The organism is Bradyrhizobium sp. B117 (assembly GCF_038969555.1).
Lineage (GTDB): Bacteria > Pseudomonadota > Alphaproteobacteria > Rhizobiales > Xanthobacteraceae > Bradyrhizobium.
The window spans coordinates 2,152,334-2,607,731 of sequence record NZ_CP152414.1; the positions used below are offsets into that span (position 1 = coordinate 2,152,334).

Annotated in this window: 412 protein-coding genes, 2 other RNA genes, 4 pseudogenes and 1 riboswitch (1 of these 419 only partly in view); of the genes and pseudogenes, 234 read left to right on the plus strand and 184 right to left on the minus strand. The window is 65.0% G+C overall.

Annotation, left to right across the window (positions count from 1 at the left end; genetic code table 11):
• The 6 genes in view from flhA to AAFG16_RS10580 are tightly spaced (at most 39 nt apart) and all read left to right on the plus strand, a layout consistent with a single transcriptional unit that may run on beyond the window.
• Positions 1–502, plus strand: partial view of a flagellar biosynthesis protein FlhA gene (flhA, locus tag AAFG16_RS10555; protein ID WP_342739058.1) — the 3' portion only. It extends 1,580 nt beyond the left edge of the window; the window shows 502 of its 2,082 coding nt (coding positions 1,581–2,082); its start codon lies off the left edge, out of view; the stop codon is at positions 500–502.
• Entirely contained in the window at positions 499–1,251 is a 753-nt protein-coding gene (gene fliR, locus AAFG16_RS10560; RefSeq protein ID WP_283084480.1) for a flagellar biosynthesis protein FliR, read from the plus strand. The genes flhA and fliR overlap by 4 nt, the downstream gene beginning before the upstream one ends.
• A 6-nt stretch (positions 1,252–1,257) precedes the next feature.
• Positions 1,258–1,677 (plus strand): hypothetical protein, encoded by a 420-nt coding sequence (locus tag AAFG16_RS10565; protein ID WP_342739059.1) that lies wholly within the window; start codon positions 1,258–1,260, stop codon positions 1,675–1,677.
• A complete protein-coding gene (locus tag AAFG16_RS10570; protein WP_342739060.1) occupies positions 1,674–2,153 on the plus strand; it encodes a rod-binding protein in 480 nt (159 codons plus the stop codon). Before AAFG16_RS10565 ends, AAFG16_RS10570 begins: the two co-directional genes overlap by 4 nt.
• Positions 2,154–2,192: 39 nt before the next feature.
• Entirely contained in the window at positions 2,193–2,705 is a 513-nt protein-coding gene (locus tag AAFG16_RS10575) for a flagellar biosynthesis protein FlgN (protein WP_283084483.1), read from the plus strand.
• Positions 2,702–3,160: a hypothetical protein gene (locus AAFG16_RS10580; protein WP_283084484.1), complete on the plus strand. Its 459-nt coding sequence runs from the start codon at positions 2,702–2,704 to the stop codon at positions 3,158–3,160. Before AAFG16_RS10575 ends, AAFG16_RS10580 begins: the two co-directional genes overlap by 4 nt.
• A 148-nt stretch (positions 3,161–3,308) precedes the next feature.
• Here AAFG16_RS10580 and AAFG16_RS10585 read toward each other — a convergent pair whose 3' ends face one another.
• The gene (locus tag AAFG16_RS10585; protein WP_283084485.1) at positions 3,309–4,085 is read right to left on the minus strand and encodes a response regulator transcription factor; all 777 of its coding nucleotides are present in this window, start codon (positions 4,083–4,085) and stop codon (positions 3,309–3,311) included.
• A gap of 801 nt (positions 4,086–4,886) precedes the next feature.
• Here AAFG16_RS10585 and AAFG16_RS10590 point away from each other — a divergent pair.
• On the plus strand, positions 4,887–5,843 hold the full coding sequence (locus tag AAFG16_RS10590; protein ID WP_283084486.1) for a hypothetical protein: 957 nt from the start codon (positions 4,887–4,889) through the stop codon (positions 5,841–5,843).
• Between the two features lie 14 nt (positions 5,844–5,857).
• Here the strand turns inward: AAFG16_RS10590 and AAFG16_RS10595 are convergent, their stop codons facing one another.
• A complete protein-coding gene (locus tag AAFG16_RS10595) occupies positions 5,858–6,433 on the minus strand; it encodes a MarR family transcriptional regulator (protein WP_342739061.1) in 576 nt (191 codons plus the stop codon).
• A 637-nt stretch (positions 6,434–7,070) separates the two neighbouring features.
• Here AAFG16_RS10595 and AAFG16_RS10600 point away from each other — a divergent pair.
• Positions 7,071–7,958, plus strand: a complete 888-nt coding sequence (locus AAFG16_RS10600; RefSeq protein WP_342739062.1) for a dienelactone hydrolase family protein — start codon at positions 7,071–7,073, stop codon at positions 7,956–7,958.
• 125 nt (positions 7,959–8,083) lie between these two features.
• Here AAFG16_RS10600 and AAFG16_RS10605 read toward each other — a convergent pair whose 3' ends face one another.
• Together AAFG16_RS10605 and AAFG16_RS10610 are read right to left on the minus strand one after the other, a co-directional pair.
• Positions 8,084–9,352 carry a serine hydrolase domain-containing protein gene (locus AAFG16_RS10605; protein WP_342739063.1) on the minus strand — a complete coding sequence of 423 codons (1,269 nt, stop codon included), beginning with the start codon at positions 9,350–9,352 and terminating at the stop codon, positions 8,084–8,086.
• Positions 9,353–9,466: 114 nt separating this feature from the next.
• Positions 9,467–10,315: an SDR family oxidoreductase gene (locus AAFG16_RS10610; RefSeq protein WP_342739064.1), complete on the minus strand. Its 849-nt coding sequence runs from the start codon at positions 10,313–10,315 to the stop codon at positions 9,467–9,469.
• 144 nt (positions 10,316–10,459) lie between these two features.
• Here AAFG16_RS10610 and AAFG16_RS10615 point away from each other — a divergent pair, with 144 nt between their 5' ends.
• A complete protein-coding gene (locus tag AAFG16_RS10615; RefSeq protein ID WP_342739065.1) occupies positions 10,460–11,215 on the plus strand; it encodes an HAD family hydrolase in 756 nt (251 codons plus the stop codon).
• Positions 11,216–11,239: 24 nt separating this feature from the next.
• Here the strand turns inward: AAFG16_RS10615 and AAFG16_RS10620 are convergent, their stop codons facing one another.
• A complete protein-coding gene (locus AAFG16_RS10620; RefSeq protein WP_027560895.1) occupies positions 11,240–11,647 on the minus strand; it encodes a nuclear transport factor 2 family protein in 408 nt (135 codons plus the stop codon).
• Between the two features lie 97 nt (positions 11,648–11,744).
• Positions 11,745–13,229, minus strand: coding sequence for a mannitol dehydrogenase family protein (locus AAFG16_RS10625; RefSeq protein ID WP_342739066.1), 1,485 nt, complete (start codon positions 13,227–13,229; stop codon positions 11,745–11,747).
• 143 nt (positions 13,230–13,372) lie between these two features.
• Between AAFG16_RS10625 and AAFG16_RS10630 the strand changes: the two genes are divergently transcribed.
• The 7 genes from AAFG16_RS10630 to AAFG16_RS10660 all read left to right on the plus strand — a co-directional run bounded on the left by AAFG16_RS10630 (position 13,373) and on the right by AAFG16_RS10660 (position 20,996).
• Entirely contained in the window at positions 13,373–14,200 is an 828-nt protein-coding gene (locus AAFG16_RS10630; RefSeq protein ID WP_342739067.1) for a FadR/GntR family transcriptional regulator, read from the plus strand.
• 90 nt (positions 14,201–14,290) lie between these two features.
• Positions 14,291–15,250 (plus strand): sialic acid TRAP transporter substrate-binding protein SiaP, encoded by a 960-nt coding sequence (locus tag AAFG16_RS10635; RefSeq protein ID WP_342740887.1) that lies wholly within the window; start codon positions 14,291–14,293, stop codon positions 15,248–15,250.
• A 129-nt stretch (positions 15,251–15,379) separates the two neighbouring features.
• On the plus strand, positions 15,380–15,958 hold the full coding sequence (locus AAFG16_RS10640) for a TRAP transporter small permease (RefSeq protein WP_342739068.1): 579 nt from the start codon (positions 15,380–15,382) through the stop codon (positions 15,956–15,958).
• A gap of 4 nt (positions 15,959–15,962) precedes the next feature.
• On the plus strand, positions 15,963–17,369 hold the full coding sequence (locus AAFG16_RS10645) for a TRAP transporter large permease (protein WP_342739069.1): 1,407 nt from the start codon (positions 15,963–15,965) through the stop codon (positions 17,367–17,369).
• On the plus strand, positions 17,366–18,415 hold the full coding sequence (locus AAFG16_RS10650) for an L-idonate 5-dehydrogenase (protein ID WP_342739070.1): 1,050 nt from the start codon (positions 17,366–17,368) through the stop codon (positions 18,413–18,415). Before AAFG16_RS10645 ends, AAFG16_RS10650 begins: the two co-directional genes overlap by 4 nt.
• A gap of 114 nt (positions 18,416–18,529) precedes the next feature.
• The gene (gene uxuA, locus AAFG16_RS10655; protein WP_342739071.1) at positions 18,530–19,720 is read left to right on the plus strand and encodes a mannonate dehydratase; all 1,191 of its coding nucleotides are present in this window, start codon (positions 18,530–18,532) and stop codon (positions 19,718–19,720) included.
• Between the two features lie 364 nt (positions 19,721–20,084).
• Positions 20,085–20,996, plus strand: a complete 912-nt coding sequence (locus AAFG16_RS10660; RefSeq protein WP_342739072.1) for a lipase family protein — start codon at positions 20,085–20,087, stop codon at positions 20,994–20,996.
• A gap of 241 nt (positions 20,997–21,237) precedes the next feature.
• Here AAFG16_RS10660 and AAFG16_RS10665 read toward each other — a convergent pair whose 3' ends face one another.
• Positions 21,238–21,888, minus strand: a complete 651-nt coding sequence (locus AAFG16_RS10665) for a TetR/AcrR family transcriptional regulator (protein WP_283084500.1) — start codon at positions 21,886–21,888, stop codon at positions 21,238–21,240.
• A 465-nt stretch (positions 21,889–22,353) separates the two neighbouring features.
• Between AAFG16_RS10665 and AAFG16_RS10670 the strand changes: the two genes are divergently transcribed.
• A complete protein-coding gene (locus tag AAFG16_RS10670) occupies positions 22,354–24,654 on the plus strand; it encodes a TonB-dependent siderophore receptor (protein ID WP_342739073.1) in 2,301 nt (766 codons plus the stop codon).
• A gap of 16 nt (positions 24,655–24,670) precedes the next feature.
• Here the strand turns inward: AAFG16_RS10670 and AAFG16_RS10675 are convergent, their stop codons facing one another.
• Positions 24,671–25,507, minus strand: a complete 837-nt coding sequence (locus AAFG16_RS10675; RefSeq protein WP_342739074.1) for a transporter substrate-binding domain-containing protein — start codon at positions 25,505–25,507, stop codon at positions 24,671–24,673.
• Between the two features lie 115 nt (positions 25,508–25,622).
• On the opposite strand from AAFG16_RS10675, the gene AAFG16_RS10680 reads away from it, so the two are divergent.
• The 8 genes from AAFG16_RS10680 (at position 25,623) to AAFG16_RS10715 (ending at position 33,448) form a co-directional block, all read left to right on the plus strand.
• Positions 25,623–26,540: an NAD(P)-dependent oxidoreductase gene (locus AAFG16_RS10680; protein WP_342739075.1), complete on the plus strand. Its 918-nt coding sequence runs from the start codon at positions 25,623–25,625 to the stop codon at positions 26,538–26,540.
• 157 nt (positions 26,541–26,697) lie between these two features.
• Entirely contained in the window at positions 26,698–28,359 is a 1,662-nt protein-coding gene (locus AAFG16_RS10685; RefSeq protein WP_342739076.1) for a thiamine pyrophosphate-binding protein, read from the plus strand.
• Between the two features lie 3 nt (positions 28,360–28,362).
• On the plus strand, positions 28,363–29,628 hold the full coding sequence (locus tag AAFG16_RS10690) for an FAD-binding oxidoreductase (protein WP_342739077.1): 1,266 nt from the start codon (positions 28,363–28,365) through the stop codon (positions 29,626–29,628).
• 9 nt (positions 29,629–29,637) lie between these two features.
• Positions 29,638–30,381 carry an aspartate/glutamate racemase family protein gene (locus AAFG16_RS10695; RefSeq protein WP_342739078.1) on the plus strand — a complete coding sequence of 248 codons (744 nt, stop codon included), beginning with the start codon at positions 29,638–29,640 and terminating at the stop codon, positions 30,379–30,381.
• Between the two features lie 112 nt (positions 30,382–30,493).
• On the plus strand, positions 30,494–31,195 hold the full coding sequence (locus AAFG16_RS10700; RefSeq protein WP_342739079.1) for a GntR family transcriptional regulator: 702 nt from the start codon (positions 30,494–30,496) through the stop codon (positions 31,193–31,195).
• Positions 31,196–31,473: 278 nt separating this feature from the next.
• Positions 31,474–32,016, plus strand: a complete 543-nt coding sequence (locus AAFG16_RS10705; RefSeq protein WP_283084508.1) for a thiamine pyrophosphate-binding protein — start codon at positions 31,474–31,476, stop codon at positions 32,014–32,016.
• Positions 32,017–32,021: 5 nt separating this feature from the next.
• Positions 32,022–32,612 carry a thiamine pyrophosphate-dependent enzyme gene (locus AAFG16_RS10710; protein ID WP_342739080.1) on the plus strand — a complete coding sequence of 197 codons (591 nt, stop codon included), beginning with the start codon at positions 32,022–32,024 and terminating at the stop codon, positions 32,610–32,612.
• A 56-nt stretch (positions 32,613–32,668) separates the two neighbouring features.
• Entirely contained in the window at positions 32,669–33,448 is a 780-nt protein-coding gene (locus AAFG16_RS10715) for an SDR family oxidoreductase (RefSeq protein ID WP_342739081.1), read from the plus strand.
• A 131-nt stretch (positions 33,449–33,579) separates the two neighbouring features.
• Here the strand turns inward: AAFG16_RS10715 and AAFG16_RS10720 are convergent, their stop codons facing one another.
• From AAFG16_RS10720 to AAFG16_RS10730, 3 genes are read right to left on the minus strand one after another with little or no spacing between them, the layout of a single operon-like run.
• On the minus strand, positions 33,580–34,407 hold the full coding sequence (locus tag AAFG16_RS10720; protein ID WP_342739082.1) for a carbohydrate ABC transporter permease: 828 nt from the start codon (positions 34,405–34,407) through the stop codon (positions 33,580–33,582).
• Entirely contained in the window at positions 34,404–35,252 is an 849-nt protein-coding gene (locus tag AAFG16_RS10725) for a sugar ABC transporter permease (RefSeq protein WP_283084512.1), read from the minus strand. The genes AAFG16_RS10720 and AAFG16_RS10725 overlap by 4 nt, the downstream gene beginning before the upstream one ends.
• Before the next feature lie 7 nt (positions 35,253–35,259).
• Complete coding sequence (locus AAFG16_RS10730) at positions 35,260–36,600, minus strand: extracellular solute-binding protein (protein ID WP_342739083.1); 1,341 nt, start codon at positions 36,598–36,600, stop codon at positions 35,260–35,262.
• 187 nt (positions 36,601–36,787) lie between these two features.
• On the opposite strand from AAFG16_RS10730, the gene AAFG16_RS10735 reads away from it, so the two are divergent.
• Positions 36,788–37,732: a LacI family DNA-binding transcriptional regulator gene (locus AAFG16_RS10735; RefSeq protein WP_342739084.1), complete on the plus strand. Its 945-nt coding sequence runs from the start codon at positions 36,788–36,790 to the stop codon at positions 37,730–37,732.
• A gap of 34 nt (positions 37,733–37,766) precedes the next feature.
• A complete protein-coding gene (locus AAFG16_RS10740; RefSeq protein ID WP_342739085.1) occupies positions 37,767–39,917 on the plus strand; it encodes an ADP-ribosylglycohydrolase family protein in 2,151 nt (716 codons plus the stop codon).
• 7 nt (positions 39,918–39,924) lie between these two features.
• On the opposite strand, the gene AAFG16_RS10745 is transcribed toward AAFG16_RS10740, so the two are convergent.
• The 3 genes from AAFG16_RS10745 to AAFG16_RS10755 all read right to left on the minus strand — a co-directional run bounded on the left by AAFG16_RS10745 (position 39,925) and on the right by AAFG16_RS10755 (position 43,752).
• Positions 39,925–40,719: an IclR family transcriptional regulator gene (locus AAFG16_RS10745; RefSeq protein WP_342739086.1), complete on the minus strand. Its 795-nt coding sequence runs from the start codon at positions 40,717–40,719 to the stop codon at positions 39,925–39,927.
• 77 nt (positions 40,720–40,796) lie between these two features.
• Complete coding sequence (locus AAFG16_RS10750; protein WP_342739087.1) at positions 40,797–42,530, minus strand: FAD-dependent oxidoreductase; 1,734 nt, start codon at positions 42,528–42,530, stop codon at positions 40,797–40,799.
• A gap of 7 nt (positions 42,531–42,537) precedes the next feature.
• A complete protein-coding gene (locus tag AAFG16_RS10755; protein ID WP_283084518.1) occupies positions 42,538–43,752 on the minus strand; it encodes an ABC transporter substrate-binding protein in 1,215 nt (404 codons plus the stop codon).
• Positions 43,753–44,122: 370 nt separating this feature from the next.
• Here AAFG16_RS10755 and AAFG16_RS10760 point away from each other — a divergent pair, with 370 nt between their 5' ends.
• Entirely contained in the window at positions 44,123–45,424 is a 1,302-nt protein-coding gene (locus AAFG16_RS10760) for an MFS transporter (RefSeq protein ID WP_342739088.1), read from the plus strand.
• Positions 45,425–45,430: 6 nt separating this feature from the next.
• Here AAFG16_RS10760 and AAFG16_RS10765 read toward each other — a convergent pair whose 3' ends face one another.
• Positions 45,431–46,957, minus strand: coding sequence for a hypothetical protein (locus AAFG16_RS10765; RefSeq protein WP_342739089.1), 1,527 nt, complete (start codon positions 46,955–46,957; stop codon positions 45,431–45,433).
• Between the two features lie 141 nt (positions 46,958–47,098).
• Here AAFG16_RS10765 and AAFG16_RS10770 point away from each other — a divergent pair, with 141 nt between their 5' ends.
• A complete protein-coding gene (locus AAFG16_RS10770) occupies positions 47,099–47,899 on the plus strand; it encodes a fumarylacetoacetate hydrolase family protein (protein WP_342739090.1) in 801 nt (266 codons plus the stop codon).
• A gap of 366 nt (positions 47,900–48,265) precedes the next feature.
• On the plus strand, positions 48,266–48,682 hold the full coding sequence (locus tag AAFG16_RS10775; protein WP_342739091.1) for a hypothetical protein: 417 nt from the start codon (positions 48,266–48,268) through the stop codon (positions 48,680–48,682).
• Between the two features lie 198 nt (positions 48,683–48,880).
• Here AAFG16_RS10775 and AAFG16_RS10780 read toward each other — a convergent pair whose 3' ends face one another.
• The 4 genes from AAFG16_RS10780 to AAFG16_RS10795 are packed head-to-tail and all read right to left on the minus strand — an operon-like array spanning position 48,881 to position 52,190.
• Entirely contained in the window at positions 48,881–49,624 is a 744-nt protein-coding gene (locus AAFG16_RS10780) for a helix-turn-helix domain-containing protein (RefSeq protein ID WP_283084523.1), read from the minus strand.
• A 15-nt stretch (positions 49,625–49,639) separates the two neighbouring features.
• On the minus strand, positions 49,640–50,491 hold the full coding sequence (locus AAFG16_RS10785; protein WP_342739092.1) for a CoA ester lyase: 852 nt from the start codon (positions 50,489–50,491) through the stop codon (positions 49,640–49,642).
• Positions 50,491–50,943, minus strand: coding sequence for a MaoC family dehydratase (locus AAFG16_RS10790; RefSeq protein WP_283084525.1), 453 nt, complete (start codon positions 50,941–50,943; stop codon positions 50,491–50,493). Before AAFG16_RS10790 ends, AAFG16_RS10785 begins: the two co-directional genes overlap by 1 nt.
• Before the next feature lie 44 nt (positions 50,944–50,987).
• The gene (locus AAFG16_RS10795; RefSeq protein ID WP_342739093.1) at positions 50,988–52,190 is read right to left on the minus strand and encodes a CoA transferase; all 1,203 of its coding nucleotides are present in this window, start codon (positions 52,188–52,190) and stop codon (positions 50,988–50,990) included.
• 226 nt (positions 52,191–52,416) lie between these two features.
• Here AAFG16_RS10795 and dctP point away from each other — a divergent pair, with 226 nt between their 5' ends.
• The 5 genes from dctP to AAFG16_RS10820 are packed head-to-tail and all read left to right on the plus strand — an operon-like array spanning position 52,417 to position 57,780.
• Positions 52,417–53,442, plus strand: coding sequence for a TRAP transporter substrate-binding protein DctP (gene dctP / locus AAFG16_RS10800; RefSeq protein WP_342739094.1), 1,026 nt, complete (start codon positions 52,417–52,419; stop codon positions 53,440–53,442).
• 26 nt (positions 53,443–53,468) lie between these two features.
• The gene (locus AAFG16_RS10805) at positions 53,469–54,023 is read left to right on the plus strand and encodes a TRAP transporter small permease (protein ID WP_283084528.1); all 555 of its coding nucleotides are present in this window, start codon (positions 53,469–53,471) and stop codon (positions 54,021–54,023) included.
• A gap of 12 nt (positions 54,024–54,035) precedes the next feature.
• The gene (locus tag AAFG16_RS10810) at positions 54,036–55,325 is read left to right on the plus strand and encodes a TRAP transporter large permease (RefSeq protein WP_342739095.1); all 1,290 of its coding nucleotides are present in this window, start codon (positions 54,036–54,038) and stop codon (positions 55,323–55,325) included.
• A 29-nt stretch (positions 55,326–55,354) separates the two neighbouring features.
• Entirely contained in the window at positions 55,355–56,521 is a 1,167-nt protein-coding gene (locus AAFG16_RS10815; RefSeq protein ID WP_283084529.1) for an acyl-CoA dehydrogenase family protein, read from the plus strand.
• Between the two features lie 11 nt (positions 56,522–56,532).
• Entirely contained in the window at positions 56,533–57,780 is a 1,248-nt protein-coding gene (locus AAFG16_RS10820) for an acetyl-CoA hydrolase/transferase C-terminal domain-containing protein (protein WP_342739096.1), read from the plus strand.
• A 159-nt stretch (positions 57,781–57,939) separates the two neighbouring features.
• Here AAFG16_RS10820 and AAFG16_RS10825 read toward each other — a convergent pair whose 3' ends face one another.
• The 10 genes from AAFG16_RS10825 to AAFG16_RS10870 form a co-directional block, all read right to left on the minus strand.
• On the minus strand, positions 57,940–59,511 hold the full coding sequence (locus AAFG16_RS10825) for an AMP-binding protein (RefSeq protein WP_342739097.1): 1,572 nt from the start codon (positions 59,509–59,511) through the stop codon (positions 57,940–57,942).
• Between the two features lie 33 nt (positions 59,512–59,544).
• Positions 59,545–60,180: a uracil phosphoribosyltransferase gene (upp, locus tag AAFG16_RS10830; RefSeq protein ID WP_283084532.1), complete on the minus strand. Its 636-nt coding sequence runs from the start codon at positions 60,178–60,180 to the stop codon at positions 59,545–59,547.
• A gap of 148 nt (positions 60,181–60,328) precedes the next feature.
• Positions 60,329–60,457, minus strand: coding sequence for a hypothetical protein (locus AAFG16_RS10835; RefSeq protein ID WP_265441509.1), 129 nt, complete (start codon positions 60,455–60,457; stop codon positions 60,329–60,331).
• A gap of 84 nt (positions 60,458–60,541) precedes the next feature.
• Positions 60,542–60,931 carry a hypothetical protein gene (locus tag AAFG16_RS10840; RefSeq protein ID WP_342739098.1) on the minus strand — a complete coding sequence of 130 codons (390 nt, stop codon included), beginning with the start codon at positions 60,929–60,931 and terminating at the stop codon, positions 60,542–60,544.
• 17 nt (positions 60,932–60,948) lie between these two features.
• Positions 60,949–61,137 (minus strand): hypothetical protein, encoded by a 189-nt coding sequence (locus AAFG16_RS10845; RefSeq protein WP_283084534.1) that lies wholly within the window; start codon positions 61,135–61,137, stop codon positions 60,949–60,951.
• Positions 61,138–61,249: 112 nt separating this feature from the next.
• Positions 61,250–61,597 carry a hypothetical protein gene (locus AAFG16_RS10850; protein ID WP_283084535.1) on the minus strand — a complete coding sequence of 116 codons (348 nt, stop codon included), beginning with the start codon at positions 61,595–61,597 and terminating at the stop codon, positions 61,250–61,252.
• A gap of 72 nt (positions 61,598–61,669) precedes the next feature.
• A complete protein-coding gene (gene dapA, locus AAFG16_RS10855; RefSeq protein WP_342739099.1) occupies positions 61,670–62,587 on the minus strand; it encodes a 4-hydroxy-tetrahydrodipicolinate synthase in 918 nt (305 codons plus the stop codon).
• 21 nt (positions 62,588–62,608) lie between these two features.
• Positions 62,609–62,863: a hypothetical protein gene (locus AAFG16_RS10860; protein ID WP_342739100.1), complete on the minus strand. Its 255-nt coding sequence runs from the start codon at positions 62,861–62,863 to the stop codon at positions 62,609–62,611.
• A gap of 128 nt (positions 62,864–62,991) precedes the next feature.
• The gene (locus tag AAFG16_RS10865; RefSeq protein WP_342739101.1) at positions 62,992–63,252 is read right to left on the minus strand and encodes a hypothetical protein; all 261 of its coding nucleotides are present in this window, start codon (positions 63,250–63,252) and stop codon (positions 62,992–62,994) included.
• A gap of 135 nt (positions 63,253–63,387) precedes the next feature.
• Positions 63,388–63,855, minus strand: coding sequence for a hypothetical protein (locus tag AAFG16_RS10870; RefSeq protein ID WP_342739102.1), 468 nt, complete (start codon positions 63,853–63,855; stop codon positions 63,388–63,390).
• 605 nt (positions 63,856–64,460) lie between these two features.
• Between AAFG16_RS10870 and AAFG16_RS10875 the strand changes: the two genes are divergently transcribed.
• The 6 genes from AAFG16_RS10875 (at position 64,461) to AAFG16_RS10900 (ending at position 72,717) form a co-directional block, all read left to right on the plus strand.
• Complete coding sequence (locus AAFG16_RS10875; RefSeq protein WP_018641117.1) at positions 64,461–64,550, plus strand: K(+)-transporting ATPase subunit F; 90 nt, start codon at positions 64,461–64,463, stop codon at positions 64,548–64,550.
• Positions 64,551–64,662: 112 nt separating this feature from the next.
• The gene (gene kdpA, locus AAFG16_RS10880) at positions 64,663–66,366 is read left to right on the plus strand and encodes a potassium-transporting ATPase subunit KdpA (RefSeq protein WP_283084541.1); all 1,704 of its coding nucleotides are present in this window, start codon (positions 64,663–64,665) and stop codon (positions 66,364–66,366) included.
• Between the two features lie 69 nt (positions 66,367–66,435).
• Positions 66,436–68,550: a potassium-transporting ATPase subunit KdpB gene (gene kdpB, locus AAFG16_RS10885; protein WP_342739103.1), complete on the plus strand. Its 2,115-nt coding sequence runs from the start codon at positions 66,436–66,438 to the stop codon at positions 68,548–68,550.
• Between the two features lie 111 nt (positions 68,551–68,661).
• A complete protein-coding gene (locus tag AAFG16_RS10890; RefSeq protein WP_342739104.1) occupies positions 68,662–69,267 on the plus strand; it encodes a K(+)-transporting ATPase subunit C in 606 nt (201 codons plus the stop codon).
• 40 nt (positions 69,268–69,307) lie between these two features.
• A complete protein-coding gene (locus AAFG16_RS10895) occupies positions 69,308–72,031 on the plus strand; it encodes a sensor histidine kinase KdpD (RefSeq protein ID WP_342739105.1) in 2,724 nt (907 codons plus the stop codon).
• Positions 72,028–72,717 (plus strand): response regulator transcription factor, encoded by a 690-nt coding sequence (locus AAFG16_RS10900; protein ID WP_283084545.1) that lies wholly within the window; start codon positions 72,028–72,030, stop codon positions 72,715–72,717. The genes AAFG16_RS10895 and AAFG16_RS10900 overlap by 4 nt, the downstream gene beginning before the upstream one ends.
• 148 nt (positions 72,718–72,865) lie before the next feature.
• On the opposite strand, the gene AAFG16_RS10905 is transcribed toward AAFG16_RS10900, so the two are convergent.
• A complete protein-coding gene (locus AAFG16_RS10905; protein WP_342739106.1) occupies positions 72,866–73,750 on the minus strand; it encodes a Ku protein in 885 nt (294 codons plus the stop codon).
• Between the two features lie 118 nt (positions 73,751–73,868).
• On the opposite strand from AAFG16_RS10905, the gene ligD reads away from it, so the two are divergent.
• Positions 73,869–76,538 carry a DNA ligase D gene (gene ligD / locus AAFG16_RS10910; RefSeq protein WP_342740888.1) on the plus strand — a complete coding sequence of 890 codons (2,670 nt, stop codon included), beginning with the start codon at positions 73,869–73,871 and terminating at the stop codon, positions 76,536–76,538.
• Between the two features lie 130 nt (positions 76,539–76,668).
• Here ligD and AAFG16_RS10915 read toward each other — a convergent pair whose 3' ends face one another.
• Positions 76,669–76,833, minus strand: a complete 165-nt coding sequence (locus AAFG16_RS10915; protein ID WP_018318514.1) for a DUF3309 family protein — start codon at positions 76,831–76,833, stop codon at positions 76,669–76,671.
• A gap of 182 nt (positions 76,834–77,015) precedes the next feature.
• Here AAFG16_RS10915 and AAFG16_RS10920 point away from each other — a divergent pair, with 182 nt between their 5' ends.
• Complete coding sequence (locus AAFG16_RS10920) at positions 77,016–77,333, plus strand: polyhydroxyalkanoic acid system family protein (RefSeq protein WP_283084547.1); 318 nt, start codon at positions 77,016–77,018, stop codon at positions 77,331–77,333.
• 3 nt (positions 77,334–77,336) lie between these two features.
• Here the strand turns inward: AAFG16_RS10920 and treY are convergent, their stop codons facing one another.
• The 6 genes from treY to AAFG16_RS10950 are packed head-to-tail and all read right to left on the minus strand — an operon-like array spanning position 77,337 to position 91,340.
• On the minus strand, positions 77,337–80,123 hold the full coding sequence (gene treY / locus AAFG16_RS10925) for a malto-oligosyltrehalose synthase (protein WP_342739107.1): 2,787 nt from the start codon (positions 80,121–80,123) through the stop codon (positions 77,337–77,339).
• Between the two features lies 1 nt (position 80,124).
• The gene (treZ, locus tag AAFG16_RS10930; RefSeq protein WP_342739108.1) at positions 80,125–81,879 is read right to left on the minus strand and encodes a malto-oligosyltrehalose trehalohydrolase; all 1,755 of its coding nucleotides are present in this window, start codon (positions 81,877–81,879) and stop codon (positions 80,125–80,127) included.
• Positions 81,876–83,954: a glycogen debranching protein GlgX gene (gene glgX, locus AAFG16_RS10935; protein WP_283084550.1), complete on the minus strand. Its 2,079-nt coding sequence runs from the start codon at positions 83,952–83,954 to the stop codon at positions 81,876–81,878. Before glgX ends, treZ begins: the two co-directional genes overlap by 4 nt.
• 3 nt (positions 83,955–83,957) lie before the next feature.
• Positions 83,958–86,096 (minus strand): 1,4-alpha-glucan branching protein GlgB, encoded by a 2,139-nt coding sequence (gene glgB / locus AAFG16_RS10940; RefSeq protein WP_283084551.1) that lies wholly within the window; start codon positions 86,094–86,096, stop codon positions 83,958–83,960.
• On the minus strand, positions 86,089–89,382 hold the full coding sequence (treS, locus tag AAFG16_RS10945; protein WP_342739109.1) for a maltose alpha-D-glucosyltransferase: 3,294 nt from the start codon (positions 89,380–89,382) through the stop codon (positions 86,089–86,091). Before treS ends, glgB begins: the two co-directional genes overlap by 8 nt.
• An 11-nt stretch (positions 89,383–89,393) precedes the next feature.
• Positions 89,394–91,340 carry a maltotransferase domain-containing protein gene (locus AAFG16_RS10950; protein WP_342739110.1) on the minus strand — a complete coding sequence of 649 codons (1,947 nt, stop codon included), beginning with the start codon at positions 91,338–91,340 and terminating at the stop codon, positions 89,394–89,396.
• A 204-nt stretch (positions 91,341–91,544) separates the two neighbouring features.
• On the opposite strand from AAFG16_RS10950, the gene malQ reads away from it, so the two are divergent.
• Entirely contained in the window at positions 91,545–93,506 is a 1,962-nt protein-coding gene (gene malQ / locus AAFG16_RS10955; protein WP_342739111.1) for a 4-alpha-glucanotransferase, read from the plus strand.
• Positions 93,507–93,535: 29 nt separating this feature from the next.
• A complete protein-coding gene (locus tag AAFG16_RS10960) occupies positions 93,536–95,335 on the plus strand; it encodes a glycoside hydrolase family 15 protein (protein ID WP_342739112.1) in 1,800 nt (599 codons plus the stop codon).
• A gap of 172 nt (positions 95,336–95,507) precedes the next feature.
• Here AAFG16_RS10960 and AAFG16_RS10965 read toward each other — a convergent pair whose 3' ends face one another.
• Genes AAFG16_RS10965 through AAFG16_RS10990 form a run of 6 tightly spaced genes read right to left on the minus strand, consistent with a single transcriptional unit; the run spans position 95,508 to position 103,019 of the window.
• Positions 95,508–96,320 (minus strand): HAD family hydrolase, encoded by an 813-nt coding sequence (locus AAFG16_RS10965; RefSeq protein ID WP_342739113.1) that lies wholly within the window; start codon positions 96,318–96,320, stop codon positions 95,508–95,510.
• Positions 96,321–96,334: 14 nt separating this feature from the next.
• A complete protein-coding gene (locus AAFG16_RS10970) occupies positions 96,335–96,871 on the minus strand; it encodes a gluconokinase (protein ID WP_283084557.1) in 537 nt (178 codons plus the stop codon).
• Positions 96,858–97,607 carry a 6-phosphogluconolactonase gene (pgl, locus tag AAFG16_RS10975; protein WP_283086847.1) on the minus strand — a complete coding sequence of 250 codons (750 nt, stop codon included), beginning with the start codon at positions 97,605–97,607 and terminating at the stop codon, positions 96,858–96,860. Before pgl ends, AAFG16_RS10970 begins: the two co-directional genes overlap by 14 nt.
• The gene (gene zwf / locus AAFG16_RS10980; protein ID WP_283084558.1) at positions 97,607–99,118 is read right to left on the minus strand and encodes a glucose-6-phosphate dehydrogenase; all 1,512 of its coding nucleotides are present in this window, start codon (positions 99,116–99,118) and stop codon (positions 97,607–97,609) included. Before zwf ends, pgl begins: the two co-directional genes overlap by 1 nt.
• 39 nt (positions 99,119–99,157) lie before the next feature.
• On the minus strand, positions 99,158–100,156 hold the full coding sequence (gene gnd / locus AAFG16_RS10985; protein ID WP_342739114.1) for a phosphogluconate dehydrogenase (NAD(+)-dependent, decarboxylating): 999 nt from the start codon (positions 100,154–100,156) through the stop codon (positions 99,158–99,160).
• 13 nt (positions 100,157–100,169) lie between these two features.
• Positions 100,170–103,019: a bifunctional transaldolase/phosoglucose isomerase gene (locus AAFG16_RS10990; protein ID WP_342739115.1), complete on the minus strand. Its 2,850-nt coding sequence runs from the start codon at positions 103,017–103,019 to the stop codon at positions 100,170–100,172.
• Between the two features lie 557 nt (positions 103,020–103,576).
• Between AAFG16_RS10990 and AAFG16_RS10995 the strand changes: the two genes are divergently transcribed.
• The 4 genes from AAFG16_RS10995 (at position 103,577) to AAFG16_RS11010 (ending at position 109,000) form a co-directional block, all read left to right on the plus strand.
• On the plus strand, positions 103,577–103,927 hold the full coding sequence (locus AAFG16_RS10995) for a hypothetical protein (protein WP_342739116.1): 351 nt from the start codon (positions 103,577–103,579) through the stop codon (positions 103,925–103,927).
• A gap of 297 nt (positions 103,928–104,224) precedes the next feature.
• Complete coding sequence (locus tag AAFG16_RS11000) at positions 104,225–106,168, plus strand: PrkA family serine protein kinase (protein ID WP_211404878.1); 1,944 nt, start codon at positions 104,225–104,227, stop codon at positions 106,166–106,168.
• A 19-nt stretch (positions 106,169–106,187) separates the two neighbouring features.
• Positions 106,188–107,465 (plus strand): YeaH/YhbH family protein, encoded by a 1,278-nt coding sequence (locus AAFG16_RS11005; RefSeq protein ID WP_283086848.1) that lies wholly within the window; start codon positions 106,188–106,190, stop codon positions 107,463–107,465.
• Complete coding sequence (locus tag AAFG16_RS11010) at positions 107,462–109,000, plus strand: SpoVR family protein (RefSeq protein WP_342739117.1); 1,539 nt, start codon at positions 107,462–107,464, stop codon at positions 108,998–109,000. The genes AAFG16_RS11005 and AAFG16_RS11010 overlap by 4 nt, the downstream gene beginning before the upstream one ends.
• 83 nt (positions 109,001–109,083) lie before the next feature.
• On the opposite strand, the gene AAFG16_RS11015 is transcribed toward AAFG16_RS11010, so the two are convergent.
• The 6 genes from AAFG16_RS11015 to AAFG16_RS11040 form a co-directional block, all read right to left on the minus strand.
• Positions 109,084–109,518, minus strand: coding sequence for a DUF1801 domain-containing protein (locus AAFG16_RS11015; RefSeq protein ID WP_342740889.1), 435 nt, complete (start codon positions 109,516–109,518; stop codon positions 109,084–109,086).
• A 13-nt stretch (positions 109,519–109,531) separates the two neighbouring features.
• Positions 109,532–109,735, minus strand: coding sequence for a hypothetical protein (locus tag AAFG16_RS11020; RefSeq protein ID WP_283084561.1), 204 nt, complete (start codon positions 109,733–109,735; stop codon positions 109,532–109,534).
• Positions 109,736–109,778: 43 nt separating this feature from the next.
• On the minus strand, positions 109,779–110,210 hold the full coding sequence (locus tag AAFG16_RS11025; protein ID WP_342739118.1) for an SRPBCC domain-containing protein: 432 nt from the start codon (positions 110,208–110,210) through the stop codon (positions 109,779–109,781).
• Complete coding sequence (locus AAFG16_RS11030) at positions 110,207–110,530, minus strand: metalloregulator ArsR/SmtB family transcription factor (RefSeq protein ID WP_027560785.1); 324 nt, start codon at positions 110,528–110,530, stop codon at positions 110,207–110,209. Before AAFG16_RS11030 ends, AAFG16_RS11025 begins: the two co-directional genes overlap by 4 nt.
• A gap of 280 nt (positions 110,531–110,810) precedes the next feature.
• On the minus strand, positions 110,811–111,260 hold the full coding sequence (locus AAFG16_RS11035) for a DsrE family protein (RefSeq protein ID WP_342739119.1): 450 nt from the start codon (positions 111,258–111,260) through the stop codon (positions 110,811–110,813).
• 41 nt (positions 111,261–111,301) lie between these two features.
• Complete coding sequence (locus tag AAFG16_RS11040; RefSeq protein WP_342739120.1) at positions 111,302–111,922, minus strand: hypothetical protein; 621 nt, start codon at positions 111,920–111,922, stop codon at positions 111,302–111,304.
• A 201-nt stretch (positions 111,923–112,123) separates the two neighbouring features.
• Here AAFG16_RS11040 and AAFG16_RS11045 point away from each other — a divergent pair, with 201 nt between their 5' ends.
• The 3 genes from AAFG16_RS11045 to AAFG16_RS11055 all read left to right on the plus strand — a co-directional run bounded on the left by AAFG16_RS11045 (position 112,124) and on the right by AAFG16_RS11055 (position 115,034).
• Positions 112,124–112,696, plus strand: a complete 573-nt coding sequence (locus AAFG16_RS11045) for an STM3941 family protein (protein ID WP_342739121.1) — start codon at positions 112,124–112,126, stop codon at positions 112,694–112,696.
• Between the two features lie 311 nt (positions 112,697–113,007).
• Positions 113,008–114,573: an SUMF1/EgtB/PvdO family nonheme iron enzyme gene (locus AAFG16_RS11050; RefSeq protein WP_342739122.1), complete on the plus strand. Its 1,566-nt coding sequence runs from the start codon at positions 113,008–113,010 to the stop codon at positions 114,571–114,573.
• 17 nt (positions 114,574–114,590) lie between these two features.
• Entirely contained in the window at positions 114,591–115,034 is a 444-nt protein-coding gene (locus tag AAFG16_RS11055) for a DUF4399 domain-containing protein (protein ID WP_342739123.1), read from the plus strand.
• Here the strand turns inward: AAFG16_RS11055 and AAFG16_RS11060 are convergent, their stop codons facing one another.
• The 10 genes from AAFG16_RS11060 to pqqA form a co-directional block, all read right to left on the minus strand.
• Positions 115,035–116,090 (minus strand): 2-oxoacid:ferredoxin oxidoreductase subunit beta, encoded by a 1,056-nt coding sequence (locus AAFG16_RS11060; protein ID WP_342739124.1) that lies wholly within the window; start codon positions 116,088–116,090, stop codon positions 115,035–115,037.
• Positions 116,091–116,266: 176 nt separating this feature from the next.
• Positions 116,267–118,114 carry a 2-oxoacid:acceptor oxidoreductase subunit alpha gene (locus AAFG16_RS11065; RefSeq protein ID WP_342739125.1) on the minus strand — a complete coding sequence of 616 codons (1,848 nt, stop codon included), beginning with the start codon at positions 118,112–118,114 and terminating at the stop codon, positions 116,267–116,269.
• Positions 118,084–119,883, minus strand: a complete 1,800-nt coding sequence (locus AAFG16_RS11070; protein ID WP_342739126.1) for an FAD-dependent oxidoreductase — start codon at positions 119,881–119,883, stop codon at positions 118,084–118,086. Before AAFG16_RS11070 ends, AAFG16_RS11065 begins: the two co-directional genes overlap by 31 nt.
• A 239-nt stretch (positions 119,884–120,122) precedes the next feature.
• A complete protein-coding gene (locus AAFG16_RS11075; protein ID WP_342739127.1) occupies positions 120,123–120,800 on the minus strand; it encodes a hypothetical protein in 678 nt (225 codons plus the stop codon).
• A gap of 158 nt (positions 120,801–120,958) precedes the next feature.
• Positions 120,959–121,945 carry a prolyl aminopeptidase gene (pip, locus tag AAFG16_RS11080; protein WP_342739128.1) on the minus strand — a complete coding sequence of 329 codons (987 nt, stop codon included), beginning with the start codon at positions 121,943–121,945 and terminating at the stop codon, positions 120,959–120,961.
• On the minus strand, positions 121,935–123,134 hold the full coding sequence (gene pqqE / locus AAFG16_RS11085; protein ID WP_342739129.1) for a pyrroloquinoline quinone biosynthesis protein PqqE: 1,200 nt from the start codon (positions 123,132–123,134) through the stop codon (positions 121,935–121,937). Before pqqE ends, pip begins: the two co-directional genes overlap by 11 nt.
• A complete protein-coding gene (gene pqqD, locus AAFG16_RS11090) occupies positions 123,131–123,442 on the minus strand; it encodes a pyrroloquinoline quinone biosynthesis peptide chaperone PqqD (RefSeq protein WP_283084574.1) in 312 nt (103 codons plus the stop codon). Before pqqD ends, pqqE begins: the two co-directional genes overlap by 4 nt.
• A gap of 12 nt (positions 123,443–123,454) precedes the next feature.
• Positions 123,455–124,234, minus strand: a complete 780-nt coding sequence (gene pqqC / locus AAFG16_RS11095) for a pyrroloquinoline-quinone synthase PqqC (RefSeq protein ID WP_283084575.1) — start codon at positions 124,232–124,234, stop codon at positions 123,455–123,457.
• Positions 124,231–125,160, minus strand: a complete 930-nt coding sequence (gene pqqB, locus AAFG16_RS11100; RefSeq protein ID WP_342739130.1) for a pyrroloquinoline quinone biosynthesis protein PqqB — start codon at positions 125,158–125,160, stop codon at positions 124,231–124,233. The genes pqqC and pqqB overlap by 4 nt, the downstream gene beginning before the upstream one ends.
• Before the next feature lie 118 nt (positions 125,161–125,278).
• On the minus strand, positions 125,279–125,359 hold the full coding sequence (gene pqqA, locus AAFG16_RS11105; protein WP_007595659.1) for a pyrroloquinoline quinone precursor peptide PqqA: 81 nt from the start codon (positions 125,357–125,359) through the stop codon (positions 125,279–125,281).
• Between the two features lie 247 nt (positions 125,360–125,606).
• Here pqqA and AAFG16_RS11110 point away from each other — a divergent pair, with 247 nt between their 5' ends.
• From AAFG16_RS11110 to AAFG16_RS11135, 6 genes are all read left to right on the plus strand, one after another.
• A complete protein-coding gene (locus tag AAFG16_RS11110) occupies positions 125,607–125,864 on the plus strand; it encodes a hypothetical protein (RefSeq protein ID WP_027560770.1) in 258 nt (85 codons plus the stop codon).
• 181 nt (positions 125,865–126,045) lie between these two features.
• Positions 126,046–127,446: an amidase family protein gene (locus AAFG16_RS11115; protein WP_342739131.1), complete on the plus strand. Its 1,401-nt coding sequence runs from the start codon at positions 126,046–126,048 to the stop codon at positions 127,444–127,446.
• 2 nt (positions 127,447–127,448) lie between these two features.
• Positions 127,449–127,925, plus strand: a complete 477-nt coding sequence (locus tag AAFG16_RS11120) for a glutathione peroxidase (RefSeq protein WP_342739132.1) — start codon at positions 127,449–127,451, stop codon at positions 127,923–127,925.
• 11 nt (positions 127,926–127,936) lie between these two features.
• Complete coding sequence (locus tag AAFG16_RS11125) at positions 127,937–128,179, plus strand: DUF3297 family protein (RefSeq protein WP_035730878.1); 243 nt, start codon at positions 127,937–127,939, stop codon at positions 128,177–128,179.
• A 133-nt stretch (positions 128,180–128,312) separates the two neighbouring features.
• On the plus strand, positions 128,313–129,482 hold the full coding sequence (gene tarD, locus AAFG16_RS11130) for a D(-)-tartrate dehydratase (protein WP_342739133.1): 1,170 nt from the start codon (positions 128,313–128,315) through the stop codon (positions 129,480–129,482).
• 408 nt (positions 129,483–129,890) lie between these two features.
• Entirely contained in the window at positions 129,891–130,178 is a 288-nt protein-coding gene (locus AAFG16_RS11135; protein ID WP_283084580.1) for a GIY-YIG nuclease family protein, read from the plus strand.
• Positions 130,179–130,492: 314 nt separating this feature from the next.
• On the opposite strand, the gene AAFG16_RS11140 is transcribed toward AAFG16_RS11135, so the two are convergent.
• Positions 130,493–131,842, minus strand: a complete 1,350-nt coding sequence (locus AAFG16_RS11140; protein ID WP_342739134.1) for a malonyl-CoA decarboxylase — start codon at positions 131,840–131,842, stop codon at positions 130,493–130,495.
• Between the two features lie 396 nt (positions 131,843–132,238).
• Positions 132,239–133,063 carry a helix-turn-helix transcriptional regulator gene (locus tag AAFG16_RS11145; RefSeq protein ID WP_342739135.1) on the minus strand — a complete coding sequence of 275 codons (825 nt, stop codon included), beginning with the start codon at positions 133,061–133,063 and terminating at the stop codon, positions 132,239–132,241.
• Positions 133,064–133,114: 51 nt separating this feature from the next.
• Between AAFG16_RS11145 and AAFG16_RS11150 the strand changes: the two genes are divergently transcribed.
• Together AAFG16_RS11150 and AAFG16_RS11155 are read left to right on the plus strand one after the other, a co-directional pair.
• Positions 133,115–134,287 (plus strand): MFS transporter, encoded by a 1,173-nt coding sequence (locus tag AAFG16_RS11150; protein ID WP_342739136.1) that lies wholly within the window; start codon positions 133,115–133,117, stop codon positions 134,285–134,287.
• Between the two features lie 434 nt (positions 134,288–134,721).
• Positions 134,722–136,989, plus strand: a complete 2,268-nt coding sequence (locus tag AAFG16_RS11155; protein ID WP_342739137.1) for a cation:proton antiporter — start codon at positions 134,722–134,724, stop codon at positions 136,987–136,989.
• Here AAFG16_RS11155 and AAFG16_RS11160 read toward each other — a convergent pair.
• Positions 136,986–140,141, minus strand: coding sequence for a multidrug efflux RND transporter permease subunit (locus AAFG16_RS11160; RefSeq protein ID WP_342739138.1), 3,156 nt, complete (start codon positions 140,139–140,141; stop codon positions 136,986–136,988). The two genes, AAFG16_RS11155 and AAFG16_RS11160, sit on opposite strands and share 4 nt — an antisense overlap.
• 13 nt (positions 140,142–140,154) lie before the next feature.
• Entirely contained in the window at positions 140,155–141,348 is a 1,194-nt protein-coding gene (locus AAFG16_RS11165) for an efflux RND transporter periplasmic adaptor subunit (protein ID WP_342739139.1), read from the minus strand.
• A 266-nt stretch (positions 141,349–141,614) separates the two neighbouring features.
• Here AAFG16_RS11165 and AAFG16_RS11170 point away from each other — a divergent pair, with 266 nt between their 5' ends.
• Positions 141,615–142,403, plus strand: a complete 789-nt coding sequence (locus AAFG16_RS11170) for an ABC transporter substrate-binding protein (protein WP_342739140.1) — start codon at positions 141,615–141,617, stop codon at positions 142,401–142,403.
• A gap of 36 nt (positions 142,404–142,439) precedes the next feature.
• On the opposite strand, the gene AAFG16_RS11175 is transcribed toward AAFG16_RS11170, so the two are convergent.
• Entirely contained in the window at positions 142,440–143,609 is a 1,170-nt protein-coding gene (locus tag AAFG16_RS11175) for a YncE family protein (RefSeq protein WP_342739141.1), read from the minus strand.
• A gap of 269 nt (positions 143,610–143,878) precedes the next feature.
• On the opposite strand from AAFG16_RS11175, the gene AAFG16_RS11180 reads away from it, so the two are divergent.
• Both AAFG16_RS11180 and AAFG16_RS11185 read left to right on the plus strand, forming a co-directional pair.
• Positions 143,879–145,594 (plus strand): alkaline phosphatase family protein, encoded by a 1,716-nt coding sequence (locus AAFG16_RS11180; RefSeq protein ID WP_342739142.1) that lies wholly within the window; start codon positions 143,879–143,881, stop codon positions 145,592–145,594.
• 18 nt (positions 145,595–145,612) lie between these two features.
• On the plus strand, positions 145,613–146,956 hold the full coding sequence (locus AAFG16_RS11185; RefSeq protein ID WP_342739143.1) for a cytochrome c peroxidase: 1,344 nt from the start codon (positions 145,613–145,615) through the stop codon (positions 146,954–146,956).
• 56 nt (positions 146,957–147,012) lie between these two features.
• Here the strand turns inward: AAFG16_RS11185 and AAFG16_RS11190 are convergent, their stop codons facing one another.
• The 3 genes from AAFG16_RS11190 to AAFG16_RS11200 form a co-directional block, all read right to left on the minus strand.
• Positions 147,013–148,083: a hypothetical protein gene (locus tag AAFG16_RS11190; protein ID WP_342739144.1), complete on the minus strand. Its 1,071-nt coding sequence runs from the start codon at positions 148,081–148,083 to the stop codon at positions 147,013–147,015.
• 70 nt (positions 148,084–148,153) lie between these two features.
• Positions 148,154–149,644, minus strand: coding sequence for an NAD(P)/FAD-dependent oxidoreductase (locus AAFG16_RS11195; protein WP_342739145.1), 1,491 nt, complete (start codon positions 149,642–149,644; stop codon positions 148,154–148,156).
• Positions 149,645–149,752: 108 nt separating this feature from the next.
• Positions 149,753–150,202, minus strand: a complete 450-nt coding sequence (locus AAFG16_RS11200) for a cupin domain-containing protein (protein WP_128927409.1) — start codon at positions 150,200–150,202, stop codon at positions 149,753–149,755.
• Positions 150,203–150,390: 188 nt separating this feature from the next.
• On the opposite strand from AAFG16_RS11200, the gene AAFG16_RS11205 reads away from it, so the two are divergent.
• On the plus strand, positions 150,391–151,416 hold the full coding sequence (locus tag AAFG16_RS11205) for an AraC family transcriptional regulator (RefSeq protein ID WP_342740890.1): 1,026 nt from the start codon (positions 150,391–150,393) through the stop codon (positions 151,414–151,416).
• Positions 151,417–151,426: 10 nt separating this feature from the next.
• Here AAFG16_RS11205 and AAFG16_RS11210 read toward each other — a convergent pair whose 3' ends face one another.
• Together AAFG16_RS11210 and AAFG16_RS11215 are read right to left on the minus strand one after the other, a co-directional pair.
• Positions 151,427–153,289, minus strand: coding sequence for an ATP-binding protein (locus tag AAFG16_RS11210; protein WP_342739146.1), 1,863 nt, complete (start codon positions 153,287–153,289; stop codon positions 151,427–151,429).
• A 139-nt stretch (positions 153,290–153,428) separates the two neighbouring features.
• Positions 153,429–154,061 (minus strand): cupin domain-containing protein, encoded by a 633-nt coding sequence (locus AAFG16_RS11215; RefSeq protein WP_342739147.1) that lies wholly within the window; start codon positions 154,059–154,061, stop codon positions 153,429–153,431.
• Between the two features lie 216 nt (positions 154,062–154,277).
• Between AAFG16_RS11215 and AAFG16_RS11220 the strand changes: the two genes are divergently transcribed.
• The 8 genes from AAFG16_RS11220 to AAFG16_RS11255 all read left to right on the plus strand — a co-directional run bounded on the left by AAFG16_RS11220 (position 154,278) and on the right by AAFG16_RS11255 (position 166,729).
• Positions 154,278–155,969 (plus strand): peptide ABC transporter substrate-binding protein, encoded by a 1,692-nt coding sequence (locus tag AAFG16_RS11220; RefSeq protein WP_342739148.1) that lies wholly within the window; start codon positions 154,278–154,280, stop codon positions 155,967–155,969.
• A gap of 27 nt (positions 155,970–155,996) precedes the next feature.
• The gene (locus tag AAFG16_RS11225; protein WP_342739149.1) at positions 155,997–156,947 is read left to right on the plus strand and encodes an ABC transporter permease; all 951 of its coding nucleotides are present in this window, start codon (positions 155,997–155,999) and stop codon (positions 156,945–156,947) included.
• Positions 156,948–156,951: 4 nt separating this feature from the next.
• A complete protein-coding gene (locus tag AAFG16_RS11230; protein ID WP_342739150.1) occupies positions 156,952–157,827 on the plus strand; it encodes an ABC transporter permease in 876 nt (291 codons plus the stop codon).
• A 36-nt stretch (positions 157,828–157,863) separates the two neighbouring features.
• Positions 157,864–159,192, plus strand: coding sequence for an FAD-binding oxidoreductase (locus tag AAFG16_RS11235; RefSeq protein ID WP_342739151.1), 1,329 nt, complete (start codon positions 157,864–157,866; stop codon positions 159,190–159,192).
• 8 nt (positions 159,193–159,200) lie between these two features.
• Positions 159,201–160,127 carry a glyoxylate/hydroxypyruvate reductase A gene (locus AAFG16_RS11240; protein ID WP_342739152.1) on the plus strand — a complete coding sequence of 309 codons (927 nt, stop codon included), beginning with the start codon at positions 159,201–159,203 and terminating at the stop codon, positions 160,125–160,127.
• A gap of 201 nt (positions 160,128–160,328) precedes the next feature.
• Positions 160,329–162,197: an ABC transporter ATP-binding protein gene (locus AAFG16_RS11245; RefSeq protein WP_342739153.1), complete on the plus strand. Its 1,869-nt coding sequence runs from the start codon at positions 160,329–160,331 to the stop codon at positions 162,195–162,197.
• 339 nt (positions 162,198–162,536) lie between these two features.
• Positions 162,537–163,052: a hypothetical protein gene (locus tag AAFG16_RS11250; RefSeq protein WP_342739154.1), complete on the plus strand. Its 516-nt coding sequence runs from the start codon at positions 162,537–162,539 to the stop codon at positions 163,050–163,052.
• 302 nt (positions 163,053–163,354) lie between these two features.
• A complete protein-coding gene (locus AAFG16_RS11255) occupies positions 163,355–166,729 on the plus strand; it encodes an adenylate/guanylate cyclase domain-containing protein (RefSeq protein ID WP_342739155.1) in 3,375 nt (1,124 codons plus the stop codon).
• A gap of 3 nt (positions 166,730–166,732) precedes the next feature.
• On the opposite strand, the gene phaZ is transcribed toward AAFG16_RS11255, so the two are convergent.
• Entirely contained in the window at positions 166,733–167,956 is a 1,224-nt protein-coding gene (gene phaZ / locus AAFG16_RS11260; RefSeq protein ID WP_342739156.1) for a polyhydroxyalkanoate depolymerase, read from the minus strand.
• Between the two features lie 160 nt (positions 167,957–168,116).
• Between phaZ and AAFG16_RS11265 the strand changes: the two genes are divergently transcribed.
• Positions 168,117–168,773 carry a glutathione S-transferase family protein gene (locus tag AAFG16_RS11265; RefSeq protein WP_283084605.1) on the plus strand — a complete coding sequence of 219 codons (657 nt, stop codon included), beginning with the start codon at positions 168,117–168,119 and terminating at the stop codon, positions 168,771–168,773.
• A 281-nt stretch (positions 168,774–169,054) separates the two neighbouring features.
• On the opposite strand, the gene AAFG16_RS11270 is transcribed toward AAFG16_RS11265, so the two are convergent.
• On the minus strand, positions 169,055–169,279 hold the full coding sequence (locus AAFG16_RS11270; protein WP_011089440.1) for a hypothetical protein: 225 nt from the start codon (positions 169,277–169,279) through the stop codon (positions 169,055–169,057).
• A gap of 183 nt (positions 169,280–169,462) precedes the next feature.
• Here AAFG16_RS11270 and AAFG16_RS11275 point away from each other — a divergent pair, with 183 nt between their 5' ends.
• The gene (locus AAFG16_RS11275) at positions 169,463–169,819 is read left to right on the plus strand and encodes a hypothetical protein (protein ID WP_342739157.1); all 357 of its coding nucleotides are present in this window, start codon (positions 169,463–169,465) and stop codon (positions 169,817–169,819) included.
• Positions 169,820–169,828: 9 nt separating this feature from the next.
• Here the strand turns inward: AAFG16_RS11275 and AAFG16_RS11280 are convergent, their stop codons facing one another.
• Positions 169,829–170,932 (minus strand): mandelate racemase/muconate lactonizing enzyme family protein, encoded by a 1,104-nt coding sequence (locus tag AAFG16_RS11280; protein WP_342739158.1) that lies wholly within the window; start codon positions 170,930–170,932, stop codon positions 169,829–169,831.
• A gap of 169 nt (positions 170,933–171,101) precedes the next feature.
• Between AAFG16_RS11280 and AAFG16_RS11285 the strand changes: the two genes are divergently transcribed.
• From AAFG16_RS11285 to AAFG16_RS11300, 4 genes and pseudogenes are all read left to right on the plus strand, one after another.
• The gene (locus AAFG16_RS11285; protein ID WP_342739159.1) at positions 171,102–171,935 is read left to right on the plus strand and encodes an AraC family transcriptional regulator; all 834 of its coding nucleotides are present in this window, start codon (positions 171,102–171,104) and stop codon (positions 171,933–171,935) included.
• A gap of 135 nt (positions 171,936–172,070) precedes the next feature.
• Positions 172,071–172,996, plus strand: a pseudogene (locus AAFG16_RS11290) (SMP-30/gluconolactonase/LRE family protein).
• A 175-nt stretch (positions 172,997–173,171) separates the two neighbouring features.
• Positions 173,172–173,765, plus strand: a complete 594-nt coding sequence (locus tag AAFG16_RS11295; RefSeq protein WP_342739160.1) for a GNAT family protein — start codon at positions 173,172–173,174, stop codon at positions 173,763–173,765.
• Positions 173,766–173,996: 231 nt separating this feature from the next.
• Entirely contained in the window at positions 173,997–175,643 is a 1,647-nt protein-coding gene (locus tag AAFG16_RS11300; RefSeq protein ID WP_342739161.1) for a GMC family oxidoreductase N-terminal domain-containing protein, read from the plus strand.
• Between the two features lie 1,347 nt (positions 175,644–176,990).
• Here the strand turns inward: AAFG16_RS11300 and AAFG16_RS11305 are convergent.
• Together AAFG16_RS11305 and AAFG16_RS11310 are read right to left on the minus strand one after the other, a co-directional pair.
• The gene (locus AAFG16_RS11305; RefSeq protein ID WP_128936105.1) at positions 176,991–177,833 is read right to left on the minus strand and encodes a MoxR family ATPase; all 843 of its coding nucleotides are present in this window, start codon (positions 177,831–177,833) and stop codon (positions 176,991–176,993) included.
• Between the two features lie 105 nt (positions 177,834–177,938).
• Positions 177,939–178,184 (minus strand): GlsB/YeaQ/YmgE family stress response membrane protein, encoded by a 246-nt coding sequence (locus AAFG16_RS11310; protein ID WP_235544202.1) that lies wholly within the window; start codon positions 178,182–178,184, stop codon positions 177,939–177,941.
• Between the two features lie 262 nt (positions 178,185–178,446).
• Between AAFG16_RS11310 and AAFG16_RS11315 the strand changes: the two genes are divergently transcribed.
• The 3 genes from AAFG16_RS11315 to sseA all read left to right on the plus strand — a co-directional run bounded on the left by AAFG16_RS11315 (position 178,447) and on the right by sseA (position 181,235).
• Positions 178,447–179,622 (plus strand): VWA domain-containing protein, encoded by a 1,176-nt coding sequence (locus AAFG16_RS11315; RefSeq protein WP_342739162.1) that lies wholly within the window; start codon positions 178,447–178,449, stop codon positions 179,620–179,622.
• Positions 179,623–179,769: 147 nt separating this feature from the next.
• Positions 179,770–180,183 (plus strand): rhodanese-like domain-containing protein, encoded by a 414-nt coding sequence (locus AAFG16_RS11320; RefSeq protein ID WP_235544204.1) that lies wholly within the window; start codon positions 179,770–179,772, stop codon positions 180,181–180,183.
• A 197-nt stretch (positions 180,184–180,380) separates the two neighbouring features.
• Positions 180,381–181,235, plus strand: coding sequence for a 3-mercaptopyruvate sulfurtransferase (sseA, locus tag AAFG16_RS11325; RefSeq protein WP_342739163.1), 855 nt, complete (start codon positions 180,381–180,383; stop codon positions 181,233–181,235).
• A 183-nt stretch (positions 181,236–181,418) separates the two neighbouring features.
• On the opposite strand, the gene AAFG16_RS11330 is transcribed toward sseA, so the two are convergent.
• Positions 181,419–182,213: a hypothetical protein gene (locus tag AAFG16_RS11330; protein WP_342739164.1), complete on the minus strand. Its 795-nt coding sequence runs from the start codon at positions 182,211–182,213 to the stop codon at positions 181,419–181,421.
• Positions 182,214–182,579: 366 nt separating this feature from the next.
• Between AAFG16_RS11330 and AAFG16_RS11335 the strand changes: the two genes are divergently transcribed.
• Positions 182,580–183,770: a L,D-transpeptidase gene (locus AAFG16_RS11335; RefSeq protein ID WP_342739165.1), complete on the plus strand. Its 1,191-nt coding sequence runs from the start codon at positions 182,580–182,582 to the stop codon at positions 183,768–183,770.
• Positions 183,771–183,827: 57 nt separating this feature from the next.
• Here the strand turns inward: AAFG16_RS11335 and AAFG16_RS11340 are convergent, their stop codons facing one another.
• Together AAFG16_RS11340 and AAFG16_RS11345 are read right to left on the minus strand one after the other, a co-directional pair.
• On the minus strand, positions 183,828–184,790 hold the full coding sequence (locus AAFG16_RS11340) for a D-2-hydroxyacid dehydrogenase family protein (protein ID WP_342740891.1): 963 nt from the start codon (positions 184,788–184,790) through the stop codon (positions 183,828–183,830).
• Between the two features lie 132 nt (positions 184,791–184,922).
• Positions 184,923–185,138, minus strand: coding sequence for a hypothetical protein (locus AAFG16_RS11345; RefSeq protein WP_342739166.1), 216 nt, complete (start codon positions 185,136–185,138; stop codon positions 184,923–184,925).
• Between the two features lie 234 nt (positions 185,139–185,372).
• Here AAFG16_RS11345 and ettA point away from each other — a divergent pair, with 234 nt between their 5' ends.
• Positions 185,373–187,022: an energy-dependent translational throttle protein EttA gene (gene ettA / locus AAFG16_RS11350; protein ID WP_342739167.1), complete on the plus strand. Its 1,650-nt coding sequence runs from the start codon at positions 185,373–185,375 to the stop codon at positions 187,020–187,022.
• 7 nt (positions 187,023–187,029) lie between these two features.
• A complete protein-coding gene (locus tag AAFG16_RS11355; RefSeq protein WP_342739168.1) occupies positions 187,030–188,256 on the plus strand; it encodes a lytic murein transglycosylase in 1,227 nt (408 codons plus the stop codon).
• 80 nt (positions 188,257–188,336) lie between these two features.
• On the opposite strand, the gene AAFG16_RS11360 is transcribed toward AAFG16_RS11355, so the two are convergent.
• Complete coding sequence (locus tag AAFG16_RS11360; RefSeq protein WP_342739169.1) at positions 188,337–188,621, minus strand: hypothetical protein; 285 nt, start codon at positions 188,619–188,621, stop codon at positions 188,337–188,339.
• A gap of 222 nt (positions 188,622–188,843) precedes the next feature.
• Positions 188,844–189,167 carry a hypothetical protein gene (locus tag AAFG16_RS11365; protein ID WP_342739170.1) on the minus strand — a complete coding sequence of 108 codons (324 nt, stop codon included), beginning with the start codon at positions 189,165–189,167 and terminating at the stop codon, positions 188,844–188,846.
• Positions 189,168–189,306: 139 nt separating this feature from the next.
• Between AAFG16_RS11365 and AAFG16_RS11370 the strand changes: the two genes are divergently transcribed.
• From AAFG16_RS11370 to bfr, 3 genes are all read left to right on the plus strand, one after another.
• Positions 189,307–189,615 (plus strand): hypothetical protein, encoded by a 309-nt coding sequence (locus tag AAFG16_RS11370; RefSeq protein WP_342740892.1) that lies wholly within the window; start codon positions 189,307–189,309, stop codon positions 189,613–189,615.
• 150 nt (positions 189,616–189,765) lie between these two features.
• The gene (locus AAFG16_RS11375) at positions 189,766–190,038 is read left to right on the plus strand and encodes a (2Fe-2S)-binding protein (RefSeq protein WP_342739171.1); all 273 of its coding nucleotides are present in this window, start codon (positions 189,766–189,768) and stop codon (positions 190,036–190,038) included.
• Positions 190,039–190,171: 133 nt separating this feature from the next.
• A complete protein-coding gene (gene bfr, locus AAFG16_RS11380) occupies positions 190,172–190,660 on the plus strand; it encodes a bacterioferritin (protein ID WP_011089420.1) in 489 nt (162 codons plus the stop codon).
• A 131-nt stretch (positions 190,661–190,791) separates the two neighbouring features.
• On the opposite strand, the gene AAFG16_RS11385 is transcribed toward bfr, so the two are convergent.
• The 4 genes from AAFG16_RS11385 to AAFG16_RS11400 form a co-directional block, all read right to left on the minus strand.
• Positions 190,792–191,394, minus strand: a complete 603-nt coding sequence (locus AAFG16_RS11385) for a pyridoxamine 5'-phosphate oxidase family protein (protein ID WP_283084622.1) — start codon at positions 191,392–191,394, stop codon at positions 190,792–190,794.
• A gap of 76 nt (positions 191,395–191,470) precedes the next feature.
• Positions 191,471–191,824, minus strand: coding sequence for a hypothetical protein (locus AAFG16_RS11390; protein ID WP_342739172.1), 354 nt, complete (start codon positions 191,822–191,824; stop codon positions 191,471–191,473).
• Between the two features lie 128 nt (positions 191,825–191,952).
• Positions 191,953–192,294: an MmcQ/YjbR family DNA-binding protein gene (locus AAFG16_RS11395; protein ID WP_342739173.1), complete on the minus strand. Its 342-nt coding sequence runs from the start codon at positions 192,292–192,294 to the stop codon at positions 191,953–191,955.
• An 18-nt stretch (positions 192,295–192,312) separates the two neighbouring features.
• Positions 192,313–193,374, minus strand: coding sequence for an alpha/beta fold hydrolase (locus AAFG16_RS11400; protein WP_342739174.1), 1,062 nt, complete (start codon positions 193,372–193,374; stop codon positions 192,313–192,315).
• Positions 193,375–193,499: 125 nt separating this feature from the next.
• Here AAFG16_RS11400 and AAFG16_RS11405 point away from each other — a divergent pair, with 125 nt between their 5' ends.
• Both AAFG16_RS11405 and AAFG16_RS11410 read left to right on the plus strand, forming a co-directional pair.
• The gene (locus AAFG16_RS11405) at positions 193,500–193,766 is read left to right on the plus strand and encodes a DUF2277 domain-containing protein (RefSeq protein WP_342739175.1); all 267 of its coding nucleotides are present in this window, start codon (positions 193,500–193,502) and stop codon (positions 193,764–193,766) included.
• Between the two features lie 84 nt (positions 193,767–193,850).
• Complete coding sequence (locus tag AAFG16_RS11410) at positions 193,851–194,066, plus strand: hypothetical protein (RefSeq protein ID WP_342739176.1); 216 nt, start codon at positions 193,851–193,853, stop codon at positions 194,064–194,066.
• Positions 194,067–194,081: 15 nt separating this feature from the next.
• On the opposite strand, the gene AAFG16_RS11415 is transcribed toward AAFG16_RS11410, so the two are convergent.
• Positions 194,082–194,603, minus strand: a complete 522-nt coding sequence (locus AAFG16_RS11415) for a collagen-like protein (protein ID WP_342739177.1) — start codon at positions 194,601–194,603, stop codon at positions 194,082–194,084.
• 158 nt (positions 194,604–194,761) lie between these two features.
• Between AAFG16_RS11415 and AAFG16_RS11420 the strand changes: the two genes are divergently transcribed.
• On the plus strand, positions 194,762–195,007 hold the full coding sequence (locus AAFG16_RS11420) for a hypothetical protein (protein ID WP_283084629.1): 246 nt from the start codon (positions 194,762–194,764) through the stop codon (positions 195,005–195,007).
• On the opposite strand, the gene AAFG16_RS11425 is transcribed toward AAFG16_RS11420, so the two are convergent.
• Together AAFG16_RS11425 and fabG are read right to left on the minus strand one after the other, a co-directional pair.
• Positions 195,004–195,249, minus strand: a complete 246-nt coding sequence (locus tag AAFG16_RS11425; protein ID WP_027560706.1) for a helix-turn-helix domain-containing protein — start codon at positions 195,247–195,249, stop codon at positions 195,004–195,006. The two genes, AAFG16_RS11420 and AAFG16_RS11425, sit on opposite strands and share 4 nt — an antisense overlap.
• A 354-nt stretch (positions 195,250–195,603) precedes the next feature.
• Positions 195,604–196,371 carry a 3-oxoacyl-ACP reductase FabG gene (gene fabG / locus AAFG16_RS11430; RefSeq protein WP_342739178.1) on the minus strand — a complete coding sequence of 256 codons (768 nt, stop codon included), beginning with the start codon at positions 196,369–196,371 and terminating at the stop codon, positions 195,604–195,606.
• Between the two features lie 111 nt (positions 196,372–196,482).
• Here fabG and AAFG16_RS11435 point away from each other — a divergent pair, with 111 nt between their 5' ends.
• The gene (locus AAFG16_RS11435) at positions 196,483–196,968 is read left to right on the plus strand and encodes a J domain-containing protein (protein ID WP_342739179.1); all 486 of its coding nucleotides are present in this window, start codon (positions 196,483–196,485) and stop codon (positions 196,966–196,968) included.
• Between the two features lie 131 nt (positions 196,969–197,099).
• Here AAFG16_RS11435 and AAFG16_RS11440 read toward each other — a convergent pair whose 3' ends face one another.
• The 4 genes from AAFG16_RS11440 to AAFG16_RS11455 all read right to left on the minus strand — a co-directional run bounded on the left by AAFG16_RS11440 (position 197,100) and on the right by AAFG16_RS11455 (position 199,124).
• A complete protein-coding gene (locus tag AAFG16_RS11440; RefSeq protein ID WP_342739180.1) occupies positions 197,100–197,735 on the minus strand; it encodes a hypothetical protein in 636 nt (211 codons plus the stop codon).
• A gap of 94 nt (positions 197,736–197,829) precedes the next feature.
• Positions 197,830–198,081, minus strand: a complete 252-nt coding sequence (locus AAFG16_RS11445; RefSeq protein ID WP_342739181.1) for a hypothetical protein — start codon at positions 198,079–198,081, stop codon at positions 197,830–197,832.
• 240 nt (positions 198,082–198,321) lie between these two features.
• Complete coding sequence (locus AAFG16_RS11450; RefSeq protein WP_283084634.1) at positions 198,322–198,582, minus strand: hypothetical protein; 261 nt, start codon at positions 198,580–198,582, stop codon at positions 198,322–198,324.
• 158 nt (positions 198,583–198,740) lie between these two features.
• A complete protein-coding gene (locus AAFG16_RS11455; RefSeq protein ID WP_342739182.1) occupies positions 198,741–199,124 on the minus strand; it encodes a RidA family protein in 384 nt (127 codons plus the stop codon).
• 472 nt (positions 199,125–199,596) lie between these two features.
• Between AAFG16_RS11455 and AAFG16_RS11460 the strand changes: the two genes are divergently transcribed.
• Positions 199,597–200,031, plus strand: a complete 435-nt coding sequence (locus tag AAFG16_RS11460) for a hypothetical protein (protein WP_342739183.1) — start codon at positions 199,597–199,599, stop codon at positions 200,029–200,031.
• Positions 200,032–200,156: 125 nt separating this feature from the next.
• On the opposite strand, the gene AAFG16_RS11465 is transcribed toward AAFG16_RS11460, so the two are convergent.
• Together AAFG16_RS11465 and AAFG16_RS11470 are read right to left on the minus strand one after the other, a co-directional pair.
• A complete protein-coding gene (locus AAFG16_RS11465) occupies positions 200,157–200,849 on the minus strand; it encodes a glutathione S-transferase family protein (protein WP_342739184.1) in 693 nt (230 codons plus the stop codon).
• Positions 200,850–201,082: 233 nt separating this feature from the next.
• The gene (locus tag AAFG16_RS11470; protein WP_342739185.1) at positions 201,083–201,733 is read right to left on the minus strand and encodes a glutathione S-transferase family protein; all 651 of its coding nucleotides are present in this window, start codon (positions 201,731–201,733) and stop codon (positions 201,083–201,085) included.
• 293 nt (positions 201,734–202,026) lie between these two features.
• On the opposite strand from AAFG16_RS11470, the gene AAFG16_RS11475 reads away from it, so the two are divergent.
• The gene (locus AAFG16_RS11475) at positions 202,027–202,464 is read left to right on the plus strand and encodes a VOC family protein (protein ID WP_342739186.1); all 438 of its coding nucleotides are present in this window, start codon (positions 202,027–202,029) and stop codon (positions 202,462–202,464) included.
• A 122-nt stretch (positions 202,465–202,586) separates the two neighbouring features.
• Here the strand turns inward: AAFG16_RS11475 and AAFG16_RS11480 are convergent, their stop codons facing one another.
• The 7 genes from AAFG16_RS11480 to AAFG16_RS11510 all read right to left on the minus strand — a co-directional run bounded on the left by AAFG16_RS11480 (position 202,587) and on the right by AAFG16_RS11510 (position 209,346).
• A complete protein-coding gene (locus tag AAFG16_RS11480; protein ID WP_342739187.1) occupies positions 202,587–203,099 on the minus strand; it encodes a mismatch-specific DNA-glycosylase in 513 nt (170 codons plus the stop codon).
• A gap of 590 nt (positions 203,100–203,689) precedes the next feature.
• Positions 203,690–205,588 carry a phosphomethylpyrimidine synthase ThiC gene (gene thiC / locus AAFG16_RS11485; RefSeq protein ID WP_342739188.1) on the minus strand — a complete coding sequence of 633 codons (1,899 nt, stop codon included), beginning with the start codon at positions 205,586–205,588 and terminating at the stop codon, positions 203,690–203,692.
• Positions 205,589–205,770: 182 nt separating this feature from the next.
• Positions 205,771–206,376 carry a thiamine phosphate synthase gene (locus AAFG16_RS11490; protein WP_342739189.1) on the minus strand — a complete coding sequence of 202 codons (606 nt, stop codon included), beginning with the start codon at positions 206,374–206,376 and terminating at the stop codon, positions 205,771–205,773.
• Positions 206,363–207,145 (minus strand): thiazole synthase, encoded by a 783-nt coding sequence (locus tag AAFG16_RS11495; protein ID WP_027560690.1) that lies wholly within the window; start codon positions 207,143–207,145, stop codon positions 206,363–206,365. Before AAFG16_RS11495 ends, AAFG16_RS11490 begins: the two co-directional genes overlap by 14 nt.
• Positions 207,146–207,301: 156 nt before the next feature.
• On the minus strand, positions 207,302–207,499 hold the full coding sequence (gene thiS, locus AAFG16_RS11500; RefSeq protein WP_283084644.1) for a sulfur carrier protein ThiS: 198 nt from the start codon (positions 207,497–207,499) through the stop codon (positions 207,302–207,304).
• The gene (locus AAFG16_RS11505; RefSeq protein ID WP_342739190.1) at positions 207,490–208,515 is read right to left on the minus strand and encodes an FAD-dependent oxidoreductase; all 1,026 of its coding nucleotides are present in this window, start codon (positions 208,513–208,515) and stop codon (positions 207,490–207,492) included. The genes thiS and AAFG16_RS11505 overlap by 10 nt, the downstream gene beginning before the upstream one ends.
• A riboswitch (TPP riboswitch) is annotated at positions 208,503–208,631 on the minus strand. Its footprint overlaps the gene before it by 13 nt.
• Positions 208,632–208,800: 169 nt before the next feature.
• Positions 208,801–209,346, minus strand: coding sequence for a lytic transglycosylase domain-containing protein (locus tag AAFG16_RS11510; RefSeq protein ID WP_342739191.1), 546 nt, complete (start codon positions 209,344–209,346; stop codon positions 208,801–208,803).
• Between the two features lie 240 nt (positions 209,347–209,586).
• On the opposite strand from AAFG16_RS11510, the gene AAFG16_RS11515 reads away from it, so the two are divergent.
• Positions 209,587–209,796, plus strand: a complete 210-nt coding sequence (locus AAFG16_RS11515) for a hypothetical protein (RefSeq protein ID WP_342739192.1) — start codon at positions 209,587–209,589, stop codon at positions 209,794–209,796.
• 66 nt (positions 209,797–209,862) lie between these two features.
• Here the strand turns inward: AAFG16_RS11515 and AAFG16_RS11520 are convergent, their stop codons facing one another.
• Positions 209,863–211,185: an ATP-binding protein gene (locus AAFG16_RS11520; protein ID WP_342739193.1), complete on the minus strand. Its 1,323-nt coding sequence runs from the start codon at positions 211,183–211,185 to the stop codon at positions 209,863–209,865.
• Positions 211,186–211,199: 14 nt separating this feature from the next.
• Positions 211,200–211,955: a response regulator gene (locus AAFG16_RS11525; protein ID WP_342739194.1), complete on the minus strand. Its 756-nt coding sequence runs from the start codon at positions 211,953–211,955 to the stop codon at positions 211,200–211,202.
• A 180-nt stretch (positions 211,956–212,135) separates the two neighbouring features.
• Between AAFG16_RS11525 and AAFG16_RS11530 the strand changes: the two genes are divergently transcribed.
• Together AAFG16_RS11530 and AAFG16_RS11535 are read left to right on the plus strand one after the other, a co-directional pair.
• Complete coding sequence (locus tag AAFG16_RS11530; RefSeq protein WP_342739195.1) at positions 212,136–212,702, plus strand: hypothetical protein; 567 nt, start codon at positions 212,136–212,138, stop codon at positions 212,700–212,702.
• A gap of 225 nt (positions 212,703–212,927) precedes the next feature.
• Positions 212,928–213,452 (plus strand): PRC-barrel domain-containing protein, encoded by a 525-nt coding sequence (locus tag AAFG16_RS11535; RefSeq protein WP_283084651.1) that lies wholly within the window; start codon positions 212,928–212,930, stop codon positions 213,450–213,452.
• Positions 213,453–213,617: 165 nt separating this feature from the next.
• Here AAFG16_RS11535 and AAFG16_RS11540 read toward each other — a convergent pair whose 3' ends face one another.
• The 8 genes from AAFG16_RS11540 to AAFG16_RS11575 form a co-directional block, all read right to left on the minus strand.
• Positions 213,618–214,829 carry an ABC transporter substrate-binding protein gene (locus AAFG16_RS11540; RefSeq protein ID WP_342739196.1) on the minus strand — a complete coding sequence of 404 codons (1,212 nt, stop codon included), beginning with the start codon at positions 214,827–214,829 and terminating at the stop codon, positions 213,618–213,620.
• Positions 214,830–215,229: 400 nt separating this feature from the next.
• Positions 215,230–216,060: an ABC transporter permease gene (locus tag AAFG16_RS11545; protein WP_342739197.1), complete on the minus strand. Its 831-nt coding sequence runs from the start codon at positions 216,058–216,060 to the stop codon at positions 215,230–215,232.
• Positions 216,057–217,319 carry an ABC transporter permease gene (locus tag AAFG16_RS11550; RefSeq protein WP_342739198.1) on the minus strand — a complete coding sequence of 421 codons (1,263 nt, stop codon included), beginning with the start codon at positions 217,317–217,319 and terminating at the stop codon, positions 216,057–216,059. The genes AAFG16_RS11545 and AAFG16_RS11550 overlap by 4 nt, the downstream gene beginning before the upstream one ends.
• Before the next feature lie 22 nt (positions 217,320–217,341).
• Positions 217,342–218,400, minus strand: coding sequence for an ABC transporter substrate-binding protein (locus AAFG16_RS11555; protein ID WP_342739199.1), 1,059 nt, complete (start codon positions 218,398–218,400; stop codon positions 217,342–217,344).
• 48 nt (positions 218,401–218,448) lie between these two features.
• A complete protein-coding gene (locus AAFG16_RS11560; RefSeq protein WP_342739200.1) occupies positions 218,449–219,558 on the minus strand; it encodes an ABC transporter ATP-binding protein in 1,110 nt (369 codons plus the stop codon).
• Positions 219,559–219,682: 124 nt separating this feature from the next.
• Positions 219,683–221,251 carry a DUF4403 family protein gene (locus tag AAFG16_RS11565; protein ID WP_342739201.1) on the minus strand — a complete coding sequence of 523 codons (1,569 nt, stop codon included), beginning with the start codon at positions 221,249–221,251 and terminating at the stop codon, positions 219,683–219,685.
• Between the two features lie 129 nt (positions 221,252–221,380).
• Entirely contained in the window at positions 221,381–222,019 is a 639-nt protein-coding gene (locus AAFG16_RS11570) for a PQQ-binding-like beta-propeller repeat protein (protein WP_342739202.1), read from the minus strand.
• 29 nt (positions 222,020–222,048) lie between these two features.
• Positions 222,049–223,269, minus strand: coding sequence for a helix-turn-helix domain-containing protein (locus AAFG16_RS11575; RefSeq protein ID WP_342739203.1), 1,221 nt, complete (start codon positions 223,267–223,269; stop codon positions 222,049–222,051).
• Positions 223,270–223,425: 156 nt separating this feature from the next.
• On the opposite strand from AAFG16_RS11575, the gene AAFG16_RS11580 reads away from it, so the two are divergent.
• Together AAFG16_RS11580 and AAFG16_RS11585 are read left to right on the plus strand one after the other, a co-directional pair.
• A complete protein-coding gene (locus tag AAFG16_RS11580) occupies positions 223,426–224,205 on the plus strand; it encodes a DUF899 domain-containing protein (RefSeq protein WP_342739204.1) in 780 nt (259 codons plus the stop codon).
• The gene (locus AAFG16_RS11585; protein ID WP_283084661.1) at positions 224,198–224,473 is read left to right on the plus strand and encodes a hypothetical protein; all 276 of its coding nucleotides are present in this window, start codon (positions 224,198–224,200) and stop codon (positions 224,471–224,473) included. Before AAFG16_RS11580 ends, AAFG16_RS11585 begins: the two co-directional genes overlap by 8 nt.
• A gap of 17 nt (positions 224,474–224,490) precedes the next feature.
• Here AAFG16_RS11585 and AAFG16_RS11590 read toward each other — a convergent pair whose 3' ends face one another.
• Positions 224,491–224,988, minus strand: a complete 498-nt coding sequence (locus tag AAFG16_RS11590; RefSeq protein ID WP_342739205.1) for a GNAT family N-acetyltransferase — start codon at positions 224,986–224,988, stop codon at positions 224,491–224,493.
• Positions 224,985–225,470 carry an Lrp/AsnC family transcriptional regulator gene (locus tag AAFG16_RS11595; protein WP_342739206.1) on the minus strand — a complete coding sequence of 162 codons (486 nt, stop codon included), beginning with the start codon at positions 225,468–225,470 and terminating at the stop codon, positions 224,985–224,987. Before AAFG16_RS11595 ends, AAFG16_RS11590 begins: the two co-directional genes overlap by 4 nt.
• A gap of 132 nt (positions 225,471–225,602) precedes the next feature.
• On the opposite strand from AAFG16_RS11595, the gene AAFG16_RS11600 reads away from it, so the two are divergent.
• On the plus strand, positions 225,603–225,998 hold the full coding sequence (locus tag AAFG16_RS11600) for a nuclear transport factor 2 family protein (RefSeq protein ID WP_342739207.1): 396 nt from the start codon (positions 225,603–225,605) through the stop codon (positions 225,996–225,998).
• 12 nt (positions 225,999–226,010) lie between these two features.
• On the opposite strand, the gene AAFG16_RS11605 is transcribed toward AAFG16_RS11600, so the two are convergent.
• The gene (locus AAFG16_RS11605) at positions 226,011–226,430 is read right to left on the minus strand and encodes a c-type cytochrome (protein WP_342739208.1); all 420 of its coding nucleotides are present in this window, start codon (positions 226,428–226,430) and stop codon (positions 226,011–226,013) included.
• A gap of 91 nt (positions 226,431–226,521) precedes the next feature.
• Positions 226,522–227,238, minus strand: coding sequence for a L,D-transpeptidase (locus AAFG16_RS11610; protein WP_342739209.1), 717 nt, complete (start codon positions 227,236–227,238; stop codon positions 226,522–226,524).
• A gap of 272 nt (positions 227,239–227,510) precedes the next feature.
• Here AAFG16_RS11610 and AAFG16_RS11615 point away from each other — a divergent pair, with 272 nt between their 5' ends.
• The 3 genes from AAFG16_RS11615 (at position 227,511) to AAFG16_RS11625 (ending at position 230,100) form a co-directional block, all read left to right on the plus strand.
• Positions 227,511–228,563: a glycosyltransferase family 1 protein gene (locus AAFG16_RS11615; protein ID WP_342739210.1), complete on the plus strand. Its 1,053-nt coding sequence runs from the start codon at positions 227,511–227,513 to the stop codon at positions 228,561–228,563.
• Between the two features lie 32 nt (positions 228,564–228,595).
• Positions 228,596–229,285, plus strand: coding sequence for a methyltransferase domain-containing protein (locus AAFG16_RS11620; protein WP_283084668.1), 690 nt, complete (start codon positions 228,596–228,598; stop codon positions 229,283–229,285).
• A 155-nt stretch (positions 229,286–229,440) separates the two neighbouring features.
• Positions 229,441–230,100 carry a hypothetical protein gene (locus tag AAFG16_RS11625; protein WP_342739211.1) on the plus strand — a complete coding sequence of 220 codons (660 nt, stop codon included), beginning with the start codon at positions 229,441–229,443 and terminating at the stop codon, positions 230,098–230,100.
• Positions 230,101–230,402: 302 nt separating this feature from the next.
• On the opposite strand, the gene AAFG16_RS11630 is transcribed toward AAFG16_RS11625, so the two are convergent.
• The gene (locus AAFG16_RS11630; RefSeq protein WP_283084670.1) at positions 230,403–232,067 is read right to left on the minus strand and encodes an aminotransferase class III-fold pyridoxal phosphate-dependent enzyme; all 1,665 of its coding nucleotides are present in this window, start codon (positions 232,065–232,067) and stop codon (positions 230,403–230,405) included.
• A 35-nt stretch (positions 232,068–232,102) separates the two neighbouring features.
• On the opposite strand from AAFG16_RS11630, the gene asd reads away from it, so the two are divergent.
• Positions 232,103–232,966, plus strand: a complete 864-nt coding sequence (gene asd / locus AAFG16_RS11635; RefSeq protein WP_342739212.1) for an archaetidylserine decarboxylase — start codon at positions 232,103–232,105, stop codon at positions 232,964–232,966.
• A gap of 68 nt (positions 232,967–233,034) precedes the next feature.
• Entirely contained in the window at positions 233,035–233,610 is a 576-nt protein-coding gene (locus tag AAFG16_RS11640; protein ID WP_342739213.1) for an NUDIX hydrolase, read from the plus strand.
• A 389-nt stretch (positions 233,611–233,999) separates the two neighbouring features.
• On the opposite strand, the gene AAFG16_RS11645 is transcribed toward AAFG16_RS11640, so the two are convergent.
• Positions 234,000–235,487: a FecR domain-containing protein gene (locus tag AAFG16_RS11645; protein ID WP_342740893.1), complete on the minus strand. Its 1,488-nt coding sequence runs from the start codon at positions 235,485–235,487 to the stop codon at positions 234,000–234,002.
• Between the two features lie 296 nt (positions 235,488–235,783).
• A complete protein-coding gene (locus AAFG16_RS11650; RefSeq protein WP_342739214.1) occupies positions 235,784–236,560 on the minus strand; it encodes a DUF2147 domain-containing protein in 777 nt (258 codons plus the stop codon).
• A 470-nt stretch (positions 236,561–237,030) separates the two neighbouring features.
• On the opposite strand from AAFG16_RS11650, the gene AAFG16_RS11655 reads away from it, so the two are divergent.
• From AAFG16_RS11655 to AAFG16_RS11665, 3 genes are all read left to right on the plus strand, one after another.
• Positions 237,031–237,639, plus strand: a complete 609-nt coding sequence (locus tag AAFG16_RS11655; protein WP_342739215.1) for a DUF2147 domain-containing protein — start codon at positions 237,031–237,033, stop codon at positions 237,637–237,639.
• Between the two features lie 320 nt (positions 237,640–237,959).
• On the plus strand, positions 237,960–239,168 hold the full coding sequence (locus tag AAFG16_RS11660; RefSeq protein ID WP_342739216.1) for an extensin family protein: 1,209 nt from the start codon (positions 237,960–237,962) through the stop codon (positions 239,166–239,168).
• Positions 239,169–239,172: 4 nt separating this feature from the next.
• Entirely contained in the window at positions 239,173–239,754 is a 582-nt protein-coding gene (locus AAFG16_RS11665) for a histidine phosphatase family protein (protein ID WP_342739217.1), read from the plus strand.
• Positions 239,755–239,762: 8 nt separating this feature from the next.
• Here AAFG16_RS11665 and AAFG16_RS11670 read toward each other — a convergent pair whose 3' ends face one another.
• Complete coding sequence (locus AAFG16_RS11670; protein ID WP_283086852.1) at positions 239,763–240,101, minus strand: DUF6665 family protein; 339 nt, start codon at positions 240,099–240,101, stop codon at positions 239,763–239,765.
• Between the two features lie 52 nt (positions 240,102–240,153).
• A complete protein-coding gene (locus AAFG16_RS11675; protein WP_342739218.1) occupies positions 240,154–240,789 on the minus strand; it encodes a TetR/AcrR family transcriptional regulator in 636 nt (211 codons plus the stop codon).
• Between the two features lie 198 nt (positions 240,790–240,987).
• Here AAFG16_RS11675 and AAFG16_RS11680 point away from each other — a divergent pair, with 198 nt between their 5' ends.
• The 4 genes from AAFG16_RS11680 to AAFG16_RS11695 all read left to right on the plus strand — a co-directional run bounded on the left by AAFG16_RS11680 (position 240,988) and on the right by AAFG16_RS11695 (position 247,891).
• Positions 240,988–242,298 carry an HlyD family secretion protein gene (locus AAFG16_RS11680; RefSeq protein WP_342739219.1) on the plus strand — a complete coding sequence of 437 codons (1,311 nt, stop codon included), beginning with the start codon at positions 240,988–240,990 and terminating at the stop codon, positions 242,296–242,298.
• A 216-nt stretch (positions 242,299–242,514) separates the two neighbouring features.
• Positions 242,515–244,098, plus strand: a complete 1,584-nt coding sequence (locus AAFG16_RS11685; protein ID WP_342739220.1) for a DHA2 family efflux MFS transporter permease subunit — start codon at positions 242,515–242,517, stop codon at positions 244,096–244,098.
• 522 nt (positions 244,099–244,620) lie between these two features.
• The gene (locus AAFG16_RS11690; RefSeq protein ID WP_342739221.1) at positions 244,621–246,420 is read left to right on the plus strand and encodes an ABC transporter ATP-binding protein; all 1,800 of its coding nucleotides are present in this window, start codon (positions 244,621–244,623) and stop codon (positions 246,418–246,420) included.
• A gap of 64 nt (positions 246,421–246,484) precedes the next feature.
• A complete protein-coding gene (locus AAFG16_RS11695) occupies positions 246,485–247,891 on the plus strand; it encodes an MATE family efflux transporter (RefSeq protein ID WP_342739222.1) in 1,407 nt (468 codons plus the stop codon).
• 80 nt (positions 247,892–247,971) lie between these two features.
• Here the strand turns inward: AAFG16_RS11695 and AAFG16_RS11700 are convergent, their stop codons facing one another.
• Complete coding sequence (locus tag AAFG16_RS11700; protein ID WP_283084682.1) at positions 247,972–248,715, minus strand: sulfite exporter TauE/SafE family protein; 744 nt, start codon at positions 248,713–248,715, stop codon at positions 247,972–247,974.
• Positions 248,716–248,940: 225 nt separating this feature from the next.
• Between AAFG16_RS11700 and AAFG16_RS11705 the strand changes: the two genes are divergently transcribed.
• Positions 248,941–249,201, plus strand: a complete 261-nt coding sequence (locus tag AAFG16_RS11705; protein WP_283084683.1) for a hypothetical protein — start codon at positions 248,941–248,943, stop codon at positions 249,199–249,201.
• A gap of 5 nt (positions 249,202–249,206) precedes the next feature.
• On the opposite strand, the gene AAFG16_RS11710 is transcribed toward AAFG16_RS11705, so the two are convergent.
• Positions 249,207–250,577, minus strand: coding sequence for a PLP-dependent aminotransferase family protein (locus AAFG16_RS11710; protein WP_342739223.1), 1,371 nt, complete (start codon positions 250,575–250,577; stop codon positions 249,207–249,209).
• A gap of 79 nt (positions 250,578–250,656) precedes the next feature.
• Between AAFG16_RS11710 and AAFG16_RS11715 the strand changes: the two genes are divergently transcribed.
• Both AAFG16_RS11715 and AAFG16_RS11720 read left to right on the plus strand, forming a co-directional pair.
• Positions 250,657–251,088: a DUF983 domain-containing protein gene (locus tag AAFG16_RS11715; protein WP_283084685.1), complete on the plus strand. Its 432-nt coding sequence runs from the start codon at positions 250,657–250,659 to the stop codon at positions 251,086–251,088.
• Positions 251,089–251,162: 74 nt separating this feature from the next.
• Positions 251,163–251,876, plus strand: coding sequence for an alpha/beta hydrolase (locus AAFG16_RS11720; RefSeq protein ID WP_342739224.1), 714 nt, complete (start codon positions 251,163–251,165; stop codon positions 251,874–251,876).
• A 248-nt stretch (positions 251,877–252,124) separates the two neighbouring features.
• On the opposite strand, the gene rnpB is transcribed toward AAFG16_RS11720, so the two are convergent.
• Positions 252,125–252,555: RNase P RNA component class A (gene rnpB / locus AAFG16_RS11725), an RNA gene on the minus strand.
• 150 nt (positions 252,556–252,705) lie between these two features.
• On the opposite strand from rnpB, the gene AAFG16_RS11730 reads away from it, so the two are divergent.
• Both AAFG16_RS11730 and AAFG16_RS11735 read left to right on the plus strand, forming a co-directional pair.
• Positions 252,706–253,059 (plus strand): YciI family protein, encoded by a 354-nt coding sequence (locus AAFG16_RS11730; protein ID WP_342739225.1) that lies wholly within the window; start codon positions 252,706–252,708, stop codon positions 253,057–253,059.
• Positions 253,059–254,291 carry an RNA polymerase sigma factor gene (locus AAFG16_RS11735; RefSeq protein WP_342740894.1) on the plus strand — a complete coding sequence of 411 codons (1,233 nt, stop codon included), beginning with the start codon at positions 253,059–253,061 and terminating at the stop codon, positions 254,289–254,291. Before AAFG16_RS11730 ends, AAFG16_RS11735 begins: the two co-directional genes overlap by 1 nt.
• Here AAFG16_RS11735 and AAFG16_RS11740 read toward each other — a convergent pair.
• A complete protein-coding gene (locus AAFG16_RS11740; protein ID WP_342739226.1) occupies positions 254,288–255,310 on the minus strand; it encodes a D-cysteine desulfhydrase family protein in 1,023 nt (340 codons plus the stop codon). The genes AAFG16_RS11735 and AAFG16_RS11740 overlap by 4 nt on opposite strands.
• 131 nt (positions 255,311–255,441) lie before the next feature.
• Entirely contained in the window at positions 255,442–256,302 is an 861-nt protein-coding gene (locus tag AAFG16_RS11745) for an N-acetylmuramoyl-L-alanine amidase (protein ID WP_283084689.1), read from the minus strand.
• Between the two features lie 448 nt (positions 256,303–256,750).
• Here AAFG16_RS11745 and rsmH point away from each other — a divergent pair, with 448 nt between their 5' ends.
• From rsmH to ligA, 19 genes are all read left to right on the plus strand, one after another.
• A complete protein-coding gene (rsmH, locus tag AAFG16_RS11750; protein WP_283084690.1) occupies positions 256,751–257,740 on the plus strand; it encodes a 16S rRNA (cytosine(1402)-N(4))-methyltransferase RsmH in 990 nt (329 codons plus the stop codon).
• Between the two features lie 3 nt (positions 257,741–257,743).
• Positions 257,744–258,136, plus strand: coding sequence for a hypothetical protein (locus tag AAFG16_RS11755; protein WP_283084691.1), 393 nt, complete (start codon positions 257,744–257,746; stop codon positions 258,134–258,136).
• Positions 258,133–259,884, plus strand: coding sequence for a penicillin-binding protein 2 (locus AAFG16_RS11760; protein ID WP_283084692.1), 1,752 nt, complete (start codon positions 258,133–258,135; stop codon positions 259,882–259,884). Before AAFG16_RS11755 ends, AAFG16_RS11760 begins: the two co-directional genes overlap by 4 nt.
• An 83-nt stretch (positions 259,885–259,967) precedes the next feature.
• Positions 259,968–261,437, plus strand: coding sequence for a UDP-N-acetylmuramoyl-L-alanyl-D-glutamate--2,6-diaminopimelate ligase (locus tag AAFG16_RS11765; RefSeq protein WP_342739227.1), 1,470 nt, complete (start codon positions 259,968–259,970; stop codon positions 261,435–261,437).
• Positions 261,434–262,813, plus strand: a complete 1,380-nt coding sequence (gene murF, locus AAFG16_RS11770; RefSeq protein ID WP_342739228.1) for a UDP-N-acetylmuramoyl-tripeptide--D-alanyl-D-alanine ligase — start codon at positions 261,434–261,436, stop codon at positions 262,811–262,813. The genes AAFG16_RS11765 and murF overlap by 4 nt, the downstream gene beginning before the upstream one ends.
• Positions 262,814–262,980: 167 nt before the next feature.
• Entirely contained in the window at positions 262,981–264,084 is a 1,104-nt protein-coding gene (mraY, locus tag AAFG16_RS11775; protein WP_342739229.1) for a phospho-N-acetylmuramoyl-pentapeptide-transferase, read from the plus strand.
• A 136-nt stretch (positions 264,085–264,220) separates the two neighbouring features.
• The gene (murD, locus tag AAFG16_RS11780) at positions 264,221–265,618 is read left to right on the plus strand and encodes a UDP-N-acetylmuramoyl-L-alanine--D-glutamate ligase (RefSeq protein WP_342739230.1); all 1,398 of its coding nucleotides are present in this window, start codon (positions 264,221–264,223) and stop codon (positions 265,616–265,618) included.
• A gap of 166 nt (positions 265,619–265,784) precedes the next feature.
• Positions 265,785–266,936 carry a putative lipid II flippase FtsW gene (ftsW, locus tag AAFG16_RS11785; protein ID WP_342739231.1) on the plus strand — a complete coding sequence of 384 codons (1,152 nt, stop codon included), beginning with the start codon at positions 265,785–265,787 and terminating at the stop codon, positions 266,934–266,936.
• Positions 266,937–267,124: 188 nt separating this feature from the next.
• The gene (murG, locus tag AAFG16_RS11790; RefSeq protein ID WP_342739232.1) at positions 267,125–268,225 is read left to right on the plus strand and encodes an undecaprenyldiphospho-muramoylpentapeptide beta-N-acetylglucosaminyltransferase; all 1,101 of its coding nucleotides are present in this window, start codon (positions 267,125–267,127) and stop codon (positions 268,223–268,225) included.
• 150 nt (positions 268,226–268,375) lie between these two features.
• Complete coding sequence (gene murC / locus AAFG16_RS11795; RefSeq protein WP_342739233.1) at positions 268,376–269,779, plus strand: UDP-N-acetylmuramate--L-alanine ligase; 1,404 nt, start codon at positions 268,376–268,378, stop codon at positions 269,777–269,779.
• Between the two features lie 273 nt (positions 269,780–270,052).
• On the plus strand, positions 270,053–270,970 hold the full coding sequence (murB, locus tag AAFG16_RS11800; RefSeq protein ID WP_342739234.1) for a UDP-N-acetylmuramate dehydrogenase: 918 nt from the start codon (positions 270,053–270,055) through the stop codon (positions 270,968–270,970).
• A gap of 125 nt (positions 270,971–271,095) precedes the next feature.
• Positions 271,096–272,082, plus strand: a complete 987-nt coding sequence (locus AAFG16_RS11805) for a D-alanine--D-alanine ligase (RefSeq protein ID WP_283084700.1) — start codon at positions 271,096–271,098, stop codon at positions 272,080–272,082.
• Between the two features lie 348 nt (positions 272,083–272,430).
• On the plus strand, positions 272,431–273,459 hold the full coding sequence (locus AAFG16_RS11810; RefSeq protein ID WP_283084701.1) for a cell division protein FtsQ/DivIB: 1,029 nt from the start codon (positions 272,431–272,433) through the stop codon (positions 273,457–273,459).
• The gene (gene ftsA / locus AAFG16_RS11815; protein WP_283084702.1) at positions 273,456–274,778 is read left to right on the plus strand and encodes a cell division protein FtsA; all 1,323 of its coding nucleotides are present in this window, start codon (positions 273,456–273,458) and stop codon (positions 274,776–274,778) included. The genes AAFG16_RS11810 and ftsA overlap by 4 nt, the downstream gene beginning before the upstream one ends.
• A gap of 87 nt (positions 274,779–274,865) precedes the next feature.
• The gene (gene ftsZ / locus AAFG16_RS11820) at positions 274,866–276,668 is read left to right on the plus strand and encodes a cell division protein FtsZ (protein ID WP_342739235.1); all 1,803 of its coding nucleotides are present in this window, start codon (positions 274,866–274,868) and stop codon (positions 276,666–276,668) included.
• A 364-nt stretch (positions 276,669–277,032) separates the two neighbouring features.
• Positions 277,033–277,995 carry a UDP-3-O-acyl-N-acetylglucosamine deacetylase gene (gene lpxC / locus AAFG16_RS11825; RefSeq protein WP_342739236.1) on the plus strand — a complete coding sequence of 321 codons (963 nt, stop codon included), beginning with the start codon at positions 277,033–277,035 and terminating at the stop codon, positions 277,993–277,995.
• 245 nt (positions 277,996–278,240) lie between these two features.
• On the plus strand, positions 278,241–279,128 hold the full coding sequence (locus AAFG16_RS11830) for an outer membrane protein assembly factor BamD (RefSeq protein WP_283084705.1): 888 nt from the start codon (positions 278,241–278,243) through the stop codon (positions 279,126–279,128).
• A 24-nt stretch (positions 279,129–279,152) separates the two neighbouring features.
• Positions 279,153–280,826, plus strand: coding sequence for a DNA repair protein RecN (gene recN, locus AAFG16_RS11835; RefSeq protein WP_342739237.1), 1,674 nt, complete (start codon positions 279,153–279,155; stop codon positions 280,824–280,826).
• Between the two features lie 120 nt (positions 280,827–280,946).
• Positions 280,947–283,100 carry an NAD-dependent DNA ligase LigA gene (gene ligA / locus AAFG16_RS11840; RefSeq protein ID WP_342739238.1) on the plus strand — a complete coding sequence of 718 codons (2,154 nt, stop codon included), beginning with the start codon at positions 280,947–280,949 and terminating at the stop codon, positions 283,098–283,100.
• A 202-nt stretch (positions 283,101–283,302) separates the two neighbouring features.
• On the opposite strand, the gene AAFG16_RS11845 is transcribed toward ligA, so the two are convergent.
• Positions 283,303–284,583, minus strand: a complete 1,281-nt coding sequence (locus tag AAFG16_RS11845; RefSeq protein ID WP_342739239.1) for a multidrug effflux MFS transporter — start codon at positions 284,581–284,583, stop codon at positions 283,303–283,305.
• 303 nt (positions 284,584–284,886) lie between these two features.
• Positions 284,887–286,716: an aminopeptidase P family protein gene (locus AAFG16_RS11850; RefSeq protein ID WP_342739240.1), complete on the minus strand. Its 1,830-nt coding sequence runs from the start codon at positions 286,714–286,716 to the stop codon at positions 284,887–284,889.
• A 188-nt stretch (positions 286,717–286,904) separates the two neighbouring features.
• Here AAFG16_RS11850 and AAFG16_RS11855 point away from each other — a divergent pair, with 188 nt between their 5' ends.
• Entirely contained in the window at positions 286,905–287,090 is a 186-nt protein-coding gene (locus tag AAFG16_RS11855; RefSeq protein WP_342739241.1) for a hypothetical protein, read from the plus strand.
• A 128-nt stretch (positions 287,091–287,218) separates the two neighbouring features.
• On the opposite strand, the gene AAFG16_RS11860 is transcribed toward AAFG16_RS11855, so the two are convergent.
• Positions 287,219–288,106 (minus strand): 50S ribosomal protein L11 methyltransferase, encoded by an 888-nt coding sequence (locus AAFG16_RS11860; protein ID WP_342739242.1) that lies wholly within the window; start codon positions 288,104–288,106, stop codon positions 287,219–287,221.
• Positions 288,107–288,260: 154 nt separating this feature from the next.
• Between AAFG16_RS11860 and AAFG16_RS11865 the strand changes: the two genes are divergently transcribed.
• Complete coding sequence (locus AAFG16_RS11865; protein WP_283084711.1) at positions 288,261–288,425, plus strand: Flp family type IVb pilin; 165 nt, start codon at positions 288,261–288,263, stop codon at positions 288,423–288,425.
• 293 nt (positions 288,426–288,718) lie between these two features.
• On the opposite strand, the gene AAFG16_RS11870 is transcribed toward AAFG16_RS11865, so the two are convergent.
• The gene (locus AAFG16_RS11870) at positions 288,719–290,329 is read right to left on the minus strand and encodes an NAD(P)/FAD-dependent oxidoreductase (protein ID WP_342739243.1); all 1,611 of its coding nucleotides are present in this window, start codon (positions 290,327–290,329) and stop codon (positions 288,719–288,721) included.
• A gap of 13 nt (positions 290,330–290,342) precedes the next feature.
• Positions 290,343–290,594 (minus strand): hypothetical protein, encoded by a 252-nt coding sequence (locus tag AAFG16_RS11875; RefSeq protein WP_342739244.1) that lies wholly within the window; start codon positions 290,592–290,594, stop codon positions 290,343–290,345.
• Here AAFG16_RS11875 and AAFG16_RS11880 point away from each other — a divergent pair.
• Complete coding sequence (locus AAFG16_RS11880) at positions 290,593–292,872, plus strand: fused MFS/spermidine synthase (protein WP_342739245.1); 2,280 nt, start codon at positions 290,593–290,595, stop codon at positions 292,870–292,872. The two genes, AAFG16_RS11875 and AAFG16_RS11880, sit on opposite strands and share 2 nt — an antisense overlap.
• Positions 292,873–293,013: 141 nt before the next feature.
• Here AAFG16_RS11880 and AAFG16_RS11885 read toward each other — a convergent pair whose 3' ends face one another.
• Positions 293,014–293,871, minus strand: coding sequence for an alpha/beta hydrolase (locus AAFG16_RS11885; RefSeq protein ID WP_283084714.1), 858 nt, complete (start codon positions 293,869–293,871; stop codon positions 293,014–293,016).
• 373 nt (positions 293,872–294,244) lie between these two features.
• Here AAFG16_RS11885 and AAFG16_RS11890 point away from each other — a divergent pair, with 373 nt between their 5' ends.
• On the plus strand, positions 294,245–295,501 hold the full coding sequence (locus AAFG16_RS11890; protein WP_342739246.1) for a hypothetical protein: 1,257 nt from the start codon (positions 294,245–294,247) through the stop codon (positions 295,499–295,501).
• A 38-nt stretch (positions 295,502–295,539) separates the two neighbouring features.
• Here AAFG16_RS11890 and AAFG16_RS11895 read toward each other — a convergent pair whose 3' ends face one another.
• Complete coding sequence (locus tag AAFG16_RS11895; RefSeq protein ID WP_342739247.1) at positions 295,540–296,319, minus strand: L,D-transpeptidase; 780 nt, start codon at positions 296,317–296,319, stop codon at positions 295,540–295,542.
• A gap of 360 nt (positions 296,320–296,679) precedes the next feature.
• On the opposite strand from AAFG16_RS11895, the gene AAFG16_RS11900 reads away from it, so the two are divergent.
• Positions 296,680–297,003, plus strand: a complete 324-nt coding sequence (locus AAFG16_RS11900) for a hypothetical protein (protein WP_342739248.1) — start codon at positions 296,680–296,682, stop codon at positions 297,001–297,003.
• 119 nt (positions 297,004–297,122) lie between these two features.
• Here AAFG16_RS11900 and AAFG16_RS11905 read toward each other — a convergent pair whose 3' ends face one another.
• Complete coding sequence (locus tag AAFG16_RS11905) at positions 297,123–297,884, minus strand: ABC transporter permease (protein WP_342739249.1); 762 nt, start codon at positions 297,882–297,884, stop codon at positions 297,123–297,125.
• Positions 297,881–298,804, minus strand: a complete 924-nt coding sequence (locus tag AAFG16_RS11910; RefSeq protein ID WP_342739250.1) for an ABC transporter ATP-binding protein — start codon at positions 298,802–298,804, stop codon at positions 297,881–297,883. The genes AAFG16_RS11905 and AAFG16_RS11910 overlap by 4 nt, the downstream gene beginning before the upstream one ends.
• A 286-nt stretch (positions 298,805–299,090) precedes the next feature.
• Between AAFG16_RS11910 and AAFG16_RS11915 the strand changes: the two genes are divergently transcribed.
• Complete coding sequence (locus tag AAFG16_RS11915; RefSeq protein ID WP_342739251.1) at positions 299,091–299,810, plus strand: hypothetical protein; 720 nt, start codon at positions 299,091–299,093, stop codon at positions 299,808–299,810.
• A 69-nt stretch (positions 299,811–299,879) separates the two neighbouring features.
• Here the strand turns inward: AAFG16_RS11915 and AAFG16_RS11920 are convergent, their stop codons facing one another.
• Positions 299,880–300,731 carry an alpha/beta hydrolase gene (locus AAFG16_RS11920; protein WP_342739252.1) on the minus strand — a complete coding sequence of 284 codons (852 nt, stop codon included), beginning with the start codon at positions 300,729–300,731 and terminating at the stop codon, positions 299,880–299,882.
• A 128-nt stretch (positions 300,732–300,859) separates the two neighbouring features.
• Between AAFG16_RS11920 and AAFG16_RS11925 the strand changes: the two genes are divergently transcribed.
• Together AAFG16_RS11925 and AAFG16_RS11930 are read left to right on the plus strand one after the other, a co-directional pair.
• Positions 300,860–301,480, plus strand: coding sequence for an ABATE domain-containing protein (locus AAFG16_RS11925; protein ID WP_342739253.1), 621 nt, complete (start codon positions 300,860–300,862; stop codon positions 301,478–301,480).
• A 151-nt stretch (positions 301,481–301,631) separates the two neighbouring features.
• A complete protein-coding gene (locus tag AAFG16_RS11930; protein ID WP_342739254.1) occupies positions 301,632–302,567 on the plus strand; it encodes a LysM peptidoglycan-binding domain-containing protein in 936 nt (311 codons plus the stop codon).
• A gap of 37 nt (positions 302,568–302,604) precedes the next feature.
• Here AAFG16_RS11930 and AAFG16_RS11935 read toward each other — a convergent pair whose 3' ends face one another.
• On the minus strand, positions 302,605–306,642 hold the full coding sequence (locus AAFG16_RS11935; RefSeq protein ID WP_342739255.1) for a VCBS domain-containing protein: 4,038 nt from the start codon (positions 306,640–306,642) through the stop codon (positions 302,605–302,607).
• 480 nt (positions 306,643–307,122) lie between these two features.
• Here AAFG16_RS11935 and AAFG16_RS11940 point away from each other — a divergent pair, with 480 nt between their 5' ends.
• Positions 307,123–307,773 (plus strand): FecR family protein, encoded by a 651-nt coding sequence (locus AAFG16_RS11940; RefSeq protein ID WP_342739256.1) that lies wholly within the window; start codon positions 307,123–307,125, stop codon positions 307,771–307,773.
• Position 307,774: 1 nt separating this feature from the next.
• A complete protein-coding gene (locus tag AAFG16_RS11945; protein WP_342739257.1) occupies positions 307,775–308,716 on the plus strand; it encodes a tetratricopeptide repeat protein in 942 nt (313 codons plus the stop codon).
• Between the two features lie 149 nt (positions 308,717–308,865).
• Here AAFG16_RS11945 and AAFG16_RS11950 read toward each other — a convergent pair whose 3' ends face one another.
• Together AAFG16_RS11950 and AAFG16_RS11955 are read right to left on the minus strand one after the other, a co-directional pair.
• Positions 308,866–309,939 carry a tartrate dehydrogenase gene (locus AAFG16_RS11950; RefSeq protein WP_342739258.1) on the minus strand — a complete coding sequence of 358 codons (1,074 nt, stop codon included), beginning with the start codon at positions 309,937–309,939 and terminating at the stop codon, positions 308,866–308,868.
• A gap of 21 nt (positions 309,940–309,960) precedes the next feature.
• Complete coding sequence (locus AAFG16_RS11955; protein WP_283084727.1) at positions 309,961–311,259, minus strand: MFS transporter; 1,299 nt, start codon at positions 311,257–311,259, stop codon at positions 309,961–309,963.
• 280 nt (positions 311,260–311,539) lie between these two features.
• Here AAFG16_RS11955 and AAFG16_RS11960 point away from each other — a divergent pair, with 280 nt between their 5' ends.
• Together AAFG16_RS11960 and AAFG16_RS11965 are read left to right on the plus strand one after the other, a co-directional pair.
• Positions 311,540–312,457: a LysR substrate-binding domain-containing protein gene (locus AAFG16_RS11960; protein ID WP_342739259.1), complete on the plus strand. Its 918-nt coding sequence runs from the start codon at positions 311,540–311,542 to the stop codon at positions 312,455–312,457.
• A gap of 37 nt (positions 312,458–312,494) precedes the next feature.
• On the plus strand, positions 312,495–313,319 hold the full coding sequence (locus AAFG16_RS11965) for an aspartate dehydrogenase (protein ID WP_342739260.1): 825 nt from the start codon (positions 312,495–312,497) through the stop codon (positions 313,317–313,319).
• A 4-nt stretch (positions 313,320–313,323) separates the two neighbouring features.
• Here the strand turns inward: AAFG16_RS11965 and AAFG16_RS11970 are convergent, their stop codons facing one another.
• From AAFG16_RS11970 to AAFG16_RS12005, 8 genes are all read right to left on the minus strand, one after another.
• On the minus strand, positions 313,324–314,628 hold the full coding sequence (locus tag AAFG16_RS11970; protein WP_342739261.1) for a sorbosone dehydrogenase family protein: 1,305 nt from the start codon (positions 314,626–314,628) through the stop codon (positions 313,324–313,326).
• A 226-nt stretch (positions 314,629–314,854) separates the two neighbouring features.
• Positions 314,855–315,064 (minus strand): hypothetical protein, encoded by a 210-nt coding sequence (locus tag AAFG16_RS11975; RefSeq protein ID WP_027560579.1) that lies wholly within the window; start codon positions 315,062–315,064, stop codon positions 314,855–314,857.
• 199 nt (positions 315,065–315,263) lie between these two features.
• Positions 315,264–315,890, minus strand: a complete 627-nt coding sequence (locus AAFG16_RS11980; RefSeq protein ID WP_283084735.1) for an isoprenylcysteine carboxylmethyltransferase family protein — start codon at positions 315,888–315,890, stop codon at positions 315,264–315,266.
• Positions 315,891–315,917: 27 nt separating this feature from the next.
• A complete protein-coding gene (locus AAFG16_RS11985) occupies positions 315,918–316,949 on the minus strand; it encodes an NAD-dependent epimerase/dehydratase family protein (RefSeq protein WP_342739262.1) in 1,032 nt (343 codons plus the stop codon).
• 29 nt (positions 316,950–316,978) lie between these two features.
• Positions 316,979–317,515: an Mpo1-like protein gene (locus AAFG16_RS11990; protein WP_342739263.1), complete on the minus strand. Its 537-nt coding sequence runs from the start codon at positions 317,513–317,515 to the stop codon at positions 316,979–316,981.
• A 153-nt stretch (positions 317,516–317,668) separates the two neighbouring features.
• Positions 317,669–318,346, minus strand: a complete 678-nt coding sequence (locus tag AAFG16_RS11995; protein WP_283084738.1) for an OmpA family protein — start codon at positions 318,344–318,346, stop codon at positions 317,669–317,671.
• Positions 318,346–318,762 carry a hypothetical protein gene (locus AAFG16_RS12000; RefSeq protein WP_283084739.1) on the minus strand — a complete coding sequence of 139 codons (417 nt, stop codon included), beginning with the start codon at positions 318,760–318,762 and terminating at the stop codon, positions 318,346–318,348. The genes AAFG16_RS11995 and AAFG16_RS12000 overlap by 1 nt, the downstream gene beginning before the upstream one ends.
• A gap of 88 nt (positions 318,763–318,850) precedes the next feature.
• Positions 318,851–319,138 (minus strand): type II toxin-antitoxin system HicB family antitoxin, encoded by a 288-nt coding sequence (locus AAFG16_RS12005; protein WP_342740895.1) that lies wholly within the window; start codon positions 319,136–319,138, stop codon positions 318,851–318,853.
• Between the two features lie 209 nt (positions 319,139–319,347).
• Between AAFG16_RS12005 and AAFG16_RS12010 the strand changes: the two genes are divergently transcribed.
• The gene (locus AAFG16_RS12010; RefSeq protein WP_342739264.1) at positions 319,348–320,043 is read left to right on the plus strand and encodes a hypothetical protein; all 696 of its coding nucleotides are present in this window, start codon (positions 319,348–319,350) and stop codon (positions 320,041–320,043) included.
• 28 nt (positions 320,044–320,071) lie between these two features.
• Here the strand turns inward: AAFG16_RS12010 and AAFG16_RS12015 are convergent, their stop codons facing one another.
• Positions 320,072–322,669, minus strand: coding sequence for a UvrD-helicase domain-containing protein (locus AAFG16_RS12015; RefSeq protein ID WP_342739265.1), 2,598 nt, complete (start codon positions 322,667–322,669; stop codon positions 320,072–320,074).
• Positions 322,670–322,908: 239 nt separating this feature from the next.
• Between AAFG16_RS12015 and AAFG16_RS12020 the strand changes: the two genes are divergently transcribed.
• On the plus strand, positions 322,909–323,082 hold the full coding sequence (locus tag AAFG16_RS12020) for a DUF1328 domain-containing protein (RefSeq protein WP_011089300.1): 174 nt from the start codon (positions 322,909–322,911) through the stop codon (positions 323,080–323,082).
• Here AAFG16_RS12020 and AAFG16_RS12025 read toward each other — a convergent pair whose 3' ends face one another.
• Positions 323,083–323,589 (minus strand): thioesterase family protein, encoded by a 507-nt coding sequence (locus AAFG16_RS12025; RefSeq protein ID WP_342739266.1) that lies wholly within the window; start codon positions 323,587–323,589, stop codon positions 323,083–323,085.
• A gap of 86 nt (positions 323,590–323,675) precedes the next feature.
• Between AAFG16_RS12025 and AAFG16_RS12030 the strand changes: the two genes are divergently transcribed.
• The 3 genes from AAFG16_RS12030 to AAFG16_RS12040 all read left to right on the plus strand — a co-directional run bounded on the left by AAFG16_RS12030 (position 323,676) and on the right by AAFG16_RS12040 (position 326,986).
• Positions 323,676–325,100 (plus strand): FAD-linked oxidase C-terminal domain-containing protein, encoded by a 1,425-nt coding sequence (locus tag AAFG16_RS12030; protein ID WP_342739267.1) that lies wholly within the window; start codon positions 323,676–323,678, stop codon positions 325,098–325,100.
• Positions 325,101–325,189: 89 nt separating this feature from the next.
• Positions 325,190–326,515, plus strand: coding sequence for a Spy/CpxP family protein refolding chaperone (locus tag AAFG16_RS12035; protein ID WP_342739268.1), 1,326 nt, complete (start codon positions 325,190–325,192; stop codon positions 326,513–326,515).
• Between the two features lie 111 nt (positions 326,516–326,626).
• The gene (locus tag AAFG16_RS12040) at positions 326,627–326,986 is read left to right on the plus strand and encodes a hypothetical protein (protein ID WP_342739269.1); all 360 of its coding nucleotides are present in this window, start codon (positions 326,627–326,629) and stop codon (positions 326,984–326,986) included.
• A gap of 147 nt (positions 326,987–327,133) precedes the next feature.
• Here AAFG16_RS12040 and ugpC read toward each other — a convergent pair whose 3' ends face one another.
• The 6 genes from ugpC to AAFG16_RS12070 all read right to left on the minus strand — a co-directional run bounded on the left by ugpC (position 327,134) and on the right by AAFG16_RS12070 (position 335,323).
• Complete coding sequence (gene ugpC, locus AAFG16_RS12045; RefSeq protein ID WP_283084747.1) at positions 327,134–328,225, minus strand: sn-glycerol-3-phosphate ABC transporter ATP-binding protein UgpC; 1,092 nt, start codon at positions 328,223–328,225, stop codon at positions 327,134–327,136.
• A gap of 6 nt (positions 328,226–328,231) precedes the next feature.
• Positions 328,232–329,083, minus strand: coding sequence for a carbohydrate ABC transporter permease (locus AAFG16_RS12050; protein WP_014498557.1), 852 nt, complete (start codon positions 329,081–329,083; stop codon positions 328,232–328,234).
• Positions 329,084–329,086: 3 nt separating this feature from the next.
• Positions 329,087–330,022 (minus strand): sugar ABC transporter permease, encoded by a 936-nt coding sequence (locus AAFG16_RS12055; RefSeq protein ID WP_283084748.1) that lies wholly within the window; start codon positions 330,020–330,022, stop codon positions 329,087–329,089.
• A gap of 65 nt (positions 330,023–330,087) precedes the next feature.
• Positions 330,088–331,404 carry an extracellular solute-binding protein gene (locus AAFG16_RS12060; protein ID WP_342739271.1) on the minus strand — a complete coding sequence of 439 codons (1,317 nt, stop codon included), beginning with the start codon at positions 331,402–331,404 and terminating at the stop codon, positions 330,088–330,090.
• A 524-nt stretch (positions 331,405–331,928) separates the two neighbouring features.
• Positions 331,929–333,608, minus strand: a complete 1,680-nt coding sequence (locus tag AAFG16_RS12065; protein WP_342739272.1) for a SulP family inorganic anion transporter — start codon at positions 333,606–333,608, stop codon at positions 331,929–331,931.
• A gap of 206 nt (positions 333,609–333,814) precedes the next feature.
• Positions 333,815–335,323 (minus strand): caspase family protein, encoded by a 1,509-nt coding sequence (locus AAFG16_RS12070; RefSeq protein ID WP_342739273.1) that lies wholly within the window; start codon positions 335,321–335,323, stop codon positions 333,815–333,817.
• A gap of 429 nt (positions 335,324–335,752) precedes the next feature.
• Between AAFG16_RS12070 and AAFG16_RS12075 the strand changes: the two genes are divergently transcribed.
• The 4 genes from AAFG16_RS12075 (at position 335,753) to AAFG16_RS12090 (ending at position 340,817) form a co-directional block, all read left to right on the plus strand.
• Positions 335,753–336,784: a TRAP transporter substrate-binding protein gene (locus tag AAFG16_RS12075; RefSeq protein WP_283084753.1), complete on the plus strand. Its 1,032-nt coding sequence runs from the start codon at positions 335,753–335,755 to the stop codon at positions 336,782–336,784.
• Positions 336,785–336,806: 22 nt separating this feature from the next.
• Positions 336,807–338,660, plus strand: a complete 1,854-nt coding sequence (locus AAFG16_RS12080; RefSeq protein WP_342740896.1) for a TRAP transporter large permease subunit — start codon at positions 336,807–336,809, stop codon at positions 338,658–338,660.
• A 12-nt stretch (positions 338,661–338,672) separates the two neighbouring features.
• Positions 338,673–339,650, plus strand: coding sequence for an NAD(P)-dependent oxidoreductase (locus AAFG16_RS12085; RefSeq protein ID WP_342739274.1), 978 nt, complete (start codon positions 338,673–338,675; stop codon positions 339,648–339,650).
• 513 nt (positions 339,651–340,163) lie between these two features.
• Positions 340,164–340,817, plus strand: a complete 654-nt coding sequence (locus AAFG16_RS12090) for an HAD family hydrolase (RefSeq protein WP_342739275.1) — start codon at positions 340,164–340,166, stop codon at positions 340,815–340,817.
• A 69-nt stretch (positions 340,818–340,886) separates the two neighbouring features.
• Here AAFG16_RS12090 and AAFG16_RS12095 read toward each other — a convergent pair whose 3' ends face one another.
• Entirely contained in the window at positions 340,887–342,053 is a 1,167-nt protein-coding gene (locus AAFG16_RS12095) for an ABC transporter substrate-binding protein (RefSeq protein ID WP_342739276.1), read from the minus strand.
• Positions 342,054–342,381: 328 nt separating this feature from the next.
• Between AAFG16_RS12095 and AAFG16_RS12100 the strand changes: the two genes are divergently transcribed.
• The 3 genes from AAFG16_RS12100 to AAFG16_RS12110 all read left to right on the plus strand — a co-directional run bounded on the left by AAFG16_RS12100 (position 342,382) and on the right by AAFG16_RS12110 (position 349,047).
• Positions 342,382–344,772 (plus strand): EAL domain-containing protein, encoded by a 2,391-nt coding sequence (locus tag AAFG16_RS12100; RefSeq protein WP_342739277.1) that lies wholly within the window; start codon positions 342,382–342,384, stop codon positions 344,770–344,772.
• A gap of 228 nt (positions 344,773–345,000) precedes the next feature.
• A complete protein-coding gene (locus AAFG16_RS12105; RefSeq protein ID WP_342739278.1) occupies positions 345,001–346,299 on the plus strand; it encodes an MFS transporter in 1,299 nt (432 codons plus the stop codon).
• Positions 346,300–346,461: 162 nt separating this feature from the next.
• Entirely contained in the window at positions 346,462–349,047 is a 2,586-nt protein-coding gene (locus AAFG16_RS12110; RefSeq protein WP_342739279.1) for an EAL domain-containing protein, read from the plus strand.
• Positions 349,048–349,071: 24 nt separating this feature from the next.
• Here the strand turns inward: AAFG16_RS12110 and AAFG16_RS12115 are convergent, their stop codons facing one another.
• Together AAFG16_RS12115 and AAFG16_RS12120 are read right to left on the minus strand one after the other, a co-directional pair.
• Positions 349,072–349,935, minus strand: a complete 864-nt coding sequence (locus AAFG16_RS12115; protein WP_342739280.1) for an isocitrate lyase/phosphoenolpyruvate mutase family protein — start codon at positions 349,933–349,935, stop codon at positions 349,072–349,074.
• 4 nt (positions 349,936–349,939) lie between these two features.
• Positions 349,940–350,839 carry an alpha/beta hydrolase gene (locus AAFG16_RS12120; RefSeq protein WP_342739281.1) on the minus strand — a complete coding sequence of 300 codons (900 nt, stop codon included), beginning with the start codon at positions 350,837–350,839 and terminating at the stop codon, positions 349,940–349,942.
• Between AAFG16_RS12120 and AAFG16_RS12125 the strand changes: the two genes are divergently transcribed.
• Positions 350,806–351,447: a MarR family winged helix-turn-helix transcriptional regulator gene (locus tag AAFG16_RS12125; protein WP_342739282.1), complete on the plus strand. Its 642-nt coding sequence runs from the start codon at positions 350,806–350,808 to the stop codon at positions 351,445–351,447. The two genes, AAFG16_RS12120 and AAFG16_RS12125, sit on opposite strands and share 34 nt — an antisense overlap.
• A gap of 309 nt (positions 351,448–351,756) precedes the next feature.
• The gene (locus AAFG16_RS12130; RefSeq protein ID WP_342739283.1) at positions 351,757–352,212 is read left to right on the plus strand and encodes a hypothetical protein; all 456 of its coding nucleotides are present in this window, start codon (positions 351,757–351,759) and stop codon (positions 352,210–352,212) included.
• A gap of 46 nt (positions 352,213–352,258) precedes the next feature.
• Here AAFG16_RS12130 and AAFG16_RS12135 read toward each other — a convergent pair whose 3' ends face one another.
• Together AAFG16_RS12135 and AAFG16_RS12140 are read right to left on the minus strand one after the other, a co-directional pair.
• Complete coding sequence (locus AAFG16_RS12135) at positions 352,259–352,894, minus strand: response regulator (protein WP_342739284.1); 636 nt, start codon at positions 352,892–352,894, stop codon at positions 352,259–352,261.
• 496 nt (positions 352,895–353,390) lie between these two features.
• Positions 353,391–354,002: a TetR/AcrR family transcriptional regulator gene (locus tag AAFG16_RS12140; protein WP_235544375.1), complete on the minus strand. Its 612-nt coding sequence runs from the start codon at positions 354,000–354,002 to the stop codon at positions 353,391–353,393.
• Positions 354,003–354,132: 130 nt separating this feature from the next.
• On the opposite strand from AAFG16_RS12140, the pseudogene AAFG16_RS12145 reads away from it, so the two are divergent.
• From AAFG16_RS12145 to AAFG16_RS12160, 4 genes and pseudogenes are all read left to right on the plus strand, one after another.
• A pseudogene (locus tag AAFG16_RS12145) lies at positions 354,133–355,360 on the plus strand (cytochrome P450).
• 291 nt (positions 355,361–355,651) lie between these two features.
• The gene (locus AAFG16_RS12150) at positions 355,652–359,287 is read left to right on the plus strand and encodes an AsmA-like C-terminal region-containing protein (protein ID WP_342739285.1); all 3,636 of its coding nucleotides are present in this window, start codon (positions 355,652–355,654) and stop codon (positions 359,285–359,287) included.
• A 350-nt stretch (positions 359,288–359,637) separates the two neighbouring features.
• Positions 359,638–360,756, plus strand: coding sequence for a DUF2336 domain-containing protein (locus AAFG16_RS12155; RefSeq protein ID WP_342739286.1), 1,119 nt, complete (start codon positions 359,638–359,640; stop codon positions 360,754–360,756).
• A 27-nt stretch (positions 360,757–360,783) separates the two neighbouring features.
• Positions 360,784–361,023, plus strand: coding sequence for a hypothetical protein (locus AAFG16_RS12160; protein WP_283084769.1), 240 nt, complete (start codon positions 360,784–360,786; stop codon positions 361,021–361,023).
• 143 nt (positions 361,024–361,166) lie between these two features.
• On the opposite strand, the gene AAFG16_RS12165 is transcribed toward AAFG16_RS12160, so the two are convergent.
• Positions 361,167–361,400, minus strand: a complete 234-nt coding sequence (locus tag AAFG16_RS12165; RefSeq protein WP_283084770.1) for a hypothetical protein — start codon at positions 361,398–361,400, stop codon at positions 361,167–361,169.
• 322 nt (positions 361,401–361,722) lie between these two features.
• Here AAFG16_RS12165 and AAFG16_RS12170 point away from each other — a divergent pair, with 322 nt between their 5' ends.
• Entirely contained in the window at positions 361,723–362,208 is a 486-nt protein-coding gene (locus AAFG16_RS12170; RefSeq protein WP_342739287.1) for a DUF417 family protein, read from the plus strand.
• Between the two features lie 129 nt (positions 362,209–362,337).
• Here the strand turns inward: AAFG16_RS12170 and AAFG16_RS12175 are convergent.
• A pseudogene (locus tag AAFG16_RS12175) lies at positions 362,338–362,836 on the minus strand (GNAT family N-acetyltransferase).
• Here AAFG16_RS12175 and AAFG16_RS12180 point away from each other — a divergent pair.
• Positions 362,835–363,029, plus strand: coding sequence for a hypothetical protein (locus AAFG16_RS12180; RefSeq protein ID WP_342739288.1), 195 nt, complete (start codon positions 362,835–362,837; stop codon positions 363,027–363,029). The pseudogene AAFG16_RS12175 and the gene AAFG16_RS12180 overlap by 2 nt on opposite strands.
• Here the strand turns inward: AAFG16_RS12180 and AAFG16_RS12185 are convergent.
• On the minus strand, positions 363,026–363,979 hold the full coding sequence (locus AAFG16_RS12185) for an AraC family transcriptional regulator (RefSeq protein WP_342739289.1): 954 nt from the start codon (positions 363,977–363,979) through the stop codon (positions 363,026–363,028). The genes AAFG16_RS12180 and AAFG16_RS12185 overlap by 4 nt on opposite strands.
• Positions 363,980–364,086: 107 nt before the next feature.
• Between AAFG16_RS12185 and AAFG16_RS12190 the strand changes: the two genes are divergently transcribed.
• The 6 genes from AAFG16_RS12190 (at position 364,087) to AAFG16_RS12215 (ending at position 368,778) form a co-directional block, all read left to right on the plus strand.
• A complete protein-coding gene (locus AAFG16_RS12190; RefSeq protein WP_342739290.1) occupies positions 364,087–364,425 on the plus strand; it encodes a carboxymuconolactone decarboxylase family protein in 339 nt (112 codons plus the stop codon).
• Positions 364,426–364,550: 125 nt separating this feature from the next.
• Positions 364,551–365,822: a sulfite dehydrogenase gene (gene soxC / locus AAFG16_RS12195; protein WP_342739291.1), complete on the plus strand. Its 1,272-nt coding sequence runs from the start codon at positions 364,551–364,553 to the stop codon at positions 365,820–365,822.
• Positions 365,809–366,357 (plus strand): cytochrome c, encoded by a 549-nt coding sequence (locus AAFG16_RS12200; protein WP_342739292.1) that lies wholly within the window; start codon positions 365,809–365,811, stop codon positions 366,355–366,357. The genes soxC and AAFG16_RS12200 overlap by 14 nt, the downstream gene beginning before the upstream one ends.
• Positions 366,358–366,364: 7 nt before the next feature.
• On the plus strand, positions 366,365–366,835 hold the full coding sequence (locus tag AAFG16_RS12205) for a DUF302 domain-containing protein (RefSeq protein WP_342739293.1): 471 nt from the start codon (positions 366,365–366,367) through the stop codon (positions 366,833–366,835).
• 42 nt (positions 366,836–366,877) lie between these two features.
• Positions 366,878–367,195 carry a hypothetical protein gene (locus tag AAFG16_RS12210; protein WP_342739294.1) on the plus strand — a complete coding sequence of 106 codons (318 nt, stop codon included), beginning with the start codon at positions 366,878–366,880 and terminating at the stop codon, positions 367,193–367,195.
• 827 nt (positions 367,196–368,022) lie between these two features.
• A complete protein-coding gene (locus tag AAFG16_RS12215) occupies positions 368,023–368,778 on the plus strand; it encodes an outer membrane beta-barrel protein (RefSeq protein WP_342739295.1) in 756 nt (251 codons plus the stop codon).
• 92 nt (positions 368,779–368,870) lie between these two features.
• On the opposite strand, the gene AAFG16_RS12220 is transcribed toward AAFG16_RS12215, so the two are convergent.
• The 9 genes from AAFG16_RS12220 to ssrA form a co-directional block, all read right to left on the minus strand.
• Positions 368,871–369,554, minus strand: a complete 684-nt coding sequence (locus AAFG16_RS12220) for a helix-turn-helix domain-containing protein (protein ID WP_342739296.1) — start codon at positions 369,552–369,554, stop codon at positions 368,871–368,873.
• A gap of 409 nt (positions 369,555–369,963) precedes the next feature.
• On the minus strand, positions 369,964–370,416 hold the full coding sequence (locus AAFG16_RS12225) for a hypothetical protein (RefSeq protein ID WP_283084781.1): 453 nt from the start codon (positions 370,414–370,416) through the stop codon (positions 369,964–369,966).
• 321 nt (positions 370,417–370,737) lie between these two features.
• Positions 370,738–372,609 (minus strand): ferrous iron transporter B, encoded by a 1,872-nt coding sequence (locus AAFG16_RS12230; protein WP_342739297.1) that lies wholly within the window; start codon positions 372,607–372,609, stop codon positions 370,738–370,740.
• Between the two features lie 23 nt (positions 372,610–372,632).
• The gene (locus AAFG16_RS12235; RefSeq protein WP_027560531.1) at positions 372,633–372,908 is read right to left on the minus strand and encodes a FeoA family protein; all 276 of its coding nucleotides are present in this window, start codon (positions 372,906–372,908) and stop codon (positions 372,633–372,635) included.
• 114 nt (positions 372,909–373,022) lie between these two features.
• A complete protein-coding gene (locus AAFG16_RS12240) occupies positions 373,023–373,277 on the minus strand; it encodes a ribbon-helix-helix domain-containing protein (RefSeq protein ID WP_283084783.1) in 255 nt (84 codons plus the stop codon).
• Positions 373,274–373,462: a DUF4169 family protein gene (locus tag AAFG16_RS12245; protein WP_283084784.1), complete on the minus strand. Its 189-nt coding sequence runs from the start codon at positions 373,460–373,462 to the stop codon at positions 373,274–373,276. Before AAFG16_RS12245 ends, AAFG16_RS12240 begins: the two co-directional genes overlap by 4 nt.
• Before the next feature lie 275 nt (positions 373,463–373,737).
• Complete coding sequence (fumC, locus tag AAFG16_RS12250) at positions 373,738–375,156, minus strand: class II fumarate hydratase (RefSeq protein WP_283084785.1); 1,419 nt, start codon at positions 375,154–375,156, stop codon at positions 373,738–373,740.
• Between the two features lie 101 nt (positions 375,157–375,257).
• On the minus strand, positions 375,258–375,776 hold the full coding sequence (locus AAFG16_RS12255; RefSeq protein WP_342739298.1) for a ClpXP protease specificity-enhancing factor SspB: 519 nt from the start codon (positions 375,774–375,776) through the stop codon (positions 375,258–375,260).
• 116 nt (positions 375,777–375,892) lie between these two features.
• Positions 375,893–376,259: a transfer-messenger RNA gene (gene ssrA / locus AAFG16_RS12260) on the minus strand.
• Between the two features lie 95 nt (positions 376,260–376,354).
• Between ssrA and AAFG16_RS12265 the strand changes: the two genes are divergently transcribed.
• The 12 genes from AAFG16_RS12265 to AAFG16_RS12320 all read left to right on the plus strand — a co-directional run bounded on the left by AAFG16_RS12265 (position 376,355) and on the right by AAFG16_RS12320 (position 387,086).
• Entirely contained in the window at positions 376,355–376,960 is a 606-nt protein-coding gene (locus tag AAFG16_RS12265; RefSeq protein WP_342739299.1) for a chromate transporter, read from the plus strand.
• The gene (locus tag AAFG16_RS12270) at positions 376,957–377,487 is read left to right on the plus strand and encodes a chromate transporter (RefSeq protein WP_283084788.1); all 531 of its coding nucleotides are present in this window, start codon (positions 376,957–376,959) and stop codon (positions 377,485–377,487) included. Before AAFG16_RS12265 ends, AAFG16_RS12270 begins: the two co-directional genes overlap by 4 nt.
• A gap of 95 nt (positions 377,488–377,582) precedes the next feature.
• Positions 377,583–378,344 (plus strand): tripartite tricarboxylate transporter TctB family protein, encoded by a 762-nt coding sequence (locus AAFG16_RS12275; RefSeq protein WP_342739300.1) that lies wholly within the window; start codon positions 377,583–377,585, stop codon positions 378,342–378,344.
• Between the two features lie 7 nt (positions 378,345–378,351).
• Complete coding sequence (locus AAFG16_RS12280; RefSeq protein WP_342739301.1) at positions 378,352–379,866, plus strand: tripartite tricarboxylate transporter permease; 1,515 nt, start codon at positions 378,352–378,354, stop codon at positions 379,864–379,866.
• A gap of 146 nt (positions 379,867–380,012) precedes the next feature.
• Positions 380,013–380,996 (plus strand): tripartite tricarboxylate transporter substrate binding protein BugD, encoded by a 984-nt coding sequence (locus AAFG16_RS12285; RefSeq protein ID WP_342739302.1) that lies wholly within the window; start codon positions 380,013–380,015, stop codon positions 380,994–380,996.
• A 171-nt stretch (positions 380,997–381,167) separates the two neighbouring features.
• Complete coding sequence (locus tag AAFG16_RS12290; RefSeq protein ID WP_342739303.1) at positions 381,168–381,962, plus strand: thymidylate synthase; 795 nt, start codon at positions 381,168–381,170, stop codon at positions 381,960–381,962.
• 5 nt (positions 381,963–381,967) lie between these two features.
• Positions 381,968–382,453, plus strand: coding sequence for a GNAT family N-acetyltransferase (locus AAFG16_RS12295; protein WP_342739304.1), 486 nt, complete (start codon positions 381,968–381,970; stop codon positions 382,451–382,453).
• The gene (locus tag AAFG16_RS12300; protein ID WP_342739305.1) at positions 382,453–382,962 is read left to right on the plus strand and encodes a dihydrofolate reductase; all 510 of its coding nucleotides are present in this window, start codon (positions 382,453–382,455) and stop codon (positions 382,960–382,962) included. The genes AAFG16_RS12295 and AAFG16_RS12300 overlap by 1 nt, the downstream gene beginning before the upstream one ends.
• Before the next feature lie 159 nt (positions 382,963–383,121).
• Entirely contained in the window at positions 383,122–384,258 is a 1,137-nt protein-coding gene (hflK, locus tag AAFG16_RS12305) for an FtsH protease activity modulator HflK (protein WP_283084795.1), read from the plus strand.
• Positions 384,255–385,151, plus strand: a complete 897-nt coding sequence (locus AAFG16_RS12310) for a protease modulator HflC (protein WP_283084796.1) — start codon at positions 384,255–384,257, stop codon at positions 385,149–385,151. The genes hflK and AAFG16_RS12310 overlap by 4 nt, the downstream gene beginning before the upstream one ends.
• A gap of 73 nt (positions 385,152–385,224) precedes the next feature.
• Positions 385,225–385,431, plus strand: coding sequence for a DUF2065 domain-containing protein (locus tag AAFG16_RS12315; protein WP_057747247.1), 207 nt, complete (start codon positions 385,225–385,227; stop codon positions 385,429–385,431).
• Between the two features lie 158 nt (positions 385,432–385,589).
• Entirely contained in the window at positions 385,590–387,086 is a 1,497-nt protein-coding gene (locus AAFG16_RS12320; RefSeq protein ID WP_283084797.1) for a Do family serine endopeptidase, read from the plus strand.
• 131 nt (positions 387,087–387,217) lie between these two features.
• Here AAFG16_RS12320 and serB read toward each other — a convergent pair whose 3' ends face one another.
• Complete coding sequence (serB, locus tag AAFG16_RS12325) at positions 387,218–388,123, minus strand: phosphoserine phosphatase SerB (protein ID WP_342739306.1); 906 nt, start codon at positions 388,121–388,123, stop codon at positions 387,218–387,220.
• An 11-nt stretch (positions 388,124–388,134) separates the two neighbouring features.
• Between serB and miaA the strand changes: the two genes are divergently transcribed.
• From miaA to AAFG16_RS12370, 9 genes and pseudogenes are all read left to right on the plus strand, one after another.
• Complete coding sequence (miaA, locus tag AAFG16_RS12330; protein WP_342739307.1) at positions 388,135–389,076, plus strand: tRNA (adenosine(37)-N6)-dimethylallyltransferase MiaA; 942 nt, start codon at positions 388,135–388,137, stop codon at positions 389,074–389,076.
• Positions 389,077–389,571: 495 nt separating this feature from the next.
• Positions 389,572–391,347: an acetolactate synthase 3 large subunit gene (locus AAFG16_RS12335; RefSeq protein ID WP_342739308.1), complete on the plus strand. Its 1,776-nt coding sequence runs from the start codon at positions 389,572–389,574 to the stop codon at positions 391,345–391,347.
• Between the two features lie 154 nt (positions 391,348–391,501).
• Complete coding sequence (locus AAFG16_RS12340; RefSeq protein WP_342739309.1) at positions 391,502–392,455, plus strand: threonine dehydratase; 954 nt, start codon at positions 391,502–391,504, stop codon at positions 392,453–392,455.
• 148 nt (positions 392,456–392,603) lie between these two features.
• Complete coding sequence (gene ilvN / locus AAFG16_RS12345) at positions 392,604–393,146, plus strand: acetolactate synthase small subunit (RefSeq protein ID WP_027572493.1); 543 nt, start codon at positions 392,604–392,606, stop codon at positions 393,144–393,146.
• A gap of 3 nt (positions 393,147–393,149) precedes the next feature.
• Positions 393,150–393,859 (plus strand): annotated as a pseudogene (locus tag AAFG16_RS12350) (class I SAM-dependent methyltransferase).
• A gap of 49 nt (positions 393,860–393,908) precedes the next feature.
• A complete protein-coding gene (locus AAFG16_RS12355) occupies positions 393,909–394,784 on the plus strand; it encodes an EamA family transporter (protein ID WP_342739310.1) in 876 nt (291 codons plus the stop codon).
• Positions 394,785–394,791: 7 nt separating this feature from the next.
• Entirely contained in the window at positions 394,792–395,394 is a 603-nt protein-coding gene (locus AAFG16_RS12360) for a LysE family translocator (RefSeq protein WP_342739311.1), read from the plus strand.
• A gap of 132 nt (positions 395,395–395,526) precedes the next feature.
• Positions 395,527–396,546, plus strand: coding sequence for a ketol-acid reductoisomerase (ilvC, locus tag AAFG16_RS12365; RefSeq protein ID WP_027560506.1), 1,020 nt, complete (start codon positions 395,527–395,529; stop codon positions 396,544–396,546).
• Between the two features lie 515 nt (positions 396,547–397,061).
• A complete protein-coding gene (locus AAFG16_RS12370) occupies positions 397,062–397,910 on the plus strand; it encodes an SDR family oxidoreductase (RefSeq protein ID WP_283084804.1) in 849 nt (282 codons plus the stop codon).
• 9 nt (positions 397,911–397,919) lie between these two features.
• Here the strand turns inward: AAFG16_RS12370 and AAFG16_RS12375 are convergent, their stop codons facing one another.
• Entirely contained in the window at positions 397,920–398,540 is a 621-nt protein-coding gene (locus tag AAFG16_RS12375) for a hypothetical protein (protein WP_342739312.1), read from the minus strand.
• A gap of 190 nt (positions 398,541–398,730) precedes the next feature.
• On the opposite strand from AAFG16_RS12375, the gene AAFG16_RS12380 reads away from it, so the two are divergent.
• Complete coding sequence (locus AAFG16_RS12380) at positions 398,731–399,300, plus strand: TetR/AcrR family transcriptional regulator (RefSeq protein WP_342739313.1); 570 nt, start codon at positions 398,731–398,733, stop codon at positions 399,298–399,300.
• 265 nt (positions 399,301–399,565) lie between these two features.
• Entirely contained in the window at positions 399,566–401,278 is a 1,713-nt protein-coding gene (locus AAFG16_RS12385; RefSeq protein WP_342740897.1) for a sulfatase-like hydrolase/transferase, read from the plus strand.
• 148 nt (positions 401,279–401,426) lie between these two features.
• Here AAFG16_RS12385 and AAFG16_RS12390 read toward each other — a convergent pair whose 3' ends face one another.
• Both AAFG16_RS12390 and AAFG16_RS12395 read right to left on the minus strand, forming a co-directional pair.
• Positions 401,427–402,986: a glycine betaine ABC transporter substrate-binding protein gene (locus tag AAFG16_RS12390; protein ID WP_342739314.1), complete on the minus strand. Its 1,560-nt coding sequence runs from the start codon at positions 402,984–402,986 to the stop codon at positions 401,427–401,429.
• Entirely contained in the window at positions 402,983–403,765 is a 783-nt protein-coding gene (locus tag AAFG16_RS12395; RefSeq protein WP_342739315.1) for an ABC transporter ATP-binding protein, read from the minus strand. The genes AAFG16_RS12390 and AAFG16_RS12395 overlap by 4 nt, the downstream gene beginning before the upstream one ends.
• A 144-nt stretch (positions 403,766–403,909) precedes the next feature.
• Here AAFG16_RS12395 and AAFG16_RS12400 point away from each other — a divergent pair, with 144 nt between their 5' ends.
• The 6 genes from AAFG16_RS12400 (at position 403,910) to AAFG16_RS12425 (ending at position 408,960) form a co-directional block, all read left to right on the plus strand.
• Positions 403,910–404,728: an ABC transporter ATP-binding protein gene (locus AAFG16_RS12400; RefSeq protein ID WP_092212534.1), complete on the plus strand. Its 819-nt coding sequence runs from the start codon at positions 403,910–403,912 to the stop codon at positions 404,726–404,728.
• The gene (locus AAFG16_RS12405; protein WP_283084810.1) at positions 404,728–405,513 is read left to right on the plus strand and encodes an ABC transporter permease; all 786 of its coding nucleotides are present in this window, start codon (positions 404,728–404,730) and stop codon (positions 405,511–405,513) included. Before AAFG16_RS12400 ends, AAFG16_RS12405 begins: the two co-directional genes overlap by 1 nt.
• Positions 405,514–405,729: 216 nt before the next feature.
• Positions 405,730–406,152, plus strand: coding sequence for a DUF305 domain-containing protein (locus AAFG16_RS12410; protein ID WP_283086859.1), 423 nt, complete (start codon positions 405,730–405,732; stop codon positions 406,150–406,152).
• A 9-nt stretch (positions 406,153–406,161) separates the two neighbouring features.
• Positions 406,162–407,631, plus strand: a complete 1,470-nt coding sequence (locus AAFG16_RS12415) for a YncE family protein (RefSeq protein WP_342739316.1) — start codon at positions 406,162–406,164, stop codon at positions 407,629–407,631.
• A 40-nt stretch (positions 407,632–407,671) separates the two neighbouring features.
• A complete protein-coding gene (locus AAFG16_RS12420) occupies positions 407,672–408,190 on the plus strand; it encodes a sigma-70 family RNA polymerase sigma factor (RefSeq protein ID WP_342739317.1) in 519 nt (172 codons plus the stop codon).
• Complete coding sequence (locus AAFG16_RS12425) at positions 408,187–408,960, plus strand: anti-sigma factor (RefSeq protein ID WP_342739318.1); 774 nt, start codon at positions 408,187–408,189, stop codon at positions 408,958–408,960. The genes AAFG16_RS12420 and AAFG16_RS12425 overlap by 4 nt, the downstream gene beginning before the upstream one ends.
• 60 nt (positions 408,961–409,020) lie before the next feature.
• On the opposite strand, the gene AAFG16_RS12430 is transcribed toward AAFG16_RS12425, so the two are convergent.
• Positions 409,021–409,470, minus strand: coding sequence for a cupin domain-containing protein (locus AAFG16_RS12430; RefSeq protein WP_283084814.1), 450 nt, complete (start codon positions 409,468–409,470; stop codon positions 409,021–409,023).
• 136 nt (positions 409,471–409,606) lie between these two features.
• Between AAFG16_RS12430 and AAFG16_RS12435 the strand changes: the two genes are divergently transcribed.
• The 18 genes from AAFG16_RS12435 (at position 409,607) to AAFG16_RS12520 (ending at position 430,908) form a co-directional block, all read left to right on the plus strand.
• Positions 409,607–410,632: an ABC transporter substrate-binding protein gene (locus AAFG16_RS12435; protein ID WP_342739319.1), complete on the plus strand. Its 1,026-nt coding sequence runs from the start codon at positions 409,607–409,609 to the stop codon at positions 410,630–410,632.
• 29 nt (positions 410,633–410,661) lie between these two features.
• Positions 410,662–411,366, plus strand: coding sequence for an NUDIX hydrolase (locus tag AAFG16_RS12440; protein ID WP_342739320.1), 705 nt, complete (start codon positions 410,662–410,664; stop codon positions 411,364–411,366).
• A gap of 95 nt (positions 411,367–411,461) precedes the next feature.
• Positions 411,462–412,772, plus strand: a complete 1,311-nt coding sequence (locus tag AAFG16_RS12445; RefSeq protein WP_342739321.1) for an ABC transporter substrate-binding protein — start codon at positions 411,462–411,464, stop codon at positions 412,770–412,772.
• A gap of 30 nt (positions 412,773–412,802) precedes the next feature.
• Positions 412,803–413,573 carry an ABC transporter ATP-binding protein gene (locus AAFG16_RS12450; protein ID WP_283084818.1) on the plus strand — a complete coding sequence of 257 codons (771 nt, stop codon included), beginning with the start codon at positions 412,803–412,805 and terminating at the stop codon, positions 413,571–413,573.
• Positions 413,573–414,277: an ABC transporter ATP-binding protein gene (locus tag AAFG16_RS12455; RefSeq protein ID WP_342739322.1), complete on the plus strand. Its 705-nt coding sequence runs from the start codon at positions 413,573–413,575 to the stop codon at positions 414,275–414,277. The genes AAFG16_RS12450 and AAFG16_RS12455 overlap by 1 nt, the downstream gene beginning before the upstream one ends.
• Positions 414,278–414,282: 5 nt before the next feature.
• The gene (locus AAFG16_RS12460; RefSeq protein WP_283084820.1) at positions 414,283–415,164 is read left to right on the plus strand and encodes a branched-chain amino acid ABC transporter permease; all 882 of its coding nucleotides are present in this window, start codon (positions 414,283–414,285) and stop codon (positions 415,162–415,164) included.
• Complete coding sequence (locus AAFG16_RS12465; protein WP_283084821.1) at positions 415,161–416,180, plus strand: branched-chain amino acid ABC transporter permease; 1,020 nt, start codon at positions 415,161–415,163, stop codon at positions 416,178–416,180. Before AAFG16_RS12460 ends, AAFG16_RS12465 begins: the two co-directional genes overlap by 4 nt.
• Entirely contained in the window at positions 416,140–417,060 is a 921-nt protein-coding gene (locus AAFG16_RS12470) for a polyphosphate kinase 2 family protein (protein ID WP_283084822.1), read from the plus strand. Before AAFG16_RS12465 ends, AAFG16_RS12470 begins: the two co-directional genes overlap by 41 nt.
• A 1,011-nt stretch (positions 417,061–418,071) precedes the next feature.
• Complete coding sequence (locus tag AAFG16_RS12475; RefSeq protein WP_342739323.1) at positions 418,072–420,405, plus strand: mechanosensitive ion channel domain-containing protein; 2,334 nt, start codon at positions 418,072–418,074, stop codon at positions 420,403–420,405.
• Between the two features lie 91 nt (positions 420,406–420,496).
• Positions 420,497–421,495 (plus strand): tripartite tricarboxylate transporter substrate-binding protein, encoded by a 999-nt coding sequence (locus tag AAFG16_RS12480; RefSeq protein ID WP_342739324.1) that lies wholly within the window; start codon positions 420,497–420,499, stop codon positions 421,493–421,495.
• Positions 421,496–421,905: 410 nt separating this feature from the next.
• Positions 421,906–423,501 (plus strand): NAD-dependent malic enzyme, encoded by a 1,596-nt coding sequence (locus tag AAFG16_RS12485; RefSeq protein WP_342740898.1) that lies wholly within the window; start codon positions 421,906–421,908, stop codon positions 423,499–423,501.
• A gap of 238 nt (positions 423,502–423,739) precedes the next feature.
• On the plus strand, positions 423,740–424,132 hold the full coding sequence (locus tag AAFG16_RS12490) for a BlaI/MecI/CopY family transcriptional regulator (RefSeq protein ID WP_027560480.1): 393 nt from the start codon (positions 423,740–423,742) through the stop codon (positions 424,130–424,132).
• Entirely contained in the window at positions 424,129–426,648 is a 2,520-nt protein-coding gene (locus AAFG16_RS12495) for a M56 family metallopeptidase (protein WP_342739325.1), read from the plus strand. Before AAFG16_RS12490 ends, AAFG16_RS12495 begins: the two co-directional genes overlap by 4 nt.
• A 291-nt stretch (positions 426,649–426,939) precedes the next feature.
• The gene (locus AAFG16_RS12500; protein ID WP_342739326.1) at positions 426,940–428,421 is read left to right on the plus strand and encodes a DUF1800 family protein; all 1,482 of its coding nucleotides are present in this window, start codon (positions 426,940–426,942) and stop codon (positions 428,419–428,421) included.
• Positions 428,422–428,423: 2 nt separating this feature from the next.
• Entirely contained in the window at positions 428,424–429,674 is a 1,251-nt protein-coding gene (locus AAFG16_RS12505; protein ID WP_342739327.1) for a DUF1501 domain-containing protein, read from the plus strand.
• Between the two features lie 30 nt (positions 429,675–429,704).
• Positions 429,705–429,869, plus strand: a complete 165-nt coding sequence (locus AAFG16_RS12510) for a hypothetical protein (protein WP_342739328.1) — start codon at positions 429,705–429,707, stop codon at positions 429,867–429,869.
• Between the two features lie 153 nt (positions 429,870–430,022).
• Positions 430,023–430,541, plus strand: coding sequence for a septal ring lytic transglycosylase RlpA family protein (locus AAFG16_RS12515; protein WP_283084829.1), 519 nt, complete (start codon positions 430,023–430,025; stop codon positions 430,539–430,541).
• Between the two features lie 211 nt (positions 430,542–430,752).
• Positions 430,753–430,908, plus strand: a complete 156-nt coding sequence (locus tag AAFG16_RS12520; protein ID WP_342739329.1) for a hypothetical protein — start codon at positions 430,753–430,755, stop codon at positions 430,906–430,908.
• 271 nt (positions 430,909–431,179) lie between these two features.
• Here AAFG16_RS12520 and AAFG16_RS12525 read toward each other — a convergent pair whose 3' ends face one another.
• From AAFG16_RS12525 to AAFG16_RS12535, 3 genes are all read right to left on the minus strand, one after another.
• Complete coding sequence (locus AAFG16_RS12525) at positions 431,180–431,485, minus strand: hypothetical protein (protein ID WP_342739330.1); 306 nt, start codon at positions 431,483–431,485, stop codon at positions 431,180–431,182.
• A gap of 113 nt (positions 431,486–431,598) precedes the next feature.
• On the minus strand, positions 431,599–431,874 hold the full coding sequence (locus AAFG16_RS12530; RefSeq protein ID WP_342739331.1) for a hypothetical protein: 276 nt from the start codon (positions 431,872–431,874) through the stop codon (positions 431,599–431,601).
• A gap of 132 nt (positions 431,875–432,006) precedes the next feature.
• On the minus strand, positions 432,007–434,697 hold the full coding sequence (locus AAFG16_RS12535) for an alpha/beta hydrolase fold domain-containing protein (protein WP_342739332.1): 2,691 nt from the start codon (positions 434,695–434,697) through the stop codon (positions 432,007–432,009).
• A 240-nt stretch (positions 434,698–434,937) separates the two neighbouring features.
• Here AAFG16_RS12535 and AAFG16_RS12540 point away from each other — a divergent pair, with 240 nt between their 5' ends.
• Both AAFG16_RS12540 and AAFG16_RS12545 read left to right on the plus strand, forming a co-directional pair.
• Complete coding sequence (locus tag AAFG16_RS12540) at positions 434,938–435,114, plus strand: hypothetical protein (protein ID WP_342739333.1); 177 nt, start codon at positions 434,938–434,940, stop codon at positions 435,112–435,114.
• 221 nt (positions 435,115–435,335) lie between these two features.
• Positions 435,336–436,796 carry a carboxylesterase family protein gene (locus AAFG16_RS12545; protein WP_342740899.1) on the plus strand — a complete coding sequence of 487 codons (1,461 nt, stop codon included), beginning with the start codon at positions 435,336–435,338 and terminating at the stop codon, positions 436,794–436,796.
• A 16-nt stretch (positions 436,797–436,812) separates the two neighbouring features.
• On the opposite strand, the gene AAFG16_RS12550 is transcribed toward AAFG16_RS12545, so the two are convergent.
• Positions 436,813–436,992 carry a hypothetical protein gene (locus tag AAFG16_RS12550; RefSeq protein ID WP_027560470.1) on the minus strand — a complete coding sequence of 60 codons (180 nt, stop codon included), beginning with the start codon at positions 436,990–436,992 and terminating at the stop codon, positions 436,813–436,815.
• A 160-nt stretch (positions 436,993–437,152) separates the two neighbouring features.
• Here AAFG16_RS12550 and AAFG16_RS12555 point away from each other — a divergent pair, with 160 nt between their 5' ends.
• A complete protein-coding gene (locus AAFG16_RS12555; RefSeq protein ID WP_342739335.1) occupies positions 437,153–437,950 on the plus strand; it encodes a class III extradiol ring-cleavage dioxygenase in 798 nt (265 codons plus the stop codon).
• Between the two features lie 180 nt (positions 437,951–438,130).
• The gene (locus AAFG16_RS12560; protein ID WP_342739336.1) at positions 438,131–438,901 is read left to right on the plus strand and encodes a hypothetical protein; all 771 of its coding nucleotides are present in this window, start codon (positions 438,131–438,133) and stop codon (positions 438,899–438,901) included.
• 125 nt (positions 438,902–439,026) lie between these two features.
• On the opposite strand, the gene AAFG16_RS12565 is transcribed toward AAFG16_RS12560, so the two are convergent.
• From AAFG16_RS12565 to glgC, 4 genes are all read right to left on the minus strand, one after another.
• The gene (locus tag AAFG16_RS12565) at positions 439,027–439,710 is read right to left on the minus strand and encodes a nucleoside deaminase (RefSeq protein WP_342739337.1); all 684 of its coding nucleotides are present in this window, start codon (positions 439,708–439,710) and stop codon (positions 439,027–439,029) included.
• Positions 439,711–440,022: 312 nt separating this feature from the next.
• A complete protein-coding gene (locus AAFG16_RS12570) occupies positions 440,023–440,283 on the minus strand; it encodes a SemiSWEET transporter (protein ID WP_283084839.1) in 261 nt (86 codons plus the stop codon).
• A 132-nt stretch (positions 440,284–440,415) separates the two neighbouring features.
• On the minus strand, positions 440,416–441,876 hold the full coding sequence (gene glgA, locus AAFG16_RS12575) for a glycogen synthase GlgA (RefSeq protein WP_342739338.1): 1,461 nt from the start codon (positions 441,874–441,876) through the stop codon (positions 440,416–440,418).
• Positions 441,873–443,135 carry a glucose-1-phosphate adenylyltransferase gene (glgC, locus tag AAFG16_RS12580; RefSeq protein ID WP_283084841.1) on the minus strand — a complete coding sequence of 421 codons (1,263 nt, stop codon included), beginning with the start codon at positions 443,133–443,135 and terminating at the stop codon, positions 441,873–441,875. Before glgC ends, glgA begins: the two co-directional genes overlap by 4 nt.
• Before the next feature lie 351 nt (positions 443,136–443,486).
• On the opposite strand from glgC, the gene AAFG16_RS12585 reads away from it, so the two are divergent.
• Positions 443,487–443,900 (plus strand): hypothetical protein, encoded by a 414-nt coding sequence (locus tag AAFG16_RS12585; RefSeq protein WP_342739339.1) that lies wholly within the window; start codon positions 443,487–443,489, stop codon positions 443,898–443,900.
• Between the two features lie 114 nt (positions 443,901–444,014).
• Here the strand turns inward: AAFG16_RS12585 and AAFG16_RS12590 are convergent, their stop codons facing one another.
• A complete protein-coding gene (locus AAFG16_RS12590) occupies positions 444,015–444,995 on the minus strand; it encodes an ABC transporter substrate-binding protein (protein WP_342739340.1) in 981 nt (326 codons plus the stop codon).
• Between the two features lie 475 nt (positions 444,996–445,470).
• Between AAFG16_RS12590 and AAFG16_RS12595 the strand changes: the two genes are divergently transcribed.
• The 9 genes from AAFG16_RS12595 (at position 445,471) to AAFG16_RS12635 (ending at position 454,522) form a co-directional block, all read left to right on the plus strand.
• The gene (locus AAFG16_RS12595; protein ID WP_342740900.1) at positions 445,471–446,574 is read left to right on the plus strand and encodes an ABC transporter substrate-binding protein; all 1,104 of its coding nucleotides are present in this window, start codon (positions 445,471–445,473) and stop codon (positions 446,572–446,574) included.
• Entirely contained in the window at positions 446,552–447,574 is a 1,023-nt protein-coding gene (locus AAFG16_RS12600) for an ABC transporter permease subunit (RefSeq protein ID WP_342739341.1), read from the plus strand. The genes AAFG16_RS12595 and AAFG16_RS12600 overlap by 23 nt, the downstream gene beginning before the upstream one ends.
• Positions 447,568–448,368 (plus strand): ABC transporter ATP-binding protein, encoded by an 801-nt coding sequence (locus AAFG16_RS12605; protein WP_342739342.1) that lies wholly within the window; start codon positions 447,568–447,570, stop codon positions 448,366–448,368. Before AAFG16_RS12600 ends, AAFG16_RS12605 begins: the two co-directional genes overlap by 7 nt.
• A complete protein-coding gene (locus tag AAFG16_RS12610) occupies positions 448,362–449,534 on the plus strand; it encodes an acyl-CoA dehydrogenase family protein (RefSeq protein ID WP_342739343.1) in 1,173 nt (390 codons plus the stop codon). The genes AAFG16_RS12605 and AAFG16_RS12610 overlap by 7 nt, the downstream gene beginning before the upstream one ends.
• A gap of 24 nt (positions 449,535–449,558) precedes the next feature.
• On the plus strand, positions 449,559–450,653 hold the full coding sequence (locus AAFG16_RS12615) for an LLM class flavin-dependent oxidoreductase (RefSeq protein ID WP_342739344.1): 1,095 nt from the start codon (positions 449,559–449,561) through the stop codon (positions 450,651–450,653).
• Positions 450,650–451,588 (plus strand): ABC transporter substrate-binding protein, encoded by a 939-nt coding sequence (locus tag AAFG16_RS12620; RefSeq protein ID WP_342739345.1) that lies wholly within the window; start codon positions 450,650–450,652, stop codon positions 451,586–451,588. The genes AAFG16_RS12615 and AAFG16_RS12620 overlap by 4 nt, the downstream gene beginning before the upstream one ends.
• 461 nt (positions 451,589–452,049) lie before the next feature.
• The gene (locus AAFG16_RS12625; protein WP_342739346.1) at positions 452,050–452,895 is read left to right on the plus strand and encodes a CmcJ/NvfI family oxidoreductase; all 846 of its coding nucleotides are present in this window, start codon (positions 452,050–452,052) and stop codon (positions 452,893–452,895) included.
• 104 nt (positions 452,896–452,999) lie between these two features.
• Complete coding sequence (locus tag AAFG16_RS12630; RefSeq protein WP_342739347.1) at positions 453,000–453,308, plus strand: septal ring lytic transglycosylase RlpA family protein; 309 nt, start codon at positions 453,000–453,002, stop codon at positions 453,306–453,308.
• A 44-nt stretch (positions 453,309–453,352) separates the two neighbouring features.
• The gene (locus tag AAFG16_RS12635) at positions 453,353–454,522 is read left to right on the plus strand and encodes a Gfo/Idh/MocA family oxidoreductase (RefSeq protein WP_342739348.1); all 1,170 of its coding nucleotides are present in this window, start codon (positions 453,353–453,355) and stop codon (positions 454,520–454,522) included.
• A gap of 450 nt (positions 454,523–454,972) precedes the next feature.
• Here the strand turns inward: AAFG16_RS12635 and AAFG16_RS12640 are convergent, their stop codons facing one another.
• Entirely contained in the window at positions 454,973–455,152 is a 180-nt protein-coding gene (locus AAFG16_RS12640) for a hypothetical protein (RefSeq protein WP_283084854.1), read from the minus strand.
• Between the last annotated feature and the right edge of the window lie 246 nt (positions 455,153–455,398).

Genomic DNA, 455,398 nt, shown 5'->3' on the forward strand with positions numbered 1-455,398 from the left:
GCAGATCTCCTATTCGGGCCTGCTGGCGATCCTCAAGATCCTGCTGGCCGAGCGCGTGTCGATCCGCAACCTCCATCTGATCCTCGAAGCCATCGCCGAGATCGCGCCCCATGTGCGGCGCTCCGAGCAGGTCGCAGAGCACGTGCGCACGCGTCTTGCGCAGCAGATCTGCGGCGACCTCTCTGACAACGGCGTGCTCAACGTGGTCCGCCTCGGCAATCGCTGGGATCTCGCCTTCCACCAGAGCCTGAAGCGCGACGCCAAGGGGGACGTGGTCGAGTTCGACGCCGATCCTCGCCTGATCGAGCAGTTCGCGACGGAGGCCAGCACGGCGATCCGCAAGTTTACCGAGACCGGCACCAGCGTGGTGCTGGCAGTGACCCCCGAAGCCCGTCCCTATGTCCGGATGATCCTGGAGCGGGTGTTCCCGACGCTGCCGATCCTGTCGCATGTCGAGGTCGCGCGCTGCGCCGAGATCCGCGCGCTCGGAGCCATATCGTGATCAGCGGCCTTGCCGACAGCGTGCTGGTCACGTTCATCGTGTTCTGCCGCATCGGCGCCTGCCTGATGTTCGTGCCCGGCTACTCCAGCGTCAACGTCCCGGCCCAAGTCCGCCTGTTCATCGCGCTCGTGACGACGTTTGCGCTGGCGCCGATCCTGATCGCGGTCCTGAAACCGCTCACAGAGAATGCGGCGCCGCTGACGCTGGCACTGCTGATCGGCTCCGAGATCCTGGTCGGCAGCGTCATCGGCCTCGGCGGGCGCGTGTTCTTCCTGGCGCTCCAGACCATGGCAACCGTGATGGCGAGTGCGATCGGGCTCAGCAACATCCCGGGCACGCCGATCGGCGACACCGATCCGGCGCCCGCTTTGGTGCCGCTGATCATGGCGTCCGTCACCACGCTCTTCTTCATGACCGATCAGCATTGGCAGGTCCTGCGCGGGCTGATGAACTCCTACGACGTCTGGCATCCCGGCAGCAGGCTCGGCGGCAGCATGGCGCTGGACCAGCTGGTCGGTCGTCTGTCGGAAGCGTTCGTGCTGACGTTGCGGATCACGAGCCCCTTCATCGTCTACTCGGTCATCGTCAACCTCGCGGTCGGCTTCATCAACAAACTGACGCCGGCAATTCCGGTCTATTTCATCTCGGTGCCCTTCGTGCTGTTCGGCGGCTTCCTGCTGCTCTACCTCACCAGCGACGAGTTGATGACGCAATTCATGCTCGGCGTCTCGTCGTGGCTGGCGGAGTGATCGGTCATGAGGTCGCGCGCGGACAAGCTCGCTCGGTTGGTCTCCCTCGTGAAGCTCCAGCTCCGGCTGTCCGAATGGCAGCTTGCGCATCTACGGCAGCAGGAGAAAAGCTTGCAGGATGAGCAGGAATGGCTGGTCGGAGCCTTGAACGAGGGAAAGCCGCCGGCGGGTTCGTCGAGCGAGTCGATCGCGCGACGGCTCAACAGGACCAGCGTCGGTGCGCGCGCGGTTCAGGCGCAGGCATTGCAGCAGCTCGACCGGGTCCGCGCCGAGAGCCGCCGCGTGAAGCAGTTCGAGGAAGTCGCCAAGGCGGCGCTCGCTGACAAGCTTCGAGAGGCCGAAAAGCGCTCGCTCGAGGAGATCGCAGGAACAAGCCTCACCGTGCGCGAGTGGACGCCACGGCCAGCCAGCCGGAACAAGACATGATCGTGACAGCGACGCCCGACCTCGTTCTCGACGTTCTCGATGCTGCCGATCCCGTGACACAGCGCGCAGCGGCCGCAAAGCTCGATGCGCTGAAATCATCCGACGCAGATTTCGCCGCCACGATGGACGCGGAGGTCGGCAAGGCCAGGACGGCGACAGCCGATCAAGCCGCGAAGGCCGCTGAAACGCCGTCGACTGCCGTGAACGGGGCGCCGGTGCAGGTCATCAAGGCGCCGGCCTCCGGCGAGGTCTACCGGAAGTTCGAAGCCTTTATCCTCCAGACCTTCGTCGAGACGATGTTGCCGAAAGAGTCGGAGCAGGTCTTCGGCAAAGGCACGGCCGGCGGCGTCTGGAAGTCGATGCTGGCGGAGCAGCTCGGTAACCAGCTGGCCAAGGGCAAGGGCATCGGCATTGCGAAGCAGCTCGCCGCTGCGAATCCGGCCGCAGCGAACATTACGGGGAAGGCCGGATCATGATCCGGGAATGGGTGACAGACGTTGAGGGGTGAATTTCCTATGCAGGCACAAGAAAGCGCGGCGGCCCTGGTGATGGAGCAGCCGGTCGCGGACACCGAGGCGATTACGATGGAAGCGGCAACAGGCGGCGCGCAGCTGCCCGTGCTATTGCCGAATGCCGGCGGCGCGGCGGTGGTTGACGGCATCGACGCGGCGAGATCGGACGAGGTGCGCGGCCTGCTGGCGGCGATCCGCCGGCTCGAGAGCATCGTCGAGGAGGAGACGATTGCGCTCACGACGCGCAAGAAGATCGATTTCGACGACTTCAGCGCTCGCAAGAGCCGGAGTATGCTCGAATTCGTCCGCCTGATGCGGGCACGAATGCATCTCGGCGCCGAGGCCGTGATCACCGAAGAGATTCAGCGGTTGCGCGAGAAGCTCGAGCGGAATCGCTCGGTCCTCGAAATGCATTACGAAGCGGTGCGCGAGGTCGCGTCGATCATCGTCAAGGCGATCAAGGACGCCGAGTCGGACGGCACCTATACCGGTCGCGCAGCGCAGGACGGAAAATGATCAGACTCGTGCTGGCCGGCCTCTGGGTCTGCATCCTCACCGCGGGCACGAGCTATGCCGTGGCCTATTGGAAGGAAAACGGCAGCCTGTTGCCGGCGAAGGACGAGTATCTCGATGGGCTGCAATACCAGAAGACGCGGGCGCTGAGCGTGCCGATGATCGAGGGTGGCAGCGTGCAGGGCTACATCGTGGCGCGCTTCGTCTACACCATCGAGGCGCGGACCATGCACCAGCTCAACGTTCCGCCGGAGCCGTTCGTCGTCGACGAGGCTTTCCGCAGGATCTACGCCGACGACCGTCTCGATTTCAGGAAGCTCGCCCGTTACGATCTCTCGATCCTGACGACGGCGATCAAGCAGCGCGTCAACGAGCGGATGCAGGCCGACGTCGTCCAGGACGTCCTGGTCGAGGACTTCAACTACGTTTCGAAGGAAGAATTCCAGTCGAAGCCGTAGGCGTCGCAGGACAAGCGTGAGGCGGCTCTCTGGCTGCACCGCGCTGCGTGGCCTGACTCCAGCTGATCTCAGCCCGTGAAAGCACAACGGCCTCTGCGAAGGATGCTCCGCAGAGGCCGTTGTCGGTTTCGCAGCAGCGCCGGCCGTCTCAGTTTCCGGCGGGGTATGCCGCAGCGGCCGGGGCGGCGTGCGCCGTGTTCAGGAGGATGCCGACCTCGTCGAGCTCCTGCATCGGCACGTCGATGGTCTCGCCGGCCGGGATGTTGAGGCGGTACCCGACGTAGCGCCGGGCCACGATCGCATCGAAGCCGAGGCGGTCGCGAAGCTTCTTGCGCAGCTTGCTGACGTGGCTCTCGATCACGCTCTCGTCGAAGGTCGACTCGAAGATGCCGTAGACCGCGTTGAAGATCTGCGTCTTGGTGATCCACTTGCCGTGGTTGGCGACCATATATTCGAGAATGCGCAGTTCGCGGCGGGGCAGGGTGAGGGCGTGGCCCGCGATCTCGGGGTCACGTCCGTTAAAGAAGACCTGGATCCGGCTCTCGCAAGGTCTCGGCAGGTCACCAACCCGGCGGCGTGCGATCGCGGCCGTACGGGCGAGGATCTCGCGCAGGTGTATGGGCACGTGCACGACGTCGTCGACGCCCGATTCGAACAGCTCCAGCGTGTTCTTGAGCATCTTCTGGCCGCTCATGGCGATGATGGGAGCCGAGGAGCGCTTGCGCATCGCCCGCGGCAGGCTTCCGCGGGCATCGCAATCCCCGAGCAGGAAGGCATCGACCGCTGCCAGATCCGATTCACTCGCAGATTGCAGCCAGTCCCAGAATTCTCCGGAGGAGAATCCGATCGACGATACACCTTCGCGAACGAGCCCTCCAACGTAGCTGTTCGTGACGCTCTCGCGATCATCAACGATAATATACATCAGTCCTTCGCCCCTGTTTCGCACTTGCAGCGGCCGGGTGGTTGTTTGTGATGCCCCGGCTCGGCAGCCATGCTGTTTGACGATATTTCCTTCCCGCGAACCGTTGTTATGGTTTCGATATTCGCGGGCAGCCCTACCCATTCAGTGCCTGCGTGAGCAGGCCTGCTACTTCGACTCGATACTGAACGCTTACTGTGTGAGGCTCGGCGGTGTCTTACGGATCACCCCGCGGAGCGGATTGAGAATGCGACCTAGTACAGTTGCGCCAAGTTGCTCATCGTGTCCGAACGCTACTGAACCTTGTCGATCTCCTCGCCAACTGGCGAGAGAATCACTTGAGTAGGACCGTAACAATTGCCTAATTCCGATCAAGCGCGCGCCGCAAAGCGGTTGCTATGCATGTTTGATGCTGTTGATTTGTTTCGAGTTGTTTCTTGATATGTTGAATCGCATCAGTTTGCACCGTGGCGGTTCTAAAGTTCCGCATGCCCGTATAATCACAGCAATTTTGAGTGGTGCTGCCGGTGACGCGTAGCGAGGGGTTTTCAACCCCGGATTGACTCGTGCTCCCATTTTTCCACATGCGACAATTCGACTCATGTGTGGTGGCTGGACTCCAGCTTGGCGAAATCTTGGCGAGTGTGTGTCTTTCGAGTCGCACTCTCGCCATGTGCGTGACGCGTTCGACTCATGTGAGGTCGCGTCGCGCGCGTTGAAAAGCTTTTCGACGCGCACGTTTCAGGCAAGCTTCGGCAAATAATCTCGTCGATCAACAGATCGAACTGAACGGAGCATTTTCACATGTCGTCCGATGGACAAGCTCGTCCCAACGAAACCGCTGATGTTTCCGCGGCGGCGAAGCCGGCTCCGGCGGCAAGCATGATGAAGGACAACGCGACGCAAAACGCCAAGCCTGCTCCGAACGCCAAGCCCGCAGCGAGCGCGAAGCGCGTGTCGGCCGCGGTGAACGATGAAGTGCTGGCGAAAGAGGCGCTCGAAGGGTTGAAGCGCATTCGCGCCAAGGCGCGCCTCGACAAGATGGCGATACCCAAGCCCGCGCCGGCCGTGATCAAGCCGGCAGTGATCGTGGCCAAGCCGCCGCCGCCGCGTCCGCCCTGGGTCGTGCCGCTCGCAACATTGGCGGTCGCCGCCATCCTGGTGGTCTGCGCCTGCACCGGCGTGATCGCTTATCTCACCACGCAGCCTGCCCAGAGCAACGTCGCGGCCAACACCGAGATCAGGATTCTGCGCGAGACGGTCGCGCAATTGCGCAAGCAGGTCTCGGGCGTGTCCGAAAATCTCGACGGCCTGCGCACCGCGGTCGATCAGTCGAGCAAGGCGACCAATGACCGCTTCGGCAGGTTCGCCGAGAACCTCGACCGCATCGAGCGGGTGAGCTCGTCCTCGACGGCGAAGCTCGACAAGCTCGCCCAGGTGCAGGCTCAGGCGCCGGCGCCCGCGGCCGTTGCCTCGCAGCCGCCGTCACAGGCGGCACCGATGCTGGCTTCGCTCGCGCCGCCCGAGGTCACGGGATCGGTGCCTCCGTCCGCGCCGCGGAAGGTCGTCAAGGGCTGGTCGGTTCGCCAGGCCTATGAGGGGATCGCGATCCTGCAAAGTCCGAATGGCGTCATCGAGGTCGTGCTGGGACAGCAGGTGCCAGGTCTCGGCCGCATCGAGGAGATCAGGAACGAGAACGGTCGCCTGGTGGTGGAGTCCAGCGGCGGCGTCATCTATTCGTCACGCAAGGCGACGCCCTGAGCGAACGCCGCTTTCTATTGGCGGTGATGCTCGAAGCTGGTGCATAGCAGATCCACCTCCGCTTCCGCGATCGGCGCGCGAAACAGGCGGCAGCTGAACTCGACTGCCTTGCTGTCCGGGGTGGTGCGATCTTCGCGCAGGAAGATGCATCGCTTGCAAACGTCGGTGTGGTGCCGCTGCTCGGCCGCGTCGGACTGATCCAGCACGTGCCGGAGCGCATCGCGGAAGCGGACCTTGGCCGCGTCGTCGAGGACGGCGATCGCCTCGACGAGAACGCTGACGGGGTCGCGTACCAGGAACTTCTTGCCCTGCTGCGTCACGCTCAGCATCACCGACCGCTTGTCGGTGGCCGAGCGCTTTCGCTCCAGATAACCGAGCCGCTCGAGCTCGCCGATGATGAACGATGCGGTGCCGCGCGTGGTGCCGACGTAGCTTGCGAGCGCCGAAGGCGTCCTGGAAAACCGGTTGGCGCGGGAGAGGAATCGCAGCGCCATCCACTCGCGGTCGCGCAAGCCGTGCTTGGTGCCTTCGAACCAGAGGATTCGCGCGACCTGCTCCAACAGTTCAATCGATTCACGAGCCAAATTCATTTCAATTCCAGGTCGGATAAAGCTTTATTCAATTGAGCCTTGGGTAGCGCAATCTGGGTGGACGACAATGGATCTCCGGCGGTCCTTCGTCCGGGATGGACGGCGGAGCGCTCTTGGAAGAGGCCCTTCGGTTTCCAACAGGGAACCGCCGGACGTGGAACTAGAGTGTCACAAAGAAAGTTCGAGTGAATCGCACGGCTCAACTCTTCGGAAAATTTCAGTCAAATGACTGCGCTTCGCCGGCCGGATTCCGACGGCGCGCGGCGTCTGGGCAACATGATGTGTCGTTGCCGTCATCGCACAGCCCATTTGTAGCGGCGGAGCGTCTCGAAGTGCGCGAAGCGGCCGCAGGTCCGCAGCTTCTGACCGCGTGGGTTGCGGCAGCAGAACCGCAATGTTGGGTTAATGGATGTTGCGTCGCAGCGCTGCCACGCGGTTAAAGCCCGCATACGATCAAATCCGAACGGCTGGCGAATGGGTCCGTCTCGCGTTCGGAGTCCGGCGCGGCCGATGGTCCGCGGCAACGAAGGGATGAGACGGAGAGCCGCGTGCTCGCAGGCTGGTGACTTGCCTTTGCCCGTTAACTATCGGCGAATGCGTCGCCCCGGGGCACCACAATAAGCAGGAAGGGATACCGATGAGTTCCGAAACCACCATGACATCCGACGTCGTCGGCCTGACGAAAGTCGCCCCGGTCTCGCGCCGCGGATTCATGAGCGCCACGGCGGCCGTCGCCGCTGGCTACACGCTCGCGGCCGGCCCGGTTCGCGCCGAAGTCATCACGACCGACACCAATGGGCTCCAGGCCGGGGCTGCCAAGATCAAGGTCGGCTCCGAGGAGATGCCGGCCTATTTTGCCCGCCCTGCCGGCAACACCAAGGCGCCGGTGATCATCGTCGCGATGGAGATTTTTGGCCTGCACGAATACATCAAGGACGTGACGCGGCGCCTCGCCAAGCTCGGCGCGTTCGCGGTCGCGCCCGACTATTACTTCCGCAAGGGCACCGATCTCACCAAGATCACCGACATCAAGGATCTGCTGCCGATCGTCAATTCCAAGCCGGACGCAGAGCTATTGTCCGATCTCGACGCGACGGTGGCGTGGGCGGGATCGCAGGGCGGCGACACCACGAAGCTCGGCATCATCGGCTTCTGCCGCGGCGGACGCACCGTCTGGGAATATGACGCCCATAGCGGCGCGCTCAAGGCCGGCGTTGCCTTCTACGGTCCGCCGGTCGATCCGGCCAATCCGCTCTGGCCGAAGAGCCCGATGCAGCTTGCCCCCGAGATGAAGGCGCCGGTGCTCGGCCTCTATGGCGGGGCCGATACCGGTATTCCGGTCGCGCAGGTCGAGCAGCTCAAGGCGGCGCTGGAGCAGAACAAGAAGACGGCCGAATTCAAGATCTATCCCGAGGCGCCGCACGGCTTCCATGCCGACTATCGCGGCAGCTACCGCAAGGATGCCGCGGAGGATGCCTGGAAGCAGGCGCAGGCCTGGTTCAAGAAATACGGCGTATTGAGCTGACGCCGGAGCATGATCCGAAAAGCGTGCAGCGGTTTTCCCTCGCGACAAACGCGGAACGCGTTTGCGCGGAGATCATGCTCAAGAATGAGGGCGGCCCGAGTGACCGCCCTTCCTCTATTCAAGGCTCACTTCGTCATCGCGCCGTAGACGATGTCCTGGACCTGCTCGCGATAATATTTGCGCAGCTCGCCCGGCGCCGCCGTTCCCACGACCACGACGAGACGTTCCTTCGGATCGCAGAAGAACTGCGTCCCGTAGGCGCCATTCCAGGTGAACTCGCCGGGATTGCCGGGCACCGACGACAGGCCTTCACTGGTGCGGACCGCGACCGAAAGGCCAAAGCCGAAGCCGGCGCGATGCGGCTCGATGTTGGCCACGTTGTTCTTGATCTCGGGGCCGAGATGGTTCGTTGTCATGTGGTGTACGGTCTTGGGCGAGAGGATGCGCTGGCCGTCGAGCTCGCCGCCGTTGAGCAGCATCTGCCCGAAGCGCACGTAGTCGCCGACCGTCGCGAACGAGCAGGCGCCGCCGCAATCGAACCTGGTCGGCGTATCCAGAAGTTTTATGGCTTGCGGCTTGCCGGTCAGCGGATCGTTGGCAAACGGGCGGGCGAGGCGAGGGCGCTGGGCGTCGGTGGGGTGGAAGGTCGCATCCTTCATGCCGAGCGGCTGCCAGACATTGGCGGCGAGATAGTCGCCGAGCTTCTGCTCGCTGACCTTCTCGACGACGGCGCCGAGCACGTCGATCGAGAAACCGTATTCGAACTCGGTCGAGGGCTGATGCGCCAGCGGCAGCTTGGTGATGCGCTCGATGAAGGCCTGGGTGTCGCCTTCGATCGCCGGCGCGACGCCATCAGGGTATTGCCGCGCCACCGGGCTGGATGAGTCCGGGCGGCCGCCATACATCAGGCCGGACGTGTGCCGGTAGAGATCGTGGATGAAGATCGGCGAGGCCTGCGGTTCGAGCTTCAGCGAGCCGTCGGCCTGCTGAACGCCGACCTTCATATCGGCAAAGCCGGGATAGTAATCCGACAGTTTGGCCTGGAGCGGGAGCTGGCCTTTCTCCATCAGCGTCAGGCCGGCAACCGCCGCCATCGGCTTGGTCATCGAAGCCAGCGCGAAGATCGCGTCGACGGTCATCGGCGTGCCCTTGTCGGGATCGAGCATGCCATAGGCCTTGTAGTGCACGAGCTTGCCGTCCCGCGCGATGGCCACGACCGCGCCGGGCACGCGCTTGGCGGCGATCTCTCGGGCGAAGAAACTGTCGAGCCGCGCCAGACCCTGCTTGGAGAATCCGGCGTCATCGGGATTTGCTTCGGGCAAGGGTGCGGCACGCGCGGCACCGAACGTGATGACGGCAGCCGCGGCCGCGATCATGGCGATCGTCTTCTTCATTGTATCCTCCCAGGCGAGCTCATTATGCGAGTGGCTCGCGCGACGCCCAGATCACGACCGCGCTCGAGCGAAGTCAAGCGCGGGTGCGGCATGTCTGGGACGCACCGGAGGTGCCTAGCGTCCTTCGCCGACGCGCCACAGCGCATCGAGGGCGTGGCGGTAGGTCGGATAGGCGAGCACGACGCCGAGCTCTTGCTTCAGTTTCGCGTTGGAGACGCGGGCGCTGCTGGCATAGAAGCTGCGCGCCATCGCCGACATCTCGGCGGTCTCGAAGGCTTCTTCCGGCGGCGGCGCAACGTTCATCAGTTGCGCGGCATAGGCGATCACGTCCTGCGGGGGGGCCGGCTCGTCGTCGCAGACATTCCAGATGCCGCCGCCCTGGCGCTGGACCGCCGCCATGATCGTGCTGGCGATATCGTCGACATGGATGCGGTTGAACACCTGGCCCGGCTTGATGATGCGCCTTGCCGTTCCCGCGCGCAACGTCACCAGCGCGTTGCGGCCGGGGCCGTAGATGCCGGCGAGCCGCAGGATTACGGCATCGCCGCCGGTTGCGTCGGTCCAGGCCTGCTCGGCCGCAACGCGCATGCGCGTGCGCTCGAGCGCAGCCTGCGGCGGCGTGCTCTCATCGACCCATCCGCCGGCGTGATCGCCATAGACGCCGATGGTGGAGAGATAGACGACCTTGCGGCGGCCCGCTGCCAACACATTGCGGAATGCGGAAATGGCGGGATCGCCGGTGCTGCCGGGCGGGATCGAGATGAGAAGGACGTCGGCCTCGCTGATGCGTTTGACCGTCTCGCGCGCCGGACTGCCGCCGGAAAATTCGTGCACCTCGATGCCGGCGAGATCGTTCCGCTGCGCGGGATCGCGCACGGTGCCGGCGATATGGGAGAAGCTGTCGGCGAACCTGCCGAGGAAGTGCCGGGCGCTGTAGCCGAGGCCGAGGATGAAGAGCCGCATGCGTCTCCCGTGCAGGTCAAGGTTCCCGTTCGCGCTGGCCGCGCGTACCGCTCATAAGAGATTTTTGGGTCCGACAAAAGATATTGCGATTTGTCTCGCCGGCCGGTGCAGGCAATGGTCGCTCAAGACAGGGAGGCATCGACCATGCAGGCGGAAGCGGCGATCATAACGCCCTCTGGCGCGGCAGAGCTGATCCGCGGTGCGGCCGCGCTGATCTTCGACGTTGACGGCACCCTCGCCGAGACCGAGGAGCTGCATCGGCAGGCATTCAACCACGCCTTCGTCCGCCATGGTCTCGACTGGCAATGGGACCGTGCCGTCTACAAGGGCCTGCTGCGGGTCACAGGCGGCAAGGAGCGCATGCGTGCCTACCACGTGAGGCTGGCGGCCGTCCCGGCATTGTCGGATGCGGATATCGCTGAGCTCCACCGCATCAAGACCGCGCATTATGCCGAACTGATCGAAACCGGCTGCTGCCCGTTGCGGCCGGGCGTGGCGGAGCTGCTCAGGTCGGCGAGGGCGCGCGGCCAGCGGCTTGCGATTGCGACCACGACGTCTCACGGCAACATCGACGCGCTGCTGTCGCAGGCGCTGGGGGCGCGTTGGGCCGCGCAGTTCGATGCCATCGTTGCCGGCGACGATGTCAGGCACAAGAAGCCGGCGCCGGACGTCTATCTCGAGATCCTGGCGCGGCTGAAGCTGGACGCGTCCGACTGCCTTGCGATCGAGGATTCCGCCAACGGGCTGATCGCGGCGTCGCGGGCGAACATTCCGGTTCTCATCACGCGAAGCATGTTTTTCCGGGACGACGACTTCAGCGCGGCGCGGGTGGTGCTGGATGACCTGTCGGAACTCGGGGCTTCCAAACAAAAAACTGGAAAACAACCCCATGCACAGTAGCTCACACCGGCGTGAGGGCCGCAGTCAGTGGACCCGGTGACTCGCCCTATCGTCTTCGGCCTGCTCGACAATTTGCGCAATCGGGCTCGACTGGTGATGCACCAGGCGCCAGCCGTCGCCAACACGCCGAAAATGGTTGGCCGCGGCCAGGGCGGTGCCGTCGACGATCTCGATGCAGAGCACGCGGGCGCTGTCGCCGTCGACGATGGCCTGCGGTTCGGCGCAGACGATCTGCGGCCGCTCCGGATTTTGCAGGATGTCGCGCCAGCTCCCGATCACCGTGGCGCGCCCGACGATGGCGGGCCAACCGGGATGGATGCAGGAAATGGCGTCGTCATCCGCCCACATCCGTTCCATGCCGGCGAAGTCGCCGGTCGAAAAGGCGGCGTAGAAGGCCGCGTTGGCGGCGATGACCTTGCTGTCCTTTGCCATGCCTCTCGGGTGGGCCAATGACAGGGAAAAATCAAGCGCGACTTGCGTTTGATTTTGCGTTCGATTTGGCCGCAGTGCAGCATTGCCCGCTTTGTAGTCACGCCGAGACGAGTGTCTCCACCGCCTGTCGCGCACCATCCTTGTAAAGATGGCCTAGCGCCGAGGTCACGGCCTCGCGCAGCCGCGGATCGGTACCAAGCGGCCCGAATACTTTCTCCACGCCGAGCAATGCTGGTGCGAGCCGCTCGGCGACGGGACCTGCCTCCCGCGCCAGCGCGGCGAACTCGGCGGCGAGCGGATCGCGCACGTCGATGGGGCGGCCCTGCTCGTCAATGGCGCTGACGTAACGCATCCAGCCGGCCACCGCGAGCGCATGCGTCGCGATCGGCAAGTCCTTGCGCAGGCGGTCCTGCATCGCGCCGAGCAGGCGCTGCGGCAGTTTTTGTGAGCCGTCCATCGCGATCTGCCAGGTGCGATGATGCAGTGCCGGATTGGCGAAGCGCTTGAGCAGCGAGGCGCGATAGGCGGCAAGGTCAGTGCCTGCGGGCATCGTCAGTGTCACAGCGGCCTCTTCCATCACCTGCGCGGCGAGGCGCGCGAAATGCGGATCGACCATGGTGTCGGCGATGGTCTCGTAACCTGAGAGATAGCCGAGATAGGCGAGCGCGGAGTGGCTGGCGTTGAGCAGCCGCAGCTTCATCAGCTCGAACGGCTTGACGTCAGTGACGAGCTCGACGCCCGCGGCGGCAAGGTCGGGCCGGCCCGCCGTGAAGTGGTCCTCGACCACCCATTGCGTGAACGGCTCGGTCATCACAGGCCAGGCGTCGCGCAGGCCAAGCGCGTTCGAGACCGCATCGCGGTCGGCGTCCGTCGTCTCCGGCACGATGCGATCGACCATGGTCGAGGGGAAGGCGGCATTATCCGCGATCCACTTGCCGAGGTCCTTCGAGCGCAGTGCGGCGAACTGCGTCACGATCCGCTGCACGGTGTGACCGTTGGCGGCGAGATTGTCGCAGCACAGCACGGTGAAGGGGACCAGCCCCTGCGCGCGCCGGCGCGCCAGCGCGGCAACGATGAAGCCGGGTGCCGAGCGCGGCGCGTCGAGATTGTTGAGATCGTGCACGACATCGGCATGCCGCTCGTCGAGATCGCCGGTCTGCGGCGTGTGGCAATAGCCCTTCTCGGTGACCGTGAGCGAGACGATGCGAATGGCGGGATCGGCCATGCGCTCGACCAGCGCTGCCGGCTTCTCGCGTGCGACCACGCTGTCGAGCAGCGCGCCGATGACGCGGTGCTCGGTGCCTTCGGCAGCACGTACGGCAACGGTATAGAGATGATCCTGCGGGGCGAGGGCGTCGCGGGTATCAGGGCTGCGCAGGCTGGCGCCGACAATGCCCCAGGACGAGCTGCCGCTAGCAAGACAATCGTCGATGACGACGGCCTGATGCGCGCGATGAAAAGCCCCGAGGCCGAGATGCACGATGCCGGGTGTGACGCGCGACCGGTCATAGGCCGGTCGGCGGATGGCCGGCGGCAACCGGTCGAGATTGGCGCTGCCAAGACACATCGAACTTGGGCGCATGGACGCCTCCCCTCTGCTTTGCCGCTGCTTGACATGGCCCCCGTCCTCGGTCAATGCTCCGGTCAATTGGTAAGACCAATTTTCCAAAAATTGGCGGGCCGCGGATCGGGACGACCCCGCGCGACCCTTTCGGGGAGGCCAGCGTGCCGCTGGAAGCTGTGGAGGCGAGACGGCTTTATCGCCAGGTCGCCGATCAATTGCGAAGCCTGATCGACAGCGGCGAGTACGCGGTCGGCAGCCGCTTGCCGACCGAGCGCGAGCTCGCCGAGCAGCTCAAGATCTCGCGGCCGACCGTGCGCGAGGCCCTGATCGCGCTCGAGGTCGAGGGCCGCGTCCGCATCCGTGTCGGCTCAGGCATCTATGTGATCGAGCCGGCCGACGCCGCGCCGGCGCCTGCGGCCGCCGTCATCGAGGGTCCGTTCGAGCTGCTGCGCGCCCGCGAATTCCTGGAAAGCGCCATCGCCGAACAGGCCGCGCGCGTGGCGACCAAGGACGACGTCGCCCGCATCGACGCGTCCCTCGTCGCGATGGAGAACGTCGAGCATCCCGGCGAAGCCTCGATGGTGCACGACCGCGCATTCCACATCGCGATCGCCGGAAGCCTTGGCAACGCCGTTCTGGTCCGCGTGGTCGGCGAGCTGTTCGACCAGCGCCTCAACCCCTATTTCGCGCAGCTTGCGCATTATTTCGAGAGCCCCGGCACGTGGCGCACCGCGCTCGACGAGCACCGCGCCGTGCGTGATGCGATTGCCGCGCACGATCCGGACAGTGCGCGCGAGGCCATGCGAAAGCATCTGGCGCGCTCGCAGGAGCGCTTTGCGCAGAATTTTGGCGCCGAGTCCGCCGCAGCAGCCTCGTCTGCCGGGCGGGACCGGGCGGGGCGACATCAGGCCAAGCCGGCAACACCGAAGCAAGTGGCGAAGAAGCAGGCCAAAAAGCAGGTCAAGGGCGGCCGCTTGCCGCAGCGATGAGATTGGGCGGCTCGCATCCGTTTCGGGGGCGGGCGAACAAGAAGCAGAGTTTAGTCAGTGGAGGATAAGTCGATGTTGAAGAAGATGACGATGGTGCTGGCGGCCTCGGTCGCGGCGATGGTCGCGGCGACCAATCCGGGCATGGCCCAGACCAAGCTCAAATGGGCCCATGTCTACGAGACCTCGGAGCCGTTCCATACCGCCTCGGTCTGGGCCGCGCAGGAGATCGGCAAGCGCACCAACGGGCGCTACCAGATCGACGTCTATCCGGCCTCGCAACTCGGCAAGGAGGCCGACATCAACCAGGGCCTGTCGCTCGGCTCGGTCGACATCATCATCTCCGGCTCGAGCTTCGCGGCGAAGAGCTTTCCGCCGATCGGCGTGACCTATTATCCCTACACCTTCCGCGATGCCGATCATCTGCTCGCCTACACCAAGAGCGACATCTTCAAGGAGCTCGCCAAGGGCTACGAGGACAAGAGCGGCCACCACATCGTCGCGGTGACCTATTACGGCGTGCGCCAGACCTCGTCGAACAAGCCGATCAAGAGCTGCGCCGACCTCAAGGGCCTGAAGATGCGCGTGCCCGACGTGCCGGCGTATCTGGCCATGCCGCGCGCCTGCGGCGCCAACACCGCGCCGATTGCGTTTGCCGAAGTCTATCTCGCGCTCCAGAACGGCACCGTCGAGGCGCAGGAGAACCCGCTGACCACGATCGAGGCCAAGAAGTTCTACGAGGTGCAGAAGCACATCGTGCTCACCGGCCACATCGTCGATCACCTCAACACGGTGGTGGCGGGCGCGCTCTGGAAAAAGCTGTCCGACGAGGACAAGAAGATCTTCACCGACGTCGCGCAGGAGGCCGCCGCGAAAGCGACCGCCGAGATCAAGCAGAACGAGGCCACGCTGGTCGCCTTCTTCAAGGAGAAGGGCCTGACCGTGACCGAGGTCGACAAGAACGAATTCCGCGACATCGTGCTGAAGAACGTTCCGTTCGAGACCTTCGGCTATCGCAAGGCTGATTGGGAACGGATTCAGGAAGTCAAATGACGACGTAGTCGTCATCCCGGGGCGGCTCGAAGAGCCGAACCACGGTGCGCAATTGCGCACCTGAGAATCTCGAGGTTCCGGGTTCTCGCTTCGCGAGCCCCGGAACGACGATTGAGGAGAGATATTCCCATGTCCACCGCCGAAATACACCGGCAGATCACCGCCGACGAGATCGCCCATACCTTCGAGGAAGAGGCGACGCCGAAGGTCGATCTTGGCGTCTATGCTTTCGAGGACTGGGTGGCGCTGGTGATCTTCTGGGTGATGGCGCTCGCCGTCTTCCTCCAGTTCTTCACCCGCTACGTCCTCAACGACAGCTATGCCTGGACCGAGGAGATCGCGACCTATTGCCTGATCGGCGTGGTCTTCATCGGCGCCTCGATGTGCGTGCGGCTGTCGCGGCATATCCAGGTCGACCTGATCTACCGCTACCTGCCGCACATGGTGGCGCGCACGATGTCCACGCTGATCGACCTGATCCGGATCGCCTTCTTCGGCTACGCCATCAAGCTGGTCTGGGTCTACATCCAGATCATCGGTGATGAGTCCATGACCACGATCAATCTTCCCAAGGACTACGTTTACTACGCCGTGCTGGCCGGCTTCGTGCTGATGTTCGTGCGCTCGGTGCAGGTCGCGCTGCAACATCTGCGGCAGGGCTATTCGATCCTCGAACGCCCCGGCGCCTACGACGGTTTTGAAGGATAGTATCATGCTGTTGCTGCTTGGGGGCTTCCTCATCCTGATGCTGATCGGCGTTCCCGTGGCGATCGCCATGGCCGCGTCGTCGCTGCTCTACATCCTGGTCAGTGGCGTGACGCCCGACGTCACGCTGGCCCAGCGCATGATCGCCGGCGTCGAGAGCTTTCCGCTGCTCGCCGTGCCGTTCTTCATCCTGGCCGGCAATCTCATGAACATCGCCGGCGTCACCGGTCGCATCTACAAATTCGCCGTCGCGCTGGTCGGCTGGATGCGCGGCGGCCTCGGTCACGTCAACATCATCGGTTCGGTGATCTTCTCCGGCATGTCCGGCACGGCCATTGCGGACGCCGCGGGCCTCGGCACCATCGAGATCAAGGCGATGAAGGACCACGGCTACTCCACCGAATTCTCGGTGGGCGTCACCGCGGCCTCGGCGACGCTTGGCCCCATCATCCCGCCGTCGCTGCCTTTCGTGATTTACGGCATGATGGCCAACGTCTCGATCGGCGCGCTGTTCCTCGGCGGCGTCATTCCCGGCATCGTCATGACGCTGCTGATGATGGCGACCGTCACCTATTTCGCGCACAAGAACAAATGGGGCAGCGACACGCCGTTCTCCTGGCCGCAGCTCGGCTCGGCCGGCCTTGAGATCGCCATCGTGCTGGCTTTCCCGCTCGCGATCTGGCTGATGGTGATGGCGGGCATGTCGACCAACATGGCGGTCGTCATCGGCCTCGGCACGCTGCTCCTGATCGACTGGTATTTCGACTTCTCGGCGGTGATGGCGCTGATGGCGCCGGTGATCCTGATCGGCGGCATGACGCTCGGCTGGTTCACGCCGACGGAAGCTGCGGTCGCCGCCGTGATCTGGTCGCTGTTCCTCGGCCTCGTCCGCTACCGCACCATGACCTTGAAGACGGTGGCGAAGGCGACCTTCGACACCATCGAGACCACGGCCTCGGTGCTGTTCATCGTCACCGCGGCCTCGATCTTCGCCTGGCTGCTGACGGTGTCGCAAGCCGCCCAGATGCTGTCGGACTGGATGCTCAGCATCACCCACAACAAATGGGTGTTCCTGGCGCTTGCCAACATCCTGATCCTGTTCGTCGGCTGCTTCATCGACACCACGGCGGCGATCACGATCCTGGTGCCGATCCTGCTGCCGATCGTGCTCAAGCTCGGCATCGATCCGATCCATTTCGGTCTGATCATGACGCTGAACTTGATGATCGGCCTGTTGCATCCGCCGCTCGGCATGGTGCTGTTCGTGCTCGCCCGCGTCGCAAAGCTCTCGGTCGAGCGCACGACGGTCGCGATCCTGCCCTGGCTGGTGCCGCTGCTGCTCGCGCTGATCGCGATCACCTACATTCCCGAACTGACCCTTTGGCTGCCTAAATACATGGGACTCTCCAAATGACCTCGACCGCTCTCGCCGCAACCCTGTTCGGCCCCGAAGATTTGCGCATGATCGAGCATCCGCTCGACAAACTCGCGGACGGAATGGTGCGCGTCCGCTTCGGTGCCGGCGGCATCTGCGGCTCCGACATGCACTACTTCCGCCATGCCCGCACCGGCGATTTCGTGGTGAAGTCGCCGCTGGTGCTCGGCCACGAGATCTCAGGCGAAGTCGTGGAGATCGCAGGGGCCGTCGCCAATCTGAAGGTCGGCGATCGCGTCGCGGTCAATCCGTCGCGCTGGTGCGGCCATTGCGTCGCCTGCCGCGAAGGCCGGCCCAATCTCTGCGAGAACATCTACTTCATGGGCGCGGCCTCGAAGACGCCGCACATGCAGGGCGGCTTCGCCAATTACTTCGATGCGATCCCCGCGCAATGCGTGAAGATACCGGATCACGTCTCCTATCAGGCGGCGGCGCTGGCCGAACCGCTCGCGGTGTGCCTGCACGCGGTGGCGCGCGCTGGCAACATCGAGGGCAAGCGCGGCATCATCTTCGGTGCGGGTCCGATCGGGCTCCTGACCATGCTCGCCGCGCACCGCGCCGGCTTGGCCGACATCACGGTCGCCGACATCGCGCCGGCGCCGCTCGCCTTTGCGACCAAGCTTGGTGCTTCCCACGTCGAGAACGTGTCGGCCGGCGAGGAGGGCCTGAAGGCGCAGGCTGCTTCGCGTCCCTATGACGTCGCCTTCGAGGTCTCGGGCACGGCTGCGGGACTTGCGAGCGCCATTGGTATCGTCCGGCGCGGCGGCGTCGTGGTGCAGATCGGCAATCTGCCGGGCGGCCAGATCCCGACGCCGTCGAACGCGGTGATGGCGAAGGAGATCGATCTGCGGGGCTCGTTCCGCTTCGGCTTCGAGTTCATGACCGCGGTGGAACTGATCTCCGCGGGCAGCGTCGATGTGCTGTCGCTGGTCACAGCCGAGCGGCCGCTCTCGACCGCACCCGATGCGCTGCGCCTGGCGCTCGACCGCTCGCAGAGCGTCAAGGTCGTGCTGACCGCGAACTGACCTTGGAGCCCCGTTCCGATGGAATCGGAACGGGACTCCAGATTCTTGTTTTGACGCGTTTTCTTTACGCGAACCGGTATCCACTTCGCTCGAAAACGCTTTAGGAGAACGCGCATGATGCTCGAGGGATGGCGCTGGTACGGACCGGACGATCCGGTCTCGCTTGATGACGTCAGGCAGGCCGGGGCGAGCGACATCGTCTCGGCGCTGCATCAGGTGCCGATCGGCGAAGCCTGGACGCGCAAGGCGGTCGAGGAGCGCAAGAATTTCATCGAGAACGGTCAGCCCGGCCGTTCGCAACTGACCTGGTCGGTGGTGGAATCGATTCCGATCCCTGACGACGTCAAGCGCCTCGGCGGCAAGGCGACCAAATCCATCGAGGCGTGGATCGCCAGCCTGGAGGCGGTTGCCGCCAGCGGCATCAAGATCATTTGCTACAACTTCATGCCTGTCGTCGACTGGTGCCGCACCGATCTCGAATGGGAGCTGCCGAACGGCGCCCGCGCCATGCGCTTCGACCAGGACCGGTTTGCGGCGTTCGAGCTGCATATCCTGAAGCGGCCGGCGGCCGCGCAGGAATACTCGCCTGAGCAGCAGGCGCGGGCGAAAGCGCTGTTCGAGAAGATGAGCCAGGCCGACATCGTTTATCTCGTCATGGTGATCGCCAGCGCGCTGCCCGGCTCGACCACCGAGCCGATGACCATTCCGCAATTCCGCGACCGGCTCGAGACCTATCGCGACATCACGCCAAAGATCCTGCGGCAGCATCTCGCCGAATTCCTGGCGCGCGTGGCGCCCGTCGCCGAGCAGCTCGGCGTCTCGCTGACGCTGCATCCGGACGATCCGCCGCGCCCGTTGTTCGGCCTGCCGCGCATTGCTTCGTCTGCTGACGATTATCAGGCGCTGTTCGATGCGGTGCCGTCGAAGGCCAACGGCATCTGCCTGTGCACGGGCTCGCTCGGCGTGCGCGCGGAGAACAATCTGCCTGAGATGGCCGAACGCTTCGGCCCGCGCATTGCCTTTGCGCATCTGCGCGCGACCAAGCGCGAGGCGGACGGCCTATCGTTCTACGAGTCCGATCATCTCGACGGTGACGTCGACATGGTCGCCGTGCTCAAGGCGCTGCTGAAGGAGAACGCGCGGCGCGCGCCGGACAAGCGGATCGTGTTCCGGCCCGATCACGGCCACCGCATGCTCGACGATCTCGCCGCCACCAAGCGCACCAATCCCGGTTACACCGCGATCGGCCGCCTGCGTGGCCTCGCCGAGCTGCGCGGCGCGATCCGTGCGATCGAGCATCGATAGGACCTGATACGGTGGATGCTGCTTTGCCTCTTCCCGTAAGCGGCAAGACAGCCGCGCCATTCTAAGATGTCGTCATGCCCGGGCTTGTCCCGCCTGCGCGGCCGAAGCCGCTTCGGCGAGGCGAAGGCCCGGGCATCCACGTTCTTGGTGCAGAAGACGTGGTTGGCCGGGACAAGCCCGGCCATGACGATGTGGCAGCTTCCATGTCCCAAGCGCTAGCCCGATGCGGCTAGTCGGCTGCAAGCTGGGAGCGCCGTTACGACAATACTCGCGGAGATTGTCTTCGGCTCCTGTGTGTGCCACAGTGGCTGCATTGCATTTTGACTGACGCATTGCAGCCATAGGCCATTTATAGGAGCTGAGCATGAGCTTCCTGGTCGAACGCCCGCCCGAGCAATATGATCGGGCCGCCTTCTCCGGTTTCAACACATCGAACACTTTCAATCTCGGCACTGCGCGCGCGATGATGTGGATGTCGCAGCTCGCCTACGAGACGCACGTCCCCGCGACCATCGACGCCGTTTCCAAGCTTCTGCAACTCTCCGCGGTGAGTGTGCTGAGCAAGCCGGCGGTCGCGGCGCTGCCGATGACGGATACGCGGGGCGTCATCGCCAGGAAGGACGATGCGACCATCGTGGCCTTCGCGGGCACCGATCCGCTGCATCTTCTGAACTGGGTCAGCGACTTCACGCTGGGCCGGCCGCATGCCGCCGTGCATCAGGGCTTCCAGGATGCGGCGGCCGCGGTCTGGAATGACGTCAAGGACGCGCTCGCGGCCGCGCTCAAGGCTGGTTCGCCGATCTTCATCACCGGACACAGCCTGGGCGCCGCGATCGCGGTGGTCACCGCGGATCTCGCGCGCCGGGAGCTTCAGCTTGGCAATGCGCAGGTCTACCTGTTCGGCTGTCCGCGCGTCGGCCGCGCCGACTTCGTCGCGCCCTACAACATCACCTTCGGAGCGACGACCTACCGTCTGGTGCACGGCGAGGACATCGTCCCCACCGTGCCTCCGCCGCTGCTCGGATTCCACCATGTCGGCGGCTATCTGGGCTGCGCGTCCGGTGCAAGATTCGGCGCCGGCCCGACACAGATCGCGTTCGGATCGGATGAGCCGATGGCGGACGCCGGGCTCGGCGCGCGGCTCCGCGGTCTCTTTGTGGGCTTCTCGCAGAATGCGCGGGACGATACGCTCGGCGAGCTCACGTTGGCCTTGCCGCCCGGGATCGGCGATCATCTGCCGGATCGTTACTGCGCCGCGCTGACGCCGGCGCGGTAACGGGCGGCACGCGGCGGCGAAGGGCCGGTGAGGGTAGCCCCGCGCTCGGTGTCATCGCCCGACTTGATCGGGCGATCCAGTATTCCAGAGACGGTGGTGAGTCCTCGATAGGCCGCAGCGTGCTGGATTCCCCGCCTGAGCCTGTCATCGGGCTCGCCAAAGGCGAGACCCGGTGGCGGGGAATGACAGTGGTGTGTGCGGAGACCGGCTTCGTCTGCCGCGCCGAGCCCTTACCGCATCATCACGCCTTCGCTTCCAGCCACGCCAGGATCATCTCCACGATCTGCGTCCGGCTCTTTGCCAGCAATCTGGGCTCACTGAGGTCGCGGTCGAACAGGGCGCCGAAAGTGTAGCGGTTGGCGACGCGGAAGAAGCAGTAGGAGGAGATGGCGAGGTGCAGGTCGATGGCGTCGACGTCGTCGCGGAAGACGCCTTCGCCGCGGCCGCGTGCAAGAATGCCATCGAGGGTCGCGATCACGCTGGCATTGAGCTGGCGCAATTGCAGGTTCTGCTTCAGGTGCTTGCCGTGGTGGATGTTCTCGATCGAGACGAGGCGGATGAAGTTCGGGTTGCGCTCGTCATGGTCGAAGGTGGATTCGATCAGCCGGCGCAATCCCTCGCGCGCGTCGCAGCTCTCGATGTCGAGCTGATCCTCCAGCGCGCGGATGCTGCGATAGGCCTCCTCCAGCACGGCGAGATAGAGCTGCTCCTTGCCGCCGAAATAGTAATAGATCATCCGCTTCGACGTGCGCGTGCGCGCCGCGATGGCGTCGACGCGGGCGCCCGAATAGCCTTCCGAGGCGAATTCGGCCATCGCCACTTCGAGGATATCGCGCTTGGTGCGTTCGGGGTCGTTGGTGCGCTTCGATGGGGGCGGCATGCGCTCGAGCATTGCTGTTTCTCCCGCCAGTTTCCACGGATCACCTCGAAGGTGAAGGCAAGTTTCGCCTGCCGGGGCATTGGTCCAACGCATATTGCACAAACGCACCAGTTTGTACATTGAAGCAGAGGACTATTAATGCGGCGCGATGCGATGTGTTGTTCGCGGTCGCCTCCCTTGATCTCATCATCTCCGAGATCTGCGCCGACGCGGAACTAACGGCAAACACCGATCGTAAGCCCCGATACAGACCTCTCGTCAAACGCGCAGCCGATAGCAGGTTGTCTTGCGCGCGGGAATTACAACTCCTCCAAATCTGGGGATTGACCTTCCGCAGCTGTCGCATCGTCTTGCGACTCTAGATGCCTTCTACTGGCTCACGCGTCGCGCATTGCTTATTGGCCCAACGCGAACTTGCGGGTCGTTCGTCTCGTCACGATCGAGGCGGCCTCGGGAACGGGTGTTGGGGAGACGACGTTGAACGAGTTGAATTTGCCGCGCGCAGCGGCGCTGTCCGTTGCATGTGTTTCGATCGTACTCGCCGCGCATCCGGCCGAGGCCCAACAGTCCCAGCAATCCGCCCCGCGCGGCGTTGCCGCGGCAAGCCAGGATCTGCCTCCCGTCACCGTGCAGTCGGCACAGCGCCGGCATGCATCCACCCCCGGCCAGCGCAAGCCGTCGCAGGCATCGCGCGCCGCTTCGTCGCGGCGGGCGGCAAGCCGCGACAATTTGACGGCGCCCGCCGTTCCTTCGCTCGGTGCGCAACGGTCGGGGCTGCCCGCGTCCTTCGCGGGCGGACAAGTCGCGCGCGGGGCCCAGCTCGGCCTGCTCGGCAATAGGGATTACATGGCGACACCGTTCAGCGTCACCAGCTACACGGAGCAGACCATCAGGGATCAGCAGGCGACCAGCGTTGCCGAAGTGCTGACCAACAGCGATCCATCGGTCCGCGCCGCCATCGGCAGCAGCAACCGATATGACGCGATGACCATTCGCGGCTTCCGCGTGGAGAACAGCGAAATCGCTCTGAACGGCCTCTATGGTCTCGTGCCGAACTATCGCGTCAATCCCGCGCCGATCGAGCGCATCGAGCTGTTCAAGGGACCTGCCGCGTTCCTGTTCGGCATGGCCCCGCAAGGCAGCATCGGCGGCAGCGTCAACGTCGTGACCAAGCGTGCCGGCGACGATCCGCTGACGCGATTGACCGCCGGATACATGTCCAATGCCCGTTTCGGCACTGAGCTCGACGTGGCGCGCCGCTATGGCGACCAGAAGGAGTGGGGCGTCCGCTTCAACGGCGCAATGGATGGCGGCAACACCACCATTGATCGGCAGTCGGTGCGCGACGGCGCCGGCTCGCTCGGCGTCGACTACCGCGGCGAGCGGTTCAGGTGGTCGGCCGACATCATCTATCAGGATGACTGGATGCGGGCAGCGGCGCGCGGCTACACGCCGGTTGCCGGCATCGCCGTCCCCGCCGCTCCGGATCCCCGGATCAATCTCGCGCAGCCCTTCGACTATGCGCGTGCCACCAGCCTCACGGGGCTGACGCGCGCCGAATACGACCTGACCTCGGACATCACGGTGTTCGGTGATATCGGCGGCAATCGCTTCGGCTTCGACAAGCAAGAGGCGCCGGGAGCGACCATTCTCAACACCGCAGGCGACGCGTCGTCGACGTCGCGATTCCAGACGGGAAAATCGGAAGCCGCATCCGGCGAAGCCGGCGTGCGGGCTCGCTTCGACACCGGTCCGGTCGCCCACGAAGTCGTCGTCAACGGCAGCTCGCTGCAGCGGACCGACTGGCTCGGACAGACCAACTACGCGAACTATCTCACCAATATCTACACGCCGACCTTGCTGGCGGGGCCGGGCGTGCAACTATCGTCCGTCCCGGAAGGTAAATCGGGCTCGCTCACCCTGCAAAGCGTCGGAGTCGCCGACACTCTCTCGGTCATGAACGGCCAGGTGCGGCTGATCGTCGGTGCGCGTCAGCAGAAGGTGGTGTCGAGCAGCTTCGACATGGCAAGCGGCCTCGAGACTGCACATTATGACCAGAGCGCGACCTCGCCCTCGGTCGCACTGCTGGTCAGGCCGATGCAGCAGCTCTCGCTCTACGCCAGCTATATCGAGGGTCTCACCCCCGGGCCGACGCAGCCGACCGGGGCCGCCAACCCGAACCAGGTGTTCGCGCCGTTCAAGACGCGGCAATATGAAGTCGGCACCAAGCTCGATCTCGGCGGCTTCGGTGCGAGCCTTGCCGCGTTCCAGATCAACCTGCCCGCCGGCGTCACCGACCCCGTGACGAAGATCTTCAGTCTCGACGGCGAGCAGCGTCACCGCGGCGTCGAGTTGAACATGTTCGGTGCGGTCGCGCCCGGCGTTCGCGTGTTTGGCGGCGCGACGTTCGTCGACGCACGTCTGACCAGCACGGCGGGCCACGTCAACGACGGCCATCATGCCGTCGGCGCGCCCGATCTTCAGGGGAATCTCGGCGTCGAGTGGGATACGCCGTTCCTGCCGGGGCTGACGGCAACCGCGCGCACGATCTACACCAACCGCGCCTATGTCAGCGCCGATAATGTCCAGTCGGTGCCGAGCTGGATGACCTTCGACATCGGCGCGCGCTACGCGACGAGGCTTGCGGGACGGCCGACCACCTTCCGTGCCAGCGTCACCAACCTGTTCGACAAGCGCTACTGGATTGCCAATCCCACGGGCTATGTCATCAGCGGCATGCCGCGCACGGTATGGCTCTCGATGACGGTGGATTTCTGAGGGCCCGAGCTCGCCGTCAGAACTGCACCTCGCCGGGAATGTCGTCCGCGCTGAGACCCACGGCCTCAAAACCCTTCAGCATCCATTCGCGGGTCTGGCCCAGCGAGCGGTTGTAGTCGGCCCAGGCGCTGAGGAAGTCCTTGTAGCGCCGGTCGGCTTCGGCGCGGATGCCCATGTTGGTCGGCAGCGTCAGGAGCGGCCGTGGCACCGCGAGTTCGCCGAGCGTCGGGTTCTTCTTCAAGGTCGCGACCGAGAGCACCGCCAGCGAGATGTTGCAGTCGGCGCGTCCGGTGGCAACCGCAAGGATCGCCTCGTTGCGTTCCTTGAAGCCGAGGATGTTCGCCTTCGGGCAATAGCGCCGCGCGATGGTCTCATGGGTCGAGCCGATGTCGACGGCGATCTTGACCTCGGGCTTGTTGAGCTCCGCCCAGGTCTGCGGCTTGGCAAAGCCCGTCTTGGTGATGACGGTGAAGGAGTGCACCAGGATCGGCGTGGAGAAGTCGATGACCAGCGAGCGCTCCGGCGTCGGATTCACGGCGAAGGCAAGGTCGATCTTGTCGGCCTGCAGATCGAGGATCTGGTTGCCCCAGGTCGATTCCAGCGTCTCGACCTTGGCCCCTAACTTGGCGGCGATGTCGTTCGCCATCTCGATGCAGGCGCCCGACCATTGATTGGTGGTGAGGTCCTTGTGGAAGTAGGGATCCTGGCCGGCGATGACGGCGATCCGCAGCACGCCGCTCTTCTTGATCCGTTCGAGCGTCGAGCCGAGCGCGGTGTCGGCCCTGGCCGATCCGGCCCCGGCGATCGCGGTGCCGGCGAGGGCGACGGTGGTGAGTGCGTCCCTGCGATTCATGGCAGTCTCCTGGGCAGTCGCTTCTGCTGAACGTTCAAACCCGGCGTCTGGACTATTTCTGTATTCAGTTTAAAATGCAAGACGGTATTTTGAATTGGATGGGATAGCCAACCACGTGCGTGCCCTCTTCGTCGACGCCAACGACACCCTTGCCGCGGTGACTGAAAAGCTGCTGCGTGCCGACAATCTCCCGGCCGCCATCAACCGCAATCCCGCGATCTCGCCCGACGACCTGCCGCGCCTGCTTGATGGCGCCGAGATCATGATCGTCGATCATACCGCGGTGCCGACGGCGATTGCCGCCAAATGTGCTGGCCTGAAGCATGTCGTCTTCCTCGGCACCGGTGCGCGCAGCTACATGAATCCGGAAGAGCTTGGCCAGCACGGCATCTCGGTTCACACCATCAAGGGCTATGGCGACACCGCGGTCGCCGAATGCGCGATCGCTCTGATGTGGGCCTCGGCGAAGAGCTTTGGCGAGATGGATCGAGGCATGCGCGAGGGCAATTGGCTGCGCCGCGATGCGGTGCAGCTCACCGGAAAGACGCTCGGCCTGATCGGCTTTGGCGGCATCGCCGCGGAAGCCGCACGGATGGCGGCGGGCTGCGGCATGAAGGTGATCGCCTGGAACAGGTCGCCGAAGACGCATCCGGGCGTCGAATTCGTCTCGCTGGAGAAGCTGCTCGCCGAAAGCCATGTCGTCTCGCTGCACCTGCTGCTCAACGACGAGACCAAGGGGTTCCTGTCGCGCGAGCGCATCGCGATGATGCGCCAGGGCAGCATCCTGATCAACACCGCGCGCGGCGCCGTGGTCGACGAGGACGCGATGCTGGATGGCTTGCGCTCCGGCCATATCGCCCATGCCGGCCTCGACGTCTTCACCGTCGAGCCGCTGCCGCCGGGCCATCCGCTGACGACGCTGCCGAACGTGACGCTGTCGGCGCATTCGGCGTTCCGCACCCCCGAGGCGAGCGACAATCTGATCGGCGCAGCGCTCGATCATTGCCGCCGCATCATCGCGGGCGGCCGGTAGTGCAATCATCGAAGCCGGGCATGATGCCTGCGCAGGAGAGGAGAGGCCTTTCGATCTTGCGCGCTCTGCCCGCCTGTCCTACCCACCTCCGAACGAGATTTGCGCCAATATTTGCGCGCGGCGCCGCACGCAGCGCCAGAGCCAGCAGGGAGCCGTCATGACCATTCGCAACACCCGCACCGGGGGCCAGATCCTGATCGATCAGCTCGTCGCCCAAGGCGTCGAGCGCGTCACCTGCGTGCCGGGCGAGAGCTATCTGGCGGCGCTCGATGCGCTGCATGACAGCCCGATCGACGTCGTGATCTGCCGCGCCGAAGGCGGCGCTGCGATGATGGCGGAAGCCTATGGCAAGCTCACCGGACGCCCCGGAATCTGCTTCGTCACCCGCGGTCCCGGCGCGACCAATGCCAGCCATGGCGTCCACATCGCGATGCAGGATTCGACGCCGATGATCCTGTTCGTCGGCCAGGTCGATACCGGCATGCGCGAGCGTGAGGCGTTCCAGGAGCTCGACTACAAGGCGGTGTTCGGCTCCATGGCGAAATGGACGGTCGAGATCGATCGCCCCGACCGCATTCCCGAGCTGGTCGCGCGCGCCTTCCGCGTCGCGATGCAGGGCCGCCCCGGTCCCGTCGTGATCGCGCTGCCGGAGAACATGCTGACCGAAACCGCGGCCGTTGCCGACGCCATGCGCATCGAGCCGGCCGTGAGCTGGCCGGCGCCATCAGATCTCGAACGCGTCGGTGCGATGCTCGCGAGCGCCAAGGCGCCGCTCGTCATCCTCGGCGGCTCGCGCTGGACTGATGAAGCGACCAAGAGCATCGCGCGCTTTGCCGAGCGGTTCGACCTGCCGGTCGCGACCTCGTTCCGCCGGGCCTCGCTGATCGATGCCGACCATTCGCATTATGCCGGCGATCTCGGCATCGGGCCGAGCCCGGGCCTGAAGGCGCGCATCGACAATGCCGACGTCGTTCTGCTGATCGGCGGCCGCATGTCGGAGATGCCGTCCTCGTCCTACACGCTGCTCGACATTCCCTCGCCGCAACAGAAGCTGATCCATGTGCATCCGGGCTCGGAAGAGCTCGGCCGCGTCTATCAGCCGGCGCTGGCCATCCAGGCGACGCCGGCCGCGTTCGCCGCCGCCGTCGAGACGCTGAAGCCGTCAGGCGCGGTGGCCTGGAAGGGCGAGGCGGCGAAGGCGCACGCCGATTACCTCGCCTGGACCGACAAGGCGCGCGAGCTGCCGGGCACGTTCCAGTACGGCCAGGTCATGACCTGGCTGCGCGACCGGCTGCCGAAGGACGCGATCGTCTGCAACGGCGCCGGCAACTATGCCGGCTGGATCCATCGCCATCACCGCTTCCACAGCTTCGCCGCGCAGCTCGCGCCGACCTCGGGCTCGATGGGCTACGGCGTGCCGGCCGGCGTGCTCGCCAAGCGTCAATATCCGGATCGCGTCGTCGTCGCCTTTGCCGGCGACGGCTGCTTCCTGATGAACGGGCAGGAATTCGCGACCGCCGTGCAGTACGACGCGCCGCTGATCGTGATCGTCGTCGACAATTCGCAATACGGCACCATCCGCATGCACCAGGAGCGCGACTATCCCGGGCGCGTCGTCGGCACCCAGCTGAAGAACCCCGACTTCGCGATGTATGCGAAGGCGTTCGGCGGCCATGGCGAGCGGGTCGAGCGCACCGAAGAATTCGCGCCGGCGTTCGAGCGGGCGCTGGCCTCGGGCAAGCCGGCGATCCTCCACTGCATCATCGATCCGCGCGCGATCTCGGTCGGCAAGGATTTCACGCCCGCGGTGAAGGCGTAGGCGATGCCGGCGGGCCGCCACGTCGCGATCATCGGCGCCGGCGCGGTCGGCGTGATCAGCGCCATCGAGGCGCTGCGCGAGGGCCATCGCGTCACGCTGATCGATCCGGGCGAGCCCGGCGGCGAGCAGGCGGCGAGCTACGGCAATGCCGGCTGGCTCTCCTCGCATTCGGTGATCCCGCCGGCGGAGCCGGGCGTCTGGAAGAAGGTGCCGGGCTATCTGATGGACCCGCTCGGCCCGCTCGCGATCCGCTGGTCTTACTTGCCGAAGGCCTTGCCTTGGCTGATCAAGTATCTGCTGTCAGGCTGGACCGAGGCGCGGGTCGAGAAGACAGCCTTCGCGCTGCGTGATCTCCTCAAGGACGCGCCGCTGCTGCACCGGAAGCTCGCGGAAGAAGCCGGTGTGCCTGAGCTGGTCGAGCGCAACGGCGTGATGCACATCTTCCCCTCGCGCGGCAATTTCGACAACGATCTCGGCTGGCGTCTGCGCAAGAAGGTCGGCGTCGAATGGATGGAGCTCAATGCCGACGAGATGCGTCAGCGCGAGCCGGACCTGCATCCGCGCTATACCTTTGGCGTCGTGGTGGAGGAAGCCGGCCGCTGCCGCGATCCCGGCGCTTACGTTGCGGCGCTTGCCAATCATGCGATCGCCAGTGGTGCGAAGCACGTGCGGGCCAAGGCGACCGGTCTGAAGCTCTCCGGCAACAAGCTCGTCGCCGTCATCACCGAGACCGGTGAGGTTCCTTGCGATGCTGCCGTCGTCGCGGCCGGCGCGCGGTCAAAACAGCTCACCGCATCGGTCGGCGATCCCCTGCCGCTCGAGACCGAGCGCGGCTATCACGTCATGATCGAGAACCCCGAGTCCGGTCCCCGCAGCTCGATGATGGCCTCCGACGCCAAGATGGTGGTGAACTGGACCAACAAGGGTCTGCGCGCCGCCGGCACGGTCGAGATCGCGGGCTTGGAGGCCGCGCCGAACTGGAAGCGCGCCGAGATTTTGCGCGACAATCTCTTCAGCATGTTCCCAAAGCTGCCGAAGGACATTCCGCCCTCGCGCATCAAGACCTGGTTCGGCCATCGCCCGAGCATGCCCGACGGGCTGCCCTGCATCGGCCATGCGCGCGCCTCGCGCGACATCGTCTACGCCTTCGGCCACGGCCATGTCGGCCTGGTCGGCTCGGCCCGCACCGGACGTCTCGTCGCCCAGCTCCTGAGCGGCAAGACGCCTGAGATTCCGCTGGCGCCGTTTTCGCCCGCTCGCTTCCTCTGAGGTCGCATCATGACCAGTCCAGCCAAGGCATCTTCCCGCATTGCCCATGGTGGTAAGGCGATCTACGGCGCGCCGCTCGGCATTTTGATGCTGGAAGCGCGTTTCCCCCGCATTCCCGGCGACATGGGCAACGGCACGACCTGGCCATTCCCCGTGCTCTATCGCGTGGTGAGCGGCGCCTCGCCGGAGAAGGTGGTGTTGAAGGGCGCCGCGGGCCTGTTGCCTGACTTCATCGACGCGGCGAAGGACCTGGTTCGGCTCGGCGCCGAGGCCATCACCACCAATTGCGGCTTCCTCTCGCTGTTCCAGAAGGAGATCGCGGCCGCCGTCGGCGTGCCGGTCGCGACCTCGTCGCTGATGCAGGTGCCATGGGTGCAGGCGACGCTGCCGCCGGGCAAGCGCGTCGGCCTCGTCACGGTGTCGGGCTCGACCCTGACGCCGGCCCATCTCGAAGGCGCCGGCGTGCCGCTCGACACGCCGCTGGTCGGCACCGAGCACGGCAAGGAATTCTTCCGCGTCCTGATCAAGGCCGAGAAGGACGACATGGACATCGCCCAGGCCGAGCGGGACGTGGTCGAGGCGGGCAAGGAGCTCGTCGCCAAAAACCCCGATGTCGGCGCGATCGTGCTCGAATGCACCAACATGCCGCCCTATGCGGCGGCATTGCAGGCCGAGGTGGGGCTGCCCGTCTACGACATCTATTCCATGATCACCTGGTTTCATGCTGGGCTGCGCCCGCGCGCCTTTGCCTGATTCTTGCTGTCGTAAAGGTCTGAACAGGCCTCGCTAACGAGTCGTTTGGATTGCCACGGTCCGCTCGGCCCCGGTATATTTGGATCGTGTTCGGGCTTGAATGCAGTTGATGATGAGCAACGTGGAACTGACTTCCGATAGTATCGTCGATCGCGTCTATGAGCAGCTCAAGGCGATGGCCGTGAGCTATGAGTTCAAGCCGGGCGAGCGGCTCAACGAGGGTGAGCTGGCAAAGCGCCTCGGCGTCAGCCGCACGCCGCTGCGTGAAGCGCTCAACCGGCTCAACACCGAAGGCTTCCTGCGCTTCACGCCCGGCAAGGGTTTCTTCTGCCGCGAGCTCGACGCGCACGAGATCTTCGACCTCTACGAGCTGCGCAAGTCGATCGAGGTCGCCGCGGTCCGCCTCGCCGTCAAGCGCGCGAAGGACGAGGACATCGACGCGCTCCTGAAATTCCTCGAGGCCACCGGTCCCGATCCCGGCGAGCGCACCTCGGTGGAGCTGGTCGAGCTCGATGAGACCTTCCACGAACGGCTGATGGCGATGTCCAACAATGCCGAGATGCTGCGCGTCCTGCGCAACGTCAACGCCCGCATCCGCTTCGTGCGCTGGATCGACATGGACCGCGTCAACCGCTCGAACACCCAGGCCGAGCATCGCGCCGTCGTCGAAGGGTTGAAAGCGCGCAATGAGGAAGCCTGCGTGTCGGTGCTGGAAAAGCACATCGACCGCCGCCTCGACCGCATCACGTCGGCGATCAAGGAAGGCTACGCGCAGATCTATATGCCGGCCACGGCGAGATCAGCGGCGAATTGAGGTTCTTCCTTTCTTCCTTCTCCCCTTGTGGGAGAAGGTGGCGCGAAGCGCCGGATGAGGGGTATCTCTCCGCGCGTATGGATGCATATGATTGCGGCGAAAAAGACCCCTCACCCAAGTGAGTATTTGTCGACCCGCGGCGATGCCCTCTCCCACAAGGGGAGAGGGCGCAGCAATGCGCAGCTATACAATCCCTCGATATCTGTTCATGCCAGACGGTCAGAGCATTTGCGCGCGAACATCGCTAGCGTGCTGCTCGAAATTCACGGAGACACGCGGTGCACAGCCCTCAACTTAGTCCCGAAGCTCGCGCTGGCGACGACTGGCCGTCCGAGCTCTATCGCATCCTGAAGGCCGCCGATGTCCGGCAGATGTCCTATGTGCCGGATGCCGGCCACAGCCAGCTCATCCGCCTGTTCTCGGCCGACCGCGACGTCACCACCAATGTGCTGACGACGGAGGAGGAAGGCATCGCGATCGCCGCCGGCGCCTGGCTGGGCGGGCAGCGCAGCGTGCTGCTGATGCAATCGAGTGGTGTCGGCAATTGCATCAACATGCTGTCGCTGTCGGCGATCGGCCGCTTCCCGCTCTTGATGCTGGTGACGATGCGCGGCGAATGGGCCGAGTTCAATCCCTGGCAGGTGCCGATGAGCCGGGCGACACAGCCGTCGCTGGAGGCGATCGGCCTGAAGGTGATGCGCGCAGAGACGGCGGAAGACCTGGTCGAGACCGTCGAATCCGCAGCCTCGCTCGCCTACGAGTCCGACCAGCAGATCGCGGTCCTGATCGGGCAGCGCCTGATCGGCAAGAAGAAGTGGTGATCTCGATGTCCAATCCTTCCCAGCTCGATCGCCGCGCCGCCGTCGCGGCACTTCTCAAGGATCGCAAGAACACGCTGGTGGTCTCTGGCCTCGGCTCGCCGACCTACGATCTGCATGCGACCGGCGACCGCGACGACAATTTTTATCTCTGGGGCGCCATGGGCGGCGCCGCGCTGATCGGGCTTGGTCTCGCGCAGGCGCAGCCTTCCAAACGCGTCCTCGCTCTCACCGGCGACGGCGAGCAACTGATGGGCCTCGGCGGCATCGCCACCATCGGCGTCGCGCGCCCGCGCAATCTCGAAATCGTCGTGATCGACAACCAGCATTTTGGCGAGACCGGGATGCAGGCCAGCCACACCGGCCGCGGCGTCGATCTGACGGCGATCGCCACGGCCTGCGGCTTCGCCGCGACCGGAACCGTGCGGACGCTCGAGGAGGTAGAGCACCTCGCCATGCAAATCGCCGCACCGGCCGCTGGCCCGCGGCTTTTTGTCATCAAGGTCAAGGCCGAAAATCCACCGCGCTCGCTGCCTTCGCGCGATGCCGTCTTTATCAAGAACCGGTTCCGTGCTCATCTCGGGTTTGCGGCGGCTTGAACCGGAGTCTTATCCGGGATAGCTCGCTGCCTGAGCAGCTATCCTGGAGTAAGACCATGAAACTATCCGGCAAGGTCGCCGCCATCACCGGCGCAGCACGCGGCATCGGCAAGGCCTGCGCGAAGCGATTCCTCGACGACGGCGTCAAGGTCGTCATCTCGGATGTCGATGCCGATGGTCTGGCCAAGACGGCCGCCGAACTCGGGCGGCCGGACGCCTTGCGGACTGTCGTTGGCAATGTCGCCAAGCGCACTGATGTGGATCAGCTTGTCGCCACCGCCGTGAAGGAATTCGGCCGGCTCGACATCATGGTCAACAATGCCGGCGTCGCCCGCAACCGGGACATTCTCGAGATCTCCGAAGCGGAATTCGACGAGATCATCGGCATCAACCTGAAGGGCGCGTTCTTCGGCGTGCAGGCCGCGGCGAAGCAGATGATCGCGCAGGGTGGCGGTGGGGTCATCATCAACATGTCCTCGGTGAACGCGCTGCTGGCGATCCCGGCGCTGGCGACTTATGCGATGTCGAAGGGGGGCATGAAGCAGCTGACGTCGGTCGCTGCCGTTGCGCTCGCCCCGCACAATATCCGCGTCGTGGCGGTTGGGCCGGGGACGATTTTGACCGACATGGTGGCGTCGTCGATCTACACCTCGGAGGAGGCCCGCAAGACCGTGATGTCACGCACGCCGGCCGGTCGTGGCGGCGAGCCAAGCGAGGTCGCCTCCGTCGTCGCGTTTCTCGCGAGCGACGATGCGTCCTACATCACCGGACAGACCATCTATCCGGATGGCGGCCGGCTGATCCTGAACTACACGGTGCCGGTGAAGGACAAGTAGGGCCTAAAGCATGATCCGGAAAAGTGCGCAGCGGTTTTCCCTCGCGACAAACGCGGAACGCGTTTGCGCGGAGATCATGCGCAAGCAACAAGCTAAAGCGCGATGACGATTCATCCTGATCTCAGCGCGCTTTAAGACTTCACCGCGCCCGACGTCATGCCGTCGATGAACTGGCGTTGCAGCAGGACGAAGATCACGACGATCGGCAATACGATCGTCACGGCTGCGGCGAGCATCTCGCCCCAGTCGGTCGAATACTGGCCGGTGAGATTGTAGAAGCGGACGATCGCCGTGACGTTGCTGTCGTTCTGCAGGAACGTCACGGCAATGACGAACTCGTTCCAGGCGTTCAATCCGACGATGATGGCGACCGTGAGCAGTCCCGGCCGCATCATCGGCAGGATCACGTGGAAGAAGGTCTGCCACGGCTTTGCGCCATCGACTTGTGCCGCTTCCTCCAGCGCGACGGGAATAGCCAGCGCATAGGTACGCAAGAGGAAGATCGCGAAGGGCGAAAACATCGCGGTGTAGATCAGCGCCACGGCGGGAATCGAATTGACGAGGCCGAGCTTCGCGAAGATGAAATAGAGCGGGTAGAGGTAGAGCTGCACTGGGACGGTGATCGTGGCCATGAAGTAGAAGGTGATGAAGCGCCAGAACTTGCCCTTCTGCCGCGCCAGAACGTAGGCGCAGGGCGTCGCGGTGACGCAGACCATCACGATGGTCAGAATCGCGACCTCGGCGCTGTGCAGCAGGCTCGGGCCAAGCTGGGCGTTGCGCCAGGCCGAGGAGAAATTCTCCCAGTGCAGTTGGATCGGCAGCGCCAGCGGATTGCTGCCGATCTCGACCGTCGTCTTCAGCGCGTTCATCACGGCGAGCACGATCGGCAGCAGAGAGCTGAACGACGCGACGCCGATCAGCCCGAGGGCGAACGTCCTGCTCCAGCGATCTCCGATCATGTCGATTGTGCGTCGTCGGTGATCTGGAGCCAGAGATAGATGGCGGTGGCGCAGAGGCCAAACAGGCTCATGACGCAAGCCGCCGCCGCGGCCTGGCCGACGTCGCCCTCGAAGAAGGCGTGGCGGTAGGCAAACGTCGCCAGCACCTCGCTGCCATAGGCGGGGCCGCCACGGGTGACGATGAAGATGAACTCGAACACCTGGAACGACCAGATCACGGTGAGAATGAGCATGAGTGTCAGCGTGGGGCGAATGCCCGGCAGCAGCACGTAGCGGAACAGCGCGAAGAAACCGGCGCCGTCGAGGCGCGCCGCCTCGATCTGGTCGACGCTGATTTGCCGCATCGCCGCCAGGAAGACGACGGCGAGAAAGCCCCACCAGTGCCAGATGTCGACCGCGGCAACCGCGTAGAGCGAACGGTCGGGGTCGGCGAGGGGATCGGAGATCGAAAAGCCGTGCTCGTTCAGCCACGCGACGATTCCGGTCGCCGGGCTGAAGATCATGCCCTGGAAGATGCGCCCGGTCACTGCGACCGCGATGATGCGCGGCAGGAAGATGATCGACTGCACGACGATGCGCGCCTTCGGCGCCATCAGCAGCGCCGCGGCCATCACCAGCGCAAGGCAAACCGGAACGGTAAGGAAGATCGCGGTCCAGATGAAGTTGTTGGTCAGCGCCGACCAGAACACGGGATCGGCGGCCATGTTCTGGAAATTGGCGAGGCCCGCCCAAACCGGCGTCCCGACGCCATCCCAGATGAAGAACGCCGCCGTGAATGTCAGCACGGCGGGCACCAGGATGATGCAGATATTGATCAGCAGCGCCGGGAGCGCGAACAGCCACATCTCGAGATCAGGCCGTCCGTGGCGGCAGCGGCGGCACCTTGCCTTCCCTGGCTTCCTGGCTGAACAGCGTCTGCATCCGCGTCAGGTAGGCATCCGGCGCGATCTTGTTGAGCCAGACCTGCTCGATGCCCTCGATGAGGTAGGAGTTGGTCGCGCCCGGCCAGAATGTCCAGGTGGTGAAGCCGTACTGTCCCTTGCTGAAGGCCTCGTGCAAATTCGCGATGGTCTTCTCGAACAGCGGATAGCCGATACCGCTCAGCATCTCCGGCGGCAGATCCTTGACCGGCAGCGCCCACTTCCCCGGCCAGTCGCGGTTCATCGCTTCGTAGAACTTGCGCGTGAGCATGAACTCGAACACGGCGGCGGCGCCTTCCGCGTTCTGCGAGGTTTTCGCGATCGACAGCGTCGCGCCGCAGGCCAGATGCACCAGCGACCCCGTGAAGGCCGAGCCGAGCGTCGGCGTCGGCGCCACGTCCATGACCGTGTCGGGCTTCGACATGCCGTAGGACTTGGTGCCGAACGACCAGGTTCCGCTGAACGCCATCGCGGCCTTGGCATTCACGACCTGGAGGAAGCTTTGCTCAATCGTCAGCGAGAAGTAATTCTTGCCGAAATAGCCCTTGTTGTACCAGGCCTTGGATAGTTCGACGGCCTCGACGAAAGGCGGCGCTGTCCAGGGCAGCTCGCCCGAGAGCGCCTTGCGGACATTGTCAGGGCCCGCGACGTTGTTGAAGAACACCGTCATCAGCCACTCGTTGACGCCCTTCCAGTCGGCATTGCCGGCGCCAAAGGGGATGATGCCCTTGGCGAGCGCGGCGTCTGCGACCTCTTCCATCTCCTGCCGGTTGGTCGGCAGCTTCCAGCCGTTCTGCTTGAACAGCTCCTTGTTGTAGAAGAGATGCATCGACTCGTAGTCGCGCGGCAACGCATAGAGCTTGCCGCCATAGACGCTGGTGTTGAGCAGCGGTGCGAGGAAACGTTCCTTCCACTTGTATTTCCCGGCGAAATCGTCGAGCGGCAGCACCTGGCCGGCATTCGCGATCGCGGTGAGATAGGCGGGGCCCGCGGTCTGCACGATGTCAGGGCCGTTGCCGGCGACGAGGGCGACCTTCAGCAGGTTGTTGACCGCTGCGCCCTTCACTTCGAGCTGGAGCAGATATTTGTCCTGCGAAGCATTGAAGGCCTCGACCAGATCGTTGCGCAGCGCAGCCTGACCGTCGGAATTCGCCTGGCCGAACCAGAACGTCACGACCTTGCGCCCGTCCTGGGCGTACGCACCGCGCGGCAGGCCTGCCGCAAGAGCCGCGGCGGGAATGGAAGCAACGAGCTGGCGTCGGGTCATGGTCATGGCGAAGAACCTCGGTTTCCTCGGGGCACGGTGGCAATTGTTGATTTTGCCTTAGTAATACGTATAACTAGGCGCGATGGCGACGTCAACAACGAGGACGAAGCGGGGGAAAGGGCGCGACGAAGCGGCGCCGTCCCGCCCCACGCAGAAGGATATTGCGCTCGCGGCCGGCGTTTCGCAGGCCGCGGTGTCACTCGTCCTGAACAAAGCTGAGACGCCCTCCGTCCCACCGGGGACGCGCACGCGCATCCTCGAAGTCGCGCAAGAGCTGGGCTACCGGCCGAACCATCCGGCGCGCATGCTGCGCAGCGCACGGACCATGACGTTCGCGTGCGTCATTCCTGATATCACCAACCCGTTCTATCCGGGCCTCGTGCGCGGCCTGCAGACCGTTGCGGCGCCGGCTGGCTATGACGTGCTGATCTTCGACACCGACGGGCAGCCCGAGCGCGAGGCGCGCGCGATCGACTGGTTGCTGCAAGGCCGCGCCGACGGCGTCGTTGCGACCTTCTTTCATCTGCGCGTGCCGCAGCTTGCGGTGCTCGCACGCAAGGGCATTCCGCTGGTGCGGCTGGAGAGCCGGCACAAGCCGGACGGGCCGCTCGCGATCGACAGCGTCTATATCGACAACGCGGAAGCCGCCGCCGAGATGACGCGGCTCCTCATTGCGCGCGGGCATCGCCGCATCACCATGATCCAGGCCGAATTCGGCCCGAGCCAGCGCCGCGCGCAGGGGTACGGCGCAGTGATGCGCGAAGCAGGGCTTACGCCCGATTTCATCACCGACAGCGCCTATTCGGAAGAATCCGGCGCGCGCGCGATGAAGCGCCTGCTCGAACGCAAGGGCGAGCGTCCGACCGCCGTGTTCGGCGCCAGCGATGTGCTGGCGCTCGGTGCGATGGAATCGGCGCGCAGCGCGGGGCTGTCCATTCCCACCGATATCGCAATCGCAGGCTTCGACGACATTCCGGTGGCAAAGCTGCTCGGCCTCACCACCGTGCGGCAGCCGGAGTTCGACCTCGGCGCGCTGGCGGCGAGGACGCTGGTGAAGCGGCTTGCGCCGGGCGGACTCGAGGCGCCCGGCAGGAGCCATGAGCTGAAATTCGAGATCATGCAACGCTCGTCGGTCTGACCGGGCGACGCAGATTGAACGCGGGAGTGAACAAGTGACCTCTATTCCTCATGATTACGCGGAGCGCGTCTATGCCGGCGTGCTCGGCAAGCTCATCGGCGTCTATCTCGGCCGGCCCTTCGAGGGCTGGACCTATGAGCGCATCATGCAGGAGCTCGGGCCGATCAACTATTACGTCAACGAGCGCCGCGACGTCGCGCTGCGCTCGCACCATCTGGTCGTCACCGACGACGACGTCTCCGGCACCTTTGCATTTCCGCGCGCGCTCGCCGACAACGGCTATCCGAAGCGCCTGACCGCAAAGCAGATCGGCCAGGCCTGGTTGAACTACATCGTCGAAGAGCGTGCCGTGCTATGGTGGGGCGGCATCGGCAATTCCACCGAACACACCGCTTATCTCCGCCTGAAGTCCGGCATATCAGCGCCGCAGAGCGGCTCGATCGAGCTGAACGGCACCACGGCGGCCGAGCAGATCGGCGCGCAGATCTTCATCGACGGCTGGGCGATGGTGAGCCCCGGCAATCCCGAGCAGGCCGCCTATCTCGCCGACCAGGCCGGGCGTGTCAGCCATGACGGCGAATCCGTGCATGCCGCAAAACTGCTCGCGGCGATGGAGGCGCAGGCCTTCGTCGAGCGCGACGTGCAGAAGCTGATCGACACGGGCCTTGCCTTCGTGCCGAAAGACGCGTTGATCCGCCGCGTCGTCAACGACGTCCGCGACTGGCATGCCGGTGACAACGGCAACGACTGGGAGCGCACGCGCGCGCTGATCGCCGAGCGTTATGGCTACGACAAATTCCTCGGCAACTGCCATGTCGTGCCGAACCATGCGCTGATCATCCTGGCAACGCTCTACGGCGAGAACAGCTTTCTGGAGGCGATGCGGATCGCCAACACGGCCGGCTGGGACACCGATTGCAACGCCGGCAATGTCGGATGCCTGTTCGGCATCCGCACCGGCCTTGCCGGCCTCGACGCCGGACCTGATTTCCGGACCCCCATCGCCGACCGTATGTACATCTCGAGCGCCGATGGCGGTGCCGCGATCACCGATGCGGTGATCGAGACGCAGTCGCTGGTCGCGGCGGGATTGGCGCTCGCCGGTGCGCCCGCACTCGCGGTTGCCAAGAACGGTGCTCGTTTCAACTTCAATTTCCCGGGCAGCTTGCAGGGCTTCCACGTCAAGAATGGTTCGCCGGCGCGGCTGCACGAGGCCGAGCTCAGCAACGTCGCCGGCCACAGCCGGACCGGCGAGCGCAGCCTTGCGATCGACTTCCGCCGCCTCGCGCCGGGTCGCGTGGCGCGCATCGCCAGCGCGACCTTCTTCGACAAGGAGGTGTTCACGATGCCGACCTATCAGCTGGTCTCCTGTCCGACTCTCTATTCCGGGCAGCGCGTCGAATGTCGGCTGGAGTCGGAGACGGACAGCGGCACGGTCGCCGCGCGCCTCTTCGCCAGCGTCTATGACGAGCGCGACGAGCTGGTGCAGATCTATGGCGATGCGCAGGAGCTGACCGGCGGTTGCGAGGCCGTGCTGAGCTGGCAGGTGCCGGAGACGCACGCCTATCCGGTCTTCGAGATCGGCATCGAGATCGAGACGCTCGATCCGCTCGGCGTCGACGGCACGTTGTATCTGGATTACCTGACCTGGGGCGGTGCGGCCGACACGGTGCTGAAGCGGCCGGACAACAATCTCAGCACGATGTGGAAGCACGCCTGGGTCAACAATGTCAGCCAGTTCCAGACTCGCTGGGAAGGGCTGCGCGTCACCAATGGCGACGGTCTCGGCTTCATCTCGCAGGGCTCACGCGACTGGAAGGATTATCGCGTGACCTCGGAGATCGCGCCGCTGCTTGCGAATGCCTGGGGCCTCGCCGCACGCGTGCAGGGCCGCGAGCGCTATTATGCGCTGATGTTCGATCACGCGGAGGGCGGCCGCGTGCGCCTGGTGAAGCGGGTGCATGACGAAGTGGTGCTCGCCAGCGAGCGCTTCGCCTGGGAGCTCGACCGCAAATACAAGGTCGAGCTGCGCGTGTTCGGCACCGGGATCGAGGCGTATGTCGACGGCAAGAAGCTGTTCAGCGTGCAGGATGCCGGCGAGCTTCCCTTGACGGGTGGCGCGGTCGCGCTGGTCGTCGACAGCGGATCGATCTCGGCGGAAGAGGTGAGGGTGGCGCCGCTCTAGCGGCGCCTCACTCTGCGGCGATCGTCATCCCGTAACCCAGCCGCTTCGAAATCCCACCGGCGCAGTCGCGCAGCGCATGCGCGATCGGGCTGTCCCAGCGCGCATCAAACGTGCCTTCCGGCCCCATCGCGGTGATGACCAGCGCGACATGGCCGGAATGGTCGAACACGGGTGCTGCGAACGCATTGACGCCGGGCAGGGGATCGCCGAGCGCGCGGGCGAGGCCGTGCTTGCGGACTTCAGTGAGCATCTCGGCGACCTTGGCGCCTTTCACGGCGCGCTTCGGATTGTAGCCGACGCCGTGGCGGTCGAGCCCGCTTTCGAGCGCGGCGTTGATGGTCTTCTCCGGCAGGAACGCGGCAAAGGCGCGGCCCGTGGCGGTCTCCAGCAGCGCCATCACCGAGCCTGCACGCATCACGATGTGCACGGGTTGGCCGGGCTCTTCCAGCTGCACCACGGTCGGGCCATGCGTGCCCCAGACCGCGAGCGAGACGGCGTGGCCGATCTGGCTCGCAAGGCCCGCGATCTTCGGCCGCGCGATGCGCACGCCGGAGAGGCGTCGCAGGCTAATCAGGCCGAGCTCCAGCGCCAGCGCGCCGATCTCGTAGCGGCCGGTGGTCTCGTCCTGCTCGATCAGGCCGATGCGGGAGAAGCTGGCGAGATAGGGATGCGCCTTGGCCGGCGTCATGCCGGCCTCGCGGGCGAGATCGCGCAGCATCATCGGCTCGCCGCTCCTGGCGAGCGCGCGGAGCAATTCTCCGCCGACCTCGATCGACTGGATGCCACGGCTTTCTCTCTTCATGCGCCTCCGATGCGCCTGAGTTTTTGTTTGAGCATGATCCTTTCGGAAAACCGCTGCACACTTGTCCGGATCATACTCTACGCCGCGTCGCGCTTGGTGGCGCTGTCGGCGAGATGACGGCCGGCAATGTAGCCGAAGGTCAGCGCCGGCCCAAGCGTGATGCCCGCGCCGGGATAATTGCCGCCCATGATGCTCGCCATGTCGTTGCCGGCGGCATAGAGCCCGGGAATCACCCGGCCCTCGGCGTCGAGCGCCCGCGCATTCTCGTCGGTGACGATGCCGGCATAGGTGCCGAGATCGCCGATCACCATCCTGATGGCGTAGAACGGGCCGTTCTCGATCGGGGCAACGCACGGGTTTGGGCCGTGCAGCGCATCGCCCTGGTAACGGTTATAGGCTTTTGAGCCCTTGCCGAAGGCGGCATCGTGCCCCAGCGGGGCGGTCGCATTGAACTGCCTGACGGTCTCGGTGAAAGCCTTGGCGTCGATGCCGGCCTTCGCCGCGAGCGCCTCCAGCGTGTCGCCGCGCATGAGATAGCCGGTATCGAGGTGATGACCCAGCGGCATCGGGAACGGCGGTACGCAGCCGAGGCCGTACTTTCGAAGTGTCGGGTGATCGCAGACGAGATAGGCCGCGATCTCCTCGCCAGGCTTTGCGGCCTTGATCATGGCCTGGACGAAGTCGTGATAGGAATTGCCCTCATTGGCAAAGCGCTTGCCGTCGCGCATCACCGCGATCACGCCGGGTTTGGCGCGGTCGATGAAATGCGGCATCACGCCCTTCGATCCGTCCTTGCGCGTGGTCAGCGACACCGGCACCCATGCGGCCGCGTTCGGCAGCCGATCCTCGACACGCCCGCCGGCGCTTTCAGCAAGGCGCAGGCCGTCGCCGGTATTGCCGGTCGGTCCCGGCGAAAAATGCTCAACGCCGGTCGGCGCATGCTGGAACATCTTCTTGCGCCGTTCGACGTCGTGCGGGAAGCCGCCGCAGGCGAGCACGACGCCCTGCCGCGCGCGGACGCGCACGTCGCGGCCCTCACGCGACACGATCGCGCCGGTGACCGCGCCGTTTTCGACCGTCAGCTCGCGCACTGGCGAGGACAGCCACATCGGAATCTTCAGATCCTGCGCCGACTTCGCGAGACGCCCGGCGAGCGCATTGCCGTTGGTCAGCGTCATGCCGCGGCCGTAGCGCATCACGTCCATCAGGTGGCGCGACAGGCGTTTTGCGACATAAACCGCCGAGGTCAGCGACTTCGTTACCCGCATGAAGTGGATGATCTCCTTGCCGGAGCCAAGCATCATGCCGAACACGGTGAGCTCGGGCAGGGGCATGCCGAGGGCCTTGATGGAGTCACCGAGCTCGCGGCCATCGAACGGGCGCGTCACCATGGAGCGGCCGCCCTGCGCTCCGCCAGGCGCTTCGGCGTGGTAGTCAGGGAAGACCAGCGGCATGTCGAAGCGCAGCGCGGTTTTTGTGGTGAAGAAATCGACGGCTTCAGGGCCGGCGCTCAGGAACGCATCGACGCGCGCGGCGTCAAAATTGTTGCCGGCCTCGTGCCGTAGATAAGTGCGCGCCTGCTCTGCCGTCTCCGCGATGCCATAGGCCTTCGCCAGCGACGTGCCGGGAATCCACAGCCAGCCGCCGGAGCGGGCGGTGGTGCCGCCGAAGCGCGGCTCCTTCTCGACGATCAGCACGTCGAGACCGCGATAGCGCGCGGTGATCGCGGCCGACATGCCGGAGCACCCCGATCCGGCCACGAGCACATCGCACTCGTATGTTTCGCTTGCGTTGCGCTCGTTGCCGGTCATCTGGACCTCACTTCTTCAGGAGCGGACATTTGGATTCGGAGACCGGGCGGAAGGCGTCCTCGCCCTTCACGGTCTTGACGATCTCCAGATAGTCCCAGGGCTCCTTGGACTGCTCGGGCGTCTTCACCTTGGCGAGATACATGTCGCGGATGACGCGCCCGTCCTCGCGCAGCTTGCCGCCGTGCACGAACGTATCCTCGATCGGCAGCTCGCGCATCTTGGCCATCACCTTGGCCGGATCGTCGGTACCGGCGGCCTTGATGGCCTTGAGATAATGCAGCACCGAGCCATAGACGCCGGTCTGGATCATGGTCGGCATCACCTTGGTGCGCTCATAGAATTTCTTGGACCAGGCGCGGGTCGCCTCGTCCATGTTCCAGTAAGAGGCCGTGGTCATGTAGGTGCCCTGCGCGGCCTTCAACCCGATCGCATGTACGTCGGTGTCGAACATGAGCAAGCCCACGAGCTTCTGGCCGCCCTGCACCAGGCCGAACTCGCCGGACTGCTTGATCGCGTTATCGGTGTCCTGGCCGGCATTGGCGAAAGCGACGACGTCGGACTTCGAGCTTTGCGCCTGCAGCGCAAACGAGGAGAAGTCCGCGGTGTTGGTCGGATGCTTGACGCCGCCGAGCACCTTGCCGCCCATCTCGTTGATGAAGCGCGTGGCGTCCTTCTCAAGCTGCTGGCCGAAGGCATAGTCGGCGGTGATGAAATACCAGGATTTTCCGCCTTCCTTGATCACGGCGGACGCCGTCACCTTCGACAGCGCGTAGGTGTCGTAGGTGAAGTGCACGGTGTTCGGGCTGCACAGCTCGTCGGTCAGCGAGCTCGCGCCGGGGCCGGAGAGCAGGGCGATCTTGTTGCGTTCGCGCACCATGTTGTGCACGGCGATCGCGATGCCGGAATTGGGGATGTCGACGACCGCGTCGACCTTGCCGTTGTCGAACCAGCCGCGCACGATCTGCACGCCGACGTCGGTCTTCATCTGGTGGTCGGCGCTGATGATCTCGATCGGCTTGCCGAGCACGGTCGGGCCGAATTCCTCCACCGCCATTTTTGCGGCCTCGACCGAGCCTGGCCCTGAGTTGTCGCGGCCCCAGCTCGACAGATCCGTCAGCACGCCGATCCGGACCGCGTCGTCGGAGACTTGCGCGTTCGCAACATTGGTCATGGCGGCCGATGTCATGGCCGCGAGCATGGCGCAGGCCAAAAGCCCTCTCATCGTTCTTCCCTCTCTTTTATGGGCCGCCTGGCGCGGCCGGTTGTTCTGGCAGCAAATTAGATATTAGCGAATGAGTTTGTCAATGGCGAATAACGCCGCGCGCGAGTTCCGGCATCGCCGGGGGAGACATCACGAAGAGGTGCGCGCAGCAGTTTCAACGCCCGTCATTGCGAGCGCAGCGAAGCAATCCAGAGTCTTTCAAAGGAGACAGTCTGGATTGCTTCGTCGCTTCGCTCCTCGCAATGACGGTGTTGAAACAGTTGTGCGCAACTGTCTCTCGCTGTGGTCCTCGTTGACGATTATGCTCGGACAAGTTGCAACCGCCATCGCGATTGGCCATGATGCCATCTGGAATTCATGGGGCCTGGCAATGACGGCAGCAACGGGGGTCTCCACATCAGTGGAGAAATCGACGACGGCGCATGTGGTGTGGGCGAGCGCGCTCGGCACCGCGATCGAGTGGTACGACTTCCTGATCTACGGCACGGCGGCCGCGCTGGTGCTCAACAAGCTGTTCTTCCCGAGCTTCGATCCCTTTGTCGGCACGCTCGCGGCGTTCTCGACCTATGCGGTCGGCTTCGTAGCGCGGCCGATCGGCGGCGCGATCATCGGGCATTACGGCGACCGACTCGGGCGCAAGAAGATGCTGGTCGCGACCATGATCGCCATGGGGCTCGGCACCTTCCTGATCGGCTGCCTGCCGACCTACAGCCAGATCGGTGTGTGGGCGCCGATCCTGCTCATCATCCTGCGCTTCATCCAGGGCATCGGGCTCGGGGGCGAGTGGAGCGGCGCGGTGGTGATGGTGATCGAGCATGCCGGCAACCGCCGCGGCTTCTATGGCAGCCTGGTGCAGATCGGCTTTCCCGTCGGCGTCGCCGCTTCCACCGGCATCTTCGGCCTGATGACGCAGCTGCCCGAGGCGGACTTCTTGAGCTGGGGCTGGCGCGTGCCGTTCTGGATCAGCATCTTGCTGGTCGGCGTCGGCTTCATCGTGCGACTCAAGCTTGCGGAGACGCCGCACTTCAAGGAGGTGGTGGAGCGCAAGGAAGTGCTGGCGCAGCCGGTGTGGGAAGTGCTCCGCCGCGACTGGCGCAGTTTTCTGCTGGCAATCGGCATCACGGTGTCCGAGGTGGGCCTTGCTTATCTCCTCACCGTCTTCACAGTCGTTTATGCCACCACGAAGCTCGGCCTGCCGCGGCAGGTGATCCTGAACGCGGTGGTCTATGCCGCGATCGTCGAGTTTGCGACGCTACCGCTGGCCGGCTGGCTCTCCGACATTTTCGGCCGCAAGGCGCTGTATCTCGCCGGCGGCGTGTTCTCGGTGGCGCTGGCGTTTCCACTGTTCTGGTTCCTCGACACCAGGGAGCCTGCGCTGATCACGCTCGCGCTTGTCGTGACGATGACGCTGACGCATGCGCTGCTGTTCGGGCCGAAGGCCGCCTTCATGCCGGAGCTGTTCCGCACCCAGGTGCGCTACAGCGGCGCCTCGCTGGGGGCCAATGTCGCAGCCGCCATCAGCGGCGGCTTCTCGCCGCTGATCGCAACGGCGCTGCTGGCATGGGCCGGCTCCTACTGGGCGGTGTCGGTCTACATCATCGCGCTGTCGATCATCACGATCATCGCGACCTTGATGGCGCCGGAGACGGCGCGCGATGCGCTGAAATCCTGAAATCAGTCAGCGGCAGGCGGCGACGTCCTGCGTCACCAGAAAGGTGATGCTGGCGGGCGGCAGGCGGATCCGGCCAGCGAATGCAGTTCGCGGCGCAAGGCGGGGCAGATCGTCGCCGCCGGTCAGGGCGAGCGTCGGACCGTTCAATTGCACGCTCGCACTCTGGAGGCGGCGCGCCCGAAGCGTGAAGCGGTCGCCGCGTGCCGCCAGCGTCACGGCGTGCGATCCCTGTTGCGAAATGTTGATGAGGAGCACGGACGCCGCGCCTTTGGTCGTGGGATGACAATGCGCATAGGCGTGAATGACGCGCGTCGAGGCCATGCTTGCGTCGAGCACGGTCGTTCCCATCAGGCGATGCCAGAGCAGCGCGGCCCAGTAGTTCGGCCGTGGCCGAAACGTCTTCTCGTCGAGCAGGCCGTAGTCGCTCGCCGCGAGCGTGTTGTGCATCACCACCTGAACGCCGGCCTTGGCCAGGCGGCCGAGCTGGTCGAGATAGCGAAAGCTGTCGAGAAAGGTCGCGTCCCAGGGATTGCCGCCGCAGGCGGCATCCGCGGTCTCCGTCAGCCAGATCGGCTTGCCCGGCTCGAATTCGTCGCGCAGGCCGCGGTAGACGGCGAGCGCAGTGTCGGTCCGTGAAAACCAGTCCTCGGATAGGGCCCGGGCCGGATCGTCGTGCACGCCGCAGCGGGGCGAGAGCGTGTTGTAGTGGTGATAGGAGACGCGATCGAGTCCGGGGCCCGCTGCGGCGAGCAGATCGCGCGTGTTGATGCCAGTGGCCGAGGATGCGGCGGAGTCGCCGACCGAGCCAGGTCCTGCGATCAACGCCTCCGGCGATGCGCGCTTCATCCACGTCTGAAAGACCTTGAAGTCGCGGCCATAGGCATTCGCGTCATATCCCGCCGGCGCGCCATTGTTCGCTGCGAGCGTCGGCTCGTTCATGAATTCGGCGGCAGCGATGCGTCCGTCCAGCGATCGCGTAAAATCGACGAGGCGCTGGGCCTGGTCCGGCGTCCAGACGCCGTCAGCGTCGCGGCTACCGGGACTGATGGCAAAGGACGTCACGATCTCCGCATTGGCGATACGTGCGAAGTCGACGACGCCGCGCCATTGCGTGCGGTTGAGCACGGTGTTGAAGCCGGCAGGCGGTGCGGCTGGCGGATCGTCGGTGTCGGCGAAAAAGGTCGCATTCGCCCAGGTGCCGCCCACGCGCAAATAGGCCGGCCCGAGTGCCGCGGCCAGCTTGCGCAGCCGCGTGTTGGCGAGATCGATCGGCGGTCGATAAGCGTAGCGATCGCCGCGACCGCCTCCTTGCGCATAGGGTCTCCAGAACCGTCCGCCGGTGACCTCCACCATCTCGATGTTGTACGACTGGAAGCGCGGATCGATCGTGCCGATCGCTCTCATCGATTTGGGATCGACGATCTCCGCGCCCCTGCCGGCTGCCGGCGATATCCCGATGACGAACAGTGCCATTCCGGCGGCGCGCGTGGCGCGCGCAGATACGTTCAGACTGCTCCACCCGGTCCCCTGCATGGCGGTTGCCTTGTCAAATGACTGATCCTAGCGCGTCGTTCGCATGATGCGCTGCGATATCGAGGCCAAGGGCGTTGCCCGGAGATGTCTGATCCACTATCGGTCGGTCCGACGCAAATGGCCGTCCCTGGAGCATAAGACATGAAAAAGACCTCCTCACCCACGCGACGCGATCTGCTCGCAAGCGCCGCCGTGGTGACCGCAGCCACCATCGCCGACGCCTCTCCTGCGGCAGCGCAGGCCGGGCCCAAGCCGATGTTCGCGGTGCCGATGGTGACGATCCCGATCGTCGGCGAGACCCAGGTGTTCCAGGTCCGCCGCATCTACTGTATCGGCCGCAACTATGCCGCGCACGCGATTGAGCGCGGCTCGGATCCGAACCGCGAGCCGCCGTTCTTCTTCCAAAAGCCGACGGATGCAATCCAGAACGTCGCGATCGGCGAGGTCGCCGATCATCCCTATCCGTCGCTGACCAAGAATTATCATCACGAGGTCGAGCTGGTCGCGGCGCTGAAATCCGGCGGCACCAACATCCCCGCCGAAAAGGCGCTCGACCATGTCTATGGTTACGCGCTCGGCCTCGACATGACCCGGCGCGATCTCCAGAACGGCATGGCCGCCGAGAAGAAGCCGTGGGAGGTCGGCAAAAGCTTCGACCACGCCGCGGTGATCGGCCCGATCCACCCCGCCAGCAAGACCGGTCATTTCGAGAAGGGCGCGATCTCGCTCGCGATCAACGGCGCGGTGAAGCAGAGCTCGGATCTCAGCAAGATGATCTGGAGCGTCGCCGAGCAGATCGCAAAACTGTCGGAAGCCTTCGAGCTCAAGGCCGGCGACATCATCTATTCCGGCACGCCCGAGAATGTCGGCCCGGTGGTGAAGGGCGACGTGCTCTTGTGCAAGCTCGAGGGCCTACCGGACATGTCGATCAAGATCGTCTAGAGCGGAATGGCGTTAGGTTGAATCGAGTGCCGCAGGCTCGGTTCACCTCGCCCGCTTGCGGGAGAGGTCGGCGCGAAGCGCCGGGTGAGGGCTTTCTCCTCTAGGGGAGTGTCCCATTGCGGATGCACCCTCACCCCAACCCTCTCCCGCAAGCGGGAGAGGGAGCGCACCTCCGCCGTTGCAGCGGTCAAGCCTCATCTCATCATGCTTTAGCTCGCGCTGGTCGGCTTCCGCTGGAACCGCGATCGGCAGCGGAGGCCCTTGAATTGCCGGAGTTCCATCCGCGATTGCCCCGTATTGGGCCACGGACAAACCCGCTGCGGCCATATTTGCATAAGAGTGATCTCCCGTGAGGGAGGCGCTCTGATGAACAAGGCTTTGATCACTGCCATCGTGCTGCTGGCCGGAGTGCCGGCAAGCGCCGTTGCGCAAGAGCGCGCAAGCTCTGCGGCGATAGGCGCCGTGTCCGGCGCCGTCGTGCTCGGCCCGGTCGGTGCCGTCGCGGGCGCGGTGATCGGCTATACCGCCGGACCTTCGATCGCGAGGTCCTGGGGTGTGAGAGGTTCGCGGTCGGCAAGACATCGGCAGCCGTCAGGACGCGAGGCGACCCCGGTGGCTGCGACCACCGCTCCGCCGCGCACGCGCCAGGCGATGGAGGCGAGCGGTCAGATGAGAGCTGCGAGCAATCCGCCGGTCCAGGCCGCCCCCGCGGTGCAACCGGCTCAAGCCGCGCCTGCGGCGCCGGCCGAGACAACGACGCCGCCCGTTCAGGGATTCGATTAAGGCTGGCGTGGCTTCACCTCTCCCCGCCTGCGGGAAGAGGTCGAATTCGATCGCAGATCGAATTCGGGTGAGGGGGTACAGGTCTCTCGACGATCTCTCGTGCGGAGAGAAGCCCCTCACCCCAGCCCTCTCCCCGTAAGAACGGGGCGAGGGGGCGCACCGTTGATGCGGTCGCAGTTTGATTCAACTCAAAAAAATCTAAGCCGCAGTGGTCTTCGGCCGCAGCCGGTCGACCGTCCGTGCGATCAGTGAGGCCACCTCCGGCACCTTTGGCCCAATCCGAAACTCCGGCCCCGCGACCACGACCGAAAGCCTGCGATCGCCGATCGGCAGCGGGATTGCCGCGCCGGCAAGGTCGCGGCTGTAGTCCGCAAAGCTCTGGCAATAGCCGCGCGAGATCGAGTTGCGCAGCTCGGTCTCGACGGCCTCGATGCTGATCGGCGTCGAGGGGCCGTATTGCTTGAACTCGATCTTGCGATAGACGCTATCGCGCTCCTCCTGCGAATATTGCAGCAGCAGCGCGCGGCCGCTCGCGGTGGCGTGGATCGGCACGCGGTGGCCGATGGTGGCGAAATAGCGGATCGCGGCTTGGGATTCGACGACGTCGATGAACACCGCCATCACGCCGGCCGGCGCCACGATCGAGGCGGTTTCGCCGGTCTCGGCCGAGAGATCGGCGATCAGCTGATGCGTCCACGGCGGCAGCGGTTCGACCTCGGAGATCATCCGCGCCATCGCGAGCCACCGCGGCGTCGGATAGAAGCCGGCGCGCGGCCGCGGCTCATAGAGATAGCCCTTCTCCGACAGCGTTGCGAGCAGGTTGAAGGTCGACGAGCGCGGCCAGCCGAAATGATCGGCAATCTCGGCAAGCGTCGCCGGCTTCCTCGTTTGCGCGAAGAATTCCATGATCTCCAGGACGTTGGCGGCTTGGCGAACGATCATGGCGAGGTTTGCGTCCTAGGGTTGGCCGAGGATCTTCTTCGCGGCGCGAAGATGCGGTTTGTCGATCATCTGGCCGTCGAGCCGCAGCGTGCCGGAGTTCGGGTTGCTCGCGAACGCCGCGATCACCTTCTCCGCCCAGGCGCGCTCGGCGTCCGTCGGCTCGAACGCCGCGTTGACGACATCGACGTGTTTGGGATGGATCAGCGCCTTCGCCGAAAAGCCGTCGCGGCGCGCCGCGCGCGTCTCCTGCTCGAGGCCCGCCAGGTTGTCGATGTCGGTATAGACGGTGTCGATCGGCGCGACCTCGGCCGCGGCCGCCGCCATCAGGCAGAGGTCGCGTGCGAGACGATAGGGGCTGTGGAACACGCCACCGCTCGCTTTCTCAGTGGCGCCCAGCGAAGCCGAGAGATCCTCCGCGCCCCACATCAAACCGGCGAGGCGAGGGGAGCAGCCCTTGTAGCTGCCGAGGCCGAAGACGGAACTTGCTGTCTCCGTGGCGACGCAGACGATACGGGTTGCCCCGACACCGATGCCGGATGCTGCTTCCAGGGCTTCGAGCCAGGTCGCGACCTGCCGCACGTCGTCGCCGCCCTGCGATTTCGGCAGCACGATGCCGTCGGGCCTGCCCGGCATCACCGCGGCAAGATCCGTGAGCGTCATGCCGGTGTCGAGCGCATTGACGCGGACATAGAGCTGATGCGGGCCGGGACGGCTCTTCAGCATCGCCAGGGTGAGGGTGCGCGCCTCCGGCTTCTTCTCGGTGACGACGGAATCCTCGAGATCGATGATCAGCGCGTCGGCCTTGCCTTCGCTCGCCTTCTCGAATTTGCGCGGGGAATCGCCCGGCACGAACAGCATCGAACGCATCAGACCGGCCTCTTGTGCATCAGCGCCATGCGACGGCATTTGCCGACGATCTCGTCGTTCTGGTTCAAGGCGTGGTGCTCGAATTCGACGATGCCGGCCTTGGGCCGCGATTTGGATTCCCGCACCGAGAGCACCTTTGTCGTCGCCCGCAACGTGTCGCCATGGAAGACCGGTTTCGGAAAGGTGACGTCGGTCATGCCGAGATTGGCGACGGTGGTGCCCAAGGTCGTATCATAGACCGTCATGCCGATCATGATGCCGAGGGTGTAAAGGCTGTTGAAAATGCGCTGGCCGAATTCGGTCTTTTCGGCGAAATGCGCGTCGATGTGCAACGGCTGCGGGTTGAGCGTCAGCAGGCTGAACATGGTGTTGTCCATCTCCGTGACGGTCCGGGTCAGCGGATGCCTGAACTCCTGGCCTACGGAAAAGTCTTCGAAATAAAGTCCGGCCATCGCGGTTTCCTCCCTGCATCTTGCGATTTGGCCCGCGCCCACGCTTAAGGCGGCGCGGCCAGATGAACTGCCTTCTGCTCCGCGAGCTGCTCGATCTCCTCGGCCGAGAAGCCGGCCTCGCGCAAAATGTCGCGGCCGTGCTGGCCCAGCGTCGGTGCGGGGCCGGCGGGCTCGGGCTGAGTCACGCTCCAGGTGGAGGGCACGCGCATCTGGCGGATGCGTCCCTCAACGGGGTGATCCACGGTCCTGAAGAAGTCGATCGCCTTGAGATGTGGATCGTCCAGAACAGTCTCCAGCGTGTGCATCGGCATCACCGGAATGTCGGCGCGTTCCAAGAGTTCGCGCCATTCCGCGGTGGTACGCGTGAGGAAGACGTGGCCGATCTCCTCGTAGATCTCGTCGATGTGTTTTGTCCGCGCGGCGTGGTTGGCAAAGCGCGGCTGATCCAGGAAATGCGGCTCTCCGATCGCCTCGAAGAAGCTGCGCCAGTGCTTGTCGTTATAGATGAGCACGCAGAGATAGCCGTCGCTGGTCTTGTAGGGCCGGCGATAGCGTGAGAGCAGGCGGGCGTAGCCGCCATGATCGAGCGGGGGATCGTAGGTGAGACCACCGAGGTGATCGACCAGCACGAACTCCGCCATGGATTCGAACATCGGCACGTCGATGCGCTGGCCTTGGCCGGTGCGCTGCTGATGCATCAGCCCGCCCATGATCGCATTCACCATCATCAGGCCGACGATGCGGTCGGCGATGGTGACGGGCACGTAGCGCGGCGTGCCGTCGCCGGCGGCAGCTAGCAGCGTCGGGATGGTGGCGGCGCCCTGGATCAGATCGTCATAGGCAGGCTTGGCGGCATAGGGACCGGACTGGCCGTAGCCGAATGCGCCGACATAGACGAGGGCGGGATTGATCGCGGCCAGCGTCTCGTAGTCGAGGCCGAGCCGCGCCATCGCTTGCGGGCGAACATTGTAGACCAGCGCGTTGGCGCTCTTGGCCAATCGCAGCAGCGTGTCGCGGCCTTCCGCCTTCTTGAGGTCGAGCACGATGCTGCGCTTGCCGCGATTGGCGTTGTGGAACATCCCGCCCATGCCGGGCACGCGACCAGGACCGATCTGGCGAACGATGTCGCCCTCGGGGCTTTCGACCTTGATGACGTCGGCCCCCATGTCCGCCAGCACCTGGGTGCCGTAAGGGCCCATCAGCACCGAGGTCAGATCGAGAATGGTGAAGCCGGCGAGCGGTCCCATGGGTCCCCGTTAGATAAATTCACATATGTGGAATTAGAGTTCACGGAACGTCGATGTCAATTCGAGGGCTCCGCCCTCGGACGCATGGCTCTATGCACAGTTCATATACTTGACATATGAATTCACGTATATGTACATTTTCTTCAAGCAAGAAATGGGGTGAGGACCGGACTGTGCTGCAGCGTTTCGCTGTCGCCTTCCGCATGGGCGCTTCAGGGAGAACAAGATGAAGACGAAACTGGTCTGGGCCGCCGCTGCGTTCGCACTCTCGCTGCCGGTCTCGACATTTCAGGCGCAGGCGCTGGAGCTGAAGGTCGCCGACTCTTTCCCCGCCGGTCATTATCTCGTCCGCCTGCTGCTCAAGCCCTGGATGGACGATGTCACCAAGCGCACCAACGGCGCGGTGACCTTCACCTATTATCCGAACCAGCAGATCGGCAAGGCGGCCGACATGCTGCGTCTGACACAGTCGGGCGTGGTGGACATCGGCTACATCGGGCCGTCCTACGTTTCCGACAAGATGCCGCTGTCGGAAGTCGCGCAATTGCCGGGCGCGTTCGCGACCAGCTGCCAGGGCACGCTCGCTTACTGGAAGACCGCGCGCGAAGGCATTTTGGCCAAGCAGGAATACGCGCCGAACAAGATCAAGCTGCTGATGGCCGTGGTGCTGCCGCCCTATCAGGTGTGGACCGTCAAGTCGAAGGTGGAAACCACCAAGGACATGCAGGGCCTCAAGCTGCGCACCACCGGCGGCGCGCAGGATCTGACGCTGCGTGCACTCAATGCCGTGCCGGTGCGCATGGCCGCGCCCGATGCCTATGAGTCGCTGTCGCGCGGCACCATGGACGGCCTCTTGTTCCCGCTCGACAGCGTCGTGTCCTACGGCCTCGACAAGCTGGTCAAGCACGCCACTGAAGGCGTCAGCTTCGGCAGCTTCATCGTCGCCTATTCCATCAACCAGTCGGTCTGGGACAAGCTGCCCGACGACGTGAAGAAGGCGATGAACGAGGCCTCGGAGGCGATCACGCCGAAGGCCTGCTCCGACGTCGACAAGGAAGGCGAAGTCACCAAGAAGCACATGCAGGACGAAGGCGTCAGCTTCGATCCGCTGCCGGAGGCGACGCGCGCCGAGATCAAGGACAGGCTCAAGGATGTCGGCAAGCAGTGGGCGAGCGGGCTCGACAGCCGCGGCAAGCAGGCCTCTGCCGCGTTGAAGGAGTTCGACGACTTGCTCGCCGCCGGCAACAAGTAATCCCAAAACGAAGAGGGAGGCGCGAAGTGATCGAACGGGCAGGGCAAGTGCTCGGTGCGCTGGAGCGCGCGCTGACGGTGATCGCAGTGGTGTTCCTGTTCGTGATCATGCTGCTGGTGGTGACCGACGTGTTCATGCGTTACGTGCTGAACAGTCCGTTCGCCTTTACCTACGATCTGATCGGGCTCTATCTGCTCGCCGGCGTGTTCTTCTTCACGCTCTCGGACGGCCTGCGCGAACATGCGCATGTCGGCGTGGACATCCTGCTGTCGCGGTTCTCGCCGACGGGACGGCGGCTGTCGGAGATCGTCACCGCGCTCGCCGGGCTGTTCGTGTTCGTCCTGATCTGCAAGGTCGGGTTCGAGCGCGCGCTGGAGAATTACGAGCAGCACGATGTGCTCTCAGGCGCGATCCCCTGGCCGACCTGGATCTCGGCGGCGCTGGTGCCGTTCGGCTGCGGTGTGCTGGTGCTTCGGCTGGCGCTTCAGCTCGTCGGCAATGTGCTGAGCCTCGTCAGCGGCCGCGACCTCTATCCGCTGCCGCCGGTAACCGGCGTCGGTGAAGCACGCAGCTTCGAGTAACGGCAGGCCGCCATGACACCTTTCATCGTTCTCGCCCTGTTGTTCGGCCTGCTCGCGCTCGGCACGCCCGTCGGCTTCGCCATGGCCTTTTCCGGCTCGGTCGGCCTCGTCATGGTCGGTGGCTGGTCCACGCTGTTCGGCATTCTGCAAACCGCGCCGCTCTCGACCGTCTCCTCCTACGAGCTGATCACCATCCCGATGTTCCTCCTGATGGCGGACCTCGTGCTGCTGTCGGGCGTCGCGGATGATCTGTTCAAGACCGCGTCAGCCTGGGTCGGCCGCATCCCCGGCGGCCTCGGCATGGCGACCGCGCTCGCCGGCGCCGGTTTCGGCGCGATCTGCGGCACCTCGACGGCCTCCGCCGCGACGCTGTCCTCGACCAGTCTGCCGGCGATGATCCGCCAGGGCTATGAGCCGAAGATGGCCGCGGGCGTGGTCGCGATCTCGGGCACCCTGTCGATGCTGCTGCCGACCAGCGTTGCGCTCGTCATCTTCGGCCTGCTGGCCGAGGTGAACATCGGCAAGCTGCTGATCAGCGGCATCATCCCGGCGATCCTCGTCACCATCACCATCATGGCCACGATCTATTTCCTGGTCTGGCAGGATCCCGCGCGTGCCCCGGCTGCGAAATCGGTGCCATGGCGCGAAAAATTTGCGCTGCTATGGCAGGTCTCGCCGATGGTGGTGCTGTTCTCGATCGTGACGGGCACGATCTATCTCGGCGTCGCGACGCCGACGGAGGCCTCGGCCTTCGGCGCGTTCGGTGCCTTCCTGCTCGCGATCGTCAAGGGCAAGATCACGCCGACCTCGCTCTACAGGACGCTGCTGCGCGCCTGCCACGGCACCTGCATGATCATCATGATCCTGGTCGGCGCCTCGATCTTCGGCTATTTTTTCACGCTCACCCATGTCACGCAGGACCTCGTCGCCTGGATCGGTAGCTTGCCGACCTCGCGCTGGGTGATCATCACGCTGATCCTGTGCGGCTACATCGTGCTCGGCTCGTTCATGGACCAGATCGCGATCCTGGTGCTGACCGTACCGATCGTGCTGCCGCTGATCAAGACGCTCGGCTTCGACCCGATCTGGTTCGGCGTCATCAAGATCGTCACCGCCGAGGTCGGCATGATCACGCCGCCGGTCGGATTGAACTGCTTCATCGTCGCCCGCTATGCCAAGCGGCCGGTCGCGGAGGTGTTCCACGGCACCTTTCCGCACTTCATCGCGCACCTGATCGCGATTGCGATCCTGGTGGCGTTTCCGTCTATCATCCTCTGGCTGCCCTCGCAGATGGGGCGCTAAGCTTAACGAGCCTCCACAAGGAGACCATCATGGATTTCGCGCTCACCGATCAGCAGGAAGCCATTCGCGATGCCATCGCAAAAATCTGCGAAGGCTTTCCCGACGCCTATTGGCTGAAGAAGGACCACGATGGCGGCTTCCCGCACGATTTTCATAAAGCACTCGCCGATGCCGGCTGGCTCGGCATCTGCGTGCCGGAGCAATATGGCGGCTCCGGGCTCGGCATCACCGACGCTGCGATCATGATGCGCACCATCGCGGAATCCGGCGCCGGCATGTCCGGCGCCTCCGCGGTGCACATCAACGTGTTCGGGCTCAATCCCGTCGTCGTGTTCGGCACCGAGGAGCAGCGCAAGCGCATGCTGCCACCGATGGTCGAGGGCCGCGAGAAGGCCTGCTTCGCCGTCACCGAGCCCAACACCGGCCTCAACACCACCCAGCTCAAGACCCGCGCGGTCGCCAAGAACGACCGCTACATCGTCAACGGCCAGAAGGTGTGGATCTCGACCGCGCAGGTCGCGCACAAGATCCTGCTGCTGGCGCGCACCACGCCGCTGGAGGAGGTGCGTTCGCCGACCCACGGGCTCAGCCTGTTCTATACGGACTTCGACCGCAACAGGATCAAGGTCCACGAGATCGAGAAGATGGGCCGCAAGATCGTCGATTCCAACGAGCTGTTCTTCGAGGACTTTGAAATTCCGATGGAGGACCGCATCGGCGAAGAGGGTAAGGGTTTTGAGTACATCCTCGAAGGCATGAACCCCGAGCGCATCCTGATCGCGGCCGAGGCCGTTGGGCTGGGTAAGCTGGCGCTCTCGCGCGCGACCGAATATGCCAAGACCCGTGTCGTGTTCAATCGTCCGATCGGAAAAAATCAAGGCATCCAGCATCCGCTCGCGGTGAACTGGGTCGAGCTCGAGGCCGCCTGGCTGATGGTGATGCAGGCGGCCTGGCAATACGACAAGGGCTTGCCCTGCGGAGCCGGCGCGAACGCCGCGAAATATTTCGCAGGCGAAGCCGGGTACCATGCCTGCGAGCAGGCGGTGATGACCCATGGCGGCTTCGGCTACGCCAAGGAATTCCACGTCGAGCGCTATTTGCGCGAAGTGCTGATCCCGCGTATCGCGCCGGTCAGCCCGCAGCTCGCGCTCAGTTTCATTGCGGAAAAGGTGCTGGGCCTCGCGAAGTCGTACTAGGCTCCGCGCGAATGGCTCGGCAGGAAGCCGTGAATGTCGAGTTTTCCGGCTTGATCCGGGAGAACGATCTCGTCGTGTGCGGGCAGGCGACGGCCGAGCCCGTCACCCTCACCGAAGCGCTGGTTGCGCAGGCCGGGCATCTGCCCGCCTTCCGCATCATGGTCGGGCCGATCTTCTCGGACACATTCTCCGCGTCCTGCGCGCCGAACGTCTCGTTCCAGAGCTATGGCGTGATCGGCAATGCGCGGCGACTCGCGAAGGCCGGGCGGCTCGACGTGATTCCGAGCAATTACAGCGCCTTCTGCGCCGACTTCGCCGCGCGCCGCCATCAAGCCGATGTCGTTCTGGTGCAACTTGCGGAGTCCGGGGGACGGCTCAGCGCCAGCCTCTCCAACGACTACGTCATCGATGCCGCGCGCGGCGCGCGCTGCGTCATTGCCGAGATCAATCCGGATGCGCCCTTCACGTTCGGCGCGGAATGGCCGCAGGACGTGCCGATCCATGTGCGTGCGCCCGCTCGCCGTCCGCCGGTGGAATTGGCCTCACCGCCGCTTGATGACGTCTCGCGCCGCATCGCAGCGCATGCGGCGGGCCTGATTGCCGACGGCAGCACGCTCCAGTTCGGCGTCGGCCGGATTCCGGATGCGATCCTGTCCTCGCTGACCCATGCGCGCCATCTCGGCATCCATTCCGGGCTGATCAACGACGCTGTTGTCGACCTCATCGCGTGTGGCGCGGTAACGAATGCGGAGAAGGGGATCGATGCCGGGATCACGGTCACCAACCAGGTGATCGGCACGCAGCGGCTCTATCGCTTCGTTCACGAAAACAAGATGGTTTCGGTGCGGCCGACATCCTATACGCACGGCCAGAACGTGCTTGCGCGGCTCAACCGGCTGGTCGCGATCAACTCGGCGCTGCAGGTCGGGCTCGACGGCAGCGTCAATTCCGAGACGCTCAATGGCGTTGCGATCGGCGCGATCGGCGGGCAACTCGATTTCGTGCGCGGGGCCAATGCGTCTGGTGGCGGCAGGGCGATCATCGCGCTGCCGGCGACAGCGTCGGACGGGAGCAGCCGCATCGTCGCCAATGTCGAGACGGTGACGACCCCCCGCGCCGATGTCGACGCCATCGTCACCGAATGGGGCATCGCGGAGCTGCGCGGCTGCGGCCTTGCCGAGCGCGCGCGCCGCATGATCGCGGTCGCTGCGCCCGAGCACCGCGAGGCGCTGTCGGCACTGCTTCGCGCCGCGCGCTAAAGCATGATCCGGAAAAGTACTAAGCGGTTTTCCGGAAAGGTCATGCGTAAACAACAACCTAAAGCGCGATGACGATTCATCCAAAATCTCATCGCGCCTTAGGCGCCTCAGTTGATCATCGCGAGCGTCCAAGACGAGATCGTCGAGGAGGTGGTCGGCCTATTCGGTCGCGATCCGATCCATCGCCATGGCGCGAAGCCGCGCGCGCTGGATCTTCACGCCGTTGGCACTGTCGGTGACTGGGAAGGCGTCGACGAGATAGATCCGCGCCGGCACCTTGTAGCCGGCGAGCCGTTCGCGCAAGCGCGCGGTCAACGCCTCCTGCTGCGGCGGTTCCGCAGCCGCAATCACGAAGGCGACGCAGCGCGCCTGGCCCTTCAGATCGACCGCGACGACCTGGGCATCGGCCACGCCCGGGCAGGATTTGAGCTCGTCCTCGATCTCGCCGGGGGCGACGAGAAAGCCGCCGAGCCGCATCGCGTCGCCCGCGCGGGTCTCGTAGACGAAAGCGCCGTCACCGCGCAGCCGGCCGATATCGCCGGTGCGGAAGAAGCCGTCGGCGGTGATCGCATCGCCCGTAGCCTCGGGATTGTTGAAATAGCCGAGGAAGCGCGAGGGCGCGCTGATCTCGATCTCGCCGGAGACGCCGTGGGCGGCAAGCTCGCCGCTCTCGGTATCGCGCACGCGCACTTTTGCGTCGGGCGACATCGGCCACCCGCCGCCTTCGATGCGGTTTGCGAAGGTGTCGCCGCCGCGGGCGATCGAGAACAGTGCCTGCACTTCGCTCGAGCCGTAGAGCCCGAATAGACTCATGCCGCGCGCCTCGGCTTCTGCGGCCAGTTCGCGCCAGCCGGGCTGGAATGCGGCAAAGCCGCAGATTTCGAGATGCGGGAACGGCCGCGGCGCGTCGGTGAGGGCGAGGATGCGGCGGAACATCTCGTCCGAGCCGAAGGAGTGCGTGATCCTGTGCTCGCTGAGAATTTTCAGCGCCGGCGCTGCTTCGAAAGCATCGAGCACATGGATGGTCGCGCCCGCCGCGATGAAACCGAGCAGGCTCGTCATGCCAAAGGTGCCGCAGAACGGCAGCATGGCCAGCAGCGAATGGCGCTGCGGATCGAGCTGGAGCGCGTTGGCAATGGAGACGGCGTGGCTCGCCAGCGTCCGCTGCGAATGCGCAACGAGCTTCGGTCCCTTGGTCGTGCCTGATGTCGTGTAGAGCAGGACCGGACGGTCGACGTCGCCTTGAGCCAGCGGGGCAGGCGGATGGACCGCGTCGAAGGCATCGAAACGCACGCAGGGCCATTGCGCGGGAATCCTGTCCGCGCCGACCACGGCAAGCTGTTGCAGCGCGGGGACATCGTCCTTGGCAATGTCGGCGAGGATCGCGGCGAAATCGATCGAGCGGAACGCGGCCTCGACCACCATCAGCTTCGCGCCGGAGACCTTGAGCAGATGAGCGACCTCCGCGCTGCGGTAGCGCGTATTGACGGCGGCGACGATGGCGCCGAGGCGGGCCGCGGCGAACAGCAGCGCGATCCATTCGACCCGGTTGACCAGCCAGACCGCAACGACATCGCCTTTGCCGATGCCTTGCGCGGCAAGCCAGGCAGCGGTCTGCTCGACCCTCGCCAAAAATTCCACGCGCGAGACCAGTGTGCCGTCGAACACGAAGGCGGGCTCGGCAGCCTCAGGGCGGATCAGCGATTGCAGCGAAAAATCGTTGGCGCTCATGGTAACCGGAGTAACCCGGCGGCGCGCAGCTGTCTACTTGGTGCCGAACATCCGGTCGCCGGCATCGCCCAGGCCCGGCACGATGTAGCCGTGGTCGTTGAGCCGCTCGTCGATTGCGGCGGTCCAGACCGGCACGTCGGGATGCTCGCTCTGGAACTGTGCGATGCCCTCGGGCGCAGCCAGAAGGCAGACGAAGCGGATGTCGCGGGCGCCGCGCGCCTTGAGCAGCGAGGCGCCGGCGCAGGCCGAGTTGCCTGTCGCCAGCATTGGGTCCATCAGAATCACGGTGCGGTCGGACAGGTCCTGCGGCGCCTTGAAGTAATATTCCACGGCCTGCAATGTCTCGGGGTCGCGATAGAGCCCGATATGGGCGATGCGCGCCGAGGGCATCAGCGCCAGCATGCCGTCGAGGAAGCCGACGCCGGCGCGCAGGATCGGCGCCAGCGTAAGCTTCTTGCCGGCGATCTTCGGCGCCTGCATCGGCGCGATCGGTGTCTCGATCTCGACCAGCTCCAGCGGCAGGTCGCGCGTCACCTCGTACCCGAGCAGCATCCCGATCTCGTTGAGAATCTCGCGAAAGCTCTTGGTCGAGCGGTCCTTCTCCCGCATCAGGGAGAGCTTGTGCTGGACCAGGGGGTGGGCGACGACGTGGACGCTGCTGTTGCTCATGAAACCGCTCTACACGGTTCCGTGAAATTGCGCCAGATCGGCTGGGCTTTTTCCGCGGGATACGCGGGCCTCAGACGGGCGTCGCGACAGCCATGCCGGCCCGGCCGCTTGCCTCGTAGGCAGCCATGGTCAATTCGCGGTCGAGATCCTAGACCCCGAGCCCGCGGGCCAGAAGCGTGATCACGAGCGTCAGGACCGCGCCCCAGATCAGGCTCAGCGTCATGGTCAGGATCGTCGTCGTGACCGCGTGCTCGAGATTTCCCTTGAGGAGCTGCATGCTAGCCGTCCGGCGCCGCGGTGAGGCGCAGGCCGAGCAGCAACGCGCTGATCAGCGCCACCAGGATGGCGATCTTGAGCTCGATCATGCCGGTGGCCTCGTGGTCATGCGCGCCAGAAGCCGCATGGCTCCCTCCGCCAGCACGATCAGCGGATTGCCGCGGTTCTCGACGTCGAGCTCGATCGTCTCGGTGGGAAACACCAGCGCGCACCGCGTCGGCGCGCTCTGGCGATTGGCGAATTCAACCGCCGAGCTCTTGAACAGGAACAGTCCGCCAATGCGGCCGTTCGCCTCGCGCGCGACCCAGAGGCCGGCGCTGTTGCGCCCGATGAAGAAGGCCGGGATGGCGGCGCTGAGGACGTCGGGATCGAGTGGCTTGAGCATCGCCTGCGCCTGCCGGGTCTTCGGCCGGCGATGTGCGGCTTGAAGAGCGATTGCGGCCATGGCGGCCTCTTCACACATCTGCAAGGTCATGGGGGCCTCCCTGCGGCTCAGGCGTGCAGATGCCAGACGTAGATTGCGGTCTTGAGCGCGATCAGCGCGGTGAGCACGCTGCCCATCGAGAGCAGGGCGAGCGCGCCGAGTGCGACGCGCTTGAGCGAGGCTTTGCGCTCCGTTGACAGCAGCGCCGGGCGTTCGGCGTGGAAGGGCCGGTCAAGGCCATGTGTCAGGATCGACATGTTGGAAGTCCTTGTCCTTGGCACGGCGGGACGGCCGCTCCAATCTGCCGTTTATGATGTCCATCGCTGCGTAGGATTGCGAGATGACCGCCGGGGTGCCGGCATAGGAATCTCATAAAGACGCCGAGCGTCGCGCCGACAGCCCCCTGAAGAGATCGGGGTTCCGCTTCGGCAGCGGCTGCGGCGGCGCCGGCTCCGAATGCGTCATCCCGATCGCCGCGGTAAAGGCAAGCCGCAGCCGCGGCTCATCGATCTGCTTGCAGAAGCCGTCCAGGATCGCGGCCGCGTTCGGGTGCTGCCCGCCGATGGCCGCGCAGAGCTGCGAGCTGGTGCGTCGGAAGAAGTGCAGCGAATCGTTGGCGTGACGCCGCCCGCCGAGGTGATCGAGCTCGGCCGCGAGCGCCGCGACGTTGAGCCTGTCGGACTCATCACGTGTCACGGCAAAGCGCAGCAGCGCCAATTGCCAGGCGTGGAGCAGCAGCCTGTGAGACCCTTCGACCAATGTTGGCATGCGATGCCCGCCCGCGACGCCTCAGGCCCCGACGCCGTCGATCAGTTCCTCGTCGGCGATCGCGGCGAATGCCCGGATCACCTCCCGCTGCCCGGCCGCCTCCAGCGGCACGATCGGCAGCCGTGTGGCTTCCGACATCAGGCCGAGCACGCTGAGCGCGTATTTGAGCGCAGCGGGGCTCTCTTTCGCGAGGCAGGCGATCAGCGGAATGAGGCGCTTGTGCAGGTAGCGCGCCGATTGCAGGCGCCCCTGCCTGACATGCGAGAAGATCGTGCGGCAGAGATCGGGAGCGATATTGGCGACCTCCGAGATCGCGCCATCGCCGCCATCCGTCATGAAGCCGAACGCGGTGCTGTCGTCGCCGGACAGGAAGCGGAAGCCCGCCGGCAGATGCCGCGACAGGCGCATGGGGCGGGTGATGTCACCGCTCCCATCGCGCAGGCCCACGAACTGGCGGGATTCGACGAGACGCAGCAGCGTCTCGTCGGCCAGCGGCCGCAGCGTGCGGGAGGGGATGTCGTGCAGGATCACCGGCAGGCCGATCGCGCCTGCGATGGCGCGGAAATGCGCGAGCATGCCCTCCTGCATCGGCTTGTTGTAGGCGGGGACGACCGACATGACGGCGTCGGCGCCGGCCGCTTCCGCGCGCCGTGCGAGCTCGATGGCATGGCTCGTTGAATTCGAGACGGCGCCGGCAATGACCCGGACGCGTCCGCGGGCGACATCGACCGCGGTGCGGATGACGAGCTCCTGTTCGGCCGGCGAGAGCGTCGATGCCTCGCCAGCCGTCTCGCAGACCACGACCGCGGGAGCACTCGCCGCGATCTGCCGCTCGCAGAGCGCGGCGAACGCCTTGAGATCGACCGCGTCCGCTGCGTCGAACGGCGTCGGCAGGTCCGGAATGAAGCCGGTGAACCAGGCTGATGGAGGGATGAACATGGTGCCTCGCTGCAAGCGCGCTCAGGCGGCGCGCTGTGAGACGATGCTGTTGGGGTTCTTGCCCATGTCGAGCTCGATCTCGCGCGGCAGCTCGACGATGGTTTCAGGATGCTGCCCGTTCTCGAACAGCGCATATTTGATGGCCTGGGCACGGTTGACGAACAGGCCGCCATAGAGGCCGTTCTGCTCCTGCGCGACCCATTGTCCCCTGTGGTTGCGGCCGACGAAGACGATGGTCGAGGGGGAACTGTACGAGGGAGGTTCGACGAGCTTCATTGACGTAGTCCTTCCGATTGACAGAGGCGGCGAACGCAAGTCCGCAACCATCCGATCAATATCTTTTCAAGCGAATATGATTTCGAGTGAGGCGGTGTGGCTATCTCATAGGAAGCGCATAAAGCTGTTCAGCTCGGCTCGCTGACGAGATGAACCAGCGCGAACAGCGCGCCGAATGCGGCGCATTCGTCCCAGTGATTGAGAACCGCGCCAAACAGCGGCTCGCGCCTGAGGAGGCCGACGGACGCACACAGGATGATCGACATCCAGAGCAGGGCCGCAAGGCTGCGTCCGAAGCCGATGCTGCCGAATGCGGCAAAGGCAGACAGCAGCACGACGCGCACGGCGAAGCGTGCCAGCACGCGCGCCGGGCCTGGCGTTTGCGGCATGTTCCGGGATTGCAGCAAGCTTGAGCCCGTCGGTCTAGAGCATGATCCGGAAAAGTACGCAGCGGTTTTCCGAAAAGATCATGCTCAAAAAATAACCTAAAGCACGATGACGATTCATCCTGATATCATCGCGCTTTAGCCGAAGTTCTCACAGGCGGCCGGCACGTAGAGCGGATCGAGGGTCTGGCGCACCGAGGGAACGCTCGGCCGGGACGATTCGACTTCCAGCGCCTGGACCTCGACGAACGCAGACAGGAGTGCGATCGCAAGATCGCTGTGGCATCCCTCGACCGCGGCGTCCAGCCAGTCCGGCAGCTCTCGTTCGCGCGAGAGCGCGCAATGCCATTCGCCTTCGTCATAGGCGATGCGGCGGACCTGCCAAAGCGGCAGCTCGATCTCTATCAGGGCCAGCGCAGCATCGGTCCAGGCCTCCGCGTCGATCAGGCGCATGAGGCGCGCGGTACGCGCGCTCTGGCCCAGCGAAGGAAATCGGCGGCAGGCGTGGTCGATGACCTCGAGCATCAACACCCGCGTCATCGCATGCGCATTGCCCAGACGCTTGCCGAGCGACGGCGGGTCGTATTGGCGGAGAGCGGCAGTCATGTCAGGCCTCCTGGAATGGGTGTCGGTCAGTCGGCCGGCCTCTCCAAGATGGCTGGAACGGCATTTGAAAACGAGATGAGGAGGGAGCGAGAGATATAGGGATTCCATAAAGGCACGGGCGCCGCCGGACCGGGCGCGCGGCTGGCGCCCATGTCCGACCATCGCTTTTTGCGAAATGTCCGCAGCTTTTCGCGGCAGGCGTTTATGGAAGACCAGGGCGACGGTCCGCCATAACTATCGGCAGTGAAGGTGATGCCGGATCGGCATCGCTGCCGTCTCGGGCCAATATCCGGAGTGCCTTGCCGGTGTCATTCGGCCGCCCTCAACCACGGCCGGTCTTTATGGGATTCCTATAAGGTCGCCATAGGGCTCATCTCGAAAACCTATGCGCGTGATGGCACCTCGGTGCGGTGAAAGCTCCGGCCGGTCGCCGGAGACATGCATTGCATTGGCGCGGCGCCGCGATCCGGACACAGGTCGGGTATTCGTCGCGCAACGAGGAGCAATTCCATGATGGACATTCTCATGCTGGCGCTGGGCTTCGTCTTCTTCGCCCTTGCGATCGGCTACACCTATGCCTGCGAACGGCTGTGAGGGAGCGGACCATGATCTTCGACTATGCCCTCGCCGGCGCCGTCTCGTTCGGCCTCCTGGTCTATCTCACTTATGCGCTGCTGCGGCCGGAGCGCTTCTGAGCCGTGTTGCTGCTTGTCGAATTGCTGCTGGCGGACGTCCTGCTCGTCGCCGGCCTGCTGGCGGTGCTCCTGCCGCTGTTGCGCCAGACACAAGGTCTGAAGGGTTAATGGCATGACTATGATCGGTTGGATCCAGATCATTCTTTTTTGCGTCATCATCGTCGCGCTCACGAAACCGCTGGGCGGGTACATGACGCGCGTTTTCAATGGCGAGCGGACCTTCCTGTCGCCGGTGCTGCGCCCGATCGAGGCCGGCATCTACTGGATCTCCGGCGTCGACGAGAGGCGCGAGCAGCATTGGCTGACCTACACGGTCGCCATGCTGCTGTTCCATGTCGGCGGCTTCCTCATCATCTACGGCGTGATGCGGCTTCAGGCCATGCTGCCCTTCAATCCGGCAGGCCAGGGCGCGGTTGCACAGGATCTCTCCTTCAACACCGCGATCTCCTTCATCACCAACACCAACTGGCAGAACTACGGCGGCGAGAGCACGGTTTCCTATCTCGTGCAGATGCTCGGCCTGACGCACCAGAACTTCCTGTCCGCCGCAACCGGCATCGCGCTCGCGGTGGCCCTGATCCGCGGCTTCTCGCGCGCCTCGGTGCGCACCGTCGGCAATTTCTGGGTCGACGTCACCCGCACCACGCTCTACGTGCTGCTGCCGATCTGCGTGGTCTACACGCTGTTCCTCGTCTGGCAGGGCATGCCGCAGACGCTCGGGCCGTATGTCGAGGCGACGACGCTCGAAGGCGCCAAGCAGACCATCGCGGTCGGCCCGGTCGCCTCGCAGGTCGCGATCAAGATGCTGGGCACCAATGGTGGCGGCTTCTTCAACGCCAACGCGGCGCATCCCTTCGAGAACCCGACGGCGCTGTCGAATTTCGTGCAGATGCTGTCGATCTTCCTGATCGGCGCCGCCATGACCAACGTGTTCGGCCGCATGGTCGGCAACCAGCGCCAGGGCTGGGCGATTTTGGCCGTGATGGGCGTGCTGTTCGTCGCCGGCGTCGCCGTCACCTATTGGGCGGAAGCGCACGGCACCTCGACCATGCAGGCGCTCGGCCTCACCGGCGGCAACATGGAGGGCAAGGAGGTCCGCTTCGGCATCGTCGCGTCCTCGCTGTTTGCCGTGATCACCACGGCCGCCTCCTGTGGCGCGGTCAATGCCATGCATGACAGCTTCACCGCGCTTGGCGGCATGATCCCGCTGATCAACATGCAGCTCGGCGAGATCATCGTCGGCGGCGTCGGCGCCGGTCTCTATGGCATGCTGCTGTTCGTCGTGCTCGCGATCTTCGTCGCAGGGCTGATGGTCGGCCGCACGCCGGAATATGTCGGCAAGAAGATCGAGGCGCGCGAGGTCAAGATGGCGATGCTCGCGATCCTGGTGCTGCCGCTGATGTATCTCGGCTGGACCGCGGTCGGCGTGGTCTATCCGGCGGCGGTGGCCTCGATGGCCAATGCCGGCCCGCACGGCTTCACCGAGGTGCTCTATGCCTTCACTTCAGCGACCGGCAACAACGGCTCGGCCTTCGCCGGCCTCACCGGCAACACCTTCTTCTACAACCTCACGCTCGCATCGGCGATGTTCGTCGGCCGCTTCTTCATGATCGTGCCGGCGATGGCGATCGCGGGCTCGCTCGCGGCCAAAAAATCGATCCCGCCGTCGGCGGGCACCTTCCCGACCACGGGCGGGCTGTTCGTCGGCCTCGTCGTCGGCGTGATCCTGATCATCGGCGGCCTGACCTTCTTCCCGGCGCTCGCGCTCGGCCCGATCGTCGAGCACCTCGCGATGAACGCCGGCCAAGTGTTCTGAGCCAGTGTTCTGAGCCAAATGTTCTGAACCAAGTGTTCTGACAGCCTTCTGATTGTTGGAGTGACCTCCATGGAAACGATGAAACTGCAAAAACGTGCCCCGATGTCGGCAATGCTCGATCCCAAGATCGTGCTGCCCGCGATCAGCGCGTCCTTCACCAAGCTGAACCCGCGGCTGATGGTGAAGAACCCCGTGATGTTCGTGGTCGAGATCGTGGCCGCACTCACCACCGTGATCTTCCTGCGCGACCTCGTCACCGGTGGCGCCGGCCTCGGCTTCACCTTCCAGATCATTCTCTGGCTCTGGTTCACGGTGCTGTTCGCCAACTTCGCCGAAGCGGTCGCCGAAGGCCGCGGCAAGGCGCAGGCCGACTCGCTGCGCAAGACCCGCACCGAAAGCCAGGCCAAGCTGCTGACGGGCGCAGGCGAGGCCTTCAAGCTGGTGCCGGGCACGAGCCTGAAGGTCGGCGACATCGTGCTGGTCGAAGCCGGCGATACCATCCCCTCCGACGGTGAGGTGATCGAGGGCGTCGCCTCCGTCAACGAGGCCGCCATCACCGGCGAATCCGCGCCCGTCATCCGCGAATCCGGCGGCGACCGCTCGGCAGTCACAGGTGGCACGCAGGTGCTGTCCGACTGGATCCGCGTGCGCATCACCGCGGCGCAAGGCTCGACCTTCATCGATCGCATGATCAAGCTGGTCGAAGGCGCCGAGCGCGCGAAGACGCCGAACGAGATCGCGCTCAACATCCTGCTCGCCGGCCTCACCATCATCTTCGTGTTCGCCACCGTCACCATTCCGAGCTATGCGGCCTATGCAGGCGGCTCGATCTCGGTGATCGTGCTGGTCGCGCTGTTCGTGACGCTGATTCCGACCACGATCGGCGCGCTGCTCTCGGCGATCGGCATCGCCGGCATGGATCGTCTGGTGCGCTTCAACGTGCTGGCGATGTCGGGCCGTGCGGTCGAGGCCGCCGGCGACGTCGACACGCTGCTGCTCGACAAGACCGGCACCATCACTCTCGGCAATCGCCAGGCCACCGCATTCCGTCCCGTGCGCGGCGTCACCGAGCAGGAGCTCGCCGACGCGGCCCAGCTCGCCTCGCTCGCCGACGAGACACCGGAAGGCCGTTCCATCGTCGTGCTCGCCAAGGAGAAATACGGCATCCGCGGCCGCGACATGGCCGAGCTCGGCGCCACCTTCATCCCGTTCACGGCGCAGACTCGCATGAGCGGCGTCGATGCCGGCGGCTCGTCGGTGCGCAAGGGTGCGGTCGAGGCCATGCTGAATTATGTCGGTGGCGGCGCGCCGCTGGCCCTCGCATCGGGCAATACGGCCCGCGCCATCCAGCCAGCGCCGCTTTCGGAGGCCGGCCGCGAGATCCAGGCCATTGCCGACGAGATCTCGAAAGCCGGCGGCACGCCGCTTGCGGTCGCCAAGGACGGCAAGCTGCTCGGCGTCATCCAGCTCAAGGACATCGTCAAGGGCGGCATCCGCGAGCGCTTTGCCGAGCTGCGCCGCATGGGCATCCGCACCATCATGATCACCGGCGATAATCCGATGACCGCGGCCGCAATCGCGGCGGAAGCCGGTGTCGACGACTTCCTGGCGCAGGCAACCCCCGAGGACAAGCTCAAGCTGATCCGCGACGAGCAGGCCAAGGGCAAGCTGGTGGCGATGTGCGGCGACGGCACCAATGACGCGCCGGCGCTCGCCCAGGCCGACGTCGGTGTCGCCATGAACACCGGCACGCAAGCCGCCCGCGAGGCCGGCAACATGGTCGACCTCGACTCCAACCCGACCAAGCTGATCGAGGTGGTCGAGATCGGCAAGCAGCTCTTGATGACGCGCGGTGCGCTGACGACGTTCTCGATCGCCAACGACGTCGCAAAATACTTTGCGATCATCCCGGCGATGTTCCTGGCGTTCTACCCGCAGCTCAACTTGCTCAACATCATGAACCTGTCGAGCCCGCAGAGCGCCATCCTGTCGGCGATCATCTTCAACGCGCTGATCATCATCGCGCTGATTCCGCTGGCGCTGAAGGGCGTCGCCTATCGCGCCGTCGGCGCCGGCGCGCTGCTCCGCCGCAACCTGTTGATCTACGGCCTCGGCGGCATCGTCATTCCCTTCGTTGGCATCAAGGCGATCGATCTCGTCGTGGTTGCCTTGCACCTGGCTTGAGTTCGTCATTGCGAGCGGAGCGAAGCAATCCAGAAATGTCTCCGCGGTTGACAGCCTGGATTGCTTCGTCGCTTCGCTCCTCGCAATGACGAGAGAAATTGGAGAAAACACATGCTCAGAGAAATCCGCCCCGCTATCGTCCTTCTGCTGGTGCTCACCGCCATCACGGGCCTGGCCTATCCGCTCGCGATGACCGCCATTGCCGGCGCGATCTTCCCCGCGCAGGCGAACGGAAGCCTGATCGAGAAGGACGGCAAGGTGATCGGCTCCGCCCTGATCGGGCAGGAGTTCAAGGAGGACAAATATTTCCACGGCCGCCCCTCGGCGACGCTGGCGCCGGACCCCAATGATTCGACCAAGACGGTGTCGGCGCCCTACAACGCCGCCAACTCCGGCGGCTCCAATCTCGGCCCGACCAGCAAGGCGCTGGCCGACCGGCTGAAGGAGGATGTCGACAAGCTCAAGGCGGAAAACCCGAACGCCGCCGTGCCGGTCGATCTGGTCACCACCTCGGCCAGCGGCCTCGACCCGGACATCTCGCCGGAGGCCGCGCAATTCCAGGTGCCGCGCGTCGCCAAGGCGCGGAATATGCCGGAAGACGCGGTGAAGCAGCTCGTGGCCTCAAACGTTCAAGGCCGCTGGCTCGGCCTGCTCGGCGAACCCCGGGTTAACGTTCTCGCGCTGAACCTCGCGCTCGATCGCGCGTCGGCGAAGTAGCGGACTATGCCCGTGGCATCAGGATGATTATATTGGCCTGATGGTTCAACAGCGCCGCGATCCCGAACAACGTCCATCGCCCGAGGCGCTGCTGGAGGCAGCGCGGCGGGAGGAGAGCGCGAGCGGCAAGCTGAAGATCTTCGTCGGCGCCGCTCCCGGCGTCGGCAAGACCTACGAGATGCTGCAGAGCGCCCATGCCCGGCGCAAGGCCGGCATCGACGTCGTGGTCGGCTTCGTCGAGACCCATGGCCGCGCCGAGACCGAGGCGCTGGTGCGCGGGCTCGAAGTGGTCCCGCGCAAGCGGCTCGACTATCGCGGCCAGACGGTCGAGGAGATGGACCTCGACGCCGTGATCGCGCGCCGGCCGCAGATCGCGCTGGTCGACGAGCTCGCCCACACCAACGCCGCAGGCAGCCGCCATCCCAAGCGCTATCTCGACGTCGAGGAGCTGCTGTCGCACGGCATCGACGTCTACACCGCCGTCAACATCCAGCACATCGAGAGCCTGAACGACGTCGTCGCCCAGATCACCCATGTCCGGGTGCGCGAGACCGTGCCGGATTCGATCTTCGACCGTGCCGACGCGATCGAGCTGATCGACCTCACGCCGGACGATCTGATCCAGCGGCTGAAGGAGGGCAAGGTCTACGTGCCCAAGCAGGCCGAGCGGGCGCTGGAGCACTATTTCTCGCCCGGCAACCTGACCGCGCTCCGCGAGCTTGCGCTCCGGCGCACGGCCGAGCGGGTCGACGAGCAGCTGCTCAACCACATGCAGGCCAATGCCATCGCCGGCCCCTGGGCCGCGGGCGAGCGCATCCTCGTCTGCGTCAGCGAGGATCCGCGCGCGGCCGGCCTCGTCCGCTACACCAAGCGGCTGGCCGACCGGCTGCACGCGCCGTTCACCGCGGTCTCGATCGAGACCCGGCGATCCCTGCAATTGTCCGACGAAGAGCGCGATCGGCTCGCCGATACGCTGCGGCTGGCGGAATCGCTCGGGGGCGAGGCGCTGACCATTCCCGCCGTCGGCCGCCGCATCGCCGACGACGTCATTAGTTTCGCCCAAGCCAACAACGTTACCCAGATCGTGATCGGCAAATCCACGCGCTCGCGCTGGTTCGAGATCACGCGCGGCTCCGTCGTGCATGATCTGGTGCGCCGGGCCGGCAATATCAGCGTTCACGTCATCCCCGGCGACGAGCTCGCGAGCGAGCCGGCACCGCAGACCGCGGTGCAGACCGCGGCGCGGTCGGAGCCGTTCGATGCACGACCCTATCTGAAGGCGCTCGGGATCACCGCGCTCGGTCTTGCCGCAGCGGTGGTCATCAAGCCGTATTTCGGTGTCGAGAACGTCGACCTGATGTTCCTCACCGCGGTGGTGGCCGTTGCCGTGCGCTACGGGCTGTGGCCCTCGATGCTTGCGAGCATCGCGGCGTCGCTGGCCTACAACTTCTTTTTCCTGCCGCCGGTCTACACCTTCACCATCACCGATCCGACCAATGTCGCGGCGTTCTTCTTCTTCATGCTGATTGCGTTCGTCGTCTCGAACGTTGCGGGACGCGTGCGTACGCAGGCCGACACTGCGATCGGCCGCATCAGGACCACCGAGCAGCTCTATGCGTTCAGCCGCAAGCTCGCCGGCACCGGCACGCTCGACGACGTGCTGTGGGCGACGGCCTATCAGATCGCGCTGATGCTGAAGGTGCGCGTCGTGCTGCTGCTGCCGGAGGACGGCCTGCTCACGGTGAAATCTGGCTATCCGCCCGAGGACCAGCTCGACCAGGCCGACCTCGCCGCCGCCAACTGGGCTTGGAGCAATGACCGTCCCGCAGGGCGCGGCTCGGATACGCTGCCGGGCGCCAAGCGGCTGTTCCTGCCGATGCGCACCGGACGCGGCCCGATCGGCGTCATTGGCATCGACAACGACCGTACCGGTCCGCTGCTGACGCCGGACCAGCGCCGGCTGCTCGATGCGCTGGTCGACCAGGGCGCGCTGGCGATCGAGCGCGTGCTGCTGGTCGAGGACATGGATCGCGTCCGGCGCACCGTCGAATCCGAGCGGCTGCGCTCCGCACTGCTCACCTCGATCTCGCACGACCTCAAGACGCCGCTCGCCTCCGTGCTCGGCGCGGCCTCCACCATGCGCGATCTCGCCGGCGCGCTGTCCGACAGCGAGAAGCGCGACTTGCTCGCCACCGTGATCGACGAATCCGAGCGGCTCAACCGCTTCATCGCCAACCTGCTCGACATGACCAAGCTCGAATCCGGCGCCATCGTGCCGAACACGGCGCTGCACGATCTCGGCGAGATCGTCGGCAGCGCGCTCAGGCGCGCGAGCAAGATCCTCACGGCGCACAAGGTCGAGCTGGTGCTGGCCGCCGACCTGCCGATGCTCCAGCTCGATGCCGTGCTGTTCGAGCAGGTGCTGTTCAACCTGCTCGACAATGCGGCTAAATATTCGCCGCCGGAGACCACGATCTCGATCAAGAGCCGGCGCGAGCGTGATCAAGTGCTGCTGGAGATCGCCGACGAGGGCGGCGGCATCCCGCCCGGCGAGCTCGAGAGCGTGTTCGACAAGTTCTACCGCGTGCAGAAGGGCGACCACGTCCGGCCCGGCACCGGGCTCGGCCTTGCCATCTCCCGCGGCTTCGTCGAGGCGATGCGCGGTACGATCGCGGCCGCCAATCGCAGCGATCGCAGCGGTGCCGTGCTCTCCATCCGTCTGCCCATCCCGGCACAGACCCCAGCATTGGATACCGCCGCATGAGTGCCGCCCCGATCAAGGTCCTGGTCATCGACGACGAGCCGCCGATCCGCAAATTGTTGCGGATGGGGCTCGCGACGCAGGGCTACGACATCCTGGAAGCCACCAACGGCAAGATGGCGCTGGAGAAGCTCACGGAGGAGCCGGCGCTCATCATCCTCGATCTCGGTCTGCCCGACATCCAGGGCCACGAGCTCTTGCGCACCATCCGCGCCCGCAACGAGGCCGTGCCGATCGTGGTGCTGTCGAGCCGCGGCGACGAGGCCGGCAAGGTGCAGGCGCTCGACCTCGGCGCCGACGATTACCTCACCAAACCGTTCGGCATGGACGAGCTGCTGGCGCGCCTGCGCGCCGCGCTGCGTCACCAGCTCCAGGTGCAGGGCGAGCGCCCGATCTTCCGCACCGGCGATCTCTCCGTCGATCTCGTTCGCCGCATCGTCAAGGTCGGCGAGCGCGACGTGAAGCTGTCGCCGAAGGAATATGATCTCCTGCGCGTGCTGGTGCAGCACGCCGGCAAGGTGCTGACCCATCGTTTCCTGCTCAAGGAGCTCTGGGACGAGCTGACCGATGCGCAATACTTGCGCGTCTATGTCCGCCAGCTCCGCCAGAAGATCGAAGCCGATCCGGAGCGCCCGCACTATGTGCTGACCGAGACGGGCATCGGGTACCGGCTGAAGGCGGGGGATTGAACACTTCCGCCGACCACGCCTATGGCGTTGGCCCGCGTCTGTATCCACGTCGTCATTGCGAGCGTAGCGAAGCAATCCAGAGTCTTTCCGCGGAGGCAGTCTGGATTGCTTCGTCGCAAGGGCTCCTCGCAATGACGCCGGTGTAAAACTACCCCGCCTTGCGGTGCCGCGCCGTCGTCCGATGGGTCTTCCGTGCGCTGCGCTGCCGCCCGGTCGCCCGCCGCGCGTGCGACTTCGCCGCCGTCTTCTTGCCGCCGCGTCCTTTCAGGCTCTGTTTCAGCGCATCCATCAGGCTGACGACGTTGCCCGGGCGCTCCTCGGGCTCCGGCAGCTCGATCTTCTTGCCGCTGGCCTTGCGCTTGACCAGCGCCTTCAGCGCGGTCTCGTACTCGTCCTTGAACTTGCTAGGATCGAAATGCGCCGCCTTGCTGTGCAGGATGTGGCCGGCGAGCTCGACCATGTCCCTGGTGATCTTCGGGCTCTTGATCTCGCCAAAGAACTCGCCCTCGTCGCGCAGCTCGTAGGGGAAGCGCAGCGTGGTGCCGAGCAGGCCCTTCCCGAGCGGTTCGATCGCGATGATGTGCTCGCGGTTGGTTAGTACGATCTTGGCGAGCGCCACGCGATCCTGGTCCTTCATGGCGTCGCGGATCACGGCAAAGGCGTCGGCCGCCGCCTTGCCGTCGGGCGCGATGTAATAGGGGTGGTTGAGATAGCGCTGGTCGATCTCCTCGCTCGGCACGAAGCTTTCGATGTCGATGGTGTGGCTGCTCTCGATCTGGACGGCTTCGAGCTCCTCCGGTTCGATCTCGACATATTTGCCCTTGCGCAGCTCATAGCCGCGACCCTTCTGGTCGCTCTCGACCACGTCGCCGGTCTCGGTATCCACCATCTGTTGCTTGAGCCGGTTGCCGGTCTCGCGGTTGATCAGGTGAAACCGGGTCTTCTCGGCCGCCGTCGTCGCCGGGTAGAGCACGACCGGGCAGCTGACCAGCGACAGCTTCAACGTTCCCTTCCAATAGGCGCGCGGAGCCATTCCGTTCTCCAGTGATTTCAAGGCGTTTTGGAACCCCAACCGCGCCATCGGGTTTTGGTTCCGGGCGGGACTTTTGCCGTGATAGGCTTTGACTCTGACAAGAGAAGCGGGACCGGTCGTGCTGCAAAAACTCTCCACTTACCGAAAAAAGCGTGATTTCGGAAAGACGCCGGAGCCCTCGGGCAAGACCGCAGTGGCGCCGTCCGAACAGCGACGTTTCGTGATCCAGAAGCATGACGCGACGCGGCTGCACTACGACCTCAGGCTCGAATTCGACGGCGTCTTCAAGTCCTGGGCCGTGACCAAGGGGCCTTCGCTCGATCCCCACGACAAGCGGCTGGCGGTCGAGGTCGAGGACCATCCGCTCGACTATGGCGATTTCGAAGGCACGATTCCGGAAGGCCAGTATGGCGGCGGCACGGTGATGCTGTGGGACCGCGGCACCTGGGAATCGGACGATCCGGACGCCGGCTTCAAGAAGGGCGATCTCAAGTTCACCCTGCATGGCGACAAGCTGCACGGCAGCTGGGTGCTGGTGCGCATGCGCAACCGAGGCGGCGAAAAGCGTACCAACTGGCTCCTGATCAAGCACCGCGACGACTACGCCAGCGAGAGCGAGGATATCCTCAGCGAGGATAAGTCGGTCGCCTCCGGTCGTGCGATGGAGCAGATCGCCGATGGCAAGGGCCGGGCGCCGAAACCGTTCATGCTGGCGAAGGGAACCAGGGCCAAGGCGGATGCAGTCTGGCAGTCCAACCGCGCCGAGGAGGCGAAAGGGAAGACGGTCAAGCCGGCGCCGCGCACCGCGTTGAAGGCTGGCAAGACCGCAAAGACCGCGAAGAAAAAGGCCACGACCGCAACGAACGCCAGGGAGGTCGCGGAGATGCCGGATTTCGTCGCGCCGCAGCTCTGCACCTCCGTCGAGCGTCCGCCAGCCGGCGATGGCTGGTGCCACGAGATCAAGTTCGACGGCTATCGCGTGCAGCTCCGGGTCGAGGACGGCACGGCGACGCTGAAGACGCGCAAGGGCCTCGACTGGACCGACAAGTTCGCTGCGATCGCGAAGGAGGCAGGCGCGCTGACGGACGTGATGATCGACGGCGAAATCATCGCACTCGACCGTAACGGCGCGCCGAATTTCTCGTCGCTCCAGGCCGCATTGTCGGACGGCAAGACCGAGGACCTGATCTTCTTTGCCTTCGACCTCTTGTTCGCCGAAGGCCGCGACTATCGCCGCCTGCCGCTCGGCGAGCGCAAGGCGCGGCTGAAAGAGCTGCTGGAAGCGCGCAAGCGGAAGTCGACCCAGATCCGCTATGTCGAGCATTTCGAGAGCGGCGGCGACGCCGTGCTGCAATCGGCCTGCAAGCTCGAGCTCGAAGGCGTGGTGTCGAAGAAGCTCGACGCGCCCTATCGCTCCGGCCGCACCGAGAGCTGGACCAAGGCCAAATGCCGCGCCGGCCACGAAGTCGTGATCGGCGGCTACAAGACCACCAACGGCAAATTCCGTTCGCTGATGGCGGGTGTGCATCGCGGCGATCATCTCGCCTTCGTCGGCATGGTCGGCACCGGGTTCGGCGCCGACAAGGTCAAGCGCATTATGCCGTCGCTGCAGGCGATGGAAGCCAAGCAGAGTCCGTTCGGCGGCAAGAACGCGCCAAAGAAGACGCGGGACGTGCATTGGCTGAAGCCCGAGCTCGTCGCCGAGATCGAGTTCGCCGGCTTCACCGCCGACGGCAATATCCGTCAGGCCGCGTTCAAGGGGCTGCGCCAGGACAAGCCGGCCGAGGAGGTCGAGGCGGAAACGCCCGTGGACACCGAGCTCGCAAAGCCTTCCGCGAGAAAGCGTGCAACGCCGAAGTCTGGCAAGAAGGATGCCGGCACTGCCGAGGTCATGGGCGTCGTCATTTCGAAGCCCGACAAGGAGCTATGGCCTGACGACGGCGAGGGCGAGCCCGTCACCAAGCTCGATCTCGCGCATTATCTCGAAGCGGTCGGCGAGTGGATGATCGTGCACCTCAAGGGCCGGCCGTGCTCGCTGATCCGCGCCCCCGACGGCATCAAGGGCGAAAGCTTCTTCCAGCGCCACGCCATGCAGGGGACCTCGAACCTGCTGGAGCTCGCGCGAGTCTCCGGCGATCGCAAGCCATACTTGCAGATCGATCGCATCGAGGGGCTCGCGGCCGTGGCGCAGATCGGCGGCGTCGAGCTGCATCCCTGGAATTGCGCGCCCTACGCCTATGACACGCCGGGCCGGCTGGTGTTCGACCTCGATCCGGCGCCGGATGTCGATTTCGCCGACGTCGTGGAGGCCGCCAAGGAGATGCGGCAGCGGCTGACCGACATCGGCATGGAGAGTTTCTGCAAGACCACCGGCGGCAAGGGCCTGCACGTGGTGGTGCCGCTGCTGCACGGCGCGCGCGACAAGGTGAGCTGGAAGGAGGCCAAGGCGTTTGCGCAAGGCGTCTGCCAGTGGATGGCGGACGACGATCCCGAGCGCTATCTGCTCAACATGTCGAAGAAGCTGCGCAAGGGAAAGATCTTCCTCGACTACCTGCGCAACGACCGGATGTCGACGGCGGTGGCCCCGCTGTCGCCGCGTGCTCGCGCCGGCGCGACCGTGTCGATGCCGGTCACATGGGCGCAGGTGAAGAGCGATCTCGATCCGAAGAAATATACGCTGCGGACCGTGCCGGGCCTGCTGTCGCGCTCGAAGGCTTGGGAGGGCTATGACGACGCGGCCGCCTCGATCAAGGCGGCGATGAAGAAGCTGGCGGGGAAGGTGAAGTAGATCGGTGCCATGGGCACGGGATCCGTAGGGTGGGCAAAGCGGAGCGTGCCCACCAACGTACGCTTCGAGAGAAAAGGTGGGCACGGCGCAAGAGCGCCTTTGCCCACCCTACGAGATTCTCGTTGTGTCGCTAGATCCGTCCCATCAGGAGCAGGATCAGCAGAATGACGATGACGAGCCCGAGGCCGCCGCCACCGTAATAGCCGGTGCCGTAGAACGGACCGCCGCCGATGCCGCTGAAGCCGCCGAGCAGGGCGATGACGAGAATGATCAGAATGATCGTACCGATAGACATGCGAGTCTCCTCCAGCCCTTTGTGGAAAGGGTCGTTTGCAACCTGTCCCGTTGTGCGAATGGCAACTTGCCGCAGGTTTTATAGTTCCCACATTGAAACACGGCCGGACCATCATCTTGCATGGAACCTTTGCTGGTTCGGCCGGCATGAGTAGGTGAGATCAGTCAGCGCAGGGCAGGGCCATGTCAGCACCGCTTGTCGTTTCCATTCCGCATCGCCTCGGCCGCGAGGAGGCCGTGCGACGTCTCAAGAGCGGCCTTGGACGTGCGGCCGCAAGCATTCCCGTGATGCAGGTCGAGGAGGAGCGCTGGAGCGGCGACACTCTGGCCTTCCGCATCCGCGCACTCGGGCAGATCGCGACCGGACAGGTCGATGTCGCCGACGATCATGTGAAGGTCGAGGTGATGCTGCCGTGGCTGCTGCAGCGCTTCGCCGAGATGGCGCAGGCGGCGATCAAGAAGCGCGGGCAGCTACTGCTGACCAAGGACGGCGGGAAGTGAGCTTCAGGCGCGCATGCGCTGCCGCGCAGGCCTGATGGCGCTCGCAGCGTTGGCCAGCTTGACCGATGCGGGAAAATCGCGGAAAGCCCGTGCGAGCGGCAGTTCGTTGCCGGCAAAGCCCGGCACGGTGTAGCCGTCGATGTCCACGGTTGCGTCGAGACTTTCGAATGCGGGCCACTCCCGGCCGGCCCGCGTGAAGGCGGCGAACTGATGTCCGACCACGACGATCACCGCGGCGCGGCCGTACCGCCGGGCGAACGCGATGACGTGATCTGCGTCCGCGCCGTGCACCTCCAGCGGCCGGTAGTCGCCCTGTGCGAAGACCTCGGCATGGTCATTGCGCAGCTTGAGCAGGTGCCGCGTCCACGCCAGCTTGAGCCGGCCGTCCGGCCAGTTCCTGGTTAGGTCGCCCCAATTCGGATTTTCGAGCACACCCAGCGCCGCGTGCCGGGCGGAAAAATCCACGGGGCGGCGGTTGTCGGGATCGACCAGCGAGAGGTCCCAGAATTCGGTGCCCTGGTAGAAGTCGGGCACGCCCGGCAACGTTGCCTTTAACGTGAGCTGGCTCAGCCCGTTCAGGGCGCCGAGCAGCGCGACGCGGCGTGCTAGCGTCTGGAGCGCCTCCAAAAATTCACCCGACAGCGCGGGATCGAGGATCTTTGCGATGAAGCTTTGAATGCCATTCTCATAGGCCTCATGCGGATTGAGCCAGCTCGTCTCCTCCTTGCCCTCGCGCGCGGCTTTCAGCGCATAGGCCTGGATGCGCTCGATGAAGCCGGCATCGGCCGGTCCTTCGAGCGGCCAGGCGCCGAGCAGGGTCTGGTAGAGCATGTATTCGAACGTCGCCGACGGCGCGCGCAGATTGCCGTGGAGGGCGAGATGCGGTGCGTTCAGCACCTTCCAGCGCGACACCGCGCTGGTCCATTCGCCCGGGATCTCGCTGAGCGCCGCGATCCGCGCGCGGGCATCCTCGCCGCGCTTGGTGTCGTGGGTCGCGGTCGCCGTCATCCCCTGCGGCCATTCCCTCGCGCGCGCTCGCATCGCCTCGTGGAAGGCGGCAATGGTGAGGCCGTTGCTGGCGGGATCGCCGCCGACCTCGTTCAGCGCGAGCAGCCGGTGGAACTGGTAGAACGCGGTGTCCTCCAGCGACTTCGCCATCAACGGCCCGGTGAACTGCTGCACCTTCAGCGCGAAGCGGCGCACGCGCGGGGCGCTGTGCGGCGGCCGGCCGGGCTTGAGCAGGTCCATCGTCAGCGCATCGCGCAGGAAGTCGAAGATGCCCTCGTCGGCCGCGAACCATTCGGCGCGGGCGCGCTCGATGGTATCGTCGATCAGCTTGCGGTCGAGCGCCGTCGGGCCGCTATGGGTGAGATATGTGCGGTACACCGGGAAATGCAGCACATAGAGCTCGAGCGCCTGCCGCAGGCTGTCGGCGGAGAAGTCGCGAGTCGAGTAGTGGCCGTTGGCGATGCGCGCGAGCAGGCGCGTCAGCACGGTGAACTCGGAGGTCAGCAGCGTCTCCAGCACGCGCCGCTTGGCCTCCTTGACGTAAGGCGCAAGCCGCGGCGGCCGGTTGCTGATCTGCCGCCAGGTCTCGTCCAGCGCCTCCAGCCCCTTGGCGTCGACCAGGACATGGGTGATCGCGTTCATCCACTCATAGCCGGTCGTGCCCTGCACGCCGGCGAAGTGCGGCAGCTTCTCGTGCTCGCACAGGATCTTCTCGATCACGGTGTAGAACGGCTTTGTATTACCTTGCGCGTCGCGCACCAGCCGGCGCAGCCGCTGGCAATATTGCGCGGGATCGCGCAGGCCGTCGATGTGATCGAGACGGATGCCTTGCAGCTTACCCTCCGCAACGAGCTGCTTCACCAGCCGGTGCGTGGCGGCGAACGTGCCGGGGTCCTCGACGCGCAGGCCTGCCAGCCCGTTGACGTCGAAGAAGCGGCGATAGTTGATGTCGCTGGAGGCGAGCCGCCAGTGCCCGAGCTTGTAGTGCTGGCGCTCCAGAAGGTGATGCAGCGCCAGCGTATGCGCGGGTCGATCCTTGGCGGCACGGTAGGCGGCAAGCCCGCGATGGATGATATCGGCCGCGCCATCGATCTCCTTCAGCTCCGTCTTGAAGGCGGGAGCCTCCTTGCGGCTAGGCCGGCGCAGCCCGGTGTAGCGCGCCGCGAGCGCCAGCAGGCGCCTGCCGGCCTCGGTCTCGGCGGCGTCCGCTTCCTTCACGATGATGCGCAGCATCTCGCCATAGCGTTCCGGCGCGATCGGCAGGCGATGCTCGAAATACCAGGCGGAAAAGCTGCCCTCGTCGGGATCGTAGCGCAGCTCGATCTCGCCGCACTCCAGCGCCTCGCCATAGGACGCGCCGAGGATCGGCAGCAGCACGCCGCCGCGGGCGCGGTAGGCCAGTTGATCCCAGTCGATGTCGAAGGATACCGCGTGCGGCGAGGCCTGGCCCCATTCCAGCACGTCGAGCCACCAGGGATTGTCGGCAAAATGCACGCCGACATGGTTGGGCACGAAATCGATGATGAGGCCGAGGTCGTGCTGCTTGAGCGCATCGCTCAGCCGCGCAAAACCGGCTTCGCCGCCAAGCTCCGGATTGAACTGGCTGTGATCGACGGTGTCGTAGCCGTGGGTCGAACCCTTGCGCGCCTTCATCACCGGCGAGGCGTAGAGATGCGTGATCCCCAGCGCCTTGAGATAAGGCACGACAGCAGCGGCCTTGTCGAAGTCGAAATCCGCGGTGAGCTGAAGCCGGTAGGTCGCAAGCGGAATCGCGGGAGGCATGTCAACCTCCGAGGCGCCAGACCACCGACCAGGGCGGGAGCCGGTCGCCGGCCGCGCCGCCCCAGATCGGCGCGCCAGCATTGTTGTCCGAGTGCGTGATGTCATGGTCCGACAGATTGGCGATGAGACGCAACGTCGTGCCGTCGCCCATGCGCCAATGGGCGGAGAGCAGGCCGTTGTCGGCCGCCTCGGCATCGCCGAACCTCGCGCCCCTCAGCCGGGGCGCGATCTCCTTGCGGCGGAGCATGAGCAAGTCGCGGACCAGCGCGAGCCGCTTGTCCTGCTCCGGCGTGCGCCCGGTCCAGTCGAGCACGGCTGATCGCAGCGTGGCCGGATCGAGCGGGTCGGGCACCTCGTCGCCGTATGTCTCGTAAGCCCAGGCATATTCCTGCTTGCGGCCCTTGCGCACGGCGTCGGCAAGCCCGCCCTGGAAGTCGCAGAAGAACGGGAAGGGCACGGTCGAGCCCCATTCTTCGCCCTGAAACAGCATCGGCACCATCGGCGCCAGCAAGGTCACTGCGAGCGCGGCTTCGACCTGCTGCGGCGAGGCGAGGCTCTCGAGCCGGTCGCCGAACGGACGGTTGCCGATCTGGTCGTGGTTTTGCAGGAAGTTGACGAAGGTCGCCGGCGGCAGATCGCCGCTCGGCTCGCCGCGCGGCTTCTTGCCCCAGAATTCCGAGATCTCGCCCTGATAGACGAAGCCGGAGGCCAGCGCGCGGGCGAGGTCCATGCGCGGCGTCTGGTAGTCGCCATAATAGCCGTTGAGCTCGCCGGTCAGCATCACGTGCCAGACGTGGTGATAGTCGTCGTTCCACTGCGCGCGATATTTGCCGTTCGGCGGCTCCTGCGCGGCGTCGAGCAGGCTGGCGCGATTGTCGCCGTTCTCCAGCACGAGGTGGATGTGCCGCCCGGTGGCCTTGGCGAGCTCGCCGGCGGCGGCGCTGAGGTCCTGCAGCATCGACTGCTCGCCGGGCACCGCCATGATGTGATTGGCGGCATCGAGCCGCAGACCGTCGAAGCGGTAGTCGCTGAGCCAGGACAGCGCGTTCTCGACCGCGAATGCGCGCACCTGCGGCACGCGATAGTCGATCGCGCTGCCCCAGGGCGTGTGCGCGTCGGTGAAGAAGCCAGGTGCATAGCGGCCGAGGTAATTCCCCTCGGGACCGAAATGATTGTAGACGACGTCGAGGAACACCATCAGCCCGCGCAGATGCGCCTCGTCGATCAGCGCCTTCAGATCCTCGGGCCGGCCGTAGGCGCTGTCGGGCGCATACCAGAGCACACCGTCATAACCCCAGCCGCGGCGGCCGGCGAAATCGGCGAGCGGCATCAGCTCCAGCGCGGTGATGCCGGTGGCGACGAGATGATCGAGCCTGTCGATCATGGCGCGGTAGGTGCCTTCCGCGGTGAAGGTGCCGACATGGGTCTCGATCAGCACCGTCTCTTCCCAGGGACGGCCGCGCCAGTCGCGCGCGCGCCATGTGAAGGCGTCGTGGTCGATCACCTCGCTCGGGCCGAACACGTCCTCGGGCTGGAAGGCCGAGGCGGGATCTGGCACGTCGATCTCGTCGTCGATCCTGAATTTGTAGGGGGTGCCGACGGCAAGATCGTCGATGTCCGCGATATACCAGCCGTCCTGCCGCCGCTGCATCGCGTGCCGTCGCTCGAGCAGCAGATCGACGCGGCGCGCACCGGGCGCCCACAGGCGGAACGACACGCCGTCTTTCGTCGGCCTCGCCCCGAAGGATGGCCTCATGGCGCCCCCGCGAAGGCGAGCACGGAGCGCGGCGGCGCCTTGCTGTCGCTACCGGGCAGAAAGTCGATGCTGTTCAGCTTGGCATCTGTCGTGTTCAGGATCTGCTGCCAGCTCTTGTATTCGTCGATCTCGGGCAATTTAAATGCGATCTCTTCGGGGGCGGCGTTCAGTACGATAAAGATCGCAGCCGCGCCCGGTTCCACCGGGCCCATCACATAAGAGAGGAACCGACCTTCCGGAAACTTCCAGTCGCTCTCCGTCATCTCGTCGCCGGCAGGCGTCAGCCACAGCGCGCCGTAGGAGGCGCCGTCGGCCAGGCGTCCGTCGAGCCAGCGATGGCTGCGAAGCTGCGAGAAGCGGCGACGGATGTCGGCGAGCTGGCCGACGTAATCGACCATGTCCTCGCCGTCGTTGCCGAGATTGTCCCAGCCGACCCAGCCGACCTCGTTGTCCTGGCAATAGGCGTTGTTGTTGCCGGATTGCGAATTGCCGACCTCGTCGCCGGCCAGCAGCAGCGGAACGCCCTGCGCGAGCATCAGGCAGGCCAGCACGTTCTTGCGCAGCTGCCGCCGCAGGCCGAGGATTTGCGGATCGTCGGTCGGGCCCTCGACACCGCAATTGTTGCTGTGGTTGTCGTTGGAGCCGTCGCGATTGTCCTCGCCGTTGGCCTCGTTGTGCTTCTCGTTGTAGCTGAAGAGGTCGGCCAGCGTGAAGCCGTCATGCACGGTGATGTGATTGATGCTGGCGCGTGGCCGCCGGCCGTCATGGTTGAACAGGTCGGACGACGCCGTCATGCGGCTGGAGATGTCGCCGATCAGGCTGCCTTCGCCGCTCCAGTAGCGGCGCATGGCGCTGCGATAGCGATCGTTCCACTCCGACCATTGCGACGGGAAGGCGCCGACCTGGTAGCCGCCGAGGCCGAGGTCCCAGGGCTCGGCGACCAGCTTCACGTTCGCCAGCACGGGATCCTGCCGAACCGCGGTCAGGAACGAGCTGCCGCGCTCGAAACCGTTCGGCCCGCGCGCGAGCGTGGTGGCGAGGTCGAAGCGGAAGCCGTCGACATGGCAGACCTCGACCCAGTAGCGCAGCGAATCCATCACCATCTGGAGCACGCGCGGATGGGTGAGGTTCACCGACGAGCCGCAGCCGGTGAAATCGTCGTAATAGCGCGGGTTCTCGCGGTTCAGCCAGTAATAGGAGGCGTTGTCGATGCCGCGATAGCACAGCGTCGGGCCGAGATGATTACCCTCGGCGGTGTGGTTGTAGACGACGTCGAGCATCACCTCGATGCCGGCATCGTGCAGGCGCGCCACGGTGGTGCGGAAGGAATCCAGCGCGTTGTCCTGGGCGTAGCGCGGCTCCGGCGCGAAGAAGGACAGCGTGTTGTAGCCCCAGTAATTGGCGAGCTTCTTCTCCACCAGAATACGGTCGTCGACGAAGCTGTGGATCGGCAAGAGCTCGATCGTGGTGACGCCGAGCTTCTTCAGATGCTCGATCATGGCGGGCGAGGACAGCCCGCCATAGGTGCCGCGCAAATTCGGCGGCACGTCGTCGCGCTTCTGCGTCAGGCCCTTGACGTGGGCCTCGTAGATGATGGTGTCTTCCCAGGGGATGTGGGGCCGGATCTCGCGGCGGCCCCAGTTGAAGGTCTCGTCGACCACGACGGCCTTGGGCATGCCGCGCGCATTGTCGCGCCGGTCGAAGGAGAGGTCTTCGCGCGGCGAGCCGGTTCGGTAGGCGAAATGCGCATCGCTCCAGACCAGCCGCCCGGCGAGCCGCTTGGCATAGGGGTCGAGCAGCAGCTTGTTGGCGTTGAACCTGTGGCCGTGCTCGGGCTCGTAGGGGCCATGCACGCGGTAGCCGTAGAGCTGTCCCGGCGAGACGTCGTTGAGATAGCCGTGCCAGACGTCCTCGGTGCGTTCAGGCAATTCGATGCGCTCGAGCTCGCGCCGTCCTTGCATGTCGAACAGGCAGAGCTCGACCTTCTGTGCGTTGGCGGAGAACAGCGCGAAATTGGTGCCGCGTCCGTCCCAGCTTGCGCCGAGGCGTGCGGGCGATCCAGCGGTCAGGCGCATGGTTCAGCTTTCCGGAACGAGGAAGATCGCGCCCAAAGGGGGAACGGTGAGGCGGAGCTCGCCGTCAACGGCCTGGACCTCGCCGATGTTCCCGACGTCGCCGCCGCCGTAATGGCCGGAGTCCGAATTGAACACTTCCTTCCACTTGCCGGCAAAGGGCACGGGCACGCGATAGTTGCGATAGACGTTGGGGGAGAAGTTGACGAGGACGAGACAGCGCGCGTGCTCGTCAAAGCCCTTGCGCAGCCAGGCGAACACGTTGCGGTTGGCATCGTCGGTGATCAGCCATTCGAAGCCGGCCTGGTCGCAATCCATCTGGTGCAGCGCCGGCACGGCGCGATAGAGCCGGTTGAGGTCGCGGATCAGCGCCTGGATGCCGGAATGGTATTTGTATTCGAGCAGGTGCCAGTCGAGCGACTGGTCGTGATTCCATTCGCGGCTCTGTGCGATCTCCGCGCCCATGAACAGCAGCTTCTTGCCGGGATGGCCGAACATGAAGCTGTAGTAGGCGCGCAAATTCGCAAAGCGCTGCCATTCGTCGCCGGGCATGCGGCCGAGGATCGAGCGCTTGCCGTGCACGACCTCGTCATGTGACAGCGGCAGGATGAAGTTCTCCGAGAAGGCGTAGTGCAGGCCGAACAGGATCTCGCCGTGATGATGCTTGCGATGGATCGGATCCTTGCTGATGTAGTTCAGCGTGTCGTGCATCCAGCCCATGTTCCACTTGTAGCCGAAGCCGAGCCCGCCGAATTCGACCGGGCGCGACACCTGCGGCCATGCGGTGGATTCCTCGGCGGCGGTGGTGGCTTGCGGGAAGCGGGCGAACAGCTCGGTGTTGAAGCGGCGCAGGAAGTTGATCGCCTCGATGTTTTCGCGCCCGCCATACTGGTTCGGGATCCAGGCGCCCGGCGGGCGGCTGTAGTCGAGATAGAGCATGGAGGCGACGGCGTCGACGCGCAGGCCGTCGATCGCATAGCGCTCCAGCCAGAACAGCGCGTTCGACACCAGGAAGTTGGTCACTTCGGTGCGGCCGTAATTGTAGATCAGCGTGCCCCAGTCGAGATGGCGGCCCTGGAGCGGGTTGGCGTGCTCGTATAGCGCCGTGCCGTCGAAGCTGCCGAGCCCGTGCGGATCGTCAGGGAAGTGGCCGGGCACCCAGTCGAGCAGCACGCCGATGCCCTCGCGATGGCAGGCATCGACCAGGGCGGCGAAATCGTCCGGCGTGCCGAAGCGGCTGGTCGGCGCATAAAGTCCGGTCGGCTGATAGCCCCAGGAGCCGTCGAACGGGTGCTCGCTGACGGGGAGGAATTCGAGATGGGTGAAGCCCATGTCGCGGGCATAGGCCGGCAACTGCTCGGCGAGCTCGCGATAGGTCAGCCATTCATTGCCGTTCTTGCGCCGCCACGAGCCGAGATGGACCTCGTAGATCGACATCGGCGCCGACAGCGCGTTGATGCCGTCGGGCGCCGGGCGGGGGCGTGGCAGATGCGCCTCGTCGAACACGATCGAGGCCGTCTTTGGCCGCACCTCGCTCGCGAACGCCAGCGGATCGGATTTCAACGGCAGCAGATGGCCGTGCGGGCCGATGATCTCGAACTTGTAGTGATCGCCACTCTTCGCATGCGGAATGAACAATTCCCAATAGCCGGCACCACGCACCCGCATCGGATGGCGCCGCCCGTCCCAGAAATTGAAGTCGCCGACCACGGACACGCGCCGCGCATTCGGCGCCAGCACGACGAAGCCGATGCCGTCGATGCCTTCGAGCCGCATCGGATGCGCGCCGAGCTTGTCGTAGAGGCGCTGATGGGTGCCTTCGCCGAGCAAATAGAGATCGAAGTCGGTCAGGATCGGCGGAAAGCGGTAGGCGTCCTCGAACTCGACGACATTGTCGCCGAATTTTGCGCGCAGCTGATAGTGCTTGGAGCCATTGGGCAGCGCGCCGATGAACAGGCCGGCAGCGTGGACACGGTCGAGGGCTGCGACCTCGCCATGCTCGCCGACCGCCTCGACATTGGAGGCTTCGGGCAGGAAGGCGCGCACCACGCTTTTGCCACCCTCGGGATGCAGCCCGAGATAGTGGAAGGGGTCGGAGTGACGGCCTTCGATGATGGCGTAGGCTTCGGCAGGCAGTTTAGGCATGGGCTTCGCTCTCGGTACTGGACAGAATGCGAAGCAGTCCGGTCAGCGGCGCATGGAGCCCCTCGGGCCGGTGGGACAGCTCGTACTCTACTTCGTCGAACGCTTCATCAAGCAGGAAAAACCTTAACAGGCCTTCCGAGGCTTGCGCATCGTCCGGCCAGAGCCGGCGATCCGTCATGGCTTCGTCATAGGCAGTGAGGAACGTCGCGGTCGCACGCTCGCGCCATTCGTCGAGCGCAGCGGCGAGCCGGTCTTGCTCGTCGGACGCGCCCATGCGCGCGCGGCCAAGGGCTGCGTTAACCGAAAGGTCGATCGAGCGGATCAGGCCGGCGACGTCGCGCGCGGCAGGCAGCTTGCGCCGCTTGTCGGCCAGCGGCAGACGCGGATCGCCGTCGAAATCGATGATGAAGATGTCATCCTTCACGATCAGAATTTGCCCGAGGCGGAAGTCGCCATGATGACGGATGTTCAACCCGCCGATCCCGGAACGCAATAGTGCATTCAGCCGGTCGGGCAGGGTGTTGCGTGCCGCGATGATGCGGTCGATCAGCGGCCGGTCCGCCTCCCGCAGGCCGTCGCGGCTCTCAGCGAGGCGCTCGAACACCCGCTCGGCGCGCGCCTTGAGGTCGGAGACCCAGCGCTCGATTTGTGTTGAGCCGATCGGCTCAGGGGCGAGATCGTCGGTCTTTGCCGCGGCCAGTGCGACATGCAGCTCGCCGAGCCGCCGGCCGATCTGCGCCATGAAGTGCAGATAGGGGGCCTGCTCCTGGGTCTCGCGGTGCGTTTCCCCTGGCGGCAGCACGCGCTGCTCGTCGATATAGCGGTCGAGATAGCCCGTGGTCACCGTCCAGCCGTCGCCCTGGTTCTCGACATAGGCATGCAGCACGCCGAGCGCGCTGCGGTGATCGCCCTCGATCAGCTCGACGCTGCCGAGCAGTGCCGGCGCGTTGGCAAAGCGGGCCACTTCCGTGAGATAGCGGCCGATCTCGATCTCGGGACTGGTCCCGCTTTGGAGCCGGCGGTAGATCTTGGCGACATATTGGTTGTCGACCAGCGCAGTGCTGTTCGACTGCTCGATCGCGCGGATGCGCTGGGGCTCCTTGATGGTGTAATCGGCGAACCGGCTGGTGGCCTTGAACTCCAGCCGCAAATTGTTCTCGTCCACCACCAGGTTTTGCGACAGACCCCGCAGGAAAAGCCCGATGAAGATCTGCTCGGTCGCAACGTCAAGCAGCGTGCCCTCGCGCGCGCCTTGGCGCACGGCGGCGAGCGCCTTCGGGTTGAAGCGTTCGCGGTCGAAGCGCACCCACTCGATCTGCATCGGCATCACGTAGCGCGTGGTGACGTCGTCCCGCGTCGTCTCGAAGAACGCGATCCAGGGTCTGTTGTCGCCGATGTCGCTGAACGGCACCGCGGAGGTGAGCGTGGCCTTGATGTGCTTGGGATTGTGCTCGGGATACCAGCGTGTCCGCGACAGGAAGCCCGGCAGCACGTCGCGTTCGAACACGCCGCGCTCGCGCGCCAGCGACACCCAGTTCGAATTGACCGGCACCACCAGCGTCTCGAACTCCGGCACCGCGCGCGGCGTCACCGGCTCGGACTTGTCGCGCTCCTGAAGCTGGAACCAGTAGAAGCCGTAGGGCCCCAGCGTGATCATGTAGGGCAATTCGCCGATCGGGGGGAAGCGCGTGCGCCCCAGCATCTCCTGTGGGATGCGGTCCTTCCACGGTGACAGATCGAGCTCGGTCGCCTGCGCTGCGCGCGACAGATTCGCGACGCAGAGAATGACCTCGTCGCGATATTGCCGGACATAGGCCAGCACCGCGCGGTTGGCCGGGCGGATGAAGGTCATGGTGCCGCGGCCGAAGGCGAGCGTCGACTTGCGTACCGAGATCAGCCGCTTGGTGGCGCTGAGCAGCGAGGACAGACTGCGCGACTGCGCCTCCACGTTCACCGATTCGTAGCCATAGACCGGGTCCATGATCAGCGGTGCGTAGAGCCGGGCGGGATCGCAGCGCGAGAACCCGCCATTGCGATCCGGGCTCCATTGCATCGGCGTGCGCACGCCGTTGCGATCGCCGAGATAGATGTTGTCGCCCATCCCGATCTCGTCGCCGTAATAGACGATCGGCGTGCCCGGGAAGGACAGCAGCAGCGAGTTCATCAGCTCGATCTTGCGGCGGTCGTTGTCCATCAGCGGCGCGAGGCGGCGGCGGATGCCGACATTGATGCGCGCACGGGGATCGTTGGCATAGGTGGTCCAGAGATAGTCGCGCTCGACGTCGGTGACCATCTCCAGCGTCAATTCGTCATGATTGCGCAGGAACAGCGCCCATTGGCAGCTCGCCGGGATATCAGGCGTCTGGCGCAAAATGTCGGTGATCGGGAAGCGGTCCTCCTGCGCGATCGCCATGTAGATGCGCGGCATCAGCGGGAAGTGGTAGGCCATGTGGCACTCGTCGCCACGGCCGAAATATTCCTGCACGTCCTCCGGCCATTGGTTGGCCTCGGCCAGCAGCAGCTTGCCCTTGGAGTACGCGTCGAGCTCCTGGCGCAGGCGCTTGATGATCGCATGCGTCTCCGGGAGGTTCTCGTTCGAGGTGCCTTCGCGCTCGCAGAGATAGGGAATGGCGTCGAGCCGGAAGCCGTCGACACCGGCGTCGAGCCAACGCTTCATCACCTGGATGATGGCGCTGACGACGCGCGGATTGTCGAAATTGAGGTCGGGCTGGTGCGAGAAGAAGCGGTGCCAGTAGAACGCGCCGGCCTCCGGATCCCAGGTCCAGTTCGACTTCTCGGTGTCGGTGAAGATGATGCGCGTGCCCTGGTATTTCTGGTCGGTGTCGCTCCAGACATACCAGTTGCGGGCGCTGGAGCCCGGATGGCTGCGGCGCGCGCGCTTGAACCATTTGTGCTGGTCGGAAGTGTGGTTGACGACGAGCTCGGTGATGACGCGCAAGCCGCGCTTCTGCGCCTCCTGGATGAAGCGCTTGAAATCCTTCATCGTCCCGAAATCGGGGTTGACCGAGCCGTAGTCGCCGATGTCGTAGCCGTCGTCGCGGCCGGGCGAGGGATAGAACGGCAGCAGCCACAGCGCGGTGACGCCGAGGTCCTGCAGATAAGGCAGCTTCTCGGTCAGCCCGGCGAAGTCGCCGATGCCGTCATTGTTGCTGTCGGCAAAGGCCTTGACGTGGAGCTGGTAGATGATGGCGTCCTTGTACCAGAGCTCGTCCACGATCTCGGCAGACTCGGCCTTCTTGGTGTCGACGGAAGACAATACGTTCATGGCGTGACCCCTTACGCCAGGCAGCGGAACAGGAGTGCCGGATCGCGGTCGGGATCGATACGCAATTTGAGCCCACCCCATTCGATGCGGCACTGTTCGCCGGTGAGGAGATTTTCGAGTGCGGTGACGTGGCGGCGTTCGCCGCCGACGTCGATGGTGAGGTCGCCGAGCGGCAGCCAGAATTCGCGTGGATGACGCGAGAGCGCGATGACGGCGATTGTCGTGTTGGCCGGGTTAGTCGCCTCCTTGGCAAAGGCGATGGTCTCGCCGTCCTCAGCGCCGAGGAAGCGCAAGCTTGCGGTCTGCTGGAGCGCCGCGTTCTCGTTGCGGATGCGGTTGAGCGCGGCGATGTAGGCCTTGATGTTGCCTGGCTTGTCCCAGTCGCGCTGCCTGATCTGGTACTTCTCGGAATCCTGATACTCTTCGCGGCCGGGCACGGCCTCGTGCTCGAGCAGCTCGAAACCGCTGTAGATGCCGAAGCTGCCCGACAGCGTCGCTGCCAGCGCGACGCGCGATTTGAAGGCCCAAATCTCGCCGCTCTGGAGATGAAAGGGCAGGAGGTCAGGCGTGTTCACGAACAGGTTCGGGCGATAGAAGTCGCGCTCCGGATAGCGCGTCAGCTCGTCAAAATATTGTTCCAGCTCCCACCTCAAAGTATGCCAGGGAAAATAGGTGAAGGACTGCGCGAAGCCGAGCTTGGCGAGGCCTTTCATCGGCTTCGGCTTCGTAAACGTCTTGGAGAACAGGATCACCTCGGGGTGCCGCCGGCGGATGTCGCCGATCAGCCAGTCCCAGAACGGCAGCGGCGCGGTGTCGTGGTTGGCGATGGCGAAGATGGTGACGCCATGGTCGATCCAGAACAGCATGGCGTCGCGGAACGCGTTCCACAGCCCGCCCCGATCGACCGAGGCGAAATCGGGGATGACGATGTCCGAATAGGGACGATCGGCCGTCCGCACCGAGCGGTCCGGCCGCCATTTGAACCATTCCGGATGCTGCGTCAGCCAGGGATGATCCGGCGAGCATTGCACGGCAAAGTCGAGCGCGAGTTCGAGGCCGTATTCGAGGCAAGTGGCGACCAGCGCGCGGAAATCCTCGATGGTGCCGAGCTCGGGATGCAGCGCATCGTGTCCGCCTGCGGCTGAGCCGATCGCATAGGGCGAGCCCGGCTCGCCTTCGGTCGCCACCGGCGCATTGTTGCGGCCCTTGCGGCGTGTGTGGCCGATCGGTTGGATCGGCGTGAGGTAGAGCACGTCGAAGCCCATCGCGGCGATATCCGGCACGCGCGCGATGCAGTCGCGCAGCGTGCCGTGCCGGCCGGGGACCCGGCTCTGGCTGCGCGGCATCATCTGGTACCAGGCGCCAAAGCGCGCCTTGTCGCGGTCGATAATAAGCGGGAAGGGCGGCGAGCGGGTCAGGTCGGGCCGCGACTGGCTTTCGGCCATGGCCTTGCCGAGCTCGGCCCCAAGCAGCGGGGCGACGTTTCCGGTCTCAAGATAATCCGCGCACTGCCTGATGATGACAGCTGCAGCGTCCTGTCCTGCGCCATGCGCCTTGGTCAGCAGGCCGGCGCCCTCGACCGCGTCGAGGCTGACATCGGCGCCGGTGCGCTGTTTTCGCGCGACACCGTTTGACCAGGTCGCAAATTCGTCGGTCCAGGCTTCGATCACATAGACATATTGGCCGGGCTCGACAGGCGTGAACGCGCCGGACCAGCGGTCATTGCCGTGATGGATCATCGGCTCGCTCCGCCATTCGCGGTCCTGCTCTCCTCGCCAGATCAGCGCGGCGGATATCACGGCATCACCGCCGCGATAGATGTCGGCCCAGACCTCGACGCGCTCGCCCGCAATCCGCTTCACGGCGAAACGGCCGCCGTCGATCGAGGGATAGACGTTTTCGATGAGGAAAGCGCTGCCGGCAGCGGCACTCTCGACAGTTTGAATTGTCTTGTTCACGGTGATGCCATTGACAAGAAAGCAGGAGCCCGTTTCCCTTGTCGGGAACCTACGCTTGGTACCACTATAGAAAGCCGCTTGTGTGTCATTGGTTCCCTCGGGAACGGCAAGCGCAGTTTGCGAGTTACCCCTGACTAACCTCTTCCGCGACCTCGTTAAAATCGATGCCACCGGCCAGACAATGGCCTGCAAGCTGCGTGCCGAATGGATCTTTTAGCTCAAGCCCGGATCAAGGGCGTTCAATCTGAATTTATCGACGCCCTCGGCAAGCTGCGGGTCACCGATCCCGTGGCCCTCAAATCCATCCTCGACGCCCTGCCGGAGAAGCGGGTCTACCGCTTCGTCGCCGGGCCGGTCGTGGTCCGTGCCCTGGGCAATCCGCGCACCGAATTGGCCACGATCGGCACCGCGCCGCTCAGATGGAAAATCATCGGCAAGGACAGCGTCATCGCGCAAGGCGAGACGCGCGAGCCTGTGATCGCCTGGCCCGCGGGCCTCCCGCCCGGTTATCACCGGCTGACACTCACCGATGCCGAAGGCGTGAGCGAAGACGTGCCGATGATCGTGGCGCCGGAGCGCGCCTTCGGCGGCGATTTCGACCGCGGCTGGCTCCTCGCCGTGCAGCTCTACAGCGTCCGCTCGAACCGCAATTGGGGCATCGGCGATTTCACCGATCTGGCCGGGCTCCTCCGGCTGGCAAAACAGCTCGGCGCCGACGGCGTCGGGCTCAATCCGCTGCACGTGTTGTTCGACGATCATCCCTCAGATTGCAGCCCCTATTCGCCGAACAGCCGGCTGTTCCTCAATCCGCTCTATATCGACGTCGAGGCAATCCCCGAATTTTCCGCCGATCTCGTGCCGGATGCGGCTGCGACCGCTGCGCGGCTCCGCCAGGGCGATCGCGTGCCCTACGCCGCCATGGCGGCCTTGAAATGGCCGGCGTTGCGCGCCGCATTCAACAGCTTCGTGACCAGCGCGAGCGCGGCGCGCCTGAAGGCGTTCGACGCCTTCCGCGCCGAACGCGCGCCGCTGTTGTCGCGCTTTGCCTGTTTCGAGGTGCTGCGCCATCGCTTCACGGGGCCGTGGTGGGACTGGCCGGCGGAATGGCAGCAGCCGGATGAGGCGAAATGCGCGGGCTTGCGCAACGGCCCCGACAAGCGCGAGGTCGAGTTCGTCGAATTCGTGCAATGGACGGCGGACAGCCAATTGCGTGCCGCAAGGGAGCTGGCGAGCCAGCTCGGCATGCGCGTCGGACTTTATCTCGACGTTGCCGTCGGCGTGCAGTCCAATGGCTTCGATGCCTGGAACGAGCAGATGGCGATCTCGCGCCATCTCGCGGTCGGCGCGCCGCCCGACGTGCTCAACACCGTCGGCCAGGACTGGGGCCTTGCCGGCTTCAATGCCGGCGGCCTCGAAGCGCAGTCCTTTGTGCCGTTTGCCGACATGCTGGCTGCGTCGATGCGCCATGCCGGTGCTATCAGGCTCGATCACGTGCTGGGCCTGAAGCGGCTTTATCTGGTGCCGCGCGGCTTCAAGCCCGACAACGGGGCCTATGTGCAGATGCCGTTCGAGGCGCTGCTCGGCGCGGTGGTGCGCGAGAGCGCAGCCCACAAATGCATCGTGATCGGCGAGGATCTCGGCACCGTGCCGGAAGGTTTCCGCGAGACCATGCAGGATTTCGGCATCTGGTCCTACCTCGTCATGATGTTCGAGCGTGACGATTCCGGCCATTTCCGCAACATCGACCACTATCGCCCGAACGCGCTGGTGACGCTGAACACGCATGATCTGTGCACCTATGAGGGCTGGCGCTCGTTCAGCGATCTCAAGATGAAGCGCTCGCTCGGGCTCGATCCCGGCGAGGACGACCAGGCCCGCTGGGACGCGCTCGGCGCGCTCGACGAGATCCTGCGGCAGAACGGCATCAGCGCCAACGACCTCTATTCGGTGCTCGCCTTCCTGTCGCGCACGCCGTCGCGGCTGCTGGCGGTGTCGCTGGAGGACCTGCTCGGCGTGATCGACCAGCCCAACATTCCCGGCACGATCGACGAGCATCCGAACTGGCGCCAGCGCCTGCCCGTTGCGCTCGACCAGATCGCCAAGAAGGTCGATCTCGCGGCTTTGAAGGCCGCGACGCGGGAACGTTCCTTGGCCGATGGGCGTTGATGAGCCGGGGTTTCCAGGCTCGAACGACATTGTCTCAGAGGATCGAGGACTATGCGCTGATCGGCGATTGCGAGACCGCTGCGCTGGTCGGGCGCAACGGCTCGATCGACTGGCTGTGCTGGCCGGCCTTCGATTCCGACGCCTGCTTCGCCGCGATCCTCGGGACAAACAAGAACGGCCGCTGGCTGATCACGCCAGCCGATGACGTCGTCAAGACCTCTCGCCGCTACCGCGGCGATACTCTCATCCTCGAGACGCGCCTTGAGACCAAGACCGGCACCGTCGCGCTGGTCGACTTCATGCCGCCGCGCGGCAAGGCCTCGGACGTCGTCCGGCTGGTGCGCGGCATCAGCGGCACGGTGAAGATGCGGATGGAGCTCGTGATCCGTTTTGGCTTCGGCGTCGACATTCCCTGGGTGCGGCGGATCGACCATTCCCTGCTCGCGATCTGCGGCCAGGACATGACGGTGCTGCGCACGCCGGTCGAGACCCGCGGCGAGGACCTCACCACGGTGTCCGATTTCGAGGTGAAGGAGGGCGAGACCGTCCCCTTCGTGCTGACCTACGGTCCCTCGCATCTCGAGCCGCCCGGGCCGATCGACCCCGAGCAGGCGCTCGAAGAGACCGAAGCGTTCTGGAAGGACTGGTGCCGCCATTGCACCCGCGACGGCCCCTATCACGATCTCATCGTGCGCTCGCTGATCACGCTGAAGGCGCTGACCTTCGCTCCCACCGGCGGCATCGTCGCCGCGCCCACCACCTCGCTGCCGGAGAAGCTCGGCGGCAGCAGGAACTGGGATTACCGCTTCTGCTGGCTGCGCGATGCCACCTTCACGCTGCTGGCGCTGATGAACTCGGGCTACACCGAGGAAGCCTCGGCCTGGCACAACTGGCTGTTGCGCGCGGCCGCCGGCGCGCCGGCGAACATGCAGATCATGTACGGCATCTGGGGCCAGCGGCGCCTGCTGGAATGGGAGGCGGGCTGGCTCGCCGGCTATGAGGGCGCGCAGCCGGTGCGCGTCGGCAATGCCGCGCATGCGCAGCTCCAGCTCGACGTCTACGGCGAGTTGATCGACGCCTTCCACCAGTCGCGCATGGCCAAGCTGAAGCTCGACGAGGAGAGCTGGGCATTGGAATGCAACGTGCTCAATCACCTCGCCGAGGTCTGGGACAAGCCCGACCACGGCATCTGGGAGCGGCGCGGTCAGCCGAGGCATTACGTCTTCTCGAAGGTGATGACCTGGGTCGCCTTCGACCGCGGCATCAAGAGCGCCGAGACTTTTGGCTTCAAGGCGCCGCTGCTGCACTGGCGCGCCTTGCGCGAGGCCATTCATCGTGACGTCTGCCGCAGGGGTTTCGACGCGGAGGGGAATGCTTTCGTCGAGTCCTATGGCTCGAAGCTGCTCGATGCCAGCGTGCTGCTGCTGCCCGGCGTCGGCTTCCTGCCGGCCGACGACCCGCGCATCCGCGGCACCATCGCGGCAGTCGAACAGCACCTGATGCGCGACGGCTTCGTGCTGAGGCACGATCCGCGCGAGGTGCCTGCGGACCAGCCGCCGCTCGAAGGCGCGTTCCTGGCCTGCAGCCTGTGGCTCGCCGATGCCTATGTGCTGTCGGGCGATCTCGACAAGGCCCAAGTCTTGTTCGACCGCGTGGTCGACATTGCCAACGACGTCGGGCTACTCGCCGAGGAATATGATTCCGTGGCGCGACGCCAGACCGGCAATTTCCCCCAGGCCCTGACCCACATCGCGCTGATCAACACCGCGCATAATCTGTCGGCGGCGAGGCAGAAGAGCGAGAAGCCGGCGATGCAACGGTCGAAGTAGTGACCGTGCATGAGCTTTGATCGCTACCAGAGCGGAGGTGCGCTCCCTCCCCCGCTTGCGGGGGAGGGTTGGGGAGAGGGTGTCTCCGCCGGGCGAGAATCCCTAGAGGACAGAGCCCTCACCCGCCGCCTCTCCCGCAAGCGGGAGAGGTTGAAACCAGCCGGCAGCCCGTCTAGCCCACCCCGTTCCACTTCAAGACCATCTCCATCGCCTCGGCAAAACCATCCTGCTCGTTGCTCGCGGTGACGTGGGTGGCCTGGTCCTTGACGTCGTCGGTGGCGTTGCCCATGGCGATCGAGGTGCCACTGACGCGGAACATGGCGAGGTCGTTCTGCATGTCGCCGATGGTGGCGACCGCATCGGTCGAGATGCCGAGGCGCTTGGCCATGGCCTGCACGAACGTGCCCTTGTTGAAGCCGGGCGGGGTGATATCGAGATAGTAGGTCTGCGAGCGCACCGCGGTGGCCTCGCTGCCGAGGGCCTCCTGCATCGCCTTCTCGCAAGCCTCGAGCCCGGCGGCATCGGCGCTGGCGCCGACGATCTTGCAGGCGCTGGCGAGGTACGGCGAAAAATCCGTCACGATGGTGGGGTCGGAGCGGATGGTGTGCTGCTCATGCGCGACGTATTTGCCGTTCGGGTTGTCGATCAGCCATTTGTCGTAGGTGAACAGCCAGATGTCGGCGCCGAACTCGCGCAGGATCTGCAACGACCGTTCGGCGGCGCCCGCCGGAATCAGGTGCTGCTCGACCGGCCTCATCTCGGGATCGATGATCGAGGAGCCATTGAACGGGCCGACCGGCAGCCACAGCGCCAGCGGCTCGATCAGGAAGCGCATGCCGATGGCGGGGCGGCTGGAGGTGATGGTGAAGCCGATGCCGGCCTGGTGCAGCCGCTGCACCGCGCTCCTCGCGCGCTCGGTCAGCGTTTTGTCCTTGGTCAGCAGCGTGCCGTCGACGTCGGAGACAACGAGTGAGATTTTCGTCATGGCAGGACCTTTGGTTATGGCCTCAGCGTCGCGCCGCCCAGTTTCAACTGCCGGACGATGCCGTCGACGATCGCCTCGACAGTCTCGTCGATCGAGACGGTGACGACGTGCTCGCCCGCCTCCGGCGGCTCGAGCGTGTCGAACTGGCTCTTCAGCAACCCGGGCGGCATGAAATGACCCTTGCGCTGCGCCAGCCGCTCGGCGATCAGCTCTTTCGTGCCCCTCAGGAACACGAAGCGGACGTCGTCGCGTCCGCGCAGCAGCACGTCGCGGTAGGTGTGCTTCAGCGCCGAGCAGGCGATGATCACGTGCCCGCCCTTGCCGCAGACCCGCGCGATCTCGTCGGCGATGGCGTTGAGCCAGGGCCAGCGGTCCTCGTCGGTGAGGGGATGGCCGGCCCGCATCTTCTCCACGTTGCTCGCGGGGTGAAAGCTGTCGCCGTCCTCGAAGCGCCAGCCGAGCCGCTCACCGAGCGCGGCTGCAACTGTGCTCTTGCCCGAACCCGACACGCCCATCACGATCAACGCACAAGGTGCTTCAACGCCCGCCACGAATTCCCTCCGGAAGCGCGGCCCTGTCGACCAGCCAGACGGTCTCACCATTCGAGCGCGCGCGTACAGCCGGCAGATTCTCGCCATTGAGGAGGCGCGTCAAGATCGGCTGCTTGTCGTGCCCGGCAATCTCGAACAGCATCTCGCGGCAGGACGCCAAAGCGGGCAGCGTGAGCGACACCCGCGGCACGAACGGCGCGACATTGGCCTTGGGCACGCCGACGACCCAGCGCGCGGTCTCCTCGATCTCGGGATAGCCGGGAAACAGCGAGGCGGTGTGACCGTCCGGCCCTGCACCCATCAGGACCATGTCGAACAGCGGCCGCGCCGGATCGAGCCGGTCCGAGCCGTAGAAGGCCTGCAGCTCGCGCGCATAGGCCGCGGCGCTGGCATCGGGATTTCCGGCGGTGGTCGGGATCGGATGGATATGGCCAGCGGGCGCATTGCGATCGAGAAAGGTCGCGCGCGCCACCGCCATGTTGTTGAGCGGATCGCTCTCTGGGACAAAACGCTCGTCACCGATGAACCAGTGCACGCGGTCCCACGGAATCCTGCCGCGCCATGCGTCGCTGCCGAGTAGTTGATAGAGCTTCTTCGGGCTGGAGCCGCCGGTGAGGCAGATCGCGATGCGCGAGGGATTGGCTGATATCCGCGCCATCACCCGCTCGGCTGCGGTTTGCGCCAGAGCCTCGGCGTCGGCCGCGACGATCAGCTCCGGCTGGCCGGCTGCAGCCATCACGAATATTTCCGCCAGCTGCGCCCGTCGCGGCGAAGCAGCTCGTCGGCGCATTTCGGGCCGTCGCTGCCGGCCTGATAGGTCTCGATGCCGTTGGTGCCGGCATTTTTCCAGGCGTCCAGGAACGGCTGCACCGCCTGCCATCCGGCCTCGACGCCGTCGGCGCGCTGGAACAGGATGTTGTCGCCGATCATGCAGTCGTAGATCAGCGTCTCGTATCCGGTCGAGGGATCGGCGCGGAAATAGTCGCCGTACTTGAACTTCATCTCGACGCCGTCGATGGTGATGCTCGGCCCCGGAATCTTGGCGTTGAACTGCAGCTCGATGGTCTCGGTCGGCGCGATGCCGATGGTGAGGAAGTTCTGCGACAGGCGGTCGACGTCCGTGCCCGTGAACATCGACAGCGGCGCCTGCTTGAACTTGATCGCGACTTCCGTGCGCTTGTGGCCGAGCGCCTTGCCGGTCCGCAGATAGAACGGCACGCCGGCCCAGCGCCAATTGTCGATCATCAGCTTCAGCGCGACAAAGGTCTCGGTGCTGCTGCCGGGCTTGACGTCCTCGGTCTTGCGATAGTCCGGGATCTCGTCCTCGCCGATGCGCCCCGCGAGATATTGCGCGCGCACCGAGCTTCGCAACGCCTCTTCCTCGTTCGGTTGCTGGATCGCGGTGAGCACGTCGGCCTTCTCCGAGCGCACGGAATGCGCATCGAAACGGGCGGGGGGCTCCATCGCCACCAGCGACATCAGCTGGAACAGATGGTTCGGCACCATGTCGCGCAGCGCGCCGGTGGCATCGTAGAAGCCGCCGCGATGGCCGACGCCGAGCTTTTCCTCCACCGTGATCTGGACGTGGTCGATATGATTGCGATTCCAGATCGGCTCGAACATGCCGTTGGCAAAGCGCAGCACCAGGATGTTCTGCACCGTCTCCTTGCCGAGATAATGATCGATCCGGTAGATCTGGTGCTCGTCCATGATCTTCAGCAGCTCGCCGTTCAGCGCGCGCGCCGAGGCGAGGTCGGTGCCGAACGGCTTTTCGATCACGAGCCTGCGCCAGGCGCCGTTCTCCTTCATCATGCCGGTGCGGCCGAGCTCGCGCGCCGTCGGCGCGAACGCGGCCGGCGGGGTCGCGAGGTAGAACAACCGGTTGCCGCCGGTGTCCTGCGCGCATTCCAGCGAATCCAGATGCTCGCGCAGGCGATCGAAAGAAGGCGGGTCCTTCGCATCGGCTTCGACGAAGGTGACGCATTCGAGCAGCTTCCGGGCGATGTCGTCGTCCACGGGCCGCGTCGCGAATTGCCGCAGGCCCTTCAGCAGGCTGTCGCGCAGCTCGTCATCCGACTGGCCCCTGCGGGCCACGCCGACGACGCAGAACTTTTCCGGCAGCAGGTGCTCGGCGGCGAGATTGTAGAGCGACGGCATCACCAGGCGATGGGTGAGGTCTCCGGTGACGCCGAAGATGACGAAGGCGCAATTTTCCGGCTTGCGCTTGGCTTGCGGGTCTTTTGTCACGAATGTTGGGCCTTCGTTTGTTACTTGTTGCTTCAGCGCTTATTTGGGCTTCGCCGCGCCCGGCGGCTTCGGCTCCTTGTGGCCGCCGAAACCCGCACGCATCGCGGAGAGAATTTTTTCGGCAAAGGTGTGTTCCTTGCGGGAACGGAAACGTGTGTACAGCGCCGCGGTCAGCACCTCTGCCGGCACCGCCTCGTCGATCGCCGCATTCACGGTCCAGCGGCCCTCGCCGGAATCCTCCACGAAGCCAGAATATTCCGACAGAAGCGGGCTGTCGGCGAGCGCGGTGGAGGTGAGGTCGAGCAGCCAGGACGGGATCACGCTGCCGCGCCGCCACACCTCGGCGATGTCCGCCAGATCGAAATCGTAGCGATGATCCGCCGGCAGCGCCTCGATATTGGCGTTCTTGAGGATGTCGAAGCCTTCGGCATAGGCCTGCATCAGGCCGTATTCGATGCCGTTGTGGATCATCTTGACGAAATGGCCGGCGCCGACGGGACCTGCATGGATGTAGCCCTGCTCGATGCGGGGATCGCGCCCGTTGCGTCCTTCGGTGCGCGGGATGTCGCCGGCGCCGGGGGCAAGCGCGGCGAAGATCGGATCGAGCCGGTCCACCACGGCCTTCTCGCCGCCGATCATCATGCAATAGCCGCGGTCGAGGCCCCAGACGCCGCCGGAGGTGCCGACGTCGACATAATGGATGTCGCGCGCCTTCAGCGCCTTGCCGCGGCGGACGTCGTCCTGCCAGAAGGTGTTGCCGCCGTCGATGATGACGTCGCCGTCCTGCATCACGCCGGCGATCGTCTCGATCGTGGTCTCGGTGATGTGGCCGGCCGGCAGCATCACCCAGGCCGTGCGCGGCCGCTCGAGTTTCGAGATGAACTCTTCGAGCGTGGCCGAGCCGACCGCGCCGTCTGCGGTAAGGCCGGCGACGGCCTTGGCGTCCTTGTCATAGACCACGGTCGTATGGCCGTGGCGCATCAGGCGGCGAACGATGTTGCCGCCCATCCGGCCGAGGCCGATCATGCCGAGTTGCATGTGAGAGATCTCCTTAATTCAGCGCATCGTTGAGCGCCGCATTGAGCGCCGCGAGACCTTTCTTGAGCGGGCCCTTTAGGTGCACCCGCAGGGCGCGCCGGCCGCGCTCGGTGAGCACGTCGAAGTCGCCGCGCGCCTGCGCCGCCTTGATCACGCCAAAGCTCGCCTTCTGGCCCGGCACGGGAAGGTCCTTGGCGTCGTCGGCGGTGATCTGGAGGAACACGCCGCTGTCGGGTCCGCCCTTGTAGGCCTGACCGGTCGAGTGCAGGAAGCGCGGCCCGAACTCGGCGCAGGTGGCGACATGCCGCTTGTCGCGCACCTCGAGCCGCATGGCCTGGAGCGCGTCGATCGTGGCCTTGTCGCGCGCGATGTAGCCGAGCAGGGCGACGTAGTCGCCGTCGCCCGAGCGCGACAGATGCGCCTTCAGCCAGGAGCTGAGGTCGCCATTGGCACCGGCCGCGCGCAGCGCCGTGGCGTTGGCCTCGTCGGTGTAGAGATCGGCCTCATCCGTGCTGACCACCGGCTCCTCGGCCGGCAGGGCGCCGGTCTTCTCGAACGACGCGGTGAGCTCGCGGGTCTTGATCTTGGCTGCTTCCACGTCGGGCTGGTCGAACGGGTTGATGCCGAGGATGCTGCCCGCCACTGCGGTTGCCATCTCGAAGCGGAAGAACTCTTGGCCGAGATGGTCGATCGACTTCATGACGATGCGCGCCACGGGATGGCCGGCCGCCTCGATGGCGGCAAGCTTGGAGTCATGGGCGGCATCCGCTTCGCCTTCGGTGCGGATGTCGATGAAGAAGCGGTCGTTGCCGTAAACCGCGGACTCGCCCAGCGGCTCGCCCTCGATCGGGATCAGGCCCTTGCCTTCCTTGCCGGTCGATTCCGCGATCAGCTGCTCGGCCCAGGCGCCGAAATCGGCGATCTTCTTCGACGCCAGGATCGTCACCTTGTCGCGGCCTTCGAGGCCGGCGAGGCCCATGGCGAGGCCGAGCTGCACGCCCGGGTTTTCGCTCGGCGGCACGTCCGGCCCGCACGAGCGGGCCATCGCCTGCGCATGCTTGATGAAGGTCTTGACATCGATGCCGGCGGTCGCCGCCGGCACCAGGCCGAATGGCGAGAGCACCGAATAGCGTCCGCCGATCGAAGGCTCGCCATGGAAGATGCGGGCGTAGTTCAGCTTCTTCGCCGCCTTTTCCAGTGACGAGCCGGGATCGGTCACCGCGATGAAGCGGAAGCCGGTCTTGGCCTTCGGGCCGAGGGCCTGCGCGACGCGCTCGTGGAAATAGTCCTTCATCGCGTTCGGCTCGGTGGTGCCGCCGGACTTGCTGGAGACGATGAACACGGTGCTGGCGATGTCGATGTTGGCCTCCATCGCCCGCACTTGCGCCGGATCGGTGGAATCAAGCACGTGCAGCTTCGGGAAGCCGGGCTTCTTGCCAAAGGTCTCGGCGAGCACCTCGGGGCCGAGGCTCGATCCGCCCATGCCGAGCACGACGGCATCGGAGAATTTCTGCCCCTTCACGCGATTGGCATAGTCCTCGTAATCGGCGACGTCGGCCTTGGCCGCGCTGTCGAGCCAGCCGAGCCATTTGTTCTCGTCCGTTCCGGTCCAGACAGACTTGTCGCGCTGCCACAGCCTGCGGATTTTGGCGGATGCGCGCCATTCCTCGGTGCTCTTGGCCACGGCCTTGCCGAGCCCGTCGCCGAGCGAGAGCTGCTGGCGATCGATCGCGGGTCCGAGCACGGTGGCGCGCTTGTGCGCGACCGCGCCATAGAGCTTGTCGGCGGCATCGGCAAACTGCTTGACGCCGTCCTTGACCAGCTCCTCGGTGATGGCGTCGAGCGACACGCCGGAGCGCTCCAGCTCTTCCAGCACGCGCCTAGCGTCGTCGATGTTTTCTTCCAGGCTGTCGCGCGGCTTGCCGTGATCGCGGAACGCATCGAGCGTTGCCGGCGGCACGGTGTTGATGGTGTCGGGGCCGATCAGCTCCTCGACGTAGAGGACGTCGCTGTAGTCCTTGTTCTTGGTGCCGGTCGAGGCCCACAGCATGCGCTGCGGCTTGGCGCCCTTGGCCGCGAGCTTCTCCCAGCGCGGACCGGAGAACAGGCGCTTGTAATCCTGATAGGCGATCTTGGCGTTGGCGATCGCGACCTTGCCTTTGAGCGCGGCGAGCCGCTCCTTCTCGGATGGGTCGTTGGCGCGGGCGATCTTCTCGTCGAGCTGCTTGTCGACCATGGTGTCGATGCGGCTGACGAAGAAGCTGGCGACGCTCGCTACATGCGAGGGGTCGCCGCCGCCGGCGACGTATTTCTCCAGGCCCGCAAGATAGGCTTCGGCCACCTCGAGATAGACCGCCTTGGAGAACAGCAGCGTGATGTTGATGCTGATGCCTTCGCCGATCAGCGTCTCGATCGCCGGCAGGCCCTCGGGCGTCGCCGGCACCTTCACCATCAGGTTCTTGCGGCCAACGTCCTTCCACAGCCGCCGCGCCTCAGTGACGGTGCCGGCGGTGTCCATCGCCAGATAGGGCGAGACTTCCAGGCTGACATAGCCGTCGCCGCCCTTGAGGCGGTCATAGACCGGGCGCAGCACGTCGGCCGCGTTCTGGATGTCCTCGACCGCGACCGCCTCGAACAGGTCGGCCACGGTGCGGTCGCCGCGCTTCAGCGCCTTTCCGATTGGAGCGTCGTACTCGTCCGAGCTGCCGATCGCCTTCTCGAAGATCGAGGGATTGGAGGTGACGCCCTTGACGCCGTCGGTGTCGATCAGCCGCTTCAGGTCGCCGTTGGCGATGAAGCCGCGGGCGAGGAAGTCCAGCCAGACGGCTTGTCCGTGCTTTTCCAGTTCTTTGACGGGATTCATGGTGCTTATTTATCTCCAAGCCTGGGGGCGAGGGGTTTCCGCGCCGGTCCTGACGCGCTATCCTCTAGCTTACATGCTCCCCGGAGGGAACCAATCAAGGGTATTTGCGTCATACTCTCAGTGTAACTCCGTCGCGATCATGGCGATCCAGGCGGCGATAGCCGTGTTGCGTAAAAAGTCGTTGGCCGAAAGGTTCGGCCGAGGTCCCGTTGCATAGCGCCGGCCACGTCGCCGTAGGCCGATCGCGAACGGTCATGCTGGGGACCGCATGAACGCACATACTGGCGGCGTTACATTCGCCGTTGCCAATAGCCGCAATCGATCGCGCCGTCCGCAAGCGTCGAGGCGTCGTGCGATCTCGAAATCCGACAATGCGCGACACGCCTGCGACTGCTGGTCGCGGCGGGCTTTGTGATGACCCTGCTCAGTGCAAGCCTCGCTTTCGACTTGTGGGACGGGCTCGGCGACTACGGTACGACGGACGGCTATGTCGGTGTCGCCTTGTTTGGCTTGGTGACCAGCAGGCTGATCCGGCTGCACCCGGCCGAGCTGGGCCGGTGGTGCTCGTCACTCCTTTCGGCATCCGCGATCTGCGCATCGGTCATGAATTCCTGCTGTGGGACTCCATTGCGGAGATTTCGGCTGAGGAAAGCCGCGGGCACAAGATGATCGTGCTGACGTCGACGCCGGCCTTGCGGCGGCAGCTCGGCGCCATCCGCGGCTTGGGCCGCCGGGCGCAGAGCGATCGGATTGTCATCCATTCGGAGGGGGTGGCGACCGATTTTGATACATTGCTGCGTGCTTGTCGCGACTGTCATGCCGCCGGCGGTCCGCGCACTGCATTGCAGCAGGAAGATGAACGAGCGACGCAAGGCGGCGCTCAAGGCTTCGCCGTAGAAGCGTCATAAGATCGCCGCCCGCAGCTCGCTATGCTGCGGCGCCGGATGGGCGCATCCCCGGTAATGCCCGGATGTTGCGACCAAGTGACATTTTCTGGAAATGAGCCAATATAGACATAGATTCGCACAAATTACAGGCATGTGCCTGTTCGTAACTCATGGAGTGCCTACGTTGTGCGTTGCGTCGAGTTGGCACCCGGGTGTCCAATGATCGTCATGTGCTCACGCTGATTCGAAATGGCCTGAGGAACGGTCCGGTAACTGCTTTCGTTTCAGCTTGTAGCGGAACTCACGCGGAGAGGGATCATGTACAACGATTCTCTATTCAACGCTTTCGCTCGGTCGTTCGAGGCGAGAAGCCAGCACGACATGTCGATGGCGGAATATCTGGAATCGTGTCGAAGCGATCCCATGAAATACGCAAATGCGGCCGAGCGACTGCTAGCAGCGATCGGCGATCCGCAGACGATTGACACGGCCAAGGACCCACGCCTTGGCCGTATTTTTTTGAATCGCACCATCCGCACCTATCCGGCCTTCGCCGGCTTCTACGGTATGGAAGAAACCATCGAGCGCATCGTCGGTTTCTTCCGGCACGCGGCGCAGGGCCTCGAAGAGCGCAAGCAGATCCTCTATCTGCTCGGTCCGGTCGGCGGCGGCAAGTCCTCGCTCGCCGAGCGGCTGAAGTCGCTGATGGAAGTGCAGCCGATCTACGTGCTCAAGGCCGGCGATGAGCTCTCGCCGGTGTTCGAGAGCCCGCTCAGCCTGTTCGATCCCGATCATCTCGGGCCGATGCTGGAGGAGAAATACGGCATTCCGCGCCGGCGTCTCACCGGCCTGATGAGCCCGTGGTGCTACAAGCGGCTGGAAGCTTTCGGCGGCGACATTTCTCAGTTCAGAGTCGCAAAAATCCAGCCGTCGCGGCTGCGCCAGATCGCGGTCTCCAAGACCGAGCCTGGTGACGAGAACAACCAGGACATCTCCTCGCTGGTTGGCAAGGTCGATATCCGCAAGCTCGAGACCTACGCGCAGAACGATCCTGATGCCTACAGCTATTCCGGCGGCCTCAACCGCGCCAACCAGGGCATCCTCGAGTTCGTCGAGATGTTCAAGGCGCCGATCAAGATGCTGCACCCGCTGCTGACCGCGACGCAGGAGGGCAACTACATCGGCACCGAGAACATCGGCGCGATCCCGTTCACCGGCGTCATTCTCGCGCACTCCAACGAGGCGGAGTGGGCGAGCTTCAAGGCCAACAAGAACAACGAGGCCTTCATCGACCGCATCTGCGTGATCAAGGTGCCGTACGTGCTGCGGGTCACCGAAGAGCAGAAGATCTACGAGAAGCTGATCCAGGGTTCGGAGCTGGCGTCTGCGCCGTGCGCGCCGTCGACACTGGAAACGATGGCTCGGTTCTCGGTGATGTCGCGCCTGCGCAAGCACGAGAACTCGACGCTGTTCGGCAAGATGCGGGTCTATGACGGCGAGAGCCTGAAGGAATCCGATCCGAAGGCGCGCAGCGTCCAGGAATATCGCGACGCCGCCGGCGTCGACGAAGGCATGGACGGCGTCTCCACCCGCTTCGCCTTCAAGATCCTGGCTGCGACCTTCAACCATGACCCGCAGGAGGTCGCCGCCGATGCCGTGCACTTGATGTATGCGCTGGAGCAGTCGATCCGCCGCGAGCAGCTGCCGGAGGAAACCGAGAAACGTTACTTGGAGTTCATCAAGGCGGAGCTGGCACCGCGCTATGCCGAGTTCATCGGCAACGAGATCCAGAAGGCTTACCTCGAATCCTACTCGGATTACGGCCAGAACCTGTTCGACCGCTACGTCGACTACGCCGACGCCTGGATCGAGGACCAGGACTTCAAGGACCCCGACACCGGCCAGCTTCTTGATCGCGAACTGTTGAACCAGGAATTGACGAAAATCGAGAAGCCGGCCGGCATCGCCAACCCCAAGGACTTCCGCAACGAGGTGGTCAAGTTCTCGTTACGGGCCAGAGCACAGAATGCCGGCAAGAATCCGACCTGGACCTCCTACGAGAAGATTCGCGACGTGATCGAAAAGCGGATATTCTCTCAGGTCGAGGACCTGCTTCCGGTCATTTCCTTCGGGTCGAAGAAGGACGGCGAGACGGAGAAGAAGCACGGCGAGTTCGTGGCACGCATGGTGGAGCGCGGCTACACCGAGCGTCAGGTTCGCCGGCTCGTCGAATGGTACATGCGTGTGAAGCAGGCCGGTTGAGGCGGATGGGAACGTGGCCATTCATATTATTGACAGGCGCCTGAATCCGGGCGGCAAGAGCCTTGAGAACCGGCAGCGGTTCTTGCGTCGGGCAAAATCGCTGGTGCAGGGCGCCGTCAAGAAGACCTCGCAGGAACGCGACATCAAGGATGTCCTGGAGGGTGGTGAGGTCACGATTCCGCTCGACGGCATGCACGAGCCGCGTTTCCGCCGCGAAGGCGGAACGCGCGACATGGTGTTGCCCGGCAACAAGAAGTTCATCGAGGGCGACTACCTCCAGCGCTCCGGCCAGGGCAGCGCCAAGGATTCGGGTCCTGGCGAGGGCGACAGCGAGGACGCCTTCCGCTTCGTGCTCTCCCGCGACGAGTTCGTCGATCTCTTCCTCGACGATCTCGAGCTGCCGGATCTCGCCAAGCGCAAGATCGCGCAGACCGAGAGCGAGGGCATCCAGCGCGCCGGCTACACCACGTCGGGCTCGCCCGCCAACATCTCGGTGAGCCGCACCGTGCAGCTCGCGCTCGCGCGCCGCATCGCACTGCGCCGTCCGCGCAAGGGCGAGATCGAGGAGCTGGAGGCGGAGATTGCCGCCTGCACCGACGAGGACCTGCGGGCCGAGCTGATCGAGAGGCTGGACAAGCTCAAGGCGAAGTCCAAGCGCATTCCCTTCATCGACCCGCTCGACATCCGCTACCGCCGCTACGAGAAGGTGCCGCGGCCGGTCGCGCAAGCCGTGATGTTCTGCCTGATGGACGTGTCGGGCTCGATGTCCGAGCACATGAAGGATCTCGCCAAACGCTTCTACATGCTGCTCTACGTGTTCCTGAAGCGGCGCTACAAGCATGTCGAGATTGTCTTCATCCGCCACACCGATCGCGCCGAGGAGGTCGACGAGCAGACCTTCTTCTACGGCCCGGCCTCCGGCGGCACGCTGGTCTCCAGCGCGCTGCAGGCGATGCACGAGATCGTGCGCGAGCGCTTCAATCCGGCGGACTGGAACATCTACGCCGCGCAGGCGTCCGACGGTGACAACTCCTATTCCGACGGCGAGCTCACCGGCATGCTGCTGACCGACAAGATCCTGCCGGTCTGCCAGTTCTTCGCCTATCTCGAGGTCGGGGAATCCGGCGGCAGCGCCTTCGATCTCTCCGACTCCTCGCTCTGGACCCTCTATGACCGCTTGCGCAACAGCGGTGCACCACTCTCGATGCGCAAGGTCTCGGAGCGCAGCGAGATCTTCCCGGTGTTCCACGATCTGTTCCAGCGCCGCGATACTGCACAGGAGAAAGCCGCTCCATGACGGAACGCTTGTTCGAAGGCGCGGATTGGGACTTCCGCACCTTGCAGCGCATCACCGATGCCTGCGAGGAGGTGGCGCTGAAGGATCTCGGCCTCGACGTCTATCCGAACCAGATCGAGGTCATCACCGCCGAGCAGATGCTGGACGCCTACTCTTCGGTCGGCATGCCGCTGTTCTACAAGCACTGGTCGTTTGGCAAGCATTTCGCGTTTCACGAGGCGTCCTACCGCAAGGGCCTGATGGGGCTCGCCTATGAGATCGTGATCAACTCCTCGCCCTGCATCTCCTACCTCATGGAGGAGAACACGGCGACGATGCAGACGCTGGTGATCGCGCACGCCGCCTTCGGCCACAACCACTTCTTCAAGAACAATTATCTGTTCAAGCAGTGGACCGATGCCGAAGGCATCCTCGACTATCTCGACTTCGCCAAGAATTACGTCGCGACCTGCGAGGAGCGCTACGGCCGCATCGAGGTCGAGCGCACGCTGGACGCCGCCCATGCGCTGATGTCGCACGGCATCGACCGCTATCCCGGCAAGAAGAAGCTGGACCTGCGCGCCGAGGAGAAGAGGGCAGGGCGCCGCCGCCAGCATGAGGAAGAGGTCTTCAACGATCTCTGGCGCACCGTGCCGAAGGGGGCGGCCAAGAGCCGCTCGGCGCTCAGCATCGAGCGCCGCCGCAAGCTGCTCGGCCTGCCGCAGGAGAACCTGCTCTATTTCCTGGAGAAGAGCGCGCCGCGGCTCGCCCCCTGGCAGCGCGAGCTGTTGCGCATCGTCCGCCACATCGCGCAATATTTCTATCCGCAGAGCCAGACCAAGGTGATGAACGAGGGGACGGCGACCTACGTCCACTATCGCATCATGACCAAGCTGCACGAGCAGGGCCGCATCAGCGACGGCAACTTCCTCGAATTCCTGGGGTCTCACACCAACGTGGTGTTCCAACCCGAATTCGACGACCCGCGCTTCTCCGGCTTCAACCCTTATGCGCTCGGCTTTGCCGTGATGCAGGACATCGAGCGCATCGTCACCAGGCCCGAGGACGAGGACCGCGAATGGTTCCCCGACATCGCCGGCAAGAACGACGTCATGGGCGTGCTCCGCGACGTCTGGGCCAATTACCGCGACGAAAGCTTCATCGGCCAATTCCTGAGCCCGAAGCTGATGCGGCAATTCCGCATGTTCCATCTGCACGACGATCCCGAGGAGCGCGCCGGCATCAGGGTCGATGCCATCCACGACGAGCGCGGCTTCCGCCGCGTCCGGCGCGAGCTGGCGCGGCAGCACGATGTCGGCTTCATCGATGCCAATATCGAGGTGGTCGACGTCGATCTCTCCGGCGACCGCCGGCTGATCCTGCATCACCACGTCATCAAGGGCTCGCAGCTCAACGAGACCGACGCCAAGCGCGTGCTCCAGCACCTCGCCGATCTCTGGACCTATGACGTCTCGCTGATCGAGGTCGATGCCAACGACAAGGTTTTGCGCGAATACGTCGTGAGCCCGCGCCCGATCCCGGCGGCGGTGGCCTGAGGCTATCTTTCTTTGGTGGGATGAGACCCGACTACCGCTCCGAAGAAGGTGAGCGGCGCCGTCGGCCGAACTCACATCGCCCTTTATCGCTTCTTCGCCACCTTCTTCTTCGCCGCATTCAGCTCCACGGCCGCGCGGATCAGCGCCTTGAACGCCTTCTCGTTGATTTTTTCGCCCTCGCGAATATCGATCGCGCGCCGCACGTTGCCGTCGAGGCTGGAGTTGAACAGGCCGGCCGGGTCATCCAGCGCCGCGCCCTTGGCAAAGGTCAGCTTCACCACTTCCTTGTAGCTCTCGCCGGTACAGATGATGCCGTCATGCTCCCACACCGGCACGCCGCGCCATTTCCATTCCTCGACGACCTCAGGATCGGCCTCTTTGATCAGGCCGCGGATGCGTCCCAGCATCTCGCCGCGCCAGTCGCCGAGCTCCTTGATCCTGCCGTCGATGAGCTTCGCGGGCGACGCTCCATCCACGTCCTTCGTGCTGCTTTTCTTTGCGGGCACGGCTTTCTTCATCATCTCGCCTCGTTCACGCGTTGCTGCGGCTGACATATGGCAGCGCGAACAGATATAGCCCGGTCGCGAGCAGGGGAATCAGCGGGACGAATGCCATCAGTCCGATCCACGTGGCCTGAATCTGCATGGTCAGGGCAACAATGTTCGCGATCACCGCGATCGTGAAAGCCATCGACAGCCAGCGATGGATCTGCCGAACCCATTTATTCCCGTTCAATGAAACCTCCCTTGAGTTGATCGGATGAAGAGCAGCGACGGAGCTAGCCGGCCCGCGCCAGCAACTCGTCGAGCTTGTTGAAAAACTGCTTCCAGCCGGCATGTGCGCCGCCGAAAGCCTGCTTCTGCGTCGGGCTGAAGCCCGCCTGCTCGACGCGTAAGTGCGTGCCGGCGCCCATCGGCGTCAGCGTGAAGGTCACGATGCTTTTCAGATCGAACGCGGCGTCCTCATGCGAGAAATTCCAGGTGTAGGCGAGCGTCTTCTGCGGCTCGATGGTGAGCACCTCGCAGTCCAGCACGCCGCCCCATTCGCCGCGCAGATTGAATCTGTGACCGACCGTCGGCTTGAAATCGTTCTTCATCAGCCATTCCTCGATCAGATGCGGCTGCGTCAGCGCGCGCCAGAGACGCTCCACTGGGGCGGCAAATTCGCGCTCGACGACCACTGAGCGCTTCTCGGTCAATTGTTCGGTCATTGGTCCATCCTCTTCAGCAAATCATCCAGCGCATCGAGCCGGTTCTGCCAGAAGGAGGCCATCTGGCTGGTCCAGTCGATCAGCGGATTGAGCGCGCCGGGCTGCGCGCTGTAATGGGTCTGGCGTCCCTCATGGCGGTCACGCACCAGGCCCGCCTGCTTCAGCGCGCCCAGATGTTTCGAGACCGCCGGCTGGGAAACGCCGGATCGCGCCGTCAGTGCCCCGACCGTCTGCTCGCCCTCGCGGCACAGCCGCTCGAAGATCGCCCGCCGGGTCGGATCGGCGAGCGTCCTGAACAGGAGGTCGTGGGCAGCGGACATGCGAAATCCATAACTCGGAGGTTATGGATTGACTCATAACCGTAGAGTTATGGGTAAGTCAAGCGCGATGGACATGGGTTGGGGGAGGGCGCCGCAGGCTTCTCTTACCTCTCCCGCTTGCGGGAGAGGTCGGCGCGTTCCGGGCGATGCGAAGCATCGTCCCGCGCGCCGGGTGAGGGCTCTTTCCTCTTGGGGATTGTCCCTGCGTGGAGACACCTCTCCCCAACTCTCCCCCCCAGGCGAGGGAGGGGGCGCACCGATTTCGCGGCGGCCGAAGTGCTCAAGGCCGCAGGTAGAGATACCCCTGCGATTGCAGCTCGGCCAAACGAACCACGCCGCCCTTCTCCGCGATAACGAACCCGGGCAACAGCTCCGTGAGCGTCACGTTCTGCGCCTTCATCGTGTTGGCGCAGGCGGCAAGCTCGACGCCGTCCTTGGAGAATTCACCGACGCGCTTGCTGACGTCGGGATTGGCCTGCGCCGCGTGAAACGGTTTCAGCGCGGGACCGTGGATCACCAGCGCGATCGTCACGTGCTCGGGGCCGCCGACGCCATCGATATGGTTCCGGATGTTGCCGAGCACGAAATTGACTTTCTCGGCGTCGCTGAGGTGATAGACGACCTTGAGCTTGTTCGCCGGTGGGGGCTCGGTCGCTGCCTGTGCTCGCGAGGTGCCGAGCGCTGCGCCCAAAGCCGAGACGGCGCTCCACAACATGTTCCGGCGGTTCATGGTGATTTCTTTCGACTAGGCCTGATTTCGCCGGGCAAATATCACTTGTGGCGCAGCGCGGCGAGTTCCTTGCGGTCGGTCACCAGCGAGGCGCATTCGCTGGTGTCGGTGCGGTCGAGGCGGAAAATCCCGTCGTCGGCCCCGGCCTCCAGAGATCGCTCGGCCTCGTCGTCCGGCTTGTTGTGCAGCCAGACCCTGACCCGCGCGAGGCGCACGACGGCCGATCTATCGTCCTTCGACAGTGCGACGCCGATGCCGCCGCCCTCGCAGTCGACGCCGCAGCCGAGGCGGACCTCGTTGCCATCTTTCACGAACACGACGTGGTGGCAGTCGCCGCTGGAATCGAAATCGCCGCTGCGATGGCGGTAGCGGAAGCCGAGACGGAAGGAGTTGTGCAGCTCCTTGTCCTCCTTGTCCAACTCGGCCGAGACCAGCAGCTTCATCGTGGCGACCTTCTGCTTCGGATGCCGCGCCAGATGCTCGGCATCGTAGCGGCGGACGAAGCACGCGTAGGCCTTGTTGCCGGGGGCGCCTGCATAGATGCGCGCGTTGAAGCTTTCGGCCTCGGCCTTGCTCGCCTCGCGGATGTCGTCAGCCTCCTCGGCCCGGGCGGCGCCGGCCAAGGCGGCAAGGACAAGCGGAAGGACGAGGGCAAGCTTCATGATCGCACCAGACGCGTGGGCCGTGGCCCGCAGGAAGAGAGGGGCCGGTCGGCGGTTAGTCGCGGGCGACGCGGGGCGCGTTCAAGCGGTTTCGGGGCCTCTTCCGCGCGGGGAGCCTCGCGCAAGGTTCCAGTCTTAATAATCTGGAAGGAGGGGCGCTGATAAACCCCGGATTGTTGCAAAGGCTGGTGGCGGTCAAAAATGTCCGTAAGTCAGAACTTGCCCAATCTTGCGATCGGCCATTCCCTGGCGCGGCTGCTGAAGATATTGGCCGCCGGCGTGCTGATGACGCTCGTGTGTGCCGCGATCGCACTCAACTGGTTTCAGATCAAGACCCTCACGCCGTTCCAGATCACGGTCTGCTATGTCGGCCTCGCGTTGTTCGGCTTTGTCACCTTGCGGACGCTCTGGACGCTGCTCTTCGCCAGGGCGCCGGTCGTCTTCATCACCCGCGTCGGCATTCGCGACACCAGGATCGCCGACGACACCATCGCCTGGAGATCGGTGCGGGACATATCGGTCTGGCAATTCCGCAACCAGAAGATCGTGGTCCTCAAGCTTGATCCCCTTGTCGCCGACCGCTTCGACGTCGGCTTTCTCAAGCGCATCATCTCGATGATGAACCAAGCGATCGGCGCCGAGGGCGTGCTGATCAATCCGAGCGGCCTGACCATGGACGGCGAAACGCTGCTCGAGACCTGCAAGCAATACTGGAAGGCCGGCCGCCTCGCTTATTCCGGCCGCGCGCCTGTCGAGCCCGAGCCAGTCAGCTAGTCCGGTCCGCAGCCAAGGCGGACCTTGTCGCCTTCTTTCACGAACACTGCGCGGTGGCAGTCGCCGCACGCGTGACGCGCTCAGCTCGCATTCGCGCGCAGAGCGGAGCGAGGCCGCGTGGTTCCATGCACGGCCTTAGTCGAACCTCAGGCTGGGAAGGTTCAATCGAGCTCGGGCCTTCACTCCGAGGGGAACTCGATGCCGCGCGCCTTCGACATTGTCCAAATTCGTCAATGTGATAGCGTTCACAGACGATTGCTTTCGGCAGTCTTAGGGTGGGGCCGCCTCTTGTAGTGTGTGGAGTCCCCGCGATGGGAGAAATTCGCGACTTCAGATCCGGCAATCGAGGGGAGCCGCCTCCGAGCGGGGCGCTGCCTCGGCGACTCGCTGCGATCATTGTCGGCGATATCGCGTCCTACAGCCGCTTGATGCAGGCTGACGAGGAGGGCACGCACGCCCGCGTCAAGCGGATCGAGCGGGATCTCATCATGCCCAGCATCGTCGAGCATCATGGAAGCCTGGTGAAGACGACCGGCGACGGCTTCATTGCGATTTTCGATAGTCCCGTCGAGGCTGTTCGATGCAGCATCGTCATCCAGCAAAATCTCGTCGGCCGCAACACTTCGCAGCCGAAGCATTCCCGGATCGAATACCGGATCGGCGTCAATCTTGGTGATGTCATCGTCGAGCCGGACGACATCTATGGCGACGGCGTCAACATCGCCACGCGCATCGAAGGCATTGCCGAGCCGGGCCAGGTCTACATCTCGGGTGCGATTTACGAGCAGATCAAGCACAAGGTGGTGTGCGGCTATGAATCGCTCGGCGATCGCAAGGTCAAGAACATCACCGATCCGGTGCGAGTCTACCGCGTGCTGCCGGACGCAGACGCGGTCGGCAGAACGCGAAGCCGGCGCGAGAACGCCTTGATCTTTTTCCTCGGGATCAGCGTGCTGATCATCGCCGCCGGCGTACTTTGGTATCTGCTGTCACAGCCGGCTGGCAGGCGGAACGAGCAGGCCGCCGCACCGACCGCCGCACCGACCGCCGCGCCGACCGTCGCACCGACCGTCGCGCCGGCCGCATCTCCAAGCCCGCAGCCCGCTCCACGCGAAGCGGCGACGCAAACGCCGGAGCCGTCTCCCACCTTGGCTTCGGCACCTCCGCCGCCCTCGCCGGTACCCAGCCCATCGGCGATACCCGTCCGTGAACCCGAGATGATCGCCATTCGCGGCGGCAGCTTCGCCATGGGAAGCAATGATGATCCGACCGAACGTCCGGTCCACCAGGTCACGGTCAAGCCGTTTTCGATCGGCAAATATCCGGTGACCGTGCAGCAGTGGAACGAATGCGCCGCCGCGAAGGCGTGCGCCTTCACGGCCGTGGGCAAGGACGATGCGCCGGTCAGCAATGTGAGCTGGACCGATGCGCAGCAATATGTGGCCTATCTCTCCCAGGCGGCGAAGAAGCCGTACCGGCTTCCGAGCGAAGCCGAATGGGAATATGCGGCGCGCGGCGGAACGCAGGGCAAGTATTGGTGGGGTGACAAGCTCCAGCCGGGCATGGCCGGGTGCAAGGATTGCGGTGATCTTGCAGCCGAGCAGCCGGCGAAGGTCGGCAGCTTCAAGGCCAATCCGTTCGGGCTGTACGACATGGGCGGCGCCATCGACCAGTGGGTCGAGGATTGCTGGCACAGAAGCTATCAGGGCGCGCCCGGCGACGGCTCGGCATGGACCGGCGGTGACTGCGCCTCGCATGTCCTGCGCTCGGGCTCCTGGAAGAACGATTCAAGATATGTGCGGCCGTCAAACCGCGATGGTTACGACACCAATGTCCGTTACCCAACGCACGGATTCCGTGTCGCGCTCAGTCCGTGATTGCCGGAGTAGATTTGATGAAGATCATGTCCTGTGTCGCACTTGCGGCTGCGATCGCATTGCACCCGGGTGCGGCGTACGCGCAGGGCAAGACCGCGCCTAAGGATGCCAAGGTCTATTTCATCACGCCGCGCGACGGGCAGAAGGTTCGTAGTGGATTTTGGGTCCGGTTCGGCTTGCGCAACATGGGCGTGACGCATGCCGGCGACGACTACCAGAACGCGGGTCATCACCACCTGCTGGTCGACGTCAACGACCCCATCGACCCCAAGGAGCCGATCCCGCAGGACAAGTCGCATTTGCATTTCGGCGCGGGGCAGACCGAAACCATGCTCGAACTTCCGCCCGGCACGCACACGCTGCAATTGGTGTTGGGCGATGCGAAGCACTATCCGTTCGAACCGCCGGTCGTATCGGACAAGATCACGATACGTGTCCGGCAGCCTGTTTCCGGCAAGTAATCACCGCAGGCTGGCGTTGATCTTGTCCAGCACCGCCGAGCCTGGGCACAGCGCATCCGCTTCCAGCGTGTTGAGCGGCGTCTCGACCGTGTTGAGATGCTCGTGCAGATCTTCCGCGTCGGGATCGACATAGAGAAGCCCGGTGACGATCTGGCCCTTGGCGGCGTGCTTCGCGAGGAAGGTCTGGGCGCCGAGCCTGTCGTGCGGATCATATTCGGCATCGATCTTGCGCAGCGCGATCTTGCTGCCGTCATGCTGCTCGACCATCTGAACCGTGCCCGGTGCGTAGTCGACCGCAATGGGATCGCGGCCGACCAGCACGTCGAGCCGGTTCACGGCGTCATTGTGCTCGCGGACATAGTCGAAGCTCTTGGTCGAGCCGGCATGGTTGTTGAATGCGATGCAGGGGCTGATGACGTCGATGAAGGACGCGCCCTTGTGGCGGATCGCAGCCGCGATCAGCGGCACCAGCTGGGCCTTGTCGCCGGAGAACGAGCGCGCGACGAAGGTCGCCCCTAACTGCAGCGCGATCGCGACGAGGTCGATGGCGTTGTCGGTGTTGGTGACGCCCTTCTTGCTCTTCGAGCCGCGGTCGGCGGTGGCTGAGAACTGGCCCTTTGTGAGGCCGTAGACGCCGTTGTTCTCGACGATATAGGTCATGTTGACGCCGCGCCGGATCGAATGCGCGAACTGGCCGAAGCCGATCGAAGCGGAATCGCCATCGCCGGAGACGCCGAGATAGATCAGGTCGCGGTTGGCGAGGTTGGCGCCGGTGAGCACGCTGGGCATGCGGCCGTGCACGGAGTTGAAGCCGTGCGAATTGCCGAGGAAATAGTCCGGCGTCTTCGACGAGCAGCCGATGCCGGAAATCTTCGCCACCCGATGCGGCTCGATCGAGAGCTCGTAGCAGGCCTCGATGATCGAGGCCGTGATCGAGTCATGACCGCAGCCGGCGCACAGCGTCGAGATTTTGCCTTCGTAATCGCGATGCGTGTAGCCGAGCTCGTTCTTCTTCAGTCCGGGATGATGAAACTTTGGCTTGGCAATATAGGTCATGACCGTTTCTCTATGCCCCGACGTCTTCTATCGGCGAAAGTGGTGGAATAAGCCCCGTTGTATCCACGGCGTCATTGCGAGGAGCCCTTGCGACGAAGCAATCCAGAAATTGCTCCGCGGAGAGATTCTGGATTGCTTCGCTGCGCTCGCAATGACGATGTGGATACAGTTTGCCATCATGACACGGCCTTGCGGAGCGGGGTCACCTTGAGGTGATCCTGGTGGTCGCCAATGGCTTTTGCGATGAAACGGGCAGTGATTGGGGTGCCGTCGTAATGCACGATGGGCACGAGCCGCACCGGGTCGATGCCGTTCTCGTTGACGATGAGCTGGCGCAGCTGGCTGTCGCGGTTTTGCTCGACGACATAGACGAAGTCGTGCTCGGCGAGGAAGCTCGCGACGCTGGAGTGGAACGGGAAGGCTCGGATGCGCAGGCGGTCGAGCTGATGTCCGCGCGCCTCCAAAAGGCCGATCGCCTCGTCCATCGCGGGCGAGGTCGAGCCGAAATAGATCACGCCATATTTGGTCGGCCGTTCCGCATTGGCCTGAAGCGGCCGCGGCACCAGGTCCTGCGCGGTCTCGAACTTGCGCACCAGGCGCTGCATGTTGTCGGCATAAACAGGGCCTTCCTCGGAATAGCGCGCATAGCGGTCGCGCGAGGTGCCGCGGGTGAAGTAGGAGCCCTTGGTCGGATGCGTGCCGGGATAGGTGCGGTAGGGGATGCCGTCGCCGTCGACGTCGAGGTAGCGGCCGAAGTCGCGGCCTTCCTCCAGCATCTCCGTGGTCATCACCTTGCCGCGGTCGTATTGCCTTGCATCGTCCCACTTCAGCGGCCGGCAGAGCCGGTGGTTCATCCCGATGTCGAGATCGAGCATCAGGAAGATCGTGGTCTGAAGCCGCTCGGCGAGATCGAATGCGGCGGCAGCGAACTCGAAAGCCTCGGCGGGATCTTCCGGAAACAGCAGCACATGCTTGGTGTCGCCGTGCGAAGCATAGGCGCAGGCGATGATGTCGCATTGCTGGGTGCGGGTCGGCATGCCCGTCGAGGGCCCGGCGCGCTGGATGTTCATGATCACCGCCGGGATCTCGGCGAAGTAGGAGAGGCCGATAAACTCGGTCATCAGCGAGATGCCGGGGCCCGAGGTCGCGGTGAAGGCGCGGGCGCCGTTCCAGGACGCGCCGATGACGATGCCGATCGAGGCCAGCTCGTCCTCGCCCTGCACGATGGCGTATTTCGCCTTGCCGGTCTCGGGGTCGTGCCGGTACTTCTTGCAATGGGCGGTGAAGGCTTCCGCCACCGACGAGGACGGCGTGATCGGATACCACGCGCAGACCGTGGCGCCGCCATAGACGGCGCCGAGCGCGGCAGCGCTGTTGCCCTCGATGAAGATGCGGTCGCCGACCTTGTCCGACTTCTTCACGCGTAGCCCAATCGGGCATTTCAAATTCTGCAGCGCCCAGTCGCGGCCGAGATGCAGCGCATGGACGTTGGAGGAGAGCAGCTTCTCCTTGCCTTTGTACTGCTCGCCGATCAGCTGCTCGATCAGCTTCGGGTCCATGTCGAGCAACGCCGAGAGGCTGCCGAGATAGATGATGTTCTTGAACAGCTGGCGCTGGCGCGGATCGGTATAGGTCGAGTTGGTGATCGCGGTGAGCGGCACGCCGATCACGGTGATGTCGTCGCGGAATTTGGTCGACGGCATCGGCTTGGTGGAATCGTAGAACAGGTAGCCGCCCGGCTCGATGCCGGCGACGTCCTTGTCCCAGGTCTGCGGGTTCATCGCCACCATCAAGTCGACGCCGCCGCGGGCGCCGAGATGGCCGTCTTCCGTCACCCGCACCTCGTACCAGGTCGGCAGGCCCTGGATGTTGGAGGGGAAGATGTTGCGCGGGGAGACCGGCACGCCATGGCGCAGGATCGCGCGCGCGAACATCTCGTTGGCGCTGGCCGAGCCCGAGCCGTTGACGTTGGCGAAGCGGACGACGAAGTCGTTTACGCTGCTGATCGGCTTTTTGTCGGGCATGATGATCCTGCGTAAGTCATCTCGATGAAATATTTCTGCATGTCCCAGGCGCCGGTGGGGCAACGCTCGGCGCACAGCCCGCAATGCAGGCAGACGTCCTCGTCCTTCACCATCACGCGCCCGGTCTTGAGATCGGAGGAGACGTAGAGGTCCTGGTCCGCGTGCGGCGAGGGCGCCTTCAGGCGCTGGCGCAGGTCGCTCTCCTCGCCATTATCAGTGAAGGTGATGCAATCCATTGGGCAGATGTCGGCGCAGGCATCGCATTCGATGCAGAGCGAGGTCGAGAACACGGTCTGCACGTCGCAGTTCAGGCAGCGCTCGGCTTCGCCCAGCGCCAGCTTGACGTCGTAGCCGAGCTCGACCTCGGCGCGGATGTCCTTCAGCGCGACGACCTTGTCGCGATGCGGCACCTTGAAGCGCTTGTCGTTGGAGATGTCGTTGTCATAGCTCCATTCGTGGATGCCCATTTTCTGTGAGGAGACCTGCACCTCCGGCAGCGGCCTTTCGGTGATGTCCTCGCCCGACAGCATCTTGTGGATCGACAAAGCGGCGTCATGGCCGTGCGCCACCGCCCAGATGATGTTCTTGGGCCCGAACGCGGCGTCGCCGCCGAAGAAGACCTTCGGATTGGTCGAGGCGAACGTCTTCTGATCGACCTTCGGCATGTGCCATTTGTCGAACTCGATGCCGCAATCCTGCTCGACCCAGGGGAAGGCGTTCTCCTGGCCGACCGCGACCAGCACGTCGTCGCAGGGAATGGTCTGATCGGGATCGCCCGAAGGCACCAGATTGCGACGGCCTTTTGCGTCATATTCGGCTTTGACGTGTTGGAAGGTGACGCCGATGAGCTTGCCGGCGACATGCTTGAATGCCACCGGCACCATGTAGTTGAGGATCGGGATGTCCTCGTGGATCGCGTCTTCCTTCTCCCAGGGCGAGGCCTTCATCTCCTCGAAGCCGGAACGCACGACCACCGTGACTTTCTCGCCGCCGAGCCGGCGCGCGGTGCGGCAGCAATCCATTGCGGTGTTGCCGCCGCCGAGCACGATGACGCGTTTGCCGATCTTGTCGGTATGGCCGAACGACACATTGGCCAGCCATTCGATGCCGATGTGGATGTTGGCGGCGGCCTCTTTCCGGCCGGGGATGTCGAGCTCGCGGCCGCGCGGGGCGCCGGAGCCGACGAAGATCGCGTCGTACTTCTCGGCGAGCAGCGCCTTCATGCTCTCGATGCGGTGACCGCCCTTGAACTCGACGCCGAGACCCAGGATATAGCCGGTCTCTTCGTCGATGACGGAATTGGGCAGGCGGAATTTCGGGATCTGCGTGCGCATCATGCCGCCGGCTTCCGGATCGGCATCGAACACCGTGCAGTGATAGCCGAGTGGCGCGAGATCGCGCGCCACGGTCAGCGAGGCCGGGCCGCCGCCGACCAGCGCGATCCGCTTGCCGTTCTTCGGCGTGGGCTTCGGCAGGCGCTGCTTGATGTCGTCCTTGAAGTCGGCGGCAACGCGCTTGAGGCGGCAGATCGCGACGGGATTTTCCTCGACGCGTCCGCGCCGGCACGCCGGCTCGCATGGACGATCGCAGGTGCGTCCCAGGATGCCGGGAAACACGTTCGATTGCCAATTGATCATGTAGGCGTCGCTGTAGCGGCCTTGTGCGATCAGTCGGATGTATTCGGGAACCGGGGTGTGCGCAGGACAGGCCCACTGGCAATCGACCACTTTGTGAAAGTAGTCGGGGGCCGCGATATCGGTCGGTTTCATTCCTACCCTGTCCGCGCAGGCTCAAAGGACCCGGCGGCCTCTTCTTGAGCTTGGCGAACGCTTAACGCGCGTCGATCTGGTTTCTGAATGACGTCATTGGGTTAGCTTATTAGAACCGGTCCGAAGTACAACGGCAAATTTGCGCGCTTCCCCGCTTTCATGGGAGCTGCGCGCGCACAGCATTCCGCGCTGCGCGCGACATGCGTGCGGTGCAATATGTTGCAGTGCGTGTGTGCGCGTCAGCCGCGTGCGATGTCGCTGTTCGCGAGGTCCCACATCAGGCAGTAAGTGCCGACGGAGACCGGCAGCGGGAAGGGCGATGCGGCAGGGCCGGTGAAGCGCTCGGCGATCACGGCTGAGACCGCTCCGACATGCGTGCCGTCGATCAGCACGAACCAGTCGCGCGCGCCGTCGTTGCGCGCCGCCGGAATTCCCGCCGTCGCGCCCGACAATTCGGGCTCGCTTTCGAGCAGATGCATCGAGATGATGCCATCGCGCGTTTCCGGCGCCAGCCTTTCTTGCAGTGCATCACGCCACGCCCCGGCATTGTCGGCGCTCGGCCGCAGCCGCACCACGCCGAGCGCAACCCCGCGCCCCGTGCCGTTGCTGATGGTGATGCGCGCGACCACACGCAGCATGTCCTTGAAGCGCGCCATGGTCTGCCGCGACCAGTCGGTCGGGCTTGCGAGCCGCGCCTGGTAGGCGGGGCTGTCGAGCACGTCGAGCGTGGCGGTCGAGTACAGGCAGAGATATTTGGGATTGGCGGCATGCGCGACATAGCGCCGCGCCTCCAGGAAACCCTCGATCGCGACGCGCTCTTCCAGGTGCTCGCGATCGTACCAGCGGTTGAAGTCGGCCTCATCGGCGGCGTCGATGTTCATCGACGTCAGCAGCATCCCCTTCCCGGCGAGTGGCATTTTCTTGTTGTCCTTCCCATGCTTCCCCTCATGGTGAGCGTCCGGACGATGCTGCGCATCGCCGGGTGAACCATGAAAGGCCCCCGCTGCTACAGCTCGGCCTTCATCCTTCGAGACGCGCGCAAACGGCGCGCTTCTCAGGATGAGGGTCTAGATCTCTAGCGCGAGATTTTCGACGCGACGTCTGCGATCGCCCTCATGACCGCGTCCCTCACGCCGGCATCATAGAGCGAATGGCCGGCTTCTTCCACGATCCGAATCTCGGAACCGGGCCAGACTTTCGCGAGCGCATGAGACGTCTCGGGCGGGCACAACAGGTCGTAGCGTCCCTGGACGATGATGCCGGGAATGCCTGCGAGCTTTCCGGCGCTGCGCAACAGCTGGTCTTCGCTCATGAAGGAATTGTTGACGAAATAATGCGCTTCCATGAACGGCGTCGCCGGCAGGGTGCGCCAGACGTTGAGCGAGGCGAGGTCCAGCCGTGTCTTGGCCGGCTTGTGCTCGGATAGTGTGCGCTCGGTGTCGTGCCAGGCCCGCGCCGCCGGCCCATGCACCGCCGGATCGGCATCGAGGATGCGGCGCCAATAGGCGTCCACCGGATGGCTGCGCTCCTCGGGCGGCAGCACGCCCAGAAAATCCTCCGAGAGCGCGGGATAGAATTGCGACAGGCGCGAGGTGAAGGCCGTCTCGACCTCGGCCCGCGTGCCGAGGAACGTCGCGCGCAGCGCGATGCCAGAGACGCGCTCGGGATGCGCCTCTGCATAGGCCAGCGCCAATGTAGCCCCCCAGGAGCCGCCGACCAGCATCCAGCGTTCGAAGCCGAATTTCTCGCGGATCTTCTCCATGTCCGCGACGAGATGCGCCGTCGTGTTGTGCTCGCGCGATCCCTTGGGACGGCTGCGGCCGCAGCCGCGCTGGTCGAACAGCACGGCGCAGAAGCGCTCGGGATCGAACAGCTTGCGATGATCGGGCTGGCAGCCGCTGCCGGGGCCGCCATGCAGATAGATCGCGGGGATGCCGTCGGAGCGGCCGACGCTCTCGACATAGAGCTCAAAGCCGTCGCCGACGTCGAGCATGTCGGAGGTCAGTGGCGCAAAGGGATCGGCGCGTTTGGCGGATACGGCCGCGTCGGCGTCAGGCACCATTCTCGGATTCCAGAGTGCCCCCGGCGAAATTGCGGTAGAGGAAGCGGTTGGTCTCGCCCTCGGCCTCGCGCTCGGCCTGCTTGAAGATGGTCTCGTGCAGCGGCGACAGCGCACAGGCCGGATCGGTGTTGGCGGCATCGCCCGTCAGCGCAAAGGCCTGGCAGCGGCAGCCGCCGAAATCGATCTCGCGGAATTCGCAGGACTTGCACGGCTCCTTCATCCAGCCGGTGCCGCGATAGCGGTTGAAGGCGTCGGAGTTCTGCCAGATCCAGGCGACCGAATGGTTGGAGCGGACGGATTCGAAGTCGAGCCCGGTGATGCTCTCGGCGGCGTGGCAGGGCAGCACCTTGCCGGCGGGCGAAATGTTGAAGAACTGCCGGCCCCAGCCGCCCATGCACTTCTTCGGCCGCAGCGCGTAATAGTCCGGCACGACGTAGTCGATGGTCAGCCGGCCTTTGTGTTGCTCGCGCGCCTCCTCGACGAGGCGGGTGCACTCCTCGAGCTGCGCAACTGTCGGCATCAAGGCGGCGCGGTTCTTCAGCGCCCAGCCGTAATATTGCACATTGGCGACCTCGAGCCGGTCGGCGTCGAGATCGAGCGACATCTGGATGATGTCGGGGAGCTGGTGCAGGTTCTGGCGATGCATCACCGCGTTGACGGTGAGCGGCAGATCGAGCTCGCGCGTCCACCTTGCGACCTCGAGCTTCTTGCGGTGCCCGCCTTTGTAGCCGGCGACGCGATCGGCGAGGCCTTCCTCGATGCTCTGGAAGCTGATCTGCACATGGCAGAGGCCCGCATCGGCAAGGTCGCTGAGCCGCTCGCGCGTCAACAGCACGGCCGAGGTGATGAGGTTGGTGTAGAGGCCGGCATCGCTGGCGTGCTTGACCAGCTCGACGAGATCTTTCCGGGCCGTCGGCTCGCCGCCGGAGAAATGCACCTGCAGCACGCCGATCTCGGCGAGTTCGCTCAAGACCTTCTTCCACTCGTCCGTGGTCAGCTCCTTGCCCGAGCGATCGAGCTCGACCGGGTTGGAGCAATAGGGGCATTGCAGCGGGCAGCGATGGGTGATCTCGAGCAGCACCGCGAGCGGGATGCCAAAGGTCTCAGCCGTCGAGCGCTGCCTCTCCAGCACCGCGAGGCTGTCGCTGGTCTCGGGCGGGACGGCGGGATTGCCGAGCACGTCGGTCATGACGTCTTCTCCCGGGCCTCGGTGAGGAAGCCCTTGTCGGCGAGATCCTGCAGCATCGCGATGACATCGGTGAGAATCGCCTCGCGCGGTGCTGCGTATTTCGCAGCTAACTGATCGGCGACGTCGCCGACATTGCGCTCGCCGTTGCAGAGCTGCAAAACCTCGACCGCGATCTCGTCCGGCGCCAGCACGCGTTCCGGTGCCAGGATCACCCAGACCTTGCGCGTCTCGTCATATTTCAGCTTGGCATGCCGCGGCAGCACGGGGCGGCTTGCCTCGCTGACGCTGATGTTCCGCGGCCCGGCCATTGATCTTGTTCCTCAGCTCGCTTTGGGCACGAAGGCGCCCGGCGGAATGTGACCCTCGACATAGGCGTGCTGGAGTGCATCGAGCTGCACCCATAGCACGTTGGTCTTGAAGATCAGCGCATTGCACACAAGCGCGCGCTGCTCCGGCGTCGTGGCATGCGCCTTGACATAGTCGAGCGCGAAGCCGGCATCGCGCGGCGCCTGCGCCAGGCGACGCTTGAAGTAGCTCATGATATCAGGATTGACGAAGTCGTAATGCTCCAGCATGCCGGAGATGCGTTCCTCGTGCAGGTTCGGCGCGAACAGCTCGGTGAGTGACGAGGCGATCGCCTCCAGCGGGCTCTTCTCGCGGCAGTAGTGGACGTAAGCTTCCACCGCAAAGCGCGTTGCCGGCAAGATGCCTTCGGTCGATTCCACATAGGCCGTATCGAGGCCGAGACCCTCCGTCAGCTTCAGCCAGCGCTCGATGCCGCCCTCGCTGCCGACATCGCCGTCATGGTCCTCGATGCGATGGCGCCATTCGAGGCGCGTGGCGCGGTCGCGGAAGCGCGAGATCACCACCGCGTCCTTGATCGGGATCGTGCTCTGGTAATAGTAGCGGTTCAGCGCCCAGGCCTGCACCTGGCCCTTGTTCAGCTTGCCGCCATGCAGCAGCTTATGGAACGGATGCAGGCTGTGATAGCGCGTCGCGCCGATATGGCGCAGCGTCGCCTCAAGCTCCTCCGCCGAGTTGAGGCGGATGTCCTTGCCGATCGAGAGCGCGGTCATTCCAGTCATGGACGCGGCATTCACAGCACGATCTCCGTTCCATCCGCGGGTATCTGCCAGCCCGCCTCTTCGGCAGTCTTGCGCTCGCTTGAGCCGGGCAGCAACGCCGGATTCGAGTTATTGATATGCAGAAACATCTTCCTGTCGATAGTGAGATCGGCCAGCCGCGCGATCGCGCCGTCGTGACCGGACATCGCGACATGGCCCATGCTCTTGCCGGTCTTGTGGCCGAGCCCGGCCTTGATCATCTCGTCGTCCTGCCAGACCGTGCCGTCGAAGAACACCAGCGAAGCGCCGTCGATCTCGGCCTTGAGCGCGTCGGTCACCTCGGCGCAGGCGGCGATGAAGTAGAAACATTTGCCGGTCGACTTGTCGGTGATCTTCAGGCCGAGCGTGTCGCCGTCACCGGTCTCGCCGCCTGGATGCGCCTTGCCTTCGAGATACCAGGCCGACTTGCCCGGCACGGCGAACGGCAGCACCTCCAGTCCGGAGCGCGTGCCATCGGTCAGCCGCGGCTCGAACGGCTCGCCGATTCCGATCGGCAGGCGCTTGACGTTCTTCTCGTTCAGCACGTTGAAGATGTTGTTGCTGGCAAGGATCGCCAGCACCTTCTCGTGCGCATAGACCGTGAAGGGCGAGCCCTCGCGCATCGACAGCAGGCCGGCCACCGCGTCCACTTCGCCATTGGTCAGGATCACGCCTGCGACAGGCGTATGGCGCAGCGCGCCGGGCCTCGGATGCAGCTGCGGCGTGGCATTCAATTGCTGGCGAAGATCGGGGGAGGCGTTGATCAGGAACCAGTGCTCGCCATCGCCGCTGAAGGCGACCGAGGCCTGGGTTCTCTGGAGGTCATGCCCGTGCGCGCGGGCGGCCCGGCAGCCCTCGCAGCCGCAATTCCATTGCGGGACTCCGCCGCCGGCCCCGGCGCCCAGGACGACGACGCGAAGCATGATCCGTCTCCTGGAGGCAAATTCGCGAAGTGGATCTCAGGCCGACACGGTTTCCGTCATTCGGAAACCGATCGTGACCGAAAGATCCACCTGCGCAGAACGCAAACGCACCAACCGCTTACTTGCGGGTGGCGCTCACATACATGTTGATTTCCATGCCGCAGGGCACTTCGACGATCTTCGGGGCTTTCCAGGCCATTTTGGCTCTCCATTTCGCGAATTCGGACGTGTCCGCCCGTGGGTTAAAGTAATGCGGGCGCAAAAGTTCGCCAGTGAAATTTTCCCGAGCGCGCGTATGTTGCGCCGCGAAAAATGGTAATGGAACATCACTTCCGGTGACGCTGCCTTGCGCTTGGCGCATTCGGTCGTGAACCCTGTCCTGATAAAGCAGTTGTGAGCGCACCGCAGCTTTCAATCCGGTACAGGCGACCCAAGTGGACCTCGTGATGCCCAAATACTTCTTCAACACCCGCATCGGCGACGAACTGATCGTGGATCCCGACGGAGAGGACCTGCGCAACCCCGATCGCGCCTGGGAGGTCGCCCGCCAGATGATCCTGGAAGTGGTGAAATCCGAGGGGGCCCAGCCGGCGCTGCTCGAGGCCGTCATCGAGGTCACCGACGACGACGGCGAGATCGTGCTGGAGTTTCCCTTCACCGAGGCCCTGCTGGACATGCCGGACCAGTCGGCGACGCGGCACTAGCCGACCCCCGCTCTCTCCACGTCATTGCGAGGAGCCCTTGCGACGAAGCAATCCAGACTGCCCCCGAGGAGGCACTCTGGATTGCTTCGCTACGCTCGCAATGACCGGGGTTTCCCTGCGAAATCCGCATGGCTTTGCCGCGTTCCCGGCGTTAAAAGACGCCGGTTACACGGAGCAACCCATGCAAGATCTCTGGCGCCTGTCGGCCGCCGACCTCGCCGCCCTCGTCAGGTCCAAGAAGGTATCCGCTAAAGAGGCGGCCAAGGCCGGCCTCGCCCGCCTGGACGCGGTCAATCCCCAGCTCAACGCCGTGATCGACCACCGTCCCGAGGACGTGCTCAAGCAGGCCGACGCCGTCGATGCCGCCATCGCCCGCGGGGAGGACCCCGGCGTGCTCGCCGGCGTCCCTGTTACCATCAAGGCCAATGTCGACCAGGAAGGCTTTGCCACCACCAACGGCCTCAAACTCCAGCGCGACCTGATCGCGCGCGAGGACAATCCGGTGGTCGCCAATTTCCGCAAATCGGGCGCCATTCTGCTTGGCCGCACCAACTGCCCCGCCTTCTCCTATCGCTGGTTCACCACCAACCTGGTCCATGGCGACACCAAGAATCCGCGCGATGCGTCGCTGACCCCGGGCGGCTCGTCCGGCGGCGCCGGCTCGGCGGTCGCGGCCGGCATCGGCCACATCGCCCACGGCACCGACATCGCCGGCTCGATCCGCTACCCCGCCTATGCCTGCGGCGTGCACGGCCTGCGCCCGACCTTGGGCCGCATCCCCGCCTTCAACCCGGCGCTGCCGGAGCGGCCGATCGGCCCGCAGATCATGGCGGTCTCGGGCCCGCTGGCGCGCACCGTCAACGATTTGCGCATCTCGCTCGAAGCGATGTCGGCCCGCGACATCCGCGACCCCTGGTTCGTGCCGGTGCCGCTGGAAGGCCCCGCAAGGCCCAAGCGCGCCGCGCTCTGCCTCAACCCGAACGGTCTTGCGACCGCGCCGGAGGTGAAGGCGGCGGTGAGCGATGCCGGCAAGCGCCTGGAGCGTGCCGGCTGGACCGTGGACGTGATCGAGGACACCCCGCCGATGCGTGAGGCGGTCGAGTGGCAAATAAAGCTCTGGCTCGGCGACGGCTATGAGGCGCAGCTGGAAATGGCCGAGCGCGAGGGCGATCCCGGCGCGCTGGCGTGCCTTCGCGGCAACCGCGCCAGGGTCACGCCGATGGACCAGGCCAATTACGCCAAGGCGCTGACCCGAAGAGCCACGCTGACCCGCGACTGGATGCAGTTTTTCGAGAAATATGCGGTGCTGCTGACGCCGGTCTCCGGCGAGCTGCCATTCCCCGATCATCTCGACCGCAAGGACGACGCCTCCTTCAAGCGGGTCTGGGAAGCGCAGCTGCCGCAGATCGCGATTCCCTTCATGGGCCTGCCGGGGCTCGTGGTCTCCACCGGCCTCGTCGGCAAGGCTCCGGTCGGCGTGCATGTCGTCTCCGGCCGCTATCGCGAGGACCTCTGTCTCCTTGCAGGCGAAGCGATCGAGGCGGGCGGCGTGCCGCCGTCGCCTATTGATCCCGTGGGTTAGCGATGTCGGCGATTTACGACTTCAAGGCCAATTCGCTCGCCGGCGAAGAGGTGCCGATGCGCCGCTTCGAAGGGCAGGTGCTGCTGATCGTCAACACCGCGAGCAAATGCGGTTTCACGCCGCAATATCGCGGCCTCGAGGATCTGCACCGCGATCTCTCGCCGCGCGGCTTCTCCGTGCTCGGCTTTCCCTGCAACCAGTTCGGCGCGCAGGAGCCGGGGCAGGCGAGCGAGATCCAGGCGTTCTGCTCGACCCATTACGACGTCACCTTTCCGCTGTTCGAGAAGATCGACGTCAACGGGCCGAAGGCGCATCCGTTGTACGAGTACCTGAAACGCCAGCAATCCGGCCTGTTGGGGGCCTCCATCAAATGGAATTTCACCAAATTCCTGGTGGACCGTGCCGGCAAGGTGATCGCGCGCTATGCGCCGACCGCACGGCCTGAAGGGCTGCGCAATCAAATCGAAACACTGTTGTGAGCGAGACAATCATGAGCGACGAATTTCCCGACCGCCTGTCGGTCGATCCGAACAGCCCCTATTACAACGCGGACATTCTGGCGCGCGACGTCGGCATCCGCTTCAAGGGCATCGAGAAGACCAATGTCGAGGAGTACTGCATCAGCGAAGGCTGGGTCCGCGTCACCGCCGGGAACGCCAAGGACCGCTACGGCAACCCGCTGACCATCAAGGTGCATGGGCCCGTGGAGCCGTATTTCAGGGATAAGAAGTAAGCGCGCTGCGCTCTCTCCTCGTCATTGCGAGGAGCCCTTGCGACGAAGCAATCCAGAATCTTTCCGCAGTGACACTCTGGATTGCTTCGCTGCGCTCGCAATGACGAAAACAACCACTGAAAGCCACACCCCCATGTCCGTCCGCATAGTCGACGTCCGCGAGATCACAAAACCGATCTCCTCCCCGATCCGCAACGCCTATATCGACTTCACCAAGATGACGACCAGCCTCGTCGCGGTCGTCACCGACGTCGTGCGTGACGGCAAGCGCGTCGTCGGCTACGGCTTCAACTCCAACGGCCGCTACGGGCAGGGCGGCCTGATCCGCGAGCGTTTTGCCTCGCGCATCCTCGAAGCCGATCCGAAGTCGCTGCTGAACACGGCCGGCGACAATCTCGACCCCGACAAGGTCTGGGGCGCGATGATGACCAACGAGAAGCCGGGCGGCCATGGCGAGCGCTCGGTCGCGGTCGGCACCATCGACATGGCGGTGTGGGATGCGGTGGCGAAGATCGCGGGCAAGCCGCTGTTTCGTTTGCTCGCCGAACGTCACGGCGCGACCGCCAATCCGCGCGTGTTCGTCTACGCCGCAGGCGGCTATTATTATCCCGGCAAGGACCTCTCGATGCTGCGCGGCGAGATGCGCGGCTATCTCGATCGCGGCTACAACGTCGTGAAGGTGAAGATCGGCGGCGCGCCGATCGAAGAAGACCGCACCCGCATCGAGGCGGTGCTGAAGGAGATCGGCAAGGACGCGCAGCTCGCGGTCGATGCCAACGGCCGCTTCAATCTGGAAACCGGCATCGCCTACGCCAAGATGCTGCGCGACTATCCCCTGTTCTGGTACGAGGAAGTCGGCGATCCCCTCGACTACGCGCTGCAGGCCGCGCTCGCCGAATTCTATCCGGGCCCGATGGCGACAGGCGAGAATCTCTTCAGCCACCAGGACGCCCGCAATTTGATCCGCTACGGCGGCATGCGCCCGGACCGCGACTGGCTGCAATTCGACTGCGCGCTGTCCTATGGCCTGTGCGAATACCAGCGCACGCTCGACGTGCTGAAAACCCACGGCTGGTCGCCCAGCCGCTGCATCCCGCACGGCGGCCACCAGATGTCGCTCAACATCGCCGCCGGCTTAGGCCTTGGCGGCAACGAAAGCTACCCCGACCTGTTCCAGCCCTACGGCGGCTTCCCGGATGGTGTGCGCGTCGAGAACGGCCACATCACCATGCCCGATCTCCCGGGCATCGGCTTCGAAGGCAAGTCCGATCTCTATAAGGAGATGAAGACGCTGGCGGAGTAGAGGGGCTGCGGCGCTCGAGTGCTTGAGGCACGAAGGCCGCACCACACACTCCGTCATTGCGAGCGCAGCGAAGCAATCCAGAGTCTTTCCGTTGACGCAGCCTGGATTGCTTCGTCGCAAGAGCTCCTCGCAATGACGGTGGAGCGAGCTGTGCCGTTTACCTTCGGTCTCGCTCTGCGATGCGTGGTGGTGCGGAATTGCGCGCAATGTGGCTACATACTCCGTCATTGCGAGCGAAGCGAAGCAATCCAGAGTCTTTCCACAGCGGCAGTCTGGATTGCTTCGTCGCAAGAGCTCCTCGCAATGACGATGTAGCGAGAGTTGCGTCTCTATCGCTTCAATTGCAGATGATGCTCGCGATCATCTCTTGATTGTGCTATCGTGCACCCTCGTCAATTGAGCGCAATCATGAAGCAACCCTGCGTCTACATGTTCGCCAATCGTCGCAATGGAACGATCTATACTGGCGTCACCTCGAATCCGCCGCGCCGCTCGTTCGAGCATCGCGAGGGCCTGGTGAAGGGCTTCTCATCGAAGTATGGCTGCAAGCTCCTCGTCTGGTACGAGCTGCACGCCACCATGACCGACGCGATTGCGGGCGAGAAGCAGATCAAGGGCGGAAGCCGGGAAAAGAAGCTCGCCCTGATCGAGAGCGTCAATCCGGACTGGACGGATCTGTACGACACGCTGATCTGACCGCTAGTGCGGAGACCGCCGAGACGGCCGCCACGCACTCCGTCATTGCGAGCGCAGCGAAGCAATCCAGGATCTTTCTGTTGAGGCAGTCTGGATTGCTTCGTCGCAAGAGCTCCTCGCAATGACGATGGAGCGAGCTGTGCCGTTTACCTGCGGTCTCGCTCTGCGATGCATTGTGGTGCGGAGTTGCGCGCGATGTCGCTACACACACCGTCATTGCGAGCGCAGCGAAGCAATCCAGAATCTTTCCATTGAGGCGGCCTGGATTGCTTCGTCGCTACGCTCCTCGCAATGACGACGTGGCGCATGCGTCGTTAGGACAGCCGCATGTCCAGCAGCCTGCGCCCTTCGCCCTTGAGCAGCTTCTTCACCGCGCTCGACGCCACGACCTCGCCGTCATTGGCGTAGGCCTCGTGGTTCTTCTCGATGTCGTCGAGGCGGTAGAGGTAGTTGACCATCACGCCGGCGGATTCGCGCACGCCCTTGGGCGAGAGATCCCCGAGCCAGTTGATGCGTTCGAGCCGGGCGCCGTTGCCGAGATGGAAGCGGGCGACGGAATCGATCAGCTTGCCCTTCGGCGTGCGCGCCTTCAGGAAATAATGCGCGGCGAGCGGTTCGATCAAGGCGCGGAGCTGCGTCGTCGTCTCGGGGTTTTCGAACCATTTGGGATCGTCGAGGCGCTTTATGAGCTCGCGATCCTCGTCCGACAGCGGCAGGTCCCTGTCCTGCCTGATCCATTGCATGAAGCCCGGCACCGGCGACAGCGTCACGAAGGTGTCGAGCTTCGGTGTCTCGCGGCGCAGCTCTTCCACCACCTGCTTGATCAGGAAGCTGCCGAACGAGATGCCGCCAAGGCCGCGCTGGGTGTTGGAGATCGAGTAGAACACGGCGGTGCGCGCGCGCTCGATCGGCAAATGCTGGCGGTCGACCGCGAGCAGGGGTTGAATCGCGCCCGGGATGGTCTCGGTCAGCGCTACCTCGACGAAGATCAAGGGCTCGTCGACCATTGCGGGATGGAAGAAGGCGTAGCAGCGCCGGTCGACCGGATCGATGCGGCGGCGCAGATCGTCCCAGTCGGAGATCTCGTGCACGGCTTCGTAACGGATGATCTTTTCGAGGATGTTGGCCGGGGTTGACCAGTCAATCCTGCGCAGCACGAGAAACCCCCTGTTGAACCACGAAGAAAGAAGATGCGAGACGTCGCGATCGAGCGCGGCGAGGTCGGTGTGCCCGTTCATCATGCCGAGCAGGTCGGCGCGCATGGCGACGAGATCGCCGGTGCCGCCGGGCGCGCGGTTGAGGCGGCGGATCAGCTCCTGCCGCCGCGGCTCGGAGGCGAAATGCAGTGAACTCGCGTCCTCGTCGCTCGGCTTGGCGCGCCACTTCTCGATGGCTTTGGAAAGGCGTTCCCGGTCCGGCCCGAAGTCGCGCACCAGAGCCTCGAAGAAGGCGCGGCGTCCTGCCGCATCGAGATCCCTGTAGAGATCGAGCACCTCGCGCGCCATGGCGGTGCCGGAGGCTTCGCCCCGGCCCGACAGCAGCGCGCCGCAGAGCGCGATCAATCCGTCGGCGTCCTGTTTGGTATCGGCAGAATCGCGGCGCAGCAGCGTGCGGCCGCGCTCGGAGATGGTGGCAAGCAGGTCGGAGAAGAAGGCGTTGGCCATCTGGGCTTTCGTGTCAGGTTTGTGCGCTGCGGAAGCTTACACGGGATTTAGGTGGAAGCCGATCACAATCAAGCAGGGGAATGCGGCATCTTTAGTCGGGCCGTGCGCTTCGAGAAGGCTGGCATGCCGGGTGAGGGCGGGATCTCGTAGGCTGCGGTCTATCGGTTCAACCGCTGCCGTAGGGTGGGCAAAGGCGCACTTGCGCCGTGCCCACCACCTTTCGATGGCCGCGAGACTCGGTGGGGCACGCTTCGCTTTGCCCACCCTACGGCTCTGGGGATATACCAGCGCTCTCTCCCCGTCATTGCGAGGAGCCCTTGCGACGAAGCAATCCAGACCGCCGCCCGGGAAAGATTCTGGATTGCTTCGCTGCGCTCGCAATGACGGGGGTTGGCGCTACCCCTTCCCCGCAAACTCCGTCGGAGTCCGTCCCGTCACCTGGCGGAACGCCGCCGAGAATGCCGGCACGCTGGCATAGCCGAGCTGGGTCGCGAGCTGCTTCACCGATACGCTCGCATCCGTCGATATCCGCTGGATCGCCGCCGCAATCCTGGCGCGCTGGCACCAGCTCTTGAAGCTCAATTGCGTCTCGCTCGAAAACAGCCGCGACAGCGTGCGCGCGGAGGTTCCAACCTCGCGCGCCAGCGTGTCGATGTCGTGTAGCCCAGTGGGATCGTCGAGCACGATCATCGCGGCGCGGCGGCAGCGCGGCTCGTGCGGCAGCGGCACGAAGGTTGCGGAATCCTCGGCCTGGTGCAATTCCAGCATGACGAGGCGCACCAGCAGCCCGGTGCGCTCCTCGGTGTTGCGCGCGTCGAACAGCGCCAGGATCGCCTGGTTGAGCAGCGGCGATACCCGCACCACGAATTCCCGGGTCAGACCCGCGTAGCGCTTTTCGCGCTTCAGCCAGGCGAGGTCGAAATACAGCGTGCGCATCTCGATGTCGGCGAGCAGGTCGATGGCGTGCTCGAGCCCCGCCGGCACCCAGACGGCGCGGTCCGGCGGCACCAGCCAGCGTCCCCCGGGCGTCGTCACCTGCATCGTGCCCTTGGCCGCATAGATCAGCTGCGCCTCGCGGTGCATGTGCAGATCGATCCGCATGCCCTTGGGATAGTCGCGCGCGACCAGATGCACGCCCGCCGGCGAGCGATGGTTGCTCTGGACCTCCCTCAGGATTGGCGTTTCCAAGATTGGCGTTTCCAAGACAGTCATTGGCAGCATCCCGTCATGCCAAGGACATATAACTCATTTCGGAGCAGGAGAGGATTCCGAATGAACAGCCCCAGCAGGGTCATCAGTTTCGTCAACGCAGGCCATTTCATCGACCATTATTCGATGCTCATTTTCGCCGCCGCCGTGATCATCATGGGGCCGGCGCTCGGCATGGCCTATTCGGAACTGCTTCCCTACGCGACGCCTGGCTTCGTCGCGTTCGGCGCCGGCTCTCTGCTCACCGGCTGGCTCGGGGACCGCTGGAGCCGCCGCCACATGATGCTGATCTTCTTCGTCGGCATTGGCGCCTCCATGATCTCGGTCGGCTTCGTGCAGACCCCGGCGCAGCTCGGCGCGGCGCTGCTCGCGATCGGCATTTTCGCCTCGATCTACCATCCCGTCGGCACCGCCATGATCGTGTCCTACGCCGACCGGCTCGGCCGCGAGATGGGCATCAACGGCGTCTGGGGCAATCTCGGCGTTGCCTCCTCGGCGCTGGTCACCGGCGTGATCGGCCAGTATCTCGGCTGGCGATCAGCTTTCATCATTCCCGGCGCCGTCACCATCCTGATCGGCATCGCCTTTGCGATGCTGGTGGTGCACGAGGACCGCAAGGGTTCGAAGCAGGCCGCGGCGCAGGCGCGGGTGGCAAAGCAGGACATGTGGCGCGTGGTGCTGTCGCTCTTGATCGTGGTGATCGCGATCTCGACGACGTTCAATGCCGTCACCGTCGCGCTGCCAAAGCTGTTCGCGGAGCGGCTCGCGGATCTCACCAAGAGCCCGGCGCTGCTCGGCGTCATCGCGGCCTGCGTCTATGTGTTCGGCGCGATGACGCAGTACACGATCGGCCGGCTGCTCGACCGTTACTCGCTGAAGACGGTGGCGCTGCCGCTGTCCTTCATGCTGGCGCCGTTCCTGTATCTCGCCGCGAGCCTGAACAATCTGCCGCTGATCGTGGTCTCGATCGGCATCGTCATGGGCGCGTTCGGCCAGGTCACGGTCAACGATGCCATGGTCGGCAAATACACCACCGAAGAGTGGCGCTCGCGCGCCTACGCTGTGCGCTACTTCGTCGGCTTCACGGCCGCAGGCGCCTCCGTCGGCCTCGTCGCCTGGCTCTACGAGCAGGGCGGCTTCGTCACCATGCTGCACGCGTTCGCCGGCCTCTGCCTGCTCGCGATTGCCGCAGCGATCATCCTGCCGCGCGAGATCAGGTCGCCGCAGGCGGCGTGAGGACTCCGTCATTCCGGGCGCGCGTAAGCGCGAGCCCGGAATGACGGAGAGTTGCGCGGCTGTCTCCACTCGTCATTGCGAGGAGCGTAGCGACGAAGCAATCCAGAACCTTCCAGAGGAGGGACTCTGGATTGCTTCGCTGCGCTCGCAATGACGGGGGATACGGTGGGCCGCGGGATATGGCGACCCATCGCGCATGCCATCCATCATGCCATTATGCCGGTGTTTTGCCCGACGGCGCAAGAGATTTCGGCAATACCGAAATTCTCCAGCCTGTTCAACGCCATCTCTACTGTGCATGGGGTTGTTTTCGCACTTTTTGTTTCCGCCCCTGGAAACGCCGCGCGAGAAGGGGAACCCGCTCCACCTCCCACGGGTTCTATCTCCGTGGCCACGGCACCTGCCGGGCTGGCAAACGGGGAAAAGACATCTGCATGCAGTGGAGCCTGCTCCGACCGGTCGGCCTTGCCCCCGCGGCGCTCGTCCTCACCACCATTGCGGCCGGTGCCGCGGGCGGCAAACCGGCCGGCCCGTCCGAATTCCTGCTGGTGGCGCAGATCGTGCTGCTGATCGCGGTCGGGCGCAGTCTCGGCGAGCTCATGCAGCGGATCGGCCAGCCCTCGGTGATCGGCGAATTGCTTGCCGGCATCATCCTGGGTCCGTCGCTGTTCGGCTGGATCTGGCCGGAGGCGCAAGCCGCGATCTTCCCGAAGACCCCCGAGCAGAAGGCGATGATCGACGGCATCGCCCAGTTCGGGATTCTGCTGCTGCTGTTGCTCACGGGGATGGAGACCGACCTCAAGCTGGTGAGGAAGGTCGGCAGCGCCGCGATCGCGATCTCGATCGCCGGCATCCTCGTGCCCTTCGCCTGCGGTTTCGCGCTCGGCGAGTTCCTGCCTGATGCGCTGCTGCCGAACCCCGAGCAGCGCCTCGTCGCCTCGCTGTTCATGGGCACGGCGCTGTCGATTTCCTCCGTGAAGATCGTCGCGGTGGTCGTGCGCGAGATGAACTTCATGCGCCGCGATGTCGGCCAGATCATCGTCGCGACCGCCGTCATCGACGACACCATCGGCTGGATCATCATAGCCGTCATCTTCAGCCTGGCCTCGCATGGCACGCTCGATATCGCCTCGGTGGCGAAAGCCGTGCTCGGTACGCTCGCCTTCCTCGCGGTCAGCTTCACCATCGGCCGCCGGCTGGTGTTCCAGCTGATCCGGTGGGCCAACGACAACCTCGTCAGCACCGCGCCGGTCATCACCGTCATCCTGCTGCTGATGGGCACGATGGCGCTGATCACGCATCTGATCGGCGTGCACACGGTGCTTGGCGCCTTCGTCGCCGGCATCCTGGTCGGCGAGTCCCCGATCCTGACCCGGCAGATCGATGATCGCCTGCGCGGGCTGATCTCGAGCTTCTTCATGCCGGTGTTCTTCGGCCTTGCGGGCCTTGCCGCCGATCTCTCGGTGTTGCGCGATCCCCATCTCCTGCTGCTCACCGGCCTCCTCGTCGTGATCGCCAGCGTCGGCAAGTTCGGCGGCGCCTTTGTCGGCGGCACCGTGGGCGGGCTGAACTATCGGGAGTCGCTGGCGCTCGCGAGCGGGATGAACGCGCGCGGCTCGACCGAGGTCATCATCGCCACCATCGGCCTCTCCATCGGCGTGCTCAGCCAGAACCTGTTCACGATGATCGTGACCATGGCGATCGTGACGACCATGGCGATGCCGCCGATGCTGCGCGCGGCGCTGGCGAAGCTGCCGATGAACAGGGAGGAGAAGGAGCGCCTCGAGCGCGAGGAATTCGAGAAGCGCGGCTTCGTCGCCAATCTCGAACGTCCCTTGCTTGCCGTGGACGAGAGCGTCAACGCCACCTTCGCTGCGCACATCGCTGGCCTGATCGCCGGCATGCGCGGCCTGCCGATCACCGTGCTGCACATCGGCAGGCGCGCCGGTGAGCAGGAGAAGATCCGCGACGAGGAGGAGAGTCACGAGGCCGTGGTGAAGAAGGCCGCAGAAGCCGTCTCGGCCAGTGGCGATGGCGATGCCGGCAGCGTCGACGTCGTCACGCGTGCCAGGCGCGCGGAGCTCGGCGAGACCATTGCGGACGAGGCGCGCAAGGGCTTTGATCTCCTCATCGTCGGCATCGACAAGGTCGCTACTTCCAAGGACCGCTTCGGCCGCAAGATCGAGGACATCGCCGCGAAGTTCGAAGGACCGCTGGCGATCGCGGCGGCCAAGGGCAAGCATCTGAAGCAGCCGATGCCCGATGCACTCAACATCCTCGTTCCGGTCTCGGGCAGCGGCGTCGCCAAGCGCGGCGCCGAGGTCGCGGTCGCACTGACGCAGGCCGGCTCAGGCTCGCTCCGCGTGATCTATGTCGCGACGACGCGGGACAAGGGCGCGCAGCGCGGCGCCTCCCGCGGGCTCAGCCAGGAAACCGGCATCCTCAAGGACACCAGCGATCTCGCCGCCCGCTACGACGTCGACATCACCACGACGCTGCGCGTGAACCGGGCACCTGAAGCTGCGATCCTGCGCGAGATCGACACCACCGACGTCGATCTCGTCGTCATGGGCGTCGACCGCATCCAGGCCGATCATCTCTCCTTCGGCGGCGTCGCCGACGCCGTGCTCCGGCAGTCGAAAGTCTCGGTGCTGCTGGTGTCGAGCGGCGAAGCAAGGCAGGCACCGTCGGAGAAGGCTTAAGACTTCACCTCCGCCGCGGCCTGCGGCTTCGGCGTCTTCTTCGACGCGCGCCAGTTCTCGAACCGCTGCACCACCACGAAGAACGCCGGCACGAACAGCACCGCGAGGCAGGTCGAGGCCAGCATGCCCGAGAACACCGTGATGCCGATCGACTTGCGCGCGCTGGCGCCGGCGCCGGTGGCGATCACCAGTGGCACCACGCCGAGGATGAAGGCGAACGACGTCATCAGGATCGGGCGGAAGCGGGCGCGGGCCGCCTCGATCGCCGACTCCAGGACCGGCTTGCCGTCGCGGTTGTGCAGCTCGAGCCCGACCTCGACGATCAGGATGGCGTTCTTGGCCGACAGCGCGATGAGCAGGATCAGGCCGATCTGGCAATAGAGGTTGTTGTCGATCTTGAGCGCGGAGAGGATCAGCATCGGCCCGAGCAGCGACAGCGGCACCGCCAGAATCACCGAGATCGGCGCGTACCAGCTCTCGTACTGGCCGGCGAGCACGAGATAGACCAGCAGCATGGCAAGGCCGAACACCCAGTAGATCTGGTTGGAGACCGCCTTCTCCTGATAGGACATCGCGGTCCATTCATAGCCGGTGCCCGGCGGCAGCGTCTTCTCCGCGATCTCCTCCATCAGCTTGAGCGACTGGCCGGACGAATAGCCCTGCGCCGGCAGGCCGATCACGGTCGAGGACGGATAGAGATTGTAGAGGCTGATCAGCGACGGGCCGGTGGCCGGCGTGATCGTGGCGACGGTGCCGATCGGGATCATGTCGCCGTTGGAGTTGCGCACCTGCATGTTGGCGATGTCGCGCTCGGTGACGCGGAAGGCGGGATCGGCCTGTGTATAGACCTGGAACACGCGGCCGAACTTGTTGAACTGGTTGACATAGGACGAGCCGAGATAGGTCGACAGCGCCGCGAACACCTGGTCGGTGGTGACGTGCAGCGTCTGGGTCTTGATGCGGTCGATCTCGACGTTGAACTGCGGCACCGACGAGCGGAACGAGGACTGCACGCGCTGCAGCGCGCTCTGGCTCTGGCCGTTGCTGACCATCGCGCCGGTGATGGCCTGGAGCTTGGCGAAATCGCTGTTACCGTCGCGAAGCTCAATCTGCATCGAGAAGCCGGCGGCGTTGCCGATGCCTTGGATCGGCGGTGGCGGCAGCACCAGCGTGCGCGCCTCCATGATGGTGGCGACCCTGTCGTTGAGACCGTAGACCAGCGAGCGCAGATCCTCGCCTTTGCCGCGTGCCCCCCAGTCCTTCAGGATGACGTAGGCAACGCCGGCATTGGCAAGGCTGGCGCTGTTGTCGAGCGCGGAGATGCCGGCGATGGTGATGACCTGCTGGACGCCGGGCGTGTCCCTGATGATGTCGGCGGCCTTGTCGAGCACCTTCTGGGTCCGCTCCAGCGAGGCGCCGTCGGGCAGCTGCACGGCGGCGATCAGATAGCCCTGGTCCTCGATCGGCAGGAAGCCGGTCGGCACCCGCGACAGGCCGTAGCCGCTGAGCCCGATCACCACCAGCGCGAACGCGACCGACGCGGTGGCGTGCTTGACCAGGAAGGTGATCAGCCGGGTGTAGCCGCGCTCGACGCGGTTATAGACGTTGTTGAAGCCGCGATAGAAGAAGTTGCGCTGCTCCGGCGGCACTGCCGGCCGCAGCCATAGCGCGCATTGCGTCGGCTTCAGCGTCGCCGCGTTGATGGCGGAGAGCAGCGCGGTCGCCGCGATCACCAGCGCGAATTGCGAATAGATGCGCCCCGTGAGGCCGGCGAGGAACGAGGCCGGCAGGAACACCGAGATCAGCACCAGCGTGATGCCGACGATCGGCGCGAACAGCTGGTCCATCGCCCTGATCGCGGCGTCGTGGCCGTTCATGCCCTGTTCGATGTTGTGCGCCGCGCCTTCCACCACGACGATGGCGTCGTCGACCACGATGCCGATCGCGAGCACGATCGCGAAGAGCGTCGACATGTTGATGGTGAAGTTGAGCGCCGCCATCGCCGCGAAGGCGCCGATGATGGTGACGGGCACCGTGGTCGCCGGCACCAGCATCGCGCGCCAGTCCTGCAGGAACACCAGGATCACGACCAGCACCAGGAGGCCGGCCTCGATCAGGGTCATGTAGACCTCGTGCACCGAAGCCTGCACGAATTTCGTGGTGTCGAACGGCGTGTCGTACTTCATCCCTTGCGGGAAGGCTTTGGCGAGCTCGGCCATCTTCTTCTCGACGGCTTGCTCGACCTCGAGCGCATTGGCGCCGGGCGACTGGAACACGCCGATGCCGGTGGCGGGCTGCTTGTTGAGCGAGAAGATCTGGCTGTAGGTCTGCGCGCCGAGCTCGACCCAGCCGACGTCGCGCACCCGCGTGACGTCGCCGCTGGTGCCTGACTTGACGATGATGTTCTCGAACTGGGTGGCGTCGTCGAGCCGGCCGTTGACGTTGAGCGTGTACTGGAACGCTTGTCCCGGCGGCGTCGGCGGCGCGCCGACCTGACCAGCGGAGACCTGCTGGCTCTGCTGCTGGATCGCGTTGATGACGTCCTGCGGCACGAGACCGCGCACCTGCAGCTTGTTCGGATCGAGCCAGACCCGCATCGAATACTGGCCGGCGCCGAACACCGTCACGTTGCCGACGCCGGGCAGGCGCGAGAGCTCGTCGCGGATGTTGATGGTGGCGTAGTTGCTCAAGTAAAGGCTGTCGAAGGTCTTGTCCGGCGAGGTCAGCGTCACGAACAGGAGGATCGAGGTCGACCGCTTCTGCACGGTGACGCCCTGGTTCTGCACCGCCTGCGGCAGTTGCGACAGCGCGCTGGAGACGCGGTTCTGCACCAGCACCTGCGCGAAGTTGAGGTCGGTGCCGATCTTGAAGGTCACGGTCAGCGTATAGGTGCCGTCGGAGCCGCTGTAGGACTGCATGTAGAGCATGTCCTCGACGCCGTTGACCTGTTGTTCGATCGGCAAGGCAACCGTGTCGATCACGGTCTTGGCGCTGGCGCCGGGATAGCGCGTCGTCACCTGCACCGTCGGCGGCACCACGTCCGGATATTGCGCGATCGCGAGGTTGAACAGCGCAACGCCGCCGATCAGGATCATCAGAAGCGCGATGACGTTCGAAAGGACCGGCCGCTCGATGAAGAATTTTGAGATCATGGCTGGCGACCCCTTACTTGGCCGACGCCTGCGGCTGGTCGATCTTCGTCACCTGCGGGTCGATCTTCTGGCCCGGGATCACGCGCAAGAGTCCCGCGATCACCACGCGGTCGTCCGGCTTCAGCCCGCTTTCGATCACGCGCAGGCCGTTGTCGGTTGGGCCGATCTGCACCTTGCGCTGCTCGACGACGTTGTCGCCGTTGACCACGAGGAGATAGCGGCCGCCCTGGTCGCTGCCGAGTGCGGTGTCGGGGACGAGCAGGGCGTTCTTGTCCTGATCGAAGGGCACCCGGACCCGGACGAAATAGCCGGGCAGCAACACCCGCTTGTCGTTGGGCACGACGCCGCGCACCGCGAGCGTCCCCGTCGACGTATTGAGGGTCGGCGAGACGTAGTCGAGATGGCCTTCATGCGGATAGCCGGTCTCGGTCTGGAGGCCCACATAGATCGGGAACTGCTTGAGGTCGGCGACGGTCAGCCCGCGGCGGGCCGCTTCGGCGCGGATGCGAAGGACGTCCTGCTCGTTGACCGTGAAGTTCACCCAGATCGGGTCCATCGCAACGATGGTTGCGAGCTGGGTCGGGGATGAGAAGCCGACGAGCTCGCCGACCGAGACCAGGTGCGCGCTGACGACGCCGTCGAATGGCGCCGTCACCCTGGTGTAGCCGTAATTGACCTCGGCGAGCCTGGTATTGACCTCGGCCTGCTGCAGACTGGCCTGAGCGTTGTCGCGGGCGGATGTCGAAGTGTCGAGCGTGGACTGCGAGACCGCCTGGCGCTGCACCAGCTCGACCTGCCGCTTGAAATCGGCTTCGGCCTGCTTGAGCGTGGCCTGCGCGCCGACCTCGGCGGCCTTCGCCTGCTCGACCTTGAGCTTGTAGGTCTCGGGCTCGATCGTGAACAGCTGGGTGCCCTGCTTGACGAAGCTGCCGTCCTGGTAGTCGATCGATTGCAGGAAGCCCTGCACGCGCGCGACGAGATCGACGCTCTTGATCGGCGCGGTATTGCCGGTGGCTTCGACATAGCGCGTCACCGGGCGCTGCACCGGCGTTGCCACGTCCACCTTGGGCGGCGGCGGGGCTACAAACGTGTTCTTGTCCTCGCAGCCCGCCAACGCGAGTACGGCCGCGGTGGCGGCCAAGGCCCGCCCGATATGTCTCCACGCTTCGTTGTGTCGTGCGGAAGAAGCGGGATTCGCTGAGGTCATTCGGTGGCCCCCGATGATTGTCTGTCGGTGTGGCAGGCTACCAACAAATGCCCTTCCGTGGAACACCATAGCCATGGCGGTCGCCGGCCTTGCGCCGCAACCGGCGCTGTGGCCTTTGACAGATTTCTCATGACAAACCGCTTTTCACCGCGCGCACGATCGACCAGAATTGTGGCAAGGTCCGTGTGAGGGCGTGCGAAGCGGTCCGGACGAATCGACGTGCAAGAAAAGAAGTACAAAAGAAGAAAAGGTGAGGAGAACATGACATGCCGACCTTCCTCCAATCGGCCCTTGCAGGCCTCGTTCTCGCGGCGGTTGCCATGCCCGCGCTAGCCGATGGCGTGAAGGACGAGATCGCGCCGACCGGCAAGCTGCGGGTCGCGATCGCGATCAGCCCCGCGGGCGGTGCGTTCTGGTCGACCAAGACCGAAGCCGGCTATGCCGGCGTGCCGGTCGATCTCGGCAAGGAGATGGCCGCGCAGCTCGGCGTGCCTGTCGAATATGTCGTGCACCAGAATTCCGGGCAGATCACCGACGCGGCGGGCAAGGGCACGTGGGACGTCACCTGGCTCCCGAAGGATCCGGAGCGCGAAACGAAAATGATGTTCGGCCCGATCTACGAGGTCGCCGACGCCACCTACATCGTCAAGCCGGGTTCTAGCGTCACCAACTTCGCCACGCTCGACCAGGCGGGCATCAAGGTCGCCGCGGTCAACGCCACGACCACGATGCGCGGCGCCGTCGCGCATCTGAAGAACGCGAAGGTTACGGGCTATCAGACCTATGATGAAATCTTCGGTCTCCTGAAATCCGGCGAGATCGACGCCTTCGCGCTGTCACGCGATCAGCTCAACAAGATGGCGCAGCAGATTCCGGGCACGCGCGTGCTGGACGAGACCTTCAAGAAGACCGTGACGGCCGTCGCGGTCCCGCTCGGCCACAACCAGGCTTTGGCGTTCGTCACGAGGTTCATGACGGATGCAACCACGAACGGCACGCTGCGCAGGGCCTATGACAACAACGGCCTGAAGGACGCGCCGATCCGCACCGAATAGGCCGGGCGGCGCAGCAGGCCTGCGCCGCGCGCCGCCTTACGGCTCCGCGGTGCGAATGCCCGCGGGGCTCACCTGCAGCTTGAGCGTCGACGTCTTGGTCAGCGCCTTGCCGTCGAACGAGAAGGCGATCAGCTCGTTCTCCACCATGCACTGCGCCACGACATGTTTGGAGTCCTTGGACCACACCATGCCCTGGCACCAATGGCCGATCTTGGCTTCCGCAACCGGCGTGAGGTCGGTGCCCGAGATCCGGTTGAGCAGGCCGAAATCGTTGAAGAAGGGCGAGGCCGGCGGCTTGTTCGAGCCGTTCATGACGGTGACAGCGACATGGCTGCCGTCCGGCGACATCTTTACCGCCTCGGGCGTCTGCCCGACCGTGACCGTCGTGACGACCCGGATTGGCTTGGCCGTCATGTCGATCAGGCTGATCGTGTCGTTGTCGCCGCTACCGGCGCCGACATTGCCGACGACGGCCGCGGCGCCGCCGGTGAGGTCGATGTCGTAGGGACGCACGCCCGCGGAGAGATCGCGCTTGGCGTACTCGACCTTGCTGCCGTCCACGGTGAGAAGCGAGACCTTGCTGTCGCCGTCGCGGGTGACCAGGGCGGTCGCGCCATCACGCGAGAACACGGCGTGGCTCGGGCCCGACTTGGCGTCGCCGAGCTGGATCTTGCCGGCCGGCGTCAGCGCGTTGCCGCTGATGGTGAAGACCGAGACCGTGCCTTCGCTGCGGTTCGCAACCAGCGCCAGGGTGCCTGCGCGGTTGATCGAGACGCCGGCCGCACCGGCGCCGGCCTGAAGCGTCGCGAGCACTTTTGGCGGTGAGGATTTCAGGTCGATGACGGAGAGCTTGTCGTCGGGCACCGTCTTGGTCGCGTCCGCCGGATCGAGCTTCATCGCGCCCGTCACCAGCGCAAACGAACCATCCGGCGCGATCGCGACGCTTGGCGGCGGGCCGACCACGCTGGCGGGTGCGGGTACCTCGCCGAGAAGCTTCAGCACGCCGTCGGTAAGGTCGATCACGCTGACCGTATCCGGCAGCGGCTGCTTGCGCACCACGGCATTGCCGTTCTCCAGCACCATCTTGCCGTCATTGGCGGTGACGACGATCTCGGCATGAGCCGCGAAACTGGCGAGGCCAGCCAGCGACGTTGCGACCAGGGCTGACGCGGCATGGCGCGTGCGCCTGCGAAGAGCGGCTTTCATGTTTCCCCCTGAGAGCTTGTTCTTGTCCGGCAAAGCTAAAGGCAACCGGGCGCGTCGCGCAATAATCTGGACGCGATCATTTTTGCCGTCGCGCGGGGAATAAAGTGACATGACGTGGCCCGGCGCGGCGGAGCCGGCGCCTGCCTAAAAAATCTTCGCTGCGCCACTGCGCAAAGTGTCTCGTGCGTCAAACTGACACAGCGCTGTCACCGGCGCTGTTTAGAAAACTTCTGATCGTAAACATCCTCATTTCCGGGGCGTCAAAAAAAATGAAATCGAAACTTCTGACGACGGCTGCGATTTTCGCGGCCGCGAGCGCGCTCGCGTGCACTCTTCCCGTCCTTGCCGACGATTTCGGTCGCGATCGCGATCACGGACATGACGATCATCACCATCCTGCGCACGACATCCACACCGAGACGCCGATCAAGCATCTCGTGGTGATCTTCAACGAGAACCGCTCGTTCGATCATTACTTTGCGACCTATCCGAACGCGACCAATCCGTCCGGCTCGATCCCCTTCGTACCGAAGCCGCATACACCGAAGGTCAACAACCTCGCCAACGCCAATCTGCTGGTGCACAATCCCAACAACAGCCCGGCCAACGGCACCGGCGCGACTGACCCGTTCCGCCTCGACCGCACTCAGGCCAACACGCGCTCGCAGAATCACTCCTACACGCCCGAGCAGCAGGCCGTGGACAACGGCAAGGAAGACCTGTTCCCGAAGTTCACCGGCCGCGGCACTGCCGGCGGCGCCGGCGCTTTCGGCACCAACGGTCAGGTCATGGGTTATTTCGACGGCAACACCGTCACTGCGCTGTGGAACTACGCCCAGCACTTCGCCATGAGCGACAACAACTGGACCGACACGTTCGGCCCGTCGACGCCCGGCATGCTCGAAGTGGTTGCCGGCCAGACCAACGGCGTGCAGCCGGTCGTCGGCACCACGTCGTCGGTCGCCGATGGCCAGGGCGGCCTGACGCTGACCGGCGACACCGATCCCGGCAATGATGTCTGCTCGAGCAAGACCAGCACGATGCTGATGGGCGGCAAGAATATCGGCGACCTGCTCACCGCCGAGCACATCAGCTGGGGCAGCTTCATGGGCGGCTTCGACCTGACGCTCAAGAACGCCAACGGCACCACCGGTTGTGCGCGCAGCACGTTCTCGAGCAACGTCAACGGCACCATCGTCGACTACATCCCCCACCACGCCTTCTTCCAGTATCACGCGTCCACGGCCAACCCGACCCATGCGCGGCCGAGCTCGGTCCATGCAATTGGTCATACCCATGACTTCAACGGCAAGGTCGATCCCGCCAACCACAATTACGATCTCGAAGACCTCTATGCCGCGATCAAGGCCGGCAACTTCCCGGCCGTCTCCTACGTCAAGATGCCGGCCTACCAGGACGGTCATGCCGGCAACTCCGATCCGCTCGACGAGCAGGCCGGCAATGTCGAGCTGATCAACTTCCTGCAGAAGCAGCCGGAGTGGCGCGAGACCGCCGTCATCATCACCTATGACGACTCCGACGGCTGGTACGATCACCAATATGTCGCGCCGAGGAACGCCTCGTATGATGCGACCGCCGATCAGGTCAACGGCCCCGGTCTGTGCGGCCTCGGTCCGAACAAGCAGCCGGCGCCGAACGGTCTCGGTGGCAAGCCGGTGAACGGCCGCTGCGGTCCGGGCACCCGCGTTCCCTTGATCGTGGTGTCGCCCTACGCCAGGACGAACTACGTCAGCCACAACTACACCACTCAGGCTTCGGTGGTCCGCTTCATCGAGGACAACTGGCTGCATGGCAAGCGCCTCGGCGGCGGCTCGTTCGATGCTAACTCCGGCTCGATCATGGACCTGTTCGACTTCGACCATGACCACAGCCACGACTTGCGGGCTGACGCGCTGTTCCTCGACCCGACCTCGGGCACGGTGATCACCAGCCCGCCGGACGAGCATCATCATCACCATCACTAGTCCAACGGGACGCTACGAATGAACAGCCGCACTCTGTGGCTCCTCGGCGCCGGCCTGCTTTGCCTGGCCGGCGCCGTCTTTGCTGCCGGGACGCAAGGATTTGCAGAGACGAACCGGGTCGGTGTGAACCCGAACCCGGTCCGTCTCATGCGTCCACCCGTCGCGCCGTTGTCCGCAATGGCGCTGCTCGGCAAGGAGATCTTCTACGACGCCTCGCTCTCGTCCTCCGGCACGCTCTCCTGCGCATCCTGCCATAGCCCCGATCACGCCTACGGACCGCCGAACGACGGGCCGGTCATGCTCGGCGGCGCGACGCTGTCGCGGCAAGGCGCACGCGCGGTTCCGTCGCTGACCTATCTCGATCGCCACCCCAATTTCAGCATCGGGCCCGACAAGGGCGACGACGACAACATCATCGACCTCGCGCAGATGGCGGCCATCGGCCAGCAGGCGGCGCGCACGACCAAGACCGCAGGCGGTACCGGTGCGTCGGCGAACATCGTGCCGCAGGGCGGCCTGTTCTGGGACGGCCGCGCCGACACGCTGCAGGACCAGGCGCTGTTTCCGCTGCTCGATCCCAACGAGATGGACGGCGGCAGCGCCGAGATCGTCGCGGACAAGCTGCGTGGCGCGCCTTACGCTGGCCGCTTCGTCGAGCTGTTCGGCGCCGGTGTTATGAGGAATCAGCGGCTGCTGATCGCCGAAGCGATGTTTGCGGTCGCGCGCTACCAGGTGGAGGAGCCGCGCTTTCATCCCTACGACAGCAAGTACGATTACTGGCTCGAAGGCAAGGCGCGGCTCTCCGAGAGCGAGCTGCGCGGCCTGCAGCTGTTCAACGATCCTGATAAGGCCAACTGCGCGGGATGCCACACCTCGGCGCCGACCCGCGACGGCCTGCCGCCGCTGTTCACCGACCATCAGTACGAAGCTCTCGGCGCGCCGCGAAATGCCGCGCTCGCCAATAATCGCGACCCCAATTATTTCGACCTCGGCGTCTGCGGCCCGCACCGCACCGACATCCCCGAGCAGACGCAATATTGCGGCATGTTCCTGACGCCGACGCTGCGCAACAGTGCCACGCGCCGCGCCTTCTTCCACAACGGCGTCTTCAGCACCCTTCAGCAGGTGATGGATTTCTACAATTTCCGCGACACCAACCCGGAGAAAGTGTTTCCGCGCTCAGCTGACGGCACGGTGCTGAAATACGACGACCTCCCGCCAAAATATCACGCCAATGTCGACGTCACCGACCCGCCGTTCGATCGCCACCCCGGCGACAAGCCGGCGATGACGGAGCAGGACGAGGCCGACATCATCGCGTTCCTGAAGACGCTGACGGACGGCTACGAGGTGGAGAACTAGCTCGCCTTGTCGGCGTTGACTTGAGTCATCGGACAAGAGAGGCTGTGGCTGTTCCTTCAGCGCCCCTTGATCTCCGCATACTTCGCCATGGCGCGCTCGAACTTCCGGTTGAATAGCCACATCGCGGCGAGAATCTCCCGGAAGCTGGCGGACGTGCGCGCCCGGTCGGCCTGCCCGAACGCAAAGATGCTGTTGTTGCGCAGGTGCTTCATGATCGCAGGGCTGGACACCCGATAGTTCAGGAGATCGCCGGACTTGAGCGCGGATCGCGTCGGGGTAGGGACAATCTGGATCAGCTCGAACAGCTTCATCTGGTCGATCGGGTCGGGCAGCGTCTTCACGATTGCGGGGATCTCCCGGAACAGATCCGCATGCGCGTTCATCAGGCCGTCGCGGACATTGGTCCAGTGATTGAAGCGGTGGTCGGTGCCGCGGGCGCGCGCCTCTTCCTTGTCGTCGCGCGCGCTCAGCTCGGGATCGAGGCCTGCTATCTCGCCCTTGATCGCTTCCCATTTCCTGTGGCCGTTGCGGTCTTCGGACGGGCCGGTCTGGAAGCTGCCCATATAGGTGTTGGAGCGTCCGTTACGGACATTCTGCTTGCCGTTGGTCTCCGCAAAGAACAGCCCGAGGCTGATGGGGCCCGCAGCCTCCGCGTGAACAGGTGCCAGCCCCTTGGCGCGCGCAATCGCGACCGCGAGATCGACGACGTCCTTGAACGGCGTCGGAGAGTTCTGCGCGCCGGCCGGTGGCGCCTCCATGATGTCGAACAGCTTTCCGTATTCGTCGATCAGCGGCTCGATGTCGGCGTCGAAATAGGCCGGCGGGATCTCGAACTTGTTGGGCCGTCCGATCCGTGACGGCATCGCGTCGGTGAGATCCTTGTAGCTGCTGATGACCGCGACGCGCGCGAGATAAAGCGCCTGGCCCGGCAGGTTCGGCAGCGGCTGCTTCGCGTCGATCTGCTTGCGCCGCTCGGCGAGAACAGCCTTGAACTCGCCGAGCGCGCGCTCATAGGTCGCGAGCGCCTCGGATTGCCGCGTCGTCGGCCCCGTCTGAGCAACGGCGGGCGCCGTCATGAAGAAGGCAACAGCCGCAAGGGCCGCGGCGGCAAGTCGTCTCGATCCCATGGCTGGTTCCTGTCGATTCGATGGCCAGGGAGATCGTAAGCATCAGACGCCTGCAGCCGCAATTCTCCTCTCATGCCGCCCGGTAGTCCGGCGCCGTCGCCAGGAACCTCGCATAGGCATCCGCATCCGGAGGCTGGAAGCGCCCTTTGAGTCCGCCGCGCTTTTGCTCCTTCGCACCGATGTCGGCCATCAGCTCGTCGAAATGGCGGTAGTGATACGGTGCGACACACAGGCCGCCATAGACGCCGGCGGCCGGACGTTCGACGCGCTTGAAGTGTAGCATCATCTCGATGTTGTCGCGCATCTGCTGCGCCGTCGGCTGCTTGGCGAGCTGGCCGTCGGCATAGCGCACCAGCCAGTTCGCGGCCAGATCGGCGCAGAGCACGGTGCAGAACGAGGAGTTGAAGCCGACGAAGCCGAGCTCCGGCAGGTCGGGGTTGGCGATCAGGCGGTAGAGCCGGTACTGCCCGTCCGCATCGACCAACTTCTCTTGATATGCTGCCGGCAGGAACGGCACACCGAGTTTGTAGCCGATCGCGAGCACCGCGACATCGGCACCGATCCGCTCGCCGCCGCTCATCACGATGGTGTCGCCTTCATAATGATCGAACGTGCCGAACACGGCCTTGATGCGGCCGTCGGCGACCATTGGATAGAAGCCGGGCGTTGCGATCGGCACCGCGCAATTGACGCCGTCCTCGATCCGCTCCTTCGGCACCATCTTGCAGCGGCCGAGCTTGAGCTGCGCCTTCAGCAGGCTCTCCAGTCCGCGCCAGTTGGCCCAGATCAGAGGCGCGGCGACACGAAGCGCGAGCTTTGCCATCGCGCTCGCGCCCCAGCCTGGAAACATCTCCTCCTGCGCGCGGATGTAGAGGATGCGCTTGAAGTTCACGAGGCCGCCGATGAAGTAGGGGATGCGCCAGACCGGCTCGCGCATCACGATGGTGACCTCGCGCGCGCCCGATTTCACCGCGTTCACGGCGATGTCGGTCGCCGATTTCGAGCCGCCGAGTACGACGACGCGGCGGCCTTTTGCGAGGGCCGGATCGCCGTATTTCGACGAATGCAGGATCTGGCCGCCCTGGTCCAGGAAGCTGCCTTCACCGCGGCAATGCAGCTCGCGGGGCTCGTTGAACTGCCCGGTGCAGACCGCGACGAAATCGAAATCCTCGTTCGACGGCGTCCCGCCCTTGCTCGTCAGGGTAAGCGTCCAGCCCGGCCTGCCGTCAGCGCGGCGCGCCATGCCGGCGACTTCAGTATTGAGGCGCAGCATGCGGTCGAGGCCAAAGCTCCTGGCGTAATCGGTGAGATAGGCGTGGACCTGCGGCCCGGTCGGCCATTCCGGATAGGCATCCGGCATGGCGCGGTCGGTGTAGCGGTAGAGATCCTTCGGGCTCTGCGTCTGCACCTCAGGATAGGAGCGCGCCGGCTCCCAGACACCGCCGAGATCGGCGCTGCGTTCGACGATGGTGACTCGGTGGCCGTGGCTGGAGAACGCCTTTGCGGCGGCAAGGCCGGAGACGCCGGCGCCGATCACGCAGACATGCTTGGGACTGACCATGGGATGGCTCGCTATCAGGTGTTTCGCGCGCAAGCGGCGGCGTTCGGCCGCAACGCGCGGCCGGCGGAGCTGCAAGCAGATGGAGGTGGGCGAGGAGGCGCGCTGCGCCTAGTCGTTGGCCTCGGGCGGCAAAAAGTCGACCTCGTGCAGCGCCGAGATGCGCACGACCTCGGCCGGGTCGGTCAGATTGTGCAGCTGGTTGAACAGCGCCTCCAGCTTCTGCATCGGCGAGACCCAGAACAGCGCGCGGCACGGCTTGTCGGATTTGTTGAAATAGCCGTGCGGGATGCCGCGCGGCATGCGTACGAGGTCACCGGCATGGGCCTTGACCCATTTGCCGTCGAGCTTGAGGTCGAGCGTGCCTTCCTGCACCAGGATGAACTCGTCCTGGGTCGGATGGATGTGCACCGGCACGAACTGGCCGGGGTCGCTGTTGGTCTCGAACGCGAAGGTGGAGTCGGTGATGGCCTTGGGGAAGTAGACCTGGCCCAGGATGTTCCAGCTCTTGCCCCCATAGCCCGTGCCATTGGCGGTAATGCCCTTTTCGAGTGCAGTCATGGCTTGCTCCTCATGGATTCCGGCGGGGATGGAGCTTCGGCGAGCCGTGGGCCGCCTGTCTATCCGCTAAACGAATCCGGGCATGGCTGTTGCCATGCAGCACGACGATTTTGCAGCCGCGGCCCTTCTCGCGTCCAGGGAACTATTATAGGCTTAAAGCAATTTCGCGACGCGAAGCGTGGTCGATGATGTCCGCAGCCGTGCTGGAAACGAGCGCCAGGGTAGCCACAGCCGAACGGCTGGCGGCTTTCGCCCGCGTCACCACTGACGATGTCGACGAGGCTGCGGAGCAGATCGGGCGCATCTTCTGTCCGCACGATCTCAAGCCGGCGCAAGCGCGCGCAGCCGGCTTCTCCGCCCGGCACAATTGCGCGGCATTCGCAGGCTTTTCCATCAACTACGTCGCCTATGGCGGATCGGTCAGTATCGATCCCGGCTGCCTCGACCGCTTCTTCCTGGTGCAGATCCCGCTCACCGGCGCGGCCCGCATTCGTGCCGGCGCCTGCGAGATCGAGACCGCGCCGGGCCGGACGGCATCGCTGCTGTCGCCGACCATTCCGACCCGGATGGTCTGGACGGATTGTGCGCAAATCATCCTGCTGCTCGACCGTCGCATGGTCGAGCAGCGCGCTGCGGCTCTGTCGGGCAAGGTGGCCGGGCCGGTCGAGTTCGATCCTGTGATCGACCTCGATGCGCTGTCGGGGCACGATCTCCGCACGAAGCTCGATGAACTGATGATGCTGGCCGAGCGTCTCGGTCCTTCCGGCAGGCTGTCACCGGTCGCGATGGCCGATTGGCGCGAGGCGCTGCTCGATCACCTCCTCAATGGGCAGCGCCATGGCCTCTCGGATGCGATCCGGACGTTTTCGGGCCACGCGGAGCGTCTGCCGCGCGCGCTTCGGGCCGCGCGTGACCATCTTGCGGACAATGCCGGTGAGCCGCTCGATCTCGCAGAACTCGCCTGCGCCTCCGGAATCGGCATTCGCGCGCTTCAGCTCGGCTTCCGTCGTCACTTCGGCGTGTCGATCTCGGAGATGCTGCTCGACATGCGCCTCGCCGGCCTGCACGCGCGCCTCTCGCAGGCTTCGCCCGATGCCTCCATCACCGAGATCGCCTTCGATCTCGGCTTCACCCATCTCGGCCGCATGGCCGGTGCCTACCGCGAAAAGTTCGGCGAGACGCCGTCGGCCACGCTGCGTCGTAGGATGAGCTAGCGCGCGACGCTTATTTTCGCGGCCACGTCGTGCGGCGGTCTTCCGCGGCCTGCCTGCGCAAGAAGCCCTCGACATCGGCCTGCACCGAATAGGGCGTGGGGATCGGATCGCCCGCGGAATCGACCGCGGTGTCGAGCGAGCGGCGCAGCATGCGCGCAAGCTCCGCCTTGCGGTAGGGTTTTGTCAGTAGCGGCGCGCCCATGGTGGCGCGTCCCTGCGCGTGCAGGGAGTCGTAGGCATAGCCCGACGTGAACAGGACCCGCAGCGAAGGCCGCGCGGCGACCATCCGCTCAGCGAGCTCGCGTCCGTTGATGCCGCCGGGCATCACGATGTCGGTGAAAAGCAGGTCGAACGGCGTGCCTGCGGCTGAAATGGCGAGCGCCTCGGTCGCGTTGACGGCGGGGATGACCTTGTAGCCGAGGCTTTCGAGCTGCACCGTGACGTATTGGCGGACGTCGTGGTCGTCCTCGACGCAGAGGATGGTCTCCGTTCCGCCGACGATCTTGCGCTCGTCATAACCGGCCGGGCGAAGCGTGCTCGCCGCCGCCTTCGGCAGGTAGATCGTAAAGATCGTGCCGCGGCCTTCGGTGGAGGAGACCTTGATGCCGCCACCGGACTGCTTGACGAAGCCGAACACCATGCTGAGGCCGAGCCCAGTGCCCTTGCCGACATCCTTGGTGGAGAAGAAGGGATCGAAGATGCGTTCGAGGATGGCTTGCGGAATGCCGGTGCCGGTGTCGGCGATCTCGATCTCGACATAGTCGCCGGCATAGCCGGCGCCGACCGCCACCGCCTCGCGCACGCCGAACACGACGTTGCGTGTCGTCAGTGTCAGCCTGCCGCCGTCCAGCATCGCGTCGCGGGCGTTGATCGCGAGGTTGAGCAGCGCCGAGCTCAGCTGGCCGCGGTCGGCGAAGGCGAGCCAGACATTGCCGTCGAGCCTGGTCACGATCTCGATCTTCTTGTCGAAGGTCGCCAGCAGCAGCTTTGCCAGCTCTTCGAGCAGCTCGTTGACGTCGATCTCGGCCGGCTGCAGCGCCTGCTTGCGCGCAAAGGACAGCAGGCTCGACGTCAGCGCGGCGCCGCGGTCGGCCGCCTCGCTGATCAGCTTGGTGATGGTCGCAAGCGGCGGGTTGTCCTTCACGGCGTCGGCGAGGATCTCGATCGTGCCGGTGATCACCGTGAGCATGTTGTTGAACTCGTGCGCGATGCCGCCGGTGAGCTGCCCGACTGCCTCCATCTTCTGCGCCTGGATCAGTTGCTCCTCGGCGGCGCGCTTCTGGGTGACGTCCTTGACGAAAATGTTGATGACGCGCCGTGTCCCGACCTGGAGCGCCGTGCTGGAGCCCTCGATCAGGATCTCGTCGCCGTTCCGGTGCAGCAGGGTTGCCTCGAACCGGATGCCGATCGGCGTATGCGACAGCTCCGGCAACAGCCGCATCATCCGCTGCCGGAAGCCGGCCCGGAGTGGTTCGCCGATGAGGAGGTCGACGACGTCGGTGCCGAGCGCCTCCTGGCGCGTCCATCCGGTCAGGGCTTCGGCCTGAAAGCTCCACTCCAGCACGACGCCGTTGGCGTCGGTCTGGATGAAGGCATCGAGCGCGGTCTTGATGACCGCTTGCGTGAGTTCCGCGCCAGCCTGCGCCTGCTCGGCCAGTTGCGAAGCCATGCGCTTGTCCTGCGATCTCTCGATCGTGCGCGTGCAGTGCCGCGCGATCAACACCGCGACGGCGCCGCTTGCGAGCAGGGCGATGGTCTGGGCAATGCCGAAGCTGCCGGCGGCGCCGCTCACGGCATAAGAGGCGAACAGAGCGGCACTGGTCACGACGGCCTGCGTGGCGATCGCGAGTGTCAGAAGCCCCCTGAGTTTCATGCTCTCATACCAAAGACGCCAGAAGCGGACCGTCCCGCCGCCCTGTCGACGAGCCCGGCATCACGTGAGCTACAGACTGCCCGCGTCTCAGTCGATGGTCAATTTGCGGCCGGGGGCGGCCGGGAACATGCCAGGTGGCTCAACCTGCTGGCGAATCGGTCTGGCGCAGCGTCGTGACCCAGATTGCGCGCGCCACCTGCTGGGTCGGGTTGTCGAACATGTGCGGCACGATGCTCGGAAAGCGAAAGCTGTCGCCGGCTTCCAACACATGGGCCTGGTTGTCGAGCCACAGCCGCAGGCTGCCGGAGAGGATATAGCCCGCCTTCTCGCCGGTGTGCTGCAGGAAGTCCGTGCCGGACGAGGCGCCGGGATTGAGCGTAAGCTCGTAGAGCTCGAGCTGGCCTTTGCCGTCGGGGGTGAGCGCTTCCTTGACGACGCCGCTGGCGGTGAGGCGCAGCAGGCGCCGGTTGTTCTTGCGCACGATGTAGCGCTGCACATCGGTGGGATCGCTGGTCTCGAAGAAGTAGGAGATGGGAACGTCGAGCGCGATGCTGAGCAGGCGCAGCGTGCGGATCGACGGCATCGCGCGCGCGCGTTCGAGCTGGCTGATCATGCCGTTGGAGAGGCCGGTCTTGTTGGCGACGTCCTGGATCGACAGGCCGGCGCGCTGACGCAGCAGCCGCACGGTCTCGCCGAGGCGCTGGTCGACCGCATCGTCGGCCTCGATCGCCGGTGTGTCCTTGGTGCCGTTGGTATCGCCGCGACCATCCATGTCGCCCTCCCATGCATCATCTCACCCGGGACCGCGTCGATCCGAGGTTCGGTCACTGTGAAAAGGTCGCGCATACTAGCAATGCGATTGACAGCTGTATTTAGTCATGATGAACTTTTGATCGAAAAATTTAGAAGCACTAAAGCCCACTCCTGTCCCTTTGCCGGGGTCTCGGGGGCGCGGGAGACGGTGCCGCGTGCGGGAACGGAGACTGTCATGGCAGATGACATGGGCAAGTTCGGTGTTGGGGGACTGCGTCATCTCGGCATTCCTACTCGCCGCCAGTTCTTCCAGCTCGGCGCAGGCGCCGCGGCGGGATGGACGCTTTCAGGCAACGCTTTCGCGCAAGTCGAACGCCCGACCAATCCGCCGGACAAGCCGCGCGGTCAGGTGATCGCGGCGCTGTCGCAGGAGCCGACCGTCTTTCATCCCTTGATGCCCGGCATCGAGGTCGATCAGGGCGTCTGGTGGCAGGTATTCTCGCCGCTCTGGTTCATCGATCCCGACGGCAAGTTCGTGCCCGACCTCGCGCGCGAAGTGCCGACGGTCGAGAATGGCGGCCTCTCGGCGGACGGCCTGACCTGGAAGATCAAACTGCGCAAGGACGTAAAGTGGCACGACGGCACGGCCTTCACCGCCGAGGACGTCAAGTTCTCGCTCGATCTGATCAACAATCCCGACTTCCGCGTCCGCAACCGTGTCGGCCACAGCCTGGTCAAGGACATCACGATCGTCGCGCCCGACGAAATCCACTGGCGAATGGAAGCTCCCTATTCGCCCTACATGTCGATCCTGTCCCTCACCTTCATCGTGCCCAAGCACGTTCTGGAAAAGGTATCCGATCCGAATTCGTCGCCGTTCCACAACGCCCCCGTCGGCACCGGGCCGTTCACCTGGGGCGAGCGCGTGCCCGGCGACCACATTCAGTTCAACGCCTATGCCGGCTATCACGGCAAAGGGCCGTACGTCGAACGCATGGTCTTCAAGTACATTCCTAGTCTGACCGTCCTCTACACCCAGTTCCGCACCGGCCAGGTCGATTACACCGGCCTGCAAGGCATTTTGCCGAACTTCGTGCAGGAGGCGAAAGCGCTGAAAGCGCGCAAGATCTTCGTGTCGTCGACGTCGTCGGTGGAGCACATCGCGCCCAATCTGGAGTTCGGTCCCTTCGCCGACCGCGCGGTGCGCGAGGCGCTCTATCTCGCCATCAACAAGCAAGCGATCATCGATGCGCTGAACTACGGCCTGCCGACCCAGACCGAGAGCTTCGTGCCGCAGGAGGCCTGGTCTTTCCAGCAGGGCCTGCCGCAGCATAAATACGATCCGGCCAAAGCCAATGCGCTGCTCGATGCCGCCGGCTGGGTGCGAGGGTCCGGTGGCGTGCGCGAGAAGGGCGGCGTGAAGCTCGAATTCACCAATTCGACCACATCGGGCAATGCCGTGCGCGAGCAGACCCAGCAGCTCCTGATCCAGGACTGGCGGGCGATCGGTGCGAGCATGCGCGTCAACAACATGCCGGCCGCCGTGATCTGGGGCGATTTCTGGCAGCAGTCGAAGTTCAACTCGGTGATCGTCGGCGTGAACTTCATGCTTGGCAGCGATCCCGACGTGACGCCGCGCTTCGGCTCCGGCGCGATCCCAGCCAAGGGCGGTCGTGGTTACAACACCTATCAATACCAGAGCGCGGAAGCCGATCGGCTGCTCGCGCAAGGCGCCAGGCAATTCGATATCGCGCAGCGCAAGACCACCTATGGCGACCTGCAAAAGCTGGTTCGCAACGACCTCGCCATTCTGCCGCTGTTCCAGGGCTTCATCGCCGAGGGCGTGAAGGAGGGGCTGCAGGGCTTCCGCCCCAACATCAACACCTCGACCAATTGCTGGAACATCCGCGAATGGTATTGGGCCTGATGCGTCTGGCTGGCTGGATCGCCTGAGATGGCCCGTTACGTCCTCAATCGCCTGGCGCAGGCGGTCATGCTGCTCGTGATCGTCTCCGCGATCGGCTTCGCGCTGCTGCATCTTGCCCCCGGCGGTCCGCTGTCGCAATTCGCAGCCTCCGCGCAGATGACGCAGGAGGATCTCGACCGCGTCTCCAAGCAGCTCGGGCTGGATCGGCCACTGCCGATCCAGTATCTCGACTGGTTCGGGCGTATGCTGAAGGGCGATTGGGGCAAGTCTTATCGCGACGGCGAGGCGGTGCTGTCGGTGATCTCGTCGCACCTCGGCGCGACGCTGGAGCTGATGGTGACGGCGACCATCATCGCGGTGCTGCTCGGCTGCTGGATCGGCATATTGGGCGCACTGAGGCGATATTCGCTGTTCGACTCGCTCGCCACCGTCGGCGCCATGATCGCGCTGTCGATCCCGACTTTCTGGTTCGGCCTCGTCACCATCTACGTGTTCTCGGTGACGCTCGGCTGGCTGCCGGCGGGAAACCGCGAGACCGTCGGCGACGGTTCCTTCCTCGACCTGCTGCATCATCTGATCGCGCCGGCGATGGTGCTGGCGCTGGTCGAGACCGCGATGTGGGGCCGCTTCATGCGTTCCTCCATGCTCGAAGTGATCAATCAGGATTACATCCGCACCGCGCGCGCCAAGGGCATGCCGGAATGGCGCATCCTCACGGTGCACGCGCTGCGCAACGCGCTGCTGCCGATGATCACGGTGGCGGGTCTTCAGTTTCCGACGCTGCTCGGCGGCGCGCTGGTGGCCGAGACCGTATTCACCTGGCCCGGCATGGGCCGGCTGTTCCTGGATTCGATCGGCTATCGCGACTATCCCGTGGTGATGGGCATCCTGATGTTCTCGGCGATCATGGTGCTGATCGGCTCGCTGATTGCCGACATCCTCTATGCCGTCGTAGATCCGCGCATCCGGGTGGGCTGAAGCGATGGCGACTGCAGTCTTGTCCACCGCTGGACCCACAGCTAGCCAGGGCGCCTGGCGACGATTCTGCCGGCACCGGCTGGCCTTGGCAGGCGCCGTGACCATTGTCTTTCTCGTCCTCGGCTCGGCGTTCGGTCCTTATCTGCTGCCTTTCGACGACACCTATATCGACATCATGAAGCGGTTCGCGCCGCCGCTCTCGGGCGCGCATATCCTTGGCACCGACGAGCTTGGGCGCGATGTGCTGGCGCGGCTGATGATGGGCGCGCGCATCTCGCTGTCGATCGGCTTCGTCGCGACGGTGATCGCGATGGTGGTCGGCATCGTCGTTGGCGCCTTCGCCGGCTTCTATGGCGGCGTCGTCGGCGCGGTCCTGATGCGGCTGGTCGATGCCGTGCTGTGCTTTCCGACGATTTTCCTGCTGCTCGCGCTGGCAGCGCTCACGGAGCCCGGCTTCGTCACCACCACGGTACTGATCGCGGCGACCGCCTGGATGTGGGTGGCCCGCGTCGTCGAGGCCCAGGTGCGCTCGCTGCGGGAACGCGAGTTTGCGGTGGCGGCACTCGCCTTCGGCTCGTCGAACCTGCGGATCATGTTCCGCGAGCTCGTGCCCAATGCGATCGCGCCGATCGTGGTTGCGGCGACGCTCAACGTCGCCAAGGCGATCCTGCTGGAATCCTATCTCAGCTATCTCGGCTACGGCATCCAGCCGCCGGCCGCGAGCCTCGGCAACATGCTCAACAACGCGCAGATCTATTTGACCAGCGCGCCCTGGCTGGCGATCGCGCCCGGCGTCGTCATCACGCTGGCCGTGACCAGCTTCAACTTCCTCGGTGACGGCCTGCGCGATGCGCTCGACCCGCGCATGAACATCCCATGACAAGATCTCGATCGAACTGACCTCCAGGAGTGCCCCATGTCCCCGCCGCTCAACCGTATCAACAGCGATGAACGCCTGCCGGCGCAGGTGGACGTCGTCGTCATCGGCGGCGGCGTCATCGGCGTCTCCGCGGCCTATCATCTCGCCAAGAAGGGCCATTCCGTCGCTCTCGTCGAGAAGGGGCATGTCGGCGGCGAACAGTCGAGCCGCAATTGGGGCTGGTGCCGCCAGCAGGGCCGCGCACGCGAGGAGATTCCGCTCGCGCGCGAGGCGCTGCTTCTGTGGGAGGACATGCAGAACGATGCCCGCGTCGATGCCGGCTTCCGCCGCACCGGCGTCTTGTTCCTCACCAAGAGCAAGGACGAGCTCGCCGGCTGGGAGCGCTGGGCCGCGATTGCGCGCGAGCAGCAGGTGCACTCGACCGTGCTGACGCCGGCCGAGGTCGCTGAGCGCATGCCGGGTAATGCCGACACATGGGTCGGCGGCCTGCACACGCCGAGCGACGGCCGCGCGGAGCCGTCGATGGCCGTGCCCGCGCTCGCGACCGCCGCGCGCAAGCATGGCGTCACCATCCATCAGGGCTGCGCCGCACGGGGACTGGAGACGACAGGCGGGAAGGTCAGCGCCGTCGTCACCGAGAAGGGCACCATCCGCACGCAAGCCGTGCTGCTGTCGGGCGGGGCATGGTCGTCGCTGTTCTGCCGCCGCCACGGCATCGAGCTGCCGATCGGTCTCGTCAATGCCACGGCGTGCCGGACCACGCCCGGACCGGAGATCACCTCGGGTGCGCTCGGCACGGATTTCTACTGCATCCGCCGCCGCCTCGACGGTGGCTTCACGCTCGCGCTGCGCAACCGCGGCACGGTCGAGCTGTCGCCCGACCTGTTCCGCTACGCGTGGACCTTCTGGCCGACCTATCAGCATCGCAAGAACGGGCTGAAGCTGTCGTTCGGCAAGTCGTTCTTCGACCAGATCATGCGCGGCACCAGCTGGAGTTTTGACAAGCCGTCGCCGTTCGAGGCCGAGCGCGTGCGCGATCCCGCGCCCGACATGTCGCTGGTCAACGCGGCACTGGCCTCGCTGATCAAGTCCAATCCGGAGTTGAAGGAGATCAAGGTCGCGGAAGCCTGGGGCGGCACGATCGACTGCACGCCCGACACCATTCCGGTGATCTCACCGGTCGACGCGCTGCCGGGCTTCTTCCTTGCCACCGGCTTCTCCGGCCACGGTTTCGGCATTGGTCCCGCGGCCGGCAAGCTCGCCGCCGACATCGTCACCGGCTCGACGCCGCTGGTCGATCCCGCCGCCTACAGCCACAAGCGCATGATCGACGGCCGGCGCCTCGCGCCGGTCAGCCCGTTCTGAGGGGCGGCATGACGGTCCTCTACAAGGCCAATCTGGTTCGCGGGGCGGAATGGGCGCGCTTCTTCGCCGAGCGCGCGCCTGACGTGCCGTTCCGGCTCTGGCCCGACATCGGCGATCCCAACGCGGTACGCTACCTGGTCGCCTGGCAGCCGCCGGACGACATCGCGGCGACGTTCCCAAATCTCGAACTGGTGTTCTCGGTCGGCGCCGGCGTCGATCAGTTCGACATCACAAAACTTCCGCCGCATGTTCCGTTGGTCCGCATGATGGAGCCCGGCATTACCGATCGCATGGTCGAATATGCTTGCATGTCCGTGCTGGCGCTGCATCGCGATCTCGTGCAGTTCATCTCCCAGCAGCGCGAGCAGGTCTGGCGTGAGCTCCCCGCGACCTACACCAGTGAACGGCGTGTTGGCGTGATGGGACTTGGCCTGCTCGGCCAGGCTGTGCTCGAACGACTCAAATCATTTGGCTTCTCGCTGCTCGGCTGGAACCGTTCGCCGCGCGAAATCGACGGCGTCACCTGTTATGCGGGCGCGGAGGCCTTGCCGGATTTCCTGGGACAGTCCGACATTCTCGTCTGCCTGCTGCCGTTGACCTCGGAGACACGCGGCATCCTCAACGCTGATCTGTTCGCGCATCTGCCGCGCGGCGCGCGGTTGCTCAATGTCGGGCGAGGCGGGCATCTGGTTGAGGCCGATCTCATCGTGGCGCTCGACAGTGGGATGTTGTCTGCCGCCGTGCTCGACGTCGCCGAGCCCGAGCCGCTGCCGGCGGGCCATCCGTTCTGGAGCCATCCGCGCATTCTGCTGACGCCGCACATTGCCAGTACGACGAAGCCGGAGACGGCGGTCGATTACGTGCTCGACACCATCGCGCGCCACCGCCGGGGTGAGCCCTTGCCGGGGCGTATCGACCGTGATCGCGGCTATTGAGGGTGTGACGGTGATGTTGACCTCGCTGCAGCCACGGACTCGGTTCACCTCTCCCGCTTGCGGGAGAGGTCGCGCCAAAGGCGCGGGTGAGGGCTCTCCCCTCCTGGGGGTTCTCGATTGTGGAGACACCCTCCCCCCAACCCTCCCCCGCAAGCGGGGGAGGGGGCTCACCTTCTTCACGGCAAGCGCTGGGGGCATTGCATGAGTATCGGCGCCAGCAGATCGGACCAGACCGTTGCCGAAGCGCGCACGCCGGTGCTGTCGGTCGCGGGCCTCACCACGTCCTTCATGCGCGAACGTGAATGGATCCCTGTTGTCCGTAACGTCTCATTCGACATCGCGCCGCGCGAAACCGTGGCCATCGTCGGCGAATCCGGTTCAGGCAAGAGCGTCACCGCGCTCTCGATCATGCGGCTCGTGCCGAAGGAGAGTGGCCGGATCGAGGGCCGCGTCACGCTTGCCGGCCGCGATCTGCTGACGATGCCCGAAGCGAGCATGAAGGACATCCGCGGCAATGACGTCGCCATGATCTTCCAGGAACCGATGACGAGCCTCAATCCGGTGCTCACCATCGGCTTCCAGATCGCGGAAGCGCTGATCCAGCATCGCGGCCTGTCGCGTGCGGCGGCCGAGGCCGAGACCATCCGCCTGCTCGATCGCGTCCGCATTCCCGCGGCGAAATCGCGCTTCCACGAGCATCCGCACCGCTTCTCCGGCGGCATGCGCCAGCGCGTGATGATCGCGATGGCGCTCGCCTGCAAGCCGAAGCTGCTGATCGCCGACGAGCCGACCACCGCGCTCGACGTCACCATCCAGGCCCAGATCCTGGAGCTCTTGAAGGAGCTTCAGCGGGAGGAGGGGATGTCGATCCTCTTCATTACCCACGACATGGGCGTGGTCGCCGAGATCGCGGATCGTACGGTGGTGATGTATGGCGGCCAGGCGGTGGAGACGGACGCGACCGCGCGCATCTTCGCCGCGCCCTCGCATCCCTATACGCGCGCGCTGCTGTCTGCGGTGCCGCGCCTCGGCTCGATGGACGGCCGTCCGCGGCCGATGCGCTTTCCCATCGTCGACAAGGTGACGGGCACCTCGGACGAGCCGGCGGAGACGCCGGATACGGTCTCGACGGCCGAGCGTCCGCTGCTTGAAGTGTCAAACCTCACCACGCGCTTTCCGATCCGGTCGGGCTTGTTCGGAAAGGTTTCGGGCCGCGTCCATGCAGTCGAGAACGTCTCCTTCACCTTGCGCGCCGGCGAGACGCTGGCGCTGGTCGGCGAGTCCGGCTGCGGCAAGTCGACGACGGGACGTTCGATCCTCAAGCTGACGGAGCCGGACGCAGGCACCGTTCTGATCGACGGGCAGGACGTGCTCGCCATGAACGGCCGCACCTTGCGCGACTTCCGAAAGCACATGCAGATCGTGTTTCAGGATCCGTTCGCGAGCCTCAATCCGCGCATGTCGGTGGGCACGGCGATCGCCGCGCCCTTGCTCGCCAACGGGCTCGCCACGGCGTCGCAGGCGCGCGACAAGGTCGCCGACCTGCTCGTGCGCGTTGGTCTCACCGCCGACATGGCCGCGCGCTTTCCGCACGAATTCTCCGGCGGCCAGCGCCAGCGCATCTGCATCGCACGCGCGCTCGCGCTCGGACCGAAGCTGATCGTCGCCGACGAGGCGGTCTCCGCCCTCGACGTGTCGGTCAAGGCGCAGGTGGTGAACCTGATGCTCGATCTTCAGGCCAGCATGGGCCTCGCCTATCTCTTCATTTCCCACGACATCGCGGTGGTCGAACGCATGAGCCATCGCGTCGCGGTGATGTATCTCGGCGAGATCGTCGAGATCGGCCCGCGCGCGGATGTGTTCGGCAATCCCCAGCATCCCTACACGAAGAAGTTGATGGCCGCCGTGCCGGTGCCCGACCCGTCACGACGCGGCACCAGGCGCGAGGCATCGAACGACGAGATCAGAAGCCCTGTGCGCGCACCGGATTACCAGCCGCCGTTGCGACAATATCGCGAGGTCTCACCGGGGCACGTCGTGCAGGTCGGGGGCGAGGAGTGGTCGGCCTGACTGCGAGCTTCACACGTGCTCCGGAAATTGTGACCGGATGGAGCGGCAGCGAACAGCGGTCTGTGAACCGCTTCATAGTTCATCCCTCACGTTTTGAACTACGACTCTCGCAAGAAATTGCCGCACCCGGACCTGCTCGACAACACGGGTGAGTTGCAATACCTGCGCTGCCGCGTGCTCCGCAGCTTTGGATTGGCCCCTCGCCTTCGCGAGCAAGCCAGCCCCATCACTCAGCACAGATCTTTCAGAAATTGGAATCTAGGGCATCGAGAATCGCGTCCCGGCAGATTCGATCTGGGGTCGGCCAGTAGGCTGCCAAGTACTCAGAAGGAGCCCCCCATGAAGACAAGCAGCGCAAATTCCAACGCATTTTCCCTCACAAGGTACGTCGGCAGTCTGGGGATTGCCCGTTCCAGTCTGATCAAGTCGGCCCATATCCTTGAAAGAATTGGGCTGGCAGCCGTCGGAGCCTCTTGCGGCCTCTATGTGGGTGCGACCCTGTTGCGTCAGAAAGGCGGACTGTTTGAAAGCGGCTGGATCGTGCTGATCACAATGCTCTACGGAGCTCTCAGCTATTATGTCGGAATTGACTTATCCGGCAACGTCGCACGGCGGCCGAAATCGAGCATCTCGGAAGAATGGAACGGTTCGGAGTCGGCTGAAATCATGAGTGCGGCTGGCACGTTCGGCGCAGCGATTGCCGCGACTCTGTCCGTCAGTATTCTTGTCCTTGATCAAAATCTATCCAACGGTCTTATAAGCTTCGTTGCCGGCTGCTGGGCGGTAGGTTCTTCGCTTCAGGTTGCGGCGGGCACGATGGCGCGCAACCACGAAGCGCCGGTGAACGAGCAATGAAGGAAGTGCGCTCACGGAAATACCTCCAGCTGGGCATCGTATGTGAGCACAAGCCGCAGTGTCGGTCTGAGTGAGTCGTGACGACTCATCGCAACCTCTGCCGTCCAACGCTGCATGCCCACGATGTTTGGTCGCGCAGGCGTCCGCATCGAGCCGTGTCCCGATCGAAGCGTCGTCGGTAACGAGTAACCTAATTTTCGCAAAACAAAACAGGACGTGCCATCATAGTGCCGTTGGCATATTGTCTCGGCGCGGCCGTGGTCCAAGAGTCTGCTAATCGCCAGCCATGAGATGGGTGAGCCATGCAGATTGCGGAATGGCTCGAGAAGCTAGGGCTTGGGCAATACGCGGAGCGCTTTGCCCAGAATGGGATCGACGTAAGCGTCCTTCCCGAGCTGATGGACGAGGACTTTGACAAGCTCGGAGTCCTGCTCGGTCATCGCCGCAAGATGTTGCGTGCCATTGCGGACCTCGATCCGGCCGCATTGATCGCATCACCGGCTCCTCCTCACGACGCCGAGCGGCGCCACCTCACCGTCATGTTTTGCGATCTGGTCGGTTCGACCGCGCTCTCGGCACGTCTCGATCCCGAGGATATGTGGGAAGTGATCCGGGTCTACCGCGCCGCATGCGCGCGCGTCATCGCAGCTTATGACGGCAGCATCGCCAGGTTCGTCGGTGACGGAATACTCGTCTATTTCGGCTATCCGCGCGCCCACGAGGACGATGCGGAGCGCGCAGTACGCGCGGGCCTCGACATCATCTCCGCGATCCGCCAGCTCAAGACAGGCGCCGGCGAACGGGTCGAGTTGCGGATTGCAGTTGCGACCGGACTTGTGGTGGTCGGCGACCTCATCAGTGGCGAGGCGTCAGAGGAACACGCGACCATCGGCGATACGCCAAACCTCGCTGCCCGGCTTCAGAGCCTGGCCGAACCGGGAGTGGTCGTCGTTGCGTCATCGACGCGCCGGCTGCTCGGGGATCTCTTCACTTTTCGCAATCTCGGCCGCCGCGAAGTCAAGGGGATAGGCGAACCCATCGCGGTATGGGCGGTGGAAGGAGCGACCGCATCCGAGAGCCGCTTCGAGGCGGTCCGCGCCGCGCGCTCGATCGGCTTTGTCGGCCGCAAGGATGAGATCGAATTCATTCTCTCGCGCCAGCGCGAGGCTTGGCAGGGCCAGGGCCAGATCGTGTTGATTTCCGGCGAAGCGGGCATCGGCAAGTCGCGCATCGTCGCAACGCTGTCCGAAAGTCCCTCGTTGGGGACGCACCGTCGGGTGCGATATCAGTGCTCGCCCTACCATACCAACAGTGCGCTTCATCCCTTCGTCGCCCAGCTCGAGCGCGCCGCGGGAATCCGCTCGCACGACACGCCAGAACAAAAGCTCGACAAGCTCGAGGCAATGCTGGCGCTTGGAACCCAGCAGGTCGGCCGGGCAACACCGCTGATTGCGGCGCTGCTTTCGATTCCGACCGCTGACCATTGCCCGCCCCTCGGCTTGAGCCCGGCGCAGCAGCGGCGACAGACCTTTGCCGCCCTTCTCGATCAGCTCGAGGGGCTGGCGCGAGATCAGCCTCTGCTGATCATCTGCGAGGATTTGCATTGGGCCGATGCCACGACGCTCGAGCTGTTCGATCTCGCGGTCGATCGGATCAGGGCGCTGCCGATCCTCGTGCTGATGACATCCCGGCCGGAATTCGAGCCATCCTGGTCGGGCCTTGCCAATGTCAGCCTGTTGCGGCTCGACCGGCTCGATCGGCAGGACACGCGCGCGCTGGTCGAACAGGTGGTTGTCGGTCGCCAGCTGCCACGCGAGATGATGAAGCAGATCATCGACAAGACGGATGGCGTCCCGCTGTTCGTCGAGGAGTTGACCAAGATGGTGCTGGAGTCCGGCCTGCTCGTCGAAGATGCCGGGCGCTATCGCCTGAATAGTCCGCTCCCGCCGCTTGCGATTCCCGCCACGCTGCAGGATTCGCTGATGGCGCGGCTCGACCGGCTCGCTCCAGTCAAGGAGGTGGCGCAGATCGGCGCCGCGATCGGCCGCGACTTCTCATACGCGCTGCTGAAATACGTGGCGGGACGCGATGATCTGACGCTGAGCGCTGCGCTAGCACAGCTCGAAGAGGCCGAACTGCTGCTTCGCCGTGGGGCGCCGCCCGAATCAAACTATAGTTTCAAGCACGCCCTTGTTCAGGAAGCTGCCTACGAGAGTCTGCTCAAGAGCAAGCGGCAGCTGCTTCACACGCGAATTGGCGAGGTCCTGCGCGAGAAGTTTCCAGTCGTCGCCGAGACTGAGCCGGAAGTTCTGGCCCATCACTTCACTGAAGCGGGGCTGAGCGAGGTCGCCGTCGAATGGTGGCGCAGGGCGGGGCAGCAGGCGCTGAAGCGCTCCGCCTATTCCGAGGCGGTCGCGCATCTCGGCAAGGCGGTTGCGACCGCTGACGAACTGCCTGACGAACCCCGCCGGGCGATGAGCAGGCTGCATCTTCAAATCTCATATGGCCGTGCACTAAGGGGTAGCCTCGGGCACAGTGCCCCCGAAACGATCGCGGCATGGACGCGCGCGCGCCAGTTCGCAACCGACATCGACGATCCCGTTGAACTTGCGCCTGTTCATTCGGGACTCTTCAATGCCTGCCTGACACATGGCGAACTTGCTCCGATGCGGGAGCTGGCGGATGCCATCGGCAGCGCCGCTGACCGGCGACCGGACTCGCCGCTGGCCGCCATCGTTGCTCATTGGACAGGCGGCGTCACCTGCTGGTTCGGGGGCGATTACGTCAACGCGAGAGCGCATCTCGAGCAGGCGCTGGCCATCTATGATGCCGAACCGGATCCCGCGACATTCAGGGCTTCGACACTGGATCTGCCGTTCGTGATCATGAGATTTCTTGCTCTGGTGCTTTGGCCGCTCGGCATCACCGCTCGCGCACGCCAGCTCGCCGCCGAAGCGGTGGGTGCTTCGGGAGAACAACGAGCGCTTTCACGGGCCAATGCGCTGGTCCATCGCGCTGTGTTCGACGGCGTATGCGGGGGCATGTTGCAGCAAACAGAGACGATCCTGGCGCTCGGTCTCGCGCGCGACCACACGATGCCGCTGTATGTGGCCGCGGGCACCTACCTGAATGGCCTCGCGAAGTGGCGTGCCGGCGAGCGAATGGCCGGACTGGCGGACATGCGTCACGGCTGGACCTTGCTGCACGAGAACGATTGCTACCTTTGCGAGCCGTTTTGGGGGATGCATGTCGCCGTGGCGAATGCAGAGGTAGGCGAGGTCGAAACCGGGCTGGAAATCCTGAATGAACTGATCGCCCGGACCGCACAGTCCGGCCAGCATTGGCTCGATGCCGAGCTGTATCGTGTCCGCGGAACGCTTTTGTCGCGCCACGATTGTTCGGACGAATTCAGTGCCGAAGACGACCTCAAGCGAGCGCTGAACATCGCGCGACATCAGCAGACGAAGACGTTCGAGCTGCGCAGCGCCCTTGGACTTGCTCGCCTGCACAAGGCAAATGGCCGGGCAGGTGCGGCATCCGAAGTGCTCGCGCCCGTGCTCGCCGAATTCGAGGCGGAGCGTCATCTTCCTGAATTCGTGGAAGCGCAAGAGCTGCTCGCGCAAGAGCATGAGGCACGCGCCGTTTCCCCGGCGGTTCGTCTTGGCGGCAGAGAATGACGGCTACGAATTGACGTGCACGAAATCCCGCAGCAGCGGATAGATCTCGTTGTTCCAGCGCTTGCCCGAGAACACGCCGTAGTGGCCGACGCCGGCCTGCATGTGGTGGACGCGGCGATAGGCGCGCACGCCGGTGCAAAGGTCTTGCGCCGCCAGCGTCTGGCCGATCGAGCAGATGTCGTCCTTCTCGCCCTCGACCGTCATCAGGCCCATACGGCTGACGGCTTTCGTGTTTACGGGACGGCCCCGATGCATCAGCTTGCCTTGCGGCAACAGGTGCTCCTGGAATACGTCGCGCACGGTCTCGATGTAGAACTCCGCGGGCAGGTCCATCACCGCGAAATATTCGTCGTAGAAGGTCTTGATGCTCGCCGCCTTCTCCTTCTCGCCCTTGGCGATGTGGTTGGCGAGATCCATGTGCTGCTTGATGTGGCGCTCGAGATTCATCGAGACGAAGGCGGTGAGCTGCACGAAGCCGGGATAGACCTTGCGCAGCGCGCCGCGGCATTGCACCGGCACGTAATTGATCAGGTTCTGCTCGAACCAGTCGATCGGCCGGCTCTTGGCGAATTCGTTGACCCGGGTCGGCTGGATCCGCGTGTCGATCGGGCCGGCCATCAGCGTCAGCGTCGCCGGGCGCGAGGGATGGTTGTCCTCGCACATGATCGCGGCGGCTGCGAGCGCGGAGACCGACGGCTGGCAGATCGCCACCATATGCGGCCGCGGGCCGAGCTGTCCCAGGAAGTCGATGAGATGCTCGGTGTAGTCGTCGAGGCCGAAGCGGCCCTCCTTGCGCGGAATGTCGCGCGGGTTGTGCCAATCGGTGATGTAGACGTCGTGGTCCTGGAGCAGTGTCTTCACCGTGCTGCGCAAGAGCGTGGCGAAATGGCCGGACATCGGCGCCACCAGCAGCATGCGCGGCTGTTCGGGTGCGCCATCCTTCTTGAAATGCAGCAGCGAGCCGAACGGCGTCGCATAGGCGATCTCCTCGGTGATGCCGATCTCGCGATTGCCGACCATGACGCTGTCGATGCCGTAGGCCGGGCGGTCATAGGTGAGGGTGGCGCGCGAGATCAGCTCCAGCGCGGCCGAGAGTCGGCCGACGACCTGATCCGACAGGCCCTGCGGTACCAGATGGAGGAATTTGAGCGCGGACGAGGCGCCCGCCCGCCACGGCGCTGTCAGGTCCATATGGTTCTGAAAGGCCTGATAATACATCGACATCATACTGAAAGCCCGGTTGCCCCGTGTTGCTATGCAATATCGACGCCAAGCCGGACATAGCCGCTGCCAGAATTGGCACGTCGCTTGCTGCTCTTTTCGCGGGAAGCACAGGCAATGCGCACGCCCGCGCGATGCCCACGATCAGGCGTGAGGGAAGGGCCATATGGCGAAGGCGACACTGACCATCAGCAGCAAGAACTATTCGTCCTGGTCGCTGCGTGGCTGGCTGCTGGCGAAATTCTCAGGCCTCGATTTCGAGGAGATCGTTACCGCGCCCGACGATCCTTCGGCGCGCGCGGAGATCCTGCTGCTGTCGTCCTCGATCCTGGTGCCGTGCCTGCGGCACGAAGGCGCGACCGTCTGGGACACGCTGGCGATCGCCGAATACCTCAACGAGGTGATGCCGTCAGCCGGCTTGCTGCCTGACGACCGGGTCCAGCGCGCGCATTGCCGCTCGATCTCAGGCGAAATCCATTCCGGCTTCACCACGCTGCGCGCCTCGCTGCCAGTCAATCTGAAAGGGCACTTCCCCGGCTTCAAGATCTGGTCGCGCGCGCAGGCCGACATCGACCGCGTCTGGTTCATCTGGCGCGACTGCCTGGAGCAATCCGGCGGACCGTTCCTGTTCGGCGAGCGGCGCACCATGGCGGATGCGATGTACGCTCCCGTGGTGACGCGTTTCGTCACCTATGACGTCAAGCTCGAGCCGCAGCTGAAAGCCTATGCCGATACCATCATGGCGATGCCCGAGATGGAGGAATGGATCGCGGCGGCGCGGGAAGAACCGGCCGAGATCGAGGAGCTCGAGGTCGAATATTAGGCAGGCGCGGCGACGCCCTGCCTGTTTTGGGGGCGGGGCTTAGGCCCTCGCCCTCCAGCTAGGATGTCCTTGAACCCGTTAACGTTTAGCGCCCGCCATTGGCCCAGCCGTGCCCACGTGCTGCGCAGATATTGTGTACCCGTTCGGGCTGATTGCGACATCTAGCCGTGAACAGCCGCGTACGGAACCTTTCGGCTGATTCGGACGTGATTCGTTCGGGCCGCGTTCCATTGGTTAAGGCGGAGCGCGGCCCCGTTGCGTTTTGAGACAGGCGCGGCCCGTCAGGCCACGCCGCTGTGCTTCACGCGTGGCAGGCGCCAGCCGATCACGGTGGCTTCCACCGCGATACCGGCCTCGTGGTTCTGCCAACGTCCTTCGACATAGCGGCAGGCGAACGGCAGTTGATACGTTCCGCTGTGGTCCTCGCACAAGACTTCAACCGGCAGTCCAGGTGGCGGTTCTCCGGCGCCGTCGAACTCCGCCAGACGTCTATCGCGCGTTGCCATTCGAAAAATCTCCCCTAAACAAAGCCGCGAAAGAGCGCCCACTTCCCCCGCGCGCGGATCATCGTTCCCCGTCAGAGGGAACAGGCGCAAGCTCAACGCGAGAATGCGGTACGAGTGTGGTAGCCTCCGGCGGCTGCGCGCAAACAGCGCACATTGACGTGATCGATTTGATAGGAACCTTTCATGCTGCTTCGAAATGCCGGCGCTTGTTTCACGATGTTGCTGCTCGCCGCGCTGGTTAACGCGCCGGCCTGCGCGCAGGACGTGCCCGGCATCGAGATCTGCACGGTCGAGAAGACCATGGAGCGGCGCACCAGCTGCCTGCAGAGCAATGTCGACTTCCTTCAGAAGACGATCACCAAGCTCAACCTCGATCATCAGCAGAAGCTGGATGCGGCAAATCGCCAGATCGATGCGCTGAAGGCGAGCCTCGCCGGCTTGCAGAAGACGCTCGGCGATCTCCAGGCCGCGCAGACCAAGATCGCCGAGGACGTGAAGAAGAAGCAGGACGCACCGCCGCCGAAGGATGCGCAGAAATAAGCGCGCCGATTACACGACTCGATATCGCTCGATCACGTCGCGATCGGGCTCATAACCAAGTCCGGGTCCGGTCGGCACCGCGACATGACCGGTGGCATCGGCGTCGGCGCGGCCGCCCCAGAGGCAGGCTTCGCGCTTGAGATAGAACATCTCGACGAGCCCGTCGTCGCGGGTCGCCAGCAGATGCAGCGTCGCCAGAAGGCCGGGACCAAAGTAGGGAGAGTGCGGGACGATCTTGACGCCGAACTGATCCGCTGCTGCGGCGACCTTCAGGAATTCAGTGATGCCGCCCACCTTCGTCACCGACGGCTGCGCGTGGCTCACCGCGCCCGCATTCATCATCTGGCGGAATTGATATTCGGTGCAGGCATTCTCGCCGGCGGCGACGCCGAGCCCGCCCTTGCCGCGGACGTCGGCGAGTGTGGCGAAGTCTTCCGGTGGCCAGACCGGCTCCTCCAGGAACATCGGCTGCGCGTCCGCGCATGCCCTCGCGAACGCGATCGCCTGTTCGCCCGACAGCGGGCAGTTCATGTCGACCATCAGCGGAATGTTGGGTCCGATCGCCTCGCGCGCGGCGAACACCGCAGGCGTCGTGGTCTCGTGCAGCTTGATGGCGCCATAGCCGAGCGCGAGCGCCTTCCGGCATTCGCCGGCGATGTTGTCGGGCGAGCCGATCCGCAGCAGGCTCGCATAGGCAGGAATGGACGAGCGCCTGGTCTCGCCGAGCAGCCGATGCAGCGGCACGCCCTTGATCTTCGCAGCGAGGTCCCACAGCGCGATGTCGAGCCCTGAGATCGCGAACATGGTGATGCCGTAGCGGCCGAACAGATGCAGGTTGCGCTGGATCTGCTCCATCGCCGCCGGAATGCCGGCTGCATCGGTCACCTTCAGCCCGCGCGCCTGCGGCGCGATCATCTCCTCGACGGCGCTGCGCGTTGTGCGCGGACAGACATAGGCAAAGGCATCGCCCCAGCCGGTCAATCCGGAATCGGTCGTCACCTCGACCAGCACCATGTCGAGCGCGGAGATGGCGGAGGCGCCCTGGCGAAAGCTCGCAACGCCGGCGTCATAGGGGATGCGGATATGGTGCGCCCGCACATCGGTGATTTCCATGACGCGGTTCCCCTTTCTGGTGAGCGGTTTCAACGAGTGTAGCCGCGAACACGAAGGCGTTGCCAGTGGCTATTCCCGGACTATCCTCATGCGGGAACAGCAATGCCGATCAAGCGCGATCGGAGGCATTGGCGCATCATCGCCACGCTTCGAACGAGAGACGCAACCCATGAACCCAGCCCAGCGCGCGCTCTGGTACATCGAGAGCCATCTGGCCGAGCCGATGACGCTCGACGAGATCGCCGCGGTCTCAGGCGTGTCCCGGTTCCACATCGTGCGCGCGTTTGCCGCGGCCACCGGCTTGCCGGTGATGCGCTACGTGCGCGCGCGTCGGCTGAGTGAGGCGGCGCGCAGCCTTGCGGGGGGCGCGCCGGACATTCTCAGCCTGGCGCTGGAGGCGGATTACGGCTCGCACGAAGCATTCACCCGCGCGTTCCGCGACCAGTTCGGCACCACACCCGAAGCGGTGAGGGCGGCAACGTGCCTCGACAAACTCAAGCTACAGGAGCCGATCCTCATGGACTCCACCATGCTCGACAATCTCGCCCCGCCGCGTTTCGAAACCGCAAAGGCCTTCCTCGTTGCCGGCCTCGCCGAGCGCATCGCTTGCGACAACGGCGCCATGATCCCCGGTCTGTGGCAGCGCTTCCACCAGGAGGTCGCCGACATTCCCGCGCGCGTCGGCAACATCGCTTATGGCGTCTGCTGCAACGGCGATGATGCCGGCAATTTCGATTACATCGCCGGCGTCGAGGTCGCCGATTTCTCCGACCTGCCGCGGCGCTTCGGCCGCATCCGCATCCCCGAGCAGCGCTATGCGGTGTTCACCCACACCGACCACGTCGCCTCGGTCAGGCGCACCGTCAACACGATCTGGAATCAGTGGCTGCCGGCCTCTGGCCTCAAGGCCGCAGACGCGCCGACCTTCGAGCGCTATGACGAGAAGTTCGATCCCGCAACCGGCAATGGCGGCTTCGAGATCTGGGTGCCGGTGCGAGAGTAGCGCGCAACGCTGGCATACCATCCCGCTTGCTTGGCAAGCCCGGATGACTTTGTCATAACCGCAGGCAAATCTTGCGTGTGGAGCCCGTGCCGGACATCCCGTGCAAGCCATAACAAGCAGCCGGGAGGGTAGCCCATGTCTGACGTCCGCGTTCTCGCCACCGACCTCGAATTTCCCGAAGGGCCGGTCGTGATGCCGGACGGCTCGGTGGTGCTGGTGGAAATCCGCGGCCAGCGTTTGACCCGTGTCTACCCCGACGGCCGCAAGGAGATCGTCGCGAAAGTGCCGGGCGGCCCGAACGGCGCCGCCCTCGGTCCCGACGGCAAGATCTACATTTGCAACAATGGCGGCTTCTCCTGGATCCCGACCCGCAACATGATCATGCCGGGTCCGCAACCCGACGATTATCTCGGCGGCTCGATCCACGCGTCGACCTGCAATCCGGCAAGGTCGAGACCGTCGTGACCAGATGCGGCGAGCACGATCTGCGCGGGCCGAACGATCTCGTCTTCGACAAGCAGGGCGGCCTGTGGTTCTCCGATCTGGGAAAACGCCGCGCGCGCGAGATGGATGTCGGCGGCATGTATTACCTCAAGCCCGGCATGAGCGAGATCGTTGAGGTGGTGCATGGCGTGCTGCCCGCGAACGGCATCGGCCTCTCGCCGGACGAGAACACCGTCTACATCGCGGAGACGCCGACGGCCCGGCTCTGGGCCTACGAGCTGTCCGCGCCCGGCACGCTGAAACCGCGCGACGTGATCTATCGCGGCGAGCGGGGCACGCCGATCTGCGGTCTCGGCGGCTACCAGATGTTCGATTCGCTCGCGGTCGAGGGAAGCGGCAATGTCTGCGTCGCCACCCTCGTTTCCGGCTGCATCTCGGTGATCGCACCCGATGGCACCCTGGTCGAGCAGGTTCCGACCGGCGACCGCGTCACCACCAACATCGCCTTCGGCGGCCCCGAGCTGAAGACCGCCTACATCACGCTGTCAGGCAAGGGCGAGCTGATCGCCATGGACTGGCCGCGCGGCGGTTTGCCTCTCAATTTCCTGAACAAGTGAGAATGTGTTGAGCCGGCATTCTGAACGTGCTGTACAAATTCTTCCGTCATTCCGGGATGCGTGCGCGAGCACGCAGGCCCGGAATCCATAACCCCGGCTCGTGGTTATGGATTCCGGGCTCGCCGCTTCGCGTCGCCCCGGAATGACGATCAGTCGTTTTCTTGGAGACACCGCAATGCCCTGGCCTGATCCCATCACCCTGCGTGGACAGCACGCCCGTCTCGAGCCGCTGTCGAAAGAGCATCGCGAAGGGCTGATGGAGGCCGTGAAGGACGGCGAGCTCTACACAATCTGGTACACCGCGATCCCGACGCCGGAGAACGTCGGCAAGGAGATCGACCGCCGTCTTGGTCTTCAGGCCGCCGGCTCGATGCTGCCGTTCACCGTGTTCAATGCCGGCGGCAAGGTCGTCGGCCAGACCACCTACATGAACATCGATGCCGCCAACCGCCGCGTCGAGATCGGCTCGACCTGGTATGCGAAGAGCGCGCAGCGTGGCCCGCTCAACACCCAGTGCAAGCTGCTGCTGCTGACGCACGCCTTCGAGACGCTGAACTGCATCGCGGTCGAGTTCCGCACGCATTTCTTCAACCACCAGAGCCGCCGCGCCATCGAGCGCCTCGGCGCCAAGCAGGACGGCATTTTGCGCAGCCATCAGGTGGCGCCGAACGGCACGCTGCGCGACACCGTGGTCTACAGCATCACCGCCGCCGAATGGCCGACAGTGAAAACGCATCTGAACTATCAACTCAACGAAAAGCCGCGCTAGAGATGATGTGCAACGGTTTGGCCGCGGGCTCGATCACCTCTCCTCTGGGGAGAGGTCGCGCCGAAGGCGCGGGTGGGGGGAACGGTCTCTCGTGGGACCTGAACCCCTCACCCGATTTGCGCCGGACGATGCTGCGCATCGCCGGGAGCAAATCGACCTCTCCCTCCGGGAGAGGTGTCGGCCTCCGCGGCCGCAGCTCACTCAATCTCACGACACGCCGGGGGCGGACGAATGGATAGATTTGACTACGTGATCATCGGCGCGGGCTCGGCCGGTTGCATCCTCGCCAGCCGGCTCAGCGAAGATCCGAATGTCAGCGTCTGCGTGCTCGAGGCCGGGCCCAGCGACTGGCACCCGTACATTCATCTGCCGGCGGGCTTCATAAAAACCTTCCACATGAAGAGCATCAACTGGGCCTACCAGCAGGAGCCCGGGCCTTACACCGGCGGCCGCAGCATCTATGCGCCGCGCGGCAAGACGCTCGGCGGCTCGTCCTCGATCAACGGCCACATCTACAATCGCGGCCAGCGCATGGATTTCGACACCTGGGCGCAGATGGGCAATCGCGGCTGGGGCTATGCCGACGTGCTGCCCTACTTCAAGCGGCTGGAAAGGCGCGTAGGCGAGGGCGAGGACACTTATCGCGGTCGCGACGGCAACCTCATCGTCACCACGATGGATTGGCGCGATCCGCTCTGCGAAGCCTTCATGGAAGGCGCGGTCTCGCTCGGCATTCCCCGCAATCCCGACTACAACGGCAAGACCCAGGAAGGCGTCTCCTATTGCCAGCGCACCATCGACAAAGGCCTGCGCGTCTCCGGCTCGACCGCGTTCCTTAGGCCCGCGATGAAGCGGCCGAACGTGCATGTCCACACGCATGCGCATGCGACCGAGATCATTTTTGAGGGCAAGCGCGCCATCGGTGTGCGCTACACCAAGGGCGGCCGTGGCGGTACGCCGGTGGAAGTGCGCGCCAACAAGGAAGTGATCCTCTCCGGCGGCACCTATAATTCGCCGCAGCTCCTGCAGCTCTCCGGCATCGGCTCGCCGGACCTGTTGCAGCAGCACGGCATCGCCGTGCGTCACGCGTTGCCCGTCGGCGAAGGCCTGCAGGACCATTACGCCCCGCGCACCGTGGCGCGCGTGAAGGATATCAAGACCATCAACGAGCTCCGCCGCGGCTTCTCGCTCTGGATCGAAGCGCTGAAATGGGCCACCGCGCGGCGCGGCCTGCTGTCGCTGTCGCCGACGATGGTCTACTGCTTCTGGCATTCCGGCGAGAGTGCGGAGAGCTCCGACCTGCAGCTCACCTTCACGCCCGCTTCTTATAAGGAAGGCGTGCAGGGCCAGCTCGAGGACGAGCCCGGCATGACCGTCGCCTCCTGGCAACAGCGCCCGGAGAGCCGCGGCTATGTCCGCATCCGCTCCAACGATCCCTTTGCGCCGCCGATCATCCAGACCAACTATCTCGACGCCGAGCTCGACCGCCGCGTCATCGTTGGCGGCATGAAGCTCGCGCGGCGCCTTTTGAAATCAGCGCCGCTCTCGCCCTATTACGCCTACGAGGATTTCCCCGGCCCCAACGTCAACACCGACGACGAATTCCTGCACGCCGCCACCGAGCGCGGCACCACCACCTTCCACCCCGGCTGCACCTGCCGCATGGGCCCGGCGGACTCGACCTGGGCAGTCGTCGACGACCAGCTCCGCGTCCACGGCCTCGAAGGCCTGCGGGTGATCGATGCCTCGGTGATGCCGCGCATGATCTCGGCGAATTTGAACGCCTCCACCATGATGATCGCCGACCGCGCCTCGGATTTGATCCGCGGCAAGCAGCCGATGGAAGCCGCGCGGATTCCGGATGCGGCCGTGGCGTGAGGCACGATCTTCGTAGGGCGAGTTAGCCAGCGGGGTTGCGCGAAGCGCGGCCGTCGGCGTAACTCGCCGCTTCTGACGACGCGGAGATAAATGGTGGCGGATTACGCCTTCGGCTAATCCGTCCTACGGGCTGCGAGCTATGGGAAATCGTTCGATCCAATGGTGAAGTATGCCCGATTGTCTGGGTGAGCCGACGCTTTGGGAGGTTCGAGAAAAGATCCTCGCGCTTATCGGCGATGACACGGCGCGTCGCGGAGTTTCCGATTGGGCCGCGCAATGGATTCGACGGACTGATCCTGGCGTTGAAGACCCGGGCGTGTGGCTGGCTCTCACGAGACTGAGTGGCGCCGACTTTCGCGATTCTCCAACCACATACCTTCATGGAGACGAAGATTTTGCCGCTTGGCTGAGAGATTTGGGAGAGAGCTAGACTTTGTGATCGAACGACCCGGATTTGTCCCGTCGGGCAAAACACCCCGCACCCCGTCAATCCCTCCTCGTAAAAATATTCCACTTTACCGAAATTCGGAATTACGGCATAGATCGAAACAGCCCGGCCCGACGAAGAGGGGCGGTTCGCGAGTCGTTCGAAACGCGGGCCGGGTTGCGGTGGACGCGGCAGCGTCGGCACGAGAGGGTGCGGGCAGGGCGGGTAGTCCCTGTGAGTCCGCGGCCGCGTGTAGACGAACGGCGCTGTGCGTACGGCAAAACCGTGTGGTCCTGGCCGTCGTTGCTACGGTCAAGCCTGTCGCGGAGATGTGCGCGAGCCCAACCGGGTGAACGGCATCGTCAATTCGCGGGGTGAGGGAGGCCAGAAGGAATTCGGCTCCCGGGAGAGCGCGGCACAAGCCGTCCGACCACTGCGCAGGGAAGGCCGAGTGATTGGCTACACCTGTATGCTGCTGTGCGGTTTCTCTGCGCTACATTCGCGCAGCAGACCGCGGGTGCCAGCCGGCACCCGGCCTTCCCCGCGCCCTCTTTCATCGGAGGACGAGGAGTTGAAGCAAAGCTCGGGCGAAATGCGCCGCGAGGCTGCGAAGGCGTGCCTGCGATTCAAAATGTAAGTTGGAGAACGACGCCGTTGCCCCTTGCTCCGTCATTGCGAGCGCAGCGAAGCAATCCAGACTGTCTCGGCAGAGGGATTCTGGATTGCTTCGCTGCGCTCGCAATGACGATGGGGAGAGAGTGTGCGCCTCAACGTTGCTCTCGTGCCCCGGACGCAGCGCAGCGCCCTTGCGGTGCGCTGCAGAGCCGGGGCCCATGTTTCCGAGCAATCCGTCTCCCCTTCTGGGTCCCGGCTCTGCGCAGCAGCGTTGCACGCTGCCGCGCGTCCGGGACACGAGAGGCTCACACTTCCCTTCGGCTCAAGAACGCCAGCCGCTCGAACAAATGCACGTCCTGCTCGTTCTTGAGCAGCGCGCCGTGCAGTGGCGGGATCAGTTTGCGCGGGTCGCGTTCGCGCAGTTGCTCGACGCTCATGTCCTCGTTGAGCAGCAGCTTGAGCCAGTCCAGAAGCTCCGAGGTGGACGGCTTCTTCTTCAGGCCGGGCACCTCGCGCACCTCGAAGAAGATGCGCAGGGCTTCCTCGACCAGGCGCTTCTTGATGCCGGGGAAGTGGACGTCGACGATGCGGCCCATCGTGTCGGCATCGGGGAACTTGATGTAGTGGAAGAAGCAGCGGCGCAGAAAAGCGTCCGGCAGCTCCTTCTCGTTGTTGGAGGTGATCATCATGATGGGGCGCTGCTTGGCCTTGATCGTCTCGCCGGTCTCGTAGACATGGAATTCCATGCGGTCGAGCTCGAGCAGCAGGTCGTTCGGGAATTCGATGTCGGCCTTGTCGATCTCGTCGATCAGGAGCACCGGGCGCTGCTCGGACGTGAAGGCCTCCCACAGCTTGCCGCGCTTGATGTAGTTCTTGATGTCGGAGACGCGGGCATCGCCGAGCTGGCTGTCGCGCAGGCGCGACACCGCGTCGTATTCGTAGAGGCCCTGCTGCGCCTTGGTGGTGGACTTGATGTGCCAGGTCAGAAGCGGCGCGTTCAGCGCCTTCGCCACTTCCTCCGCCAGCACCGTCTTGCCGGTGCCGGGCTCGCCCTTCACCAGCAGTGGGCGCTCGAGCACGATCGAGGCATTGACGGCGACTTTGAGATCGTCGGTCGCAACATAGTCCTTGGTGCCGGTAAACTTCATTGCGCGTCCTTGTTGGTCGTCGGCCGGGACATTGCCAATTTTTTGGCCCCGGTCGCGACATGGGAACGGCCGCACGCGGCGGCCGTTCCTGGTTCGGTCAGGCTTTCAGACCCGTCTTATCAGCGAAAGGATCACCAGCACAATCACCGCGCCGATGGTGGCGTCCACGATGGCGCCGATCGTACCGGTGGCAAGCTCGATATGCAGCTGCGGCAGGACCCAGCTTGCAACCAGCGCGCCGATGATGCCGACCACGATGTTGCCGATGAGGCCAAATCCCGCCCCGTGGACAATCTTGCCGGCGAGCCAGCCGGCGATCGCGCCAATGATGAGCGCAGCGAGAATTCCCATGGCAAACGGCCCCAAAACAACCCCTTGAGGGCCCCAATTCTAGAGCAAAAAGCCTATCGGTCCATGTTGAATCACCGCAGCCACGATCTCGCTTCACCTCTCCCCAACGGGGAGAGGTCGGATCGCGCTTGCGATCCGGGTGAGGGGACTCAGGTCCTATGAGAGACTGAAACCCCTCACCCGGCACTGCGTGCCGACCTCTCCCTATGGGAGAGGTGAAGCGCCCCTTGACGTTCGCCACCCGACGGGCAATCTGTCACCCATGTTCCTGCAATTCTTCACTTCTCTGCGCGACGCGCAGGTCCCCGTGACGCTGCGCGAATACCTCACGCTGATGGAGGCGCTCGACGCCGACCTTGCGGACTACACGGTCGAGAATTTCTACTATCTGTCGCGCGCCTCGCTGGTGAAGGACGAGCGCAACCTCGACAAGTTCGACCGCGTCTTCGGCACGGTGTTCAAGGGGCTGGAAAGCCTGCTCGACGCCATGGAGAAGGCGGAGATCCCCGAGGAGTGGCTGAAGAAGCTCGCCGAGAAGTATCTCACCGAGGAAGAGAAGAAGCAGATCGAGGCCATGGGCTGGGACAAGCTCATGGAGACGCTGAAGAAGCGCCTCGAGGAGCAGAAGGGCCGGCACCAGGGCGGCAGCAAGTGGATCGGCACCGCCGGCACCTCGCCGTTCGGCGCGCACGGATACAATCCCGAAGGCGTGCGCATCGGCCAGGAAAAGAACCGCAACAACCGCGCCGTGAAGGTGTGGGACAAGCGCGAGTTCAAAGACCTCGACGGCAATGTCGAGCTCGGCATCCGCAACATCAAGGTGGCGCTGCGACGCCTGCGCAAATTCGCGCGCACTGGTGCGCCCGATGAGCTCGATCTCGACACCACCATCCGCGAGACCGCCAATCACGGCTATCTCGACGTGCACATGCGCCCCGAGCGGCGCAATGCGGTGAAGCTGCTGGTGTTCTTCGACATCGGCGGCTCGATGGACGCGCATATCGAGCAGGTCGAGGAGCTGTTCTCGGCGGCGAAGAGCGAGTTCAAGCACATGGAGTATTTCTACTTCCACAACTGCCTCTATGAAGGCGTGTGGAAGCAGAACAAGCGCCGCTTCACCGACCGCACGCCGACCTGGGACGTGCTGCACAAATATCCGCACGACTACAAGGTCGTGTTCGTCGGCGACGCCTCGATGTCGCCCTATGAGATCATGGTGCCGGGCGGCTCGGTCGAGCACGTCAACGAGGAGCCGGGCTCGGTCTGGCTCGACCGCATCATCCGCACCTATCCGCACACGGTGTGGCTGAATCCGGTACAGCAGAAGCACTGGGACTATTCGGAATCGACCACCATCATCAAGCGCATCTTCGCCAATCGGATGTACCCGATCACGATCGAGGGGCTGGAGAGTGCGATGACGGAATTGACGCACTAGCACCATCCCCGTCATTCCGGACGGCCGCAAAGCGGCCGATCCGGAATCTCGAGATGGAGTGTGACGATCGAGGTTCTCAGGTGCGCAATTGCGCACTAGAGTTCGCTCGCCGCCCCGGAACGACGGAAGAGAAGAAGGGAGAACCACATGCCCCAAAACATCACCCGCGGCATCAAGGCGCTGATCGACGAGGCCAATGCCGAGATCGAGACGCTGAACGCCAAGGACGCCATCGAGATCTCCAAGAACGGCGACGTCGTCATCGTCGACATCCGCGACCCCCGCGAGATCGAGCGCGACGGCCGCATCCCCGGCGCGTTCGCCTGCACGCGCGGCATGCTCGAATTCTGGATCGATCCGCAGAGCCCGTATGCCAAGCCGATCTTCCAGGAGGACAAGAAGTTCGTCTTCCATTGCGCCGGGGGCCTGCGCTCCGCGCTCGCCGCCAAGACCGCGCAGGACATGGGCTTAAAGCCCGTCGCCCACATCGCCGGCGGCTACGCCGCCTGGCGCGATGCCGGCGGCCCGACCGAGCAGTGGGAGCCGAAGAAGAAGGGGTGAGGGGCGCTCCGTTCTCTCATCCGTCATTCCCCGCGAAGGCGGGGAATCCAGTACGCCGCGTCCTATCGGTTCAATCACAACCGTCTCGGAGTACTGGATCGCCCGGTCAAGCCGGGCGATGACAGCGGAGTTTGACGCGCGCTGTTTCAATCTCGCCCGCGCTGCGCGCGCCCTGGAATGGCTATAAGGAAAGACAGATGACCGCCACCGATCCCCTCGTCTCCACCGACTGGCTCGCCGCCCACATGGGCGACACCAACGTCAGGATTCTCGACGCCAGCTTCAAGCTGCCGGGCGTGCTGCCGCTGCCGAAGGACGACTATCTCGCCGCGCATCTGCCAGGCGCCGTGTTCTTCGATGTCGATGCGGTGTCGGATCATTCCAACCCGCTGCCGCACATGTATCCGAGCGCCGAGCAGTTCGGCCGCGACGTCGGCAATCTTGGCATCTCCAACGCCGACACCGTCGTGCTCTACGATGCCGGCGGCTGGGTCGCAGCGCCGCGTGCGTGGTGGATGTTCCTGGCCTTCGGCCACAGCAATGTGCGCATCCTCAATGGCGGGCTGAAGAAATGGCGCGCTGAGGGGCGCACTGTCGAGAGTGGCGAGGTCAAGCCGAAGCCCGCAACCTTCAAGGCGAGCTACGATCCCAAGCGCGTGCGCAGCATGCAGCAGCTGGTCGCAAACGTCGAAAGCCGCGCCGAGCAGGTGATCGACGCGCGTGCCGCCGATCGTTTTGAAGGCCGCGCGCCTGAGCCGCGGGCGGGCATCCGCTCCGGTCACATCCCCGGCGCGCGCAACGTCCCGTACAATCAGCTGTTCGATGCCGCGACCGGCACGATGAAGCCGCTCGAGGATCTGCGCGCCGCCTTCACGGGCGCGGGCGTCAAGCTCGATGCGCCGATCGTGACGAGCTGCGGCTCCGGCGTTTCCGCCGGCGTGCTGACGCTCGCGCTCTATCGCCTGGGGATTACCGACACCGCGCTCTACGACGGTTCATGGTCGGAATGGGGCCAGGAAAGCGGCCCGCCGATCGCGACCGGGCCGGCGTGAAGTGTTTGATTGCCGCCACGGCGGCGGTTAACTCCCTCGCCCCGCTCTTGCGGGGAGAGGGTTGGGGTGAGGGGCCTCTCTCCCCGCGTGAGGTCGTCGAGGGGACCGGTACCCCCTCACCCGGAATCCGCGCTACGCGCGCATTCCGACCTCTCCCCGCAAGCGGGGAGAGGTGAAGCAAGATCACCGCGCCCGCGTCGTTGTTGTCGCGAACGTCTGCTGACCGAAAGGATCGAGCTGTTGCTGCAACTGCTGCGGCGGCGGGCGGCGCACCACGCGCTGCCGCTTCTTGGCCTTCGCACGCTGCTTGGTCGCCTTGCTGTCTGGTGTGGCGGTGTCGGACTTGACCTTGGCGGGCGGGGCTTTCGAGGCCGTGGCCGCCGGATCGTTCAGCGCCGCCAGCCTGGTCGCCGCGACGTCGAGCGCCGCCGCGGCCATCGCTCGGCTGGGATCAACGGCAGCATCAACCGTTGCCGGCGCGCTGGCGGTCGCGACAACGGCAGGCGTGGCGTCGGCGATCGTGGCCATGGTGTCGGCGGGGGTGAGCGTGTCGGCCGGCGCTGGCACTGCGGCTTCCGTCGGCGTCTCGGCCTTGGTTTCGGTCTCTGCCTTGGCCGGTTCGGCCGGCTGGCTGTCGGCCGGCGGCGCGACGGCCTGCGGCTGCGCGTCGGTCTCGCTCGTCAGCGCCGCCATCTGCTCCGGCTCGCTCACCGGCAGTCCGATGGTCGGCACCTTGTCACGCAGCGACGGCGTGGGCTCGGCCGCCGCCTCCGGCTCGGCCCGCAAGACCGCGAGCACCGGCTGGGCCGGCTCGGAGGCTTGCGCGAACACCTTCTCCTGCGGGCCATTCCGCCAGGACGGGTTGCTGACATATTGCTCATGGGTCGCGCGCAGCAGCGCGGCGGCGCCTAGGCCGAACACCAGGATGGAGGTTGACAGCAGGATCGCGGCAAGCAGGAAGCGAAAGCCGGGAAGCATCGGACGGGGTGCGAATTTCCGCCCCGACGGCGGTGCCGGGGCCCATGAGCCATCTGAACGCGGTGACGGTACTGATTGCCGCGTTCGCCACGCGGGGATCGGAGCTCAAAGCGGTGGCGAATCAGGCTGATTCGACCATATCGCAACGCGTTCGCGCCGTTCCCTGAAATTCGGGGCGGATGACTCCGGCAATTGACGGCGTGAGCCGATTTCCAGCCCGTGATGCAACGGGGCAACGGTCGAGTTGCGGATCACAAATGGCAAATCCGGCGCAAATAACCCTGATATGTCTTGAATGTGCCGCGATCTTCGGTCATTTGGCCGTTGACGGCTCGGACGGGGCCCGGGGGCTATACAAGAGCGATGATGATCAAACACTTTCTGACGATATGCGCTGCCGCAACAGTCGCTGCGGCGGGAACCTCGCTCGCGCAGGCTCAGAGCTATCCGGTCCAGCAGGCGCCAAGCTATGGCGCGCCGGCCGAATATCGGCCCGGCGACCGCACCCCGAATTTCGACGCCCTGGACGATGATGACGATGCGGTGCCGCAGGCCTCGCTGCCGCCGCCCGGCCCCAGCGGTCCGATCGTGTCGCCGGCCGATCCGCGCTATGGCCGCCCGGCTGGCGCGCCGCCGGTCTACTCGGCCGCCCCGCCGCAGGGGCCGGTGATGTCGCCGGATGATCCGCGTTATGGCCGACCCGCCGGCGCCCCCGTGTACTCGGCCGCGCCGCCGCAGGGACCGGTAATGTCGCCGGACGATCCGCGCTACGGCCGCCCGGCCGGTCCGCCGCCCGTGATCTATGCCGATCGCCCGGGCCAGGCGCCAGCCAATGACGGCCTGCGTCCGCCGGAGGCCGTTGGTGCCCCCGCCGCGACCGGAACGGTTCAGGCTGGCCAGCCGCCCGTCGGCGCCGATGGCCGGCCGATGACGATCGCCTCGCTGCCGCCGGAGGAGCAGCCCGATGCTGCGCCGGCCCAGCTGTCGCCGAATCTGCGCCGCCAGGAAGTCGCGTTCCAGACCAAGGAGCCGGCCGGCACGCTCGTGGTCGATACGCCGAACACCTACCTCTATTACGTGCTCGGCGGCGGCCGTGCGATTCGCTACGGTGTCCGCGTCGGCCGCGATGGTTTCACCTGGACCGGCGTGCAGAAGATCACCCGCAAGGCCGAGTGGCCGGATTGGCATCCGCCGACGGAGATGATCGAGCGCCAGCCCTATCTGCCGCGCTTCATGGCCGGCGGCCCCGGCAACCCGCTCGGCGCCCGTGCGATGTATCTCGGCTCGACCGTCTACCGCATCCACGGCACCAACCAGCCCTCGACGATCGGCAAGTTCGTCTCGTCCGGCTGCATCGGCATGCTGAACGAGGACGTCTCCGATCTGTTCGACCGCGTCAAGGTCGGCACCCGCGTGGTGGTGCTGCCCGGCGGTCCGCAGCCGGGAACGGCGACCGCCTCCGCCGCGCCGGCTCCGGTGTCCGCCCAGGCAGGCCCCGTTCCGGGCACGCAGCCGACGGTGGTGCCGCCGCTGCCCGCGCCGGTCACCGTGCGCTAAGCGCGTCGAAACAGTTCAACTCGGCAAGGGCGTGCCAACGGCACGCCCTTCTTCGTTTCAGGCGAGCTTGCGCGGCAACTCGCTGCCTTTGGTGAAGGCGTCTACCGCTTCGACCATCTGACCGTAATGAATGCGCAAACCGTCCTCGGTCGCGTAGCCGAGATGCGGCGTCAGCACGAGATTGTCGAGCTTGCGGAAGGGGTGGTCGACCGGCAGCGGCTCGACCGAGAAGACATCTAAGCCGGCGCCCGCAATCTTCTTCTGCTGCAAAGCCTCGAGCAGCGCCGTCTCATCGACAATGGGTCCGCGCGCGGTGTTGACGAGGAAAGCCGTCGGCTTCATCCGCGCGAGGTCGGCACGGCCGACGAGGCCGCGCGAGCGATCGCTCAGCACCACATGGATGGTGACGATGTCGGCCTTGGCGAACAGCTCCTCCTTGGTGGCGTAGCCGACGCCGGCCGCCGCGCATTTCTCCGGCGTCAGGTTCGGGCTCCAGGCGATCACGTTCATGCCGAACGCTTTCGCAATGCCCGCCATCTTGCTGCCGAGCTTGCCGAGCCCGACGACGCCGAGCGTCATCCCCTCGATCTCGACGCCGGCAAAGGTCTGCCAGGGCTCGCCGGCATGCATCCGCGCATTCTCGCGGCCAATGCCGCGAGTCAATTCCAGGATCAGGCCCATGGTGAGCGGTGCGGTCGGATCGCGCGAATACTGCGTGCCGGCGATGGCGACACCGCGCGCCTTCGCGGCCTCCATGTCGATCGAAGCGTTGCGCATGCCCGAGGTGAGCAGCAGCTTCAGTTTCGGCAGGCTGTCGAACAGGCTCTTCGGGAACGCAGTGCGCTCGCGCATCGCGCAGATGATCTCGAAGTCCGCGAGCGCGCTGGCCGCAGCTTGCTCCGAGACGAAGGGATGGCTGAACACGGTGACGTCGACGCGATCCGACAGCTTCTGCCAGTCGGCGACGTCGAGGGCCAGGTTGAAATAGTCATCGAGAATTGCGCAGCGCAGCCGGCTCATCAGCTTCATCCATGGCGAGAGGGGACGGCGCTGGGCGATGGGCGCCATCGTCGGAACCGGGCCATGGTTGCGCGCAATCAGCCTCGCGCGCAAGCAGCTTGCGTCTTCAAAAATCCGATAGGAGAGGGAGCCTCAGAGGTCGCGGGGCTTGAGCCGGGGCGGCGCGTCCATGCCGTGCTTGGCGCGCCAGGCGGGGCCGGGGCCGCGCATGTAGTGCAACTCGGGCCGGTAGGGGTTGAAGGCGGTGGCGAAGAAGCGCTTCCAGAAGCCCTTGACCTCCGACACGACGCCGGAGACGTGCCCGACTTCTGCCGGAACAGGAAGAGAATGGGTCTCGATCAGGGCCATGACGCTGTCTCGCTGTTCTCCCCACTCATTCTGAGCGGGTGGCGCTGTTTCCGCGCGAAACCGAGCTTTGGCCTGCTTTATTAAAAAATGGTTTCAATTGTCCGGATCTTGGTCCGGATGGTGTCCGTCCCGTATTCATCCGTGGTGAACGGAGGGAAAACGTTGCCCTTTGGGGGCGGGATCGTTACATCGGCGACAAGCAAATTTCCTCAAATCGAAGGTTTCACGGGACCGATGGCGCGCCAGTTCATCTATTTCATGCAGGGCCTGACCAAGAGCTACCCGACCCGGAAGGTGCTCGATAACATCCATCTGAGCTTCTACCCGGACGCCAAGATCGGCGTGCTCGGCGTCAACGGCTCGGGTAAGTCGACGCTGCTCAAGATCATGGCCGGCCTCGACAAGGAATATACCGGCGAGGCCTGGGTCGCCGAGGGCGCCCGCGTCGGCTATCTCGAGCAGGAGCCGCACCTCGATCCGAAGCTCTCCGTGCGCGAGAACGTCATGCAAGGCGTCGCCAAGCAGAAGGCGATCCTCGACCGCTACAACGAGCTCGCAGTCAACTACTCGGACGAGACCGCCGACGAGATGACCAAGCTGCAGGACGAGATCGAGGCCCAGGGCCTCTGGGATCTCGACAGCAAGGTCGACCAGGCCATGGACGCACTGCGCTGCCCGCCCGACGATGCCGATGTCACGAAACTCTCCGGCGGTGAACGCCGCCGCGTCGCGCTGTGCCGCCTTTTGCTCGACCAGCCCGAGCTGCTGCTGCTGGACGAGCCGACCAACCATCTCGACGCCGAATCCGTGTCGTGGCTCGAAGGTCACCTTCGCAACTATCCCGGCGCGATCCTGATCGTTACCCACGACCGCTACTTCCTCGACAACGTCACCGGGTGGATCCTCGAGCTCGATCGCGGCCGCGGCATTCCCTACGAGGGCAACTACTCGTCCTGGCTGGTGCAGAAGCAGAAGCGCCTGGAGCAGGAAGGCCGCGAGGAGGCCGCGCATCAGAAGACGCTCGCTCGCGAGCAGGAGTGGGTCGCGTCCTCGCCGAAGGCACGCCAGGCCAAGTCCAAGGCGCGCTATCAGCGCTATGAGGAGCTGCTCAAGCAGGCGAGCGAGAAGCAGACCCAGACCGCGCAGATCATCATTCCCGTCGCCGAGCGGCTCGGCGCCAACGTGGTCGATTTCGAAGCGCTCAGCAAAGGCTACGGCGATCGCCTCTTGATCGACGATCTCACCTTCAAGCTGCCGCCGGGCGGCATCGTCGGCGTGATCGGTGCCAACGGCGCCGGCAAGACCACGCTGTTCAAGATGATCACCAACCAGGAACAGCCGGACAAGGGCACGATCACGGTCGGCGAGACCGTGCATCTCGGCTATGTCGACCAGTCGCGCGATGCGCTCGACGGCAAGAAGACCGTGTGGGAGGAAATCTCCGGCGGCAACGAGCTGATCCTGCTCGGCAAGAAGGAGGTCAACTCGCGCGGCTATTGCTCGTCGTTCAACTTCAAGGGCGCCGACCAGCAGAAGAAGGTCGGCGCGCTCTCCGGCGGTGAACGCAACCGCGTCCATCTCGCTAAGATGCTGAAGTCCGGCGCCAACGTCCTGCTGCTCGACGAGCCGACCAACGACCTCGACGTCGACACGTTGCGCGCGCTCGAAGAGGCGCTGGAGGATTTTGCCGGCTGCGCCGTCATCATCAGCCACGATCGGTGGTTCCTCGACCGCATCGCGACCCACATCCTGGCCTTCGAGGGCGACAGCCACGTCGAGTGGTTCGAAGGCAACTTCCAGGACTACGAGAAGGACAAGATGCGCCGGCTCGGCCAGGACAGCATCATTCCGCACCGCGTGAAGTACAAAAAGCTGACGCGGTGATTTCGGCATGATGCGACGGGCGCTCATCGCTGCGGTGATCGTGGTCACCTGCACCTGGTCGTCCGCCCGCGCCACTGATGCTGCCTTCACGCAGTTCATCGCCTCGCTGTGGCCGGAGGCGCAAGCTGCCGGCGTGTCCCGCGCGACGTTCGATGAGCAGACGCGCGGGCTCGAGCCTGACTACAAGCTGCCCGATCTGATCCTGCCGGGCCGGCCCGCGACCGGCGCGCCGTCGCAGGCCGAGTTCGTGCAGGTGCCCGCCGACTATGTCAGGGAAGCGTCGATCGCACGGCTCGCCGGCGAGGGGCAGCGGCTGCTGCAAAAATACAATTCCGCGCTGACGCAGATCGAAAAGAAGTCCGGCGTGCCCGCGACCGTGATGCTCGCGATCTGGGGCCGTGAGACTGACTACGGCCGCTATACGCTGCCTTACGATCTCGTCCGCGTGCTGGCGACGCAAGCCTATGTCGGCCGCCGCAAGGACACCTATCGCAACGAGTTCATCCTCTCGCTGAAAATTCTGGGCGAGGGCGTAGTGACGCGCAAGGACATGCGCTCATCCTGGGCCGGCGCGACCGGGCTGACGCAATTCCTGCCGTCCGAATATTACAATCACGGCGTCGACTTCGACGGCGACGGCCGCATCGACATCTGGCACTCGGTGCCGGATGCGCTGGCCTCCGCTGCACAGCAGCTCGTCAACAAGGGGTGGCAGAGCGGCGTGCGCTGGGCCTACGAGGTGCAAGCACCCGCAAAAGTCGATTGCACCACCGGCGTGCCCGAGGTGACGAAGCCGATCGGCCAGTGGCTGCGCGAAGGTTTTGTTCCAGTGCGCGGCGCGAGGCTCAGCGCCGCCGAGCAGGCGCAGCCGGCCTCGCTGCTGCAACCGGAAGGCATCTACGGTCCGTCGTTCCTGACCACGAAGAACTACTTCGTCATCAAGGAATATAATTTCTCCGACCTCTACGTGCTGTTCGTCGGCCATCTCAGCGATCGCATGACGAGCCCGCTGCCGTTCGCGACACCTTGGGCCGCTTCGAAGCAATTGCGTACGAAGGATGTCGAGACCATGCAGCGCGGCCTGACGCGTATCGGGCTCTACAAGGACAAGATCGACGGCAAGGCCGGCATGCAGACGCGCGCCGCGCTCGGCGCCTATCAGAAGTCCGCAGGCCTGAAGGTCGATTGCTGGCCGAGCGAAGAGGTGCTGCGCTCGATCCAGGCGGCGCGATAGCGCGGCAAGCAAAAAGAAAAAGCCCGGCCGATGGTCTCGGCCGGGCTTCGATCGCGGCGCTCATCAGCGCCTTGAGATCATCAGTAGCAAACGCGAATCGGGCGGACCACCCAGCCGTAGCCGTCCCAATAGCGCTGGCGCTGCCAGTAGCAGGGCGGGGGCGGCGGGCCGGGCTCGGCGACGTAAACCGGACCACCATAGGCCGGACGGCTCGACGCGATGGCGCCGCCGACGATGGCGCCGCCGATCAGGCCGGCCGCGATGCCGGCGCCGACGCCGTCACCGGCTTTGGCGGACGGAGTGGCAGTCACCAGCGAACCGGCGACCGTCGCAACCGTGAGGGCGGCAACTAAAGTCTTCTTCATGCTCTTGGCTCTCCTGGGAGATGGGTTCCTCTTGTTAGAGGCGCCCGGGTTTCAAAGGTTCACGCACACTCTGATGGAATTGGTCTTGCAGCTAGGAAGCGCGCAAATGGTCAATCCACGGTAAACGCACACGGAGCTGTGACGAGAAAAAGCGGTCTTTTTCGGGCCTCAGGATGAACGGCGCGTCCGTAGTGAACCGGCCCACGCGCAGCTCAAGTCGCCTCAGCCGCAGACTCGGACGCGGCGGACGCGCCAGGCATAGCCGTCCCAGAAGCGCTGCCTCTGCCAGACGCACCCGCCGCCGTAATAGTCGTCGGCGACATAGCCCGGACCCGGCGCGTAGTAGCGGGGCGGGTAATAGCCCGGTTCATAATAGCCGGGGCCTGGTCCGTAATAATACGGAGACGCCAGCGCGCCGCCGACAATGGCGCCGCCGATGATCCCGGCCGCGACGCCTGCGGCGACGCCGCGCTGTGCATGGGCGGGTGTGCCGGCCGCCAGGGCCAGGGTGGCGAGGGCAGCAACTGCCAGGAGCGACTTCTTCATAGACTTGGCCTTTCAACTCGGGGAACTCTTTGGGACCTAAGTTCCATACTCCATTTGAACGACCGATGAACGGCACCTTTGCGGGATGCGACCAATTAATGTGGATCGCAGGTCCGCCAAGGAGGCGAGCAGGGAGGCGATGATGGGTAATGCGATGACCAATGCCTTGATTGCTGCCGGGGTCATCTTCGCGATCGGCTACGGCTGGATCAGCCATCTCCAGAACCGGGGCCGGCGCTCGCGGGCAGCGGCCGGAACGGATGGCGGCACCGGCGGCGGTGACAGCTATTCGGGATCGAGCGACGGTTTCTCGCTGGGGAGCTGGTTTTCCAGCGACAGCTCGGCGGGCCCGAGCGACAGTGGCAGCTGCTCGAGCAGCGATAGCGGCAGCAGCGGCGGGGATTGCGGAGGCGGCGGCGATGGAGGTGGAGGCGGTGGCGGTGACTGATCTTGATCCACCGCAATACCGTATTTTAGAGCCGTTCTAGGCTGTTTCCGGGCTAGTTTGGAATAGCTTCAAATACCGGTTTTTCCCTTTGCATCCGGACGGCCCGTTAAATATCGATGATGACGCATCACCGAAGGGCCTATCGCTTCCATGATCGTTTGTTCCTGTAACGTGCTGAGCGATGACGACATCCGCGCCGCCGTCGCCGAATCCGACGATGCGGTGCGTCATGCCAAGCAGGTCTATGGATGCCTCGGCTGTAGTGCCGAATGCGGCCGCTGCGCGCGGACGATCAAGACCATCATCGACGAAGCGCTCGGCCCCTGCGCCAAGTCCTGCTGCTCGGGCTGCCCGCACAGCAACACGGTGGCCGCCAATGACGAAACGGCCGAGCCCGCCGAGTTCGCCCTAGCTGCCTGCTGAAAACTTCCACAATCCCCGCTGAGCTTTTCCCCGGCTGCGTCCCTGCAGCCGGTTGCCCTCTTCCTTAAACTGACTTAGAAGCATTCTAAATTCGGTTTAGGGCCGATTTGGACTGCAAGAGCTGGAGTGAACCATGCAGGGCGACGCAAAAGTCATCGACTATCTCAACAAGGCGCTGCGTCACGAGCTGACTGCGATCAACCAGTACTGGCTGCACTACCGCTTCCTCGACAATTGGGGCCTCCTGGACATGGCCAAGGTCTGGCGCAAGGAGTCCATCGAGGAGATGGAGCACGCCGACAAGCTCACCGCGCGCATCCTGTTCTTCGACGGCTTTCCGAACATGCAGGTGCTCGATCCCCTGCGCATCGGCCAGAACGTCAAGGAGATCATCGAGTGCGATCTCGCCGCCGAGATGAGCGCGCGGGCGCTGTACCAGGAAGCGGCGACCTACTGCCACGGCGTCAAGGACTACGTCACACGCGACCTGTTCGAGAAGCTGATGAGCGACGAGGAGCACCACATCGACTTCCTCGAGACCCAGCTCGACCTGATCGGCCGCATCGGCCTCGAGCTCTACACCCAGAAGCACGTCGGCGGGCTCGAGGGCGAGGGGCATTAAGCTCCACGCGTCTCTCTCTCCATTTGTCATGGCCGGGCTTGTCCCGGCCATCTACGTTTGCCGCACGACGAAGACGCGGATGCCCGGGTCGAGCCCGGGCATGACGGTCTGATTGAGCCGGGAACGGCCCCCTACAACTGCGTCTTGTAGCGCGCTTCCACGATCTCCTGGCTCTCCGGTTCGCCGAGGCCCGTCTGGTCGTGAATGACCTCGCCGATGCTCGGCATCACCGAGCGCTGCACCTTCTCCGGCGACCACAGCTTTGAGCGCATCAGCGCCTTGCCGCAGTGGAAATAGACTTCGCTGACGGCGACGTTCAGCACCGCTCGCGGCAGCTTGCCGAATTCCTCCATCGACGCCAGCAGATCCGGATCGGCCGACAGCGTGCCGCGGCCGCCGACGCGCAGCGTCTCGTCGATCCCAGGCACGAAGAACAACAGGTGCACGAAACCCGAGCCTTCGACGACGTTGCGAAAACTGTCGATCCGGTTGTTGCCCGAGCGGTCGGGCATCAGCAGCTGGTTGGGCCCGGCGACGTGGACGAAGCCGATGCCGCCGCCGCGCGGCGAGGCATCGACGCTGCCGTCAGCGCCCGACGTCGCGAGCACGCAGAACGGCGACATCCCGATGAACTTCCTCGCATGCGCATCGATCGCGGGACGCGCCTTCGCGATCACGCGCGGGCTCGGCTTTGCATAGATGGTGGCGAGGTCCTCGGCGCAAAGATCGGTCAACGGTGTACCTCCACATCAGCTTGGCTTCAAACTAGCCGATCAGGCCGCGTCCAGCCAACGAAATCACCACGAGGCATTAGACCGCATCCGCCGGCACGAAGCAGCTGATGATGATAGCGCCGCGGTGATGGACGTACCACACCACGGCTTGTCCAACCGGATTGCCGCGATCGCGGATGATGGCACGCTCGGGCACCTCCATCCAATGTCCTTCGATCGGTACCCAATAGGCGCCGCCGCGCACATCGTAGTCAGTGCGATGGCCATCCGAGATGTCGCAGCACGGCACGCCATTCGGCGCAATCACGCTCTTGAACCAGGCGCGGATATCGGGCGGGACATGGTCATACTGGCCGTTGTCGAATGCGAATGCTGCGCTCGTCAGCGCCATCGTCGCGGCCAGCCAAACGCGCGGCGCGAGCCTGTGCATGCGATCCTCCGTCGCGTTCGATTCGTATCGTTGATGCGATTAAGCCCGAGCTGTCAGCGCATTGCATGCTCAAATAATATGCGGCGCGCGAGGGCGCCGCACATGATGCGTTGCGATATGACCTTTCGCTATCGCGTCTCGAGCGATGCGAGCAGCGATTTCGGCGCGACATTGCGCCAGGCCATCACGAGCGCGCTTCGCAGCGTCACCGGATCGATCTTCGCCAGCTTCACATTCGTGCTGCCGCTCTTGCCCCAGGCGCCGGGCACCGGACGAAACATCTCCGGTTCGGCGTCGACGAGCACGGCCTGCTGGTCCGGCGTGAGCTTCACCATGCCCCATGTGTCGTCGGGGTAGCCCAGAGTCGCGAACACGCGCTTGCCGGCGCGGAAGTCGGCATGGCCGTGATGTGCGCTTTCGATGACGCCGGGCAGCGCGAGTGCAGCCTTGCGAAAGCGAGCCTTCGACATACTGTCCAGCTGCTCGTCTCACATCGTCCGCTGCGGCGCGGTTTGCAGCAATTGCCTGATCTGCTCGACGTAGAACTGCGCATTGCCTGTGGTGCCGTGGCCGCGCGTCTCGGTGCTTGCGGGAATGAGATACAGCTTGCCGTTCTTGACGCGCTTCATCGCAGCGTCCGTGATGCCGGTCTCGGGCGGGTTGCGCTCGTCATCGGCAGAGTTGATCAGCAGCAGCGAGGCCTCGATTGCCTCCAGCTTCTCGCCGGCATTGTAGTCGTGCGAGGCTTCCCACTGATAGACGAAGTCGTTGGCATCCGCAGTGATCGGCGTCGCAAGGCGGTCGTCGACGATCTTGTCGGCCTTGGCCGCGGTCGGCGCCTGTTGCTGATAGGCGAGCGTGCCGCCGATGCTGGCGATGCCGTAGGCGGTGATGGCGTATTTCATCATGCGCGGCTGGCTGGTGTAGTTGCCGCCGTCATAGTCGGGATCGTTGCGGATGGTGTCGAGCATGATCCGTCGCATCATCCAGTTGCGCGAGGCCATCTCGGTCGGCTGCGAGGCCATCGGGATCAGCGCGTCCATCGCCTTCGGATATTTCTCGCCCCACAGCCAGGTGTGCATGCCGCCCATCGAATTGCCGATGACGAGCCGCAGATGCTTGACGCCGAGGCCTTCCGTCACCAGGCGATACTGCGCCTCGACCATGTCGTCGTAGTCGTATTTTGGAAAGCTCGTCTTCATGCCGTCGGACGGCTTCGACGATTTGCCGTGGCCGATGCCATCGGGAATGATGATGTAGTATTTGGCGGCGTCGAGCGGCTGGCCCGGGCCGAACAGCTTGCCGGCGAAAGCAGGCGTCAGCATGCTCGCCGCTGATCCGCCCGAGCCGTGCAGCACCAGCACCGGCTGACCGCCGGGCTCGCCGACGGTGGTGTAGTGCAGCTTGAGCTCGGCCATAACTTCGCCGGTGTGGAACTTGAAATCCCTGGCGATCCAGTCGCCCTGCTTCGGCGGCGGATAATCGGCGGCCATGACTGATGTTGAAATGGACAGCAGAATGGCCGACAGCGCGGCCCAAGAGGTCCTCATGTTTCTCTCCCCGTTGCGGCTCGTCATCGCGGCCGCGTTGCGGCGGAACTTAGCAGAACTGCGCTTGAGGATGTAGGATTTCGTCTGCGCCGATCGTCCTTATGGAAACCCCCGGGAGAGACTGCATGTGCCGCAACATCAAGACGCTGTTCAATTTCGAGCCGCCGGCGACGGAGGACGAGATCCAGGCCAGCGCGCTCCAATTCGTGCGCAAATTGTCCGGCTTCAACAAGCCGTCGCAGGCCAATGAGGAGGTGTTCGAGCGCGCGGTGGTGGAGGTCTCGGAAGCCGCGCGAAAACTGCTGACCTCGCTGCATACCCATGCGCCGGCGCGCGACCGCGAGGTCGAGGCGGAAAAGGCGAGGGAGCGCTCGCGGCTGCGGTTCGGCTGAGCCGTTCCGTGATCTGGCTCACGGTCGGAGGCGCCTCAAGCTGCGACGATGTCTGCCGGGGTTTTGACAGCCCGGAGCACGACCATGAGCCGCCCCCTTCTTCCGCTGAAAGCAGGTGCCATCATCTTCACGCTGCTGTGGACCGCGTGGATGATGTGGTGGAGCGGCTCGTTCTCGAGCGCGAACGTCGTCATCCTCGCTTTATGCGGCGCGGCGGTCGGCTATCTCTGGTACCGGGCCATGCGCTGGCAGTTCGAGCGCATGGGCATGCTGTCGCGACGTGAGGACGGGACGGACTAGATTCGTCCGCCAGTCCTAGTGGCCGTGCTTCTTCTTTTTCTTCTTTTTCTTGTGATCGTTATCATCATCATCATCATCGTCGTCGTCCTCGCCGTGCGTCTCGTCAGTCTCCTGCACGGCGGCTTCCAGCGCGGCGCGCTCGGCTGCTTCCTGCGCTTCCCGCTCGGCGGCTTCGCGCTCGCGCTGGCGGCGGCGCTCGTCCCAGGCATCGAACAGCTGATCAAGCCACGGCAGCACCTGCTCGATCGACGGCAATTGGCCGGGCGGTCCGGCCTCTCCGCGCGGGCCCTGCGGCCCTGCCGCTCCTTGCGGCCCGACCGGCCCCCGCGCACCGGCTTCGCCGGCCTTGCCTGGCAGGCCGGGCTTGCCCTGCGGTCCGGCCTTTCCGGCCAAACCGGGCTTGCCCTGAGGCCCCGGCTTGCCGCGCGCGCCGTCCGGCCCCCGCTTGCCCGGATGACCCTGCGGCCCCGGCCGTCCTGGTTCGCCCTGCCGGCCCTGAGGCCCCTGTCGTCCTTGCCGGCCCTGTTCGTCTGCCACGCCACTGCTCCCCTCTGCGGAAGCAAGCTACTTAGCGGCGTTTGACGACAGCAGCAATTCTGCCCACCCCTCGCAGCGGGCTTGATCAACATCAATCAGCGCCATGGGGCGCCGTGCCATTGAACGGCACGCGGCCACACGCTCGCGAGGAGCAACCGATGCGCGCAGCCTGGACAATCTTCTGCCTGTCCACAGTCACCTTTGCGGCAGCGCTCGGGCTTGCCTATCTGCTGGTGCCCGACGTCGTGCCGATCGCCTTTGCCGATGAGCCGCAATCGTCATGGGCCGTGATGACGGCTTTCGTGCTCCGCGCCATCGAGCTGATCGCGGCCGCGGTCGCCGTCATCGCGCTTGCGATTCTCGGCGGCGGGATGATCCGCCTCGCATGGTCACGTGCGCACTAATCGTGATACGCGGGCACCTCGATGCCGGACGCCGCATAGATCCTGATCTTGTTGCGCAGCGTGCGCACCGACAGGCCGAGCACACGCGCTGCGCGCGTGCGATTGCCGTCGCAGCGCGCCAGAGTCTGAAGCACGAGCTCGCGCTCGACCTCGTCGACGGTCGCGCCGATCAGCAGCGGAACGATCTGGTTCGGAGCGAGGAATTGGGCGTCCTGCGGCGCCGCGACATGAACAGTGGTCATCAACACACCCCGATCAACGCCCGCTTCCTTCGCTGGAAGCGGATCGAGAACAAACGACCCCCAAGCCGTAGAACCACGGTGGGCGGGTTTGGTTAATGAAAGGTTAACCAAACCCGATCGCACCAGATGACCTCAGGAATGCCGCGATGCGGCCGCGATTGGCACGAGATGCATAGTGATGCGGGACGATCTCGCGCGACCCGTTCACTGTCATGCCCGCGAAGGCCGGGCTGACAGTATTCCGAGACGCCTGACGTCCGACGAGGGGCCGCGGCGTACTGGATCGCCCGCCCCAGTGCGCAAGCGCGCACAAGGCGGGCGATGACATCGAGCAAGTGGATGGAGCGTCGCGCCTCACACCGTCCGATAGCCGCCATCCACCATCACGATCGTGCCGGTGACGTAGGCCGACAGATCCGAGGCGAGGAAGATCGCTGGGCCGACGATGTCCTCGGGCTTGCCGGTGCGCGCCAGCGGGGTGTGATCGACGAAGGCCTGCACCAGCGCCGGATTGGTCGCGCGCACTTGGGCGTTGATGTTGGTCTCGATAAAGCCGGGGCCGATCGCGTTGACGCGCACGCCTTCCTTGCCGAGCTCGACCGCAAGCGCCTTGGTGAAGCCGAGCACGCCATGCTTTGAGGTCGTGTACGCCGCCGAGCTCGGCGTGCGCAGATGCACGAAGGACTGGATCGAGCCGATATTGACGATGCGGCCTTTGCTCGCGCGCAGAGGGCTAAGGAAGGCCTGCGTCATGTTGAAGACGCCGTTGAGGTTGAGCGAGATGATGTCGTTCCAATCCTTCGCCACTGTCTCGGTCTCGGCGGTGAAGGCGTTGCGACGGGTGATGCCGGCATTGTTGACGAGGATCGAAACCTGTCCGACCTCGTCCGCCACTTGCTTGGCCAGCGCAAAGCAGTCCTCGCGGCGGGTGACGTCGAGCGCAAAGCTCTCGGCTTTGCCGCCCTCTTTTCGGATCTCCTGGGCGGCTTCCGCGACCGTGTCGGCGTTGACGTCGAGCAGGACCACCTGCGCGCCCTCGCGGGCATAGCCGGCCGCGATCGCCCGGCCGATGCCGGAGCCGGCGCCGGTGACGACGGCGATGTGGTTTGCGAGCAATGCCATGACAATTTCCTCCCGATTTCTTTTCGAAGTTTCACGAAAGGCTAACTCGAAATTAAGGGGTCGGAAACGGCGGCCTTGGCATACTGATCTCGATTGCTAAACGTTGCGCGCATGATGGAACGGCTGGACTCCTGGAAACTCGCTCTCGAACGCCTGCGCTCGGTCCCGTCGGCCGACTTCGCCGAGGCGGGCCGGCTCGTCGCCGAGATCGCGCGGATGAGCACCGAACCGATGCTGCGGCAGGCCGCCGAGCAGGCGCTTCCGGTGCTGCGCCAGGCCGTGGACAATGACGATCACAGCGTCACGCTGGCGGCGCAGCGCCGCCTCGCGGTGGTCCTCGACGTCATCCATGATCTCGCCGCGCCGCGCTTCGGCCGCCGCAACGCCGCGCCGAAGAAACTCTCGAGCGAGGACCGGGCCCGCAAGATGCTCGGCCTGCCGCTCGCCGTGCAGCTCACCTGCGAGGACATCAACCAGGCCTATCGCCGCGCTGCCAAGGGCATGCATCCCGACCAGGGCGGCAGCACCGAGGCCTTCATCGACCTCGCCGCCGCGCGCGACATACTGATCCATCCCGGCGCGCATAAGGACGCGTGAGCGCTCCAAGCGATATCTCGTAGGGTGGGCAAAGGCGCAAAGCGCCGTGCCCACGGTTTTCTTCACGATGGACGGAATGGTGGGCAGGCTTGCGCTTTGCCCACCCTACGGCAGTTGCGCGTGCGGCCGCCTCAGCTCTTGTTCACGCAGCTCGGATAGGGCGCGGCTTCCCCTGCAACGATCGGGCAGAGGGCGATCGGGCCGAGATCGCTCAGGCGTGTTTGCCAGCGTTCGTCCCTGACCGGCGGCTCGTCGGTCTCGGGACCGCGCTCGGCCCATTGGATGGTGTAGTAGTCGCTCGTGCCTTTCAGCGTGATCAGCAGCGCGGTCTCGCTGTGGCGGGTCGGGCCGCTGTCGATGCGGCCGCAGCCGATCACGGCAGCGAAAGCCTCGAAGCCGCCGAATGTCATGGCGCCGAGCGGCTGCGCCGCAAAGCTGTCGGGGCAGGCGGATTTGAAGCCGCCGGCGATCGTGGCGGCGAATGCTTCGGGCGAGTGACCCGGCGTCAGCGTCATGCCTTTCTCGCCTGTCACCGTGATCATCTGCGTCCAGCGCTCGGCCGTCTCGCCCTTGAGCACGGCTTCGCGGATGTAGTGACCGCCCTTGGTGTTCTCGAACACCACGGTGAATTGCGAGGGCATCGCGAAGCTGACGAGCTGGCTGAAGATCGGCGAGATCACGCGGAAGGCTTGCGGTGCCTGCGCATTCGCGGCCACCGCGAGCAGGAGCGAAGCGGCGAGAATCGTTGCTGTCGTCGTCGGTCGCATCGTTCTGCTCCGAAATCCGAAGAATAGAAACGCGAGCGGGCAAGGATGCTAGCATCGCATCCTTGCCCGGCCCTTGTCGTCCGCAGATCGAATCTTACCAGGTGCAGTGACCGGCCTGGAGCGCATGGTCCTTCAGCATCAGCGCATCGACGAAGGTCGGCACGGTCTGGCTGGCGCGGTGATAGCCGGCCGGCCACGGCGTGGTCGGGATGCTCTCGTCCCAGATCTGGCAGAAGCCGGTGTCCTGCCAGCGGATCAGGTGATAGCTGGCTTCGGCAGGGCTCGCGGCGACGAAGGCCGTGACGGCAAGACCCGCGGCAGCGCACAGCATGGAAATACGACGCATGATAGCTCCTCAAATGAAAGATGTGATGCGCCTCCCGACAATGACGGGAGGAGGTGGCGCGGGACGCTTTCAGGCAGGCGCCCCGGACAAGATGTGAGTAGTTCCATTCGCGCGGTAGGTTCAAAGCGTGCGCGCGGGAAACGCCTAATTTCGCCTGAAAAAAGCGAGGGCGCCGGCAAAGCAAAAGGGCGGACCGCCTGCTGCGATCCGCCCTTCCGAACGCGATCTGTCGCGTGAGGCTTACAGCGTGCAGCGGCGCTCCCCGCGCAGCTTGATCTGGAGATCGGAGGCCTCGGTGAAAGTCGGGAGCGGCTTGCTGACGACCTTGTAGGTCGACGCCCCAAACTGGAACGGCTTGTACTTCAGGTCCTCGTTCCAGACCTGGCAGATGCCGGTGTTGTCCCAGCGGATCACGTAATAGCCGACCTTCGCCGACGCCGGCACGGCGAACACGGAACTAGCGATGCCGGCAACGGCACAGAGGGCGAGAACGCGACGCATGAAGTTATCTCCTTGTGGGGAAGGGTGAGCGGAAAGTTCGTGCGGTAAAAGCAGGTCCTTTGCAAGCCGGGGAGAGCGGCCGTTCACGGACATGTCAGACGCAGCGGCGCACTTGGTTCGGCCGCGTACCCGCCAAGCCACACGCGCTTAGGCCCGGCTCACTTCGCCAGCGAAGCCACCGCCTCGATCTCGATCAGCATCTTCGGATCGGGCAGGGCGTGCACCACGCAGGTGGTGCGCGCCGGGTAGGGCGGCGGGCCGAAGCTGCCTGCATAGAGCGCATTCATCGCGGCGACATCGGAAGCGCGGGTCAGTAGCACGTTGACCTTGACGAGGTCGCGGAACGTCGCGCCGGCCTCGTCGAGTACGCGGCGGATGTTGACGACGACATTGGCGAACTGCGCATCGAAGCCCTCGGGCAGCGCGCCGTGGGCATCGAAGCCGGGAATGCCGGAGACGAACAGGAGGTCACCGACGCGCGTCGCAAATGACAGCGGCGGCGCCTTGACGTGCGGCGGGGGCGCGAAATGCTGGATCGGCATGGGTCACCTCGGGGACATGTGGGCGCATGAGCGTAGCGACATGCGGGGGAGTTGCAATCGGCGTTGGGCGAGGGGGCAAGAACAAAATTCGAAAACAACCCCATGCACAGTAGACTTCGAGCAGAAATCATTGATGCTTTTTCAAAATTCGGGAAGATCGAAATTATCGCTTGCTCCGTCGGGCAAAACAGGAGCAGAATGGGATGATGGCAGCAGTCGATGCTGCGGCCCCCAAACTCCGCTGTCATGCCCCGGCTTGACCGGGGCATCCAGTACGCCGCGGCCTCTCGGTTCAATCACCAACCTCTCTGGAATACTGGATCGCCCGGTTGAACCGGGCGATGACAGTGGAGTGTGCTGCTGCACCTCGCGTCTCGCGCCCACCACATCATGTTGCCGCCGCGATCGATCGGATAGATTCGTCGCGTCTGATTCGCTTTCCCCCTTGAAAAATAGTCCCCGGAGATTCTGCATGAAGATCGCATCCACCTTCCGCGCCGCGCTGGTCGCCATTGCCGCGCTTGCCGGCCTCTCGACCGCCGCACGGGCCGACGGCGGCACCGTGGTGCTGACGATCTACAAGGCGGGCTGGATCATCGGCGGCTCGGGCGGCTCCGGCGTGCTCAACTTCCGCGGCCGTGCCTATTCGCTCTCGACCGGCGGGCTCGATTACGGCCTCGTCTTCGGCGGCTCCAAGACCGTGCTGCGCGGCCGCGTCTCCAACATCAACCGCCCCTCCGACGTCGCCGGCGTCTATGGCGCTGCCGGCGCCGGCCTCGCCGTCGGCCGCGGCGCCCGCGCCATCGTGCTGACCAACCAGAAGGGCGCGGTGCTGGAGCTGAGCGGCACGCAAGTCGGCCTGATGGCGAATGCGGATCTCAGCGGGCTCGCGATCACGATGCGGTAGAAGGCAGTGCCGTCTGACTCGTTCCGTAGGGTGGGCAAAGGCGCATAGCGCCGTGCCCACCATTCGCTCGTGATGGATACAGGTCGTGGGCACGCTTCGCTTTGCCCACCCTACGAGACCGCGGACTACGCGCTCACCATCGCATGAACCCGCTCGCAATGCGCGACGAGATTTTTGTGCGCATCGACGAACGCCTTCAGCGGCGTCGGGATCGGGAAGTAATAGATGTTGGCGACAAAGCCGTAGATGCCGGCATCGACGCTGGTCGGCGCTGCGCCGTGCACGAAACCGTTCGCGGGCACGATCTCGGCCAGCACCTGCAGATCGGCGAGGCCCCGCGCGTAAGCCTGTTCGGGCGTGTAGCGGCCGATGCCCTGGAAATGATAGCGCTGCGCGTTGTAGGCCTTGGCCTTCTCGAACCCTTCCGCGTTGATCTGCGGATGCTGCGCGATGAAGCCGTCGCGGAACGTGGGATAGAAGCGCTCGTCCTTCCAGCGCGAATAGGACATCACCCAGTAGAGATCGTCCAGCATGCGCGTGACGAGGTGATTGGTTCGTCGCTGCTCTGCTGACAGCGCCGCATCGATGGTCAGGCGATATTTCGCGATCGCATGCGCGATGATGGTCTCGCTGTCGCCGATGGTCTCGCCGTCGTCGACGATGTAAGGCAGCTGCCCGCGCGGCGCCGCGGAGGCATCGAAGATGTGCTCGTGCACGAACGGAACGCCCGCGAGCTTGAGGAAGGCGTAGACCTTGAGGCCGTAGCCGTTGTTGTCGGCGACACCGAACAGTTCCGGGTAGGAGTAGAGGGTCAGCATGCGGCGGCTCCCCTGTGATGGCGGGGCCAGCATGCAGGGGCGCCGAGACGGATGCAATGGGAGCGAACCGAACAGATGCCGCGTTCGCGGCCCTGGTAGGGTGGGTTAGCCGTTCACGAACTCGGTCGCTCAACACGGAACGGTGCAAGGCGTAACCCACCTCTTCGGGGCGACAGAAGCGGTGGGTTACGCCGCGCGGCCTGCGCTTTGCACAGCCGCGCGTCTAACCCACCCTACGAACGCGACGCCGCGGTGAACACCGCCAGCTGCGCATCGAACGCGCGTCGGAACGCCGGCCGCGCTTCACCGCGGGCGACATAGGCGGCGATGTCAGGATATTCCTCCAGCAGCCCCGATGTGTTCAGCCGTCGCAGCACGGTCACCATCATGAGATCGCCGGCGCTGAAGGCGCCGTCGAGCCACTCTGCGCCGCCGAGACGGCGGGACAGTTCGCCGAGCCTGACACGGACGCGATCCCTGAGCATGGGCAGGCGCGCCTCGTACCAGCTCTTGTCGCGCTCGAACAGCATCGCCATGCCGAGCTCGACGATCGGCGGCTCCATCGTGTTCAGCGCGGCAAACATCCACGCGATCGCGCGCGCCCGCGCATTCGGCTCGACCGGCAGCAGCCCGGCATGATGCTCGGCGATGTGCAGCACGATCGCGCCGGACTCGAACAAGGCGAGGTCGCCGTCCTCATAAGTCGGAATCTGCCCGAACGGATGCCGCGCAAGGTGCGCGGGCTCTTTCATCTGCTCGAACGAAACCAGGCGGACGTCGTAGGGCTGCCCGACTTCCTCCAGCGCCCAGCGCACCCGCATGTCGCGCGCCTGTCCCCGGCCGCGGTCGGGCGAGTTTTCGAAGGCGGTGATGGTGGGAGGCATTGGCGGTCTCCTGGGTGGCTGCATCTTGGATCCAGAGGACGAACGAGCGGGGCGGTTTCCGACAAGCTATCCGGTTTTCCGCGTAGGATGGGTAGAGCGAAGCGAAACCCATCACCTACTTCATCACGGCGCCATCGAACCGCCGCGCCTGCCGTTTCGCTCCGATTGATGGGTTTCGCTGCGCTCTACCCATCCTACGAACTGCCAAAAAAATCCCGCTTCTCCATGTCGGGACGCCGCTCCCTGCCGCGTCCTTGGGAAGCCCCGCCCCCGTGCCGAAAGGAGCCCCGCTCATGACCTCCATCACGCCGTTCCTCTGGTTCGACAACAACGTCCCCGAGGCCGTCGCGTTCTACAAATCGGTGTTTCCCAACGCAAAGATCGAGACCGTCAGCGACTTCATGGCGGTGTTCGAGCTCGAAGGCCAGCGCTTCCACGCGCTCAACGGCGGGCCGCGATACCGCTTCAACGAGGCGGTGTCGTTCTTCATCAGCGTGGAGACGCAAGGCGAGGTCGACTATTTTTGGGAAGCGCTCACCGCCGACGGTGGCGAGGAGTCCAGGTGCGGCTGGCTCAAGGACAAGTTCGGCCTGTCCTGGCAGGTGATCCCGACCGCGCTCGGCCGCTACCTCGGCGATCCCGACCGCACCAGGGCGAACCGCGTCATGCAGGCCATGATGGGGATGCGGAAGATCGTGATCGCGGAGCTGGACAAGGCGTATGCGGGGTGAGGAAGCCCCGGTGCCGTAGGGTGGGCAAAGGCGCGCCCTTCGCGCGCTGTGCCCACGCGCTGCCGGGACTCACGAAGAAATCGTGGGCACGGCGCTGACGCGCCTTTGCCCACCCTACGGAGCTACGCACTGATCCACGCCGCCAGCTCCCGCCACGGCTCGATCGTCCAATGGCCCGACGCCGCACCAGATGGCGAGGGCAGCACAAAAATCTCCGGCAGGCTTGCATCGCGCACCTGCCGCCCCAGCGCAATCGCAGCTGACGGCCTGCCATAGAACAAGCTCGCCGCCTTCTTGCTCGTGAACGCAATCGTCCGCGGCCGGTACTTTTCCATCTTCGCCCTGAACCCCGGCACGTCGATCGTCTCAGCCGCGATCTGGTGATCCATCCCGGCCCCCGACTTGGAGAGATCGGTGAAGCCGATCCCGAGCTCGATCAGCGCTGCGAACTCGCCCGGCTGATAGCGCCGCGGCGTGATCCCGGCCTCATGGATCGCCCGCCAGAAGCGGTTGCCGGGATGGGCGTAGTAGTGCCCGAGCTCAGCCGAGCGCGTCGAGGCAGCGGTGCCGACGAAGACGAGGCGGAGGTTGGGGCGGAGCTGGTCGGGGAGGCGGTGGGGGGTGGGAACGGGCAAATCGACCAACTCTGGGATTGTAGCCCGCATGAGCGTCAGCGACATGCGGGGCCGCTGTCAATCCCGGATGTCGCTTCGCTCATCCGGGCTACGGGCTGCGCTCTGCCAGCCTCTTGATCCATTCGCCGTTTAGGCCATGGAGCGCACCTTCAATTGGCCAGCCAGGAGACGTTTCGATCAAGTGAAGCAACGACCAAGCAAGGCCGAAACAGTCATCTGGCCCAAACAGTCGCACCAAAGCCCTTGCCTCATCATCCGTAATCGGTGTTTGCACTTCGCCGAGCAAAGTCTCCAGCTCCCGCAGTACCGACGCGGTGGCAGCGCTCGAACTCGGCAACGGGCCGATTTGAGTAAGGCGCTTAACGGCTGGCTGCACTATTGCGTTCTCCCATCATCGTCTCATCGAATTAGTAATGGCTCAGCGATGGTGCTCAACAAGATTTCAAAGCTTCGTTGCGATGGTGACGTTGGTCTTCGCTCAAATTCGTAAGCTGTGTAGGTGGATACTACTCATAAAGAAGCCGAGCTTTCGCCCGGCTTCTCGTTTCTTATAGACGCTCGAGTAAGCCCGCGCATAACGAGCAGAGAGATTACAGCACCCGATTACTCTCCTTCACCTTCTCCGCGTCCAGATACACGCTGCTCCCCATCTCCTTGAACTTCGCGCTCATCTTCGCCATGCCGTCCTCGGCGGTGCCGCTGATCGACATGCCCACGCTGTTCGGATCATTCAGCGTCGCCGCATAATCCCGCACGTCCTGCGTGATCTTCATCGAGCAGAATTTCGGGCCGCACATCGAGCAGAAATGGGCGACCTTGTGGGCTTCCTTCGGCAGGGTCTCGTCGTGGAAGTTTTTCGCCGTGTCCGGATCGAGGCCGAGGTTGAACTGGTCGGTCCAGCGGAATTCGAACCGCGCGCGGGAGAGGGCGTCGTCGCGCAGTTGCGCGGCGGGGTGGCCTTTGGCGAGGTCGGCGGCATGAGCGGCGATCTTGTAGGTGATGACGCCGGTCTTGACGTCATTGCGGTCGGGCAGGCCGAGATGCTCCTTCGGCGTGACGTAGCAGAGCATGGCGCAGCCGAACCAGCCGATCATGGCAGCGCCGATGCCTGAGGTGATGTGGTCATAGCCCGGCGCGATGTCGGTGGTCAGCGGTCCAAGCGTGTAGAACGGCGCCTCGCCGCACTCCTTGAGCTGCTTGTCCATGTTGATCTTGATCTTGTGCATCGGCACGTGGCCGGGGCCTTCGATCATGACCTGGCAGCCCTTGTCCCACGCGATCTTGGTCAGCTCGCCGAGCGTTTCGAGCTCGGCAAATTGCGCGCGGTCGTTGGCGTCGGCGATCGAGCCCGGGCGCAGGCCGTCGCCAAGCGAGAACGAGACGTCATATTTGCGCATGAGGTCGCAGATCTCGTCGAAATGCGTGTAGAGGAAGCTCTCCTTGTGATGCGCGAGGCACCACTTCGCCATGATCGAGCCGCCGCGGCTGACGATGCCGGTGACGCGGTTGGCGGTGAGGTGGATGTATTGCAGGCGCACGCCGGCATGGATGGTGAAATAGTCGACGCCCTGCTCGCACTGCTCGATCAGCGTGTCCTTGTAGAGCTCCCAGGTGAGCGCCACCGGGTCGCCGTTGCATTTCTCCAGCGCCTGGTAGATCGGCACGGTGCCGATCGGCACCGGCGAGTTGCGCAAAATCCACTCGCGCGTGGTGTGGATGTTGCGGCCCGTCGAGAGGTCCATCACGGTGTCGGCGCCCCAGCGGATCGCCCACACCATCTTCTCGACCTCTTCCTCGACCGACGAGGTCACGGCCGAGTTGCCGATATTGGCGTTGATCTTGGTGAGGAAGTTGCGGCCGATGATCATCGGCTCGAGCTCGGAGTGATTGATGTTGGAGGGGATGATGGCGCGGCCGCGCGCGATCTCGTCGCGCACGAACTCCGGCGTGATGAAGGCGGGCACCGCGGCGCCAAAGCTCTCGCCGTCGGCGAGCGCTGCCTCCGCGCGCTCGAGCTGCTGCTTGCGGCCGAGGTTCTCGCGCGCCGCGACGTAGATCATCTCCTTGGTGACGATGCCGGCGCGGGCGAATTCGAGCTGTGTGATCTTGTGGCCGTCGAGGCCGCGCAGCGGCTTGTGATAGGCCGAGAAGGCGCGCGCGGCCTTGTCGGTGGAGACGCTGCCATTGTCCTCCGGCTTGATCTGGCGGCCCTCATATTCCTCGACGCCGCCGCGCTCCAGCACCCACTGCTTGCGGTTGCGCGCAAGGCCGGCGTTGACGTCGATGGTCACGGACGGGTCGGTGTAGGGGCCCGAGGTGTCGTAGACCGGCAGGTTCGGCTCGCCCGCGCCTTCGGAGAGGATGATCTCGCGCAAGGGCACGCGGATTTCCGGTGCTGCATCCGGGGAGGCGAAGATTTTTCGCGAGGAGGGAAGGGGGCCGGTGGTGACGGCGGGGACGGTCTTGTCGGGATTGGAGCGGATGTTCATGGGATCCTCCTTAATTCAGTTCGTTGGCGTCGCTGCGCGAGCGACAAATTCCGCTGTCATCCCCGCGAAAGCGGGGATCCAGTATTCCGAGGCGGTGCGGCTAGAGTCGAGAGGCCGCGGCGTACTGGATCGCCCGGTCAAGCCGGGCGATGACAGTTGAGGGTGTGGAGCGGGCGTGCGCATCATGCCGCCTCCTTCTGGCCGAGCCACTGCCGCACGCGGGCATCCGGGTCGGCGTTCTGGGTGACGTCGGACACCACGGCGATGGAATCCGCGCCGGCGGCAAAGATCTCCGCGGCGTGCTCGAACTTGATGCCGCCGATTGCGACCAGCGGGATGTTGCCGATGCGCTTCTTCCATTCCGTGATCTTTGGAATGCCCTGCGGCTCGAAGCGCATCGATTTGAGTGTGGTGAAGAAGATCGGGCCGAGCGCGACGTAATCGGGCTTGGCTTCGAGCGCGATCGCAAGCTCGGCGTCGTCATGAGTGGAGATTCCGAGCGACAGGCCCGCCTCGCGGATCGCCTTGAGGTCGGCATCCGCCAGATCCTCCTGGCCGAGATGCAGGTATTTTGCGCCGGCGACGATTGCCGCGCGCCAGTAGTCGTTCACGACCAGCTTGGCCTGCGTGCCCTCAGTGATCGCCAGCGCGTCGGTGACGATCTGGAGCGCCTCGGCATCGTTCAGCTCTTTCGCGCGCAGCTGGATGGTGCCGACGCCGAGTTTTGTCAGCCGCTCGACCCATTTGAGGCTGTCGACGACGGGATAGAAGCGATCAGGATACGGCATGCCAGAACGGGGTCCCAACGACAGGGGTGGAAGGGGAGGCGAAGTCGCGGGCATTCATCAGCCCGGCTTCAAAAGCGGTGCGGCCGGCATCACAGCCGAGGCGGAAGGCGTTCGCCATCGCGACGGGATCGGCGGCTTTTGCGATGGCGGTGTTGAGCAGCACGGCGTCATAGCCGAGCTCGAGCGCTGCGGCCGCATGCGAGGGCGCCCCTAAGCCGGCATCGACCACGAGCGTGATGTCGGGCAGGCGCTCGCGCAGCAGCTTGAGCGCATCGCGGTTGGTGATGCCCTTGGCGCTGCCGATCGGAGCGGCCCACGGCATCACGACCTTGCAGCCGGCATCGACCAGGCGGTTCGCGACCGAAAGGTCCTCGGTGCAATAGGGGAACACCTCGAAGCCGTCCTTGATCAGGATAGTCGCGGCTTCGACGAGGCCGACGACGTCGGGCTGCAGCGTGTCGTTGTCGGCGATCACCTCGAGCTTGATCCAGCTTGTGCCGAACAATTCACGCGCGAGCTTTGCCGTGGTCACCGCTTCGCGCACGCTGCGGCAGCCGGCGGTGTTCGGCAGCACTGTCACGTCGAGCTCGCGGATCAGCTTCCAGAACGCGTCCCCAGTCTTGCCGCCGGCGGATTCGCGGCGCAGCGACACCGTGACGATGTTCGAGCCCGACGCGCGGATCGCCGCCTGCATGATCGCCGGCGAGGGATAGAGCGCGCTGCCGATGAGGAGGCGCGAGGCGAAGGATTTGCCGTAGAAGGTCACCATGGCTTGGGTGTCTCCCTAAATGCAGCTGTCATCCCCGCGAAGGCGGGGATCCAGTACGCCGCGGCAATGCGGCTAGAACCGTGATGCCGCGGCGTACTGGATCGCCCGGTCAAGCCGGGCGATGACAGCGGAGTGTGTGGTGGGCGCTTCATCCCATCACCCTCCCTGCCGCGGCGTGATGATCTCGATCTCGTCGCCGGCATTGAGCGCGGTTTCGGCCCAGCGGCTCTTCGGCACGACGTCGTAGTTCAGCGCGATGGCGAAATGCGTGCCCTCGTAGTCGAGCTCGGAGAGCAGCGCATCGACGCTGGCCGCGTTCACCTCGCGCTGCTCGCCGTTGACGATCACGCGCATTGCATCACCTCATTGTCGATCTGGCCGCGCTCGACGTAAGCGAGCGTCAGCTCGGCGAGCGCCGGCGCGATCAGGAAGCCGTGGCGGTAAAGTCCGTTGACGCTGATCTCTTCGCCGCGAATGCCGATGCGGGGGAGATTGTCGGGAAAAGCGGGGCGAAGGCCCGAGCCGAATTCGACGATGCGGGCTTCGCCGAAGGCTGGATGCACGGCATAGGCGGCGCCCAAGAGCTCCAGCGCGGAGCGGACGCTGACGCCGGTGTCCTCGGCCTCGATCGAGGTGGCGCCGAGCATGAACAGATTGTCCTCGCGCGGGATCACGTAGAGCGGCCAGCGCGGATGGATCAGGCGCACCGGGCGCGCCAGCTGCACCTCGCCGGTCTCGATCAGGATCATCTCGCCCTTGACGCCGCGCAGCTCGGGCTCTTCTTCGCGCGCGGCAAGGCCGCGGCAGTCGATCACGATGCCTTTAGGATCAAGGCTTGCGAGATCCTTGGCGCTGACGTCGCTGTCGAACTTGATGGTGCCGCCGGCAGCTTTGATGCGCGCGTGCAGTTTCGGCAGCACGCGGCGCGGCTCGACATGGCCCTCGGCCGGGAAGAACAGCGCATCGCGAAAACGGCCTTGCAGCGACGGCTCGAGCTCGGCGAGCGCGGCGGCATCGAGCCGGCGGTGGCCCTCGGTCATGCGGGCAAAGCGCTCGAAATCGTTGCGCTCACGCGGATGGGCGACGACGAGGGAGCCGTTGAAGGGCGTGTCGGGCAGCTCGCGGCGCCAGATGTCGAGGGAGCGCTGGCCGAGCCTGGAGATGATGGGTTCGGCGACCTCGGCCTCGCACCATGGCGCCAGCATGCCGCCGGCCCAGTGGCTGGTGGATTCGGTCATCGCCGCGTCACCGCGCTCGTGTAAGGTCACGGCGTGGCCGGCCTGCGCGAACAACAGCGCCTGCCAGGCGCCGGCAATGCCTGCGCCGATAATGGATACCGGTGAATCCGATCGCTTGGTCGTCTGCAACATCCCTGTCCCTTCGCCGGCATGACCCGGATCAGGTTCAAAGGGTCACCGCGGTCCTGGGCGGTATTGCCCATTTAGCGGTATCTCAGCTCCTCCTCGGAGCACCCCTCGGAACGGCTCTAATGTATGCCAGTGGGAGCTGGTGTCAACGCGTTAACGGTCGTCATGCCCGGGCTTGTCCCGGGCATCCACGTTCTTGGGCGCGGATGCAAAGACGTGGATGGCCGGGTCATAGGCGAGCGGAAGCGACGCCGTCCTTCGGACGGCTATGCCCGGCCATGACGGTGATTACTGCGCGGGAACCTGAGCTCGCGCATTGCGGACGCCTTGCGCGAGCTTCCTGTGCGGCGCGGTGGCGAACATCGGCTGCGGATTGCCGTTGGGCTCGAGCCAGGTCTGGTTGCTGGCCTCTCGCACCATCGCCTGCTGCTGTTCCTGACGCTGCCGCTTTGCAACGTAGTAATAGCCGCCCGCGAAATAACGCACGGCTCGCGCGTGGTCGCCATTGGCGGCGTGATAGGCGCCGGCGAGGTATTTCACCGCATAGGTAAGATTGGTGTTGGGATCGCGCAGGCCGGCGGCATCGCCGGTGTAGCCGAGCCCGCGGGCGGTCGCGAGCTTGATCTGCATCAGGCCGATGGTGCCGCCGCGGCCGACGAGGCCGGGCTGGTAGCGGCTTTCGCGCATGATGACGCGGTGCACGAGCGCCTCCGGTATGCCGTTGGCGCGCGCATGCATCGCAACCATCTCGGCATAGTCGGCTTCGCCCGCGAATGCGGCTTGCGGCACCATGAATCCGGCCGCGAGCAGCGCGGCAATGCGTAAAATCTTCATGAGATATTCCTTGGGTCTAACAAGTGACCTGCACCCAGCGTGGTTAGGCCCCCGGAACGCGGCGATCATGTGACCAAACGCCGCCGCGCACGATTTTGCGGTGCCGAGCCGCCGTGATGACGCAAAGCTGGCCTAGGTGACGCGTGGGGCGAACGACCCCCGGCTCGCGACAGCACGCCTGTCTATTCGCATGGGCTAGCGAAAGCGAGTATGAAGACGCCTGCGAAGTGGGAGGGTGCCATGACAAAATCAAACAAGGCACATATCGGCGACGTTCCCAGACAGAACCCCTGTGCCCAGTGCGGCACGCCAATCCCCCAGCCGGACTGGATCGAGCCAGGCGAGGGGCGCGTCTCCTATCTCTGGAATTGCCACGCCTGCGGATATCGCTTCGAGGCGGTGGCGATCTTCGACGAGACGGCCGTCGAGCATCCGCCACTCGCGGCCTGAGGCGCATCGCTGCGGATCGCATTGTCCTCACCTCTCCCCGCTTGAGAGAGGTGAAGGAAGTGTGCCCTAAGCCGCCAGCCGCGGCGCTTGCCAGATCGGCAATTGCATCCGCACGATCAGGCCGTGCGGCTCGCGGTCGTGCAGCGAGAGCTCGCCGCCATGGGCGATCGCGATCGCGCGCGCGATCGACAGGCCGAGGCCGAAGCCGGTGGAGTCGTCCATGGTGCGCGCGTCGTCGCCGCGCACGAACGGCTCCAGCATCTCCTGCTTGCGCGCGTCCGAAATGCCGGGGCCGTCATCTTCGACGTCGATGACGAGCGTGGTGGAGGATGCATCGAGGCGGATCGTGACCTCGGCGCCGAAGCGCACGGCGTTCTCGACCAGGTTGGTGACGCCGCGATGCAAATCGTCGGGCCGCGCGGCGGCGGTCGCGGACGCCGGGCCGTCATAGTGCACGACATGGCCCATGTCGCCGAACTGGTCGGCGATGAGCTGGAGCGTGCTGGCGATGTCGACCAGGGTCACCGCCTCGACCTTGCGGTCGTTGCGCAGGAGTGAGAGCACGGACTCCAGCATCGAACGCATCTGGTCGAGATCGATCAGCATGCGCTTGCGATTGGTTTCGTCCTCGATGAACTCGGCGCGCAGGCGCAGCCGCGTGATCGGCGTGCGCAGATCGTGGCTGATCGCGGCCAGCATCCGCGTGCGATCCGACATCAGCCGCGCGATCCGCTCATGCATGCGGTTGAGCGCGCGCGCCACGGAGCGGATCTCCTCCGGCCCGCGCTCGGGCAGCGGCTCGGCGGCGCCGTCCAGGCTGAAATTCTCCGCGGCCCTGGCGAAGGATGACAGCGGTGCGGCCAGCGCGCGCGCGGCCCACAGGCCGAGCACGGTGACGCAGATGAAGGCGGTCATCAGCGTCATCAGCCACGGCGCGCCCCAGAACCACGGCCGCGGACCGTTCTCGACCCGGCCGGCGATCATGGTGCCGTCCGGCAATTGCACGCCGATGCGGTGGGCGTCGTCGGGCGAGAGCCGCATCACCTTGTAGCCGCGGCCAAGGTGACGGCGCAGGCCGCGCAGGTGCGGGCCTTCGCTCTGCTCGACGACGGCTGCCGTGCCGGGCGCCAGCATGTCGAGGCCGAGCTTGGGGAAGGCGCGCGCGAGATCGGTGAGGAGGCGCGGCCGCTCGTCGGGCTCGGCCGCGCCGAGCAGCAACGCGGCGTCGGTCAGCTGATGCGCCCCGTCCGGCGGCGCGTCCGGGCGGTCCGGCCGGCTCATCAGGAAGGCGGTGGTGACGACGAGATGCAGTGCGACGGTCGAAGCCAGCACCAGCGCGGCGATCTGCCCGCCGATACCCCTGAGGTGGAAGAATCCGAACGGCTTCATCGTCGGCGTCCTTCTCAACCGCTCACGGGCGCCGCAACCGCTTCAGTGTTTGCCGCTTCAGTCCTCGGCGTGAACAGATAGCCGCCGGATCGCACCGTCTTGATGATGGTGGGATCTGCCGGGTTGGGCTCGATCTTGCGGCGGATGCGGCTCACCAGCACGTCGATGGAGCGCTCGAACGAGCCGGTGTTGCGCCCCTGCGTGAGGTCGAGCAGGCTGTCGCGCGACAGCACGCGGCCGGGGCGTTCGCAGAAGGTGCGGAGCAGATCGAACTCGGCGCTGGTCACCGCGACGCGCGCACCTTGCGGATTGCGCAGCTCGCGCAGGCGCAGATCGATGCGCCAGCCTTCGAAGGCGAGCGTGGAGGTGCCTTCGATCGAGCTTGCCGTTTGCGCCGCGGCCTGGCGGCGCAGCACCGCGTTGATGCGGGCGAGCAGCTCGCGCGGGTTGAACGGCTTCGGCAGATAATCGTCCGCGCCCATCTCGAGGCCGACGATGCGATCGACGTCCTCGCCGCGCGCGGTCAGCATGATGATCGGCGTCTGCGTCTCCGAGCGCACCTTGCGGCAGAGGCTGAGGCCGTCCTCGCCGGGCAGCATGACATCGAGGATGATGAGGTCGACGCGGTGATTGGCCATGGCGCGCGACATCTCGCGGCCATCGCTTACGGCGGTGACGTTGCAGGCGTTGCTGCGCAGGTACTTCGCAATCAACGTCCGGGTTTCGCGGTCGTCCTCGACGACCAGGATGTTGGGATTGGGAACGGCCATGCGCTTTGTTTGTCCAAGATTCGGGCCAAAAGGCGAAGATTTTTGTTTCAGATCATTTCTGAGGCTCCTGCCGCAACGCCAGGACACGACCGGGCAGCGCTGCGGCAAGGTCTCGTTAAGCCCGTTAACCATACCGTGGCGCCGTCGCGTACGAAACCCAGCAAAACCCACGGAGCCATCATGAGCTCGATTTCGGCGGCCCCCGCCGGTAACCACCAGTCGCCGTTGCAGCGGCTGCAGCAGGAATTGCAATCGGAAGTCTCCGCCGGCACGATCTCGTCGTCGGACCAGTCCGCGCTGTCGACGGCGCTGACCGACATCGACACGGCGCTCCAGCAGAGCCGGTCGAGCGACCAGGCGAGCGGCACGCGTCCCTCCAAGGACGAGATGCAATCGAAGATCGACGACCTCATCTCGGGCGAGGTGTCGAACGGCACGCTGACCTCGGACCAGGCCGACGAATTGAAGAACGTCTTTCAATCCGCCTTCGCCAAGGGGCCTGGGGGCGCTCGCGGCGCGGGCGGGCCGCCGCCCGGTCCGCCGCCGTCGGACGACGGCTCTTCGGATTCTGCGTCGTCGACGGATTCGACCAGCGGCACGTCGACCGACGACACCACCGCAGAGATCCTCCAGCAATTCCTCGAGGCGCTCCAGCAGTCGCAATCGTCGACATCGTCCTATGCCGCCAACGGCAGCTCATCCAGCAATTTGGATTTCTCCGCGCTTCTGATCGACTACAAGAGCTGACCTGAGCGACGCAGGTCGGCGCGTTCCCCGCCGCGGTTCGTGCTTCACCCAGGGCGCATGATCGTCGGCGGGGAACCGTGCGCCGCAAAATGTTCCTGGGTGACGCAGGAACAATTCTCGTCGTTTTCGCGTGCGCATCGCGCGACGAAATTGCCGCGTGTAAGGAACTGCGCGTGAGTAGCGCTGTTTTCTCCGCACAAGTTTTCTGTGGAAGGAGAGGACAACATGCTGATGAAATCGATCGCCGCCGGCCTTGCCGGCACGGCTCTGCTCGCAACCGTTGCGTTCGCGCAATCGCCGACCGCCACCACCGACAAGGCGGCCCCTGCGGCCACCGCCACGACCACGACTGCATCGGGTGAATGGCGCGCCTCGAAGATGTCGGGCCTGAAGGTCTACAACGACGCCAACGAGAACATCGGCTCGATCAACGATCTCCTGATGGACAAGAGCGGCGCCATCAAGATCGCCGTGATCGGCGTCGGCGGCTTCCTCGGCATGGGCGAGCATCTGGTCGCCGTGCCCTATGAGAAGTTGAAGTTCGCCAGCGAGGCCGTGGCCTACACCGGCGCCAGCACGAACCCGGGCGCCAAGCCCGCCGCGACCACGACGACCGGCGCTGCGACCGGCACCGACAAGCCTGCGGCGACCACGACGTCGTCCACGTCGAAGTGGTATCCGGACCACGCCGTGTTTAATGCGAGCAAGGACGAGCTGAAGAACATGCCCGAATTCAAGTACTCGGAGTAATGCGGCTCTGAGCGGCTGAACGAAGCGCGCCTGGTTTTCACCGGGCGTGCTGTCGTGTCTTTTTTGTCATTGCGAGGAGCGAAGCGACGAAGCAATCCAGAGCTATCTTCGCAGATGCATTTCTGGATTGCTTCGCTTCGCTCGCAATGACGGCAACCACCGGCCTCAGTGCGTCACCAGCGGGCAGCCGCCCTTGTCGAGCGGGCGGAAGGCCTCGTCGCCGGGCACGGTGGCGATCGGCTTGTAGAGGTCCCACTCGCCCTTGGAGTCCTCGGGCTTCTTGACCTCGAACAGATACATGTCGTGGACCATGCGGCCGTCGATGCGGATCTTGCCGTTCTTGGCGAAGAAGTCGTTCACCGGCGTCTTGCGCATCTGCTCCATCACCTTCGGCGCCTCGTCGGTCTTGATGGCGTCGATCGCCTTCAGATAGTGCATGGTCGCCGAATAGAGCCCCGCCTGGATCATGGTCGGCATGTGCCCGACCTTCTCGTTGAAGCGTTTTGAGAAGGCGCGCGTCTCCTCGTTCATGTCCCAGTAGAAGGCGTCGGTGACGATCAGGCCCTGCGTCGCCTTGATGCCGAGCGAATGCGTGTCGGTGATCTCCTGGAGCAGCGCGATCATCTTCTGGCCGCCCTGGGTCAGGCCGAACTCGGCCGCCTGCTTCAGCGCATTGGTGGTGTCGCCGCCGGCATTGGCGAGTGCGACCACCTTGGCCTTGGAGGCCTGGGCCTGGAGCAGGAAGGAGGAGAAGTCCGAGGAGTTGAGCGGATGGCGAACGTCGCCGAGCACCTTGCCGCCGCTTTCCTTGACGACATTGGCGGCGTCGCGCTCGAGCGCCATGCCGAAGGCGTAGTCGGCGGTGACGAAGAACCAGGTGTCCTCGCCGCGCTTCACCATCGCCTTTCCGGCGACGTTCGACAGCGCATAGGTGTCGTAGGTCCAGTGCACGGTGTTGGGCGAGCAGGCGGTGCCGGTGATGTCGGAGGAGCCGCCGCCGGAATTGATGTTGATCTTGTTCTTCTCGCGCGTCAGCGCCGAGATCGGCAGCGCCACCGAGGAGGTCGGCACATCGAAGATCGCGTCGACCTTCTCGTTGTCATACCAGTTGCGGGCGATGTTGACGCCGACGTCGGGCTTGTTCTGGTGATCGGCAGCGACCACCTGCACGGGCTTGCCCGCGACCTTGGCGCCGTAATCGGCAACCGCCATCTCGACCGCGGCGAGCGAGCCCTTGCCGGTCGCGTCCGCATAGAGGCTCGACATGTCCGTGAGCACGCCGATCTTGACCACATCGTCGGAAATCTGCGCCTGCGCCGCGCCGGACGTGGCGGCAAGCGCGAAACCAGCCGCCACGGCGGCGATGAGTTTTTGCATGGTGTTTCTCCCTCAGCGTTGTTGTTTGGGCTTTGTTGCGGGACCGTTGTAGCGACAAATGGCCGCGGCAGCTAAGCGGTGCGCGCCATAGCGGAATGCAAAATCAGAAGGGGCGAGCGGTGTTCCCTTCGCCTCTCCCCGCAGGCGGCAGGGCAATCGCATATGGCTTGCACGATGCGGCGACATCGGCACTGGGCTCCCTCTCCCGCTTGCGGGAGAGGGTTGGGGAGAGGGTGTCTCCGCAACGGGATAATCCCCAAGAGGAAAGAGCCCTCACCCGCCGCGCTCTGCGAGCGCGTCGGCCTCTCCCGCAAGCGGGAGAGGCGGAGCAAGCCCGCAGGGAATCCTCGTGAAATCCATATGCGATTGCCCTACCGCAGGCGGGGAGAGGGAGCAGTTATCACGCATTACTGCCCTTGAGCCGTTCATTGCGCCGGCGAAGGCCCTCCAGGGTGGCGAGGAGGATGATCGAGACTGTCGTCAGGATCACCGCCGCGGCCGTGATGGTCGGGCTGATGTTTTCGCGGATGCCGCTGAACATCTCGCGCGGCAGGGTGCGCTGCTCGGGCCCCGCCATGAACAGCACGATCACCACTTCATCAAAACTGGTCGCGAAGGCGAACAGTGCGCCGGACGCGAGCCCCGGCAGGATCAATGGCAGGATCACGCGGCGGAACGCTTGAAGCGGCGAGGCACCGAGCGAGGCGGCGGCGCGCGCGAGGTTGGTGTCGAAACTCTGCAGCGTCGCGCCGACCGTGATCACCACAAAAGGCGTCGCCAGCGCAGTGTGGGCCAGGATCAGGCCGAGATAGCTGCCGGTGAGGCCAATCGGCGCGAAGAAGAAGTACAGGCCGACGGCGGTGATGACGCCGGGCACAACGACCGGCGACAGCACGAAGGCCAGCACCAGCGGCTTGAACCGGCTCTTCCACTGCGCGAGCCCAAGAGCTGCCAGCGTGCCGAGCACCATCGACAGCAGCGTCGAGGCGATGCCGATGATCATGCTGTTCTTCAGTGAATTCATCCAGCGCGGCGAATTGATGAAGTCGTCGTACCAGCGCAAGGAGAGGCCCGGCAGCGGATAAGTGAGGTACGAGCTGGAACTGAAGGACAGCGGCATGATGGCGAGGATCGGCGCGATCAGGAAGATGAACACCATCGTCGAGATGGCGATGGTCGCGATCCATGCGATGCGCTGGCTGGGTGTGCGGAGTGAAGGATTGTCGCTCAATTCTTCATGCCTCCCGTGACCTGCTGGCCCTGCACCAGCTTGCCGTAGACGAGCGCGAGCAGAAGTGTGGCGAGCAGCAGCACCGCGCCCAACGCCGACGCAAGGCCCCAATTGGCCGTCTCGGTTGTATAGAGCGCGATGAAATAGCTGATCATCTGATCGGCAGCACCGCCGACGAGGGCCGGCGTGATGTAGTAGCCAAGCGCCAGGATGAAGACGAGCAGGCTTCCCGCGCCGATACCGGGCAGGGTTTGCGGCAAATAGATCCGCAGGAAAGCGGTGAGGGGCGCCGCGCCGAGCGAGGCGGCGGCCCGCATGTAAGCGGGCGAGATCGCCTTCATGCTGCTGTAGAGCGGCAGGATCATGAACGGCAGCAGCACGTGAGTCATGGCCACGCAGACGCCGAAGCGGTTGTAAATCAGGCGGAGCGGCTCGTCGATGATGCCGAGCCAGTGCAGGCTGTCGTTCACGACACCCTTACTCTGCAGCAGCACGATCCAGGCGCAGGTGCGGACCAGAAGCGACGTCCAGAACGGCAGCAGCACGAAGATCATCAGCAGGTTCGACCGGCCCGGCGGCAGCACCGCTAAGAGGTATGCGACCGGGAAGCCGAGGATCAGGCAGAGTGCGGTGACACCGAGGCTGATCAAGAAGGTGCGGACGAAAATCTCGCGATAGATCGCCTGATCCGGTGGGGCCGCGACGATCGCGCCGTCCGCGTTTCGCGTCAGATCGAGCGCCGCCAGAAGGTAGAAGCCGGTCACGGGGCCGCTGGCGTCCTTGATCGTCATCCAGGTGCTGCGCTCGCGCCAGGCCGGGTTGATCTTGCTCAGCGTCTCCTTTGCAGTGCCGGGCTCGGGCACGGCTTTGAGATTGCGTGCCGTGCTTGTCAGGATCGTGCGAAAGCCGTTCAGGGCATAATTGAGTCGCTTGGCCGCAATGGCGATGGTGCCGCCGGCGCGCGCTGCCTGGATGTCGCTTGCCAGCGCCGCATAGGCCTTTTCGTCAGGCAGGCCCTTGCCGTCCCAGTCGGCGAGAGCAGCGATGGTTTGCGGCAGAACCTGGCGCACCTCGCGGTCATCGACCGCGCGCCACAGCATGCCGGCGATGGGCCCGGCGAAAGTGAAGAGCAAGAAGACGAGAAGCGGCACTACCAGCGCCAATGCCTTGACCTGACGTGTCCGCTCCGCACGCCGCAATCGGCGCTTGAGCGACACCTCGGTCGACGCATTGGCGCCGGTCAGAGGCGCGTCCGTCATTGGTCGAGCCTAGCAGGGTGGGCTATTTCGCGGCCCATTTGTTGAAGCGCTCGGTCAGGCGGTCGATGTTCTCGAGCCAGAAGCCCACGTTGATCTCGACCGCGTTCTTGATGTTGTCAGGCGCCGTCGGCAGGTTCTTCAGGACGGCGGGCGCAAGCCGTCCGGCGGCGTCCTTGTTCGAGGTGCCATAGGCGATGTTCTCCGACAGCTTCGACTGGTTCTCCGCCTTGCCGGCAAAATCCAGGAACTTGTAGGCGGCGTCCTTGTTCGGGCTGCCCTTCAGGATGACCCAGCTGTCGAGGGTGAAGAGCGCGCCGTCCCACACCATGCCGAAGTTCTTCTTCTCGTTCTTGTTCGCGGTGTCGATGCGGCCATTGTAGACCGAGGTCATCACCACCTCGCCGGAGGCAAGCAGTTGCGGCGCCTGGGCGCCGGCCTTCCACCAGACGATGTCGCCCTTGATGGTGTCGAGCTTCTTGAAGGCGCGCTCGACGCCTTCGTCGGTCGCCAGCACCTTGTAGACGTCCTTCGGCGCGACGCCGTCGGCCATCAGCGCGATCTCAAGCGTGGTCTTGGGACCCTGACGCAAAGCGCGCTTACCGGGGATCTTCTTGGTGTCGAAGAAGTCTGCCCAGCCGCTCGGGGCGTCCTTCAGCTTGTCCTTGTCGTAGCCGAGCACGAAATCGTAGAGGATGGCGCCGACGCCGCAAGCGTTGACCGACGGCGGGATATAGGCGGCCTCGCCGCCGATCCTGGAATAATCCATCTTCTCGAACAGGCCTTCCTCGCAGCCGACCGCGAGCTCGTCGCTCTCGACCTGGACGACATCCCAGGTGGCCGCGCCGCCCTGCACCTTGGCGCGCAACACGCCGACGCCGCCGTCCCAGGACTCGTCGTTCATGGCAATGCCAGCGGCCTTCTTGAAGGGCTCGAAATAGACTTTCTTCTGCGCGTCCTGATACGCGCCGCCCCATGACACTACGGTGAGGTCACGTGCCTGCGCGACCGTCGCCAGCGCAGCGCTGGCGCTGAACGCCGCGGCGAACCCCAGAGCAATCTTGCCAATCTTGCGCTTCAGCATGGTCCTTGTTCCTTCTTCATGTGCGTTGCGTTGTATTTGATCGCTGGATCAGACGGGATCGAGGGCGAGGCAGTCCTCCGGGCGGAAGGTGACGAAGACGTTTTCGCCGGGTGTCAGGCCCTCATGCGCGCCCGGCTGAAGCTTGACCATGAACTCGGCGTTCCCCGAGACATCGAGCACGGCCAGCGCGTGGTCGCCGAGATAGATCGTGTTCTGCACCCTGGCCGGCAGTCGGTTCGGTCCGTCGCTGGAGGCGTCATCCGCGACAATGGCGATCCGCTCCGGCCGCACCGACAGGGAGGTCGATGCGCCCGCACCTGAGACGTTGACCGCGCGTGCCGTCACGGCGCCGCCACCAGCGAGCGCAACGCGGCAATAGGTCTTGTCGATCGTCTCGACGGTGCCGGCGAGCACATTGTTCTCGCCGATGAAGTGGGCGACAAAACTGTTCACCGGACGCTCATACAGCGCGTCGGGCCTGTCGATCTGCTGCACGATGCCGTCGTTGAACACGGCGATGCGGTCCGACATGGTGAGCGCTTCGCTCTGGTCGTGGGTGACGTAGACGACGGTGATGCCCATCGTCTCGTGCAGTTGCTTGATCTCGAGCTGCATCTGCTCGCGCAGGCGCTTGTCCAGGGCGCCGAGCGGCTCGTCCATCAGCACGAGCTGCGGATTGAAGACCAGCGCGCGGGCCAGCGCGACGCGCTGCTGCTGACCGCCGGACAGCTGCCCGGGCCGCCGCTGCGCCAGCGTTTCCATCTTGATCATGCGCAACGCCGCGCCGACGCGTTCCTGCGCTTCGGCCTTGCCGGTTTTGCGAACGGAGAGCGGGAAGGCGATGTTCTCCGCGATCGTCAGGTGCGGAAACAGGGCATAGTTCTGAAACACCATGCCGATGTCGCGCTTGTGGGGCGGCACATTCTTGATCGGCCGGTTCGCGAGGTAGATCTCGCCCTGGGTCGGAACCTCGAAGCCAGCCAGCATCATCAGCGTGGTCGTCTTGCCCGAGCCCGACGGGCCGAGCAGGGTCAGGAACTCGCCCTTCTTGATGTCGAGATCGAGGTTCTTCACCACGAGGTGCTCGCCATCATAGGTCTTCTGAATGCCGGAAAACCGCACCAGTGCCGGCGCAGGCGTCACCATGCCGGCTTCCATCTCATCCTCGCGTCAAATCAGGTACAGTGCTGCCAGCACCTCGTTCGAGGTTGCGTGAAACAGCTTAGCATCCTGCGACGAGAATGCCAGCCGCGCAAGCGAGGAGAGAGCGTGCGAAGGCCCGCTACATCCCCGACAGCTTGGTCACGTACACGTTGAGCGAGCCACCAGCCTCCGCGACCACGCGCAGCGTCTTGGAATCGAAGGCGATGCCGGCAAGCGTCAGGCTGTCAATCTTGGCATCGACCTTGAGGCCGTCCTCGCTCTTCTGATAGTCGGCGATCGCGGCTGCGATCTTCTCGCGCGCGTTGGCGGCGATCGGCTTCAAATCGAGCGTCGCCTTCTGCACCAGCGCCTGCTGCATCTGCGGCACCACTGCGCGCGCGGCGGCGCCGAGCAGGCCGAAGGCCGCCTCGGATTCGACCGCGAGCTCGATGTCGGCGAGCCGCAAGGTCTGCTGGGCCTGGTCGAGCATCGGCCGGCCCCAGATGTGCACGGTCGCCTCGGCGCCGAGGCCGAACCAGCTCTTCTTTTCCTTGGCGCGGACCAGCAGCGAGATCAGCAGGCGCTCGCCTGACGGGATCACGTTGACGCTCTTCACCGTGACGTCCACCGGGCCGGAGCCGTCCTCGGGATAGGTGTGGCCGACCATCTGCGCCGCGATCAGCTTGTTGATCTCGGTGAAGGGCACGTCGATCGGCACGCCGATGTTCACGCCCGTGCCGGTCGGCGGCACGATCGAGATTTTTTCAGGGAACGGGCAGTCCGGCTTGGACGGCGCAGATGTGACGCGCGTCTCGAGCTCGAGGCCGAGCAGCAGCGTCACGTTCTGCGCATCGACGCGCGGCTGCGCCGCCATCGCGCGGGTCGGCTTCATCTCGAGCCAGAGCGGCGGCAGCGCAGCCGAGCTGCCTGAGCCTTGCAGCGGGATCGAGCGGCAGGCCTTGGCCCATTGCAGCTTCGCATTCTCCCGCAGCGAGGGATCGTTGCGGATGCGCTCGGAGACGGCGTTGATCTGCTCGCCGACGGTCTTGTCGATCAGCGGCTTGACCTGCGCGGGCACGTTGACCTTGGCGCCGGAGACGTTGAGGTTGGTGTCGCCGAGATTGACCTGGGCGCCGAGATTGGGCTCGAGGTGCCAGGCGGCGGCAAGCTTCGGGCGCGAGGTGACGACCACGTTGCCCTTGATCTCGGCGCTGGCGTTCAGATTCTTGATGTTGACCGCTCCGATCCGTTTCGCCGCGTCGCCGCCGAGCACGCTGCCGAGCGCATCGCCGAGTGCGCCGGTGGCCTTGGACGACAGCGAGCCCGTGACGTTCAGCTTGCCGCTGAGCGGCGTCGAGATCGTCAGCACGTCCTTGTCGCCGGTGGCCGCCATCGGGCCGCGCACGGCGGACCAGCCGATGTCGGCGTTCTCCAGGATCTGCGAGATCGGGTTGTCGGCCTTGCCGGCGAAATTGCGCGGCGCGGCTCGCTCGGCCTGCTCGCGGATCGCCGACAGCGCGATCGCGACCGGCGCCACCACGATCGAGCTCTTCGCGACCGGCGGCAGCGGCGGCAGCTGCGCGACCGGCGGTGCCGAATTCGTCGCGCGCGGCGACAGGAAGTCCATCGCCTTCAGGCTGATGAAGAACGACGCCGCGAGCACCGCCGCGGCGATCAGGATAGTCTTCAGGTTCAACGTCAGACGCATCAATCCCCCAAGCCGCCCCGGCGGGGATTTTACAGGGCGGGCGAGGAGGGCGCTAGAGCGCACCGATGGGGTGGAATTGGGGCAAATGTGTTAACGGTTGCTAACGCGCCGTTGCCGCGCATCGCGGGCCTAGGCGCGCCGCGGACGGCGGACCGCCCTTACATTGCCGCGATCTCCGCCACCGCAGTAGAAGCGATCCCCGCCGTCGGACTCAAGGCCCGAGACCATGGTGCCTGCGGGCAGGTCGAGCTGCTCCAGCACCTTGCCCGTGTCAGGATCGATCCGCCTGATGTCGCTGTCCTCGCCTTCCCAGGTGCCGTGCCAGAGCTCGCCGTCGACCCAGGTGACGCCGGTGACGAAGCGCTTGCTCTCGATAGTGCGGAGAACCTTGCCGGTTTCGGGATCGACTTGGTGAATCTTGCGCTCGCGATATTGCCCGACCCAGAGCGAGCCCTCCGCCCAGGCAAGGCCGGAATCGCCACCGCCGCCGGGCGCGGGAATCGTGCTGAGCACCTTGCCGGTCGCGGCATCGATCTTCTGGATGCGGTCCTCGGCGATCTGGAACAGGTGGCGGCCGTCAAACGCCGTTCCCGCATGCGCGGCGACATCGATCGTGCGCGCGACCTTGCCGCTGGCGGGATCGATCGCATTCAATCTGTCGCCGGATGCGAACCAGACATGGGTGCCGTCATAGGTGACGCCGTGCACGGCCTCGACACCCGCAAACGGCCCGTACTCCCTGACGATCTCGGCGGCTGAACGTTTCATGCGCATGGTCCCTGTAATGTGCTGCGACCTTACGTCCTCAGCAGCGGCGTGGGGAGTAACAAGCCTGTCGGGAAACCCGGGACAGGCGGGGTCATCCAGCGCCGCGCCCGTCCATGTCCGAACGACTGCACCTTGTTCGATCGCGCCAGCTCGTCGAGCGCCCGCTGCACGGTGCGCGCGCTGGTTCCTAGCGCCAGCGCGAGTGCCGAGCTCGACCACGGCTCGCCGTCGGCGAGAAAGGCGAGGACGGCCGCGTGCTTCTCCTCGACGGGCCGCGCCAGCACGAGAATGTCGCGCGTCTTGCGTGGCGCCAGCACAAAACCCTGCTTCGTCGCGCTGATCTCGGCCAGCGGTTTCAGCTTGGTGCGAAGCCGCCCGATCTCGACGCGCAGCCGCGCGCGATGCGATTCATCGGCGTGCTTGGCCCGGAACGCTCCTGATATCAGCATCTCTCGCGAGACATCCGCAGGCCAGGCCTGGGCCAGGAGACGCGCGAGCGCGAACAGCACCGGGCGGGTCCCGAACGACACGGCGACGCCTTGCCGGCGCACGACGTGATGGAAGGTGTCCACGACGAGCGCCGTCGAGGTCGCCAGTCTTTCGACCTCTCCCAGCAACAACGGGTGTTCGCTGCCGCCCGCGATCAGGCGGGCGGCCGGCGTGTCGAGGATGAGGTTCGCGCTGTCGACCTCGGCCAGGAGCGCCGGGATCTTCGCCTGCCGCGCTGCGCGCGCCGCGCGGCCGAGCGCCGCGCGCGCGTCCTTGGTTTTGAGCCGCCTGATTGCGATGCCGGCGGCGACGAGTTCGCGGATGGCCTGAGACGCAGGCGGAAGCGGGGGAGCGCCAAGGCCGGCCAGCGTCCGCTCGGCCTCGTCGACGCGTCCGACGAGGAGCAGGCGCCGCGCCTCGATGTGGCCCGCATGCGCGGCGTTGGCGAGATCGCCGTGCTGTTGCAGCGTTGCGCGCGCGGCCGCGAGCGCCTTCACCGGCCAGCTCAGGTCGCGCGAGACCAGCGCAATCTCGGCCTCGGCCACGACGCATCTTGCCCGCGCCACCGCCTCGCGCGGACCGAACGCGCGCGCGGCGCTGCGCAGCAGCGCCTTCGCCTTGGCGAGATCGCCGAGCTGCGCCATCGCGATGCCGCGCAGCGCGAGCGAGGGGGCGTCGTTGCGCAGCGCCACGCGGTTCAGCGCGCCGAGCGGATCGCCGGCCTCCAACGCACGCGCCGCGGCCGTGATCAGCGATTCCATTCAAATCCCGCCACACTTGTTACTCCCACCGCGCAACCGCGAGGTGCCAGAAATCGTTGACGGCCGACACGATGCGGCAAGGGGCGAGCGGTTCCGCGTCTGGGAGACGCGGAAGGGCCGTCCAGAGAAGACGTCAAGCAAGAGCTTTGGAGAACCATGATGACTTCAGCAGACAAACAGACCGCCATGCAAACACCGCCGGTGGTGTCGCCGCAGGACTGGGAGGCCGCCCGTCAGCAACTGCTCGTGAAGGAAAAGGCGCACACCCGCGCCCGCGATGCCTTGGCCGCCGAGCGCCGGCGCATGCCGTGGATGGAAGTGACCGAAACTTATGCGTTCGAGGGGCCCGGCGGCAAGGTCAGCCTGACTGATCTGTTCCAGGGCCGGCGGCAGTTGATCGTGTACCGCGCCTTCTTCGAGCCCGGCGTGTTCGGCTGGCCCGATCATGCCTGCCGGGGCTGCTCCATGGTGGCCGACCAGGTCGCCCATGTCTCGCACCTGAACGCCCGCGATACCACGCTGGTGTTCGCCTCGCGCGCGCCGCAGGTCGACATCGCGAGGCTGAAGAAGCGGATGGGCTGGGAGATCCCGTGGGTCACCGTCACCGACAGTTTCGACAAAGATTTCGGCGTCGACGAATGGCACGGCACCAACGTGTTCTACCGCGACGGCAACCGCATCTTCCGCACCTATTTCATCAAGAGCCGCGGCGACGAGCAGATGGGCGGCACCTGGAACTATCTCGACATCACCCCGCTCGGCCGCCAGGAGGTCTGGGAGGATTCGCCGGCAGGCTATCCGCAGACGCCGACCTACAAATGGTGGAACTGGCACGACAGCTACGCGGAAGGTGCTGCGCCCGACAAGAAATGGGTCGAAGTCACGGACGCCGGCGAAAAGGCGTTTCGCAAGGAGGCCGCGGAAGGCCGTGACTAGTCCCGTCAGCGCAACCGCCGGCGCCGGCCGCGATGGCGTCGTGGCCGTGCGCCACCTCGCCAGATGGCTCGGTTTGGCAGCCACGCCGACCTTCGCGATCATGGCCGTGCTGACCGCCGCGCTCGGCGGCGGCCCGGCGGACATGCTGTGCGGCGCCGGGCAGGGGTCTCTGCTGGGCGGCATGGTGCCGATGTATCTCTTGATGAGCGCGTTTCATTCGGCCGCGTGGCTGAAGCTGATCTCGGAGCGACGACGCGCCATCCGGTGAGAACCGGATGGCTTTTGTCACTTGCCGCTTCGGCTAAAGAACAAGGCCATCAGGATCTCATCGAAGTATCGGCCGTCCACCTTGAGGGCGTCCACCTCGCGGCCGTACTCAACGAACCCGGCGGCCGTGTAGAGCCGGATAGCGGCCGCATTCTCGCTGACGACGGCAAGCTGGAGCTGTTCGACCCGCTCTGCGGCATGTGCCGCAAGCGCGTCGACGAGACGTCGCGCCACGCCGGATTTTCGCGCGTGGGGGCGTACATACATGCCCCAGAGAACGGCCTTGTGCTCGGTCTTCGCGCCTTCTTGCCGCCAGAAGCCGGCGACGCCGACAAGCTCCTCCGCGATAAAGGCGCCGAAGACGTCCGACGTCGTGAGACGCTCCTCGAACCAGGCAAGCGGCTTGTCCTGCTCGCGTTCGAACGCGCTGGCAAAGGCCTCGGGATGCGCGGCGAGGGCTTCCAGCCTGATGGTGCGGTAGAGAGCCGCATCGGTTGGCGTGAGCAGTCGGATCATGGTGAGGCCAGGTGTGCCAGCGGCAGGGGCGCTCCGGCCTTGAGCGTCTGCAGCGCGATGCTGCTGCGAACCTCCCGCACGATCGGCAGATTGAGCAGCTTGTCGACGAGGAAGCGCTGGTAATCCTCGAGCTCGGGCACGACGATCTCGAGGAGATAGTCGGCTTCGCCGGAGACGAGGTGACAGGCTACGACCTCGGGCATGGCAACGACGGTCCTTTCGAAGCCCAGCGCCTGGTCATTGGCATGGCCGTTGATCTTGACGCCGAGGAAGGCCGAGAAGCCGAGCCCGAGGCGGCTGCGCCGCAGGGAGGCGCGGTAGCCATCGATATAGCCGTCCCGTTCCAGCCGCCGCACCCGACGCAGGCAGGGCGACGGCGATAATCCGACCTTGTCCGCCAGCTCGATGTTGCTCAATCGTGCATTGGTCTGGAGTTCGGTGACGATGCGCCGGTCGATCGCATCCAGCTCGCATTTTGGCATGAACCGCATCCTGTTGGATCGAGAAGGGCGCAATATTGCGCCCGAGCCATCGAGACTAGCGCAGTTCGCAAGGACATGCCTCGGCTTTCCGTGGGATGGATTGCTCCGATCTTGTTGCTGATGGAGTGAGCCATGACCGAAGATGTGACCGTCGCGCCTCTGCTGGAGGCGGTCGAGCGCTACTTCACCCTGATGTACGACAACGACGTTTCGCAGTTCGATCGCGTCTTCGCGCCGACCGCGCAGCTCCACGGCTTGCGCGATGGCGAATTGCGGATATTGCCGGTTCGGGACTACAGGGCGATGCTGGCCTCGGCCCCGTCGCCCAAATCGAAGAATGCTTCGCGCCTTCAGGAGATATTGCTGATCGATCTGGCGTCGCCAGCGCAAGCCCTCGTGAAGGTGCGTGTTCGGATCGATCTGCTCCAGTACGTTGATTATCTGGCGTATCACTGCATCAACGATAGCTGGCTGATCACCGCGAAATCGTTTCATGTCGAGCGACGGTATGAGCCGGCCAGCACCTAGGGCGCCGCAATCCTATTGCGCGCCTGCCGCCTGCAGATAGGCAACGACCTTGCCCGCTTCCTCCGCCGAGACGCCGCCATAGGGCTGCATCTTGTTGCCGGACACGACCTCGTCCGGCTTGACCATGAAGCGGGTGAGCTTGTCCTGATCCCAGACGAAGCCAGCGTCCTTCATCGACGGAGAGTAGTTGTAGTCCGGCAGTGCGCCGGCCTTGCGGCCGACGATCTTGTTGAGGTTGGGGCCGAGACGGTTGTCGCCTTCCTTCACCGAGTGGCAGGTGCGGCAGGAATTGTTGAAAGCCTGTTGTGCTGCCTCGTCGCTTGCCGGCGGCTGCGCGAGCGAGGAGGGGACGGACAGGAGCAGCGTCAATGCTCCGGTGTATGCGATCGCACGCAACCATATGCCAGGCGAGGTTTGCATCTGCGCCTCCATCGCGCCGCAACAGGCGCGCGCGGTGATGTCGAGGGCAAACGAAAACGGCCCCGGAGGGTTCCGGGACCGTTTGCGTCAGAATGTCCTGTGGTTAGCGCGTCGCGGCGCCGAGGTCGGCGCGGCGCTCCAACATCGGCAGCACGATCACCTTGGTGCCGACGTTGACGCGGGAATAGAGGTCGGTGACGTCTTCATTGGTCATGCGGATGCAGCCGGAGGAGACGTGCTTGCCGATGGTCTCGGGCGCATTGGTGCCGTGGATGCGGTAGATGGTGCCGCCGAGATACATGGCGCGGGCGCCAAGGGGATTGCCGGGGCCGCCGGCCATGTGGCGCGGCAGATAGGGCTGGCGGGCAATCATCTCCGGCGGCGGGGTCCAATCCGGCCACTCGGCCTTCTTGCTCACCGACTGGATGCCGGACCAGGTGAAGCCATCGCGGCCGACGCCGATGCCGTAACGCAGCGCCTGGCCGCCTCCGAGCACGTAATAGAGATAGGTGTTCGGCGTATCGATGATGATGGTGCCCGGCGCCTCGCGCGTCGCGTAGGAGACGGTCTGGCGGCGGAAGCGCGCCGGCATTTCGACCGCGTCCTGATCCTCGGACGGCGCGGTCTGATAGGTCGGCGCCTGGTAGGGCTGATAGGGCTGCAGCGGCTGCGGTGCGGCCATCGGCGGCAGCGGCTGGAAGAACGGGAAGAGCTGCACCGGCGCGGCCTTGGCTGCACCTGCGAATGCGATTGCGGAGATCGCGACTGCGCCAAAAGCAACGGCGCGCGAATACGTCTTGAACGTGTCCAGATTGAACATTGATCGCCCCTGTTTGCTCGGTGTGATGCCACCGCGGCACCGTTTCGGTGCTCCGTTGCGCAAAATCAGTAACGGAAAGAAGTTTCGGGACGTTTGCGCGGAAAACCGAAAACGGTTTCGTCGCGGCAAGGATTGTTTCATGACAGTTTCGTGGCCCGGCGCGGCTGTTAACCAACAAAACAGCGGGCCGACATTTATGTGACGTCACACGCCTGAAATATCCTTGGTTGATGGTCCTAAGCCGAGAATCATCAACCTCTCGGGATTTCCCCATGCGGGTATTAATCGCGACTGACGCCTGGCATCCGCAGGTCAACGGTGTGGTCCGCACCCTGACTTCGCTGGCGAACGCGGCCAAGGCGCTCGACGTCGAGACCGACTTCCTCACCCCGGACGGCTTTCCGTCCTGGCCGCTGCCGACCTATCCGGGCCTGCGCATCGCGCTGCCGAACTCAAAGGAGATCGCGCGGCGGATCGAGAAGGCGGCGCCTGACGCGCTGCACATCGCGACCGAAGGGCCGATCGGCTGGGCCGCGCGCGCCTATTGCCGCCGCAACCGCCTGGCGTTCACCACCTCCTATACGACGCGTTTTCCCGAATACGTCTCGGTGCGGACCGGCATCCCGGCCGCGGTCGGCTATGCCGTGCTGCGCCACTTCCACGATGCCGCCGCCATGACCATGGTGGCGACGCCTTCGCTGCGCCAGGAGCTGTCCGAGCGCGGCTTCAAGCGGCTCGGCTTCTGGACGCGCGGCGTCAACACCCAGCTGTTCCATCCCGACAGTCCCGCCAAGCTCGACCTGCCCCGCCCGATCTTCATGACCATGGGCCGTGTCGCGGTGGAGAAGAACCTCGACGCGTTCCTCTCGCTCGACTTGCCTGGCACCAAGGTCGTCGTCGGCGACGGGCCGCAGAAGGCGGCGCTGGAGAAGAAGTATCCGGATGCCGTCTTCCTCGGCGAGAAGAAGGGCGCGGACCTCACCGCGCATCTCGCAGCGGCCGACGTCTTCGTCTTCCCGAGCCTGACCGACACCTTTGGGGTCGTGCAGCTCGAAGCACTTGCCTGCGGCACGCCGGTTGCGGCGTTTCCGGTCACGGGCCCGAAGGACGTCATCGCCGATCATCCGATCGGCGCGATTGATCATGACCTGCGTACCGCGTGCCTGCGCGCGCTCACCATGTCGCGCGAGACCTGCCGCAACTTCGCGCTGGAGCGCTCCTGGGAGAACAGCGCGCGCCAGTTCGTCGGCAATCTCACCTCACTTCAGCCCAGCCGCGTCTTGCGCGCCTCGCCTGTCATGGCGCGGCGGCCGGTGCGCGGTTGATCATACTTTGACCCACAGCGAGAACCTCATCGATGGCTAAGATCATGAACCTTGACGGCACCCAGCAGCTCGACCTCACCCGTGGCTCGGTCGAGCAGGCCTATGATCGCTGGGCGCCCGTTTACGATCTCGTGTTCGGCGGTGTGTTTGCCAAGGGCCGCCAGGCTGCGATCGCAGCCACCAACAAGATCGGTGGCCGCGTGCTCGAAGTCGGCGTCGGTACCGGCATCTCGCTGCCGCTCTATGCCCCGAACCTGCGCATCTTCGGCACCGACATTTCGGACGCGATGCTCGACAAGGCGCGCCGCCGCGTCAGCGAGGGCAAGCTGAAGAACGTCGAGGGCCTCGCGGTGATGGATGCCGAGAAGCTCGAATTCCCCGACAATTCCTTCGACGTCGTGATGGCGCAGTACGTCGTCACCGCCGTGCCGAATCCGGAGAAGGCGCTGGACGAATTCGCCCGCGTGCTGCGTCCGGGCGGCGAGCTGATCATCCTGACCCGCGTCAGCGCCGACACCGGCATGCGCCGCTTCATCGAGCAGAAGCTTCAGCCGGTGGTGCGTCCGCTCGGCTTCCGTACCGCCGAGTTCGCCTGGTCGCGTTACGCGAAATGGCTGGCCGGCGCGCACGGTATCGAGCTCGCCGAGCGCCGTCTGATTCCGCCGCTCGGCCACTTCTCGCTGGTGCGCTTCCGCAAGGTCGACGTCGCCAAGGCAGCCTGAGTTCAGGCTGCGTCAGAGCGGCGGTGCGATCCGCCGCTCACGCGTCCGCGTGCGTCATCGCGTCGCTGCGCATCGTCATATGACAAAATGATGATGTCACACGGCCTACATCGAATCCCTGTAAATCCTGAACCCGAAGCATTTTGGGGGAGAGCATGATCAAGAACTATCTCGAGCAGCTGCGGATCCAGCGCCGGGACGACCATCGCTACTATCACCACAGCCGCATCAATCAGAGCCTGCACTTCGTCAGCGCGCTGAGCTTTCTCTTCGCCTATGTCTGGCTGTTCGTCGACCCCATGATCTCCGCCCTGGTGGGCTGGCTGGTCTCGATGACCTCGCGCCAGGCCGGTCACTTCTTCTTCGAGCCGCACGATTACGACCACATCAACCAGGCGACGCACGAGTACAAGGAAGAGATCAAGGTCGGCTACAACCTTCAGCGCAAGGTGGTGCTGATGGCGATCTGGGCGCTCTCGCCGCTGGTGCTGGTGGTCGATCCCACGCTGTTCGGCCTGTTCACGCCTTGGGCGACCGCGACCGACTTCATGCGTCAGGTCGCCAAGATCTGGCTGGTGATCGGCGGCGGTGGCCTCCTGTTCCGCACCGTGCACCTGTTCTTCATCCGCGACGTCGAGACCGGCCTCGTCTGGATGACCAAGATCCTGACCGACCCCTTCCACGACCTGATGCTCTATCGCAGCGCTCCGCTGGCGCTGATGCGCGGCGAGCTGATGGATCCCGGTCTGCACCTCAACCCCGAGCACACGCTGGGCCTCATCTCCGAGCCAGCGCTCGAAGAGCAGCACGCCTGAGCGCGCAGCTCACACCAAACACTCCGATGTCTGATGGTTACGTCGTGCCCGGCCTCGTGCCGGGCATCCACGTCTTGGGGGCTCTTTCGCCTCTCCCCGCGTGCGGGGAGAGGCCGGAGCGCATCGTAGATGCGATCCGGGTGAGGGGGAGTCTCCGCGGGGGCGCTGCCAGATGGTCGTACGTCAAGTCTCACCGCGCTCGCGGAGAGTCCCCCTCACCCCGACCCTCTCCCCGCAAGCGGGGCGAGGGGGAGGAGAGAGCTCGCCCCGGAATGACAGCGTTCGTGTGGGGCGAGCCAGCCTCAGCGCCCGAAGCGCTTGGCCAGCATCTCTTTCAAAATCTGCCGCTTGATGTTCTTGTTGGTGAGCACGCCGTCGTGCCACCAGAAGCCGTCGGCCTTCATCTTCTCGGCGGCGCGGACGAAGCGATCGGCGACTTCAGCGAAGTCGGCGTCGGTGTAGTTGAGGCTGAAGATCAGCCGTCCCGTGCCGACCCAGCTCAGCGCCAGGCCTTCGGCACGCAGATAGTATTGCAGCATCCAGTTGTAGCGGGACGGCGTGGTGTATTTCACCGTCCAGATCGACGAGACGTTGGCAAACTGCACCGGCAGCTTGGCGTCGGTCATCATCTGGTTGAGCCTCGCGACGCGGCCGTTCCAGGTCGCATCCAGGCCGTCGTAGATGGCGCGGAAGTTCGGGCTGGCGAGCCGGCTCAGGAACTCGTCCATCGCCGTCATGACGTAGGGATGCGAGTTGAAGGTGCCGCGGGCAAAGCAGATGTCGGCGGGCCGGTCGTCGCGGAAGCGGCGCATCAACTCGCGTCTGCCGCAGACCACACCGACCGGCAGACCGCCGGCGAGGCTCTTGCCGTAGGTCACCATGTCGGCCTTGACGCCGAAATATTCCTGGGCGCCGCCGGCAGCGAGACGGAAGCCGACGAAGACCTCGTCGAAGATCAGCACGATGCCGCGCTCGGTGCAGACTTCGCGCAGCTGCTTCAACCATTCGGTATAAGCGGCGCGATCGAAATTGCCGCCGCGGGAGCTGTCGACCAGCGAGGAATCGCCGGGCGCGTTGCTGTTCGGATGCAGGCCCTGGAGCGGATTGACCAGCACGCAGGCGATGTCCTTGCGCGTGCGCAGCACGTGCAGCGTCTTCTCCGACATCTCCGAGAGCGTGTAGGTCTCGTGCGCGGGAATCGGATTGCCGACGCCGGGCTGCACATCGCCCCACCACCCGTGATAGGCGCCGGCAAAACGGACGAGATGCGTGCGCTTGGTGTGGTAGCGCGCAAGGCGAACGGCCTGCATCACGGCTTCGGTGCCCGACATGTGGAACGAGACCTCGTCGAGGCCGGAGATCTGGCAGAGCCGCTGCACGTTCTCGAGGATGACGGGGTGATAGGGCCCGAGCACGGGGCCGAGCGCATGCGCGCGTTTCTCGGAGCCCTCGATGCACTCCTTGTAGAAGTCGTTGCCGAAGATGTTGACGCCGTAGGAGCCCGTGAGGTCGTAAGAGGTGTTGCCGTCGACATCCGTGACGGTGACGCCGCTCGAGGACTCCATGAAGGTCGAGGTGCCCAGATGCTCGCGGACGAGGCGCGAGAACTGGAACGGCACGCGGTAGCTCTCGGTGAAGTTGAGATCGGAGATCGTCTCCGCCGCCTCCTTCGTCATCGCGCGGCCCTTGGGGTAGCGATCGGCGTAGAGAGCTGCGAGGCGGAAGAAGCCGTCCTTGCGCTGCTTCACCACGTTGTCAGGCGCGCCGTCGCAGCCGAAATATCGATCACCCTCGAACTCGTAGAACGGGAGCAGCTTTGCCACCCGCCGCGACATCTTGGAGTGTCCGGCGAGCGAGCGGTGCTTGGCGCGGGACAATTCGACCCGCGCCTTGATCTTCGGGAGGACGGCGGCAGCAGACGCTGCGGCGGCCACGGACATCGAGAGAATCGGGAGTGTCGTTTCCATGACAACAAGCGCTAACCCTGTGAGCTGACAGATTCATGACAGTCAAAGCCCTCATCGCCTCTTTCACCCAGCAGGAAGACCTCAACTTCCTGTTGACCAACCGCATCCCCCGCGCGGCCCTGACCCGGTTCATGGGCTGGTTCTCCAAGATCGAGAATCCCCTGGTGCGGGACTTCTCGATCGCGCTGTGGAAGCTGTTCTCCGACCTCGATCTGTCGGAGGCGCGCAAGACCCATTTCGAGAGCCTGCATGACTGCTTCACCCGGGAGCTCAAGCCGGGCCTGCGGCCCTTTGATCCGGATCCGGCTGTCGTCGCCAGCCCGTCCGACGGCATCGTCGGCGCTCATGGCCGGATCGCCGATACCGAGCTGTTCCAGGTCAAGGGCGCGCCGTATTCGTTGCTCGACCTCGTCGGCGACTCCGCGCTGGTCGACCAGCACCGCAACGGAAGCTTCGTCACGCTGCGGCTGACCTCGAGCATGTATCACCGCTTCCATGCGCCTTATGACGCGCATATCGAGCGCGTTACGCTGATCCATGGTGACGTCTGGAACGTCAACCCGATCGCGCTCAAGCGCGTCGAGCGGCTGTTCTGCAAGAACGAGCGCGCGGTGATCCGCACGCATCTTTCGACCGGCGAGGCGGTGACTCTCGTGCCGGTTGCTGCGATCCTGGTCGCAAGCATTCGGTTGCACTTCCTCGACATGGTGCTGAACGCGCAGACGCGTGGCCCCGTCAATTTCCCCTGCGATGTCAACGTCACCAAGGGCGAGGAGCTCGGCTGGTTCGAGCACGGCTCGACCATCATCATTCTCGCGCCCGGCGATTTTACCTTCTGCGACGGTATCGCCGAGGGCACGCGCATTCGCGCAGGTCAAGCGCTGTTGAAAAGAAAGTAGCCTTCAATCTGCCCTGACCGTCGCCTATATCGTGCGCGGGGACGATTCTGACGACGACGGATTGGGTGATGGCGCGAGCGCCGGTGATGGCGGCGGGCGGGATTGTGCTGCGGCGGGGTTCGACGCCGCTGATCGCGGTCGTGCGCCAGCGCAAGCGCAACGAATGGGTGCTGCCCAAGGGCAAGCTCGACGACGGCGAAACGCCGCGAGAGGCCGCGCATCGCGAGGTGCTGGAAGAGACCGGCCATGACGTGGCGATGCACGAATTTTTGGGCACGCTGGTGTATCAGTCGGGCGGGCGCTCCAAGGTCGTGCATTTCTGGCGGATGGAAGCCGAGGGCGGTCCCGTCCGCAAGCTGATGAACGACATCAAGGCGGTGGACTGGCTGACGCTCGATGATGCGCTCGCCCGCCTGTCGCGCGAATACGAGCGCGCGTTCCTGACGCAAGTCGGGCCGATCGCGTTTGCGGCCGCGGGGCTTGCATCTTCGCCCGCACGTGCGCCCGAGCCGACGCCAACGCTGGCGGCCGACGACATTGATGCCGCCTTGCAGACGCTGACACCGGCCGAGGCGGCGTCCGTCGACGAACTGCGGCATGGCTTGTTGCAGAAGGTGCGAGCCTGGCTTCGCGGCGAGGCATAAACTCCCTGAAAGAATTTAGTGCGATGTGACGCAGCGCCCTCTCCGCGAGCCAGGAATCGTAGGGTGGGCAAAGGCGCATCTTGCGCCGTGCCCACCATATCTATGCTTTGTAGAAAGGCGGTGGGGACGCTTCGCTTTGCCCACCCTACGATACTTTACCTCTCCCCGCCCTTCAGCGGGGAGAGGTCGGATCGCGTAAGCGATCCGGGTGAGGGGCAAGGCGTGCTGTTGCAAGAATGGAAGTCCATCCGACTCGCTCGATAAAATTCGAGTTGAGTGCTCCGCTTACAATTGAAATCGAGTTCGCGGAAGCAGCCCCTCACCCCAACCCTCTCCCCGTAAGAACGGGGCGAGGGAGCGCACCGAGCGCGTTGACGCGCGTCACACTGTCACCGCCGCTCTTTCTTCTCCTTCGGAGCCGGCGCCGGTCTGCGCGGCGCGCCGGGGAGGCGCTGCTGGAATCCGCCTGGGCGCTGCATGCCCGGCTGTTGCAGCGCTGGCGGCTGCCCGGGTTGCAGGCCGGTGCGCGGCGTTTGCGGGCCCGGTGCTTGCGGAGCGGTGCCGCCCGGCTGAGGCGGGGTCACGGCTCCGGGCTGCGCCGGACTCTGTCCACCGCGCGGCGGCTGGGTTTGCGGCGTGCCACTGGGCGGCGTGCCTTGCTGACCGCCTTGCCCCGCGCGCGGTGCACCTGGACGTCCGGCACCTTGCTGCGGACCGGGCTGTTGTTGACCCCGTTGCTGCTGGCCCGGCTGCTGCCCCTGACCCGCGCGCTGGCCACCCGGCTGCACGGCGCCGCCTTGTCCTTGTTGTCCTTGCCGCTGCTGCGGCGGCTGGCCTTGCTGCGTGCCTTGCCGGCCCGGCGTGCCCGGCTGCTGCTGGCCGGGACGGTTGTTCTGACCGGGCTGGCCGTTCGGCCGCTGCGGCTGTTGATCCGGCGCTGTTGTGGGGCGCAATTGCTGCTGCTGCGGCGGCTGGATGGGGCGCGGAATGCGGCTGACCGCGGCCGGATTGGCGCGGCGGAAGTCGCGCTGCTCGGTGACGATCTGCCGGCCGGTGGTCTGCGCCAGATGCACCTGGCTGACGAAGCCGCGGTCACGCGCGATCTGCTGCGCCGGAATCGTGATCGGCACCGCGGCAAAGCGCATGACGCCGGCCGTGGCTGTGCCAGGCCGGATCGCAAAGCCGCTCGAAGCCCGCGTCAGCGCGCCGAGCCGCGTGCCGCTGGTCCGGTCGTCGACGTCGATGTGGCCGACGCGGCCGTCGGCATCGGGATAGAGTTTTATGTTGACGTTGTTCGCGCTGTTCGCTGCCGCGCCTTCCGGCACGTCGACGACGCCGGTGGTACCGCGGATGCCGAGCGTTGCGGTCGGCGTCGCGATCTTCATGTCACCGGTCTTCGCCACCGCCGCCGCGACGAACGCGACCGTGCCCTTGCCGATATCGAAGATCGCCGAGTTCTGCTTGCCGCCGTCTTCATAGACGTAATTGTCGATCGTGATCTTGGCACTGGCGGAGAGGTTGAACGTGGTCGCGTCGTTGAAGGTGATGCCGAGCGAGGAGTTCGACGAGGTCTGTACGGTGTCGTTGAGATAGATGTCGTCACGCACGCGCAGCGGATAGGAATTCTTGTCGCGGATCACGGTCGCGATGCCCGTCACGGTCGCGACGTTGCCGATCGGCTCGACGGCGGTGGTCTGCGCGTCTGCCGCGGGAGCAGGTGAAGTTGATGGTGTCGGCGATGCCGAGGGCGTCGGGGAGGGGGCAGGTGCCGGCTGCGCTTGCGCGATTTCGATTGCATCGGATGCACAAGCCACGCGCGCGCCGGCCAGCGGCAAGGCCAGCACGAGCGTGAACACGAAGCGGCGCCAAGCCACCATTGAAGTCACGAGGAGGTCCCGGTGAGAACGCGAGGCGAGATCGGCCGATATCAGCCGGTGGGAGCTGAATGGCGGATGAACATGAGTCGCACGGGAGGGGCGAACGGCGTGCAGTGCTCGCTTGGGGCCAGGTGTCTCTGCAGCGTCATGGCCGGGCTTGTCCCGGCCATCCACGCCTTAATGCGCAGTACGAAGAACGTGGATGCCCGGGACAAGCCCGGGCATGACGAACGGTTGTGTTGGTCGCGCGAGATCCTCAAGTGCGCAATTGCGCAATTGGGATGACACCTTCGGCGTCAGCTCACGCGTTTCCAGGTCTGGCCGCCGCAGAACATGCCGCCGAAGGCGCAGCCCTGCACGCGCAGTGCGTTCGGGCCCTTCATCGCGATGGTCGAGTCGTAGTTGCGGCCGGAGTCGGGATCGTGGATGCGGCCGCTCCACTTCGCGCCATCGGGCTTCATGTTGATCAGGATGCGCTCATTGGTCTTCTGGGCGTAACCGCACAGATTGGGGCCGCACTGCTCGACACGGACATTGCCCTTGTTCTCTTCGGTCGCCCACACGCCGATCGGCGAGTTCGGTGCCGCGACAGGCGCGGCAGCCACCGGCGCCGGGGCTGGAGCAGCAGCAACGGGCGCGGGCGCGGCGATAGGAGCGGGAGCCGCAACAGGCGCGGGTTGCGTGTTGTTGTCGTAGCCGGCGGGCGGCGCGGCGGCAACCGTCGTGGCCGGAGCGGGAGCCGCAGGCGCGGTCGCCTGCACCGGCGCCTGTTGAACGGGCTGCTGCTGCACCGGAGCCGGGGCGGGCTGCGCGGTCGGCGCCGGAGCCGGCGTGGTGTCGGCGTCATCGTCCTTGGAGCCGCCAAGGCCGTTGAGGTTGATGTTGTTCAGCTTGATCGGCTTGTTCGACAGGCCGGGGGCGACGATGGTGACGCAATCAAGCGAAGCGCAGTTGCGCGGAGTCTCGATGCGGATGTGCTGGCCGTCGATCTGGAACGAGATCGAGTTGCCGGCATGCGCGGCCGCGGTCGAAGCGAGGAAGAGCGCGGCGGCGGCGATGGTGAGCTTGTTCATGACAACCTCCGAAAAGGGCGCGATCCCGATATGGACTGGTGTCGCTGGTGGATGAAGCGTGGTTCGACCCTACGCCGCGCCTACCCCGCCTTCCGTGATGGACATCACAACGCCGGTGCGCGACTGGGTGAGGCAGCGCACATTCGGCCACCCATCATCTGCGTAACGTCTCGGGAACATAGAGGAGGGGGCCGATGATGCGGCTTGTGACTTCGCTTGGGACGGTGATCGCATTGATGGCGATGGCGCCCGCGGCCCAGGCCGGTTCCTACTCGTTCTCGGTGGGAGGGCAGCGGTTCCATGTCGAGGCGCCCCGGAATTGCCGGGCCGCCTCCTGTATTTCGATGTCCAGTCACAGCTTGCGGACAACAGACAATGTCAGCACGGCACCAGCCCCGCCGCCCGCACCGGTGGTCCAGGCACCGCAGCCGGCCTGTCCGGCCGCCCCGATTCGACCGGTGCAAGCGATTGTGACCGCACCGCCCCCCGCGTCGGCCCCCGTTCTTGCCGCCACGGCGTCGCAGTCCGTTCCGCCGCCGCCGACGCCAAAACGTGACGCGCCAAGGATTGAGGCGCCGAGCCCCAATCCGCCGCGTGTTGAACTGTCACGCCTGGATCCGCCAAAGACGATCGCGCTCGACCCGCCGCGGATCGAGCCGCCGGTCGTCACTGCGGACCCCGAGATCAAGCCGGCCACAACGATGGCGAAGCGCAACGAGGATGAGCCGGCCTATCTGCCGCTCGGCGAATGGGAGAGCACGGGCGCGAAGGGCACCGTCCGCATCGAACGCTGCGGCCCGGCGCTGTGCGGGTTCGCACTGACGGAAGCCTCGAGCAGGGGCGAGAGCGTGCTCGTCAACATGAAGCCGAAATCGCACGACGTCTGGACCGGCAGCATCTACAGCCGCTCCACCGGCAACACCTATTATGCGACGATGACGCTGAAGACCTCCGGCAGGCTCCACGTCGAAGCCTGCGCGCTCGGCCGCTTCTGGTGCTCCGGCAACGATTGGACAAGAGTTGAGGAGCCGCGTGAGCAGCTGATCACGACGTCGCGGCAGTGGGGCGCGAGGTCGTAGCGTTTCTCTTACCCTCCAGGGGAGGGTGGCAGGTGAGCCGGTGATGCGGTCGGTGTCGTCTCTAGATCATGCCGAGCACGATGGCGCCGACAAAGGCCATGGCGAGGTACGCGGTGACTACGCTCAGTCTCCCGGCGAACGTCATGAGATATCTCCATGCGCGCCTCTTTGCGCGCCAACATCATGGTTAACAGAGAGTCTCTTTCCGAAAAAGGCAGCCCTGCTGTCGCTCATCCTGCGCCACGCGGGCCGGCATGGTTAAAGAACGCTGAAACCGACACGTTGAAGAGTCTTTAAGTAAATTCACCGAACGTGCGTGCATGACGCGCGGAGTTCGTTTGTATCTCGTCGGCTCCATCGTCCTTGTTTCGCTTGCGGGTTGCGGACGCGGCTTTTTCCAGGCCGAACGCGAACCGTGGCGGGCCGAGGCCGAGGCCGCATGCCTGAAATCGGGCGCGGTGAAAGAGGGGCCAGACCTCGTCCGCATCGACCCGATCTCCGGCCCCGGCATGTGCGGCGCCGAGTTTCCGCTCAAGGTCGCGGCCCTCGGCGAAGCCTCCGGCACCTATGGTTTTGCCGACGAAGCGCCGCGCCCGCCCGGCAGCATCGGCAACCAGCCGCGCTGGCCGGTGACGCAGCCGCAATCGAATTACCCGCGAGGCCAGGCCTATCCGGCATCGTCCTATCCACAGCGCTCGAACTATCCCGAGAGCGCGGTGCGCCAACCCTCCGGCTATGGCGCCTCATCCGGCCCGATGTCACTGAATGCGCCCGGCGTGGAGCCGCAGGAAGACGAGATCGACCTGCCGCCCGAGGGCACCGATGCCGCGGGTGCGGCGCGCTACATGAATGCCCCGAGCTATCCGGCCCGGCAGCCCGCTCCCTATTCGCAACCGCCCGCGCAGCAGCCGTTGCCGCGCCTTGGTCCGGCGCAGGGCAATCCCGTCACCGCGGTCGGTCCGGTCGCGATCAAGCCGACTGCGACGCTCGCCTGTCCGATCGTGTCCGAGCTCGACCGCTGGCTCGCCGACACCGTGCAGCCGTCGGCGACGCGCTGGTTCGGCGCCCGCGTGGTCGAGATCAAGCAGATCTCCGCCTATTCCTGCCGCGGCATGAACGGCAATCCGCATGCCCACATCTCCGAGCACGCCTTCGGCAATGCGCTCGACATCTCGGCCTTCGTGCTCGCGGACGGCCGCCGCGTCACCGTCAAGGACGGCTGGCGCGGCATGCCGGAAGAGCAGGGCTTCCTGCGCGACGTGCAGTCGGGCGCATGCGCGCATTTCACCACGGTGCTGGCGCCGGGATCGAACGTCTATCACTATGATCACATCCATGTGGATCTGATGCGCCGTGCCAGCCGCCGCCTGATCTGCCAGCCGGCCGCCGTCTCCGGCGACGAGGTTGCCTCGCGCGCGCAGCGGCGCAGTCCCTATGCGAGCTCGCGCGATCCCTACGTGACCGGCTCGCTCGGCGCGCACAAGACTACGACGCGCAAGCAGGACGAGGACGACTACGCGGACGATTAGCGAAATGGCCATCGTCCGCTATCTCACCCATCCGCAGGTGCAAATCGATCCTGACGTGCCGGTGCCGCAATGGGGCCTGAGCCCGATCGGTCGTGCCCGCACCGAGGCGCTGGCGCAGGCACGCTGGCTGGCGCGCACCACGCAAATCGTCTCGAGCGGCGAGCGCAAGGCGATCGAGACCGCCGAGATCATCGCGAGCCGGCTCGGCATCATGATCGAGATCCGCGAGGCCATGCACGAGAACGACCGCTCGGCGACCGGCTTTTTGCAGCCGGCCGAGTTCGAACAGGTTGCCGACCGGTTCTTCGCAGAGCCGCATCTCAGCGTCCGCGGCTGGGAGCGTGCGATCGATGCGCAGGCGCGCATCGTGCGCGAGGCCGAAGCGGTGCTGGCGCGCAATCGCCCGGGCGATATTCTGTTCGTCGGCCATGGCGGCGTCGGCACGCTGCTGTTCTGCCACACGGCCGGCCATCCCATCGACCGCGTCCACGATCAGCCGGCCGGCGGCGGCAATTTGTTCGCATTCGCGCGCGATGGGCGGCAGGTCGTGCATGGCTGGCGCCCGATGGAAGAGGCCGGGGCGTAGCTAGCAGCTCATTTCGCGCCCGGCTTCGACGGGGCGGGGGCCAGCCCCATGCAGCGCTGCACCTCGGCGGGGACATTGTAGGTGCGCATGATGTGGCGGCTGTCGCGCAGGCCCGACGCCTCGCGTTGCACCACGAACATCCAGAGCGCATGGCCCGCTTCCGCCACCAGCTTGCGCCTTGCCGGTTGCGAGGCCGGCGTCTCGGCAAGCGCGTGCGCGGCGTCAAATTCGCGCAAGCGCGTCAGCGCCTGTTCGAGCGTACGGCCCATCCGTCCAAGCGCTGAGGCCTGTTCCTGGACGATCTCGTAATGGAGGATATCGACCGGCGGGCGAAGATCACGGGACATGGCGCGAATATAGTGCCGCGTCACCGGCTCGCGCAACGCGTCGCGCTTGCCGCTATTTCGCTTGATACGCGGCCAGGAACATCCGCGTCGCGCTGTCGACGACTTCGGTCATGCGCGCTTCCGACGGTGCGGGCGCGGCCTGGAAGACGAACGGCAGGAACAGCGAGGCTTTGCACAGCTCCATGAACTGCGAGGCCGCGAGGTCGCAATCGTCGATCTTGAGATCGCCGGAGGCGACGTGGGCCTTGAGATAGTCGGAGAGGCGGCTGATGGTCTTGTCCAGCACCCGCGCATAATAGCGGCGGCCGACATCGGGCATGCGCTCGGCGATCGCCATCACGGTGCGGATCGCCGATCCGCCGCCGGGGCGGCAGAGCAGGTGGATGTAGGCCCGCCCAAAATCCTTCAGCGTGGTCTCGGCATCTCGCGCGGGGTCGAAATTGAACACGACCTGGCCGTGCTGGAGCGCCTCCTGCTCGAGGATGGCTTCGAACAGCGCGCATTTGTCGGCGAAGTAGACGTAGAGCGTGCCTTTGGAGACCTGCGCCGCGCGCGCGATCTCGCCCATGCTGGCGCCGTCAAAGCCGAGATCCATGAACACCTTGCGGGCCCCGTCCAGGATCTGGCGGCGCTTGGAGCTGTCCTCCTCTTGGACGACGCGGAGATGTTCGGGGTCGACTACAACCATTGGTTCAGGGTCTCAGCAGGTTTTTGGGTCGGGTCCAGAGCCCATGAAGCCTGAATAAAGGATTCGGGCCGATAGGGTCGACCCGGGAATAATATGTATATTGACCGAACGGTTCGGTCAATGATATTTGGAATGCACGAGGGGGAACCGTCCGCAGGACGGCGATCCCTGGTCGTGCTTTTTTATGGGGAGGCCGTCATGGCCGTATCGAGAGACCAGGCTGCGCGCGTGCTTCGCCAGGACACGGTGGAGACGACGCCGGAGCGGGCGGGCAGTGAAGCCGCGAACGAAAACCCCGCCGCTCTTGCCGAGCAGTTGCGCTCTCATGTGGCCGAGGAAACCAAGCGCCGCACCAGTGAGGCGCCGGAGAAGCCTGTGACCAACAAGCCGGCTGCACCTGCTGCTGCCGATGCGCCGCAATCCGGCAAGCGCAAATTCGTGTTGATGGGCGTCGGCCTCGTGCTGGCGCTCGCGGCCGCGAGCTATGCCGGCTATTACACGCTGGTCGGCCGCTTCTACGTCTCCACCGACGACGCCTATGTCCGCGCCAACAACACCATGCTGGGCGCGCGCGTTGCCGGCCACATCTCCTCGATCCTCGCCGGTGACAACACGCTGGTGAAAGCCGGCGACATCGTCTTCCGCATCGACGACGGCGACTACAAGATCGCGGTCGACGCCGCCGCGACCAGGATCGCGACCCAGCAGGCCACCATCGATCGCATCGGCCGCCAGATCGCGGCGCTCGAAAGCCAGGTCGCGCAGGCCAAGGCGCAGCTCGTCTCGGCCGAAGCCGGCCTCAAGCGCGCCGATCTCGATTATGAGCGCCAGCAGGCGCTGAGCAGCAAGGGCTTCGCCTCGCGCGCCACCTTCGAAAGCTCGGAAGCCGGACGCGACCAGGGCGCCGCCGCGGTGAAGGCCGCGCAGGCCGCCTACGACGTCGCGGTCAGCAATGTCGACGTCACCAAGGCGCAGCAGGCCGAAGCGCAAGCGCAGCTCGCCGAGCTCAAGACGACGCTGGCGAAAGCCGAGCGCGATCTCGCCTTCACCGCGGTGCGCGCGCCGGTCGACGGCACGTTCTCGAACCGTCTCGTCAACGCCGGCGACTTCGTCGCGGTCGGCCAGCGGCTCGGCAACGTCGTGCCGCTCGACGACGTCTATATCGACGCCAACTTCAAGGAAACGCAGCTCAAGCGCATCCGCGCCGGGCAGCCGGTGACGATCAAGGTCGACGCCTACGGCATGCGCAAGTTCTCCGGCGTGGTCGACAGCATCGCGGCGGGCGCGGGCTCCGTGTTCACGCTGCTGCCGCCCGACAACGCCACCGGCAATTTCACCAAGATCGTCCAGCGCGTGCCGGTCCGCATCCGCGTGCCGAAATCGGTCGCGAGGCAGAACCTGCTGCGCGCCGGCATGTCGGTCTATGCGACCGTCGACACCAACAAGGGCGCGGCCGACGCCGACAGCGAGGTCGATCTCGACGATCCCACCGCGATCCACCCGCAGTAGGATTGGCTGCGATGAGGTCTTCCGCACTCTTGCCCCAGGCGCAGGTGCGCTCCCTCCCCCGCTTGCGGGGGAGGGTTGGGGAGAGGGTGTCTCCGCTAGGGAGACTCCCCAAGAGGATAGAGCCCTCTCCCGCCGCGCTCTTTGAGCGCGTCGACCTCTCCCGCAAGCGGGAGAGGTGTACCCAACTCGCAGCCTGCTCTAGCCCGAGCTGACACCATGGCCAACGCGACCACTGCTTCCCCCGCCATGATGGCGAACCCCGCCGAGGAGCGCATCGCGCCGAAGCGGCTGTTCGCGTTCATCATCATGGTGTTCGGGATGTTCATGGCGATCCTGGACATCCAGATCGTCTCGGCCTCCCTCAGCGAAATCCAGGCCGGCCTGTCGGCGAGCTCGAGTGAGGTCTCCTGGGTCCAGACCGCCTATCTGATCGCCGAGGTCATCGCGATTCCGCTGTCGGGCTTCCTGTCGCGCGCGTTCGGCACGCGGTTGTTGTTCGCGATCTCGGCGGCGGGCTTCACCTTCTCGAGCCTGCTCTGCGGCTTCGCCACCACGATCGAGGAGATGATCCTGTGGCGCGCGCTGCAAGGTTTTCTCGGCGCCGGCATGATCCCGACCGTGTTCGCCTCGGCCTATACGGTGTTCCCGCGCACGAAATTCCACATCGTCGGGCCCATCATCGGCCTCGTCGCGACCCTGGCGCCGACCATCGGGCCGACCGTCGGCGGCTACATCACCGACCTGATGTCGTGGAACTGGCTGTTCTTCATCAACGTCGTGCCCGGCGTCGCCATCACCCTCGGCGTGCTGGCGCTGGTCGATTTCGACGAGCCGCATTTCGAGCTGCTCGACCGCTTCGACTGGTGGGGCCTGTTGTTCATGGCCGGCTTCCTCGGCACGCTGGAATATGTGCTGGAGGAAGGCCCGCAATATGAATGGATGCAGGACACCTCGGTGGCGATCTGCGCCTGGATCTGCGCCATCTCCGCGATCGCCTTCTTCTGGCGCGTCTTCACCGCGGCCGAGCCGATCGTCAACTTACGCACCTTCTCCAACCGCAATTTCGCGATCGGCTGTCTCCTGCAGTTCTGCATCGGCATCGGCCTCTATGGCCTGACCTACATCTATCCGCGTTATCTCGCCGAAGTGCGCGGCTACAGCGCGCTGATGATCGGCGAGACCATGTTCGTCTCGGGCATTACCATGTTCCTGGTCGCGCCGCTGGTCGGCCGACTCATGGTGAAGTTCGACATGCGCTACATGATCGCGTTCGGTCTCGTCGTGTTCGCGATCGGCTCCTACCAGATGACCTGGATCACCCGCGACTACGATTTCTACGAGCTGCTGGTGCCGCAGATCCTGCGCGGCATCGGCATGATGTTCGCGATGGTGCCGACCAACAACATCGCGCTCGGCACGCTGGCGCCCGACCGGGTCAAGAACGCGAGCGGCCTGTTCAACCTGATGCGCAATCTCGGCGGCGCGGTCGGGCTTGCCGTCATCAACACCGTGCTCAACGACCGCACTGATCTGCACATCACGCGCCTGCAGGAGCGCGTGCACTGGGGTAACGCCACCGCGACCGAGACGCTGACCATGCTCCAGCAGAAATTCCAGGGGCTCGGCGATTCCACGCTGATGGCGATGAAGCAGCTCAGCCAGATCGTGCACCGCCAGGCCGTGGTGATGAGCTTCGGCGACGCCTTCTTCATGCTGACGCTGTTCTATCTCGGCCTCAGCGTGCTGGTGACGCTGCTGAACAAGCCGGCCCCGCTGGCCGGGGGCGGCGACGCGCATTAGTCAGCCAAGAACGCGGAGTCATCGCCCGCGCAGGCGGGCGATCCAGTATTCCAGAGACGTCAGTGGCTTACGGAGAAGCCGCGGCGTACTGGATGCCCCGCCCCCCGTGCGCAATTGCGCACTAGGCGGGGCATGACAGCGGAGATTGCGGCGGGCGAAATGCGCCCCAAGGCGATGCCCACCGCCCCCCGCACCAAATTGCAACACTCGTCCGTGATCTCGCGTGAGCCCCGTTGCAAAGTGGAAACGACACATCTATAAAGCGCACCTCATTCAATCGAACCGGGAGGGATTTGCATGATTTCGTCGCAGTCGCAGATCGTACGCCCGCGCTCGATGATCGCCTGGCTCGGTATGTACGCGGCCTGTTAGAGGCCTCTTCCGCCAGATTCGATTGGGCACATCGTCCCGATCGCTCCTCTTCCCCAGTCAAAGCCACCTTGAAGTGACGCCGTCACGGCCCTCGCGGCCGATTTGCGTCCATCGATGGAGCCGGCCCGCGCCAAGCGGCCGGATGATGTCATGACCGTTCTATCAAAAAAGCCCGCGGCGATACGCCTGGTGCTGCCCTTCGTGTTCCGCCACTGGCTGAAGCAGCCGGGGCGCACGCTGATCGTCGCCGGCGGCCTGTTGGGCGCGACCGTCGCCGACCTGTTCATGCCGGTCTTCTCCGGACAACTGGTCGATGCGTTGACGCGCGGTTCATCGGACCCCGATGCGCGCCACGCCGCGCTGGTCGCATTTGGCGCCATCGTGGCGCTCGGTGCAGCCTCCGTGGTGCTGAGGCTGATCGGTCTCCAGGCCATCGTGCCGTTCACGCTGAAGACCATGACGGAGGTGGCGCAGGACGCGTTCATGCGCGTGCAGCGTTTCTCGACCGATTGGCACGCCAACTCCTTCGCCGGCTCAACCGTGCGCAAGATCACGCGCGGCATGTGGGCGCTCGACCTGCTCAACGACACCATCCTGATGGCGTTGGCGCCGTCTTTGCTGGTGCTGATCGCCTCCATGGTCCTGATCGGCCTGCACTGGGCCTCGCTCGGCGTGGTGATCGCGGTGGGCGCGCTGTTCTACGTCACCATCACCGTAATGTTCTCGACGCGGTACATCGCGCCGGCCGCGCGCGTCTCCAATGCCTGGGACACCAAGGTCGGCGGCACGCTGGCGGATGCGTTGACCTGCAACGCCGTGGTGAAATCCTTCGGCGCGGAAGCGCGCGAGGATGCGCGGCTCGCCCGCGTCATCGATCGCTGGCGCGTGCGGGTGCGGCGGACCTGGTTTCGCTACAACTACACCGGCATGGCGCAGCTTGCGCTGCTGCTGTGCCTGCGGGCATCGGTGATCGGCGGCTCGGTGCTGCTGTGGATGTACGGGCACGCCTCGCCCGGCGACGTCACCTACGTGCTGACGAGCTATTACGTCATCCACGCGTACCTGCGCGACGTCGGCATGCACATCAACAACCTCCAGCGTGCCGTCAACGACATGGACGAACTCGTGGCGATTCATGACGAGCCGATCGGGATCGTCGATGCCGCGAGCGCCCGGCCGATCGCGATCGAGGGCGGCGAGATCGTGTTCGAGGACGTCACGTTCCTCTATGGCGGCCATCGCGCGCCGCTGTACGACGGGCTGTCGGTCACGATCCGCGCCGGCGAGCGCGTTGGCCTCGTCGGCCGCTCCGGCTCCGGCAAGACGACCTTCGTCAAGCTGGTGCAGCGACTCTACGACGTCTCCGGTGGTCGCGTGCTGATCGACGGGCAGGACATCGCGCTGGCGACGCAGCAATCGCTGCGCAGCCAGATCGCGATCGTGCAGCAGGAGCCGATCCTGTTCCACCGCTCGCTCGCCGAGAACATCGCCTATGGCCGGCCGGGCGCCAGCCTGGAGGCGATCGAGCAGGCGGCGCGGCTCGCGAATGCGCACGACTTCATCCTGCGCCTGCCCAAGGGCTACGGCACGCTTGTGGGCGAGCGCGGCGTGAAGCTGTCGGGCGGTGAGCGGCAGCGCGTGGCGCTGGCGCGCGCCTTCCTGGCGGATGCGCCGGTGCTGATCCTGGACGAGGCGACCTCGAGCCTCGATTCGGAATCGGAGGCGCTGATCCAGCAGGCGATGGAGCGGCTGATGAAAGGCCGCACCTCGATCGTGATCGCGCACCGGCTGTCGACGGTGAGGAGCCTCGATCGGATCCTGGTGTTCGACCGCGGCGAGATCGTCGAGCAAGGCACCCATGCCGTGCTCGCGGGCAAGCCGCGCGGCATCTATCGCGGCCTGTTCGAGCGCCAGGTGGTGGAGCTCGGGCACATCGCGGCAGCGGAGTAACGGACTTGGAATGGCGCGTGGCTGACGGACGATCGCCAGCCACGCCGCCAGAGGATGGAATGACATGAAAGACCTGACGCACGGCTCCATCGTGAGACACATCCTGGCCATGTCGCCGCCGATCATGCTCGGCATGGTCACGATCATGATCTGCCAGCTGGTCGATCTGTACTTCGTCTCGGGTCTCGGCGAAGCGGCCGTGGCGGGCGTCGCCGCGGCCGGCAATGCCGGCTTTCTCGTCAACGCGCTGTTGCAGGTGCTCGGCGTCGGCACGGTGGCGCTGGTCGCGCATGCCGTGGGACGCAAGGATCGGCACGATGCCAATCTGATCTTCAACCAGGCGATCGCGATGTCGTTGCTGTTCGGCCTGTCGACCCTGGTCATGGGCGCGGCGCTGTCGCGCCTCTACATGCGTTCGGTCGCTGCGGACCAGGCCACGATCGAGGCGGGGACCACATATCTGCTGTGGTTCATGCCGGCGCTCGCGCTGGAATTCGCCATGCAGGTGCTGGCATCCGCGATGCGCGCCACCGGTATCGTGCGCCCGGCGATGCTGGTGCGGGCGGTCGCGGTCGCGATCAACATCGCACTGGCACCGGTTCTGATCTCGGGCTGGGGCACCGGCTACGCGCTCGGCGTTGCCGGCGCGGGGCTCGCGAGCTCGATCGCGGTCGCCATCGGCGTCCTGATGCTGCTGGCCCATTTCCGCAAGGTCGAGCGCTACGTCGCCTTCAATCCGGCGCAGTGGCGGCCGCAGCTTCGGCACTGGAAGCGAATCTTCGATGTCGGCCTGCCCGCCGGCGGCGAGTTCGTGATGGTCTTCATCATCATGGGCGTGGGCTATTATGTGCTCAGCATTTTCGGCCCGGCGGCGCAGGCAGGATTTGGCATCGGGACGCGTGTCCTCGGCCTGATCCAGATGCCGGCGCTCGCCGTCGCCCTCGCCGCAGGGCCGATCGCCGGCCAGAATTTCGGTGCCGGCAATGGTGCGCGCGTGCGCGAGACCTTCGTGAAGGCGGCGCTTGTCGCGGTCGCCGTGACGATCGTTTTCCTGATTCTCGCGCAGGCCGCGCCGGGTCTGTTGCTGACCGGTTTCTCGAATGACCCGGAGACGATGGCGGTTGCCTTGCTCTTTGTGCGCATCATCTCGCTCAACATGGTGGCGCAGGCGCTGATCTTCACCTGCTCCAGCATGTTTCAGGGACTGGGCAACACCAAGCCGGTGTTGTGGACCTCGGCAATACGGGTCCTCACCTATTCCCTGCCGTCGATCTGGCTCTCGACGTGGCCGGGCTTCCGGATGGAGCACGTCTGGTATTTGTCGATCGTGACGACCACGCTCCAGGCGGCCTTGAACGTGTGGCTGCTGCGCCGCGAGTTCAGCAAGCGCCTTGCCTTGCCACTGAAGGAGGCGACGTCCGGGCAGGCGGAGGCTCGACCAGTCGCGCCTCCCGTGCGCGAGCCCGCGTAGCGACGGCTTGTGACCTCCTCACGGCTCCGGCTAATTTGCGGCGCCGTGGGGACGGCGCTCGCCGCGAACAAGGCGGCAAGCTAGATTGCGCCAATGCTGTTCCAGACGAGCGTCAGGCCTGACAGGAACAACAGGCCGAGCACGACATCGCCAAAGTGCTTGTCGTTCAGCGCGTGATAGACGCGGGCGCCGGCCCATGCGCCGATCAGCGTGCCCGGAAAGGCGACGGCCGCGAGCCAGACCACCTTGAATGCGACGAGACCTGAGGCGGTCTGCAACACCAGCGCAGTGGCTAGCACGGTGAAATTGAAGAGCTGGAAGATGCCGCGCCGCTCATGCTTGTTCCAGCCGCGGATGTTGGCCCATAGGATCGGCAACGGCCCAGACAGTCCGGCGAGGCCGCCCAAAATGCCGCCGGCAAAGCCGATCGCGCCGTCGGCGATGCGGCCGCCGAATTTGACGGCGAGCGGTCTCTTGTTGAGATAAAGCGCCGACGAAAAGATCAGGATCAGCACGCCGACGCTCAGCTTGAATACTTTCGGATCGGCCGAGGCGACCATCAAGGTGCCGAGCGGCACGCCGATCAATCCTCCGATCAGGAACGGCCAGACCAGCGAGAGGTCAAAACTCTTCCACATCGACGGCAGCGTCGAGGTCTGCGCGATCACCGAGCAGATCAGCACCAGCGGCACTGCGAGCGAGGGCGGCAGCACGTAGAGCCAGATGCCGAGCGCCATCAGCGCCGTGCCGAATCCGGCCAGCCCCGAGACGAAGCCTCCGGCCAGCGCGCCGAACAGCAGCAGCACGTAGGTGAGCGTTTCCAACGAATTGTCCTTCGCAATGGGCGATGCCGGATTCTTGATCGCCACTGCCCGCATAGCACAGCCGCGGCCGGGGCGGTCAATTTCAAAACCGCACGCAAGCGTGATCGCCGGTGGCGGGCGTTCGCGGAAGCTGGGCCTACATGATGGTCGTACTTCAATTGGGGCCCCCCGACGCAAGGTGCGCTTCGATCGGCCTGTTCCCGGTTTAGATGATGGAGCAAGATCATGACCCGCACGAAGATGGCCGTCTCGGCCGCGCTGCTGTCGGCGATGGCCTTGATGCCCACCTTGGCGCAGGCACAGTTTTCAGAGCCCGCGGCCTATCAGGCCGCACATCCCGACCGCGATGTGCTCAATGGCGGCCAGCTCACGCCGGCAGCCCGTGCGGCGCTTGGCCAGCAAGGAATGCCGAGCAATGCCTACGCGGCCTATCCGTCAGCCGTGGCGCCGGTGGTGCACCCGCGTCACCGCCGTCACCATCAGTAACGAGCCTAGACGATCTGCCTGGTGTCGGCGGGCTTGTGCAGCGCGCCGACGAGGATGCGCAACGCCTCGGTCAACTCGGCCCTGTTGCGCGCTGCGCCCAGCGAGACGCGCGCCGCGTGCGGCGGTGCTCCGTCCACGGTGAAGGCATCGCCCGCGACGATCGCAAGGCCATTCCGCAGCAGATACGCCGCGACATCGGGCCGGCTCTCCGGCAATCGTAGCCACAGATGGTGGGCGGCGGGTTTGGCCAGGAACTGAAATCCCTTCAGTGCCCGCTGCGCGAGCAGCTGCCGACCGACCGCCTCGTTGCGAATGGCGGTGATGATGCGATCGGCAATGCCGCTCTCGATCCAGTGCGTCACCAGAGCGACCATCAGCGGCGCCGGCATCTGCACCGTCGCTTGCAAGGAGGCGCGCATCTCTTGCTGCGCGGCGTTGTCGGGCGTCGTCAGATAGGCAACGCGCAGCGCCGGCACGATGCATTTTGACAGCGTGGTCGCAAGATAGGTCCGTTCCGGAATGAGGTTCGCGATCGGCGAAGCCGCGCGATCGAGCAGCCCGTAGGCGTCGTCCTCGATCAGGATCGTGTCGGCATCGCGGATGATCTTCGCGATCGCGCTGCGCCGCTCCGGAAGAAGCGTCGCCGTGGTCGGATTGTGCAGCGTCGGGATGAGATAGACGGCTTTCGGGCTGTGCGCCCGGCAAGCCTTTGCCAGCGCATCGGGCAGGATGCCGCCGTCATCCATGGCGACGCTGACGAGCTTGACGCCAAGCCGCGCCGCGGCCGCCTTGATGCCGGGGAAGGTGAGGGCTTCGGTCAACACGACATCGCCGGGCCGCGCCAGATGAGCGAGCAGGTTGAACAGGATGGTCTGCGCGCCGGGAAAGATCACCAGCCTGTCGGCATGGGTGTGCGACACGCGTGCGCGCATCCAGCGTGCTGCGACCTCGCGCTCATGCGCGCTGCCGCCCGGCGGCTGGTAATTCAGGAACGCGGTCAGGCCCGATTGCGCGCGGAGAGCTTCCATCCCCGCAATGATGCGCTCGTCGAGCTGTGCCTCCAGCGGATGCGGCGGCACGTTCATAGAGAGGTCGATCGCGACGGGATGCGGCAGGTCGACCGCGCGGCGCGCGCTGGTCTCCGACACGAACGAGCCTTGCCCGACGCGCGCCTCCATGATGCCGCGGCGCCGCGCCTCGGTGTAGGCGCGCGTCACCGTGGTGAGATCGATGCCGAGCGCTTTTGCCAGCGCGCGCTGCGTCGGCAATTGCTGCCCGCGCACGAGACGGCCCGCGGCGATGTCGGCCTCCATGGCCTCGACGATGCGCTGGTAGCGCGGCCCGCTCAGCTCCGAAATTGTAGGGGTCCAGTCCATGCAATTTAGGCCCATATCCTTTGAATGTATGGATGCAAGATAGTATTGTATGGATCAGCAAAACGGAAGAGGTGTCGTCATGACGACCGGTTCAGTTTCTCTGGCGAAGGCGATGTGGCGTGGTTTTCGTGGCAAGTGCCCGAACTGCGGCGAAGGACACATGTTCGGGCGCTTCCTCAAAGTCGCTGATAGCTGCGATCATTGCGGCGAGGAGCTGCTTCACCAGCGCGCGGACGATTTCCCGGCCTATCTGGTGATGGTCGTGGTCGGCCATCTCGTGGTGCCGGCGATCCTTGCGATCGAGACGGCCTACGCGCCGCCGGTCGGGCTGCAACTGGCGGTGTGGCTGCCGGTGACGCTGTTCGCCTCGCTCGCGCTCTTGCAGCCGACCAAGGGCGCCATCGTCGGCCTGCAATGGCAGATCGGCATGCACGGCTTCGAGGCAGGCAGGCTGCGGCGCGAAGCAAGCGAGCTCGCTCCGGTACTTGTGAAGGATTCGCGCGCCGCCTGAAGTGGTCGTGAGTTCTACTTGGCGCGACCCACCACTACACTCCATCGTACCGATACTAACGATGGAAAATGTAGATGGCCGGACGCTCGAAGATTTTTCTGCTCTGTCATGGCGCATGGTCCGGCGGATGGTCCTGGAAGAAGATGCATCCGCTGATGGCACAGTCCGGTCACCGCCTGGTGACGCCGACCTATACCGGGCTCGGCGAGCGTGAACATCTCGCCAGTCCCGCAGTCGATCTCGACACCCACATCCAGGACATCCTGAACGTCATCAAGTTCGAGGACTTTCGCGATGTCGTGCTGCTGGGGCACAGCTATGGCGGCATGGTTGCAACCGGTGTCGCCGATCGTGCGCGCGGATATGTATCGCAGCTGATCTATCTCGACGCCTTCGTGCCACGCGACGGCCAGTCGCTGTTCGACCTGCACGAAGGCGGCCGCGAGCCTATGAGCAAGGCGGCGGCCGCAGGTGATGGCTACCGTGTCCCGCCAAACCCGCCGCCGGCGGATACGCCGCAAGCCGATCTCCGCTGGCTCGATGAGCGCCGCGTCGACATGCCGATCAAATGCCTCGAGACGAAGCTGAAGCTCGCGCATGGCGAGCCGTCGATGCCGCGCAGCTACATCTACTGCAAACGCATCCCGCCGGGCGATGTGTTCGGGCAATTCGCGAAGCGCGCGAAGAGCGAGGATGGCTGGCGCTATTTCGAGCTCGACGCCAGCCACGCGCCAAATGTCACGGCGCCGGAGGCGCTGATGGGTGTGTTGAACGAGATCGTCGCTTAGCCCACGCCCGTCATTCCGGGGCGCGACGCAGTCGCGAACCCGGAATCCATTTCTCCACCGTCGCTGCCGCCCGATGGATTCCGGGCTCTCGCTTCGCGAGCCCCGGAATGACAGCGTTTGAATGACCGCTCGCCGGGCCAAAATTGGTGAGGGGTCCGATGCACTAGCATCGAACCCCTCGTCGCTTCTTGGTAAGACGCGTTTTCCTCACGCGAACCGGAAAACCACTTCGCTCGAAAACGCTTTAGAATATCAGCCGGCCTGTAAGCCGGGTTCTGTAGGGCACCGTCCGCTTGCGCGAACGATACGTGACGGCCATTCCTCTGGGACCATGTTTGCACATGGCCTCGAGCAACCTACCCGGACGGCGGGCCTGACATCGCCCCGCGGCGTTATCGCTTTCGCGAACAGCCCGCTACGCCGTCCCTATTCGGTTTTGCTCCCGGTGGGGTTTACCATGCCGGCCCCGTTGCCGGCGCCGCGGTGCGCTCTTACCGCACCTTTTCACCCTTACCTCGCCGAAGCCCCGAAGGGGCGAAGGCAGGCGGTTCGTTCTCTGTGGCACTTTCCCTGGGGTTGCCCCCGCCGGACGTTATCCGGCACCGCATGTCAAGGGAGCCCGGACTTTCCTCCCCGGCGGCCTTTCGGCACCTGCCGGAGCGGCCGTCCGGCCGACTGACGGGATTAGGCATGGAGCATTTGTGACGGTTCCGTCAAGCCGAGATCGCCGCGCACGCCGCGGCCAAATAATTTATCCTGAAGATGTCGTTTGGAGCGTGCCCCGTTCGACTGGATGTCGGCGATCCAGCCGAGCAACAGGAGTGAAGCGATGCAGTATCTGCTGCTGATCTATCGGAACGAAGCGGAATTGAGCAAGATGACCCCCGCAGACCGTCAGGCAATGTCGGCGGAGTATGGCACTTACACGCAGGCCATCGTCCAGAGCGGCCATTTCAAGGCCGGTGACGGGCTGCAGCCGACCTCGACGGCAACCACCGTGCGCGTGCGTGACGGCAAGACAATGACGACCGACGGTCCGTTCGCGGAGACCCGCGAGCAGCTCGGCGGCTATTATCTGGTCGAGGCCAAGGATCTCGACACCGCCATTGGTCTCGCCGCGCGGATCCCGGGGGCCAGGGAGGGGTCAATCGAGATCAGGCCGGTCATGATCTACAACAAGTGATCTCGCCTCGCGACATCGAGACGATCTTCCGCGACGAGGCGGGCCGGGCACTGGCCACGCTGATCCGCCTCGTCGGCGATTTCGATCTGGCCGAGGACGCGCTCCAGGAGGCCTTTGCGGTCGCGCTGGAGCGCTGGAGCCTGTGCGAGATTCCGGACAATCCACGCGCCTGGCTGGTCAATGTCGCGCGGAACAAGGCGATCGACCGCGTCCGCCGGCAGGCCGTCTTCCGCGGCAAGCAGCAGGCGCTGGTGCACGAACTCGAGCTGAATGCGCAAGGGACCGACGAGCCGCCTGCAATGCTCGACGACGACGAGCTGCGGCTGATCTTCACCTGCTGCCATCCCGCGTTCGCGCCCGAGGTGCAGGTCGCGCTGACGTTGCGCACCGTCTGCGGGCTCTCGACCGCGCAGGTCGCGCGCGCCTTTCTCGTCAGCGAGGAGGCGATGGCGCAGCGCCTCGTCCGCGCCAAGCAGAAGATCAGGCTTGCTGGCATTCCCTATGAGGTGCCCGAACGCGACACCCTGGTGCCGCGGCTCGAAGGCGTGCTCACCGTGATCTATCTGGTCTTCACCGAAGGCTATGTCGCGACCTCGGGTGCGGATCTGATGCGGCCCGATCTCGTGGTCGAAGCCATCCGGCTTGGCCGCCTGCTCGACCGGCTGATGCCGGAGCGCGCCGGCATCAAGGGCCTGCTGGCGTTGATGCTGCTGCACGATGCGCGCCGCGCCGGGCGCGAGACGGCGGCCGGCGACATCGTGCTGCTCGAGGAACAGGATCGTTCGCTGTGGAACCGCGCGCAGATCGAGGAGGGCCTGCGCCTGGTAGACGATGCGCTGCGCCTGCCCGGCCGGCCGCAGGCCTATGCGGTGCAGGCCGCGATCGCCGCGCTGCATGCGCGCGCGGCGAGTTTTGACGAGACCGACTGGCCGCAGATCGCCGGGCTCTACGAAGTGCTGCTGCGCATCAGCCCGTCGCCGGTGATCGAGCTCAACCATGCCGCGGCGGTGTCGATGGTCGACGGCCCGGCACGCGCGCTCGATCTCGTCGACGCGATCACCGCGCGCGGCGGGCTCAACGGCTATGAGCTGTTGCCGGCGGTGCGCGCCGATCTGCTGCGACGGCTGGAGCGGAAGGACGAGGCGCGCGAGGCGTATCGTCTCGCGACGGAGGCGACGCAGCTCGAGCCGCTGCGGCGGCTCTATGCGCGACGGGTGAGGGAGATGGGCTAGATGCCGAGCGCGCTTTGATAGGCGAACAGGGCGGGCGCGCCGCCGGTGTGCAGGAAAATGACATCCTCGTCGTTGCGCCAACGTCCTTGGCGGATCATCGCGATCAGGCCGGCGAGCCCCTTGCCCGAATAGACGGGATCAAGCACAAGCGCCTCGGATTGTCCTGCCAGCCGGATGGCTTCGATCGTGGCCTCGTGCGGCACCCCATAGGCTGGCCCGGCATGGCCGGCGATCACTTCGACCATGTCATCGTCGAAGCCGGCACCGAGCAGATCCGCCGCCTGCCGCGCAAGAGCCACCACATCGGAGCGGACCCGGGCGGGTGCGGCATCGATATCGATCCCGACTATTCGCGTGTCCGGCATGGCTGCGGCCGCGCCAACGACGAGACCAGCTTGCGTACCGGCACTTCCCGTGCAATGCACGATCGCGGCCGGCTTGAGGCCTGACAGCGCCGCCTGCTGCTCGATTTCGCAGATCGTCGTGGCGTAAGCGACCGCACCCAGTGCATTCGAAACGCCGTAAGGCACGAAATACGGCCGGCGTCCCTGCGTCCGGAGATCGTCGACGAGCGCGCGGATGGCGGCATTGCGATCGCCGGTCCACGGCACGTCGTGCAGCCGCGCGCCGAACAGCCGATTGAGAAAGGCGTTGCCCGAGGTCTCGTATTCCGGCGTCGGCGGCGCGAGCCGGCCGTGATAAACGGCCAGATGACAGGGGAGGCCGAGCTTGGCGGCAACTGCCGCAACCTGCCGCTGGCTGTTCGATTGCACGACGCCACCCGAGACGATCGTATCGGCGCCGTTTGAAACGGCGTCGTGCAGGACGTAGTCGAGCTTGCGCAACTTGTTGCCGCCGAATCCGAGTCCGGTCGCATCGTCGCGTTTGACCCACAGTCGCGGCCCGCCGAGATGGGCCGTCAGCCGCTTCATCGGCTCGAGTGGCGTCGGAAGATCGGCGAGGCCCAGGCGCGGAAAGGCGGCGAGGCGGTTAATCAGCACTTTGCGATCAATCTGCATCGGGTCGTTCGTCCCGCTCGGAGCCGATCGTCGGACGATAGCCCGGCGGTAGGAGTTGCAGCAGCGATCGCGCGATCACTTTCAAGCGAACTGCGGGGAAGGAAATCCTGTCGCGACGGAGCGCAAGAGCGCTACTTCGAAGCCAGCGTGGTCGCTCCGTCCGCCGGCAGGCTCGCCAGCAGCGCCTGCAAGGTCGACAGCGTCGAATGGTCCGCGACGCCATCGAGCCGCGCCGGGCGGAAATGGCGCTGGAACGCGGTGATCACTTCCATCGTCGCGGCGTCGTATTTGCCGGTCAGCGGCACGCCGTAGCCGTACTTCGCAAGGGCCTGCTGCATGCTCAGCACCGCGTCGCTGATGGTGCCGAGCATCAGGCTCTCGCCGCGCACGACCGGTGCGGGCGTCACCCAGTGACCGACGCCGGAATTGGCCAGCGAATGCCACGGAAATTTCTCGCCCGGATCCTTCTTGCGCGCGGGCGCGACGTCGGAATGGCCAAGCACGCGTTGCGACGGCACTTTTCGCCGCAGCATGATGCCGCGGCACAGCGCGATCACGGCGGCGATCTGGCGCAGCGGAAACTCCGGATAGCCCCAGTCGTGGCCGCGATTGACGATCTCGATGCCGATCGAGCAGGAATTGACGTCGTCCTCGCCGGCCCAGGACGCGACGCCGGCGTGCCAGGCGCGCTTGACCTCGGGCACGCATTGCACGATGCGGCCGTCCTCCAGCACGACGTAATGTGCCGACACCTCGGTGCCCGCCGTGCACAGCCGCGCCAGCGCGCCCTCGACGTCGGGCATGCCGGTGTAGTGCAGCACGATCATGTCCGGCTGCCGTCCCTTGTTGCGCTCGCCGTAATTGGGCGAAGGGATGATGTCGGAGACGATCGAGGAATCCGGGTCGAACGTCCGCATGTTCGCCGCGGCCTTGGGAACCGGGAGAACGCGTTGACGCTTCGAATCAGACGGTGTTGACGAACCGGACGGCATGGACAGCTCAGATCGAACGAGAGTGGGCCAAGCCCTTCTCTTTACTATTCCTTTACCCTCCGCCGTGCGCAATCGCGCGACGCGGTTAACGGATGCATTTTGGCCGGGTGTGTGGATGCAGCATCACTGCCCAGTCGCCCTACCTTACGCCCGACACCTTTTCGAGTTGTAACGGGCCGATCAACGCTTTCTTAACGCTAAGGGCCGTTACTGAGGGATGAAGAGCCGACCCGCGTCCGGAGGCGGCCAAAGCGTATTTTTGGCTCGAAATCCCATGGCTGCCCGACAAATTCCACTGGGAACTCTGGGTTTGCAGCCCGGGACGACGGGGCTCGGTAAGCATGTTGGACTGGGGCTTTGTCGTGGAACCGCCGCGACGCGGAATCATTCGAGGCGTGATGGGCTGGTTCGCCCCCGATCTGGCGTGGTCGTTCGGCAGGCGTGGCGCATGAGCACCGCTCCTCACATTCCCGTGCTCGGCCGCGAGGCGATCGATCATCTCGCGCCGCGCGCAGGCGGGATCTATGTCGATGCCACCTTCGGCGCCGGCGGTTACAGCCGCGGCATTCTCGACGTGCCGGGAACCCGACTCATTGCGATCGACCGCGACCGCACCGCGATCGCGGGCGGTGCCGAGCTGGTCGAGCGTTCCGCCGGCAGGCTGACGCTGGTCGAGGACCGGTTCTCCAACCTCGCCGAGGTCTGCGCGGCCCACGGCATTGAGGCCGTCGACGGCGTCGTGATGGATGTCGGCGTGTCCTCGATGCAGCTCGACCAGGCCGGGCGCGGCTTCTCCTTCCGTCTCGACGGTCCGCTCGACATGCGCATGGCGCAGACGGGCCCGACCGCGGCCGATGTCGTCGCGCGTGCCTCGGAAAGCGATCTCGCCGACATCATTTATCTGTTCGGCGAGGAGCGGCATTCGCGCCGCGTCGCCCGCGCCATCGTCGCTGACCGGCAGGAGACGCCGTTCACGACCACGCGCGCGCTCGCAGACCTCGTCGGCAGGGTCGTGCGTTCCAAACCCGGCGACATTCACCCGGCGACGCGGACGTTCCAGGCGCTGCGCATCTTCGTCAACGAGGAGCTCGAGGAACTCCAGACCGCGCTCGCCGCGGCCGAGCGCGTGCTCAAGCCCGGCGGCCGCCTCGTGGTGGTCTCGTTCCATTCGCTGGAAGACCGCATCGTCAAGAATTTCCTCGCCGAGCGCTCCAAGACCGGCGGCGGCTCGCGGCATCTGCCGGAAGTGGCGCAGACCGCGCCGAGTTTCCAGCTGCTGACGCGGCGTCCCGTGGTCGCCGGCGAGCAAGAAGTAGCGAACAATCCGCGCGCGCGTTCGGCAAAGCTGCGCGCCGCCGAGCGCACCTCGGCGCCCGCGCATGACGACAGCGAGCCATCGTCCTGGCCAAAGCTCTCCGACGTGATGAGGGGCGGCTAGCGCATGCGCATCATCCACCTCCTCGTCATCGGCGCGCTGATCTTCGCGGCGGCCTATGTCTACCGGATCAAGATGGACTCTACGGCGCGCACCGAGAAGGTGCTGCGGCTGCATGCGGAGATCCGCGAGCAGCGCGACGCGATCGCAGCGCTCCGCTCCGAATGGGCCAAGCTCGATGCGCCCTTGCGCCTGCAGGGCCTGTCCGAGCGGCATCTGCCGCTCAAGCCCGTCAACGGCACGCAATATGACTCCCTGAAGAACCTGCCGGAGCGACCGCCGCGGATGTTCAGGCCGGGCGAGACGGATCCGATCGGGGCCATGCTCAACACCATCGAGGCCGCGAGCGATCCTGCTAGCGTGACGGGCTCCGTGCCTCGCCCTGAGGACAAGCAATGAGCCCGGCGACGCCCGCAAAACCCATGCAAAAGACCGAGCCTTGGCGGCAGCGGCTGATCCGCAGCCTGCTCTACGGGCGCAATGTCGACCGTGCCGCGAAAGCGCGCGCGCGCGTCGGCCTTGCGATGCTTGCCTTTGCCTCGGTCTATCTCCTGATCGGCGGCCGTCTCGTGATGTTCGCGATCGGCGCCGACGCCCATGGCGCGCGCCGTGCCGCCGCGCAGGAGGTGGTCGCGACCGCACGCCCCGACATCGTCGACCGCAACGGCGCGATCCTCGCAACCGACGTCAAGGCCGCGAGCCTGTTCGGCGAGCCGCGCCGCATCATCGACAAGGACGAGGCGATCGAGCTTCTGACCGCCACCGTATCCGACCTCGACGAGGCCGAGGTGCGCGAGCGCCTGAAGACGCGCAAGGGCTTCGTCTGGCTTAAGCGCGAGGTCACGGCGAAGCAGCAGCAGGACATCCACAAGCTCGGCATTCCCGGCATCGGCTTCCTGCGCGAGAACAAGCGCGTCTATCCGACCGGCAACGAGGTCGCCCACCTCATTGGTCTCGTCAACATCGACAACCAGGGCATCGCCGGCATGGAGAAATGGCTCGACAATCAGGGCCTCGCCGATCTCCATCGCGCCGGCTTCGCCACCGACCGGCTGCAGAAGCCGATCGAGCTCTCGATCGATCTGCGCGTCGAGCACGCGCTGCGCGACGAGCTGCTGAAAGCCAAGGAGAAGTTCCACGCCAAGGCGGCGTCCGGCATCGTCTCCAACGTCAAGACCGGCGAGCTCGTCGCCATGGTCTCCCTGCCGGATTTCGACCCCAACAATCCGAAGGAAGCGCACGATCCCGACCGCATCAACCGCCTGACCACCGGCGTCTACGAGATGGGCTCGACCTTCAAGGCGTTCACGCTGGCGATGGCGCTCGATTCCGGAAAGATCAATCTGAACTCGTCGTGGGATGCGCGCGGCAATCTGCACTACGGCAAGTTCACCATCCACGACAGCCATGCGCTCGGCCGTTTCATCAACACCAAGGAAGTGTTCACCTACTCGTCCAACATCGGTGCAGCGCGGATCGCGCTCGGCCAGGGTGTCGAGGCGCACAGAGCGTTCCTCGCCAAGATGGGGCAGTTGACGCGGCTGCGTACCGAGCTGCCGGAGAGCGCGGCGCCGCTGGTGCCGCGGCGCTGGGGTGAATTGAACACGGTGACCATCGCGTTCGGCCAGGGCATCTCGGTGGCGCCGCTGCAGGCGGTGATGGGCATCAATGCGCTGGTGAACGGCGGCTACCTGATTCCGCCGACCTTCATGAAGCGTACCGAAGAGGAAGCGGCCGCGATGGCCAAGCGGGTCATCAAGCCGGAGACCAGCGACAAGATGCGGTTCCTGATGCGGCTCAATGCCGAAATCGGCACCGCCAAGACTGCCGACGTCAAGGGCTACTATGTCGGTGGCAAGACCGGCACGTCCGAGAAGGTCATCAACGGCCGCTATGCCAAGAAGCGGGTGCTGAACTCCTTCACCGCGATCATGCCCTGCGACGATCCGAAATATCAAATCCTGATCATGCTGGACGAGCCGCAGGCGATTCCCGAGACGAAGGGTTTCATCACCTCGGGCTGGAACGCGGTGCCGACCGGCGGCAAGGTGATCGAGCGGATCGCCCCGCTTCTGGGCGTCGAGCCCCGGTTCGACCTGCCGCCGTCCGACCGCCTTATTCTTGCAGCATCCAGGACAACCCAGTAATCAACTGGGGTGGCCATCGCCGGTGCTGATTCGGCTTTTCCTGACGATTCGGCTTTCCGGCGCGGCATGTCGACTGGACGACCATGAAGCTGCGTGAACTCTTAGGTCAGGACGTTCTTGGCAATGACGCCGCGATCGAGCCCGCCGTCGCGGCGCTGGATGTGACCGGCGTTGCGCTCGACAGCCGCGTGGTCGGGCCGGGCGATCTCTTCTTCGCACTCGCCGGCAGCAAGACCGATGGCGCGCGCTTCATCGACGCCGCGATTGCGGCGGGCGCGGTGGCGGTCGTGGGCGATCATGCACCGGCGGCCGGCAAGGTGCCGTTCGTGGCGGTGGCCAATCCGCGCCGCGCACTGGCGCTGGCCGCGGCACGATTCTTCCCCGCGCAGCCCGCGACGATTGCGGCGGTGACCGGCACCAGCGGCAAGACCTCGGTCGCAGCATTCACGCGCCAGATATGGGAACGGCTGGGACATGCCTCCGCCAGCATCGGCACCATCGGCCTCGTCTCGCCCAAGCGCACCGTCTACGGCTCGCTGACGACGCCCGATCCGATCGCGCTGCATCGGCAGCTCGATGAGATCGCGCGCGAGGGCGTCACGCATCTCGCCTTCGAAGCCTCCTCGCACGGTCTTGACCAATACCGCCTCGACGGCGTGCGCATCGCCGCCGGCGGCTTCACCAATCTCTCGCGCGACCACATGGATTACCATCCGACCGTCGCGCATTACCTCGCCGCAAAACTCCGCCTGTTCCGCGAACTGGTTCCACCCGGCGGAGCGGCGGTGATTTCCGCGGATCATGACTGTTCGGCGGAAGTGATCGATGCTGCGACGTCGCGCGGTCTGCGCGTGTTGGCGGTCGGTCGCAACGGTGATGGTGGTGAGGGCATTCGTCTCGTGGATGCGAAGGTCGAAGGATTTTCGCAAGTGCTCGCGATCGAACATCGCGGCAGGCGCTACGCGGTCCGGCTGCCGCTGGTCGGCGAATTCCAGATCGAGAATGCGCTGGTGTCGGCCGGCCTCGCCATCGGCACCGGCAGCGATGCAGCAAACGTGTTCGCGAGCCTCGAACATCTCGAAGGCGCCAAGGGCCGGCTCGAGCGCGTCGGTGAGCGCAACGGCGCGCCGATCTTCGTCGACTATGCGCACAAGCCCGATGCGCTGGCGAAGGCGCTGCAGGCGCTGCGGCCCTATGCGAAACGCAAGTTGATCGTGGTGTTCGGCGCCGGCGGCGATCGCGATGCCGGCAAGCGGCCGATCATGGGCGAAATCGCGGCGGAGAACGCCGACAGAATCATCATCACCGACGACAATCCGCGCAGCGAGAAGCCGGAAGCCATTCGCGCCGAAATCCTCGCCGCGGCCAAGGGCGCCCGCGAGATCGGAGACCGCGCCGCTGCGATCCGCGCCGCCATCGAGGAGCTGCAGGACGGCGATGCGCTGCTGATTGCCGGCAAGGGCCACGAGACCGGACAGATCGTCGGCGGCGAGGTGCTGCCCTTCAGTGATCACGAGGCGGTCGCCGCCGCATTGACGTCGAGGACAGCATGAGCGGGCCAATCTGGACGGTGGCCGAAGTGGCGCGCGCGCTGGGCGCCGCCGGATCGTTCCCGGACACGCCGATCGACTTCGTCACCCAGGACAGCCGCGTGGTGAAGCCGGGCAGCCTGTTCGTCGCGCTGAGCGGCACGCCGAGCGGCGGCTTCGTCTCGGCCTTCGCCAGCGCGCGCGACGGCTGGGAGTTTGCCGACAAGGCGGAAGCTTCGGGCGCGGTGGCGATGATCGTGCCGCACGAGATCGCCGGCATCCGCATTCCCCAGATCGTCGTGAAGGACACGCTGATCGACGGCCTCTGGGGCCTCGCGCGCGCCGCACGCGCGCGCTTCAATGGGCCGGTGATCGGGCTCACCGGCAGCGCCGGCAAGACCAGCACCAAGGAATTCCTGGCGGCCTATCCCAATGCCTATGCGAGCCCGGCGAGCTTCAACAATTTCTGGGGCGTGCCGCTGACGCTGTGCAACGCGCGGCCCGATGCCAGCCTCTGGGTCGTCGAGATGGGCATGAACCAGACCGGCGAGATCGCGCGGCTCAGCGAGCTCACGCGGCCGACGGTTGCGCTCGTCGTCAACGTCCAGCCGGTGCATCTGGAGAAGCTCGGCTCGCTCGAAGCCATCCGCCGCGAGAAGGTGTCGATCGCGCTTGGCCTGCCCGAGGACGGCGTGCTGGTGCTGCCCGCCGGGCTCAAGGCGTCCGAATGGAAGGGCAAGGTGGTGCGCTTCGGCGAGCATGCCGAGGTGCACGAGGTCGCGCACGCGCCGCATGGCGAGAGCTGGCAGATCGTCGCCATGATCGGCAAGAAGGAGATCGCCTTCAGCCTTACGCCGGGCGCGCCGCACCGCGTGCACAATGCGCTCGCCGCGCTCGCTGCGATCCGCGCCGCGAATCTCGATGCGGCGACGCTCGCGATCAAGCTCGACCGGGTCGGCATCATGACCGGTCGCGGGGTCGAGCAAATGGTCGGCGGCGTCACGGTGATCGACGACAGCTTCAACGGCAATCCGGCCAGCGTCGCTGCTGCGCTGCAAAGCCTGCAGGCGCGCAGCATGAGCGGCGGCCGGCGCATTGCGGTGCTCGGCGACATGCTCGAACTGGGCGATGACGCAGCTCGCTATCACACCGGCCTGGCCGAGCATCTCGAAGGCATCGACGGCGTCTATTGCGTCGGCCCCTTGATGCACCACCTCTACGAGCTGCTGCCGGTAGGAAAAGACCTCGGCTGGCACGACGATCCCGCCACGCTGCAACCGGGCGCGGTCGCAAGCCTGCTGAAGGCAGGCGATGTCGTGGTTGTCAAGGGCAGCAAGAAGATGTTCTGGGTCAACAAGTTTGTGCCGGGCCTAGTGGCCGCCTTGCAGGCAAAGGCGTAAACTGCTTGGAAGGCGCTGTTCCCGAATCCCACCTTTTGCGGCGCGGATCGTTTGCCCAGAGGGTCGCCCGACCCCATGACGAAGACCAGCGAATGCGCGTGAGGCCCAGGTGAAGGGCCGAGAACAAGGTCAAGACCGCGTGCGAAAGGCCCCATAGGACCGTCTGAATGTTTTACTGGCTGATCGAGCTCTCCAACACATTTCCGAGCTTCGGTGCGGTGCGCACCGTCCTGAACGTCTTCCGTTACATCACCTTCCGAACCGGCGGCGCCATCGTCACGGGCGCGCTGTTCGTGTTCCTGTTCGGGCCCTGGATCATCGACCATTTGCGCATCCGCCAGGGCAAGGGCCAGCCGATCCGCACCGACGGCCCGCAATCGCATCTCAGCAAGAAGGGCACGCCCACCATGGGCGGGCTGATGATCCTGTCCGGCCTCACGGTCGGCACCGTGCTGTGGGCCAATCCGCTCAACCCCTATGTCTGGATCGTGCTGGCCGTGACGCTCGGCTTCGGCTTCGTCGGCTTCTATGACGACTACCTCAAGGTGACCAAGCAGACCACGACAGGGTTCGGCGGCAAGCTGCGCCTGCTGATCGAGGCGGCGATCGCGCTGGTCGCCTGCTACGCCCTGGTGCGGCTGAACCGCGATCCCGCGTCGACTGCGCTGACGATTCCGTTCCTGAAGGACACCGTGCTGCATTTCGGCTGGTTCTTCGTCATCTTCGGCGCCTTCGTCATCGTCGGCGCCGGCAATGCGGTGAACCTCACCGACGGTCTCGACGGCCTCGCCATCGTTCCCGTGATGATCGCGACCGCGAGCTTTGCGATGATCGCCTATCTCGCCGGCAACGCCGTGTTCGCCGACTATCTCCAGATCAAATATGTCGCGGGCACCGGCGAGCTCGCGGTGCTCTGCGGCGCGCTGCTCGGCGCCGGGCTCGGCTTCCTCTGGTTCAATGCCCCACCAGCTTCGATCTTCATGGGCGACACCGGCTCGCTCGCGCTCGGCGGCATGCTGGGCGCCATCGCGGTCGCGGTGAAGCACGAGATCGTGCTCGCGGTGATCGGCGGGCTGTTCGTGCTGGAGGCGGTCTCCGTCATCGTGCAGGTGGTGTCGTTCAAGCTCACCGGGAAACGCATCTTCCGGATGGCGCCGATCCATCACCATTTCGAGCAGCTCGGCTGGACTGAGCCGCAGATCGTGATCCGGTTCTGGATCATCTCGGTGATGCTGGCGCTCGCCGGTCTGTCGACCCTGAAGCTGCGTTGATGGTCGCGGTGACTCAATCTTGCTGTCATTCCGGGGCTCGCGAAGCGAGAACCCGGAATCTCGAGATTCCACATTGCGCAATTGCGCAATGGGGTTCGACGCTGTCGCGTCGCCCCGGAATGACAGAGGCTTAGTCATGATCCCCGTCACGTCCTTCGCCGGCAAGACGGTCGCAGTGTTCGGCCTCGGCGGCTCGGGGCTCGCCTCCTGCCACGCCTTGAAGGCGGGCGGCGCCGAGGTGATCGCCGCCGACGACAATGCCGAGAATGTCGCCAAGGCGGCGCAGGCCGGTTTCATCACCGCGGACTTGCGCAACGTGTCCTGGGCGAATTTCGCCGCGCTGGTGCTCGCGCCGGGCGTGCCGCTGACCCATCCGGTGCCGCACTGGAGCGTGCTGAAGGCGCGCGAGGCCGGTGTCGAGGTGATCGGCGACATCGAGCTGTTCTGCCGCGAGCGCCGCCGCCATGCGCCGAACGCCCCGTTCGTCGCCATCACCGGCACCAACGGCAAGTCGACCACGACCGCGCTGATCGCGCATCTGACCAAGGTCGCCGGCTACGACACCCAGATGGGCGGCAATATCGGCACCGCGATCCTGTCGCTGGAGCCGCCGCGCATGGGCCGCGTCCACGTCATCGAGATGTCGTCTTACCAGATCGACCTCACGCCCTCGCTCGATCCCTCCGTCGGCATTCTGCTCAATGTCAGCGAGGACCACATCGACCGTCATGGCACCATCGAACATTACGCTGCGGTGAAGGAGCGTCTCGTTGCCGGTGTGCAGGCGGATGGCACCTCGATCGTCGGCGTCGATGACGGCTATTGCCGCGACATTGCCGACCGGCTCGACCGCGCCGGCAAGAACGTCGTGCGCATCTCCGTCAGGAATCCGCTGGCGAGCGGCATCCATGTCGAGCATGGCACCATCGTGCGCACCTCGGGCGGCGCGCGCAGCGAGGTCGCAAAGCTCGGCGGCATCGGCTCGCTGCGCGGCCAGCATAATGCGCAGAACGCGGCCTGCGCGGCCGCTGCCGCGCTCGCGATGGGCATCAGCCTCGATGTCCTGCAGAACGGGCTGCGCAGCTTTCCCGGCCTTGCGCACCGCATGGAGCAGGTCGGCCGCCGCGGCAACGTGCTGTTCGTCAACGACTCCAAGGGCACCAACGCGGATGCGACAGCGCATGCGCTGTCATCCTTTTCGGACATCTTCTGGATCGCCGGCGGCAAGGCGAAGGCGGGCGGCATCACGAGCCTGACCGGATATTTCCCGCGCATCCGCAAAGCCTATCTGATCGGCGAGGCCGCGCAGGAGTTTTCGGGAACGCTCGGCTCCGTCCCGCATGAGATCAGCCAGACCCTCGATGTCGCCGTCGAGCACGCCGCGCGCGATGCCGAAGCATCCGGCCTCACGGATGCCGTCGTGCTGCTCTCACCCGCCTGCGCCTCCTTCGACCAGTACCGCAACTTCGAGATCCGCGGCACCAAGTTCCGCGAGCTGGTACAGGCACTGCCGGGTGTGAAGCCGGTGGTGTGAGGCGCGTAGGATGGGTAGAGCGAAGCGAAACCCATCGCTCCAGCGAAATTGATGGGTTTCGCTTCGCTCTACCCATCCTACAATTCCAATCTTCCGCATTTCCTTAACCCTGCGGTAACCAACCTCGGCGACCAATGGACGGACCTCTGTCCGAAAGCGGCCGCCCATGCTCTCCCGTGAAGAACGCACCCCCTTTTCCGAGTGGTGGTGGACCGTCGACAAGCCGCTGATGGGCGCCATCCTGGCGTTGATGCTCACCGGGGTGATCCTGTCGCTGGCGGCGAGCCCGCCGGTTGCGACCCGCATCGGGCTCGATCCCTTCCATTTCTTCAGCCGCCACGTGATGTTCCTCCTCCCGTCCTGCCTGGTGCTGCTCGGGGTGTCCTTCCTGTCGCCGCGGTCGATACGCCGCTCGGCGCTGATCATCTTCAGCGTCAGCATCATCCTGATCGTGGTGACGCTCGCGATCGGTCCCGAGGTGAAGGGCTCGCGGCGCTGGATCACGCTGCTCGGCGTCAACATCCAGGCCTCCGAGATCGCAAAGCCGTCCTTCGTCGTCATCGCCGCCTGGCTGTTCGCGGAATCGACCAAGCGGCCGGAGATGCCGGCGACCTCGATGGCGCTGGTGCTACTGCTGATGCTGGTGTCGCTCCTGGTGATGGAGCCCGACTTCGGCCAGACCATGCTGATCCTGATGGTGTGGGGCTCGCTGTTCTTCATCGCGGGCATGCGCATGATCTGGGTGTTCGGCCTTGCGGGCGCCGCCGCCGCCGGCCTGTTCAGCGCCTATCTATTTGTTCCGCACGTGGCAGGACGCATCAAGCGCTTCATGAACCCGGCCTCCGGCGACACCTTCCAGGTCGATACTGCCATGGAGGCCTTCTACAACGGCGGCTGGTTCGGCCTTGGACCGGGCGAGGGCATTGCCAAGCGCAGCCTGCCGGACAGCCACACCGACTTCGTGTTCGCGGTCGCCGCCGAAGAGTTCGGCATCATCCTGTGCCTTGCGATGCTGGCGCTGTTCGCCTTCGTCGTCATCCGCACGCTGTCGCGCGCCTATGCCAATGAGGACATGTTCTCGCGCTTTGCCGCGTCAGGCCTTGCGATCCTGTTCGGCGTGCAGGCGGCGATCAACATGTCGGTGAACCTCCAGCTCATCCCCGCCAAAGGCATGACGCTGCCGTTCATCTCCTACGGCGGTTCCTCGATCGTGTCGCTCGCCTACGGCGTCGGCATGATGCTCGCGCTGACGCGGCTGCGCCCGCGCACCGAGGTCGAGGCCAGCGGCCGCGCCGAGGCGATGCGCAGCTACGCCTAACAGGTATCGTGTCCCGGACCAGCGCAGCGAAGCGGAGCGCAGAGCCGGGACCCAGAAATGTGGCAGCCATGGGCCCCGGTTCAGCAGCCCACCACGCCGCAAGATGCGGCGCGCTGCGCTGCGCCCGGGGCACGTGCACCGTGTAGCTGGCTCGCAATGACGAAAAAGTCCTTGTAAGACTATTTGCCATGGACACCTCCCCCCTGATTCTTCTCGCCGCGGGCGGCACCGGCGGCCATCTGTTTCCGGCCGAGGCGCTCGGCGTCGAGTTGATCCGGCGCGGCTTTCGCGTCCGTCTCGTCACCGACGAGCGCGCGCTGCGCTATAGCGGGCTGTTCAGCAAGGACATGATCGACGTCGTGGCCAGCGAGACCGCGCGCGGCCGCAATCCGTTGCAGCTTGCTTATGCCGGCCTCACCCTCGCCACCGGGACGCTGTCCGCGTATCGCCTGATCAAGCGGCTGAAGCCGGTCGCCGTCGTCGGCTTCGGCGGCTATCCGACGCTGCCGCCGCTGGTCGCTGCGAAGCTCGCGGGCGTGCCCGGCATCATCCACGACGCCAACGCCGTGCTCGGCCGCGCCAACCGGTTCCTGTCGAGTCGTGTCCGCGCCATCGCAACGTCCTTGCCCGGCGTGCTCGATCGCGATCCGGCCCTGGCGGGCAAGACCACGACGGTCGGCACGCCGATGCGGCCGGCGATCCTCGTCGCAGCCGCCGTGCCGTATGTCGCGCCTGAACCAAACGGCCCGCTGCGGCTGCTCGTCGTCGGCGGTAGCCAGGGCGCGCGCATCATGGCCGACATTGTGCCCAGAGCGATCGAACGGCTGGAGTCGTCATCGTGGAGCCGGCTGATCCTGACCCAGCAGGTGCGCGACGAGGACATGACCCGCGTGCGCGCGGTCTACGACAAGTTGAAGATCAAGGCGGAGCTCGCACCGTTCTTCACCGATCTGCCGGCGCGGCTTGCATCCAACCATCTGGTGGTGTCGCGCTCCGGCGCCGGCACCGTGGCCGAGCTCGCCGCGATCGGCCGGCCCTCGATCCTGGTGCCGCTGCCGGGCTCGATCGACCAGGACCAGTTCGCCAATGCCGGCGTGCTGGCCAAGGTCGACGGCGCGATCCGCATCCCCCAGACCGAGTTCACCTCGGACCGTCTCGCCTCCGAGATCTCCGCCTTCGCCGCCGAGCCCGCGCGCCTTGCCGTCATGGCGGCCGCGGCGAAAGGGGCGGGCCGGCTCGATGCCGCCGAGCGGCTGGCCGATCTGGTGGTCAAAGTCGCTGGAATCTGACGCCTGTTCCGCCCCGGAATGGCCAAAAAAGCCCCTTGTCATGCCCCGCGAAAGCGGGGCATCCAGTATACGACGCAGCTGATTTGAATCTCTGGCGTTGCGGAATACTGGATCGTCCGCCTTCGCGGACGATGACCCCAAGGAAACCATATGAGACTGCCGCGCGAGATCGGACCCATCCACTTCGTCGGGATCGGCGGGATCGGCATGAGCGGCATCGCCGAGGTGCTGGTCAATCTCGGTTATACCGTGCAGGGTTCGGACGCCTCCGACAATTACAATCTCGATCGCCTGCGCAAGAAGGGCGCGAAGGTCTCGGTCGGCCACAAGGCCGAGAATGTCGATGGCGCCGAGGTCGTCGTCGTCTCCACCGCGATCAAGCGCGACAATCCGGAACTGATGGCGGCGCGCGAGCGGCGCATTCCCGTGGTGCGCCGTGCCGAGATGCTAGCCGAGTTGATGCGTCTGAAGAGCTGCGTCGCGATCGCCGGCACCCACGGCAAGACCACCACGACCACGATGGTCGCGACCCTGCTCGATGCCGGCGGGCTCGATCCGACCGTGATCAACGGCGGCATCATCAACGCCTACGGCTCCAACGCGCGTCTCGGCGCCGGCGACTGGATGGTGGTGGAAGCCGACGAGAGCGACGGCACGTTTTTGAAGCTGCCGACCGATGTGGCAATCGTCACCAATGTCGACCCCGAACATCTCGACCACTTCAAGACGTTCGACGCCGTGCAGGACGCGTTCCGAAACTTCGTCGAGAACGTGCCATTCTACGGCTTTGCCGTGATGTGCATCGATCATCCCGTCGTCCAGACTCTCGTCGGCAAGATCGAGGATCGCCGCATCATCACCTATGGCGAAAACCCGCAGGCCGATGCACGGCTGCTCGACCTGACGCCAATGGGCGGCGGCTCCAAATTCAAGGTTGCGTTTCGAGATCGCAAGACCGGCGCGGTGCATGAGATCGCAGATCTCATGCTGCCGATGCCAGGCCGTCACAATGCCTCCAACGCCACGGCTGCGATTGCGGTCGCGCGCGAGCTCGGTGTCTCCGATGACGCGATCCGGAAGGCAATCGCCGGCTTCGGCGGCGTCAAGCGCCGCTTCACCAAAACAGGTGAATGGAACGGCGTCACCGTGATCGACGATTACGGTCATCACCCGGTCGAGATCGCAGCCGTGCTGAAGGCGGCGCGGGAATCCACCAACGGCAAGATCGTCGCCGTGGTGCAGCCGCATCGCTACACCCGCCTGCAATCGCTGTTCGAGGAATTTTGCACCTGCTTCAACGATGCGGATGCGGTGGTCGTTGCCGACGTCTATGCCGCGGGCGAGGCGCCGATCGAGGGCGTCGATCGCGATCATTTCGTCTCCGGTCTGCGCGCGCATGGGCACCGCGAGGTGGTGCCCCTGCCGGCAGCGTCGGAGCTCGCGGGTATCGTCAAGGGATTGGCGAAGTCGGGCGATCTCGTCGTGTGCCTGGGCGCCGGCAACATCACCCAATGGGCGTATGCATTGCCGGACCAGTTGAAGGCGCTGGGGTAGGGTGCGGATGTCGAGGCATCGTCGATCACCGCCCGCGTGGCCACCCCTCTCCCTAACCCTCCCCCGCAAGGGGGGAGGGAACCCATCCGCCGGTGCCTCCCTGACTCGCGCAAACGATCAGAGCGGAGCTGTGACGCTTGGTGAGGTGAGCACGCTGATCGGGCTCCCTCCCCCCTTGCGGGGGAGGGTTGGGGAGAGGGGTAAGTTGCGGGCGCTGACGGATAATGTTGCGCGAGGCAGTCTCAACGCAGCTCGCACGTCGGTCAGCACGCCATGAGCTTCCCCGACATCACCCCCTCACTCAAAGCCGCGATGCCGGAGCTGCGCGGCCGGCTGCTCGCCAACCAGTCGCTGGCCGAGCTCACTTGGTTTCGCGTCGGCGGTCCGGCGCAGGTGCTGTTCACGCCGGCGGATGAGGACGATCTCGCATATTTCCTCGCGCGTCTCGCATCTGACATCCCCGTCTATGTCGTCGGCGTCGGCTCGAACCTGATCGTGCGTGACGGCGGCATTGCCGGCGTGGTGATCCGTCTCGCGCCGCGTGCCTTTGGCGAGGCGACCGCCGACGGCGATATCGTCACCGCGGGCGCTGCGGCGCTCGACAAGCGCGTGGCGGAAGTTGCGGCAAGCGCCAATATCGGCGGGCTCGAATTCTACTTCGGCATTCCCGGTACCATCGGCGGCGCGCTGCGGATGAATGCGGGTGCCAATGGCGGCGAGACCAAGGACGTGCTGATCGAGGCAAGGGGTGTCGGGCGCGACGGCACCAAGCACGTCTTCTCCAACGCGGACATGAAGTTCGTCTATCGCAACAGCGGCGTCGATCCCTCCATCATCTTCACATCCGCGCGCTTCCAGGGCGAGATCAAGGATGCCGAGGCGATCCGCGCCCGCATGGCCGAGGTGCAAAACCACCGTGAGGCCGCGCAGCCGATCCGCGAGAAGACCGGCGGCTCGACCTTCAAGAATCCGCCCGGCCATTCCGCCTGGAAGTTGGTGGACGCCGCCGGCTGCCGCGGCTTGCGCGTCGGCGGCGCGCAGGTCTCGGAGATGCACTGCAATTTCCTGATCAACACCGGCGATGCCACCGCGCACGACATCGAGACGCTGGGCGAGACCGTGCGCGAACGCGTGAAGGCGAATTCCGGAATTGAGCTACACTGGGAAATCAAGCGGATCGGGGTTTCATGATCATCGTCATTCCGGGGCTCGCGAAGCGAGAGCCCGGAATCCATACTCACGATCGTGGTTATGGATTCCGGGCCTGCGCCTTGCGGCGCATCCCGGAATGACGGAGCAGATAGGTAACTGAGAACATGCGCATCACCATCCTCTTCGGCGGCTCCAACCGCGAGCGTCTGGTTTCGGTCGCCTCGGCCCAGGCGCTGCACCAGGCGCTGCCCGAGGCCGATCTCTGGTGGTGGGACATCGAGGACAAGGTGCATGTGGTGCAGTCCAAGCAGCTGCTCGAGCATGCCCGCCCGTTCGAGGACGAGTTCACGCCCGGCACGCGGGGCATTCCGCTGGCGCAGGCGCTCGACCAGGCCAAGGCGGAAGGCCGCGTGCTGGTGCTCGGCCTGCATGGCGGGCGCGCGGAGAACGGCGAATTGCAGGTGATGTGCGAGGCGCGCGGCGTGCCCTTCACCGGCTCGGGCTCGGCATCCTCGCATCTCGCCTTCGACAAGATTGCAGCCAAGCATTTCGCCGCGCTCGGCGGCGTGACGCCGCCGGCCAACATTGCGCTCGAGGCCATCGAAGAGGCCTTCGCCGAATATGGCCGGCTGATCGCCAAGCCGGCGCGCGACGGTTCGAGCTACGGCCTGATCTTCGTCAACGCCAAGCAGGACCTCGTCGCCGTCCGCAATGCCGCCAAGCACGAAGAGTATGTGATCGAGCCCTACATCGCCGGCGTCGAGGCGACCTGCGGCGTGCTCGAGCGCCCCGACGGCTCGATCATCTCGCTGCCGCCGATCGAGATCATCCCGGGTGAGGGCAATTTCGATTACGCGGCAAAATATCTTTTGAAGTCGACCCAGGAGATCTGCCCGGGCCGGTTTGCACCCGAGATCACCGCCGCGCTGAAGGAGCAGGCGATGCTGGCGCACCGGGCGATGTCCTGCACCGGCTACTCCCGCTCGGACTTCATCGTCTCGGAGAAGGGCCTCGTCTATCTCGAAACCAACACGCTGCCCGGGCTGACCAAGTCCTCGCTCTACCCCAAGGCGCTGAAAGCCGAAGGCATCGCGTTCGTCGACTTCCTGCGCGGCCTGGTCGAGCTCGCCGGGCGGGGTGTGCGAAAATAATTAGGACTGGTTAACGGCCAAACGGCCGAAATGGCCCGGTTTGGGGTCCAAATCCGGTAAAATGCCGGACATCGCGGCATAAATGCCTCACATCACGGGGCAAAAAGCATTCCGCGTTAACGAAGTTTACCTTTTGTTTACCAGGACAGCCGAAGGTTAACGCTGGCGGCGCATATGGCGTTTTGGCTGCCGGCGCGTGAGCTGTCCTGGTGATGTCACCTCCAGCGAACGCTTTGAACGGGAGAGGTTTCTTCTGCTGAAGACCAGCACCCGGCCCGGCAAGTCCGAGACGTCATGTTCGCCAGGACCCGCGCGATGTTGCGGGCTAACTGTTGACGAGCTCGTGCAATGGATGGTGCAGGAAGCCTCACCCGGTCGCTTTTCAGATCGCTGAGGCCCCAAGCTGACCTGAAGGCGGCCGCTGTCGGAGCGGTCGTGCTTCTGCGCGAGTGGGTGCAGGACAAGCGGGCCGAGGCGCGCGCTGCCGCCCAGGACAAGGCCAAGGCCAAGGCGAAGTTGAAGCCGGTCGTCGAGCGCGAGCCGCCGCCGCGCGTGGTCGCGCTGGTCGAGCGCTATCTGCCGCGCCGGGTCGGGCTCACCATGACCGTGGTGCTGCTGCTCGGAAGCTGCGGCTTCGGCATCGTCAAGGGCGGCCATCTCCAGGATTTCATCACCGCGGTCAGCGATGCCCGCAACGCGCTGGCCAATTCCGCCGGCTTCCGCATCACCTCGGTCGCGATCAACGGCCGCAAGCAGCTCACCCAGGACGAGATCCTCGCGATCGGCGGCGTCAGCGGTCGCTCCTCGCTGCTGTTCCTCGACGCCGACGCGGTGCGCGACAAGCTCAAGGCCAATCCCTGGATCGCGGATGCGACCGTGCTGAAGCTCTATCCGGGCCGGCTGATGATCGACATCACCGAGCGCCAGGCGTTCGCGCTGTGGCAGGAGGCCGGCCGGCTTTCCGTGATCGCCGACGACGGCGCCGTGCTCGAACCCTATGTCTCGCGCCGCTTCCTGGCGCTGCCGCTCGTGGTCGGCAAGGGCGCCGACACCCAGGCGCGCGATTTCCTGGCGCTGCTGGCGCGCTATCCGCAGATCAATTCGGTGACCAAGGCCGCGATCTATGTCGGCGAGCGACGCTGGAATTTGAGGCTCAAGGACGGCCTCGACATCCGCCTGCCCGAGCAGGACGTCGGCAATGCGCTGGCGATGCTGTCCCGGCTCGACAAGGAGGACAGGCTGTTCTCCCGCGACATCGTCGCCGTCGACCTGCGCCTGCCCGATCGCCTGGTGGTGCAGCTGTCCGACGACGCCGCCAAGGCGCGCGAGGAGCAGTTCAAGGACAAGAAGAAGAAAAAGGCCGGGGACGCCGCATGACCGGTCTTGATCGCAACCAGACCCCGAAGACGCGCCCGATGCCGCACAAGCGCGGCGGCCTCGTCGCCTGCCTCGACATCGGCACCAGCAAGATCGCCTGCATGATCGCGCGGCTGAAGCCGTCGCCCCCGAGCGACGCCTTGCGCGGCCGCACCCATGCGGTGGAGCTGGTCGGATACAGCCAGATCCAGTCGCGCGGCATGAAGGCCGGCGCGGTGATCGATCTCGGCGAATGCGAGCAGGCGGTGCGCCAGGCCGTCGGCCTCGCCGAGAAAATGGCCAAGGTGCGGGTCGATTCCGTGCTGCTGTCGGTCTCCGGCGGCCGGCTTTCAGGCCAGCTGGTCGAAGCCGCCGCCGACATCCGTGGCGGCGCAGTGACGCCGGCCGATGTCAGCCGCGTGACCTCTACGGGCATGCGCCACGCCACCGGCGAAGGCCGCACCGTGTTGCACGCGCTGCCGGTCGGCTACACGCTCGACGGCGTCAAGGGCATCCGCGATCCCCGCGGCATGGTCGCGCACCAGTTCGGCGTCGACATGAATGTCGTCACCTGCGACGCCACCGTGGCGCGCAACCTGATGCTGGCGGTGGAGCGCTGCCACATCAACGTCGAAGCCATGGCGGCGAGCCCCTATGTGGCCGGTCTTTCCGTGCTGACCGACGACGAAGCCGATCTCGGCGCCGCCGTGGTCGAGATGGGTGCGGGCACCACCACGATCGCGGTCTATTCCGGCGGACGTTTCGTGCATGCGGCCGGTTTTGCGGTTGGCGGGCAACACATCACGATGGATCTCGCGCGTGGACTCTCCGCGACCATTGCCGATGCCGAGCGAATCAAGACGTTATACGGCACCGTCATCACCGGCGGATCGGACTCGCGTGAGCTGATGTCTGTACCGACAGCCGGTGACGAGCAGGATCTGCCGCAGATCGTCTCTCGCGCCACCATCGCCAACATCGTCAAGCACCGTGCCGAGGAAGTCTTCGAAATGGTTCGGGACAAGCTGAAGGATTCGCCCTTCGCCTCAGAGCCCAACGGCCGCGTCGTGCTCTCGGGCGGCGCCTCGCAGCTCACCGGTCTTGTCGAACTCGGCACCCAGATTCTCGGCCGGCCCGTGCGGGTCGGTCGTCCGCTCGGTTTCGGCCGGCTGCCCAACGAGGCGAAGAACGCCGCGTTCGCGGTGCCGGCCGGACTTCTCGTCTACCCGCAATATGTTCACCTCGAACATGTCGAACCGCGGCATACGCGGCAGCAGGTCAAGACAGGGACCGGCGGTTATTTCGGAAAGGTCGGACGATGGCTACGCGAGGGCTTTTGATGACTCATTTCCGCAATTCCCGATTTTCACCAACTCCCGCGGCCACCGGCCGGGGCGAACCCACGCGCGCGTGATCGAGAGGCAACCATGACCATCAGCATCAATGTTCCTGATATTCACGAACTGAAGCCCCGGATCACCGTGTTCGGCGTCGGTGGCGCCGGTGGCAACGCCGTCAACAACATGATCACGGCGGGCCTGCAAGGCGTCGACTTCGTGGTCGCCAACACCGACGCGCAGGCGCTGACGATGTCGAAGGCGCAGCGCATCGTGCAGATGGGCACCGCGGTCACGCAAGGGCTCGGCGCAGGCTCGCAGCCGAACGTCGGCGCTGCCGCCGCGGAAGAGGTGATCGACGAGCTGCGCGACCATCTCTCGGGCGCCAACATGGTGTTCGTCACCGCCGGCATGGGCGGCGGCACCGGCACGGGTGCTGCTCCCGTCATCGCCAAGACCGCGCGCGACATGGGCATCCTCACCGTCGGCGTCGTGACCAAGCCGTTCCACTTCGAGGGCGGCCGCCGCATGCGCACCGCCGAAGCCGGCATCAACGAACTGCACAAGGTCGTCGACACGCTCCTGATCATCCCGAACCAGAACCTGTTCCGGGTCGCCAACGAGAAGACCACCTTCGCCGACGCCTTCGCGATGGCCGACCAGGTGCTCTATTCGGGCGTTGCCTGCATCACCGACCTGATGGTCAAGGAAGGCCTGATCAATCTCGACTTCGCCGACGTGAGAGCGGTGATGAGGGAAATGGGCAAGGCGATGATGGGCACCGGCGAGGCCTCCGGCGACAAGCGCGCGCTGACCGCCGCGGAAGCTGCGATCGCCAACCCGCTGATCGACGACTCATCGATGAAGGGCGCCAAGGGCCTCCTGATCTCCATCACCGGCGGCAAGGATCTCACGCTGTTCGAGGTGGACGAAGCCGCAACCCGCATCCGCGAGGAAGTCGACCAGGACGCCAACATCATCGTCGGCGCGACCTTCGACGAAGCGCTCGACGGCCTGATCCGCGTCTCGGTCGTCGCCACCGGCATCGAGCAGGCGGCGATCGCCCGCAACAGCCAGGCGACCTCCGCTCCCGTCGCGAACGCCGCGCCGCAGGTGCAGCAGGCCCCTGCCGCTCCGGCCGCCGTTGCCGAGAGCCGTCTCGCCGACCTGACCGCGCGGCTCCGTGCCGACAACCAGCGCCTGGCCGAACGGGCCCAGAAGCTGGAATCGCAGATCCCGACCGCTGCGTCGGCTCCGATCGCCGCCGCTCCGGCGGCGCCGCGTGCGAACGTCGAGCGCGCCGCGCTCGCCGCCATCGCCGCTGCCGTCTCCGACGTGCCGCATGCGCCGGCGCCGCAGACCTATGGCGACGTCACCGTGCGCCCGATCGCGCAGAAGCCGACCCTGTTCCCGGAGCCTGAGCAGGCCCCGATCGCAATGCAGGAGCCGATGACGCCGGAAAACTTCATCCCGCCGCAGGCCGAGCGCCCGCCGGTCCGTGCGCCGCGGATGCCGCGCCTCGAGGAACTGCCGATGCCGGCCCAGGCCGAGCTTCGCCAGGCCCGCGGCGAGGTCGAGGAAGAGACCCCGCAGAAGAGCCGCCTGTCGCTGCTCCAGCGCCTCGCCAATGTCGGCCTCGGCCGCCGCGACGAGGAAAGCGAGCCGCCGGTCGCGGCCCGCACCGCCGGTCCCGCGATGCCGCCGCTGCCCGATCGCCGTCCTCAGAAGACCGTGGCACAGCAGATCGCGGCGAGCGAGCCGGTATCAGAGTATGCCCGCCGTCCCGCGCCCCAGGGTCTGGACATGCATGGCCGCCCGGCGCCTGTTGCGCCGGCGCCACAGGGTGACGACCATCTTGATATCCCAGCCTTCCTGCGGCGTCAGGCGACCTGAGGATTGTTACAATAAGGCCGACGAAAAAAGGTCCCGGCAACAAGCTTGCCGGGACCTTTCCTTTTGTCCAATGAATGCCCGGATTGCTCAGCCAAACAACTGATTTTAAATCATTAATTACGTATTCGGTGGTTCAGTAAAACTGCCGATAACGGCCCAAAACCTAAGGCTAATTTGGTTAAGCCTTGGCGCGAATACGGCAGGTTTGGGGTAACAATCGGTAAAAAAGCGTGAGTTGGCGCTGTTTGAGGCAGCAACTATGGTTTGCCGTGACTTGGGGATACGGAGATTCGCAATCGTCGGCAGTGGCCGGCCAAGCGTGTCTAGTATAAGTCGCAATGGGTCGTAGTGGGGCGGATTCCTGATGAAATTTAGCCGGCAAACAACGCTTCGCGCGCAAGCCACCGTGGCAGGCCTCGGCGTTCACTCCGGTCTTCCCGTCACCCTCACGCTTGGGCCTGCGCCCGTCGACGCGGGTTTTATTTTTGTCCGCACCGGCCTTGAGGGAAGTGATCGTGAAGTTCAGGCGACTGCCGACCAGGTGATCGCCACCGATTTCGCCACCGTCCTCGGCGATCGCAGCGGTCCTTTGGTCTCCACCGCGGAGCATGTGCTTGCTGCACTGCGGGGCATGGGCGTCGACAATGCCACCATCGAGATCGACGGGCCGGAAGTGCCGATCATGGACGGCAGTGCCGCGGCCTTCATTGCGGCGATCGACCAGGCCGGCATCGTCACCCAGTCGGCGCAGCGCCGCTTCATCCAGGTTTTGAAGCCGATCTCGGTCAAGATCGGCGACACCTTCGGCGAGATCCGGCCCTATGCCAACGGGTTCCGCGCCGAGGTCGAGATTGACTTCACCAATGCCGTCATCGGCCAGCAGAGCTACGCCTTCGAGCTCAGCCCGGAACGCTTCCGCCGCGAAGTCGGCCGCGCCCGGACCTTCGGCTTGATGTGCGATGTCGCCCGTCTCTGGAGCGCGGGTTACGCGCTCGGCGCCTCCTTCGACAACACCGTCGTGTTCGACGACGAGCGGCTGCTCAACACCGAGGGCCTGCGCTACGCCGACGAATGCGCCCGCCACAAGGTGCTAGACGTGATCGGCGACCTTGCGCTGGCCGGCCTGCCACTGCTCGGCGCCTATCGCTCGGTTCGCGGTGGCCACAAGCTCAACCATGCCGTCCTGACGGCGCTGCTCGCCGACCGCACGGCCTGGCGCGTCGTCGAGGGCGAGGCGGTCCGTCGCACCACGCGTCCAATGGGCGAAGTCGGCCGCGGCATCGTCGGCGGCCGGGTCGCTGCGGCCTACGGGCCGGACGTGTCCTGAACAGACCCGCTGCCGCGGATCCGCGGCGGTCTTTTTCCCGGGAAACTCCTGGTAACCATGATCCGCTAGCATTGCGGCAATTTCGCCTTAATCCGGGCGGAATGCCTGCCTATCGGGTGAGTTAGCGATCGTTTTTCGGTTACTCCTGCGTGGTCGCATGGCAGGCACCACGGTCACATGTCGCGCCCATGACCGAGTTCATGGGCTGGCGGGCACCGCATCACAGGGCGTCAGGTCTTAAATTCATGTCGGCACAGCGTATGACGCGCGGATATCTCTCCCTCTCGTCTGGCGCCCGCGGGCTGCTTCACGCCGCCACCTTCATCCTGCTCGCGCTGCCCCTGGCCGGCTGCGGCACCGGCGCGCTCTGGGACAAGTTCACCGCCAAGGACGACACTTTCACCGAGGAGCCCGCCGACAAGATCTACAATGAGGGCCTGTACCTCATGAACGAGAAGAAGGACATGAAGGCGGCGACCAAGAAGTTCGAGGAGGTCGACCGCCAGCATCCTTATTCCGACTGGGCCCGCAAATCGCTGCTGATGTCGGCCTACGCTTCCTACCAGGGCGGCGACTATGACGGCTGCATCGGCGCCGCCACCCGCTACGTCACGCTGCATCCCGGCAGCCCGGACGCGGCCTATGCGCAGTACCTGATCGCCGCCTCCCATTACGACCAGATTCCGGACGTCAGCCGCGACCAGGGCCGTACCGAGAAGGCGATCGCCGCGCTCGAAGAGGTGGTGCGCAAATATCCGAACTCGGAATATGCGACCTCGGCCAAGGCCAAGATCGAGGGTGCGCGCGACCAGCTCGCCGGCAAGGAAATGAATGTCGGCCGCTATTACGCGCAGAAGCGCGACTACACTGCGGCGATCAACCGCTACAAGGCCGTCGTGACGCAGTACCAGACCACGCGCCACGTCGAGGAAGCGCTGTTCCGGCTCACCGAGGCCTATATGGCGATCGGCATCGTCGGCGAGGCGCAGACCGCGGCCGCCGTGCTCGGCCACAATTTTCCTGACAGCCGCTGGTACAAGGACGCCTATAATCTTGTAAAATCGGGCGGTCTCGAACCGAGCGAGAATCAGGGGTCCTGGATCAGCCGGACCTTCAAGAAGATGGGTCTGTAGGTCTCGGCTAGGAAATCTGGTTCCATGCTGGCGCGTCTGTCGATCCGTGACATCGTCCTGATCGAACGGCTCGATATCGAATTCGCCACCGGCCTTGCGGTTTTGACCGGCGAGACCGGTGCGGGCAAATCCATCCTGCTCGATGCCTTTGCGCTGGCGCTCGGCGGCCGCGGCGACGCCGGCCTCGTGCGTCACGGCGCGGAGCAGGGGCAGGTCACCGCCGTGTTCGATGTCCCCAAGAATCACCCGGCGGCGAACATCCTCGCCGAGAACGGCCTGGAGGACACCGGCGAGATGATTCTCCGCCGGGTTCAACTCGCCGACGGCCGCACCCGCGCCTTCATCAACGACCAGTCGATCAGCGTGCAGACGCTGAAGGCGGTCGGCGCCGCCCTGGTCGAGATCCACGGCCAGCACGACGAGCGCGCGCTGGTCGATGCCGCCACCCACCGCCGCCTGCTCGATGCCTTCGCGGGCCTCGAGAAGGACGTCTCCGCCGTCGAAGCGCTCTGGGATGCCCGCCGCACCGCCAACACCGCGCTGGAAGAGCACCGCACCGGGATGGAGCGCGCTGCGCGCGAGGCCGATTATCTGCGCCATGCCTCCGACGAATTGAAGCAGCTCGCACCCAAGGACGGCGAGGAGACCGCGCTGGCCTCGCGCCGCACCACCATGATGCAGGGCGAGAAGATCGCCTCCGATCTGCGCGAGGCGCAGGAGGCGGTCGGCGGCAATCATTCGCCGGTCGCGGCGCTGTCGGCCGCCGTGCGCCGGCTGGAGCGCCGCGGCGTCAATTCGCCGGCCCTGGTCGAGCCGGCCGTAAGGGCGATCGACATCGCGATCAACGCGCTGGAGGAGGCCGATCAGCATCTCCAGGCTGCGCTTGCCGCAACCGATTTCGATCCGGCCGAGCTCGAACGTATCGAGGAGCGGCTGTTCGCACTTCGCGCGGCCTCGCGCAAATATTCGACGCCGGTCGATGGCCTCGCCGCGCTGGCCGCCAAATACGCCGCCGATGTCGTGCTGATCGATGCCGGCGCCTCGCAGCTCAAGAAGCTGGAGCAGGCCGCGATCGAGGCCGATTCGCGCTATGCGGCTGCCGCCAAAAAACTGTCGCTGGCGCGGCAGAAATCGGCGGAGAAGCTCAACAAGGCCGTCAACGCCGAGCTCGCCCCGCTCAAGCTCGAGCGCGCCAAGTTCATGACCCAGGTCGAGACCGACGAGGCAGCTCCGGGCCCGCAAGGTTTCGACCGTGTCGAGTTCTGGGTGCAGACCAATCCGGGCACGAGGCCGGGACCGCTGATGAAGGTCGCCTCCGGCGGCGAGCTGTCGCGCTTCCTCTTGGCGCTCAAGGTCGTGCTGTCCGACCGCGGCTCGGCGCCCACGCTCGTGTTCGACGAAATCGACACCGGCGTCGGCGGTGCGGTCGCGGACGCCATCGGCGCGCGGCTCGCGCGCCTTGCCGGCAAGGTGCAGGTGATGGCCGTGACCCACGCTCCCCAGGTCGCCGCCCGCGCCGACCAGCATCTGCTGATCTCCAAGGACGCCCTCGACAAGGGCAAGCGCGTCGCCACCCGCGTCAATGCGCTCGCCGCCGACCACCGCCGCGAGGAGATCGCCCGCATGCTCGCCGGCGCTGAGATCACGGCGGAGGCGAGGGCGGCCGCGGAGAGGTTGCTCAAGGCGGCGACGGCTTGATTCTCGTGTCCGGACGCGCGCAGCGCGAGCCGGGGCCATTAACGTCGCTGCATAGTATCCGGGGAACAAAGCGCCCACCCCGCCTTTACCCTCCCGCCCGCTCCGTCGTATCCAGACACCATGGCAAGAGCAGCAAAATCCAAGGCAAGGCCGCTTCGCGACGTCACCGAGCTCACCAAGGCGCAGGCCAAGGTCGAGCACATGCGGCTCGCGCTCGAGCTCGAAGAGCACGACCGCCGCTATTATCAAGAGGACGCGCCTAGCGTCACCGACGCCGAATACGACGCGCTGCGCCAGCGCTTCAACGCGATCGAGAAGCGCTTTCCGGAATTCGTCAGCGCGGACTCGCCCTCGCAGAAGGTCGGCGCCGCGCCGTCCGGGCGTTTCAGGAAGGTGCGGCACTCCCTTCCCATGCTGTCGCTCGACAATGCCTTTGCCGAAGAGGACGTGCGCGACTTCGTCGGCCGCATCGTGCGCTTCCTGAAGCTCGACGACGGCAAGGTCGATTTCTCGGCCGAGCCGAAGATCGACGGCCTCTCGATGTCGCTGCGCTATGAGGGCGGCGAGCTCGTCACCGCGGCGACGCGCGGCGACGGCGCGGAAGGCGAGGACGTCACCGCCAACATCCGCACCCTCGAAGACGTGCCGCAGAAGCTGAAGGGCCGCAACATCCCTGACATCTGCGAGGTGCGCGGCGAGGTCTACATGACCAAGAAGGCCTTCCTCGCGCTCAACGAGCGGCAGAAGGCCGCCGGCGATACCATCTTCGCCAATCCGCGCAATTCGGCCGCGGGCTCGCTGCGGCAGAAGGACCCGACCATCACCGCCTCGCGTCCTCTCGGCTTCTTCGCCTATGCCTGGGGCGAGATGAGCGCGATGCCGGAGGGCACGCAGAGCGGCATGATCGGCTGGTTCGAACGTTGCGGCTTCAAGACCAATCCGTTGACCAGGCTGTGTCACTCGGTCGAGGAGCTGCTCGCCTTCCATCATTCGATCGAGGAGCAGCGCGCGCGGCTCGACTACGACATCGATGGCGTTGTCTACAAGGTCGATCGCATCGACTGGCAGGAGCGCCTCGGCTTCGTCTCGCGCACGCCGCGCTGGGGCATCGCGCACAAATTCCCGGCGGAGCGCGCCATGACGGTGCTGCGCGACATCGAGATCCAGGTCGGCCGCACCGGCTCGTTCACCCCGGTCGGCAAGCTCGAGCCGGTCGGCGTCGGCGGCGTGATCGTGCAGAACGTTACGCTGCACAACGAGGACTACATCAAGGGCATCGGCAACAAGGGCGAGGTGCTGCGCGAGGGCCGCGACATCCGGATCGGCGACACCGTCGTGATCCAGCGCGCCGGCGACGTCATTCCGCAGGTGGTCGACGTCGTTCTCGACAAGCGGCCCAAGACCGCCAGGGAATTCCACTTCCCCAAGAAGTGCCCGTGTCCGTTGCACACCGACGTCACGCGCGAGGAGACGGCGGCGGGCGAAGAAGGCTCGCGCGCGCGCTGCACCGGCGAGTTCGCCTGCCCCTATCAGAAGATCGAGCATCTCAAGCTGTTCGTCTCGCGCCGCGCTTTCGACATCGACGGTCTCGGCGAAAAGCAGCTCCGGTATTTCTTCGATGAAGGATGGGTGAAAGAGCCCGCCGACATCTTCACGCTGGAGAAGCGCAATTCGAAGCTGAAGCTCGAGGAGATCGAAGGCTACGGTGCGACCTCGGTGCGCAATCTGTTCGGCGCGATCGAGAGCCGGCGCAAAATCGCGCTGGAGCGTTTCGTCTATGCGCTCGGCATGCGCCATGTCGGTGAGACCACCGCGCTGGCGCTGGCGCGCGGCTACGGCTCCTGGGATACCTTCCACGATGCCTGCCTCAAGGTCGCGAAGGGCGACGAGGAGGCGATGGCGGACATGGACGCGCTCGACCAGATCGGCGACACCGTGATCAAGAGCATCGCCGATTATTTCGGCGAGAGCCACAACCGCGGCATCGTCGAGCGGCTGACCAAAGAGGTCGAGATCGTCGACGCCGAGAAGCCGAAGAGCAACTCGGCGGTGGCCGGCAAGACGGTGGTGTTCACCGGCTCGCTGGAGAAGATGACGCGCGACGAGGCCAAGGCGACCGCGGAGCGTCTGGGCGCAAAGGTCTCGGGCTCGGTGTCGAAGAAGACCGATCTCGTCGTCGCCGGCCCCGGCGCCGGCTCGAAGCTCGCGGACGCCAACAAGCACGGCGTCAAGGTGCTGACCGAGGACGAGTGGCTGAAGCTGATCGGGGAGTGATGGGGCGAGCGCGCGTCTCACTCCGCCGTCATCGCCCGGCTTGACCGAGCGATCCAGTACGCCGAGACAGCTGTGATCGAACCGAGACGCCGCCGCGTACTGGATCCCCCGCCGGAGCCTGTCATCGGGCTCGCCGAAGGCGAGACCCGGTGGCGGGGGATGACACCGACGGTGTCGTGACGGCCGTCGCCCACAGCGACAGCTACATCATCCCGCTCTCTTCCTCCTCGGCCTGCTCGATCAATTGCTCGCTCACCACCAATTCGCGGCGGGGGACGACGAAGATCATCATGCAGGCACAGAGCAGCGAGATCGCCAGCACTGCCGCGGTCAGCGGCAGCGTCGTTGCGGAATGGCCGCCGAGATAGGCGCCGAACTGCGACATCAGCGCGCCGATGCCCTGCTGGAGGAAGCCCATCGCACCCGATGCGGTGCCGGCCGCCTCGGGACGGATGCTGATGGCACCGGCGGCGGAGTTCGCCATCACGAAGGCATTGCCGACCATCACGATCATTTGCGTGCCGAATAGCCAGGCCGGTGCCTCGTTCCAACCGGTGAAACTCCACAGCAGGTTCAGCAGGCTGCCGCACAGCTGCAGGCCGAGACCGAACCAGATCAGTTTCTCCAGCGAGTGTCGCGGCGCAAAGCGCACGCAGAGCAAATTGCCGACGAGATATGCAAAGCCTGTGGTCGCGAACCAGGCGCCGTATTCCGCGCTGGTCCGGCCCATCTGCGTGACCACGATATAGGGGCCGCCACCGGCGAAGGTGAAGATGATCTGCGAGGCCAGTACCTGGCACATCACATAGCCGATGAAAGCGCGGCTCTTGATCAGGGTGCCGACGTCGCTGCGAAAGCCGCCGCTGCCGACTGCGCGGTCGCGGCGCGTCTCCGGCAATGCGATCGCGATGCCGACGGCGACCGCGATCGCGCCGATCGTGACGGCGTAGAAGATGGCGCGCCAGCCGAACGCGGTCTCGATCAGGCCGCCGGTGAGCGGCGACACCATCTGGCCGATCATCAGCGCCGCGACCACGAGGCTGATCATCGAGGCAACGCGGTCGCGCTCGTAGATGTCGCGGATGATGGCGCGGCTGATCACCATGCCGGAGGCGCCGCCCAGCGCCTGGAAGAAGCGCGCTGCGATCAGTTGCGGCAGGGTCTCGGCGAAGATGCAGGCGATGCTCGCTGCGACCATCAGCGCGAGGCCTCCAAGCAGCACCGGACGCCGGCCAAACTTGTCGGACAGCGGCCCCATGATGAGCTGCGACAGCGCGATGCCGACCATGTAGAGCGACACCGTCATCTGCGCGATCGAGATGTCGCGCCCGAACGTCGTCGCCAGCACCGGCAGTGCCGGAACCAGGATGTAGAGCGAGATCGGCGCGATCCCGGTCATGACGACCAGCAGCAGCAACACCACGCGCGAGGTCGCGATGTTCTTCGTCGCCGCGTCCGGCGGCCTGCTGATCATGCCGTGCATAGATGTCCGTCTTTCGAATTCGAATCGACTGTAACGTGCTCACGCAAGACGGATATCGGCGTTTCGGCATGCGGCTATACGGATTCCGGGACGGTTATAATAACGGCGCGATGGCGACCCATTGAGCGCACGTCTCGTTCCACAAATGAGGTGTCATTCCCCGCGAAAGCGGGGGAATCCAGTATGCCGCGGCTTCACCGTATACGTTTGACGTCTCTGGAATACTGGAGGCCCCGCCTTCGCGGGGCATGACAGCTGTGGTGGGGTGAGGAGCGTTGCGCTAGTCGCGTAGTGCCATGCGCGCTACGCCTTCAGCTCGGCCGTCGCCTGGTCGAGCCACGCCTTCGTCGCCTCGTCCAGCGCCGGCCGCACCTCGGCCCGTACGCGCGCATGATAGGCGTTGAGCCAGTCGAGCCCGTCACGGCTCAGCATCGCCACATCGATCAGCCGCCGGTCGATCGGCGCCAGCGTCAGCGTCTCGAACGCGTTCATTGGCTTCTCGGCGCCCTTGATCTCGGCGGCGACGACGAGCTCGAGGTTCTCGATGCGGATGCCGAAGCCGTCGGTCTTGTAGTAGCCGGGCTCGTTGGAGAGGATCATGCCGCGCTTCAGCGGCGTGGTGCCGAGCTTGGAGATGCGCGCCGGCCCTTCATGCACACTGAGATAGCTGCCGACGCCGTGGCCGGTGCCGTGCTCGAAATCGACGCCGGCGGACCAGAGATATTGCCGCGCCAGCGTGTCGAGCTGCGCGCCGGTGGTGCCGTCGGGAAACACTGCGCGCGCGATCGCGATATGGCCGCGCAGCACGCGGGTGAAGCGGTCGCGCATCTCTTCCGTCGGCTCGCCCACCGCCATGGTGCGCGTGACGTCGGTGGTGCCGTCTTCATATTGCGCGCCGGAATCGATCAGCAGGAGATCGCCGGGCGCGATGCGCCGGTTGCTCTTGCGGGTGACACGGTAATGCACGATGGCGCCGTTCGGGCCAGTGCCGGAGATGGTCGGGAACGAGACGTCCTTGAGCGCGCCGGTGTCGCGTCGGAACGTCTCGAGCGCCTCGACCGCGTCGATCTCGGTGAGCTTGCCGCTTCCCGCCTCGCGGTCGATCCATGCGAGGAAACGTGCCAGGGCCACGGCGTCGCGGACATGGGCCGTCTTCGTGCCGGTGATCTCGGTCGCGTTCTTGACCGCCTTGAGCAGTGCGATCGGATCGCTGCCGCGCACCGGCTTGCCGCCGGCGCCCGCGATCAGCCGGCTCAGCGCGTCGGCTGCGGTGGCATTGTCGAGCGCGATAGCCGCGCCGCTCTTCGCCAGCGCCATCAGCGTCGGCGCCATCGCGTCGGGGTCGCGCACGTCGGCGGACTGCTCGAGATGGTCGCGCGTCAGGTTGGAGAGCTTGCGATGGTCGATGAAGATGGTGGGACGGCCGTCCTTCGGCACCAGCGCATAGGACAGCGGCAGCGGCGTATGGGCAACGTCGGCGCCGCGGATGTTGAAGGTCCAGGCCACGGCATGGCTGTCGGACAGCACCAGCGCATCGACGCCGAGCTTTCCGATCTCGCTCCTGATCTGCGCGATCTTCGCGGCCTCGGCGATCCCCGCATATTGCAGGCCGTGGACGGCGACCGGGGCGAGCGGCGGCTGCGGCCGGTCCTGCCAGATCGCATCGACCGGATTGCTGTCGACGGCGACCAGCTCGGCGCCGGCCTTGGCGCAGGCAGCCGCGAGACGCTCGGCTGCCGAAGAAGTGTGCAGCCACGGATCAAATCCTAGGCGATCGCCCGCCTTCAGATGCGCCGACACCCAGCTTTCCGGCGGCGGATCGACCAGAGACTCCACCGCCCAGGCCTTGGCGTCGACCTGCTTGGCGGCCTGGATGGTGTAGCGGCCGTCGACGAACACGGCGGCTTCGTGCGTTAGCACCACCGCCAATCCCGCCGAGCCGGTGAAGCCGGTCAGCCAGGCGAGGCGCTCCTCCGACGGGGGAACATATTCGTTCTGCTGCTGGTCGGCCCGCGGAACGACGAAGCCGGTCAGCTTGCGGCGGGCGAGCTCTTCACGGAGCGCGGCCAGGCGCGCCGTCAATGCGACGCCGGCCTCGGGCTCCTCGAATGTCTGGAAGTGTGCTTCGAACATGATGGGCTCAATCTAGGACCATGGGGATCGGTCCGCAATCCGGACGCAATTGCGCCGCATCTGGCATGGACTGTGCTTGAAAATGTGCCATTCGAATTGAGTGGAGTACAGGATGCAGCAGTTGCGCTTCGTCCGGATAACAGGGAAATTCGAGCAAGTGGTTCATCTCAACGGCGAGGGGACACACGATGCCAGCGTTCACGTTTGAGAAGATCACGCCGCCGGCCCGCCGCGCCCCGGCCGCAACACAGCCTGAAAAGCCGCGCGGCCTCATCAGCCAGATGATTGACCGTTTCGCCGAGCGCCGCGCCAGGCGCGCCTTGCGGCGCGAGCGCGCGATGCAACGGAACGAGAAGCCGGGCGAAGTTTCGTAGGGTGGGCAAAGGCGCAAAGCGCCGTGCCCACGATCTTTCTCCGGCGGCGACAGATGGTGGGCACGCTCCCGCCGTCGCTCTTCGAGCTGTGGCGGGCAAGTCGCTTTGCCCACCCTACGGCACCTCGCTTACCCCACCTTCCGCAGCAACAAACTGCTCCACCCCTCGATCCGCAGATGCCTGAGCGGCACGAGGCCGCGCGCGCGGTAGGCGGCGATCACGGCGGGAGCCTGGTGCGTGAGCAGGCCGGAGAGGATGACGCGGGCGCCGGGCGCGAGGTGCCGCGCCATAGGGCCGGCCAATTGCCTTAACGGGTTGGCAAGGATGTTGGCCAGCACCAGGTCGAACGGGCCGGATCTGGCAAAATCGGGTGCGGCAAAGCCGGTCGCGCGGATCACCCGGACCTGATTGCCGACTTCGTTCAGCGTCGCGTTCTCGGCCGCCACCCGCACCGAGGGCGGGTCGATGTCGGAGGCCAGTACCGCGCGATGCAGCGCCTTCGCCGCTGCGATGGCGAGCACGCCGGTCCCGGTGCCGAGGTCGAGCAGGCTCCGCGGCCGGGAACTCTTCAGGACATGGTCAAGCAACAGTAAACAGCCGCGGGTGGTGCCGTGGTGGCCGGTGCCGAAGGCGAGCGCCGCCTCGATCTCGATCTTGAGCTTGTTCGGCGCGACGCGGTCGCGGTCGTGGCTGCCGTGCACGACGAAGCGTCCGGCCGGCACCGGGACGAGATCTTCAAGGCTCGCCTTGACCCAGTCCTTGGCTTCGACCGTATCGAAGACGAGAGTCGCGGCGATCTCATTTCCGGCTGAAGTTGCAACGAGTTCGCGCAACAATTCCTGATCCGGCGCGTCGGCGAAATGCAGTGTGACGTCCCATCGTCCGTCCGGCCGCTCGAACGCCGCGACCGCCGCATCGCCCTCGAAAAACACCTCAGTCAGCAGATCGACGACGCGCTTTGCCGAGGTCTCGTCGGCAAGCGAAAAGCTGGCGCGGTGGGTGGGTGAAGGCTGCATGCTAAGGTTCCGTCAGGCTCAGTTTTTTGAACTTTTGTTCCAAAAGTTCATACAACTTGCAATTCGCCAATTAACCCGACTGCAGGTCGGGCTCCGTAGATTTTCGGATGTTGGGGCTGACCAACACAGCTTGAAATCGAAACGGAGGCGAGTCTTGAAGTCCATGGTTTTGAAGTTCTGGTCCGATGAATCGGGTGCGACCGCGATCGAATACGGCCTGATTGCGGCCGGTATCGCGCTGGCGATCATCACCGTGGTGAACAGCCTGGGCACCACGATGAACGAGAAGTTCGGTTCGATTAGCAGCTCCTTGAAGTAATTTCCGCCTCCTATTTCCCAGCGGGGCACCTTTCTTCATGGACAGTCATATTTCGACGAACGCCCGCTGGGGGAATTGCCCTCTGGCGGGCGAGGTCGTTGTTGGGGGCTGGTTCTCACAGGAAAGCCACAGCCTGTCCCCATCCTTTCCCTGATGCTGTCAACGCCGTTATCCCGCCGGTCATCCCCAGCCTTTCCACGGCGTTTCAACAGGGTTTGCCCGACTTGCAGCGAGGGGTGCCTGCCGGTCTGTCACAGCTTTCCCAACGGCCTGTCCACAGCCCATCCACAGACCTATCCACGGCTTCCGAACAACGAGCGGTGATCCCGCAGAATCGTCTGCGCGGCGTTGTGGCCGGGGGCGCCGGTGACGCCGCCGCCGGGATGTGCGCCGGAGCCGCAGTGATAGAGGCCCTTGAGGGGGCCGCGATAATCGGCATGGCCCAGCATCGGTCGTGCCGAGAACAGCTGGTTCAAGGTCAGCGCGCCGTGGAAGATGTCGCCGCCGAGGAGGCCGAACTGCCGTTCGAGGTCGAGCGGCGACAGGATCTGGCGGCCGAGCACGCTTGCCGCAAAGCCCGGCGCATATTTGTCCACCGTCGCGATCATGAGATCGGCGACCTCGTCGCGATGGTCGTCCCACGACTTTCCGTCGGGCAGCTCCGGCGCGACGTGTTGACAGAACAGGCTGGCGACGTGCTTGCCTTCCGGCGCGAGCGTGTCGTCGAGCGTCGAGGGGATCAGCATCTCGACGACGGGTGACCTGCTCCAGCCCTGCGCGCGCGCATCGAGATACGCGCGGTCCATGTACGGAAGGCTTGGCGCGATGATGATGCCCGAGGTGAGGTGATCGCCATCGCCCGGCAGCGCCGCGAAGGAGGGCAGGCGGTCCAACGCGACATTCATGCGGAAGGTGCCGGAGCCGTTCTTCCAATGCCTGATACGGGCGAGGAATTCCGCCGGCAGGGCATCGGCCGCGATCAGGCGCGTGTAGAGCAGCTTTGGATTGACGTTGGCCGCGACGTATTTCGCGCGAATGGCCGTGCCGTTCTCCAACACCACGCCGACGGCGCGGTCGCGCTCGACGATCACCTCGCGCACGCCGGCATCAAGGTCGATCACGACACCGCGGCTCTGCGCGGCGCGCGCCATCGCCTGCGTGATCGCACCCATGCCGCCGACGGCGTGGCCCCAGACGCCCTTCTTGCCGTTCACCTCGCCAAAGGCGTGGTGCAGCATCACATAGGCCGAGCCGGCGGCGTAGGGGCTGGCGTAATTGCCGACTATGGCGTCGAAGCCGAACAGCGCCTTGACCAGATCGTGCTCGAAGCGTTCGTCCAGCATCTCGCCGGCCGAGCGGGTGAAGAGGTCAAGCAGGCTGCGGCTCTGTTCCAATGTGAGGCCGCGCAGGATGTTGGCGCTCTGCAATGCGTTCACGGCCTCACGGATCGCGTTCGGGCCGAACCCATCGAGCAGGTTCGGCGGCGCGCGCAGCACGAATTGCCTGAGCACGTCGGCGATGTCCTCCAGCTCGCGCGAAAACCCGTCGAGCGCCTCCGCATCACGCGCGCTGAGTCGGGCAACGGAGTCCTTCGTCCGTCCCTCGCCAGTGAGGAGATAGCTGCCATCAGGCGCAGGCAGGAAATTCTGCGCGCGCCGCTCGACGATTCGCAGGCCCTGCTCGGCGAGGCCCAAGTCGCGGATCACCTGCGGATTGAGCAGGCTCACCGTGTAGGCCGCGACCGAATTGCGGAAACCCGGATGAAACTCTTCGGTCACAGCGGCCCCGCCGACCACCTTGCGGCGCTCGACCACGCGCACGCGCAGGCCCGCCATCGCGAGATAGGCCGCGCAGGTGAGGCCGTTATGGCCAGCGCCGATGATGACGACGTCGGTTTCGGTCATGATGTCCCTGTCGTCATTCCGGGGCGATGCGCAGCATCGCGCCCGGAATCTCGAGGTTCCGGGTTCGATGCTGCGCATCGCCCCGGAACGACTCTCTTATATCAAGCATTCCCCGCTGCAACATCACGTGCCCCTTTATTGCCCGTTCAGGCGCGGTGTGCTCCATTGCGCGCGGTCCGGCGCCCGCCGGGGGAGTTATTCGACGCGTTTTCTCGCGCGAACCGGTGCCCACTCCGCTGGAAAACGCTTTTGCCGGAGCTTTCATGGATTCGATCGTGCAACCCGCCGCCACGGAGCAGCCGTCGTCGTCGCGCAACCGGCTGCTGCTGACGGTTTACACCGCCGCGATCTTCGTCAGCGCGCTGTTGCTGTTCTCGGTGCAGCCGCTGTTCACGAAGATGGTGCTGCCGCGGCTCGGCGGCTCGCCGGCGGTGTGGTCGGTGGCGATGGTGTTCTTCCAGTCGCTGCTGCTCGCCGGCTATGCCTACGCGCATCTGTTGATGCAGGTCAGGAACCGCATCGTTCCGGTGGTGGTGCATCTGGTGCTGCTGGTCGCGGCCTTCGCCACCCTGCCGCTCGGCATCGCCTCTGCCTATGGCGAGCCGCCGGCGTCGGGCTACGCATTCTGGCTGCTCGGCCTGTTCGTGGTCTCGATCGGCCTGCCGTTCTTCGCGCTCGCCGCCAACAACCCGCTTCTGCAAGCCTGGTTCGTCCGCACCGGCCATCCCGCCGGCCACGATCCCTATTTCCTCTATGCTTCCTCCAATATCGGCAGCTTCCTCGCGCTGTTGTCCTATCCGTTCCTGCTGGAGCCGATGTTCACGCTGCACACGCAGAACCGGTTCTGGACCGGCGGCTACGGCCTCTTGATCCTCCTGATTGGCGGCTGCGGCGTGCTGCTGCTGCGCTCGCCGAGGCTGCCCGTGGTCGATGCGCAAACCGAGGAGATCAATGCGCCGGCGCCGGATCTGCTGACCCGGCTGCGCTGGATCTTCCTCGCCGCGGTGCCGTCCGGCCTGCTCATCGCCGTCACCGCACACATCTCGACCGACGTCGCGGCGGCGCCGCTTTTGTGGGTGCTGCCGCTCTCGCTGTATCTGCTCACCTGGGTAGTGGTGTTCCAGTCGCGGCCGCTGTTGCCGCACAAATGGATGCTGATGCTCCAGCCGGTCGCGATTGCCGGCGTCGTCGTCCTCTTGGCTTTCGGCGGCGAGCAGAACCTGCTGCTGACCCTCGGCGGTCACCAGCTCTGCTTCTTCGTCATCGCGATGGCCTGCCATGGCGAGCTGGCGCGGACCCGGCCGGCCGCCAAATCTCTCACCGGCTTCTATGTCGCGCTGTCGTTCGGCGGCATGGTCGGCGGGCTCTTTGCCGGCCTCGTTGCTCCCTTCACCTTCTCGTGGATCGCCGAATATCCGATCCTGGTCGCGCTTGCCGCGCTGTGCCGGCCGCCCGTCAGCGAGCGTCTCGCCGGTATCGTCAAATGGTACTGGCTGGTGCTCGCCGCGCTCGCGGTGGCGCTGGTTGTGCCGTCCACCACCACGGGCAGTCTGTCGACCTGGTTCGAGGATCACCGCGTCTGGGTCGCCGGCGGCGTCGGTGTGCTTGCCGCCCTGTTGGCGCTGACATTCAATGCGGACCGCTGGAAGATTTTTGCGACCGTCGCGCTGGCGCTGGCCTTGATCCGCGTCTATCCCGCCGACGAGGGTCGCGTCACGACGGTGCGCAGCTTCTTCGGCGTGCACAAGATCGTGGTGACGCCCGGCGGCTATTTCCACGTGCTGATGCACGGGACCACCATCCACGGCGCCGAGCGCTTCCTCAACAATGACGGCACGCCGGTTGCCGGTCGGCCGGAGCCGATCACCTATTATCACAAGGACGGCGGCATCGGTCAGGCCGTCACCGCGATGCGCGAGCGCAAGGGCGGCCCGCTGAAGGTCGCCGCAATCGGCGTCGGCTCGGGCACGCTCGCCTGCGCCGCCCAACCCGGCGAGGACTGGAAGTTCTTCGAGATCGACCAGTCCATGGTGGATGCGGCGCGCGATCCGAAGAATTTTCGTTACATCTCGAGCTGCCTGCCCGACCTGAAGCCGGTGATCGGGGATGCGCGTCTCACCTTCGCGAAAGAGCCCGACGGCGCCTACGACCTCATCATCGTCGATGCCTATTCGTCGGACGCGATCCCGATTCACCTGGCAACCGAAGAGGCGATGAAGATCTACAAGGACAAGCTCGCCCCGCACGGCGCCGTCGTGATGCACGTCTCCAACCGGCATCTCGATCTGGAGCCCGTCGTGGTCGGCATCGCCGACGCCAACGACTTGAGGAGCTGGGTCTACAACGAGGATTCGGGCCGCGATTCCGACTACATCTTCTCCACCGACGTCGTCATTTCCGCGCGCGATGCGGACGACGTCGGCAGGATCGCATCCTCCAAGCAATGGGAGGAAACCGAAGCCGACGACAGGGTGCGGGTCTGGACCGACGATTATTCCAACATCTTGGGCGCGCTGTACCGGCGGATAAGGGACGGGGAGTGATCGGGCTCTCGTGCCCCGGACGCGGCGCAGCGCGCAGCGGTGCGCTGCAGAACCGGGGCCCATCTTTCTGGATCCCGGCTCTGCGTCGCGTCATTTCATGCCGCGCCGCGTCCGGGACACGAGAGGCGCAAGGCCGCGCGCTCAACGGTCCGGCACCGCAGCCGCCAGCTGGTCGATGGTCGGGCGCGGCTTGCTGAGGCGCGGCATGTTGAACGGGCTGTCGTCCTCGCCGAGCTCGTTGAGGAAGTCGTGCAGCGCGCCTTCGATGAAGCCCTTCACCTGGTCCGAGCCGCGGTCGCTGAGATCGTTGTGCTGGAATTCGGTCTTCACCACCTGGATGCCCGCTTTGGCGCAGGTCTCGTCGTCGGGGACGACGCCGGGATCGGGCTTGAACTGCGGATCCTTCGAGCGGAAGGACAAGATCTTGATCCTGCCGTCGGTGACGAAGGGCACGCGCAGATTGTCCAGCGTAACGACCTTCTTCACCAACTCCGGATGAAGCTTGGCGAAATACATCGAGATGTCGCCGCCGTTCGAATGCCCGACAAGGGTCAGATGGCGGTAGTCCGCGTTCGGGTAGAGCTGCTTGAGGCGGTCGATCGTGAACAGGATGTTGGCGATGCCGCGATTGTATTGCGAGCGGCGGCCGACATATTCCTCGTCGACCTTGGTCACCATGGGATCGTCGGTCGAAAGATCGTGCTGAATGCTCACGACCAGATAGCCGCGCGCGGCGAATGTGTTGGTGAGGAACGAATACTCGGTGTGCTTGACCGTGTTGCCGTGGCTGAGGATGACGACCGGCAGGTCGATCATTTCAGCCATCGACTGGATCTCGCGGTCGCGGCGGACAGAGACCTCGACGGTCACGTCGCGGTCGCCGCGCAGGATGTCGGCCATCCCAATGGTGGTGTGGTGGATCGCCCATTTGCCGGCAACGAAATAGGTGAAGGCCATCAGCGCCGCGGCTGAGGCGAAAACGGCAAGGCCTCGCTTCATGACAGTCTCCGCATCCGGTGATCTCAATCCTGCGGGCGGGGGCCGTCGCATGAATCATGCCCGGCACAAATTCCGGGCCAACCGCAACACTCCCCGCCGGACGTCTCAGCTCAATGAATGAGCCGGACGGTATTGCGGGGTTTTTACAGCTGGATGACCGGCCGTCGGCGCGACGGCGGGAGACAAGATTCTCTCGCAAAAGTGAGGGAATTGCCTTCCAGGCAGCCATGCCCGCCGGCTGGTGCGATGTCCCGCGGCCGACAGTGGCAATGCCAGATCCGGGCGCCGCTCATGCCGGCGAGCGAAGGCGGTTGACGGCGGCGGCGGAAGGTCGAGACTGGCCGCGGGCGGGATCGGTTCCGGGACGACTCACATGCAGCGCATCTTCATCGCGATGGCGGCAGTTCTCATGGTTGAGCAGGCGGCAGCCAAGGATGTGCTTTCGGGGGCCAGTCTTTACGAAGACGTCACGCGCTATTCATCCTTCGGCCTGCATCGCTTCGGCTCGGCCGGCGATCGCGCCACCGCGGACTGGATCGCCGGCGAGATGAAGCAGGCGGGGTTTGACGTCAGCTTCCAGCCTGTCGTGCTCGGCCGGCAATATGTCGTCGAGCAGGCCAGCACCGAGGCCGGAGGCACGCGCGTGGAGGCGATGCCGTTCTGGTGGCCGCCGGAAGACAAGGCGAGCTTCCATCTCACCGCGCCGCTCGCGCGCGATGGCGATGTCGCCGGAAAGATCCTCTTGCTCGAGCTGCCGTTCGATCGCGGCGCCTATCTCGGCCCCGCCCATCGCGCGGCGATTGCCGAAGCCGCAGCGAAGAAGCCTGCGGCGATCCTCCTGACGATCGGCAATCCCGCCGACGACCGCTTTGCCTACAACGTCACGCAGGAGGATGCGCCCTGGCCGGTGCCGGTGATCGTGGTCGGCGCCAAATCGCGCCCGACGTTCGAGCGCGCGCTCGCGTCAGGCGCGCCTGTCACCCTTGACGTCAAGGGCCATTACGAACGCGATGTCGCCGGCCGCAACGTCGTCGCCGCGATCGGCACCGGCCCGACCATCGTCGTCTCCACGCCGATGACCGGCTGGTACAGCTGCGTGTGCGAACGCGGCCCCGGCATCGCCAACTTCCTCGCGCTCGCGCGCACCGTCGCCGCGGAGAAATGGCCGGCGCATTTCGTCTTCATCGCCACCGCGGGCCACGAGATCGGCCATGGCGGCATGGAGCTGTTCCTGAAGCACGGCGCGCCGGCGCCGAAGGACACGCTGGCCTGGATTCACTTCGGCTCGTCGAACGCCTGCTACGCCTTTGCGGAAGGAGCCCGCACCGATCGGCCTGAGGAGGAGCGCTATCTCGTGCTGAGCAAATCGGCCGTCGCGCTCACCGACGAGGCTTTCGCAAGAGTCGAGGCAAAGCGGCTGGTGACGGAGAAGCAGGCTGTCGGCGAGCTGCGCGACGTGCATGCCGCGGGCTACGCCAATTTCCTCGGCATGGCCGGCCGCCATCGGACGTTCCATACGCCGTCGGACGATCTTGCTGCGACCGGGCCCGATATCCTCGAGCCGGTCGCCCGTGCCTTCGTCGATGCCGCGCGGAAGATCGTCGAACGCGGCGAGGCCGCGTTCAGATAGCGCATGATCTGGACTCGGATCATGCTCAAATAACAACGTCAGTTCTGATAGTAGCCGCGCGGTTGATAATACTGCCGCGGCTGCGGCTGATAGTAGCCCTGCTGGCCGTAGCCCTGATTGTAATACTGCTGCGGCTGCTGCTGCTGATAAACCTGCGCGTCATAGAGCGGGCGGCCGGCAGAGCGCGGCGCCGGATAGCGTGCGCCGGTGTCGCTGCCGTCGGCCGGATAGATGTAGTTGTCATCCTGCGGCATGTAGCGGCGGGCGGGCTGCGCCGGCGGCGCCAGATTCACGGGATCGCCTGAGGTGGCGTATTGCTCTTCGGCAGGCTGCTGGCCGCGCGCCACTGCATTGGCATTGCGGCCGCGCGGGTTGCGCGCCAGCGCCACTTGCGCCGAGCCGGTCAGCGTCACCGAGGTGTTGAGTACGCCCTGCTGCTGCACCAGCGCGTAGAGCGTCGAGGCGTTCTGGCGCGACAGCCGCACGCAGCCATGCGAGGCCGGTGAGCCGAGACGGCCGACCGAGTCGGTGCCGTGAATGGCGTGTCCGACCTTGGTGAAGAAGATCGAATGCGGCATCGGCGCGTCGTCGAATTCCTTGGAGAAGTGATCCTCTTCCATGCGGAAGGCGCGGAACGAACCGGCTGGAGTCTCGCGCGAGGGAATGCCCGTCGACACCGGCCAGTGATAGCGGGTCACGCCGTCGACGACGACGGTCATCTGCTGATTGTCCTTGTCGATGGTGATGTCGACCTTGGCTTGCGCGGTGCCCGCGCTCAAAAGCATCAACGAAGCAAAAGCGATGAAATATGAACGCATCTGACGTCTGGCCTCCGGCCTGTTCACGCTAGAGCATAATCCGGAAAAGTGTGTAGCGGTTTTCCGAAAGATCATGCTCAAACAATAACACCGCGGCTCACCGTCCCCCGGCGTGCAATATGCCTGCAATCCGGCTTTCGTTCCAGCGGCCCGCCGAGCCATCGTTAACGTGATGCGTGATGTAAGCAAGGCCGCTTTGTGCCACGTGGCTGGCGGCGATGCTGACATTTTCGCGAGCGGATGCGCATTCATAACGCCGACAATTCGTCACAAAGGCGCAACCATTTGGCCGTTTCGAACGTTGATTGTCGCCGGCCTCGACAGGCGGCGTTCGCCGCCAAACACTCCTTGGGATTGAAGATGAACAAAGCCCGTATCGCCGCCGCAGCCCTGCCGGCCGGCTTGCCTGCCCGCCTGCTGTTCGCAGTCGCCGCCATCCTGCTCGCGCTGTTGGCGCTGCCGCACGCCGGCCACGCCCAGGGCATCGTGCGGGGCGCCCAGGAAGGCTCGTATGAAGGTAACCGGATCGCTGGTCCCGTGGGCGGCGTGGTCGGTGGTGCGGTCGGCGCTGGTGTCGGCGGCGCCGTCGGTGCGGTGGAGGGCGTGTTCGGCATCCCGCACCGTCATTACCGTCACTGCCGCGGGTACTATGACGGCTATCACCGCTTCCATTGCTATCGCTGAATCCATCGCCGTCATTCCGGGGCGCGCGCAGCGCGAGCCCGGAATCCATCGAACGGCAACGTCAGTGGATGAATGGATTCCGGGCTCGCCCTTCGGGCGCCCCGGAATGACGGCAGAGGTTAATTCTTCAGCCGGTACCCGGTGCGGAAAATCCACCAGATGATGGCGAGGCAGACCACCAGGAAAGCCACCGTCATGCTGATGCTGACGGACACGCTGACGTCGGCGATTTCGTAAAAACTCCAGCGGAAGCCCGAGATCAGATAGACGACCGGATTGAGCAGCGCGACCGTGCGCCAGCCCGCCGGCAGCATGTCGATGGAATAGAAGCTGCCGCCGAGGAAGGTCAGCGGCGTCACCACCAGCATCGGGATCATCTGCAGCTTCTCGAAGCCGTCGGCCCAGATGCCGATGATGAAGCCGAACAGGCTGAACGTCACCGCCGTCAGCACCAGGAAGGCCAGCATCCAGACCGGATGATGGATGTGCAGCGGCACGAACAGCCCGGCTGTCGCCAGGATGATCAGGCCCAGGATGATCGACTTGGTCGCGGCGGCGCCGACATAGCCGAGCACGATCTCGAAATAGGAGATCGGCGCCGACAGGATCTCGTAGATCGTGCCGGTGAATTTCGGGAAGTAGATGCCGAACGAGGCGTTGGCGATGCTCTGCGTCAGCACCGAGAGCATGATCAGGCCCGGCACGATGAAGGTGCCGTAGCTGACGCCTTCGACCTGGCTGATGCGCGAGCCGATCGCCGCGCCGAACACCACGAAATAAAGTGAGGTCGAGACCACCGGCGAGACGATGCTTTGCAGCAGCGTGCGCCAGGTGCGCGCCATTTCGAACAGGTAGATGGCGCGGATGGCGCGGTGATTCATGACGTCCTCACGAGGTCGACGAAGATGTCCTCGAGCGACGATTGCGTCGTGTCGAGATCGTTGAAGCGGATGCCGGCGGTGCGGAGGTCGCTGAGCAGGCTGGTGATGCCGGTGCGCTCGCCCTTGGTGTCGTAGTCGTAAACCAGCGTCGCGCCATTGTTGCAGAGGTCGAGCTCGTAATGCGCGAGGCTCTCCGGCAGCGAGGCGATCTTGCCTTGCAGATGCACCGTCAGCCGCTTCTTGCCGAGCTTCTGCATCAAGGTCGCCTTGTCCTCGACCAGCACGATCTCGCCCTTGTTGATGACGCCGATGCGGTCGGCCATCTCCTCGGCTTCCTCGATGTAATGCGTGGTGAGGATGATGGTGACGCCGGACTGCTGGAGGGTGCGCACCACCTCCCACATGCCCTTTCGCAGCTCGACGTCGACGCCGGCGGTGGGCTCGTCCAGGAACAGGACCTGCGGCTCGTGCGACAGCGCTTTCGCGATCATCACGCGGCGCTTCATGCCGCCGGAGAGCGTGATGATCTTGTTGTCCTTCTTGTCCCACAGCGAGAGGTCCTTCAGCACCTTCTCGATATGGGCGGGGTTCTTCGGCTTGCCGAACAGGCCGCGGGAGAAGCTCACCGTCGCCCACACGCTCTCGAACGCGTCGGTGTGCAATTCCTGCGGCACCAGGCCGATCAGCGAGCGCGCCTTGCGGTATGAGGTCTGGATGTTCTCGCCGCCGACCAGAACCTTTCCTTCGCTGGGATTGGCGATGCCGCAGATGATCGAGATCAGCGTGGTCTTGCCGGCGCCGTTCGGCCCGAGCAGCGCAAAGATCTCGCCGCGCTTGATGTCGAGGTTGACGTTCTTGAGCGCCTTGAAGCCGGACCCATAGGTCTTCGACAGATTGGCGACGGAAATGATGGATGACATGATGGCCGCAAGGCTGAGGGGCAAAGGTTGGGGAAGGGGGCTGGAACCTGCCGGGAGGCGGGTCAGCGGTGCCCTGAGATAGGAATGGCCTTGCCCGGTCGCAATTGCCCGGAGAAAAATGGCCTCAAAACGGGCCCTTGAGGGGCAGGTTTCGGGTAAGTGTTGCGCGATGGTCACGGCTTGCCGCTAAGATTGCCACTCACGCGCCTCTTTGTTGCGTCCGCGAGCGGGCCGTGGCTACGATTCCGGCTAATCGCAAAGCGTATTGTTCCCAGGGAAAACATCGATGAGACCGAACGGCCGTCACACCGCCGGCGCCAGCCAGTTGTCCGCCCTCCGCCTGTGGATGGTGGGCCTGCTCCTGCTGTCAGCTGTTGCCATTAGCCCGACCACCGCCCGGGCGGCCCCGAGTCAGGCCGCGGTCGCGACCACGCATGTCTACCTGCTCCGCGGCGTGCTCAACATCTTCTCGCTGGGCCTCGACACCATCGGCGCCCGCCTCCAGGCGCAGGGCATCCCGGTGACCGTTGCCAACTTCGTGTCCTGGTCCTCGCTCGCCGATGAAGCTGCGACCGACTACAAGGCCGGCCGCCTCAAGACCATCATCCTGGTCGGTCATTCCTCCGGCGCAACCGCGCTGCCCGACATGATCGCCAAGCTCAACCAGCTCGGCGTTCCCGTGAAGCTCGCGATCGGCCTCGACTCCGTGTTCAAGACCAGGCTCTCGACCGGCGCGGAGCGCTACATCAACATCTATATCGGCGACGGTCCCGGCGAGCCGGTGCGCGCCGCGGCGGGCCTCCGCGGCAAGCTCGACAATGTTGACGTCCGCGGCACCGGCGTCGGCCACATCTCGATCGACAAGAGCGAGGCGATCCAGCGCCGCGTCATCGCCGAGATCGACGCCGCAATCATGCGCTCGCGCGCCCCGGCTGCACCCGTCGCCGAACCCGGCGCGCCGCGGCCCGCGCGCTCGGCGGCGGCTGCGGCTCCGGCGCGGAACTGAAGTCTCTTCTCCCGTGATGCTCGGCGGCCGCGGCGTTGCGACGCCGCGGCCGTTTCGCATCGGCTCCCGTTACGCCAGAAACACGCGGATCGCGTCCGCGATCTCGCGCGCATGCGTTTCCAGCGCGAAATGGCCGGTGTCGAAGAACTGCACCACCGCATTGGGATTGTCGCGCTTGAAGGCTTCGGCGCCGGGCGGAATGAAGAACGGATCGTTCTTGCCCCACACTGCCAGGAACGGCGGCTTGCGGGTGCGGAAGTAGCTCTGGAATAGCGGATAGAGCGCGACGTTGCTCTTGTAATCGCCGAACAGGTCGAGCTGCACGTCATCCGAGCCCGGGCGCGCCAGGTAGAAATTGTCGAGGTTCTGGCCATCCGGCGACACCAGGGCCGGATCGGGGACGCCATGGGTGTACTGCCAGCGCGTCGCCTCCGGCGTGAGGAAGGCACGCAGCGCCTCGCGGTTCGCCGGCGAGGGGTCCTGCCAATAGGCCTTGATCGGGGTCCAGCCATCGCTGAGGCCGTCCTCATAGGCATTGCCGTTCTGCGAGATGATCGCCGTGACCCGCTCGGGATGACTAAGCGCGAGCCGGAAGCCGGTCGGCGCGCCATAGTCGAACACATAGATGGCGAAGCGATCGAAGCCGATCACTTCGGTGAAGCGCTCGATCACATGCGCGATGTTCTCGAAATTGTAGACGAAGTCCTGGCGCGACGGCATGTCGGACTGGCCGAAGCCGGGAAGATCGGGCGCGACGATATGAAACTTGTCGGCGAGCAGCGGGATCAGGTCGCGGAACATATGGCCGGCGCTCGGGAAGCCGTGCAGCAGCAGAAGCTTCGGCGCGCCTTTCGAGCCAGCCTCACGATAGAACACCTTGAAGCCATCGACGTCTGCCGTGCGGTAGCTGGTCGGGCTCATGACCGTCTCCAATTCGTGTAACCTGTTAAATCGACAAACTTAGGTTACTCGCATCGTTAATAACTTGTCAATCATCATTTTACGGGTTACTTACCGATTGCCTCCCACGGCACTCCAGGGACCCGCTCATGGACCGCCCGCCCGCCATGTTCATCGCCGACTCGCTCGGCCTCGATTTTCTCAACTCGGTGGCGACGCCGGTCGACACGCCCGTCGATTGGCTCGACGACGGCGTTGGCCTGATCGACTGGCTGGCGCAGGCGAAGCTGGCGCCGGCGGAGGAACTGGACGCGCTGGCGGCGCGCGCAAGGCCGGGCGAGCTGGACAAGGTCGCTGATCTGGCCCGCGCCCTGCGCGAGTGGTTCAGGGGCTTTGTTCTGGAGCATAAGGGCCGGCCGCTGACGGCGAAGGCGCTGCACGAGCTTGGCCCGCTCAACAGCGTCCTGGAGCGCGATGAGACGTTCCGGCAGATCGTGCCGCGCCGTGGTGAGCGGGGTGACGGTCTCGTGCTGCAAAGGATGCGACGCTGGCGATCGGCTGAATCTCTGCTGCTGCCCATCGGGGAGGCGATGGCGACATTCGTCTGCGAGGAAGACTTTTCCGACGTGAAGGCGTGCGAGGGCCATAACTGCACAATGTTGTTCGCCGACCACACCCGCAGGCGGGCGCGGCGATGGTGCACGATGGCGATCTGCGGCAACCGCGCCAAGCAGGCCGCGCATCGCAGCCGGCTCAAGAACCGGCAGTGACGAGCCCTGCTCGTCCAACCGGTCACGGACCTTTGATCCAGTGTGTCGGTGCGTCGCGCCCCTGTTCCCGCGCCCCAAAATCCACCAAATCGGTTGTCAATGAGCCGGTTTGGCGGAGGTCCGTACCTCCTGTGGTGGGACTGCTCAACTGATGATGGATTTGAGGCGGCTCGTCGTGCTGGCAGCGTTGGCGCTGCTCGCCTTGAATCCGGTCGTCGCTGCGGCGTCACCGGCGAAGTCGAAGCCGGCGGCGGTCCCGGCCGTGCCCGCGGCACCGCCTGCCGCGCCCTTCGCGCCGCTGGCGCCGCCAAAGATCTACCTGTTTCGCGGCGCCATGGGCCCGATCTTCTCGACCGGCATGGACCGGCTCAGCGAGAAGCTGACCAAGGCGGGCTTCTCGGCGGATGTCTACGAATTCACCATCTGCCGGCTGATCGGCAACCGGGCCATCGCCAGCTACAAGGAGAGCCCAGCACCGATCGTGCTGATCGGCCATTCCATGGGCGGGCTGTGCTCGATCGTGATCTCCGAGATGGCGGCCAAGGAGAACATCCCGATCAGCCTCGTGGTCATTATCGACCCTGCGCATGCGACCGGCGACGTGCCGCTCAATGTCGAGCGCTTCATCAACATCTTCATGTCCGACAGCGTGCTCGGCGGCGGCGATGTCGTGGCGGTGCCCGGCTATCGCGGTCACTATGCGAGCTACGACCTCAAGGAAAACGCGCGCGTCTCGCATATCAACATCGAGAAGTCGGACGAGATCCATCGCCAGATCATCGAGATGGTGACGCAGCTGCCGCGCATTCCGCCGCAGACCCAGGCCGATGCGGTGCCGCTGCGCTATCTCGTGCCGGGGGACACGCTGGTCGAGTTATGGGACAGCGGCATACGGGTGCCGGTGCGCCGCGGCGACACCCTGGAGAGCATCGCCGCCGCCAACCGCGTGCCGCTGTGGACGCTCGCGCAGAGCAACTCGCTCGCAGAGAACGCGCAGCTCACGCCAGGCCAGACCATCATCGTCCCGCGCCACCTGACGCCGCCCGAGCCGGCCGCTGCGATGGCGACGCCGCCAAGCCGGCGTTAGCGTCCCCGCGGATTCGGAGCTTGCTGAGCAGCCAACCTCACACGATGAGATCGTGCTGCACGGGATGGTCGACGTGTCCGTTGTGAGCACCATTGTCCGTATGCGAAGCCTCGGTCATTGGCGCCGCGTCAGCATGTCCCTTGGCTTCTCCCGCGTGTCCGTGCCGGTCGGGCGCTGACGGAAGATCGTCCACGAAGGTGGTGCTCGATTTCTCGTGACCCGGATTCAGGAATTTAAAATTGTCTGCTGCGTGCGGATTTGCTTCTGAGCCGAACGCGCCGTTAGCCTTGGAATGCAGCCGAGTATCAAACGCGCCGGGCTCCTCAGCCGCGACATGACCGTGTCCGTTTGCTTGATGCAAGTTCGAATGACCGTTGCTGCCCTTCGCGGACTCGTTCGACGGGCTGGAGTCAAGCGCGCCCCCGGTATCGGCGGCGCTCGCATCACCAGGCGCCTCGGCAGCGCTGCCGCTGTTGGTGTGTTGGGCGGATGCAAAGAGGAAGCCATCCGGTGTGCTGGAAGGAACTTCCAGTCCCGAATGACTTTCGGTTGAGGTGCTGATCGGACTGATCGCTTTCGGATGGTTGTTGTCGTCTTTCCCAATTTGCTCAAAGACGAACTTGAAGTCGGCCAATGACGAAACGCTCGCCATTTCCACGAGGCTGGGTGTCGCAGTCCCGTCCGAGCCGGAAGAGCTGGGATGCTCGCTCGGCCCGGTCCGGCTTTGGCCGGCATCGTTGCTATGGCTCACGTTGGCTGCTTGAGCCGCTGAGATCTGATCGACGGGGAGGGTCTCGGCCGTCGTGTCGGTCGCGAGGCTGGACGTGCTGGCCGCGACGACGGTCGTGTCACTTTGCGTCATCGCGGTTGGGACGATCGCGTCCGCCATGACCGCCGCCGGCGCGGCGGTCGGGTCGACGATGAAATCCGACGAGTCGATGCTCGTGATCCCCTGCAGATGAATTTCCACCAGGCTGGAATCCCCGATCCGAAGGGTCTGGTCGGTCGGATTGACGTAGACGACGGTCTCATTGGCCGAGCTGTCGTACAGCCAGGCGATGGTACGCGCCGGAACGGACGTGCCTGCGAAGTTCAAGGCCAGGATCACAAATCCGAGCGCGCCGAGAGCCGTCAGATCAATCTTGTCGCATCCCGATGCGAAATCGTTGATGGTGTCGAACCGGCCCGCTCTGGAATCGACCGCCGACAGATAAACGAAGACGTCCTTGCCGTTGCCGCCGGTGAGCTTGTCCGCACCGAACCCGCCGATGATGGTGTCGTTGCCGTTGCAGCCGTCGATCGTGTCTTGTCCCGAGCCGCCGTAGATGGCGTCATCTCCGTTGTTGCCCTTGATCGTGTCGTTGCTCGAGCCGCCGAAGATGGCGTCATTCACACCGGTGCCGTTGAGGGTGTCGTTGCCGGCGCCTCCGTAGACGATCTGGGTGATGTTGCCACCGCCAGCGATGCTATCGTGTCTGGGGGTCCCGTAGACGAACGGAGGATCCGATACCACGGTCGTCCCTGTGGCCAGATTGTCGAAGTCGTTGGGGTCGCCGTCGCTGGCGCCATGGATCGAGATCGTCACCTCTTGCCTGGTGCCGTCGATGCTCGTCACCGTGAAATGATCCCTGAGCGTATCGCCGACATCGAGGGCGTTGACCACGCTGTTGCAGTTGTCGAGCGTATAGGTCCATACGCCGGCGTCCGTCATCGTGAAGGTACCGAAGCCGCAGTCGCTTGCAGTCGGCGAGGTTACGGCGGTGAAGCAGTTGGCCGGATTGTCGACATCGGTATCGGTGAGCGTGCCAACCGCGACTGGCCTGCCGGGTGAAATTCCGCCCGCCTCGAGCACCGAGCCTGTCGTGGTACCGGAAATGATGGCGGCGTCATTCGTGCCGAAGATCTTGATGGTCACCACCTGCGGCGTACCGTCGATGGTCGTCACGGTGAATGTGTCGGTCAGCGTGCCGCAGGCATTGAGCGCCTGCACGGCGCTGTTGCCGTTGTCGAGCGTGTAGGTCCACGTGCCAAACGCCGTCATCGTGAAGGTGCCGAAGCCGCCTGCGCTTGGTTTTGGCGAGCTCACCGCGACGAATGTGTTCGGCGGATTGTCGGGGTCGGTGTCGGTCAGTGTACCGCAGGCGACCGGCATCCCGGGCTTCCTGTTGGCGATGCCCCCGGCCTCGATCACGCAACCGGCCGTCTGTCCGGAAATGACGGCCGCATCGTTGCTGCCGTTGATGGTGATCGTCACCACCTGTGCGGTGCCATCGACCGTGGTTACCGTGAAGCTGTCGGTCAGCGTCTGGCCGTTGTTGAGCGCCTGTACTTTGGTGTTGGCATTGTCGAGCGTGTAGGTCCACACGCCGGCGGCTGTCATCGTAAAGCTGCCGTAGCCGCCCACGCTCGCCGTCGGCGAGCCGGCCGCGACGAAGGTGTTGGACGGATTGTCGACGTCGACATCGGCAAGCATGCCCGTCGCGATCGACGTACCAGGCGAGGTGCTGCTGGCTTCGGTAACAGCGCTGGCGGTGGTGCCGGAGATGATGGCGGCGTCGTTGCTGCCATGGATCGTGACCGTGACGACCTGCGGGGTGCCGTCGACGCTGGTCACCGTCAAGGTGTCGGTCAGGGTATCCCCGACGTTGAGGGCCTGGACCGCATGATTGGCGTTGTCGAGCGTGTAGGTCCACACGCCGGCTGTCGTGACCGTGAAGAAGCCGTAGCCACCCGTGCTCCTGGTCGGCGAACTGACCGCCGTGAACGTATTGGCCGGGTTGTCGACGTCCACATCCGTGAGCGTGCCGGTTGCCGTTGGCGCGCCAGGCGCCGCATTGGCGGCACCGCCTGCCTCCGCCACCGTGCCATTGACGTTGCCTGAGATGATGGCTGCGTCGTTGGCGCCGTTGATGTTGATCGTGAAGGCCTGACTCACCGAGAGCGAGCCGTCCGAAACTGTGATGAGGAAGCTCGTCGTCGTCGGCGATTGCAGGGCGTTGATTGCATCGTTGTTTGGAACGAAGGCGTAGGCGCCGGACGTGCTGTTCAGGAAAAGGGTGCCAAAGGGACCCGTCTGCGAAAGATTGTAGGTCACTCCATTCAGCGTCGTGCTGCCGGATGTTCCTCCGCTGAGGCCGAAGGCCAGTACGGCGCCGGTCTCGGAACTGCTGGCCGTGAAAGTACCGCTCGCCGTAGTGAACTGGTCGAAATGGATCGTGTCGACTTCGACCGGTCCGGCTGGCACGCCCAGGGATGGCGGCGGATGTATGATGATGGGAACAGGGATGTCGAACGGCGGCAGTGGCGGAAGCAGGTCTTGCGGCCTAGTCGAGTCGTGCGACGTGAAATTGATATGCTGCACCGAGAGTGACTCGCCGAAAGGAGGTGTGCTCGATCCTGTCGGCCCTCGCGTGAGATTGGCGAGCACGTCATGTTGGGCCGCCTGCAACTCTTCCATCCGTGCGGCACTGTTCGCAACCTGGCTCACGCTGACCGAGGAGCCGATCCTCTTTACGACAATCGTCTCGCCAGGATCATCGACGATGATGTGTCGCGGCACCTGCTCCTTGGTGATGAGCTCGAAGACGCCGTGCTGAAGGTCCTTGTAGGTGACTTGGTCGTCATCCAGAATCGTGGCGTCTGGGTCTGTGGCTTGTGCGTCGTTGATCATCGAGAAAGTCAACGCCGCCATCGTCAGGATGCCGAACCCGCTCGCATGGGAGCGGCCGCGAACGCTTCCGAAGGGCGTGTCGACCGTCAGGGCGCCACTGCTTGCCAACCGCCCGGCGGCAAAAGCAAAGCTCCCCCTGGTGACCGCAACGACGGTCGAACGCGAAGAGCCGGGGACATCGCAGGCGAATTCGCGAAGCTCGATGCAAGCTCCGCTGGAGACGTTGAATACCGTGTCGTCGAGCAGCCGGATTCCGAGTTGCGCATCGGCAGCAGTCTCGATTACGTCACCGCGACAGACAAGGTCGCCAACTCTGACCTTAATCGCCGCGCCGTTGTCGCGCCTGAGGGTCGCGTAACCGAACACGGCCTGAACTGTGCCGATGATCTGGAGAGGCAGGGCCATAACAGCCCCATTCCGGGGGTCAACGCTCAAAGCAACGAACATTGGTTTGGCCTCGCATGCCGACTCATTCGGACTCGGCGCGGTGCCTCAGTCTTCTTGTCGGTTTTGCCTACGCCACCGGGGCAATACTGGCGTGGCAACCCAGGCCTGCACGCCGAAAACGCTTGATGAAAAGACCCGATCTCCGCGGGTATAGCCAAGACGACGACACGCTCACGCGAGATGCGGCGTCTCGACGCGCGTTCGTCTCTCAAGAACAGTTGACGTTGAGTTCCGCGAAATGTCGCTTACTTTCCGCGGTGAGGCAAACGGCCTTGGGCCTAAAATCGATGGCAAAAAAGAAGTACTCCCTCTGGAGGGCTGGTCCGCGGGACCGATCCGGGCCGTAGATGCTGACGATGCACGACGTGCGGGCTTGGCCAGGGTTTACAGACCCATTGAGCGGGCACGCTGACAAGATCTTCTCGGAAAGGGCGGGTCATGTGCGGGCACACAATTGCGGCGTTGATGGCTGCTTTAGCCTGGGCATTCGCGACGGTTCTTGCTGCGCCGGCGCAGGCTCAAGTCAATCCCGTGAGGCCCGGCCTTCAGGACGTTGCGCCACAACCGATCGGAAAGGTCGTGGCCGTCACGGGTTCGGTCACGATCGAGCACGCAGGTGCGGTCGTCGTCCAGGCGAACCTTCCCGATCAGGTTGCTCAAACCAAGGTCGGCGATACCGTGTATCTGCGCGACGTAGTGCGCACCGATGCGGACAGTCGGATCAGCATCAATTTCAGCGATGGTTCGTCGTTCAATCTGTCGAGCAATGCTCGCATGACTCTGGATGAGTACGTGTACGAACCGGCCGGCAAGTCCAACTCGTCGTTTTTCAATCTCACGAAAGGAACGGCCACATTTGTCGCTGGCCAGGTCGCGAAGACCGGCGACATGAAAGTCGATACGCCCGTTGCAACCATGGGAATCCGCGGCACCACGCCGCACATCGAAATTTCGGACGACGGCGCTGTCAATTTTTCGACGCTCATCGAAGAGGGCAAGAGCAAATTGCTCAAGAAGCACGTCAGCGCCCCGGTGCGGCAGCCCGACCAGGAGAGCCGTCCCAGGCTGAACATCTGCCGGGGATGCTGAAGTGATCTTCGGGCGTCCTCTCCTCTTCCATCGCGGCGCGCGAAACGTCCAAGTCGGAGTTCCGCTCGTTTCGGCGAAGCCTGATCCGGACATGGCCTTGAGAGCCACCGTCATCGACAGCTTCGCCCTGATTCTCGCCCTGCTGTTGCTCGGATCGCCGGTGGGCGCGCAACAGCCGCAGAAGAATAGCCGCCTCAAGACTATTGAGCAGTGCAACGGAGCGGACCGCATCCCGGCCGAGGCCCGGGTTGCCGCCTGTACCGTGCTCATCAATTCGGGAGATGTCCGGGCGGACGCGCTGGCCGTTGCTTTCAACAATCGTGGCAACGCCTACATCGCGACGGCCGAGTACGATCGTGCGATCAGCGATTTCGGTCAAGCGATCGAACTGGCGTCAGGCTACGCCAAGCCGGTGAACAATCGCGGCGTGGCCTACTTGAGGAAGGGCGCGTATGACGAGGCGATCAAGGCTTTCGATGCGGCGATCAGGCTCAATCCCGGTTATGGCAGCGCCTTCGCCAATCGTGCGGAGGCCCGCCTTAAGCTGAGCCAGTATGATCAGGCCTTGCGGGATTTCGACGAGGCCATCCGCCTCGATCCGGATTTGACGTTGGCCAGGAGCGGACGGTGCTGGACCCGGGCGATCATCGGCGATCTCCAAGCCGGGCTCGACGACTGCGACAGGGCCATTCAGTCAGGATCGAACGATGCCGCGACATACGATTCGCGTGCGCTGATCCACTTGAAGATGGGCCAACTTGCCGCGGCCATTGACGACTACAATTCGGCATTGGGTACGGCGCCAAATCTGGCAAGCGCGCTCTACGGGCGCGGACTGGCCAGGCTCAGGCAGGGAGATAAAGCCGGCGATCGCGACGTCTCGGCGGCCAGGCTCATCAACGCCAAGGTCGGCGACGAGCTCGCCCGCCTTGGCGTGCGGTGACGTCAGGATTGGTCCGCTGAAATTCGCCTGGGAATCATCGACCAGAAGTTTCTGAGCCATTCGAGACGCAAGGTTTGGAAGGGGCTTGACGCTCTCGCACCAAGCCTCCCCCTCGGATCCAATATCCGGTTCCGTGCTCTCCAGGGCAGCTACACATTCGACCCGTGGATCGCGTCGATCACGGCGTCGGTGACTTCCTTCGTCGTCGCCTTGCCGCCGACATCGGGCGTCAGCACGCCGGCGGCGCAGACGCGTTCGACCGCCTTCATCAACCGCGCAGCCGCGTCCTTCTCGCCGAGATGCTCGAGCATCTGCGCGCCGGTCCAGAACGTCGCGACCGGGTTGGCGATGCCCTTGCCGGTGATGTCGAAGGCCGAGCCGTGGATCGGCTCGAACATCGAGGGGTAGCGGCGCTGCGGATCGATGTTGCCAGTCGGTGCCACGCCGAGGCTGCCCGCGAGTGCGCCGGCGAGATCGGAGAGAATGTCGGCGTGGAGGTTGGTCGCGACGATGGTGTCGAGGCTCTTCGGATGCAGGGTCATGCGCACCGTCATGGCGTCGACCAGCATCTTGTCCCAGGCGACGTCAGGGAATTCGGTGGCGACCTCGGCGGCGATCTCGTCCCACATCACCATGCCGTGGCGCTGCGCGTTCGACTTGGTCACGACCGTCAGGAACTTGCGCGGCCGCGACTGCGCGAGCTGGAACGCATAGCGCATGATGCGGGTGACGCCGACGCGGGTGAACACGGCGACTTCCGTGCCGACCTCTTCCGGCAGGCCCTTATGGGCGCGGCCGCCCATGCCGGCATATTCGCCTTCCGAATTCTCGCGCACGATCACCCAGTCGAGATCGCCGACGCCGACATTGCGCAGCGGCGAGGCGACGCCCGGCAGGATCTTGGTCGGCCGCACGTTGGCGTATTGGTCAAAGCCCTGGCAGATCGGCAGGCGCAGGCCCCACAGCGTGATGTGGTCGGGCACGTCGGGTGCGCCGACCGCGCCGAAATAGATCGCGTCGAACTTCTTGAGTTCAGCAAGTCCATCGGCCGGCATCATCACGCCGTGCTTCTTGTAATAGTCCGAGCCCCAGTCGAACGTCCTCACGTTGAAGGCGAGGTCGCCGCTGCGTTTTGCCAGAGCCTCCAGCACGCGGACGCCGGCCGAGATCACCTCGGGGCCGATGCCGTCGGCGGGAATGGCTGCGATCGAATGGGTGCGCATGAAGATGCTCCGTTTGGGGTGTCAGTGGGATTGCGGGACGGGTTCGACGGGCGCGGTTTTCGCGCGCGACAATAGCAGGGTCAGGACCGCCGAGAGAACGAGCAAACCGCTGACGAAATAGAGCCCGCCGACAAAGCTGCCGGTCTGGTCCTTGATCCAGCCGATCATGGCGGGCCCGACGAAGCCGCCGAGATTGCCGATCGAGTTGATGGTGGCGATGCCGGCTGCGGCCGCGGGACCGGACAGGAACAGCGTCGGCATGCTCCACAGCGGCGGCTTGGCCGAGGAGATGCCGATATTGACCAGCGTGAGTGCGACCAGCACGGCGACGACGCCGGCAGCAAGCCCGGCATAGGCGAGGCCCGCAGCAGCGATCAGGCAGGCCCAGACGACGTGCCATGTGCGTTCGCCGGTGCGGTCCGAATGCCGTGCCCACAGGATCATGGCGACGACGGCGGCGGTTGCCGGCAATGCGTTGAGGAAGCCGACCTGGAGCGAGGACAGGCCGAACTGCTTGATGATCTGCGGCGCCCAGACGCCGAGCGTGTAGAGGCCGGCCGAGGTGCCGAAATAGATCAGCGACAGCGCCAGCACGCGTGGATCGGCGAGGCCCCGCCAGATGCTGTGACTTGCGGTCGCGGCCTTGCTGGTTGTCTCCGCATTCATGGTCTCGACCAGCCAGCGGCGCTCGTCCTCGGCGAGCCATTTTGCTTTCTCGGGCCGGTCGGTCAGGAAGCCCAGCACGACGAAGCCGAGCAGCACGGCCGGCAAAGCCTCCAGCACGAACAGCCATTGCCAGCCCTTGAAACCGAACAGGCCATCCATCTCCAGCAGCGCGCCCGAGATCGGCGAGCCCAGCACGGTCGAGAGCGGGGCTGCCGCCATGAACAGCGCGGTCACCGCGGCACGCTGGCGCGCCGGGAACCAGTAGGAGAGGTAGAGGATGATGCCGGGGAAGAACCCGGCTTCGGCGACGCCGAGCAGGAAGCGCAGGATGTAGAAGCTGGTCGCCCCCTGCACGAACGCCATCGCGGCCGAGACGAGGCCCCAGGTGATCATCACCCGCGCGATCCAGATCCGCGCGCCGACCTTGTGCAGGATGATGTTGGAAGGCACCTCGAACAGGAAATAGCCCCAGAAGAAGATGCCGGCGCCGAAGCCGTAGACCGCCGGCGACAGGCCGATGTCCTTGTTCATCGTCAGCGAGGCGAAGCCGATGTTGACGCGGTCGATGAAGGCCACGAAGTACAGCAGCATGATGAAGGGAACGATGCGCCAGGTGATCTTGCGCAGCACGCGCGTCTGAATCTCGCTCGCCACCCTGGCCTCCTCAGGTTCTGGTTCTTCGTTATGCGGTGGAGCCTAAGCGAGGGCAGGAGAGGGACTCAATTGGCGCTGGTTTATACAAAAAAATGATATAATCCCGGAAGGCGCGTAAGGTGGGTGTTGGGCGCACTGAAGCTCCCCCAGCGTCATGCCCGGGCTTGTCCCGGGCATCCACGTTCTTCGCGCTGCAGGGAAAGGCGTGGATGGCCGGGACAAGCCCGGCCATGACGTCCTCATACAATGCGATCGCCCAGGGCGAGAGTGAGGACCAGGAATGGAATTGCATCAGCTTCGATGCTTCGTGGCGGCGGCCGAGCAGCTGCATTTCGGCCGCGCGGCGCAGCAGCTCCAGATGCTGCCCTCCGCGCTCGGCCGGCAGATCAGGCTGCTGGAGGAGGACCTCGGCACGCGCCTGTTCGCGCGGACGACGCGCGCGGTGTCGCTGACGGAAGACGGCACGACGCTGCTGCGCGATGCCCGCGCCATCCTCGCCAGGGTCGAGGCGGTCGAAAGCAATTTGCGCAGCCGCTCGCGTGCAAGCACTGCCCGGCGGCTCCGCGTCGGCGCCATCGACAGTGCGGCAGCCGGGCTCCTGCCGCCGCTCTTGCGCGATTTCCGCGCCAGGCATCCGGAGATCGCGGTGCAGCTGCTCGAGGACAAGACCGTCCGGCTGCTGCCGAAGATCCTGACCGGTGCGCTCGATCTCGCCTTCGTCCGTCCGCCCGGCCGCGCCGACAAGCGGCTCGAATTCCGCGACCTGCTCCAGGAGACCGCCATCGTGGCGTTCCCGCAGCGGCACGCGCTGGCCGCGCGCAAATCGATCTCGCTGGCCGACATCGCCGACGAGGCGATGCTGGTGCCGGACCGCCGTTCGCGGCCGCACAGCCACGACCTCACCATCAAGCTGTTCGAGCAGGCCGGCTTGATGCCGCGCATCGTCCAGGTCGCCGACGAGAAGCAGACCATCATCAATCTGGTCGCAACCAAGCTCGGGGTCGCCATTGTGCCGCGCTGGACCACGCGGATGGCGGTGTCGGGCGTGCGCTTCGTGCCGCTGCGACTGAGGCAGACCGGCCCGGTCGGCCGGCTGCCGCTGGCGGCGGCCTGGCTGCGCGGCTCGCGCGATCCGGCGCGCGATGCCATGCTGGCGGTGCTGGAGACGCGCCTGCGCAGCTATGCGCGGGAGGCGTGAGGGGCTATGACGTAGGCTTGGATCAAAGGTGGATGCGATGACTGAACAGAAAGCGTCGAACGAGTTGCGGGTGGCCATCGCCGGGCTGGGCTCGATCGGCACCAAGATCGCGACCGCGCTGGATCAGGGCATCGAAGGATTGGCGCTGTCCGCGGTGGCCGTGCGCGATCCCGCCAAGCATCAGGCCTTCCTCAATGGTCTGCGCCATCAGCCGAAAGTCATGCCGATCGACCAGCTCGGCGACGCCGCCGACATCGTGGTCGAATGCGCGCCGAGCAACCATCTGCGCTCGATCGTCGAGCCCGCGGTGAAGCGCGGCAAGGCGGCGGTCGTGGTCAGCGTCGGCGGCCTGCTCGACAATTTCGACCTGGTCGATCTCGCCCGTGCCAATGGCGGCCGCATCCTGGTGCCGACCGGCGCGCTGATCGGGCTCGATGCCGTCAACGCCGCCGCGGTCGGGACCATCCATTCAGTGAAGATGGTGACGCGCAAGCCGATCGACGGCCTGAGGGGCGCGCCGTTCATCGTCCAGAACAAGATCGACATCGACAATCTGCGCGAGCCGCTGAAATTGTTCGAGGGCAGCGCGCGCGAGGCCGCAAAAGGCTTTCCGGCGAACGTCAACGTCGCCGTTGCGCTGTCGCTGGCGGGCATCGGACCCGATCGCACCCAGATGCAGGTCTGGGCCGATCCCACCGTGACGCGCAATGTCCATCGCATCGAGGTCGAAGCGGATTCGGCGCGGTTCTCGATGGGCATCGAGAACGTCCCGTCCGAAAATCCCAAGACCGGGATGATCACCGCGCTGTCCGTGATCGCGCTGCTGCGCAAGCAGCGCGCCACGCTTTGCGTGGGGACGTGAACTTTTACGCCCCCGTCACGCGCCAGATCACGTTGCCCACGTCATCCGCCATCAGCAGCGACTTCTTGTCGGGGCCGATCACGACGCCGACCGGGCGGCCGTAGGATTCCTTCTCGTCCGGGGACAGGAAGCCCGACAGGATGTCGCGACCGGGGCCGGACGGCTTGCCGTTCGCGAACGGGATGAACACCAGCTTGTAGCCGGACAGCGTGCTGCGATTCCACGAGCCGTGCTGCCCGATCACCATGCCGTCGGGGAAGCCGGGCAGGGTCCCTGCGGGCATCCAGCAGAGGCCGAGCGAAGCGGTGTGGCCGCCGAGCGCGTAGTCCGGTTGCAGCGCCTTGGCGACCATCGCCGGATCCTGCGGCACGCGGTCGTCCACCGTCTTGCCCCAGTAGCAAAAGGGCCAGCCGTAGAAGCCGCCGTCGCGCACCGAGGTCAGATAATCCGGCGGCGTCTCGTCGCCGAGGCCGTCGCGCTCGTTGACGACGGTCCAGAGCACGCCCGTCGTCGGCTCCCACGCAAGGCCCACGGGATTGCGCAGGCCGGCGCCAAAAATGCGATGCGTTCCGGCGGCGAGGTCGAGCTCATAGACCGCGGCGCGGCCTTCCTCGACTTCCATGCCCATCTCGGCGATGTTGCTGAGCGAGCCGACGCCGGCATAGAGCTTCTTGCCGTCGGGGCTTGCCAGCAGGCTGCGCGTCCAGTGGCCGCTCGGCTTGAAGGTCGTGAGCCGCTTGCCCGGCGCGGTGATGCGGTCGGCATTGGCGACGTACGGAAAGGCCATCACGCCGTCGGTGTTGCCGACGTAGAAAGTGTCGCCGACCAGCGCCATGCCGAACGGCTGGTTGAGGTTCTCCATGAAGGCGCCGCGCACTTCGGCGACGCCGTCGCCGTCCTTGTCGCGCAGCAGCGTAATGCGGTTGGCGGACACGCCGAGCGCCGCGGCGCGGCGCATCGTAGCCTGCATGGCGTAGTGAAACACGCTGCGCGGGGGACCGGCGATCTGCGTCGCTTCCGCGATCAGCACGTCGCCATTGGGCAGCACCTCGATCCAGCGCGGATGGTCGAGGCCGCTCGCGAAGGCGTTGACCTTGAGGCCGGGCGCGACCGTCGGCTTGTGGCCCTCGCTCCAGCCGCGCGCGGTCGGCATCTTCAGAGTCGGGATCGCGCCTTGCGGCTTGGCTTCGGGAATGGCTGGCGTTTGGCCCCAGGCCGGCGCGGGCTCGGTGCCCGACAGTTTGCGCCATTGCAGCGCGATGCCGCCGAGCAATGCGACGAACTGCGCGAAGATGCTGGAAAAAGTCATGAGACGCCCCTGTCGAATCCTGCGGCACCGTCCAACGCCGGATCGCCAAAAGCCCCGCGCGGGCTCAGGCCTGATCGCCGACCTCTCCAGATCAACGATGAAATGTCGTCGTGCCTCGTTGCGCGCGCATCCAACTGGGTCGCGCCAAAAAGGTCAACCGTTGCGGAACTCGGCGGACGTCTATTCCCGCGGAATGGCAGCCGGCCAATTTTGCATGGAGAGAAAATCAGCGGCCGATCTGCCGCTCCAGCCGCCGCGCCGCGCGAAAATCGTCGAGGTGATGGACGTTCGGTGCCAGCGCGGCCTCTCGGGACAGCAGATGATAGACGCGCGCCACCGTGCGCTGTTTCTGTTTCGACCGTCCAGGCGGCAGCGCCCGCGCCTTGCGGACGGCGGCGATCGCATGCGCGCGGAAATAATCGTAGGCGTCCGACATGGTTTGATGCTCGGCTCGATGCTCTGCTTCTGGTGCAGGTGTCGAGGGCTAACGGACGAGCGGAGGGGCGGTTCCGTGGCGGAATGTTCCGGGCCGTACCCATGTCTCACCGTCATCCCAGCGCAATGGCTTCGCCATTGCGGGGATGACGGGATCAACAGCAGCGTTGTGCGGAGAGAGCGGGAGGCGGAAGCCGCCGTCACCGCGGCGACAGGAACGGAATGATCATCGGCACGCGGCGACAGTACGCGCCGTAAGCATCCTCGCCGAGCTCCTTCGACAAAAACACCTCTTCCATCCGGCCCTTCTGCCACATGCCGAGCGAGATCAGGATGGCGCCGAGGATCGTCGTGACGGTGCCGATCGCGAAGCCGGTGACGAGCATGCCGGCGATCAGGCCGGTATAGATCGGATGGCGGACGATGCCGTAGGGGCCGGTGTCGATGACGCGGTGGTCTTCCTTGTGGGTGATGGTGTTGGACCAGAATTTTCCGAGATGCAGCCGGCCCCACCAGGCGAAGGCGATGCCGGCGGCCGAGAGGACCGCGGCGATGGTGATGCCGGTGTTGCCGAGCACCCAGAGCGGCTTCCAGCCCAGGAGCTCTGCAACCCACGGCGTGTACAGGATTCCGCCGACCAGGATCGGCAGGCGATAGCGCTGCGACTCCAGCGTCATGACCTGCTTCTTGGTGCGGCCCTGCCAGAACGAGGCGCCGACCCAGCTCGCGAGAAAGGCAAGCCAGATCAAGGCCAGGAGTTCGGTCGGCCAGGTCGTGGTCCAGCCACCCCAGGCCACGGAGAGAAGCTTGCTGAAATCGAAGGACATGAAGGTTCTTTGCGTTAGGCGGCGGCGTCAGCTCGCGCGCGAGGACAGTGCGTGATGCTCGATGGCGCTGGAGGGCTGCTGGCCATTGCGGGCGAGCAGATGGGTGATGGTTTCGCGCAAGACCGGCTCAATCGGGCGCGGCGAATAGCCGAGCTCGGTGCGCGCCTTGCCGATCGAGAGATCGCTCGCGGCGAGCGCGATGCGCACGCCCTCGGCGGTGCCGTTGGGCGGCCGATGGGTGATGTGATCGGAGATGGATTCGAGCATGATCGCCGAGAGCTCGGCGATCTTGCCGGGCACGACCACCGGAAACTGCCGGCGGCCGCTCATCGCCGACATCATCCGCAGGATGCGGCCGAGCGGGACGCAGTCGCCGCCGAGGATGTAGCGCTGGCCGATGCGGCCGCGCTCCATGGTCAGCACGAGGCCCATGGCGACGTCGCGGACATCGACGAGATTGACCAGGAAGTTGAGATGCGGCTGCACCTTCTTCTGGAGGAAGTACCAGAGCATCGCGGTCGGCGGCGTCAGATTGTGGTCGGCGGCGCCGATCGGCATGGTCGGCGTGCCGATGACCAGCGGGAAGCCGCTGGCCGCGGCCTTCGCCGCGAAATGCTCGGCGAGCGATTTCGAGCGCGTATAGGCGCCGGGCATCGCATCGGCCGGCTGCAGCGCCTCCTCGGCGGCGACGCCGTTGAGGTCGGAATAGGGGAACAGGATCGATTCCGTCGAGCAGTGCAGGAAGCGCGACACGCCACGCTTCATCGCGGCTGCGAGCACCACCTCGGTGCCGCGGCAATTGACGTCGTGAAAATCCTGCTTGTTGGCAACCCACATGCCGGGCAGGCCGGCGAGGTGATAGACCTGATCGACGCCCGCGACGGCAGCGTCGACCGCGGCGCCGTCCAGCACCGAGCCATGGACATATTCAACGTCGGCGTTCGCCGCGGCCGGCGCACGGACATCGAGAACGCGTACCCGCTGCCCACGGGCGCGGAGCGCTTCTACGAGGTGATGTCCGATGAAGCCGCTGCCACCGGTAACCAGTACGAGAGCCATGCAGAAGGTTTGCCGTTTCGCTTCTAGAGCTATCGGGTTGAAAGGGAATTGGCCGGAACAGGCGCCAGAATCGCGGCAAGGTCGCGACGGAAGCCCAATGCAATGAACAATTTCGCCATGATAAACATCGGTCCAAGCAGGAAATGCGTGGGATGGTCCACCATCGAGGGCTGCCGTTCCTCGAAAACCCGGTGGCCGACGATCTGCGCTGCGACGCCAAAGCCGATCAACGCCACAAAAATCGACCACATCATGACGATCGAGACCTGATTGCCGATCGCGGTTGCGACCGAAAGCAGCACGATCATCGCGGCGAGGATGCCGAGCCCGATCCCGGCGTCCAGCATCAGCCAGTAGACCAGCACCGGCAGCGCCAGGATCACCGCCAGGCTCACCTCGACCCCGAACACGGAGAAATGCACGAGCGTCAGCGGCAGCACGGCGCCGGTGAACAGCAGCAGGATACCGACCACGTGCATCGCGCAGTTCCAGGGATCGCGATGATATTCGACGTAGTCCACCAGTTGGCGTTGAAAATAACTGGCCATCTCGGTCTCGTGCATCATGGGGTTGGGAAGGGCGAGAACAGGCTATAGCACCTGACAGGGCGGTGCACAAACCGGCCCTATCGTCGCGCAAAACCGCGTTGTCGCGCTGTGAGACAGGTCACAAAACGGAAGAACTTCAATGGGTTCCGCCGGGCGCCGAGATGCCCATCCTCAGCGCTTCTTGGCGGGCTTTTTCGCCGCAGGCGCAGGCGCAGCAGCCGGATGCGCGGCCGCCTCCTCCGGCACCTTGGCGAAGGTCAGGATCTGCAACTGGCCGTTCACCGCCGAGGTCGGCTTGGCCCGGTCGAGAAACTGCTCCTCGCCGAGGCCGATCGGATGCAGCCGCTTGGTCGAGATCTTGAATGTGTTCACCAGCACGTCGCGGATCGCGTCGGCGCGGCGCTGGCTCAGGATCGCATTGGCCTCGCGGGTCTTCGAATTGGATTCGACGTGGCCGACGATCAGGAAGGTGTAGGGCAGCAGCGAGGAATGAACCAGCGCATCGGCGATGCGGCCGACGGTCTGGTAGGACGCCGGCTGGATGATCGGCGTGTCGGCGTCGAACTGGATCTGCGCATTGAAGGCGGGCAACTTGGCGAGATCGGGCGCGATCGGCGGCCGGTTCACCGGACCCGGATCGTTCTTGATCCTGGCCTTGGCGCGTTCCATCACCTGCTGCTTCAGCGCAGGCAGATCGACCTCGCCGGCCTCCTCGAAATGGTTGAGCTTGGCGACGATGTCGTCGCGGGTCGGCGGCGCCGCCGCCGTCTGCGCGCGGGCTGCGCCGGCAAGCAAGGCGAGACCGAGCGCGATGCCGATTCCGGCGGTGGAGAGCCAGGAGGCGCGCATCAGCGATACCCCGCGTCGTCGACGGCCTTCAGGCAGTTGTTGCTGATGCCCTTGGGAGTCGAGACCAGGCACGGGACCGACTTGCTGGTCTCCTTGGTCGAGCCGCCGCAGACCTTGACGATCTCGCGCTGGCAGGCGTTCGCCACGGTGACACGCGCGGCGATGCGCTTCTGGATGGCGTCAAAGACGCTGAGATAGTCGCTCGTGCACTGCTGCGAGAGCACGTCGCGGTTGCGCGACAGGCACTCCTTCAGCCGGGTCGAATCCGGGTTGACGCCACGGCAATTGGCGACGATCTCCGCGCCGCAGCTCGCCGCCAGCTTTCCGATCGCATCGCCAAAGCTCATGGTCTCCGCCGCCGCAAGCGACGGCATCCCCAATGCCAGCAAGATCAGTGTGATGGAGCCCCGGACCATGCGTGCATCTGATACGGGGAAGTTCGCCATGGTCAAGGGCTGTTCGCCCCGGAACGGTCGAGAGTTCGGCAAGTGCGGCGAACAGTCCTCACTCCGTGGCGGCGGCGACGGGAGGCCATTCGATCAGGACGGCCGTGTGGCTCCGGATCGCGTCGGCAAATTCAGGGGCGGCCTTGAGCTCCTCCAGCGTTCTCGGCGGGGGAAGCTCGCGGCCGTCCTCAATCAGCTCCTGCGCATAGAAGGCGAGCGCCTCGGGCGCATTCTCCAGGGCCTCGTCGACGTCATCGCCGCCGGAAATGCAGCCCGGCAGGTCTGGAAACCACAGGCTGACGGCGTCCGGGCCGGCGTCTTCGATGATGGCAACGTAGTGAGGCATGGCAGTACTGATGGCCTCGATGGTTGTGCCGCCCGGTTTCATTCAATTATGAATACTGGATCTCGGGGAGCAAGCAATTGAGCAAATTGCCTCTGGCTGAAGGCGCCGGTTCATTCGTATTTCATGACGATGGTGCCGTCCCTTCGCCACGCACGATGCGGGTCTTTTCATTCTGCCCCCGATCGCGCAATGCGCACACACGCATCATCGTGGCGATGCATGGCGTCGATCGCGCTGCCGCGGCGTTTCGCGATCTGCTCGCCCCTCAGGCCGAGCGCAACGGGCAAATCGTGCTGGTGCCGGAGTTCGATCCGGAGCAGTTCCCGGGCATCTCCGCATACAATTTTGGCGGTGTGCGGCTGCCGCCGCCAGACAACACGGTCCTGCCGCGCGATCTCTGGAATTTCGGGGCGATCGACCGGCTGTTTCATCATGTTCGAGATGCGATCGGGTCCAGCCGGGAGACCTTCGGTCTGTTCGGCAATTCCGCGGGGGCCCAATTCGTCCTGCGCTATCTTGCGCTCAACGAAGCCGCGTCCGTCGATATGGCCGTTGCCGCCAATTGCGGATGCTACATGCTGCCGAACCTCGCCAAGGACTATCCGGACGGCATGGGAGGGATTGGCCTCGATACAAGTGATTTGCGGAGGTATCTCGGGCGCTCGCTCGTCATCTTGCTGGGCGATGCCGACAACGACCCTGATGCTCCCGACCTGCCGCGCTGGGACGAGGCGATGGCCCAAGGGCCGCATCGCCTTGCCCGCGGTCTCTGGCATTTCGAACACTGCACGAAGCTGGCCAGGAGCCTCGATGTGGCGCTGGGCTGGAGACTCGAAATCGCGCCGGGTGCCGGGCACGTCGACCAGTTGATCTACGACCAGGGCGCCAACATCCTGAACGGCTGAGTGGATGGCCCTGTGTGCAAGGGCCGCCTCACGCCCGCTGCACGAAGCTGTCCACGACCTTCTTCTCGCCGGCCTTGTCGAAGGCGATGGTGAGCTTGTTGCCGTCGATCTTGGTGACGCGGCCGTAGCCGAATTTCTGGTGGAAAACGCGGTCTTCGAGCGAGAATTCCGAGGTTGTGCCGGTCGATTTGGCGACCAGCTCGCCTTCGATCGTCAGGGGGCCGCGGCGGCGTGAGGCGAAGCTGCCGAAATCGGGGCCGGATGACGAGGCGGACGAGAACGAGGCGGTCTCTTCCTCGAAACCGCCGGTTCGGCCGCCGCCATTGCGGCCGCCGCCGCGGTTGCGGTTGGCCTGGGCGCGCTGCCAGCCCGGCGTCGAATAGCTGGAGCCGAACGCCTCCATGTCGTCGAAGCGCGAAGCGCCATAGCCAGTGGCGCCGCCCCAGCCCGAGCCACCCTTGGATTCCGTGATCTCGACATTGGCCGCCGGCAATTCATCGAGGAAGCGCGAGGGGATCGTGGTCGACCAGGTGCCATGGATCCGGCGATTGGTCGCGAAATAGATCATCGCGCGGCGGCGGGCGCGGGTGAGGCCGACATGGCCGAGCCGGCGCTCTTCCTCGAGCCCGGCGCGGCCCTGTTCGTCCAGCGTGCGCTGGCTCGGGAACAGGCCTTCCTCCCAGCCGGGCAGGAACACGTTGTCGAATTCGAGGCCCTTGGCCGAGTGCAGCGTCATCAGCGACACCGCGTCGTCCTCGGCGCCGCCCTCGCGGTCCATCACCAGCGAGATGTGCTCCAGGAACCCTTGCAGGTTCTCGAACTCCTCCATCGAGCGAACCAGCTCCTTGAGGTTCTCCAGCCGGCCCGCGGCGTCCGCCGATCGGTCCTTCTGCCACATCTCGGTGTAGCCGCTCTCGTCGAGCACGATCTGCGCCAGCTCCGTGTGCGAGGTGACCTCGCGCTGGGCGCGCCAGCGGTCGAACTGGGCGACGACGCCGCGCAAGCTTCCGCGCGCCTTCGGCTTCAACTCGTCGGTCTCGATCACCGCGCGCGCCGCTTCGAACAGCGGAATGCGGCGCTTGCGGGCGTGGTCGTGCAGCATCTGAATGGTGGCGTCGCCGAGCCCGCGCTTGGGCACGTTGACGATGCGCTCGAAGGCGAGGTCGTCGGCCGGCGAATTGATGACGCGTAGATATGCGAGCGCGTCGCGGATTTCCGCGCGCTCGTAGAAGCGCGGGCCGCCGATGACGCGATAGGGCAGGCCGAGCGTGACGAAACGGTCTTCGAACTCGCGCATCTGGTAGGACGCGCGCACCAGAATGGCGATCTCGTTGAGCTTCTCGCCCTGGCGCTGCAGCTGCTCGATCTCCTCGCCGATGCCGCGGGCTTCCTCTTCGGAATCCCACGAGCCTGTCACCGTGACCTTCTCGCCGTCCTGGTCCTCGGTGCGCAGCGTCTTGCCGAGCCGGCCTTCATTGTGCGCGATCAAATGCGAGGCGGCGGCGAGGATGTGGCCGGTGGAGCGGTAATTGCGCTCGAGGCGGATCACCTTGGCGCCGGGGAAATCGTGCTCGAAGCGCAAGATGTTGTCGACCTCGGCGCCGCGCCAGCCATAGATCGACTGGTCGTCGTCGCCGACGCAGCAGATGTTTTTGACGTGGTTCTTCTCCCTCTCCCCGTCCTTCACGGGGAGAGGGTCGGGGTGAGGGGCTTTCTCCACGAGCGCGGTGCTCGGAGAGTCCCCCTCACCCGCCGCGCTTTGCGCGTCGGCCTCTCCCCGCAAGCGGGGAGAGGCGAAGGAAGGAGACGACGGCGCCTGCGACAGCAGCCGCAGCCACAGATACTGCGCGACGTTCGTGTCCTGATACTCGTCCACCAGGATGAATTTGAAGCGCTGCTGGTACTGCCGCAAAATATCCGGATGCTCGCGAAAGATGCGGATGTTCTCCAGCAGGAGATCGCCGAAATCGGCGGCGTTGAGGATCTTCAGCCGCTCCTGGTAGCTCGCATAGAGCTTGCCGCCCTTGCCGTTGGCGAACATGGCGGCTTCGCCGGAGGGCACCTGCGAGGGCATCAGGCCGCGGTTCTTCCAGCCGTCGATCAGGCCGGCCAGCATGCGCGCGGGCCAGCGCTTGTCGTCGATGTTCTCGGCCTGCAGCAGCTGCTTGAGCAGCCGCACCTGGTCGTCGACGTCGAGCACGGTGAAGTTCGACTTGAGCTGCGCCAGCTCGGCATGGAAGCGCAGGATGCGGCCGCCGATGGAGTGGAAGGTGCCGAGCCACGGCATGCCCTCGACGGCGTGGCCGAGCATCTGGCCGAGCCGGTGCTTCATCTCGCGCGCGGCCTTGTTGGTGAAGGTCACCGACAGAATCTCGGCGGGACGGGCGCGGCCCTGGCTCAGGATGTGGGCGATGCGCGTCGTCAGCACGCGCGTCTTGCCGGTGCCGGCGCCGGCCAGCACCAGGACCGGACCGTCCAGCGTCTCCACCGCCTCGCGCTGCTCCGGATTGAGCCCGGACAGATATTTCGGGCCCACGGAGGCGCGCGCACGCGCGGCGATGCCGCCGGCTGCGGGCTGGTGGTCGGGAACGCTGGTGATCTTGCTCGGCTCGGTCATGCGAATCATTTGGCCCCACGATGGCACCGCGGGGTGACGGGAGGGAGCCTTCTTAACAGGGATTGCTGCCTATATGGGGCACCGGGACGGGGTTTTCCACGTACGCGGCGACCCGATTTGTTCCCGAAAGCCGGGCGAATTTCCACCCGGCCGGGTGGGGAACCATCGTTCCCACGTCGAGATTGTCTGGACAGATGGTGCGGTCAGCCGCGCCGATCGCAGAGAGACATCAAGACGAGGTTTTCGCCATGCTAGGCTGGGTTGTGACGTTTCTGGTTATCGCATTGATCGCCGGCATCCTGGGCTTCGGCGGCATCGCCGGCGCTTCGATCGAGATCGCCAAGATCATCTTCTTCATCGCGGTCGTTCTGTTCCTGGTCTCGGCCGTGGTCGGATTGGCGCGCGGCCGCACCAGAATATAGCTATCGCTTCGAGGGCATCGCCACGTTGCGGCCGATGCCCTCGGGCCGCGGTACGGCGCTGTGGGCCTTGACCACGGTCGCAATGCGCTCGCGAATGTCGGGCGGAAAGGCCGCCACCTTGCGCGAGCCCATGTCGATGTGAAGCGACATGTTCTCTGAGGTCGCCGACAGCCAGCCTTCGGTGGCGTGCCGCAACTCCTCGAACGTATGCAGCCGCTTGTCGTCGGCTTCCAGCAGCCAGACCGACACCTGCACGGGATCGCCGAGATGGATCTCGCGCAAATAGCGCACATGGCATTCGGCGGTGAAGGTCGAGCCGTTGCGCTCCTTCATGTACCCCGGCCCGATCCCGAGCTGCAGCCACATCTGGTCGATCGCCCGGTCGAACATCACGTGGTAATAGGCCATGTTGAGATGGCCGTTATAGTCGATCCACTGCGGCTCGATCTGCATGATCGAGGCGCGGAACGGCTCTGCGGCGGGCTTCGAAGCGGCACTCTCCGGCATGTTTCATTCCCTGGGTATGCGTCCGGTCGCTTGACTTGACCGGCTTTATGTCCTTTGCCACGGTTCTTCTGTCGGGAGGAATGTCCGTGGGTACGACCATCACCAATAATCCGCCGCGGGTCGAGCCGAAAGCCCTCGCAAGCGCGCTGGAGCAGCTTGCCGCGCGCTTCGGCAACCGCCTCATCACCTCGCAGGCCGTCCGTGAGCAACACGGCCATACCACCACATGGATCGTCAACCAGCCGCCTGACGGCGTGGTGATGGCGCAGGAGACCGCCGACATCCAGGACGTGGTGCGGATCTGCGCCAAAAATCGCGTCCCCGTCATTCCCTTCGGCACCGGCACTTCGCTGGAAGGCCAGGTCAACGCGCCCGCCGGCGGCATCTCGATCGACCTGCGCGACATGAACAAGGTGCTGGCGGTGCACGCCGAGGATCTCGACTGCGTGATCCAGCCCGGCGTCACCCGCAAGGCGCTCAACGAGCATCTGCGCGACCAGGGTCTGTTCTTCCCGATCGATCCCGGCGCCGACGCCTCGCTCGGCGGCATGGCCTCGACCCGCGCCTCCGGCACCAACGCGGTGCGCTACGGCACCATGCGCGACAGCGTGCTGGCGCTGAAAGTGGTGCGCGGCGACGGCGAGATCATCACCACGGGCACGCGCGCCAAGAAATCCTCCGCGGGCTACGACCTGACGCATCTGTTCGTCGGCGCCGAGGGCACGCTCGGCATCATCTCCGAACTGACCATTCGCCTGCGCGGCATTCCCGAAACGATCGCGGCCGGCGCGGTGTCGTTCGAGACCGTGCATGGGGCGTGTCAGGCCGTGATTCTGGCGATCCAGACCGGCATTCCCGTGGCGCGCATCGAGCTGCTCAACACGGCGCAGGTGAAGGCCTGCAACGCCTATTCGAAGCTGACGCTGCCGGAGACGCCGCTGCTGCTGATGGAATTCCACGGCAGCGAGGTCGAGGTCGCCGAGCAGTCGAAGGCTTTCGGCGAGATCGCCAAAGAGTGCGGTGGCGGCGATTTCTCCTGGACCACCAAGCCGGAGGACCGCACCAAGCTGTGGCAGGCGCGTCATGACGCCTATTGGTCCGTGAAGGCGCTGCGTCCCGGCGACAGCATCGGCGTGGTTGCGACCGACGTCTGCGTGCCGATCTCGCGGCTTGCCGACTGCGTCAGCGAGACCGAGGAAGACCTCAAGCGCCTCAATTTGTTGTCGCCGATCGTCGGCCATGTCGGCGACGGCAATTTCCATTGCTCGCTGGTCTGCGACACCAACGACGCGGCCGAGATGGCGCGCGGCGAGGAGTTCATGCATCGCCTCGTCGAGCGCGCACAGGCGATGGACGGCACCTGCACCGGCGAGCACGGCATCGGCCAGGGCAAGCAGAAATACCTGAAGGCGGAACTCGGCCCCGAGGCGTTGGATGCGATGCGGGCGCTGAAGCAGGCGCTTGATCCGCTCAACATCTTCAATCCCGGAAAGATCGTGCCGGAGGCGTAGAGCGCGGTTCGGGAACTTTCGGCAGCCGAGCCGGTTCCAATTCCCGACTATTTCCGATGCCTCAATGGCGCGGCTTGCGGGAGGATGCGATGTTGCGACCGGTCATTGGAATTGCCGTGATGGCGCTTGCCTGCATGCTGGCGGGGTCGGCTCTGGGCAAGGGCGGACACGGTGGCGGCCATGGCGGTGGTCACGGCGGCGGACATGGTGGTGGTCACGGCGGCGGGCATGGCGGTGGCCATCACGGCGGCGGCCATTTCCACGGTCACGGCTTCGGACATGCGCATGGTGGCGGTCATCACCGCGCGATGCGGTTTGCAACCGGCGCCCGACACGGTGCGAACTTCGGTCAGATCCGCAATGCGTCCGTGCGCCCGGCGCATTTCCGCAACGCGTTCAACGCGCATTCCAGCGCCTTCCGCAACGGCCGCCTGATCAGCAATCCGGCGGCACGCGCCCAGATCACGGCTGCGGCTGCACTCGCCGGCTGGCACGGCGCCAGCAGCGGATGGTGGCAACATGCGGGCGGTGGTTACGGCTGGGTTGGACCGCTGTTCTGGCCGTTCGCCTATAACGATCTCTACGATTACACGATCTGGGGCGACGGCCTCGGCTTCTGGGGCTACGGCTATCCAGATATTTATGCCGGCCTGTTCGGGCCGTACGGCTATGACGGACTGTCGGCCTATCTGCCGCAGCGCCCGCAGGGACGGCGGCAAGCGCGAGGCGTAGCGCTGGATCAGCTTTGCGGCAGCGACCGCCGCGAGATCGTCGGTCTGCCGATCGATCAGATCGCCGCCGCGGTGCAGCCGACCGAGGCGCAAGGCGCCAATCTCGATGCGCTCGGCAATGCCTCGATCGACGCTGCAGCGCTGATCCGCGCGTCCTGCCCGTCGCAGGTCGCAGCGACCGCACCCGGCCGGCTGGCGGCGATGCAGCAGCGTGTCGAGGCGATGGTGAAAGCCGTCGAACTCGTTCAGCCCGCCCTCGACAGCTTCTATGGCTCGCTCACCGACGAGCAGAAGGCGCGGTTCAATGCGCTGGCCGAAGATCAGCGCCGCGCGACGGCTGCCAACGGCACCGCGGCATCGCTGGTCCAGACGTGCGGCGCGTCTGCCGCGCTTGATTGGCCCGGCACCGACATCGAGGCGAGACTTCACCCCAACGATACGCAGCGCGCCGCACTACAGGTGCTCCAGGATACCAGCGCCAAAGTCAGCGCATCGCTCAAGGCGGCTTGCCAGCCGAGCGAGGTGATGACGCCGCCGGCGCGAATGGCCGCGGTCCGCAAGCGGCTCGATGTGATGCTCGACGGAGTCAAGTCGGTGCGCGCGGCGCTGGAGGATTTCTACGCCACGCTGAACGACGAGCAGAAGGCGCAGTTCGAGGCCATCGGACCACGTCGGACGTCCTGAAGACGTCAAGATCCTGCGGAAAGATCGGCTCGCGGATCTCGATTGGCCTCTCTATGCTGGGGACGGCGAAGCGCGGCGATATGGCGGCTCGAAGATCGCGGATGGTGGGCGATGACGTGGTTCGCGCGCAAGATGCGACAGGAGATCTGGGACGAGGCGATCGAGGGACCGCTCGGCGACATCGATGCCGCCGCGCGCATCCGCGCGATCTGCGACGCTGCGGCTCCGAGCGCCGCCGGCTCGGGGCGAGGCGACAAGCGCGACAGCGAACGCTACGAGCGCGCCGCCAAGGTGGCGATGGAGATCGCGATGAAGATCTCGGACGATTTGATGCGCGACGACGCGGTCCGCCGCATCGTCGATCTCTGCATGACGGCGGGCGACCTCAAGACCGCGCAGATCCTGTTCCGCGCCATTCACGCGAGCTGGATCCGCGAGACAGTGCAGCGCGATCATCCGACGCTGGCCTAGAGTGTTTTCGAGCGAAGTGGATACCGGTTCGCGTAAAGAAACGCGTCAAAACAAGAATCCAGAGCCCCGTTCAGATTCCATCGGAACGGAAATGGCTCTAGGGGCGTGTACTCGTAAATCCGGTACGCGAGGCCCGCATTGCTGGCGTCAGATGGCCGCCTCGGTCTGCGGGTCGAAAACGTGAAGCCTGGAAGGCCGCATGGCAACGCGCAGCTTGTCGCCCACACTCACCCCAGCGGTCGGCTCGACGCTCGCCACCATGATACTCTCGCCCACCTTCATATCGAGCAGGATTTCCGAGCCGAGTTGCTCGACCACCTCAATCACAGCATCGAAGCATGGGTGGCCGAGATCAGCGCCACTCGCCACGGTGAGGTCCTCCGGCCGCACGCCGAGCATGACCTCGCGTCCGATACGGCCGCGCAGCCGCTGCGCGGTCTCGTCCGGCAGCTTGATGCGCAGGCCGGAGTTCTCGGCGATCAGCGATCCGTTCGCCTCGGTCACCGTAACGGCCGCGAAATTCATGGCTGGGGAGCCTATGAAGCCGGCGACGAACTTGTTGGAGGGATGATTATACAGTTCGAGCGGCTCCCCCACTTGCTGCACCACGCCGTCTTTCATGACGACGACCCGGTCACCCAACGTCATAGCCTCGACCTGATCGTGGGTCACGTAAATGGCTGTGGTGCCGAGGCGCAGATGCAGCTTCTTCAGCTCAACGCGCATCTGCACCCGCAGTTTGGCATCGAGGTTCGACAGTGGCTCGTCGAACAGGAACACGCGGGGGTGGCGCACGATGGCACGGCCTAACGCCACACGTTGGCGCTGACCGCCTGAGAGCTGGCGTGGCCTGCGCGTGAGCAATTCGCCGATGCCGAGGATGTCGGCCGCCTCCAGCACGCGCTTGTCGATTTCCGATCTTTCGAATTTACGCATCTTCAGGCCGAACGCCATGTTGTCGTACACGGTCATGTGCGGGTACAGAGCGTAATTCTGGAACACCATGGCGATGTCGCGGTCCATGGGCGCCAATTCATTGACCACGTTGCCGTCGATGGAGATATCGCCGGAACTGATCGCTTCGAGTCCGGCGATCATCCTGAGCGTCGTCGTCTTGCCACAGCCGGAGGGGCCGACGAACACCATGAACTCCTTGTCGCGGATCTGCAGGTTGACATCTTTGACGGCGTGCACGCCGTCAAAGAATTTGTTGATCCCCTTGAGGACGACCTGCCCCATTCGCTGTCAGCCCTTCACTGATCCGGTCAATCCTGCGACGTAGTGCTCGACGAAAAACGAATAGGCGATCGCAACCGGTATCGATCCAAGCAGGGCCCCAGCCATCAGCGGCCCCCAGTAGAATACATCGCCGCGGATCAGCTCCGACGTGACGCCGACCGGCACGGTCTTCTGCTCGGGCGAGGACAGGAACACGAGCGCATAGATGAACTCATTCCACGACAGCGTGAAAGCGAAGATGCCGGCCGAGAGGATGCCCGGGATCGCCACCGGGATGACGATGTAGAGCATCGCTTGCCAGCGCGAGGCGCCGTCAATGCGCGCGCATTCCTCGAGCTCCTTCGGGACCGCCTTGAAGTAGCCCATCATGATCCAGGTGCAGAACGGAATAAGAAAGGTCGGATAGGTCAGGATCAGTGACCAGGGCGTGTCACCCAGGCGATAATTGCGTATGATCTCTGCCAGCGGAATGAACAGCAGTGTCTGAGGGACCAGATAGGTGATGAAGATGGCAGTGCCCAGGCTGCCGGCAAATGGAAAGTTCAGCCGCGACAGGGCATAGCCGGCGAATACGCCGCACACGAGCGAGATGGCGGTTGAAGCGAGCGCGATGAACGTCGTGTTCCACAGCCACGAAGCGAACAGCGTCTCCTCGAACAGATACCTGACATGGTCCCAGGTCGGTTTCCACGTCCAGAACGGATTGTAGTTGCTCGAATTCCAGGGCCGGTAAAGCTCGCCGTCCGGCCGCACCGAAGTGATCACCATCCAGTAGAACGGGAACAGCAGGAAAAGCAGGAACAGCGCCATCGGGACGTAAAAGAACACCCACTTTCGCCACCTTGCGCCCTCGATCATGGCTCAGCGGACCTCCACGCGGCGGATGTAGAGAAGCTGGATGACGACGACCAGAAACAGGACCGGAAACATTGCGAGCGAGATGGCGGCGCCCTCGCTCAGGAGGCCTGTGCCGACGCCGATCTGATAGGCGTAGGTGGCGAACAGGTGCGTTGCGTTGGCCGGCCCGCCGCCCGTCATCACATAGACAATCTGGAAATCGGCGAACGTCTGAATCACCGAGAACAGCATCACGACCATGGTCACGGGCAACAGCAGCGGCCAGGTGATGTGCCAGAACCGCTGCCACGGCTTGGCGCCGTCGATGGCGGCGGCCTCGTTGAGTTCGGGACTGATGGTTTGCAGGCCGGCGAGCAGGCTGATGGCGAAGAACGGCACCCCGCGCCAGATGTTGACGATGATAATCGAGATCATAGCGAGGTCCGGATCGCCCAGCCAATTGATCCGCCCGGTGATCAAACCGAGATGGTAGAGGAGCCAATTGAGAACGCTGAACGTCGGGTCGAACATCCACTTCCAGGCAAAAGTCGAGAGTACGGTCGGAATAATGAACGGCAGCAGGATGAAAGCACGGGTAAAAGCCTTGCCGCGGAAATTACGGTTGAGCAGCATGGCCAGCCACAGCCCTAGCGCCAGCTTGAAGACGGTGGTCACGCCCGTATAGAGGAAGGTATTGTAAACGGCGGTGCGAAAGATCCCGTCGTTGAAGATCTTGTAGAAGTTGGCGAGGCCGACGAAGTCGCCGGGAATACCGACGCGCGAGCTGGTGACCGACAGCAATATCCCTCGCATGAAGGGATAGGCGATGAACAGGCCGAGCAGTACGATGGTCGGCACCAGCAGCACGAACGCCAGCCAGCGCTCGTCCTCGAGCAAACGCTGTCGCCGGGGAGGGGGCGCCTCGCGGAGCGTGGTGTCGGAGACCGCGCTTATCGCCATGTTCGATCCTCGTCGGCCGGAAGATTCCGCCGCCCCTCGAAAAATGGGAGGGGGGCGGCTTATCCTCAGACGTAGACCTTCTTGAGCTCAGCCTCTGCCCATTTCACGGCATCCTCGGGGGGCATGCCTTGGACAGCCTTTGCGTACATATCAACGATGACGTACTTGGTTACGACCTCGGCTGCCCTGCGCGTAGAGGGTCCCTCATAGCCAGCGAAGCGCCCTGTGCGCGCGGCTTGCTTGTAGGGCAGCATGATCGGGTCGTCGCCCCACAGCTTGTGCTTTTCCCAATCCGTGGTCGGGCCGACCGAGAAGCCCTTCTGGGAGACGAACCATTTGTCGTAGACGTCCTTGGAGTGAATCCAGCCAAGGAATTTCTTCGCCGCATCCTGGTTCTTCGAATAACCCATCAGGAGGTTCGAGAACGGGACGTGATAGCTGAACTGTCCGCCGGGGCCCTTGGGCAGCGCGGCATGCAGGATGTCGTCCTTCAGCGGCCCGCCGGCCTCCGTCTTGTAGGTATCCGGCTTGCGCAGGGTCTCGATGTAGATCGAGGCGCCATTGAGCGTGGCGCTGCATGTCCCGGACAGAAAAGCGCGGTTGTTGTTGGAATCGTCCCAGGCGAGCCCGCCTTCATCGTGGGCGTCCTTCCAGAAGGCCACCATGAATTTAACCGCCTCGACCGTTGCCGGGCTATTCAGCGCAACCGTCTTGCCGTCAGCCTCGACCTCCTTGCCGCCCCATGACCACAGGTAGGGGTAGGCGAAGGCGGGCGCATCGCCGAAGGTGTGACCCAGCGTTTGGCCGATTGGCCGTCCCTTTGCCTTCAGCTTCTTGCCGGCCTCGCGATACTCCTCCCACGTCTGGGGGAATTTTCCGTCCGTGTAGCCGATCTCGGCAAACCAGGACTTTCGGTACGCGATCTGCAGGCCGACGATGCACCACGGCACTGCGATCCACTTTTTGCCGTCATTGGCGACAGCGCGGGATGTTTCGTAGAAGCCGCCCTGGCTCTTGCCGAGCGCTTCAGCAATGTCGCTGACGTCTACGACGCTTTCGCCGTAAAGTTGCCCCCAATTATTGAGGACGCAGACGACGTCGGGGCCAGATCCGGACTGGATCGCCGAGGTGACGCGGGCTTGGATGTCGTTGGCATTGATGGTCTCGATATTGAGCTTTATGCCGAGCGCTTTCTCGCACTCCTTGGCGATTTCGTTGCGCAGCAGCTGATCTGACGCCGGAACGAAGTCTGTCCAGCGCAGCCAGTGCACCGTGGCGGCTTGCGCATAGGCGGGCGCCCTACCAACCGCCAGGATGCCGGCCATGCCGCCGGCAAGCGCGGTACCGCCCTTGAGGACGTTACGTCGGGTTACTGTCGTCATGCATCCCTCCTCGATGTGCCCGAGCTGATGCCCTACGGCCAGTCTTGCGCCGGCTTGGAGTCCCTTTCAGTCGATTACGTCTCCGTGGTTCAACGCATGCGCGCCTTGATGCCTGCGCAATGCGTTGGCTCGATGATCATTTGGTGGTGTTCCGCTTGCAGTGCCGGGGTGGCCAGTTCGCCGCGAACCAGGGGGCGCGTTCTTCGCGGTGCAGCGGCGCGATTACATCGCGCCCAATCGTAACGGCCATACGACCGGCGGCCTGGATCATGTCGGCGCTGCGGCCAGCGCTTGAGCCCTACCGTCATAACGATCCCTCCCGCGCAGCGACGGTATAGCCGTGGCCAAGCGGGTTTTCCCCGTCTTATATGAAGTTCGGTACCGGAAGCTGGCGCGACGTCATTGTCGCCCGCCGCAGCAGGAAATCAAGTACTAGCTTTGACGCGGAGGCCACGGTCTCACTCCGTGAACTGGCCGGCGACCAAAAGTATCGCCCCCTTGGGCGGCGGACCGCGTGAAGACGGCTATTTCGCCAGCTTGCGCACGGCTTCGTCGACGCTGTGAAAGACATGCTCGCGGGGCAGGGCGTCGAACAACCGGAAGCGCTCGAACGCGTCCTGCGCGCGCACCGATTCCAGCCGCGCCAGCGCGACGGTGACGCCCTGTTCGCTGCATACCTTGAACACATCGAGTAAAATCTGCGCGGCGGTGAAGTCGATCTCGACCATTCCGCTCGCCTCCAGCACCAGCAATTGCGGTGTCGATGTGCCCAGCACCTTCGCCACGTCGCTGCGAAAGCCGGGTGCGTTGAGGAACGACAACGGTGCCTGCAGGCCGATCACGGCAACGCCCGCGATGCGCTCGCCGGGCAGGTGCGGATGCGCCGGCCACCAGATCGTGGTGCCCGGCACGCGCTCGAACTCGACCAGCCTGGCGCGCGTGGTGCTCCAGATGCCGTGCAGCAGCGACAGCGCGATGCCGAGGAAGGCGCCCTGCTGAATCGGCAGCACGATGATGAGCGCGGCGGTGGCGACGATCAGCAGGAACTCGCCGAACGACTGCCGGTAGATCGTGACGATCTGCTTGGCGCGGATGATGCGCAGCGCGACGAACAGCAGGATACCGCCGAGCGCGGCGTCCGGCACGTGCTGCAGCAATCCGGTCCCGAAGGCGAGCAGCGCCAGCACGATCGCCGCGGCGGCAAGGCCGGCAAGTTGCGACTGCCCGCCGGTCTCGGCGACGATGCCCGTCCGCGGCGGGCTGGCATTGACCGGAAACGCGCCGAACAGGCCGGCCAAAACGCTGCCGGCGCCCGCGCCGAGGAAATCGCGGTCGACATCAGCCGGCTTGTCAGGATCGGATGGGAACGAGCGCGTCGTCGCGGCGGTCTGCACCATCACCACGACGGTGATGACGAAGGCGAGCGGGACGAGGCGCACCCACAGTTCCGGCGCGAGCTCGGGGAAGGTCGGCCGCGGCAGCGTTCCCGGCACGCTGCCGACGACGCTGACGCCCTTGCTCTCGAGGCCGAGTGCGATCGTGGCCAGCGTCGCGCCGACCAGCCCGATCAGTGCGCCTGGAATTTTCGCGCTGATCTTCTCGGAGATGAAGACCGCGGCGAGCACACCGAAACCGATGCAGAACGTGATGGGATTGGTTCGGCCGATCTCGCTTGCGAGCACGCCGATGCGATCGAGCGTCGGCCCGCTCGGCGATGGAAGCCCGAGCACGCCCGGCAGTTGCGAGACGATGATGTGGACGGAGATGCCGGCGAGAAAGCCGACCATGACCGGCACCGACAACAAATTGGCGATGCCGCCGAGCCGGAACGCGCCGCTCGCCAGCATCATCGCGCCGACCATCAGCGCCAGCGCGATCGCGAGGCCCTGATATTCGGGCGTGCCGGTGGCCGCGAGCGCGGCAAGCCCGCCGGCGAAGATCGGCGTGATCGTGGAATCGGCGCCGCAGGACAGGAAGCGGTTGCCGCCGAGCAGCGCAAATCCGAGCGAGCCAGCCATGAAGGCGAAGAAGCCGATCTGCGGTGCGAAGCCGCCGAGCCGCGCGGTCGCCATCTGCTCGGGGATCGCGATCGCCGCCAGCGTCAGCCCCGCCATCAGATCGCCGGGCAGGGCGTAGGACGCGAGCGAGCTGAACAGCGGCCAGGCGTGCTTCGATGATCCCTTGGCGCGAGTGTCGTGCGGCATCGATGAGTCGTCTCCGGAAAGGCTTGTCAGCCGATAAGACTACAGCATTTCCGTGTCGGGAAGCGGCAGACGCAATTTCTCTACATCCGTCGTCATTGCGAGCGAAGCGAAGCAATCCAGGATCCCTCCGCGGCGGCAGTCTGGATTGCTTCGCTGCGCTCGCAATGACGGAGGACAAATCGGTCCTCCGTACCGGGCGTCAGCCCTCAGTACCGGCCCCGGTCGTTGTGGTAGTCGCCGCCGCGGCCGCCACCCATGCCCATGCCGATCCCGATCCCAATGCCGATGCCTTGCATGATGGCGCCGGGCGGCGGGCCGCGATCCGGCGGCGGTGCGCGCTCGTAGACCACTTCGTCGGGCGGCGGCCGGCGCGGTTTTGGCGGTGTCTCGACCACCTTGCGCTTCGGCGGGGTCTCGTCGACCTTGCGCTTTGGCGGTGTGTCGTCGACGCGCTTCTTGATGATGGGCGCGACGGCCGGGTTGGCCGGGCTCGCCGGCGGCGTCGGCGTCGAGCACGGGCAGGTCGGCGCCAATGCGACGGCGATCGGAGCAGGTGTCGCCGCGGCCGCGACCGGCAAGGCATAGTTACGGTTCTGCACCCGGAGCAGCAGCCTGCGCGCGGTCGCGGCAAGGTCGCTGTTGTCCCAGTTGGCGAGATAGGCCTCGAACGAGGCGCGGGTGTTGATGGCGACCGCGCGCTCCCAGGCCAGCATCTGGCGCCGGCGCTCCAGCACGGTGCGCAAGCGCGGCGTGCGGACGTCCTGAGCGTAGAGCTCGATATAGGCCTGATAGGCCTCGACCGTGTCGTCAGCGATCACTATCTCATAGGCCGCCTTGGCGTCCTTGCCCTGCAGATCCTTGCGCCAGTCCTCGACGCTGCGCGTGCCGCTGGCGAGTGCCATCGATGATGCGCCCGGCAGGGACGACGAACTGCTCTCGCCGCCGAAGAACCTGAAATCGGTCGTCAGCGAGGAGCTTTCCCAGGGAATCTGCCGCCCGTCGGTCGATTGCGCCACTGCGACGCGGATGCGCTTGAACACCTCCTCGATCGGCAGGTTCGGCTGCTTGGCGATGGTCAGCGCGGCCGTGGTGTACGGGCTGTCGATGCCGTTGCCGTCCTCGGCTTCCGCGCCGGGCGAGGTCGAATAGGAGATGAACGAGCCGGGCGCGCCGGCCTTGGTGTCGACGATGGCAAGGCCGTGGCCGGCGCCACTGAGCGCGGGGAACGGATTGTTGCGGCAGGCGTCCAGCATGAAGATGCGCGCCCGCGTCGGCAATGCGCCGAGCGTGTTGAGCATGTCGTTCAGCCGCACGCCCTGGAGCGGAATGTCGGCCTCGCGCTTGGGATCGAGATCGACCGGCACGAGGTAGTTCTCGCCGTCGATCTGGAGGCCGTGGCCGGCATAGAACACCAGCGCGACGGTGTCGGCGCCGCTGGCGCTGACCTTGTCGGCGAAGTCCGAGATCGCCGCGCGCATCTCGTTCTGACCGAGATTGGCCGCCGATGTGACGGTGAAGCCGGCATTGCCGAGCAGTTCGGTCATGCCCTTGGCGTCGTCGGCGGCGTTGGGCAGTTCCGGCACTGTGCGATAGGCGGACTGGCCGATCACGAGCGCGAGCCGCGCTTCGGCAGCGGCGTCCGTTGGCGTCATCAATTGCGTGAATGCAAGAAGGCCGAATGCAACAAGCAAATTGCAAAGGACTGGACGGCGCATGGTGTCACCTCCCATCGGCAATGCGCGCGATGATGTCACCCTTTCTACGTCTGCGCCATGACACTGTCTGTGCGCTGGATCACGCTGCCCGCTGCGGCAAAATGGGGCAGGGCGTCTGCCGGAGCGGGAGGAGCATCGTTCTGGTGCCATCCATGTGAATTGCGCATTGATCCATGCGCCAATTGGATTGATCCCCGCCGCTGCACGACGTGCTCTCTCGCGTCCCGGTCCGCAGGCTGGTCCTGATCGCGAATCCCGCAAAAACATGGCCGTTCGCTGCTCGCGCGTGCCGTCGCCATTCGCCGCGCGCGGCTTCGCGAGGTCCGGGCGCAACCCTTGCCTGCCCCGTCGCTTTGGCCATACAGTCTGCGCAACAGGCCGCGACAACGATCGCGGCCGTAAACAAGAATGCTTGGGAGAGACCGCACCATGACCATCGTGCCCGTGAACCGTCGCGCGTTCATCAAGTCATCGGCGGCGGTCACCGCCGGCCTCGTGCTCTCTCCCGCCATCATCGGCCGCGCCGAAGCTGCGACGCTGAAGCTGAAATGCTCCTCCTCGCTGCCGAACGATCCCAAATACGCCAACGGCCGCGTCTATTACGACAACCTCGTGAAGAATTTGAAGGGCAACGGCCTCGGCGAGCAGGTCGAGGTCGCCTTCTTCCCGGACAACCAGCTCGGCCAGGAAATCGACGTCATCAACTCGGTGAAGCTCGGCGTCATCGACCTCATGGTGTCGGGCTCGTCGATCTCGGCCAATCTGGTGCCGCTGGTCGGCACCTTCGACCTCGGCTTCCTGTTCTCGAGCTTCCCGCAACAGACCAAGGCGTTCGATTCCGGCGCGGCCAAGCCGATCGAGGACGCGCTGCTCAAGGGCGGCAACATCCGCATCATCGCCTGGGCCTACAATTTCGGCTCGCGCAGCGTGCTGGCGAAGAAGCCGGTGAAGACGCCGGAGGATCTCGCCGGCCTCAAGATTCGCACCCTGCCAAATCCCGTCATCACCGAATGCCTGCGCTTGATGGGCGCGGCCGCGACGCCGCTGGCCTTCGGCGAGATCTACACGGCCTTGCAGGCCGGCGTGCTCGATGGCCTCGAGCACGATCCGCCGACCATCCTCGCCAGCAAGTTCTTCGAAACCTCAAAGTTCTACGCGCTGACGCAGCACAATTTCTCGCCGCTCGCGATCTATTTCAGCGACATGACCTACAACCGCATGGATCCGAAGCTCCGCGAAGGCTTCCTCGATGCCGCCAAGAAGGCCGCGGCCGACACGAGGGCCCATGGGCTCGCGGTCGAGAAGGAGGCGCTCGCGGCCCTGACCGAGAAGGGCGTGACCGTGGCCGAATGCGACCGCGAGGCCTTCAAGAAGCGCGTCGCGCCGCAGATCGAGAACTTCATCAAGGCACGGCCGGAATCCAAGCCGGTCATCGACATGATCCGCGCGACGCAAGCCTGAGATGACCAAATCTGAGCTGACCATGACCGCCGCCGTGCCCGTCTCGGGCGGCCGCCACGGGAGCATCACCCTGCTGCTTCGCGTCAGCGACGCGATTGCGGCCATCCTGCTCGCCGCCGATCTCGTCGTGGTGTGCGCCTCCGTGCTGTTGCGTTTCTTCTTCAACGCGCCGGTCGAATGGTCCGATGACGTCGCGCGCGGTCTGATGGTCGGCTCGGCCTTCTTCGGCGCGGCGAGCGCGCTCGCGCGCGGCGAGAATGTCGGCGTGTCCTTCTTCCGCGACCTCCTGCCAGTGCGGCTGCGCACGCTGGTCGATGCCGCCAGCGCGCTGCTGATCGTGCTGATCTCGGGCTATGTCGCCTACAACGCAATTAAGCTCGGCTCGCTCACGGCCGGCCAGACAACCGGCTCCGGCCTGCCGCTGGAGCTGACATTCTACCCGATGGGCGTCGGCGCGCTGTTCATGACGGTGTTCGCCATCGACCATCTCTGCGCAAGGCCGCTCCCTGACATCGTCAAGGGCCTCGTTGCGATCGTCATCGTCACCGGCCTTTATCTCGCCTGGGATTATCTGTCGCCGTCGTCGGCGCCCTCGGCGGGCACGCTGATGCTGATCGGCTTCTTCGCAACCCTGTTCGGCGGGCTGCCGATCGGCTTTGCGCTGGCGCTGGCGGCGCTGATCTTCATCTGGGTCGAGGGCGCACTGCCCGGCGTGATCTTCGCCCAGCAGATGGCGCGCGGCATCGACAATTTCGTGCTGCTCGCGATCCCCTTCTTCATCCTCGTCGGCTACCTCATGGAAGCCAACGGCATGTCGGTGCGGCTGATCGAGCTGCTGCAGCGCGCGGTCGGCCGCATGCGCGGCGGCCTCAATGTCGTGATGGTGGCCTCGATGGTGCTGTTCTCGGGCATCTCAGGCTCGAAGATGGCCGACGTCGCCGCGGTCGGCTCGGTGCTGATCCCGGCCGCGCGCCGCTCCAAGCAGAATCCGGGCGGCGCGGTGGCGCTGCTCGCCGCGTCCGCGGTGATGGCGGAGACCATCCCGCCCTGCATCAACCTGATCATCCTCGGCTTCGTCGCGAACCTGTCGATCGGCGGCCTGTTCATGGCGGGGCTTCTGCCGGCGGCGCTGATGGCGCTGGTGCTGATTGCGGTCTCCATCATCTTCGGCAAGCCGCCGGCGGACGCCGAGGACGTCGCGCCGCAGGCGCCGGTGTCGGGTCTATGGACCGGCGCGGTCGCATCCTTTGGCCTGATCTTCATGATTTTCTTCGGCTTCAAGAGCGGCTTTGCCACGGCCACGGAAATCTCGGCCTTCGCGGTCGCCTATGCGCTCATCGTCGGCAGCGTGGTGTTTCGCGAGCTCGGCTTCAGATCGGCCGCGCACAGTTTCGTCCAGGCGGCAACGCGTGCGGGTCTCGTGCTGTTCATCGTTGCCGCCGCGCAGTCGCTGGCGTTCACGCTGACCTTGCAGCAGGTGCCGCATGCGGTCGGCGATTTCATGCTCGGCCTCTCCAAGACCTCGGGCGTCTGGCTGTTCATCCTGCTCGCCATCGTCGTGCTGATCGTGATGGGCTCGGTGCTGGAAGGCGCCGCCGCGCTGATCATCTTCGGGCCGCTGCTGCTGCCGGTCGCGGTGCAGCTCGGCGTCGACCCCCTGCATTTCGGCGTCGTGCTCGTCATCGCGATGGGCATCGGCCTGTTCGCGCCGCCGCTCGGGCTCGGGCTCTACGGCGCCTGCCTGATCGGCAACGTGCCGATCGAGCAGACCGTGAAGCCGATCATGGGCTATCTCGGCCTGCTGTTCCTCTGCCTGCTCGTCATCGCCTTCGTGCCATGGCTCTCGACCGCGCTGCCGCGGGCATTCGGCTACTGAAGGAGTCTTGCCGTGAAAGTCCTGCTGGCCCATACGCCGGAGATGCGCCGCAATTACTATGGCGATCGCAGCCTGAACGGCTTGCGCGCGGCCGCCGAGGCGATCCTGCACGAAGGTGACGATCCGCTCGACTCGGCCGGCCTCGTGCGCGCGGCGAAAGATGCCGACATCATCGTTGCCGATCGCATGACCGAGGGACGTGGCGAGATCTTCACGCAGCTGCCGCGCCTGCGCGCATTCGTCCGCTGCGCCGTCGATATCCGCAACGTCGATGTGGAGGCGGCCTCTGAGGCCGGCGTGCTCGTGACGCGCGCAGGGCCCGGCTTCGTGCAGGCGGTCGCCGAGCTCGCGCTCGGCTTCATGGTCGATCTCTCCCGCGGCGTGTCGCGAACCACCGCCGACTACCAGGCCGGCCGCAAGCCGGAAGCGCGGATGGGCCGCCAGCTCGCGGCTAGCCGGATCGGCATCATCGGCTATGGCAGCATTGGGCGTTATCTCGCCGAGATCGCAAAGGTGCTGCGCATGGAGGTGCTGGTCGCCGATCCCTTCGCTGATGTCAGCGACAGCGCGATCCGGCACGTCAGCCTCGACGAGCTCCTTTCCGCATCGGACTATGTGGTCTGTCTGGCCATCGCCAACGAGCAGACCGAGAACCTGATCGGTGAGACCGCGCTCGCCCGCATGCAGAAGCATGCCGTCTTCGTCAATCTCTCGCGCGGCAATCTCGTCGACGAGGCCGCGCTCGCCAAGGCGCTGCTGGAGAACCGCATCGCCGGCGCGGCAATGGACGTCGGCCGCGCTCCCGACCAGATGCCGACGCCGGAGCTCGCCAGGCTGCCGAACGTCATCGCCACCCCGCATGTCGGCGGCCTGACGCCGCAGGCGATCGAATACCAGTCGCTGGAAACCGTGCGGCAGGTCGAGGCGATCGTCAAAGGCGAGGTGCCTCAGGGCGCCGTCAACGCCGACCGCTGGACGCGGCGGCCTTAACGCCCCTCTCGCCAACAAGCGCCGCTCTCTCCGTTCCCTCCCCCCTTGCGGGGGAGGGGTAGGGAGGGGGGGCCACACGGGGATTCTCTCCGTTGCGCGCCAACCAGTGCGTCGTCAACAAGCGGCACCTTTTCCTGGGCCACCCCTCTCCCTAGCCCTCCCCCACAAGGGGGGAGGGAACGCACCTTCATCGGTGCGCTAGTGGAGTCTCAATTGCATTAGTGAGCGGCTATCTCTCAACGAGTCTGGAATCGTGGGGTGGGCAAAGGCGCACTGGCGCCGTGCCCACAACTAATCCAGCAGTGCGACAGAAGTGGTGGGCACGCTTCGGTTTGCCCACCCTACGATGCTGCTGCCTTGAATCTCGCTCCGGCCCGCGGCGTCTCGCGCTCTTGGGATCGAGGCGGTCGCGGCAGATGCCGGCATTGCCGAGGTGACAGCGCTCATCCATAGTCGTTTCACGGCAACCATGAGTGTCGGAGCAGCGTGGGAGGCGCAATGCAGCGGGCAGTCTTGTTCGACCTTGACGACACCCTTCACGATCGTGCCGCCGCCATTCCAACCTTCGTCACCTCCCAGGCCTGTCGGCTTCTCGAGATGCAAGTGCCTGATGCCATGCGGTTCGCACAGCGCTTCGTCGAGCTTGAGGAGCGCGGGCGGGTTTGGAAGGATCGGGTATACGGCGAGTTGAGCCGCGAGTTTCCGCAAGCACGGCATGCCGACGAGCGCCTTCTGAATGATTATCTGCGGTCGTTTCCGAAGTCCTGCCGCCTGCGACAGGGCGCTGAGGAACTGCTGCGCCAGCTTCGGGGCAAAGCCGTCAGGCTCGGGATCATCACCAATGGCCGCTCGGACATGCAGCTTGCCGTCGTCAGCGCCTTGGGACTTGGGGATCTGGTGGACTCAGTCGTCATCTCGGAACGCGTCGGTCTACGCAAACCGGATCCGAGGATCTTCCACCACGCGTTGGCGGAGGTCGGCGCGGAGGCGCGCTCGTCTGTGTTCGTCGGAGATGATGTTCGATCGGATGTGGAGGGGGCCTTGTCCGCCGGATTCCGGCATGCCTACTGGTTTGATACGGCTGCTGTTGCGGAAAGTGCTGTGCCGTCTCGGACGTCGCGGGTTACCAGCTTCGCCGAGCTGACCGAGAAACTAGTTTCTTTTTGACGACCGAGTTCGCGAACGCGATTGCCTTGTCCCTCCTGGAGGGCCCGCGCATTCGTGACGTGCACTGCCCTACAGCCGGTCCACCGCCTTGAACGTCCCGTCCTTCTGGATCACCGTCAAGAACACCTTCGGCGGCGTGTCGAGTGCGCGCACGCCGACGGTGACGATGCTGCCGCTGATGTCGAAGCGGCCGACATCGTTGATGGCGCGCAGCAGGCTCGCGCGCGTCGGTTGCGGGCCGGCCTTTTCCAGCGCTGCGGCCGTGAGCCTGCCGGAGAGGTAGCCTTCGAGCGACACGAAGTCCGGCGTCAGCGTCGGGTCGATTGCCTTCTGCGCCGCCTGGTAGTCGGCGACGAGCTTGAGCGAGCGGTCCCAGGGAAACGGCACCACCTGCGAGACGATGACGCCCTCGCCCTCGGGGCCGAGCTCCTTGGCGAGCGCATTGGCGCCGACGAAGGAGATGTTGACGAAGGTCGGATAGGAGCCGCTGCGATGCGCGAGCTTGATGAACTCCGCGCAGGGACCGTAGGTCCCGACCATGACGATGGCCTCGGGCTCGGCGCGCTTAATCGTGCGCCAGGCCGAGCCGACCGCGCGGGTATTGCGCTCGAAGGTGCCTTCGGCGGCGAGCTCCAGGCCGCGCTTGGCGAGCGCGCGCTTCACGCCGGCAAGACCGTCGCGGCCGAAGGAATCATCCTGGTAGAAGATGCCGATGCGGGTGAAGCCGCGATCCTCCGTGAGGTGCTTGATCCAGGCCTCGGCCTCCGCGCCATAGCTGGCACGGATGTTGACGACGTTGGCGAGCTCGAGGTCGCGCAAAAATTCGGCGCCGCTGAACGGGCCGATGAAGGGAATGTTCCCGGTGCTGGTGATCGGGATCGTCGCCATCGCGGTCGGCGTTCCCACCGCGCCGATCAGCGCGAACACCTTGTCGTCGTCGATCAAGTGCAGCGTCTGCGCCACGGAGCGGTCGGGATCGTAGCCGTCGTCGCGGCTGATGAGCTGGAGCTTGCGGCCGTGCACGCCGCCCTTGGCGTTGATCTCGGTGAACGCCGCGACGATGCCCTGCCGCATGCGCTGTCCGAGCGCGGAGGAGGGGCCTTCGAGAGCGGCGGCCTGGCCGAACAGGATCGTGTCCGCGCTGACGCCGGCCTCCTCGCACCTTGCCGTAAGCATCAACGCGGCCAGCCATGCGATGGCCAGGGCGACGGATGTCGCGGATCGCGATCGTGTCATGAGGATGCTTGCCGGATGCTGGATGCGTCTGGTGGAAGGATAAGTCTGAGGCCCTGAACAGGTGGCTAACCGCGTCACGACCAGCGGGTCCGTACGATACCGGGGAAAATCGGCAACTTATGTCCAGACTGCTGAGACTTGCGGGGCAATCGTTAACTAAGCCGCGTGATGCGGACCACGCGGGTTCCGAAATTGTGCAGTTCTTAACCGCGATCCTTGTCCGATAGTCGCGCCGGTGGCTCAACCAGAAGTTCGTACCGGCGCGCCGAGGGGGACTTGCGGGATTAAGATGGGCGGTCGCGATCAGAACGATCAGGATCGGAAGCGTATGACCGGATGGTGGCGTGCCGCGCCGCTGCTCGGGCTCTATCGCCCTGCGCTCGTCGCCGTCGCCGTCGGGCTTCTGTTCTCGATCCTGGGCGCCGCCGCCGTCGCGCGCTGGGAAGGCCGCGTCAACCGGATCGAATTCGAGAACGCGGCCGAGACCGAAGCCATCGTCATGCAGAACGGCATGAGCGAGTCTATTTCGCGGCTGGTCGCGCTGCGTACGCTGTTCGAATCCACCAGCGAGGAAATCACCCGCAGCGAATTCGAGACCTTCAGCGCCCGCCTGTTCGAGCGCCATCCCGGCATGCTGCGCATCGCCTGGCTGCCGCGCGTCAATCGCAAGGAGCGCGCCGAATACGAGGCCGCCGCGATCACGGACGGCGTCTCCGGCTATCGCATCAAGTCGCTCCAGGGCGAGAGCTTTTCGACCGCGCCGCAGAGCGACGAATATTTCCCGGTGTTCTACTCGACCCAGCCGAAGACCTCGCTGGTCTACGGCATGGACTACGCAACCGTCCCGGAGCGCCGTGCGGCGCTGGAGCGGGCGCGCGACAACGACCGCGTCGCCGCCATTCGCACGCGCCTGTTCGAGCCGAAGGAGGGCGGCCGGCAGCCTGACGTGCTCGTGGCGCTTCCCGTCTATGCCAAGGGAACGTCGCGCGAGACGGTCGCGGACCGGCGCCGCAATCTCACCGGCTTCGTCGTCGGCGTCTTCGATTTGCCGCTGCTGATCCACACCATTCGCGTGACCACCGGTGCAAGCCCTGCGGTCAGCGTCAACGTCTATCCGCCCTTCACGGGGCAGATCGTCAGCCTCGCGGACATGCTGCCGGATTTTTCGTCGGCCGCCACCGCGCCGCAGTCGATGCGCGACGTCGGGCGGACGCTGCACTGGTCGGGCGGTCTCAAGATCGGTGACACCGACTGGCAGGTGCGCGCCATGCCGACGGCCGGCGGCGCGCTGGAGACGGCCTATGATCGCGCGGCCGCGGTCCTCATCGTCGGCATGCTGCTGACGCTGTCGCTGTCGACTTATCTGATGCTCGCCAGCCGCAATTCGCGGCGGCTGTCGCTGGCGAACCGTCGCGTGCTCGAGCTCGCCCAGACCGACATCCTGACCGGCCTGCCTAACCGCGCCTTCTTCCTCGCCCGGCTCGACGAGCTCCACCGCCAGCTCGACGATAGCGGCGCGGCCTTCTCGATCCTGATGCTCGATCTCGATCGCTTCAAGAACGTCAACGATTCCCTCGGTCATGGCGCCGGCGATGTGCTGCTGCGCCAGGTGGCGCAGCGATTGAGATCCGCTTTGCGCACCGGCGACGTGCTGGCGCGGCTCGGCGGCGACGAGTTCGCCATCATCCAGGAAGGGAGCGAGGACCAGCGCGCCTGCGCGACCGAGCTGGCGGCACGGATCGCAAAACTCGTGGCCGAGCCGTTCCTGTTGCCCGGCCATCGTGTCGAGATCGGCACCAGCATCGGCATTGCGATTGCGCCGGATCACGGCAGCGACCAGGAGCAGCTGCTGAAGAAGGCCGACCTTGCGCTCTACCGCTCGAAATCGGCGGGCCGCAACTGCTTCACCGTCTACGACGAGGCGATGTCGGCCGAGCTCGATGCGCGCAACACGCTGGAAGGGGATTTGCGCGATGCCATCGCGCAATGCCAGCTCGAGGTGCACTACCAGCCGTTCGTCGATGCGCTCACCGGCGCGCGCCGCGGCTTCGAGGCGCTGGTGCGCTGGCGGCACCCGAGCCGCGGCCTGATCCCGCCCGACCAGTTCATCGCGCTCGCGGAGGAGACCGGGCTGATCGTGCCGCTCGGCGAATTCGTGCTGCGGCGCGCCTGCGCGGATGCGGCCGGCTGGCCCTCCGATCTGATGGTCGCGGTCAACCTGTCGCCGATCCAGTTCAAGGAAGCCGAGCTGTTCGAGATGATCTGCGCCGCGCTCGCCGATTCCGGTCTTCCGCCGCAGCGGCTGGAGATCGAGATCACCGAATCGGTGCTGCTGGAGCGCGGGGTCGAGAACCACGCCTTCATGGAGCGGCTGAAGAGCATCGGCATCGAGCTCGCGCTCGACGATTTCGGCACGGGCTATTCGTCGCTGAGCTATCTCACCGCGTTTCCGTTCGACAAGATCAAGATCGACAAGTCGTTCATCCGCAACCTCACGCATCAGCCGCGCTCATCCGCCATCATCTCCTCGATCGTGACGCTGGCGCGCGGGCTCGACATGTCGGTCACCGCCGAAGGCGTCGAGACAGCCGAGGAGTTCGAGCGCCTGACCGCGCTCGGTGTCAATTTTGCCCAAGGCTATCTGTTCGGCCGGCCGGTGCCGGTCGACCAGATCGCATTCGACGAATCCGCCCAGCCGTCGCAGCGCAACGCGGCTTGAACGCGCGCCTTTGCGGCATTTGAACATTTCCAAGAGGCCGTCATGCCCGGGCTTGTCCCGGGCATCCAGTTCTTCGTCCCGCATAGTCAAGACGTGGATGGCCGGGACAAGCCCGGCCATGACGCTGCGGAGGCTTCGGGCCCTCAAACGCGCGCATGCGCGAAAATCGCTTGACCCCGACGCCCCCGGATGGTCCGAAGGATTGTCCAGGGATGAAACAAACACAACATGCGGCTTCCGTTCTTCTATGGCTGGGTCGTGGTCGCCGTGACCTTTGTCACCATGGCGATCGGCGTCAACGCGCGCACCGCCTTCTCATTGTTCTTTCCGCCGATCATCTCCGAGTTCGGCTGGGAGCGCGGCGTCACCGCGGGTGCGTTCTCGTTCGGCTTTGTCGCCTCTGGCGTTGCGAGCCCGCTGATCGGCCGACTGATGGACCGCGCCGGTCCCCGCGCGGTGATGGAGCTCGGCGTGGTGCTGATGGGCGGCGGGCTGCTGCTGGCTCCACTCACCAGCCAGCCCTGGCATCTCTACGTGACGCTCGGCGTCATGGTCGGCGCCGGCAGTGTATGTCTCGGCTATTCCGGCCAATCGCTGTTCCTGCCGAACTGGTTCATCCGCACGCGCGGCTTCGCCATCGGCATCGCCTTTGCCGGCGTCGGCCTTGGCTCGGTGACGCTGCTGCCGTGGGTGCAGCACATGATCGAGCAGACCGGCTGGCGCACCGCCTGCACGGCGATGGGCCTGCTCCTCCTCATCGTGCTGGCGCCGATCAATCTGTTGCTGCACAAGCGCCCCGAGGATATCGGCCTTCGGCCAGATGGAGACGCTGCGCCGGCGCCCGGTGCCGCAAAGCCAATCTCGAACGTCGTCGATCCCGCCTGGGTCGCGACGGAGTGGACGCTCAAGCGCGCGGTTGCGACCGCGCGCTTCTGGTGGATCGCACTCGGCTATTTCTGCGGCCTGTACATCTGGTACGCGGTGCAGGTGCATCAGACCAAATTCCTGCTCGATATCGGCTTCAGCCCTTCCGTCGCGGTGTGGGCGCTCGGCATCGTCAGCCTGCTCGGCATTCCCGGCCAGATATGGCTCGGCCACGTCTCCGACCGGATCGGGCGGGAATGGGTGTGGGCGATCAGTTGCGTCGGCTTCGCGATCTGCTTCGCGGCGCTGATGGCGCTGAAGTTCCAGCCCTCGCTGTGGCTCGTCTACGTCATGGTGTTCACGCAAGGCGCGCTCGGCTACGGCCTCACCTCGATCATGGGCGCGGTGGTGTTCGAGATCTTCCAGGGCAGGCACCAAGGCAGCATCTTCGGCACCATCATGCTGGCGGCGCTGGCCGGCGGCGCGGCGGGACCGTGGGTGACCGGGTTTCTTTACGATCGCGCCGGCGACTACACGCTCGCCTTCGGCATCGCAATCCTCGTGAGCGGCTTGTCGGCGCTCGCGATCTGGCAGGCCGCGCCACGCAAGGTGCGGGCCGTGGCCGGCCAGCTGCACCGGCTCCGGCCAGGAACCGCAGACTGAAGAGTTCCGGATACACCAAGATAACCTCGGCCGCTTTCGCGGATCGTTAAGCATGTCGCATTTTCGGCGCGACGCGGGCGGGTTGCAAAAACGTCTTGGACACCATCGGAACGTTAATCTCGGGCTGATTGTCGCATTTTCCCGATCCCGCCGGGTCAGACGATGTCCGCCTCCGATTGTGTTGTGACCGAAATTCCGGATGTGCTGCGCGCCGCGCTCGAATGCGCCGACGACGGCATCGTCATCGTCGACGCGGCGCATCGCATCACGCATTTCAACGGCGCCGCGGAGCGGATCTGGAAGCTCGCGCGAACTGAGGCGGTCGGCCGTGATGCCGGCATTCTCACGCTCAAATGCCTTCAGGCCGATCCTGTTGCCGACTTCCGCGACGAGATCAGCCTCGTGCGGCGCGACGGCAGCCGGATCAAGGCGCTCGTCTCGATGTCGCCCGCGACCGTCGGCGGCACCGCCCATCGCATCGTGTTCGCGCGCGACGTCACCGCCGACGCCGAACGCCGTGTCAGGATCGGGCTGCTCCACGCCGTCTCCGACCAGACCAATCGCGCGGTGATCATCACCGACGTCGAGCAGAACATCGTCTACGTCAATTCGTCCTTCGCGACGCTGTTCGGCTACAGCAGCGAGGAGGCCGAGGGCCGCCGCGCAGGCGAGCTCATCGCCGGCTGTCACACCGATCGCGATGGCGTCGCAAAGCTCGTCAAGCGCCTGATGGCCGGCGGCCCGCGCGGCGAAATCGAGACGCTGGTCTACGACAAGCACGGCGAGGAGATCTGGGTCAGCGCCCGCATCGACGCCTTCCGCGACAAGAAGGGGCGGGTCAGGCACATCTTCGCGCTGCTCGAGGACATCACCGAGACAAGGCAGCTGCGCTCGCTCCAGCAGCTCATCATGAGCGCGCTGGCCGACGAGGTCCCGATCACCGACATCGCCGACAGGCTGTGTCGCCGCGTCGAGCAGATCGCGCCCGGCGTCGTGTGCTCGCTGCTGCACGTCGATGCCGCCGGCCTGCTCCATCCGCTGGGCGGCCCGAGCTTGCCCGATGACTATTCCCGTTCGCTCGACGGCATCGCGATCGGCCCCGAAGTCGGCACGTGCGGAACCGGAGCTTTCTACGGCATTCCGGTTCTGGTCGCCGACATCGATGCCGATCCGCGCTGGCAGCCCTACAAGGCGCGGCCGCTCGAAGTGGGCTTGCGCGCCTGCTGGTCGACGCCGATCAAGGCCAAGGACGGCCGGGTCATCGGCACCTTCGGCTTCTATTATCGCGAGCCGCGGGCGCCGAGCAGATGGCACCGCCAGATCGTCGATGCCTGTGTCAATCTCGGCGCCTTCGCGATCGAGCGCAAGGAGGCGCGCGCCGAGATCGCACGGCTCGCCTATCACGACATGCTCACCGGCCTGCCGAACCGCGCGCAGCTCCGCCACCTGATCACCACCGCGATCGATGCCTGCCCGACCGGAGGCCATGTCGCGCTCGCCTTCCTCGACGTCGACCATTTCAAGGACGTCAACGACACGCTCGGTCACGCCGCCGGCGACGAGCTGCTGATCCAGCTCGCGCAGCGCCTGCGCGAGCATATCGGCCCCGAGGACATGCTGGGCCGGCTCGGCGGCGACGAATTCGTCATCCTGCTGCCGCAGCGCAATGCGCAGGACGCCGAGCGCGTCGCGTCGGGAATCACGGAAGCGTTGGCCGCACCCTTGAGGCTCGGATCGAAATTGATGCCGATGTCGGCCAGCATCGGCATCAGCCTCTATCCCGACCACGCCACCGACATCGACACGCTGATGCAGCAGGCCGACGCCGCCATGTACATGGCCAAGCAAGCCGGCCGCTCCACCCATCGCATCTTCAGCGCCGAGATGAGCGGCCTCGCCGAGCAGCGGCTGGCGCTGATCGCGGCGCTGCGCAAGGCCATCGCCGAGGGCGCGCTCAGCCTCAGCTACCAGCCGCAGATCCGCAGCTGCGACGGCGCTGTCCACGGCGTCGAGGCGCTGGCGCGCTGGCACGATGCCGAGCTCGGCGACGTCTCGCCGGCAAAGTTCATCCCGCTCGCCGAGGAGTGCGGCCTGATCGAGCAGATCGGCCTGTGGTCGGTGCGCGAGGCCTGCCGCCAGATGGCGAGCTGGCGCCGCGCCGGGCTCAACATCCCCAGCGTCTCGGTGAACCTGTCGCCGATCAACTTCCGCAACGTCACGCTCGCCGCGCGGCTCAAGGACATCCTCGCCGAATACGGTCTGCCGCCGGATGCCTTGATGCTCGAGATCACCGAGGGCGCGTTCATGCGCGACAGCGTCGCCGCGCTCGAGACCATGAACGCGATCCGCGAGCTCGGCGTCGGGCTTTCGCTCGACGATTTCGGCACCGGCTATTCCAGCCTCAGCCGTCTCGCCCATCTGCCGATCCGCGAGCTCAAGATCGACCGCAGCTTCATGCGCGACATCGAGAAGGACGCAAGTGCGCTCGCGATCGCCACCGCCGTGGTGCGCGTCGGCCAGGGCCTCGGCATGACCGTCGTCGCCGAAGGCGTCGAGACCGAAGGCCAGCGCAGGACGTTGGCCGAGCTCGGCTGCGACGTCGTCCAGGGCTTCCTCTACGCCCCCGCCCTCGCGCCGGTCGCCTTCGAGCGCTGGCTGATCGAGCACTGCGCCGAGCAGGCGAAGGCGATGCTGGGAAGGCTCGATCCTGCGGCGGCGGGACGCGAGGCGGTGAAGCGGTCGGCTTAGGGCGCGGCGGCCTGAAGGATTCGCTCAGGCTGTCGGCTGAAGGAACGTGCCGTATTGCTTGCTCGCGGCGAGCCCTGCGGCGGCCTGTCCGATGACACGCATCGCTGCCATCATGGGCCACGGTCCAAGACTTACCCGCCGGACGCCGACGCGGGTAAGATCGGGGATTTTGGGAACACCTTGCGTCACCATGATGTTGACCGGCAGGGGCATGAGCTGAACCAGCTTCTCGATCAGCGCGAGGTCGGTGAGGCCGGGAACGAAAATCCCGTCGGCGCCGGCCTCGGCATAGACCTTCGCGCGCCGCACCGCTTCGTTCAGGCATTCATCAGGCGATCCGAATTTCAGCAGAAAGGGATCGGTCCTGGCATTGATGAACAGGCGAACGCCGAAATCTTGCGCGGCGTTTCGTACCGCCTTGATCTTCGCGGCGTGCTGTTCGGGGCTGACGAGTTGGCGCTTTCCACTGGAGAGCCCGTCTTCGATGTTGATGCCGACGGCGCCGGCTCGCAGAATTTTGGTCGCCGACGTCGCGGCGGCCTCCGGGGTGTCGCCATATCCCGCTTCCAGATCGATCGATACCGGAACCGGGACAGTCGCGGTGATCCGCGACACCAGGCCAGCCACCACGTCGAGCGGGACATTTTCTCCGTCGGCGTAGCCGAGCGCAGAGGCGACCGCTCCGCTGCTGGTCGCGATGGCCGGCGACGCCTTCGCAATGGCCTTGGCGGTACCGGCGTCCCAGGCGTTGAACAGAATGAGCGGATCGCCTGTTCTGTGAAGACTCGCAAACGTCTCCGCGTGTTTCTGCTGTGTCTTGAGGTCCATTGCGTGCACTCCTGCTGAGAGAATGAGGGGGGTCGTGCGGCGCCGTCCGGCGCGCGACACGCGTTCAGGCGGAAGCGTGCGTCCTGAACCAGTCCATGATCAGCCCGGTGACTTCAGCCTCACGCTCGAGGTGCGGGAAGTGTCCGACATCGGGCAGGACGATACGTTCGTGCGGTCCCTTGAACAGCCGCTCTTCCTTCACCGAATACTTCGCTGTCGGATCGTTGCTGCCATAGATCGTCAGCGTCGGTGTATGCATGTCGTTGATCGGCAGCCGGCCCATGCGGCTCGCTTCGGTGAGGCCTCCATAATATTTGAGCGCCGCCGCCATGGTGCCCGGAGAGCTGAGCGTCTCCTTGACCGAACGAATATGCTCTTCGTTGTCGAATGCCGGTGACCACAGCTTCCAGAGATAGTCGACGAAGGGAAGTCCCTCGACATTGACCGCCGACTCGGCACCGATCAGCTGGAAGAAGTAGACGTGGAAGATGGATCGAACGATGTCGGGATCGCGCCTGATGCTCGAGAATGTGATCGGGTGGGCCGTGTTCATCACCACTGCGGCCTTGATCGACGATGGCGCCGTGGCCAGCGTCTGAAATGTCGACGTGCCGCCCCAATCCATGCCGACGACGCAGGCTTGTCCGTCCTCGCTCAGCGCCGCAATGAGCGCTTCGAGATCCCTGCCAAGCGCGATGGGGTCGAAAATGTCGTCCGCCGGGATCTCGGTCGGCGCGTAGCCGCGCAGGAACGGCGAGACCGCACGATATCCGGCGTCGGCGAAGATTTGCAGCTGCTTGCGATAGGACCAGGCGTTGTCGGGAAATCCGTGCAGGAACATCACGAGGGGGCCGGTCCCCTGTTCGAGATAGGCGAACCGCACGCCATTGGCGTGCACGTATTTCAGGGCGGGTTCACCGGCGTTCGCCGTTGCTGTCGCCCGCGCAGCGCTGCTCGGATTCATCGTCATTCTCCGTCGTCGATACCCGCGACCAAATATGTGCGCAGCGCACATGTCTGGTCAAGTTGTTTTTTGTGCGCAGCGCACATATTGTTGCGGGCATGGAAACGGGAATCGCGAATTTGCTGGGAGCGCTCTCGCTCGCGGTCATGGATCGGATCGAGCAGGGCGCGCGCGAGGTCATCGGCCGTGGCGGCGAGACGCCCGCGGCACTTGTCGTCATCGGCTACGGTCACGGCATGACCAACGACAAGCTGCGGCGCATCCTCGGCCTGTCGCATTCCGGCACTGTCCGCCTGGTGGACCGTCTGGTCTCGGATCGGCTCGTCGAGCGCCGTGCCGGAAAGGATGGCCGCGAGATTGCCTTGCACCTGACCGCCACGGGCGTGGCGACCCGGAACGAGTTGATGACCTCGAGGATTTCAGCCGTCGCATCGCTTCTGGATGTGCTGTCGCCGACAGAGACGAAGCGGCTTGAGACGCTGATCCACGAACTGCTGGCGAGGCAGGACACATCCGAGATGGATCGCTTCACGATCTGCCGGATGTGCGACGACAGCGTCTGCACCAATTGCCCCCTGCCCACGAACAAGGGCAAAGGCCGCCGCTAAGCGAGCTACTGCGAGGGACGGGGGGATCTCCGCGAACTCGGAATCGTAGGGTGGGCAAAGGCGCACTCGCGCCGTGCCCACCACCCATGAATGATTTCGAGAGAAAGGGTGGGCACGCTTCGCTTTGCCCACCCTACGATACGGACGTGAAGGTCGGCGAGCGGGAGGATCTGGCGTCTCGTCGCTTTGATGCGTTTCTTCGAGCACCCATCGGACTGGGCTGCTTTTTTGGATCGGAACGTCCGGCTATTCCCGACGTTGTTGCGGCCGGGCGGCTACCGTTCAACCAGCCGGCACAAGAGCAACATTATGATGAAGAACGCCGCAATCCTGATCGTGCTCTGCGCGATGCCTGCTGCCGCCGGCGCGGAGAGCTGGAGCAGCTATCGCATTCCCGAGAGCGGGACCAGCGTCGACATTCCCGCGTCCGTCTTCACCGACGAAGCCGGCCGGCCCGACGGATACGGCGTGCAATACCGGACGGGCGACGGCCGTGCGGACCTCACGGTGCAGGCCGTCCCGAACGACGGCAGCTCACCCGCCGCTTTTCTGGCCAGGAAGAACCCGCCGCCCGGCATCATCTACCAGCGCGTCGCACCGCGCTTCTTCGTGGTGTCCAGCACACGGCGCGGCAAGATCTGGTACGATCGCTGCAATTTCGGAAGCCGCTACGTGCACTGCGTGCTGATCAACTATCCGGCTGTCGAGAAGCGGCAATGGGATGCGATCGTCACCCGCATCAGCCATACGCTCAGTGGCGGCTGATTCTCTCACGCTGCCGGGTCGCTTCCGCTCGCAAACAGAGATCGCCTTATGCGTCCGCCGCCGGCTCGTCCGTCGCGCCGAGGACGCCGAGCCGTTCGGCAATCCTGACCAGCTCCACCAGCGACTGGATCTGAAACTTTTCCATGATCGCGCGCCGATGTGCCTTGATGGTCCGCTCGGAGCTCCCGAGCTGGCGCCCGGCATGCTTGTTGGTCTTGCCGCGCACGATGATCTGGAAGACCTGCCGCTGGCGCGGCGTCAGCGTCGATAGCCTGCGCCGAAGCGCCTCCACTTCGCCCTCGAGAGCGCGCGCGTTGCCATGCCGCGCCATCGCGCGTGCGATCGCTCGCAGGAGATCATCCGAGCCGACAGGCTTGATGAGGAAGTCTTCCGCACCCGCCTTGATTGCCGTCACGGTGGTGCCGGTGTCTGCGTAAGCGGTCAGGAAGATGATGGGCAGCGTCGAGCCGCGCCGCATCAGGCGTTGCTGTAGCTCGAGTCCGGAAAGGCCCGGCATCCGGACGTCGAGAAGGATGCAGCCTTTGCTTTCGTCTGGAGCCTGGTCCAGCAATTGCTGCGCCGAGGCATAGGTGGCGACGCGGTATCCGCTCGCCTCGAGAAGTTGCTGGATGGCCGTCAGATACAATGCGTCGTCATCCACGACATGGACGATGCCGGGCAATGATGTCTCCTGGACGAAAAGTAGCGCGTCGCTTGCTTTTCTTGCTTGTTGTTGCAGCGCCTTCTCGCCCGGCCATTGCCGGATCACGTCGCTCTTGATCGGCAGTTACGTTTTGGAAGCGCAGGGGGCAAATTAATTCTGTGTCAGCGAACGGCACCAATGCCGACTGTGATCTTTTAATTGCAAATGCCTCGCAACTGCGTGCGGATGCGAGTGTGGACGGCCTGGGCGCGCTGGCATCTGATCCTGCTTGCTGCGGTCCATCGCTTTCAATGCTGTGAACTGCAGCAAAAAAAGGAGGCCCGCCGGGAGGCGGGGCTCGGAAGCGCGTCAGTGCGTCTTGGCCGGCTGCCCTGACGTCGAAGGCGGCGGGCATCGTAGCTGATCGCGGTGATTGAAGAGATCGGCACGTTCCGCTGTTCCGCGGCCGCTCCAGACCGCGTTGCGCAAAGCGTTCGTTCCCCCGGACTGCGACGGATTAGCGCATGCGAAGATTCTAGTCCGACGCCAATCCCGTCCTGCGCCGCAAATCGGTGATCGCGCGCAAGAAGCTGTCGGCGGGCGTGGTCTCGGGATCGATCAGCCGGTGCAGGCGGAAACCGTCTTCGAGCGCCAGCACGACGCTGGCCATCCAGGGCGGGTTCAGTGTGCCGCCGCTCGGCTTGTTCTTCAAGGTCGCCTCGACGATGTCGGCAACCAGCTTGCGTCGTGCGCGCAGCCGTTTTGCAAGCTCGGGACGGCGCTTCTCGGCGCGCGCGACGAACAGGATCATCTCCATGTGGAGGAGGGGTGAGCGGCCGAGCGGATCCTGCTTGCTGCGATCCATCGATTTCAATGCCGCGATGAAATCGTCGAGATTGTCGTGCTGGGCGAGGATGTCCATGTTGCGCCGAATCGACTGCTCGACATGGTCCTCGAGCATGGCGATGATCAACTCGTCCTTGCTCTTGAAGTTCGAATAGAACGCGCCGCGGGTGAAGCCCGCCGCCGCCGCGATCGCCTCGATGCTGGCGCCGCCGATGCCGTCCGCTTCGAACACGCGCGCGGCCGCCTCGAACAGCTTATCGCGCGTGTCGTCCCTGGTCGGCCTGGTTCTCACTCTTGACATCGGCGCAGTTTAGGGCAGAATGCAACTCGATACAAGAATGTATCGAGTTGAGATTTCCAGGGGATGGTTACGCCGGGCAGTGGGGGCTGCCGGCGTATTCGTGTCATGCGGCAACCGATGTGAGGTCACCATGAACGAGCAAGTCCAACCCGCAGGCGGACCGCTGTTCAATCCGCTGTCGCCGGACTTCATCCGTGATCCCTATCCGCATTACGACCGGCTGCGCACGATCGATCCGATTCATGTGACCTCGTTCGGCCAGTTCGTCACCAGCCGCCATGCCGACGTCAACCTCGTGATGCGCGACAAGCGCTTCGGCAAGGATTTCGTCGAGCGCACCAAGCGGCGCTACGGCCCGCAGATCATGGATGAGCCGATCTTCCGCAGCATGGGTCACTGGATGCTGCAGGCCGATCCGCCCGACCACACCCGCCTGCGCGGCCTCGTCGTGAAAGCCTTCACCGCCCGGCGCGTCGAGGACATGCGGCCGCGCATCCAGGAGATCGTCGACCAGACCATCGATGCCGTGATCGATCGCGGCCATATGGACCTGATCGAGGATTTCGCCTTCCGCCTGCCTGTCACCATCATCTGCGACATGCTCGGCATTCCCGAGGATCATCGCGAGGTTTTCTACAAGAGTTCGCGCGACGGCGGACGGCTGCTCGATCCGGTGCCGATGTCACCCGAGGAGATCGCCAAGGGCAACGCCGCCAACATGATGGCGCAGATGTACTTCCAGCAGCTGTTCGAGCTGCGCCGCCGTGCTCCCGGAGACGATCTCACCACCCAGCTGGTGCAGGCCGAGGAGGACGGCAACAAGCTCACCAACGAGGAGCTGACCGCCAACATCATCCTTCTGTTCGGCGCCGGCCACGAGACGACGGTCAATCTGATCGGCAACGGCCTCCTTGCACTTCATCGTAACCCAGACCAGCTCAGCGCTGCTGAAGGCGCGGCCGGAGCTGATGGTGGGTGCGATCGAGGAATTCCTGCGCTACGATTCGTCAGTGCAGATGACCGCCCGCGTCGCTCTGGAGGACGTCGAGCTCGGCGGCAAGACGATCCCCAAGGGCGAATCGGTGCTGTGCCTGCTCGGTTCGGCCAACCGAGACCCGGCGGTCTATCCTGACGATCCCGACCGGCTCGACGTCACCCGAACCAATGTCAGGCCGCTGTCGTTCGGCGGCGGTATCCATTTCTGCCTGGGCGCTCAATTGGCGCGGATCGAGGCCGAGATCGCGATCGCGACGCTGCTGCGGCGGCTGCCGGGCTTGCGGATCGACGACGTCGAGAACCCCGAATGGCGCCCGACCTTCGTGCTGCGCGGCCTGAAGCGGCTGCCGGCGAGCTGGTGAAGCGTCAACGCTGGTCCTGCGAGCGCCGGTCCTCATCCTGAGGAGCCCGCGAAGCGGGCGTCTCGAAGGATGGCCGCGCGATCGGGGCCTCCATGGTTCTCCCGGCGATGCGTAGCATCGTCCGGAGCAGGCGCTGACGCGGCTCCTCACCATGAGGGTTTACCACCGGCATTAACCTCCGCGCGCAACAGTCGCTGTGACTTCGCCACACTTGGCCCTATATAAGGGGCTGTTCCGGCGCGCCTGAAGCCCTCAGGTTTGGCCCGGGCCGGTTTGGCCGAGGGGAGACCCGTGCAGACGACGCTGCTCGGATTAGCGATTGCCTTCATCATTGCGCTGCTGGCCGCGCTGATCGGGCCTTACTTCATCGACTGGAACCAGTTCCGGCCCCAGTTCGAGGCGGAGGCGAGCCGGATCATCGGCGTGCCGGTGCGGGTGGCGGGCGAGCTCGACGCGCGGCTGTTGCCGGCGCCGACTCTGCGGCTGCGCTCGGTCACCTTCGGCGGCAACAACGATCTCGGCCGCCTGCGCGCCGACAAGCTCGACGTCGAGTTCAGCCTGGGCTCCCTGATGCGCGGCGAATGGCGTGCCACCGAGCTTTCTGTCAATGGCATGGCGGTCGATCTCGGCCTCGATGCGCGTGGGCGAGTCGATCTGCCTTCGACCGCAAGCGGCACCTTCAACCTCGCTTCGCTCGCGATCGAGCGGGTCAATCTCACCGGCCGCATCGCCCTGCACGATGCCGCCAGCCGCTCGACGCTGGAATTGAACGACATCGCCTTCTCCGGCGACGTCCGCTCGCTCGCCGGCTCGGTGCGCGGCGACGGCAGCTTTACTGTCGGCCGCTCGCGCTATCCGTTCCGAATCTCCTCCGGCCCGAGCGCCGACGGCAGCGCGACGCGTCTGCATCTCAACGTCGATCCCGGCGAGCGTCCTCTCCTGGCCGATCTCGAAGGCGTGCTCGCCTTCGACAATCGCCAGCCGAAATTCGACGGCGCGTTGACGCTCGCGGTGCCCGCGGCCAAAAAGCCGGGCGAGGCCGGGCCGACGCCGTGGAAGCTCACGACAAAACTCAAGGCCGATCCGGCCGGCGCCAAGTTCGAGCAGGTCGATGCCAGCTTCGGCGCGGAGGACAGCGCGCTCAAGCTCGGCGGCGTCGGCGATCTCAGGTTCGGCGCCGCGCCGCTGCTGCGCGCGGTGCTGTCGGCGCGTCAGGTCGATGCCGACAAGCTCGCGGGCAAGGACGATGCCGAGCCGCTGCGCATCCTGCCGGCGCTGCGCGCAGGGTTGGCCGCGATCCCGCAGGCGCCGATCCCGGCGCAGATCGAGTTCAACTCCGACCAGATCATGCTCGGCGGCCGTCCGCTCCAGAACATCGTCGCCGAGCTTTCGACCGACGGACGGTCCTGGACCTTCCAGAAGCTCGAACTGCGTGCGCCAGGCATGACGCAGCTGTCGCTCAACGGTGCGACGCCCGGAGCCGACAGCTTCAGCGGCCGCCTCAGCGTGGAGTCGTCCGATCCGGATACGCTGGTGGCCTGGCTCCAGGGCCGCAGCGAGATCAACCGCCGCAGCACGCGGCCGCTGCGCCTGTCCGGCGACGTCACCATCGCCGCCAACCATCTCGCCGTCGACAAGCTGAAAGCGGAGATCGAGGGCGGCGCGGTCGAAGGCCGCATTGCGTTCGTGCAAACAGGCGCGAGCAAGGGCTCGCATATCGACGCCGAGATCAAGGCCGATCGTCTCGACCTCGATGCCGCCGCCAGTTTCGTGCGCGCGCTCGCCGGCCCGCAAGGCGAATGGCCGGAGGAGGCAAAGCTGTCGCTCGATATCGGCCGCGCCATCTCCGCCGGCCAGGAGCTGAAGCCGTTCATGGCCAAGCTCGGTTACGGCCCGGCGGCACTGTCGCTGGAGCAGTTGCGGTTCGGCCAGGCCGGCGGCGTCACCACGGAAGCGAGCGGCAGTTTTGATCGCACCAGGGCCACCGGCAAGCTCGCGCTGACATCCTCCGCCAATTCGCTGCGCGAGCTGACCGCGCTGATCGAGCCGTTTGCGCCTGCTGTGCGCGCACGGCTCGATGCTGTTCCGCCGCTGCCCGGTGCGACGCGCCTCAAGCTCGACCTCAGCCTCGACAAGAACGCCGAGCATGCCGATCGCAGCAACGCCCGCGCCGTGCTCGATCTCGACGCGCCGCAGCTCAAGGCCAGCGCGACGCTGACCGCGCAGACGCCGGTCGCCGCCGTCAACGGCATCGATCTCGAGAAGTTGCGGAGCAGCGATTTCACGCTGGACTCGAAAGTCTCGACGCCGCAGGCCGGCCCCTTGCTGGCGCTGCTCGGGCTCGACCGCGTGGTGGCCGCAAGCGAGGGCGCTTCGCAGTTCGAAGGCAAGCTCAGCGGCGCCTGGCGCCGTCCGCTGCAATTGAACGCAAAGCTCAGCGGCGGCGGGCTGGACGCGGATGCGCAAGGCAATATCGAACTGTTGGAGCCAAAAGGCAGCGTGAATTTGCGCGTGCGCAATGCCAATCTGGCGCCGCTGTTCGGCACCAGCCCGGCCGACAAATCGGTGCAGAGCGTCAACCTGTCCGCGCGCGTCGGGCTAGCCGGCAACCGCCTGACCTTCGACGATCTCGACAGCAGCGCGGCCGGTTCGCATCTGCGCGGTCATCTCGCCGTGACGCTCGATCCGGAAAAGAACGTCGAAGGCGAAGTCGGCCTCGACTCGCTCGATCTCATGCCTGCGCTCGCAATGGCCATTGGTGCTGCCGGACGTGATGCGGGCGAGCCGCTCAGCGCGGGGCTCATCGGTGGTTGGCGCGGCCGGATCGCCTTCCAGGCGCTGCACGGCACTTTGCCCGGCGGCATCGAGCTGCGTCCCGTCGGCGGCATCATCAGGAGCGACGGCCAGTCGCTCGCGCTCGATGGTCTCAAGGGCGGTCTCGGCGGCGGCGAGATGTCGGCGAGTTTCGACGCGCGCAACGGCGCCAACGGCCTCGCGCTGAGCGCGCGCATCGAGCTTGCCAATGTCGATGCGGCGAGCCTGCGCTACCGCGATCTCGCGCTGCCGAAGGGACGCGCCTCGGTGCAGATGGCGCTGACGAGCCAGGGGCGCAGCATCGCGGCGCTGACCGGCGCGCTCGCCGGCAATGGCACGGTGACGCTCGAGTCCGCCGAGATATCCGGTCTCAATCCGCGCGCCTTCGAGATCGCCATCCGCGCCAGCGACGGCGGCCAGGTCAGCGACGACAACCGCCTGAGGCAGCTGGTCGAGCCCGCCTTGTCGGCAGCTCCCATCGCGGTCGCCTCGGCGCAGATCCCGTTCACCATCCGCGACGGTCGGCTGCGGGTCGGCGCAACGCCGTTGGAAGCGAAGAACGCGCGCGCCATCGTCTCCGGCGGCTACGATATTCCCGCCGACCAGGCCGACATCCGCGCCAGCCTGACGCCGATCATGACCGGGCTCTCCGGCGCGCCGCCGGAGATCCAGCTGTTCGCGGCCGGTCCCCCCGACAGGCTGAGCCGCACCATCGATCTCGCGCCGCTGTCGTCCTGGCTCGCCGTGCGCACCATCGACCGCGAGACGCGCCGGCTGGACGCCATCGAGCGCGGCGAGCCGCCGCCGGCGACCGCTGCGCTGCCGACCCTGGTCTCGCCCGATCCGGTGCCGGAGCCGTCGCTGACCGACGTGCCGCTGCCCGGCCGCGATCCCCGCCGCGCGCCGGCGCCAAAGCCGAAGGCCGCGCCGATGCCGAAGGCGCCGCAGGCCGCGCCCGCAGCGCCAAGCCCACCCCTTACAAGCCCGCCGCTCGCAAGCCAGCAGGTCGCACCGCTGCCGCCGCCGATCGAGGTGAGACCGGCCCCGGGCCCGCCGCCGGCAAAGCCGAGGCCGAAGCCGCCGCTGGTCCTGACGCCGCAGTCGAATCCGTAGGGGCGCGTTTGAATCAGCGTGAATGGCGGGTGTCTAAGAAGCTCGTCATGCCCGGGCTTGTCCCGGGCATCCACGTTCTTCGCACCGCGCGGCAAGACGTGGATGGCCGGGACGAGCCCGGCCATGACGTGCGGAGAGACCTTCGCGCCAAACCCTCGGCGCGCGCAGCTATGATCTGCCGGTTAACCCATTCCCTCGCATTTGAATGAATTTTGGTCGGCAAAACTGATTTGCCGATTTTACTGAATTCTCGCATCTCGGCCCTAACGTTGTTCCCAGAGGAATTCGACGTGCTGCCAGCACAGGCAGGACGGCGCGCCAAAGGGCTACCAAGAACTGGGGTTATCGAGATGAACGGGGCGAAATCGCTTCTACAGGATCTGGACGACGCGATCGCGCGCGGCACCGACGAGAGCCGTGCGAAGGCGTTGTGGCATGCGACCGACATCCTGATCACGGGCCGCTACAGCGACGACGAGATCAGCATGTTCGGCGAGGTCATCGGCCGGCTCGCCGACGAGATCGAGGTGGCGGCGCGCGCGCAGCTTTCCGAGCTGATGGCGGCGTGCGATCACGCCCCGCTCAACGTCATCGAGAAGCTCGCCCTCGACGACGAGATCGAGGTCGCCGGTCCCGTGCTGCGCGATTCCAATCGCGTCAACGAGAAGATGCTGGTCGAGAGCGCCCTGACCAAGGGCCAGGCGCATCTGCTCGCGATCTCGCAGCGCCAGCAGATCGGCGAGGCCGTGACCGACGTGCTGGTCAAGCGCGGCAACCAGGAGGTCGTGACGTCGGTTGCCAGGAACGAGGGCGCACGCTTCTCCGGCTCGGGCCTGTTGCACATGGTCCGCCGCGCCGAGGGAGATTCGATCCTCGCCGAGCAGCTTGGCCTGCGCAAGGACGTGCCGCGGCACATCTTCCAGCAGCTGATCTCGAAGGCGTCGGAAGACGTCCGTCGCCGCCTCGCGACCGAGCGTCCCGAGATGATGGCGCAGATCCAGAGCTCGGTGACCGAGGTCACCGGCGACCTTCAGTCCAAGTTCGGCCCGTCCTCGCGCAGCTATTTCGTCGCCAAGCGCGTGGTGACGACGCAGCACCGCCAGGGCAACCTCAACCAGGACTCGATTTCGAATTACGCGCGCCAGCACCGCTTCGACGAGGTGCAGATCGGCCTGTCGCTGCTGTCGGCGCTGCCGGTCGACGTGATCGAGCGCGCGCTGATGGACCGCAACCGCGAGATGCTGCTGGTGCTGTGCAAGGCGCTCGACTTCTCCTGGGATACCACGATGTCGCTGCTGTTCCTCGGCGCCAAGGATCATCTGATCACGGCGCGCGAGCTCCAGGACAATGAACGCGAGTTCGGCCGGCTCAAGATCGAGACCTCGCGCAGCATCTTGAAGTTCTACCAGTCGCGCAAGTCCGGCGCGGGTGCCGATGCGGGCCGTCAGCCCGAGCTCCAGGTTCACTGAGCGGAATTCGAGAGGGGAGTCATTGCAATGTTGCCTCAATTCGGCACCGCCGTTCGCAAGAACAAGAATCTCAACCAGGCCGTCACCGCCGATGTCGGCGCACCGGACAAGGCGTCGGTGGACGCCGCCTGGCTCGTTCTCGAAGCCGCCAACGATCTCGGCGACCACGCCGCGATCGAAGCCTGCCGCCGCGTCATCGACGCCGAACTGACTGGGACCGAGGCCCGCAGCTCGGACATCGATCTCGTGCTGGGGTATTTCAGGTAAGCTTCCTAGGATGGGTGGAGCACGGCGAAACCCATCCTGCCGCGCTACGAAATCCATCTGTCGCCCGCGGCTCCCTGCGTCCGAAGACAATGCAAAAGGCCCCGCCGCAGCGGGGCCTCCTTGCTCAATCGTGCTAGTCCGCACTAATCGTCCCAGTCATGATGTCGGCGGATCACGAAGCCGCGGTCGTAGTCGCGATCGCGGTGGTACCAGCCATGATGCCAGCCGCGGTCATGCTCGTAGATGCGGGCGCGCGGGCCGTCATAGTAATCCCTGTCGCCGCCGACATAGACGCCGATGCCGGCTGCATTGGCGATAGTGGGGGCACCGATTGCAAGCGTCGCTAGCGCTGCTAGAGCGTAAGTCAGCTTCCTCATCTGTTCCTCCTTGGTTTGCATCGTCGCGGGGTAACGGCTGCCGCCATCACCCGTTGCAGGAACAGCGACGAAACTTTCTTGAACGGCTGTTCAGGTCGGTTGCGTTCAAGCACTCCAGCGAACGAGTTGCATTGGAACTGCGAAAGCAACGAGAGAGGCGCCCATGGATGAACGACCAGATGGTGGAACAAGCCACGAAGAGACGCGCGTCGCACGCAGCTGTGATCTGTGACCGGCCGGCCGCAGGTAACGCCGGAAGCTCCTCTCCGTATAGCCCGTAGCGAACGCTTCGTTCGCCAGCAGTCCGGGGAGACATCGTCACATGCAAGGGTTCAACGTCGCCGAGAGCGGTGGCGGTTCTTATCGTCCGCTCGCCATTCTTCGCTGGGTCATGGTGATCATCTTCATCTCGTTCGGCATGCAGAAATTCACGCTGCAATCCGCGCAAGGCATCGCTCAGTTCATCACCAACAGCCCGTTCATCTCCTGGCTGTCGGTGTTCGGCCTGAGGGGAGAGGCCTATTTTCTCGGTGTCGCCGAATTCGTGATTGCGGCGCTGCTTGTGGCCGGCAGCTTCAGTCCGCTCTTGTCTGCGGTCGGTTCATTCATGGGCGTCATGACCTTCGCGATCACATGGTCATTCTTCTTCACGACGCCGGGCGTCGTGACATGGAGCCTTTCAACCGATCCGATGGCCTGGAATCTGGCCGGCGAATTCCTGTTCAAGGACATCGTGCTGTTGTGCGTCTGCATTGTGCTGTTTCTCGCGTCCCTGCCGCAATCGATTGTCCGGTCGCGCACGGGCTGAGTGTGAAGCCGCCTTTCACCGCCAGCCTGTAGGATGGGTAGAGCGCAGCGAAACCCATCATTGCCTGCCGAGCGCGCTGAAGCGTGATGGGTTTCGCTGCGCTCTACCCATCCTACGAGCTCGCGCCTCTCACCGCCGGATACGGTAGATCACCACATCCTCGCCGCGATGAATTGTGCTCTTCTCCAGAACATAGTCCGCCTTCTCCAGCACGCGGCGGGAGGCAAATGTTTCCGACGAAGACGAGGCCGATGAGGGACGGCAGCTCGAGCTGCGACAGCCCGATCTCCGTCAGCGCGGTCGCGATCTCGCTCGCAAGTCCCTGGCCCCAGAACTCGCGCTTGAACGTGTAGGCGATCTCGATCTCGTCGATGTCATCGACGACGATGCGCCGGATGCCCGCCCGTCCGGCGAAGGTGCCGTCTGTCGTTCGCAACGCCCACAGCCCAAAGCCATACTGGTCCCAGTGCGCCACGTTGACGGCGAGATATTGCGTCGTCGCCTCCGCCTCCCGCACGCCGCCGAGATAGCGGGACACGTCGGGGTCGAGATGCAATGCGATGAGGTCGGCGAGGTGACTTTCGTTCAGCCGCTCGGCCGTCAACCTCGTCGTGCTGAAGCGATTCATGGAAAAGACTGCCGCTTTGGACATGGCCAGCGATGCCGGGACCGACGCTGCCATCTGCCCCAGTTTTGCCCTTCGGGTCAATCGGCGCTTAAAGCGCGATGAGATCAGGATGAATCGTCATCGCGCTTTAGATTATTGTTTGAGCATGATCTTTCCGGAAAACCGCTGCGCACTTTTCCGGATCATGCTTTAGCCCGTCGTGCCTTGCTGATGGCCAGGCCTCGCCACTCTCAAGGCACTGGGCCGCAGGCCGTATCTGCGCATCATGGCCTTGCTCAAGGCGCTTTCGGACGCGTACCCGACTTCGCTCGCGATCTTTGCGATCGGATCGGAGGTGCCGGCCAGCCGCTTGCGCGCGATCGTCAGTCTCAAATCGGCCAGGAACGTCATCGGCGCGAGCCCGGCGCGCTTGCGGAAGGCGCGTACCAACGTCGCGCGCGATGCGATCGCGACCGTCGCCATCTCGTCGAGCGTCCAGTCCCTGGCGAGATCGTTGAGGATTGCCGCCACGACGCGCGCCGTGGTGCGGTCCCGCAACAGCGACATCGTCCCGTTCCCGGAGGCTTCGTCGGCGAGATGGTCGCGGAGCATCATGACGAACAGCGCCCGCGCAAGGTCGGCCGCGACCATCTCCGCTCCAACCCGCCCGGCCTCGAGCTCGTCGCGGATGTCGATCAGCAGGTGCCGAAATCTTTCCAGCAGCGGCTCTCCCGCCGTGCGCAGGACGATCTCGTCGGGAAGGGCCGCGATCAGCGGATTCTCGTCCGAGGTTTCGAACAGGAAGCGGCCGCACAGGAGTTCGGTCTCGACCTCGGCACCGATCGTTGCGCGCTGCCGGACGCCGTTCCGGAGCTCGGTCGATATCCGCCCGACAACGCCGCTCGTCTGGCTCCGGACCGCGTGACTGTCGCCGTGCGGCAGCAGGAGGATGTCGCCGGCCTCCAGCCGCTGCGGGCCGAGGCCCGGCCGCTCGACCACGCAAGAGCCGCGCGTCACCATGTGGAATTGGGCCCAACCCTTGCCGTTTGGTGCGTGTAGCGACTCCCAGCTGCCGCCAAACTTGCAGGAATCCTCGATCACGGGACGGATCCTGAACAGCGGCACCATCGCCTTCAACAACTCCGCCGCTTCCGCCTCCGACATTCCTCTCCCCTTGATCCGCGCGGACATGAGTCCGAGCCGCCCGGCCATTCCACGGAGCGACAGAGCGCATCTAACTTACGCTCATCACGACGAGAAGGAAGCATCTCATGGCCATGCTCGACTGGAACAACTATCGTCGCCAGATCGTCGCCGGTGTCGGCGAGATCGGCAAGCTGGCGCCCGACACGGTCAAGGGTTACGCGACCCTGAGCGGCGCGGGCGCCAAGACAAATCACCTCGATGCCAAGACGCGCGAGCTGATCGCACTCGCGGTCGCCATCAGCCTGCGTTGTGACGGCTGTATCACCGTTCACGCGGCCGAGGCAAAAAAGCACGGCGCGAGCGAAGGCGAGATTGCCGAAGCGCTCGGCGCCGCCATCTCGGTCAATGCCGGCGCCGCGCTGGTCTACGCGACCCGTGCGCATGAGGCTTTCAAGGAAGCGTGAGCAAACGCACCGACCTCATTCCTTCTAACACAACCTAACGCGCAATCGTCGCAGCGTCGTGTCAGTGTCGCGACGTGAGCGCGGCCGTCATTTTCGAAAAAGCACGTTTACCGAGGGGAGAGCCCATGACGTCCAAGACGCCAACCGAATTGTCGCCACGGCCTGCGAATGTGTCGCGCCGCGGCTTCGTGGGAGGCCTGTCGGCGGGGATCCTTGGCGCGGTCGCGACCGAGGCAGCCGGCGCCGAAACCCTTGCCGACGTGCCCGACCGCGGGCCCGGCGCCGATCTCAGCGCGCACAGTGAGCGCTCCCGTTTCGCAAAACTCGATCGCATTCCCGAGGCCACGCCGGGCAAGCGCAACGTCGATCCCGGCGATGCCATCAATTCCAAGACGCCGCACCAGAAGCTGGTGGGCAACATCACGCCGACCGATCTGCACTACGAGCGCAGCCATTCCGGCGTGCCCGACATCGATCCCGCGCAGCACCGGCTGCTGATTCACGGCATGGTCTCGAAGCCGCTGGTGTTCAGCGTCGAGGACCTGAAGCGGATGCCGTCGGTCACGCGCGTCGTGTTCATCGAGTGCACCGGCAATGGATGGGAAAACTGGAAAAAGGCCGACCCCGATATCACGGTGCAGAACACGCATGGCCTCGTCAGCACCAATGAATGGACCGGCGTGCCGCTGAAATTCCTGATCGACCTCGTCGCCAAGGACAAGGGCTCGAGCTGGATGCTGGCCGAAGGCGGCGATGGCGCGGGCGTCGACCGCAGCATTCCGCTCACCGACGAGATCGTGAACGAGGCCTTCGTCGCCTATGGCCAGAACGGCGAGCCGCTGCGGCCCGCGCATGGTTTTCCGATGCGGCTGGTGATGCCGGGCTTCGAGGGCAACCTCAACATCAAATGGTTGCGCCGGCTCAAGTTCGGCAACGCGCCCTGGATGACGCGCTGGGAGACCGCGCGCTACACGCAGTTGCTCGCGAACGGCAAGGCGCGGCAGTTTCAGTTGCGGATGGAGACCAACTCCGTCATCACCCAGCCCTCGGGCATGATGCAGATTCAGCCGGGCTACAACCGCATCTCCGGCCTTGCCTGGAGCGGTCACGGCAAGATCGCCGGGGTCGAGATCTCGACCGACGGCGCGAAGACATGGAAGCCGGCGCAATTGAGCCAGCCGGTGCTGTCCAAGGCGCAGGTGCGCTTCCAGATGGATTGGGTGTGGGACGGCAAACCGACGAAAATCGTGAGCCGCTCGACCGACGAGAAGGGCAACGTGCAGCCGGACCGGCAGTCCTTCATCGCCGCGATGGGGACCAATGCGCTGTTTCACTACAACGCCCAGCAGACCTGGAGCATCGACGAGGCCGGGAGGGTCCGCAATGTCCTCGCATGACAAGCTGGTTTTCGTTGGCATTCTCACCGCCGGTCTGCTCGCGCCTCCCGCATTGGCGTTCGATTTCGGGCGCCCCGCGACGCCACAGGAGATCAAGCTGTGGGACATCGATGTCGGCCCCGATGGCAAGGGCCTGCCTGACGGCAGCGGCACCGCGGTCCAGGGCAAGCAGATTTTCGCCGACAATTGCGCGGCCTGTCACGGCGACAACGGCCAGGGCGGCATCAAGGATCGTCTCGCCGGCGGCCAGGGCACGCTCGCTTCCAACATGCCGGTCAAGACGGTCGGCAGCTTCTGGCCCTATGCCACGACCTTGTTCGACTACATCCATCGCGCGATGCCCTATCCGACGCCGGGCTCGCTCAGCACCGACGAGACTTACGCCGTCACCGCCTACATATTGAGCCTCAACGGCATCGTTCCCGCCGATGGCAAGGTCGACAAGGAGTCTTTGCCGAAGATCAAAATGCCCAATCGGGACGGCTTCGTTCCGGTGCCGGAATTCGATCCGGCCAAACTGTTCCGCAACAAGTGAGCGGCTGATGAGGGTTTCGGCACTGATCAGGATCCTCGCGCTGATCGCAGCGACATGTTCATGGGAGACGCAAGTCATGGCTGCAGACGGACTCATCACCATCAAGAGCAGTTTCGGGCCCGAAGACACCATGAAGCGGCTGGAGGCCGAGGTGAAGGCGAAGGGCCTCACTGTATTCGCCCATGTCGATCACGCCGCGGGTGCGGCTGCGGTCGGCCTGCCGCTGCGGCCGACAGATCTCATCATCTTCGGCAACGCCAAGGGCGGCACGCCGTTGATGCAGCAGGCCCAGACCATCGGCATCGACCTGCCACTGAAGGCGCTGGTTTGGCAGGACGAACAGGGCGCGACCTGGCTGTCTTACAACGATCCCGCCTATGTCGCGGGGCGTCATGGCGTTGGCGAGCCGGCCAAGGCTGCCATCACCGCAATGACCGGCGCGCTGCATGCAATCGCCACCAAGGCCACGGCACAGTAGGCATGATGCCGTGGCCCTCCTAGCGCACAAAGGGAGAGATCCATGAGTGTTACACATGACCAACCGGCACCATCCAGCCCGCAAGACGGCAAGCTCGCCCGATGGCTGGTCATCGCGGTGCTGTGCGCGTTGCTCGTCGGCGCCGGCTCGCTCGGCTATCTCGGCTGGGTCAGCACGGATACCAAGGTGCCGGAGGCGGGCTATGTCGCGTTGGTGCTCGGCGTCGTGTTCTCGCTGATCGTCGGCGTCGGCCTGATGGCCTTGGTGTTCTACAGCAGCCGCGCGGGCTATGACGAACCCGCGGTGCTGATCCAGGAGCCGGAAAGCGATCCGGAGGATGGACGCGATCAGTCGCGCTAGCGGCCCGCACGGTCGTGCAGGTCAAAATCGATGATGCCATCATGCCGGTGCTTCGGCCGACGCGTTAGCGGATTGTCCGAAGTATCGCAGGATGGGTGGAGCGCACCGAAACCCATCGCCGCTGTTGGGAAATGATGGGTTTCGCTTTCGCTCTACCAGCCTACGGGCTACTGACCTGGTTCATGGAACTGGCTCGTCGGTGAAGCGCGATCTTGCTCGTACTGTGACCGCTGATGCCGCATGCCCCTATCCCCGGGTCAACCGGCTGTTGGTCCGTAGCCTGGCGCGTCAGTCGCCCATAAAAAGTAGTCAAGCAGCAGCTTGATCTGAATCAAGCGCGCGCATGACAATTGCACCACAACGCGACGCCAAGGGATGGTGACATGTTGGCGTGAGCGATGAGTCCGACTTGGTACGTCACCTTTGGAATACATCAGCGAGGCATTCTACCGAGGAAGCGGAGCCCGCGCGAGACGAAGACTTTTGCGACCGAGCAAGAAGCCAAGCTGTTCGCGCGCGCCAAGCGCGATGAGGGATGCGCCGTCTTTGCAGGCACGATCAACCCGCACCTTCCAAGGCGACTAATCCCGTCCTCCGGCATCAATGCGTGGCTTGCCGACGAACAGGATGGCGCCGCGACTACCGGCACTTCGAACACCGACTAAGCACTTTTCCATGCATAGCGATGGCGCTTAGGTGTTGCCATTTTGTTACGGGGCAACACTCCCCGCGCGCGTAAACTTCAGGCTGTTCGCAGAGTTTATGCACGCCAGCCTGCATAAGGCTTTGCGTCTGACGTAAGAAATTTGAGCAAAGGGGACGAAACGATGAAAAAGCTTTCGATCGCGGCGATCGGCTTCGCGGCGCTGAGCATGGCGGCTCCGGCCTTGGCGGCCGATATGGCCGTCAAGGCGCCGCCGCCCGCGCCGGTGGTGGCGGTTTACAACTGGACCGGATTTTACATTGGCGCCAACGGAGGCTGGGGGCAGAGCCACGGTTGCGTGGATTTCATAACGCCCGCAGGAACCGTCGCAAGCGGTTGCGCCGATCGCTCCGGCGGCCTCGCCGGCGGACAGATCGGGTACCGCTGGCAAACCAATCAGTTCGTGCTCGGCCTGGAAGCCCAGGGCGATTGGGCCGAGATCAAGAACACGCGCGTCAGCCTGATCGATCCGTTCATCTCGACCACGGGCAAGATCGACGGGATCGGGCTGTTCACGGCCCAGCTCGGTTGGGCATGGAACGCCTCGCTGCTCTACGTGAAGGGCGGCGCCGCAGTGACGCGCAATCGCTTTGACATCTTCAACAATGTCACCGGCGTCGGCCTCGCTTCGGCAGGCCACACGCGCTGGGGCGGAGCGCTGGGCGTCGGCTGGGAATACGGCTTCACGCCGAACTGGACGTTCGGCATCGAGTACGACCACCTCTGGATGGGACGTGACAACACGGCCTTTGCAGGTGTGGTCACGCCCGGCGGGTTCACGCTGACCGGCAGCGGGGTCAGCCAGGATGTGGACATGGTCACGCTTCGGTTGAACTACCGCTTCGGCGGGTACGGTGCGCCGGTCGCGGCGCGCTATTGATCTGAAGTCTTCCCAGTGAACTCAGGCCCCGGCATCGACCGGGGCCTTTTTCATGGGAGGTCGAAGAAGCAGGGATGCCTGTTGCTGCAGAGTCAGTTCTGGCGGTCGAGCCCGGCAAGTTGCTGCCTGTCCACGAGAACGATGTGACGCTGGCTTTTGTCGATGAAACGAAGGATGCCGAGCTCGCGCAGATGCGACAGAGATCGTGAGATGGTCTCGATCGTCAGGCCGAGATAGTCGGCTATGTCGCGCCTGGTCATTGGCAGCGCGAGAACGCCTGCGGCGGTGAGCCGCTTGTCCATTTCGATCAGGAAGGCGGCGACCCGCTCCATCGACGTCTTGCGTCCGAGCAGCAGCATATGATCTTCCGCATGCCCAAGATTCGTAGCCGCCATGCGGAGCAGACTCCTGGTCAAGGTGCCGTCATTCTCGGCGGCGGCGTCGAGGCTCTCGCGCCTGACGAGATGCACGATCGTGTCGACCATGGCTTCCGTGCTGAAGCGGTGGACATCGCCGTTCTCCAGCCCGAAGAAGTCGCCGGGAACGTGGAAGGCACCGACGTGGCGACGTCCGCCGGACAGCAGTTTGTAGCTTCGTACCGCGCCCGACTTGACTTGGTAGACAAATTCGATCGGCTCTTTCTCGCCGTAGATCTCGCTGCCACGTGTGTAGGTGAACTCGCTCAGGCTGATCGTCGGATTTGAGGCGGAGAGCATTCCGAACTCTATGAGCGTATGTGGGCGGGGAAGCGAGGCCGAGGTCTGGTGCATCGGCATTTGTCCAACTCCTCAATCAGGCGGCGATCGGGTTTTGTCAGCCACGGCGCATGTGACACCGGCCAGTGTCGTGCCGCTCGAGTTCCTCGCAAAATTCGAGCTTGTTCTAACGCGGAACTGGTGACTATCGTCATAAGGTTCATTGTACCAATGGACAGCACGATGCTGCTCTTCGACGGCGCGTCGTCGGTCGACGCGCCGTTTCTGCTCGTCGGGCTCGAGCGTGACGAGCCTTGCAGGAAGCCTGGCCGGATAAATCTCTCCAATCACAGCTTCCGCCTTGCAGAGCTTCTCGCCATGGATGGAGCAGGGGCGATATCGGATCGACGGCGAGAAAAAAGACCGCAGCTAGCGCAACGTGGGTGCTTGAAGGCTTCCGATGCTTTGGATGCTGGTTTTACCAGCTCAATTACCAGTATCTGTACCCGAACCATCCGAATGGCCCCTGCCGAGCCGCCAGGACCATTTGGGGCGGCGTGTGTCGCTTCGACCGCACAGAGGCGTGTTGGGACTTGCGCGATCGCTTGTGACCGACCGCCTCGCTTGGCGGCGAGTTCGGGCGCGTCATGGCGAGTGCGTTGGCAACCGCCGGAGTTTGGGCCCGGATCATCGGCGGTTCTGCGCGGTCAAGAGGAGCAGTGGCTTGCGCGACCGGCACCTCGGGGGCCGCTGCGACGATGACCGGCATGCTGGTATCGAGGATCACGCGTTCAGGCAATTTGCGATCCGAGTGAATGCGTATCGCCGGCCGGTCTGCGGCGCCCTTCTCGGCGATCGGGGCTTTCGGGAGACAAAAGTCCACAAGGAAGAGGAGGACGAGCAACGCTGCACCAACCTTCCAGAAGTACGCCAGCAACGACATCTCGCTCGCTCCGTGCCCCCCACAATGGGCCCAGCTTGCGACGACGTTGCGCGATTTTCCAATGCGCTGTGAGAACGGGCTTGATTCAAATCAAGCGCGCGAAGAAATCTCCGATGCGGTTACGAAGTTCCTTCGACAATGCCATCGTGCCAGTGGCTTTGCCGGGCGAAGTAATACGGCCGGTATGGCACTTTCGATGATGCCATTATGCCGGTGTTTTGCCCGACGTGTCAAACGCATTTCGGATAATGCGTAAATCCTTGATATCGCAACCCCCGTCTACTGTGCATGGGGTTGTTTTCGAAGTTTGGGTTACGAGGGCTATCCCGCCCCGAGTGCCACCGCCACGTTGTACGTCAGTAGGCTCGCCGCATAGGCCAGCACCAGCATGTAGGCGAAGGTCGCAGCCATCCACCCCCAGCTGCCGGTCTCGCGCCGGATCACGGCGAGCGTGGAGGCGCATTGCGGGGCGAAGATGTACCAGGCCAGCATCGACAGGGCGGTTGCAAGCGACCATTTCGTCGCCAGCACCTGGCCGATCTGCTCGGCCGCTTCCTTGCCGCCTTCGATCGCATAGACGGTGCCGAGCGCCGCGACCGCGACCTCGCGCGCCGCCATGCCCGGGATCAGGGCGACCGCGATCTGCCAGTTGAAGCCGACAGGAGCGAGCAGCGGCTCCAGCGCCTTGCCGATGATGGCGGCAAGGCTGAAGTCGATCGCGGGCTCGGTGGCGCCAGCGGGCGGCTGCGGGAACGAGGCCAGGAACCAGATCAGCACCATCATCGAGAAGATCGTGGTGCCGGCGCGTTGCAGGAACATCTTGGCGCGGGTGTAGATGCCGATCGCGATCGATTTCAGCCTGGGCATCTTGTAGTCCGGCAGCTCCAGCATGAATGGCGCCGGCGCGTAGTCGCGGATCATGAAGAACTTGATCACGAACGAGACGGCGAGCGCGCTGATGATGCCGGTGGCATAGAGGCCGAACATCACGAGGCCTTGCAGGTTGATGAAGCCCCAGACGTCCTTTGCCGGAATGAAGGCGGAGATGATCAGCGTGTAGACCGGAATGCGCGCCGAGCAGGTCATCAGCGGCGCGATCAGGATCGTGGTCAGCCGGTCGCGCTTGTTGTCGATCACGCGCGTCGCCATGATGCCGGGGATGGCGCAGGCAAAGCTCGACAGCAGCGGAATGAAGGCGCGGCCGTGCAGCCCCGCGCCGCCCATGATGCGGTCCATCAGGAACGCGGCGCGCGCCATGTAGCCGAAATCTTCCAGCAGCAGGATGAACAGGAAGATGAGGATGATCTGCGGCAGGAACACGATCACGCTGCCGACGCCCGCGATCACGCCGTTCTGCAGGAAGCTCTGCAACAGGCCGTCGGGCAGCGTGGCCTGCACGAACTCCCCGAGCGTGTCGAAGCCGGACTTGAGCAGGTCCATCGCCGGCTGCGCCCAGGCGAACACCGCCTGGAACATCACGAACAGGATCAGCGCGAGCACGATCAGCCCGCCAACCGGATGCAGCACCACGGCGTCGATCCGCGCGGTCCAGGTGTCGGGCCTAGCGGGCAGGCTGACGCAATCGGCGATGATGCGGTCGGCCTCGCGCTGGGTGGCACGCAGCTCGGAGACGCTGAGCGCGCGCCAGCTGTTCTCGGCGGGCTCGGCCGAGAGCTTGGCCGAGATCTCGTCGGTCAGCGCCAGCAGGTCGGCGGTGCCGCCCTTGCGCACCGCGATCGAGGTGACCACGGGCACGCCGAGCTCCTTGGCGAGCCGTTCGACGTCGACGGTGATGCCGCGGCGGCTCGCGATGTCGAACATGTTGAGCACGAGGACCATCGGCCGTCCGGTGCGCTTCAGCTCCAGCAGCAGGCGGATGGTCAGGCGCAGATTCGTGGAGTCGGCGACGCATAGCACGAGGTCGGGCACGGTCTCGCCGGAGGCCTTGCCGAGCACGAAATCACGGGTGATCTCCTCGTCCGGGCTGCGGCCGCGCAGCGAATAGGTGCCGGGCAGGTCGACCACGGAGACCTGGCGGCCCAAGGGCGTGACGAAGAAGCCTTCCTTGCGCTCGACGGTGACGCCGGGATAGTTCGCGACCTTCTGCCGGCTGCCGGTCAGCGCGTTGAACAGCGAGGTCTTGCCGCTGTTGGGCGTGCCGACGAGGGCGAGATGCAGCAGGGGTAATTCCATGGGAGCAGATATCCGGTCGCTGCTTACGCGACGATGATGGCCATGGCTTCGCGACGGCGCACCGCGATCGTGATGTTGTCGACCCGTACGGCGATCGGATCGCGCCCGACCAGCCCCTCGTGCAGGACCTCGACCCGGGCGCCCTCGACGAAGCCGAGCTCGATCAGCCGGCTCTCCAGCTCGATGTCCGAGAGAGCCGAGCCTGCGTCCTTGGCGGAGAGGTGCTGGATGACGCCGGTATAGCCGCGCTGGGCCAGGCCCAGCGGCATCTCGCGGCGCGTATCATGGGTGTCGGTCATGCCCTGTATTTTCAACGCAGGGCATTGAGGTCAAGCGCGCTTGCCCACGGAAGCTGCACCTTAGAGTGATTTTAAAGTGCAGATCACGAAGGCGTGGGGAAAGGAGCCTCGGCCCTACTGCGCCGGGACCTTGTCCGCCTGGATGGCGGCCATGGCGCGGCTCTTGAAGTAGTCGAGCACGAACAGGCGGATCGCCGAGGACAGGTTGCCCTGCTGGCGGGCGCCGTCGATTTCGCCGACGAGCTCGGACAGCGTCATGTTGCGCAGGCCCGAGATCTCCTTCATGCCGTTCCAGAACGCTTCTTCCAGGCTGACGCTGGTCTTGTGGCCGGCGACCACGATCGACCGTTTCACGACGGGCGACTTCATGGCTGCTCCTCGCGATCGATCTGATGCCGGTCCAGATCCGCCTTTGCCTTGTCCGCGCGCGTCTCCTCCGCCGACCGCTCCGCCTTCGTGCGGCCGAACTTCGCCCGGTTGGCGTCCGCCTGCTTCGCCGAGGCTTCCCGCTCGGCGCGCTTCCTGAAACGATTCAGGTTGATGACGTTCCCCATGCCGCGTCTCCATCATCCGATCCTCATCAGGCAGGATGAAACATTCAGAAACAGGGTGGCGCGCTGCGCCCCGTAAGACTTGATCTTCATTCGCTCATCCTCGTCAATCGGCCCTTCGGGCCATCAAACGATGAATTTCGCCCGTCAAGGCATACGGCGGCGTAACACGCCGCTCGGCCATTTCATTGACGGTAATCAAATCCCGCCTCTAAAGCCGCATATTTCTGAGCGTCGAGTGCCCGTATCATTACGGATGACTATCGGAATTCGGAATTTTATCCCGGGCTGGTCATCTTTTCGGGGCGCACCAGGCGGTCGAACTCGTCCGCCGAGACGAAGCCGAGCCGCAGCGCCTCCTCCTTCAGCGTGGTGCCGTTGGCATGCGCCGTCTTGGCCACCTTGGCGGCGTTGTCGTAGCCGATCTTCGGGGCCAGCGCCGTGACCAGCATCAGCGAGCGCTGCATCAGCTCCCTGATGCGCTTTTCGTCGGCGCGGATGCCGCTGACGCAATGCTCGGTGAAGGAGCGCGCCGCATCCGCCATCAGGCGGATCGAGTGCAGCATGTTGTAGGCCAGCACCGGCTTGTAGACGTTGAGCTCGAAATGGCCCTGGCTGCCGGCGACCGTGATGGCGGTGTGATTGCCGAACACCTGGCAGCACACCATGGTCATCGCCTCGCACTGCGTCGGATTGACCTTGCCCGGCATGATCGAGGAGCCCGGCTCGTTCTCCGGCAGGATCAACTCGCCGAGCCCCGAGCGCGGGCCGGATCCGAGCAGGCGGATGTCGTTGGCGATCTTGAACAGGCCGGTCGCGACGGAATTGATGGCGCCGTGCGCCAATACATAGGCGTCGTTCGAGGCCAGCGCCTCGAATTTGTTGGCGGCGCTGGTGAAGGGGAGCTTCGTAATCCCGGTAACGTGCTTTGCGAACAGTTTTGCGAAGCGCGGCTTCGAGTTGAGGCCGGTGCCGACGGCTGTGCCGCCCTGCGCCAGCGGATAGAGGTCCTTCACCGCGACCTTCAGTCGCGCGATGCCGCTCTCGACCTGCGCGGCATAGCCGGAGAATTCCTGGCCGAGCGTCAGCGGCGTCGCATCCTGGGTATGGGTGCGGCCGATCTTGACGATCTTGCCGAACTCTTTCTCCTTCTTGCGGAGTGCCCCGAGCAGCTCACCGAGGGCAGGAACGAGGTCGGCGTTGATGCGGCGCGCCGCCGCGATGTGCATCGCGGTCGGGAAGGAGTCGTTTGACGACTGGCTCATGTTGACGTGGTCGTTGGGATGCACCGGCTTCTTGGCGCCGAGCTCGCCGCCGAGCAGCTCGTTGGCGCGGTTGGCGATCACCTCGTTGAGGTTCATGTTGCTCTGGGTGCCCGACCCGGTCTGCCACACAACAAGCGGGAAATGGTCGTCCAGCTTGCCCTCGATCACCTCGCGCGCGGCGCGGATGATGGCATTGGCCCGGCGCTCGTCGAGCAGGCCGAGCTCGAGGTTGGACTGCGCCGCGGCGAGCTTGACGATGCCGAGCGCGTGCACGAGCGCGATCGGCATGCGATCGGTGCCGATGCGGAAATTCTGGCGCGAGCGCTCGGTCTGTGCCCCCCAATAGCGATCGGCGGGGACCTCGATCGGACCGAAGCTGTCGGTCTCGGTGCGGGTTGCGGCGTTGCGTGCGGGGCGGGTCGTCTTGGCCATGAGCATATCCATCCTGTCGCGCGAAACGCCGCGCGGCCTTCCGATATGCTTCTCTATATAGACAGTTTGGGCGAACGCGACGGCCGCGCGCGCACCCTAGATCATTTCTTGCGGAAACGATCGAGCCGCACGACCTCGGCGCCGCCCTGGCTCGGCGGGGTCGGCTCTTCCGCGGCTTCCGCGTTCTCGACGGCAGGCGCGGGCACCGACACGGCGGAAGGAGCGGGGGTTGCCGGCAATGTTTCCGGCGCGACCTCGGCAACGTCGGAGGTGTCGAACTGCAGGCCGAACTTCACGGACGGATCGAGGAAGCTCTTGATGGCGCTGAACGGCACCACCAGCCGCTCCGGAATGCCGCCGAAGGACAGGCCGACCTCGAAACGGTCCTCGAGCACGGTCAGGTCCCAGAACTGGTGCTGGAGGATGATCGTCATCTCTTCCGGATATTGCGCAAGGAGCCGCGACGACAGCTTCACGCCTTCGGCCTTCGACACGAAGGTGATGAAGAAATGGTGCTCGCCCGGCAGGCCATGGGCGGCGGCATCGGTCAGCACCTTCCGCAGCACGCCGCGCAGCGCGTCGCGGGCCAGCACATCGTATCGGATATGATCGGTCGCCATGGTGGTCCTGTTGCATCCCCGGAGCCAGACCCCGCCGGCCCGACTCGCCAAGCCGCAATAGTACCGCGCCTGACGGGTCAGCAGGAGTCCCCGCCGGAGAGGAAATCAAAGAGTAAAGTGGAGGCTTCTGTTGCCAGGTGCCTCCGAACCCCGCCTAGCGGAGCTTAACCCGCTAGGACTTTAGAGTGGTCTTTCAAACTGCGTTACGCAGCCTGAGCAACCGGAGCAAAGTTGTCGTTGGCAACTATTGCAGTAGCCCGATAACGGCGGAACAATACCGGGAAAAAGCACGCCCTTTACGCCCTCGTCGATCCTATTTCGCCCCCGCCAAAGCCCGCTCTGGCAACAGCCCAAGGGTGGGCTTTGGTGGAGGCGCCGGGTACCGCCCCCGGGTCCGAATGGTTTATTACGACGACCGTTTATTTCCATAGCCGGCGAACCGGCACCCCTAATATAGGGGGCAAAGGTTTCAAAAAACAGAGGTTTCGAGCGGCGATCGCGCGGTTCCCTTTGGATAGGTTCCGGACGCTCCGCCTATCACCTTGGCCGCGCCGCTGCGCCCGTTCTAAGCTCCTGACATGCCCCCGGATTCCGTACCGGCCGTTCAAGAGCCGGATATCCCTGCCGCCCACGCCCCACCGCCCGGCTTGCTGGCGCTGTTCCTGGCCTTCGCCCGGATGTCGCTGGCCGGTTTCGGCGGGGTCTTGGTGTTCGCCCGGCACGCCATCGTCGATCAGCACCGCTGGATGACGGCGGACGAGTTCAACGAGACTTTTGCGCTCTGCCATTTCCTGCCCGGGCCCAACATCGTCAATCTGTCGATGGTGTTCGGCTCGCGCCTGCGCGGGATCGCCGGCGGCATTGCCGCCTTCAGCGGGCTGTTGCTGCCGCCGACACTGATCATGACCGTGCTCGCGATCATCTATGCCCGCTTCGGCGACGTCGAGGTGCTGCGCCGAATCCTCGCCGGGATTTCCTGCTCCGCGGTCGGCCTCCTGATCGCGGTGGTCTTCCGCATGATGACGCCGCTGCTGAAGCGGATGGATGTCGTGGTGCTCCTCCTGATGCTCGGCGTGTTCGTCGCCATCGGCGTGCTCCGCCTGCCGCTCCAGGCGGTACTGCTGGTCGCGATCCCCGTCAGCATCGGCGTCACATATCTGATGCGGCGGAAGGTAGCAGCATGACCAACGAAAACCCGATCTGGGCGCTGATCTCCACCTTTGGTCTAATGTCGCTGTTTGCGGTCGGCGGCGCCGCGGCGGCGGTGCCGGAGATGCACCGCATCGCGGTCGACGTGCATCACTGGATGACCGAGAAACAGTTCACGGATGCCTTTGCGATCGCGCAGCTCTCGCCAGGTCCGAACGTGCTTATCGTCACGTTAATCGGCTATGCCGTTGCCGGCATTCCCGGGGCCTTGGCGGCGACGCTGGCGATGTGCCTGCCGACCGCGTTGCTTGCCTATTATGTCAGCGGTCTGCTGAGCCGGCCCAGCCAATCGCGCTGGCCCGGCCTGATCCAGGCTGCACTGGTTCCGCTGTCGATCGGATTGATGGCAGCGAGCGCCCTGATCCTGGCCCAGTCGACCGATCGCACGCTTGTTGCACTGCTTCTGACCGCGATGGTTGCGGTGATCGCGTCGGTCTCGCGCATCAACCCGCTCTGGCTCCTGCTCGCCGGAGGAGCGTTGGGTTTTGCTGGCATTGTGTGATGAAAATCGCTAGGCAGTGATGCGGCCCGGGGATCCCTTTCCAGCCGATTTAGAACAACAGTGCTCGTGACTTACGGGTCGCGGAGGAGACATGCATGGCCGATACGATGGGCCACTCGGCGACAGCCACCCGAAACACCGCGGTGGCGCTCGGCTTTTGTCTGCTGGCGCTTGCGCCGCAGATTTTCGAATTCATCTGGTCGATCGGGACGATCTTCGGCTGGGGTGCGGGACGTGGCCCGGCCACCGTGCTGATCAGCCACGCCACCGCGCTGGTGGCGGGTGCGCCCGCAGCCCTGATCGCAGCGGCCGGCGGTGAGACCAAGAAGGCGTCCTCCGATGTGCTGCTGGCGCTGATCTATTCCTATCCGATCTTCGCGGTGGCGATCGTCACGCTGTTCATGACCATCCGCTCGGCGCAGGACTATGTCGGCGGCGTCATTCTGATGGCGGTCGCTCTGTTTGCGTTGTGGGCTTCGAGCGATTTGCAGGGCATGCGCGGTTTCTCCTTCGGCGCTGGCACCGCGCCGCGGATGTTCGGCGGGCTTCTGGTCGCGCTGTCCGCCGGCATCGCCTTGACCGGCCTTCTGACCGACGGGCCGGCGATGGCGCATTATTCCTGGCGCGGGCCGCTGTTCGTGATGGTTGCGATCCTGTTCTTCGCGCTCGCGATCCGCCCGCTCGGCCTCGTGGTCACGGCCTTCGTCAGCTTCATGATCGCCGCGACCGGGTCGCATGAGACGCGCTGGCTGGAGGCCGCCATCGTCGGCGCCTGCCTGACGCTCGGCTGCGCGATCCTGTTCCCCTACGTGCTCGGGCTACCGATGCCGATGTTTCCGCGTTTCCTGATCCAGTGAGGGCGTGATGGATATTTTTGCCAACCTCGCTCACGGCTTCGCCGTCGCGCTCTCTCCGATCAACCTCCTGATGTGCCTGATCGGTGCCCTCGTCGGCACGCTGGTCGGCGTTCTCCCCGGTATCGGCACCATCGCGACCGTCGCGATGCTGCTGCCGATCACCTTCGGTCTGCCGCCGGTCGGCGCGCTGATCATGCTCGCCGGCATCTATTACGGCGCGCAATATGGCGGCTCGACCACGTCGATCCTGGTCAATATTCCAGGTGAGGCGACATCGGTCGTCACCGCCATCGACGGCCACCAGATGGCCAAGCAGGGCCGTGCCGGCCCGGCGCTGGCGATCGCGGCGATCGGCTCGTTTTTTGCCGGCTGCGTCGCGACCGTCTTGATCGCCGTCCTCGGCGCGCCGCTCACGAAGCTCGCGCTGGCGTTCGGTCCGGCCGAATATTTCTCGCTGATGGTGCTCGGCCTGATCTTCGCGGTCGTGCTGGCCAAGGGCTCGGTGCTGAAGGCGATCGCGATGATCGTGTTCGGCCTCTTGCTCTCGATAGTCGGCTCGGACATCGAGACCGGCGCCTCGCGCATGGCCTTCAACATTCCGGAGCTCGCCGACGGTCTCGGCTTTGCGACGGTGGCGATGGGTGTATTCGGCTTCGCCGAGATCATCCGCAATCTCGACGCCGGCGCCGAGATGAACCGCGACCTCGTGCAGCAGAAGATCACCGGCCTGATGCCGACCAGGAAGGACCTGATCGACTCGACGCCGCCGATCCTGCGCGGCACCGTGCTCGGCTCGATCCTCGGCATCCTTCCGGGCGGCGGCGCGGTGATCGCCTCGTTCGCGGCCTACACGCTTGAGAAGAAGCTCGCGAAGGATCCGAAGCGGTTCGGTCGCGGCGCGATCGAGGGCGTGGCGGCGCCGGAAAGCGCCAACAACGCCGCAGCGCAGACCTCCTTCATCCCGCTGCTCACCCTCGGCATCCCGCCGAACGCGGTGATGGCGCTGATGGTCGGCGCGATGACCATCCACGGCATCGTGCCGGGCCCGCAGGTGATGCAGAAGCAGCCGGATCTCGTCTGGGGCATGATCGCCTCGATGTGGATCGGCAACCTGATGCTGATCATCATCAACCTGCCGCTGGTCGGCATCTGGGTCCGCCTGCTGCGTGTGCCTTACCGGCTGATGTTCCCCTCGATCGTGATCTTCTGCGCGATCGGCATCTACTCGGTGAACAACGCCCCGGTCGACGTCATCCTCGCAGGCGTGTTCGGCCTGGTCGGCTACTGGCTGATCAAGCACGATTTCGAGCCGGCGCCGCTGCTGCTCGGCATGGTGCTGGGACCGCTGATGGAAGAGAACCTGCGCCGTGCGCTGCTGATCTCGCGCGGCGACTGGAGCGTGTTCCTGACGCGGCCGCTGTCGGCGGTGCTGCTGGCGATCTCGCTGGGCCTGTTGGTGCTCACGGTGTTGCCGACGCTGCGTGCCAAGCGCGACGAGGTGTTCACCGAGTCCGAGAACTGATCGCGTCCGCGCGGCCCTGCGTCCGCGCGGGGCCCTGCGTCCGCGCGCCGCATTCGGAAGTCGAATCGACGTGTGTGATGTCTTCGTGACATGAAAATGCCGGCCCTTGTGGCCGGCATTTTTGTTTGTGTCCCGGGGAAAACGATATGACCTCTCTTCGCGTGCTTGCTACGGTCGCATGTGCTGCTGCGCTCGCAACGCTGTGCGCCTTTGTCGCACCGGTGAAAGCGCAAAACTATCCGACGCGCAGCATCACCATGATCGTGCCGTTCGCAGCGGGCGGGCCGACCGATGTCATCTCGCGCATCGTTACCGCGCATATGGCGCAGATGCTGGGGCAGAGCATCATCATCGAGAACGTGGTCGGTGCCGGCGGCACCACTGCGACCACGCGTGCGGCGCGTGCCGCCAATGACGGCTATACGCTCATCACCGGGCATATGGGCACGCATGCGGCATCCGTGCCGCTCTATCCCAAGCTCGCCTATCATCCCGAGAAGGATTTTGAGCCGATCGCGTTGCTCGCGGGCACGCCGATCCTGATCCTCGCGCGCAAGGACTTTCCGCCGAAGGATCTCAAGGAGTTCGTGACTTACGTGAAGGCGAATGCCGAGAAGGTGAATGCGGCGCATGCCGGAATCGGCTCGGTCTCGCATGTCTCCTGCGAGCTCCTGCACTCGATCCTCGACGTCAAGCCGGTCGGCGTGCCCTTCAACGGCACGGGTCCGGCGATGAACGCGCTGGTGGCGGGCCAGGTCGACTACATGTGCGACCAGATCGTCAACGCGGTTCCGCAGATCAACGCCGGCACCATCAAGGCCTATGCGATCGCAACGCCGGAGCGCAATCCATCGCTGCCGAACGTGCCGACCACGGCGGAAGCCGGCCTGCCGAACTTCCAGGCCCAGGCCTGGAACGCAATGTTCGCGCCGAAGGGAACCTCGCCCGCGATCATCGCCAGCTTGAACGCGGCCGTCATCAAGGCGCTCGACGACGAGACCGTGAAGAAGCGTCTGCTCGAGCTCGGCAGTGTGATCCCGGCCGCCAAGGACCGGACGCCGGAAGCGCTGGCGACCCTCGTCAAGCACGAGATCGCGAAGTGGAGCCCGGTGCTCAAGCCGGCGACTTAGCCAGCACTTTCAAGCCGATAGGCAAGGGGCGGGATGCAAGTTCCGCCCCTTGTCGTTTGCCCCGGGAACGCTCACCTTTTCCGGGTATAATCTGTGGGAGCAGCGAATCGCCGCTGTCGCAGCGCGGGGGCGGCCGTTAAGTTCGCCGCCTCCCCAAAGGCTCTATCGCACATGCACCAATATCAGGACCTGCTCGAGCGGATTCTTTCAGACGGCGCCGAGAAGACCGACCGGACCGGCACCGGCACGCTGTCGGTGTTCGGCCATCAGATGCGCTTCAACCTGTCGGCCGGCTTCCCGATGCTGACCACCAAGCGGCTGCCGCTGAAGGCGATCGTGCATGAGCTGCTGTGGTTCCTGAAGGGCGACACCAACATCAAATACCTCAAGGACAACGGCGTCACCATCTGGGACGAATGGGCCGACGCCAACGGCGACCTCGGCCCGGTCTATGGCCATCAATGGCGTTCCTGGCCCACGGCCGACGGGCGCAGCATCGACCAGATCGCCAATGTCATCGACATGATCAAGCGGACCCCGGATTCGCGCCGGCTGATCGTCACCGCGTGGAATCCGGCCGACGTCGAGAAGATGGCGCTGCCGCCCTGCCACCTGCTGTTCCAGTTCTACGTCGCCAACGGCAAGCTGTCGTGCCAGCTCTATCAGCGCTCGGCCGACGTGTTCCTCGGCGTGCCCTTCAACATCGCCTCCTACGCGCTGCTCACCATGATGGTGGCGCAGGTCACGGGATTGAAGCCCGGCGACTTCGTGCACTCGCTCGGCGACACCCACCTCTATTCCAATCATCTGGAGCAGGCGCGGCTTCAGCTGACGCGCGCGCCGCGCGCGCTGCCGGTGATGCGGATCAATCCTGACGTGAAGGATATCTTCTCGTTCCGCTATGAGGACTTTGAACTCGTCGGCTATGACCCGCATCCGCACATCAAGGCGGAAGTCGCGGTCTGACGCGGATGTCTCTCAACATCCGCCGCGCGCGCGCGGACGAGGCTGGGCTCGTTCTTGCCTTCATCCGCGAGCTTGCCGAATACGAGAAGCTCTCGCACGAGGTCGAAGCAACCGAAGAGATGATTGCTGACGCCCTGTTCGGCAGCGATCCGCGGCTTTACTGCGCGATTGCCGAGTGGAACAGCGAGCCGGTCGGCTTCGCGGTCTGGTTTACGAATTTCTCCACCTTCAGCGGCCGCCACGGCATCTATCTCGAAGATCTCTACGTGCGGCCGTCGCATCGGGGCAAGGGCCTCGGCAAGGCGCTGCTGGTCTATCTCGCCAAGGAATGCGTCGACAATGGCTGGTCGCGCCTGCAATGGGCGGTGCTCGACTGGAATGCGCCGTCGATCGCGTTCTACAAATCGCTCGGCGCGGTGATGATGGACGACTGGACGCTGTGCCGCGTCAGCGGTCCCGCCTTGAGGCGGCTTGCCGGGAGCTCCAACTGATGGAGATCGTCTTCGTCGTCGCGATCGCGGAGAACGGCGTCATCGGTGCCGGCAACGCGATCCCGTGGCGATTGAAATCCGACATGGCGCGCTTCAAGGCGCTCACCATCGGCAAGCCCGTGATCATGGGCCGCAAGACGTTCGAGTCGCTGCGCAGGCCGCTGCCGGGGCGCACCAACATCGTGATCACGCGCGATGCGGATTATCGCGCCGCGGGTGCCATCGTCACGACATCGGCGGCGACTGCGGGCGACGTCGCGCGCGGCGATGCCCTGCGGCGTTCGGTCGCCGAGATCGCGATCATCGGCGGTGCCGAGATCTATCGGCAATGGCTCGATCGCGCCGATCGCCTCGAAATCACCGAGGTGCATGCGCGCCCCGACGGCGATACCCATTTCGACATCGACAAGGCGGAATGGGACGAGGTGGCGCGTGTCCGCCATCCGGCCGGCCCTGATGACAGCGCCGACTACTCCTATGTGACATATCGTCGGCGGTCGTCCCATTAACCGCTTTCGCCAATGTTTACATTGACTTTTTCGTGCCCGAGCATAGCTCGGAAGACGGCGAGGGCTGCGTTGTAAGGGACCTGCCGGTCCCCTATAAAGCCGGACCGGACAATGCGGGCCAGGTTAGTTCTAGTCCCGGTCTGCCGAGGAGAGCGTCGAATGCCGTGGAAGAATCAGGGCGGTGGCCCTTGGGGCTCGGGTCCAAAAGGACCATGGGGCACGGGCCCGCAACCGGTCGGGCCGAGGCCGCCGGATCTGGAAGACCTTCTGCGGCGCGGCCAGGACCGTCTCCAGCAGATCATGCCGGGCGGTTATTTCTCCGGCATCGGCATCACGCTGATCATCCTGATCATCGTTGCGTTCTGGCTGCTGTCGGGCTTCTTCCGCGTGCAGTCCGAAGAGCTTGGCGTCGTGCTGCGTTTCGGCAAGCACGTTCGCACCGTGCAGCCGGGCCTGAACTATCATCTGCCCTATCCGATCGAGACCGTGCTGCTGCCGAAGGCGCTGCGCGTCAACACCATCTCGATCGGCATGACGCTGATCGACGATCCGGCGCGGCGAGGCCGCTCCATTCGTGACGTGCCGGAAGAGAGCCTGATGCTGACCGGCGACGAGAACATCGTCGACGTCGACTTCACCGTGCTCTGGCGCATCAAGCCGGACGGCGTCGGTGACTTCCTCTTCAACATCCAGAATCCCGAAGGCACCGTGAAGGCGGTCGCCGAGAGCGCGATGCGCGAGGTGATCGGCCGATCGCAGATCCAGCCGATCCTGACCGGCGCGCGCAACGTTACCGAACAGGGCGTGCAGGAACTGATCCAGAGGACCCTGGACGGCTACGGCTCCGGCATTCTGATCACCCAGGTGCAGATGCAGAAGGTCGATCCGCCGGGCGAGGTGATCGCTGCCTTCCGCGACGTCCAGGCGGCACGCGCCAATCTCGAGCAGCTGCAGAACGAAGCCCAGACCTACGCCAACCAGGTGGTGCCGCAGGCGCGCGGACGCGCGGCGCAGATCCTCCAGGCCGCCGAAGGCTACCGGGAGCAGGCGATCGCCGAGGCCAAGGGCCAGAGCGCGCGCTTCCTGAAGGTTTACGAGGAATACAAGAAGGCGCCCGACGTGACGCGTGAACGGATCTATCTGGAGACCATGGAGCGGGTGCTCGGCGGTGCGGACAAGCTCGTCTATGACGGCGGTCCGGGCGGCCAGGGCGTCGTGCCCTATCTGCCGCTGAACGAATTGACGACCAAGCGGCCGCCGACCAGCGGTCAGCAGTCGGGCGGAGGCAACCGATGAGGTCTCCGGTCACAGGTATCGTCACGCTGCTCGCACTCCTGCTCGTCGTGATCGTCGGCTACATGTCGTTGTTCACGGTGCAGCAGACCGAGCAGACCATCGTGCTGCAGTTCGGCCGGCCCGTCGACGTCGTCACCGCTCCCGGCCTGCATTTCAAGGCGCCGTGGAATTCGGTGATCAACATCGACAAGCGCATTCTCGACCTCGAGAACCCGTCGCAGGAAGCGATCGCGTCCGACCAGAAGCGGCTCGTGGTCGACGCCTTCGCGCGCTACCGCATCAAGGACGCGCTGCGCTTCTACCAGAGCGTCGGCTCGATCCAGGCCGCCAACATCCAGCTCACCACGCTCCTCAACGCGGCGCTGCGCCGCGTGCTCGGCGAGGTCACCTTCATCAACGTGGTCCGCGATGACCGCGAGAAGCTGATGCTGCGCATCCGCGACCAGCTCGATCGCGAGGCCGACGGCTACGGCATCCAGGTGGTCGACGTCCGGATCCGCCGCGCCGATCTGCCGGAGCAGAACAGCCAGGCGGTCTACCTGCGCATGAAGACCGAGCGCGAGCGCGAAGCCGCCGAGTTCCGCGCCCAGGGCGGCCAGAAGGCACAAGAGATCAAGTCGAAGGCCGATCGCGAGGCGACCGTCATTGTCGCGGAAGCCAATTCGCAGGCCGATCAGACCCGCGGCGCCGGCGATGCCGAGCGCAACCGCCTGTTCGCCGAGGCCTATAGCAAGGATGCCGACTTCTTCGCCTTCTACCGGTCGATGACCGCCTATGAGAACGGGCTGAAGTCGAGCGACACCCGCTTCCTGTTGCGGCCGGACTCGGATTTCTTCCGGTATTTCGGTAGCCCGTCCGGCAGGGCGGCGACCGAGACGCCGGCGAAGCCGTAAGCTAGACAAAAGGGGCGGCAAGTCTGCCGCCCTGCGTCCACACAAGAACAGCATAACGGAAGGTTCCAATCCGATGAGGTCCATTGCGTTCGCCGACTTCCTCATCGGCTTGGGCATCCTGTTCGTGCTGGAAGGCTTGATGTTCGCGGCAAGTCCGAACTGGATGCGCAAGGCCATGAAAAGCGCCATCGCCACGCCGGACAACATCCTGCGGGCGGTCGGGATCGGCTCGGCTGTGGCCGGTCTGATCCTGATCTGGGTTATGCGCCGCCCGATTTAAGCGTCACGACAACGCCAAAGTGAAGGCGAAGGACCGGTTTTCGCCGTATTATCCGGGTCCTGAGGCCCCGTTAAGCTCCGCGCTTGCGCGCTCCCCCCGTTCGAGCGCAGTCTTGGAGCCGAATCCTTGGCGCCGAATCCTTTTCTCTGGAGAAACCAATGACCGCTGCCACCATTGCCCCGACCCGCTTGCGCTTAGGGCTGGCCGCGCTCGCCGTCAGTGCGTTCAGCGCGTTCGGCACGCCGGCTCATGCGCGCGGACCGGAGGGCATTGCCGACGTCGCCGAGAAGGTGATCGACGCGGTCGTCAACATCTCGACCTCGCAGACCGTCGAGGCCAAGGGCGGCGCCAACACCATGCCGCAACTGCCGCCCGGCTCGCCCTTCGAGGAGTTCTTCGACGACTTCTTCAAGAACCGCAAAGGCCCCGGTGGTGGCAGCAAGGGCGGCGATAATGGCAGCGGGCCGCCGCGCAAGACCAACTCGCTCGGGTCCGGCTTCATCATCGACACGGCAGGCGTCGTCGTCACCAACAACCACGTCATTGCCGACGCCGACGAGATCAACGTCATCCTCAACGACGGCACCAAGATCAAGGCCGATCTGGTCGGCGTCGACAAGAAGACCGACCTTGCCGTGCTCAAGTTCAAGCCGCCGAAGCCGCTGGTCGCGGTGAAGTTCGGCGACAGCGACAAGCTGCGCCTCGGCGATTGGGTGGTCGCGATCGGCAATCCGTTCAGCCTGGGCGGCACGGTGACGGCCGGCATCGTCTCGGCCAAGAACCGCGACATCTCCTCGGGGCCCTATGACAGCTACATCCAGACCGACGCCGCCATCAACCGCGGCAATTCCGGCGGTCCGCTGTTCAACCTCGAAGGCGACGTCATCGGCGTCAACACCCTGATCATCTCGCCGTCCGGCGGCTCGATCGGTATCGGCTTCGCGGTGCCGTCGAAGACGGTCGCGGGCGTCGTCGACCAGCTGCGCCAGTTCGGCGAACTCCGCCGCGGCTGGCTCGGGGTGCGCATCCAGGGCGTCACCGACGAGATTGCCGAGAGCCTCAACATCAAGCCGGCGCGCGGCGCGCTGGTGGCGGGCGTCGACGACAAGGGCCCGGCCAAGCCCGCCGGCATCGAGCCCGGCGACGTCGTGGTCAAGTTCGACGGCAAGGACGTCAAGGACCCCAAGGACCTCTCCCGTGTCGTCGCCGACACCGCGGTCGGCAAGGAGGTCGATGTCGTCATCATCCGCAAGGGCGAGGAGCAGACCAAGAAAGTCACGCTTGGCCGCTTGCAGGATCCCGACAAGGTGCAGGCCGCGGTGAAGACCGACGAGCCCCCGCCCGAGAAGCTGGTGACGCAGAAAGCGCTCGGCCTCGATCTCGCCGCGCTCAGCAAGGATCTGCGCTCGCGCTACAAGATCAAGGACAGCGTCAAGGGCGTGGTCGTCACCAATGTCGACGCCAATTCGGATGCCGCCGAGAAGCGCCTCTCCGCCGGCGACGTCATCGTCGAAGTCGCGCAGGAGGCCGTCTCCAGCGGCGCCGACATCCAGAAGCGCGTCGACCAGCTCAAGAAGGACGGCAAGAAGTCCGTGCTGCTGCTGGTCTCGAACGGTGACGGCGAATTGCGGTTCGTCGCGCTGAGCGTGCAGTAGTCGCCGCACAGTCTCGTAGGGTGGGCAAAGCGAAGCGTGCCCACCAACTTTCTTCCCTTGCATCAAGAGTGGTGGGCACGGCGCTGACGCGCCTTTGCCCACCCTACGGGTGCTTGGCGTGCAGCTAGAAGCTACGCTTCCACAAACTCGTCGCGCCGGTAGCCCTGCGCATACAGCAGCGCGGTGAGATCACCGTGATCGATCCGTGCCGCCGCAGCCGCGGCGACCGCCGGCTTGGCGTGATACGCGACGCCCAGGCCCGCCGCCTGGATCATCGCGAGGTCATTGGCACCGTCGCCGGCCACGACGGAGTCGATGTCGTCGAGGTCGAACGATTCCATCAGATCCACCAGCGTCGCGAGTTTTGCCGCGCGGCCGAGGATCGGCTCCTTGACCTCGCCGGTGAACTTGCCGTCGCGCACGACGAGCTCGTTGGCGCGGTTCTCCTGGAAGCCGATCTTGGCGGCGACCGCGCTGGTGAACAGGGTGAAGCCGCCGGAGACGAGGCAGGTGTAGGCGCCATGTTTACGCATGGTCGCGACCAGCGCACGGCCGCCCGGGGTCAGCGTGATGCGTTTGGCCAGCACCTCGTCGACCACGCTGGCGGGAAGACCCTTCAGCAGCGCGACGCGTTCGCGCAGCGCCGGCTCGAACTCGATCTCGCCGCGCATCGCGCGTTCGGTGATGGCGGCGACATGGGCCTTCATTCCGACGAGATCGGCGAGCTCGTCGATGCATTCCTGGCCGATCATGGTGGAATCCATGTCGGCGAGAAAAAGTTTCTTGCGCCGGAAGCCGACAGGCTGCACCACGATGTCGATGGGCAGGTCGCCGCGCAGCTCGCGGAGCCGCTGCTCGATGGCGTGACGGTCGCCTTCGAGGTTATCCTGCGCGCCGAACGGAATATCGACCGCAACCCCGTCGAACAGCCAGTGCGCCGGTTGCGCCTTCGGCAGCACGGCGCGGGCGCCGTCGACGATGGTAGAGTCGAGCGCAGGATTGTCGGGGTGGCAGATCAGCGTGGCGACGAGGGACATTTGAGGTTTTCGTGAGCGAGGGGCATACGAGCAAGGCCGTGCTTATCGCAGGCCCGACCGCCAGCGGCAAGTCGGCGCTGGCGCTGGAGCTTGCCCTCAGCGCCGGCGGCACCGTCATCAATGCCGATTCCATGCAGGTCTACCGCGACCTCCGCATCATCACGGCACGCCCCACCCATGGCGAGGAGGCGCGCGCGCCGCACCGGCTCTACGGCCATGTCGATGCGGCCGTGAATTTCTCGGCCGGTGCCTGGGTGAGCGATGCGGCCAAGGCGCTCGAAGAGGCGCAAGCCCAAGGCCGCCTGCCGATCTTCATCGGCGGCACCGGGCTCTATTTCAAGGCGCTGACGGCGGGCCTCTCCGTGGTGCCTCCGATCCCTGCTGATGTGCGCGAGGACGTGCGCGCCCGGCTGGAGCGGAACGGCGTCGAGGCGCTGCATGCGGAACTCGCGCGCCGCGATCCGCGTGCGGCCGAGCGATTGAACCTGCGCGACCGGACCCGGATCGCGCGCGCGCTCGAAGTGATCGAGGCGACCGGCCGCTCGTTGCTGGATTGGCACCATGAGGGCCAGCCGCCGCTCTTGCCCAGGGACAGTTATCGCGCGGTGTTCCTCGCGCCCGAGCGCGACGAGCTCTATGCCCGCATCGATGCGCGTTTCGACGCGATGCTGGGTGCCGGTGCGCTGAAGGAGGTCGAGCGACTGGCCGCCCGCCAGCTCGATCCGCTGCTCCCGGCGATGAAGGCCCATGGCGTGCCGGCGCTGATCCGGCATCTGCGCGGCGAGCTCAGCCTGGAGGACGCCGCCACGATCGGACGCGCCGACACCCGCCACTATGCGAAGCGGCAATTCACCTGGTTTCGGCATCAGCTCCCCGAATTCGAGTGGGTGAAGCTGGAGGAGGCGAGGGGATGGCTCGCCGCCGCCGTGAACGCGGCCCGGGACGAGAATTAAGAGACGGTCGTCGTTCCGGGGGCGCGCGCAGTGCGAGCCCGGAACCCATAACCACAGGCGGTTATGTGGCCGCGGCTGCTGGCTACCGTCTCGTGCCCGATGTTGGCCTGGGGTTATGGATTCCTGGCTCGATGCTTCGCATCACCCCGGAATGACGAGCGGGACTTGACGCGCTTTTGTGCTCGGGTTCCCGCATTTACCTCTCGCCGAACCTCGGGAACACCGCTACACTGCCAAAATCGCGCGGGAACGGCCGCTTTGCCTTGACATCCAGGCTTTGGCCGTTATGTTTCGCGCAACCTTTGGGAAGCCGGGCACCTGCCATGCGTAACATTATTACCAAACTCCTTATCGCCGTCGTACCCAGGCACACCGCCGGGGGTGGCTAGCTGCCATCCACAAGACAGGCGGTGTGCATGGGCCCTCTTCGGGGCCTTTTTTATTTCCCGAACCCAGAACGAAAGCCGCTGACAACAGCGCATCCGGAGCAAGCCAATGAGCGACAAGAGCCACGATCCGAACCAGATGACCGGCGCCGCGATGATCGTCCGCGCGCTCATCGATCACGGCGTGACGGACATCTTCGGCTATCCCGGCGGCGCGGTGCTTCCGATCTATGACGAGATCTTCCAGCAGAGCGAGGTCCAGCACATCCTGGTCCGCCACGAGCAGGGCGCAGGCCACGCCGCCGAGGGCTATGCGCGCTCGACCGGCAAGCCGGGCGTTGCGCTGGTGACCTCCGGCCCCGGCGCCACCAACATGGTGACGCCGCTGACCGACGCGTTGATGGACTCGATCCCGCTGGTCTGCATCTCCGGCCAGGTGCCGACGCATCTGATCGGCAACGACGCCTTCCAGGAATGCGACACGGTCGGCATCACGCGGCCCTGCACCAAACACAACTGGCTGGTCCGCGACGTCAACGACCTCGCCAAGGTGCTGCACGAGGCGTTCTATGTCGCCACCTCGGGCCGTCCCGGCCCGGTGCTTGTCGACGTGCCCAAGGACGTGCAGTTCGCGACCGGCACCTATCATCCGCCCCGCAAATCCGACGTGCACCGCTCTTACGCCCCGCGCGTGAAGGGCGATGCGACGCAGATCCGGAAAGCCGTTTCGCTGCTCGCGAATGCCAAGCGTCCGGTGATCTACAGCGGCGGCGGTGTCATCAATTCCGGCCCGGAGGCCACCAAGCTCTTGCGCGAGTTGGTCGAGGTCACTGGCTTCCCGATCACGTCCACGCTGATGGGCCTCGGCGCGTATCCGGCCTCGGGCAAGAACTGGCTCGGCATGCTCGGCATGCACGGCACCTACGAGGCCAACATGACGATGCATGATTGCGACGTCATGCTGTGCGTCGGCGCGCGCTTCGACGACCGCATCACCGGCCGCGTCGATGCGTTCTCGCCCGGCTCGAAGAAGATCCACATCGACATCGATCCGTCCTCGATCAACAAGAACATCCGTGTCGACGTGCCGATCATCGGCGACTGCGGCAACGTCCTCGGCGACATCGTCCAGGTGTTCAAGGCGGAGGCGAAGAAGCCGGACATCAAGTCGTGGTGGCAGCAGATCACGCAATGGCGCGCCCGCAATTCGCTCTATTACAAGAAGAGCAACGACGTCATCCTGCCGCAGCACGCGATCCAGAGCCTGTTCGAGGCGACGCGCGGCAAGGACACCTACATCACGACCGAGGTCGGCCAGCACCAGATGTGGGCGGCGCAGTTCTACGGCTTCGAGGAGCCGCACCGCTGGATGACGTCGGGCGGGCTCGGCACCATGGGCTACGGCCTGCCGGCCGCGGTCGGCGTGCAGGTTGCCCATCCCGATAGCCTTGTCATCGACATCGCGGGCGATGCCTCGGTGCAGATGACGATGCAGGAGATGTCGACGGCAGTTCAGTATGAGCTGCCGATCAAGATCTTCATCCTCAACAACCAGTACATGGGCATGGTGCGGCAGTGGCAGCAGCTGCTGCACGGCAACCGGCTGTCGCATTCCTACTCGGAGGCGCTGCCGGACTTCGTCAAGCTCGCGGAGGCCTATGGCGCCGTCGGCCTGCAGGTGCACAAGCCCGCCGATCTCGAGGGCGCCATCAAGGAGATGATCTCGGTCAAGCGCCCGGTGCTGTTCGACTGCCGTGTCGCGGCGCTGGAAAACTGCTTCCCGATGATTCCCTCCGGCAAGGCGCATAACGAGATGCTGCTGCCCGAGCAGGCCAATGACGAGGCGACGGCGAAGGCGTTCGCCGGCGGCAAGGCGCTGGTGTGAGCGTGATGGTCACAAACTCCGCTGTCATCGCCCGGCTTGACCGGGCGATCCAGTACGCCGCGGCCTCTCGATCAATCTCAGGGGCCTCTGGAATACTGGATCCCCGCCTTCGCGGGGATGACAGCTGCGAGAGACGGTGGATGGAAGGCCTACGATGTTCGACCTGACGGAGCTCGAGCGCGCACATGCGATCGTGGGGCAGGCGGTGCCGGCGACGCCGGCGCGCGGCTGGCCGCTGCTCGCTGAGCGTCTCGGCACCGAGGTCATCGTCAAGCACGAAAACCATACGCCGATCGGCGCCTTCAAGGTGCGCGGCGGGCTGGTCTATCTCGACCGGCTGAAGCGCGAGCGGCCGAACACGCCAGGCATCATCTCGGCGACGCGCGGCAATCACGGCCAGAGTCTCGCATTCGCGGCGAGCCGACACGGCGTGCCCGCGGTGATCTACGTGCCATCAGGCAATTCGGTCGAGAAGAATCGGGCGATGAGGGCGTTCGGCGCCGAGCTGGTCGAGCACGGCGAGGATTTCCAGGCCGCCCGCGAGGAGGCCGAGCGCCGCGCGCAGTTCGCAGGGCTCCACATGGTGCCGTCGTTCCACCCGGACCTCGTGCTGGGCGTTGCGACCTACGCGCTCGAGCTGTTCCGCTCGGCGCCCGATCTCGACATCCTCTATGTGCCGATCGGGCAGGGCTCCGGCATCTGCGGCTGCATCATGGCGCGCGATCTTCTGGGCCTGAAGACCGAGATCGTCGGCGTGCAGTCGACGGAAGCGCCATCCTATGCGCTGTCGTTCGCGGCCGGCACGATCGTGACGACCGAGACGGCCAATACGCTCGCCGACGGCATGGCGACGCGTATCCCTGACGAGGATGCGCTGGCGCTGATCCGCAAGGGCGCCTCGCGCATCGTGCAGGTCACCGACGACGAGGTCGCCGCCGCGATTCGCGCCTACTGGACCGACACGCATAATCTCGCCGAAGGCGCCGGCGCAGCCGCGCTCGCCGCGGCGCTGCAAGAAAAGAGCAAGCTGAAGGGCAAGCGCGTCGGTCTCGTGCTGTCCGGCGGCAATATCGATTTCGATCTGTTCAAGCGATGGGTGCTCGCATGATGACGCGTGCGCTCGCCAAATACACAGCTGTCATCGTCCGGCTTGACCGGACGATCCAGTACGCCGCGGCTGTCGTGGGAATCTCGATGCCAGTGATTACTGGATGCCCCGCCTTCGCGGGGCACGACGAAGAACCAGGGGGACGACAATGAACCAGCCTGCATCCGCCTACTTCATCGAGGACCGTCACGATCCCAACGAGACGCACACGCTCGCGGTGCTCGTGCAGAACGAGCCCGGTGTGCTCGCGCGCGTGATCGGCCTGTTCTCGGGGCGCGGCTACAACATCGAGAGCCTCACCGTCTCGGAGACCGAGGCCCAGAAGCACCTGTCGCGCATCACCATCGTCACGACGGGCACGCCGATGGTGATCGAGCAGATCAAGCACCAGCTCGACCGCATGATCCCGGTCTACCGCGTCGTCGACATGACCCAGACCAAGCGCTCGATCGAGCGTGAGCTGGCGATGGTCAAGGTGCGCGGGCAGGGTGAGCATCGGGTCGAGGCGCTGCGGCTCGCGGATGCGTTCCGCGCCCGCGTGATCGACGCCACCACCGAGAGCTTTGTGTTCGAGATCACCGGCAACACGGACAAGATCAATCAGTTTATCGACCTGATGCGCCCGCTCGGCCTTGTCGAGGTGTCGCGCACTGGCGTTGCCGCGATCGGTCGCGGGCCTGAAGGGATGTGAACCATGCTGGCGCGCGACTGGTATTACAACGAGCGGAACCGGATGGGGATCGAGCCCGCTGTGGCCTCGATCTACGACAACCATGACGATGCCGACCTGCGGGCGCGCGCCGCGCTGAAAATGCTCGGGGTGCAGCGCGGCTGGCGCGTCGCCGATATCGGCTGCGGCAACGGCGTGCTTGCCACCGAAGCCGCGCTGATGGGCGCCGAGGTCGACGCCATCGACATCTCGCCGGCGATGCTGGCGCTCGCCGAGATCTACGCGCGCGACCGCAAGGCGCCCGTGCGCACCCAGTCCGCCGGCTTGCTCAGCTTCGCCTACCGGCCGGAATCCTATGACCTCATCGTCAGCGAGTTCACGCTGCACCATCTGCCGGATTTCTGGAAGGCGGTGGCGATGTCGCGGATCTATCGTGCGCTCAAGCCCGGTGGCAGCTTCTATTTGCGCGACATCGTCTACGCCTCGATGCCCGATGCGATCGAGCGCGACGTCGAGCAATGGGCCGACTTCCACATCAAGAACCACGATTTTTCCCGCGGGGGCGTGGTGACGCATATGCGGGACGAGTATTCCACCTTCGGCTGGGTGATGGAGCGGATGCTGACCGATGTCGGCTTCACGCTGGTCTCGGCCGATTACCACGCGCCGATGCACGGCACTTATCTGCTGCGAAAACCCAATTCTTCCACGTAAAGGCCGGCGAGCAAGGCTAGACCAGAACAAAAAACAGGGCTGCACGACAAGGCAGAACCGGAAACAACAATGAAGCCGGCCGACATCCTCATCGCCCTCCTGGTGGCGATCATCTGGGGGCTTGCCTTCGTGGCGAGCCGTATCGCGCTCGACGAGTTATCGCCGGAGCTGATGACGGCGATGCGTTTCACCATCGCCGCGGTGCCGTGCCTGTTCATTCCCAAACCGAAGGTCGCCTGGTCGCTGCTGATCGCGATCAGCTTCACGCTGTTCCTCGGCCAATTCCTGTCGCAGGCCTACGGCATCGCCCACGGCGTGCCGGTGGGGCTGACCTCCGTCGTCGTGCAGAGCCAGGCGCTATTCACCATCGGGCTCGCCGCGATCGTCTTCGGCGAGCGCCCGACGCCGCTACAGACGCTCGGCATCGTCATCGCCGCAGCCGGTCTTCTGATGATCTGTGGCACCGTCGGCTACGATTTCAGCGTCGGCGCATTCGCGGTGCTGATGATCTCGCCGGCCAGCTTTGCCGTCGGCAATCTGCTGCTGCGCAGCGCTTGCGGCGCGCCGATGTTCGATCTGTTCGCCTGGCTGTGCCTCGCTTCGGCCGTGCCGCTGTTCGCGCTGGCGCTGATCGCCAACGGGCCGGCGGCGACATGGGCCTCGCTGACGCACATGTCGCTGACGTCGGCCCTTTGCATGCTGATGCTCGGCGCCATCTCGACCAGCATCGCCTATTGGCTGTGGGGCCGCCTCTTGCGCGACTATCCGGCTGCACAAGTGGTGCCATTCGCACTGCTGGTGCCGTTCGTCGGTTCCGCCGCCTCCAGCATCGTGTTCGGCGAGCGGTTCGGGCCACTGCGCCTCGCCGGCATGCTGACCGTGATCGGCGGCATCGCGGTGATGGTGCTGGCCAGGCGCCCGCAAGCGCTGCAGAAAACTGCGTGAGGTGATGATGACCTATTCGCTGTTCTACGCCTTCCTCGCCTTCATGGTCGTGATGTACTTCACGCCCGGGCCGAACAACATCATGCTGCTGTCGTCGGGCCTCACCTACGGCTTCCGCCGCACCGTCCCGCACATCGTCGGCATCGTGCTCGGCTTTGCTTTCATGGTCGCCACCGTCGGCCTTGGGCTTGGCACCGTCTTCCTGGCCTATCCGATCCTCCAGACCATCCTGAAATATGCCGGCGCCGCCTACCTGATCTACCTCGCCGTCGTGATCGCCATGTCGGGTCCGGCCAAGCCGGGCGAGGAGGATGGTCGCGGCCCGATGACCTTCTGGGGTGCGGCCATGTTCCAGTGGATCAACGCCAAGGGCTGGGTGATCGTGATCGGCACCATCACCGCCTATGCGGCGATCGCCCAATTCCCCCTCAACATCGCGATCCAGACCCTGATCAGCCTGCTGGTCGGCACCGTCTCGACCGTGGTCTGGGCCTTGTTCGGCACTGCCCTGCGGCCCGTCCTGACTTCCGAGCGGCTGGTCCGCGCCTTCAATATCCTGATGGCGATCCTGCTGCTCGCCTCCCTCTACCCCGTTTTCATGGATGCATGATGTCGCGGATTTCCATGCAGAAACGGGTTTCCCTAAGGGGCCGAAATGCTCTAGACAGCCCCCGAAATCCGCAAATTTCACCCTTCGGACACTGACCATCGGCCGATTTCGGCCCGCAACGAGGAAACGACTATGCGTGTTTATTACGATCGCGACGCCGACCTGAACCTGATCAAGGGCAAGAAGGTCGCCATCGTCGGCTATGGCAGCCAGGGCCATGCCCATGCGCTCAACCTGAAGGACTCCGGCGTCAAGGAAGTCGCCATTGCGCTGCGCAAGGACTCGGGCTCGGTCAAGAAGGCGGAAGCCGCCGGTTTCAAGGTGATGGAAGTCGCCGAGGCCGCCAAATGGGCCGACCTCGTCATGATGCTGACCCCGGACGAGCTCCAGGGCGACATCTATCGTGACCACCTGCACGACAACATGAAGAAGGGCGCAGCCTTGGTGTTCGCGCACGGCCTCAACGTCCACTTCAACCTGCTGGACCCGCGCGCCGACCTCGACGTGCTGATGATCGCGCCGAAGGGCCCCGGCCACACCGTGCGCTCGGAGTATCAGCGCGGCGGCGGCGTGCCCTGCCTGATCGCGATCGCCAAGGACGTCTCGGGCAACGCCCATGACCTCGGCCTGTCCTACGCCTCCGCCGTCGGCGGCGGCCGCGCCGGCATCATCGAGACCACCTTCAAGGAAGAGTGCGAGACCGACCTGTTCGGCGAGCAGGTGGTTCTCTGCGGCGGTCTGGTCGAGCTGATCAAGGGCGGCTACGAGACCCTGGTCGAGGCCGGCTACGCCCCGGAGATGGCCTATTTCGAGTGCCTGCACGAAGTGAAGCTGATCGTCGACCTGATCTATGAAGGCGGCATCGCCAACATGAACTACTCGATCTCCAACACCGCCGAGTACGGCGAGTACGTCACCGGTCCGCGCATCATCACCGACGAGACCAAGAAGGAGATGCGGAAGGTTCTGGCGGACATCCAGGGCGGCAAGTTCGCCCGCGACTGGATGCTCGAGAACAAGGTCAACCAGACCTCGTTCAAGGCGACCCGTGCCAAGCTCGCCGCGCACCCGATCGAAGAAGTCGGCGCCAAGCTGCGCGACATGATGCCCTGGATCAAGAAGGGCGCGCTGGTCGACAAGTCGAAGAACTGAGCCGTCGTCGTAACGCGGCGTATCGCTTACGCCGCGTCGGACACGAGAGCGAAACCACAAGCTTCGCTCGCCAAACCAAATCTTAAACCTTCGCCACTACCTTGGAGCGAGATCGCAAATGGCGGTCTCGCTCTTTCCATCTCGCGCGAAGCATTGCTGCTTCATTCAAATTCTTCGCGAGTTGAATTGCTCTCCGAGCAGCAAGAACTGACGCTTAAACCACATTCTTGTTCTCGCGTCGCTTCTCAGAATTTCTTCGGACGTCCGCGATCGCCAAAAGCCCAGTGTCTTCAGAGTCAAAGATTCGGCTCTTCATTCACTGTCTCATCGCGCGCTTCGTCTCGCTGTGCGCCGTTCGCGTGCCACTTCATCCTAAGATTCCGCATCCGCTGCACCTTCTTGCGGCGCCTCGCTTGCGTGGAAAGCGCCGTCGCTGCGCGGCCTGAGACCCCCCGTCCATTGCGCTCGTGCGCCCTTCTCCTGCATGATCCCGGGAACTCGAGGGGGAGGGGACCATGCGATCCGTCGTCATCACCGGCGTGTCTACCGGCATCGGCTGGGCCGTTGCGAAATTCCTGATCGGCCGCGGCTATCGCGTTTTCGGCAGCGTTCGCAAGCAGGCCGATGCCGAGCGGCTCCAGGGTGAGTTCGGCCCAAACTTCACGGCGCTTCTGTTCGACGTCACCGACGAGGCAGCAGTCCTCGCTGCTGCGCGAAGAGTTCGCGAGGCGCTCGGCGGCGAGACCCTGGCCGGCCTCGTCAACAATGCCGGCGTCGCGGTCGCCGGCCCCGTGCTCGAATTGTCGGCGGATGATTTCCGCCGTCAGATGGACGTCAACGTCATCGGCCCCGTGATCGCGACGCAGGCTTTCGGGCCGCTGCTCGGCGCCGACCCGTCGCTGAAGGGACCAAAGGGGCGGATCGTAATGATCAGCTCGGTCGCCGGCAGGAACGGCAATCCGTTGTCGGCGCCTTACTGTACCTCCAAGCATGCCATCGAGGGATTGTCGGAAAGCCTCCGCCGCGAGCTGATGCTGTTCGGTATCGACGTCATCATCGTCGCCCCCGGTGCGGTCAAGACGCCGATCTGGAGCAAGGCGGAAGAGATCGATCTGTCCGTCTACCAGAACTCGCCCTATCTGCCGGCACTGAACAAGGTCATGGCGTTCATGATGGAGCTCGGCGCCAAGGGCCTGCCGGCCGAGCGCATCGCCGAAATCGTGTTCGAGGCGCTGACCGCGGCAAGCCCCAAGGTGCGCTACCAGATCACGCCGGACCCGCTGCGTCATCTGATCGGCGCCGTGCTGCCGAAACGGACGCTCGATCGCATCATCGCCAAGCGGCTCGGGCTGCTGCCACAATAAGGCGGCTCGTCAGCCCGCCGCCACGGTTTGCCCGCGCGGGCGCGCGGCCATTGCGATCAGCCGTAGCGCCATCACGACGAGCAGCGGAACGAGGAAGACCGCATAGAGCGGCATCGCCGGCACGCGCTTGCCGAACGACACCATGAACTGGAACCAGAGGTAATAGCCGCCGGCAAGGTGTAGCGCGCGCCAGGCGCGCGGCCCGAGCAGCGCCGCGGTGCGGTCGAACGAGGTCGCGCTCATCGAGATGATGAAGCCATAGCCGATGCCGCCGAAGATGAAGGAGGCGGCTGAGGTGGCCTCGGCAAAGCCGGCCGGATCCATGCTGGCAAAGGCGACGATCGCGACTGCGTGGATGGCGTGGGAGGCGGCGAAGCTGAGGCCCAGATAACGGCGGTTGCGGCGCTGCCATCGCGTCCAGGCGTTGGGCCACAGCCGGGCCAAAGCCGCGGCGCTGAAGGCGAGGCAGAACAGCAGCAGCGAGCTGCGCGCCGTGAAACGGATCACCATGCGCACGCCCTCGACCTCGAACTGCCGCATCGAGGCGATCCACAGGCTGAGCGCGATCAGGCTCAGGGTGAATACGACGAGCAGCCGCCAGCCTTCGAACCAGCCTTGACGTTGTGACATGGCAATCTCCTCCGTTATGTAATCATCGATTACATTTTGCTGCCGCGAAGCCGTCAACGGTGTAATCGCTGCTTACATTCACGTTCGGGTGATGCTAGGAAGCGCCATGCCTGCAAGACAGCCGTCCAAACCGCGCGCCCGCCGCCAGACGCCTGAAGCCCGGCCATATCATCACGGCGACCTCCGCCGCGTGCTGATCGATGCCGCGTTGCAACTGGCAGAAGAGGGGGCCGAGGTCTCGGTGCGCGAGGCTGCGCGCCGTGCCGCGGTGTCGCCGGGGGCGCCATTCCGGCACTTCCCGAGCCGCGATGCCCTGATGGCGGCGGTGGCCGAGGAGGCGCAGCGGCGCTTTCGTATCGAGATCCAGGCGGCATTGGGCGAGGCACCGGCCGCCGATCCGCTCGGCCGCTTTCGCGCCTTCGGCCTCGCCTATCTGCGCTGGGCGATGCGCAACCCCGCACATTTCGAGATCATCTCCACCGGACGCTATTTCGCCCATGGCAGCTCCACCGAGCTGACCCGCGACAACGCCGAACTGATCGCCCTGACCGAGCAGATGCTGGCTGAAGCCGCCAGTCAAGGCCTGCTGCGGTCGGCCGACCTCAAGCGCATCCAGATCGCCGGCCGCGCCCTGGTCTATGGCTTCGCCCGCATGAATCTGGACGGCCACTTTCCGCGCTGGGGCGTGGCGGCGGGCGAGGTCGACCGGATGGCGGAAGCGGTGATCGACCTGTTCATCGCCGGGATCGCGAAGGCCTAGCCATCCGACCCTCATGGTGAGGAGGCGCGCGGGCTCCTCAGGGTGAGGGTGGTGTTGAATGAGATGCGCCGAAGCGTGCGGCACATTCGCGCGTTGCTAACATTAAGCGAAGGTCGGACGCCGGATCGCGTTGCCTGCCCGTGACGGTTCCGTTACAGTTTTGTGACACGGTGCAGGCTTCCGGCTGCGCCGGACGCCGCAGCCGTCCTGGGGCCGGCTCGACGGCTTGGCATCACCGCACCGGATAGGAAGTTGCGTGTCGTCGATGGCGTCCGCGCCCAATCCAGGTCCTTCTGCCGCCACCGCCGTGCTGGCGAGCGTCGCCGCGCTCGGCATCTGGCGGCTGCTCGCGGTCGCGGTGCCGCATCTCGCCGCGCTGGCACTGATGTACGAGACCGAGACCGATTTCGGCTCGCGTCTTTCCTTCGCGCTGGCCTGGGGCATCCTCAACTTCTTCTGGATCACGCTGCTGCGGCGGCCGGCGCTGTCGGGCGCGCTGTCGCTGACCATGGTCGTCGTGCTGGTGCTGCTGTCGCGCCTCAAGCACGACGTGGTGCAGATGACGGTCAACTTCATCGACCTGATGATGATCGACCGCGACACCGTCGCGTTCCTGTTCACGATCTTCCCGAACCTGCGCTGGTCGGTGATCGGGGCCGGCCTCGTCACGCTGCCGCTGATGTACGCGCTGTGGTGGCTCGATCCGTTCCGGATCCGGCGCCTGCCCGCGCTCGCCTGCAAGCTCGCCTGTCTTGCCGCGCTGGTCGGCTATTCGCTCTATCATCCTGATGAGGCTTGGCGCGGCTATTACGACGACGGCTATCTCTCGAAGTTCTTCCGCTCCGGCGTCACCGCGGTCTCCGACTTCGCGCAATATGGATTCATGGAATCTGCCGCGTCCACCAACGAGCGGCTCAACATGCCGCTGGTCGATGCCTGCCATCCCGCCGGCCGCCGGCCGAACATCATCATGATCCATGATGAATCGAGCTTCGACATCCGCGCCGCTGATGGCATCAAGGTGCCGGTAGGTTATGGCAGCCATTTCAAGTCCTGGGACGGCAGGCAGCGCACCTTCCTAGCGGAAAGCAATGGCGGGCCGAGCTGGTTCACCGAATACAACGTGCTCGCGGGACTCTCCTCGCGTTCGTTCGGCCGCTTCGCCTATTTCGTGACGCGCATCGCCTCGAACCGCGTCGAGCGCGGCCTGCCGCTGGCGCTGCGCCGCTGCGGCTACGATACGATGTCGCTCTATCCCGCCCATGGCGGCTTCATGGGCGCGCGCAGCTTTCAGCTGACGACCGGCGTCGAGCGCTTCCTCGACGCGAAGGACCTCGGCGCCAGGGATGTCGAGCCCGACAGCTTCTTCTATGACAAGGCGCTGCAGCTGATGGGCCAGCAGCCGCCGAACAAGCCGCTGTTCACCTTCATCTATCTCGGCGCCAATCATTTCCCCTGGGAGACGCGCTACCGTCCGGACCTGCTGCCGAGCTGGCGTGCGCCGGGCAATGTGCCGTCCATCGACGAATATCTGCGCCGCCAGGCGATGAGCGCCGAGCAGTACAAGGCGTTCGTCGCGGGGCTGAAGAAGAACTTTCCGGGCGAGCCGTTCCTGATCGTGCGCTATGGCGATCATCAGCCGGAGTTCGCGCCGAACCTGCTCGAGCCCGGGCTCGACGAGGGCGCGATCGGCAAGAAGCTCGACGCCTACGATCCGCGCCTCTACGCGACTTATTACGCGATCGATGCCGTCAATTTCGCGCCGGTCAAAACCGAGGCCGTGATGGACACGGTCGACGGCCCCTATCTGCCGCTGGTGATCCAGGAGGCCGCCGGCATCCCGCTCGATCCGTCCTTCGCCGAACAGAAGCAGATCATGCTCCGCTGCAAGGGCATCTTCTACGGCTGCAAGGACGGCGCTGAGGCGCGGCGGTTGAATCGGCTGCTGATCAATGCCGGGATGATCCGGGGGCTGTGAGGACCGGCATCCAGAATCGTAGAGATCGTAGGGTGGGCAAAGCGACTTGTCCGCCGTAGCTCGGAGAGCGAAGGCGGAAGCGTGCCCACCATTCCGTTGTGGTGGGCACGGCGCTTACGCGCCTTTGCCCACCCTACGAAATGCTAGCTTAACGTTCACCCACCTTCCCCCACAGCCACTTCGCCACCGCATCCGGCGATGAATTCGCATCATTGCCGCTGGCGCGCAGGTTTGCCTCGCGCATGGTGGCGATGTCGATCTTGCCGAGCAACGGCTTGAGCGCGGCCTGCAATTTCTCATCGCCGGCGCGCTTTGGCGCCAGCAGCAGGATCGCGTCGTAAGGCGGGATCGCGTGCCGGGGATCGTCGAGCACGACAAGATCGTATTTCGCGATCAGCCCGTCGCTGGTGTAGCCGGCGATCACGTCGACCTCGCCGCTGGCGACCGCCGCATACATGAAGTCCGGCTGCATCTGGCGCTGGGCGCGGAACGAGAGGCCATAGGCCTTTTGCAGGGCGGCCCATTCGGGCCGTGAGAAGAACTCGTAGTCGCCGGCCATCGACATCGCCGGCGCGTGTGCGGCGAGATCGGCGATGCTGCGGATGTGAAGCGCCTCGGCGCGCTTCCTCGGCATCACCAGCGCATAGGCATTCTCGAAGCCGAGCTCGCCGAGCAGGGTGATGTTGTGCTTGGCGAGCGCCGTCTTCAGGTCAGCCAGCAGTTCCGCGCGGGGCTTGATGTCGGTGCGGTGCAGCTGATTGGCCCAGAGCGTCCCGGAATAGTCGACATAGAGGTCGATGTCGCCGGCCTTCAGCGCCTCGAAGATTACGCTGGAGCCGAGGCCCGACCGCGCAGTGGCGGAGAGACCTGCCGCCTGGAGGCGGTCGCGGAGCAGGGCCGACAGCACATATTGCTCGGCAAAGGTCTTGGCGCCGACGACATAGTTTTGCGGCGAGCGCGCCATCGTCGGCACCAGCGTCGTGGCGACCAGCGCCGCAATTCCAATACCGCCGAGCGCGGTGCGCACGCGGCGGCGTCGGCGCAAGCCGCTTTCGATCAGGCCGAGCAGCTGATCGACGGCGAGCGCCAGCAGTGCCGAGGCAAGGCAGCCGAACAGCACGAACACCCAGTTTTGGGTCTGAAGCCCGGCAAAGATGTAATTGCCGAGGCTGGTCTGCCCGATCGGTGTCGAGAGCGTCGCGGTGCCGATCACCCACACCGCGGCGGTGCGGATGCCCGCCATCATCACCGGCAGTGCCAGCGGCAGTTCGACCATGACGAGCGACTGCCGCGCGGTCATGCCGACACCCTTGGCAGCCTCGATCAGCGCCGGATCGATACCGTTGAGGCCGGTGATGCCGTTGCGCAGCACCGGCAGCATCGAATAGAGCGCCAGCGCCAGCATCGCCGGCAGGAAGCCGAACGCGGAGAAGGAGACGCCGAACCAGGAGAGCGTGACCGAGGCAGCTAGCAGCAGCAGCGGATAGAACAGTGCAAGCAGCGCCAGCCCCGGTACCGTCTGCACGACGCTGGCGAGCGCGAGCAGGACCGCGCGCGGCGCCGGGCTGTTGCGCGTGAGAATCGCCAGCGGCAGACTGACCGCGAGACCGAGCGCCAGCGCGGCGAGGCTCACCCGCACATGGTTGCCGAGATAGTCGGGCAAATGCGCCAGCGCCTCGCCCCAGCGCGGATCATTGAGGAGGCTCATGCCGCACCGCTCTGCGGCAGCAGCGCGTTCAGCCGCTCGACCTGGCGCCGCGGCGTGCGCAGCAGCTCCAGCACATAGGCGTCGCTGCTCTTGGACAGCTCCGCCGGTGTGCCCTGCGCCAGCAGCTTGCCGCCGCGCATCACCGCGATGCGGTCGGCCAGCAGGATGGCCTCGGTCATGTCGTGCGTGATCATGACGGTGGTCAGGCCGAGCTTCTTGTGCAGCGCGCGATAGTCGTCACCGAGCGCATCGCGGGTGAGGGGATCGAGCGCGCCGAACGGCTCGTCCATCAACACGATGCGCGGGCGCGCCGCCAGCGCCCGCGCCACTCCGACGCGCTGCCGCTGACCGCCCGAGAGCGCTTCGGGGAGGCGGTCGCGATGGGCGCTGCGGTCGAGCTGCACGAGCTCGAGCAGCTCGTCGACCCGCACCGCGATATCCGCCGCTGGCGCGCCCAGCAATCTTGGCGTGATCCCGATATTGTCGGCGACGCTCAAATGCGGGAATAGCCCGCCGCTCTGGAAGACATAGCCGATCCGCCGCCGCAGTGCGACCGGATCGACGTTTAGCACGTCCTCGCCTTCGACCGTGATGGTGCCGGCATCGGCCTCGATCAGCCGGTTGGCGAGCCGCAGCAACGTGGTCTTGCCCGAGCCCGAGCCGCCGACGATGGCCACGAACTCGCCCTCGTCAATGTCGAGCGAGACGTCATCCACGGCCTTGAGCAGGCCAAAGCTCTTGGTGACGCGCTGGTAGCTGATGGCAGCTTTGGAGGACATCGGGGCGGGACTCGCTCTTCTTTACCCTCCCCCTCCCGGGGAGGGTAAGAGCACGGCAAGAGCCCATGCGTAGCACGCTTGGCGGCTTGATTGAACTTGGCGGCGCGAGCGGCTAAGGCATCGGATCAAGTCTGGAGGGAACACATGACAACGCCCACGGCAGTGGCGCTGGAAGATGCCAAGGTTGCGTTCCGGCTCGGGGACGGGCGGGTCTATACGGCGGTGGAGAAGGCGCATCTTACGGTGGCGCAGGGCGAGTTCGTTGCCATCGTCGGCCCGACCGGCTGCGGGAAATCGACGCTGCTCAACGTCGCCGCCGGCTTGCTCAAGCCTGCCGCCGGCAACGTCAAGATTTTCGACCGGCCGCTGGCAGGGCTGAACCGGGATGCCGGCTACCTGTTCCAGGCCGATGCGCTGTTCCCCTGGAAGACCGCGCTCGACAATGTCGCGATTGGGCTCGAGATCAAAGGCACGCCGCGTGCCGAGGCGCTGCCGCGGGCGCAGAAATGGCTGACCTCGGTTGGTCTTGGCGCCTTCGCCGGCCGCTATCCGCACATGCTCTCCGGCGGCCAGCGCAAGCGCGTGGCACTGGCACAGGTGCTGATCCGCGATCCGAAGATCCTGCTGATGGACGAGCCGTTCGGGCCGCTCGATGCGCAGACCCGCCAGGTGATGGGCAATCTGCTGCTCGACCTCTGGAATGCCGACCGCAAGGCCGTGCTGTTCGTCACCCATGATCTCGAAGAGGCGATCGCGCTCGCCGATCGCGTGGTGATCATGTCGGCCGGGCCGTCCTCGCGGATCATCGGCGACTGGCGCGTGAGCCTGCCGCGCCCGCGCGATATCTTCGAGGTGCGGCTCGACAAGGAGTTCCATGCCCTCCATCGCGAGATCTGGAGCGTGCTGAAGGACGAGGTGATGAAGGGTTACGCGCAATCCACTCACGCGGCGGAGGCGGTCTGATGTCGCGCCCGACGCTGTTTGCGCTGCAAGTCCTGGTCGCGGTCGTCTGCATCGTGCTGTGGCAGGTGCTGTCGACCGTTCCCGTGTTCGGCAAGATCTTGCTGCCGCCGTTCTTCTTCTCCAACCCGTTCGACGTCTTCAGCCAGATCGTGAAATGGTTCGCTTCCGGCGTGATCTGGAAGCATCTCGGCATCACGCTCGCCGAATCGATCCTCGCCTTCGTGATCGGATCGCTCGGTGGCGTTCTTGTCGGCTTCTGGTTCGCGCGCCAGCCGATCGTCGCCGCGGTGTTCGATCCCTACGTGAAGATGGTCAACGCGTTGCCGCGCGTCGTGCTCGCGCCGATCTTCGCGCTGTGGCTCGGCCTCGGCATCTGGTCCAAGGTCGCGCTCGGCGTGACGCTGGTGTTCTTCATCGTCTTCTTCAACGTCTATCAGGGCGTCAAGGAGGTCAGCCGCACCGTCCTCGATAACGGCCGCATGCTCGGCATGAGCGAGCGGCAGCTGATGCAGCACGTCTATTGGCCCTCGGCACTGTCCTGGATGTTCTCCTCGCTGCACACCTCGGTCGGCTTCGCCGTGGTCGGCGCTGTCGTCGGCGAATATCTGGGATCGGCGGCGGGGCTCGGCTATCTCATCCAACAGGCCGAGGGCGTGTTCGACGTCGCCGGCGTCTTCGCCGGCATGTTCGTGCTGTCGGTCTTCGTCATCCTGATCGATTTCGGGGTGACGCTGGTTGAGCGCAGGCTGCTGGTGTGGCGGCCGACGGTGGACGGGCGCGGCTGAACCGCCTCGTTTGGCCGCTGACATTTATGTGATTGGCCGGCCGGAATAGAACGCGCGCCCACGCGTCAAACCCCCATGCAACCACCCGCATGGGAGTTTTCGATGCCATCCTCACAGTTTCGCCGCGCCTTAGCAACGCTCGCAGGCAGATGTCGATGGCCCCGGCCGGGCCTCGGCACGGCGTTGCTTGCCGCGCGCATTTTGGTCGCATTCGCGATGCCTCCGCTCGCGTTCGCGCATGAAGCCCATCCAGCCGCCCCGCCGGCCGCGCAAAGTGCGGAAGAACGGGCGTTCCTGGAAGAAAACGAAGCCGCCATGACCAAGATGATGAACGACATGGCGGTCAAGCCGACCGGTGATGTCGACCGCGACTTCGTCGCGATGATGAACCCGCATCATCAGGGCGCGATCGACATGGCGGTGATCGAACTGCGCTACGGCAAGAACGAGCAGTTGCGGCGCATCGCCCAGGAAATCATCGTCGACCAGATGCAGGAGATCGCGGCCATGAAGCTCGCCATTGGCGAGCCGGCCACGGACACCACGCCTGCTCCGACCCAGTCGGCACCCGTTCCCGTCGCTGCCGGCCATCATCATCCGGGCATGCAGATGGACATGTCCAATGGAATGAAGAAGTAGGAGCCGCAGATGACCATGTCACGAGGCAATATGATGAAGAGCATCTTCCTGGCTGCCACCATGCTCGCCACTGGCTCCGTCGCATGGGCAGGGCAGGCGCCCGGCGCACTGTCCGCCCCCGATATTCCGGTCAGCCACCATGACCGCGTCTACGCCGCGGAACAGTTCTCGAACACGGTCTCGGTCACCGACCCCGTCGACAACAAGCTGCTTGGCGTGATCCGGCTGGGCGACCCGCAGCCCGGCAATTTCAGCCCGCTCTACAAGGGGCAGGTGCTGGTGCACGGCATGGGCTTCTCGCCCGATCACAGCACGCTCGCCGTCGTGTCGATCGGCTCGAATTCGGTGACGTTCATCGATACCGCGACCAACGCGGTCAAGCACATCACTTATGTCGGACGATCGCCGCACGAGGCGTTCTTCACGCCTGACGGCAAGGAGGTCTGGGTCACCGTGCGCGGCGAGAACTACATCTCCGTCATCGATCCCATCAGCTTCAAGGAGAAGACCCGCATCACCACCCCGAACGGGCCGGGCATGCAGATCTTCTCACCAGACGGCAAGTACGGCTACATCTGCTCGTCGTTCAATCCCGAGACCGACGTCGTCGCGGTGGCCGAGCACAAGATCATCGCCAAGGTGAAGCAGGAAAGCCCGTTCTGCCCGAACATCGCGGCGACGCCGGATGGAAGCCAGGTCTGGTTCACGCTGAAGGACGTCGGCCGTACGCAGGTGTTCAATGCCAAGCCCCCGTTCAACGCGATCAAGACGATCGACACCGGTCCGATCACCAATCACGTCAACTTCGCGCATACCGCCAAGGGAACGTTCGCCTATGTCACCATCGGCGGCCTGAACGAAGTGAAGGTGTTCCGCACCGACGACTTCTCGCTTGTCGCCACGATCCCGGTTGGCAATCTGCCGCACGGTGTCTGGCCGTCCGGCGACGGCACCCGGATCTATGTGGGCTTGGAGAACGCCGATGCGCTGGTGGCCATCGACACGGCGAACAACACGGTGGTCGGGAACGTTCCGATCGGCCAGGCGCCGCAGGCGATCGCCTATGTTCCAAATGCTGCGCCCAACCCCGATGACCGCCAGAACCTTCAGGCACTCGGCGTTGCCGGCCAGGTGGCTCACCTGTCGCTCGCCTCGAAAGATGGTGCAAAGGACGGCAAGGCGCCGACCAGCGTGTCGCTGTTCGACCAAGGCCTGATTCAGATCTTGCAGGCGTCGGTGACGGGACTGCAGCCCAAGCAGAAATATGTGCTCGCGCTGGCGGAGCATGGCGACGGAAGTGGACCGTTGCAGCCGCTGGCGGCGTTCATGACCAATCCGGCCGGATCCGCTATCGTCAACGCGGCCGGCCCGATCCGACAGATCGTCGACCAGTCGGCTGCGGCTGCAAAGCGCTATCTGGTGATTGCCGCCGGCGATGCAGCCGCGCCCGGCGAGGCCGTTCAGATCGAGGCGCAATGACATCCTGCCGGACGGCTGGGGAGAGCACGCGGAGCGCGTCATGAAGGACATGCTGGTTCAGGTCGAGCCACTGATCCCGGCGCTCCGTCGCTATGCGCGCGCCCTCGTCCGCGACCGCTCGGCGGCTGATGATCTGGTCCAGGATTGCCTGGAGCGCGCCGTCAGCCGCTGGCATCAACGGCGCGACGGCAGCGTGCGTGCCTGGCTGTTCACCATCCTCCACAATCTGGCGGTCAGCCAATTTCGCCAGGCCACAGCACGAGGCAGGCATATGCCGATCGACGATGCAGGCGAGCAGGAGCTCGTCAGTGCGGCGGCGCAGGAGCAGAGGCTGATCTATCAGGATGTCCTGAGCAAGCTTGCAAAGCTCCCGGACGAGCAGCGGGCCGTGCTGTTGCTCGTCGCGGTCGAAGATCTCTCCTATGCGGACGCTGCGGCAGTTCTCAACGTCCCGGTCGGTACGGTAATGTCACGCCTGTCGCGCGCGCGCGAGAGGCTGCAGCAGGAGATGGATGACGTTGCACCGGGGAATGTCGTGGCATTGCGGAGCTTGAAATGAACCAGCGGCCGATCACGGAAGACGATCTGCACGCCTATGTGGACCAGGTGCTCGAGCCCGAGCGTCGCGCGGAGGTCGTATCCTATCTGGATGATCATCCGGATGTCGCCAGTCGCGTTGCCGCCTTCGCCACCCAGCGCGAGCAGTTGCGTGGCGGGCTGGCGTCGATCGCCGACGAGCCGCTGCCGGCGGAGTTGAACCTGTCGCACATCATCGAGGGCCGGAAGCGGCGTCCGCTACGGGTATGGGGCGCGATCGCTGCGATGCTGCTGCTCGGCATTGGCGGTCTCGGCGGATGGACCATGCGCAGCGTGTTGCAGGATGGTTCGAGCGGACTGTCCGCATTGGCGCAGGAGGCAGCCTATACTTATGGCGTTTACGCACCGGATCGCGTACGGCCGGTCGAGATACGTGCGTCCGACAGCGCCGAGCTCGTACGATGGGCGTCCAACAGGCTGAAGCAGCCGGTCAAGGTTCCGGACCTCTCTGTCTCCGGTTATCGGCTGATGGGTGGCCGCGTCGTCGCGACCTCGCATGGCCCGGCTGCGATGTTCATGTACGACGACGATCGCGGCGACCGTCTCGTCGTGCTGACGCGCCCGATGAGCAACCGCAATCTGGATACGCCGATGATGCCGCAATCGACCGGCGATGTTGCGGGCTTCGTGTGGGCGGAGAGCGGCATGGGTTACACGCTCGTCGGCCAGCTTCCGGGGGACACCCTCAAGCCAATCGCAAACGAGATCCGCAAGCAGGCGCGCCCGATCTAGCACCAGACTTGACGAAACGGTGCGAGCCCGGACACTCAACCACGCTCCGTTTTCGCGGCATCAATCCAGCAGCTTGGTATCATCGGGCGCCTGCGGCGGCGTCTTGATCGCGATGGCCTTGACCTGACCGCTGATCGGCTTGGTGCCGCCATGCGCGGTGCCCTTCGGGATGATGACGAGGTCGCCGGGCTTCACCGTGACCTCCTTGTCGCCGAGCCAGATCGTCCCGGTGCCGTCCAGGATGTACTGGATCTCGTTTGTGTTGGGATGCATGTGCTTGGGCACGTTGCCGACCTGGATCGAGATCGTGGCGCCGTCGGCGCTCGCGAACATCTTCGAGCGGAAGCCGACATTGTTGGCGGGCCCGAGCGCATCGCCCTCCATCTCGCCGGTATGGATGATCTGCGCGGTGACGTTGTCGGCGGCGAGCGCCGGCCGGAGCAGCTGGTTTGCGCCGCATCCGGCGGCAAAGGCGGCGGCGAGCGACAGGCCGGCAGCAAGACGATTCATGGTGATCCTCCCCATCAAGACTTGTTGTTGTGGGCGCATGCTATTGCGCCGAAAGGCCGATGGCCAGAGCCCTGAGTTGCGCTTCTCAAGCCGGGTGCGCTGCATTATGGTGCCGCCAGCCGAACGGAGGAAACCAATGAAGAATACGATTGCCAGGCTGGCCGGCGCGCTGCTCGCGCTGACGCTCACCACCGGATTTGCCGCGGCGCAAAGCAAGGTCACTATCGCGGTCGGCGGCGGCGCCTGCCTGTGCTATCTGCCGACGGTGCTGGCCAAGCAGCTTGGCGAATACGAGAAGGCCGGCCTCAATGTCGAACTGGTCGACCTCAAGGGCGGCTCGGACGCGCTCAAGGCCGTGCTCGGCGGCAGCGCCGACGTGGTCTCCGGCTATTTCGACCATTGCGTCAACCTCGCCGCCAAGAAGCAGGAGCTTCTGTCTTTCGTGGTCTATGACCGCTATCCCGGCCTCGTGCTGGTGGTCGCGCCATCGCGTACCAATGACATCAAGTCGGTCAAGGACCTCGCCGGCAAGAAGGTCGGCGTCAGCGCGCCCGGCTCCTCCACCGACTTCTTCCTGAAATACATGCTCAAGAAAAACGGGCTCGATCCCACCAGCGCCGCCGTGATCGGCGTCGGCCTCGGCGCCACCGCGGTCGCCGCGATGGAGCAGGGCCAGATCGACGCGGCCGTGATGCTCGATCCCTCCGTCACCGTGCTCCAGGGCAGCCACAAGGATCTGCGCATCCTCTCCGACACCCGCACCCAGAAGGACACGCTCGAGACGTTCGGCGGCGAATATCCGGGCGGCGCGCTGTACTCGACCGCGGCCTGGGTCAACGGCCACCAGAAGGAGACGCAGGCGCTCACCAATGCGATGCTGACGACGCTCGCCTGGATCCATTCGCATTCGCCCGAGGAAATCATGGCGAAGATGCCGGACGAGATGGTCGGCAAGAACAAGGACCTCTATCTCGCCGCGCTGAAGAACACGATCCCGATGTTCTCCGAAACCGGCAAGATGGACCCGAAGGGCGCCGACGCCGTGCTCGCGGTGTTCAGCGTCGGCTCGCCGGAAGTCGCCAATGCCAAGATCGACGTCAGCAAGACCTTTACCAACAAGTTCGTGGACCAGGCCAAGAAGACCACGGGGAGTGCCAAATAACTGACGCGAACGCGCTGTAATCAGCTGTCATGACGTCACCAGCCATTCATCGCGTCGCGACGCTCGATCTTGCCGTGCGGCCCGTGGTCTGGCCGTTCGCGGAGGAGCGCCGCGTCGAGATCGCGGCGCATTTCGCCGAGAAGCAGCGCGAGCGGCCGAAGATCTGGAACGGCCGCATCCTGCTCGGCCGCGATCCCGTGTTCTCGGACGGCGGTTTCGCCGCGACCTATTCCGAAGTGGATTTCGCAAGCTTCCTCGCCTGGCGCGACTGGGGATTTCCCGACCCTACCGTGTTCAACGGTTTCGGCATGGGGGCGCTGCGCGCATCCGACGGCGCTTTCATCATGGGCGAAATGGCGCCCCACACCGCCAATGCAGGCCGCATCTATTTCCCCTCGGGCACACCCGATCCGGGCGACGTCAGGGACGGCAGGCTCGATATTCCCGGCAGCGTCGTCCGCGAGCTCAAGGAGGAGACCGGGCTCACGGCCGACGACTATCGGGCCGAAGCGGATTGGCACTGTGTCGTCTCCGGTCGCGCGATTGCAATGATCAAGGTGCTCAACCTGGATATGCCGGGCGACGTCGCCCGGGCCCGGATCGAAGCCAATCTCGCGCGCGAGACCGAGCCGGAGCTTTCGGCAATCCATCTCGTGCGCGGGATGGATGATCTCACGCCGACCATGCCGCGATTTGTCACGGCCTTTGTCGCGCAGCAGTTCGCATCGCGCTGATGCGCGAGGCTTGACATCGCTGCGCGCAGCCCATGTGATGGGCCAAAAAGCAAAAGCAACAAGAATGCAACGCACAATCGTCCAGGGAGGTTTAGATGCGCCTGCGCATGGCTGCCCGCTTGGTACGTGGGCTGTTGGTCGCGATAGCAGCGACGGGCTTGGCGGCGTCCGCTGAGGCTCAAGAGAAGAAGATCAAGATCGGCGTGATTTTCGACCTGACCGGGCCTCTCGCGGGTGGCGGGTCCGAGCTCGAATATATCGGCACCAAGATCATCCTGGACCAGTTCGGCAAGACCGGCGTCGAGGGCTACAAGATCGAGGCGGTCTATGCCGACGCGCAGAGCAAGCCCGACGTCGCCATCAACGAATCCGTCCGCCTGCTCGAGCAGGAGAAGGTCGACCTGGTGCTTGGCTTCTTCTCTTCGGCGCAATGCGTGCCGGTGGCCGCCCGCGTCGAGCAGCTCAAGAAGTTCATGTGGATGACGACCTGCATCTCGTCCGCCGTGTTCAACGAGAAGAACTACAAATACGTGTTCCGCCCGCAGGCGAGCGGCGACCAGTTCGGCATGATGACGATGGACTTCATCGCGCAGAACGCCAAGGAGAAGTTCGGCAAGGAGCCGAAGGATCTGCGCGTCGCCATCATCCATGAGGACGGCTCCTATGGCGTCGATGTCTCCAAAGGCAACGAGGCCGGCGCCAAGAAAGCCGGTTTCAACGTCGTGCTGAAGGAAGGCTATTCGGCGACCGCCCCCGATCTCTCCGCGCTGGTGACCAAGCTCAAGCGCGCCAAGCCGGACGTGATCTTCCACACCGGCTACAACCCCGACATCACGCTCCTGCTGCGCCAGGCCCGCGAGCAGGGCCTGAAATTCGGCGCCCTGGTCGGGCATGGCGCCGGCTACGGCGTCTATGAGAAGCTCAAGGAGGGCATGGGCGCGGACGCCAACTACATCTTCAACACCGACCCGATCTCGATCTGGCTCGCCAACCAGAAGACGATGGACCCGAAGCTCGCGCCCGTCATCAAGATGGTCGGTGAGGAATTCGACAAGATCAAGCCCGGCGTCGCAATCCGCTCCGCCCATGTCGGCATCGGCGCGTCCAACACCTACGTCTTCATGAACGACGTGCTGCCGCGTGCGATCAAGAAATATGGCGGGGTCGATCCGGAAGCGTTGCGCAAGGCCGCGCTCGACACCGACATCCCCGAGGGCGGCACCATGCTCGGCTTCGGCGTCAAGTTCTACGGCGAGGGCACGCCGATGGCGGGGCAGAACGAGCGCTCCTTCCCGGTCGTGATCCAGTACATCGACGACAAATCCTCCGTGGTGTGGCCCAAGAGCCAGGCGCAGCGCGACGCCGTGCTGCCGCTGCCGAAGGGCACCACCTACAGCAACCAGTAGCGCAATACTTTTGACAAGGAGAGCGGGGCGGTGCTGGAGGTCAACGGACTGGTGAAGCGGTTCGGCGGCTTCACCGCCGTCAACAACGTGTCGTTCAAGGTCGAGCAGGGCGAGATCCTCGGCCTGATCGGCCCCAACGGCTCGGGCAAGAGCACGATCTTCAACATGCTCTCCGGCACGCTGGCGCCGACCTCAGGCTCGATCCTGTTCGGCGGCTCCGAGATCGCGGGCCTCGCGCCGCACCGGATCATCAACAGCGGCATCGGCCGCACCTTCCAGATTCCGCGCCCGTTCCGCCGCCTGACCATTTTCGAGAATGTCGCGCTCGCCGGTTTCTACGGCCAGGGCCGCCACAGCCGCGCCAGGGCGGAGGAGGCGGCCGAGCGATCACTCGCCATGGTCGGCCTGCCGACCGATCGGCACGCCAGCGTCGATGGCCTCGGCGCCGCCGGCCTCAAGAAGCTCGAGCTCGCAAAAGCACTCGCCACCGCGCCAAAGCTGCTGCTCGCCGACGAAAGCCTCGGCGGTCTCGACGAGGCCGAGATGGACCAGGCCGCCGACATGCTGCGCAACATCCGCGACGAGCTCGGCATCACAATCATCTGGGTCGAGCACATCATGGGCGTCCTGATGCGCGTCGTCGACCGCGTCATGGTGCTCGACCACGGCGAGAAGATCTCGGAAGGCCTGCCGAGCGCGGTCGCCGGCGATCCGCGCGTCATCGAGGTCTATCTCGGCACCGATGCCGAGACCACGCAGGCCGCGGCCGCCGAAGCGCGCCGCCGCGCGGGAGGGCAGTGATGTTGGAACTCCGCGGCGTCAATGCCGGCTATGGCACGTTCCAGGCGCTGTTCGACGTCGATCTCGACGTCAGGGCAGGCGAGGCCGTCGGCGTCATCGGCCCCAACGGGGCCGGCAAGACGACGTTGATGCGCGTCATCTCCGGGCTGATCCGTCCCGCGCGCGGATCGATCAGGATGGAGGGTGTCGACGTCGTCGCAACGCCGCCGCACAAGATCGTCAGCCTCGGCATTGCGCATGTGCCGGAGAACCGGCGGCTGTTTCCCCAGCTCACGGTCGATGACAACCTCAAGATGGGCGCCTTCATGAAGGAGGCGCGCGGCCATTATGCCGAGCGGCTCGAGGTCGTGTTCGACCTGTTTCCGCGCCTCAAGGAGCGCCGCCATCAGATGGCCGGCACCATGTCCGGCGGCGAGCAGCAGATGTGCGCGATCGGCCGCGCGATGATGTCCAATCCAAAGCTGCTGCTGCTCGACGAGCCGTCGGCGGGCCTGGCGCCGGTCGTGGTGCAGCAGGTGTTCGAGCTGGTGAAGCGGATCCGCGCCAGCGGGCTGACGGTGCTGATCGTGGAGCAGAACGTGCAGCAGGTGCTGAAGGTGGTCGATCGCGCCTATCTGATCGAGGCGGGCACGATCCGGGCCTCCGGCACCTCGGCCGAGATGCTGGCGAGCGACACGGTCAAGGAAGCGTATCTCGGGGTGTGATGGGCATGCAGGCGTTCCTCGATATTTTCGACATCTACCTGCTGGAGGCTGTGATCAACGGCATCCTGCTCGGCGGCGTGCTGGCGCTGCTCGCGCTCGGGCTCAATTTGATCTTCGGCGTCATCGACGTGACCTGGATCTGCTATGCCGAGCTGGTGATGATCGGCATGTACGCCATGTACTTCATGGTGCAGTATTACGGCGTCAGCTATTTCGTCGCGGCGCCGCTCACGATCCTGCTGGTCGCGCTGCTCGGCGCCGCGCTGCATTACCTCGTGATCGCGCCGCTGCTCACGGCGCCGCCGATCAACCAGTTGCTCGCGACCGGCGGCGTGCTGTTCGTGCTGCAGAGCTTTGCCACCGTCGCCTTCGGCATCGACTTCCGCAATCTCGGCATCCGCCTGCCAGTGCTCGCCTTCGGCGACATGAATTTCAGCTACGCACGACTGCTCTCGTTCCTCGCGGCGCTGGTCGGCATGGTCGCGGTCTATCTGTTCATGACGCGCACCTTCACCGGCACCGCGATCCGCGCCATCTCGCAGGACCGGCAGATCATGGCGCTGATGGGCGTCGACACCAGGCGGATCTATCTCATCACCTCCGCGCTCGGCGGCGCACTGGCTGGGCTCGCCGCCTGCCTCCTCGTGCTGCAATATGACGTGCATCCCTTCGTCGGCCTCTCCTTTGGGCCGATCACCTTCCTGATCTGCGTGCTCGGGGGCCTCGGCAATTTCATCGGCGGCTTCATCGCCGCCTTCCTGTTCGCCGAGATCATCTCGCTCGGCGGCCTGTTCTCCGATCTCGAATGGGGCTATGTGCTCGCCTTCGCCTTCTTCATCGTCATGATGTTCATCCGGCCCGCGGGCCTGCTGGCGAGGCGCCGATGACGCGGCAGGGGCGGCTTGCGGCATGGGGGATCGGACTGGCGGCGCTGGTCGCGCTGCCGTTCGTCTATCGCGATCCCTATCATCTGCACATCCTGGTGCTGATCCTGATCTGGTCGTTCGCCTACACCTCCTGGTCGATGATGGGGCGGTTCGGCCTGGTCTCGCTCGGCCATGGCGGCTTCATGGGCATCGGCGCCTATGTCACCGCGCTGTTGTGGAATCATCTGGGACTGTCGCCCTGGATCGGCATTCCCATCAGCATGGTCGCGGCCGGCGCGCTGGCGCTGGTCGTCGGCTATCCCTGTTTCCGCTTCCGCATCACCGGGCACTATTTCGTGCTGGTGACGCTGGCGCTGTCGGGCATCGTGCTCCAGGTCATCACCGCGACGCGTGACTATACCGGCGGCTCGCTCGGCTATACGCCGAACCGGGCCTCCGGCAACAAGCTGCTGGCGCTGCAATTCGACGACAAGACCACCTGGTACCTGATCGCGCTCGCGGTCTGGCTGTTCGGCATCGTGGCCTGGCACTGGATCGACCGCAGCATGGCGCGCTATGCGCTGGAGGCGATCTCGGAGGACGAGGACGCCGCGGCCGCGGCCGGCGTCAACGTCACCGCGGAGAAGCTGAAGATCACGTTGCTCAGCGCGCTGATGACCGCGCTCGCCGGCGCGATCTACTGCCAGTACCAGATGTTCATCACGCCCGACACGGTCAGCGGCATCGCGGTGTCGCTCCAGATGGTGTTCGCCGCCATCGTCGGCGGCCTGTTCGTCTCGCTCGGCCCGACCTTCGGCGCGATCATCACGATCCTGCTGGCCGAGACCCTGCGGATCGGCTTCGGCACCAAGGCGGTCGGCTGGGACAATCTCGTCTACGGCGTGCTGCTCGTGCTCTTCATCATATTCCTTCCCAAGGGTATCCTTGGTAGCTTGCTCGACCGATTGAAGCCCCAACGCAAGGTGCCCCGCGCTCATGAGCAAGAAGCCGTCCAGATCGCTCGCCCAGGAACTTGACCGCTACATCACGCCCTTCCGTTACGACGGATCGGGCAAGTTTCACCTCAAGGACTACAAGACCAACGAGAGGGGCGATCTCGACAAGGAGAAGGCGCAGGAGATCCTCGACGCCAACAAGAAGCGGCTGGTCGAATTCCAGGAGAAGCTCTACGCCCAGGACCGCTGGTCGCTGCTGATCGTGTTCCAGGCCATGGACGCGGCCGGCAAGGACAGCGCGATCAAGGCGATCTTCGAGGGCATCAATCCGCAAGGTTGCGAGGTCACGGCCTTCAAGGCGCCGAGCAGCAAGGAGCTCGACCACGATTTCCTCTGGCGCCACGCCGTCGCGCTGCCCGAGCGTGGCCATATCGGCATCTTCAATCGCTCGCATTACGAGGAATGCCTGGTGACGCGCGTGCACCCGGAGATTCTCGCCAAGGAGAAGCTGCCTCCCAAGCTCGTCACCAAGAACATCTGGAAGGAGCGGTTCGAGGACATCTCCGCCTTCGAGCGTTATCTCGCGCGCAACGGCACCGTGGTGCTGAAGTTCTTCCTCAACCTCTCCAAGGAGGAGCAGCGCGACCGTTTTCTCGACCGGTTGGAGATTCCGTCCAAGCAGTGGAAGTTCTCCATGGACGACATCAAGGAGCGCGCGCTGTGGCCGCGTTACCAGGCGGTCTATCAGGACATCGTCCGCCACACGTCGACGCCGCACGCGCCCTGGTACGTCGTACCGGCCGACCACAAATGGTTCGCGCGCGTCGTGATCGGCTCGGTGATCAATGCCGCGCTCGAAAAGCTCGACCTGCGCTTCCCTCGCGCCGACAAGGCCTCGCTCGAGGAGTTCGAGGCCGTACGCAAGGCGCTGGAGAAGGAGGGGAAGGGAGGAAAGAAGTGACAGTGAACCGGCGGCGCCAGCGCATGCGAGAACAAAAAATCGAAAACAACCCCATGCACAGTAGCCGGTGAGAGTGGAATCAATGGCTTGGCCGACCCTTACGACGTCATTGCTGATTTTACGAAATGAGGTTGACGCGTCGGGCAAAACAGGGGCATGATGTCATCATCGCGCCGGGTGCTTCTCGTTGCAGGCGGCCCCGCTCGTAGCAGTCAGATTCCCGATTTCGTAGGGTGGGCAAAGCGAAAGCGTGCCCGCCGTTCTTCATGGCGAGAGGTGGTGGGCACGGCGCGAGTGCGCCTTTGCCCACCCTACGATTGCGGTGCAAGCCGATCGTTCGTCGCCTCGCTCTCGCAGTAGCGCTCGCCGCTAATGTTGCGGCCAAGGAACTCGCGCTAAATGTGATCCCTTGCGTCATTGATCCTGCTTGACAGTTTTGTGGCACGGGAGGAGCATCCTCATGGTCGCAAACAAGCGACGCCCAACGTCCACATCAGAGCAAGGGGAGGTCTATGACACCACCTCCGCAAATCCAGCCGCGTTAATTGCGATGGAGCTCGTTCGGACTATCGCATAGCGGCGAAAACCGCGAACGGCACGCCGGGACAAGGTTTAGCGGGCTGCATCAGTGAGGCAAGGCCCCTACCGTCCCGGCGCTGTATTCGATAGCGCCTTGATAGCATAGCGCGCTGAACGCAGCGGATGGCCGACGAGGCCGACCGGCAAGTTTGACATCCTGTTTTCTCTCTCCTCCTCCTCGCCGTCATTCCGGGCCGACTCCCGGAATGACGGGAGAGGTTTGGCGCATCTCTCAGAGCGATGCCGGCCCACAGCCCGCGCGGAAGCTCGCAGTTCCCATTCCTGCACTGCGGCAAATGCCAAGAGAATGTCGCCACATTGGCCAACTTCCGACACAGGGCCGGGGCGAATAACGGTGATCCGACATGACGCAGTGCTTCGGCGGTGACGATGCCGACTCCGCCGGCGCATTCATTTTTCCAGGGAATCATCGTGTCGCATAAGCTTGCCCCGGCGCTTCTTGCCGTTCTGTTCCTCGCGATCTCGTCTTTCTCCGCCGCCCGCGCCGAGCCGGCCGCTCCAGCCGCGAATCATGCGGCCACCGCGCTGTCGCCTGACGAAGCGAAGCGCGCGCTGGACACGCTCCAGGACGACAAGAAGCGCGCCCAGATGATCGACACGTTGCGCGCGATCGCGAATGCATCCGGCCCGCAGCAGCCCAAGCCCGAGCAGACATCGCCGATCCCGCTCTCGGCGGACGGTCTCGGCGCGCAGCTCCTGCTCACGGTGTCGGAGCAGATCGGCGACATCTCGCGCGAGATCGCCAGCGTGGCGCGGACGCTGACGCATTTCCCGGCGTTCTATTACTGGATCGTCCGCACCGCCAACGATCCCGCCGCCTACAATCTCCTGATCGAGATCGCCTGGAAGCTCGCGCTGGTGCTCGGCTGCGCGCTCGCGGCCGAATGGGTGATCTGCCGCCTGATCCGGCGTCCGGTGGCGTTTCTCGAGGGCCGCGTGCCGCAAACCGCGCGCATGCCGGTGCAGGCGTTGCCGATCGCCGATCCGCCATCCTCGGTGGCCGATGTGACGCCGGCGCCTGAATTGCAGAAGCGGCGCCATAGCCTCGCGCGGGTCTGGCAATTGCTGCTGCGGCTGCCCTTCGTGCTCGGCCGGCTTCTGCTCGAGCTGCTGCCGGTGTTCGTCTTCATCGGCGTCGCGACCGCCTTGCTCGGCACCGAGATCGGCGATCCCGTCACCGTCCGCTTCGTGATCCTCGCGGTCGTCAACGCGTATGCGTTCTCGCGTGGGATCATCTGCGTCGTCCGCGCGCTGGCAGGGCCGTTCGGCCTGTTTCCGGTGCGCGCCGAGACTGCGGCCTATATCGAGATCTGGGCGCGCCGCATCGTCGGCGTCGGCGTCTCCGGCATCGCCTTTGCCAATGTGGCGCTGCTGCTCGGCCTGCATCGGGCCGGCTACGCGGCACTGCTGCGCATGGTGATGCTGGTCGTGCATCTCTTCGTCGTCGTGATCATCCTGCAATGCCGCCGCCAGGTCGCCGAAGCCATCCGCGCGCCGGCCGAACGTCAGGGTATCGCCGCGCGCCTGCGCAACCGCATCGCCGCTGGTTGGCACTATCTTGCCATCGCGCTCGATCTCGCATTGTGGGCGGTGTGGGCGCTCAACATCCGCAACGGCTATTCGCTGCTGCTGCAGTATTTCGTCGGCACCATCGTGGTGGCGCTGATCACCCGCGTCGCCATCATGGTGACCTTGAGCCTGATCGATCGCGGCTTCCGCATCAGGCCGGAGATCCTCCAGCGCTTCCCGGGCCTGGAGGTTCGCGCCAACCGCTATTTGCCGCTGCTGCGCAGGATCGTCTCCGGCGTAATCGCCTTCATCGGCTTCGTCGCCGTGCTCGAAGTCTGGGGCGTCGATGCCATCGTCTGGTTCTATGGCGGCCAGATCGGCGGCCGGCTGATCTCGGCCGTGGTGACGATCGGGCTGGCCGTGTTCATCGCGGCGGCAATCTGGGAAGCCAGCAACGCGCTCTTGGACCGCCAGATCAACACGCTGTCCCGCGACGGGCATTATGCCCGCGCGGCGCGGCTGCGCACCTTCCAGCCGATGCTGCGCACCGCGCTGCTCTGCCTGATCGCAACCGTCGTCGGGCTCACCGCGCTGAGCGAGATCGGCGTCAATGTCGCGCCGCTGCTGGCGGGGGCCGGCATCGTCGGCATCGCGATCGGCTTCGGCTCGCAGAAGCTGGTGCAGGATCTCATCACCGGCCTGTTCCTGCTGCTGGAGAACACGGTGCAGGTTGGCGATACCGTGAGCGTCTCGGGTCTCTCGGGCGTCGTCGAGAACGTCTCGATCCGCACCATCCGTCTGCGCGCCGGCGACGGCGCCGTGCACATCGTGCCGTTCAGCGCGGTCACCACCATCACCAATGCCAGCCGCGGCGCCGGCAATGCGTCGGTCAGCGTCAACGTCGCCTACAAGGAGGACACCGACCGCGCCGGCCAGATCCTCAAGGACATCGTCGACGAGATGCGGCGCGAGCCGGAGTTTCGCGCCGCGATCCGCGGCGATCTCGACCTGTGGGGCATCGACAAGGTCGATGGCGCCATGGTGTCGATCGTCGGCCAGATCCGCTGCACCGAGGCCGGCCGCTGGCCGGTCCAGCGCGAGTTCAATCGCCGCATGAAGCTGCGCTTCCAGCAGCACGGCGTCGAGATTGCATCGCCGGTCCAGACCATCTTGATGCAGATCGCGCCGCCGGCGGATAGTGCCGCCAATCTGACGCCGCGGCGGGCGGCTGGATAATTTCTGGGCTTGCCTCGGCCTGCGCGGCAGCGTTCACTCCGGCTCCAGCCCGCTGACAACATGCGGGCGGCAAAAAGAGTGGGAGAGACTGATGCGGGGGCTGTGGGCCGGATTACGCGGTCATGTGATTGTCATCTGCGCGCTGATCGGATGTGCGGCATGGACCGCGCCGGCGCGTGCGCAGCCATTCCCATCGCGTCCCATCACCCTCATCGTGCCGTTCGCGGCGGGCGGCCCGACCGACACACTGGCGCGGATCCTGTCCGAGCGGATCGCGGCCGAGCTGCATACAACGGTCGTGGTCGAGAACGTCGCCGGCGCCTCCGGCAGCATCGCCGGCGCTCGCGTCGCGCGCGCCACGCCTGACGGCACGACCATCACCATCGGCCATTGGGGCACGCATGTGCTCAACGGCGCGATCTTCAAGCTGCCGTATGATCTGCTCGCCGATTTCGAACCGGTCGCGACGATCGCGATGGGCACGCAGCTCATCGTCGGCCGCAAGTCGCTCGAGGCCAACAATCTGAAAGAGATGATCGCGTGGCTGAAAGCCAATCCCGGCAAGGCCACCGCCGGCACGGCCGGCGCGGGCACGGGCGCGCATGTCGCCGGCGTCTTCTTCAAGGAAAAGACCGGCACCGACTTCCAGTTCGTGCCCTATCGCGGCGCGGGACCTGCCATGATCGATCTCGTCGCCGGCCAGATCGACATCATGTTCGACCAGGCCTCGAACTCGCTGCCGCAATACAAGAACGGGGCGATCAAGGCTTTTGCGGTGACCTCGCCGACGCGGCTTGCCTCCGCGCCCGATATCCCGACCGTCGACGAGGCGGGCCTGCCCGGTCTCTACATCTCCTACTGGCACGGCATCTGGGCACCGAAGAACACGCCGAAGGATATTGTCACAAAGCTCAACGCGGCGATCGTCACGGTTCTTGCGGATCCCGCCGTCAAGCAGCGCTTCACTGAGCTCGGGCAGGAGATTCCTCCGCCCGATCAGCAGACGCCCGCGGCGCTCGCAGCCTTCCAGAAGGCCGAGATCGAGAAATGGTGGCCGATCGTGAAGGCCGCCGACATCAGGCCGGAGTAGCGTTGTCGCCGCATCCTATTTTGTCTTCCTGATAGTTTGTGAGGTTTTTCCCGTCATTCCGGGGCGCGCGTCAGCGCGAGCCCGGAATCCATTGCGCGGCGGCATCTGCGGCTCGATGGATTCCGGGTTCGCGACTTCGTCGCGCCCCGGAATGACGAGGGGAGTGAGCAGGCGTGCCCTCTCAATCCCCTCATAAGGCGCAAGAGCGTCGCCGCCCTAACACCGCGGATCGTTCTCGAAACCTCGCTGCGGTGCGAGATCACAATCGATGCCGGGATGCCTGCGTCCTTGATCTCGGGTGAGCACTGGCCGACAATGGCCGCCCTTCAATAAGAAACTCCCTGGGGGAATTCGTGAATAGACCTGCTCGGGTCAGCGCCCATTCGACATCATCCGACACCGCGCACGGCATGACGCTTCTGCGCGATCCCTTGCTCAACAAGGGCACCGCCTTCACCGAAGCGGAGCGCGCTGCGCTCGGCCTGCGCGGCCTGTTGCCGCCTTGCGTACTGACGATGGAGACGCAAGCCGAGCGCGTGCTCACCAACCTCCGCACCCTGCCGACGGATCTGGAAAAATACGTCGCGCTGAATGCGCTGCATGACCGCAACGAGGCGCTGTTCTTCCGTGTCGTCGTCGACAATATCGACGAGATCCAGCCGATCATCTACACGCCGACCGTCGGGCTCGCCTGTCAGAAATACGGCCTGATCTTCCAGCGGCCGCGCGGCATGTTCATCTCCTCGCGCGATCGCGGCCAGATCGCGGAGATTCTGAAGAACTGGCCCTATCCGGCCAAGCTGATCGTCGTCACCGACGGCGAGCGCATCCTCGGCCTCGGTGACCTCGGCGCCAACGGCATGGGCATTCCGGTCGGAAAGCTCTCGCTCTATTCGGCCTGCGCCGGCGTTCACCCCGAGCAATGCCTGCCCATCGTCCTCGACGTCGGCACCAACAACGAAGAGCTCTTGAACGATCCCTATTATATCGGCTTGCGCGAGCGCCGGCTCACGGGCGAGGCCTATGACAGTTTCGTCGACGAGTTCATGCAGGCGGCGCGAAAGACGTTCCCGGGCGTGCTGATCCAGTTCGAGGATTTCGCCAATCATTCGGCGTTCAAGCTGCTGCACAAATATCGCGATGAGGCCTGCGTCTTCAATGACGACATCCAGGGCACCGCGGCGGTCGCGCTCGCGGGCCTGTTCTCGGCGCTGCGCGTCTCCGGCGGCAAGTTGAAGGACCAGCGCATCCTGTTCCTCGGCGCGGGCGAAGCGGCGACCGGCATCGCCGATCTCGTGGTCTCCGCCATGATGGCGGAGGGCGCCTCGGAAGCCGAAGCGCTCCGTCGCAACTGGCTGGTGGATTCCCGCGGCCTGGTCGTGGGCGGCCGTGACGGCTTGCACGGCCACAAGCTGCGCTATGCCCATACGGGCCAAGCGCCGATCGTCGACTTCCTCACCGCGATCAAGACGCTGAAGCCGACGGCGATCATCGGCGTCGCCGCGGTCGGCGGCGCGTTCACGCCCGACGTGCTCAAGGCGATGGCCGCGCTCAACGAGCAGCCGATCGTGTTCGCACTCTCCAACCCGACCTCGAAGGCGGAATGCTCAGCGGAGGATGCCTACCGCTACACCGAGGGCCGCGCGCTGTTCGCCTGCGGCAGTCCGTATGATCCGGTGAAGCTGAGCGGCCGCACCTTCGTGCCGCGTCAGGGCAACAACTCCTACATCTTCCCCGGCGTCGGTCTCGGCGTCATCGCCAGCCGCTCGCGCCTCGTCACCGACGAGATGTTCATGGCCGCCGCCCATACGCTCGCCGACTGCGTCGGCAAGGACGACCTCGCGCAAGGCAGCCTCTACCCGGCGCTGCCCCGCATCCGCGAGGTCTCGGCGCGGATTGCGGCGGCTGTGGCCGATGTCGCCTATCAGCGCGGGCTCGCGGATGGCCCGGCGCCGAACGACGTGAAAGAGCTCGTGCAGTCGCAGATGTACGAGCCGGCGTACTGAGCCGCATGCTGCGCCAAGAACGGCGCGGTTAGCGCGGACGTCCCCACATCGTCATGGCCGGGCTTGTCCCGGCCATCCACGCCTTGCCGGGTGGCACGAAGAACGTGGATGCCCGGGACAAGCCCAGGGATGACGGTGCGGCGGACACCATTCCAGGTGGAATCGCCGTTGTGCCGCGCGGCCGCATATGCGACAATCTGTAGCGTTACAAGAAACTCAAGCCGCAAGGTAAGCCGCCATGGACGATCGTTTGCCCGAACTGGGAGACCTCGAGCGCGAGGTCATGCAATTGGTTTGGGCCCATGGTCCTGTCACGGCCGAAATCGTGCGTGAGCGGCTGTCGCGGCGCCTGAAGGAGTCGACCGTGCGCACCGTGCTGCGCCGGCTCGAGGAAAAAGGCTATGCTAACCACACCGTGGACGGACGGACCTATGTCTACACCGCCGCCGAACCACGCGCGAAGGTCGCCGCCAAGGCGGTGCAGCGCATCGTCGACTGGTTCTGCAACGGCTCGATCGAGGAAGTCCTCGTCGGCATGGTGGACAATGCGATGCTCGACCAGCAGCAGCTGCGAACGCTGGCCGATCAGGTGGCCAAGGCGAAGAAGGCGAGGGGAGTGAAGAAGGAATGATCGCAACTCTGGCGGAGGCGGCGCTGCGCTCCCTTGTGCTGGGAGGCGTCGTCTGGTTCGGTCTTTATCTCTTTCGCGTGCGCAATCCACACGTTCACATGACGGCGTGGATCGTCGTGCTGCTGGCATCGCTGGCGATGCCTTTCGTGATGCATTGGCCGACGCTGACCATCACGCGGCTGCCTCTGCCGATGCCCATGCCGGACGACGTCGTTCCGGCCGACATCTCGATGCTGGAGACGCCGCAGCCGGCCCTGGCGATGCCGGCGGGCGCCGCCGTCGCGGCGCCGGCGAGGAGCGGGTTCTCGATCAATTGGTGGCTGGTCGCGACCATCGTCTATGCCGGAGTCGCCGGGCTGCTCTTGCTGCGGCTCGCCATCGGTCTCTGCCTGACCTGGCGCCTGGCGCGGGCGGCGCAGCCCGTGAGCGGCGCGACCATGATCGGGGCCGATGTGCGCGTCAGCCGCGACGTCGGCGGCCCCGTCACCTTCGGCTCAACCATCCTGGTGCCGCCGCAATTTGCCGGCTGGGATGCGAAGAAGCGCCTCGCCGTGCTCGCGCATGAAGGCGCGCATGTCGCCAATGGCGATTTCTACATCCTGCTGCTCGCCTCGCTCAACCGCGCGGTGTTCTGGTTCAGCCCGTTCTCGTGGTGGCAGCTCGCGCGCCTCGCCGAGCTCGCAGAGATCATCAGCGACGCCGAAGCGATCGAGGTGATCGACGACCGGCTGTCCTATGCCGAAATCCTGCTGGATTTCGCCAGCACCGTGAAGCCGCGGCCGGTGGAGCTCGCGATGGCGCGCGCCTCGACCGTGCGCGCCCGTGTCGAGCGCATCATCGCGGCGGCCGCGATGCCCGTTGCGGTCGGCTGGCGCAAGCGGTTGTGGATCGCGGCCGCGATCGTTCCAGCCGTGATCGTGTCCGCGGGCATGATCGCCTATCGCACACCTGAGCCCACGCCTGTCGCCGCGGAGACCGGCGAGGTGCCGGCCCAGCATTATCGCCCCTTCGTCAATTTCTATGCCATGGGGCCGTCTTCCGTGTTCGCCATCTTCCGCGAGGGCGACGAGATCTATGGCCAGCTCACTGGGCAGCGCAGGCTGCGCCTGACGGTCGGCAGCGACGGCACTGCGTCCTACGCGGCCTCGTCCGGCGAGATCACGTTCTCGGCTGATGCGGAGCGCCGCTCCTCCGAGCTGATGCTGCGCATGAACGGCCGCGACATCCGCGCGGTTCGCGTCGCCGAGATGCCGACGGCAGCGGCCGAGCCCGCAGCGCTTGATCAATATGTGGGCTGGTACAGGGTCGCGCCGAACCGCGTGCTCACCGTGCGCCGCGACGGCGATCGTCTCCAGGTGCAGGAAACCGTGCAGGGCCAGGCGGCGCTCCTCACTGAGGGGGCCGACGTCTTCTCGATCCATGGCGACAATCTCCTGATCTTCCTGCGCGACGCGCAGGCCGAGGTCTCGCGGGTTCTCGTCCAGAACGCGGTCTTCGGCGCGCGGCTTGCGCCGCGGATCGACGCGGCGGTGGCGCAGGCGATCGAGGCCGATTTCGCGCGCCGTGTCGCGGAAGTTCCGGATCGCTTCCGTGAGCAGGTCCCGGTCGCCGGCGGCAAGGACTTGATCTTGCGCGGGATCGAGGACTTACGGCGCGGCACGCCGAACTACGATCGCATGAGCGCGCCGCTGGCTGCCAAGATCCATCGTCAGCTCAATGAAACGCAGGCGACGTTCGCAGCGCTCGGTGCAGTCGAGTCGCTCTTCTTCCGCGGCGTCGGCCCCGGCGGCTACGACATCTATGGCGCGAAGTTCGAGAACGGCACGGCGGAATTCCGCCTGCTGCTCGAGCCCGACGGCAAGGTCGGCGACGTGCTGTTCCGGGCCGACGGCAACGACGAGCTCGGCGGCATCGTGCCTTGTGCGGAGGAGGCGAATGTGCGCGGCCACGCCGGGTCGTCGCCGATCAGGATCATGGTCTATAACGAGATGGGCGAGGACATCCAGGTCTTCAATCTCGATGCCGGCGGCAATCGCAGGATGCAGAGCCTCGTCAGGCCCAACGCGACCTGGGCCGCGACCACCACCGTGAACAATCCCTGGGTGATCGCCGACAAGTCGGGGCGGTGCATGGAGATCCTGGTGCCGGGCCGGCAGACCCGCTTTCACAATGTGGAAGCCTCGAATATCGGTGCCAAGCCGGGACGCGCGGCACGCCGCGCCGTTCCGATCGCCAATGGCGAGGAGATGCTGCGCCGTTACATCGAGAGCGTCGGCAAGGGCCAGCCGGACTACGAGCACATGACGCCGGAGGTGGCCGACATCACGCGCCAGCAGCTGCCGTTCGACCAGGCGATCCTGGCGCGGTTAGGTGCGTTGCGCGCGGTCTCGTTCCGCGGCGTCACTGCGCTCGACAGCGACATCTACGTCGCCCAGTTCGCCAATGGCTCGGCGGAATGGCGCATCGGCGTCAGGAACGGCACGATCACGAAGATCGCGCTCGGGCCGAATTTCTAAAGCGCGATGAGATCAGGATGAATCGTCATCGCGCTTTAGCTTGTTGTTCGCGCATGACCTTTTCGGAAAACCGCTGCGCACTTTGCGCTAACGCGGCCCTTCGGGTCCGGATCATGCTTTAGGACGACTCTCGCCGCCGGCCAGACAGGCCGGCGGCTTCCGATGTCTTGATGGCGGTCGCTCAATCTCTGCTTGCGCGCTCATCTTGCGAATGCTACGATCGGTAGCATTACGGTTCGTAGCTTCGTGCGACATGCCGTCGGGCGGCGCGAAAAGATCTGGGCGTTCGCCATGAGCAATTCCGCAAAGGCCGAAGCTGTGCTGGCGCTTCATCGCTTCGGGATGGGGCCGCGACCGGGATCGATTGCCGCTGTCGGGACCGACCCGCGCGGCGCGCTGATCGCAGAACTGGACCGGCCGCTCACGCTGACCGCCGCGGCCAATCTTCCGACGAGTGCGAAGGCCTATCGCACCGTGGCCGACGCCAACGCGCGGCGCACCGCGCGCGCCAAGCAGGCGCAGCAGCAGGCCAAGAAGCAGCAGATGGCCGCGACGCAAGCGGCTACGGGCGAGCAAGGTCAGGCTCAGGCACAGGCCGAGGGGCAGGCGCCGGCGCAAGGCCAGGAGAAGGACGCCGCCGAGATGGCGGCGAAGCAGGCGGCCGACGCCATTCCTGATCCCGGCCGCCCCATCTACTTGCAGGAAGCGAAGCTGCGCACGGAAGCCGCGCTGTCCGCCGAGATCGGTTTTGCCGAGCGGCTGGTGTGGTTCTGGTCCAATCATTTCTGCATCTCGGCCAACCGGATCCAGAGCATGTCCGGCGCCTATGAGCGCGAAGCGGTGCGTGCCAATGCGCTCGGCCGCTTCGTCGATCTGCTGCTGGCCACCGAAGGCCATCCGGCGATGCTGTTCTATCTCGACAATCTGGAATCGATGGGCGCGAACTCGACCGCGGGGATCAATCGCAGCCGCGGCCTCAACGAGAACTTCGCGCGCGAGATCATGGAGCTGCATACGCTGGGCGTGCGCACCGGCTACACCCAGGACGACGTCATCAGCTTCGCCAATGTGCTGACCGGCTGGACCCTGGTGCCGCCGGGCGCCGATCCCACTCACGGCGGCGAGTTCACCTTCAATCCGCGCCTGCACGAGCCCGGCGGGCAGACCGTGCTCGGCAAGCGCTACGACCAGGAAGACGCCGAGCAGGGCCGCGCCGTGCTGCGCGACCTCGCCGCGCATCCGGCGACCGCAACCCATGCCGCAACCAAGCTCGCGCGCCATTTTGTCGCCGACGAGCCGCCACTGGGGCTGATCGAGCAGCTCGCGAAGACCTTCCGCGACACCGAAGGCGATCTCAAGCAGGTCGCGATCGCGATGGTGTCGTCGGACGACGCCTGGCGCGGGCCGCCGTCGAAGCTCAAGCGTCCCGGCGAATGGGTCATCGGCATGGTGCGCGCGACCGGGATCACGGTCGTCGATCCCGTCCGCTACACCGGCGGCCAGGAGCTGCTCGGCGAGCCGCTGTGGCGTCCGTCGATGCCCAAGGGCTATCCGGACGACGAGGTGAGCTGGATCGACGGCGTCGGCCGGCGGCTCGACGTCGCCAACAATTTCGCCGAGCGCATCACCGGCATGGCCGATCCGCAAGTGATCATCGAGGACGTGTTTGCATCGCAGATCGCGAGCGAGGTGAAGCAGGCGGTCGGCCGCGCCGAGAGCCGGCAGCAGGCGCTGGCGCTGCTGTTCATGTCGGCGGATTTTCAGAGGAGGTGAGCATGGGCTTTGATCATCATCTGCCCACGCGGCGCGAGCTTCTGGTCGGCTCCGGCGCGCTGTTCGCGTGGAGCCAGATGCCGCGGATCGCGCGCGCCGAAGGCCGCGACCCGCGCCTGCTCGTGATCGTGCTGCGCGGCGCGCTCGATGGCCTCGGTGCGGTCGCGCCGGTCGGCGATCCCGACTGGCCCTCCTTGCGCGGCGATCGCGCGCTGCTGCTGGACGCCAAGCCGCCGGCGCTGCCGCTCGATTCCTTCTTCGCGCTCAACCCGGCGATGCCGAACCTGCATCGGCTCTACAGAAACGGCAAGGCCGCGATCGTCCACGCCTGCGCGACGCCCTATCGCGAGCGCTCGCATTTCGACGGCCAGGACGTGCTGGAGAGCGGTATCTCGAAACCCGGCGTGACCGCGTCGGGATGGCTCAACCGCGCGCTGCTTGCGATGGAATCCGGCGGGCGCGTCGATCCGCGCGGCAGCCGCGCGCTCGGCATCGGCTCGGTGACGCCGCTGGTGGTGCGTGGCTCGGCGCCTGTGATGACATGGGTGCCGCAAAAGCTGCTGCCGGCGAGTGGGGACACGCAGAACCGCCTGCTCGATCTCTACCAGCACACCGATCCGAAGCTTGCGACCGTGCTCCAGGCGCGGATGAGGCTTGCTTCGCTCGGCGGCGCGCCGGGCGCGGGCGATCCAATGTCTGATGATCCGACCCTGGCGCCTCCGGGCATCGCACGCGTGCGCGCCTATTTTGCCGAAGCCGCCGGCACCGCCGCGCGCTATCTCGCAAAGCCCGACGGCCCGCGCGTCGGCGCGATGGGCTTCGTCGGCTGGGACACGCATATCGCGGAAGGCGCAGCCTCCGGCCAGCTCTACAATCTGCTCGGCGCGCTCGACGGCGCGTTCGCGGCGATCGAGAGCAACATGGGCGAGGCGTGGAAGGAGACCGTGGTCGCCGTCGTCACCGAGTTCGGCCGCACCGCGCGCATCAACGGCACGCAAGGCACCGATCACGGCACCGGCACGGTTGCCTTCCTCATCGGCGGCGGGCTCGCAGGCGGCCGCGTGATCGCGGACTGGCCGGGCCTGAAGCCGGCGCAACTACTCGAGGATCGCGACCTTAAGCCGACCACGGATCTCCGTGCCGTGCTGAAGGGCCTCCTGCGGGATCATCTGCGCGTCGAGGAGAAGGTGCTGGCAGAGACAGTCTTCCCCGGCAGCGCTGAGATCAAACCGATGGGAGGCCTGCTCGGCTGACGGCGTTGTCGCAATGGAATCGGGTTCGTGATGTGCACACTGACGCAATTGGAGCTCGACTTTCTCGTCAGCCTGAAAACCGGCTGGCGACGGCTCTATTGGCGCGAGCTGACGCGGCTCCTGAAGGGTGACGCCGAGACAGGTGAGGCCCGGCCGGACGCGCGGGCAATCATTTTGCGGGTTGTATCGGGTTGATTTCCCGCGAGTTTTGTTCCGATTCGGGAACAAGGACTGTGGTGGAATGGCCACAGCTGGCGCGAAAGGACCGTGGCCGCAAGGCCGCTTTTGTTCAGACAAGGTTCTGCCCTCATTGCCCACCGAAACTTGGGGTTGTTCGGAGGGCGCATCATGTCTCGCATTGCAAGTGCCGAAACTGCCCGGATGTCCCTGGTAACTTCGAGCCGGCTGTTGCTGGTCATCGTCGGTGCCGCTTCGCTCGCCGCGTGCGCGCAATCGCCGGTCGGCCGCCAGAGGGCGGATCTCGGCACCAGCCGCCAAGCTATGATCGAGCGGCCGCACAGGATCGCGGCATTCCATCCGCGGCCGATCCACCGGGCGCGCGTTCCTGATAAAACTCGCGAGGCAAAAAGCGCCTCGCATGGCGTTGCCAGCTTCTATTCGGATACGGAAACCGCGAGCGGCGAGAAGTTCGACAAGAACGAATTGACCGCGGCCCATCCGACCCTGCCGTTCGGCACCAAGCTGCGTGTCACCGATGTCTCCTCCGGCCGCTTCGTCACCGTCAGGGTCAACGATCGCGGGCCGTTCGTTCGCGGACGCGTGGTCGACATCTCGCCGTCCGCGGCCGAGGCGCTCGGCATGGTCGACAAGGGCGTCACCAACGTCCGGCTCGATGTCGTGCGATAGAGCATGATCCTGACCCGAAGGGCCGCGTTAGCGCAAAGTGTGCAGCGGTTTGCCCTCGCGACAAACGCGGAACGCGCTTGCGCGGAGATCATGCTCAAGCAATTGAGCCGCGACTCGTCGAGCTGAAACCCACCGCGCTTAACCGGCTGTTAGCTGCTTCTCGCGCACCATGGCTGCCCAAACAATCCAGTGCGGTTGGGGAGGCGGACGCTTGAACAAGATCCAGTATCTCGAAGATCAGGCCGCGCGTGCCGAGCGGCTCGCCAAACGGATCACGGATACGCTGACGATCGAAAAGCTGCTGACCTTCGCCGGCGAACGCCGCCGCGAGATCGAACTCATCGCCGGCAAGTACCGGCGCGTCTAACTCCTCTAATCCATGCACTGAACGCATTCGCCCTCTCTTTGAGGCGCGGAACTTCTCTTCGCCTGCCGCGTCATCTGGGCGAGGCAAGAGGAGGAGGACATCATGGGTTTTGGAAGAGGTGCTTTGCTTTGGCTGCTTGGCGTGCCGCTGCCGATCATTCTGCTGCTGGCATTGTTCTGGCACCACTAACATTTCGACACGAAAAAGCGCCGCGGACGCGGCGCTTTTTTGTTGCGTGCGATTTGAAGTCCATCAACTGCGCAATGCGCGATCAGGTGTGGCTCTCGACGAAGTCGCTGAGATAGTCGGGCAGCGTGACGCCGTCGATGTCGCAGCGCGCCCGGATCTCGCCGGCGACATCGGTGGAGATGTCCTTCATCCAGTGCTCGAGCGTGTTGAAGGAAATCACCTTGATGGGATCGTTGAAGCAGCCGGCGACGAGCTCGCCGATGGTGGCTTCGAGATCGCTGCGCTCGATGCGAATTTCGGTCGCTTTGTCGAGGCGATCGATCACCACGAACAGGGTCTGATCTGCGCCATAAGGCACGATGGAAGATGGTACGCTGGCTTCAAGCATCTTGAGGCACTCGTCTTGACTTCCGATCCCCATTAACGGGAAAAACCGGAAGAAGGTTCCTGCCTTGATCGGAAGCTTGTCGCGCGCGTGCAGCCTTCCGCGCCTGCACGCAATCAGAGAAATTCCCGCAAGCGCGACAGCTCGGCGACGTGCTCGGGCGAGAGGACATCCGTGACCAGAGGCGGCTGCGCCGTGGTGTGGATCTCATAGAGATGTCTGGTCGTCGCCGGCTTGCCCATGAAAGCGGAGATGCACTGATCGAGCGTGCCTTCGCTCACCTGATAGGTGTCCCTGTCCGGCTGGCGCTGGTTCGCCAGTGACGGCCATTTGTGCAGGACCGCAAGCGCACTGAAATCGACCTTTGAACCTGAAACTGATGCGTCCCTCATTGTCCCGCCCTCACGCAAAAAACACCCCAGCACGCTGGTTTGCGTGCCGGGGCCCACAACTATAGCTGCATCTCGATGCCACGAGCACTTAACGCGGCGGCCGGAAAAAGGTTCCCGGCCGCCGTGTAGCCGTCAGCTCGCGGCAGCTGCGATCTTGTGCACCGGACTGACATGACCGCGGCTGGTCTCGTCGCCGCGACTGACCTCCGGCGGAAGCCCGGCAAAGCGCCGCAGCGCTTCGGCCATCTGCACCCGGCCCTGGACGCCAGTGATCACCACATCGACCATCGCAAAGGACGAGTGGAAATGGCCGCGTGCCTTCAGCTGTTCGACGGGGACGCCGGCAGCCTGCATCGCCTCGGCATAGGCGATGCCCTCGTCGCGCAGCGGATCGAACTCGCAGGTGACGACGAAGGCCGGCGGCAGCCTTTCGACCTTGCCACGCAGCGGCGAGACGCGCGGATCGGTGCGGTCGGCCGGTGAGCAGTAGAGGTCCCAGAACCAGTACATCAGCGAGCGCGTCAGGAAATAGCCGATCGCATTGTCGTTGTAGGACGGACGATCGAAGGTGCAGTCCGTCACCGGACACACTAGCAATTGACCGGCGATCTCAGGCCCGCCGCGGTCGCGCGCGAGCTGGCAGGTGACGGCGGCGATGTTGCCGCCGGCGCTCCAGCCCGCGACCAGCACCGGCCCCGGTCTGCCGCCGAGCTCGGTGGCGTGCTCGGCGATCCAGCGCGCCGCCGCATAGCCGTCCTCGGCCGCGGCCGGGAAGCGATGCTCCGGCGCGTGGCGATAGCCGACGCTGACGAACATCATGCCGGTCCGCCGCACCATGTCGCGGCAGAACGGCTCGTCCGACTGTTCGTCTCCGAGCACCCAGCCGCCGCCGTGGAAATAGACCACGACCTGATGCGGTCCCGGCGTCGCCGGCTTGTAGGCGCGGTAAGGCAGCGGGCCGTCGGCGCCGGGCAGGGTGCCGTCGACGATCTCGCCGATCGGCCGTCCCGCAGGCCGGCCCTTGTTGAATTCGTTGACGAAGGCGCGCGCGCCGAACGCGCCCATCGACTCGATCGGCGGCAGGTTGAGCGACGTGAGCAGGTTCATGACCAGCCGCACATCGGGCTGCAGGCGCACGACTTCGCCGTCATTGCACTGCTCGGTGCCGTTCGCGCCGGTGAGCCTGAAGCCGAGCATGCCGCGGCCGACGACCTCCTCGCAGATGCTGCGATAGGGACCGACGCCGCCGGTATAGGGCATCAGGCCCTGCACCTTGCCCGGCACGTTGGCGCCCGTGTACCAGGTGTTGGCGAGCCGATGCAGCGTCAGCATCGAGCAGTCGGCCATGTGCCGGCCCCAGGCGGCCTGCGCCGTCTCGGTCGGCTCCATCGTGTTGAAGCCGGCGTCGCGCAGAGCAGCGAGACGATCCACGACCCAGTCGACATGCTGCTCGATCGACACCGCCATGTTCGAGAGCACCGACGGGCTGCCGGGCCCGGTGATCATGAAGAAGTTCGGAAAGCCTTCGACCGTGAGCCCGAGATAGGTCTGCGGACCCTGTGCCCAGACGTCGGTGAGCGACTTGCCGCCGCGTCCGGTGATCGGGTGCACGGCGCGGATCGCGCCGGTCATGGCGTCGAAGCCGGTCGCGAACACGATGACGTCGACATCGACATTGCGCTTGGCCGTGGTGATGCCGGTTGCGGTGATCGCCTTGATCGGCTCTTCGCGCAGATTGACAAGCGTGACGTTCGGCCGGTTGTAAGTGGCGTAGTAGTTGGTGTCGAGGCACGGACGCTTGGCGCCGAAGGGATGATCGTGTGGCGTGAGCGCTGCGGCCGTCTCGGGATCCTTGACGGCGGCGCGGATCTTCTCCCGGATCAGGTCCTGGACGATCTTGTTGCCGTCGACGTCGACAGCCTGATCGGCCCAAAGCTGGGTCAGGATGTGGACGAGGTCGCCGGCCGCCCAGGCCCGTTCGAACCGCTCGCGACGCTCGGCATCGCTCAATTGCCAGCTCACCACCGTCTGCTGCGGATAGGGCACGCCGGCCATCGACTGACGCGCCTGCTCGCGATAGGCCGCGCGGTCGCTTTCAAAGAAAGTCCTGCGATCCTCCGGCGCCGGACCGTTACCCGCGGGCAGCGCAAAATTCGGCGTGCGCTGGAATACGGTGAGATGCGCGGCCTGCTCGGCGATCAACGGGATCGATTGAATCGCCGACGATCCCGTGCCGATCACCGCGACGCGCTTGCCGGCGAGATCGACGCCGTCATGCGGCCAGCGCCCGGTGAAATAGACCTTGCCCTCGAAATCCTTGACGCCGTCGATCTCCGGCGGCTTCGGCGCGGAGAGGCAGCCGGTGGCCATGATGTAGTGGCGGGAGGAGACCGGCGCGCCGTTGTCGGTCGTGAGCTGCCAACGCTTGGCCGCCTCGTCCCATCTGGCTTCGGTGACCTTGGTCTTGAAGCGGATGTCGCGCCTGAGATCGTAGCGGTCGGCGACGAAGCCGAGATAGCGCAGGATCTCGGGCTGGGTCGCGTATTTCTCGGACCACGTCCAGGCACTCTCGAGTTCAGGATCGAAGGTGTAGCTGTAGTCGATGGTCTGGATATCGCAGCGCGCGCCGGGATAGCGGTTCCAGTACCAGGTGCCACCGACGTCGCCAGCCTCTTCGAGACCGACCGTCGAGAAGCCAGCCTTGCGCAGGCGGTGGAGCAGATAGAGGCCGGCAAATCCGGCGCCGACCACGGCAACGTCGACCTCTTGGGCGGTTCCGCGCGTCGTCTCGGAGGCACGTGTCGCAACCATTGCGTCAGGCATGGCATTTCCTCCCGTGCATTTTGTTTTGCCGGCAGGCTAATCCTGCAGGCTGGGCTTGTCATCAGAGTAAGCGCAATCTTCGGTAGTCGGTTGCGGCGCGCGACGATACACGCACCGCGATGCACAATCGCCGGGATTGTCCGGGCTAATCAGAGCACATCCTTCTGTGTATGCTTGCGGTTACAAGCCACGCGTGCCCAGGGCGTCATGACAGAGTTGAGTGAGCGAACCAAAGCGAACATGGACGTCGTCCTGGAGGAGACGTGCCGCCAATTGCCGCATGGCGGCGATCACGACAGCCGCAAATTCATCGCCGAGCGCCTGATCGAGGCGGCGCAGGCGGGGCACTCTACGCTCGGTGAGCTCGGTATCATCGCAAGGCGCGCGCTGGCGGAGATCATCGCGAAGAGCGGTTAGGCGCGCCACATCAAATCGCTAGCGCTTTTGGTAGGCTGAAGCTTCCACATCGTCATGGCCGGGCTTGTCCCGGCCATCCACGTCTTGCGCTACGACGTGAAGAACGTGGATGCCCGGGACAAGCCCGGGCATGACGGAGGCACGACTCCCGCCGAGCTTGCCTCTTCGCGCATCCCAGACGTAACCTGCAGGAACCTTTCCGCGCATCGAGATCCCTCATGATGCGGTCCCTGCTTGCGCTCATTGCGACGTCCGCGTTCCTTTGCTGTGCCGGCTTCGCCGTCGCCCAGCCGGTCGGACAGTTCCCCTTTGCGCTGACGCGCGAGGGGCAGATGCTGGGCGCCGTCGAGGGCGAGGTGGCCTCGTTCAAGGGGCTGGCCTATGCGGCGGCGCCGGTCGGTGCGTTGCGCTGGCGGCCGCCGCAGGCAACGGCCGAGAGCTCGGAGATGCGCACCGTCTACGATTACGGTGCACCGTGCCTTCAGCCAGCGCTGCCAGGCGCGAGCGAGGATTGCCTGACGCTGAACGTGTTCCGTCCCTTCGGGGTCGACGGTCCGCTGCCGGTGATGGTCTTCATCCATGGCAGCGGTTTCGTCTCGGGCACGGCGAACGATCCGCTGTTCGACGGCGCCAAGCTCGCGCAGGCGGGCCTCATCGTGGTCACCGTGAATTATCGCCTCGGCGCGCTCGGCTGGCTTAGCCATCCCGAATCGTCGGACGGCGGCTCCGGCAATTACGGGCTGATGGACCAGATCGCGGCGCTGCACTGGGTTCACGACAACATCGCGGCTTTCGGCGGCGATCCCGGCAATGTCACTCTGTTCGGCAGCGACGCAGGCGCGACCTCGATCGCGCTGTTGATGCTGTCCGCGCCATTGCGCGGCCTGTTTCAGAAAGCCATCCTGCAATCGGTGCCGGGCCGTAGCCGCTTGCGCTCGGCGCAGGAGGCGGAAGCCGTGGGCCGGCAGTTCGCGGCGGCGCTTGGGTCTAAGGCGGATTTGCGCGCGGCCGAGCCGCGCCGCCTGCTGGCCGCCGAGAAACATCTGCTGGAAAAATCGCCGCACGGCTTTGCTCCATTCATCGATGGAGCTCTGGTGACCGGAGAAGTTGCCGAGGGCTTTGCGGCCGGCCATGAAAGCCGCATCCCCCTGATCATCGGCTCGAACGACGACGAGGCGGGCCTTGATACAGACCTCGACATCAAGGAGGCGCTCGCAGCGTCAGGCGCCACGAGCGAGGAGCTGCGCAAGCTTTATCCCGATCTCGCCAAGCCCTCAGACCTTGCGGCGAGGTTCTACACCGACAAGGTCTTCTCCGAGCCGGTGCGACTGCTGGCCCGCCTGCATGCCGCAAACGGTGCGCCGACGTTTCGTTATCGTTTTGCTTATGTGCCGGAAGCGCGGCTTGCAAATCCCGACGGTGGTCACGGGCGGGAGTTGCAGTTCATCTTCGGCGTGGAGGGTGTGCCCGGTGCAGGCATCTTCTCGCGCCGCGACCGCGAGGTCGCAAGCCGCATGCGCAGCTACTGGATCAACTTCGCGAGGGGCGGCGACCCCAACGGTCCCGACCTGCCGCGCTGGGACGCGGCCGCAGACCGCGATCGCCTGCTGCTGATCACGAACGACCGCATCGCGAGCGGAGACGATCCCTTGTCGGAGCGTCTCGACCGGCTCGCGCGCTAGGCGGGATGAGTTGGATCTAGGCCGCGAGCTCGACGCGCGGCGCCGGGCTCAGCCGGTCTTCCTCCAGATAGTCCACCGCGCCGTCCTTCTCGACGGCATAGAACTGCTGGCCTTCCCGCGACTTGAAGGCGGCGCGAACGACGCCGCGGCGGCCCTTGTCACTGTTGACGACGTCCCCCAGCGCAAACTTCCTCATCTCACGTCCCTGGCAATCGGCCGACTCCTTCGGCCACACGTCAGGGACTTTGGGCGGCAAATCGTTAACGACTTGCTAACCATGCCGGTTTGCCTATGCTCGCCGCCGATTGCGCGGGCAGCTCGCACGCGCATGTTGTCTTCGAGCCGGGCCTTTACCCATGACGCGATTTCCAACCCTGTTTCTGTCTCACGGCGGCGGCCCCTGGCCGTTCATGGAGGACAGACGGGTGCAATATGCGAAGACCGCCGAAGCGTTCGGCCGGCTGCCGCAGCTTCTTCCCGAAAGGCCCAAGGCCGTGCTCGTCATCACCGGCCATTGGGAGGCCGACGCCTTCACGGTGTCGACCTCGGCGCATCCGCCGATGGTGTACGACTATTACGGTTTCCCCGAGCATACCTATCACCTCAAATATCCGGCGCCGGGCAAGCCCGAGCTTGCAGCTAGGGTGGGGGCGCTGCTCAAGCAAGCGGGTCTCGATTGTCGGGAGGATCCCAACCAGGGTTTTGACCACGGCACCTTCGTGCCGCTCGGGCTGATGTATCCGAACGCCGACATGCCGATCGTGCTGCTGTCGCTGAGATCGACTTACGATGCGGCCGAGCACATCAAGGTCGGGCAGGCGATCGCCTCGCTCCGCGACGAGGGCATTCTGATCGTCGGCAGCGGGCTCACCTATCACAACATGCGCGGCTTCGGCCGCGCGGAGTCCAAGCCCGTCTCGTATGATTTCGAGGCCTATCTGAACGAGGCGATCAGCAACCCCGATGCGGCGCGCCGCAACGCGATGCTGATCGACTGGGAGAGCGCACCGAGCGCGCGCCTTGCGCATCCCCGCGAGGACCATCTGCTGCCGCTGATGGTGGCCGCCGGTGCCGCCGGCAGCGATGTCGGCAAGCGCGTTTTCGTCGACGAGGTCGCGAACGTCGCGATGGCGTCGTATGCGTTCGGCGGCTGATCTCGCTTGCCAGCGCCGCGATTAAGGCGGCAGCTGTGGCGTCCGAGGCACAGTTCCCCAACAACTGGCTTCCAATCGGGAGGCCTGTCGATTTTGTCTAGACGGACAATGCTAGTGCCGGCTTACTCTTGATTGCCCGAGTCTAGAGACACTTCGGTTTCAGGATTATCGACGCCTCTGATGACGCTGCATGTCACGGTCAACGACGCTCAGGCTGGCGCCCCCCGCTGTGACATGAAGGCGGTCATCGCCGTAGTTGGACTCGCGATCGAAGCCAGAATAGCCGGCGCGCCAGCGATGATTGCTGATGGTGACCGGACCGCCTTTTACTTGCGTGAGGCTATCAGACACGGCGCGCGCGGCATCATAAGTTTTGGGGTATGCGGCGGGCTAGATCCGAAGCTCCGACCAGGTCATATCGTCATCGCCTCGTCGGTATTTGCCGCGAAAGATGAAGCTTATCCAGCTGACGTCCCCTGGGCCGAGGAGCTCCTTCGGATGATCCCGGGTGCCAGCCATTCTGCAATAGCTGGAGTCGCCGCTCCGATGACGAGTCTTGAAGAGAGACGGGACTTCCATGGCATCACCGGGGCGGTCGCCGTTGATATGGAGTCGCAGACCGTCGCTCGAATTGCTTCCGAACTCAGAATTCCCTTTGCCGTCTGTCGTGTTGTTCTAAACCCTGCGCATCGAAAGCTTCCGAGGGCAGCGCTCATAGATATCGGGCCCGCGGGTAAGCCTGAACTGCGCAAGATTGGACGTTCGCTTGTTCAAGACCCGGGGCAACTCCCTGGTCTTAGCCGGCTCGCCGTTGACTCTGTCATCGCGGTGATGGCTTTGCGCAGCGCCAAGCAACGGATCGGAACTCACTTTGGTTTTCCGCACCTGCGTTCACGAAACCCAGTTCCCATTCCGACGCGTGCACTTGAAACGATAGCCACACGCGCCTGATCCTGCAGCAGCGCGCTCCCGATCCTAAAGCGCGATGAGATCAGGATGAATCGTCATCGCGCTTTAGCTTGTTGTTTGCGCATGATCTTTTCGGAAAACCGCTGCGCACTTTTCCGAATCATGCTTTAGACTCGAGGCTTGTCCAGGTCCGAGACGGTGTTTGAATCTGCACGCCGGCGCAGGAAGACGTTACTCACCGAAAGAGCCGGCGCGGCCAAAATATCCGCCAGCGCATTCCAGGAAAACGTTGGCCGAGGCGCGCCCGCATGGCACGAAGTCTGCTCGGCGGCTCGTCCGATGCAGCCTCGTCGTCTCATAAATCGCCAGGCGAGCGGGTTCCAGTCGCGCCAGACCTGCTCGGCCCTTTGGGATAGCAAGCCGGAGACGATTTCCGGCGCAGGTCCGAAGACCTCAGGCAGTTTGCTCGACAAATTGTTGTCCGACAGAACGTCCCATCTCGAAAATCCGCCCATGATCGGAGATGAAATGGCGAACACCACGCGACCAATCCGCGCCTCCCGTGTCGGGAAAGAACACATTGGGCAAGGTTCGACGATTGAATACAAAGTGCAATCCGGCAAACGCTTTTGTCGTAGAATCTTCTGCGCCTTTGAAAGAGCCACGAGTTCAGCGTGTCGGGTCACGTCGCATTCCGATGAAACGCGGTTGGTCGCTTCTGCGATGACCTGTCCTCGAGACGCGATTACGGCGGCGAATGGCAGCTCTCCCTGCTTCACCCCTTGCCGAGCGAGCTCGAGGCATCTTTCCATCATTCGCAAATCTTGGACGTCAGCTTCTGATCTAGTCATAGGCGCCCCCTCGGGAACGCGAGATCGGTGTTGATAATGCGTCTGTCGCCGCCACTTCATATTACGGCGGCGTCGTAGCGACGAAGAATGTTCCGGCGCCGCTACGGAGGCGGCTCCAGCGGCCTGGCATATTGGCAATTAAGCAGCGGGCTACAAACAGTCTGACTTGATCTGGATCAAGGACCGTTACTTTTCAGGTACCGCACGGACCACACGATGATTGATTGTCTATGTCGGCTCCGGGGTCCCGCGAAAACAGACATCCCGGCTTTTATGGGTACACGCGCCAATCCGCTCTACGCAGCTTCAACCTCACCCGTACTTCAGCTTCATGAACAGGATGCCGCCGGCGAGCAGCATGGTGACGGCGTTCGAGGCGATCAGCGGGCCGTCGCCGCTGAGCAGGCCGTAGATGAGCCAAAGCGCGAGGCCCAGCACCATGACCAGGAACATGCCAAGCGAGATGTCGCCGGTGGAGCGGGTCTTCCACACCTTGATGGCCTGCGGCGCGTAGGCCACGGTGGTGCAGGTGGCGGCGGCAAAGCCGATCAGCTTAATCACGAATGGTTCCATGCGCGCTCTATAGCACGGATTCGACGAAGGCCACGCCTAGAGCTTCGCTCCGATGAAATCGGAACGAAGCTCTAGATTCTAGTTTTGACACGTTTTCTGGACGCGAACCGGTACCCACTTCGCTTGAAAACGCTACGCCCGGCGCGCTGCCATGAGATCGCGATAGAGCGCGGCATAATCGCCGGCGCGGTTGCGCCAGGAGACGTCGGTGGCAAGGCCGCTCAGTTGTAGCCGGCGCCAGGTCAGCTTGTCGTGGAAGGCGGTGTTGGCCTTGCGCAGCGTGCCGACGAGGGCATTGGTGGTCACGGGGCCGAACTTGAATCCGGTGGCATCGCGGCCCGAAGCATCGGCCTCGCCGATATCGACGATGGTGTCCTCGAGGCCACCGACGCGGGAGACGATCGGCACGGCGCCGTAGCGCAACGCGCAGAGCTGGGTCAGGCCGCACGGCTCGAACCGCGACGGCACGATCAGCGCATCGGCGCCCGCCTGGACCAGATGCGCCAGGATCTCGTCATAACCGATCATGACCCCGATCCGGCCGGGATTGGCGCGGGCGGCGGCCTGATAGCGTTCCTGGAGATCGCGATCGCCGCTGCCGAGCAGCGCGAGCTGCATGCCTTCGGCCAGGATGGTCGGAATGGCCTCGAGCAGGAGATCGAGCCCCTTCTGCCAGGACAGCCGGCTGATGACGCCGAGCAGCGGCGCTTCGTCCGAGGAATCCAGATTGAATTGCTGCTGGAGCACCGCCTTGTTCGCGGCGCGGAACGTCAGGTCTCCGGCGCCGAAGCGATAGGCGATGTGCGGATCGGTTTGCGGATTCCACACCTCGGTGTCGATGCCGTTGAGGATGCCGCTGAGCACGCCGGCGCGTTCGCGCAAAAGGCCGCCGAGACCCATGCCGCCTTCGTCGCTCTGGATCTCCCGCGCGTAGGTCGGCGACACCGTGGTGATGCGATCGGCGAGCTGGACGCCGGCCTTCAGGAAGCTGATGCCGCCGTAATATTCGAGGCCATGGACGTCGAACGCGGACTCCCAGGGCAGGCCGATCGCGCCGATCAGCCCGCGGTCGAACTTGCCTTGATAGGCCATGTTGTGGATCGTCATCACGGTACCGGGCCGTGGACGATTGTCGTAGTGCAGATAGGCCGGCGCGAGCCCCGCCTGCCAGTCATGGGCATGGACGACATCGGGCACGAAAGCGGGGACGAGGCGGTGGCCGATATCGGCCGCGATGCGCGACAGCGCGGCGAAGCGGATGCCATTGTCCGCCCAGTCGACGCCGTCGGTGGTGACGTAAGGATTGCCCGGACGCGCATAGAGATGCGGGACGTCGAGCACGAACAGGTCGAGGCCGTCATGGGAGCCTGCGAGCAGGCGTCCGGGGCCGCCGAAATAATCCGGCCAGCGCCGGATCTCGTCCGCGCCGGTGAGCAGCCGCATCACGTCGGGATAGCCCGGCATCAAGGTGCGCATCTCGACGCCGTGCGCCTTCAGCGCAATCGGCAGCGCGCCGGCGACATCGGCGAGGCCGCCGGTCTTGACGATGGGGTAGACTTCGGAGGCGACCGCGAGGACGCGAACAGGCGTCATGTATTGAGCCTGTCGATCATCGGCTGGGTGATCAGCGAGATGCCCTGCTCGGTGGTGCGGAAACGCTTGGCGTCGAACTCCGGGTCCTCGCCGATGACGAGGCCTTCGGGGATCTCGACGCCGCGGTCGATCACGACGTTCTTCAGCCGCGCGCCGCGCCCGACATGGACGTAAGGCATGATCACGGCGTTCTCGACATTGGCATAGGAGTTGACGCGCACGCCGGTGAACAGCAGCGAGCGGCGCAGCGAGGCGCCGGAGATGATGCAGCCGCCTGACACGAGCGAGCTCACGGCCTGGCCGCGCCGGCTCTCCTCGTCATGGACGAATTTCGCCGGCGGGGTGATCTCGGCATAGGACCAGATCGGCCAGGCGCGGTCGAACAGATCGAGCTCCGGCACCACGTCGGTGAGGTCGATATTGGCGGCCCAATAGGCATCGACCGTGCCGACGTCGCGCCAATAGGCGCGGGGGTCGCTGCCGGAGCGGACGCAGGACGTCGAGAACTGGTGCGCCATCGCGCGGCCGTTCTTGACGATGTAGGGGATGATGTCCTTGCCGAAATCGTGGTTGGAGTTTTGGTCCGCGGCGTCGCGCTTGAGCTCCTCGTAGAGGAATTTCGCGTCGAACACGTAGATGCCCATGCTGGCGAGCGAGACATCAGGCTTGCCCGGCATCGGCGGCGGATCCTTGGGCTTTTCCAGGAACTCCTGGATCCAGCCGTCCTCGTCGATATGCATGATGCCGAAGCCCGAGGATTCCACACGCGGCATTTCGAGACAGCCGACGGTAACGTCGGCGCCGCTGTCGACGTGTTGGCGCAGCATCACCTCGTAATCCATCTTGTAGATGTGATCGCCGGCGAGCACGACGATGAAGCGGGCGTTGTGCGACTCGATGATGTCGATGTTCTGGTACACGGCATCCGCCGTGCCGACATACCACATGCTCTCCGACACGCGCTGGCTCGCCGGGAGGATGTCAAAACTCTCGTTACGCTCGGGGCGGAAGAAGTTCCAGCCCATCTGCAGATGCCGGATCAGGCTGTGCGCCTTGTACTGGGTGGCGACCGCGAGGCGGCGGATGCCGGAGTTCACCGCGTTCGACAGCGCGAAATCGATGATGCGGGACTTGCCGCCGAAATAGACCGCGGGCTTGGCGCGCCGGTCGGTCAGCTCCAGGAGCCGGCTGCCGCGTCCGCCGGCCAGGACGAACGCCAGTGCCTGACGGGCAAGCGGCTCGGGTCTCGCGGCACTCATGTCAACCTCCCACAGCTCTGGCGCTTCGCGAAAGGCTTCCCCGCCGCGCGCATTGGAACCGATAGTAACGGCACGAATAGTAAATCGGGAAGGTGGTTGTTGGTTGCGAACACACGGGAAGCTTAATGCTTTGCCGCGGGGGCCGGGCCCGTCGCGTCGTCGTCCCGGTGTCACATCGGTGCGAGGCTGGACGCGGCATAGCGCGCCCGGTCGGCCGCGTCTTGTGCGCCGCACGCAAAATCCAGGCTTTGAGAAACAGGCTTTGAGAACAGGCTTTGATTTGGCGCAAGGATGCCCGATCATGCCGGCGCGATCCCATTTCCAAGCAAACGTCAGACAGGGAGCACGACGATGAGGATCTGGAAAACGGCAATTGCCTGTTCGCTGGCGGGCGCGGTCATGGCGGGCCAAATCGGTCAGGCCAATGCGGCGCCGATGCCGACCAATGTCGCGACCATGAAGGCCGCGGCCGGCGATGACGTCACGCAGGTGTATTGGCGCGGCGGCTGGGGCTGGGGCCTCGGCGGTTTCGCGGCTGGCGCGATCATCGGCGGCGCCATCGCCGCCAGCACGGCGCCTTACGGCTATGGCTATTATGGTGGCGGTCCGTACTACGGCGGCTACGGCTATCCGGGCTACGGCTACGGTTATGCGCCCGCCTATTATGGATATGGACCGGCCTACGCTTACCCCAGATACTATCGGCCCTACCGCCCGTATTACGGCTATCGCTACGGCTACTACCGGTCCTACGGATATTGGTGAGTCAGAGCGACAGCCACACGATCAGGCTCATGCAGGCGAAATGCATGAGCACGATCGCGGCGAGATGCAGCGGGCCGGCCCTGAGGCGAGGTGCGCGCATCCCGCCGCTTCCGCCTAGTTCGATCCCGCCGCCGCAGCGGTGAAGCTGCGGTCGACGGCTTTGCTGACGTCGAGCGTCTTCGGCAGGATGCCGTAACGCGTCGAGCGGTCGGACGCTTGCTGGATTTCCTTCACCACGTTCTCGTCGATCACGATCGGGCTGGTGCGCTGTGCGGTGTAGGCGGACAGCAGCACGTCCTCCGGCAGCCTGGTCAGCTCGGCGGTGTTCTTGGCATATTCGGCGAGATGGTCGAGCGACCATAGCCGCGCCTTGTTCAGGCGCTGCACGAAATCCTGCACCGCGGCGCGCTTGGTGGCGATGGCGCTGTCGGAGGCGACGATGAAGGTGATGGTCGGCGTTAGGCCTTCGCCGTCGGCGATCACGCGGGCCTTGTCCTTCAAGGTCGCGAACGAGACATAGGGCTCCCACACCGCCCAGGCATCGATCGAGCCTGCGACAAGGGCGATCTTGGCGTCGACCGGGCCGAGCGGGGCGAAGGTCGCATCCTCCAGCTTGATCTGCGCCTTCTCCAAGGTCGCGTCGATCAGGAACTGGCCCCAGCCGCCGCGCGTGCCGGCGAGGCGCTTGCCTTTGAGGTCGGCCGCCGATTTGATCGGCGAATCCTGGCGCACCAGGATCGCTTGCGTCTTCGCATCCGAACGCGTGCCGCCGATCGCCTTGATCGGCGCGCCGGCCGCGTAAACCGACAGGAACGAGAGGTCGCCGGTGTAGCCGACGTCGAGCGCGCCGGCGTTGAGCGCTTCCAGGATGGGAGCAGCCGCCGGAAATTCCGACCATTCGATCTTGTAGGGCAGGTCCTTGGCATAGCCGGAGATGTCGAGCAGCGAGCGGTTGCCGCCCTTCTGGTCGCCGACGCGCAGCACCACCGTGTCAGCAGCGAATGCAGCCGCGGCGGTCGATAGCGTGATGGCGGCGGCAAGCAGCGATGCGGCGAGCCGGCGGGTGATGGAATGATCGTCGGAGTTGATGCTCATGTGGCCTGTCTTGTTGCTTTGCTCACGACGCGTGAGCGAACGATGCAGCGAGACGATCAAGTCTATGATCGCGCGATACGCAGTCAATGAAATGGCCAACCGTATTGCAGCCGCATCAGGCAAGGACGTTTCTGCGCAGCGCAGCTTTCGAGAACGTGTCGTGCGTGCGGCGTCAAGGTGCGCGGGAATGAAGCAGGCGAGCGGCCGCGTCGCGCTCTGCCAACCGATGCAGCAGCGGAAATCGTTTCATCGCGGCTACGCGCGCCGGTGGAGAGAATGACTTCGCTTCGCGTCACATTCGAAATTCCATTTCATTGACGATGCCGCGCGTGCGCCGCATGATTTGCGCATCGCATCAACGCGGCGCGCAAGCGCCGACGGAACAAATTTCTCTCAACGCAGCTCCGGACGGAACATGCGCAACGCGAACCGTTGCGCGCATGGCGGAGCCGTGCCAGCGCAGGAGTGGGGACTGATGGAGAACGACAACAAGCGCGGCGGTTCGGGGCTCGATCGCCGCCATCTGCTCCAGGCGGGATTGGCCGCGGCCTTCGCCGCGCCGCTCGGCGCCTTCGGGGCAGCACAGGCCTTTGCGCCGCGCGCCATCGCGCCTGGCGTCGACTTCTCGGAGCTTCCGCTGTGCCGGACCGCATCTGATGCGCCCGCACTGACCGGTGCGCCGCGCAAGCTGAAGCTGTCGTGGAATGCCGGCGCGGTGTGCCTTGCGCCATTGCCCGTCGCGATCGAGCACGGCTTCTTCCAGAAGCAGAACCTCGACGTCGAGCTCGTCAACTATTCCGGCTCGACCGACCAGCTGCTCGAGGCGATCGCGACGGGAAAAAGCGACGCCGGCCTCGGCATGGCGCTGCGCTGGCTGAAGCCGCTGGAGCAGGGCTTTGACGTCAAGATCGCCGCCGGCACCCATGGCGGCTGCATGCGCGTTTTGACACGCGCCGATTCAGGGGTCGCAAAACTCGCCGATCTCAAGGGCAAGATCGTTGCCGTCGGCGATCTCGGCGGTCCCGACAAGAACTTCTTCTCCATCCAGCTGGCAAAGCTCGGCATCGATCCCAACAAGGACGTCGATTGGCGCGCCTATCCCGGCAATTTGCTCAACGTCGCCGTGGAGAAGGGCGAGGTGCAGGCGTTCCTATCGTCCGATCCGCTCGCCTATCTCTGGCTCAAGGACAGCCAGTACAAGGAGGTCGCCTCCAATCTCGACGGCGAATATCGCGACAAGAGCTGCTGCATCGTCGGCCTGCGCGGCAGCCTCGTGCGCGAGGAGCCGCAGGTCGCGCGCGCGATCACACAGGCGCTGCTCGATGCCGCGATGTTCACCGCGCAGAATCCGGTCGTGGCGGCAAAATCGTTCCAGCCCTATGCGCCGAAGGCGGCGACGCTCGCCGATATCGAGGGCATGGTGCGCTACCACACCCACCACCATCATCCCGTCGGCGACATCCTGAAGCGCGAGCTCAAGGCCTATGCCGACGATCTCAAGAGCGTGCAGGTGTTCAAGCAGAGCACCGACACGGCCAAATTCGCGGAGCGCATCTATGTCGACGTATTCGCTGTCTGACGGCCTTGCCTCCGGCGCGCCGCGTGTCTCGCGCGCGCCGCTGCTGGCGACCTGGTTGCGGGACTCCGGCGTCGGCGTTCTCGCCAGCCTCGCCTGGATCGCCTTTGGTCTCTCCTGCCTGTGGTGGGCGGATGTCGGCGACTGGTCGCGCACGCATTCGCTCGGCATCGCCGCCTTCGTCATCGCGGCGGTCGCGCTGTTCGGCACCGTCGGCGCCGATTATCTGGGATCGGCGGGAAGGGCGCTGCACAAGCGCGCGCCCTGGCTCGTCGCGCTCGGCGCGTTCCTGACCTTGTGGGAGCTCGCCACCGCAAAATTCGCCTGGCTGCCGTTGCCGTTCTTCCCGCCGCCGCAATCGATCATCGAGGTCTATACCGACGATCTGCCAAAACTGCTCGACAGCGTGTTCGCCTCGGTCAGGCTTCAGCTCGGCGGTTATCTCATCGGCGCGACGGTCGGCTTTCTCACCGGCGTCTCGATCGGCTGGTCGCGCGCGGTCGGCTATTGGGTGCATCCGGTGCTGCGCTTCATCGGCCCGCTGCCGGCGACCGCCTGGCTGCCGATCGCGTTCTTCACGTTCCCATCGAGCTGGAGTGCCTCGACCTTCCTGATCGCGCTGGCGACCGGATTTCCGGTGACCGTGTTGACCTGGTCGGGCGTCGCGAGCGTCAGCAACGCCTATTACGATGTCGCGCGCACGCTGGGCGCAAAGCCGTCCTTCCTGGTGCTGAAGGTCGCGATCCCCGCTGCGCTGCCGCACGTCTTCGTCGGCCTGTTCATGGGGCTCGGCTCGTCCTTCGCGGTGCTGGTCGTCGCCGAGATGATCGGCGTCAAGGCCGGCCTCGGCTGGTACCTGCAATGGGCGCAGGGCTGGGCCGCCTACGCCAACATGTATGCGGCGCTGATCGTGATGTCGCTGCTCTGCTCCGGCGCGATCACGCTGCTGTTTGCGATCCGCGACCGCCTGCTGGTCTGGCAGAAGGGGACCGTGAAATGGTAGCCGCAGCTGCATTGGCCGAGGCGATCACCCAGCCCGCCGCCGGCGCCGCGCTCGACATCGAGCAGGTCAGCCACGCCTTCGACATCGATGGTGCCGAGCTGCCTGTTCTCAGCGACGTCAGCATCGCGGTCGAGCCGGGCGAGTTCGTCGCGCTGCTCGGGCCCTCCGGCTGCGGCAAGTCGACCTTGCTGCGGCTCGTCGCCGGCCTCGACAAGCCCAAGGCGGGGACATTGCGCGAGGACGAGGCCCGCATCACCCGGCCGCATCCCTCGCGCGTGGTCGTGTTCCAGGACCCGACCCTGTTTCCCTGGCGGTCGGTCTGGGACAACGTCGCCCTGGGCCTCGAGGCCCAGGGCATTTTGAAGAGCCAGCGGCAGCGCGTCGACGATGCGCTCGATCTCGTTGGCTTGGCCTCGTTTCGCAATGCCTATCCGCATCAGCTCTCCGGCGGCATGGCGCAGCGCGTCGCGTTGGCGCGGGCGCTGGTCAATGATCCCAAGATCCTCATCCTCGACGAGCCGCTCGGCAAACTGGACTCGCTGACCCGCATCACGATGCAGGCCGAGCTGGTCTCGCTCTGGCAGCGCAAGGGCTTTACTACGCTCCTCGTTACGCACGATGCCGAGGAAGCGCTGGTGCTCGCCAACCGCGTCATCGTGTTCAGCGAGCGGCCCGCGCGCGTGAAGGCCGACATCCGTGTCGACCGGCCCTATCCGCGCCATCGCGGCGATCCGTACCTGGCCGATCTGCGCCGCCAGATCCTTAGCCTGCTGGGGCTGGACGCCACATGGTGACAACTGCAGCCAAGGGCCGCTCGCCGAATAGCGAGCCCGACTTCATCCAACGTGCCGAAGCGCTGCGCGAAGGTTTTGCCGCGCGTGCGGCCGAGCACGACCGCTCCGGCAGCTTTCCGTTCGAGAATTTTCGCGAGCTGTCCGAGGCGGGGCTGCTGTCGCTGACGGTGCCGGCGGCCCATGGCGGCGGCGGCGTGGGCGCGCGATCCGCTGCGAAAATCCTCGGCATCATCGGCAAGGCCGATGCGTCGACGGCGCTGGTGCTGTCGATGCATTACATCAACCATCTCGTGATGGCGCGGAGCCCGACCTGGCCGGCGCGGCTGTCGCGCAAGCTCGCGCGCGAGAGTGTCGAGGGCCTTGCACTCATCAACGCGCTGCGCGTCGAGCCGGAGCTCGGCTCACCCGCGCGCGGCGGCCTGCCGGCGACCATCGCACGGCGCACTGAGACCGGCTGGCGCCTGTCCGGTCACAAGGTCTACTCGACGGGATCGCCGATCCTGAAATGGTACCTGGTCTGGGCGCGGACCGACGAGGCCGAGCCGCGCGTCGGCCAGTTCCTGGTGCCGGCGGGCCTTCCGGGCACGCGCATCATCGAGACCTGGGATCATCACGGCCTGCGCGCCAGCGGCAGCCACGACGTCATCTTCGACGACGTGGTGATCCCGCTCGATGCCGAGGTCGATGTCCGAAAGCCCGCCGACTGGCGCGCGCCCGACGTCGCGCAGGCAACCGTGCACACCATTTTCGTCGCGGCGATCTATGACGGCATCGCGCGAGCGGCGCGCGACTGGCTGATCAGCTTCCTGAAGACGCGGGTGCCGGCCAATCTCGGCGCGCCGCTGGCGAGCCTGCCGCGCGCCCAGGAAATCCTCGGCGGCATCGAGGCGAAGCTCGCGGTCAACGCACGTTTGATCGACAGTTTTGCGTCCGATTTCGACGATGGCTTGCAGCTCAGCGCGATCGAGTCCAACATCGTCAAGCTGACGGTGACCAATAACGCCGTGGCCGCAGTGGAGGACGCTCTGTCGCTGACCAGCAATCACGGCCTGTCGCGCAAAAATCCGCTGGAGCGGCATTACCGCGACGTGCTCTGCGGCCGGGTCCACACGCCCCAGGACGACTTGACGAAAATCTCCGCCGGGCGCGCCGCGCTGGGCATCTGATCAATCCCAAATGGAGTTTCACTGATGTCCGTCGAGTTCATCGGCTTTATCGCCAACAGCAATGCTTCCGAGACCATCGTGCGCCAGGGTCCGGTGCTCGATCCCGCCTATATCGAGACGGTGGCGAAGGCGCATGAGCTCGCCGGCTTCGACCGCGCCCTGCTGGCGTTCCATTCGACGACGCCAGACGCGCTACAGGTCGCCCAGCATGTGCTGACCATCACGAAGAAGCTCAAGGTGATGATCGCGCAGCGCCCGGGCTTCACCGCGCCGACACTCTTGGCGCGCCAGCTCGCCACGCTGGACCAGCTCTATGACGGCCGCGTGTCGCTGCATGTCATCACCGGCGGCAACGCCATCGAGCTCCGCCAGGACGGCAACACGCTCGACGACAAGGACGCGCGCTACGTCCGCACCAGCGAGTTCCTCGACGTGGTGCGGCTGGAATGGACCAGCGAGAAGCCTTTCAACTACAGTGGCAAATATTACAACGTCGAGAATGGCTTCTCTCAGGTGAAGCCGGTTCAGAAGGGCGGCATCTACACCTTCGTCGGCGGCGGCTCGGATGCCGCGATCGAGGTCGCCGGCAAGCATGCCGATACATTCGCGCTGTGGGGCGAGTCATACGCGCAGGTGCGCGACGTCACTGCACGCGTTCATAATGCAGCCGTCAGGTACGGGCGGCCGACGCCGCGCTTCAGCCTGTCGGTGCGGCCGATCCTCGCCGACACCGAGGAGGCCGCCTGGAAGAAGGCGGAGGAGATCCTGGAACGTGCCACCGCGCTCCAGGACCAGACCGGCTACCGCAGGCCGAACCACGCCACTGACGGCGCCAAGCGGCTGTTGGCGCTCGCCGACCAGGGCGCGCGCATCGACAAGCGGCTGTGGACCGAGATCGCAAAGCTCACCGGCGCCAACAGCAACACCACGGCGCTGGTCGGCACGCCCGAACAGGTCGCCGAGGTCTTCGCCGATTACTACGATCTCGGCGTCAGCCATTTCCTGATCCGCGGCTTCGATCCGCTTCCGGATGCCATCGACTACGGCCGCGAGCTGATCCCGCTGACGCGCAAGTTGATCGCTGCACGCGACCAGCAGCGGGGGATCGCGGCAGAATGATCCGGTTCATTGTCGCTGCAGCCCTCGCGTTTGCGGGCGCTGATCTCGCCGGCGCGCAAACGACGCTTCGTGTCGGCGACCAAAAGGGCAATTCGCAGGCCGTGATGGAAGCGGCCGGCGTGCTCAAGGACGTGCCGTACAAGATCGAGTGGAAGGAATTTCCCGCGGCGGCCCCGCTGCTGGAGGCGCTCAGCGCCGGCGCGATCGAGACCGGGCTCGTTGGCGATGCGCCCTTCACCTTCGCTGCAGCCTCCGGTGCGCCGGTCAAGGCGATCGCGGCGATCCGCCAGACGCGCGAGGGGCTAGCGATCCTCGTGCCCGAGAACTCGCCGATCAGGAGCTTGGCCGACCTGCGGGGCAAGAAGATTGCGACCGGCCGCGGCTCGATCGGCCATCAGCTCATCCTTGCCGCGCTCGAGAAGAACGGCTGGAGCGCAAGCGACGTGCAGATCGCGTTCCTCGCCCCCTCCGACGCCAAGATCGCCTATATGCAAGGCTCGGTCGATGCCTGGTCGACCTGGGAGCCCTATGTGAGCCAGGAGGAGGTGCTGTTCAAATCGCGCCGCATCATCACCTCCGAGGGCCTGACACCGGGCCTCAGCTTCCAGGTCGCGCGGCTGGACGCCATTCACGACAAGCGCGCGGAGCTCACGGATTTCGTCCGGCGCCTGACCGCGGCGCGCGCGTGGTCGCTGAACAATATCGACGGCTATGCCGCGACCTGGGGCAGACTGATGAATATCCCGACCGCCGTTCCGCAGAACTGGCTCTCGCGCGCAAAGATCCGGATCGCGCCGATCGACGACGGCGTGGTCGCGGACGAGCAGAGCACGATCGACCTCTACTTCCGCTGGGGCCTGATCAAGCAGAAGCTGGATGCAGGCGAGATCGTGGACCGCTCGTTTGCGGATGCGATCGTGAGGGCGGGGCTGTAAGCGCAATTTCATGTTCCTGAACGCGGTACCTTCCCTCTCCCCTTGTGGGAGAGGGTGGCTCGCCGCGATAGCGGCGAGACGGGTGAGGGGTCTCTCTCCGTGAGTCCGGAAGCGTAGGGTGGGAAAGACGCACTTGCGCCGTGCCCACCATCTCTCCTCGATGACAGAAGCCGTGGGCACGCTTCGCTTTGCCCACCCTACGAGACTGCGGTCGCGGATAGATACCCCTCATCCGGCGCTTCGCGCCACCTTCTCCCACAAGGGGAGAAGGAAGAAGCTCTCTCACAGGCATTTCAAGGCCTCGTGAGAAAGGAGCACGTTCCAGCGCAATTGCCTTCCTCGAAAAATCCTGCTGCCTTCTCGGCTAGCGACAACAGCCCCATTGCTATTTGCACCGCCTCCCTTGCACCACGCCGAGCGCCGTCAAAAATCAATCCGACGACCACATCGGGAGACCGGCCATGGGCCTGCAAGAAACAAAAATCGAATCGCTTCCCTTCGTCACTGCCGAGCTCAACTATCTCGCGCCAACATCAGGCAAGCCGCGCACCTATGCCTTCGATCCGCCGCCCGGCGAGCCCAAGAGCACGTCGCTGCCGGAGCCGCATCAGGTGCCGATCTTCGATGCACGGCTGATTGCCGAGAACTTCTCGCTCGACCGCGAGGGCTTTGCGCTGGTGCGCCATCCGACGCAGGTGAAGGACTTTTACGACGACGAGGAAATCCGCACCGTCTACTATCCCGCCGTCGAGGCCTTCCTGCGCGCGACGCTGAAGGCGGATCGCGTCGTGATCTTCGATCACACCGTGCGCAAGCGCGTCGACGGCGCCGCTGACATTCGCGGCGGCGGGCCGCGCCAGCCGGCGACGCGCGTCCATGTCGACCAGACCGCCGTCTCCGGCGCCAACCGCGTGCGCGAGCATCTGCCAGATGAGGCCGAGGAGCTGCTGAAGGGCCGCGTGCAGGTGATCAATCTGTGGCGGCCGATCCGCGGACCCTTGCGCGATTCACCTATCGCAATGGCCGACGGCACCACGGTGGCGCCTGATGATCTCGTTGCCTCCGACCTGATCTATCCCAACCGCCGCGGTGAGACCTATTCGGTGAAGTACAATCCGAACCATCGTTGGTTCTATTTCCCCGAGATGACGGCGGACGAGGCGCTGTTGCTCAAATGCTATGATTCCGCAACCGACGGCCGCACGCGCTTCGGGCCGCACACCGCGTTCGTCGACCCGACCACGCCGCCGGATGCGGCACCGCGCGAGAGCATCGAGGTGCGAACGCTGGTTTTTCACAAATCGTAACAATGTGTGATGGCACTGCCGCGCATCGCGCGGCAGTGTTTTGGGAACTTAAGGGAACAACGCGACGTTTGCAGCGCCGGGCAGGGCAAACCGGGAGCGGTGCCGTGCAAGCGCAAACGACATTTTTGCTTTGTTTGACCTCATTTCTCGCCGTTATTTCAGTTGCACAGGCCGAAAGTGGACTGGCCTCCTATTACAGCTATGCGAAAGCCGGCCGGGGCGAATTGACCTGCGCCCACCGTACGCGGCCGTTCGGCAGCGTGCTCAAGGTGTCCTACAGCGGACGCACGATCGAGTGCCGCGTCAACGATCGCGGCCCCTTCATCCGCGGCCGTATCGTCGATCTCTCGGTGCCGGCCGCCCGCGCGCTCGGCATGATGAGCGCCGGCGTGGTGCGGGTCTCGGTGGAATAGCCAGGTAAGCGCGCTATAGTGTCGCCCAAAGGGTGAGGGGCGCTATGGCCAAAATCAGGGTTGGGCTCGTCGGCTGCGGCTTCGTGTCGGAGCTGCATATGTATGCGTTCCGGCGCGTCTATGGCGTCGATGTGGAGGTCGCGGCGGTGGCCGCGCGCGGCGACAAAGTTGTCGAATTCGCCCAGCATCACAATATTCCGCGCGTTTATCGCAGCTTTGCCGAATTGATCGCGGACCGCGAGCTCGATGTCATCGACATCTGCACTCCACCCAATCTGCATGCCGAGATGATCGTCGCCAGCATGCAGGCCGGCAAGCACGTGATCTGCGAAAAGCCGTTCGCGGGCTATTTCGGCCGCGAGGGGGACAAGCAGCCGATCGGCAGGCACGTGCCGAAGGCGCTGATGTATGAGCGCGTGCTGGAGGAGATGGACGCGACACGCGCGGCGATCGAGCGCACCGGCAAGCTCTTCATGTATGCCGAGGATTGGATCTATGCACCCGCGGTGACCAAGATCGCGGAGATCATCAAGGCGACCAAGGACAAGATCCTGTTCATGAAGGGCGAGGAGAGCCATTCCGGCTCGCATGCCGCGCATGCGGCGCAATGGGCGATGACCGGCGGCGGCTCGCTGATCCGCATGGGCTGCCACCCGCTCTCGGCCGTGCTCTATCTGAAGCAGGTCGAAGCCAAAGCGCGCGGCGAGAGCATCCATGTCGCCAGCGTGACTTGCGATGTCGGCAACGTCACGGCCGTCCTGAAGCCGGAGGAGCGCACCTATATCAAGGCCAATCCCGTCGATGTCGAGGATTGGGGCACGCTCACCGCGACTTTCTCCGACGGCACCAAGGCCACCGTGTTTTCCGGCGACATGATCATGGGCGGCGTGCGCAATTTGATCGAGACTTATACCTCCGGCGGCTCGCTGTTCGCCAACATCACGCCGAACACCCATCTGATGAGCTACCAGACCAGCGAAGAGAAGCTCGCCTCGGTCTACATTACCGAGAAGGTCGACCGCAAAACCGGCTGGCAATATGTCTGCCTGGAGGAGGAATGGACGCGCGGCTATTTGCAGGAGATCCAGGATTTCATGGAATGCGCCGCGAGCGGCCGGCAGCCGCTGTCGGATCTCGCGCTGGCCTATGAGACGATCAAGGTGAACTACGCCGGCTATTGGGCCGCGGAAGAGGGGCGGCGGGTGGTGCTGTAGGGGCGGTGGGTCCGCTGAACGAGCCGCGGGCTCGCTGCAAACCCTTCTCCCCTTGTGGGAGAAGGTGGCATAGGCCGCCTATGGCGGCCGTTCTTGAGAACGCCGAGGCTATGGCGCCGGATGAGGGGTCTCTCTCCGCGAGTTCGCTGCAACAGGTTCACGCGCGGAGAGAGACCCCTCACCCGTCTCGCCGCTATCGCCATAGCCGATGCAAAGCATCGGCGTTCTTAGGAAACGGCGGCCAAAGGCCGCCTATGCCACCCTCTCCCACAAGGGGAGAGGGGAAAGGCGACCGGTGTCGCCATCTACCAGGCCCCGACCGCGATCATGATCGCGATGGTCATGCACGAGAGACAGGCAATCGATGCAGTATAGAACTCGGGTGTGTTCAATGTTGCCTCCTGAACAAATGCGGCCTTTCTCAAAGGCCGCTGACGCGGGGAGAGGCGGCTATTTTCTGGTGCGGTTCAACTCGTCGTGCTGCGCGTCCATTTCGGCATCCGGATCGGCGAAGTCTTCGTCCGGCAGAACGAGTTCATCACGCTTGCCGGTGAGCAGAAGCTGTTTGCGCATTTCCGCCAGGCGGGCGCGGCAGAATTCCCTGTAGAGCAATTCGAGTATGGCGGGCATCTTCACCCCCATCGCTGGATTTCACGACCTGAGAAATTTTCTGATTCCGGCTGGACGGCCGTAATGCGAGCCGGTCCTGCGCGTGATGATCCTCGGCCTTAAATCGAATTAAGGCGTGAAAGCAGCGTGAAACGAGATGAGGGGGCAACACCGGATGAAGGGCCGTCGCCGCAAGTTAATCCGCGGGAAGTTCGCGCGTGACGAGAACCTCTCAGCACTTCGCCGATCTGGCGAGTTATTCACCAC

Bases quoted from the DNA above. Each gene is read 5' to 3' on its own strand.
- AAFG16_RS10565 (WP_342739059.1), top strand. From the start codon at position 1,258: ATGAGGTCGCGCGCGGACAAGCTCGCTCGGTTGGTCTCCCTCGTGAAG.
- AAFG16_RS10570 (WP_342739060.1), top strand. From the start codon at position 1,674: ATGATCGTGACAGCGACGCCCGACCTCGTTCTCGACGTTCTCGATGCT.
- AAFG16_RS10575 (WP_283084483.1), top strand. From the start codon at position 2,193: ATGCAGGCACAAGAAAGCGCGGCGGCCCTGGTGATGGAGCAGCCGGTC.
- AAFG16_RS10580 (WP_283084484.1), top strand. From the start codon at position 2,702: ATGATCAGACTCGTGCTGGCCGGCCTCTGGGTCTGCATCCTCACCGCG.
- AAFG16_RS10585 (WP_283084485.1), bottom strand. From the start codon at position 4,085: ATGTATATTATCGTTGATGATCGCGAGAGCGTCACGAACAGCTACGTT.
- AAFG16_RS10590 (WP_283084486.1), top strand. From the start codon at position 4,887: ATGTCGTCCGATGGACAAGCTCGTCCCAACGAAACCGCTGATGTTTCC.
- AAFG16_RS10595 (WP_342739061.1), bottom strand. From the start codon at position 6,433: ATGAATTTGGCTCGTGAATCGATTGAACTGTTGGAGCAGGTCGCGCGA.
- AAFG16_RS10600 (WP_342739062.1), top strand. From the start codon at position 7,071: ATGAGTTCCGAAACCACCATGACATCCGACGTCGTCGGCCTGACGAAA.
- AAFG16_RS10605 (WP_342739063.1), bottom strand. From the start codon at position 9,352: ATGAAGAAGACGATCGCCATGATCGCGGCCGCGGCTGCCGTCATCACG.
- AAFG16_RS10610 (WP_342739064.1), bottom strand. From the start codon at position 10,315: ATGCGGCTCTTCATCCTCGGCCTCGGCTACAGCGCCCGGCACTTCCTC.
- AAFG16_RS10615 (WP_342739065.1), top strand. From the start codon at position 10,460: ATGCAGGCGGAAGCGGCGATCATAACGCCCTCTGGCGCGGCAGAGCTG.
- AAFG16_RS10620 (WP_027560895.1), bottom strand. From the start codon at position 11,647: ATGGCAAAGGACAGCAAGGTCATCGCCGCCAACGCGGCCTTCTACGCC.
- AAFG16_RS10625 (WP_342739066.1), bottom strand. From the start codon at position 13,229: ATGCGCCCAAGTTCGATGTGTCTTGGCAGCGCCAATCTCGACCGGTTG.
- AAFG16_RS10635 (WP_342740887.1), top strand. From the start codon at position 14,291: ATGGTGCTGGCGGCCTCGGTCGCGGCGATGGTCGCGGCGACCAATCCG.
- AAFG16_RS10640 (WP_342739068.1), top strand. From the start codon at position 15,380: ATGTCCACCGCCGAAATACACCGGCAGATCACCGCCGACGAGATCGCC.
- AAFG16_RS10645 (WP_342739069.1), top strand. From the start codon at position 15,963: ATGCTGTTGCTGCTTGGGGGCTTCCTCATCCTGATGCTGATCGGCGTT.
- AAFG16_RS10650 (WP_342739070.1), top strand. From the start codon at position 17,366: ATGACCTCGACCGCTCTCGCCGCAACCCTGTTCGGCCCCGAAGATTTG.
- uxuA (WP_342739071.1), top strand. From the start codon at position 18,530: ATGATGCTCGAGGGATGGCGCTGGTACGGACCGGACGATCCGGTCTCG.
- AAFG16_RS10660 (WP_342739072.1), top strand. From the start codon at position 20,085: ATGAGCTTCCTGGTCGAACGCCCGCCCGAGCAATATGATCGGGCCGCC.
- AAFG16_RS10665 (WP_283084500.1), bottom strand. From the start codon at position 21,888: ATGCTCGAGCGCATGCCGCCCCCATCGAAGCGCACCAACGACCCCGAA.
- AAFG16_RS10675 (WP_342739074.1), bottom strand. From the start codon at position 25,507: ATGAATCGCAGGGACGCACTCACCACCGTCGCCCTCGCCGGCACCGCG.
- AAFG16_RS10685 (WP_342739076.1), top strand. From the start codon at position 26,698: ATGACCATTCGCAACACCCGCACCGGGGGCCAGATCCTGATCGATCAG.
- AAFG16_RS10690 (WP_342739077.1), top strand. From the start codon at position 28,363: ATGCCGGCGGGCCGCCACGTCGCGATCATCGGCGCCGGCGCGGTCGGC.
- AAFG16_RS10695 (WP_342739078.1), top strand. From the start codon at position 29,638: ATGACCAGTCCAGCCAAGGCATCTTCCCGCATTGCCCATGGTGGTAAG.
- AAFG16_RS10700 (WP_342739079.1), top strand. From the start codon at position 30,494: ATGAGCAACGTGGAACTGACTTCCGATAGTATCGTCGATCGCGTCTAT.
- AAFG16_RS10710 (WP_342739080.1), top strand. From the start codon at position 32,022: ATGTCCAATCCTTCCCAGCTCGATCGCCGCGCCGCCGTCGCGGCACTT.
- AAFG16_RS10715 (WP_342739081.1), top strand. From the start codon at position 32,669: ATGAAACTATCCGGCAAGGTCGCCGCCATCACCGGCGCAGCACGCGGC.
- AAFG16_RS10720 (WP_342739082.1), bottom strand. From the start codon at position 34,407: ATGATCGGAGATCGCTGGAGCAGGACGTTCGCCCTCGGGCTGATCGGC.
- AAFG16_RS10725 (WP_283084512.1), bottom strand. From the start codon at position 35,252: ATGTGGCTGTTCGCGCTCCCGGCGCTGCTGATCAATATCTGCATCATC.
- AAFG16_RS10730 (WP_342739083.1), bottom strand. From the start codon at position 36,600: ATGACCATGACCCGACGCCAGCTCGTTGCTTCCATTCCCGCCGCGGCT.
- AAFG16_RS10745 (WP_342739086.1), bottom strand. From the start codon at position 40,719: ATGAAGAGAGAAAGCCGTGGCATCCAGTCGATCGAGGTCGGCGGAGAA.
- AAFG16_RS10750 (WP_342739087.1), bottom strand. From the start codon at position 42,530: ATGACCGGCAACGAGCGCAACGCAAGCGAAACATACGAGTGCGATGTG.
- AAFG16_RS10755 (WP_283084518.1), bottom strand. From the start codon at position 43,752: ATGAGAGGGCTTTTGGCCTGCGCCATGCTCGCGGCCATGACATCGGCC.
- AAFG16_RS10760 (WP_342739088.1), top strand. From the start codon at position 44,123: ATGACGGCAGCAACGGGGGTCTCCACATCAGTGGAGAAATCGACGACG.
- AAFG16_RS10765 (WP_342739089.1), bottom strand. From the start codon at position 46,957: ATGCAGGGGACCGGGTGGAGCAGTCTGAACGTATCTGCGCGCGCCACG.
- AAFG16_RS10770 (WP_342739090.1), top strand. From the start codon at position 47,099: ATGAAAAAGACCTCCTCACCCACGCGACGCGATCTGCTCGCAAGCGCC.
- AAFG16_RS10775 (WP_342739091.1), top strand. From the start codon at position 48,266: ATGAACAAGGCTTTGATCACTGCCATCGTGCTGCTGGCCGGAGTGCCG.
- AAFG16_RS10780 (WP_283084523.1), bottom strand. From the start codon at position 49,624: ATGATCGTTCGCCAAGCCGCCAACGTCCTGGAGATCATGGAATTCTTC.
- AAFG16_RS10785 (WP_342739092.1), bottom strand. From the start codon at position 50,491: ATGCGTTCGATGCTGTTCGTGCCGGGCGATTCCCCGCGCAAATTCGAG.
- AAFG16_RS10790 (WP_283084525.1), bottom strand. From the start codon at position 50,943: ATGGCCGGACTTTATTTCGAAGACTTTTCCGTAGGCCAGGAGTTCAGG.
- AAFG16_RS10795 (WP_342739093.1), bottom strand. From the start codon at position 52,190: ATGGGACCGCTCGCCGGCTTCACCATTCTCGATCTGACCTCGGTGCTG.
- dctP (WP_342739094.1), top strand. From the start codon at position 52,417: ATGAAGACGAAACTGGTCTGGGCCGCCGCTGCGTTCGCACTCTCGCTG.
- AAFG16_RS10810 (WP_342739095.1), top strand. From the start codon at position 54,036: ATGACACCTTTCATCGTTCTCGCCCTGTTGTTCGGCCTGCTCGCGCTC.
- AAFG16_RS10815 (WP_283084529.1), top strand. From the start codon at position 55,355: ATGGATTTCGCGCTCACCGATCAGCAGGAAGCCATTCGCGATGCCATC.
- AAFG16_RS10820 (WP_342739096.1), top strand. From the start codon at position 56,533: ATGGCTCGGCAGGAAGCCGTGAATGTCGAGTTTTCCGGCTTGATCCGG.
- AAFG16_RS10825 (WP_342739097.1), bottom strand. From the start codon at position 59,511: ATGAGCGCCAACGATTTTTCGCTGCAATCGCTGATCCGCCCTGAGGCT.
- upp (WP_283084532.1), bottom strand. From the start codon at position 60,180: ATGAGCAACAGCAGCGTCCACGTCGTCGCCCACCCCCTGGTCCAGCAC.
- AAFG16_RS10835 (WP_265441509.1), bottom strand. From the start codon at position 60,457: ATGCAGCTCCTCAAGGGAAATCTCGAGCACGCGGTCACGACGACGATC.
- AAFG16_RS10840 (WP_342739098.1), bottom strand. From the start codon at position 60,931: ATGACCTTGCAGATGTGTGAAGAGGCCGCCATGGCCGCAATCGCTCTT.
- AAFG16_RS10845 (WP_283084534.1), bottom strand. From the start codon at position 61,137: ATGTCGATCCTGACACATGGCCTTGACCGGCCCTTCCACGCCGAACGC.
- dapA (WP_342739099.1), bottom strand. From the start codon at position 62,587: ATGTTCATCCCTCCATCAGCCTGGTTCACCGGCTTCATTCCGGACCTG.
- AAFG16_RS10860 (WP_342739100.1), bottom strand. From the start codon at position 62,863: ATGAAGCTCGTCGAACCTCCCTCGTACAGTTCCCCCTCGACCATCGTC.
- AAFG16_RS10865 (WP_342739101.1), bottom strand. From the start codon at position 63,252: ATGCCGCAAACGCCAGGCCCGGCGCGCGTGCTGGCACGCTTCGCCGTG.
- AAFG16_RS10870 (WP_342739102.1), bottom strand. From the start codon at position 63,855: ATGACTGCCGCTCTCCGCCAATACGACCCGCCGTCGCTCGGCAAGCGT.
- AAFG16_RS10875 (WP_018641117.1), top strand. From the start codon at position 64,461: ATGATCTTCGACTATGCCCTCGCCGGCGCCGTCTCGTTCGGCCTCCTG.
- kdpA (WP_283084541.1), top strand. From the start codon at position 64,663: ATGACTATGATCGGTTGGATCCAGATCATTCTTTTTTGCGTCATCATC.
- kdpB (WP_342739103.1), top strand. From the start codon at position 66,436: ATGGAAACGATGAAACTGCAAAAACGTGCCCCGATGTCGGCAATGCTC.
- AAFG16_RS10890 (WP_342739104.1), top strand. From the start codon at position 68,662: ATGCTCAGAGAAATCCGCCCCGCTATCGTCCTTCTGCTGGTGCTCACC.
- AAFG16_RS10895 (WP_342739105.1), top strand. From the start codon at position 69,308: ATGGTTCAACAGCGCCGCGATCCCGAACAACGTCCATCGCCCGAGGCG.
- AAFG16_RS10900 (WP_283084545.1), top strand. From the start codon at position 72,028: ATGAGTGCCGCCCCGATCAAGGTCCTGGTCATCGACGACGAGCCGCCG.
- AAFG16_RS10905 (WP_342739106.1), bottom strand. From the start codon at position 73,750: ATGGCTCCGCGCGCCTATTGGAAGGGAACGTTGAAGCTGTCGCTGGTC.
- AAFG16_RS10915 (WP_018318514.1), bottom strand. From the start codon at position 76,833: ATGTCTATCGGTACGATCATTCTGATCATTCTCGTCATCGCCCTGCTC.
- AAFG16_RS10920 (WP_283084547.1), top strand. From the start codon at position 77,016: ATGTCAGCACCGCTTGTCGTTTCCATTCCGCATCGCCTCGGCCGCGAG.
- treY (WP_342739107.1), bottom strand. From the start codon at position 80,123: ATGCCTCCCGCGATTCCGCTTGCGACCTACCGGCTTCAGCTCACCGCG.
- treZ (WP_342739108.1), bottom strand. From the start codon at position 81,879: ATGAGGCCATCCTTCGGGGCGAGGCCGACGAAAGACGGCGTGTCGTTC.
- glgX (WP_283084550.1), bottom strand. From the start codon at position 83,954: ATGCGCCTGACCGCTGGATCGCCCGCACGCCTCGGCGCAAGCTGGGAC.
- glgB (WP_283084551.1), bottom strand. From the start codon at position 86,096: ATGCCTAAACTGCCTGCCGAAGCCTACGCCATCATCGAAGGCCGTCAC.
- treS (WP_342739109.1), bottom strand. From the start codon at position 89,382: ATGAACGTATTGTCTTCCGTCGACACCAAGAAGGCCGAGTCTGCCGAG.
- malQ (WP_342739111.1), top strand. From the start codon at position 91,545: ATGGATCTTTTAGCTCAAGCCCGGATCAAGGGCGTTCAATCTGAATTT.
- AAFG16_RS10965 (WP_342739113.1), bottom strand. From the start codon at position 96,320: ATGACGAAAATCTCACTCGTTGTCTCCGACGTCGACGGCACGCTGCTG.
- pgl (WP_283086847.1), bottom strand. From the start codon at position 97,607: ATGGCTGCAGCCGGCCAGCCGGAGCTGATCGTCGCGGCCGACGCCGAG.
- gnd (WP_342739114.1), bottom strand. From the start codon at position 100,156: ATGCAACTCGGCATGATCGGCCTCGGCCGGATGGGCGGCAACATCGTT.
- AAFG16_RS10990 (WP_342739115.1), bottom strand. From the start codon at position 103,019: ATGAATCCCGTCAAAGAACTGGAAAAGCACGGACAAGCCGTCTGGCTG.
- AAFG16_RS11000 (WP_211404878.1), top strand. From the start codon at position 104,225: ATGTACAACGATTCTCTATTCAACGCTTTCGCTCGGTCGTTCGAGGCG.
- AAFG16_RS11010 (WP_342739117.1), top strand. From the start codon at position 107,462: ATGACGGAACGCTTGTTCGAAGGCGCGGATTGGGACTTCCGCACCTTG.
- AAFG16_RS11015 (WP_342740889.1), bottom strand. From the start codon at position 109,518: ATGAAGAAAGCCGTGCCCGCAAAGAAAAGCAGCACGAAGGACGTGGAT.
- AAFG16_RS11025 (WP_342739118.1), bottom strand. From the start codon at position 110,210: ATGACCGAACAATTGACCGAGAAGCGCTCAGTGGTCGTCGAGCGCGAA.
- AAFG16_RS11030 (WP_027560785.1), bottom strand. From the start codon at position 110,530: ATGTCCGCTGCCCACGACCTCCTGTTCAGGACGCTCGCCGATCCGACC.
- AAFG16_RS11035 (WP_342739119.1), bottom strand. From the start codon at position 111,260: ATGAACCGCCGGAACATGTTGTGGAGCGCCGTCTCGGCTTTGGGCGCA.
- AAFG16_RS11040 (WP_342739120.1), bottom strand. From the start codon at position 111,922: ATGAAGCTTGCCCTCGTCCTTCCGCTTGTCCTTGCCGCCTTGGCCGGC.
- AAFG16_RS11045 (WP_342739121.1), top strand. From the start codon at position 112,124: ATGTCCGTAAGTCAGAACTTGCCCAATCTTGCGATCGGCCATTCCCTG.
- AAFG16_RS11050 (WP_342739122.1), top strand. From the start codon at position 113,008: ATGGGAGAAATTCGCGACTTCAGATCCGGCAATCGAGGGGAGCCGCCT.
- AAFG16_RS11055 (WP_342739123.1), top strand. From the start codon at position 114,591: ATGAAGATCATGTCCTGTGTCGCACTTGCGGCTGCGATCGCATTGCAC.
- AAFG16_RS11060 (WP_342739124.1), bottom strand. From the start codon at position 116,090: ATGACCTATATTGCCAAGCCAAAGTTTCATCATCCCGGACTGAAGAAG.
- AAFG16_RS11065 (WP_342739125.1), bottom strand. From the start codon at position 118,114: ATGCCCGACAAAAAGCCGATCAGCAGCGTAAACGACTTCGTCGTCCGC.
- AAFG16_RS11070 (WP_342739126.1), bottom strand. From the start codon at position 119,883: ATGAAACCGACCGATATCGCGGCCCCCGACTACTTTCACAAAGTGGTC.
- AAFG16_RS11075 (WP_342739127.1), bottom strand. From the start codon at position 120,800: ATGCCACTCGCCGGGAAGGGGATGCTGCTGACGTCGATGAACATCGAC.
- pip (WP_342739128.1), bottom strand. From the start codon at position 121,945: ATGGTGCCTGACGCCGACGCGGCCGTATCCGCCAAACGCGCCGATCCC.
- pqqE (WP_342739129.1), bottom strand. From the start codon at position 123,134: ATGACCGACGTGCTCGGCAATCCCGCCGTCCCGCCCGAGACCAGCGAC.
- pqqD (WP_283084574.1), bottom strand. From the start codon at position 123,442: ATGGCCGGGCCGCGGAACATCAGCGTCAGCGAGGCAAGCCGCCCCGTG.
- pqqB (WP_342739130.1), bottom strand. From the start codon at position 125,160: ATGCTTCGCGTCGTCGTCCTGGGCGCCGGGGCCGGCGGCGGAGTCCCG.
- pqqA (WP_007595659.1), bottom strand. From the start codon at position 125,359: ATGGCCTGGAAAGCCCCGAAGATCGTCGAAGTGCCCTGCGGCATGGAA.
- AAFG16_RS11110 (WP_027560770.1), top strand. From the start codon at position 125,607: ATGCCCAAATACTTCTTCAACACCCGCATCGGCGACGAACTGATCGTG.
- AAFG16_RS11115 (WP_342739131.1), top strand. From the start codon at position 126,046: ATGCAAGATCTCTGGCGCCTGTCGGCCGCCGACCTCGCCGCCCTCGTC.
- AAFG16_RS11120 (WP_342739132.1), top strand. From the start codon at position 127,449: ATGTCGGCGATTTACGACTTCAAGGCCAATTCGCTCGCCGGCGAAGAG.
- AAFG16_RS11125 (WP_035730878.1), top strand. From the start codon at position 127,937: ATGAGCGACGAATTTCCCGACCGCCTGTCGGTCGATCCGAACAGCCCC.
- tarD (WP_342739133.1), top strand. From the start codon at position 128,313: ATGTCCGTCCGCATAGTCGACGTCCGCGAGATCACAAAACCGATCTCC.
- AAFG16_RS11135 (WP_283084580.1), top strand. From the start codon at position 129,891: ATGAAGCAACCCTGCGTCTACATGTTCGCCAATCGTCGCAATGGAACG.
- AAFG16_RS11140 (WP_342739134.1), bottom strand. From the start codon at position 131,842: ATGGCCAACGCCTTCTTCTCCGACCTGCTTGCCACCATCTCCGAGCGC.
- AAFG16_RS11145 (WP_342739135.1), bottom strand. From the start codon at position 133,063: ATGCTGCCAATGACTGTCTTGGAAACGCCAATCTTGGAAACGCCAATC.
- AAFG16_RS11150 (WP_342739136.1), top strand. From the start codon at position 133,115: ATGAACAGCCCCAGCAGGGTCATCAGTTTCGTCAACGCAGGCCATTTC.
- AAFG16_RS11155 (WP_342739137.1), top strand. From the start codon at position 134,722: ATGCAGTGGAGCCTGCTCCGACCGGTCGGCCTTGCCCCCGCGGCGCTC.
- AAFG16_RS11160 (WP_342739138.1), bottom strand. From the start codon at position 140,141: ATGATCTCAAAATTCTTCATCGAGCGGCCGGTCCTTTCGAACGTCATC.
- AAFG16_RS11165 (WP_342739139.1), bottom strand. From the start codon at position 141,348: ATGACCTCAGCGAATCCCGCTTCTTCCGCACGACACAACGAAGCGTGG.
- AAFG16_RS11170 (WP_342739140.1), top strand. From the start codon at position 141,615: ATGCCGACCTTCCTCCAATCGGCCCTTGCAGGCCTCGTTCTCGCGGCG.
- AAFG16_RS11175 (WP_342739141.1), bottom strand. From the start codon at position 143,609: ATGAAAGCCGCTCTTCGCAGGCGCACGCGCCATGCCGCGTCAGCCCTG.
- AAFG16_RS11180 (WP_342739142.1), top strand. From the start codon at position 143,879: ATGAAATCGAAACTTCTGACGACGGCTGCGATTTTCGCGGCCGCGAGC.
- AAFG16_RS11185 (WP_342739143.1), top strand. From the start codon at position 145,613: ATGAACAGCCGCACTCTGTGGCTCCTCGGCGCCGGCCTGCTTTGCCTG.
- AAFG16_RS11190 (WP_342739144.1), bottom strand. From the start codon at position 148,083: ATGGGATCGAGACGACTTGCCGCCGCGGCCCTTGCGGCTGTTGCCTTC.
- AAFG16_RS11195 (WP_342739145.1), bottom strand. From the start codon at position 149,644: ATGGTCAGTCCCAAGCATGTCTGCGTGATCGGCGCCGGCGTCTCCGGC.
- AAFG16_RS11200 (WP_128927409.1), bottom strand. From the start codon at position 150,202: ATGACTGCACTCGAAAAGGGCATTACCGCCAATGGCACGGGCTATGGG.
- AAFG16_RS11205 (WP_342740890.1), top strand. From the start codon at position 150,391: ATGTCCGCAGCCGTGCTGGAAACGAGCGCCAGGGTAGCCACAGCCGAA.
- AAFG16_RS11210 (WP_342739146.1), bottom strand. From the start codon at position 153,289: ATGAAACTCAGGGGGCTTCTGACACTCGCGATCGCCACGCAGGCCGTC.
- AAFG16_RS11215 (WP_342739147.1), bottom strand. From the start codon at position 154,061: ATGGATGGTCGCGGCGATACCAACGGCACCAAGGACACACCGGCGATC.
- AAFG16_RS11220 (WP_342739148.1), top strand. From the start codon at position 154,278: ATGGCAGATGACATGGGCAAGTTCGGTGTTGGGGGACTGCGTCATCTC.
- AAFG16_RS11225 (WP_342739149.1), top strand. From the start codon at position 155,997: ATGGCCCGTTACGTCCTCAATCGCCTGGCGCAGGCGGTCATGCTGCTC.
- AAFG16_RS11230 (WP_342739150.1), top strand. From the start codon at position 156,952: ATGGCGACTGCAGTCTTGTCCACCGCTGGACCCACAGCTAGCCAGGGC.
- AAFG16_RS11235 (WP_342739151.1), top strand. From the start codon at position 157,864: ATGTCCCCGCCGCTCAACCGTATCAACAGCGATGAACGCCTGCCGGCG.
- AAFG16_RS11240 (WP_342739152.1), top strand. From the start codon at position 159,201: ATGACGGTCCTCTACAAGGCCAATCTGGTTCGCGGGGCGGAATGGGCG.
- AAFG16_RS11245 (WP_342739153.1), top strand. From the start codon at position 160,329: ATGAGTATCGGCGCCAGCAGATCGGACCAGACCGTTGCCGAAGCGCGC.
- AAFG16_RS11250 (WP_342739154.1), top strand. From the start codon at position 162,537: ATGAAGACAAGCAGCGCAAATTCCAACGCATTTTCCCTCACAAGGTAC.
- AAFG16_RS11255 (WP_342739155.1), top strand. From the start codon at position 163,355: ATGCAGATTGCGGAATGGCTCGAGAAGCTAGGGCTTGGGCAATACGCG.
- phaZ (WP_342739156.1), bottom strand. From the start codon at position 167,956: ATGATGTCGATGTATTATCAGGCCTTTCAGAACCATATGGACCTGACA.
- AAFG16_RS11265 (WP_283084605.1), top strand. From the start codon at position 168,117: ATGGCGAAGGCGACACTGACCATCAGCAGCAAGAACTATTCGTCCTGG.
- AAFG16_RS11270 (WP_011089440.1), bottom strand. From the start codon at position 169,279: ATGGCAACGCGCGATAGACGTCTGGCGGAGTTCGACGGCGCCGGAGAA.
- AAFG16_RS11275 (WP_342739157.1), top strand. From the start codon at position 169,463: ATGCTGCTTCGAAATGCCGGCGCTTGTTTCACGATGTTGCTGCTCGCC.
- AAFG16_RS11280 (WP_342739158.1), bottom strand. From the start codon at position 170,932: ATGGAAATCACCGATGTGCGGGCGCACCATATCCGCATCCCCTATGAC.
- AAFG16_RS11285 (WP_342739159.1), top strand. From the start codon at position 171,102: ATGAACCCAGCCCAGCGCGCGCTCTGGTACATCGAGAGCCATCTGGCC.
- AAFG16_RS11295 (WP_342739160.1), top strand. From the start codon at position 173,172: ATGCCCTGGCCTGATCCCATCACCCTGCGTGGACAGCACGCCCGTCTC.
- AAFG16_RS11300 (WP_342739161.1), top strand. From the start codon at position 173,997: ATGGATAGATTTGACTACGTGATCATCGGCGCGGGCTCGGCCGGTTGC.
- AAFG16_RS11305 (WP_128936105.1), bottom strand. From the start codon at position 177,833: ATGAAGTTTACCGGCACCAAGGACTATGTTGCGACCGACGATCTCAAA.
- AAFG16_RS11310 (WP_235544202.1), bottom strand. From the start codon at position 178,184: ATGGGAATTCTCGCTGCGCTCATCATTGGCGCGATCGCCGGCTGGCTC.
- AAFG16_RS11315 (WP_342739162.1), top strand. From the start codon at position 178,447: ATGTTCCTGCAATTCTTCACTTCTCTGCGCGACGCGCAGGTCCCCGTG.
- AAFG16_RS11320 (WP_235544204.1), top strand. From the start codon at position 179,770: ATGCCCCAAAACATCACCCGCGGCATCAAGGCGCTGATCGACGAGGCC.
- sseA (WP_342739163.1), top strand. From the start codon at position 180,381: ATGACCGCCACCGATCCCCTCGTCTCCACCGACTGGCTCGCCGCCCAC.
- AAFG16_RS11330 (WP_342739164.1), bottom strand. From the start codon at position 182,213: ATGCTTCCCGGCTTTCGCTTCCTGCTTGCCGCGATCCTGCTGTCAACC.
- AAFG16_RS11335 (WP_342739165.1), top strand. From the start codon at position 182,580: ATGATCAAACACTTTCTGACGATATGCGCTGCCGCAACAGTCGCTGCG.
- AAFG16_RS11340 (WP_342740891.1), bottom strand. From the start codon at position 184,790: ATGAGCCGGCTGCGCTGCGCAATTCTCGATGACTATTTCAACCTGGCC.
- AAFG16_RS11345 (WP_342739166.1), bottom strand. From the start codon at position 185,138: ATGGCCCTGATCGAGACCCATTCTCTTCCTGTTCCGGCAGAAGTCGGG.
- ettA (WP_342739167.1), top strand. From the start codon at position 185,373: ATGGCGCGCCAGTTCATCTATTTCATGCAGGGCCTGACCAAGAGCTAC.
- AAFG16_RS11355 (WP_342739168.1), top strand. From the start codon at position 187,030: ATGATGCGACGGGCGCTCATCGCTGCGGTGATCGTGGTCACCTGCACC.
- AAFG16_RS11360 (WP_342739169.1), bottom strand. From the start codon at position 188,621: ATGAAGAAGACTTTAGTTGCCGCCCTCACGGTTGCGACGGTCGCCGGT.
- AAFG16_RS11365 (WP_342739170.1), bottom strand. From the start codon at position 189,167: ATGAAGAAGTCGCTCCTGGCAGTTGCTGCCCTCGCCACCCTGGCCCTG.
- AAFG16_RS11370 (WP_342740892.1), top strand. From the start codon at position 189,307: ATGATGGGTAATGCGATGACCAATGCCTTGATTGCTGCCGGGGTCATC.
- AAFG16_RS11375 (WP_342739171.1), top strand. From the start codon at position 189,766: ATGATCGTTTGTTCCTGTAACGTGCTGAGCGATGACGACATCCGCGCC.
- bfr (WP_011089420.1), top strand. From the start codon at position 190,172: ATGCAGGGCGACGCAAAAGTCATCGACTATCTCAACAAGGCGCTGCGT.
- AAFG16_RS11390 (WP_342739172.1), bottom strand. From the start codon at position 191,824: ATGCACAGGCTCGCGCCGCGCGTTTGGCTGGCCGCGACGATGGCGCTG.
- AAFG16_RS11395 (WP_342739173.1), bottom strand. From the start codon at position 192,294: ATGTCGAAGGCTCGCTTTCGCAAGGCTGCACTCGCGCTGCCCGGCGTC.
- AAFG16_RS11400 (WP_342739174.1), bottom strand. From the start codon at position 193,374: ATGAGGACCTCTTGGGCCGCGCTGTCGGCCATTCTGCTGTCCATTTCA.
- AAFG16_RS11405 (WP_342739175.1), top strand. From the start codon at position 193,500: ATGTGCCGCAACATCAAGACGCTGTTCAATTTCGAGCCGCCGGCGACG.
- AAFG16_RS11410 (WP_342739176.1), top strand. From the start codon at position 193,851: ATGAGCCGCCCCCTTCTTCCGCTGAAAGCAGGTGCCATCATCTTCACG.
- AAFG16_RS11420 (WP_283084629.1), top strand. From the start codon at position 194,762: ATGCGCGCAGCCTGGACAATCTTCTGCCTGTCCACAGTCACCTTTGCG.
- AAFG16_RS11425 (WP_027560706.1), bottom strand. From the start codon at position 195,249: ATGACCACTGTTCATGTCGCGGCGCCGCAGGACGCCCAATTCCTCGCT.
- fabG (WP_342739178.1), bottom strand. From the start codon at position 196,371: ATGGCATTGCTCGCAAACCACATCGCCGTCGTCACCGGCGCCGGCTCC.
- AAFG16_RS11435 (WP_342739179.1), top strand. From the start codon at position 196,483: ATGATGGAACGGCTGGACTCCTGGAAACTCGCTCTCGAACGCCTGCGC.
- AAFG16_RS11440 (WP_342739180.1), bottom strand. From the start codon at position 197,735: ATGCGACCGACGACGACAGCAACGATTCTCGCCGCTTCGCTCCTGCTC.
- AAFG16_RS11445 (WP_342739181.1), bottom strand. From the start codon at position 198,081: ATGCGTCGTATTTCCATGCTGTGCGCTGCCGCGGGTCTTGCCGTCACG.
- AAFG16_RS11450 (WP_283084634.1), bottom strand. From the start codon at position 198,582: ATGCGTCGCGTTCTCGCCCTCTGTGCCGTTGCCGGCATCGCTAGTTCC.
- AAFG16_RS11455 (WP_342739182.1), bottom strand. From the start codon at position 199,124: ATGCCGATCCAGCATTTCGCGCCCCCGCCGCACGTCAAGGCGCCGCCG.
- AAFG16_RS11460 (WP_342739183.1), top strand. From the start codon at position 199,597: ATGAAGATCGCATCCACCTTCCGCGCCGCGCTGGTCGCCATTGCCGCG.
- AAFG16_RS11465 (WP_342739184.1), bottom strand. From the start codon at position 200,849: ATGCTGACCCTCTACTCCTACCCGGAACTGTTCGGTGTCGCCGACAAC.
- AAFG16_RS11470 (WP_342739185.1), bottom strand. From the start codon at position 201,733: ATGCCTCCCACCATCACCGCCTTCGAAAACTCGCCCGACCGCGGCCGG.
- AAFG16_RS11475 (WP_342739186.1), top strand. From the start codon at position 202,027: ATGACCTCCATCACGCCGTTCCTCTGGTTCGACAACAACGTCCCCGAG.
- thiC (WP_342739188.1), bottom strand. From the start codon at position 205,588: ATGAACATCCGCTCCAATCCCGACAAGACCGTCCCCGCCGTCACCACC.
- AAFG16_RS11490 (WP_342739189.1), bottom strand. From the start codon at position 206,376: ATGCCGTATCCTGATCGCTTCTATCCCGTCGTCGACAGCCTCAAATGG.
- AAFG16_RS11495 (WP_027560690.1), bottom strand. From the start codon at position 207,145: ATGGTGACCTTCTACGGCAAATCCTTCGCCTCGCGCCTCCTCATCGGC.
- thiS (WP_283084644.1), bottom strand. From the start codon at position 207,499: ATGCGCGTGATCGTCAACGGCGAGCAGCGCGAGGTGAACGCGGCCAGC.
- AAFG16_RS11505 (WP_342739190.1), bottom strand. From the start codon at position 208,515: ATGTTGCAGACGACCAAGCGATCGGATTCACCGGTATCCATTATCGGC.
- AAFG16_RS11510 (WP_342739191.1), bottom strand. From the start codon at position 209,346: ATGAAGATTTTACGCATTGCCGCGCTGCTCGCGGCCGGATTCATGGTG.
- AAFG16_RS11515 (WP_342739192.1), top strand. From the start codon at position 209,587: ATGACAAAATCAAACAAGGCACATATCGGCGACGTTCCCAGACAGAAC.
- AAFG16_RS11520 (WP_342739193.1), bottom strand. From the start codon at position 211,185: ATGAAGCCGTTCGGATTCTTCCACCTCAGGGGTATCGGCGGGCAGATC.
- AAFG16_RS11525 (WP_342739194.1), bottom strand. From the start codon at position 211,955: ATGGCCGTTCCCAATCCCAACATCCTGGTCGTCGAGGACGACCGCGAA.
- AAFG16_RS11530 (WP_342739195.1), top strand. From the start codon at position 212,136: ATGAGCTCGATTTCGGCGGCCCCCGCCGGTAACCACCAGTCGCCGTTG.
- AAFG16_RS11535 (WP_283084651.1), top strand. From the start codon at position 212,928: ATGCTGATGAAATCGATCGCCGCCGGCCTTGCCGGCACGGCTCTGCTC.
- AAFG16_RS11540 (WP_342739196.1), bottom strand. From the start codon at position 214,829: ATGCAAAAACTCATCGCCGCCGTGGCGGCTGGTTTCGCGCTTGCCGCC.
- AAFG16_RS11550 (WP_342739198.1), bottom strand. From the start codon at position 217,319: ATGACGGACGCGCCTCTGACCGGCGCCAATGCGTCGACCGAGGTGTCG.
- AAFG16_RS11555 (WP_342739199.1), bottom strand. From the start codon at position 218,400: ATGCTGAAGCGCAAGATTGGCAAGATTGCTCTGGGGTTCGCCGCGGCG.
- AAFG16_RS11560 (WP_342739200.1), bottom strand. From the start codon at position 219,558: ATGGAAGCCGGCATGGTGACGCCTGCGCCGGCACTGGTGCGGTTTTCC.
- AAFG16_RS11565 (WP_342739201.1), bottom strand. From the start codon at position 221,251: ATGCGTCTGACGTTGAACCTGAAGACTATCCTGATCGCCGCGGCGGTG.
- AAFG16_RS11570 (WP_342739202.1), bottom strand. From the start codon at position 222,019: ATGAAACGTTCAGCCGCCGAGATCGTCAGGGAGTACGGGCCGTTTGCG.
- AAFG16_RS11575 (WP_342739203.1), bottom strand. From the start codon at position 223,269: ATGGAATCGCTGATCACGGCCGCGGCGCGTGCGTTGGAGGCCGGCGAT.
- AAFG16_RS11580 (WP_342739204.1), top strand. From the start codon at position 223,426: ATGATGACTTCAGCAGACAAACAGACCGCCATGCAAACACCGCCGGTG.
- AAFG16_RS11590 (WP_342739205.1), bottom strand. From the start codon at position 224,988: ATGATCCGACTGCTCACGCCAACCGATGCGGCTCTCTACCGCACCATC.
- AAFG16_RS11595 (WP_342739206.1), bottom strand. From the start codon at position 225,470: ATGCCAAAATGCGAGCTGGATGCGATCGACCGGCGCATCGTCACCGAA.
- AAFG16_RS11600 (WP_342739207.1), top strand. From the start codon at position 225,603: ATGACCGAAGATGTGACCGTCGCGCCTCTGCTGGAGGCGGTCGAGCGC.
- AAFG16_RS11605 (WP_342739208.1), bottom strand. From the start codon at position 226,430: ATGGAGGCGCAGATGCAAACCTCGCCTGGCATATGGTTGCGTGCGATC.
- AAFG16_RS11610 (WP_342739209.1), bottom strand. From the start codon at position 227,238: ATGTTCAATCTGGACACGTTCAAGACGTATTCGCGCGCCGTTGCTTTT.
- AAFG16_RS11615 (WP_342739210.1), top strand. From the start codon at position 227,511: ATGCGGGTATTAATCGCGACTGACGCCTGGCATCCGCAGGTCAACGGT.
- AAFG16_RS11620 (WP_283084668.1), top strand. From the start codon at position 228,596: ATGGCTAAGATCATGAACCTTGACGGCACCCAGCAGCTCGACCTCACC.
- AAFG16_RS11625 (WP_342739211.1), top strand. From the start codon at position 229,441: ATGATCAAGAACTATCTCGAGCAGCTGCGGATCCAGCGCCGGGACGAC.
- AAFG16_RS11630 (WP_283084670.1), bottom strand. From the start codon at position 232,067: ATGGAAACGACACTCCCGATTCTCTCGATGTCCGTGGCCGCCGCAGCG.
- asd (WP_342739212.1), top strand. From the start codon at position 232,103: ATGACAGTCAAAGCCCTCATCGCCTCTTTCACCCAGCAGGAAGACCTC.
- AAFG16_RS11640 (WP_342739213.1), top strand. From the start codon at position 233,035: ATGGCGCGAGCGCCGGTGATGGCGGCGGGCGGGATTGTGCTGCGGCGG.
- AAFG16_RS11645 (WP_342740893.1), bottom strand. From the start codon at position 235,487: ATGGTGGCTTGGCGCCGCTTCGTGTTCACGCTCGTGCTGGCCTTGCCG.
- AAFG16_RS11650 (WP_342739214.1), bottom strand. From the start codon at position 236,560: ATGAACAAGCTCACCATCGCCGCCGCCGCGCTCTTCCTCGCTTCGACC.
- AAFG16_RS11660 (WP_342739216.1), top strand. From the start codon at position 237,960: ATGACGCGCGGAGTTCGTTTGTATCTCGTCGGCTCCATCGTCCTTGTT.
- AAFG16_RS11665 (WP_342739217.1), top strand. From the start codon at position 239,173: ATGGCCATCGTCCGCTATCTCACCCATCCGCAGGTGCAAATCGATCCT.
- AAFG16_RS11670 (WP_283086852.1), bottom strand. From the start codon at position 240,101: ATGTCCCGTGATCTTCGCCCGCCGGTCGATATCCTCCATTACGAGATC.
- AAFG16_RS11675 (WP_342739218.1), bottom strand. From the start codon at position 240,789: ATGGTTGTAGTCGACCCCGAACATCTCCGCGTCGTCCAAGAGGAGGAC.
- AAFG16_RS11680 (WP_342739219.1), top strand. From the start codon at position 240,988: ATGGCCGTATCGAGAGACCAGGCTGCGCGCGTGCTTCGCCAGGACACG.
- AAFG16_RS11685 (WP_342739220.1), top strand. From the start codon at position 242,515: ATGGCCAACGCGACCACTGCTTCCCCCGCCATGATGGCGAACCCCGCC.
- AAFG16_RS11690 (WP_342739221.1), top strand. From the start codon at position 244,621: ATGACCGTTCTATCAAAAAAGCCCGCGGCGATACGCCTGGTGCTGCCC.
- AAFG16_RS11695 (WP_342739222.1), top strand. From the start codon at position 246,485: ATGAAAGACCTGACGCACGGCTCCATCGTGAGACACATCCTGGCCATG.
- AAFG16_RS11705 (WP_283084683.1), top strand. From the start codon at position 248,941: ATGACCCGCACGAAGATGGCCGTCTCGGCCGCGCTGCTGTCGGCGATG.
- AAFG16_RS11710 (WP_342739223.1), bottom strand. From the start codon at position 250,577: ATGGACTGGACCCCTACAATTTCGGAGCTGAGCGGGCCGCGCTACCAG.
- AAFG16_RS11715 (WP_283084685.1), top strand. From the start codon at position 250,657: ATGACGACCGGTTCAGTTTCTCTGGCGAAGGCGATGTGGCGTGGTTTT.
- AAFG16_RS11720 (WP_342739224.1), top strand. From the start codon at position 251,163: ATGGCCGGACGCTCGAAGATTTTTCTGCTCTGTCATGGCGCATGGTCC.
- AAFG16_RS11730 (WP_342739225.1), top strand. From the start codon at position 252,706: ATGCAGTATCTGCTGCTGATCTATCGGAACGAAGCGGAATTGAGCAAG.
- AAFG16_RS11740 (WP_342739226.1), bottom strand. From the start codon at position 255,310: ATGCAGATTGATCGCAAAGTGCTGATTAACCGCCTCGCCGCCTTTCCG.
- AAFG16_RS11745 (WP_283084689.1), bottom strand. From the start codon at position 256,302: ATGCCGTCCGGTTCGTCAACACCGTCTGATTCGAAGCGTCAACGCGTT.
- rsmH (WP_283084690.1), top strand. From the start codon at position 256,751: ATGAGCACCGCTCCTCACATTCCCGTGCTCGGCCGCGAGGCGATCGAT.
- AAFG16_RS11755 (WP_283084691.1), top strand. From the start codon at position 257,744: ATGCGCATCATCCACCTCCTCGTCATCGGCGCGCTGATCTTCGCGGCG.
- AAFG16_RS11760 (WP_283084692.1), top strand. From the start codon at position 258,133: ATGAGCCCGGCGACGCCCGCAAAACCCATGCAAAAGACCGAGCCTTGG.
- AAFG16_RS11765 (WP_342739227.1), top strand. From the start codon at position 259,968: ATGAAGCTGCGTGAACTCTTAGGTCAGGACGTTCTTGGCAATGACGCC.
- murF (WP_342739228.1), top strand. From the start codon at position 261,434: ATGAGCGGGCCAATCTGGACGGTGGCCGAAGTGGCGCGCGCGCTGGGC.
- mraY (WP_342739229.1), top strand. From the start codon at position 262,981: ATGTTTTACTGGCTGATCGAGCTCTCCAACACATTTCCGAGCTTCGGT.
- murD (WP_342739230.1), top strand. From the start codon at position 264,221: ATGATCCCCGTCACGTCCTTCGCCGGCAAGACGGTCGCAGTGTTCGGC.
- ftsW (WP_342739231.1), top strand. From the start codon at position 265,785: ATGCTCTCCCGTGAAGAACGCACCCCCTTTTCCGAGTGGTGGTGGACC.
- murG (WP_342739232.1), top strand. From the start codon at position 267,125: ATGGACACCTCCCCCCTGATTCTTCTCGCCGCGGGCGGCACCGGCGGC.
- murC (WP_342739233.1), top strand. From the start codon at position 268,376: ATGAGACTGCCGCGCGAGATCGGACCCATCCACTTCGTCGGGATCGGC.
- murB (WP_342739234.1), top strand. From the start codon at position 270,053: ATGAGCTTCCCCGACATCACCCCCTCACTCAAAGCCGCGATGCCGGAG.
- AAFG16_RS11805 (WP_283084700.1), top strand. From the start codon at position 271,096: ATGCGCATCACCATCCTCTTCGGCGGCTCCAACCGCGAGCGTCTGGTT.
- AAFG16_RS11810 (WP_283084701.1), top strand. From the start codon at position 272,431: ATGGATGGTGCAGGAAGCCTCACCCGGTCGCTTTTCAGATCGCTGAGG.
- ftsA (WP_283084702.1), top strand. From the start codon at position 273,456: ATGACCGGTCTTGATCGCAACCAGACCCCGAAGACGCGCCCGATGCCG.
- ftsZ (WP_342739235.1), top strand. From the start codon at position 274,866: ATGACCATCAGCATCAATGTTCCTGATATTCACGAACTGAAGCCCCGG.
- lpxC (WP_342739236.1), top strand. From the start codon at position 277,033: ATGAAATTTAGCCGGCAAACAACGCTTCGCGCGCAAGCCACCGTGGCA.
- AAFG16_RS11830 (WP_283084705.1), top strand. From the start codon at position 278,241: ATGTCGGCACAGCGTATGACGCGCGGATATCTCTCCCTCTCGTCTGGC.
- recN (WP_342739237.1), top strand. From the start codon at position 279,153: ATGCTGGCGCGTCTGTCGATCCGTGACATCGTCCTGATCGAACGGCTC.
- ligA (WP_342739238.1), top strand. From the start codon at position 280,947: ATGGCAAGAGCAGCAAAATCCAAGGCAAGGCCGCTTCGCGACGTCACC.
- AAFG16_RS11845 (WP_342739239.1), bottom strand. From the start codon at position 284,583: ATGCACGGCATGATCAGCAGGCCGCCGGACGCGGCGACGAAGAACATC.
- AAFG16_RS11850 (WP_342739240.1), bottom strand. From the start codon at position 286,716: ATGTTCGAAGCACACTTCCAGACATTCGAGGAGCCCGAGGCCGGCGTC.
- AAFG16_RS11855 (WP_342739241.1), top strand. From the start codon at position 286,905: ATGCCAGCGTTCACGTTTGAGAAGATCACGCCGCCGGCCCGCCGCGCC.
- AAFG16_RS11860 (WP_342739242.1), bottom strand. From the start codon at position 288,106: ATGCAGCCTTCACCCACCCACCGCGCCAGCTTTTCGCTTGCCGACGAG.
- AAFG16_RS11870 (WP_342739243.1), bottom strand. From the start codon at position 290,329: ATGACCGAAACCGACGTCGTCATCATCGGCGCTGGCCATAACGGCCTC.
- AAFG16_RS11880 (WP_342739245.1), top strand. From the start codon at position 290,593: ATGGATTCGATCGTGCAACCCGCCGCCACGGAGCAGCCGTCGTCGTCG.
- AAFG16_RS11875 (WP_342739244.1), bottom strand. From the start codon at position 290,594: ATGAAAGCTCCGGCAAAAGCGTTTTCCAGCGGAGTGGGCACCGGTTCG.
- AAFG16_RS11885 (WP_283084714.1), bottom strand. From the start codon at position 293,871: ATGAAGCGAGGCCTTGCCGTTTTCGCCTCAGCCGCGGCGCTGATGGCC.
- AAFG16_RS11890 (WP_342739246.1), top strand. From the start codon at position 294,245: ATGCAGCGCATCTTCATCGCGATGGCGGCAGTTCTCATGGTTGAGCAG.
- AAFG16_RS11895 (WP_342739247.1), bottom strand. From the start codon at position 296,319: ATGCGTTCATATTTCATCGCTTTTGCTTCGTTGATGCTTTTGAGCGCG.
- AAFG16_RS11900 (WP_342739248.1), top strand. From the start codon at position 296,680: ATGAACAAAGCCCGTATCGCCGCCGCAGCCCTGCCGGCCGGCTTGCCT.
- AAFG16_RS11905 (WP_342739249.1), bottom strand. From the start codon at position 297,884: ATGAATCACCGCGCCATCCGCGCCATCTACCTGTTCGAAATGGCGCGC.
- AAFG16_RS11910 (WP_342739250.1), bottom strand. From the start codon at position 298,804: ATGTCATCCATCATTTCCGTCGCCAATCTGTCGAAGACCTATGGGTCC.
- AAFG16_RS11915 (WP_342739251.1), top strand. From the start codon at position 299,091: ATGAGACCGAACGGCCGTCACACCGCCGGCGCCAGCCAGTTGTCCGCC.
- AAFG16_RS11920 (WP_342739252.1), bottom strand. From the start codon at position 300,731: ATGAGCCCGACCAGCTACCGCACGGCAGACGTCGATGGCTTCAAGGTG.
- AAFG16_RS11925 (WP_342739253.1), top strand. From the start codon at position 300,860: ATGGACCGCCCGCCCGCCATGTTCATCGCCGACTCGCTCGGCCTCGAT.
- AAFG16_RS11930 (WP_342739254.1), top strand. From the start codon at position 301,632: ATGATGGATTTGAGGCGGCTCGTCGTGCTGGCAGCGTTGGCGCTGCTC.
- AAFG16_RS11935 (WP_342739255.1), bottom strand. From the start codon at position 306,642: ATGGCCCTGCCTCTCCAGATCATCGGCACAGTTCAGGCCGTGTTCGGT.
- AAFG16_RS11940 (WP_342739256.1), top strand. From the start codon at position 307,123: ATGTGCGGGCACACAATTGCGGCGTTGATGGCTGCTTTAGCCTGGGCA.
- AAFG16_RS11950 (WP_342739258.1), bottom strand. From the start codon at position 309,939: ATGCGCACCCATTCGATCGCAGCCATTCCCGCCGACGGCATCGGCCCC.
- AAFG16_RS11960 (WP_342739259.1), top strand. From the start codon at position 311,540: ATGGAATTGCATCAGCTTCGATGCTTCGTGGCGGCGGCCGAGCAGCTG.
- AAFG16_RS11965 (WP_342739260.1), top strand. From the start codon at position 312,495: ATGACTGAACAGAAAGCGTCGAACGAGTTGCGGGTGGCCATCGCCGGG.
- AAFG16_RS11970 (WP_342739261.1), bottom strand. From the start codon at position 314,628: ATGACTTTTTCCAGCATCTTCGCGCAGTTCGTCGCATTGCTCGGCGGC.
- AAFG16_RS11975 (WP_027560579.1), bottom strand. From the start codon at position 315,064: ATGTCGGACGCCTACGATTATTTCCGCGCGCATGCGATCGCCGCCGTC.
- AAFG16_RS11980 (WP_283084735.1), bottom strand. From the start codon at position 315,890: ATGTCCTTCGATTTCAGCAAGCTTCTCTCCGTGGCCTGGGGTGGCTGG.
- AAFG16_RS11985 (WP_342739262.1), bottom strand. From the start codon at position 316,949: ATGGCTCTCGTACTGGTTACCGGTGGCAGCGGCTTCATCGGACATCAC.
- AAFG16_RS11990 (WP_342739263.1), bottom strand. From the start codon at position 317,515: ATGATGCACGAGACCGAGATGGCCAGTTATTTTCAACGCCAACTGGTG.
- AAFG16_RS11995 (WP_283084738.1), bottom strand. From the start codon at position 318,346: ATGCGCGCCTCCTGGCTCTCCACCGCCGGAATCGGCATCGCGCTCGGT.
- AAFG16_RS12000 (WP_283084739.1), bottom strand. From the start codon at position 318,762: ATGGTCCGGGGCTCCATCACACTGATCTTGCTGGCATTGGGGATGCCG.
- AAFG16_RS12005 (WP_342740895.1), bottom strand. From the start codon at position 319,138: ATGCCTCACTACGTTGCCATCATCGAAGACGCCGGCCCGGACGCCGTC.
- AAFG16_RS12015 (WP_342739265.1), bottom strand. From the start codon at position 322,669: ATGATTCGCATGACCGAGCCGAGCAAGATCACCAGCGTTCCCGACCAC.
- AAFG16_RS12020 (WP_011089300.1), top strand. From the start codon at position 322,909: ATGCTAGGCTGGGTTGTGACGTTTCTGGTTATCGCATTGATCGCCGGC.
- AAFG16_RS12025 (WP_342739266.1), bottom strand. From the start codon at position 323,589: ATGCCGGAGAGTGCCGCTTCGAAGCCCGCCGCAGAGCCGTTCCGCGCC.
- AAFG16_RS12035 (WP_342739268.1), top strand. From the start codon at position 325,190: ATGTTGCGACCGGTCATTGGAATTGCCGTGATGGCGCTTGCCTGCATG.
- AAFG16_RS12040 (WP_342739269.1), top strand. From the start codon at position 326,627: ATGACGTGGTTCGCGCGCAAGATGCGACAGGAGATCTGGGACGAGGCG.
- ugpC (WP_283084747.1), bottom strand. From the start codon at position 328,225: ATGGGGCAGGTCGTCCTCAAGGGGATCAACAAATTCTTTGACGGCGTG.
- AAFG16_RS12050 (WP_014498557.1), bottom strand. From the start codon at position 329,083: ATGATCGAGGGCGCAAGGTGGCGAAAGTGGGTGTTCTTTTACGTCCCG.
- AAFG16_RS12055 (WP_283084748.1), bottom strand. From the start codon at position 330,022: ATGGCGATAAGCGCGGTCTCCGACACCACGCTCCGCGAGGCGCCCCCT.
- AAFG16_RS12060 (WP_342739271.1), bottom strand. From the start codon at position 331,404: ATGACGACAGTAACCCGACGTAACGTCCTCAAGGGCGGTACCGCGCTT.
- AAFG16_RS12065 (WP_342739272.1), bottom strand. From the start codon at position 333,608: ATGCCGCACGACACTCGCGCCAAGGGATCATCGAAGCACGCCTGGCCG.
- AAFG16_RS12070 (WP_342739273.1), bottom strand. From the start codon at position 335,323: ATGCGCCGTCCAGTCCTTTGCAATTTGCTTGTTGCATTCGGCCTTCTT.
- AAFG16_RS12075 (WP_283084753.1), top strand. From the start codon at position 335,753: ATGACCATCGTGCCCGTGAACCGTCGCGCGTTCATCAAGTCATCGGCG.
- AAFG16_RS12080 (WP_342740896.1), top strand. From the start codon at position 336,807: ATGACCGCCGCCGTGCCCGTCTCGGGCGGCCGCCACGGGAGCATCACC.
- AAFG16_RS12095 (WP_342739276.1), bottom strand. From the start codon at position 342,053: ATGACACGATCGCGATCCGCGACATCCGTCGCCCTGGCCATCGCATGG.
- AAFG16_RS12100 (WP_342739277.1), top strand. From the start codon at position 342,382: ATGACCGGATGGTGGCGTGCCGCGCCGCTGCTCGGGCTCTATCGCCCT.
- AAFG16_RS12105 (WP_342739278.1), top strand. From the start codon at position 345,001: ATGCGGCTTCCGTTCTTCTATGGCTGGGTCGTGGTCGCCGTGACCTTT.
- AAFG16_RS12110 (WP_342739279.1), top strand. From the start codon at position 346,462: ATGTCCGCCTCCGATTGTGTTGTGACCGAAATTCCGGATGTGCTGCGC.
- AAFG16_RS12120 (WP_342739281.1), bottom strand. From the start codon at position 350,839: ATGAATCCGAGCAGCGCTGCGCGGGCGACAGCAACGGCGAACGCCGGT.
- AAFG16_RS12130 (WP_342739283.1), top strand. From the start codon at position 351,757: ATGATGAAGAACGCCGCAATCCTGATCGTGCTCTGCGCGATGCCTGCT.
- AAFG16_RS12140 (WP_235544375.1), bottom strand. From the start codon at position 354,002: ATGTCAAGAGTGAGAACCAGGCCGACCAGGGACGACACGCGCGATAAG.
- AAFG16_RS12155 (WP_342739286.1), top strand. From the start codon at position 359,638: ATGAACGGGGCGAAATCGCTTCTACAGGATCTGGACGACGCGATCGCG.
- AAFG16_RS12160 (WP_283084769.1), top strand. From the start codon at position 360,784: ATGTTGCCTCAATTCGGCACCGCCGTTCGCAAGAACAAGAATCTCAAC.
- AAFG16_RS12165 (WP_283084770.1), bottom strand. From the start codon at position 361,400: ATGAGGAAGCTGACTTACGCTCTAGCAGCGCTAGCGACGCTTGCAATC.
- AAFG16_RS12170 (WP_342739287.1), top strand. From the start codon at position 361,723: ATGCAAGGGTTCAACGTCGCCGAGAGCGGTGGCGGTTCTTATCGTCCG.
- AAFG16_RS12180 (WP_342739288.1), top strand. From the start codon at position 362,835: ATGGAAAAGACTGCCGCTTTGGACATGGCCAGCGATGCCGGGACCGAC.
- AAFG16_RS12185 (WP_342739289.1), bottom strand. From the start codon at position 363,979: ATGTCGGAGGCGGAAGCGGCGGAGTTGTTGAAGGCGATGGTGCCGCTG.
- AAFG16_RS12190 (WP_342739290.1), top strand. From the start codon at position 364,087: ATGGCCATGCTCGACTGGAACAACTATCGTCGCCAGATCGTCGCCGGT.
- soxC (WP_342739291.1), top strand. From the start codon at position 364,551: ATGACGTCCAAGACGCCAACCGAATTGTCGCCACGGCCTGCGAATGTG.
- AAFG16_RS12200 (WP_342739292.1), top strand. From the start codon at position 365,809: ATGTCCTCGCATGACAAGCTGGTTTTCGTTGGCATTCTCACCGCCGGT.
- AAFG16_RS12205 (WP_342739293.1), top strand. From the start codon at position 366,365: ATGAGGGTTTCGGCACTGATCAGGATCCTCGCGCTGATCGCAGCGACA.
- AAFG16_RS12210 (WP_342739294.1), top strand. From the start codon at position 366,878: ATGAGTGTTACACATGACCAACCGGCACCATCCAGCCCGCAAGACGGC.
- AAFG16_RS12215 (WP_342739295.1), top strand. From the start codon at position 368,023: ATGAAAAAGCTTTCGATCGCGGCGATCGGCTTCGCGGCGCTGAGCATG.
- AAFG16_RS12220 (WP_342739296.1), bottom strand. From the start codon at position 369,554: ATGCCGATGCACCAGACCTCGGCCTCGCTTCCCCGCCCACATACGCTC.
- AAFG16_RS12225 (WP_283084781.1), bottom strand. From the start codon at position 370,416: ATGTCGTTGCTGGCGTACTTCTGGAAGGTTGGTGCAGCGTTGCTCGTC.
- AAFG16_RS12230 (WP_342739297.1), bottom strand. From the start codon at position 372,609: ATGGAATTACCCCTGCTGCATCTCGCCCTCGTCGGCACGCCCAACAGC.
- AAFG16_RS12235 (WP_027560531.1), bottom strand. From the start codon at position 372,908: ATGACCGACACCCATGATACGCGCCGCGAGATGCCGCTGGGCCTGGCC.
- AAFG16_RS12240 (WP_283084783.1), bottom strand. From the start codon at position 373,277: ATGAAGTCGCCCGTCGTGAAACGGTCGATCGTGGTCGCCGGCCACAAG.
- AAFG16_RS12245 (WP_283084784.1), bottom strand. From the start codon at position 373,462: ATGGGGAACGTCATCAACCTGAATCGTTTCAGGAAGCGCGCCGAGCGG.
- fumC (WP_283084785.1), bottom strand. From the start codon at position 375,156: ATGGCCAAGACGACCCGCCCCGCACGCAACGCCGCAACCCGCACCGAG.
- AAFG16_RS12255 (WP_342739298.1), bottom strand. From the start codon at position 375,776: ATGGCGACCGATCATATCCGATACGATGTGCTGGCCCGCGACGCGCTG.
- AAFG16_RS12265 (WP_342739299.1), top strand. From the start codon at position 376,355: ATGCCCCCGGATTCCGTACCGGCCGTTCAAGAGCCGGATATCCCTGCC.
- AAFG16_RS12270 (WP_283084788.1), top strand. From the start codon at position 376,957: ATGACCAACGAAAACCCGATCTGGGCGCTGATCTCCACCTTTGGTCTA.
- AAFG16_RS12275 (WP_342739300.1), top strand. From the start codon at position 377,583: ATGGCCGATACGATGGGCCACTCGGCGACAGCCACCCGAAACACCGCG.
- AAFG16_RS12280 (WP_342739301.1), top strand. From the start codon at position 378,352: ATGGATATTTTTGCCAACCTCGCTCACGGCTTCGCCGTCGCGCTCTCT.
- AAFG16_RS12285 (WP_342739302.1), top strand. From the start codon at position 380,013: ATGACCTCTCTTCGCGTGCTTGCTACGGTCGCATGTGCTGCTGCGCTC.
- AAFG16_RS12290 (WP_342739303.1), top strand. From the start codon at position 381,168: ATGCACCAATATCAGGACCTGCTCGAGCGGATTCTTTCAGACGGCGCC.
- AAFG16_RS12295 (WP_342739304.1), top strand. From the start codon at position 381,968: ATGTCTCTCAACATCCGCCGCGCGCGCGCGGACGAGGCTGGGCTCGTT.
- AAFG16_RS12300 (WP_342739305.1), top strand. From the start codon at position 382,453: ATGGAGATCGTCTTCGTCGTCGCGATCGCGGAGAACGGCGTCATCGGT.
- hflK (WP_283084795.1), top strand. From the start codon at position 383,122: ATGCCGTGGAAGAATCAGGGCGGTGGCCCTTGGGGCTCGGGTCCAAAA.
- AAFG16_RS12310 (WP_283084796.1), top strand. From the start codon at position 384,255: ATGAGGTCTCCGGTCACAGGTATCGTCACGCTGCTCGCACTCCTGCTC.
- AAFG16_RS12315 (WP_057747247.1), top strand. From the start codon at position 385,225: ATGAGGTCCATTGCGTTCGCCGACTTCCTCATCGGCTTGGGCATCCTG.
- AAFG16_RS12320 (WP_283084797.1), top strand. From the start codon at position 385,590: ATGACCGCTGCCACCATTGCCCCGACCCGCTTGCGCTTAGGGCTGGCC.
- serB (WP_342739306.1), bottom strand. From the start codon at position 388,123: ATGTCCCTCGTCGCCACGCTGATCTGCCACCCCGACAATCCTGCGCTC.
- AAFG16_RS12335 (WP_342739308.1), top strand. From the start codon at position 389,572: ATGAGCGACAAGAGCCACGATCCGAACCAGATGACCGGCGCCGCGATG.
- AAFG16_RS12340 (WP_342739309.1), top strand. From the start codon at position 391,502: ATGTTCGACCTGACGGAGCTCGAGCGCGCACATGCGATCGTGGGGCAG.
- ilvN (WP_027572493.1), top strand. From the start codon at position 392,604: ATGAACCAGCCTGCATCCGCCTACTTCATCGAGGACCGTCACGATCCC.
- AAFG16_RS12355 (WP_342739310.1), top strand. From the start codon at position 393,909: ATGAAGCCGGCCGACATCCTCATCGCCCTCCTGGTGGCGATCATCTGG.
- AAFG16_RS12360 (WP_342739311.1), top strand. From the start codon at position 394,792: ATGACCTATTCGCTGTTCTACGCCTTCCTCGCCTTCATGGTCGTGATG.
- ilvC (WP_027560506.1), top strand. From the start codon at position 395,527: ATGCGTGTTTATTACGATCGCGACGCCGACCTGAACCTGATCAAGGGC.
- AAFG16_RS12370 (WP_283084804.1), top strand. From the start codon at position 397,062: ATGCGATCCGTCGTCATCACCGGCGTGTCTACCGGCATCGGCTGGGCC.
- AAFG16_RS12375 (WP_342739312.1), bottom strand. From the start codon at position 398,540: ATGTCACAACGTCAAGGCTGGTTCGAAGGCTGGCGGCTGCTCGTCGTA.
- AAFG16_RS12385 (WP_342740897.1), top strand. From the start codon at position 399,566: ATGGCGTCCGCGCCCAATCCAGGTCCTTCTGCCGCCACCGCCGTGCTG.
- AAFG16_RS12390 (WP_342739314.1), bottom strand. From the start codon at position 402,986: ATGAGCCTCCTCAATGATCCGCGCTGGGGCGAGGCGCTGGCGCATTTG.
- AAFG16_RS12395 (WP_342739315.1), bottom strand. From the start codon at position 403,765: ATGTCCTCCAAAGCTGCCATCAGCTACCAGCGCGTCACCAAGAGCTTT.
- AAFG16_RS12400 (WP_092212534.1), top strand. From the start codon at position 403,910: ATGACAACGCCCACGGCAGTGGCGCTGGAAGATGCCAAGGTTGCGTTC.
- AAFG16_RS12405 (WP_283084810.1), top strand. From the start codon at position 404,728: ATGTCGCGCCCGACGCTGTTTGCGCTGCAAGTCCTGGTCGCGGTCGTC.
- AAFG16_RS12410 (WP_283086859.1), top strand. From the start codon at position 405,730: ATGCCTCCGCTCGCGTTCGCGCATGAAGCCCATCCAGCCGCCCCGCCG.
- AAFG16_RS12415 (WP_342739316.1), top strand. From the start codon at position 406,162: ATGACCATGTCACGAGGCAATATGATGAAGAGCATCTTCCTGGCTGCC.
- AAFG16_RS12420 (WP_342739317.1), top strand. From the start codon at position 407,672: ATGAAGGACATGCTGGTTCAGGTCGAGCCACTGATCCCGGCGCTCCGT.
- AAFG16_RS12425 (WP_342739318.1), top strand. From the start codon at position 408,187: ATGAACCAGCGGCCGATCACGGAAGACGATCTGCACGCCTATGTGGAC.
- AAFG16_RS12430 (WP_283084814.1), bottom strand. From the start codon at position 409,470: ATGAATCGTCTTGCTGCCGGCCTGTCGCTCGCCGCCGCCTTTGCCGCC.
- AAFG16_RS12435 (WP_342739319.1), top strand. From the start codon at position 409,607: ATGAAGAATACGATTGCCAGGCTGGCCGGCGCGCTGCTCGCGCTGACG.
- AAFG16_RS12440 (WP_342739320.1), top strand. From the start codon at position 410,662: ATGACGTCACCAGCCATTCATCGCGTCGCGACGCTCGATCTTGCCGTG.
- AAFG16_RS12445 (WP_342739321.1), top strand. From the start codon at position 411,462: ATGCGCCTGCGCATGGCTGCCCGCTTGGTACGTGGGCTGTTGGTCGCG.
- AAFG16_RS12455 (WP_342739322.1), top strand. From the start codon at position 413,573: ATGTTGGAACTCCGCGGCGTCAATGCCGGCTATGGCACGTTCCAGGCG.
- AAFG16_RS12460 (WP_283084820.1), top strand. From the start codon at position 414,283: ATGCAGGCGTTCCTCGATATTTTCGACATCTACCTGCTGGAGGCTGTG.
- AAFG16_RS12465 (WP_283084821.1), top strand. From the start codon at position 415,161: ATGACGCGGCAGGGGCGGCTTGCGGCATGGGGGATCGGACTGGCGGCG.
- AAFG16_RS12470 (WP_283084822.1), top strand. From the start codon at position 416,140: ATGAGCAAGAAGCCGTCCAGATCGCTCGCCCAGGAACTTGACCGCTAC.
- AAFG16_RS12480 (WP_342739324.1), top strand. From the start codon at position 420,497: ATGCGGGGGCTGTGGGCCGGATTACGCGGTCATGTGATTGTCATCTGC.
- AAFG16_RS12485 (WP_342740898.1), top strand. From the start codon at position 421,906: ATGACGCTTCTGCGCGATCCCTTGCTCAACAAGGGCACCGCCTTCACC.
- AAFG16_RS12490 (WP_027560480.1), top strand. From the start codon at position 423,740: ATGGACGATCGTTTGCCCGAACTGGGAGACCTCGAGCGCGAGGTCATG.
- AAFG16_RS12495 (WP_342739325.1), top strand. From the start codon at position 424,129: ATGATCGCAACTCTGGCGGAGGCGGCGCTGCGCTCCCTTGTGCTGGGA.
- AAFG16_RS12500 (WP_342739326.1), top strand. From the start codon at position 426,940: ATGAGCAATTCCGCAAAGGCCGAAGCTGTGCTGGCGCTTCATCGCTTC.
- AAFG16_RS12505 (WP_342739327.1), top strand. From the start codon at position 428,424: ATGGGCTTTGATCATCATCTGCCCACGCGGCGCGAGCTTCTGGTCGGC.
- AAFG16_RS12510 (WP_342739328.1), top strand. From the start codon at position 429,705: ATGTGCACACTGACGCAATTGGAGCTCGACTTTCTCGTCAGCCTGAAA.
- AAFG16_RS12515 (WP_283084829.1), top strand. From the start codon at position 430,023: ATGTCTCGCATTGCAAGTGCCGAAACTGCCCGGATGTCCCTGGTAACT.
- AAFG16_RS12525 (WP_342739330.1), bottom strand. From the start codon at position 431,485: ATGCTTGAAGCCAGCGTACCATCTTCCATCGTGCCTTATGGCGCAGAT.
- AAFG16_RS12530 (WP_342739331.1), bottom strand. From the start codon at position 431,874: ATGAGGGACGCATCAGTTTCAGGTTCAAAGGTCGATTTCAGTGCGCTT.
- AAFG16_RS12535 (WP_342739332.1), bottom strand. From the start codon at position 434,697: ATGCCTGACGCAATGGTTGCGACACGTGCCTCCGAGACGACGCGCGGA.
- AAFG16_RS12540 (WP_342739333.1), top strand. From the start codon at position 434,938: ATGGACGTCGTCCTGGAGGAGACGTGCCGCCAATTGCCGCATGGCGGC.
- AAFG16_RS12545 (WP_342740899.1), top strand. From the start codon at position 435,336: ATGCGGTCCCTGCTTGCGCTCATTGCGACGTCCGCGTTCCTTTGCTGT.
- AAFG16_RS12550 (WP_027560470.1), bottom strand. From the start codon at position 436,992: ATGAGGAAGTTTGCGCTGGGGGACGTCGTCAACAGTGACAAGGGCCGC.
- AAFG16_RS12555 (WP_342739335.1), top strand. From the start codon at position 437,153: ATGACGCGATTTCCAACCCTGTTTCTGTCTCACGGCGGCGGCCCCTGG.
- AAFG16_RS12560 (WP_342739336.1), top strand. From the start codon at position 438,131: ATGACGCTGCATGTCACGGTCAACGACGCTCAGGCTGGCGCCCCCCGC.
- AAFG16_RS12565 (WP_342739337.1), bottom strand. From the start codon at position 439,710: ATGACTAGATCAGAAGCTGACGTCCAAGATTTGCGAATGATGGAAAGA.
- AAFG16_RS12570 (WP_283084839.1), bottom strand. From the start codon at position 440,283: ATGGAACCATTCGTGATTAAGCTGATCGGCTTTGCCGCCGCCACCTGC.
- glgA (WP_342739338.1), bottom strand. From the start codon at position 441,876: ATGACGCCTGTTCGCGTCCTCGCGGTCGCCTCCGAAGTCTACCCCATC.
- glgC (WP_283084841.1), bottom strand. From the start codon at position 443,135: ATGAGTGCCGCGAGACCCGAGCCGCTTGCCCGTCAGGCACTGGCGTTC.
- AAFG16_RS12585 (WP_342739339.1), top strand. From the start codon at position 443,487: ATGAGGATCTGGAAAACGGCAATTGCCTGTTCGCTGGCGGGCGCGGTC.
- AAFG16_RS12590 (WP_342739340.1), bottom strand. From the start codon at position 444,995: ATGAGCATCAACTCCGACGATCATTCCATCACCCGCCGGCTCGCCGCA.
- AAFG16_RS12595 (WP_342740900.1), top strand. From the start codon at position 445,471: ATGGAGAACGACAACAAGCGCGGCGGTTCGGGGCTCGATCGCCGCCAT.
- AAFG16_RS12600 (WP_342739341.1), top strand. From the start codon at position 446,552: ATGTCGACGTATTCGCTGTCTGACGGCCTTGCCTCCGGCGCGCCGCGT.
- AAFG16_RS12605 (WP_342739342.1), top strand. From the start codon at position 447,568: ATGGTAGCCGCAGCTGCATTGGCCGAGGCGATCACCCAGCCCGCCGCC.
- AAFG16_RS12610 (WP_342739343.1), top strand. From the start codon at position 448,362: ATGGTGACAACTGCAGCCAAGGGCCGCTCGCCGAATAGCGAGCCCGAC.
- AAFG16_RS12615 (WP_342739344.1), top strand. From the start codon at position 449,559: ATGTCCGTCGAGTTCATCGGCTTTATCGCCAACAGCAATGCTTCCGAG.
- AAFG16_RS12620 (WP_342739345.1), top strand. From the start codon at position 450,650: ATGATCCGGTTCATTGTCGCTGCAGCCCTCGCGTTTGCGGGCGCTGAT.
- AAFG16_RS12625 (WP_342739346.1), top strand. From the start codon at position 452,050: ATGGGCCTGCAAGAAACAAAAATCGAATCGCTTCCCTTCGTCACTGCC.
- AAFG16_RS12635 (WP_342739348.1), top strand. From the start codon at position 453,353: ATGGCCAAAATCAGGGTTGGGCTCGTCGGCTGCGGCTTCGTGTCGGAG.
- AAFG16_RS12640 (WP_283084854.1), bottom strand. From the start codon at position 455,152: ATGCCCGCCATACTCGAATTGCTCTACAGGGAATTCTGCCGCGCCCGC.